Genomic DNA, 405,714 nt, shown 5'->3' on the forward strand with positions numbered 1-405,714 from the left:
GAACGCGCGGTAGGCCAGCGAGTGCCCGTCCATGAGCATCAGCCGTGGACGGCCGCCGCCGGAGGTGTTCTCGGTCTTCTTCGATGCTTTCTCTGCCACGCCCCCGATCCTGCCACGACCCACTGACACCCGTCCCCGCCCTCGGACACCCACGGACCCGGCCCTGACGCCACCCGGAGCGACTCCCGCGCCACATGCCGTAGCGGCGCGCCGCACGGACCGAGGCCCGGCCGCCGCGATTGCGTCACAGCCGCACGGACCGCGGCCCGCCCGCCGCACTTCCGTGAGACCGGACACCGTCAGTGTCACCACCCCGTGCGACCATCGAGGACGTCACCGCGCACACACAGGCAAAGGGGAGGGCCCAGATGGCCAGCAAGCCGCCCAAGAGCGACCCGGTCCAGGACGCTCCGCAGGTCACCGCGCCCAAGCACGCAGCGGCCGGACTGCCCGCCATCGGCCACACCCTGCGCATCGCCCAGCAGCAGATGGGCGTGCGACGCACCGCGCTCACCCTCCTGCGGCTCAACCAGAAGGACGGCTTCGACTGCCCCGGCTGCGCCTGGCCCGAGCCCGAACACCGGCACACCGCCGAGTTCTGCGAGAACGGCGCGAAGGCGGTCGCCGAGGAGGCCACGCTGCGCCGGGTCACCCCGGACTTCTTCGCCGCGCACCCCGTATCCGACCTCGCCACCCGCAGCGGCTACTGGCTCGGGCAGCAGGGACGCCTGACGCACCCCATGTACCTGCCCGAAGGGGGATCGCACTACGAGCCGGTCACCTGGGACCGCGCCTTCGACATCATCGCCGAGGAGATCACCGCGCTCGGCTCCCCCGACGAGGCCGTCTTCTACACCTCGGGCCGCACCAGCAACGAGGCCGCGTTCCTCTACCAGCTCTTCGCCCGGCAGCTGGGCACCAACAACCTGCCCGACTGCTCCAACATGTGCCACGAGTCGTCCGGCTCCGCGCTCACCGAGACCCTCGGCGTCGGCAAGGGCAGCGTCCTGCTCGACGACCTGCACAAGGCGGACCTGATCATCGTCGCCGGGCAGAACCCGGGCACCAACCACCCGCGCATGCTCTCCGCCCTGGAGAAGGCCAAGGCGGGCGGAGCGAAGATCATCAGCGTCAACCCGCTGCCCGAAGCGGGCCTGGAACGCTTCAAGAACCCGCAGACCCCCCAGGGCATGCTCAAGGGCGCCTCGCTCACCGACCTGTTCCTGCAGATCCGCATCGGCGGCGACCAGGCCCTCTTCCGGCTCCTGAACAAACTGGTCCTGGAGACGGAAGGCGCGACGGACGAGGAGTTCATCCGCGAACACACCCACGGCTTCGAGGAGTTCGCCAAGGCCGCCCGCGACGCAGACTGGGACGAGACACTCACGGCGACCGGCCTCACCCGCGAAGAGATCGAACAGGCCCTGACCATGGTGCTCGCCTCCCGGCGCACCATCGTCTGCTGGGCCATGGGCCTCACCCAGCACAAGCACTCCGTCCCCACCATCCGCGAGGTCGTCAACTTCCTTCTGCTGCGCGGAAACGTCGGCCGCACGGGCGCCGGCGTGTGCCCGGTGCGCGGCCACTCGAACGTGCAGGGCGACCGCACCATGGGCATCTTCGAACGCCCCGCACCCGCCTTCCTGGACGCCCTGGAGAAGGAGTTCCGGTTCACGGCGCCACGCCGGCACGGCTACGACGTCGTACGCGCCATCCGCGCACTGCGCGACGGCGAAGCGAAGGTCTTCTTCGCTATGGGCGGCAACTTCGTCTCAGCCTCCCCCGACACCGAGGTCACCGAGGCCGCCATGCGCCGCGCCCGGCTCACCGTGCACGTGTCCACCAAACTGAACCGCTCCCACACCGTCACCGGGGCACGCGCCCTGATCCTGCCCACCCTCGGCCGCACCGAGCGCGATCTCCAGGGCGGCGGCGAGCAGTTCGTGACCGTCGAGGACTCCATGGGCATGGTGCACGCCTCCCGCGGACGGCTGGACCCGGCGAGCCCCCATCTGCTGTCCGAACCCGCCATCGTGTGCCGCCTGGCACGCCGCGTACTCGGCGCCGACAGCAAGGTCCCCTGGCAGGAGTTCGAGGACGACTACGCGGCCGTCCGCGACCGCATCGCACGCGTGATCCCCGGTTTCCAGGACTTCAACGCGCGCGTGGCCCACCCCGGCGGATTCGCCCTCCCCCACGCACCCCGCGACGAGCGCCGCTTCCCCACCGCCACCGGCAAGGCCAACTTCACGGCCGCCCCCGTGGAGTACCCGAAGATCCCCGAAGGCCGGCTCCTGCTGCAGACCCTGCGCTCGCACGACCAGTACAACACCACGATCTACGGCCTGGACGACCGCTACCGGGGCATCAAGAACGGCCGCCGGGTCGTACTGATCAACCCCGAGGACGCCCGGGCACTGAGCGTCACCGACGGCTCCTACGTCGACCTGGTCGGCGAATGGAAGGACGGGGTGGAGCGGCGCGCCCCCGGCTTCCGCGTCGTGCACTACCCCACCGCACGCGGCTGCGCGGCTGCCTACTACCCGGAGACCAACGTCCTGGTCCCCCTCGACTCGACCGCCGACATCAGCAACACCCCCGCCAGCAAGTCCGTCGTGATCCGCCTGGAACAATCGGCGACCGACTGAGCGTTTGCTCAGCCGGCAGGCCGACGGCAGCCGAGTGGCCGCACCCCCGACGAACGGAGCGTTACCCCATGGGCGAGCAGCACACCGTGAAGTTCCCGCAAGAGGTCATCGACGAGTACGCCGCGCTCGGCGTCGACCTGCCCGCCCTCTTCTCCGCCGGGCACCTCGGCACCCGCATGGGCGTCCAGATCGTCGAAGCCTCCGCGGACCGCGTCGTCGGCGTCATGCCCGTGGAAGGCAACACCCAGCCCTACGGACTGCTCCACGGCGGCGCCTCCGCGGTCCTCGCCGAAACCCTCGGCTCGGTCGGCTCCATGCTGCACGGAGGCGTGTCCAAGATCGCCGTGGGCGTCGACCTGAACTGCACACACCACCGCGGTGTGCGCTCCGGCATGGTCACCGGAGTCGCCACTCCGGTGCACCGCGGGCGCTCCACCGCCACCTACGAGATCGTGATCAGCGACGAGGACGGCAAGCGCGTATGCACCGCCCGCCTCACCTGCCTGCTGCGCGACGTGAACCCCGGCGACGGCGAGCACGTCCGCACCAACGGCTGACCCCCCAGGGGGTGTCCACGCTCACGCGGACACCCCCTCCACACCTCCGGCACAGCCCCCGCACACAACTCACGGACACCCCCGCACACGAGTCACCCCGCGGGTGCTGACGCCCGGTCAACCCCACGGCTTCGAACGCGAGTTCGCCGTCCCTTTCCGGCCGCATGACCCCCTCCGCCGCCTCCGGCCATGGACGCACACGACCACCGGCACGACCTGCACCGCAGCAGCCGGACCCGCCGCACCGACCGGCTCCGCCGCCTCCGCCGGACCGGCCACATCCGCGCCCGCCGCCGACCCTCCGCGCGCAACCCGCCCGCCACCCGCACCCCTGCGCCCGGGCACCCCCGCGTCCCTGCACCCCTGCACCGGGCGCACCGAGGCGCATGCACGGACCGTGCCCAACCCGGCCGTCACCCCGCACGCCCGGACAACGCATCGCATCCCGCTTCAGATATCCGAATCCGACCGTTCCAGGCCGTTCCCTGAAAGCGGATCTTGCCCTTCCTGACGTAACACTGCGTAACGCACAGGCAATGCAGGACCGCCGCCTGCCCTTTCCCGGCGCACTCCCCGTGATCTTTCCGGCTTCTTAGCGCGGCCCCATCGCACAACTTGCTCAAAGGTTCACCCACGACCAAGCGGAAGTGCGCATTCTCAAAATGCGGACTACACGGAAACTTCGCCAAACCGTCCGAGAACCGACTTCCCCGATACACGCCAACCTGCACGTCATAACAAGAAAGTCACAAGCCAGCGCACGACGATGCCCATCCCCTCACAGCAGGCTTAGAGTCACGGCCAGTCACCGCTCCATCGGGAGTTCGGTACCAGCGCGGCATTCGCGCAGACCCTCACAAGGGCTGCCATGCCGCCTGCGGAAAGGACTGATTGTGCGACAGCGTTCTCTGGTGATCCTCACCTCCGTCCTCACCACAGGAGCACTGACCCTCACCGCGTGCGGCTCCCGCAACAGCGACAACAAGGGCGGCGACAGCGGCACCACGCTCACCATCGGCGTGGACGCCCCGCTCTCCGGTGAGAACTCCACCACCGGCCTCGGCATCCAGAACGGCGTCCAGATCGCCATCGACGACGCCAACAAGAAGAACACCGTTCCCGGCGTCAAGTTCAAGATCAAGTCCCTGGACGACAAGGCCCAGCCCGCCAACGGCCAGCAGAACGCCACCGCGCTGGTCGGCGACAGCAGCGTCGTCGGCACCGTCGGCCCGCTGAACTCCGGCGTCGCCCAGTCGATGCAGCAGGTCTTCGCCTCCGCCAACATGGTCGAGATCTCCCCCTCGAACACCAACCCGGCGCTGACCCAGGGCAAGGACTGGCAGACGTCCAAGACCCGCCCCTACAAGACGTACTTCCGCACCGCCACCACCGACGCCCTCCAGGGTGGCTTCGCCGCCGACTACGCCTACAACGGCCTCAAGAAGCAGAAGGCCTTCGTCGTCGACGACAAGCAGACCTACGGCGCCGGCCTCGCCAAGATCTTCAACGACTCCTTCAAGAAGCTCGGCGGGAAGATCGCGGGCAGCGACCACGTCAACACCGGCGACAAGGACTTCGGTTCGCTCGTCACCAAGATCAAGAACTCGGGCGCCGACATCGTCTACTACGGCGGCCAGTACGACGAGTCCGAGCTGATCACCAAGCAGCTCAAGGACGCCGGCGTCAAGATCCCGCTCATGGGCGGCGACGGCATGTACGCCACCACCTACATCCAGACCGCCGGCAAGGACGCCGAAGGCGACCTCGCCACCGCGGTCGGCGTCCCCGTCGACACCCTCCCCGCCGCCAAGGCCTTCGTCCAGACCTACAAGGCCAAGGGCTACAAGGGCGACTACGGCGCCTACGGCGCCTACGCCTACGACGCCGCCAACGCCATCATCAACGCCGTCAAGGCCGCCGTCGACGCCAACGGCGGCAAGCTCCCCACCGGTGACACCCTCCGCGCCAAGGTCGTCGACGGCGTCCAGAAGAGCGACTTCGAAGGCATCTCCGGCCACGTCTCCTTCGACCAGTACGGCGACACCACCAACAAGCAGCTCACCGTCTACCAGGTCGTGAGTGGCGCCTGGAAGGCCGTCAAGACCGGCACGTACAACCCGGCCGGCTGACCCCCCGAGCACCAGCACCAACGGGCCGCGTGGAAGGAGGACCCCGACCACGCGGCCCGTTCTCACACCCCGCCCCGCACGACAGTGCACACCACGACCACCAGCGACATGGAGGCCATGCGGTGAACACCCTGCCGCAGCAGCTGGCCAACGGGCTGCTCCTAGGCTCGATGTACGGGCTGATCGCCATCGGCTACACGATGGTGTACGGCATCGTCCAGCTCATCAACTTCGCCCACGGCGAGATCTTCATGACCGGAGCCTTCGGCGCCCTCACGGTCTCACTCATCCTCCCCTCCGGCACCCCCATGTGGGCCCTCGTGCCCCTCATGCTCATCGGCGGCGCCATCGTCGCCATGCTCATCGCCGTCGGAGCCGAACGCTTCGCCTACCGGCCACTGCGCGGAGGACCACGACTCGCCCCCCTCATCACCGCCATCGGCCTCTCCCTCGCCCTCCAGGAAGTCGTCCGCAACTTCTACCCCCAGGCCGACCGCGCCCGCGTCTTCCCCAACCTCGACACCACCCACGAACTCGGCTCCGTCACCATCAAGGACGCCGACATCTTCCTGATCTTCGCCGCCGCCGTGTGCATGGGCTCCCTCGCCCTCTTCGTCCGCCGCAGCCGCACCGGCCGCGCCATGCAGGCGACCGCCCAGGACCCCGACACGGCACAGCTCATGGGCATCGACACCAACCGCATCATCGTCATCGCCTTCGCCATCGGCGGCTTCTTCGCAGCCGTCGCAGCCGTCGCCTACGGCCTCAAGTACGGCAGCATCGACTACCGCATGGGCTTCCTCATGGGCCTCAAGGCCTTCACCGCAGCCGTCCTCGGCGGCATCGGCAACATCTACGGCGCCATGCTCGGCGGACTCGTCCTCGGCGTAGCCGAGACCCTGGCCTCCGCCTACATCGACAACGTCCCCGGCATGCAACAACTCGGCGGACAGGGCTGGGCAGCCCTCTGGGCCTTCGTCCTGCTCATCCTCGTACTCCTCCTCAGGCCCCAAGGCCTCCTCGGCGAACGCGTCGCGGACAGGGCGTGATCACCATGACCGACACCACCACCCCTGAGACCCCCCAGATGCCCACCGCCACCGAACGCGGCCTCATCCCGCTGCCGACAGCCGCCGCCCGCGCACTCACCCTTGCCGGCGGCATCGCCACCGCCGCTTCCGCCTTCCTCGCCTGGACCTGGACCGCCGACTTCCCCGGCGACCTCACCGTCTACGGCTACCCCGGCGGCCTCCAGTGGCTGACCTTCGCCGGCGGCATCCTCGTCACCCTCTTCGCCCTCGCCGGATACGGCATCAGGGGCCTGGGCTGGCTCACCCCCGCCCACAACAACGCCCCCACCGTCCTCACCGCTATCGGCGCCTTCGCCACCACCTGGTTCACCGTCATCGAGATCGCGGCCAAACTCGGCGGACTCGTCAACCTCGAGCCCGGTGCCTACGTCGCAGCCGCCGCCTCCTTCCTCCCCCTCCTCGGCGCCTTCGCCCTCCCCCAACCCGGACTCCGCGAACAAGGCGCCCTGTCCCCCCTGAGGCTCTACACCGCCAAACCCGACCGCATCCCCCCGGCCGCCCACACCGCCCCCTGGGTACAGCGGGCCATCATCACCGCCGTCACCGTCATCGGCCTCTACACCTTCGCCTACGGCATCGACACCGAATACGGCGAGCTCTTCATCGGCTTCCTCATCGTCGTCGTCTTCGCCGTCTGGGCCGCACACACCGCCGGCCTCCTCGACCGTTTCTCGCGGATCACCGCCGGCAACCGCAGCTTCGCCCTCGCCATGGGTTTCGTCGCCGCCATCGCTTTCCCCCTCACCCAGAGCGACGACCACTACGCCAACATCGGCGTCAACATCCTGATCTTCGGAACCGTCGCCCTCGGCCTCAACATCGTCGTCGGCCTCGCCGGACTCCTCGACCTCGGATACGTCGCCTTCCTCGGCGTCGGCGCCTACACCGCCGCCCTCGTCTCCGGCTCCGAATTCTCCCGGTTCTCCGGCGTCCAGTTCCCCTTCTGGGCCGCCGCCCTCGCAGGCATGGCCGCCTCCCTCGTCTTCGGCGTCCTCATCGGCGCCCCCACCCTGCGACTGCGCGGCGACTACCTCGCCATCGTCACCCTCGGATTCGGAGAAATCTTCCGCATCTCCGTCAACAACATGGACGGTGTCTCAGGACCCGACATCACCAACGGCCCCAACGGCATCCCCTCCATCCCCGACCTGAACTTCTTCGGATTCAACTTCGGGAACTCCCACGACCTCGGCGGCTTCACCATCGGGCGCTTCGCCAACTACTACCTCCTGATGGTCCTCGTCATGGCGCTGGTCGTCCTCGTCTACACCCGCGCCGCCGACTCCCGCATCGGCCGCTCCTGGATCGCCATCCGCGAAGACGAGACCGCCGCCACCGCCATGGGCATCAACGGCTTCCGCGTCAAACTCACCGCCTTCGCCCTCGGCGCCTCCCTCGCCGGCCTCGCCGGAACGGTCAGCGCACACGTCACCTACAGCGTGGTCCCGAACCCCTACCAGTTCGCCGGCTCCACACCCCCCAACTCCGCCTTCCTCCTCGCCGCCGTCGTCCTCGGCGGCATGGGAACCGTCGCAGGCCCCCTGCTCGGCGCGGCGCTGCTCTACCTCCTCCCGGAGAAGCTCGTCTTCCTCCAGGACAAGTCCCTCCTCGCCTTCGGCATCGCACTCATCCTGCTGATGCGCTTCAGGCCGGAAGGCATCATCGCCAACCGCCGCCGACAGCTCGAATTCCACGAGACCGGCCAACTCGACGTACCAGCACAGACGACGCTCGCCGACGAACCGGCCGTCACCAAGGCGGGGGCGTGACCACCACCATGACCACACCAGTACTCGAAGCCAGCGCCGTCACCATGCGCTTCGGCGGCCTCACCGCCGTACGCTCCGTCGACTTCACCGTCAACAGCGGCGAAATCGTCGGCCTCATCGGCCCCAACGGCGCCGGAAAAACCACCTTCTTCAACTGCCTGACGGGCCTCTACGTCCCCACGGAGGGCAAGGTCTCCTACAAAGGAACCGTCCTGCCCCCCAAACCACACCTCGTCACCCAGGCAGGCATCGCCCGCACCTTCCAGAACATCCGGCTCTTCGCCAACATGACCGTCCTGGAAAACGTGCTCGTCGGCCGCCACACCCGCACCAAAGAAGGCCTCTGGTCAGCACTCCTGCGCGGCCCCGGCTTCAAGAAAGCCGAACGCGAGTCCGAGGAACGCGCCATGGAACTCCTCGAATTCGTAGGCCTGGCAGCCAAACGCGACCACCTCGCCCGCAACCTCCCCTACGGCGAACAGCGCAAGCTCGAGATCGCACGAGCCATGGCCAGCGAACCCGGACTGCTCCTGCTCGACGAGCCGACAGCCGGCATGAACCCCCAGGAAACGCGAGCCACCGAAGAACTGGTCTTCGCCATCCGCGACAAGGGCATCGCCGTCCTCGTCATCGAGCACGACATGCGCTTCATCTTCAACCTCTGCGACCGCGTCGCGGTCCTCGTCCAAGGACAAAAACTCGTCGAAGGAACCTCCGACGTCGTCCAGGCCGACGAACGCGTCATCGCCGCCTACCTCGGCACCCCCTTCGAAGGCGAACCCGGAGAAGCGGAAGCCGCCGCGGTCACGGCAGCCGAAGCCTCAGCCGAAACCTCAACCGAAGGCGAGAGCGAGGGCCACGCCGAGGACGAGAGCCCGGCAGCCGAGGACGAGGGCTCGACAGCCGAGGACGAGGGCTCGACAGCCGACGCAGGCGCCGACACGCCCGCAGAAAGCACCACCAGCAGCACCGAGGGAGAAACCCAGTGACCGCACTGCTCGAGGTCGAAGACCTCAGGGTGGCCTACGGCAAGATCGAAGCCGTCAAAGGCATCTCCTTCAGCGTCGAAGCCGGCCAGGTCGTCACCCTCATCGGCACCAACGGCGCCGGAAAGACAACCACCCTGCGCACCCTCTCCGGACTCCTCAAGCCCAGCGGCGGCCGGATCACCTTCGACGGCAAACCACTCTCCAACGTCCCCGCCCACAAGATCGTCGCCCTCGGACTCGCACACTCCCCCGAAGGCCGACACATCTTCCCCCGCCTCACCATCGCCGAAAACCTCCAGCTCGGCGCCTTCCTCCGCAAGGACAAAGAAGGCATCGAAAAGGACGTCCAACGCGCCTACGACCTCTTCCCGATCCTCGGCGAACGACGCAAACAAGCCGCAGGCACCCTCTCCGGCGGCGAACAGCAAATGCTCGCCATGGGACGCGCCCTCATGTCCCAGCCAAAACTCCTCATGCTCGACGAACCCTCCATGGGCCTCTCACCGATCATGATGCAGAAAATCATGGCCACCATCGCCGAACTCAAGTCCCAGGGCACCACCATCCTGCTCGTCGAACAAAACGCCCAGGCCGCCCTGTCACTCGCCGACCAAGGCCACGTCATGGAAGTCGGCAACATCGTCCTGTCAGGCACCGGCCAAGACCTGCTCCACGACGAATCCGTACGCAAGGCATACCTCGGCGAAGACTGAGCACGCCCAACGGACATACGACAAGGCCCGCACCCCAGAAGGAACTCCCTTCAGGGGCGCGGGCCTCGCCACGCCGACCCAGACCTCAGCCCTTGCCGGCCCTCTTCTCCTCCGCGTCCTGAATAACCGCCTCCGCAACCTGCTGCATCGACAACCGCCGGTCCATCGACGTCTTCTGGATCCACCGGAACGCAGCCGGCTCCGTCAACCCGTACTCCGTCTGCAGAACCGACTTCGCCCGATCCACCAGCTTCCGCGTCTCCAAACGCTGCGTGAGGTCCGCCACCTCCTGCTCCAGCGTCCTCAGCTCCTGGAAACGCGAAACCGCCATCTCGATCGCCGGCACCACATCGCTCTTGCTGAACGGCTTCACCAAGTACGCCATCGCCCCGGCATCCCGCGCCCGCTCCACGAGATCGCGCTGCGAGAAAGCGGTGAGCATCAGCACCGGAGCGATGCTCTCCTCGGCGATCTTCTCAGCCGCCGAGATGCCATCGAGCTTCGGCATCTTCACATCGAGGATGACCAGGTCAGGCCGGTGCTCACGAGCCAGCTCAACGGCGCGCTCACCGTCACCGGCCTCGCCGACCACGCTGTAGCCCTCCTCCTCGAGCATCTCTTTGAGATCGAGCCGGATGAGCGCCTCGTCCTCGGCGATGACGACACGGGTCGTCAGCGGAGGCACGTGCGACTTGTCGTCGTCGGCAACGGGCTGGGGCGACTCGGGGGCGGTCACTCGGGCTCCTTGTTCCAGGGCAGGCACATACTGCTCCCAAGAGACTACCCAGCTGCGGTAAGGTGGTCAGGCAGCGGGTCGAGGGAAACCTTAGATTCGTCGGGCCCCGGTAGCCCAATTGGCAGCAGGCAATGGATTCAAAACCCATACAGTGTCGGTTCGAGTCCGACCCGGGGCACTTTTCCTTGTATTCCAAGGTCGCGATTCCGAAGCGGAGGTTCGCCTTCTAGTGAACCTCCGCTGATTGCTGCGTGCAGTCAGAATCCGTGGCTCAGAGTGGCCGCGTGAAACTCCATGGCACTGAAGTGCGACAAAGAGCCCTCATACTGCTGCGCGGCGGCGCGAAGAACACGGATGTAGCCCGGAAACTGAACGTGCCGATGGGCACGATCAGCTACTGGAAGCACATCGACCGGGCAAAGCGCGGCGAGTGCCCTGGACGCACTCAACGACCTCCGTGCCCGCGATGCGACAGCGAGCTCGACGGTACGGCGTACGCCTACCTCCTCGGCCTGTATCTGGGAGACGGCCACGTCATCCAGAACCGCGCCATGAGGTCACCCAGCCTGTCGATCACCTGCACCGAGGCGCATCCAGGACTCGTGAACGAGTGCGAGAGTGCCATGCGCCGCGTGTTCCCGGACAATTCGGTCTGCAGGGTCCGCCGCAAAGGATGCTGGGAGGTCAAGCTGTACTCCAGGCATATGTGGTGCCTGTTCCCCCAGCATGGCTCCGGTAAGAAGCACGAGCGCCGGATCGTCCTGGAGCCCTGGCAGCAAGCCATCATCGACGCCCACCGCTGGGAGTTCATCCGCGGGCTCATGCACTCCGATGGCTGTCGCATCACCAACTGGACCGAGAAAACGGTTGCGGGTGTGCGCAAGCGCTACGAGTATCCCCGCTACCTCTTCTCCAACAAATCCGACGACATCCGCAAGCTGCTCACCGACACCCTCGACAGAGTCGGCGTCGAGTGGACCACCCTCGCCCGCGGCAGTGACCCCTTCAACGTCTCCGTCGCCCGCAAAGCCTCCGTCGCTCTCCTGGATGAGCACGTAGGTCCGAAGTACTGACGCGGCCGGGCGGCGGCTACCTGGGGCTGTCGTCCTCGCCGATGTGGTGGACGCGCACCATGTTCGTGGAGCCCGACACCCCGGGCGGGGAGCCCGCCGTGATCACCACGATGTCGCCCTTCTTGCAGCGGCCGTACTTCAGGAGCAGTTCGTCCACCTGGTCGACCATGGCGTCGGTGGAGTCGACGTGGGGGCCCAGGAAGGTTTCGATGCCCCAGGTGAGGTTGAGCTGGGAGCGTGTGGCGGGTTCGGGGGTGAAGGCGAGGAGTGGGATGGGTGAGCGGTAGCGGGAGAGGCGGCGGGCGGTGTCGCCCGACTGGGTGAAGGCGACGAGGAATCTGGCTCCGAGGAAGTCGCCGATCTCGGCTGCGGCGCGGGCGACGGCTCCGCCTTGGGTGCGTGGTTTGTTGTTGTCGGTGAGGGGTGGGAGGCCTGTGGCGAGGATGTCTTCTTCGGCTGCGGTGACGATGCGGGCCATGGTGGTGACGGTTTCGGTGGGGTGGTTTCCGATGCTGGTTTCGCCGGAGAGCATGACCGCGTCGGTGCCGTCGATGATCGCGTTGGCGACGTCTGAGGCTTCGGCTCTGGTGGGGCGTGCGTGGTCGATCATGGAGTCGAGCATCTGTGTGGCGACGATGACGGGTTTGGCGTTGCGTTTGGCGAGTTTGATGGCGCGTTTTTGGACGATGGGTACTTGTTCGAGGGGCATTTCGACGCCGAGGTCGCCGCGGGCGACCATGATGCCGTCGAAGGCGGTGACGATCTCGTCGATGTTCTGGACGGCTTGGGGTTTTTCTACTTTGGCGATGACGGGGAGGTGGCGGTCTTCTTCTTCCATGATGCGGTGGACGTCTTTGATGTCGTGGCCGCTGCGGACGAAGGAGAGGGCGATGATGTCGCAGCCGGTGCGGAGGGCCCAGCGGAGGTCGTCTTCGTCTTTTTTGGTGAGGGCGGGTACGGAGACGGCGGCTCCGGGGAGGTTGAGGCCTTTGTGGTCGGAGATGATGCCGCCTTCGATGACGGTGGTGTGGACGCGGGGGCCGTCGATGGCGGTGACTTGGAGGGTGACTTTGCCGTCGTCCACGAGGATGCGTTCACCGGGGGTGACGTCGGTGGCGAGTCCGGGGTAGGTGGTTCCGCAGGTGTGGCGGTTGCCTTGGATGCCTTCTTCGACGGTGATGGTGAAGGTGTCGCCGGGTTCGAGGAGTACGGGGCCTTCGGTGAAGTGTCCGAGTCTGATCTTCGGGCCTTGAAGGTCTGCGAGGATTCCGATGGTACGGCCGGTTGCGTCGGAGGCCTTGCGTACGTGGTGGTAGCGCTCTTCGTGTTCGGCGTGGGTGCCGTGGCTGAGGTTGAAGCGGGCCAGGTCCATTCCGGCTTCGATCAGTGCCTTGATCTGGTCGTACGTGTGGGTGGCGGGGCCCAGTGTGCAGACGATCTTTGCTCGGCGCATGGGTTGAGGGTATGCCTTACCGGCGGGTAGAGAATTGGTGTGGCATGACCAGCCAACAACCTTTAAGTGAAGCGTTATTGACAAGTGTTGAATTGTGCGGCGACGCGCTCTGATGAGCATCCCGGTGGTTTTTCGGTGTTCTTTTCCGGAGCGCGCCGCTCATTCTCGTGACCGTGTGTGACTGGTTTCGTCTATCGCTGGTCGATGAGTGGTGTGAGGTCGGTGGGTTGCCGGGCGGCGGGGATGCCGTCGAGGTGTTGGTTCTGCTGGGGTTCTTGGAGTCCGAAGGAGGTGAAGGCGGTTCGTCTGGGCAGTGGGTAGGGCTCTTTTCCGGTGAGGGTGTTGAGGATGGTGGCGCTGCGCCAGGCGGCGAGGCCGAGGTCGGGGGTGCCTACTCCGTGGGTGTGGAGTTCGGCGTTCTGGACGTAGACGGATCCGGTGACGGTGGGGTGGAGGATCATGCGGAACTGGTCGTCGATGCGGGGGCGTCCGCTGTTGTCGCGGTCGAGGTGGGGGTCGAGTCCGGCGAGGATGCGGCCGAGGGGGCGTTCGCGGTAGCCGGTGGCGAGGACCACGGCGTCGGTGGTGAGGGTTGTGCGGATGTTCTGCTGGATGTGTTCGAGGTGGAGTTCGATGCGGGGGCCGGTGGTGCGTGTGGCGGTGTGGAGGCGGACGCCGGGGGTGAGGGTGGCGTCGGGCCAGCCTCCGTGGAGGGTGCGGCGGTAGAGCTCGTCGTGGATGGCGGCGATGGTGTCGGAGTCGATGCCTTTGTGGAGTTGCCATTGGGCGGAGACGAGTCGGTCGCGTACGGGTTCGGCGAGTGCGTGGAAGTAGCGCGTGTAGTCGGGGGTGAAGTGTTCGAGGCCGAGTTTGGAGTACTCCATGGGGGCGAATGCTTCGGTTCTGGCGATCCAGTGGATGTGTTCCTGGCCGATGGGGCGGTGGCGGAGGAGGTCGAGGAAGACTTCGGCGCCTGATTGGCCGGCGCCGACGACGGTGATGTGGCGGGCGGTGAGGAAGGTTGTGCGGTAGCGGAGGTAGTCGGCGGCGTGGATGACGGGTACGCCGTGGGTGGCGACGAGGGGTTGCAGGTTCTCGGGAATGTGGGGTTCGGTGCCGACGCCTAGGACGATGTTGTGTGCGTGGGTGCGGCCGAGGGCTTGGGCTGATCCGTCGTGTGCGAGACGGGTGTAGTCGACTTCGAAGGTTTTTGTCCGGTGGTTCCAGCGGACGGCGTCGACTTGGTGGCTGAAGTGGAGTGTGGGGAGGTTGCTGGAGACCCATCGGCAGTAGGCGTCGTATTCGGCGCGCTGGATGTGGAAGCGTTCGGCGAAGTAGAAGGGGAAGAGCCGGTCGCGGGTTTTTAGGTAGTTGAGGAAGGTCCAGGGGTTGGTGGGGTCGGCGAGGGTGACCAGGTCGGCGAGGAAGGGGACTTGGAGGGTGGCGCCGTCGATGAGGAGGCCGGGGTGCCAGTCGAAGCCGGGGCGTTGTTCGTAGAAGGCGGTGTCGAGTCCGGTGAGGGGGTGGGCGAGGGCGGCGAGGGAGAGGTTGAACGGGCCGATGCCGATGCCTAGCAGGTGGCGGGGGGTTTGGGGGGTTCGGTGGGGTGGGGTGGTCATCGGGGTGTGGTTCCTTCCACCAGGTGCAGGAGTGTGGTGAGGTCGCCGGGCTGGGTGTGGGGGTTGAGGAGGGTGGCTTTGAGCCAGAGGCGGCCGTCGATGTGGGCGCGGCCGAGGACGGCGTGGCCGTTGTGGAGGAGGGTGCGGCGGATGGCGGCGACGGTGTGGTCGGTTGCTCTGCGGGGCCGGAAGAGGACCGTGCTGATGGTGGGCGCGGCGTGGAGTTCGAGGGCGGGGTGTGCCTGGATGAGGTCGGCGAGTTGGTGTGCGAGTGTGCAGACCTGGTCGACGAGGGTGGCGAGTCCGGTGCGGCCGAGGGTTTTGAGGGTGATGGCGATTTTGAGGATGTCGGGGCGTCGGGTGGTGCGGAGGGAGCGTCCGAGGAGGTCGGGGATGCCTGCTTGGGTGTCGTCGTCGGCGTTGAGGTAGTCGGCGTGGTGGCGCAGGGCTTGGAGGTCGTGGGGGTTTTTGATGGCGAGGAGGCCGGCGGCTACTGGTTGCCAGCCGAGTTTGTGAAGGTCGAGGGTGACGGTGTGGGCGCGGTCGAGGCCGGTGAGTTTGGTGCGGTGGTGTTGGCTGAAGAGGAGTCCGCCTCCGTAGGCGGCGTCGATGTGGAGGCGGGCGCGGTGGGTGGTGCAGAGGTCGGCGATCTGGGGCAGTGGGTCGATGAGTCCGGCGTCGGTGGTGCCTGCGGTGGCGGCGACGAGGTGGGGGCCGGGTTGTGTGGTGAGGGTGGTGGCGAGGGTGGCGGGGTCGAGGGTGCCGTGTGGGGTGGGGATGACGATGGGGTCGGGGAGGCCGAGGAGCCAGGCGGCGCGGGTGAGGGAGTGATGGGCTGCTTGTCCGCAGATGAGGCGGGTGCCGGGGTGGGTTTCGCGGGCGAGGAGGAGGGCGAGTTGGTTGGATTCGGTGCCGCCGGTGGTGACGAGGCAGTCGGCTGGTGGTGTGGTGTGGGTGTTTGTGTTGTTGTAGACGGTTTGGGCGAGGGTTTGTGTGACGAGGGTTTCGAGGGTGGAGGCGGAGGGTGCTTGGTCCCAGGAGTCGAGGGAGGGGTTGAGGACGGCTGCGGCGAGGTCGGCTGCGGTGGCGATGGCGAGGGGTGGGCAGTGCAGGTGGGCGGCGCAGAGGGGGTGGGCGGGGTCGGCGGCGCCTTCGGCGAGGGTGCGGATGAGGGTTGCGGCGGCGTCGGGGTCGCCTTTGTGGGGGAGTACGTCGCCCAGGGCTGTTTGCAGTCGGGCGGTGACTGATCGGGGTCCTCCGGCGGGGAGGGGGCCGCCTCGTGCGCGGGTGCCTTGTTCGAGGGCGTGGAGGACGGTGTCGAGCAGGGGCCGCAGGGCGTGGGGGCCTTGGGGTCCTGAGGCGAGGGGCGGCAGGCTCATGGGGTGTCCTCCAGGCGGGCGGCGGGGGCCGGGCCTGTGTGTGGAGGTTGGGCCCGTCCGCCTGGAACAACGAGCCGACGCGAATGGGGGTATCGCGTGGTGTGGTCGGGGAGTGTGCGCTGTCGTGGGGGCGTGTGCGCTGTGTGGCGGTGGAGGTGCTCTGATGCGCTGTGTGTGCGCCCCCTGGGGCCCGAGCTTGGGGGGGTGCCCTGGGCCGGTGGTGGCCCCGTGCCGGTGGGTCCCGTGCCGGTGGGTCCCTGGCCGGCGCGGGTTTGTGGCGCCGGCCTGGGTGCCGGGGGGCTATGCCTCGCGGATGCGCAGGGCGCGGGCGAGGTCGTCCAGTTCGTCGATGAGTTTGCGGCGCAGTGCCGGGGTGAGGTCGGCTTCGTCGAGGCACTGTTCGCCGCGGCGCAGGGTTGTGGCGTCGATGGCGTACCGGGGGAAGGCGTTGCGACCTGCGAGGGCGGCGATGGTGGGGCCGCGGCGGGCGGCGACGGCGGGTGCGTCGGTCCAGTAGCGGTCGGCGTACTCGTTCAGGAGGCCGGTCTGTTCGGGCTGCCAGAAGCCTTGTGCGGTGGCGGTGAACAGGTAGTTGGACAGGTCGTCGGTGGTGAACATGGCTTGCCAGGCGCGTCGTTTGGCGTCGGGGTCGGGGAGGGCGGCGCGGCAGCGGGCGGCGCCTTCCTGGCCGGTGGCGCTGGGGTCGTGGTCGAGTTCGGCGGTGATGGCGGTCTCGTCGGTGGCGCCGAGGACGGCGAGCCTGCACAGGATGCGCCAGCGTAGTTCGGGGTCGAGTTCGGGTCCGCCGGGTACGGTGCCGTCGGCGAGCCAGGCGGCGATGGTGTCGGGGTGGGCCGCGGTGTCGGTGAGGTGTCGTACGGCGATCAGGCGCAGGCCGGGGTGGGAGCCGTCTTCGGTGCGGCGGATGAGGTCGCGGCACAGGGCGGTGAGGGTGGCCTGTGCGGCGGGCCGTTGGTGGGGGTGGAGGAGGCGGTCGGTGATGTGGGTGGTGGCGAAGGTGAGGACGCCTTCCACGAGGGCGAGGTCGGTTTCGTGGGGGAGGTGGGTGCGGGCTGTTTCGAGGTAGGTGGTGGCGGGGAGGTGGCCGTCGCGGACGGCGTCGCGCAGGGCGTTCCAGACGACGGCGCGGGTGAGTGGTTCGGGCAGGCCGGAGAGGGTGTCTCGGACTGCCTGGAAGGATTCGGGGTCGAGGCGGATCTTGGCGTAGGTGAGGTCGCCGTCGTTGAGGAGGAGCAGGGCGGGGGGCTTGGCGAGGGTTTGTGGGGCTGTTTGGGGGATGTCGAGGTCGAGGCGTTCGCGCAGGGTGAGGCCGCGGGTGCCGGTGGGGGTGTGGTCGTGGTCGTAGAGGCCGATGGTGATGCGGTGGGGGCGAGTGCCGTTGTGGTCGATGGTGAGGGTGGTGGTGCCGTTGTCGGCGTGGGTGAGGTGGGGGGTGAGGGTGTCGACTCCGGTGGTGCGCAGCCAGGCGTCGGCCCAGGCGTGGACGTCGCGTTCGGTGGTGCCGGCGAGGGAGTCGATGAAGTCGGCGAGGGTGGCGTTGCCGAAGCGGTGGCGGGTGAAGTGGGTGTTGATGCCGGCGAGGAAGTCTTTTTCGCCGATCCAGGCCACGAGTTGCCGTAGTGCGGAGGCTCCCTTTGCGTAGGAGATGCCGTCGAAGTTGAGGAGTGCGGAGGCTGTGTCGTGGACGGCGTCGGGGGCGACGGGGTGGGTGGAGGGGCGTTGGTCGGCGTCGTATCCCCAGGCTTTGCGGGTGATGCCGAAGTCGGTCCAGGTGTCGGTGAAGCGGGTGGCTTCGGTGAGGGTCTGGTAACCCATGTATTCGGCGAAGGACTCGTTGAGCCAGATGTCGTCCCACCATTGGAGGGTGACGAGGTCGCCGAACCACATGTGGGCCATTTCGTGGGCGATGACCATGGCGCGGGTCTGGCGTTGGGTGTCGGTGACAGCGGAGCGGTAGACGAATTCGTCGCGGAAGGTGACGAGGCCGGGGCTTTCCATGGCTACGTCGTTGAATTCGGGGACGAATGCCTGGTCGTAGGAGTCGAAGGGGTAGGGTTCTTCGAATTTTTCGTGGTAGCGGTCGAAGCACTGGCGGGTGATCTCGAAGAGTTCGTCCGCGTCGGTGTCGAGGTGGGGGGCGAGGGAGCGGCGGCAGTGGATGCCGAAGGGCAGTCCGCGGTGTTCGGTGTGGAGGGAGTGCCAGGGGCCGGCGGCGATGGCGACGAGGTAGGTGGAGATGAGGGGGGTGGTGGCGGCGTGCCAGGTGCCGTCGCCGTGGTGGGTGGTGATGCCGTTGGCGAGGACGCTCCAGCCTTGGGGTGCTTTGACGGTGAGGTCGAAGGCGGCTTTGAGGTCGGGTTGGTCGAAGGCGGCGAAGACGCGTTGGACGTCGTCCATGAAGAGCTGGGTGTAGACGTAGGTTTCGCCGTCGGTGGGGTCGGTGAAGCGGTGCATGCCTTCGCCGGTGTGGGAGTAGCGCATGGCGGCGTCGATGCGCAGTTCGTGTTCGCCGGGTGTGAGGCCGGTCAGTGGCAGGCGGTTTTCGGTGAGGGTGTCGGGGTCGAGGGGGTGTCCGTCGAGGGTGGCGGAGCGCAGTTCGGCGGGCTTGAGTTCGACGAAGGTGTCCGGGGTTGCCTGGTCTCGGCGCACGGTGAAGTGGATGATGGTGCGGGAGTCGAAGGTGTCTTCGCCTCGCGTGAGGTCGAGGTCGATGTCGTAGCGGTGGACGTCGAGGAGCCGGGCGCGGGTCTGCGCTTCGTTGCGTGTCAGTACGGACATGCGGGACATGCTGCCTGATGGCGCCGGCAGGGCACTGGGGCGGTCCGGCGCATCCTCTGTGTCCGGCTCTTGTGATGTCCGCGCCTCATCCTCCGTGGGGTGTGTCCGTGGCGGGGACAGGAGGGTTCGGTGCAAAGGGGTGCCGGCCGGCCTGCGTGCGCGGTGTGGCGCCGTGGGGTGTCCCGCGACGGCCGGTCGGCCGGCTGTGCGGGGTCACTCCCCCGGGGCTTCGGCGGTGGTCGTGGTGTCCTCGGCGATGCGCTCGTGGTGGCGGATGACCTCGGCGATGATGAAGTTGAGGAGCTTCTCCGCGAAGGCGGGGTCGAGTTTGGCGCTTTCGGCGAGGCTGCGCAGCCGGTCGATCTGGGCCGCCTCGCGGGCCGGGTCGGCGGGCGGCAGCTGGTGGGCGGCCTTGAGGTGGCCGACCTGCTGGGTGCATTTGAAGCGCTCGGCGAGCATGTGGACGACGGCGGCGTCGATGTTGTCGATGCTGTCACGCAGCCGGGCGAGTTCGGCACGAACGGCCGGGTCGACGTCTCCGGCGGCGGTGTGTCGGGTGGTCATGGCGGACCACCCTACGGGGCGCTCCGGTGCCTGATCGTCCTTGTCCGGAGTGCGGATCGTGCGCGGTCGTCGCGGGCCGCGCTCCGGGGTGCGTTCCGGGGCGTGCTGTGGGGCCGTGGCGGTGAGGTTGCCGCCGGTCGTGCCCGGCCGTCGTGGGCGGGGGCGCCTACAGTGGAGGCAGTGCTGGCGTCTTCAGGGGGTGCGGACGTGGCGAACGGCGGGCCGGTGGAGCATGGATATCCGCATCTGGACACGGTGCGGGCTGCGATCACCGCTTTGTACAAGCGGTTGTCGTACGACACGGTCCACGCTTTTGCGTCGAGCGTGATGCCCGCCGATGTGGCGTTCTGCGACCAGGACGACCTGCATCTGGGTGCGCAGCGGGTGGCGCGGGAACTGGTGCGGCATTTCCGGCTTCCGGATGCCCGGATGGTCGTCGGTTTCCGTGAGATGACGCATGCGGCGAACGTCGAACTCACCTCGGGCCCCGAGTATTTCATCGAGCTGAACGACCGGTTCCGCACGCATCGCCGGGACATCGGCGCGGCGCTGGCGCATGAGGTGATGCATGTCTATCTGCATCGTCTGGGCCTGTCCTTTCCGGGCACGCGGGACAACGAGATCCTCACGGACACGGCGACGACGTATCTGGGTGCGGGCTGGCTGCTGCTGGACGCCTTCCGGGAGGACCGGGTGTCGTCGCAGAAGCTCGGCTATCTGACTCCGGAGGAGTTCGGCTATGTCCTCGCGAAGCGGGCGCTCGTGTTCGGTGAGGATCCTGCGGTGTGGTTCACGAGTCCGCAGGCGTACACGGCGTATACGAAGGGGATGGCGCTGGCTCGCCGTGACGAGCAGCAGCCGCCGCTGACGGCGGCGGGATGGGCGGGTCGCCGCCGTTATGCCAGGGACCGCCGTCATGCCGAGGACCGTTCCGTGCCCGGCCCGTGTGCGGGGGCCTCGTATTCCTTCAGCACCTTTGCGGGTCCGGGATCGCTGCGTGTCACTTTTCCCTGTCCGACGTGTCATCAGCGGATCAGGGTGCCGGTGCGGGGGCGGGTGCGGGCTCGTTGCGGGCTGTGCCGGACGGTGCTGGAGTGCGACACCTGATGCGGGGCCGCCGCCGGGTGCCGTGTGCTGGGCGGGTCGGGGGTGACCCGGAACACCTGGAATGTCTTTGCCTGCGCGCCGTTCGGCGGGCGAGGGTCGGAGTATGAACACGCACGAGCCGCCGGAGTCTTTCACGGCGGTGCACGAACCGGATCTTTTCACGGCCGTGTACGAGGGGGACGAGGACACGGTCGTACGGCTGCTGCGTTCGGGGGTGAGTCCCGAGTCGGCCGACGCGGAGGGCCAGACGGCCCTGTATGCGGCGGCGGTGGGTGACGCGCCGGGCGTCGTACGGCTGCTGCTGGCGGCCGGCGCGGATCCCGACCGGCTCAGCGCGGGCGCCGACGCCCCGCTGTGCGGTGCCGCCTGCGGGGGCCATACAGATGTGGTACGGGCGCTGCTGGCGGCCGGGGCGGCGCCGGATCTGGAGGAGGAGTACGGGTTCCGGGCGCTGACGTGGGCGGTGCGGCGGGGGTGTGCGGAGGTGGTCCGGGTGCTGCTGGCTGCGGGCGCGGATCCGGATCTGCCCGGGCCCTCGGGCGAGTTCCCGCTGGTCGCGGCGGCCCGCCGTGGTTCTCCCGGTTGTGTGCGGGCTCTTGTGGACCATGGGGCGCGGGGGCGGGACGAGGCGCTCGCGGAGGCGCGGCGCTGGGCGGGGCTGGATGTGGCGGCGGAGCTTCGTGCGGGGCTGGAGGCCGCTCATGGGCCGGGGCACGAGTATGTGACGCGCCGCTGGGAGGAGGAGCCGGGCACGGTCACCGTCGAGGTGTCGCTGTTGCGTGAGGGGCGGCCGGGTGCGGGGGACGATATGCAGACCGGGCATGCCGCGATAGTGGATCTGCTGGCGGCCGGGGGCGGTACGGCGGGCGCGCCCGGGAGGTGAGCGCGGCGGGGGCCGGCCTGCCGGGTCACGTCGCGGATGTGCCGGCGGCGAGGGTGATGAGGAAGCGGGTTCCCTCGTCGGTTCTCCCGGCGCACATCCGGGGGACGGCGTCGAGGGCGGCCAGGGCCTCGCACCATCCGGGTACTTCGGATCCGAAGCGGGCGACGAGCCGGTCCCGGGCCTCCGGGGCGCCATTCGTCGGCTCTCTCGACACGGCGCGGGCTCCTGCGGGTGGCGGTGGTCGATACGGTTGCGCGCATCCTGGGAACTCGGCTCCGCCACGGCCATCGCGTTTGCCGGTCGTCACGCCCGCCGCGCCCGTCATGGGCAGGGAGGGCCCGTCGTGCCCGACCGCCTCCGGCGGGTGTCGCCCGGCGGCTGTTCAGCTCCGTACACCGCTCCCGGCGGCTCCGCCGCGGCCAGGAGTTTCCGGGCCGTCTCCCCCGCCTCGGCCGGTGTCCAGCGTGCGCTCTTGTCCGCTGTGGGGCCCGGGCGCCAGCCCTCCATGACCGTGATGCGGCCACCCTCCACCTCGAACACACGGCCGGTGACCGCTTCGCTCGCGGCGGAGCCGAGCCAGACGACGAGAGGCGAGACGTTCTGGGGGGACATCGCGTCGAAGCCGGTGTCCGGCGCCGCCATCGTCTCGGCGAACGTGCGCTCGGTCATGCGGGTGCGGGCGGCGGGGGCGACGGCGTTGACCTGCACGCCGTAGCGCCCGAGTTCCGCCGCCGCGACCATCGTCAGTGCGAGGATCCCGGCTTTCGCCGCACTGTAGTTGCCCTGGCCCACCGAGCCGAGCAGGCCGGCTCCGCTGCTGGTGTTGACGACCCGGGCGCTCGGGGTGCGGCCCGCCTTCGCCTCGGCCCGCCAGTGCGCCGCCGCGTGTTTCAGCGGCAGGAAGTGCCCCTTGAGGTGGACGCGCACGACGGCGTCCCAGTCGTCCTCGTCCAGGTTGACCAGCATCCGGTCGCGCAGGAATCCGGCGTTGTTGACGAGGGCGTCGAGGTGCCCGTACGCCTCGAGGGCGGTCGCGACGAGGGACGCGGCGCCCTCGCCGGTCGCGATGTCGCCCGCATGGGCGGTGGCCTCGCCGCCGGCCGCGCGGATCTCGTCCACGACCCGTGCGGCCGGGCTGTCCGGGTCCGGTGTGCCGTCGAGGCCGACCCCCAGGTCGTTGACGACGACGTTCGCGCCCTCGGCGGCGAATGCCAGGGCGTGGGCGCGGCCGAGACCGCGGCCCGCGCCGGTGACGATCACTACCCGGCCGTCGGCGATACCCGTCACGGCATGTCACCCCATCCGTTCGTGTCCGTTTCCGGCTTCGCCGGCTCCTGGTCGGCGGTCGCCGCGTCGAGGAACGCCGGGCGCTCCCCTCCCCCGTGGACGAGGAGGCTCGCACCGGTGATGTAGGCGGCGGCGTCCGAGGCGAGGAAGACGGCGGCCCGGCCGATGTCGGACGGTTCGGCGAGCCGTCCGAGCGGGACGGTGCGGGCAACGGCCGCGACGCCGTCCTCGCCGCCGTAGTGGAGATGGGACAGCTCGGTGCGGACCATCCCCGCGACGAGCGTGTTGACGCGCACCTCGGGTGCCCACTCCACGGCCATGGAGCGGGCCAGGTTCTCCAGTCCCGCCTTGGCCGCCCCGTACGCGGCGGTGCCGGGTGAGGGGCGGCTGCCGCTGACGCTGCCGATCATCACGACCGTTCCTCTGGCCCGCTTGAGGTGGTCGTACGCGGCGAGGGAGACGGTCAGGGGGGCGATGAGGTTGAGCCGGACGACGCGGGCGTGCCGTTCGGGGGCGGCGTCGGCGAGGGGGCGGTAGGGGGCGCCGCCCGCGTTGTTGACCAGGACGTCGAGGCGTGGCAGTGCGTCGAAGAAATCCTGTACGGCGGCCGGGTCGCATACGTCGAGCCGGGCGAACTCGGCTCCCTCGACGGGGGTTTCGGGGGGCCGTCGGGCGCAGATCACGACGTCGGCGCCGGCTTCGGCGAGGGCCCTGGCGATTCCGGCCCCGACGCCGCGGGTTCCTCCGGTGACGACGGCGGTCCGGCCCCGCAGAGTCCCGGCGCTCTCGCCGCGCGGACTTCGAGCGGTCCCGTCGCGTGAGTTTTCCACAGGCTCTCCCGTCGGGATGCGGTGGCTGCTAGCTTCGAATCGTACCTAACAAACGTTTGGTGGAAAGGTAGCTGATGCGCCCATGAGTGTCTCCACCTCGCGCCCGGAAAAGGGGATCGCCGTCGTCACGGTCGACTTCCCGCCGGTGAACGCGCTGCCGGTGACCGGCTGGTTCGGCCTCGCCGATGCCCTCGGATCGGCGGGCCGCGACCCGGAGGTCCGCTGTGTCGTCCTGGCCGCACAGGGGCGTGGTTTCAACGCGGGTGTGGACATCAAGGAGATACAGGCTCAGGGCGGCAGTGCCCTGATCGGGGCGAACCGCGGGTGCTTCGAGGCTTTCGCCGCGGTGTACGAGTGCGAGGTCCCGGTCGTGGCGGCCGTGCAGGGCTTCTGCCTGGGCGGCGGGATAGGACTGGTCGGCAACGCGGACGTGATCGTCGCGAGCGAGGACGCCGTCTTCGGGCTGCCGGAGCTGGACCGCGGCGCGCTGGGCGCCGCCACGCATCTGGCACGGCTGGTCCCCCCGCATCTGATGCGCGCCCTCTACTACACCTCGCGCACGGTGACGGCTGCCGAGTTGCACGCGCACGGCTCGGTGTGGCGGGTCGTGCCGCGGGACGGACTGGGTGCGGCGGCCCTGGAGCTGGCCAGGGAGATCGCCGCCAAGGACGGAGAGCTGCTGCGGCTCGCCAAGGCCGCGATCAACGGGATCGACCCGGTGGACGTGCGGCGCAGCTACCGCTTCGAGCAGGGCTTCACGTTCGAGGCACATCTGACCGGCGTGGCCGACCGCGTCAGGAACACGTTCGGGCAGTCCGGGAAGGCAGAGAAGTCCGGGACAGCGGAGAACTCCGGGAGAGCAGAGAAGTCCGGGAAGTTGGGGAAGGAGGGCACATGACGGACAAGACGATGACGGCGGATGAGGCCGTCTCACGCCTGGAGAGCGGTATGACCGTCGGTATCGGCGGCTGGGGTTCGCGCCGTAAGCCGATGGCTCTGGTGCGGGCGCTGCTCCGCTCCCGGGTCACCGATCTCACGGTGGTGTCGTACGGCGGTCCGGACGTCGGGATGCTCACCGCCGCGGGCCGGATCCGCCGGCTGGTGGCGGCGTTCGCGACCCTCGACACGGTGCCGCTGGAGCCGCACTATCGCGCGGCCCGTGAGAGCGGGACGCTCGAGCTGGTGGAGGTCGACGAGGCGATGTTCATGTGGGGCCTGCACGCGGCGGCGAACCGGCTGCCGTTCCTGCCGGTGCGGGCAGGCGTCGGGTCCGACGTGATGAGGATCAACCCCGGCCTGCGGACCGTCACTTCGCCCTACACGGACGGGTGGCTCTCCACCGTGGGCGGGGACGGGGACGGGAGCGGGGCAGGCGTCCGGGAGGAGTTCGTCGCGATGCCCGCGCTTCGGATGGACGCCGCCCTGATCCATGTCAACCGTGCCGACCGGCTGGGCAACGGCCAGTACCTGGGCCCGGACCCGTACTTCGACGATCTGTTCTGCGAGGCGGCGGACGCGGCCTACATGTCGTGCGAGCGGATCGTGGACACGGCGGAGCTGACCAAGGAGGCGACGCCGCAGACCCTGCTGGTCAAACGGCACACGGTGACCGGTGTGGTGGAGGCCCCCGGCGGCGCGCACTTCACGTCGTGCGCGCCCGACCACGAGCGGGACGAAGCCTTCCAGAGGCATTACGCCGCCACGGACTGGCCGTCGTTCGCCGAGCGGTTCCTCAGCGGCGACGAGCACGCATACCAGTCGGCCGTCCGGGCCTGGCACAGGGAGCGGTCATGAGCGCGGCGACCCGTGCCGAGTACTGCGTGATCGCCTGCGCCGAGGCCTGGCGCGACGCGGGGGAGATCCTCGCGAGCCCGATGGGCACGGTGCCGTCCATCGGGGCGCGGCTCGCCCGGCGCACCTTCGCACCCGATCTGCTGCTCACCGATGGTGAGGCGATGCTCGTGGGCGCGGACGGGACGGTGGAGGGCTGGCTGCCGTACCGGCAGCATCTGGCGCTGGCCACCAGCGGGCGCCGGCACGTGATGATGGGCGCGAGCCAGATCGACCGCTTCGGGAACCAGAACATCTCCTGCATCGGGGCGTGGCAGCAGCCGCGGCGGCAGTTGCTCGGGGTTCGTGGTGCTCCGGTCAACACGCTGAACCATCCGACCAGTTACTGGATACCGAGGCACTCGCGCCGGGTGTTCGTCGAACGGGTCGACATGGTGTGCGGGGTGGGCTACGACCGGGCGGCCCTGCATCCGGCCACCGCGCGCTTCCACCGCATCCCGTGTGTGGTGTCGGACCTCGGTGTCTTCGACTTCGCCACCGCGGACCGCTCGATGAGGCTGGCTTCGCTGCACCCGGGGGTGACGGTGGAGGAGGTTCGGGAGGCGACGGGCTTCGAGCTGACCGTCCCGGAGGCGGTGCCGTACACCCGTGAGCCCACGGCGCAGGAGCTGCGGTTGATCCGCGAGGTGCTCGATCCGCAGGAGATACGGGAGCGTGAGGTGCCCGGCCCGGGGCGTGCGCTCGGGGCGTGTTGATGGAGACCGCGCTGACCCGGCTCGTCGGTGTCCGTCATCCGGTCGTCCAGACCGGTATGGGATGGGTCGCGGGCCCGCGTCTGGTGTCCGCGGCGGCGAACGCGGGGGCGCTGGGCATCCTGGCCTCCGCGACCATGACACCCGATCAGCTGCGGGCGGCGATACGGGAGGTCCGGTCGCGCACCGGCGCCCCGTTCGGGGTGAATCTGCGCGCGGACGCCGGGGACGCGGGTGAGCGGGTGCGGATCATCGTCGAGGAGGGTGTGCGGGTGGCGTCCTTCGCGCTGGCGCCGTCCAGGGAGCTGATCGGCCGTCTCAAGGATGCGGGTGTGGTCGTCGTACCGTCCGTGGGTGCGCGCCGGCATGCCGAGAAGGTGGCGTCCTGGGGTGCGGACGCGGTGATCGTGCAGGGCGGTGAGGGGGGAGGTCATACGGGCGAGGTGGCGACGACGGTGCTGTTGCCGCAGGTGGTGGACGCGGTGGACATCCCGGTGGTGGCGGCGGGTGGCTTCCATGACGGGCGGGGTCTGGTCGCGGCGCTGGCGTACGGGGCGGCGGGCATCGCCATGGGCACGCGGTTCCTGCTCACCTCGGACTCCACGGTCCCGGACGCGGTGAAGGAGAGGTATCTGGCGGCGACCGTCAAGGACATCACCGTGACGACGGCCGTGGACGGTCTGCCGCACCGGATGCTGCGTACGCCGCTGGTGGAGTCCCTGGAGCGTGCGGGCCGGGCGCGGGCGCTGCTGCGGGCCGTGCGCCGTGCGGCGGGCTTTCGGGGGCTGTCGGGGCTGACGTGGTCTCAGATGGTGCGCGACGGTCTGGCGATGAGGCACGGCAGGGATCTGTCCTGGAGTCAGGTCCTGCTCGCCGCGAACACGCCGATGCTGCTGAAGTCGGCGATGGTGGACGGGCGTACGGATCTGGGTGTGATGGCTGCCGGACAGGTCGCCGGTGTCATCGAGGACCTTCCGTCGTGTGCGGAACTGGTCGATCGGGTGATGGCCGAGGCCCGGGAGGCCCTCGGTGCGCTGCCGGCACCCGGGGCCGCATCACCCGGTTGACCGAGGTGGTCACCGGACAGCGCGGCCTCCGTGGCCGCTGCCACCGTCCGGTCCGCGGCAGCGGCGGCGGCAGTGGCGGCCCGGAGGCCGTGCTGTTCCGGTCAGAGCCGTTCGATGATCGTGACGTTGGCCTGGCCGCCTCCCTCGCACATCGTCTGGAGGCCGAAGCGTCCGCCGGTGCGCTCGAGTTCGTGCAGCAGGGTGGTCATCAGGCGGGCGCCCGTCGCACCCAGCGGATGGCCGAGGGCGATGGCGCCGCCGTTGACGTTGACCCTGCCGGGGTCGGCGCCGGTCTCCTTGAGCCAGGCGAGGACGACCGGGGCAAAGGCCTCGTTGATCTCGACGAGGTCGATGTCGTCGAGGGTGAGGCCGGTCTTCTTCAGGGCGTGCGCGGTCGCCGGGATCGGGGCGGACAGCATGCGGATCGGGTCTTCGCCGCGCACCGAGAGGTGGTGGATCCGGGCGCGCGGGGTCAGCCCGTGTTCATGGACGGCGCGTTCCGAGGCCAGCAGCAGGGCCGCCGCTCCGTCGGAGACCTGCGAGGAGCAGGCGGCGGTGACGGTCCCGCCGTCCAGGACGGGTTTAAGCTGGGCCATCTTCTCCAGCGAGGTGTCGCGGCGCGGGCCCTCGTCGACGGCGACGGTCCCGTAGGGGACGATCTCCCGTTCGAAGTAGCCCGCGTCGATCGCGCGCAGTGCCCGCCGGTGGGAGCGCAGCGCGAACTCCTCCTGGTCGTGGCGCGTGATGCCCCACTTGGCGGCGATGAGTTCGGCGCCGTGGAACTGGTTGACGGGCTGGTCGCCGTAGCGTGCGCGCCAGCCCTCGCTGCCCGCGAACGGGCCCTGGGTGAGTCCCAGTGGTTCGGCGGCCTGGCGGGAGGCGAAGGCGATCGGGATCTGCGTCATGTTCTGGACGCCGCCCGCGACCACCAGATCCTGGGTGCCCGAGAGCACGGCCTGTGCGGCGAAGTGGATGGCCTGCTGGGAGGAGCCGCACTGCCGGTCGACCGTCACGCCCGGAACCTCCTCGGGCAGCCCGGCCGCCAGCCAGCAGGTGCGGGCGATGTCCCCGGCCTGCGGCCCGACGGTGTCGAGGCAGCCGAAGACGACGTCCTCCACCGCGGCGGGGTCCGCGCCCGAGCGGGCCATCAGCTCCCTCAGGACATGCGCGCCCAGGTCGGCCGGATGGACCGCGCCGAGCCCGCCCCGGCGCCGCCCGACGGGCGTGCGGACCGCTTCCACCACGTATGCCTCGGCCATGGCCGACTCCCTCGCTCAGGACGGATGTTCACATCGTGCTATTCGCGGACGGCGATCCCGTCGAGCACCATCGACAGGTACTGGCGGGCGATCTCCTCCGGGCTGTGCTGTCCGCCGGGCCGGTACCAGGACGCGGCGACCCACACCGTGTCACGCACGAAGCGGTAGGTGAGGCGGACGTCGAGGTCGGCGCGGAAGACCCGTGCGTCGACCCCGCGTTCCAGCGTGGCCAGCCACGCCTTCTCGAATCTGCGCTGCGATTCGGCGAGGAACGTGAACCGGTCCTGCGCCACCAGCTGCCTGGACTCCTTCTGGTAGATCGCGACGGCCGCGCGGTGCCGGTCGATCTCCCGGAAGGACTCGGTGACCAGTGCCTCGAGGGTTTCGCGCGGGCCGAGTCCGGCGTCCAGGACGGTGTCGTAGCCTTCCCAGAGTTCGTCGAGGAAGGTGCGCAGGATCTCCTCCAGCATCGACTCCTTGGAGTCGAAGTGGTAGTAGAGGCTTCCCGCGAGCATTCCCGCGTGGTCCGCGATCTTGCGTACGGTGGTGGCGTTGTAGCCCTGCTCGGCGAAGACCTCGGCGGCGGTGTCGAGGAGTTCGCGGCGGCGGGCGGGCGCCGCGGTCACCTGGGGCTTCTTCTTGGTCGGCACGGTCCCATTGTGGTCCCCGGGAGGCAGGCGCATCGCAAGGCCTAGGGGTGCTGGCTGCTGACGGCGACGACTTCGCCGGTCATGTAGGACGAGTAGCCGGAGGCCAGGAACACGATCACGTTGGCCACCTCCCACGGTTCGGCGTAGCGCCCGAAGGCCTCACGGGCGGTCAGTTCCTCCAGCAGTTCCGGGGTGGTCACCTTCGCGAGGTGCGGGTGCATGGCGAGGCTCGGCGAGACCGCGTTGACGCGCACCCCGTACGAGGCAGCCTCGATCGCGGCGCACCGGGTCAGGGCCATCACGCCCGCCTTCGCGGCGGCGTAGTGCGCTTGTCCGGCCTGGGCGCGCCAGCCGATCACCGACGCGTTGTTGACGATCACGCCGCCGCCGGTCTCCTTCATCGAGCGCAGGGCGGCCCGTACGCAGCGGAAGGTGCCGTTGAGGGTCACGTCGAGGACCTTCGACCACTGTGCGTCGGTCATGTCGACGAGGGCGGTCGTGCCGCCCAGGCCCGCGTTGTTGACGACGATGTCGAGTCTGCCGTGGGAGCGGACGGCTGCTTCGAAGAGCTTCTCCACCTGGGTCTGGTCGGTGACGTCGCAGGGGAGGGCCCCCACCGCGCCGGGGAACTCCCGGGCGAGTCCGGCCTCGTGCTCCTTGAGGCGGCGCGCATGAGCGTCACTGATCAGCACGCGCGCGCCTTCCTCCAGGAAGCGGCGCGCGGTGGCTCCCCCGATCCCGGCTCCGGCCGCCGCGGTGATGACGGCCGTGCGCCCCTTCAGCAGCCCATGGCCCGGTATGTACGGCGGAGTCTCGACGCCTGTCATGGCCTCACGCTAACCTACCAAACACTTGTTAGGGAAGGATGGTGACCGTGGACCTCGCCCACTCCCCCGCCGACGAGGCCTTCCGCGCCGAGGCCCGGTCCTGGCTCGCGGAGCATGTGCCCGCGACGCCGCTGCCCTCGCTGGAGACCGAGCGCGGGTTCGCGGCCCACCGCGCCTGGGAGGCCGAACTGGCCGCGGACCGCTGGTCGGTGGTGTCGTGGCCGGCGGCGTACGGAGGCCGGGACGCGGGGATCATGCGGTGGCTGGTGTTCGAGGAGGAGTACTACGCGGCGGGGGCGCCGGGCCGCGTCGGGCAGAACGGGATCAGCTTGCTGGCTCCGACCCTGTTCGAGCACGGCACCGAGGAGCAGCGCGCCCGGGTGCTGCCGCCGATGGCCCGTGGCGAGGTGGTGTGGGCGCAGGCGTGGTCGGAGCCCGAGGCCGGTTCCGATCTGGCATCGCTGCGGTCGAGGGCGGTGCGTACGTCCGGCGGCTGGCTGCTCAGCGGGCAGAAGACCTGGTCGTCGCGGGCGGCGTTCGCGGACCGGGCGTTCGGCCTCTTCCGCAGCGATCCTGACACCCCGAGACCCCACCAGGGGCTGACCTATCTCATGTTCGGCCTGCGGGCGCCCGGGGTGACGGTCCGTCCGGTCGGGCGGCTCGACGGCAAGCCGGCCTTCGCCGAGCTGTTCCTGGACGAGGTGTTCGTCCCCGACGAGGACGTGATCGGCGAACCGGGTCAGGGCTGGCGGGTGGCCATGGCCACGGCGGGCAACGAACGCGGGCTCACCCTCCGCTCCCCCGGCCGCTATCTGGCCGCCGCCGACCGGCTGCTGCGGCTGTGGCGGGAGCGCGGCTGCCCCGCGTCGGCGCGAGACCGGGTCGCCGATGCCCTGATCGGCGCCCGTGCCTATCAGTTGTTCACCTACGCGGGCGCCTCCCGTTTCCTCGAGGGCGAGCCGATGGGCCCCGAGTCCAGCCTGAACAAGGTCTTCTGGTCGGAGTACGACATCGCGCTGCACGAGACGGCGCTCGATCTGCTTGGCGAGGACGGCGAGTTGGCGGACGGGGACTGGGCGGAGGGCTATGTCTTCTCCCTCGCGGGCCCCATCTACGCCGGTACGAACGAGATCCAGCGCGACATCATCGCCGAGCGGCTGCTCGGCCTGCCGAAGGGACGCCGCTGATGCGGTTCCTGCTCACGGAGGAACAGCGTGCCTTCGCACGCTCGCTGGACGCGCTGCTGACCTCGGCCGGCACACCGACGGTGGTCCGGGCGTGGAGCACGGGCGACCATTCCGCGGGGCGGGCGCTGTGGTCGCGGATCGCGGAGGCGGGGGTGTTCGCGCTGGCGGTCCCGGAGGCGTACGAGGGCATGGGCGCGTTGCCGCTGGAGCTTGCCGTGGCCTTCGTGGAGCTGGGACGGCACGCGGTGCCGGGCCCGGTGGTGGAGACGGTGCTCGCGGCGGTCCTGCTCCCGGGAGCGCCCGAGCACGCCGCGCGGCTGCTGCCCCAGCTGGCCTCCGGCAAGGTCATGGCCACGGTGGGCGCGCCGTATGCGCTGGACGGGGACGCTGCCGACGTCGTACTCGCCCTCGACGGCGGGGAGACACGGCTGGCGCCCGGCTGTCTGCCCGGAACGCGGCGTTCGCTCGACCCCGCCCGGCGGCTCGCGACGCCGCTGCCCGGCGGTGAGCGCATACCGGGCGCCGCCGGTCCGGACGTCCTGTCCTGGGCCCGTCTCGCGACCGCCGCCCAGGCCCTCGGTGTCGGGCTCGCCCTGCTCGAGCGGACCGTGACGTATGCCGGGCAGCGGGTTCAGTTCGGTGTGCCCATCGGGTCGTTCCAGGCGGTCAAGCACCGGCTGGCCGACGCGAAGACGGCGCTGGAGTTCGCGCGGCCGCTGCTGTTCGGGGCGGCGGTGACCATGGACCCGGCGGATGTCGCCGCCGCCAAGGTCGCGGCGTGCGAGGCGGCGTACGCGGCGGCGCGGACCGCGCTGCAGTTGCACGGCGCGATCGGGTACACCGCCGAGTACGACCTGTCGCTGTGGCTGACGAAGGCGCGGGCGCTGCGCACGGCGTGGGGCACCCCGCGGGAGTGCCGGGACACCGTCCTGGAGCCGGCCCGCCCCCGCTTCTGAGGACATGAGCGGGATCAGCCGCTCCGTGGTCGTTCCGCCGGGGTGGATGCCGGTCTCCGTCCGGCCGCCTGCCTCGGGCTTGTGGCGCTGCCGGTCGCACTGACGGCGGACAAGGTGTCCCGGCTGACGAGCAGTGCGGAGCACTTCCGCTCAGCCCGACAGGCGACGGCGCCTGCCCTCTGGTCCGGTCGGGGACTGGTGGGCAGGCGCCGTCTGTGTTCCGCACGCCTTTGTACGGGACGTATATGAGCGGCCGTCAGATCACATCAGGTCGCGTGCATCCGCCCACTCAGACCACCAGCGAGCGGTCCGTCGGGCGGATCGGGGCCGGCAGGTCGCTGATCCCGGTGAGGAAGCGGTCGACACCGCGCGCCGCCGAGCGGCCCTCGGCGATCGCCCACACGATCAGGGACTGGCCGCGGCCGGCGTCGCCCGCCACGAACACGCCCGGCACGTTCGTCTGGAAGTCGGCGTCGCGGGCGACGTTGCCGCGCTCGTCGAGGTCCAGGGCGAACTGCTCGACCAAGCCGTTGGCGCGGTCGGTGCCGGTGAAGCCCATCGCAAGGGTGACCAGCTGCGCCGGGATCCTGCGCTCGGTGCCGGACTTCTGGGTCAGCTTGCCGTCCACGAACTCCACCTCGATGAGGTGCAGCCACTGCACATTGCCGTCCTCGTCGCCCTCGAAGTGGGTGGTGGAGACGGAGTAGACCCGCTCGCCGCCCTCCTCGTGCGCGGAGGTGACCTTGTAGAGCATCGGGAAGGTCGGCCACGGCTGGGCGGCCGGGTTCCGCTCGTCGCCCGGGCGGGGCATGATCTCCAGCTGCGTGACGGAGGCCGCGCCCTGACGGTGGGCGGTGCCCACGCAGTCGGCGCCGGTGTCGCCGCCGCCGATCACGACGACGTGCTTGCCCTCGGCCGTGACCGGGGAGGTGACGTAGTCGCCCTCCTGGACCTTGTTGGCCAGCGGCAGGTACTCCATCGCCTGGTAGACGCCCTTGAGTTCCCGGCCGGGGACGGGAAGGTCGCGGGCGGTGGTGGCGCCGGCGGCGATGACCACGGCGTCGTACCGCTTGCGCAGGTCCGTCGCCTTGAGGTCGCGGCCGATCTCGATGCCCGTGCGGAAGCGGGTGCCCTCCGCGCGCATCTGCTCGATACGGCGGTTGATGTGCCGCTTCTCCATCTTGAACTCGGGGATGCCGTAGCGCAGCAGACCGCCGACGCGGTCCGCGCGCTCGTACACCGCGACCGTGTGGCCCGCCCGGGTGAGCTGCTGGGCGGCGGCCAGGCCCGCCGGTCCGGAGCCGATGACCGCGACCGTCTTGCCCGACAGGCGCTCGGGGGCCTGCGGCTTGACGTCACCGCTGTCCCACGCCTTGTCGATGATGGAGACCTCGACGTTCTTGATGGTGACCGGCGGCTGGTTGATGCCGAGCACGCACGCCGACTCGCACGGGGCGGGGCACAGACGGCCGGTGAACTCCGGGAAGTTGTTCGTGGCGTGCAGCCGCTCGGACGCCTCGGTCCAGTCCTCGCGGTAGGCGTAGTCGTTCCACTCGGGGATGAGGTTCCCGAGCGGGCAGCCGTTGTGGCAGAACGGGATGCCGCAGTCCATGCACCGGCTCGCCTGCTTGCTGATGATCGGCAGCAGCGAGCCGGGAACGTAGACCTCGTTCCAGTCCTTGAGACGCTCGTCCACCGGGCGGGACGTGGCGACCTCGCGGCCGTGCGACAGGAAGCCCTTCGGGTCAGCCATTGGTCGCCGCCTCCATCATCTTCTCGGTGACCTCGGTCTCGGTCAGACCGGCTCGCTCGGCGGCGTCCTTGGCGGCGAGCACTGCCTTGTACGTGCTGGGGATGATCTTGCTGAAGCGCTCCACGGCGACCGGCCACTCGGCCAGCAGCTTCTCGGCGACCGTGGACCCGGTGTCCTCCGCATGGCGGCGCACCGCGTCGTGCAGCCACTGCTTGTCGGCCTCGTCCAGCGCCTCGATGGCGCCCTGGTTGCCGGGGTTGACGTTGTCCCGGTTCAGGTCGATGACGTACGCGACACCGCCGGACATGCCCGCCGCGAAGTTGCGGCCGGTCTCGCCGAGGACGATCGCGTGGCCGCCGGTCATGTACTCGCAGCCGTGGTCGCCGACGCCCTCGGACACCACGAGCGCGCCGGAGTTGCGGACACAGAACCGCTCGCCCGTACGGCCGCGCAGGAACAGTTCGCCGCCGGTGGCGCCGTAGGCGATGGTGTTGCCCGCGATGGTCGAGTACTCGGCGAGGTGCTCGGCGCCCCGGTCCGGGCGGACGATCACACGGCCGCCCGACAGACCCTTGCCGACATAGTCGTTGGCGTCGCCCTCCAGGCGCAGCGTGACGCCGCGCGGCAGGAACGCGCCGAAGGACTGGCCCGCGGAGCCGGTGAAGGTGATGTCGATGGTGTCGTCGGGCAGGCCCTCGCCACCGAACTTCTTCGTCACCTCGTGGCCGAGCATGGTGCCGACGGTGCGGTTGATGTTGCGGATGCCGATCTGCGCGCGCACCGGCTGGGCGTCGGCCTGGGAGCCGGCGGCGAGCGCGTCCGCGGCGAGCCTGATCAGCTCGTTGTCGAGCGCCTTCTCCAGGCCGTGGTCCTGGGCGACGATCTGGTGGCGCACCGCGCCCTCGGGCAGCTCGGGCACGTGGAACAGCGGCTCCAGGTCCAGGCCCTGTGCCTTCCAGTGGTCGACGGCGCGGGTGACGTCGAGCGCCTCGGCGTGGCCGACGGCCTCCTCGATGGAGCGGAAGCCCAGCTCCGCGAGCAGTTCGCGGACCTCTTCGGCGATGAACTCGAAGAAGTTCACGATGAACTCGGGCTTGCCGGTGAAGCGGTCGCGCAGCACCGGGTTCTGGGTGGCGACGCCGACCGGGCAGGTGTCCAGGTGGCAGACGCGCATCATGATGCAGCCGGAGACGACGAGGGGGGCGGTCGCGAAACCGAACTCCTCGGCGCCGAGCAGCGCGGCGATGACGACGTCGCGGCCGGTCTTCAGCTGGCCGTCGGTCTGCACGACGATGCGGTCACGCAGGCCGTTGAGCAGCAGCGTCTGCTGGGTCTCGGCGAGGCCGAGCTCCCAGGGGCCGCCGGCGTGCTTGAGCGACGTCAGCGGCGAGGCGCCGGTGCCGCCGTCGTGGCCGGAGATCAGGACGACGTCCGCGTGCGCCTTGGAGACGCCCGCGGCGACCGTGCCGACGCCGACCTCGGACACCAGCTTGACGTGGATCCGCGCCGTGGGGTTGGCGTTCTTCAGGTCGTGGATCAGCTGGGCGAGGTCTTCGATGGAGTAGATGTCGTGGTGCGGCGGCGGGGAGATCAGGCCGACGCCGGGGGTCGAGTGCCGGGTCTTGGCCACCCACGGGTAGACCTTGTGGCCGGGCAGTTGGCCGCCCTCGCCTGGCTTGGCGCCCTGGGCCATCTTGATCTGGATGTCGTCCGCGTTGACCAGGTACTCGGAGGTCACGCCGAAGCGGCCGGAGGCCACCTGCTTGATCGCCGAGCGGCGCGCGGGGTCGTACAGGCGCTCGGGGTCCTCGCCGCCCTCACCGGTGTTGGACTTGCCGCCCAGCCGGTTCATGGCGATGGCGAGGGTCTCGTGCGCCTCCTTGGAGATGGAGCCGTACGACATGGCGCCCGTGGAGAACCGCTTGACGATCTCGGAGACGGGCTCGACCTCGTCGATGGAGACCGGCTCGCGCTCTGAGGTGAAGCCGAACAGGCCGCGCAGCGTCATCAGGCGCTCGGACTGCTCGTTCACACGGGAGGTGTACTTCTTGAAGATGTCGTAGCGGCCGGTGCGCGTGGAGTGCTGGAGGCGGAAGACCGTCTCCGGGTCGAACAGGTGCGGTTCGCCCTCGCGGCGCCACTGGTACTCGCCGCCGATCTCCAGCGCACGGTGTGCGGGAGCGATGCCGGAGGCCGGGTATGCCTTGGCGTGGCGGGCGGCCACCTCCTTGGCGATGACGTCGATGCCGACGCCGCCGATCTTGGTGGCGGTGCCGTTGAAGTACTTCTCGACGAACGCCTCGTCGAGTCCGACGCCCTCGAAGACCTGGGCGCCGCGGTAGGAGGCGACGGTGGAGATGCCCATCTTGGACATGACCTTCAGGACGCCCTTGCCGAGGGCGTAGATCAGGTTGCGGATGGCCTGCTCGGCCTCGACACCGGGCAGGAACGTTCCCGCTCGGACGAGGTCCTCGACGGACTCCATGGCCAGGTAGGGGTTGACCGCGGCAGCGCCGTAGCCGATGAGCAGGGCCACGTGGTGGACCTCGCGGACGTCTCCGGCCTCGACCAGCAGGCCCACGTGGGTGCGCTGCTTGGTGCGGATGAGGTGGTGGTGGACGGCCGCGGTGAGCAGCAGCGAGGGGATCGGCGCGTGCTCGGCGTCCGAGTGCCGGTCCGACAGGACGATCAGGCGGGCGCCGTTCTCGATGGCGGCGTCGGCCTCGGCGCAGATCTCCTCCAGGCGCGCGGCGAGCGAGTCGCCGCCGCCGGAGACCCGGAAGAGGCCGGAGAGCGTGGCGGCCTTCATGCCGGGCATGTCGCCGTCGGCGTTGATGTGGATGAGCTTGGCCAGCTCGTCGTTGTCGATCACCGGGAAGGGCAGGACCACGCTGCGGCAGGAGGCCGCGGTGGGCTCCAGCAGGTTGCCCTGGGGGCCGAGCGAGGAGCGCAGGGAGGTGACCAGTTCCTCGCGGATCGCGTCCAGCGGCGGGTTGGTGACCTGCGCGAACAGCTGCGTGAAGTAGTCGAACAGCAGGCGGGGGCGCTCGGACAGCGCGGCGATCGGCGAGTCGGTGCCCATCGAGCCGATCGGCTCGGCGCCGGCCTTGGCCATCGGCGCGAGGATGACGCGCAGCTCCTCCTCGGTGTAGCCGAAGGTCTGCTGGCGGCGGGTGACCGAGGCGTGCGTGTGCACGATGTGCTCGCGCTCGGGCAGGTCACCGAGCTCGATCTCGCCGACCTCCAGCCACTCCTCGTACGGCTGCTCGGCTGCGAGCGTCCGCTTGATCTCGTCGTCCTCGATGATGCGGTGCTCGGCGGTGTCCACGAGGAACATACGGCCGGGCTGCAGACGGCCCTTGCGGACGACCTTCGCGGGGTCGATGTCGAGAACGCCGACCTCCGAGCCCAGGACGACGAGGCCGTCGTCGGTGACCCAGTAGCGGCCGGGGCGCAGGCCGTTGCGGTCGAGGACGGCGCCGACCTGGGTGCCGTCGGTGAAGGTGACGCAGGCGGGGCCGTCCCAGGGCTCCATCATCGTGGAGTGGTACTGGTAGAAGGCGCGCCGGGCCGGGTCCATGGAGTCGTGGTTCTCCCACGCCTCCGGGATCATCATCAGCACGGAATGCGGCAGGGAGCGTCCGCCGAGGTGGAGGAGTTCGAGCACCTCGTCGAAGGACGCGGAGTCGGAGGCGTCCGGGGTGCAGACCGGGAAGAGCCGCTCCAGCCCCTCGTTCGGCCCGAACAGGTCGGAGACCAGCTGCGACTCGCGGGCGCGCATCCAGTTGCGGTTGCCCTTGACCGTGTTGATCTCACCGTTGTGGGCGACGAAGCGGTACGGGTGGGCGAGCGGCCAGCTCGGGAAGGTGTTGGTGGAGAAGCGCGAGTGGACCAGGGCGATCGCCGAGGCGAAGCGGCGGTCGGACAGGTCCGGGAAGAAGGGCTCCAGCTGGCCGGTGGTCAACATGCCCTTGTAGACGATCGTGCGCGCGGACAGCGACGGGAAGTACACGCCTGCCTCGCGCTCGGCGCGCTTGCGCAGCACGAACGCCTTGCGGTCGAGGTCGATGCCCTGGCTGCCGCTGTCCGAGACGAACAGCTGGCGGCAGGCGGGCATCGTGGAGCGGGCGGTGGCGCCCAGCAGTTCGGGGGCGACCGGGACCTCGCGCCAGCCGAGGACGGTCAGGCCCTCGTCGGCGGCGATCGTCTCGATCTCTGAGACGGCCTCGTCGGCCGCCGCCTCGGGCAGGAAGGCGATGCCGACGGCGTATCCGCCCGCCTCCGGCAGTTCGAATCCGGCCACCTCGCGGAAGAACGCGTCGGGGACCTGGGAGAGGATGCCCGCGCCGTCACCCGAGTCGGGCTCGGAGCCGGTGGCGCCGCGGTGCTCCAGATTGCGCAGAACGGTGAGCGCCTGCTCGACCAGCGCATGGCTCGCCTCACCGGTGAGGGTGGCCACGAAGCCGACGCCACAGGCGTCGTGCTCGTTACGGGGGTCGTACATACCCTGCGCAGCAGGGCGAGCATCCATGAACGACCAGTTCTGGCCGTTCTCGGAATGCTGGGACGGCTGGCGCGGCGTACGCATCGGCTCTCCCGTCGTCGTCATGTGGCTGGGAATCCCCCAGGCCGTCTAGGAGCGGCCCCGGGAACAGGTGCCGAGGGACGACGTTGGCCCTCTGCTGTGGCGAAATTTCGTGCAGGTTACATGATGGAGTGGATCTCGGAAACCGGATAGCCCAGTCCAACATGCGGACATCGCCGAGGCGTGGGGCGGGTTTCCACGTGCGGCGATGGGGTCAGGGGGCACAAGCGGACAGATCGATGTCCACCGAACCGGAATGGGGCGCGGGCTGGGCGGGCTTCCTCGCCCGCCGCCATGCGATGTGCGTGCGGCACAGGCGACATTGCCCGCGGCGCTTACGGCTCATGCCCGGTGTTCTGACATTCGAAACCGCCGGGTAACAACTATTTATACAGGTCGAAGCACAAGCGGGCTTCGCATCATCCTACGGCGGTGCCGAACAGGCCGCCCAGGGCGTAGGTCACACCCGCGGCGGCGCCACCCAGGGCGAGCTGACGCAGCCCGCTGTACCACCAGCTACGGGCGGTCACCCTGGCCACGACCGCGCCGCACGCGAAGAGCCCGGCGAGGGCGAGCAGCACGGAGAGCCACAGAGCGTGGGCGCCGAGCAGATACGGCAGGAGGGGCAGCAGCGCGCCGAGTGCGAACGATCCGAAACTGGACACGGCGGCGACCGCCGGGGAGGGCAGATCGCCCGGGTCGACGCCCAGCTCTTCCCGCGCGTGTATCTCCAGGGCCTGCTCGGGGTCACGGGAGAGCTGCCGCGCGACCTCGCGGGCGAGGGCGGGCTCGACGCCGCGCGCCTCGTACAGCGCCGCCAGCTCCCGCTCCTCGTCCTCCGGGTGCTTCCGCAGCTCGCGCCGCTCGACGTCGAGCTCCGCCTCGACCAGCTCGCGCTGGGAGGCCACGGAGGTGTACTCACCGGCCGCCATGGAGAAGGCGCCCGCGGCCAGGCCCGCGAGCCCGGTGATGATGATGGTCTGCTGACTGACGGCGCCACCGGCGACACCTGTCATCAAAGCCAGGTTGGACACCAGGCCGTCCATCGCGCCGAAGACCGCCGGGCGCAGCCAGCCACCGTTGACATCGCGGTGCGTGTGGTTGTCGCGGTGCGCCTCGTGCAGCGTCGCTTCGGTCTCGATGATGGCCATACCCGGCCCCCCTGGTGCTTGATCGATCCCCTTGATTGGACCGTTTCCACTTTTCGACAACACCGAAAGTACGCCAGAAATTGCGGCGCCGCCAGCAAGGAAAGGCTGGGCTAACCTGCAGCTTTACGGTTGACCGCTCATCCGAGACGAGCTCCGCACAGATGTCGGACGGGTGATGCTGAGGGGTGCGGTGCTGGGGCCGGGCGTTCCCGTGGCACAGATCCGCAAAGGGGGGTGCCCGAAAGGAGAGGCGCCGTGGCCATCGCCTGCACTCCCCCGGCGCCGGCATCCGGCCCATCCGGGGAGGACACCGCCGGTCTCCGTGCACGGGCGCGCGGCGCGCTGCTCGGCCTCGCCGTGGGGGACGCGCTCGGAGCGCCCGCCGAGAACTTGAAGCCGTCCGAGATCCGCGCCCGCTGGGGCCGTATCACGGGGTACGTCGCCGAGCGGCCCTCCGGCACGGACGACACCGAGTACGCCATCTTCTCGGGGCTGCTGCTGGCCCGGCACGGTTCAGCGCTCACCGTCGCGCATGTGGAGGCGGCCTGGCACGAGTGGATCGCGGACCGGGACGAGGGGCCGTTCCGCGGGGCGGGATTCAGCGAGCGGGGCACGCTGGAGAACCTGCGCCGTGGTCTTGCCGCGCCCATCTCGGCGCAGCACCGGCACGCCTGGAGCGACGGGCTCGCCATGCGGGCCGCGCCCTTCGGTGTCTTCGCCGTGGGGCACCCCGCGGAGGCGGCCCGGCTGGTGGCGATCGACGGCTCGGTGAGCCATGAGGGGGAGGGCATCTACGGCGGTCAGGCGGTCGCCGCCGGGGTCGCCGCGGCGATGGCGGGCGCGCCGGTGAGCGCCGTGGTGGCCTCGGCGCTCGCGGTCGTCCCGGACGACTCGTGGACGGCCCGCTCCCTGCGCCGCGCTGTCACCGCGGCCCACCGGGGCGCCCGCGCGGTCCGCTCCGCGGTGGTGGTCGGCGGCTACCCCTGGACGGACCTCGCGCCCGAGGCGGTGGCCCTGGCATTCGGCGCCTACGCGGCGGCCGACGGCGACTTCAGGGAGTCCGTGCTCACGGCGGTCAACATGGGCCGCGACGCCGACACCACGGCGGCGGTCGCGGGCGCCCTGGCGGGGGCGACATGCGGGATCTCGGCGATCCCGGCCGCGTGGGCGGCGGCGATCGGACCTGCCAGGGGCCGCTGCCTGCCGTCCATGGAGGGCCATCACGTCCTGGACGTGGCCGAACTGCTGGCGCCCGGGGACGGTGAGAAGTGGGGCGCGGCCATCGCGGGACTGTGGGACGGCAGCGCCTTGCCCGGCGCGCTCCCGCCACGCGACGGCTCCGCCGCGCGGGGTGACGCTCCTGCACGACCGGGCAACCCGACCGGCACCGCCGAAACGGCGCGCCCCGGTGAACCCGCCCGAGACGCCGACCCGGCACCGCCCGGCAGTCGGGGACCGGCCGTCGACCACACCCCGGCCGTCGGGCGAAGGCCCCACCCAACGCCCTCGCAGGGCACCACACCGGCACTATCCGCCCCGCCGACACCGCTCGCCCAGCCAGCACCACACGCCACGACGGCACCACACACCACGGCGGCATCACACCGCCCGTCGCCCCAGGACGGCGACCCCCCGCGGTCCACCGGGCAGCAACCGCGGGCGCACCCCGGCCCGGCCGCATACGCGGAGGCCGCCTTCGTTGACACGGGCTGCGTGGACACGGGCTGCGTGGACACGGCCTCCGTTGACACGGCAGAGGTGGAGCCGTGAGCCGCCCCGCGGGGCCCCGCCGCATCGAGGGGCTGCTGCTCGGGCTCGCCGCCGGGGACGCCGCGGGGTGGCCCGCCGCGCGGCACCGGGCCGCCCGTATGCCGGAGTGGACCCGGCGGCTGACCCGGGAGCTGGACACCTTCGCCGAACAGAACGCGACCACCACCCTGCCCGTGCCGATCGCCCTCAACCAGCCGCCGGATCCGCTCAGGCTCGGCCCGTCGGACGACGCCGAGTGGGCGGCGTTCGCGGCGCACGCCGTGCTGCGCGCCGGGGACAGTGGCGCGCTGGGAGGCCTCGGCCGCTCGCGGAGGATGCGCGCCGCCATCGACCTGTCGTGGAACGCCATCGCCGGAGAGGTCGCCGCCGCGGCCGACCGCGCCCCCGAGGTCGAGTCCGCACGGCTGGCCCTGCGCGCCCGCATCTCCGTACGCGCCGGTCTCGGCAACCTCGCCACCGGGCTGCGCCCGCCCGCCACCGGCCACGACAACCCGCACTACTTCGACGACGCGGCCTGCGTACGGGCCTGCGTCCTCGCCGTGGCGCACCCGGGCGAGGCGCGGGCCGCCGCCGAGCTGGCCGAGTTCGACGCCCGCTACACGCAGGACGGCGACGGGGTGCACGGTGCCCGCGCGATGGCCGCGGCGCTCTCCCTCGCGCTCGGCGGGGAGGAGGTGGACACCTGCGTGGCGGCGGCGCTCGCCGAGCTCCCCGAGTCCACCGAGATCGGCCGCAACGCACGGCACGCGCTGGAGCTGGCCCGCGAGGGTGAGGGGGCCTTCGGTGCCGTCCCGGCGCTGGAGCACCAGATCGTCGACCACGTCTACAGCTACGGCATCGCGGCGGCGGAGACCGTCCCCGTCGCGCTCGCCCTGGCGACGGCGGCCCGCGGCCGGATCGCGGAGGCCGTGCCCGCCGCCGCCTGCCTCTCGCGCGTCGCCGACTCGGCCCCCGCCCTGGCCGGCGCGCTCACCGGTGCCCTCGGCGGCGGTGAGGCGATCCCGCCCGCCTGGCGCGACGCCTGCCGCACCCTCTCCGGCTGCGCGCTGCCCCGGCTGACCGGCACGGACCTCGTACACCTCGCCGAACTCCTGGAGACGACGGAACTTGCCGCCCCAGGTGGATGATTCGGACATGACGCCCACTTCTGACGAGACGATCCCTCTCGACGAACGCATCACCGGTTGCCTGGTCGGCGCGGCCGTAGGCGACGCCCTCGGCGGGCCGGTCGAGGGCTACTCCCCCGAGCAGATCGCCGAACGGCACGGCGGGCGGGTACACGGGATCGTCGGGCCCTGGCACGGCGACGCCTGGCGCACGGCCCGTGCCCTCGCCCCGTACCACAAGGGCGACGGCCACGTCACCGACGACACGTTGATGACCCACGCCCTGGTACGGGTGTACGCCACCGTCCGCGACCATCTGGACGCCTACGCGGTCGCCGGGCATCTGGTCCCCGACCTGATGACGAACCCCCGCTGGATCCCCGAGCTGGAGACGGAGGCGCTCCCCCTCCAGCGGATCTTCCTGGCGGAGAAGTGGCTCGTGGCCCGTCTGCACTACGGCCACATCGACCCGCGCGAAGCCGGTGTCGGAAACATCGTCAACTGCGGTGCCGCGATGTACATGGCACCGGTCGGCCTGGTCAACGCGGCCCATCCGGCGGGCGCCTACGCCGAGGCGCTGGACGTGGCGGGCGCGCACCAGTCTTCGTACGGCAGGGAGGCGGCCGGTGTGTTCGCGGCGGGGGTCGCCGCGGCCTGCGCACCGGGCGCCACCCCCGACTCGGTCGTGGCCGCCTGCCTGTCGCTGGCCAAGGACGGGACACGCGCGGCCATCGAGACGGTGTGCGACACGGCCTCCCGCTACTCGGACTTCGAGTCGGCGCTCAGGCCGCTGCGGGAGGCGGTCGCGCCCTATGACACGGTCGGACCCGACTACCGTGCGCCGTCCCTGGGCGCCCGCCGTGCGTCCCGCGTGCACGCGATCGAGGAACTCCCGGTGGCGCTGGGCATGATGATCGTCGCGCGCGGCGACTACCGCCACGCGGTGCTCGGCGCGGTCAACTACGGCCGGGACTGCGACTCGATCGCCACGATGACGGGTGCCATCACCGGTGCGCTGGGCTCCGAGGTCCCGGCGTACTGGGCGAAGGAGGTGGCGGAGGCCAGTCGCCTCGACCTGCACGCCCCCGCGCAGGCGCTCGCTCAGGTCGCCCGGGAGGTCTTCGCCCGTGATGTGGAGCGCCGCCGCGCCCATGAGGCGGCGTTCTCCCGGATCGGAGGCTGAGGTGCTCCGACTCACCTGGGTCCAGCCGGAGGACCTGCTCGGCCACGAGCTGCGCCAGGCGGGGCAGGAGGGCCGCGAGACGTCCGCCATCGAGGCGCGATGGCGGAGGGCCGGCGGCCCCGAGGCACCGCTGAGGGCGGGCGCGTCGCAGCGGCCGGTGTCTCCCTACCTGCGGATGCTGGCGAAGGACCTGCTGGACGAACTGGCCGACCTGCCCGGCCGGCTGGCGGACGCCGAACCGACGGATCTGGCGAGGATCAGGGCGCTGTGCCCGGACTGGCCCGACCAGCCGTCCGGCTACCGGGCGGCCCCGGACGTGTCGCGCCTGGAAGCGGCCTGGCTCGGCCGGGCGGCCGGCTGCGTCCTCGGCAAACCCGTCGAGAAACTCCCCCTGGACGGCATCCGCGCGCTCGCCCGCGCCGCCGGCAACTGGCCCCTGAACACCTGGTTCACGGCCCGCGGGGTCCCCGCGGACCTGCTGGCGGCCCACCCGTGGAACCGGCGCTCCGCGGCCACCTCCCTCGCCGAGAACATCGACGGTACGCCCGAGGACGACGACCTCAACTACCCCCTCCTGAACCTGCTGTTGCTCGGCCGCAGCGGCATGTCCTTCACCACCGCCGATGTGGCCAGGCTCTGGCTGGACGAACTGCCCGCGGGCCGTACGTTCACCGCGGAGCGCATCGCCTACCGCAACCTCCTCGCGGGGATCGAGCCCCCGCGCACCGCCCGCCACCGCAACCCGTTCCGCGAGTGGATCGGCGCCCTGATCCGCGCCGACGTGCACGGCTGGACGAACCCGGGCGACCCGGCAGCCGCCGCCGGACAGGCCCATCGCGACGCCACGCTGACGCACACCGCGAACGGCGTCTACGCGGCGATGTTCATCGCGGCCACCATCGCCGAGGCCGCCACCGGCCGCCACGACGTGCACCACTGCCTGCGCACCGGTCTCACCGTGGTGCCGCCGGCCTCACGGCTCGCCCGCGCCGTCCGCCACGCCATTCGGCTGGCCCTGGACACCGAGGACTTCGAGGCGGTCGTGGACGAACTCCACGCCACCCACGACGCCTACCACTGGGTCCACGCCATCCCCAACACCGCCCTGATCGCCGCCGCTCTCACCCACGCCGACGGCGACTTCACCGGCTCCATCTGCCGTGCCGTGTCCGGGGGCTGGGACACCGACTCCAGCGGTGCCACGGCGGGCAGTGTCGCGGGCCTGCTGGCCGGGCACCCCGCCCAGCTCCCGGACCGCTGGACGAGCCCCCTCAAGAACCGGCTGGCCACCTCGGTCGGCGACTTCAACGGCATCGGCTTCGATGCCCTGGCCCACCTCACGCACCGGGAAATCCACCGCTCATGACCGCACCCCTCGCAGGCCTCAAGGTCCTCGACCTGGCCACCCTGTTCGCCGGTCCCCTCGCCGCCACCTTCCTCGGTGACTTCGGTGCCGAGGTCATCAAGGTCGAGCACCCGGTCCGGCCGGACCCGTCCCGCGGGCACGGCCCGGCCAAGGACGGCGTGGGCCTGTGGTGGAAGCTGCTGGGCCGCAACAAACGCACGATGACGCTCGACCTGTCCAAGCCGGGCGGCCGTACGACGCTGCTGCGGCTCGCGGCCGACGCCGATGTGATCGTGGAGAACTTCCGCCCGGGCACCCTGGAGAAGTGGGCTCTGGGCTGGGACGACCTGTCCGCGGTCAACCCTCGTCTGGTCCTCGCCCGGGTGACCGCGTTCGGGCAGTTCGGCCCGTACGCGCACCGCCCCGGTTTCGGCACGCTCGCGGAGGCGCTGAGCGGGTTCGCGGCCATCACCGGGGAGCCGGACGCGCCTCCCACGCTGCCGCCGTTCGGTCTCGCCGACTCCATCGCGGCCCTGGCGACGGCGTACGCGGTGATGACAGCCCTCGCCGCCCGGGACCGCACGGGCCACGGCCAGATCGTGGACATGGCGATCATCGAGCCTATCCTCACCGTCCTCGGGCCGCAGCCGATCTGGTACGACCAGCTGGGGCATGTGCAGCCGCGCACCGGCAACCGGTCCCAGAACAACGCCCCGCGCAACACCTATCGCGCCGCGGACGGCGGCTGGGTCGCCGTCTCGGCCTCCGCGCAGTCCGTCGCCGAGCGCGTGATGCGGCTGGTAGACCGTCCGGAGCTGATCGAGGAGCCGTGGTTCTCGACGGGCGAGGGCCGGGCCCGGCACGCCGAGCTGCTCGACCGGGCGGTCGGCGACTGGATCGCCCGCCGTCCGCGTGCGGAGGTGCTGAAGGCGTTCGAACGAGCGGAGGCCGCGGTGGCCCCCGTACAGGACGTACGGGACGTGATGGCCGACCCGCAGTATGCGGCGCTGGACACGATCACCACGATTCCCGACGACCCGGAACTGGGCAGGCTGCGCATGCAGAACGTCCTGTTCCGCCTGTCCGCCACCCCCGGCGTGATCCGCTGGGCGGGCCGTCCGCACGGCGCGGACACCGAGGAGATCCTGACGGAGCTGGGCCTGACGGTCCCGGAGATCGCCGCGCTCGCGGCGGAGGGCGCGCTGTGAGCGCGAACCCGGGCTTTCCCCCGCTCACCTGGCTGTACGCCCCCGGGGACCGCCCGGAGGTGGTCGGCAAGGCGCTGGATTCCGGGGCGGACGTGGTGCTGGTCGACCTGGAGGACGCGGTCGCCCCGGACCGCAAGGGGTACGCGCGGGCGGCCACGGCCGAACGGCTCACCGAGATCCCGCCGGTGCCGGTCCATGTGCGTGTGAACGCGCTGGACAGCCCCTGGGCCCAGGACGACCTCGAGGCGCTCGCGGCGCTGCCCGGTCTCTCGGGTCTGCGTCTGCCCAAGGTGACCTCGGCGTCGGACGTGGTCCGCGTGGCGAAGCGCGCCACCCCGGCAGGGGGAGGCACGGTCGCCCTGTACGCCCTGCTGGAGACGGCCCTGGGCGTGGAGCGGGCGTTCGACATCGCGACGGCCCATCCGGCCGTACGGGGCATCGCGCTGGGCGAGTCGGATCTGCGGGCGGACCTCGGGGTACGGGAGGACAGGGGCCTGGACTGGTCGCGTGCGCGCATGGTGGTGGCCGCACGGGCGGCGGCGCTGCCTCCGCCGTCCCAGTCGGTCTATCCGGACACCCGGGATCTGGAGGGCCTGGCGGCTTCCTGCGCACACGGCCGCGCGCTGGGCTTTCTGGGCCGGGCAGCCATCCACCCCCGCCAGCTCCCGGTCATCGAGAGCGCCTACGCGCCCACCGGGGACGAGATCTTCCGGGCGGAGGAGATCATCAAGGCGGCGGCCAGGGAGCAGGGCGCCCAGGCGCTCCCCGACGGCCGTTTCATCGACACGGCGGTCGTGAGGGAGGCGTACCTGACCCTGTCCCTTGCGCGTCGGCGGCGCTGAGCACTCCGCGGAGGGGGCCCGGACATGCCGGAGGCGCCGTATCCGGTGATACGGCGCCCCGGCAAACGTACGAGCGGCTCTGCTCAGACCTTCTTCGCCGACTCGGCCTCGTCCGCCTTCTCGGCGTCCTGGGATGCCCCGGCGTCGTCAGCCGCCTTCCCGGCTTCGTCCCCGGGTCCGGACGGTCCGGAATCGTGCCCCGGCCCGGAGGAGTCCTCCGTGCCGCCGGACGCGCCTTCCTGCGGCTCCGCCGAGCCGTCGGCCGAGCCCTCGGCGCTCTCGGTCCCCGCCTCCACGGCGCCCGGCTCCACGACCGCCTCACGGCCCGGACGCAGCCGCGAGGACACCACGATGTAGGTCACGGCGAGCAGGAACACCAGCAGCGCGGTCCAGTCGTTCAGCCGCAGGCCCAGGATGTGGTGCGCGTCGTCCACGCGCATGTACTCGATCCAGCCGCGGCCCACGCAGTACGCGGCCACGTACAGCGCGAACGCCCGGCCGTGCCCGAGCTTGAAGCGGCGGTCCGCCCAGATCACCAGGACACCGACCCCGATGCACCAGAGCGACTCGTAGAGGAACGTCGGGTGGTAGTAGCCCGGTACCCGGCCGTCCGTGGACGAGGTGATGTGCAGCGCCCAGGGCACGTGTGTCGGCCGTCCGTACAGCTCCTGGTTGAACCAGTTGCCCCAGCGGCCGATCGCCTGTGCGAAGGCGATCCCGGGCGCGACGGCGTCGGCGTACGAGGGAAGCGTGATGCCCCGGCGCCGGCAGCCGATCCAGGCGCCGACCGCACCGAGCGCGATGGCGCCCCAGATGCCGAGACCGCCCTCCCAGACCTTGAACGCGTTCACCCAGTCACGGCCGTCGCTGAAGTACAGCTCATAGTCCGTGATCACGTGGTAGAGCCGTCCGCCGACCAGGCCGAAGGGCACGGCCCAGACCGCGATGTCGGCCACTGTGCCGGGTCGGCCGCCCCGGGCGACCCAGCGCTTGTTGCCGAGCCACACGGCCACGAAGACACCGATGATGATGCAGAACGCGTAGCCGCGCAGCGGAATGGGGCCGAGATACAGCACTCCGCGCGACGGGCTGGGGATGTAGGCAAGTTCCATGGCAAGAACGACGCTACCTTGCCGGACACGCAGCGCGGCAACCCACTCGGCTACGGGTCCATAACGCGAGACCCGCGCAGACGCCCCCGGCACGCCGCCACCGGGGCAGGACCAGGGTCTTTCGCTTGGATCGGGCCGGATCAGGGAGCGGGGTCTGGTGCCGTGCATCGCAAGGCGGAGGAGGGCGTCATGGCGGAGCCATGGCAACCGACGACAACGCGGCTGGGGGTACCCCCTGCTCGAAGAGCTTGGGGGAACGGTGCCGGACCCCGCGAGCCCGGTCTGATCCAAACGAGAGGCCCTAGGACCGTCGGCGCCGTCAGGACTTGTTCGCCGCCTCCACCAACTGCTTCAGCTTCGCCGGCGTCATCGTCTGGTCCGAGTAGAGATTCTTGCCGTCGAGGAGCACGGTCGGCGTGCCGTTGAAGCCGCCGCTCGCGAACGCGGCGTGCGACTTCTTCACCCAGCTGTTGTGCGTCCCGTCGTTGACGCACTTCTCGAACGCGGGCGTCCTCAGACCGTCGACCTTGCCCGCCAGCTCGATGAGCTTGGCGTTGTCCCCGTAGCTGTCCTGGGTTTCCTTGGGCTGGTTCTCGTACAGCACGTCGTGGTACGCCCAGAACTTTCCGGCGTCCTGGGCGCACGCCGCCGCATTGGCCGCGTTCAGGGAGCCGCTGCCGCCCAGGTTTCCGTCGATCAGGGTGACCAGGTGGTATTCGACCTTCAGCTTTCCGGCGTCGACCAGCTGGCGGATGGTGGGGCGGTAGGCGGTCTCGAAGCCCTGACAGGCCGGGCACCGGAAGTCCTCCCAGACCGTGAGGGTCGACTTGGCGGAGTCCTTGCCGACCGGGATGGCGAGGCTGTCCTTGCCCGTCGCCCCCGAGGGCGCGATGGCGGGGCCCGCGGCGCTGCTCTTGCTCTTCTTCCCGCTGTTCGCCGCCAGGACGCCCACCACCGTCGCCAGGGCAAGGACGCAGACGACCGAGGCGCCCACGATCAGCGCCCGGCGCCGACGGTCCGTGGTCCTCTGCTTCTCGCGCTCGACCGCCATCCGCTCACGGGCGGTGCGCTTTCCGTCACGGTTCTTCTCGCTCACATCCGGCAGAACGAACCGGGGAGGCACAGCGCGCCTCCCCGGCCCAAGGTCCACCCGTTCGGGTGAGCGATTTTTTCGTCAGGGTCTGACAGAAGTTGTCAGGGGCTGCCAGGGGCCGGTGCGGCCCCGGGCAGCCGGGAGAGCCGGTCCGGCGTCACGCGTCGCCGCGTACGCCTGCGGCCAGCTCACCCGCCAGCTCCCGTACGGCGTCCAGGCCGGCCGCCTCGTCCGGGGCGTCCAGCATGCGCTTCACGAACGCCGAGCCGACGATCACGCCGTCGGCGAAGCCGGACACCTCGGCGGCCTGTGCGGCGCTGGACACACCGAGGCCGACGCAGACGGGCAGGTCCGTGGTCGCCCTGGTGCGGCGGACCAGGTCCTGGGCCTGTGCGCCCACCGATTCACGGGTGCCCGTGACCCCCATGAGCGAGGCCGCGTAGACGAAGCCGGAACCCGCCGCGGTGATCGCGGCGAGCCGCTCGTCCTTGCTGCTGGGCGCGACCACGAAGACCGTGGCCAGGCCGTGCTTCTCGGCGTGCTCCCGCCACAGGGCCGACTCCTGCACGGGCAGGTCCGGCAGGATGCAGCCCGCGCCGCCCGCCTCGGCCAGCTCGGCGGTGAAGCGCTCGACACCGTAGCGGTCGATCGGGTTCCAGTACGTCATCACCAGGACCGGCTTGCCGGTCGCCTCGTACGCCTCCCGGACCGTGCGCATCACGTCGGCGATCTTCACGCCGCCGCGCAGGGCGATGTCGTCGGCGGTCTGGATGACGGGACCGTCGAGGACGGGGTCGCTGTGCGGCAGCCCCACCTCCACCACGTCGGCGCCGCCGTCGAAGACCGCCTTGACCGCGGCGATGCCGCCGTCGACGGTGGGGAACCCGGCCGGCAGATAGGCGATGAGCGCGGACCGGTCCTCGGCCTTGGCGGCGGCGAGGGTGTCGGACAGCAGTTGGATGTTCCCGCTCACTTGGCGTCCCCCTCGATCTCGGCGGTGTCGGCCGCGTTGGCGGCCACCTCGGCGTCGGTGTCGTACAGCCCGAAGTAGCGGGCGGCCGTGTCCATGTCCTTGTCGCCGCGGCCGGACAGGTTGACCACGATCAGCCCGTCCGTGCCCAGCTCCCTGCCGACCTCCAGGGCACCGGCGAGGGCGTGGGCGCTCTCGATGGCCGGGATGATCCCCTCGGTGCGGGAGAGCAGGCGCAGGGCCTGCATGGCCGCGTCGTCGGTCACGGCCCGGTACTCGCCGCGGCCGCTGTCCTTGAGATACGAGTGCTCGGGGCCGATGCCCGGGTAGTCGAGTCCCGCGGAGATCGAGTACGGCTCCGTGATCTGGCCCTCGTCGTCCTGGAGGACGTACGACCGGGAGCCGTGCAGGATGCCGGGCTCACCGGCGGTGAGGGTGGCGGCGTGCTCCCCGGTCTCGATGCCGTGGCCGGCCGGTTCGCAGCCGATGAGCCGTACGGACGCGTCGGGGATGAACGCGTGGAAGAGGCCGATGGCGTTGGAGCCGCCGCCTACGCAGGCGACGGCGGCGTCGGGCAGGCGCCCGGCGCGTTCCAGGATCTGGCGCCGCGCCTCCACGCCGATCACGCGGTGGAAGTCCCGCACCATGGCCGGGAAGGGGTGCGGCCCGGCGACCGTACCGAAGAGGTAGTGGGTGTGGTCGACGTTGGCGACCCAGTCGCGGAACGCCTCGTTGATGGCGTCCTTGAGGGTGCGGGAGCCGGACTTCACGGCGATGACCTCGGCACCCAGCATGCGCATACGGGCGACGTTGAGGGCCTGCCGGCGGGTGTCGACCTCACCCATGTAGACGGTGCAGTCCAGCCCGAACAGGGCGCAGGCCGTGGCGGTGGCGACGCCGTGCTGCCCCGCGCCGGTCTCCGCGATGACGCGGGTCTTGCCCATCCTCTTGGTGAGGAGGGCCTGGCCCAGCACGTTGTTGATCTTGTGTGAGCCGGTGTGGTTGAGGTCCTCGCGCTTGAGGAACACCCGGGCACCACCGGCGTGTTCGGCGAACCGCGGCACCTCGGTGAGGGCGCTGGGGCGGCCGGTGTAGTTGACCATCAGGTCGTTCAGTTCACGGGCGAACTCGGGGTCGGACTTGGCCTTGTCGTACTCGACGGCGACCTCGTCCACGGCGGCGACGAGGGCCTCCGGGATGAACTTGCCGCCGAACGCCCCGAAATAGCCTTCGGAGCTGGGGACTCGACCCTCCGGGTCGGGGATGAAGAAGTTGCTGGGCATGCGGGAACCTCACGGTGAGTCTGTGGAAGTCACTATTCGCCGTGGGGGCGGGGATCGCCTGTCGGCTGCGGGCCGCCGGTGGCCGGTCGCACAGTTCCCCGCGCCCCTTGTCGGGGGCGGGGATCGTCCGCCGGCTGCGGGCCGTCAGTGGCCGAGCGCGTTGTGCCCCGCGCCCCTGGAGGCCCGCTGCCATCGGCGGCCGTTCACCTGTCCTGGTTCGTCTCCGATGACGTACCGCACTCTGCGCCCGTGCACTCGTCGCGCGGGCGCACGGCAGCCCCGGGGCCGGCAGCCGCGTGCGAGGCGGGCGTGCCGGTCCGTGCCGGGTGCGGTGATCGAGAGCGTCATCGGGACCAACCCTACCGGGGTGCCGTGTCAGCCCCGGCCGTGGCGCAGTGCGGGGTGGGCGCCCGCCGCGACCAGGTCCGCGACCGCGGTCTTCGGGTCGCGCCCGGTCACCAGCGACTCGCCCACGAGCACCGCGTCGGCGCCCGCGTTGGCGTAGGCGATCAGGTCGTGCGGACCGCGGACCCCCGACTCGGCGACCTTCACGATCCCCTCGGGCACCTCGGGGGCGATCCGCTCGAACGTGCCGCGGTCGACCTCCAGGGTCTTGAGGTTGCGGGCGTTGACGCCGATCACCTTCGCACCGGCGTCCGCGGCGCGCTCGACCTCCTCCTCGTCGTGCACCTCGACCAGCGGGGTGAGCCCGATGGACTCGGCGCGCTCGATGAGGGACTCGAGGGCGGGCTGGTCGAGGGCGGCGACGATCAGCAGCGCGAGGTCGGCGCCGTACGCCCGTGCCTCCCACAGCTGGTACGAGGTGACGATGAAGTCCTTGCGCAGCACCGGGATGTCGACCCGGGCCCGCACGGCCTCCAGGTCGGCCAGCGAACCGCCGAAGCGGCGCTGCTCGGTCAGCACGGAGATGACGGCCGCGCCGCCCGCCTCGTAGTCCGCCGCGAGTCCCGCGGGGTCGGCGATCGCGGCGAGCGCGCCTTTGGACGGGCTGGAGCGCTTGACCTCGCAGATCACCTTGACGCCGTCGCCGCGCAGCGCGGCTACGCCGTCCTTGGCCGCGGGTGCCTTGGCCGCGCGCTCCTTGAGCTCGTCGAGGCTGACGCGTGCCTGCCGCTCCGCGAGGTCGGCACGGACTCCGTCGATGATCTCGTCGAGCACACTCACGCGAGCGGCCCCCTTCCTGACGGTTGACGATTCAGCTGGCTCACACCATGTCGAGCCCACGTCCACCGGTACCGCCACTGCGGGCGAAACCAATGGTCACTTCGATGGTATCCGGAGGAAGGCGCAGGATTCGCATCCGGTTGACGGCCAGTCCCACTACCTGGACATTCACGAGTCGATCACCGGGCGATCACGGGCCGTACCCGTCGGTCAGGGGTGCAGCCAGCCGCCGGTCGGCAGGTTCCGGACGACCGTGAAGACCAGGACCAGGGCACCCGCGCTCCACAGGTGGACCGGCCGGGGGTCGAGTCCCATGGGGCGCCCGCGGGCCGCGCGGAACGCCCAGACGGCCCACACCACCGCGAAGACCAGGTAGCCGGCGACCGCGACGGCGTTGTCGTGGAGCGCCGCCAGGAAGTCACCGTGGACGAAGGCGTGGGCGCTGCGCAGTCCGCCGCAGCCGGGGCAGTACAGACCGGTGAAGCGCAGCAGCGGGCAGACCGGGTAGTGCCCGGGCTGGTTGGGGTCCACCGCCCCGACGTACGCGAAGGCTCCGGCGACCGCGGCGAGCACCCCGGCGGGAACGGCGACCCGGCGCAGCGCGGCTCCGGCTGCGCCGGCCGCGGGGGGCGGGGTCGCACAGGGGTTCTCGGGGTTCACCCGACGCATTCTGCCCGCCCGGCGCCCGGACCGCTCACCGCACCCCTCACCGCGTCACCGCGCGCCGGGAGAGCCCGGCAAACACAAGGGGGCGGCCCCTGCGCCGCCCGAGGCGGCGGGGGCCGCCCCCTTGAGAAGCGGCTCGGGACGAGCTCAGTGCTGCGACGTGCTCAAGGCCTGACCCGCCGTCTTCGGCTGGCCGAGGCCCATCTGGCGCATGATGACGCCCACGACGCCGCCAAGCACGACGATCACCATGCCCGCCCAGAAGCCGACGGGCTGGGCCATCACGGTGAAGGCGCCCGAGACGCAGAAACCGATGAAGGCGATGATGACACCGGTCCAGGCGGCCGGGGTGTGACCGTGGCTGCTGCCCGCCATGACTTGCTCCTCGTTAGCTGTATGTGCATGTGTGAGCCGGACGCTCGGCGTCATTGTCCCGTACCCGCGCGTATGACGTGCGGTCGGGGTCGCCCCCGCGCGCGGGCGGGGCCGTCAGGCTCCGGTGGGGTCCTCGCCCCGGTCGAGAGCCTTCCACAGGTCCTCCGGCCGGTCCGGGTCGACGGCCTTGACCTTGCGCGGGCGGGGCGTGCCATCACGCTCGTAGCGGCCCGACAGCGCGGGCCACAGCCGGCCGTAGAGCAGGGCGAGCACACCCGCCAGGAGGATGAGCACGCCCCCGAACGCCGCGATGTACGGCCAGGCGGTGTGGGTGAGCCCGGTGGCGGTGGCCGAGGTGTCGCCGGCCGCCTGCGCCGCCTTCTGGTCGAGCGCCGAGCTGTCGCTCACGCCGAGCAGGGCCGCGGCCACGGTGCCCGCGCCGGAGAGCGCGAGGAGCCCCGCGACGAACAGCCGCCCGGCCTTGCGGACCGCGAAGACGGCGACGAGCGCGGCGAGGCCCACTATGGCGAGGGCCGCGGGAACGCCCGTGACCTCGCTGCCCTTGGCGGCCAGCGGGAAGTCGGCACCGGCCACCACGACGGAGCCCGACGACCAGCCCCGGCGGGTGGAGAGCAGTACCACGGCCACGCCGAGCGCCCCGAGGAGCAGGGCGAGGGCGAGGCTGCGGCGGCCTGACCGTGCGGGTGCGGCGGCCTCGGATCGGGGGTGAGGTACGGCAGTCACGTACCCCACTATCGCCTGAACCCCGGGCGAACGGTCACCCGGGGTTCACGTGAGAAGCGTCCTATCGACGCCCTGGTCCCGATCGCCGCCCTATGGGCGGATACCTCCTGTCCGCGGACGGACCGGACGGCGTTACCGGCCGAGCCGGTTGGCCGAATGCACCGCCCGCAGCACGGCGGCGGCCTTGTTGCGGCACTCGTTGTCCTCCGCGACCGGATCGGAGTCGGCGACGACACCGGCTCCGGCCTGTACATAGGCCGTGCCGTCGCGCAACAGGGCGGTGCGGATGGCGATGGCGGTGTCGGAGTCGCCCGCGAAGTCGAGATAGCCGACGCAGCCGCCGTACAGGCCGCGCCGGGACGGCTCCAGCTCGTCGATGATCTGCATCGCGCGCGGCTTGGGCGCCCCGGAGAGCGTGCCGGCCGGGAAGCAGGCGGTCAGGACGTCGAAGGCGGTGCGGCCCTCGGCGACACGGCCGGTCACGGTCGAGACGATGTGCATCACGTGCGAGTACCGCTCGACGGACATGAAGTCCACGACCTCGACGGAGCCCGGCTCGCACACCCGCCCGAGGTCGTTGCGGCCGAGGTCGACCAGCATGAGGTGCTCGGCGCGCTCCTTGGGGTCGGCGAGCAGTTCCTCGGCGAGGGCCTGGTCCTCCTGCGGGGTGGCGCCGCGGTGCCGGGTGCCCGCGATGGGGTGGACCATCGCCCGGCCGTCCTCGACCTTGACCAGCGCCTCCGGGCTGGATCCGACGACATCGAAGCCCTCGAAGCGGAACAGGTACATGTACGGGGACGGGTTGGTGGCCCGCAGCACGCGGTACACGTCCAGCGCGCTCGCCGTGCACGGCGTCTCGAAGCGCTGCGAGGGGACGACCTGGAAGGCCTCGCCCGCGCGGATGCGCTCCTTGATGTCCTCCACGGCTGCCTGGTAGTCGGGGCCGCCCCACAGCGCGGTGTACTCGGGCAGCTCCGAGGGCGGGAGGACGGCGGGCGGCTGGGGGACCGCGCGGGACAGGTCGGCCTCCATCGCGTCGAGGCGGGCCATGGCGTCCGCGTAGGCCTCGTCCACGCCCGTGTCGAGGTCGTTGTGGTTGATCGCGTTGGCGATCAGCAGGACCGAGCCCTCCCAGTGGTCCATGACCGCCAGGTCGCTGGTGAGCAGCATGGTCAGCTCGGGGAGCTTCAGGTCGTCCCGCTCGCCGGGGCCGATCCTCTCCAGGCGGCGCACGATGTCGTAGCCCAGGTAGCCGACCATGCCGCCGGTGAAGGGCGGCATGCCCTCCTGGTGCGGCGTGTGCAGCGTCTCGACGGTGGCCCGCAGGGCGGCGAGCGGGTCGCCGTCCCCCGGGACGCCGACGGGTGGGGCGCCGAGCCAGTGGGCGGCGCCGTCGCGTTCGGTCAGGGTGGCGGCGGAGCGGACTCCGACGAAGGAGTAGCGGGACCAGGAACGGCCGTTCTCCGCGGACTCCAGCAGGAAGGTGCCCGGGCGCTCGGCGGCGAGTTTGCGGTAGAGCGCGACCGGGGTGTCGCCGTCGGCGAGGAGCTTGCGCGTGACCGGGATGACGCGGCGGTCGGTGGCGAGCTTGCGGAACGTCTCGAGGTCCATGGCGGCCGACCTTACTGATCTTCGGACGGTACGGCGTCGGCGGCGTCCTTGAGGAGCACGTCGGCGTCGAAGCAGGTGCGGTCGCCTGTGTGGCAGGCGGCGCCCACCTGGTCGACCCTGACCAGCACGGTGTCGGCGTCGCAGTCCAGGGCGACGGACTTCACGTGCTGCACATGGCCGGAGGTGTCGCCCTTCACCCAGTACTCCTGACGGCTGCGCGACCAGTAGGTGCAGCGGCCGGTGGTGAGCGTGCGGTGCAGCGCCTCGTCGTCCATCCAGCCGAGCATCAGCACCTCGCCGGTGTCGTACTGCTGGGCGATGGCGGGGATCAGCCCGTCGGGGCTGCGCTTGAGGCGCGCCGCGATCTCGGGGTCGAGGCCGCTGGGCCTGCTGGGGTCAGGCGTGCTGGTCATGCCGACCATTGTGCCGCGCCACGCCGACGTGACCGGCCACCGTCCGGTGGGCGGAGCGTCCCCGCGGCCGTAGGCTGACGGCATGTCGACCCATGCCAAGCGTGAACGCCTTCTTCTCGCGGACCTGTTGGAGGCCGTAGGGCCGGACGCCCCGACGCTCTGCGAGGGCTGGAACACGCGGGACCTCGCCGCGCACGTGGTGGTGCGCGAGCGCCGTCCGGATGCCGCAGGGGGCATCCTGATCAAGCAGTTGGCACCGCGTCTGGAGAGGGTGATGCAGGAGTTCACGGCGAAGCCCTACGAGGAGCTGATCCAGCTCATCCGTACGGGCCCGCCGCGCTTCTCGCCCTTCTCGCTCAAGCAGATCGACGAGATGTCGAACGTGGTCGAGTTCTATGTCCACACCGAGGACGTCCGCCGGGCGCAGCCCGACTGGACGCCGCGCGAGCTGGACCCGGTCTTCCAGGACGCGCTGTGGTCGCGGCTGGAGCGGACGGCCCGGCTGACGGGGCGCGGCGCGCCGACGGGGCTGGTGCTGCGCCGTCCCGACGGCCAGACGGCCATCGCGCACCGGGGCACCCCGGTGGTGACGGCCACCGGCGAGCCCTCGGAGCTGCTGATGTTCGCGCTCGGGCGGCAGCGGGTGGCGGATGTGGGGCTGGAGGGCGACAAGGAGGCGGTGTCGAAGGTCCGGGAGGCGAAGGAGCTGGGGCTGTGAGCACCGGGCCCGGGCCGCGGCTCAGCCGGGCAGCTGGGCGCGCCGCAGATCCCGGACGTACAGGGCGACGACTCCGCCGAGCGCGCACACCGCGGCGCTGACGGTGAAGACGGGGCGGGTGCCCCACGCCCCGATGGCGGCGGCGGACAGCGGCATGCTCAGCGGCGCGACACCGAGGCTGACGAGACTCGCGACGGCGCTGACCCGGCCCAGGTAGGCGGGGTCGGACTGGGTCTGCAGCAGGGCGCCGGCCAGGAACCCGCTGAGCCCGGTGAGGAGTCCGACGAGCAGGGCGGCGCCGACGGCGGCGAGCAGGTCCGGTACATAGGCGAGGGCGCCCATCGCGGCCGAGCCCGCCAGGACGGTCACGCCGGCGAGGCGTCCCGCGTGCGGGAGCCGTCCCCGTACGGTGAGTACGAGTGCCGCGACGGCCGCGCCGGTGCCGAACCCGGCGAGTACCCAGCCCATGCCCGAGGCTCCCCAGCCGCGCTCGTCGGCGAGCAGGGTCAGACCGACGTTGAGCGGGCCGACGAAGCCCAGGTCGCCGAGTGCGATGGCGGCGATGAGCGGGGCGAGGACACGATGGCCGCGGATGTAGCGCAGGCCGTCGCGCAGATCGCGCCAGGGCGTGGTCCTCCCCGCCCCGGGTGCGTGGTCCGGGGCGGGTTCCCGCACCCGCAGGGAGATCAGCAGCGGTACGGACACGGCGATGAGCAGCCCGGCGAGCGTGAACGCCGCGGCGGTCCCGCCGAGCGCGACGCCGAGGCCGCCGAGGGGCGCGCCCGCGATGTTCGCGAACCGCATCGCCATGCCGCGCATGCCCTGGACACGGGCGAGCTGGCCGGGGGCGGTGATACGCGCCGGGAGAGCTCCGACGGCGGGCATGAACACGGCGTCGACGGTGCCGAAGACGAGCGCGAGGGCGGTCAGCGGCCACAGTCCCGGCCGGGTGACGAACAGCAGCGCCGCCACCGCGAGGACGGCGGCACAGCGGACGGTGTCGCTGCCTATGACGACCCTGCGCGGCCCGAACCGGTCGGCGATCACTCCCCCTCCGAGCAGGAGCAGCGTGCGCGGAACGGCACTCACCGCGGTCACCAGGCCCGCCTGGGCGGGCGTGCCGGACTGGACGGCCGCCCAGGACAGGGAGAGGAAGTAGATGTTGTCGCCCATCATCGACGCCGTGTAGGCGCCGACCCATCGCAGGACGTTTCCGTCGCGGTGCGCGGGGCGCTCGGGGGCGTGCGGCGCGGCGGTGGGCGCGGACACGGTGGTCAAGTCAGTGGCCTCTCTCGGGCGCGCAACTCTCGGGTGCGAACTCTCAGACGCGGACTCTCAGACGCGGACTCTCAGACGCGGAACTCTCCGGTGCGGAACTCTCAGGTGCGGAAGGGGAATCCGTACATGTGCAGCGCGACGTTCTCGCGTCCTTCGGTGTCGCCCGCGGCGTCGGCGGCCTGGCCCCGATCGCGGAACCTGCGGGCGGTCGCCTGCAACTCCTCGTGCAGCTCCTCCAGTTCGGACGCGGTCAGCCGCAGCAGCCACTCGTCGTCCACGGAAGCGGCCTTCCACTGGGCGGACCAGGTGGGCCGTTCCTCGAGATAGCGCCGGTAGAGGTCGGCTCGCTGGTCGTGGAAGAGCCGTGAGGCCGCGAGGTGGGCCGCGGCCTTCTCCGGTTCGCCGCCGAAGTCCTCGTCGTGGATGCTCACGCCGTCCGAGGACGGCCGCCACCAGCGCTCCCTGGCGTCCTCGCGCTGCGGCTCGGCCTCCTCGATCAGCCCGTGCTCGGCGAGTTTGCGCAGGTGGTAGCTGACGAGCGAGACGGCCTCGTCGACGCTGTCGGCGAGCTGCGAGGCGGTCGCCACACGATGGATGAACAGCAGCCGGTAGAGATTCGCCCGCAGGGGGTGGGCGAGCGCCTTCAGCGTCCCGACGTCCGTGATCCTGCGGTTCTCCTTGCTCACCATGCCCTCACCCTAGATACGCAAGGGAAGTTGCACAATTATTTTTGCGCAACGAATCTTTTGCATCTCTCCGGACAAGAGCCCCGGCAGCCGTCGAGGCCGGCCGGGGCTCCATCCGGGCGGGATCTCACCTCACGGGGTGTCCCGCGTCCCGCAGGGTCTCCTTCACCTCGCCGATCCTCAGGTCCCCGAAGTGGAACACCGACGCCGCCAGCACCGCGTCCGCGCCCGCCGCGATGGCCGGGGGGAAGTCGGCCAGCTTGCCGGCACCTCCCGAGGCGATCACCGGGACGCTCACATGCTTGCGTACGGCCGTGATCATCTCCAGGTCGTAGCCGTCCCTGGTGCCGTCCGCGTCCATGGAGTTGAGCAGGATCTCGCCCGCGCCCAGCTCGGCGGCCCGGTGCGCCCACTCGACCGCGTCGATGCCGGTGCCCCGGCGGCCACCGTGAGTCGTCACCTCGAAGCTGCCGGACGGGGTGCGGCGCGCGTCCACGGACAGGACGAGAACCTGACGCCCGAACCGCTCGGCGATCTCACGGATGAGATCCGGGCGGGCGATCGCGGCGGTGTTGACGCCCACCTTGTCGGCGCCCGCCCGCAGCAGCCGGTCCACGTCGTCGGCCGCGCGGACGCCGCCGCCGACCGTCAGCGGGATGAACACCTGCTCGGCGGTGCGGCGCACCACGTCGTACGTCGTCTCCCGGTCGCCCGAGGACGCGGTGATGTCCAGGAACGTCAGCTCGTCGGCACCCTCGGCGTCGTACACCTTGGCCATCTCCACGGGATCGCCCGCGTCCCGCAGGTTCTGGAAGTTGACGCCCTTGACGACCCGGCCGTTGTCCACGTCCAGGCAGGGGATGACTCGGACCGCCAGGGTCATGAATCCACGGCTCCTCTGTTTTCCTCAGGTCCTCGGAATGCCTCTAGTTCCACTTCGACCAGGATGCGCGGGTCCACGAAGCCCGTCACGACCAGCATGGTCGCGGCCGGGCGCACGGCGTCGAAGATCTCTTTGTGGGCGCGGCCCACCGCGTCGACGTCCCGGGGATGGGTGAGGTACATCCGGGTCCGTACGACCGACCCGGGCCCGAGCCCGAACTCGGCGATCGCCTCCAGCGCGGTGGTGAACGCCACCTTCGCCTGTTCGTAGGGATCGCCTTCCCCGTACAGCACGCTGCCCCTGAAGGAGGTCGTACCGCTCACCAGTACGCGATCGCCCGCCGCGACGGCGCGTGCGAACCCGATGGTCTCCTCCCAGGGACTGCCGCTCTGCACCCGCCGTACGGCATCCGACGTCATGACGACACAGCCTCCAAGGCCTCTTCCAGGGTGAACGCCTTCGCGTAGAGCGCCTTCCCGACGATGGAACCCTCGACGCCGAGGGGCACCAGCTCTGCGACGGCCCTCAGGTCGTCGAGCGAGGAGACCCCGCCCGAGGCCACCACCGGGCGGTCGGTGACCGCGCACACATTCTTCAGCAGCTCCAGGTTGGGGCCCTGGAGCGTGCCGTCCTTGGCGATGTCGGTGACGACGTACCGGGCGCAGCCCTCCTTGTCGAGGCGCGCCAGCGTCTCGTACAGGTCGCCGCCGTCGCGGGTCCAGCCCCGCCCGCGCAGGGTCGTGCCCCGTACGTCGAGGCCGACCGCGATCCTGTCACCGTGCTCGGCGATGACCCCGGCCACCCACTCGGGGGTCTCCAGGGCGGCCGTACCGAGGTTGACGCGCGTGCACCCGGTGGCCAGGGCGGCGGCCAGCGTGTCGTCGTCCCGGATGCCTCCGGACAGCTCCACCTTGATGTCCATCGCCGAGGTGACCTCGGCGATCAGCGCGCGGTTGTCGCCGGTGCCGAACGCGGCGTCCAGGTCGACCAGATGCAGCCACTCGGCGCCCGCCCGCTGCCAGGCGAGGGCGGCCTCCAGCGGGGAGCCGTACGAGGTCTCCGTGCCGGACTCGCCGTGCACGAGGCGGACGGCCTGGCCGTCGCGTACGTCGACGGCGGGGAGGAGTTCGAGCTTGGCCATGGTCTACAGGGTTCCGATCCAGTTGGTGAGCAGCTGCGCTCCGGCGTCGCCGGACTTCTCGGGGTGGAACTGCGTGGCCCGCAGGGCGCCGTTCTCGACGGCCGCGACGAACGGCTCGCCGTGCGTCGACCAGGTCACCTTGGGCGCGTGCAGCAGCGGGTTGTGCGTCTCCAGGTGCCAGTCATGAACGGCGTAGGAGTGCACGAAGTAGAAGCGCGCATCCGCGTCCAGTCCGGCGAACAGTTCCGAGTCGGCGGGTGCCTCGACGGTGTTCCAGCCCATGTGGGGGACGATGTCGGCCTTGAGCGGCCCGACCGTGCCCGGCCACTCGTCCAGGCCGTCGGTCTCCAGGCCGTGCTCGATGCCGCGCGCGAAGAGGATCTGCATGCCCACGCAGATGCCCATCACGGGGCGCCCGCCGGACAGCCGGCGGTCGATGATCCAGTCGCCCCGGGCCCGCTTCAGTCCCTGCATACAGGCGGCGAAGGCGCCCACGCCCGGGACCAGCAGTCCGTCGGCGTTCATGGCCTTGTCGAAGTCCCGGGTGATCTCCACATCGGCTCCCACGCGCGCGAGGGCGCGCTCGGCGGAGCGGACGTTTCCGAAGCCGTAGTCGAAGACGACGACGCTCTTCCTGGCCGAGCCGGCCGGGCTGCTCAATTCCACACCCCCAGCCTCAGGACACCCGAGACGAGACACATCGCCGCGCCGATGGACAGCAGCACGATGAGGCTCTTGGGCATCTGCTGCTTGGCGAAGGAGATGATCCCGCCGACGAGGAAGAGACCGACGACGATGAGGACGGTGGACAGTCCGTTCATGATTTACAGCGCACCCTTCGTGGACGGGAGAATGCCCGCCGCGCGCGGGTCACGTTCGCTCGCGTAGCGCAGGGCCCGCGCGAGCGCCTTGAACTGGCACTCAACGATGTGGTGAGCATTGCGACCGTACGGCACGTGCACATGGAGGGCGATCTGGGCCTGGGCCACGAACGACTCCAGTATGTGCCGGGTCATCGTGGTGTCGTACTCGCCGATCATCGGCGCCATGTTCTCGGGCTCGGTGTGCACGAGGTAGGGGCGGCCGGACAGATCGACGGTGACCTGGGCGAGCGACTCGTCCAGCGGGACGGTGCAGTTGCCGAAGCGATAGATGCCCACCTTGTCGCCGAGCGCCTGCTTGAAGGCGGCCCCGAGCGCGAGGGCGGTGTCCTCGATGGTGTGGTGCGAGTCGATGTGCAGATCGCCCTCGGTCTTCACGGTCAGGTCGAACAGACCGTGCCGGCCGAGCTGGTCGAGCATGTGGTCGTAGAAGCCGACGCCGGTGACGATGTCGGTTCTGCCGGTGCCGTCGAGGTCGATCTCGACGACGACCGAGGTCTCCTTGGTGCTGCGCTCCACGCGCCCTACGCGGCTCATGCGCTCTGCTCCTTCTTCAGTTCACGTACCGCGTCGAGGAACGCGTCGTTCTCCTGCGGGGTCCCGGCGCTGACGCGCAGCCATCCCGGGATGCCGTTGTCCCGGACCAGGACGCCCCGGTCGAGGATCTTCCGCCAGGCTTCATGGGAGTCGGGGAACCGGCCGAACTGCACGAAGTTCGCGTCGGACCCGACGACGTCGTAGCCCATCGCGCGCAGTCCGGCGACCAGGCGGTCCCGCTCGGACTTCAGCTGCTCCACGTACTTCAGCAGCGTGTCGGTGTGTTCGAGGGCGGCCAGCGCGGTCGCCTGGGTGATCGCCGAGAGGTGGTACGGCAGTCGTACCAGCTGGACGGCGTCCACGACCGCGGGGTGGGCGGCGAGGTAGCCGAGGCGCAGTCCGGCGGCCCCGAAGGCCTTGGACATGGTCCGCGAGACGACGAGATTCGGCCGATCTTCGATCAGCGGAAGCAGCGAGTCGCCGTGGCTGAACTCGATGTACGCCTCGTCCACGACGACCATGGACGGCTTCGCCTTCTGCGCGGCCTCGTAGAGCGCGAGGACCGTCTCGGCGGGAACCGCGTTGCCCGTGGGGTTGTTGGGGGTCGTGATGAAGACGACGTCGGGACGGTTCTCGGCGATGGCCTTCTCGGCGGCGGCGACGTCGATCGTGAAGTCCTCCTCGCGCGGGCCGGAGATCCATCCGGTGCCGGTGCCGCGGGAGATCAGCGCGTGCATCGAGTACGACGGCTCGAAGCCGATCGCGCTGCGGCCCGGCCCGCCGAAGGTCTGCAGCAGTTGCTGGATGACCTCGTTGGAACCGTTGGCCGCCCAGACGTTCTCGGTGCCGACCCGGTGGCCGCCGGTCCTCGTCAGATACTCGGCCAGCCTGGTGCGCAGCTCGATGGCGTCCCGGTCCGGGTAGCGGTTGAGGTTGCGGGCGGCCTCGCGCACGCGCTCGGTGATCCGTTCGACCAGCGGCTCGGGCAGCGGGTACGGGTTCTCGTTGGTGTTCAGCCGTACGGGGACGTCCAGTTGCGGGGCGCCGTAGGGGGACTTGCCGCGCAGCTCGTCCCGTACGGGGAGATCGTCGATGCCAGTCACTTGCCTTGGGGAACCTTCCAGCCGAACCTCGCTTTGACCGCGGCGCCGTGCGCCGGCAGGTCCTCCGCCTCCGCCAGCGTCACCACGTGGTGCGCGACATCGGCCAGTGCGTCCTTCGTGTAGTCCACGATGTGGATGCCGCGCAGGAAGGACTGGACGGACAGCCCCGAGGAGTGGCACGCGCAACCGCCGGTCGGCAGCACATGGTTGGAGCCCGCCACGTAGTCGCCCAGCGAGACGGGCGCCCAGGGGCCGACGAAGACCGCACCCGCGTTCCGCACCCGGCCCGCGACCGCGGCGGCGTCGGCCGTCTGGATCTCCAGGTGCTCGGCGCCGTACGCGTCGACCACCCTGAGGCCCTCGTCGACGCCGTCGACCAGCACGATCGCGGACTGCTTGCCCGTGAGCGCCGGGCGGACCCGGTCCTCGACATGCTTGGTGGCCGCGACCTGGGTCTCCAGCTCCTTGTCCACCGCGTCGGCGAGGTCCGGGGAGTCGGTGACCAGGACCGCGGCGGCCAGCGGGTCGTGCTCGGCCTGGCTGATCAGGTCCGAGGCCACGTGCACCGGGTCGGCGGTCCCGTCCGCGAGGATCGCGATCTCGGTGGGGCCGGCCTCGGTGTCGATGCCGATCTTGCCGGTGAAGTAGCGCTTGGCGGCGGCGACCCAGATGTTGCCCGGTCCTGTGACCATGTTCGCGGGCGGGCAGGACTCGGTGCCGTACGCGAACATCGCGACCGCGGTCGCGCCGCCGGCCGCGTACACCTCATCCACGCCCAGCAGGGCGCAGGCGGCCAGGACGGTCGGGTGCGGCAGGCCGCCGAACTCCGCCTGCGGCGGCGAGGCGAGGGCGACCGACTCGACGCCGGCCTCCTGCGCGGGCACCACGTTCATGATCACGGACGAGGGGTAGACCGACCGTCCGCCGGGCGCGTACAGCCCGACACGATCCACCGGCACCCACTTCTCGGTGACCGAACCACCCGGCACGACCCGCGTGGTGTGCGGCGTCCGGCGCTGCTCGCGGTGGACGAGGCGGGCGCGGCGGATGGACTCCTCCAGGGCCGCGCGCACGGCCGGTTCGAGCTCGGCGAGCGCCTTGTGGAGCGCCTCGGCCGGGACACGGACGGATTCCAGCCGTACTCCGTCGAACCTCTCCGCGAAGTCGATCAGTGCCGCGTCGCCGCGATGATGCACGGCTTCGCAGATCGGACGCACCTTCTCCAGGGCGGCCGAGACGTCGAAGTCGGCTCGGGGCAGCAGGTCACGCAGGGCGCGGCCCTCGGGGAGGGCGTCGCCGCGCAGATCGATTCGGGAGATCACAGGGCCAATTCTCTCAGACGGCTTCCTGCCGCTGGACAGCCGTATCAATGGCTGATACGGAGAGTGGACGGACGGGTCGGATCCCGTGGCCGGGCGCCGACACCCCGCGACCGCTCGTGCCGGGCCCTGTCCGGCGGCTGCGCGGCGGGGCGCCCCTTAACGGGCCGGGCGCGACACGCCCGCCGCGGAACTTGGACCGTGGGTTTCCGCGGCGACGAACGGGCGTGTCGTGGCCGGGCGGGTGGGAGGTGGGCGTCTGCCGGGGCGGGTGCGGGGTCACGGCGGGTGTTCGCCGAGGCTGGGTCTCGGGGGCTGCCGGGCCGGGGCGGGAGCCCGGCGACTGGTCGCCGAGGCCAGGCGGGCGGCGGCCCCGAGGCGCCCCGGGGCGGCGAGTGGCCGCCGCCGGGTCCCACGGCGCCGTGGGACGAACGTCGCCGCCCACGCGAGGCCCGAGGTGACCATGCCGGGCGGCGCCGAACCCCCAGGACGCCCGTCACGGCCGACGCGAAGTCCCGGCGGACGGCAGCCGCCCGGCGGGGCGGAACCCCGCGCGGTTGTCCCGCGCCGCCGGCGTCGGCGCGAAGGCCGGGCGGCGGTGGCCGGATCCGGTGGTCCGGGCTCCCTGGAGGGTGGCCGGAACCCATGACTGATATCGCACCCGGAAGATCGTCTTCACCAATAGCGTTCGGCCTGTCACACAGCGGGCATGAACGGTCGTACGAAACCCGCGAGGAGACGCACGGGGAGAGAGGAAAGTGCCGTGACCGAGGGTGCCGGCATCCGCACCGGGGACCTGCCGGACGACCTGACCGCCGCCGAGGCCGGCATGTGGCAGGCCTTCCGCAACGGCAGTGTGTACGACCTGCGCAGCGGGGACGCCGTCGTGGACGATCCGCACGGCGGCCACCCCTGGGGTCCCGAGCGCAGCGTCAGGGCGCGGATCGTGGCCTGGCTGCTCCTGGACGGGCCGCCCGCGCTCGCGGGCCGGGTCGCCTCGCTCAAGCTGACCGGCGTCCAGATCATGGACACGCTCGATCTCGCGGGTGGCACGGTCGTGCCGTACCTGGAGCTGAAGGGCTGCCGGTTCGAGAAGGAGATCCTGCTGCCGGAGGCCCACTTCACGACCGTACGGCTGGTCGACTGCTCGGTGCCGCGGCTGGAGGCGGCGCGGGTGCACACGGAGGGCGACCTCCATCTGCCGCGCTGCCGCTTCCACAACGGAGTACGGCTCACCGACGCCCACATCGGCACGGATCTCCTGCTCAACCAGGCCGTCGTCTACCGTGACCGGCGCGGTCTGTCGATCACCGCCGACGGACTGCACGTGGGCCAGGACCTCCAGGCGGAGATGCTGGAGTCGCACGGCGAACTCACCCTGCGCAGCGCCACGGTCGGCGTCTCACTGAGCCTGCGCGGCGCCCGGCTCGCCAACCCTTACGGCAGGCTGGCGCTCAACGCGCCTCAGCTGACCGTCGAGCGGACGCTGTACCTGACCCCCGCGGGCCTCGCCAATCCGCTGGTGACAAGCGGCACCACCCCCGCGCGCGGGACGCGGGTGCAGCGGTTCGAGTGCCGGGGCGGGGTCCGGCTGGACGACGGACGGTTCGGGGACGCGGTCGACGTGGAGGCGGCCAGATTCGTCCTGGACGACGACCAGGAGATCTCCCTGCGCCGGGTCCAGACACCCGAGCTGCGCTTCCTGGGCGAGCAGCCCGAGCGCGGCACGGTGGTCCTCTCGGGCGCGCGGATCGTGACCCTGATCGACCGGTGGACGAGCTGGCCCGGCCTGGGCCGACTGCAGATGGGCGGCTTCGCGTACGAGTACCTCGTCCCGCACGACGCGTTCCCGCTCGCCCGGCGCCTGGAGTGGGTGGCGGCGGCGACCGCCGAGTACAAGCCGGAACCCTACGAGCGGCTGGCGACGGTACTGCGCAACGCCGGGGAGGACGAGGACGCGCGCGAGGTGCTGCTCGCCAAGCAGCGGCGGCGCCGCGAGACGCTGCCGGTCGCGGCCAAGCTGTGGGGGTACGCGCAGGACTGGACCGTGGCCTACGGCTACCGGCCCGGCCGTGCGGCGGTGTGGATGGCCGTACTGTGGGCGGCGGCCTCGCTCGCGTTCGCCCACGCCAGTCATCCGCCGGTCAACAAGGACGGCCATCCGGCCTGGAACCCCTCCCTCTTCGCCCTCGATCTGCTGCTGCCGGTCATCGACCTCGGCCAGGTGGGCCAGTGGCAGCTCAGCGGTGCCTGGCAGTGGGTGTCGACGGTGGTGATCCTTCTTGGCTGGATCCTGGCGACGACAGTCGCGGCGGGGGCGACACGGCTCCTGCGGCGGAGCTGACCGGCGCTGACGGGCCAGGCCCTGAGGCACGGGCTTCCCGGCACGGGCGTCCCACAGCGGCCCAACAGCGGCCGAGCACCCATCCTTTGCGGAGTCTTGACCGCGCGGAATGCAACCAAGCATGGATTACGCCGTCCTTCTGGCGCGCTCCCGACCTGCGGCTTTTCAATGGTCGGCACCATGGCAACGCTTCGCGCGCTCGTCCGCAGGGCACGGACGCACCGTCCCTCCCCCCTCCTCGCCGCCGGTCTGCCGGCGGACGACGAGGTGCTGCTCGACGCGCCCGACGAGCGTCTGGCGCCCGCCCTGGTGGCGGCGGGCCGCGGCGACCACGGCCCCGCGGCCGAACTGCTCGCGACCACACGGGGGACGGCCGAGTGGGAGGACCGCGACCGGTATCTGATACGCCTGGCGGCCTTCGCACGCTCGCGCGGCGAGTGGTTCAGCACCTGGTGCGCCGTCGCCCCGGACGATCCGGACGCGACTCTGGTGAAGGCGGAACTGGCCCTGGCCCACGCCTGGGAGTCGCCGGCCCGCGACGAACTGCTCGGCCGCGTGACCCCCTTGATCACGGCGGCCGCCGAGGGCGATCCGCGCGACCCGGTGCCGTGGCGGATGGCGCTGGACCACGCGCGCGGATCCGGCGCGGGCCACAAGGGGTTCGAGCGGCTGTGGGGCGAGGCGGTACGCCGCTCACCGCACCACTACGGATGTCATGTGGCGGCTCTGCGTTACCTCTCCTCCCGCTGGAACGGGTCGCACAGCGAGTGCCTCGACTTCGCAGAGACGGCCGCGCAGGACGCGTGGCCCGGCTCCCTGGTGCAGGCGCTGCCACTGCGCGCGGCCTTCTCGTGCCTGGCCGACGACGAGGGCGCCTCGGTGAGGCGCGCCCGGCTGCACGCGGCGGCGGACCGGGCGATCGCTCTGTCGCGGCGGTACACGGCGGCCGATCCGTGGATCGCGGAGATCCGCAATCTCCTCACCTGTGTACTGGCAGCGCTGGGGCGCTGGGAGGACGCACTGACCCAGCTGCGACTGACAGGACCGTACGCCACCTCCTTCCCCTGGGACCGGGTACGCGATGATCCACTGAGCGCGTTCCTGGACCTGCGGGTGCGCGTGGCCGCGTCGGTGCGGCGGGAGCGTCCGGCGCGTCCGGCGGTCCCGTTCCTTCCACTCAGTGGGCGCACGGGACACGTTCCCCGGCTCGACCATTAGGCTTTCTGGTCGTGACCACCGTCCGGCTTCCGCTCTTCCCGCTGAACTCGGTGCTGTTCCCGGGACTCGTGCTCCCGCTGAACATCTTCGAGGAGCGCTATCGCGCCATGATGCGCGAGCTCCTGAAGACCCCCGAGGACGAACCGCGCCGCTTCGCCGTCGTCGCGATCCGCGACGGCCACGAGGTGGCCTCCAGCGCGCCGGGTATGCCGGACCCGACGGCGCTGCCCGAGCGCGGGCCCGCCGCGGGGTTCGGCGCCGATCCGGCCAAGGCATTCCACTCGATGGGCTGCATCGCGGACGCGGCGACGGTCCGGGAGCGGGCCGACGGCACGTTCGAGGTGCTGGCGACCGGTACGACCCGTGTCCGGGTGCTCTCGGTGGATGCCTCGGGACCGTATCTGACGGCGGAACTGGAGGAGTTGCCGGAGGAGCCGGGCGACGAGGCGGGCGCGCTCGCCGAGGGCGTGCTGCGGGCCTTCCGGCAGTACCAGAAGCGTCTGGCGGGCGCGCGGGAGAGGTCCATCTCCTCTGGTACCGAGCTGCCGGACGAGCCGTCGGTGGTGTCCTACCTGGTGGCGGCGGCGGTGATGCTGGACACGCCGACGAAGCAGCGGCTGCTGCAGGCCCCGGACACCGCCTCCCGGCTGCGCGACGAGCTGAAACTGCTTCGCTCGGAGACGGCGATCATCCGTAGTCTGCCGTCGTTGCCGGCTTCGGAGCTGACCCGGAGCCCGACGAGTCTGAACTGACGGGTCTGCACCGACGCGTCGAACCGGCGCGTCCGAACCGACGCACGACGTCTCGCACGACATCTGGGGAACAGCCGGAATGGCCAGGAAATCGAAGAAGCAGCAGCCGGGCGGCACCCCGGCCACGGTGGCGCTGGCCGCCGCCGGGGTGGAGTTCACGGTCCATGCCTACGACCATGATCCCTCACACCCGTCCTACGGCGAGGAGGCGGCGGAGGCGATGGGCGTGTCCCCGGACCGGGTCTTCAAGACGCTGGTGGCGGACGTGGACGGCGCGCTGGTGGTCGGGGTGGTTCCGGTGGCGGGCTCGCTGGACCTGAAGGCGCTGGCGACGGCGGTGGGCGGCAAGCGCGCCGCGATGGCGGACCCGGCGATGGCGGAACGCACGACGGGGTACGTCCGCGGCGGCATCTCTCCGGTGGGCCAGCGCAAGAAGCTCCGGACGGTGCTGGACTCGTCGGCGTCGTCGCACACCACGATCTGCGTCTCGGCGGGCCGCCGCGGCCTCGAGGTGGAACTGGCCCCCGCCGACCTGGCGGACGTCACGGAAGCGACGCTCGCGCCGATCGGCCGACCCTAGGCGGGCGCTCGCGCGCGAGCGATCGGCCCCGCCGCCCGCAAGACGCGAGCCGCCGCCCCGCCACACGCCGGTGGGCAGCCCCGTAGCAGGCGCGCGAGCGCTCGCGTACGCGCGAGCGGCCCCGTGCCGGTGCGTGAGGACTCGACGGGCCGTCCGTTCTGAGCTAGTACGGAGGTATGTCGAAGAGGACACGCAAGCGCAAGTGGCGCATGAAGAAGGGCCACGCGAACCACGGCCACCGGCCCGCGTGACCACCTCCTAGGACGCCGGGCCGGCAGGCCCGGCGTCACACCGCCGGCGGCTGCCCGTACGAGGTCGTGTACGGGTCGGGGTCGCGGGGGCCGAAGAGTGCGGTCAGGCCGAGGTGCACCGCCAGCGCGGCCAGCGGCCAGGCCAGCAGCGCCACCTTGGCGCCCAGCCTGAGCGGCGCGGAGAACGTGACTCCCTTGCCGACGGCCTTGGCGTGCGCGATCACGTCCTGCTCGGGTCCCAGCCAGGTCCCCACGCGCCATGCGAGCAGCGATGCCAGCAGCCCTCCCACGGCGAGCCCCACCACGAGCGGGACCCCGCCCCGCTTGCGCGCCAGGAAGACGAGCAGGCCGCTGACGGCGCCGAAGCCGAGCGCCAGCAGGGTGAACGTCCCGTCCACACCGATGGCCTGCTCCCCCTCGGTGTCCTTCAGATAGACGACCCAGTTCTTGTCGACCAGGTTCCCCACCAGCGGCACATGCGGGGTCAGCCATGCCCAGAGCACCCCGAACAGGATCCCGGCGAGGGCGGTGCCCACCGTGATCACGGCCGCCTCCCGGATCTCGGTCTTCATTCCGGGCCCGTCCACGTCATAGAGGGACGTGGCGCCGTGCGGGGCGGGTCCGGCTCCCGGAGGGGCGGACACGGTCTGCCACGCGTCGTGCGCAGAATCCGGGGACTGTTCATGCGGCGGCGGGGGCGGAGTCAACGGAGCGGTCACCTTCACATCCTGCCAGGCGAGTCTGTCAGAGGCTTCACCGGACGGCCGCCCGGCGGTACGCCCAGGTCGCGAGGGCCAGTGAGATCACGCCGACGGCGGCGCACACCCCCAGGTCCCCGAGGACCATCGTCCAGTCCGGATGCCCCCCGAAGGTCCGCGCGAACGCCTCGACCCCGTAGGTGGACGGCAGCAGATCCCGTGCGAACTGCACGGTCTCCGGCATACGGCGGGCGGGCAGCACTCCCAGCAACAGCGCTGCGGACATGCCCAACTGGCCCAGCAGCGTGGCCAGTTCGGGGCGGGGCGCGAGCAGCCCGAGCGCGGCGCCGAGTCCGGACAGCGCCGCCCCGGAGAGCGGGATCACCGCGGCCAGCACCCACAGATGGGCCAGCGGCAACCCGAACAGGGCGCATCCGAAGGCAGCGGTCGCCACGGTCCCGGGCACGGTGAAGGACGCGTACGCCCCCGCCGCCCCCAGCACCACCGCGGCGGCCGGCACCGGCAGCGTGGCGTAGTGGTCGAGCCCGCCACTGCCGCGCAGCTGGCCGAAGTACTGCGCCAGCAGGTTCAGTCCGACGTAGGCGACCACGAGCACGGACGACCCGGCGACCACGGACCGCGCGTCGCTCCCGCCGTCCACGACTCCCCGCATCATGATCATGATGCCGATCGACTGGAACGTGGCCACGAACAGCAGCGGGATCCGGGCGACCCGCGCCCGGGACAGCTGCGCCCGGTACACGGCGACGAGCGACGGCCACAGCCGCGCCCGAGGGCCGAGGACGGCCTCGCCCCGGTCGCCGTCGTCCGCCGCCCCGGCGCCGGGCAGAACCTCGGCGGGTACGGCACTCACGTCGCGCTGCTCCTCTTCGTCGCTGCCGCCTTCCCACTCCCCGGGGACCCGGCGGCCCTTGGGCTCCATACGGGCCCGGCCTCCCGCGCGCTCATGCCTTCACCAGCCCCTGGGTGCTGCCGCCGAGCGCGAGGTAGACGTCCTCCAGGCTGGGCGTGGCGAGGGTGAAGTCGTCCAGGGCGGCGAAGGCGGCGCCGCCGGTCACGGTGGCGACGGCCGCGCGCGCCTCCTCCGGGGCCATCCGCAGGGACCAGCGGCGCCCGGACTCGATCGCGCGGTCACGCAGTGCGGCGACCTCCGGCACCTGAAGCGGCGCCTGCTCCCGCCACACCAGTTCGACCCGCACCTCGCCCGCGACCCGCTCCTTGAGGCCCCCCGGGGTGTCGCAGGCGATGACCCGCCCGCGGTCGAGCACGGCGACCCGGTCGAGCACGGTCTCGGCCTCGATGACGTTGTGGGTGACCAGCAGCACGGTGGTGCCGTGCAGCGCCCGCCGCCGGTCCACGGCGGCCCATACCGCGCGCCGTGCGACAGGGTCCATCCCGGTCGTCGGCTCGTCGAGCACCAGCAGCGGTCGCTCCCCGACCAGCGCGGCGGCGAAGCAGGCGAGCCGGCGCTGGCCGCCGGAGAGCTTCTTGAGCGGCCGCGACGCGATCGGGGTGAGCCCGAGCTCCTCCAGGACGGCGTCCCGCTCCTCGCGCGCCCGCCTCGGATCGAGGCCGCGCAGCCGCGCGGTGGTCTCGGCGGCGAGCGAGACGGTCAGCTCGTCGAGGGCGGTGGACTCCTGGCCGAGGTAGGCGAGGATCCGCGCGGCCCGCTCGGGATGGCGCACGATGTCGTGCCCGAGGATCTCGACACTGCCGCGGTCGGGCCGCATCAGCCCGGTCAGCTGCCGTACGAGGGTGGACTTGCCGGCACCGTTCGGCCCCAGCAGCCCGAAGATCTCCCCGCGCCGGATGTCCAGGCGTACATCGTCGGTGGCCCGTACCTCGGGCGTGCCGGGCGTGCCGCGGCGGCCGCGTACGGCCGGATAGGTCTTGGTCAGCCCGCGCACGGCGCACACGACATCGCCGTCGTGCCGTTGTGCCTGTGCGGTGCGCGTATTCACAAAGGACGAGGGTACGGGGTGTCGGGCGCCCGGCGGTTCCCGGGGGCCCGCCCGGTCAGCCGCGCGGACCCCGGTTCACTCCCCGGCGGGGGCGTGTTCCGCCGCGGTGCGCTGGTCGATCTCCCGCCAGAACCCCGCCCGGATCGCGTACCGGTCGTGCTCGTCGATCTGGTCGTCCTTATGGGCGAGCAGACCGAACCGGGCGGCGTAGCGCAGCAGCTCCCCGTCGATGCGGTGCGGCACCCGCGGATACATGGCCGACAGCTTCTGCAGATGACTCGGGTCGGCGAGGCGCTCGATCCAGCGCCGCGCGAACACCTGTCCGACCTCGTAGGGGTCTCCGCCGACCGTGGTGATGTCCTCCTCCCGGTCGGCCCATCGCTGCTCCGCGGACGTCAGCTGCGCCAGCGTGGGCAGCGAGGCGGCATCCGGGGCCTCGGCCGCGACGGGCCGGTCCACCCAGCCCTTGTCGGACGACCAGCGCAGGGTCGCCCCCGCGGGCTGGTGCGCGGGATGGGCGCCGGGTGCCCGCAGCGCCGCCAGGTCCTTGGGAGTGGGGACGCCCTTGGCGGCCGGGACGCGCTCCTGGGCGCCGTTCTGCGCGGCGGTGGCCCCGACATGGTCCGGCTCGGGGGCGGACCGGTCCGCCCCCGCCGTGAGCGCCGACTCGGGCAGCGGCGCCGACAGGATCGCGGCGATCTCCGGACGCGGCGCGGGCGGGGGCGCGCAGATCCCGCCCAGCTCCTTGGGCCGTACGGCCTTGGTGATCCAGGCCCGGTCCAGCACCCGCCGCTCATCGGCCTCGGCGACCAGGTCCTCGGACTGGTTGTAGTCGCCGTCCGCGGCCTGTACGGCCCACAGGTGCACGGCGACCCCGTGCTCCTTCGCGGCCATCATGCCCGGAAGCAGGTCCCCGTCGCCGGTGACGAGCACGACGTCGGAGCAGGCACGGTTGCGGGCCAGCTCGGTCAGCTCGGCGTGCATCGCGGCGTCGACGCCCTTCTGCGCCCACCGCCCGTCACTGCGGGTCAGCGCCCCCAGGCGCACGGTGACCCGGGGCATCACGCGCAGCCTGCGGTGCTCGGGCTGCGGTACACGGTCGGGGGCGCCGTCGAACCAGTAGATGCGCAGCAGCGGCCGTTCCGTGTCCGACTCGGCGCGTTCGCGCAGGCCCTGGATGAGGGCGGCGTGGTCGACGGTGATCCGGGACCGGGAGGGCTCCCCGGCGATGAGGCTGGCGGCAGCCCCGAGCAGATACCCGGCGTCTACCAGGACGATGCAGCGGTCCACACGATCCACCCTCTTTCCGGAAGATTTGCTTCGGGCTTCCTTCGAGTCTGCCCGACCGCGAGGAGGTTAACGGCCCGAACTCGATCTTCGGCGTGGCGGAGTTCGGGACGGTGCGGCGACCGTCCTTATTACGCACGGTAATTGCACGACATGCGTTCTTTATCAGTCTATGTGAATCTGGTCGCGGCCCTGGCCCCTAAATCCCTACAGGAGGCACCACCATGGCCAAGAACAAGAACCGCAAGCAGGCCACCCCGCACAGCCGCTCCTCGCAGCCGGACGAGACCCAGGAGCGCACGCAGCGGCCCGCTTCGGACACGCATCAGTCGCCCATATCGCAGGTTCAGGGCAACCCCTCCGATGTCGCCCGTAAGCAACAGAAGCGATTCGGCCACAACTGAGGCCGGTGCCAGGGTTCCTGAAGCCCGAGGGGGCCGTCCGGGCCCCGGTACGCACGCAGGGGCGCACCCGTTTCGGGTGCGCCCCCTCGCGTATCGTGCCGTGCCGGCCGATCAGCCCGCGATGCAGGCCGGTTCGTGCGGTCAGCCCGTGAGACAGGCGGGTCCGAGCAGGACCTTCAGGTCGCCGTAGAGCGCGGGGTCCGGCTTGACCCGGTGCCGGTCCAGGCGAAGGACGGTGGTCTTGCGCGGCCCCTGGAGCCTGATCCGGACCTCGCTCTCGCCCTTGTGGTGGCTGAGGATCTCGCCGAGGCGGCTCACCATGGGCGGGGTCACCTTGACCGCCGGGATGGTGAGGATCACGGGCGCGTTGGTGCCCGCGTTGGACAGGTCGGGGACCATCAGCTCCATCGCGACCAGCCGGGGCACGTCCTCACGCTTGTCGAGGCGGCCCTTGACGAACACCACTGCGTCTTCCACGAGTTGGGTCGACACCAGCTGATAGCTCGCGGGGAAGAACATGCACTCGATGGAGCCGGCGAGGTCCTCGACCGTGGCGATGGCCCAGGCGTTGCCCTGCTTGGTCATCTTGCGCTGAAGACCCGAGATGATGCCGCCGATGGTGACCACCGCGCCGTCCGCGTGCTCGCCGCCGGTCAGCTGGGCGATGCCCGCGTCGGCCTTGTCGGACAGCACGTGCTCCAGACCGAAGAGCGGGTGGTCGGAGACGTACAGACCGAGCATCTCCCGCTCCTGGGCGAGCAGATAGGTCTTGTCCCACTCCTCGTCGGTGAACTGCACGTCGAGACCGAAGCCGGGCTCGTCGTTCTGCTCCTCGCCCATGCCGCCGAACAGGTCGAACTGCCCCTCGGCCTCCTTGCGCTTGACCGCGACCACGTTGTCGATCATCGGCTCGTACTGCGCGGTGAGGCCCTTGCGGGTGTGCCCCATCTCGTCGAAGGCGCCCGCCTTGATCAGCGATTCCGTGGTGCGCTTGTTGCAGACCACCGCCTCGACCTTGTCGAGGTAGTCCGGGAACGACGCGTACTTCCCCTTGGCCTTGCGGCTCCTGATGATCGACTCGACGACGTTCGTACCGACGTTGCGCACCGCGGAGAGGCCGAAGAGGATCACGTCGTCGCCCTGGGCGGCGAAGTTCGGCTCCGACTCGTTGACGTTCGGCGGGAGCACCTTGATTCCCATGCGCCTGCACTCGTTCAGGTAGACGGCCGACTTGTCCTTGTCGTCCTTGACCGAGGTCAGCAGCCCGGCCATGTACTCGGCGGGATAGTTCGCCTTCAGGTACGCGGTCCAGTACGAGACCAGTCCGTACGCCGCCGAGTGGGCCTTGTTGAACGCGTAGCCGGCGAACGGGACCAGGACGTCCCACAGGGCCTGGATGGCCTCGTCGCTGAAGTCCTTCTTACGCGCGCCCTCCTGGAAGAGCACGAAGTTCTTCGCGAGCTCCTCCGGCTTCTTCTTGCCCATAACCCGTCGGAGGATGTCGGCCTCGCCGAGCGAGTAGCCCGCGATGATCTGGGCGGCCTTCTGCACCTGCTCCTGGTAGACGATCAGGCCGTAGGTGACGTCCAGGACCTCCTTGAGGGGCTCCTCCAGCTCCTTGTGGATCGGCGTGATCTCCTGCTGGCCGTTCTTGCGCAGCGCGTAGTTCGTGTGGGAGTTCATGCCCATCGGGCCCGGGCGGTACAGGGCCGACACGGCGGAGATGTCTTCGAAGTTGTCCGGCTTCATCAGGCGCAGCAGGGAGCGCATGGGTCCGCCGTCGAACTGGAAGACGCCGAGGGTGTCGCCGCGCTGGAGGAGTTCGAAGGTCTTGGGGTCGTCCAGCGGGAGGCCGAGGAGATCGATGTCGATCCCCTTGTTGGACTTCACCATCTTGACGGCGTCGTCCATGATCGTCAGGTTGCGCAGACCCAGGAAGTCCATCTTCAGCAGGCCGAGCGACTCGCAGCTCGGGTAGTCCCACTGGGTGATGGTCACGCCGTCGGTGTGCCGGACCCAGACGGGGACGTGCTCGGTGATGGTCTCGCTGGACATGATCACGCCGGCGGCGTGCACACCCATCTGCCGCACCAGGCCCTCGACGCCGCGCGCGGTGTCGATGACCTTCTTCACGTCCGGCTCGTTCTCGTACATCCCCCGGATCTCGCCCGCCTCCGAGTAGCGGGGGTGGCTGGAGTCGGTGATGCCGGACAGCGGGATGCCCTTGCCGAGGACGTCGGCGGGCATGGCCTTGGTGAGGCGGTCGCCCATCGCGTACGGGTAGCCCAGCACGCGCGCGGAGTCCTTGATGGCGTTCTTGGCCTTGATGGTGCCGTACGTGCCGATCATGGCGACCTTGTCGGCGCCGTACTTCTCCGTCACATACCTGATCACCTCGACGCGCCTGCGCTCGTCGAAGTCGATGTCGACGTCGGGCATCGAGATGCGCTCGGGGTTGAGGAACCGCTCGAAGATCAGGCCGTGCGGGATCGGGTCGAGGTCGGTGATGCCCATCGCGTAGGCGACGATCGAACCGGCGGCGGAGCCACGGCCGGGACCCACCGCGATGCCGTTGTTCTTGGCCCACATGATGAAGTCGGCGACCACGAGGAAGTAGCCCGGGAAGCCCATCGAGATGATGACGTCCATCTCGTAGTCCGCCTGCTTCTGGCGGTCCTCGGGGACACCGCCCGGGAAGCGGCGCTCCATGCCGCGGCGTACCTCCTCCTTGAACCAGGTGACCTCGGTGTAGCCCTCGGGGATGTCGAACTTGGGCATGAGGTCCCGCTTCTCGAACATGCCCGACGTGTCGACCTGCTCGGCGACCAGGAGCGTGTTGCGGCAGCCCTCCTGCCAGGCGTCCGAGGAGTCGATGGCGTACATCTCGTCCGTGGACTTCAGGTAGTAGCCGGTGCCGTCGAACTTGAAGCGGTCGGGATCGGAGAGGTTCTTGCCGGTCTGGATGCACAGCAGGGCGTCATGGGCGCCCGCCTCGGACGCGTACGTGTAGTGCGAGTCGTTGGTGACCAGCGGCGGGATGCCCAGCTTCTTGCCGATCTCCAGCAGCCCGTCGCGGACGCGGCGCTCGATCTCGATGCCGTGGTCCATCAGCTCCAGGAAGTAGCGGTCCTTGCCGAAGATGTCCTGGTAGTCGGCGGCGGCCTTCAGCGCCTCGTCGAAATGGCCGAGGCGCAGCCGGGTCTGCACCTCGCCCGAGGGGCAGCCGGTCGAGGCGATCAGCCCCTCGGACCACTGGGAGATGGTCTCCTTGTCCATGCGGGGCCACTTCTGCAGCCAGCCCTCGGCGTACGCGTCGGAGGACAGCCGGAAGAGATTGTGCAGGCCCGTCGCGTTCGCCGCCCAGATGGTCTTGTGGGTGTAACCACCCGAACCGGAGATGTCGTCCCGCTTCTGGTGCGGCTGGCCCCACAGGATCTTGCGCTTGTTGCGCCGGGACTCGGGGGCGACATAGGCCTCGATGCCGATGATCGGGGTGACTCCGGCCTTCTTCGCGGAATGGAAGAAGTCGTACGCCCCGTGCAGGTTGCCGTGGTCGGACATGGCGATATGGGTCATGCCCATCTCATTGCACGCGTTGAACATGTCCTTCAGCCGCGCGGCACCGTCCAGCAGCGAGTACTGGGTGTGGACGTGCAGGTGCGTGAACGGCGGCTTTGACACGGCTTCGGCCTCCAGAGGTGGGCTGCGGACGGTCCGGTGGACAGCGTCGAATTCTATGCCTCGGCACTGACACCACGCGGCCGTCGCTACGTACCTTCATCCGGGCGGGCACGGTCGCACGCCCGTACCCGCGCGCCACGGACCGCGGCGGACACGGACGGCGTCATCCGTGTCTTCGTACGAGGGCCACGGGCACTCACGCGTACCGTCGTCCGTTGGACCCCCTTGGAATCCCTCGGAAATCCTCGGAATCCCTTGAAAGAGGGCGGGGCACCCCGTCCCACACATCACGCACCACCTGCACCTGGAGGCACCCAGCGATGTCGGTTCCGCAGCTCAGCGCCGAGCACCGCGGCGAGGAGATCCTCGCCGTCTTCGACACCGCCTTCGGCGAACTGCTCGCCGCCGACCCGGCCGCGTTCCGCGTGAAGTTCCGCAAGATGGCGGCCTCCGCCTTCGCGTTCTACCGAGGCACGGCGTGCCTCTTCTACCACGATCTGGACTCCGAGAAGCGCGGCGGCCCCTACCTGGACGACCGCACCTCGCGCGTGTGGATCCACGGCGACCTGCACGCCGAGAACTTCGGCACGTACATGGACTCCACGGGCCGTCTGATCTTCAACGTCAACGACTTCGACGAGGCGTACGTCGGGCCCTTCACCTGGGACCTGAAGCGCTTCGCCGCCTCCATGGCGCTGGTCGGGTACGCGAAGGCACTGAGCGACGAGCAGATCACCGAACTGGTCACGGTCTACGCGGAGGCCTACCGCGAGCGCATCCACGCCCTGGCGACCGGCGCCAAGAGCGACGAGGTGCCGCCCTTCACCCTGGACACCGCCCAGGGCCCGCTCCTGGACGCGCTGCGCGACGCCCGCTCGCTGACCCGCTTCGAACTGCTGGACTCGATGACGGAGATCCGCGACTTCGAGCGCCGCTTCGCCGGGGGCGGCGGATCCATCGAACTGGACGCGGCCACCCGCTACAAGGTGCTCGCGGCGTTCGACGGCTATCTGGAGACCCTCCCGGAGTCGTCCCTGGCCCGCCCGGACTCCTACCGGGTCAAGGACGTGGTCGGCCGCCGGGGCATCGGCATCGGCTCGGCGGGGCTCCCGTCGTACAACATCCTTCTCGAGGGCAACAGCGACGCCCTTGAGAACGACGTGGTGATCTACATCAAGCAGGCCCAGACCCCGGCCGTCTCCCGTCACATCACCGACCCGGCGATCCGCGGCTACTTCCAGCACGAGGGCCACCGCACGGTGATCTCGCAGCGCGCCCTCCAGGCGCACGCCGACCCCTGGCTCGGCTGGACCGAGCTGGACGGAGCGGGCCAGCTCGTCGCCGAAGTGTCGCCGTACGCGGTGGACCTGGACTGGAGTGACATCGACGACCCGGAGGAGATCGCGGCGGTCGTCGCCGACCTCGGCCGCGCGACGGCCGCGATGCACGCGGCGGCGGACGACCAGTCCGGGGAGTCCCTGGTGCCCTTCTCCACGGAGCGGGCCATCGACGCGGCGATCGCCGCCGACGAGGCGGGCTTCCCGGAGCTCCTCGTGGACTTCGCGCACGAGTACGGGGCACGCGCGCGTACCGACCACCAGATCTTCGTGGACCTGTTCCGCAACGGCCGGATCCCGGGCCTGTAGGAGTCCGAGAGGGCCTTCCTCCAGGTCACCGTCCGCAGGTCCCGCACAACGCTCCCGTAACACATGGCCTCCTTTTAAGGGGTCCTTACAGGAGCGCATGGGACACTCTCCCCGCTATGGACATATCCGGGACCCAGCTCAGAGCCGTACGCGCGGCGCTGTTCACGGCCGTGGTCGTGACACTCAGCGCCGCGTCGCACGTGCTGCTGTCCGAGGTCCCGCTGCCGATGGGGACGGTGGCCGCCATCGCCGCCGCCGTCTTCACCGCCGCCTACGCGCTGGCGGGCCGCGAACGCGGCTTCACGAAGATCGCCGCCGCTCTGGTCCCGCTGGAGCTGACGGCCGACACCGTGTTCACCACGGGCCAGCACACCTGTTACGGCAATGCGGGCGGCCCCGTGACCGGGCCCCTGCGCTCGGTCGGCCTGGACCTCCTGTGCAGCGGCCACTCCGTGGGCAGCTCGCTGCCCGGAGTCGCCGGCACCGGCACCGACCGGCTCGCCGCGCTCCTCGCGCACGCCGACCCGGCCACCGCCTGGCTGCTGCTCGCGACGCATGTGAGTGTGGGGCTCCTCGCCGCGGCCTGGCTGCGCCGGGGTGAGCGGGCGCTGGCCCAGCTGCTGCGCGCGGTGGCCGCGACCACGTTCCGGCCGCTGCTGTTCGCGGTGGCCGCGGTGACGGTGAGGCTTGTCCCGGTGCGCCGTCCGGTGCGGCGCGTGCACCACGTCGCCGCCGCCCGTACCCGGCTGTTCACGCACTCCCTGGGACGCCGGGGCCCTCCGCGCCCGCTCGCCTTCGCCCTGTAGGGCCTCCAGCCCCTCGGGCCGAGGCACCGAGCACTCCGGGCACCGAGCACCGGAAGACCCCCTTACGTATCCCGCGTACACCGTGTACGCGCGTCCCATGGAGATCATCCAAATGAGCCAGCGGAACAGCCAGTCGGCGAAGACCGCCGCCCGTGAGCGGCTGCGTCAGGAACGTGAGCGCCAGGCCAAGCGCGACAAGGCGAAGCGGCAGGTCATCGTCGCCGCCTCGATCGTCGGCGTCCTCGCCGTCGTCTTCGGCGTCAGCTACCTCATCGTGCAGAAGAGCAAGCCCACAGGGTGGGATGCCGCGAAGACGGCCAAGGTCGTCGCCCCGGCCAACACGACGGGCACGAACGGCACCACGGTCGTCGTCGGCAAGGACACCGCGAGCAAGACCCTCAAGGTCTACGAGGACCCACGCTGCCCCGTGTGCGCCCAGTTCGAGCAGACCGTCGGCTCCACCGTGCGGAAGGACATCGACGACGGGAAGTTCAAGTTCCAGTACGTCGGCGCCACGTTCATCGACGGCCATGACAACGGCGAGGGCTCGAAGAACGCGCTGAGCGCCCTGGGCGCGGCGCTGAACGTCAGCCCCGAGGCGTTCCTCGACTACAAGAGCGCCCTGTACTCGGCCAAGTGGCACCCGGACGAGACGGAAGACAAGTTCAAGGACGACAGCTACCTCATCCAGGTCGCCGACACCGTTCCCGCGCTGAAGAACAACACGAAGTTCCAGGACGCGGTCAAGAAGGGCACCTACGACGCCTGGGCGATGGCCATGTCGAAGACCTTCGACGACAACAAGGAGGGCGTGCAGGGCACCCCGACCTTCGTCATGGACGGCAAGAAGCTGAACGACGGCAACCCGCTGCTGACGGTGGCCGACTTCAACAGGGTGGTGGACGCGGCCCTCAAGGGCTGACACCGCCTGGAAAACCGGCCTCCACGTGAAGAGCGGGCGAACATTACGTGTTCGCCCGTTCTGGCGTGTACCGATCAGTAACCTGATCGTCCGTGACCAGTCGAAACCGATCATCCGAGAGCGCGGGGGCCCTCTCCCCGCGCCGCCGCACGGTCGTCAAGGCCGCCGCGGCGACCGCCGTCCTCGGCGTTCCGCTCGCGGCCGCCCTTCCGGCCCGCGCCGCCGAGGCCCCCGCCTTCCTGCACGGTGTCGCCTCCGGCGACCCCCTGCCCGACGGCATCCTGCTGTGGACTCGTGTGACGCCCACCGCACAGGCGATACCCGGCTCCGGGCTCGGCCCGGACACCGAGGTGAGCTGGGTCCTCGCCCGCGACAAGGCACTCACCGACGTCGTCTCCCGGGGAACCGTGACGGCGACCGCCGCCTCGGACCACACCGTCAAGGCGGACATCCGGGGCCTCGCGCCCGCCACGGACTACTGGTTCCGCTTCTCCGCCGGCGGCACCGACTCCCCCGTCGCCCGCACCCGCACGGCGCCGGCCGCCGACGCCGCCGTGTCCGGGCTGCGCTTCGGCGTCGTCACCTGCGCCAACTGGGAGGCGGGCTACTTCTCCGCCTACCGCCACCTGGCCGCCCGCAGCGACCTGGACGCATGGCTGCACCTGGGCGACTACATCTACGAGTACAAGAGCGGCGAGTACGCGGCCCGCGGCAAGGTCGTGCGCCCGCACTCCCCGGCGAACGAGATCATCACGCTCGCCGACTACCGCACCCGGCACGGCCGTTACAAGACCGACGCCGACCTCCAGGCGCTGCACCACAAGGCTCCGGTCATCGCGATCTGGGACGACCACGAGTTCGCCGACAACGCCTGGTCGGGCGGCGCCGTCAACCACACCGAGGGCGCCGAGGGCACCTGGGCGGACCGCAAGGCCGCGGCGAAGCAGGCGTACTTCGAGTGGATGCCGGTCCGCCCGGCGATCGAGGGCACCACCTACCGCCGGCTGCGCTTCGGCAAGCTGGCCGACCTCTCGCTGCTGGACCTGCGGTCCTTCCGCTCGCAGCAGGCGTCCGCAGGCAGCGGTTCGGTCGACGACCCGAACCGCACGATCACGGGCCGCGCGCAGCTCGACTGGCTGAAGGCCGGCCTGAAGGCGTCCGACACCACCTGGCGCCTGGTCGGCAACTCGGTGATGATCGCCCCCTTCGTGATCGGCTCGCTCACCGCCGACCTGCTCAAGCCGCTCGCCAAGCTGCTGGACCTGCCGCAGGACGGCATCGGGGTCAACACCGACCAGTGGGACGGCTACACGGACGACCGCCGTGAACTCCTCGCCCACCTGAGGAACAACGCGATCCGCAACACGGTCTTCCTGACCGGCGACATCCACATGTCGTGGGCCAACGACGTGCCGATCGACGCCGGGACCTACCCGCTGTCCCCCTCGGCCGCCACCGAGTTCGTGATCACCTCGGTGACCTCCGACAACCTCGACGACATCGTCAAGGTGCCGGAGGGCACGGTCTCGTTCGTGGCCGCGCCGCTGATCCAGGCGGCCAACCGGCACGTCCACTGGGTGGACACCGACCGCCACGGCTACGGCGTGCTCGACATCACCGCCGAGCGCGCGCAGATGGACTACTACGTCCTGTCCGACCGCACCAACGCGAACGCCACCTCGTCCTGGGAGCGTTCGTACCGCACTCGCAGCGGCACCCAGAAGGTCGAGCGGACGTACGACCCGGTGTAGCCCGTGCAGCCGGTGCGGAGCGTCTCCGGCATCCGGTCACAGGCTGTCGAGGAAGCCGAGTGCCACCCGCCAGGTGGCCTCGGCCGCCTCCTCGTCGTAGTCCGGCAGGCCGAGGTCGGTGTAGAGGTGTCCCGCTCCGGGGTAGCGGTAGATCTCCACGTCCGCGCCCGCCCGGCCCATCTGCAGATACCAGGCGCTCAGCCAGTCGTCCGTCTCGAACGGGTCCGGCTCGGCGACATGCAGCTGGACGGGCAGCTCGTCCACCGAGGCACTCGGCGCGATGTCCGAGGTGCCGTGCAGCAGAAGAAGCCCATGGGCGTTGCTGTCGCCGAGCGCGAGCGTCTGCGCGGTGGCGGCGCCGAAGGAGAACCCCGCGTACACCAGCCCTCGCTCCGAGTAAGGGGCCGCGGCCAGGACCGCCCGCTTGAGCAGTTCCTCCTTGCCGGTCTCCTCCTTGAAGGCCATGCCCTCCTCGACCGTGTCGAAGGTGCGGCCGTCGAACAGATCGGGAGTCCACACCTGGTGACCGGCGGCACGGAGCCGGTCGGCGGACGCGCGGACGGCGGGCCGCAGTCCGTACGTCGAGTGGAAGAGCATGATGTTCATGAGGCCATGGTGCCAGCCGGGATCCACGTCACATGTTCATGATGGCGTCGGCCGGTTACGTTCGAAGGCATGGAGAACGTACTGCGCCCGGTGATCGTCGTCGGCGGCACGGTCGTGCTCACACTGCTCATCGGGTGGGCCACGGACGTCCTGCTGCGCAAGGCGAACTGCCGGCACCCCGAGACGCCCCTGTGGGACCTGCTGCGCCGCGGACGCGTCCCCTATCAGCTCGTGCTGTGTGCGGCCCTGCTCAGAGGCTCCTATGCCCAGGCGAAGCTCCTCGAGGCCCACAGGGTGGGCGTGGGGCGGACCCTGACGCTGGTACTGATCGGTGCCGCCGCCTGGCTTGTGATCCGTATCGCGTCGGCGGTCGTGGAGACGTCGTACACCCGCTACGCCCGCGCCCACCACGATGCCGCCCGGGTCCGCCGGGTGCGCACCCAGGTGTCGCTGATCATGCGGGTGGTGGCGGCGGTCGTGGGCGTGGTGTCGGTGGCCGCCATGCTGCTGACGTTTCCGGCGATGCGGGCGGCCGGGGCGTCCCTGCTGGCCTCGGCCGGCATCCTCGGCATCGTCGCCGGTGTGGCCGCGCAGTCCACGCTGGCCAACCTGTTCGCCGGGCTCCAGATCGCGTTCGGCGACATGGTGCGGATCGGCGACACGGTCGTGGTGGACGGCGAGTGGGGCACCGTCGACGAGATCACGCTGACGTTCCTGACGGTACGGACCTGGGACGAGCGCCGGATCACCATGCCGGTGTCGTACTTCACCTCGAAGCCGTTCGAGAACTGGTCGCGCGGCGGCTCCCAGATGACCGGCATCGTCTACTTCCACCTCGACCACTCCGCCCCCGTGGAGGCGATGCGCACCAGACTGCGCGACTTTCTGCGCGAGTGCCCGGCATGGGACGGCCGCGACTACGCCCTCGCGGTCACCGACAGCACCCCCAACACCATGCAGGTACGGGCGCTGGTGACGGCGAAGGACGCGAGCGACATCTGGACGGTGCGGGTCACGGTCCGCGAGCAGATGATCCGCTGGCTGGCCGAGGAGCATCCGTACGCGCTGCCGCGGGTCAACACGGCGGAGGCGGTCCTGCCCCCGGCGGCCGGCAGAAACGGGCACACGGAGACCGGCGCGGCGGTCCACAGGGCGTTCGAGCAGCCCAGGACGGGCCGGGGCTGACCGGGGTCCCGCCGGCCCCGGTCCCCCTCGGTGGCCTCAGTGGCCGCGCTCGGCCCCGCCGTTCACCTGGATCACCTGCGCGGTGATGTGCCCGGCCCCGGGGGACGCCAGCCAGTGCAGTGTCTGGGCGATGTCGCCCGGCGTGCCGGGGCGCGCGGTCGATGTCTCCGCGATGAGCTGCTCGCGCCGCTCCGGGTCCATCGGGCCGCCGAAGAAATCGGTGTCCTCGATGTAGCCGGGCGCCACCACGTTCACCGTGACACCGCGCGGCCCCAGGTTCCGGGCCAGATCGAACGCGTACGGGTGCAGCCCGGCCTTGGCCGCGGCGTACGCACCGCCGCCGGAGCCGCGGTAGGCGGCGATGGAGCTGACGAACAGCAGGCGCCCGCCGGGTGAGGCGAGCCGGTCCCGCAGCGCCTCCGTGAGCAGGACCGAGGTGAGCACGTTCAGCCGGAAGTTGACGGTCCAGGTGTGCGCGACGGCTTCGAGGGGGTCCTCGGGGGCTGCCTCGGTCTCGAGACCGCCGCTCCCGCCCGCGTTGTTGACGAGGACGTCCACGGTGCCGAGTTCGGCGGCCACGAACCGGGCGACCCCGCGTACGGCGTGCGGGTCGCTCAGATCTGCCGCATAGGTGAGGGCCCCGGGCACCCCGGCCTTCTCGAGCACCTCCGCTCTCCGGCCGAGGAGCAGCACCCGGTCCCCGTCCGCGGCGAAGGCCCGCGCCGCCGAGAGCCCGATACCCGTACCGCCCCCGCTGACCACCACGTTGCGTGTCATGATCCAACCGTACAAAAACGGACCCCCGCGAGGCGGCCGTCAGCGCAGACTGCGTACATCGAGATGGCGCAGCACGCGGTCGACGACCTCCGGGTCCGCGCCCGGCTCGCTGCGCGCCGCCAGCACCTCGTGCCGCGCCGCGCTGAGCATCTCGCCCTGGATCCGGCGCAGCCGCTTCAGGCGCCTGGCGCGCTGCTCGTACGCCTCGCGCCGCTCCTCGTCCCCGAGGTCGGGACTGATGCGGGCGCCGATGTCCGAGGCCCCGCGCGCCAGTTGCTCGGACAGTTCCTGGGGGAGTTCCTCGACGTCCTCGATCTCCTTCAGCCGCCGTTTCGCCGCCCTGGTCGCGCGGATCGCCAGCTCCCGCTCGAACGCCGCGCCGATCTCCGCGTCGGCCCGCACCCCCAGCCGCTTCACCAGCCAGGGCAGGGTGAGCCCCTGGAGCACGAGCGTCGCCATGATCACCCCGAAGGCGATGAAGACGATCTCGTTCCGGTCGGGGAACGGTGACCCGTTCGCCGTATTCAGCGGGATGGCGAGGACCAGCGCCACCGATGCCACGCCCCGCATGCCCGACCACCACATCACGACGGTCTCCCGCCATGACATGGGGATCTCCTCGTCGTAGTCCCGCAGGGCGTGCAGCTGCTTGGTGAGCCAGGTCGCGGGCAGCAGGTACACCAGACGTACGAGGATCACGACGGCCACGATCGCGGCGGCCCAGCCGAGCATCTCGTGCCACCGGCCGACCGCGGTACGGATCGCCTGGTGCAGTTCGAGCCCGATCAGACCGAAGGCGACACCCGTGACGAGGGTGTCGACCACGTCCCAGAACGTGTGCCCGGCCAGCCGCATCAGCACGTCGTCCGGGTCCTTCGCCTCCGCCAGGTACAGAGCGGTGACGAGCACGGCGAGCACTCCCGAGCCGTGCAGTTCCTCGGCCAGGACGTAGGAGGCGTACGGCACCAGGAGCGTGAGTCCCACTTGCAGGGTCGCGTCGCCGAGCATGCTCAGCAGCCTGATGGAGATCCAGCCGAGCGCGAGCCCGATGGCCAGGGCGACGAGGGCGGAGAGCACCAGTTCGAGCGAGGCGCGCGGCAGCGAGAACGTTCCGCTGACCACGGCGGCGATGGCGACGTGGTACAGGACGATCGCCGTGATGTCGTTGAACAGACCCTCGCCCTCCAGGATCGACACCAGCCGGCGGGGCAGTCCGAGCTGTCCCGCGACGGCGGTCGCCGCGACCGGATCGGGCGGGGCGACCAGGGCGCCGAGCACGACCGCCGCGGCGACCGGCAGTCCCGGCACGATCGTATGGGCCACGACGGCCACGCACACGGTGGTGATGAACACCAGCGCGACCGCCAGCAGGAAGATCGGCCGCTTGTTGGCGGCGAACTGCCGCCATGAGGTCCGGCGCACCGCCGCGTACAGCAGGGGCGGCAGCAGCCCGGGCAGGATCAGCTCGGGCGGGATGTTCACGTTCGGCACGAAGTCGAGCAGGGCCAGCACGATCCCGACCAGCGTCATCAGCACCGGCGCCGGAAGCCCCAGACGGTCGCCGACCGGGACGCTCACCACGGCTCCGAGCAGCAGCAGGAGCAACAGGGCCAACTGATCCACGGCAGCGCTCCGGGAAGATCGACGTCCTTCGAGCAGACCCCCAGCCTGCCATGATGTCCGTCCCTGGAGCTTCCAGGCGCCCTCGGCCCGGCCCTGGCTGCCCTCGGCCGGAGGCTGCTCCGGCAAGCGCCTCAGCAGCCTCCGGCTACTGCCGCGGCACTAGAGAGGGCGTCGCATCGCGCGGTGCGGGATTCCGGCGTCGGGGAACTCGGGCCCGTAGACCTCGTACCCGAGGCGCTCGTAGAACCCGAGCGCGTGCGTCTGCGCGTGCAGATCGACCGCCGACAGCCCACGCTCGCGTGCGGCCTCCTCGATCGCCCGCACCAGCGCCGCGCCCACACCGAGGCCGCGCGCCTGACGCGTCACCGCGAGCCTGCCCAGGGAGCCGACGCAGGGATCGCCTCCGTTCTTCGCCACGGCAGGCTCACCCGTCAGCAGCCGGCCCGTGCCCAGCGGGGCGCCGTCGTGCCGGACGGCCAGCACGTGCACGGCGCCCCCGTCGTAGGCGTCGTACTCGATGCCCTCGGGGACGCCCTGCTCATGGACGAAGACCTCCTTGCGGACCGCGAAGCACGCCTCGCGGTCGGCGGGGTCCTCGGCGATCCGCACCGTGTACACGGCGGTCACGCCCAGCTCTCCTCGCGCACCTTGTCCAGTGCCTTCTGAAGGTCGGCGGGGTAGTCGCTGGCGAACTCCACCCACTGCCCGTCCCCGGGGTGCTCGAAGCCGAGCCGGACGGCGTGCAGCCACTGGCGGGTCAGCCCGAGCCGCTTCGCGATCGTCGGGTCGGCGCCGTACGTCAGGTCACCGACGCAGGGGTGCCGGTGGGCGGCCATGTGGACGCGGATCTGGTGGGTGCGTCCGGTCTCCAGCTTGACGTCCAGCAGGGAGGCCGAGCGGAAGGCCTCGATCAGGTCGTAGTGCGTCACCGAGGGCTTGCCGTCGGCGATGACCGCCCACTTGTAGTCGTGGTTGGGGTGACGGCCGATGGGCGCGTCGATGGTGCCGCTGGTCGGATCGGGGTGGCCCTGCACCAGCGTGTGGTAGCGCTTGTCCACCGTGCGCTCCTTGAACTGGCGCTTGAGCGAGGTGTACGCGTGCTCCGACTTGGCCACCACCATCAGGCCCGAGGTGCCCACGTCGAGGCGGTGCACGATGCCCTGGCGCTCGGAGGCGCCGGAGGTCGAGATGCGGTAGCCGGCGGCGGCGAGACCGCCGATCACGGTCGGGCCCGTCCAGCCGGGCGAAGGATGCGCGGCGACACCGATCGGCTTGACGATCACGACCACGTCGTCGTCATCGTGGACGATCTCCATGCCCTCGACCGGCTCGGCGACCACCTGTACCGGGGCGGGCGCCTGCGGCATCTCGACCTCGAGCCAGGCACCGCCGCGAACCCGCTCGGACTTGCCGACCACCATGCCGTCGACCAGCACCTTGCCCGCCGCGGCCAGCTCGGCCGCCTTCGTGCGGGAGAAGCCGAACATGCGGGAGATGGCGGCGTCTACGCGCTCGCCCTCCAAGCCGTCGGGCACGGGCAGGGTACGGATCTCGGGAAGCGTGCTCACCCGTCGAGTATGCCGGACGGGTGAGACAGCACCGTACGAGAGCCCCGTACGACCCCGGCCGGGCGCTCAGCCCTTGTGGACCGTTCCGTCCGGGTCGAGGCCCCGGAAGGACAGCAGCACGATCAGGATGCCGCCGCAGACGATCGCCGAGTCGGCGAGGTTGAAGACGGCGAAGTCCTTGGGCGCGATGAAGTCGACGACCGCACCCTTGAACACGCCCGGGGAGCGGAAGATGCGGTCGGTGAGGTTCCCCAGGGCACCGCCGAGCAGCAGACCGAGCGCGATGGCCCAGGGAAGGCTGTAGAGCTTGCGGGCCAGCCGGGCGATCACCACGATCACGATGACCGCGATCGCGGTGAAGATCACGGTGAATGCCTCGCCGAAGCTGAAGGCCGCGCCGGGGTTGCGGATCGCCTCCAGCTTCAGCCAGTCCCCGATGATCCTCACCGGCGTGTGGTGCTCCAGCTTGGCGACCACGATCAGCTTGCTGACCAGGTCGAGGGCGTACGCGAAGGCAGCGACCGCGAACAGCACCGCGATCCGGCGCCTGCCCCTGGGGATCTCAGCGGTCCCGGACCCAGCCTCTGCCGCGCGAGCGCCCTCGTCCGGGGCCTGGCCGCCGGACTGGTCAGGCCCGGCCCCCGACGCGTCTGGGATGTCCGGCGTACCGATGATGCGCTCCGCCTCTGCCACGTGAGTCCTTCAACGTAGATGCCCTGACTGAGGACGAGAGTACGACATCACCCGGCATCGCCGACTGTTCAGGACCGGTGTCCGGACCGGGACCATCAGTGGCGTTCCTGCTTCTGTTTGCACTCCACGCACAACGTGGCACGGGGAAACGCCTGCATGCGGGCCTTCCCGATGGGGTTGCCGCAGCTCTCGCACAGTCCGTAGGTGCCGGTGTCCAGGCGGTCCAGGGCGCGCCGGGTCTGATCGAGCATCTCCTGGGCGTTGGCGGCGAGTGCCATCTCGTGCTCACGCGTGATGTTCTTGGTCCCGGTGTCCGCCTGGTCGTCGCCGGCGCCGTCCCCTGAGTCGCGCATCAGGCCGACCAGCGCCTGCTCGGACGCGTCGATCTCACCGCGCAGACGCAGCGCCTCGGACTCCAGCTCCGCGCGCGCGCCGGCCACCTCCTCAAGGGTCCACGGGTCCTCGCCGGGGCGCACCGCCAGTTCGCCGGGCTCAGCCGCGACGCCCCTCCCCGGGGTAACCGCGCTGGGGTCCTTCGTTGCCGTGGCCGTGCCAGGGGTCTTCTTCGCAACCACCGTCGTGGCTCCCGTCTGCTTCGCGGCCCTTCCCGCGCCCGCCTTGTTGGCCGTGCTCTTCTTGGCCGCACTCTGTGTGGGGGTGCTTCTTGTGGTCCCGCCCTTAGGGGCGGTGCTTTTCGGGGCGGTGCCCTTCGAGGAGGTGCTCTTCGAGGAGGTGGCCTTGGCAGGGGCTGTCGTCTCGGCGGACGTCTTCTTGCTCGCCGGTTTCCTGACCGCCGTTTTCTCGGCCGCCGTCTTGCTGACCGCCGCCTTCTTGGCCGCCGTCTTCTTGCTTGCTGTCTTCTCGGTACCGGCCTTCTCCGCAGCGGCGCCGGCCGGGACGGACCGCTTCGCGGTGGCACTCCTGACGACGGGCCCCTTTGCCGTGGTCTTCTTGGCGGCGGTCTCCTTCGCCGTGGTCTTCTCGGCGACGGTTTTCTTCGCCGTGGTCTTCTCGGCGACGGTCTTCTTCGCCGTGGCCTTCTCGGCGACGGTCTTCTTCACCGCTGCCGCCTTCTTCGCGACGGGCCCCTTCACCGCTGCCGCCTTCTTCGCGACGGGCCCCTTCACCGCTGCCACCTTCTTCGCGACGGTGCCGGCGGCCACCGGCGCCTCCTTGGCGGGGGACTTCTTCGCCGTCGTCTTCTTGGCTGCCGTCTTCTTGGCTGCCGCCCGTTTCCCGGTCGGCTCCTTGGCAGCCGGCCGCCCGGCGCCTCCCGGCTCCTTGGCCGCCTTCGCCGACGAACGCGTCCCCGACGCGGCCCTCGCCGTGACCGGCTCCGCGGCCGAGTCCCCGGCCGTCGCCCGCAGGCGACCGCCCCTGGCCTTCCCATCGGCCCGCGAGGTTCCGTCGACGGGCGTCGCATGCGCGGCCACCGTGCTCCTTCCCACCGCGCCCAGCATCTTCACCAGACCGGCCGCCCGGCTCCCCAGTCCCGGGCGGTTGTTCTTCCTGCCCCGCGCGTCCCCGGCCACAGCACCGCCCAGGGCAGCCGCATCCGTGGGTCTGCCGGACGCCGACTGCTGTACGGCGGTCTTCTTCGCCACCATGGCCGCGGCCCCTTCACATATTGTGATCTTGCACGCGAATCGGTGCTGGGACGATAAATCGACTTCCGGCCCGCGGCAACTGGGCACGCCAGCAGTTCGCCCGCCCCGCGCGTCCGGCATGGCAAGCCTGCAACCGTTGTGCCCAGCTCTCCGACCGGTAATCCGCCGGACGCGTCCTCCTGGAACACGGACGGCGCGTCACGCCGTTCGGGTCGCCCCAGCCCCCGGAAACCCGCGGCCCCGGACGGTGGAATTTCGGTCGGCCGCTGTCCGTGCGGCGCCGTACACTGGGCGGAGCGAACAGCGTGGATGGGGACGAGTAGCGCCGTACGCAGCCATGAGCGACCCGGGGACGGTGGAAGCCCGGGGGCGAGCGCGACGTGAACATCACCCCTGAGCCGCCGGAAGAAAGCCCTGGACCGCGAGTTTTTCACCCACGGTCCGCCCAGGGCCGGTAGAACCGGCATCGCGATCTCAATGAGGGGGTTCACCGGCGCCCACAGCGCACCGGGGAGCCAAGGAGGGTGGTACCGCGGGAGCGCGCCGCACATGGCGTGCGGGGAATGCACGCATTCCCCGGCTCTCGTCCCTCCGACGGAAGGCAGCACATCCGCCGGAGGAAGATCGATGACGACGTACCGCCAGGTGCCCGCCCAGGTCGACCTGCCCGCCCTTGAGCACGCCGTGCTCGACTTCTGGCGCGAGCAGAAGATCTTTGCCAAGAGCCTGGAGCAGTCCGAGGGCCGCCCCGAGTGGGTGTTCTACGAGGGCCCGCCCACCGCCAACGGCATGCCCGGCGCCCACCACATCGAAGCCCGCGTCTTCAAGGACGTCTTCCCGCGCTTCCGCACGATGCGCGGCTACCACGTGGGGCGCAAGGCCGGCTGGGACTGCCACGGCCTGCCCGTGGAGCTGGCGGTCGAGAAGGAGCTCGGCTTCAGCGGCAAGAAGGACATCGAGGCGTACGGCATCGCCGCGTTCAACGCCAAGTGCCGCGAGTCCGTGACCCGGCACACGGACGCCTTCGCCGAGCTGACGACCCGTATGGGCTACTGGGTCGACCTGGACGACGCGTACCGGACCATGGACCCGGAGTACGTGGAGTCGGTCTGGTGGTCCCTCAAGGAGATCTTCAGCAAGGGCCTGCTGGTCCAGGACCACCGCGTCGCCCCCTGGTGCCCGCGCTGCGGCACGGGTCTGTCGGACCACGAGCTGGCGCAGGGCTACGAGACGGTCGTCGACCCGTCCGTGTACGTCCGCTTCCCGCTCACCTCCGGTCCGCTGGCGGGCGAGGCCGCGCTGCTCGTGTGGACGACCACCCCCTGGACGCTGGTCTCCAACACCGCCGTCGCCGCCCACCCCGAGGTCACCTATGTGGTCGCGACCGACGGCGAGGAGAAGCTCGTCGTCGCCGAGCCGCTCGTGGGCAAGGCGCTCGGCGAGGGCTGGGAGAGCACGGGGCAGACCTTCACCGGCGCCGAGATGGAGCGCTGGACGTACCAGCGCCCCTTCGAGCTGGTCGAGTTCCCGGCCGAGGCGCACTACGTCGTCAACGCGGAGTACGTCACCACCGAGGACGGTACGGGTCTGGTCCACCAGTCCCCCGCCTTCGGTGAGGACGACCTCAAGGTGTGCCGCGCCTACGGCCTGCCCGTGGTCAACCCCGTGCGCCCCGACGGCACCTTCGCCGAGGACGTCCCGCTGGTCGGTGGCGTCTTCTTCAAGAAGGCCGACGAACAGCTCACCGAGGACCTCCAGCAGCGGGGCCTGCTGTTCAAGCACATCCCGTACGAGCACAGCTATCCGCACTGCTGGCGCTGTCACACCGCGCTGCTGTACTACGCGCAGCCGTCCTGGTACATCCGCACCACGGCCGTCAAGGACCGTCTGCTCGAGGAGAACGAGAAGACGAACTGGTTCCCCGGGACGGTCAAGCACGGCCGGTTCGGCGACTGGCTGAACAACAACGTCGACTGGGCGCTGTCGCGCAGCCGCTACTGGGGCACTCCGCTGCCCGTCTGGCGCTGCGAGGACGATCACCTCACCTGCGTCGGCTCCCGTGCCGAGCTGTCCGCACTGACCGGCACGGACCAGTCGGAGCTCGACCCGCACCGCCCGTTCATCGACGAGGTCACCTTCGCCTGCCCCCACGAGGGCTGCGGCAAGCTGTCCACGCGTGTGCCGGAGGTCATCGACGCCTGGTACGACTCCGGGTCGATGCCGTTCGCGCAGTGGGGCTACCCCTACAAGAACAAGGAACTGTTCGAGTCCCGCTACCCGGCGCAGTTCATCTCCGAGGCCATCGACCAGACCCGCGGCTGGTTCTACACGCTGATGGCCGTCGGCACCCTGGTCTTCGACAAGTCATCGTACGAGAACGTCGTGTGCCTGGGCCACATCCTGGCGGAGGACGGCCGCAAGATGTCCAAGCACCTGGGCAACATCCTGCAGCCGATCCCGCTCATGGACCAGCACGGCGCGGACGCGGTGCGCTGGTTCATGGCCGCGGGCGGCTCCCCCTGGGCGGCCCGCCGCGTGGGCCACGGCACCATCCAGGAAGTCGTCCGCAAGACCCTGCTGACGTACTGGAACACCGTCGCGTTCCAGGCCCTGTACGCCCGCACCTCCCAATGGGCACCCAGCCAGGCCGACCCGGCCCCGGCCGACCGTCCGGTCCTGGACCGCTGGCTGCTGTCGGAGCTGCACTCGCTCACCGACCAGGTCACGCAGGCCATGGAGGCCTATGACACCCAGCGCGCCGGCAAGCTCCTGTCCGCCTTCGTCGACGACCTGTCCAACTGGTACGTACGCCGTTCACGCCGCCGCTTCTGGCAGGGCGACAAGGCCGCGCTGCGCACCCTGCACGAGGTCCTGGAGACCGTCACCAAGCTGATGGCCCCGATCACCCCGTTCATCACCGAGCGGGTGTGGCAGGACCTGGTCGTGCCGGTCACCCCGGGCGCCCCCGAGTCGGTGCACCTGGCGTCGTGGCCGGAGGCCGACACCTCCGCGATCGACCCGGAGCTGTCCCGGCAGATGGTCCTGGTGCGCCGCCTGGTGGAGCTGGGCCGTGCCACGCGTGCCGAGTCGGGCGTCAAGACCCGCCAGCCGCTGTCACGCGCCCTGGTCGCGGCGGCCGGTTTCGAGACCCTGGACCGGGAGCTGCACGCGCAGATCACCGAGGAGCTGAACGTCGAGGCGATCGCCTCCCTCTCCGAGGTCGGCGGCTCGCTGGTCGACACGAGCGCGAAGGCCAACTTCCGCGCTTTGGGCAAGCGGTTCGGCAAGCGCGTCCAGGACGTGGCGAAGGCCGTCGCGAACGCCGACGCCGCCGCGCTGTCCCTGGCCCTGCGCGAGGGCTCGGCCTCGGTGCAGGTCGACGGTGAGACGATCGCTCTCGCGCCCGACGAGGTGATCATCACGGAGACCCCGCGCGAGGGCTGGTCGGTCGCCTCCGACTCCGGCGCCACGGTCGCCCTCGACCTGGAGATCACCGAGGAACTGCGGCAGGCGGGCCTCGCCCGTGACGCGATCCGCCTGATCCAGGAAGCCCGCAAGAACAGCGGCCTGGACGTCGCCGACCGCATCGCCCTGCGCTGGACGGCGACCGAGGCCACGGTGATCACGGCCCTGGCCGAGCACGCCGGACTCATCGCCGAGGAGGTCCTCGCCACCGACTTCGCCCAGGGCGAGGCCGATGACACGTACGGAGAGCCGTTCACCGACGAGGGCCTGTCCCTCACGTTCCGCCTGCGCAAGGCGTAAGGCACACGCCGAAGGCCCTGGCCCGCCGGAAAAATCTTGGCGGGCCCGGGCCTTCGGCGTTGCGTACGTACGCACAGCCGCTCCCTGCCCCGAACATGCGCAGCAGCCACCCGCGACACGCACGGCAGTGCACGCGAACGCGCGTAGCAAAAGGGCGGGGCCCCGGACCGAAGTCCGGGGCCCCGCCCTGAGAGTGCCGACGGCTACGCCGCTTTGACCGCCGTCAGTTGTCGTCCTCATCGATGAGGAACCCGCGCATCGGCGAGGGCGCCTGGCCCATCGGCGACGGGCCCTGCGGGCGTACCGGCGCCATCGGCTGGGTCATGGCCGGGGACATCTGCTGCTGACCGCCGTAGGACGGAGCAGAGGGAGGCGGACCACCCATCGTCTGGTTGCCGCCGTACGACGGGGCGCTCGCACCCGCGGGAGCCATCGACGGCGCCGACGGCGACGGCAGGGACGCCGTGGCCTGGGTGCGCGGCGGGGCCAGCGAGTCATCGGCCTGGGTCTCCAGCTGGCGCAGCTGCGACTCCAGGTACGACTTCAGCCGCGTGCGGTACTCGCGCTCGAAGCCGCGCAGGTCTTCGACCTTGCGCTCCAGCGTGGCGCGGGCGGACTCCAGGGAGCCCATCGCGACACGGTGCTTCTCCTGCGCGTCCCGCTCCAGGGCGTCGGCCTTGGCCCGGGCGTCGCGCTCCAGACCCTCGGCGCGGCTGCGGGCCTCGCCGACGATCTTGTTGGCCTCGGAACGGGCCTCGGCGATCGCCTGGTCGGCGGTCTGCTGGGCCAGCGAGAGGACACGCGCGGCGCTGTCGCCGCCGGGGCCTTGGCCAGGCATGCCGGGACCGCCCATGGGGCCGCCCATCGGACCGCCCATGGGGCCGCCCATCTGCTGCTGCATCGGACCCGGACCCTGACCCATGGGGCCCTGGCCCATCGGACCCTGACCCATGGGGCCCTGACCCATCGGACCCTGACCCATCGGACCCTGACCCATCGGACCCTGACCCATCGGACCCTGACCCATCGGACCCTGACCCATCGGACCCTGACCCATCGGGCCGGGACCCTGCGGACCGCCCTGCCCACCGCTGGGACCGGCAGGCAGCTGCGGTGCACCGCTAGGCAGCTGGGGCGGACCACCCATGGGGCCACCCATCTGCTGCTGCGGCGGGCCCGATATCCCGGCGGGCACAGGCGCGCCCGGACCTCGCATGCCCCCGGGCTGGTCCTGCGGCTCCGGAGGCTTCCGCATGTTCTGCTGGTTCTGCGCCGCGGCACGAGTGGCGGCGGCCAGCTTGGCGCGCAGGTCCTCGTTCTCCCGGAGCAGCCTGGTCAGTTCGGCTTCGACCTCGTCGAGGAAGGCATCGACCTCGTCCTCGTCATAGCCTTCTCGGAGGCGGACGGTCGTGAACTGCTTGTTCCGCACGTCCTCGGGGGTCAACGGCATCTCTTCACCTCAACGTAGTCATCGGCAGTCGGCAAGACCGTATCGTCCACAGTCACCTCGCGAGGCTTCCCACGATGTTGATCAGGATGTAGACGATGATCATCAGGACGAAGAAGGACAGGTCGAGCGCCACGCCCCCGAGACGCAGCGGCGGGATGAACCGCCGCAGAAGCTTCAGCGGTGGATCGGTGACAGTGTAGGTGGCCTCCAGAACGACCACCATCGCCTTGCCGGGTTGCCATGAGCGGGCGAACTGGAACACATAGTCCATGACCAACCGGAAAATCAGCACGACGAGGAAGCACATCAGCACGATGTAGACAACCTCCAGGAACACGCCCATGATCCGTGCTTCCCTCTCCCCTGTTTCCGCGCTCTCTCCGGTGGTGCGTCTCAGCTCTGGTTGAAGAACCCGCCCTCTGCGATGCGGGCCTTGTCCTCCGCCGTGACATCGACGTTAGCAGGCGACAACAGGAACACCTTCTGCGTCACCCGCTCGATGCTGCCGTGAAGACCAAACACCAAACCGGCCGCAAAGTCGACAAGTCGCTTCGCATCTGTGTCGTCCATCTCAGTGAGATTCATGATCACCGGCGTGCCCTCACGGAAGTGTTCCCCGATGGTACGGGCCTCGTTGTAGGTCCGGGGGTGAAGCGTGGTGATCCTGTACGGCTCTCGTTCGGACACGACCTTGGGCATGATCACCGGCGCGTTCTTCTCCAGGCTCTGGCGTTCTTGTGTGATGGATGACACGGGGGCGATGCGAGCCGGACGCCCGGATTCCGCGGGGAGCGAAGCAGATTGGGCCGCTGGATCGCGCTGCGCCGGCGGCTGCACCATGCGTACCGATTCATCCCTTTGGGACTGAAGTGCCCCTTGGGACTGATGGGACGGCTCATGCCGCCTGTGATCGCGCTCCGGCTCCGGGTCGAGTTCGGGCTCGAAGTCGTCGTCGGGGTCGAATCCCCTGCCGTCGTACCCATCGTCCTCCACGAGGCCGAGGTAGACCGCCATCTTGCGCATCGCGCCGGCCATGCTCTGAGTCCTCCGCTCTGTGGTGGATCGGGTGACGACTGCCAAGTGCCCGCGATCCACGAGGTCGTTATGCCGCCGATCAGCGGTAATGACCATATTTTCTGCTGTGGTCCGACTTCCTGGCGACGTTACCCGAGCCTGGGGCGGACTCCGAGTACCGCCGTACCGACGCGCACATGTGTCGCCCCGGCCGCCACGGCCTCCTCGAGGTCCGCACTCATTCCTGCTGAAACCATGGTTGCAGCCGGATGGGCTCGGCGCAGGTCGGTCGACAAATCCATCAACCGCTCGAACGCCGCCTGTTGACGACCGGCGTACTCCCCGGTGAGCGGCGCCACGGTCATCAGACCGTCCAGCCTCAGCCCCGGCGAGCCCGCGACGAGATCGCCCAACTCTTCGATTCCTCCGGGTGCCATACCCCCGCGCTCCCCCCGGCCGCCCGCGCCCGCGTCGAAGGCGACCTGGAGCAGGCACCCCACCTCACGTCCGGCCCGCTCGGCTTCCCTCGAAAGAGCCACGACGAGCCTGTCGCGGTCGACGGACTGCACGACATCCGCGTAACCGACCACGGATCGCACCTTGTTGGTCTGCAACTGACCGACAAAATGCCATGCAAGGGGCAGATCCGAGCAGGCCGCCGCCTTGGGTGCCGCGTCCTGGTCGCGGTTCTCCGCGACATGGCGGACGCCGAGTTGCGACAGGATGCGGACATCGCTCGCCGGATAGGTCTTGGTGACCACGATGAGGGTCACCTCTTCCCGCGCACGCCCCGCCGCCGCACACGCGTCCGCGATCCGGCGCTCGACCTTCGCGAGATTCGCGGCGATTTCGTCCTTACGTTCCGTCATGCCCCATCAGTCCAGCCAGACATAGCCGGCGAGCCGACCGGTGATGCGGTCGCGGCGGTAGGAGAAGTGATCGCCCGATTCCAGCGTGCACACCGGGGACCGCGCCTGGTCGCGTACCCCGAGCCGGTCGAGCTGCGCGTGCACTCCGGCGGTCACATCGACCGCGGGAGTGCCCCAGCTGGTCTCGGAGTGCGCCGCCGGCTCGACGGCGGCCACCTCGGCGCGCATCGCCTCCGGCACCTCGTAGCACCGGCCGCAGACCGCGGGTCCCGTGCGGGCGACGATCCGGGACGGCTCGGCGCCCAGCTCCACCATCGCGCGTACGGCTGCGGGAACGACCCCGGCGACCATTCCGGGCCGGCCGGCGTGCGCCGCCGCCGCGACACCGGCGACCGGATCGGCGAGCAGGACGGGTGCGCAGTCGGCGGTGAGCACGGCGAGCGCGAGACCGCGCCGTGCCGTGACGACGGCGTCAACGGGTGGCACCGGGTTTTCACCCCAGGGCTCGTCAACGACCGCCACGTCCGCGCCGTGCACCTGCTTCATCCAGACCACCAGGGCCGGGTCGAGACCGAGCGACTTCGCGGCGCTCTCGCGATTGGCGCGCACGGCGGCGGGGTCGTCACCGACCGCGCCTCCGAGATTGAGCTCCTCGTACGGAGCGGCGCTCACCCCGCCCCACCGGTCGGTGAAGGCGAAGTGCGCGCCGCTCACGGTGTAGCGCTGTCCTATCACTTCAGGAAGTCCGGTACGTCCAGCTCCTCGGCCGCGCTGTCCGAGTAGGTGCGCGACGGCGGGATCGGCGGGGCGACCGGAAGCTCGCTCACCGGCTCGGGGGCCGGCTCGGGGGCCGCCTCCTTCGGCGTGACGCTGCCGAGCGAGCCGAAGGACGGACGGCTCTCGACGGCGGGACGGGCCGGCGTCGGCTCCTCGCGCCGCGCGGAGGACGAGCCGAGCACGTTCTCCCGCTTGGCCGGGGGCTGGCCGCCGTCGAACCCGGCGGCGATCACGGTGACCCGTACCTCGTCGCCGAGGGCGTCGTCGATCACGGCGCCGAAGATGATGTTCGCCTCGGGGTGCGCGGCCTCGCTCACCAGCTGGGCGGCCTCGTTGATCTCGAAGAGGCCGAGGTCGGAGCCGCCGGAGATGGACAGCAGAACCCCGCGGGCGCCATCGATGGACGCCTCTAGCAGCGGGGAGGAGATCGCCATCTCGGCCGCGGCCACCGCACGGTCGTCGCCACGGGCCGAGCCGATGCCCATGAGGGCCGAACCGGCCTCGGACATCACGGACTTGACGTCGGCGAAGTCGAGGTTGATGAGACCGGGGGTGGTGATCAGGTCGGTGATGCCCTGGACACCGGAGAGCAGGACCTGGTCCGCCGACTTGAAGGCGTCGAGGACGGAGACCTGGCGGTCCGAGATGGACAGCAGCCGGTCGTTCGGGATGACGATGAGGGTGTCGACCTCTTCGCGCAGCTCGGCGATGCCGTCCTCGGCCTGGTTCGCGCGGCGCCGTCCCTCGAAGGTGAACGGGCGCGTGACCACGCCGATGGTGAGGGCGCCGAGCGAGCGCGCGATGTTGGCCACGACGGGCGCGCCGCCGGTGCCTGTGCCGCCTCCTTCACCGGCCGTCACGAAGACCATGTCGGCCCCCTTGAGGACCTCCTCGATCTCCTCGCGGTGGTCCTCGGCCGCCTTGCGGCCGACGGCCGGGTTGGCTCCGGCACCGAGTCCGCGGGTGAGTTCACGGCCGACGTCAAGCTTGACGTCGGCGTCGCTCATCAACAGAGCCTGCGCGTCGGTGTTGATGGCGATGAACTCGACACCCTTGAGACCGACCTCGATCATCCGGTTGATGGCATTGACACCACCGCCGCCGACACCGATGACCTTGATGACTGCGAGGTAGTTCTGCGGTGCTGCCACGTCGAAGGCCTCTCGCCTCGAATTACGTTGCCCTCGTTCCGCGGGTGCCCCGCGCCCCGAAGGCAGATGCCGATTGGGACGGTCCGAACGCCGACCCGAACCCTAACCCTGAAGTTTAGGGTTACCAGTGTGACTGTTCCCTGGACTCTTCCGAACAGGACACTAAGTCGACAAGTGGCGCACGTTCAACGAACACGCCGAACCTCCCGTTTTTCTTTTCACCCTATGTGATCAGCCGTAGCGCCGCTAAACCAGGGTGCTGGCCTGCATCGATGAGCGTCAACTCCCCGCTGACGCAGGGGCGCTGGGGACACTCACGTCGAAGTGCCGGGCGCGCGGCGCCGCTTTCATCAGCGCGGTGAGCGTGACGGCCTTGACCCGGCCCTTCTCCTCGCTGCCCCACAGCACGGTCCGGCCATGGCCCAATTCCAGCGAGATGGAGTCGTAGGAGCCGACCTTGACCCTCCTCAGGTCGCGGGTGACGGCGGCGGGAAGATCCTGGGTGACCTGGGCCGCGGCACGCAGCAGCCGCTCGGTGCCGAATCGCAGGCGTGCGTCCGGCCTGCCCGCCGTCAGTTCCGCTTCGGGAACGCCCTTGGGCGGTTTCGTGACCGTCGCGAACCGTACGCCGCTCCTGTCCACTTCGTCGAACTTTCCGCCGTTCCCAAGGACCAGGACCGGTGCACGCTCGGTCACTTTCAGCCCGATGCCATGGGGCCAGGAGCGGACGGCGGACACGGAGTCGATGCGCGGCAGCTTTTGGCGCAAACGCGCCTCGATCGCTCCGGTGTCGAGGGAGACCAGGGGTGTGCCCGGGGTGATGCCGGCCGCCTCCCGCACCTGCGCCGGGGTCAGCACACGCGTGCCCGAGACCGAGATGTGCCGCACCCGCAGCCAGGAGGAGCCGTACAGCAGCCAGATGGTGCCGCCGACCAGCAACGCCACCACGGCAGAAGAGATGATGAGCCTACGGGAACGGGACAGCCGCCCGAGTCGGGGCGGCCGGGGCGGACCGGACACCGGCCCCTGCCGTTTGCCGCGCTCGGCGGTGGTGGGTCCGGCCACGCTCCCTGCCTTCCCTTGTGCGTTACTGGTGCCGGCGCGAGGCGATCGCCTCGTACACCATGCCGACGAGCAGGTCGTCGGCGTCCCGGCGGCCGAACTCACCGGCGGCACGGGACATCTCGTACAGCCGGTGCGGGTCGGCGAGCACGGTGAGGACGTTCTGCTGGACCCACTCGGGCGTGAGTTCGGCGTCGTCGACCAGCAGTCCGCCGCCGGCCTTGACCACCGGCTGGGCGTTCAGTCGCTGTTCGCCGTTGCCGATGGGCAGCGGGACGTACGCGGCGGGAAGCCCGACGGCGGAGAGCTCGGCGACGGTCATCGCGCCCGCACGGCAGAGCATCATGTCGGCCGCGGCGTACGCGAGGTCCATCCGGTCCACGTACGGTACCGGGATGTACGGCGGCATTCCCGGCATCTGCTGCACCCGCGGCAGTTCGTTCTTGGGGCCCACGGCGTGCAGGATCTGGATGCCGCACTGCTGGAGGTAGGGGGCGACCTGCTGGACGACCTCGTTGAGCCGGCGGGCGCCCTGCGAGCCTCCGGAGACCAGCAGCGTGGGCAGGTTCGGGTCGAGGCCGAACGCGGCGCGGGCCTGCGGGCGCATGGCAGCGCGGTCCAGGGTGGCGATGGAGCGGCGCAGCGGGATGCCGATGTAGCGGGCTCCGCGCAGCTTGCTGTCCGGGGTGGATACGGCGACCTGGGCCGCGTACCGCGAACCGATCTTGTTGGCCAGGCCCGGGCGGGCGTTGGCCTCGTGGATGATGATGGGCACGCCGAGGCGCTTGGCGGCGAGGTAGCCGGGCAGGGCGACATAGCCGCCGAAGCCGACGACGGCGTCCGCCTTGGTGCGCTCCAGGATCTGCTCGGCCGCCTTGATCGTGCCGCGCAGCCGCCCGGGGACCGTGATCAGCTCGGGCGTGGGCTTGCGCGGCAGGGGGACTGCCGGGATCAGCGCGAGTTCATAGCCCCGCTCGGGTACCAGGCGGGTCTCCAGGCCGCGCTCCGTGCCCAGGGCCGTGATCCCCACGGTCGGGTCCTGCCTGCGCAGGGCGTCCGCGAGGGCGAGCGCGGGCTCGATGTGGCCGGCGGTCCCCCCACCGGCGAGTACGACATGCACCGAAATTCACCGCTCTCCGGACGAGCGCGCCGCCGAGGCACGCCGTCGCATCGTGTTCCATCTCCGAGGCCCCCGAGGGCCTCCCGCCCGCTTTCTACCAAAGCGAGGTTGCCGCATCGCAAGCGCCGCCCGCGCAGCGGGCTCGTCGCGCGCGAAGGCGATCAGCAGCCCGATGGCGAACATGGTCGGCAGCAGGGCGGATCCCCCGTAGGAGAACAGCGGGAGGGGGACTCCGGCGATCGGAAGCAGTCCGAGCACCGCACCGATGTTGATCACCGCCTGAGCGATGATCCATGTCGTCACGCCTCCCGCGGCGTACCTCACGAAGGGGTCCTCCGAGCGTCCGGCCACGCGGATACCCGCATAGCCTAGAGCCGCGAAGAGGGCGAGCACCGACAGCGTCCCCGCGAGGCCCAGTTCCTCACCGGTGACGGCGAAGATGAAGTCGGTGTGCGCTTCGGGCAGTTGACCCCATTTTTCCACACTCGCGCCGAGGCCGGAACCGAAGATTCCACCGGAGGCCAGAGCATAGATTCCGTGCACGGCCTGCCAGCACTGGTCACCCGGACCCGGGTCCGTGGCGCCGATGCAGTTGAGGCGGGCCAGGCGGTGCGGGCTGGTCTTGATGGCGATGGCGCCGAGCACCACGGCGATGCTCAGCACCCCGGTGAACAGCCGGGTGGGCGCGCCGGCCAGCCACAGCAGTCCGAAGAGGATCGCGGTCAGGATGATGGTGGTGCCCATGTCGCCGCCCAGCATGATCAGCCCGAGCAGCAGGAACGCCATGGGGACCAGCGGCACCAGCATGTGCTTCCACTGGGCGAGCAGGCGTTTGTCCTGCTTGCGTGCGAGCAGGTCGGCGCCCCACAGCACGAGCGCGAGCTTGCCGAACTCGCTGGGCTGGATCTGGAAGGAGCCTCCGAGTGAGATCCAGTTCTGGTTGCCGTTGACGGCCACCCCTATCCCGGGCACCTGCACCAGGATCATCAGAACGACGGCGCCCGCCAGGATCGGGTACGCGAGCGCCCGGTGCAGCTTCACGGGCATGCGGGAGGCGGTCAGCAGCAGCACGGCGCCGATGCACGCGGCGAGGAACTGCTTGCGGAAGAAGTACGACCCGGGCAGCGACATCTGCAACGCGGTGATCTGGGAGGCCGAGTAGACCATCACCAGGCCGAGCACGGTGATCAGCAGACTGCCGCCGAAGATCAGATAGTAGGCGGTGAGCGGACGGTCCCAGGCGCGCCGAAGACGCGCGACGAGCCGGGTGACGGGGTTCTCGCGCCGCGGACGGGAGCCTGAGGGGCGTTTGGGGGTCCCCTGGAGGGCACGGCTACTGGATGCCACCGCTCACCTCGCCACGCCGTGGGAGAGCGGCGCCACCGGGGGCACCCGCCGGCGAAACCCCGGCCACATCCGAGTCACGCGTCCCTCCAAAGGGTCCCGAAGCGCCCGCCGTGGCCGAGACCCGCCGTCAGGCGCCCGCGCCGAGTTCGCGAACCGCCTGGGCGAACGCGTCCCCGCGCTTGTTGTAGTTCGCGAACATGTCCATGGACGCACAGGCGGGAGCCAGCAGCACCGTGTCACCGGCCCGCGCGAGCCCTTGTGCCGCCCGCACAGCCTCACGCATCGCCCCAGTGTCGGCCCGGTCGAGGTCGACCACGGGGACTTCGGGGGCGTGTCGCACGAGGGCTTCACGGATGAGCCCGCGGTCCGCGCCGATGAGGACGACGCCCCGCAGCCGCTTCGCCGCCCCGGCGACCAGTTCGTCGAAGACCGCGCCCTTGGCGAGCCCGCCCGCGATCCACACGATCGACTCGTACGCGGCCAACGAGGCCCCGGCCGCATGGGTGTTGGTGGCCTTGGAGTCGTCCACGTAGGCGACCTGGTCCACGTCGGCCACATGCGCGATGCGGTGGGCGTCCGGGGTGAAGGCCCGCAGGCCGTCCCGAACGGCGGTGGCGGGCACCCCGAAGGCACGCGCTAGGGCCGCCGCGGCAAGGGCGTTGGCGATGTTGTGCGGGGCGGGCGGGTTGACGTCGGAGACCTCCGCCAGCTCCTGGGCGTTCTTGTGCCGGTTCTCGACGAAGGCGCGGTCGACCAGGATGCCCTCCACGACACCGAGTTGGGAGGGCCCCGGCGTGCCCAGCGTGAAGCCGACGGCCCGGCAGCCTTCTTCGACGTCCGCGGCGCGCACCAGGTCCTCGGTGGCCTTGTCGGCGGCGTTGTACACGCACGCGACGCGGTTGCCTTCGTAAATGCGGCCCTTGTCGGCGGCGTACGCCTCCATCGAGCCATGCCAGTCGAGGTGGTCGGGCGCCAGGTTGAGCACGGTGGCGGAGTGCGCGCGCAGCGAGGGCGCCCAGTGGAGCTGGTAGCTCGACAGCTCCACAGCCAGGACGTCGTACTGCTCCTCGCCGAGGACCACGTCCAGCAGCGAGACGCCGATGTTGCCGACGGCGGCCGTGCGCAGGCCCGCCGCCTCGAGGATGGAGGCGAGCATCTGCACGGTCGTGGTCTTGCCGTTGGTGCCCGTGACCGCGAGCCAGGGGGCCGCGTCGGGGCCCCTGAGCCGCCAGGCCAGCTCGACGTCGCCCCAGACCGGGACGCCGGCCTTCGCCGCGGCCGTGAAGAGGGGCTTGCCGGGCTGCCAGCCGGGCGTGGTGACGATCAGCTCGGTGCCTTCGGGCAGGGTGGCGCCGTCACCGAGGCGCACGGTGATCCCGAGCTTCTCCAGCTCCGCGGCCTGCGCCCGGGCCCGCTCGTCGTCGCCGTCGTTGACGACGGTCACGACCGCGCCGAGCCCGTGCAGCACCTTGGCCGCCGGGATGCCGGAGACGCCGAGCCCCGCGACGGTGACGTGCTTTCCCTGCCAGTCGGTCACTTCTCTGCTGCCCATCCCGCGTAGAAGATGCCAAGACCCACGATGACGCAGATGCCCTGAATGATCCAGAAACGGACCACGACGAGGACTTCCGACCAGCCCTTGAGTTCGAAGTGGTGCTGGAGCGGTGCCATCCGGAAGACGCGGCGGCCGGTGAGGCGGAACGAGCCGACCTGGATGACCACCGACATGGTGATGAGGACGAAGAGGCCGCCGAGGAGCGCGAGCAGCAGCTCGGTGCGGGAGCAGATCGCGAGTCCGGCGAGCGCGCCGCCCAGGGCCAGCGAACCGGTGTCACCCATGAAGATCTTGGCGGGGGACGTGTTCCACCACAGGAAGCCGAGGCAGGCGCCCATGAGCGCGGAGGAGACCACGGCGAGGTCGAGCGGATCTCGTACCTCGTAGCAGGCGGCCGGGTTGGTGAGGGTCTGCGCGTTGGCGCAGGACTCCTGGAACTGCCAGACGCCGATGAAAGTGTAGGCGCCGAAGACCAGCACGGAGGCGCCGGTGGCGAGGCCGTCCAGGCCGTCGGTCAGGTTCACGCCGTTCGACATGGCGAGGATCATGAAGATCGCCCAGACCACGAAGAGCACCGGGCCGATCGTCCAGCCGAAGTCCTGCACGAAGGAGAGCTTGGTGGAGGCCGGGGTGTTGCCCCGGGCGTCGGCGAACTGGAGGGCCAGCACGGCGAAGGCGACACCGACGGTCAGCTGGCCGGCCATCTTCGCCTTCGCGCGCAGACCGAGCGAGCGCCGCTTGACGATCTTGATGTAGTCGTCGAGGAAGCCGACCAGGCCCATGCCGCCCATGAGGCCGAGGACCAGCACCCCGGAGAACGTCGGCGGCTTGCCCGTGATCACCTTGGACAGGAAGTACGCGGCGATCGTGGCCAGGATGAAGGCGATACCGCCCATCGTGGGCGTACCGCGCTTGGCGTGGTGCTCGCGCGGTCCGTCGTCGCGGATGTACTGGCCGTAGCCCTTGCGGGCCAGCAGCTTGATCAGCAGCGGGGTGCCGATCAGGGTGAGAAAGAGGCCAATGACTCCTGCGAACAGGATCTGCTTCATCATCGGGCGGCAACCTCACCCTCGGCACCGGTCTCGAGCAGCGCCTGCGCCACGCTCTCGAGCCCGACCGACCGGGACGCCTTCACGAGTACGACGTCTCCCGGGCGCAGCTCGCTGCGCAACAGGTCGACCGCCGCCTGTGCGTCGGACACGTGCACCGACTCCTCACCCCACGAACCCTCGTTATATGCGCCCAGTTGAAGCCAGGACGCTTCCCTGCCCCCGACCGCGACGAGCTTGCTGACGTTGAGCCGGACGGCGAGCCGTCCGATCGCGTCGTGCTCGGCGAGCGCCTCGTCCCCGAGCTCGGCCATCTGGCCGAGCACCGCCCACGTCCGGCGCCCCTTGCCCATTGCCACGAGTGCGCGCAGTGCGGCCCTCATGGACTCGGGGTTCGCGTTGTAGGCGTCGTTGACGACCGTCACGCCGTCCGGTCGCTCGGTGACCTCCATGCGCCAGCGGGAGAGGGAGCCCGCCTCCGAGAGCGCGAGGGCGATCTCTTCCGCGGACATGCCCAGCTCATGGGCGACGGCGGCCGCGGCGAGCGCGTTCGACACGTGGTGCTCACCGTACAGGCGCATGGTCACATCGCTGCACCCGGAGGGTGTGCGAAGGCTGAAGGAAGGCTGTCCGTTGTCCGTGAGCCTCACATTCTCGGCCCGTACATCCGCTTCGCCCGATTCTCCGAAAAGGAGCACCTTGGCCTTCGTACGGGACGCCATGGCCCGTACGTACGGATCGTCGGCGTTGAGCACCGCGACGCCGCCGTCCGCCTCGGCGGGCAGGCTCTCGACGAGCTCGCCCTTCGCCTGGGCGATCTGCTCACGGCCGCCGAACTCACCGATGTGGGCGCTGCCGACGTTGAGCACGAGTCCGATCCGGGGCGGGGTCAGCCCGGTGAGGTAGCGGATGTGGCCGATTCCTCGGGCGCCCATCTCCAGCACGAGGAACTGGGTCTGTTCGGTGGCGCTGAGCGCGGTGAGCGGCAGCCCGATCTCGTTGTTGAGGGAGCCGGGGGTCCACACGGTGGGCGCCTTGCGCTGGAGCACCTGGGCGATCAGGTCCTTGGTGCTGGTCTTGCCCGCGGAGCCGGTGAGGGCCACGACGGTCGCCCCGAGCCGCTGGACGACATGGCGTGCGAGGGCGCCCAGCGCGCTCTGCACGTCCTCCACGACGATCGCGGGCACGCCGACGGGGCGGGACGCCAGAACAGCGGCGGCGCCCGCCTGGACGACCGCGGGGGCGAAGTCGTGTCCGTCCACGCGCTCGCCGGTGAAGGCGGCGAAGAGGCTGCCGGGCACCACCTCGCGGGAGTCCCGTACGACCGGTCCGGTGACGAGAACGGACGAGTCCGGTATGTCATGCATCTGCCCGCCGACGACTGCTGCGATCTCGGCGAGGGAGAGGGCGATCACAAGTTCATCCCTGAGTGTTCTGGATTGCTTCGCGAAGCACCTGGCGGTCGTCGAAGGGACGGACCACTCCGGCGATGTCCTGGCCTTGCTCATGGCCCTTGCCCGCGACCAGCACGGTGTCCCCGGGCCGCGCACGGGCGACGGCGGCGGCGATGGCGGCGGCACGGTCCTCGAAGACCTGCACCTCGCCGCGTTCGTGCGCGGGAACGGACGCCGCGCCCTGGAGCATCGTGGCGAGGATCGCGAGGGGGTCCTCGGAGCGCGGGTTGTCGGAGGTCAGTACGGCAGTGTCGGCGAGCCGGGCCGCGGCGGCGCCCATCGGCGCGCGCTTGGTGGTGTCGCGGTCGCCGCCGCAGCCGAGCACGATGTGCACCTTGCCCTCGGTGACCTTGCGCAGCGCGCGCAGCACCGATTCGACGGCGTCGGTCTTGTGGGCGTAGTCCACGACCGCGAGATAGGGCTGCCCCGCGTCCACGCGTTCCAGCCGGCCGGGGACGCCCGGCACGGCCGCGATGCCGTCGGCGGCGGTTTGCGGGTCGGCACCGGCCACCGCGAGGGCGACGATCGCGGCGAGGGTGTTGGCCACGTTGAAGGGGCCCGGGAGCGGCGACTTCGCGGAGATCCGCTCGCCCTTGGGGCCGAGCACGGTGAACGTGGAGTCCATCGGCCCGACACTGACGTCCTCGGCGCGCCAGTCGGCGTCGGGGTGGCCCTCGGCCGAGTAGGTGACGACGGGGACGGTGGCGTCCTTCACGAGCCTGCGGCCGTGTTCGTCGTCGTAGTTGACGACACCGGCCCGGCTGCGCCGTTCGGTGAAGAGCTGTGCCTTGGCCCGGTAGTAGTCCTCCATGTCGGAGTGGAACTCCATGTGTTCCGGGCTGAGGTTGGTGAAGACGGCGAAGTCGAAGACGCAGCCGTCGACCCGGCCGAGGACCAGCGCGTGGCTGGAGACCTCCATGGCGACCGCCTCGACCCCGCGCTCCCGCATGAGAGCGAACAGCGCCTGGAGGTCGGTGGCCTCGGGGGTGGTGCGCTCGGACTTGACCCGTTCGTCGCCGATGCGCATCTCGACGGTGCCGATGAGCCCGGTGCTGCGGGTGGCCTTGAGGCCGCCCTCGACGAGGTAGGCCGTCGTCGTCTTGCCGGAGGTGCCGGTGATGCCGATCTGGAGGAGGTCCTGGCCCGGGTGGCCGTAGATCGTGGCCGCCAGCTCGCCCATCACCGCGCGCGGGTCCTCGGCCACCAGGACCGGGAGGCCGGTGGCGGCGGCGCGTTCCCCGCCCGCGGGGTCCGTCAGCACGGCGACCGCGCCGAGACCGGCCGCCTGGGTGACGAAGTCGGCTCCGTGCAGACGGGCGCCGGGCAGGGCGGCGTACAGGTCGCCGGGGCGGACGGCGCGCGAGTCGTGGGTGATGCCCGTGACCTCGGCGGCGCTTCGCGGCGTGGTGACACCCAGCTGATCCGCGAGGTCCCCGAGGGGCGTGGCGGGAACGTGGACCGGTCGCGGCGGTCCCGGGTATGTCACGGAAGCGCCCTTCTGGGTGGTGGGGGACTGATCAGCGTGTGGCACGGCGGTGAGCGTACCGGGCGTACCCCCGCCGGAGCTAAAAAGGTGCCCGCGCGAAGCGTGGTCCGGCTCGGGTGGGGGCGGATGACCGGTGGGCGAGGGCGAAGGCGGGGTGTGGTTCCCGGGGTCGGGGGTGATCGTTGTCACGAGCCGTTCCTGGTAGGTCTTTCCCGTAGTACTGATCGTGTCGGTGCCGTCACGGTGTGAACGTGACGGGCAGGTTCGCGGGGTCCGCGCCGGTGGGCGGGACCTGGAGGGTCTTCAGGGCGAACTCCATCACCTGCTGGAAGATGGGGCCGCAGATCTCGCCGCCGTAGTAGCTGCCCTTGGTGGCGTTCTGGATGGCGCAGTAGACGGTGATACGGGGGTTGTCCGCGGGGGCGAACCCGGCGAAGGAGGACGTGTATCCGCGGTACTTCCCGGTGGCCGGATCCACGCGGTTGGCCGTACCCGTCTTCCCCGCGACCCGGTAGCCGGGGATGCGCGCCTTGATCCCGGTGCCCTGCCCGTCGTCCACGACCGACTCCAGCATCTGGGCGAGGGTCTTCGCCGTCCTGTCGCTGACGACCCTGGTCTCCTTGGGTTTCGGCGCGGGGGCGAACCGTCCGTCGGCGCCCTTGGAGCCGCGCACCAGCGTGGGTTCGACACGCACGCCGCCGTTGGCGATGGTCGAGTAGACCGACGCGGCCTGGACCGCGTTGATGGAGAAGCCCTGGCCGAAAGGAATCGTGAACTGCTGCGAGGTGGACCATTTGGCGGGCGGTGCGAGGATGCCGCTCGTCTCGCCCGGGAATCCGAGTCCGCTGGGGCTGCCGATGCCGAACTTGCGCAGATACGAGTACAGGACCCGGTCGGCCTCGTCCTGCGTCTTGCCCAGCTGGCCGGTCGCCAGGATGGTGCCGATGTTGCTGGACTTGGCGAGGACGCCGTTGAGCGTCAGGGACCAGGTCCCGTGGTCGACGTCGTCCTGGAAGAGCCGGTCACCGCGGTGCAGCCGGTTGGGCACGGTGACATGGGTCATCGGGGTGGCGACGTTCTCCTGGAGCACGGCGGCCATCGACATCAGCTTGGCGGTGGAGCCGGGCTCGTAGGCGTCCTGGACCGCCGCGTTGCCCAGGGCCGAGGCGCTGGCCCTGGAGAGGTCGTTGGGGTCGAAGCCGGGCGAGTTGGCCAGGGCCAGGATCTGCCCGGTCCGGGTGTCCTGCACGACCACATAGCCGCGGTCCGCCCGGGAAGCCTTCACCTGCTGGGTGATGGCGTTCTGGGCGGCCCACTGGATGTCGCGGTCGATGGTCAGCTCGATGTCGGAGCCAGCCACGGCCGGCGTCTCGGCGGAGCCCGCGGTGGGCACGAGACGGCCGCCCGACTGGGCGTAGCGGATCTTGCCGTCCTTGCCGGCCAGTTCCTTGTTCAGCTGCTGCTCGATACCGCCGCCGCCCTTGCCGTCGGCGTTGACCCAGCCCAGTATCCCGGCGGCGAGATCGCCGTTGGGGTAGACGCGCTTGGTGGTGGGTTCGGCGAGGACGCCGGCGAGGACGTTGACGGTCGTCCTGTTTGTCCTCGCCTTGGCGATGAGCGTGTTCTTCAGGTCCTTGATCTGGTTCCAGACCTGAGGGGTCTGGCGGTGGGCCAGCAGGACGTAGCGGGTGCGCGGGGTCTTGAGCTTCTTGGTGACCGTGGCGGCGTCCTGGCCGATCATCGGGGCGAGGAACGCGGCGGCCTGCTCGGGGGCGTCGGGGATCCCGGTCGCCTTCTGGGTGAACAGCGTCGGGTCGGCCGTGATGTCGTACGCGTCCACGCTGCCGGCCAGCTCGACGCCGTTGCGGTCGGTGATCTCGCCGCGCTCGGCGGCCAGGGTGCGGCCGACGTACCGGTTCAGGTCGGCCTTGGCGGTGTAGGTGCTCGCGTCCACGGCCTGCACCTGGAGCAGCCGTACGACGAAGGCGGCCAGCGTGAGGGTCAGGGCGAGGCTGATCATGCGCAGCCGGGGGCGGGGGCTGCCGAGCCGGATGCTGCGCGCGGCGGCGGCGCGGGCCGGGGCCGGGCGGCGCGCGGGACGGGGGCCGGGGCCCGAACGGCGCCGGGGGTCAGGGCGCGCGGGGCGCGCGGGGCCGGGCACGCGACGGCGTGGCGCTTCCCTGTCGGACACTTCCGTCACCTGCCGGGGGTCGTGGAGGGGCGTGCGGACGGGGTGGATGAGGGAGCGGTCCTGGGGCTTGCCGCCGGGGGGCGGTCGGCGGTCCGGGGGCTCGCGGCCGGGCTGCGGCTCGTCGCCGGGGAGGAGAGCGGTGAGGAGAGAGGCACCCTCACGTTCCCGCTCGCGCTCGTGTCCGGGGACGCGCCGGGCGTCCCGGCGGCGTTGAGGGTGGGGGCGAGCACCATGGGCGGATTCAGGGCGGGGCTGAGTGCCTCGGGGGGCGGAGCGGCTTCGGCGGTGTTCTCCGCGGGCTGCGCGGCGGCGGGCGAGGGAACGCCCTTGACGGTGCCGTCGGGATTGAGGAAGGCGGGGTCGCCTCCGGGGACCATGCCGAGCTCATGGGCCCGGCGCTGGAGCGCGTCGGGGGCCGAGTAGCCGTCCACGTCCCGCTGGAGGGCCTGCCCCTCGTCGGTGAGGCTCTTGTTCTGCCGTTGCAGGTCGTCGAGTTGGAAGGCCCCTTCGCTGAGCGCGGAGTTCAGCACGAGGAGACCGATGAGTCCGCCGCTGAGCAGCAGGACGACGAGCAGGACGAAGGGGGTGCGGGCGGCGCCGCTGCCGCCGCCGACGGGAATCAGCCGGGCGAGCCGGGCGGCCCGCCCCTTGAGTTCGGGTTTTCTGCTCACTCACTCACCCCTTTCGTCCGGCTCACTCGGCGTCCTCACGGATCCTCTCGGCGCCACGCAGCCGCGCCGGGGCGGCCCGGCGGTTGACGGCGACCTCTTCCTCGGTGGGAAGTTCGGCACCACGGGTGAGGAGCTTGAGCCGGGGCTGGTAGCGCTCGGGGACGACCGGGAGTCCGGGCGGCGCGGTGGTCGCGGCTCCGGACGCGAACACCTGCTTGACCAGGCGGTCTTCGAGCGAATGGTAGGAGAGGACGGCGATCCTGCCGCCGACGGCGAGCGCCTTCACCGCGGCGGGGATCGCCCTCTCCAGAACGGCGAGTTCGCCGTTGACCTCGATGCGCAGGGCCTGGAACGTGCGCTTGGCCGGGTTGCCGCCGGTGCGCTTGGCCGCCTGCGGCAGCGCGTCCCGGATCAGCTCCACGAGCCGTGCGCTGTTGGTGAACGGCTCCTTCTCACGCTCGCGCACGATCGCGGACACGATCCGCTTGGCCTGCTTCTCCTCGCCGTACGCGCGCAGGATCCGTACGAGTTCGCCCGCCGGGTAGGTGTTGAGGACCTCGGCGGCGCTCATGCCGGTCGTCTGGTCCATGCGCATGTCGAGGGGGGCGTCCTGCGCGTAGGCGAAACCGCGCTCCGCCTCGTCCAGTTGCATGGATGAGACGCCGAGGTCGAAGAGCACTCCCTGGACTTTCGGCAGGCCCAGCCGGTCGAGCACGTCCGGGAGTTCGTCATAGACGGCGTGCACCAGATTCGCCCGCTCGCCGAAGGGGGCGAGCCGCTCCCCGGACAGGCGCAGCGCCTCCTTGTCGCGGTCCAGCGCCACGAGCCGGACGTCGGGGAAGCGCGTGAGCAGGGCTTCGCTGTGGCCGCCGAGCCCGAGGGTGCAGTCGACGACGACGGACCCCGGCTCGGCGAGAGCCGGGGCCAGCATGTCCAGGCACTGCTGGAGCATGACGGGCACGTGTCGTCTCTGGCTCAAGGGGGCCTCTCAGATCCGGCACGGCCACTTGGTACGGCCGGTTCGCCCCTCCCCGGAACGCCCCCGCGAAGGGGAGGCCCGCCGGCGCCGGAAGCGTCAGCCGACCGCGGGAAGGAGGAGGCCGAGCCGTACGTACGCGCCGCGCACGCGGGGAGAAACCGGCGCGCCGCTGGTCCCTCCGGGTGAACAGTCCGCTGGGAGAGCGTCTCGTCTCCCGCTTCGCGTCACTTTAGTCCACCCTGTCTTGCGGTCAATCAACCGGCCCGTCACCGGCCTGCGCGTCGTGCCCGGGCTCCATGACACCCGATCGCGGGAGGATTCATCCGTCCGGCAGACACCCGCCACCCGTGTGGGGTCCGTCACAACAAGCGCCCGTGTCGTTCTTTGTCCACTCTCACAGCAGGCCGAGACCGCGCGTGACCAGTACCGTCATGGGTATGACGACTTCCGCATCCGTACCCACCGGCCCCGAAGGCGCCATACTCGGCTCCGTCACCGATCGGCTCGTCGAGTCCAACCAGCGTTACGCCGCCGCGTTCACCGATCCCGGGATGGACGCCCGCCCGGTGTTGCGCGTGGCGGTCGTGGCCTGCATGGACGCCCGCATCGACCTGCACCGTGCGCTCGGACTCGAACTGGGCGACTGTCACACCATCCGCAACGCGGGCGGTGTCGTCACCGACGACGTCATCCGCTCCCTCACCATCAGCCAGCGGGCGCTCGGCACCCGCGCCGTCGTCCTGATCCACCACACCGGCTGCGGCATGCAGTCCCTGACCGAGGACTTCCGGCACGACCTGGAGATGGAGGTCGGCCAGCGGCCCGCCTGGGCGGTCGAGGCCTTCCGCGACGTCGAACAGGACGTACGGCAGTCGATGCAGCGGGTGCGCACCTCTCCGTTCCTGCTGCACACCGATGACGTACGCGGCTTCGTCTTCGATGTGAAGACGGGCCTGCTGACGGAGATAGACCCCGACTAGCGAAGGGGTCCGGCACCACCCCGTCACCGCGACCCCCAGCGGAGATGATCGGATCACCGGACCTGATCCGGCCCCGTTCGGACCTCGTCCGGGCACCGTTCGGACCTCGTCCGGACACTGTCCGGACGTCGTCCGGCCCCGGCTTCGGGTGGGAATCCCGGGATTAGGGTGAACCCAAAAGCCGCTGAAGCCGACATATCGGGGCCAGTTATCCACAGGCGAGTGACACGAACCGGTAACGGCAACAAGAATGCGGGGGTGGCATCACGCGGAACCTTCCTTTTCCGCGTGGTGTCCATGTTTCGGGGTGGGCCGGTCCGCATCGCAGAGCGTCGGCCCGGAGCAATATCGGGCCGAGGAGGGCCGGGTGACGACCTATGACGATCGAGCGAGCCTCAGTGATCTGACCGCCACCGTGGAGCGTGTGCGCAGCTCGGTGGAAGGAGTGATCGAGGGCAAGCCCGAGGTCGTACGGCTTTCGCTGACCGTACTGCTCGCCGAGGGGCATCTTCTGATCGAGGATGTCCCCGGCGTGGGCAAGACGATGCTCGCCAAGGCGCTGGCGCGCTCCATCGACTGCTCGGTGCGGCGTATCCAGTTCACGCCCGACCTGCTGCCCTCGGACATCACGGGTGTCTCCATCTGGGATCAGCAGCGCCGCGACTTCGAGTTCAAGCCGGGCGCGATCTTCGCCCAGATCGTGATCGGCGACGAGATCAACCGCGCCTCCCCCAAGACCCAGTCCGCGCTGCTGGAGTCGCTGGAGGAGCGCCAGGTCACCATCGACGGCCAGACCTATGAACTGCCCAGCCCGTTCATGGTGGTCGCCACCCAGAACCCGGTGGAGATGGAGGGCACCTACCCGCTGCCCGAGGCACAGCGCGACCGCTTCATGGCCCGCGTCTCCATCGGCTACCCGAGCGCGGAGGCAGAGCTGCAGATGCTCGACGTCCACGGCGGGGTGAACCCGCTGGACGACCTTCAGCCGGTGGCGCACGCGCACGACATCGTGAAACTGGTGGAGACCGTCCGCGGTGTCCATGTCGCCGAGTCGGTACGGCGCTACGCGGTGGACCTGGTCGCCGCCACTCGCACGCACCCCGACCTCAGACTCGGCGCCTCGCCGCGCGCCACCCTGCACCTGCTGCGCGCGGCGAAGGCGACCGCCGCTCTCAGCGGCCGGGAGTACGCACTGCCCGACGATGTGCAGGCCCTCGCCGTGGCGGTGCTTGCCCACCGGCTACTGCCCACCGCGCAGGCCCAGCTCAACCGGCGTACGGCGGAACAGGTCGTGGAGGAGATCCTCCAGCGCACCCCGGTACCCGCCTCACCCCAGCAGTCCGGCCTCCCCATGGGCCGTGGCTTCGGCCAGCAGCCGCCCCGGAGGCTGTGATGGCGCCCGCGGGGACGGCCCGTCCTGCCGCGGAGGACGAAGAGGACGGGGGCGGGCTGCGCACGACGCTCACCGGGCTGACCACGCGCGGGCGCTCCTTCCTCGCGGCCGGTGTCGCGGCGGCGATCTGCGCCTACGTCCTCGGGCAGAGCGATCTGCTGCGGGTCGGGCTGCTGCTCGCGGCCCTGCCCCTGGTGTGCGTGGCGGTCCTGCACCGCACGCGCTACCGGGTCGCAGGCAGCCGCTGGCTCTCCCCCTCACGGGTGCCCGCGGGCTCCGAGGCCCGGGTCCACCTGCGGATGGACAACGTCTCGCGGCTGCCCACCGGCGTGCTGATGCTCCAGGACCGGGTGCCCTATGTGCTCGGGCCGCGCCCCCGCTTCATCCTGGACCGGATGGAGGCGGGAGGCCGGCGCGAGGTGTCCTACCGCGTCCGCTCGGACCTGCGCGGCCGCTACCCGCTCGGACCGCTCCAGCTGCGCCTGACCGACCCCTTCGGGATGTGTGAACTGAGCCGCTCCTTCTCGTCCGGCGACACCCTGACGGTCATCCCCCGGGTGGAACCGCTGCCACCTGTGCGGCTCGCGGGCGAGGCGAAGGGGTACGGCGACGGACGGCAGCGCTCACTGGCGCTTGCGGGTGAGGACGACGTCATTCCGCGCGGCTACCGGTACGGCGACGACCTGCGCCGCGTGCACTGGCGCTCCACCGCGCGCTACGGCGAGCTGATGGTGCGCCGCGAAGAGCAGCCCCAACGGGCGCGGTGCACCGTCCTGCTCGACACCCGGGCCATCGCCTTCCGCGGTGCCGGCCCCGACTCCGCCTTCGAGTGGGCGGTGGCGGGCGCGGCGTCCGCGCTGGTGCACATGCTCGAACGGGGCTTCTCGGTGCGGCTGCTGACGGACACGGGCACCACGGTGCCGGGCGAGGGCGCGGACGGTTTCGCGGGCGCGAGCCAGGAGTCCGCCGACGCGGCCGGGCTGATGATGGACACGCTCGCCGTGATCGACCACTCGCAGGGCGGGAGCCTGTCACGCGCGTACGACGTGCTGCGCGGCGGGAACGAGGGCCTGCTGGTGGCCTTCTTCGGCGATCTCGACGAGGAACAGGCCGCGCTGGCCGCCAAGATGAGCAGACGCAGCGGCGGCGCTCTCGCCTTCGTAGTGGACAGCGACACCTGGGCGCGCGAACCCACCGAGGCGCCCAAACCGTTCGACCGGGCCGGGGAACGGCTGCGGATGCTGCGTGAGGCGGGCTGGACCGCGCTGGCGGTGCCCAGGGGCGTCCCGCTGACCGAGCTGTGGCGCGAGACGGACCGGCACGGCTCGGGTGTGGGCGCCGTGAGCGGCAGGGGAGGGCGGGCATGAGCGGGCGGGCCCGGCTGGCGCTGTGCGCGGCGGCGGCGACGCTGATGACGTCGTGCGCCCTGCTGCCGCTGGTGTCACCGACAACGTGGATCTTCCAGGTGGCACTGCTGGTGGCGGTGCAGACCGGCGTGGGCACACTGACCCGGCGGGTGCCGCTGGCGCGCCCGCTGACCATCGTCTGCCAGGTGGCAGTCTCCCTGATGCTGCTCACGCTGTTCTTCGTCCCCGGCCGGTCCATCGCCGGGTTCCTGCCCGGCCCCGACTCCTTCCGCCAGTTCGGGGAGCTGCTGCAGTCGGGGGCGGACGACGTCGGGCGGTATGCGCCCCCGGCGCCACTGTCCCCGGGCATCCGGCTGATGATCGTCGGCGGGGTCCTGCTGATCGGGCTGCTGGTGGACGCCGTGGCGGTCACGTTCCGTTCGGCGGCCCCGGCCGGGCTGCCGCTGCTCGCGCTGTACTCGGTGGCCGCGGGCCTCTCCTCCGGTTCGGCCGACTGGCTGTGGTTCCTGCTCGCCGCCTGCGGCTATCTGATGCTGCTGCTGGCAGAGGGCCGCGAACGGCTCTCCCAGTGGGGCCGGGTGTTCAGCGGCGCTCCTCGCGCACAGAGCTGGGAGTCCCCGGGCGCCGTCGCTCCCGTCCGCACGGGGCGGCGCATCGGCGCGGTAGCGCTGGGCATCGCACTGGTGGCGCCGCTCGCCCTGCCCGCCCTCGAAGGCGGCCTGCTGGCAGACACCGGGACCCGCGTCGGCGACGGGCTCGGCAACGGCAAGACGATCTCCGCGGTCAACCCGCTGGTGTCGCTGCGCGACAACCTGAACATCGACCAGGACCGCCAGGTCATCGCCTACCGCACCAACTCGTCCGACACCGAGGACATGTACCTGCGGATCGTCGCCCTGGACGACTTCGACGGCACGACCTGGAAGCCCGCTCAGCGCCACATCACTGACGTGCCGGACACGTTCCCCGATCCGCCCGGGCTCGCGGGGGCCGTCCGGAGGACCGAGGTCGACACGCGCATCTCGGCGGCGAACTGGTACGCGCAGGACTGGCTCCCCATGCCGTACCCGGCTACGCACGTGAAGATCGCGGGCAGCTGGCGGTACGAACCGGTGGGCCGGACGCTGGTGGGCGACCACGGGCAGACCACGCGCGGCCTGCAGTACGAGGTCAAGAGCCTCGTACTGCAGCCGACCGCGAAGCAGCTGGCCGCGGCGCCGGAGCCGCCGGCGGAGTTCAAGCGCGAGTTCACCAAGGTACCCAGCTCCCTTCCGGCGGTGGTGGCCAGGACGGCGCTCCAGGTCACCGCCGGGGCGTCGAACCACTACGAGGAAGCGGTCAAGCTCCAGAACTACTTCGCGTTCGACGGCGGCTTCACCTACGACACGAGCGTTCAAAACGGCACCGGGTCCCAGGCCATCGCCCGGTTCCTGAAGGAAAAGCAGGGATTCTGCGTTCACTTCTCCTTCGCGATGGCCGCCATGGCGCGGACGCTGGGGATACCGGCCCGGGTCGCGGTGGGCTTCACTCCCGGATCCCCGCAGCCGGACGGCACCATGTCGGTGGGACTGCGGGACGCGCACGCATGGCCGGAGCTGTACTTCGAAGGCGTGGGCTGGACCCGTTTCGAGCCGACCCCGAGCCGCGGATCGACCCCGTCGTACACGCAGTCGCACACACCGCACGGGGAGAACCCGGAAGCACCGCGCCCCTCGGCGTCATCGGCGGCGGAACCCTCCGCCGCGCCGTCCGCGAAGGAGAAGTGCTCACTGGCGGAGCGCAAGGAGGGCCCGTGCGGGACCCTGCCGGCAGGTATCGCGGCGCCGCCCGGTGAGGGCGGTCCGCCGTGGTACCAGATCCTGGCGTGGGGGCTGCTCGGACTGGTCCTGCTCGCGGTGCCGCTGACGCCGATGCTGTGGCGGCTGCGCAGCAGGTCGGTGCGGCTGGCCCCGGACCGCCGGGGCCAGGGCATCGGGGCGGGCGCCCGGCACACGGGCGAGATCGAGATGACCGTGCTGCCGGGCGGGGCGCCGTCACCGGGCCGGCAGAGCGAGCTGGCCGTGGGGCACACCCTGGCCGTGTGGCGCGAGCTCACGGACACGGCCTGGGATTACGGCATCGTGCCGGACGACGCCCTGACCCCGCGCAAGGCCGCGGAGCGGATCGTGCGGCTCGGCCGGCTGGACGGTTCGGCGGCCGAGGCCGTGCACCGGGTCGCCGGTGCCGTGGAACAGGTGCTCTTCGCCGCGCGTCCGCACCCCCGGTCGGGCCTGGCCGAGGACGTGCGCACGGTGCGGACGGCCCTCAGGTCCACCGCCGGCCGGCGGACCCGGACCCGGGCGGTCCTGGCCCCGCGCTCGGCCATGCGTGCGGTGTGGGCCGCGCGCGATCGCTGGACGGCCCTCACGGCGCGCGCTTCAGCACGGTGGACCGCCCTGGTACACCGCCCGTCCGGCCAGCAGAACGGCTGACACACCTGGCCGCCTGCCTTGCCCGGTCCCCCCGCTCTGAGTGGCGGGACCGGGCAAGGCGGGGCGCGCTCGGGGGCCGGGGCTTCACGCCGAGGCGCTCCCACACGGTCGCCCGAGGTGGCACCGGGCTGTGTGGGACCCCCCGTGCCATGGGGACGCCCAGGGCCCCCAGGGCCGCCCGCTGGGCCCCTGGGGAGCAACCGCGGCATGGCGTGAGGGGGCGGCCACCTCGGTGGTGGCCGCCCCCTCACGTAGGTCTTCGGTTGTCCGCCCGGAGGACTAGTGGCCCTGTTCGTCGCGGCGGCGCTGCCAACGCTGTTCGATGCGGTCCATCATGGAGCGCCGCTGCCGGACCTGCCCCCGAGCGCCCGGCGTACCGGGCACGCCCTGCTCACCCGGCTTCGGGACCCTGCGCCAACCGGTCACGACGAGCACCGCGCAGCCCAGCATGACGAGGAAGCCCACCACGCTGATCCAGATCTGCTTCGCGACCACACCGGTCATGAGGAGCGCGATACCCACCAGGAAGCCTGCCGCCGCCTGGTAGACCCGTCGCCGGGTGTACGTACGCAGCCCGCTTCCCTCAAGCGCTGTCGCGAACTTGGGATCTTCGGCGTACAGCGCTCGCTCCATCTGCTCGAGCATTCGCTGCTCGTGCTCCGAGAGCGGCACGGAGTCCTCCTCATCGTGCAGTCGCCGGGGCGACTGGGGGTCCCCTTCAGGATAGGCAGGGAATCGCCCCCTTGAAACCCGCCCCTCTACGCCAATTGGCCAACCGGAACCCGCCACGACAGTCCCGGCTCACTGAGGCTTCCATTCCCCGGCGGCCGACCCGTCATGCCGGGCGGTCTACCTCGATCATACGGCGCTGACCGCCCGATCGGAGGGCCTGTGGCGTACTCCATCTGCCGCCGATCCGCTGATCAGCGGGGCGTCTCGAGGGTCGCTCAGGCCCCGGCGGTCCCCAGGGGCTCGCCGAGGACATGGAGCTGTGTGGCCACGGCGTGGAACGCCGGGGACTCCGCCGCCGCGGCCTCCAGCTTGAGCAGCGCCTCCAGCGCACCGGGCTCGGTGTCCACCAGGACCCCGGGCACCAGGTCCGCGAAGACCCGCACTCCGTGGACGGCGCCCACCCTCAGACCCGCGTCCTCCACGAGAGCGGTCAGCTGCTGCGCGGTGAAGCGGTGCGGCACGGGGTCGCTCGCGCCCCAGCGGCCGTCCGGGTCCTCAAGCGCCTGCTTGGCCTCCTTGAAATGACCGGCGAGAGCACGGGCGAGCACGGCGCCGCCGAGCCCGGCGGCGAGGAGGCTGAGAACCCCGTCGGTCCGCAGCGCGGCGACAACGTTGCGGACACCTTCGGCGGGGTCGTCCACGTACTCCAGCACGCCGTGGCACAGCACCGCGTCGTACCCGCCGCGCTCGACCACGTCGAAGAGGCCGTGGGCGTCGCCCTGCACGCCCTGGACCCGGTCGGCGACACCGGCCTCGGCGGCCCGGCGCTCCAGCGCGAACAGCGCGTTCGGACTGGGGTCGACAACGGTGACACGGTGGCCCAGGCGCGCGACGGGCACCGCGAAGTTGCCGCTTCCGCCGCCGGTGTCCAGGACGTCCAGCACGTCCCGCCCCGTGGCCTTGACGCGACGGTCGAGGGCGTCCTTGAGGACCTCCCAGACCACGGCGGTACGGAGAGAAGCGCGGGGGCGCATCGGGTCCGACACGGCAGTTGACTCCTCGGCGCGGCACCGCCCGGTGTACGGCGGAGCGATCGGAACTGTCTTCCGGCCCCGGTACCAGGGCGAAAGGCTTCAGGCGCCTCCACCCTATTGCCTCCGGCACCGTGACCGGCGGCCTGTCCACAGGCCGAACGACGCGCCGGGGCCCTCCCCCTTCCCCCGGCCCCATCTCAATCAGCTCTTCCCGGAGCCGGTTTCCCCGCGCCGCCTCGTCCCGACCCACCAACTCACACCGCTCGGCATCGCGGCCCCGGCATCCGGCTTCTACGAGCAAAGCGCCGCCGGATCAGGCTGAGTCACCAAGAGTCCGCGTTGCTTCGCCCCCCTCTCCTCCTTCCCGCCGTGACTGAGGCAGGACCGGCTGGAGCACCAGCATCCGTTCGACCAGGCGCAGGAACATCGCGACGTCGCGGATCAGATCGTCCGCGTCCCGGGTGCCCGCCGCACCCCGTATGCCCGCCTCGGCCCGGGCGCGGCGGGCGGCGCCGGAGGCGAACAGCGCGCTCCACTCCGTGAGTTCGGGAGCGATCTCGGGGAGCACTTCCCAGGCGCTCCTTATCCTGGCGCGGCGCCGCGGCGTGGGCTCCGGGCGCGCGCGTGCGGCGAGCACGGCGGCGGCCGTGCGCAGGGCCGCGAGATGGGCGACGGCGTACCGCTCGTTGGGCGTTTCGAGGCCGGCCGCCTCCTCGAGTCCGGCGCGGGCCTTGGCGAGCAGCTCGAGGGCGGCGGGCGGGGCCGTGGTCCGGCGCAGCACGGGGTGCACATCGGCGGCCGGACCGGTCAGTGAGGGGGCAGGCACGGTGCCGCGGCGCCGGTGTGCGGCTGCTGCGTGATGGCTGGCCATGACGAACCTCCTGTCGTCTGCGTGACGGCACTGTGGCCGTATGTGCACATCGTGAGGTATGGCACTGACAATCCGTTCTGACCTGCGCAGATGCTCTTCGCCAGACTGGTCGGGAGCCGAACAGGGGCCGGTCGGGATCCGGTCGGGATCCGGTCGGGATCCGGTCGGGATCCGGTCGGGATCCGGTCGGGATCCGGTCGGGATCCGGTCGGGATCCGGTCAGGATCGGAGAAGCGCCGGTCGCCGGGGCGCGTCTAGCCTGGCCGCCATGAGCCTCGGCACCGGCCGACCGCGAGGACCGTCCGCGTGGGCCGTCCGCGTAGGCCGTCCGCGGGAAATGCGGAGTTCGCGCGACCGCCCCGGCGGCGGAGACCCGGACGTTACGCTCGACAGCGGCCGGACCGGGCCAGGCGACGCCGCGCGGTTTTGCGAGGGCGACCCCGTGCACCACACAGACGGAGACACGATGACCAAGGCCAAGAGGACGGACTCGCAGCCGTCTGCGCCTCACCCCGCCGACAGCCACGATCTGATCCGCGTGCACGGTGCGCGCGAGAACAACCTCAAGGACGTCAGCATCGAGATCCCGAAGCGCCGGCTGACGGTGTTCACCGGTGTCTCGGGCTCGGGCAAGAGCTCACTGGTGTTCGACACGATCGCCGCGGAGTCGCAGCGGCTGATCAACGAGACGTACAGCGCCTTCATCCAGGGGTTCATGCCGACCCTCGCGCGGCCCGACGTCGACGTGCTCGACGGGCTGACCACCGCGATCACCGTCGATCAGCAGCGGATGGGGGGCGATCCCCGCTCCACGGTGGGCACCGCCACCGACGCCAACGCGATGCTGCGCATCCTCTTCAGCCGGCTCGGCAAGCCGCACATCGGCTCACCGCAGGCGTTCTCGTTCAACGTCGCCTCGGTCAGCGGAGCGGGCGCGGTCACCATGGAGCGCGGCGGCCAGACGGTGAAGGAGCGCCGCAGCTTCAGCATCACCGGCGGTATGTGCCCGCGCTGCGAAGGCCGGGGCACGGTCTCCGACGTCGACCTCACCCAGCTCTACGACGATGCGAAGTCGCTCGCCGAGGGTGCGCTGACGATCCCCGGCTACAAGGCGGGCGGCTGGAACTACCGGCTCTACAGCGAGTCGGGGCTCGTGGACCCGGACAAGCCGGTCCGCAAGTACACCAAGAAGGAACTGCACGACTTCCTGCACCATGAGCCGACGCGTATGAAGATCGCGGGCATCAACATGACCTACGAAGGTCTGATCCCGCGGATCCAGAAGTCGATGCTCTCCAAGGACCGGGAGTCGATGCAGCCGCACATCGGCGAGTTCGTGGACCGGGCGGTCACGTTCACCGCATGCCCCGAGTGCGGCGGCACCCGGCTGAGCGAGGGGGCGCGGTCGTCCAGGATCGAGGGGATCAGCATCGCCGACGCCTGCGCGATGCAGATCAGCGACCTGGCGGAATGGGTCCGCGGTCTCGATGTCCCGTCCGTGGCGCCCCTGCTCGCCACGCTGCGGGGGACCCTGGACTCGTTCGTGGCGATCGGGCTCGGTTACCTCTCGCTGGACCGGCCTTCGGGCACGCTGTCCGGCGGCGAGGCACAGCGCGTCAAGATGGTCCGCCATCTCGGCTCCTCGCTCACCGACACCACCTATGTCTTCGACGAGCCCACCACGGGTCTGCACCCGCACGACATCCAGCGGATGAACGAGTTGCTGCTGCGGCTGCGGGACAAGGGCAACACGGTGCTCGTCGTGGAGCACAAGCCGGAGATGATCGCGATCGCCGACCACGTGGTCGACCTCGGCCCCGGCGCGGGCACGGCGGGCGGCACCGTCTGCTTCGAGGGCACCGTCGAGGGGCTGCGGGCGGGCGGCACCATCACCGGCCGTCATTTCGGCGACCGGGCCTCCCTCAAGAAGTCGGTGCGCAAGCCGACCGGCGCGCTGGAGGTCCGCGGCGCGACGACGCACAACCTGCGCGGCGTCGACGTCGACATTCCGCTCGGGGTGCTCACGGTCGTCACCGGTGTCGCCGGTTCCGGCAAGAGCTCGCTCGTGCACGGTTCGATCCCCGCGCAGGCGGGTGTGGTGTCGGTCGACCAGGGCGCGATCCGCGGCTCGCGGCGCAGCAACCCGGCGACGTACACGGGGCTGCTCGAGCCGATCCGCAAGGCGTTCGCCAAGGCCAACGACGTCAAGCCCGCGTTGTTCAGCGCCAACTCCGAGGGCGCCTGCCCCACCTGCAACGGTGCAGGCGTCATCTACACCGACCTGGCGATGATGGCCGGTGTCGCCACCACCTGTGAGGAGTGCGAGGGCAAGCGGTACCAGGCGGCGGTGCTGGACTACCACCTCGGCGGCCGGGACATCAGCGAGGTGCTCGCGATGCAGGTGACCGAGGCGGAGGAGTTCTTCGGCTCCGGCGAGGCGCACACGCCCGCCGCGCACCGCGTCCTCGGCAGACTCGCCGACGTCGGTCTGGGCTACCTCACCCTCGGCCAGCCGCTCACCACCCTGTCCGGCGGCGAGCGGCAGCGGCTCAAGCTGGCCACGCACATGGCCGACAAGGGCGGGATCTACATCCTGGACGAGCCGACGGCCGGCCTGCACCTCGCCGACGTCGAGCAACTGCTGGGCCTGCTCGACCGGCTTGTCGACTCGGGCAAGTCGGTCATCGTCGTGGAGCACCACCAGGCGGTCATGGCACACGCCGACTGGATCATCGACCTCGGGCCCGGCGCCGGTCACGACGGCGGCCGGATCGTCTTCGAAGGCACACCCGCCGATCTCGTCGCCGCCCGCGCCACCCTGACCGGTGAGCATCTCGCGGACTACGTCCGCGGCTGACCGAGCGTCCCGGCCGGCGGACCAAGACGCGGCGCGGCCACGCCCCCTGGGGTGGCCGCGCCGCGTTCGTGTCCGGTCCGGGTCCAGGTCCAGGTCCAGGTCCAGGTCCGCGCCTGTGTCCCTGTCCACGTCACCGTCCCCGTCCCCGGCCCCGTCCATGTCCGTGTCCGTGTCCGTGTCCGTGTGCACCCGACTCGTTTTGCTTCGCGCAGAAGTTCGGAGTAGTTTTTGCACTGACCAGTCAGTTCAAAGAGTCGCCCCGACGGGCGGCGCCATCCAGGGGACAAGGGGGGACATGGACCCGCAGGAGCACAAAGCACCCGCCGGGGCCGCCGTCAGCGCCATGGACTTCGGGGTGAAGGGCCCACGCGGCTGGGCCTTTCACGGAGTCGGCTTCGAAGCGGAACCAGGATCGCTGATCGCGGTCCGCGGCCCCTCGGGCTCGGGCCGGACCTGTCTGCTGCTCGCCCTCACCGGCCGGATGAAGCCGAGTGAGGGGCGGGCGGAGGTAGGCACCCACCGGCTGCCCAAGGAGATGTCCGCGGTGCGCAGGATCAGCGCGCTCGCGCATGTGCCGGGCGTCACCGACCTCGACCCGGCGCTCACCGTCGGCGAGCATCTGCGCGAACGGGCCCTGCTGGAAGCCAGGTTCGGGGACTCCGTGCGCGCGCTGCTGCGCCCGCGGGCCGAGAAGGCGGCGACGGCGAAGCAGCGGATCGCCACCGCCCTCGCCACGGCGGGGCTCGACCTCGAGACGCTGCCCAAGGGCTCCCGGACCGCGGTGCGCGACCTGGAGCGCCTCGAGGCCCTGCGGCTGTCCGTGGCACTGGCCGTGATCGGACGCCCGAGGCTGCTGGCCGTGGACGACACCGACCTCAAGCTGTCGGCCGCCGAACGAACCGCGGCCTGGGATCTGCTGAGGTCCCTCACCGAGGCCGGGACCACGGTCATCGCGGTGTGCTCCGAGGCCCCCGAGGGCGCGGTCGTGGTGTCGACCGCGCCCGGAACCCCGGCGGGCTCCGAACGTCCCGCCGAAGAGGTCGCGCCGCGGCCGAGCACCCCGGGGACCACCCCCGACGAGCCGTCCGAGGACGGCGCAGACGACGACAAGGAGACGGCTGATGCGCTCGCCGAAACTGGCCGCGCTTGAGCTCAGGCGGTTCGGCAGGGGGAAGCTGCCACGCGCGGCGCTGGTCGCGCTGCTTCTGCTGCCGCTGCTGTACGGCGCCCTGTACCTGTGGTCGTTCTGGGACCCGTACGGGCGACTCGACCGTATCCCCGTGGCGCTGGTGAACAGCGACCAGGGCGCGACCGTGGCCGGGCAGAAGGTCACCGTGGGCGACGACCTCGTCAAGGGGCTGCGCAAGAGCGACACCTTCGACTGGCACGAGGTGAGTGCCGCCGAGGCGAAGAAGGGCGTCGAGAACGGCACGTTCTACCTGTCGCTGACCATGCCGTCGGACTTCAGCGAGCGGATCTCCTCCAGCTCCGGCGACTCGCCCGAGACCGGCGCCCTCCAGGTGCGCACCAACGACGCGAACAACTACATCGTCGGACAGATCTCCAAGACGGTGTTCAACGAGGTGCGGTCGGCGGCCTCCGCCAAGGCGTCACGGTCGTTCCTGGACAAGATCTTCATCTCGTTCTCGGACATCCACGGGAAGACCGTGCAGGCCGCCAAGGGTGCCGACAGCCTCACGAACGGGATCGGCAAGGCGGAGAAGGGCTCCAAGAGCCTCGCCGACGGGCTGAAGAAGGCCAAGAAGGGCAGTGGCGACCTCTCGGGCGGCCTGACCAGGCTCCACGACGGCGCCGGCAGTCTTCAGAGCGTCGCCCAGCAGGTATCTGACGGCACCGCGGCGCTGGCCAAGCAGGTGGACGGCACGGCCGACACCGTGCGCCCGTATCTGCAGAAGAACGGCCAGAAGATCGCGGACACCGCGACCCTGGTGGCGGATTCGGCCAAGGTGATGAACGAGCACCTCGACACGATCGTCACCACGGCGCCGGTCGTCCAGAGCGGCACCAGCGCGGCGTCAGAGGCCCTGAACGCCCTCTACGAGAAGCGCTGCGAGAAGGCGCTCCTGCCCGACCCCGCGTGCGACGACCTCAAGAAGGCCAAGGACTCCGCGGCGGACGCGGCGCGGCTCGCCAAGGACGTCAACACCGTGGTGCAGGACTACCACGACGACACGACCTCCATGAAGAAGGACCTCACGACGCTCCAGGAGCAGGCCACGGCACTCGCCAAGTCGGCGCCGAATCTCTCCGGCGATCTGGACGACGCGGTCGCCAAGATCGACCTGCTCAACAAGGGCGCGGGCGCGGTCGCCAAGGGAGCCGCGCAGATCAACACCGGCCTCGGTACCGCCTACACGGGAGCGGCCGCCCTCGACACCGGCGTCGGCCAGCTGCACTCGGGCGCGATCGACCTCAACGGAGGCATGTACAAGCTCGGCGACGGCTCCGGCAAGCTCGCCGACGGACTGCACAGCGGCGCGGGGAAGATCCCCGACTACGACAAGGCCCAGCGCGACCTGCGCACCCAGGTCATGTCCGACCCGGTCCAGCTCGCATCGAGGGACCTGCACAAGGCGCCGAACTACGGCACCGGCTTCGCCCCGTACTTCATCCCGCTGTCCCTGTGGGTGGGCGCGATGGTGGCGTACATGCTGATCCCGCCGCTGAACCGGCGCGCGCTGGCCGCGGGTGCCTCGGCGCCGCGGGCCGCGCTGGCCGGCTGGCTGCCGGTGGTCGCGGTGGGTGTGCTGCAGACGTCCGCCCTGATGGCGGTGCTGCACTGGGCGATCGGCCTGCAGATGGCGCGCGCGGCGGGGACGATCGGGTTCCTGTTCCTCGTGGCGGCGTGCTTCGGGGCCACCGTGCAGTGGCTCAACGCGCGCTTCGGGGCCGCGGGCCGGATTCTCGTGCTGGCCCTACTGATGCTCCAGCTCACGTCCGCCGGCGGCACGTACCCCGTGCAGACCAGTCCGGGCTTCTTCAACGCCATCCACCCCTACCTGCCGATGAGTTACGTCATCGGGGCCCTGCGCAGGCTCATCACCGGCGGCGGTCTCGGGCCCGTGTGGCAGGCGTGCGCCGTACTGGCGGCGTTCACCGTGGGTGCCCTCGTGCTCACCGCAGTGTCGGCCCGTGGCAAGCAGGTGTGGACCATCGACCGGCTGCATCCGGAGCTGAGCCTGTGAACCAAGCAGCGGGGTCATGCCGTCCAGCTCGGAGGTGCCTGTGACAATCAAGGCCATGGAACGCAGCAGCGCCGTCCCGACCGGCGGCTCCAGCCGTCGCGAGGCGACTCGGCAGAAGCTCTACGAAGCGGCCGTCACCCTGATCGCGGAGCAGGGCTTCTCCGCCACCACCGTCGATGAGATCGCCGAACGGGCCGGGGTCGCCAAGGGCACGGTCTACTACAACTTCGCCAGCAAGTCCGTCCTCTTCGAGGAGCTGCTGCGGCACGGCGTGGGGCTGCTGACCGCGTCCCTCCAGGAAGCGGCCGAGAAGAGCGACCAGGCCGACGGCACCAAGGTGGACGCCCTGGACGCGATGATCCGCGCCGGGCTCGGCTTCATCGCGCGCTACCCGGCCTTCACCCAGCTGTACGTGGCCGAACTGTGGCGCACCAACCGTGCCTGGCAGTCCACGCTGATGGTGATGCGGCAGCAGGTCGTCGCGGTCATCGAGGACGTACTGCGCGACGGCGTGGCGAACGGCGAGTTCAGCGACGAGATCGACATCCAGCTGACGGCGGCCGCGCTGGTCGGGATGGTTCTGGTGGCGGCGCTGGACTGGCAGTCCTTCCAGCCCGAGCGTTCCCTGGACGACGTGCACTCGTCGCTGTCGCGGCTGCTCCAGGGGCGTGTGAGCGGCAGCCGGTAGGGGGCCGGCAGACGAGTCGATGCGCCGGATGAGCAGGTGAACGGATGAAGGCGCCGGGCCCGGGTGGCCGCGTTACCGCGGTCCGCCTGGTCCGGCGCCTTCGTCGTGCTCCCCCGTTCGACCCCCGGTACTCCCCCGTGGGTCCCCCGTTCGGTTCCCCGTTCAGTCGTTCCCCCGGGTCCCCCGTGCCCCGCTTCCGCCGAACGAGCCGGCGAAAGCGAGCCGTCGAGGGCCGGCCCCGTTCCGCCGCCCCGTGTCGGCGGTGCCGGAGCCGTGCCCTTTCCGTGCCCCTACTCTCTCGTGCGCGCAGGTCGGGGCCCATCCGCGCGGGTACTCATCTCCTTGGCTAGGTACGCATACTCAGCCCTGGGCACTCACCCCCAGGGCTTTCCGGTTCCCGTGCTGCCCGCCCGAGGGGACTGTCAGCGGGGGCCGATAGAGTCACCGGCATGGCACGAATCGCGGTGATCGGCGCCGGGATGGGCGCGATGGCGGCTGCCGCCCGGCTGGCCGTCGCGGGCCACGGGGTGGTGGTGTACGAGCGCACGGAGACGTACGGCGGCTCGGTGCGCCGTCTCACGCGCGACGGTTTTTCCTTCGACACCGGGCCGGGTCTGCTGACGCTGCCCGCGGTCTACCGCGATCTGTTCATCAAGACCGGCAAGGAGCCGCTGGAGGACTGTGCCGAGCTGGTCCAGGTGGACCCGTCGGCGCGGCACGTCTTCGCGGACGGCACTCAGGTCTCGCTGCCGAACGCGTCACGGGCGGGTGTGGTCTCCGCGCTGGACTCGGCGCTCGGCGCGGGCATGGGTGAGCGCTGGGGGGACTTCCTGGTACGGGCCCGTGAGGCATGGGACCGCACCCGCAGGCCTCTGCTGGAGGAGCCCCTGTGGCCCGACTGGCGGGTGCTCGCCGAACGCGAGCCGTACCCGGCGGTGCCGCACAAGAAGCTGCTGCGCACCCGGCGGGCGGGCACGCTCGCCGAGATCGGCGCCTGGGAGCTGCGTGAGGCGAGACTCGCGGCCCTGCTGGAGAGTCACGCTCTGGCGTACGGCCTGGACCCGCGGACCGCGCCGGCGAGCGCGGCCGTGCTGCCGTACATGGAGCACGCCTTCGGGACCTGGTACGTGCGCGGCGGCGTGCGGGAGCTGGCGCGGGCCGTGTACGAGCGGTGCCTGGCCCGGAAGGTGGAGTTCGTCTTCGGCGCGGAGGTCACCGGGATCGTCGAGAAGGACGGCCGGGCGGCCGGAGTGGAGCTGGCCGGGGGCGCTCGGGTGGCGGAGGCCGATCATGTGGTGGCCGGGGTCGCGCCCGGTGTCCTGGACCGTCTTCTGCCGGGTGCCGCGGGCGCGCGCACGGACGGCGAGGTCCCGCCGCAGCGTGGGACGGCCAGCCGGCTGACGGTGCTGCTGGCGCTGCGCGGCGGGCGGCCCGAGGGTGCCGCTCACCGGACGGTGGTGCACACGACGGACCGGGAGGACGAACTCGACCGCGTCTTCGGCTCGTCCGCCGGGGTTCCGGTCTCGCCGACGGTGACGGTGACACGCCCCGACGATCCCTCGCTGGTGCCCGACGCCGGGCACGAGGCGGTCACGGTGACCGTCACGGTGCCCGCGGGACCGACTCCGTCCGAGCCGGATGTGAGCCGGGTGCTCGCTGCCGCGGAGCGGGCGATACCGGGGCTCGGCGAGCGGGTCCTGTGGCACGAGGTGCGGGGGCCGGGCGAGATCGCCGAGGACACTGGTGCCGGTGGTGGCGCGGTGCCCGTGCCGTCGCTCGCCGCGGGTGGGGGAACTTTGCTGCAGCCGTCCAACAGCACGCGGGTGCCGGGGCTGTTCACGGTGGGTGGCTGGTCTCACCCCGGGGGCGGGCTCGCCCATGCCGGAATGTCGGGGGCGCTGGTCGCTGGGCTCATTGTGGAGGGGCCGGAGTTCCGGGGGTCCCAGTGACATCCTTCGCGGGGTGCGGCTCGATGTGGCCTACGGGTTCATGGCGGCCTGTCGCGCGGTTCCCCGCGCCCCTGATGCGCGCGCTTCGCGCGCGAGCCACCCGGCGTCAGAAACGGTACTGCTCGTCGTAGCCGTGGCCCTGCTGCGGGGTGTTGTTCGGGTACGGGTACTGCTGCTCGGGAGGAAGGTCGCCCGGGTGGGTCTCTTCCGTGGTGCGCTGCTGGGGGACCCAGACACCGCCTGCCGGAGTCTCTCCGTAGGTGCCGGTGTTGCCCGCGCCGTACTGGTCCTGGCCATAGCCCTGCTGGACGTACTGCTGCTGGCCGCCGTAGGAGGTGTCGTACGAGCCGGAGCCGTACTGGTACTGGTCGGAGTAGCCCGCGTACTGCTGCTGGCCGTTGTCGTAGCCGTACTGCTGCTGGCCGTATCCCGAATAGCCCTCGTACCCGTAGGACGTGTCGGTCGCGGCGGCGTAGGCCTGCGCGTTGTAGACGCCGTAGGAACCGGTGTCCTCGGGCATGGGCTGGGGCTCGTACACGGCGGTCGTCTCGGCCGCAGTCTGGGCGGGCTGCTGCTGCTGCTGCGGGGTGAAGACGTCGTCGGACTCGTCGTCGTACGCGTCGTCCTGGCGGTACGTTCCGTCGGCCGCCGGTTCGACGCCGGAGTCCTCCGGCTCCTCATCCCGCGCCGCCTCGCCGCGGCGGCGCTTGCTGCCACCGCCGCCGCCCTCGCGCGGGCGGTTGCCGACCGCCCAGCCGGCCGCGAAGCCGCGCCGGAACGACAGCGTGACGAAGGTCTGCCCGACCGTGAACGCGGCGGCACCCAGTCCGATGACCAGCACGTTGTGGATCAGCACTCCGAGCACGACACCCAGGAAGCCGGTGAAGGCGACCAGCCGCCAGCGCAGACGCGCCTTGTACTGCAGCAGCACTTCACCGAGCAGCCAGAGCGCGACGATGCCGAACGCGATATAGAGGACCGTCAAGCCCATGTACGCCCCTCTCCCAGTGGCCGCTACGCAGTGTGTCGTATGCCGGTGCGACCGGTCTAGGCCCGCTGCGGGTGGTGCAGGCCCAGATTGTCGTAGATTTCCAGCGTCGCCGTGGAGTTGTTGAGTGTAATGAAGTGCAGTCCGGGGACACCCTCGGCCAGCAGCCTCGCGCAGAACTCAGTGGCGAACTCGATCCCCATCGAGCGTACAGCCGCCGGGTCCTCTTTGGCCGCGAGGATCCGCTCCTTCAGATGACCGGGCAGGGCCGCGTTGCTGAGCTGCGGCAGCCGCTCCAGCATGCGCACGCTGGTGACGGGCATGACCTCCGGGATGACGGGCGTCGAGCAGCCCGCTGACGCAACCTTGTCGCGCAGGCGCAGGTACGACTCCGGCTGGAAGAACATCTGCGTGATCGCGTAGTCGGCGCCGGCCCGGCATTTGTCGATGAAGTGGGCGACGTCGGTGTCCCAGTCGTCGGAGCGCGGGTGCATCTCGGGGAAGGCGGCGACGCCCACGCAGAAGTCGCCCGACTCCTTGATGAGATGGACGAGTTCGGCCGCGTAGGTCAGTCCGGTGGGGTGGGCGACCCACTCGCCCATAGGGTCGCCGGGCGGGTCGCCGCGCACGGCCAGCATGTTGCGGATCCCGGCGTCCGCGTACTGGCCGATGATGTTGCGCAGTTCCGCGACGGAGTGGTTGACCGCCGTGAGGTGTGCGACCGGGGTGAGCGTCGTGTCGGCGACGATCTGCTCGGTCTCCTTGACCGTGCCGGCGCGGGTGGAACCCCCGGCGCCGTATGTCACGGAGACAAAGTCCGGGGCGACCGCCTCGACCCTCCTGAGCGCGCTCCACAGGTTCCGTTCACCCTTGGGGGTCTTCGGTGCCGAGAACTCGAACGAGTACGTCGTCTTGCCTGTGGCCAGGATGTCGCGCACGGTGCGTGCGCGATCAGACCTGGTGGATGGGGTTCCGAGGGCCATAGTCGCAGGTTAGCCAGGGGGCGGCGGTCACCCAACCGGATGCGGGAAAATTGCCCGTATTGTCGACTTGTTGTCCACCTGTCGGACACTCTGCCGTCGAACAGCGATCCGGAGAACGTCTCCGGACCGCCCGCAGCGGCGTTCAGGCCGCCCGCAGCCGCTTCGCGAACTCGGCCGCCGCGGCTCCGGGATCGTCCGCCTCCGTGATCGCCCGCACGACGACCACTCGCCGTGCCCCGGCCTCCAGGACCTCGTCCAGATTGCCGAGGTCGATGCCACCGATGGCGAACCACGGCCGGCCGGTGCCGAGGGCTGCGGTGTGGCGGACCAGGTCCAGGCCGGGGGCGGGGCGGCCGGGCTTGGTGGGAGTGGGCCAGCAGGGGCCCGTGCAGAAGTAGTCCACGCCCTCCTGGACGGCCGCGGCCTCCGCCTCCGCCTCGGAGTGCGTGGAGCGGCCTATGAGGACGTCGTCACCGAGGATGGCGCGGGCGGCCGGAACGGGGAGGTCACCCTGGCCGAGGTGCAGGACGTCACTGGCGGCGGCATGAGCCACGTCCGCGCGGTCGTTGACGGCGAGCAGCTTGTCGTGGCGGGCGCAGGCGTCGGCGAAGATCTGGAGGTGTTCCAGCTCCTCGGCGGCCTCCATGCCCTTGTCGCGCAGTTGCACGATATCGACTCCGCCGGCGAGGACCGCGTCGAGGAACTCGGCGAGGTCGCCCTCGCGTGTGCGGGCGTCCGTGCACAGGTAGACACGGGCGTCGGCGAGCCGGGCGGTGCGGGTGGTGTCGGGCACGGTGGGTCCCCCGGGGGTCGGTGGCGTACGGGCCGTGGCGGGCACGGCCGGGCCCAGGCCGCGACCCATGTCATGGCCGGGGCCCGCGAATTGCGGCCCGCGGCCCGTGGACCGCGGCCCGTACGCCGGACTGTCGTTCTGTCGCGGATCAGATCAGGTCAGATCAGATCGAGTCGGATCAGATCCGGTTGGATCAGATCACATCAGACGGCGAGCGCCTGCGCGCGGCGCTTCACCTCCGTGCCGCGATTCTCGCTGAGAGCCTGCGCGGGGGTGCCGGGCAGGGTCGGGTCGGGGGTGAAGAGCCACTCGATCATCTCTTCGACCGTGAAGCCGTCGTCCCGCAGGAGGGTCAGGGTGCCGGACAGGCCCTTGACCACCTTGTCCCCGTCGATGAAGGCGGCGGGGACGTGCAGCGCGCGGTTCTCACCTCGGCGTACGGCGATGAGCTCGCCCTCCTTGACCAGCTGCCGCACACGTGTCACGTCGACGCCGAGCGCTTCGGCGATGTCGGGGACGGTGAGCCAGGCGGGGACGAGAGCATCGATCTTTGCGTCAATCTCGGTCACGGGATCAAGCCTGCCATCCCGGACTGACAGTCGGAAGCGGGGCACCTCCTGTGGAGGTCCGGTTGCCTCCGGCGGCGGACGCCGCGTCACCCATGGTCACCCACAGTCACGATTGTGGGCCGCCGTCGCCGCCTTGAGGGGGCGCGACGGGTCCGCGAGCAGATCCCGGTCCATGGGAGTGCCCGCCTCGATCAGCCGGCGGCCCTGGGCCAGGTCCCGGGGCCGCCCCACCGCCAGCAGGGCCACCAGACGGTCCGCCCGCAGCCAGCACACCGCCCAGGCCGCGCCCTCGGGGTCCCCGCGCCACACCGTCGTGTCGGCGTCGGCGTGGTGCCCCACGTACTGGACGAACCGGCCGAACTGCTCCGACCAGAAGTACGGCACCGGGTCGTAGGCCACCGGCGTCTGACCGACGATGTTCGCGGCCACCGTGCGCGGGCCCTGGAGGGCGTTGTCCCAGTGGTGGACCAGCAGACGCGCCTCGTAGCGCCCCGACGGGAAGGACGCGCAGTCGCCGACCGCGTACACATCGGGCGCGGAGGTGCGCAGATGGCCGTCGGCCAGCACCTCGCCGTGGACGCCGAGCTCGATGCCCGAGCCGGCCAGCCACGCCGTGGCCGGACGCGCCCCGATGCCCACGACGACCGCGCCCGCGGGCACCCGCGAGCCGTCGTCGAGCACCACCGCGCCGGGCTCGACGCGCTCCACGCGCGCGTTGGTCCGCAGTTCGGCGCCGCTGTCCGCGTACCACGCGGCCATCGGCGCGGCCACGTCCTCGGGCAGCGCGCCCGCGAGCGGCCGGTCCGCGGCCTCCACCACGGTCACCGCGCAGCCCGCCTCGCGCGCGGCGGTGGCGAACTCGGCGCCGATCCAGCCCGCGCCCACGACCACGATGTCGTGCTGCTCGGCGAGGACCGGCCGCAGCCGTTCGGCGTCGTCCAGGGTGCGCAGCAGATGGACTCCCGGCACGCCTTCGGCGCCCGGGAGCCGGATCGGCTCGGCGCCCGTCGCGATGACCAGGGCGTCGTAGGCCACGGGCCCCTCTTCGGTGTCCAGCTCACGCTCGGCCAGGCGCAGCCCGAGGATCTCGCAGCCCAGCCTGAGTTCGATGTCCAGGGCCTCGAAGTCGACGTCGAAGGCGGAGCCCTCGGCCTTGCCCAGCAGCACGGCCTTCGACAGCGGCGGCCTGTCGTACGGCTGGTGGGGCTCCGCGCCGATGAGTGTCACCCTGCCCCTGAAGCCCTGCTCCCGCAGGGCGACGGCGGTCTGCACCCCGGCCATGCCGGCGCCCGCGATGACGACGCGCCGCGCCACATCGCCTCGTGCCGTGCCGCCCCGTTCATTCGTCTGCTCGCTCACCTGATCACCATAGACAACTGACGATTCGTCAGTCAGGGGGCGTGCTGAGTGACCTGTTCCACAACGCTCGTCCCGCCGCCCGTCCGCGACTCCCACTCCCACGTCTCCTCCAGGCGCACCCGCCCGTCGGGCAGTTCCACGACCTTCGAGACACAGTGCCCGGACGACGTGGTCCCGTCGTGCTTCAGCTGCACGTACCGGAAATCGAGGCGGTCCTCCTCCCGTGTACCCACCAGACGGCCGAGTACGACGTCGCCGCCCGCGTACTCGGCCCAGACCACGCCGTCCTTCTCGTGGTACGTGAACCGGGTGCGCGTGCCGACCTGTCCCGGGGCCTGGTCCGCGACCGGGGCGAGTACCAGACCGTCGAGCGAGCGTGGCATCGGTGGAGGCTCCCTTACTGATGCGAACGGCACGGATTAGGGTTGGCACCGTAGAGCACTCGCGGGAGCCCGGGCGCACCGGGCTGAGAGGGAGGCTGGCGGCCTCCGACCGTACGAACCTGATCCGGGTCATGCCGGCGAAGGGAGGGGGCTGGACGCCCATGTCAGCCATGTCACCCATGCACACCTCGGACACCCGTGCCCCGGACGCCCTCGTCATCGGGGGCGGGATCATCGGACTGGTCACCGCCTGGCGCGCGGCCCAGCGCGGCCTGGCCACCGCCGTGGTGGACCCTGAGCCGGGCGGCGGGGCGGCCCAGGTGGCCGCCGGGATGCTGGCCGCGGTCACCGAACTGCACTACGGCGAGCAGACCCTGCTCGGCCTCAATCTGGAGTCGGCGCGCCGCTACCCGGACTTCGCCGCCGAGCTGAGCGAGGCCACCGGACACGACCTCGGCTACCGCAGATGCGGCACGCTCGCCGTCGCGCTGGACGCCGACGACCGCACCCATCTGCGCGAACTGCACGCGCTCCAGCAGCGCTCGGGCCTGGAATCGGAGTGGCTGACCGGGCGGGAGTGCCGCCGTCTGGAGCCGATGCTCGCGCCGGGTGTGCGCGGCGGGCTCAGGGTCGACGGCGACCACCAGATCGATCCGCGCCGTCTCGCCTCGGCCCTGGTCACGGCCTGCGAGCGCGCCGGAGTCGTCTTCCACCGCGCATGGGCCGAGCGGCTGAACGTACGGGGCGAGCGGGCCGCAGGGGTGCGGACCGCCGACGGCGCCGATCTCGCCGCGGGCCAGGTCGTCCTCGCGGCGGGCAGCCTCAGCGGGCGGCTCGCGGGTGTCCCCGCCCACGTCGTGCCGCCCGTACGCCCCGTGAAGGGGCAGGTGCTGCGCCTGACGGTGCCACGGCAGTACGCGCCCTTCCTGAGCCGCACCGTGCGCGCCGTCGTCCGCGGCAGCCATGTCTACCTGGTGCCGCGCGAGAACGGCGAGCTGGTCGTCGGCGCCACCAGCGAGGAGATGGGCTGGGACACGACGGTCACCGCGGGCGGCGTCTATGAGCTGCTGCGGGACGCGCACGAGCTGGTCCCGGGGCTCACCGAGCTGCCGCTCACCGAGACCCGCGCGGGGCTGCGCCCCGGCTCCCCCGACAACGCCCCGCTGCTCGGCACCACCGGCCTTGACGGCCTGCTGGTGGCCACCGGACACCACCGCAACGGCGTCCTGCTCACCCCGGTCACCGGGGATGTCATGGCGCATGTCCTGACCACCGGGGAACTCCCCGACCACGCACGGCCCTTCACCCCCCGGCGTTTTTCCGCCGCCGCAACCCTCACGGAGCAGCCCGCATGAACATCTCGGTCAACGGGGAGCCCCGCCGGGTCGCTCCCGGTATCGCGCTCGACACCGTCGTGCGGACCCTGACCGCGGCCCACTCCGGTGTGGCCGCCGCCCTCAACGAAACCGTCGTCCCGCGCGGGCAGTGGTCCTCGACCTCCCTCTCCGAGGGCGACCGGGTCGAGGTCCTCACCGCGGTCCAAGGAGGCTGAGCAGCCATGGCCGACGATCCCTTCGTCCTCGGTGGTACGACCTTCTCGTCCCGGCTGATCATGGGAACCGGCGGTGCGCCCAGCCTCGATGTGCTGGAGCGGGCCCTGGTGGCGTCCGGGACGGAGCTGACCACGGTCGCGATGCGGCGCGTGGACGCCTCGGTGCACGGCTCGGTCCTGTCCGTGCTGGACAGGCTGGGCATCCGGGTGCTGCCCAACACGGCGGGCTGCTTCACCGCGGGCGAGGCCGTGCTGACCGCCCGGCTCGCGCGGGAGGCGCTCGGCACCGACCTCGTCAAGCTGGAGGTCATCGCCGACGAGCGGACCCTGCTGCCCGATCCGATCGAGCTGCTGGACGCGGCGGAGACACTGGTCGACGACGGATTCACCGTACTGCCGTACACGAACGACGACCCCGTGCTCGCCCGGAAGCTGGAGGACGTGGGCTGCGCGGCGATCATGCCGCTCGGTTCGCCGATCGGCTCCGGGCTCGGCATCCGCAACCCGCACAACTTCCAGTTGATCGTGGAGCACGCGCGCGTGCCGGTCATCCTGGACGCCGGAGCGGGTACGGCATCGGACGTGGCGCTGGCGATGGAACTGGGCTGCGCGGGTGTGATGCTCGCCTCGGCGGTGACCCGGGCGCAGGAGCCGGTACTCATGGCGGAGGCGATGCGGCACGCCGTGGAAGCGGGGCGGCTCGCCCTGCGGGCGGGGCGCATTCCGCGCAGGCACTTCGCCGAGGCTTCGTCGCCCACCGAGGGCATCGCCCGATTGGACCCGGAGCGCCCGGCCTTCTGAGCCCGCCCTGTACCGCCCGTCCCTCTGCCCCGTCATGCCCTTCATGAACGCGCGTACGGATGCGTTGTGCGTCACAGGACGGCTTCAGTCCCGCCCCGGTGGAGCAGTAACGGACGGGCCTGGCGGCGTCCCCTCGTAGACTCGCAGCGTGGATACGACCCTCAAGGACCCCCTCGTCGGGCAGGTGCTCGACGGCCGCTACCGCGTCGATGCGCGTGTCGCCGTCGGCGGGATGGCCACGGTCTACCGGGCCGTGGACACCCGCCTCGACCGCGTGCTCGCGCTGAAGGTGATGCACCCGGCGCTGGCCGCGGACGGCTCGTTCGTCGACCGCTTCATACGTGAGGCGAAGTCGGTCGCGCGTCTCGCACACCCGAATGTTGTGCAGGTGTTCGATCAGGGCGCCGACGGGTCGTACGTGTACCTCGCCATGGAGTACGTCGCCGGGTGCACCCTGCGCGATGTGCTGCGCGAGCGCGGGGCGCTGCAGCCGCGCGCCGCCCTGGACATCCTGGAGCCGGTGCTGGCCGCCCTGGGCGCCGCGCACCGCGCCGGGTTCGTGCACCGCGACATGAAGCCGGAGAACGTCCTCATAGGGGACGACGGCCGGGTCAAGGTCGCCGACTTCGGTCTCGTGCGGGCCGTGAACACCGTGACGAGCACCACGGGCGCCGTGCTCGGCACGGTCTCCTACCTCGCTCCGGAGCAGATCGAGCACGGCACGGCCGATCCCCGGGTCGATGTGTACGCGTGCGGGGTCGTCCTCTACGAGATGCTCACCGGCGCCAAGCCGCACCACGGCGAGTCCCCCGCGCAGGTGCTCTACCAGCACCTCAACGACGATGTGCCGCCGCCTTCGGCCGCCGTGCCGGGACTGGCCGTGGAGCTGGACGAGCTGGTCGCGTCGGCCACCGCGCGTGACCCCCGGCTGCGCCCGTACGACGCGGTGGCGATGCTCGGCCAGGTGCTCCAGGCGCGCAACGCGCTCACCGCGCAGCAGCTGGACGCCCTGCCGCCGGGGGCCGTCTCCCAGGCGCACGACAACGCCGATGACCGCACCAGTGTGATTCCGCGCCTCCTGCCGTACGGTTCCGCCGAAGCGCAGGCGCATGAGCCGCTGCACCGGACGAGCCGCCTGGAGATGGCTCCGCCGTCCGAGCCCGCCGTGCGCTCCCGGCGGCCCCGGCGCGGCCTGCTCGCGCTGGTCGTGGCCGTGCTGGTGCTGCTCGGCACGGGCACCGGTGTCTGGTACATCAACTCCGGACAGTTCACCAAGGTCCCGCCGATCCTGGCGAAGACCGAGGCGGAGGCCAGGTCCCGGCTCAGGCAGGCCGGACTCCAGGTCAAGCAGGTCAAGCACGCCTACAGCGACACGGTCGGGCGCGGCACGGTGATCAGCACCGATCCGGCGACGGGCGCGCGCATCCGTTCCAACGACTCGGTGACGCTGACCCTCTCCGACGGCCCCGAGACCGTCGCGGTCCCGAACCTGAGCGGCTACCCGCTGGCCAAGGCGCAGGCCGAACTGAAGAAGGACGGCCTGGTCGCGGGCATGGTCACGAACGCGTTCAACGACGACGTGCAGAAGGGTTCCGTCATCAGCACGGATCCGGGCGCGGGCACGAAGCGCCACGGCGGCTCGGCGATCGCGCTCACCGTCAGCAAGGGCAGCGCCGTGGACGTTCCCGACGTCACGGGCGACTCCGTGGACGACGCCACGTCGGAGCTCCAGCAGGCGGGCCTGCAGGTGAAGATCTCCAGCACCCAGGTCACCTCCGAGTTCGACGCGGGGCAGGTCGCCCAGCAGTCGCCGGGCGGCGACACGCAGGCCGCCGGGGGTGACACGGTCACGCTCACGATCTCCAAGGGCCGCGAGATGGTCGAGGTGCCGGACGTGGTCGGCGACAGCGTCGACGACGCCACGAAGGCGCTGCAGAACGCGGGCTTCAAGGTCGACGAGGACCGCGGGCTGTTGGGGCTGTTCGGCGACACGGTCAAGCATCAGTCGGTCAAGGGCGGCGACAAGGCGCCCAAGGGGTCCACGATCACCATCAAGATCCGCTGACGCCCCCGCGCGCGGCCGGGGGCCCGCCCGCCGGCCGACCGCCCGGCGGGCCCTCGGCCGGCCCATGACACCCTTGGAGGGTGACCACCCAGCACTCCCAGCAGTCCCATGGCGTCCACGGCAGGCCGGGCTCGGCGCCTGCCTCCCGCAACCCGGTCGGCGGCCATGTACCGGTCGCCGGCGGCCTGCACTCCGTGGGGCTCGCCTACGCACGTGATCTGGGGGCCGAGGCCGTCCAGGTCTTCGTGGCCAACCCGCGCGGCTGGGCGACGCCCACGGGCAACCCGCGGCAGGACGAGGAGTTCCGGGCCGCGTGTGCCGCAGGATCGATCCCGGCATACGTCCACGCGCCGTATCTGATCAACTTCGGCTCGCACACCGAGGCGACCGTCGAGAAGTCCGTGGAGTCCCTGCGCCACTCGCTGCGCCGGGGCCGCGAGATCGGGGCGCTGGGCGTCGTGGTGCACACGGGCAGCGCCACCGGCGGCCGGGAGCGGTCCGTCGCGCTCCGGCAGGTGCGCGAGCACCTGCTGCCCCTGCTGGACGAGCTGACCCACGACGACGACCCGTTCCTGCTGCTGGAGTCGACCGCGGGCCAGGGCGCTTCCCTGTGCTCGCGAACCTGGGACTACGGCCCCTACTTCGAGGCCCTGGACGCGCACCCCAAGCTGGGAGTCTGCCTGGACACCTGCCACATCTTCGCCGCCGGACACGATGTGACCGGGCCGCACGGCATGCACCAGACCCTGGATCTGCTGGTGGACACCATCGGTGAGGGGCGGCTCAGGCTGATCCACGCGAACGACTCGCAGGACGTGGCCGGAGCGCACAGGGACCGACACGCGAACATCGGCTCCGGCCACATAGGCGAGGACCCGTTCCGGGCGCTGATGACCCATCCGGCCACCGAGGGCGTCCCCCTGATCATCGAGACGCCGGGCGGCAAGGAGGGGCACGCCGCGGACGTGGAGCGCCTGAAGAAGCTGCGGGAGAGCTGAGACCGGCCGGTCAGAGTTCGGGGCCGTCCCCGGGCTCCTCCTGGTAGGAGTAGCGCTGTTCCTTCCACGGGTCGCCGAGGTTGTGGTAGCCGCGCTCCTCCCAGAAGCCGCGGCGGTCGGCGGTCATGTACTCGACGCCGCGGACCCATTTGGGTCCCTTCCAGGCGTAGAGGTGCGGGACGATCAGGCGCAGCGGGAAGCCGTGTTCGGCGGTGAGCAGTTCGCCGTCCTTGTGGGTGGCGAAGATCGTGCGGTCCGAGGCGAAGTCGGAAAGGCGCAGGTTGGAGCTGAAGCCGTACTCCGCCCAGACCATGACGTGGGTGACGGCGGGCGCGGGCGGGGCGATCTCCAGGATCGTACGGGCCGGGATGCCGCCCCATTCCGCCCCGACCATGCTGAACTTCGTGACGCAGTGCAGATCGGCCACGACGGTCGCATACGGCAGGGCCGTGAACTCTTCGTGGTTCCAGCAGTGCTTCTCGCCGTCCGCGGTGGCGCCGAAGACCCTGAACTCCCAGCGCTCGGGCCGGAACTTGGGTACGGGGCCGTAGTGAGTGACCGGCCAGCCCCGCTGCAGTCGCTGTCCCGGCGGAAGCTCGGACCGTACTGCTTCTCCAGATTCGCGCTCCACCGGGTGACCCATGACTCCATCCTGACAGACCACGCAGGGTGCACATGACCAGCCCGAACCCAAAGCGGACATCTCCCACTAAGCGTGAACTTACTGGACGCTCCACGACGCCGATGCAATCATGCGGCGCAACCCGCCAGTCCCCGCTTGGAAGGAGCCCGCGCGATGCAGGGCGACCCGGAGGTCATCGAATTCCTCAACGAGCAGCTCACCGGCGAGCTGACCGCGATCAACCAGTACTTCCTGCACGCGAAGATGCAGGAGAATTTCGGGTGGTACAAGCTCGCCAAGTACACGCGGCACGAGTCGTTCGACGAGATGAAGCACGCCGAGGTACTCACCGACCGCATCCTCTTCCTGGACGGGCTGCCGAACTACCAGCGGCTCTTCCATGTGCGGGTGGGGCAGACGGTCAAGGAGATGTTCGAGGCCGACCGGCAGATCGAGGTCGAGGCGATCGACCGGCTCAAGCGCGGCATCAAGGTGATGCGGGAGAAGGGCGACATCACGTCGGCGAACATCTTCGAGTCGATCCTGGAGGACGAGGAGCACCACATCGACTACCTGGACACTCAGCTCGACCTGGTGGACAAACTGGGCGAGGCCCTCTACATCTCCCAGCTGATCGAACAGCCGGAGAGCTAGTGCCGCGGCACTAGGCGGCTTCCTCCAGGTCCTCCGCGCTGCTCCTGAGGCCGTCCACGGCGTCCACCGCGGTCAGGACGGGCCTGCTCCGGTCGGCGAGCTCGCGGCGCGGGCAGGCACCCCTGCCCAGCAGCGCCTGGATGCGCCGTACGCACGAGCCGCAGTCCGTGCCCGCCTTGCAGGCCGACGCGATCTGGCGGGGGGTGCAGGCACCGTTGTCCACGTGCTGCTTGACCTGCTGCTCGGTGACTCCGAAACAACTGCAGACGTACACGTGGTTCACCTCCCGACGGGATCTGCGGGTCGCGCTCTCCCGATGTCTCCGATGATCGGTGAGGCAAACCTAACCTTACCCGTCGCGCAGGACCGGCAAAAGTGGGGTGGGGCGCCGATCTGATGTGATCCGCGCCCCACACGCTCTGCCGCTCGCGGCCAGTGCCGCGAAACCGGGTCCGCTACTGGTCCCGGTACATCTCGGCGACGAGGAACGCCAGGTCAAGGGACTGGCTGCGGTTCAGACGGGGGTCGCACGCCGTCTCGTAGCGCTGGTGCAGATCGTCGACGAAGATCTCGTCGCCGCCGCCCACGCACTCGGTGACATCGTCGCCGGTCAGCTCCACATGAATGCCGCCCGGGTGGGTGCCCAGCGCCTTGTGGACCTCGAAGAAGCCCTTGACCTCGTCGAGCACGTCGTCGAAGCGGCGGGTCTTGTGCCCGGAGGCCGCCTCGAACGTGTTGCCGTGCATCGGGTCGGTCACCCAGGCCACCACCGCGCCGGACGCCGTGACCTTCTCCACCAGCTCGGGAAGCCGGTCGCGGACCTTGTCGGCGCCCATGCGGACGACGAAGGTCAGCCGGCCCGGCTCGCGGTCCGGGTCGAGGCGCTCGATGTACTGCAGCGCCTCCTCGGCCGTCGTCGTCGGTCCGAGCTTGATGCCGATCGGGTTGCGGATCTTCGAGGCGAACTCGATGTGCGCGCCGTCCAGCTGTCGGGTGCGCTCACCGATCCACACCATGTGCCCGGAGACGTCGTACAGCTGTCCGGTGCGCGAGTCGACGCGGGTCAGCGCGGACTCGTAGTCGAGCAGCAGCGCCTCGTGCGAGGAGAAGAACTCGACGGTCTTGAACTCCTCCGGGTCCGTCCCGCAGGCGCGCATGAAGTTCAGCGCGTTGTCGATCTCCCGTGCGAGCTGTTCATAGCGCTGGCCGGACGGCGAGGACTTCACGAAGTCCTGGTTCCAGGCGTGCACCTGACGCAGATCGGCGTAGCCGCCGGTGGTGAAGGCACGCACGAGGTTCAGCGTGGAGGCGGAGGCGTGGTACATCCGCCTCAGCCGCTCCGGGTCCGGGAAACGGGACTTCTCGGTGAACTCGAACCCGTTCACGGAGTCGCCCCGGTACACCGGCAGGGTCACGCCGTCGCGGGTCTCGGTGGGCTTCGAGCGCGGCTTGGAGTACTGGCCGGCGATACGGCCGACCTTCACGACCGGCACCGAGGCCGCGTACGTCAGCACGGCGCCCATCTGGAGCAGCGTCTTGAGCTTCGCACGGATGTGCTCGGCACCGACGGCGTCGAAGGACTCCGCGCAGTCGCCGCCCTGGAGCAGGAACGCCTCGCCCCTCGCGACGGCTCCCATCCGGGCGCGCAGCTGGTCGCACTCGCCCGCGAAGACGAGCGGCGGATACGACTCGAGGTCCGCGATCACTGCGCGCAGAGCCTCGGTGTCGGGGTACTCGGGCTGCTGCGCCGCGGGCAGGTCTCGCCAGGTGTTGCCAGCGCTCGCGCTGGTCTTAGCGTTCACGGTCACGACCTCAACACTAAGGGGTCGCCTCGGGCCGCCCGCCCGAAGCTCAGAAAGTGAGACGACAGGAACACTGTGTGGACGTGGGGTACAGTCCGACCCATGTTCGCGCACACGACCCGGAACTGGTGGTGGACCGCTTCCCAGGCGGCCCACTGACGCGCGTACCCACTTTCCGCGAAGGCCGCCCGAGGGGCGGCCTTCAGTGTTTCCGGGCACCGGGGCCGCTCCTCATCCGATATCCGCATCCGATATCCACGAAAGAGGAACCATGGACCCCGCACAGCTTCTGCAGGACGACCGCCCCTTCGCCCTGCTGCGCCGCCGCTCCCCCGGGCTCGACGGGAACACGGTGGAGGTGCTCGTCGGCGCGGTGACCACGTACGACCGGCTCGCCGACCTGCCCGGCCAGGGCCTGGCTCTCGTGCCGTTCCGGCAGATCCGCGAGCGCGGTTTCGACGTCCGCGACGACGGGACACCGCTGCTGATGCTGAGCGCCGAGGAGTCGTACGAGATCCCGCTCGCCGAGGCCCTGGACCGGCTCCCGTCCCATGCCGTGCGGGTCGAGGGCGGCGGCTTCGACGTCGGCGACGAGGAGTACGGCGAGATCGTCGCCCGGGTGCTGCGCGACGAGATCGGACGGGGCGAGGGCGCGAACTTCGTCATCCGGCGGACGTACGAGGGCGAGCTTCCCGGCTTCGGGCGCGCGGACGCCCTCGCGCTGTTCAGGCGGCTGCTGGTCGGCGAGCGGGGTGCGTACTGGACCTTCGTGGTGCACACCGGGGACCGCACGCTGGTCGGGGCCAGCCCGGAGGTGCACGTCCGGATGTCCGGCGGCACCGTCGTGATGAACCCGATCAGCGGAACGTACCGCTATCCGGCCGGCGGCCCGACGCCCGAGGACCTGCTCGCCTTTCTCGGCGACGGCAAGGAGATCGAGGAACTGTCGATGGTCGTCGACGAGGAACTCAAGATGATGTGCACGGTCGGCGACATGGGCGGTGTCGTCGTCGGACCTCGTCTGAAGGAGATGGCCCACCTCGCGCACACGGAGTACGAGCTGCGCGGCAGGTCCACCCTGGACGCGCGCGAGGTGCTGAAGGAGACCATGTTCGCGGCGACCGTCACCGGTTCGCCCGTGCAGAACGCGTGCCGGGTGATCGAGCGGCACGAGGCCGGGGGCCGCGGCTACTACGCGGGCGCCCTGGCGCTGCTGGGACGGGACGCCGGGGGCGCGCAGACGCTCGACTCCCCCATCCTGATCCGGACCGCTGACATCGGCGCGGACGGAAGGCTCAGGGTGCCGGTCGGGGCCACCCTCGTGCGTGGCTCGGATCCCGCGGGCGAGGTCGCGGAGACGCACGCCAAGGCGGCGGGGGTGCTGGCGGCGCTGGGGGTGCGCCCGGCACGGCCGCGCGAGGAGCGGAAGGGGCCACGGCTGGCGGACGACCTCCGGGTGCGGGCGGCGCTGGACGGGCGGCGCGGCCTGCTCGCGCCGTTCTGGCTGCGGATGCAGGAGCGCGACCCGGAGCTGAGCGGGCACGCCCTCGTGGTGGACGGCGAGGACACGTTCACCGCGATGCTCGCGCACGTCCTGCGGTCATCGGGTCTCGAGGTGACCGTGCGCCGGTACGACGCTCCGGGGCTGCGGGAGGCGGTGCTCGGGCACGAGGGCCCGGTCGTCCTGGGTCCCGGCCCCGGCGACCCGGCGGACCTCGACGATCCGAAGATGCGGTTCCTGCGGGACCTCACCGCGGAGGTGATCCGCGGGCACCGGCACGGCGTGCTCGGTGTCTGCCTCGGCCATGAGCTGATCGCGGCCGAGCTGGGGCTGGAGATCGTGCGCAAAGAGGTCCCTTACCAGGGCGCGCAGACCGAGATCGACCTGTTCGGGCGGCGGGAGACCGTCGGCTTCTACAACAGCTTCGTGGCTCGCTGCGACGACGGGGAACCCGCCGCGCGGGGGGTCGAGGTGAGCCGTGCGGCCAACGGGGAGGTGCACGCCGTACGGGGCCCCGGGTTCGCCGGGGTGCAGTTCCATCCCGAGTCGGTGCTGACGCTGAACGGGGCGGTGATCATTCGGGAACTGGTGGGGTGGGTGTCCGGGGGCCGCCGCCCCCAGGAAGCCCCGCTTCGGCCCTGAAAGACCCTGGTGCTCGGACGCCGGACGGGCTGGTGCAGCCGCCCGGCGCCGAGCAGGCCACCGGCAGGCAGACGGCCGGCGGGTCAGCCGAAGAAGACTCCGACCTCGTCGTACAGCTTCGGGTCGACCGTCTTCAGCTTGGCGGTGGCCTCCGCGATCGGGACCCTGACGATGTCCGTGCCGCGCAGCGCGACCATCTTGCCGAAGTCGCCGTCACGGACCGCCTCGATCGCGTGCAGTCCGAAACGGGTGGCGAGCCAGCGGTCGAACGCGCTGGGCGTGCCACCGCGCTGGATGTGCCCGAGCACGGTCGTCCGGGCCTCCTTGCCGGTGCGCCGCTCGATCTCCTTGGCCAGCCATTCGCCGACACCCGAGAGGCGGACATGCCCGAAGGAGTCCAGGGACTGGTCCTTGAGCACCATGTCGCCGTCCTTGGGCATGGCGCCCTCGGCCACGACCACGATCGGCGCGTACGACGCCTTGAAGCGGGACGTCACCCACGCGCACACCTGGTCGACGTCGAAGCGCTGCTCGGGGATGAGGATGACGTTGGCGCCTCCGGCCAGCCCCGAGTGGACGGCGATCCAGCCCGCGTGGCGGCCCATCACCTCGACCACCAGCACCCGCATGTGCGACTCCGCGGTCGTGTGCAGACGGTCGATCGCCTCGGTGGCGATGTTGACGGCGGTGTCGAAGCCGAAGGTGTAGTCGGTGGCGGACAGGTCGTTGTCGATGGTCTTCGGCACTCCGACGACATTGACGCCGTACTCATCGGCGAGGCGCGCGGCGACCCCCAGGGTGTCCTCACCGCCGATCGCGACGAGCGCGTCCACCTCTTCCTTGGCGAGGGTGTCCTTGATGCGGCGGATGCCGTTCTCCTGCTTGAGAGGGTTGGTCCGCGAGGAGCCGAGGATCGTACCGCCGCGGGGCAGGATGCCGCGTACCGCGGGGATGTCGAGCCGGACGGTGTCGCCTTCGAGAGGTCCCCGCCAGCCGTCCCGGAAGCCGACGAAGTCATAGCCGTACTCCTGCACGCCCTTGCGCACGATGCCCCGGATGACGGCGTTGAGCCCGGGGCAGTCGCCGCCTCCGGTCAGTACTCCGACCCGCATGGAAATGTCCCTTCGCCGCGGTTGCCTGATACGGGTCACGCTAATGGTGACCCACGTCACTCCGGCAGGACGCGTGAGGTCAATTCCGGTGAAATGCCAGGTAGTTGATCACCGCGAATCCACTCGAAAGAAGGAAGGGGGCAGCCGGGGCTACTCGCCGTCGAGTCCCCGCTCGATCGCGTACCGCACCAGCTCCACCCGGTTGTGCAACTGGAGCTTGCCCAGGGTGTTCTGGACATGGTTCTGCACGGTGCGGTGCGAGATCACCAGGCGCTCGGCGATCTGCTTGTAGCTCAGGCCCTTGGCGACCAGCCGCAGCACCTCGGTCTCCCGGTCGGTCAGCTGCGGCGCCCCGGGTTCGTCGGTGTCCGGGGCGGGGGCGGGTTCGGAGGCGAGCCGGCGGTACTCGCCGAGGACCAGCCCCGCGAGGCCGGGGGTGAACACCGGGTCGCCGTCCGCCGTGCGGCGCACCGCGTCGATCAGCTCCTGAGTGGACGCCGACTTCAGCAGATAGCCGGTCGCGCCGGACTTCACGGCCTCCAGTACGTCCACGTGCTCACCGCTCGCCGACAGCACCAGGACGCGCAGCGCGGGATCGGCGCCCACGAGTTCCCTGCAGACCAGGACACCCGGCTTCACCGGCAGGTTCAGGTCCAGGACGAGGACGTCGGGCGCGGCGGCACGGGCGCGGCGTACGGCCTGTTCGCCGTCGCCCGCGGTGGCGACCACGTCGAATCCGGCCTCGGCCAGATCGCGTGCGACGGCGTCACGCCACATCGGGTGGTCGTCCACCACCATCACCCTGACCGGGGACCGCCCGCCGGTGGTGTCCTCCGTGCCCTCCGTCATCCTCGCTCCGCCTTCCCCCGCGGGGCCCGGGGGCCCTTCACGTGCTTCGGTATCTTCAGTTCCACTTCGGTGCCCTGGCTCGGGACCGAGATCAGCTCGGCCGTGCCGCCGATGTCGCGCAGCCGGCCGCGGATCGACTGGGCGACCCCCAGCCGTCCCTCTCCCTCGGCCTCGGCGAGCCGTCCCTCCGGGATGCCGGGCCCGTCGTCCCGTACCGTCACGATGACCGCGTCCGGCTCGTCCTCGACCAGGATCCAGGCGTGCGCCCCGTCCCCCGCGTGCCGGCGGACGTTGTCGAGCGCCGCACCGACGGCGGCGGCCACCTCCCGCGCGGCCTCGGAAGCCAGCGGTACCGGGGCGCCGGGTTCGGACAGCGTCACCCGGGCGCCCACGTAGCGGGCCAGCAGGGATCGCAGATCGACGGGGCCCTCCCAGGCGCCCGGCCGGTCGTGGCCGGACCCGCCGGGTGCCGCGTCCAGCGGCGTCCGGGAACGCGGGACCAGACCGCCGGAGACCAGGGTGCGCAGCGCGATCTCCTGTTCACCGGCCAGCCGGCCGAGCTCCGCGGCCTCGCCGCCGATGGCGGAGCCGCGCCGCTGCACCATGGCCAGCACCTGGAGGACACCGTCGTGGATGTCCCGGGCCAGCCGCTCCCGCTCCCGGGTCGCGGCCTCGATCTCCAGGGCGCGGGCGAGGGTGCGCTCGGAGGCGCGGGCGACCTCGACGACGTACCCGATGCCGATGGAGGCCACCCAGACGAGCACCACGTTGTGGACGGTGTCGCGGGCCGGCGTGCCACGCTCGATCAGGTCGGCCACGGCGACCGCCGTGGAGGCGTAGGCGGCCCAGCGCCAGCCGCCCTTGATCGCGTACGCCAGGACGGCTCCGGCGGTCCAGATCGAGGGCAGTGTCGGACCGCCCGAGACGATCCGCTCATGGGTGGCCGCGAGCGGGGTGAGGAAGATGCCGGTGAGCGCGATGGTGAGGTCGACGGCCAGGAACGGCTTGGTGCAGCTCGCGGCGTTGGCGACCCTGGGGAGGGTGGAGAGCGTCCACACGCCCAGCACGGCGTAGTACGCGATGGCGACACGCGGGTGGGCGAACATGTCGTACGCGCTGACGAAGAGCCCGATCGCGTACAGCATCGTCAATACGCGGTAGACGGTGAGCGCACGCCACAGCGGCTGTTCGACCGACATCCTGACGACTTGCTCGCGCTTGGCCATGCCCCCCACCCCAGATTCGACCGACAGCGCGCCTACGAACCCGCCGGTTCCTTCCCGGCCTCCTGCGCCGTCGTCTTCTCCGCGTCCTTGTGCGCGTCCTCGTGCGCCTGCGCGGCTTCCTTCTGCGCTTCCTTGTGCGCGTGCTTCTCCGCTTGCTGCGCCTGCTTCTCCGCCTTCGCCGCCTCCGCGATCTGCCGCTTGGCGGCCGTCGCGTACATGTCGACGTACTCCTGGCCGGAGAGCTTCATGATCTCGTACATGACCTCGTCGGTCAGCGCGCGCAGCACGAAGCGGTCGTTGTCCATGCCGTGGTAGCGGCTGAAGTCCAGCGGCTTGCCGATACGGATGCCCGGGCGCATCAGCTTGGGCATGACCTTGCCGGGGGGCTGGATCTTCTCGGTGTCGATCATGGCGACCGGGATCACGGGCGCCCCGGTGGCGAGAGCTACGCGTCCGAGGCCGCCGGGCTTGCCGCGGTAGAGGCGGCCGTCGGGCGACCGGGTGCCCTCCGGGTAGATGCCGAACAGCTCACCGCGCTCCAGCACCTCGATACCGCTCTTGACGGCGGCCTCACCCGCGCCGCGCGAACCCGAGCGGTCCACCGGGAGCTGGCCGACACCCTTGAAGAAGGCCGCGGTCATCCGCCCCTTCACGCCCGGCGTGGTGAAGTACTCGGCCTTCGCGATGAAGGTCACCTTGCGGTTGAGGACCGAGGGCAGGAAGAACGAGTCCGAGAACGAGAGGTGGTTGCTCGCCAGGATCGCGGGTCCCTCGGCGGGAATGTTCTCCAGGCCCTCCACCCAGGGCCTGAACGTAAGCTTCAGCGGCCCCCCGATGGCCACCTTCATCGCGCCGTACAACAACCGAGTTCCTCCTGTGTCTGTGACACAGACCTTAACCCGGTCCGCCTCAAAGAGCGCCGACGGCCCTGGTCGGTGTCAGTGCGGTCGCGTACGGTGAAGTACCTGCAGTCGATGTGCCCACCCTTCGTGTCCACCCCTGCTGACGAACACCAGCCCCTTTTCATGAACAGGAGACCGACGTGCCGGTCCTTCCTGGAGCCGAGCCGTTCCGCCACGACGGCGGGGAGGTCGGCGTCCTCCTCTGCCACGGTTTCACTGGTTCCCCGCAGTCGCTGCGCCCCTGGGCGGAGTATCTCGCCGAGCGCGGTCTGACCGTGTCGCTGCCGCTGCTGCCCGGACACGGCACGCGCTGGGAGGACATGCAGGTCACCGGCTGGCAGGACTGGTACGCGGAGGTGGACCGCGCGCTGCGGACCCTGCGCGACCGCTGCGCACGGGTGTTCGTTGCCGGTCTGTCCATGGGCGGCGCGCTGGCCCTGCGGCTGGCCGCCAAGCACGGGGACGCCATTTCCGGGGTCATCGTGGTGAACCCGGCGAACAAGATGCACGGACTGGCCCCGTACGCCCTTCCGGTGGCCCGCCATCTGGTGCCTTCCACGAAGGGGATCGCCAGCGATATCGCCAAGGGCGGCGGCGAGGAGGTGGGTTACGACCGGGTGCCCCTGCACGCGGCCCACTCCCTGCGGAACTTCCTGCGGCGGCTGGACGGCGAGTTGCCGCAGGTCACTCAGCCGCTGCTGCTTCTTCGCAGCCCCCAGGACCATGTCGTCCCGCCGGCCGACTCGGCTCGGGTCCTGGGCCGGGTCTCCTCCGTGGATGTGACGGAGATCCTGCTGGAACAGAGTTACCACGTGGCGACGTTGGACCACGACGCGGACCGGATCTTCGAGGAGAGCCACACGTTCATCGGCCGGCTCGCGCCCAGTGTCGGCAAAGAAGGGACGGCCGCAGGTGGCTGAGCACGACTCCGACCGCGAGGACCGCGAGCCGGACGAGAAGGGTGTGCCCATCGACGAGGAGGCCGTCTGGGCGGCCATCGTCGCGGGGTACGGCGAGGAGCCCCCGGACCCGCCGGGCGCGAAGCCCTTCAAGCCGGTCGAGGACCTGGCGCTGCCCGCCTGGGAGCCGGACGGCTCGGGGGGCGACGACAAGAAGGACGAGCCCGCGACGCCGCTGGGCAGCTCGGTCTCGTTCGCGCCCGGTGTGGGCGGCCCGCGCGACTACAGCCCGCCCGAGCCCTCCGAGGACGACTTCGACGCGGACGACGAGGGCCACTTCGTGCCGCCGGATCCGCCGCCGCTGCCCGAGGCCGACACGACGGCGAAGTTCGCCTGGCTCGGGGTGGTCGGCGGGCCCGTGCTGCTCCTGCTGGCGATACTCCTGGGCTGGGACATGACCTGGTGGCTGACCACGCTCGGCATCGGAGGGTTCCTGGGCGGCTGCGCCACTCTGGTGGCGCGCATGCGGACGGGCGACGAGGACGACGACGACCCGGGGCGGGGCGCGGTCGTCTGACCGTACGCCGTACGTCCTATGAGGCGGAAACCCTGAGGGCGGCCAGGACCGGGAAGTGGTCGGAGGCCGCCCTCAGGTCCGCCTCCGTCACTCCCGGTTGACTCAGCGGGACTCCGCAGCCGAGGACCTCCACGCAGCTCGTGGTGAAGATCGCGTCGATGCGCCGGTGCGGGTCGGGTGGTGTCCAGGTGTACTCCGCGCCCCAGGGGGCGGCGGTGCGGGCGTCCCGCAGAGCGCTCGCCAGCCGTTCGAAGGCGGGGCCCTCCGGGGATTCGTTGAGGTCCCCGCCCGCGAGAACGTGCTCCACCCCCATCCCGGCGATCCGGTCCAGAAGCAGGCTCGCCTGCGCATACCGCTCTCGCTGCTCCAGGCTCAGATGAAAGCTGACGACACCGAGCCGGACACCGCCGAAGCCCACCACCGCCGTCGCGAAGCCCCTGCGGTGCAGCCCGGGGGTGAGCGGCAGCAGCACGTCCTCGGTGCGCTCGACGGTGGTGCGCAGCGAGCAGAGGACCGCGGGTCCCGCCGCCGTGGCACCCCCCGTGAGGATCACCAGGCCGGAGTCCGCCGCGAGCCGGGCCAGCTTCTTGTGCCAGCGGAAGAAGCGGGGGGCCTCCTGGACGAGCACGAGGTCGGGGGCGCAGGCGGTGATCACCCGGGCGAGGGCGTCGGTGTCGTCGCGCATCGAGCGGACGTTGTAGCTCAGCACGCGGACGACGGCGCGGCCGTCGGGTTCGGTGCTGGAGTCGGGCAGCAGCGCCATGCCGATCAATGTACGCCCAGCCCTGTGCCCGTTGGAGGGCTCGGGGCTGGGCGCACGCCGTCCTGCGCGGATCGGGCTACATGATCGGGTCGGGCTCCCGGGCCAGGTCCGCGGCGCCGACGAGCCCCGCCTCGTTGCCCAGCCGGGCCGCGATGACGTCGGCTACCGGGCGCCAGTTGCCCCCGACCAGCCAGCGCTTGTACGACTTGCGGATCGGGTCGAGGACGAGCTCGCCCTCGTCCGAGAGGCCGCCGCCGACGATGAAGGCGGACGGGTCGAAGAGCGAGGCCAGGTCGGCCAGGCCGGCACCGGCCCAGCGGGCGAGTTCACGGTAGGAGTCGACGGCCACCGGGTCGCCCTGGCGGGCCGCCATGGAGATGTGCTTGCCCTCGATGCCCTCGGGCGTGCCGTCACCGAGCGAGAGCAGCAGTTCGGCGTGCTCGGGGGTGGCGTTGGCCCGCTGCTTCGCGTACCGCACGAGGGCGCGGCCGGAGGCGTACTGCTCCCAGCAGCCCTGCGAGCCGCAGCCGCACAGCAGGCCGTCCGGGACCATCCGGATGTGGCCGAACTCGGCGGCCACGCCGAAGTGGCCGCGGCGGAGCTTGTTGCCGATGATGATCCCGCCGCCGAGGCCGGTGCCGAGCGTGATGCAGATGACGTTGCGGTGGCCCTTGCCCGCGCCGAACTTGTACTCGCCCCAGGCCGCCGCGTTGGCGTCGTTCTCCACGACCACCGGGAGGCCCACGCGGGCCTCGACCTTCTCCTTGAGCGGCTCCTGGCGCCAGTCGATGTTGGGGGCGAAGTAGACCGTGGAACGCTGACGGTTGACGTATCCGGCGGCACCGATCCCGACACCGACGATCTCGTGTCCCACGCGGGCGCCCTCGACGGCTGCGGCGATGGCATCCACGATGGCCTCCGGCGTGGCCGGGGTCGGCACCTTGTGGGTCGAGAGGATGTTTCCTTCCTCGTCGACCACACCGGCCGCGATCTTCGTGCCGCCGATGTCGACGCCGATGGTGAGTCCCATGAATCCCTCAGTTTCGGTCGAGCCCCGCTACGGCCCACCGTACCCGAGCGGTCTGACGCCCGTCGGGCGCGGCTCGGGGCGTCGTCCCTGCGGGTGCGCGCGGGTTTTCGCGCAGTTCCCCGCGCCCCTGAAGGGACAGCTCCCGGCGCACACCGACCCGCGGACCGGCAGTGGTTTTCGCGCAATTCCCCGCGCCCCTGATGGGTGACCACCCGCACGACGACCTGCGGGTCCACCGTGGCCTTTCGCGCAGTTCCCCGCGCCCCTGTCCCCAGCCGGCCCACGACGCACCCGCAGGGGACAACGCATCGCAACCGACCCGACAGGGGCGCGGGGAACTGCGCGACAAGCCACCACACACCCGCAGGGGACAGCGCGAGGGACAGTCGCAGAACGGCAGAACAGGGGCGCAGGACATCGCCGGCTCACGGCTTGGCCGCGCGGGCGCGAAACGGACTCTCAGTCGAGATCGATCCGCTCGCCCGGCCCCTGGTCACCCCCGGACGGTCCGGTCCAGCGTCGTTCCTGGGCCTCCACCGCGGAGCGGTACGCCGCCAGCAGTTCGGAACCGGCGGCCGCCAAGTGGTCGAAGACCTCCGGGTTGCGCTCGATCACCGGTTCCACCGCGGCCTTGGCCTGCTGGACCGCCTGCTGCACCACGCCGGAGGCGGCGGCGCCGAACAGCGGCGTCTGCAGCCCGGACAGCTTGTCCGCGACGGCGTCGACCAGCTTGCGCAGCTCCTCGGCCGCCGAGCCGGGCGGACGGCCGTACTCGGCGCGTCGGCGGCCCTTCTCCGCAGCGAGATCCTCGGCGCACGCCTTCGCCCATGCGTCGGCGTCGGACGTGGGACTCTCTTCGCTCATGGCGGACTCCTGACTGCGGTTCGTACTCCCGACGTTACCCGAACGGGGGTACGTGTCACATGCCGCGAGGCCACAGCTCCGGATCAGGGGTGAAGCGGATCCGCAGCTCACCGTCGCGCAGGGCCGCACCGTTCACGCTGCAGCGCCGCAGGGCCGACGGGAGCGTGAGGATCCGGCGGAAGGGACCGGCGGTCACGACGAGTTCGTCGCCGCGCCGTACCAGGTCCAGTTCGTCGCGTATCGCTCCGGGCAGCGGAATGTGCCACACCAGCACACCGTCCTCGGCGAGCCGGTCCGCCACGGGCCACTCGACCGGGGCGGGCGACGGATTGACGGCCGGGGCGGCGAGAGCGGCGAGGTCGTCGGCGCCGCGCGGATCCCGCCCGAGGTGCGGGACGGAGTGCACACCGTCCGTGCCGTACGCGCCCTGCCACTCCTCCAGGGCCTTGCGCTGCTGCGCGGCCAGCCCCGCGAACCAGGCGTCCTGTCCGCTGTCGGGCAGGACACGGTTCGCGATCAGCACCTCGGGGCGCAGAGCACGCAGCGCCAGGCCGAGGACGGCGGCGTCCACCTCGTCGGCTCCGGCCGGACCCGGCTCCGCGACCAGCCACACCCCGGTCGCACGGTCGGTGAGCACGGCCTCGACGGCTGCCAGCTCGACGTCCCAGCGCGCGGCGGTCTCGTAGAGCCGGTCGGCGGGCATCGGGACGCCCGCGAGCCGGCCGAGGACGGGCCGCAGGGCGCGGGCGGCCTGTTTCTCCGGCGGGAGCAGACGGCGCAGGTAGCGGCGCAGCTCCTCGGGAAGGGCGAGCAGGGCGAGGGCCCCCGGGGCCGGGGGCAGGTCGACGATGAGCAGGTCGTACGCCTCGGAGAGCGCGGCGTCGCGCAGGGCGCGCAGCAGGGCGAGTTCCTCGGCGCCGGGCAGAGGGGTGAGTTCCTCGGCGTCCAGGCGGGCGGCGCCGAGGAGTTCCAGGGCTCCGGCCGCGCGGTCCTGGAAGGCGACGAGGTCGTCACGGAAGTGGGCGGCCGCGTCCGGGCGCCAGAGGGTGAGGTCCGGGGCGGCCTCGACGGGGGTGGCACCGGTGGGGACCCCGAACACGGATCCGAGGGAGTCCGTCCGGTCGGCGCTGAGCACGAGGGTGCGGGTGCCCTGGCGGGCGGCCTCCAGCGCGGTGGCCGCGGCGACGGTGGTCCGGCCGGAGCCGCCGGGGCCGGTGATCAGGATGGTGCGCATGGGGGTGAACGCTACCCGGACCGGGCCGGCCGGCCGAGCAGGGCACCTGCCGGGCCGGGCGGCGTCCTCGCTGCCTTTCCCGCGCTACTCGTCCCCAGCCTCCACGCGCTTCTTCAGCCCGGCGAGCGCCCGGTCGATGATGACCTTCTCGGCCTTGCGCTTGATCATGCCGAGCATCGGGATCTTGACGTCCACCGTCAGCCGGTAGGTGACCTCCGTGCCGCCCGCGCCCGCCGGCTTCAGCAGGTACGACCCGTCCAGGGAGCGGAGCATCTGGGACTTGACCATGGTCCACGAGACCTCGCTGTCACCGGTCCAGGTGTAGGCCAGGGTCTGGTCGTCCTTGATGGCTCCCGCGTCCATCACCAGGCGCACCTGTTCGGCACGGCCCCGCGCGTCCGTCGAGAGGACCTCGGCCTCCTTCACCTCGCCCGTCCAGTCCGGGTAGCGCGCGAAGTCGGCGATCACCCGCATGACGTCGGCCGGAGCCGCCTCGATCGTGATGCTCGAGCTGGTGTGTTCCGCCATCGCCGTGGCTCCTCCAGATGCGGTCCGGTCGGGGAGGGTTGTGCGCGCGTGCGCACGCATGTGCAGCGTGAAGGCTACCGTGCACGTGTGGGGCCGCTACCACCCCACCTGGGGTTCGGCCACCGGGCGCTCACCATTCCAGCGCCCAGGGCCTTCCGGTGCCCGCGAAGTGCCCCACATTGACGCATTCCGTCGCCCCGATCCGCATCCGCCGCGCCAGCGGCTGGTGGACATGGCCGAAGAGCGAGTAGCGCGGGCGGGTACGGCGGATGGCCTCCAGCAGGGCGCGGCTGCCGCGCTCGAAGCGGCGCGCGACGGTGTCGTAGACCAGTTCCGGCACGTCGGGCGGGATATGGGTGCACAGCACGTCGACCTCCCCGAGCGCCTCGATCTTCGCCGCGTACTCCTCGTCGCTGATCTCGTACGGGGTCCGCATGGGTGTGCGCAGGCCCCCGCCGACGAAGCCGAAGGTCCAGCCGCCGATCTCCACCCGCTGGCCGTCCAGCACGGTCGTGCCCGAGCCGGCGAATTCCGGCCACAGGGCGGGGATGTCCACATTGCCGTAGGTCGCGTACGTCGGAGTGGGGAACGCGGCGAACAGCTCGGCGTACTGCCTGCGGACCGCCTTCTCGATCGTCGCGAAGCGGTCGCCGCCGACACCTGCCCACAGCGAGGCGCCGAACGCCCGGGCCTCCTCGAAGCGGCGGGCGGTGCGCAGTTCGACCAGCCGGTCCGCGCTCTCCTTGCCGAACAGGTCGGGGAAGATCCCGCGCGAGTGGTCGGCGTAGTCGAGGAACAGCACCAGGTCGCCGAGGCAGATCAACGCGTCCGCGCCGTCTCCGGCGGCGGCCAGGTCGCGCGCGTTGCCGTGCACGTCGCTGACCACGTGGACGCGCGTTCTGTGGTTGCCGACCGGTGTGGGTGCCATGTCGATCAAGCGTAAGGGTGTGCGGCATTGGTGAACAGTGGCGGGTGGACCTGCGGTTACTGGTCAGTCTGGAAATCGGTGGACTACTGTGCGCGAAGGAGCACCCGGGGCGTGTGACGCATGGAACATCTCACCGGGACCCCCTGTCGTAGAGGCCATACCGGCGGGTAACGTCCGGGCAGTCCAGTTGTGCACAAAATTTCAGCCAACGGCTCCCCGGAGGGAACGTGGCGGGAGTCGTGCGCATCCGCCCCAGCCTTGGACCGCACCGTCGATCACACAGAGTCGTGGCGTCGGCGCCCTATGAGGAGCAGCAGTCTTGCGCGAGTTCAGTCTTCCGGCTTTGTACGAGGTCCCTGCCGACGGCAACCTGGCCGACATCGTCCGCAGAAACGCCGCGCAGCATCCCGACGTCGCCGTCATGGCCCGCAAGGTGGACGGTGCCTGGCAGGACGTCACCGCGACCACTTTCCTGGCCGAGGTACGGGCGGCGGCCAAGGGCCTCATCGCCTCCGGTGTGCAGCCGGGCGACCGCGTGGGCCTGATGTCCAGGACCCGCTACGAGTGGACGCTCCTCGACTTCGCGATCTGGAGCGCGGGCGCGGTCACCGTGCCTGTGTACGAGACCAGCTCGCCGGAGCAGGTCGAGTGGATCCTCAGCGACTCGGGCGCGACGGCCTGCATCGTGGAGCTGGACGCGCACGCCGCCGCGGTCGAGTCGGTCCGCGACCGGCTGCCCGCCCTCAAGCACGTCTGGCAGATCGAGGCCGGGGGCGTGGAGGAGCTGGGCAACCTCGGCAAGGACCTCAGCGACGCGACGGTGGAGGAGCGCAGCTCCCTCGCCAAGGCCGACGACCCGGCCACCATCGTCTACACCTCCGGCACCACCGGGCGCCCCAAGGGCTGTGTGCTCACCCACCGCGCCTTCTTCGCCGAGTGCGGCAACATCGTGGAGCGGCTGCGGCCCCTGTTCCGTACGGGCGAGTGCTCCGTGCTCCTCTTCCTGCCGCTCGCGCATGTCTTCGGGCGCCTCGTGCAGATCGCGCCGATGATCGCGCCGATCAAGCTGGGCTGTGCCCCGGACATCAAGAACCTCACCGATGAACTGGCCGCGTTCCGGCCGACGCTGATCCTCGGTGTGCCGCGGGTCTTCGAGAAGGTCTACAACTCGGCGCGCGCCAAGGCGCAGGCCGACGGCAAGGGGAAGGTCTTCGACAAGGCGGCGGACGCGGCGATCGTCTACAGCCGTGCCCTGGACACCCCGTCCGGTCCCTCCCTGGGCCTGAAGATCAAGCACAAGACCTTCGACAAGCTCGTCTACAGCAAGCTGCGCGCCGTACTGGGCGGTCGCGGCGAGTACGCGATCTCCGGCGGTGCCCCGCTGGGCGAGCGCCTCGGCCACTTCTTCCGCGGTATCGGCTTCACGGTGCTCGAGGGCTACGGCCTCACCGAGTCCTGCGCGGCCACCACCTTCAACCCCTGGGACCGCCAGAAGATCGGCACGGTGGGCCAGCCGCTGCCGGGTTCCGTGGTGCGCATCGCCGACGACGGCGAGGTGCTGCTGCACGGCGATCACCTGTTCAAGGGGTACTGGAACAACGAGGCCGCGACCGCCGAGGCGCTGGCCGACGGCTGGTTCCACACCGGTGACATCGGCACCCTGGACGAGGACGGCTACCTCAAGATCACCGGCCGGAAGAAGGAGCTCATCGTCACCGCGGGCGGCAAGAACGTCGCCCCTGCCGTGATCGAGGACCGCATCCGGGCGCACGCGCTGGTCGCGGAGTGCATGGTGGTGGGCGACGGGCGGCCGTTCGTGGGCGCGCTGGTCACCGTCGACGAGGAGTTCCTGGGCCGCTGGGCCGCCGAGCACGGAAAGCCGGCGGGTTCCACCGCGGCGTCGCTGCGCCAGGACCCGGATCTGATCGCTGCGATCCAGGAAGCGGTCGACGACGGCAACGCCGCGGTGTCGAAGGCGGAATCGGTGCGGAAGTTCCGCATCCTCCCCTCCCAGTTCACCGAGGAGTCGGGCCACCTCACGCCGTCCCTGAAGCTCAAGCGCAATGTGGTGGCGCGGGATTACGCGGACGAGATCGAGGCCATCTACCAGAAGTAAGCCAGGCAGCGGGGCCCCGGCCTCACATCATGACGCGGTGTCCTCGGCGAGGACCCGCGTCATGGTGCGTTCCGCGAGCGCGGTGATGGTGAGGAACGGGTTGACACCGATGTTGCCCGGTACGAGGGAGCCGTCGGTGACATACAGCTTCGGGTATCCCTTGACGCGGCCGTAGTCGTCGGTCGCCTTGCCGAGGACGCAGCCGCCGAGCGGGTGGTAGCAGAAGTCGTCGGCGAAGACCTTGCTGCTCGAGCCGAACAGGTCGTACCGGTAGATCGTGAAGTTGGCCAGGTTGATCCGGTCGAACAGTTTCTTGGCCATGTTCACGGAGACGGCGCTCTGGGCAGCGGTCCAGCCGAGTTTCGCGGAGTCCGTCGCCGGGTCGTAGGTGAACGACGCCCGCTGCGGGTTCTTGGTGATCGCGAGGTACAGGCTGATCCAGTGCTCTATGCCCATGGGCAGCGGAGCGATCTCGGCGAACACGGGGTTGTCGGCGTTGGCCCAGTCGTCGATGCCGAGGACGGGGATGGTGGCCTCGTTGGCACCCACCGTGTCCCACACATGGTTGGCACGGCCGAGCATCACATTGCCGTTGGTGCCCCAGCCGGTGCCGACGCTCGGGTCGAGGGCGGGCAGGGCGCCCGTCTCCCGTGCGCGCAGCAGCAGTTCGGTGGTGCCGAGGCTGCCCGCGCCGAGGAAGAGGTACGTACAGGAGTACTGCTTGGTCTCCACGACCTTGCCGGTGGTGTCGATCCGGTCGGCGGTCAGCACATACGACCCATCGGCCGCGCGCTGTATCGCCTTGACCCGCTCCAGGGTGTTGATGGTGACGTTGCCGGTGCCGAGCGCGGAGGCCAGATAGGTCTTGTCGAGGCTGCGCTTGCCCGCGTTGTTGCCGTAGATGACCTCCCCGGCGAGCGCGGACTTGGTGGCCGTGCCGGCGGCCTCACGCTGCATGTAGTCGAAGTCGTAGACGTTGGGCACGAAGGTGGTCTTCAGGCCCGCGTTGGACGCGGCCTTGCGTGAGATACGGGCGAACCTGTACCACTCCGTCGATTCGAACCAGTTCGGGTCGATGGTGTTGACGCCCAGCATGGTGCGGGCGCGGGGGAAGTACGTGGAGTACATCTCGGTGGCGTCGACGGTGGGGAACTGCTCGCCGAAGTAGGACTGGAGGGGGGTGACGGCCATCCCTCCGTTGACGAGGGAGCCGCCGCCCACGCCCCGGCCGACATACACGGACATGTTGTCGTAGTGCACGCGGTCCAGGACGCCGGGGTAGGAGGAGATGTTCCTGTTGACGACGTCCAGCCACAGGAAGGTGGCGAGCGGCGCCTCGGTGCGGGTGCGGAACCACATGGATCTCTGGTCCGGGGCGCTGGTGGAGCAGAACACCTTTCCGTCGGAGCCGGGGGTGTTCCACAGCCGGCCCATCTCCAGGACGAGGGTGCGGATTCCGGCCTGTCCGAGCCGGAGGGCTGCCACGGCGCCGCCGTAGCCGGAGCCGATGACGATGGCGGGGGCGGACTGGACAGCCGCGGGCTCGGCCGCGTGGGCGGACTGAAGTCCGACACGGGTGAACCCCAGGGTGGCGGCCGTCTGGAGGGCTGCCATACCGAGGATTTGACGTCTAGTCAGGTGACGGTGCGTCAGTTTTTCTGTCATGCGCGCAGCATCGGCGGAGGTTCTCGTTCCGGCTAGAGGTTGTGCCGGTTTTTTGCGCCAACCTGGGTCTTTATGCCAACCTGAGTGCCGCGTTCCTGCTAGGATCCCGCGCCCTTCACGGGGGCGCGACGCGCCTCATGAAGGGCGCATTGACCGGCGCAAAGACCCGCCATGGGCCCGCGGATGCCGTCACAGCAGGTTCCGGAGCCTCTCGGCCAGCAGGTCCCAACGCCACTTCTGTTCGACCCACTCGCGGCCCCGCTCCCCCATCCTGCACCGCAGTTCGGGGTCACCGAGCAGGGTGACGATACGGTCGGCGCACTCCTCGGCGGAGCCGCCCCGCACGACCCAGCCGGTCTCCCCGTCGAGCACCGCGTCCGGCGCGCCGCCCGAGTCGCCTGCGACCACGGGCAGCCCCGTAGCGGACGCCTCCAGGTACACGATGCCGAGCCCCTCGACATCCAGTCCCCCACGGCGGGTACGGCACGGCATCGCGAACACGTCGCCCGCCCCGTAGTGCGCCGGAAGCTCCGACCAGGGGACGGCGCCGGTGAAGCGGACCGCGTCCGCGACCCCGGTCTCGCGTGCGAGCCGCCGCAGATCGTTCTCGTAGGGGCCGCCCCCGACGATCAGCAGAACCGCCTCGGGCTCCTTGGCCAGGATCGCGGGCATCGCCTCGATAAGGGTGTCCTGGCCCTTGCGCGGCACCAGCCGGGAGACACAGACCACCACCGGTCGGTCCGCGAGGCCCAGCCGGGCACGTACCTCGTCGCCGCCCGACCCCGGGTGGAAGGTCCGCTCGTCGACGCCCGGCGGCAGCTGCGCCATCCGCCCGGCGGCCTCGGGCGTGAGCGCGGAGGCGATACGCGAGCGCGTGTACTCACCGAGGTAGGTGATCGTGTCCGTGGACTCGCCGATCCGGCGCAGCAGCTGCCGGGCCGCGGGCAGCTGGGCCCACCCCGCCTCATGGCCGTGCGTGGTGGCCACGATCCGCCGCGCCCCCGCCCGCCGCAGCGCCGGCGCCATCAGGCCGAGCGGTGCCGCCGCCCCGAACCACACCGACGCACAGCCGTGCTCCCGCAGCAGCCCCACGGCCCGCCGGGTCGCGCCCGGCGTCGGCAGCAGCATCGTCGTCCGGTCCCGTACGACGGTGAACGGCTGCTCCGCGTCGAAGGCCGCCGTCGCCCGGGCGCCCTCGTGGCCGCGCTTCCAGGTGGAGGCGTAGACGACGATCCGCTCGGGGTCCAGGCGCAGCGCCATGTTGTGCAGGAATGCCTGGATGCCGCCCGGACGGGGAGGGAAGTCGTTGGTCACGATCAGGGTCTTGTGCATCGCCCACGACACTACCGAACGGCCACCGGACGGCAGGCGCGCACCGCCATCGGAGGGAGGGCGCGCCCGGACGAAAGCCGTAAAACGCAACCCGGGCGAAGGTCCGACCGTCTTCACAGTCGCGCACGGCCGCGCTTCTTCGCCCCGGCACGGTCCGGCGGGAGAACATGGCCGGGCACGGCGGACGGCGGCTCGGGATGCGCGAGGACACAGGACAGGGGCTCAGAAGGTGGACACAACGGGCGCACGGCGGTTCCCGTTCTGGCTGATCGCCACGTGGAGTGTGTCCAGACTCGGCCTGCTGCTCTTCGTCTTCAAGGTCCTCGTCTTCCCGGGCCCCGACGTGACCACCGACGTCTCCGTGATCTACCAGAGCTGGTACGACATCCTGCGCACCGGGACGTTCCCGCGGGACGACGTGACCTGGCAGTACCCGCCGGCCGCCGCGCTGGCCGTGCTCTCCCCCGCGCTGCTGCCGTTCCTCGACTACGCGCGGGCCTTCTTCGTGCTCGCCTTCCTCGCCGATCTGGCGGTCTTCTGCCTGCTCCTGTACACGGGCGCGCGTCCCGGCAGGACACTGCGCGGCGCATGGGCGTGGGCGCTCGGCCTCGCCCTGCTCGGCCCCACCGTGTACGCGCGCTACGACCTGATGGTGACGGCGGTGGCGGTCGCCGCGCTGCTGGCGGGGCCGCGCCGGCCGCGGGCGTTGGGGGCGCTCGTGGGCTTCGGGGCGATGCTGAAGGTGTGGCCCGCGCTGCTGCTGGCGGGTGCCACCGCGCGCCGGGCGTGGATCTCGGCCGCGGCGACGGCGGGCGGCCTGGCGCTGCTGTTCTCCCTGACGATGCCCGGCGCGCTCTCCTTCCTGACCGCCCAGCGCGACCGCGGCACCGAGATCGAGTCACTGGGCTCCCTGGTCTTCCATGTGGCCCGGCACTTCGGCTGGAAGGGCCAGGTGCTGCTCAACTACGGCTCGGTCGAGTTCCTCGGCCCCTACGTCGACTGGGTCAGCGCGGCGGCCCTGTTCCTGACCGTGACCGCCTTCGGCTGGCTGCTGCTGTGGCGGATGCGGGTGCGACGAATGCCGCCGCACGCGCCCGCCGAGGCGGCCTTCGTCGCGGTCCTGATGTTCACGGTCACCAGCCGGGTGATCAGCCCGCAGTACCTGGTGTGGCTGGTCGGCCTGGCGGCCGTCTGCCTGTGCTTCCGCGGCAGCCGGATGGCACTGCCCGCCGCGCTGGTCCTGGCCGCCTGCCCGGTCACGGTCATGGAGTTCCCGCTCCACTTCGTGGACGTCGTCGCCAGCGACAAGCTGGGGGTCGCGCTCCTCCTCACCCGCAACGGCCTGCTGCTGCTCGCCGCGCTGACCGCCGCCCAGCGGCTGTGGCGCGGCACGGTCTCGCGCCCGGCCCCGACCGTGCCGCCCCAGACCACCCCGGCCCGGGAGTCCCTCACCCGCTCCTGAGGGCGGTGTACGAGCGCTGCCGAACCAGGCTGCCGACCATGACGGCTCTCAGCCCAGCTGCGCCCTCAGATACGCGCGCCACTGCTCGGTGAACTTCTCCAGGGTCGTTCCCAGGACCTTTCGCAGCGCGTCCTCCACCGCGCCCTCGCGTTTCCGGTGGTCACCCACCGCGCGATAGAACTCGCCGAGCCGGACCTCGCCCCAGCGGTCGGCGATCAACCGGCAGGCCATCCAGCCGCCCTCGTACGCCTGCGCGAGCGTGCCCGCGTCTCCGGTGAAGGCGAAGTCCGCGTCCTTGGGCAGTGCCGCGGGCACCCGCCCCTGGACGACGGAGCGGCCGAGTTCGGGGGCCACCTGCGCGGGCGTACGGCCGCTGCCCCGGTAGCCGGCCCAGTCCGCGTACCCCTCCGAGAGCCACAGAGGGGTGGCGGCCGAGGTGTGGGCGCGGGTGGCCACATGAGTGGTCTCATGCGTGAGCACGACCTGTTTGCCCAGGTCGCTGAGCACCCTGTACGCGTCCGGGTTGACGATGATCCGGTCCGCGGGGGCCTGGGCCGTGCCGCCCGCCTCGCCGGTGGTCACGGCCGCGATCCCCTGGTACCGGGAGGCCGGGGAGCCGAGCAGCCCCGCCATCCCGTCGAGGGAGCGCGGTACGAGCACCACGACGTGGCCCGGCCAGTCGGTGCCCCAGGCCCCGGTGACGGCGGGCACCGCCCGGTCGGCCAGGCGCGCGTACTCCCGCAGGAGGTCGCCTGACTGCCCGACTCCGAGGACGAGACTGTGCGCCCCGCGGGCCACCTCGACCGTGCCCTGCTCCCACAGCTGCTGGTCGGCCTTCTTCGCGGGCTCGTCGGAGCTGACGTACCAGCGTCCCTTGGTGAGGACCAGCCGCAGTGCGCGGGCGGTGGTGACCGGCGCCCGGTCGTAGCCCTTGATCCGGTACAGCAGTTCGGCGTCGGCGGTGGCCCGGTCGCCGGTGCGGTGCAGGGAGGTCAGGCGGTACGACCAGGAGGCGAGCGGTACGGCGCGCAGGTGGTCGAACTCAGCGGCGGCGTCCGAGGGGTGACCCGGGGTACCGGCGGCCGGCGGCTCGGTCGCGAGGAAGGCGGGGCGGTCGTGCGTGAGGAGTGCCGTCGCCCGGCGGTCGAGGACCTGCTGCACGGCGGCCGGTCGGGCGCCGGAAGCGGGCCGGCCGGCACAGTCGGCGGAGCCGGCCAGCAGCAGCGCACAGCCCGCCAGTATCCCCGCGACACGCCTGCGACCAGCCATCTTCCGATCGTACGCGTCGGCCCGGTCCACTGGCGGCGCCGTGGTCAGTGCCTTCAGAACCTTCGGGGCCTTCAGGGCCTTCAGGGTCTGATGACCGCGGAGACCGGCAGCATCCCGACCGCGTCGTAGCGCACCGCGGCCCCCGGATGGGGCGCGTGGATGACCCGGCCGCCGCCGACGTACATCGCGACATGGCTCGCGTCCGCGCGGTAGACGACCAGGTCACCGGGCCGGGCCTGGGAGAGCGGCACCCGGTGGCCGGCGTACTGCTGCTCCTGCGAGGTGCGCGGCAGCCCGATGCCCGCGTGCCGGTACGACCACTGCATCAGGCCCGAGCAGTCGAAGCCGCCGGGCCCGGTGGCGCCCCACACATAGGGGCGGCCGAGCGCGGAGCGGGCCGCCGCGACGGCTGCCGCGGCGCGGGAGTCGGTTGGTACGAGGCTGTTGAGGTCGGGCAGGTCGCCACCGGAGCGGGAGGCCCGGTCGTAGGCGGCGCGCTCGGTGACCGGCAGGGAGTTGAGCAGCCGCTGCGCGGTGGCGAGCTTCCGCTCCACGGTCCGCTTGTGCCGTACGACGGCCCTGCGGGACCTGTCCAGTTCGGCGAACTCATCGGCGGCCACCGTGCGTTCCTGGGCCAGCTCCCTCAACGCGCCCTGGAGCTCCTTGAGCTGACCGGCCTGACGGTCGCCGATCCGGTCGAGTGCGGCCGCCCGGTCGAGATAGTCGGCCGGATCGTCCGACAGCAGCAGGGCGAGGGTGGTCGCGATGCCCCCGGAGCGGTACTGGGCTCCGGCGAGCGTCCCGAGCGCGTTCCGCATGGCGTTGACGCGGTCCTGCTCCCGGGCGATGCGGTCCTGCGCCAGGCCGACGCGCCGGCGCAGCGCACCGGCGTGCTCCCGGGCCTGGTTGTACGCCTCGGTGGCCTGCTCGGCCTCCTGGTACAGCCGATCCACCGTGGCGCGGGGGTCACGCGGCTCGGCGTGTGCCGGTGCGGCACCGAAGGCCGTGGCCGCCGCGGCGGCGGACAAGACGGCGGCTGTGGCGCCGCGGCCCCGGCCGAGGCCGGACGGTGCTGGGCGGCGATGGGACCCCACGACCGGTCGCACTCCCTTCCGCTGACTGACCCCCGCCACCCGGCGAGGGAAACGCGGCAGACAGTAGCCGGGCGATCACGCGGGAACCAAAGCGCGGGACGGGTCCGGACACGGCGGCACCCCGCCGCTGACGCAGGTCATCGACGGGGTGCGGGGTCAGCGGGGACCGCTGGAATTCGCCCGTTCGGGCGGCGGCCCGAGCCTGACACCGAGCGGCAGGCTCAGACGCGGACGCCGAACTCGAACGTCATGTCGCTCATCGCCTCGTAGCGCACGTTGGCACCGGTGTGCGGCGCGTGCAGCACCTGGCCGTTGCCCGCGTACAGGCCGACGTGGTGCAGGTCGCCGAAGAAGAGCACCAGGTCGCCGACCTGGAGGTCGGCCTGGTTGTAGATACGGGTGCCGACGTTGGCCTGCTCCTGCGACGTGCGCGGGATGGTGACGCCCGCCTGGGCGTAGGCCCAGGAGGTCAGACCGGAGCAGTCGAAGGTGCTGGGGCCCGTGCCGCCGTACTGGTACGGGACGCCGATCATGCGCTGCGCGGCGGCGAAGGCCGCGCCGGCCCGGCCGGAGCCGACACCCGGGTTGCCGCTCAGGGCGGTGCGCGCACTCGCGCGGCTCGCGCGCTCCTGGTCGGCCTGGAGAGCGGCCCGCTCTTGGGCGGTGAGGCTGTTGAGGACCTTCTGGGCGGCGGCGAGCTTGTCCTGGACCTGCTGCTTGTTCTTGCCCAGCTGGGTGCGGGTGGCGGCGAGGTCCTTGAGCTTGTCGGTGGCTTCCTGCCGCTCCTGGGACAGCTCGCGCTGCTTCTCCTGGATCTTCTTCAGCGCCTCGACCTGCTGGCTGCTGAGCTGGTCGAGCGTGGACGCCTTGTCCAGGTAGTCGTCCGGGTTCGAGGAGAGGAAGAGCTGCACGGAGGGGTCGATGCTGCCGGTGCGGTACTGGGCACTGGCCATCGTGCCTATGCCGTCACGCAGCTTGTTCAGCTCGTCCTGACCGCGGGCGACCTTGTCCTGGAGAGTGGAGATCTCCTTCTCCAGCGTGGCCTGCTTCTCCTTGGCCCCGTCGTACGCCTCGGTGGCTTTCTCCGCCTGCTGGTACAGGTCGTCCACCTTGGACTTGACTTCATCCTTGCTGGGCTTCGCGCTGGGGGCCGCGTTGGCGGCCTGCGCGCTGAGGGCCATGGCAGCGGCGGCGGCGGTGGTGAGCACGGTCACACGGGCGCGGCTCGGCTGCTTGGGTCGACGGTGGGACGCCACGAAGGCGAGCTCCTTCTTCCTTCAGCCGCCTACCGACACGCCGGCGGGCGGTGCCCTCCACCGTCACTCCTCATGAGTGATCACCCGAGCGGAGGTTCGAGCCATGACCCTAGTGACCCTCTCGTGATCAGTTCAAATCCTCGCGTCAAAAATTCCCGTCACCGTGCGCATTCTTTGCACTGAACTCACATGCAGTGATTTCGGCTTGACGCTACGTTGCGTGAAGGTTTCGCCAATTCGGGCAACTCAGACGGATGTTGCGCTTGGCGCGTACGTTGCCCTTGGGGCGTAGAGGGGCAGAGGGGATCAGGCCCGAAGTGAACGTAAAGCCGAGGGCGATTTACCCAACAGGCATCACCTATGCCCGTTTTCAGCCGCGAGTGAGACGCCTGAGCAGCATCACCGAAGCGACCGGGCGCGCGCCTGCCTTGGCGACCCCGTCGGCCACCTCGCGGTCGGTGGAGGCGACGATGACCGGCCGCCCCGGTGGCTCCGCGCGCACCAGCTGGCGGATCAGCTCATCCGCGGTGACGCCCGGCTTGGAGAACAGCACCCGCACCCCGCGCGGGGGCGCGAGCAGCACGGGGGCAGCCAGTTCGGCCCCGTCGAAGACGCAGGTGACTTCGGCGCCGGTCTGCGCGGCGAGCTGAGAGAGCTGTCCCAGCAGCCGCAGCCGCTGCTTCTCCAGGGGCATCTGCGGATAGCCGGTCTTGGTGACGTTGTAGCCGTCGACGACCAGATGCGCCTGCGGGAGCGCGAGCAACTGGTCGAGGATCGCCGGGTCGTTCTCGGACAGCGCGCGGGCCGCGATGTCCTTCGGCGTCATCCGCCCCGGCTCGACCGCGTCCACGGTCTCGGCGGGCCGTACGGAAACCGGTGGCAGCGCCAGTTCCCGCCGCAGCCCCTGGGCCGCGTCCAGCACGGTGTCCAGGAGCAGCCGTACCCGCATGTCCTCGACACTGCGGCCCTCGCGCGCCGCCCTGCGGGTGGCCTCCAGAGTGGCCTCCGCCTCGCTGAGGCGCGCCTTGAGCCGTCTGCTCTCGCTCTCGGCTGCGGACAGCTGCGTCTGCCCCTCCCCGCGCACGGCCTCGATCTCGCCCCGGGCCTTGCGCAGCGCGGCCTCGCCGCGCTTGACGTCACTGAGGGCGGCACGCAGTTTGCGGTGAAGCGATTCGGCATCCCTGCGCGAGGACTCCAGCTCCGCGCGCAGCCGTTCGGTCTCGGCGCGGGTGTGTTCGCGGGCCGCCGCCAGTTCGGCGCGCAGTCGCTCCAGTTCGGCCCGGCTCTCGTCGTCGGCGCGCTCGGCGTCCGCGCGCTGGGCCTCCTCGCCCGCGGCGGTCACCAGCTTCACCCAGCCCACGGGGCGCAGCACATAGGCGGCCGCGGCCACATCGAGCGGGTCCGCGGCCGGGGGCGGTGAACCGGAGTCCAGGGCTCCGGCCAGCTCCGGCTGGGCCTCCCTGAGCTTCTCCGCGATACGCTGCCGGAACAGACCGTCCGCCTCCAGGCCCGCCGCCATGGCGTTGCCGGCGAACTTGGCCCGGCGGCTCGGGGTGAACCGGGCATACTGCCGCAACTGCGCGGGCAGTTCGCTGAGGGTCAGCCCACCGAAGCCGTCGGACACGATCTGTACGACGCGGCGCCTGACACCGTCGGGCAGCGGACGGTCGAGCACCTCAGCGGTGCCGTCGGCCGGCTCCCCGCCTGCGGTCTCCACCATCCGTCACCCCACCATCCGTGCGGGGCCGTCTCCCTCAGGAGCCGGCACCCGGCCTGTCCACGAGTTCCACCTGGTCCACCGCGTTGCACCAGCGGCAACGCACCGATTCGATGGTCTCACTGACCACCTCACGCTCTTCCACCTTGGGCTCACCGCCCAGATCCAGGTGCATGTACTCGACGACCTTGGACGAGCGCGTGACGTCGAAGCGGGTGAGGTTGCCGCACAGCGTGCAGCGCCAGCGGGTCGTCTCCGTCGGCAGAGGAACCGTCATCGTGGCTGCTCTTCCTTCTTCCAGTCTCCGTGATGCGCCAGCTTCCCTGGAGCGTGTGGCTCGTAACCCTACGGCCTGCCGGGTACCCCTCGCCCGCCCGTATCGCGCGGCGAGGCGCTCTGTACCGGTCGGTCCCCTTACGCCATGCTCTGTTCCATGATCAGCACATGGAGCAGGGCGGTCACCGGAGCCCTGCGGGGACATCCGTCGCCGGTGACATACGGGCTGATCGCCCTGTGCTGTCTGATCTTCATCATGAGCCCGGTCTCCGGACTGAACCGGGTGTACGGCACCGGGGAGGCACTGCTGGAGGCACAGCGGGCCTACTTCGCCCGCTGGGGCGTGGTGCCCGCGGAACTGTTCACGGGAGCCCCACGGGCTGCGCTCACCCCCGCGACGGCGCTGTTCGTGCACGGCAGCTGGGTGCATCTGCTGGGGAACATGCTCTTCCTCTACGTCTTCGGGGCGATGGCGGAGGAACGGATGGGCCACCTGGAGTTCGCGCTGTTCTACCTGGGCTGCGGCTGCCTGGCACTGCTCGGGTACGCGGCGGCCAACGCCGCGTCCGCGCGGACGCTGGTCGGGGCGTCCGGGGCGATCTCCGCGGTGCTCGGCGCGTTCCTGTTCCTCTTCCCCAAGGCCAGGGTGACCAGTCTCTTCCCGTTCCTCTTCTTCCTACCGCTGCGGTTCCCCGCCTGGGTGGTACTGCCCTTCTGGGCGGCCCTCCAGTGGATGGCGGCGAACCGGGCGGCCGAGGGTCCGGGTGTCGCCTACCTCGCCCATCTGATCGGCTTCAGCCTGGGCTTCGTCTACGCGGGGTTGCGCTACGGACGTAAGAGTAGGGTGAAGGCGCCAGTCCAGGCCGCCCCCGAGGGAGAACACCAGCCGTGATCACCGCGATCGTGCTCATCAAGACCAGCGTGGACCGGATTCCCGAGATCGCCGAGTCGATCGCGGCGCTGGACTCCGTCAGTGAGGTGTTCTCGGTGACCGGGACGTACGACCTCGTCGCGATGGTGCGGGTGAAGGCGCACGATGACCTGGCGGACGTCATTCCGGGGCGGATCAGCAAGATTCCGGGGGTGCTGGGTACCGATACGCACGTCGCGTTCCGTACGTACTCCCAGCACGACCTTGAGGCGGCGTTCGCCATCGGCCTGGACAACTAGCCACTCCACGAGGGGGTGTGGCCGCCTCTGCGCAGTTCCCCGCGCCCCTGTCAAACTCGCTTCGGTACGTCGTCACCTGCGGGCGCGTGGTGGTTTTTCGCGCAGTTCCCCGCGCCCCTGTCGAACCCGCTCCGGTACGTCGTCGCCTGCGGGTCCGCGGTGGGCATTCGCGCAGTTCCCCGCGCCCCTGTCGAACCCGCTCCGGCGCGTCGACTCCCGCGGGTCCGCGGTGGGCTTTCGCGCGGTTCCCGGCACGTCTGGCCCGCAGGCAACGACGCACGAAAAGTGCGCGTTGCCAGGGGCGCGGGGAACTGCGCGAATGCCCACCGCGAACCCGCAGACTGCGACGCACCGCCAGGACGGGCATATAGGGGCGCGGGGAACTGCGCGAAAAACCACCACCCACCCGCACACGGCGACGCACCGCAGCCACGGGCCCGCAGGGTGCGGCGCGTACCGCCGGCGGGGCGAGATCGTGGTGCCGTCGCGGCTAGCGGACGAGGACGCAGCGCCCCGACTCCGTGCGGTACGTCCACTTCGCACCGCTGCGCACCAGCTCCGCAACCGCGCGGATGAAGCGGTCCACATGCTCCTCGGGAGTACCCGCACCGAAGCTCACCCGGATCGCCGCCTCGGCCGAGGCACCGCACTCGCCCTGCGCCCGCCGGTCACCCCCCAGCAGCACCCGCACCAAGGGATGCGCGCAGAACAGGCCGTCGCGGACGCCGATGCCGTACTCCGCGGACAGCGCCGCGGCGAAGTGGGAGCTGTTCCAGTCCTCGACCACGAAGGAGATCACGCCCACGCGCGGCGCGTCCTCACCGAAGAGGGAGAGCACCCTGACGCCGGGGACCTCCGCGAGCCCCTCCCTCACCCTGCGGATCAGGTGCTGCTCGCGGTCGACCAGCGCCTCGAAGCCCGCCTCGGTGAGGGCCTTGCAGGCGGAGGCGATGGAGTAGGCGCCGATCACGTTCGGTGAGCCCGCCTCGTGCCGGGCGACGCTCTCGTGCCACTCCACGTCCACGCCTCCGTCGGCGCGCCGGGCGACCTTGCGGCTGGCACCGCCGCCCGCGAGGTACGGCCCGGCTTCGCGCAGCCAGTCGGCGCGGCCGGCCAGGACGCCCGAGCCGAAGGGGGCGTACAGCTTGTGGCCGGAGAAGGCGACCCAGTCCACGCCGAGGTCCCGGACCGAGACGGGGTGGTGGGGTGCCAGCTGGGCGGCGTCCAGGACGATACGGGCGCCGTGGGCATGGGCGGCCCGGGCCAGCTCGCGTACGGGCCACAGCTCGCCGGTGACGTTGGAGGCGCCGGTGACGCAGACCAGGGCCGGGCTGTCGTGCGGGTCGCGGTCTCCGAGGGCGCGTTCCAGGGTCCGTACGGCCTGCTCCGGGCTGCGCGGGGCGTCCAGGACGGTGACATGGGTGTCCTGCCACGGCAGCAGTGCGGCGTGGTGCTCGGTCTCGAAGACGAAGACCTGGCAGCCGGCGGGGAGGGCAGTGGCGAGAAGGTTCAGGGAGTCCGTGGTCGACCGGGTGAAGACCACCTGGTCGTCGGGGCGGCAGTCGAGGAACTCCGCCACGGTCGTGCGGGCGTTCTCGAAGAGGTCGGTGGACAGCTGGGACAGGTATCCGGCGCCGCGGTGGACGCTGCCGTAGTACGGCGCGTATGCCGCCACGTCGTCCCAGACCCGCTGGAGCGCCGGGGCGCTGGCCGCGTAGTCAAGGGCGGCGTAGGAGACCTCGCCGCCGGTGACGAGCGGTACGGTGACATCCCGGCCCAGAACGGGCAGCGGGGCACAAACGGACTGGGCGACGGCAACGGTGGAGACAGACATGGGTGCACTCCCGTGAAGGCATGGGGCCGCCGTGCCGGACAGCGCGCACGCGGCTGCGTCAACGGCACGGGGAAAGGTGAGAAGAAGGGGATGCGGAGGCGGGGCTCTGCGGCCCTAGCGCATTCGCTTCATCACGGGAGGCTCCCTCGAACGACCAGGACCCCTGGTGACGCGAGGGGTCCGCGCTTGCCGCAGACCTCGCTGCCTGCGGCCTGGTCCTCACCCGGGGCACCCCGCCACGGACGGAGGGTTGCCGGACAGCCGGCCGGGGCCGAATGGCTGTCGCTCATGACCTGTGAAGGACGCTACGGGAGGTGATCGGCCGCCCGCAACTTCTGTCCGGATGGCGGGACCGCCGGGACACCGGGGGAACCGGTGTCCCGGCGCGCGCCGGCGCCCGCTACGCGTTGCTCGCGGCCACCCAGCGTTCCAGGGTCCGCCGGGCGGCCCCCGAGTCGATCGACTCCGCGGCCTTTCGCATGCCCGCCCGGATCTGGTCCGCCAGCGGGCCGTCACCCGGCTCCAAGGCCACCAGGGCAGCCGCGGAGTTCAGCAGTACGGCGTCTCGGACCGCGCCCGTCTCGCCGTCGAGCAGGCGCCTGGCGACCTCGGCGTTGTAGGCGGCGTCGGCGCCCCGCAACGCCTCGACGGGCACGAGTTCGAGGCCGACGTCCCGGGGGTCGAAGGACTCCTCGGAGACCTTGCCGTCGCGCACCACCCACACCCGGGAGGTGGCGGTCGTCGTCAGCTCGTCCATTCCGTCGTCGCCCCGGAAGACCAGGGAGGAGTTGCCGCGTTCCGCGAAGACTCCCGCGACGATCGGCGCCATTCTTGGGTCGGCGACACCCACCGCCTGTGCCTTCACCTTCGCCGGGTTCGTCAGCGGCCCCAGGGCGTTGAACGTCGTACGGATGCCCAGCTGTCCGCGTGCAGCGGCCACATGCCGCAGCGCGGGGTGGAACTTCACCGCGAAGCAGAAGGTGATCCCGGCCTCCTCCGCGACCTCCGCCACCCGCTGCTGCGTCAGCTCCAGATTGACCCCGAGCTTCTCCAGCACGTCCGAGGACCCGGACGCGGAGGACGCGGCCCGGTTGCCGTGCTTGACGACCTTCGCGCCCGTGCCTGCCACCACGATCGAGGACATGGTGGAGATGTTCACCGTCTTCGCGCCGTCGCCGCCCGTGCCGACGATGTCGACGGTCGCTCCGGGCACCTCGATGACGTTCGCGTGCTCGTACATCGCGCGGACGAGCCCGGTGATCTCCTCGACCGTCTCGCCCTTCGCGCGCAGGGCCACCATGAACCCGGCGATCTGCGCGTCCGTGGCCTCGCCGCGCATGATGCGGTCCATGGCCCAGGCCGTGTCGTCCGCGCTCTGGTCGCGGCCCTCCAGCAGACCGTTCAGCACCTGGGGCCAGGAACGGGCCGCCGCGGTGTTGCCTCCAGCGGGGGTCACAGCGCTCATAGGCCGCTCCTGGGTCGGTGTCCCCCGGCGGGGACGAAGGTGTCGAACAGGTTCCACCCTATCCAGCGGCCGGGCACGGCGAAGGGCCCCGCCCAAGTACTGGACGGGGCCCTTCGACCGTGGCGTGGTGTGTGCAGCGATCAGTGGTGGCCGTGGCCGCTCGTGATCTCCTTGTACTCCTCGACCGTCGGCTTGGGGATCTGGTTGGTGTCCCCGTAGTAGCCGAAGCTGAGCTTGGCGCGCAGCTTCTCCGAGGCCTTGATCTTCCGCTCGACGCCGTTCGCGTCGACCGTCGGGCCGATCTCGGCCGGCTTGTACTGCTCGTGCGCCGTGAGCGTGTGGAGAGCCTCCTGGCTCAGCGGCTCGTGGACCTCGATGAACTCACCGTGCGGCAGCCGCTTGATGATGCCCGACTCGCGGCCGTGCAGCACCTTGTCGCGGTCGCGGCGCTGGAGACCCAGGCAGATCCGCTTGGTGGCGACGAACACGAGGACCGGCACCACGAAGAAGGCGATGCGGACGAACCAGGTGATCGCGTTGATCGACAGGTGGAAGTGCGTGGCCCAGATGTCGTTGCCGCCGCCCAGGAGCAGGACGAAGTACCAGGAGATCCACGCGGCACCGAACGCCGTACGCGTCGGGGCGTTGCGCGGGCGGTCCAGGATGTGGTGCTCGCGCTTGTCCCCGGTGATCCAGGACTCGATGAAGGGGTAGACGCCCATGACCACGAGGACCAGCGGGAAGATCATCAGCGGGATGAACACGCCCAGGACGAGCGTGTGGCCCCAGACGTTGATCTCCCAGCCCGGCATCGTACGGATCAGGCCCTCGGAGAAGCCCATGTACCAGTCGGGCTGGGCGCCCGTGGACACCTGGTCCGGACGGTAGGGACCGAAGACCCAGATCGGGTTGATGGTGGCGATCGCCGCGACGGCCGAGATGACACCGAAGACCAGGAAGAAGAAGCCTCCGGCCTTGGCCATGTAGACCGGGAGCAGCGGCATGCCGACGACGTTGTTGTTCGTCTTTCCGGGGCCCGCGAACTGCGTGTGCTTGTGGTAGAAGACCAGGATCAGGTGGCCCACCATCAGGCCGAGCATGATGCCCGGCAGCAGCAGGATGTGGATCGAGTAGAAGCGGGCCACGAAGTCGCCGCCCGGGAACTGCCCGCCGAAGAGGAAGAACGACAGGTAGGTACCGACGATCGGCACCGACAGGATCGCGCCCTCCATGAAGCGGACACCGGTGCCGGAGAGCAGGTCGTCCGGGAGCGAGTAACCGGTGAAGCCGGTGAACATGCCGAGGACGAACAGCAGGAAGCCGAACAGCCAGTTGATCTCACGCGGCTTGCGGAACGCGCCCGTGAAGAACACGCGCATCATGTGCACGAACATGCCGGCGAGGAAGATCAGCGCCGCCCAGTGGTGGATCTGCCGGAGGAGCAGACCGCCACGCACCTCGAAGCTGATGTGCATCGTGGAGTTGAAGGCCTCGCTCATCCGCTGGCCCTGCAACGGCACGTAACTGCCGTGGTACACCACCTCGTTCATCGAGGGGTGGAAGAACAGGGTCAGGTACACACCCGTGAGGATGATGATGAGGAAGCTGTAGAGGCAGACCTCGCCCAGCATGAACGACCAGTGGTCGGGGAAGATCTTGCGCATGTTGGACTTGGCCAGGGAGTAGATCCCCAGGCGGCCGTCGGCCCAGTCCGCGATGCGCTCGCCGGCCGGTGCCCGTCCGCGCGTGTCGCCCCCCGCGCCGGCAGAGGGCGCGCTCGAGTGGTTCGGTGTAGTTGTCATCCGCGCTCCCAGAAAGCAGGACCGACGGGCTCTTCGAAGTCGCCGAGCGCCTCGAGGTAACCGTCCGAGTTGACGCCGATCCGCAGCTGCGGCAGGGCGTGACCGGCCGGGCCGAAGATGACCCGGGCACCGTCGGAGAGGTCGAAGGTGGACTGGTGGCACGGGCAGAGGACGTGGTGCGTCTGCTGCTCGTACAGGGAGATCGGGCAACCGACGTGGGTGCAGATCTTCGAGTAGGCCACGATGCCCTCGTGGGACCACGCGAGTTCCTGCTTGTCCTTGATGTTCTCCGGCTGGAGCCGGACGATCATCAGGGCCGCCTTGGCGATCTCCGTCTGGAAGTCCTCGTCGTCCTCCTTCAGGCCCTCGGGCATGGCGAAGGTGAGCGAACCGACCGCGACGTCCGAGGGACGCAGCGGCTCGTTCGTGTTCATGTTGACGAGGAGCTTGCCCTTGGACCACATGGTGTGGCGCAGGCTCGTGCCGGGCTTCGGGCCGAGGCCGCCCAGCGGCAGGATGAGGCTGAGCGGGAACAGGGCCAGCGCGCCGAACATGGTGGTGCGGATCAGCTTGCGACGGCCGAGCGCGGACTCGTGGGCGCCCTGCTTGAAGTCGGCGAGGACCTTCGCCTTGACCTCGGGCGACGCCTCGATCGGGTGACGCTCGTCGGCGACCTCCGCGTCGGACATCAGGGTGCGGGCCCAGTGGACCGCGCCCGCGCCGATCGAGAACAGCGCGACGGCCAGCGTCAGGCCCAGCGCGAAGTTCATCGCACTGATGTGCCCGATCGGGAAGACGAAGATCGACTTGTCGTTCGGGATCGCGAAGTACGAGGCGATGAAGCCGATGGTGGCCAGCATCGACAGCGTGAACAGCAGGGCGACCGTGCGCTCGGAACGCTTGGCGGCCCGCTCGTCGATGTCCTGGATGCGGTGCTCATGGGGCGGCAGACCGGGGTCGGCGAACGGGTTCTCCTCGTCCGCCACCGTCACCGCGCCGTGCGCGTGCGCGTGGTCCTGCTCAGCGGGCAGGTTCTCTTCTGGAATGTCTTGGCTACTCATGACTTCTTGGCCTTTGCGGTCCGAGCGGCGACCCAGACGGCAACCGCGATCAAGGCGCCCAGTCCGAAGATCCAGGCGAACAGACCCTCGGAGACCGGTCCGAGACCACCCAGGTCAAGACCGCCCGGGCTCTCGGTCTGGCTGCCGTTGACTGCCTTGATGTACGCGACGACGTCCTTCTTCTCCTGCTGCGGCAGCGTGGTGTCGGGGAAGGAGGGCATGTTCTGCGGGCCCGTCTGCATGGCCTCGTAGATGTGCTTCGGGGCGACGCCCTCCAGGCTCGGCGCGTACTTGCCGTGTGTCAGCGCACCACCCGCGGCGGCGGAGTTGTGGCACTGGGAGCAGTCGGTGCGGAAGATCTCACCACCGCGGGCGATGTCGGCGCCCGACGGGTCGTAGTCGTTCTTCGTCGGCACGGCGGGACCGGCACCGAGGGAGGAGATGTACGCGGCGAGCTGGTCGATCTGGGCCTGCGAATAGATGTTCTTCTTCGCCGGCACCTGGGCGCCCTCGGAGGTGGCGGCGGGCATACGGCCGGTGCCGACCTGGAAGTCGACGGCCGCCGCGCCCACACCCACGAGGCTCGGGCCGTTATGGGAGCCCTGACCGCTGTCGCCGTGGCAGCTGGCACAGCCCACCTGGTAGAGCTTCTTGCCCTCTTCGATGGCGAGGGACTGGGCGGTGTCATCGGCCTGCGCCTTCTCGGCGGGCGCGAACGCGGCGTACAGCCCCCCGGAGACCGTCAGCGCGATGAGTAGGACGACGAGCGCCGCCAGGGGGTGGCGTCGTCGTGCGGAGAGCTTTTTCACGGATTACCCCGGTGTCAGGATCTTCTGCGTCGATGCTTCAGGGATGTGGATCGGGTTCGTCGCCGGAGACCGGTCCTCACGCGCGGGTGAGGCGGCTCCGCCGGGACGGCGGCCGATTACCGGATCAGGTAGATCGTGGCGAAGAGGCCGATCCACACGACATCGACGAAGTGCCAGTAGTAGGACACGACGATGGCGGCGGTCGCCTGCTCGTGAGTGAACCTCCGCGCCGCGTAGGTACGGCCGAGGACCAGCAGGAAGGCGATGAGACCGCCCGTCACGTGCAGGCCGTGGAAGCCGGTGGTCAGGTAGAACACCGAGCCGTACGGGTCGGAGGACAGCGACAGGCCGTCCTTCGTGACCAGCTCCGTGTACTCGAAGATCTGACCGCCGACAAAGATCGCACCCATGATGAAGGTGACGATGAACCAGCCCCGGAGCTTCTTCACGTCACCGCGCTCGGCCGCGAACACGCCGAGCTGGCAGGTAAGCGAGGAGAGCACCAGGATCGTGGTGTTGGTCGCCGAGAACGGAAGGTTGAGATGGCCGGCCATCTCCTTCCAGTGCGTCGGACCCGTCACCGATCGCAGGGTGAAGTACATCGCGAAGAGGGCCGCGAAGAACATCAGCTCGGAACTCAGCCAGATGATGGTTCCGACGCTGGTGAGGTTCGGCCGGTTGACCGACGGGTGCGCGTGCCCGGTTTCTACTGTCGTTGCTGTCGCCACGACCGACATTATGTCGGTCCCTTATCCCGCCCTCACCCCGGGGGGTGCCGTTCGGAGTGTCCGCAGCGTGTGTACTGCCCGGATGGCCCATCGAAGGCGTGCCCGAACCGGTGTTGAGCACAAGTTCAAGGGAGTAGCATCCGCCCCGACGGTTCCGTTCCGTACGACGCCGACGTCCCGGAGGAAGCATGCAGACGACCGCCACGGTGCTGGTCTACAGCGACGACTCCCACACCCGCGAGCAGGTGCGGCTCGCCGCCGGGCGCAGGCCGGCCCCGGATGCGCCTGAGCTGCGCTTCGTGGAGTGTGCGACGCCGGACGCCGTCCTCAAGGAGCTGGACCGTGGCGGCATCGACGTGTGCGTGCTGGACGGCGAGGCCGTGCCGATGGGCGGAATGGGGGTGTGCCGGCAGGTGAAGGACGAGGTGTTCAACTGCCCGCCGGTGCTGGTGCTGATCGCTCGGCCGCAGGATGCGTGGCTGGCTACATGGAGTCGCGCTGATTCGGCCGTGGCTCTGCCGGTGGAGCCGGTGGAGTTCGCGGGTGCCCTGGCCGCGCTGCTGCGGCGCCGGGCCCTGCAGGGCGTTTAGCGCGCCGCCCTTGAGGGGAGGGGCGCGTCGTGGGCTCCGGGCGCGTCGTGGGTTTCGCGCAGTCCCCCGCGCCCCTGGCGGGGCGCGGTACACCCGGCGCTACACCGACTCCGGGCGTAGTCTCGCGCTGTTCTCGGGGCCCTGGCCGTTGCTCGTGGCGGTGGTCAGGGCGCTGCCCTGCTGCCACTTGGACCAGTCGACGTTCCAGTCGCCGAAGCCGTTGCCGAAGGGTTCCATCTGCTTGCCGTAGGAGTTGACGACCTTCACGATGTCGCCGACCTTCACGGTGTTGAAGAACCACCGGGCGTAGGCGTTGCTCATTCCGGTGCAGCCGTGGCTGACGTTGGCGTACCCCTGGCTTCCGACCGACCAGGGCGCCGCGTGGACGTACTCGCCGCTCCAGGTCACCCGGGCGGCCCAGTAGACGTTCAGGTCGAAGGAGTCGCTGGAGCTCGCGGAGATGCCGATGGTGGTTCCGCGCATACGTACGACGTACGCCTTGCCCAGGATGACCTTGACGCCGTTGCGCGTGTCGTAGCCGCGTCTGCCGGTGGTGATGGGGATGCGGTTGATGACGTCGTCGTTCTTGTAGACCGTCATCTCGTGCGAACCGGCGTCCGTGATGGCCACGACGCGGTCGCTCGTGGTCAGCTTCAGGGGCTTCGTCTTGCCGCCCCAGAGGCGGTCGGCGACCTTCACGCCGGCGAGGTTGCTGTGGACGTTGATGGTGGTGTGGACGGGCCAGTAGTCCTTGGGGCGGTAGTGCAGTGTCTTGTCGTCGACCCAGTACCACGAGCCCTCGACGGCGGGTGTGGAGTCCACCTTGAGGGCCCGCTCGACTATCGCCCGTTGCGGCCTGTCCTTGACGGGCTGGCTGAGCGTCGCGGTCACGGGTTCGCCGACGCCGTACGTGCCCGCGTCGGGGCTGAAGGCGACGTCCAGCGTCTTGTTCTTCTTCGGGGTGCCGGTGTCGAACTCGATGACCTTGCGGCCGGGTGCACCGTCCTCGTCCTCGGTGCTGACGTGCACCGTGTAGTGGGTTCCGGCGGCCAGGGGCGAGGTGCTGTGCCAGCGGCTGCCGTCGGCGGACAGTTCACCGGCCACGTAGCGTCCTTGGGCGTCCGTGGCCGTGACATCCGTGATGACTCCGTCGTCGCCCTCTGCGGTGATCTCCAGGGGCTTGTCGGGGTCGACCTTCTTGGCGTTGTCATCGGAGGCGTTGTAGGCGATCTGGTCCGCCGCGTCGTACGGCTTCGCCGACAGCGGGTTCCCGTCGGTCCCGCAGGCGGTCAGGCCGGCGCCGAGGGCGGTCACCAGCAGGGTGCAGCCGGCGACCGTACGGGGTCGCGGGCGCGCGCTCCGGAAGAACACTGTGTGGCTCATGACCTCAACGTATGGAGGCCTGTCAACTATGGCGCGCCGAGGACTCCGTGCGGGGGATCAAGGGCGTGGCAAAAGAGGGAGCCCGGCACTCCTGACGGAGTGTCGGGCTCCCGAAGAGCGTCGCTCTTGTTACTGGGTGCGGTTCTCACCGCGGTAGTACTCGAAGACCCAGCCCCACAGGCCGATCATGATCAACGGGGCCGAGAAGTACAGCAGCCACCAGCCGATCGCGATCGCCAGGAAGGCCAGCGCGCCACCGACGCCGAGGGCGAGCGGCTGCCAGCTGTGCGGGCTGAAGAAGCCGATCTCACCGGAGTCGTCCGCGACGTCGGCCTCCTTGTTGTCCTGGGCACCCGTGTCGACCCGCCGGGCCGTGAAGGCCAGGTAGTAGCCGATCATGATGCTCAGGCCGAAGGCCAGGAAGAGTGCCGTGGTGCCGGCCGGCTCCTTCGACCACACGCCATAGATGATGGCCATGACGAGGATGAAGACGGCCAGCCAGATGAACATCTTGCCCTGGATCTTCACTTACCGGCCTCCTTGCCACCGGAGACGGCCTTGCTGCCCGCGCCGGCGTGCTCGAGTTCGAGCGCGGCGATCTCCGGGTGGTGCAGGTCGAAGGCCGGGGATTCTGAACGGATCCGCGGCAGGGTGAGGAAGTTGTGCCGCGGGGGCGGGCAGGACGTCGCCCATTCGAGCGAACGGCCGTAGCCCCACGGGTCGTCGACCTCGACCTTCTTGCCGTACTTGGCCGTCTTCCACACGTTGTAGAGGAACGGCAGTATCGACAGACCGAGCAGGAACGAGCAGATCGACGAGATCGTGTTCAGAGTGGTGAAGCCGTCGGCCGCGAGATAGTCCGCGTAACGACGCGGCATGCCCTCGGCACCGAGCCAGTGCTGCACCAGGAACGTGCCGTGGAAGCCGATGAACAGCGTCCAGAAGGTGATCTTGCCGAGGCGCTCGTCCAGCATCTTGCCCGTCATCTTCGGCCACCAGAAGTGGAAGCCGGAGAACATCGCGAAGACGACCGTACCGAACACCACGTAGTGGAAGTGCGCCACCACGAAGTACGAGTCAGAGACGTGGAAGTCCATCGGCGGCGAGGCCAGGATGACGCCGGTCAGACCACCGAAGGTGAAGGTGATCAGGAAGCCGGTCGCCCAGAGCATCGGTGTCTCGAAGGACAGCGAGCCCTTCCACATCGTTCCGATCCAGTTGAAGAACTTCACGCCGGTGGGTACGGCGATGAGGAACGTCATGAAGGAGAAGAACGGGAGCAGCACGCCGCCGGTGACGTACATGTGGTGGGCCCACACGGTCACGGAGAGGCCGGCGATGCCGATGGTGGCGCCGATCAGGCCCATGTAGCCGAACATCGGCTTACGGCTGAAGACCGGGATGACCTCGGAGATGATGCCGAAGAACGGTAGCGCGATGATGTACACCTCTGGGTGGCCGAAGAACCAGAAGAGGTGTTGCCATAGCAAAGCGCCGCCGTTTGCCGCGTCGAAGACATGGGCACCGAACTTGCGGTCCGCCTCCAGGGCGAACAGCGCGGCGGCCAGGACCGGGAAGGCCAGCAGGACGAGCACCGCGGTCAGCAGCACGTTCCACACGAAGATCGGCATGCGGAACATGGTCATGCCGGGCGCGCGCATGCAGATGATCGTGGTGATGAAGTTGACCGCGCCGAGGATCGTGCCGAAGCCGGAGAAGGCCAGACCCATGATCCACATGTCGGAGCCGATGCCCGGCGAGCGAACCGCGTCCGACAGCGGGCTGTAGGCGAACCAGCCGAAGTCGGCCGCGCCCTGCGGGGTGAGGAAGCCGCCGACCGCGATGGTCGAGCCGAACAGGTAGAGCCAGTAGGCGAACATGTTCAGCCGCGGGAACGCCACGTCGGGCGCGCCGATCTGCAGCGGCATGATCCAGTTCGTGAAGCCGGCGAACAGCGGCGTCGCGAACATCAGCAGCATGATCGTGCCGTGCATCGTGAACGCCTGGTTGAACTGCTCGTTCGACATGATCTGCAGGCCCGGACGGGCCAGCTCGGCACGCATGAGCAGAGCCATGACGCCGCCGATGAGGAAGAACGCGAACGACGTGACCAGATACAGCGTGCCGATCGTCTTGTGGTCGGTGGTGGTCAGCCACTTGACGACGACATTGCCGGGTTGCCTGCGCCGGACCGGCAGCTCGTTCTCGTACGAGTCCTCAGCTGCGGCGGCACCCTGGGGTTCGTTGAGGATGCTCACAGGTTGTTCGTCTCCCGGTTCTTCTCGTGGCCCGTCTGCGCGATGCCGGCGGGAATGTAACCGGTCTGCCCCTTCTTGGCGAGGTCCTTGAGGTGCTGCTCGTAGCGGTCGGGGGAGACGACCTTCACGTTGAACAGCATCCGGGAGTGGTCGACGCCGCACAGCTCGGCGCACTTGCCCCTGAAGGTGCCCTCCTGGTTGGGAGTCACCTGGAAGGAGTTGGTGTGGCCCGGGATGACGTCCATCTTCATCAGGAACGGCACCACCCAGAAGGAGTGGATGACGTCACGTGAGGTGAGGACGAAACGAACCGTCTTGCCCTTGGGGAGCCAGAGCGTCGGGCCGGGCATGTTGTTCTGCGGGTTCCGCGTGGCGGGCGTGCCGAAGTCGTAGACGCCGCCGGCGTTCGCCGGGAAGTCGTTCTTGAACCGGTCCGGGATCGCGCTCAGGTTCGGATCGGTCTTCGCGTTTCCGGTGACGCCGGGAACCGGGGTCACATAGTTGAAGCCCCAGCTCCACTGGTACCCGACGACGTTGATGGTGACGTCGGGCTTCTTGGAGAGATCCAGAAGCTTCGACTCGTCACGGGCCGTGAAGTAGAAGAGCACCGAGACGATGACAAGCGGCACGACCGTGTACAGCGCCTCGATCGGCATGTTGTACCGGGTCTGCGGAGGAACCTCGACCTTGGTGCGGCTACGCCGGTGGAAGATGGTCGCCCACAGGATCAGGCCCCAGACCAGCACGCCAGTGGCGAGCGCAGCCGCCCACGAGCCCTGCCACAAGGAGAGGACCCGCGGAGCCTCATCTGTGACCGGGGTGGGCATGCCAAGGCGGGGGTAGTCCTTGTATGTGCAACCGGTGGCGGTCGCCAGGACCAGGCCCGCAGTCAGTGCCTGCAGCAGCTTCCGCCGCATCGGGCGCCGCGGCGAGCGGTCGGAGCCGTTGGGACTCACGTAGCGCCTTCCCGAGAGTCTCGCCCGCGCTGTACGGCTGCGGCCTTCTCGCTGGTAGGTCGCCGCCCTGCGTCGGGCAGGGGTTTGGATGTTTATGCGGACCAAACCCTACTGGACGCTATTTGGGGTCGCGCGGGGAGGGTGCTTAACGCGCCGCCGGTCACCCCGAAGGGGTGGAATGACCGCTTCTGGCCAGCATCTGACGGGGGCTTCGCACGCGTGTCCGAGGTAGGTGCGCCGCAGATCCGGTGCCTGCCCGATGCCTGTACGAGTGCTTGTACGAGCCGGGAGGTTCACAAGAGTTAGCGTTGCGGTGTGTCCTACTTCGACGCCGCCTCCGCGGCCCCCCTCCACCCCGTCGCACGTCAGGCGCTTACGGCCGCGCTCGATGAGGGATGGGCCGACCCCGCCCGGCTGTACCGCGAGGGGCGGCGGGCCCGGCTGCTGCTGGACGCGGCGCGCGAGGCGGCGGCCGAGGCGGCCGGCTGCCGTCCGGACGAGCTGGTGTTCACCTCGTCGGGCACCCGGGCCGTGCACTCCGGGATCGAGGGGGCCCTGGCGGGCCGCCGCCGGATGGGACGCCACCTGATCGTGTCAGCCGTCGAACATTCCTCGGTACTCCACTGGGCCGAGATCCTGGAGGCGGACGGCGGCACGGTCACCCGGGTACCGGTGTCCCGTGCGGGTGCGGTCACCCCCGGGGCGTACGAGGCCGCACTGCGCCCGGACACCGCACTGGCATGTCTGCAGTCGGCCAACCACGAGGTGGGCACGGTCCAGCCGGTGGCCGCGGTGGCGGACGTCTGTCGCGCTGCCGGGGTGCCGCTGCTGGTGGACGCGGCGCAGTCGCTGGGCTGGGGTCCGGTGGAGGGCGACTGGTCGGTGCTGACGGCCAGCGCCCACAAATGGGGCGGGCCTTCGGGGGTGGGGCTCCTCGTGGTGCGCAAGGGGGTGCGGTTCGCGCCTCAAGGGCCGCTGGACGAGCGGGAGTCGGGGCGGGCAGCCGGGTTCGAGAACATCCCGGCGATCGTGGCGGCGGCGGCCTCGCTGCGGGCGGTACGGGCCGAGGCCGCCGAGCAGGCGGTACGGCTGCGGGAGCTGACGGAGCGGATCCGGGCAAGGGTGCCGCAGCTGGTGCCCGATGTGGAGGTGGTGGGCGATCCGGCCGGACGGCTGCCCGGGATCGTCACCTTCTCCTGTCTCTATGTCGACGGGGAGAGCCTGCTGCACGAGCTGGACCGCGCGGGGTTCTCGGTGTCGTCCGGGTCGTCCTGCACGAGCAGCACGCTGACGCCGAGCCATGTGCTCAAGGCGATGGGGGTGCTCAGCGAGGGGAACATCCGGGTCTCGCTGCCGTACGCCACCCCGGCGGAGGAGGTCGAGCGGTTCCTGTCGGTACTGCCGGGTGTGGTGGCGGCGGTGCGGGAGAAACTGGGCGCGCCGTCCTCGCGTACCGTCGCGGGCGTGGACACGCCGGACGACGCTCTGGTCGTGGACGCGCTCGGCAAACGCTGCCCGATCCCCGTGATCGAGCTGGCGAAGGTCATCGGGGACGTGCCGGTGGGCGGCACGGTGCGGGTGCTCTCGGACGACGAGGCCGCGCGTCTGGACATTCCCGCGTGGTGCGAGATGCGGGAGCAGGAGTACGTGGGTGAGGAGCCGGCGGAACGGGGTTCGGCCTACGTGGTCCGCCGGCGCTCCTGAGGGTCTGCTGGAGCCGCGGCAGGCGACGTTCGCGCGACGGGGCGAACGCTGCCTGTTGCGGCACCAGGGTCTTTCGTCTGGATCAGGCCGGATCAGCCCGGTCTGATCCGGACGAGGGTCCTAGATCAGGTACCCCTTGACCTCCGCGGCGGCTTCGTCGCCGTACGCCTTGGTGAAGCGGTCCATGAAGTGGGCGCGGCGCAGCTGGTACTCCTGGGTGCCGAGCGTCTCGATGACCAGGGTCGCCAGCATGCAGCCGACCTGGGCGGCGCGCTCCAGCGGGACGCCCCAGGCGAGGCCCGACAGGAAGCCCGCGCGGAAGGCGTCGCCGACGCCCGTCGGGTCGACCTTGGCGGTCTCCTCGGGCACGCCGACCTCGATCGGGTCCTCGCCGGACCGCTCGATGCGCACGCCCCGGGAGCCCAGCGTGGTCACCCGGTGGCCGACCTTGCCCAGGATCTCGGAGTCGGACCAGCCGGTCTTGTTCTCGATGAGCCCCTTCTCGTATTCGTTGGAGAAGAGGTAGGTCGCCCCGTCCAGCAGTATCCGGATCTCGTCGCCGCTCATCCGGGCGATCTGCTGCGAGAAGTCGGCGGCGAACGGGATGGAGCGCGAGCGGCACTCCTCCGTGTGGCGCAGCATCGCCTCCGGGTCGTCGGCGCCGATGAGCACGAGGTCGAGGCCGCCCACCCGGTCGGCCACCGTCTTGAGCTCGATGAGGCGGGCCTCGCTCATGGCGCCCGTGTAGAAGGAGCCGATCTGGTTGTGGTCGCTGTCGGTGGTGCACACGAAGCGGGCCGTGTGCTGGGTCTCGGAGATACGCACGGAGTCCGTGTCCACCCCGTGCCGCTCCAGCCACGCCCGGTACTCGTCGAAGTCCGAGCCGGCCGCGCCCACCAGGACCGGCCCGGTGCCGAGCTGTCCCATTCCGAAGGCGATGTTCGCGCCCACTCCGCCACGGCGTACGTCGAGGCGGTCGACCAGGAAGGAGAGGGAGACCGTGTGCAGCTGGTCCGCGACGAGCTGGTCGGCGAAGCGACCAGGGAAGGTCATCAGGTGGTCGGTGGCGATGGAGCCGGTGACTGCGATACGCACGGCTAGGACACGCTCCTGCGGAGGAGGGGGATTGACAGTTCACGCTACCCGGTCCGCGCGGTCCGCTGAAGCAGGCAAAACTACCCGATAGTAGGCCTTTCCTGGTGTGCCTGGACGTGCCTACGGTTCCGTCATGACGAAGCTCGAGGCTGAAGCTACGGTTCCGGTCGACCTGGAGGGGGAGATGGCGTCACTGCGCGGTGACTGTGTGCGGATGGCTCCGCACTGGGCCGCGCCTGCTCGGTCCGCCCGGCGGGCGGTGTCGCCTTCGCGGATCCGGGGGGTTCGGGTGCCGGACGCTTCCGCGCGGCTGCTGGACGCGATGTCGGACTACGGCGACTGACGGTTCGCGCTGTCGGACTACGGCCACTGACGGTTCGCGCTGTCGGACTACGGCCACTGACGGTTCGCGCTGCGCGCGGCTGCCGGTGTAGGTCTTGACCTGCGGGTCCGTTGTCGACTTTTTGCGCAGTTCCCCGCGCCCCTGAAGGACGGGTGCGTCGTCGGCCGCCCGTGCGTGGTGGGTATTCGCGCAGTTCCCCGCGCCCCCAAAAAGCGGCTTCCCCGCGTCCCCAAAAAGACGTGTGGCTGGTTGTGTCTGCTCGGCGGGGCTGGTCGTGGTGTGGCCGTTTGTGGATAGGGGCACGGGGAACGGCGCGACAAGCCACGACGCGCCCGCAGGTGACAACGCACCTGAACCCGCGCGGAGCGCATACGCGAGGAACCGCGCGCCCCCTCCGTGCGTCACATCGCTGTCCCCAGTGTGGGGGAGGCTGTTGAGCCGAAGGAGCGATGCGGTGGACACCGAGCGAACCGACGACACGAGTGACGCCCCCGATACCCGGAGGAGCCTGAGGCGCTCCCCCGCGATCGTCGCCTCGGTCGCGGTCCTGCTCATCGGGGGCGGCGGCGCGTATGTCGCCGCGACCGCGTCCGCGGGACCGGGCGACGGCCGGGCACCGGGCGGGCACGGCACTCCCCCGGCGCTGGCCCTCGACGGCCACGGCGGCGCGCCCGGCATCGCGGTCGGCGAGCCGAACCCGTACGGCATGACGTACACCGCGCCGGGCGGCCTTCCCGACGGCCCGAAGACGGCACCGGTGTACTGGGCGACGGGCACGGTGACCAGGGACGAGGTGGCCCGGCTCGCCAGGGCGCTGGACGTGGCCGGCACACCGAGGCAGGTCGGCGGCACCTGGCAGGTGGGGGCGACGAAGGACGGCTCGTCGCCGAGTCTGCGGGTGAACGGGAGCGCGCCGGGCATGTGGACGTTCAGCTCCTACACGCCCGGCACCGACAACTGCGCCAGGGGCAAGCCCTGCGGCTCTGCGGGGTCGGGTGCGGTGAGTGAGGCGGCGGCCGAGAAGGCGGCGGCCGGAGTGCTCAAGGCGGTCGGCCAGGAGGACGCGAAACTGGACGCGTCGCAGCTCATGGACCAGGTGCGGGTGGTGAACGCCGCCCCCAGGGTGGGCGGGCTGCCGACGTACGGCTGGACGACCGGTCTGCAGATCAGCCCCCAGGGCAAGGTGATCGGCGGCAGCGGCAACCTCCTGACCCCGGCCAAGGGCGCCGTCTACCCCGTCATCAGCGCGAAGAAGGCGTTGAGCCTGATGAACGCCACGCCCGGGCGGTACAGCGGTGGTCGCATGGGCATCGGCGGCTGCGCCGCCCCCGTGCCGGTCAAGGACCGGGACGAGGCGCCCTGCAAGGCGTTCACCACGCCCCCGACGCAGACCTCCGCGACCGTGAAGGGCGCGGTGTTCGGGCTGGCCGCGCACTCGGTGGGCATGCGGCAGGTGCTGATTCCGTCGTGGCTGTACGAGGTGCGGTCCTCGGGGGCCGCTGACGACATCACGGTGACCCATCCGGCGATCGACCCGAAGTACCTGGCCACGCCGCAGCCGCCCGGGCAGCCGAGCCCCTCGGTCTCCGCCACGCACCAGGTGAAGGTCATGGGCTACACGGCCGAGGGCAAGGACCTCACCATCGCCTACGAGGGCGGGGTGTGCGCCGACTACGCGGCGTCCGCGAGGGAGGACTCCGGACGTGTGACGGTGACCGTCGCGGAGAAGCCCTGGCGGGGCAAGAACTGCATCATGATGGCGAGGATCTACCGCACGACGCTGCATCTGAAGGCGCCTCTCGGCGACCGCCAGGTGGTCGGTTCGGATGGAGCGGCGATCGCGCAGAAGACACCGGGCGGTCTGCCGAAGGCGCCTCCGGGCGGGGTGGAGACCCAGCACTCGCGGTGAGGTGAGACGGCACGCACGAAGGCGGCGTCCCCGTGTGGGGACGCCGCCTTCGTATACGCAGTTTTGTCTGCGCCGATCAGCTGAAGGAGTCGCCGCAGGCGCAGGAGCCCGTCGCGTTCGGGTTGTCGATCGTGAAGCCCTGCTTCTCGATGGTGTCGACGAAGTCGACGGTGGCGCCGCCCAGGTAGGGGGCGCTCATGCGGTCGGTGACGACCTTGACCCCGCCGAAGTCCTTCTCCACGTCGCCGTCGAGAGAACGCTCGTCGAAGAAGAGCTGGTAACGCAGGCCGGAGCAGCCGCCGGGCTGGACCGCGACACGCAGCGCCAGGTCGTCACGGCCTTCCTGGTCGAGCAGGGCCTTGACCTTGGCCGCGGCGGCGTCGGTCAGGATGATGCCGTCGGTGACGGTGCTGGTCTCGTCCTGTACGGACATCTACATCTCTCCCGGGTTGTACGGAGACTGCTTGCCGACGAGTGCAACCGGCGTGGCCACGGATTCATTCCGGGCCGGGCGCGTTTCTTCTCGCTCCCTCCACTCATGCTCGCATACGCGGCGGAACACGCACAGCAGCCTGTGGACAACCCCACGACACCCCCGTGACGGCCGGTCGTCACCCCGTCGACGGGCTGTGGGGGCGGCCGGGATTCACGTCACATCGACGCTATCGCCATCGTCAAACTGACGTGAACCGGTTATGATGGATAGCGTCAATTAGACGAAAAGGCTAGTCCCGATGTCCCGCCGACCCGTCCGAGGGTCGGCGAGCCGCAGAACAGAAAGGGTGCGTGTCGTGACCACCGCCCAGACCCAGGAGCTCGACGTACAGCCGACGCCCCTCGCCCTGCTGCTGCTCGGCCGTGAGGCCGACCCGAGGAGCGAACGGGGCGTCGAGTGCCCCGGCGACCTGCCCTCGCCGTCCGACCCGGACCTGGTGGAGCGTGCCCGCGCGGCGAAGGAGAAGCTCGGGAACAAGGTCTTCGTGCTGGGCCACCACTACCAGCGCGACGAGGTCATCCAGTTCGCGGACGTCACGGGCGACTCCTTCAAGCTGGCCCGGGACGCCGCGGCGCGGCCTGAGGCCGAGTACATCGTGTTCTGCGGCGTCCACTTCATGGCGGAGTCGGCGGACATCCTGACGACCGACGACCAGAAGGTGGTCCTGCCGGACCTGGCCGCGGGCTGCTCCATGGCCGACATGGCCACGGCCGAGCAGGTCGCCGAGTGCTGGGACGTGCTGACCGAGGCGGGCATCGCCGAACAGGTCGTACCGGTCTCGTACATGAACTCGTCCGCGGACATCAAGGCGTTCACCGGCAAGCACGGCGGCACGATCTGCACATCGTCGAACGCGAAGCGCGCCCTGGAGTGGGCCTTCCAGCAGGGTGAGAAGGTCCTGTTCCTGCCGGACCAGCACCTCGGCCGCAACACGGCCGTGCGGGACATGGGCATGTCGCTGGACGACTGCGTCGTCTACAACCCGCACAAGCCGAACGGCGGTCTGACGGCCGAGGAATTGCGTGCCGCGAAGATGATCCTTTGGCGGGGTCACTGCTCGGTGCACGGCCGCTTCAGCCTCGACTCGGTCAACGATGTGCGCGAGCGCATTCCCGGAGTGAACGTGCTGGTCCACCCCGAGTGCAAGCACGAGGTCGTGGCCGCCGCGGACTACGTCGGTTCGACCGAGTACATCATCAAGGCGCTGGAGGCGGCTCCGGCGGGCTCCAAGTGGGCCATCGGGACGGAGCTGAACCTCGTACGCCGGCTGGCGAACCGTTTCGCTCCGGAGGACAAGGAGATCGTCTTCCTCGACAAGACGGTCTGCTTCTGCTCGACCATGAACCGCATCGACCTGCCGCACCTGGTGTGGGCGCTCGAATCGCTGGCCGAGGGGAACCTGGTCAATCGCATCGAGGTGGACAAGGAGACCGAGGCGTTCGCGAAGCTGGCGCTGGAGCGGATGCTCGCGCTTCCGTAGCGCTTGCCGCGCGGGGGGGGGCGGGGAGGGGTTTGCGCAGTTCCCCGCGCCCCTGCATGGCGAGGTGCGTCGTCGGCTGCGGGGTCGTGGGGGGATTCGCGCAGTTCCCCGCGTCGCTGTCCAGCCGTGGTGGGCGACGGTGAAGCCCGGCCCGCATGTGGTGCGGGCCGGGCCTCTGTGGGGCTCGGAGGGTTAAACCCCCGCGGGCTCCGGCTCGCCGGACTCGGACTCCGCCGGTTCGACGGGGGTACCCGCCTTCTTCGCCCGCTTCGCCGCCCTCTTCTTCGCGCGGCGCTCCTTGCGGACCTCCAGCATCGCGTAGAGGGTCGGGACGAGGAGGAGGGTCAGCAGGGTCGACGTGACCAGGCCGCCGATCACCACCACCGCCAGCGGCTGGGCGATGAAGCCGCCCTCGCCGGTGACCCCGAGGGCCATCGGCAGCAGCGCGAAGATGGTGGCCAGGGCCGTCATCAGGATCGGGCGCAGACGGTGCCGGCCGCCCTCGATCACGGCCTCCACCACGCCATAGCCCTGCTTGCGGTACTGGTTGATCAGGTCGATCAGCACGATCGCGTTGGTGACCACGATGCCGATCAGCATCAGCATGCCGATCATCGCCGGAACGCCCATCGGGGTGCCCGTGGCGACCAGCAGGCCGATCGCGCCGGTCGCCGCGAACGGGATCGAGACCAGCAGGATCAGCGGCTGGGCCAGGCTGCGGAACGTCGCGACGAGCAGCATGAACACGATCGCGACCGCCGCCAGCATCGCCAGGCCCAGGTTCTTGAACGCGTCGCTCTGGTCCTGCGACACACCGCCGATCTCCGCCTTCGCGCCCGCCGGCAGCTTCAGCGTCTTGATCTTCGCCTGAAGGTCCGCGCTCACCGCGCCGGTGTTGTCACCGGTCGGACGCGCCGTGATCGTCGCCGCGCGCTGGCCGTCGATCCGGGTCATCGACACCGGGCCGTCGACCAGCTTCACCGTGGCGATGTCGCCCAGCTTCACCGGGCCGAGCGGAAGCTGCTTCAGCTCGTCCAGCGTCTGCGCCGGCTTCGCCGCCCTGATGACGATGTCGCGCTCGCTGTCGTCCAGGACCGCCTTGCCGGTCGTGGAGCCCTGCACGGCCTCGGCGACCGCGGCGCCCAGCGTCTGGTCGTTGAAACCGGCCTCAGCCGCACGGGAGTTGGCCTTCACCGAGATGCGCGGCACGCTCTGCGACAGATCGCTCGACACGTCCGTGACGTTCTTGAGGCCGGCGACCGCGGAGCGGACCTGCTCCGACGCCTTGCGCAGCACACCCGCGTCGGCCGCCTTCACGACCACGCTGAGGTCCTGGTTGCCGAAGCCGTCCCCGGCCGACACCGTGGTCGAACCGATCCCGGAGAGCCCGGCCAGTCCGTGCTCCACACGCGTCTGCACGTCCTTGTACTTCGCCGAGTCGTCCAGCATCACCGTGTACGACGCCTGGTTGCTGCCGGTGCCGCCGCCGAAGGCGGCCATGAAGCCGGACGAGCCCACCGTGACCTGGTAGTCCTTGACGCCCTTCACCCCGGCGAGCATCTTCTCGACCTTCTGGGCCTGCTCGTCCGTCGCCGCCAGGCTCGTGCCCGGCTTCAGATTCTGCTTGACGGTCAGGACCTGCTGCTCGCCCTGGTCGAAGAAGTTCGTCTTCAGCAGGGGCGCCATGCCGAAGGTGCCGACCAGGACGACCACCGCGATGGCCACGCTGGTGAGGCGGCGGCGGGTCGCGAAGCGCAGGACAGGCACGTAGAGGCGCTGGAGGCGGCTTTTCGCCTCCTTCTCCTCGGCGGCCCGGCGCGCTTCCGCCGCGTCCTCGGGGAGGGACTTCGGGGCGCGCAGGAACCAGTACGACAGGACCGGTACGACCGTCAGCGACACCAGCAGCGAGGCCAGCAGGGCCGCCGTCACCGTGAGGGAGAACGAGCCGAACAGCTCGCCCACCATGCCGCCGACCAGACCGATCGGCAGGAAGACGGCCACCGTCGTCAGGGTGGACGAGGTCACCGCGCCGGCCACCTCGCGCACCGCGGTGAGGATCGCCGTCTGCCGTTCCTCGCCGTAGCCGAGGTGCCGCTTGATGTTCTCCAGGACCACGATCGAGTCGTCCACGACCCGGCCGATGGCGATGGTCAGCGCGCCGAGCGTGAGCACGTTCAGGGACACGTCACGCGTCCACAGGACGATCAGGGCGAGGACCACCGACAGCGGGATCGACACCGCCGTGACCAGGGTCGAGCGCATCGACGCCAGGAAGACCAGGATCACGAGGACCGCGAAGAGCAGGCCGAGCGCGCCCTCGGTCGTCAGTCCGTGGATGGACTTGGAGACCGCCGGGCCCTGGTCGCTGACCACGGTGATGGTGGCGCCGGAGCCGAGGTCCTTGCGCAGGCCGGGCAGCTTGTCCTTGACGGCCTGGGAGATGGCGACCGCGCTGCCGTCGTGGTCCATGGTCACGGCCACGGCGAGGCTCGGACGGCCGTCCGTGCGGGTGATCGAGTCGGCCTTGGCCTCCTCCTGGCGGACCGTGGCGACGTCACCGAGGCGTACGGGCTTCTTGGCGGCCTCGCCGCCCGTCCCGCCCGTGACCATGAGGTTCCGGATCTGGTCGAGCGAGGTGAGCCCGCCGCCGACCTGGACGGTGCGGTTGCTGCCGTTCTCGTCGAAGGAGCCCGCGGGAACCGTCGCGCCGCCCGCCTGCAGGGCCTGGCCGAGGGCGGCCGGGTTCAGCCCGGCCTGCGCCAGCTTCGCGTTGTCGGGCGTGACGGTGACCTGGAGGTCCCGTACACCGTTGACGGTGACCTGGCCGACGCCGGAGATGTCCTTCAGGGCGGGCACGAGGGTGGTGTCGAGCTGGTCGGACAGGGCCTGCTGGTCCTTGTCCGAGGTGACGGCGAGGACGACGGTCGGGATGTCGTCCGTCGAACCGGCGATGACCTGCGGGTCGACCGAGTCCGGGAGCTTGACGCGGGCTCGGTTGACGGCCTGCTGGACATCGGCGACGAGCTGCTTGGTGTCGTTGCCGTAGTCGAAGGACGCCATGATGACGGCGTTGCCTTCGCTCGCCGTGGAGGTGACGCCCTTGATGCCGGAAACGGCCTGGATGTTGTCTTCGAGGGGTTCGACTACCTGCTTCTCGACCACGTCGGGCGACGCGCCCTGGTACGGAACCAGGACGGACACGACGGGCAGGTTGATGGTGGGCAGGAGCTGCTGCTTGAGCTGCGGGATCGCGATCGCCCCGAAGACGAGCGCGACGATGGACATCAGCGCTATCAGGGCCCGTTGCGCGAGGCTGAATCGTGACAGCCAGGACATGGGTCGGCGTCTCTCTGTGTGGCTGAGCGGACAGTTCGGGGCGCTTGTCGGCGCCCTCCTAACACCTTGAGCCATGGGACAGGGTGGTTCCGTCAGCCCGAGGGCGATTTCCTTATGGTGTGCATACTGCGGGCGCAGTACGGCGCGCTGGGGCCCGCTCCACCCGTGGGTGTAACGCGCGGACCGCCGTGCTCAGCCCACCCTGGGGCGCACCAGCCCGGACTCGTAGGCGATGACGACGAGTTGGGCCCGGTCCCGGGCGCCCAGCTTGGCCATGGCCCGGTTGACGTGTGTCTTCACCGTCAGTGGGCTGACCTGCAGGCGCTCGGCGATCTCGTCGTTGGAGTGGCCGCCCGCGACCTGCACCAGCACCTCGCGCTCGCGTCCGGTGAGCGTGCCGAGCCGCTCGGAGCGGGCCGGGTCACGCAAGTCGTCCGCCTCGCTCTGGGCGAGGAACCGGGCGATGAGCCCCTTGGTGGCGGCGGGAGACAGCAGAGCCTCGCCGTCGGCCGCGATGCGAATGGCGTTCAGCAGTTCCTGAGGCTCGGAGCCCTTGCCGAGAAAACCGGAGGCCCCGGCGCGCAGCGACTGCACGACGTAGTCGTCCACCTCGAAGGTCGTCAGGATCACCACCCGGATCTGGGCCAGTGCGGGGTCCGCGCAGATCAGACGGGTGGCCGTGAGGCCGTCCGTGCCGGGCATCCGGATGTCCATGAGGACGACGTCCGGGCGCCGCTCCCCGGCCAGCCGCACCGCCTCCGCGCCGTCGGACGCCTCGCCCACCACCTCCATGTCCGGCTCGGAGTCGACCAGCACGCGGAAGGCGCTGCGCAGCAGCGCCTGGTCGTCGGCGAGCAGGACGCGGATGGTCATGGGGGGGCTCTCCGAAGAGTAGGGGGCCAGGGACGAGGGGGCTTTCGGGGGCGGTGGTCACCGCGGTCGTACGGGCTCTCCGGCCGCGGTGGTCGCGTGGTGGTCGACCGGCAGGATCGCATGGACCCGGAAGCCGCCTCCGTAGCGGGGACCGGCGGTGAGGGCACCGCCCAGTGCGGTGACACGCTCACGCATGCCCAGGAGGCCGTGGCCGCCGGGGGCGGGGGGTTCGACCGGGCCGGCGGGGCAGGTGGGGTCGGTGCGGTCGGCCTGAGGGCCGACGGTCGTGCCCGCTCCGTTGTCCAGCACGGTGATTTCCAGGGTCGGGCCCACGCGCACGACGCTCACCTCGGCCTTCGCCCGGTGGCCCGCGTGCTTCTGCACATTCGTGAGCGCCTCCTGTATGACCCGGTACGCGGCCAGGTCGACGGCGGCGGGCAGAACGGTGCCGTCGTCCGCGCGGGCTACCTCCACGGGGAGGCTCGCGTTGCGGAACGTGTCGGCGAGTTCATCGAGCCGGGCCAGGCCGGGGGCGGGCTCGGTGGGGGCCTCGGGGTCGCCCGACTGCCTGAGCAGTCCCACCGTCGCACGCAGTTCGTTCAGCGCGGAGCGGCTGGCCTCCCGGACATGGGCGAGTGCCTCCTTCGCCTGGTCGGGGCGCCGGTCCATCACATGCGCCGCGACCCCGGCCTGCACATTGACCAGGGCGATGTGATGGGCCACTACATCGTGCAGATCACGGGCGATGCGCAGCCGCTCCTCGGCCACACGGCGGCGGGCCTCCTCCTCGCGGGTGCGTTCCGCCCGCTCGGCGCGCTCCCTGATGGCCTGGATCACGGCACGGCGGCTGCGTACGGCGTCGCCCGCCGCCGCGGCCATGCCGGTCCAGGCGAAGAGGCCGAGGTTCTCCTGGGCGTACCAGGGGAACAGGCCGGCCAGCATCGCGGCGCCGGTCAGCACGGTCATGGTGAGCAGGCCGACGCGCCAGGTGGTGGGGCGGTCGGTGGTGGAGGCCACGGTGTACAGGGCGATGACCGCGGACATGGCGACGGGTGCGCGGGGGTCGGCGGTGACGATCTCCACCAGGGAGAGGACGACCGTGACCCCGAGGACGGGCAGGGGGGCGCTGCGCCGGAGGACCAGCGCCGTCGCGCCGAGCACCATGAGCGTGAGACTGAGGGCGCCGGGGGTGTGGGCGCTCCAGGCGGGGCCGTTCTCGCCGTGAGGGTCGACGAGGGAGCCGGCCACCATGCAGACGAGGACGCCGCAGGCGAGGGCGGCGTCCAGGACCAGGGGGTGGGCCCGTAGGCGGTGTCGGGTGCGTTCCAGCGTGCTCATTCTCAGCGTCCTCGCCTGCGACGGGCGGAACGGGGTTGTTCCGGTGCCCGGGGGCTTTGGGGTTGCCAGGTGTGGCGTGCCCTTGCTGGGGGCTGCCGCCCCCAGACCCCCGTTCGGCCTGAACGGCCTCGTCCTCAATCGCCGGACGGGCTGGTGGGGCCCCGACTCGGCCGGGCCCGGGCCCGGGGCGCTCGGGATTCGGTCTCGAGCGCCGGTCGGACCGTACTGTCAGCCCGGGATCAGGCCGTCCTCGTTCAGCATCGCGCGGACCTCCGCCAGGCTCGCGTCCGGGGACGGCAGGATCAGTTCCGACGGCTCCAGGGAGTCGTCGGGCAGCGGGGTGCCCAGGCGGCGGACCGCGTCCAGGAGGGCGTTCAGGGTGCGGCGGAAGCCCTGTTCGTCGCCGCTCTCCGTCTCCCGGAGCAGCTCGTCGTCCAGCTTGTTCAGCTCGGTGAAGTGGGCATCGTCCAGCTCCACCTGCCCCTCCCCCATGATCCGTACGATCATGTCGCCCTCCTCGGACGGTGTCACTGCTTGTCGAAGCGTGGGGTGTCCTGCTGGTGGGACTGGGTCTGTCCCTGGCCGTTGCCGCCCTCGATGGCCTGGCGTTCGGAGGAGGAGCCCCCGGCCAGTTCGGCCTTCATGCGCTGCAGTTCCAGCTCGACGTCCGTGCCGCCGGAGAGCCGGTCCAGCTCGGCCTGGATGTCGTCCTTGGCCATGCCGGAGGGGTCGTCCAGGGCGCCCGAGGCCAGGAGCTCGTCGATCGCGCCCGCACGGGCCTGGAGCTGCGCCGTCTTGTCCTCGGCCCGCTGGATGGCCAGACCGACGTCGCCCATCTCCTCCGAGATGCCGGAGAACGCCTCGCCGATACGGGTCTGCGCCTGGGCCGCGGTGTAGGTGGCCTTGATGGTCTCCTTCTTCGTGCGGAAGGCGTCCACCTTCGCCTGGAGCCGCTGGGCCGCCAGCGTGAGCTTCTCCTCCTCGCCCTGAAGCGTCTGGTGCTGGGTCTCCAGGTCGGTCACCTGCTGCTGGAGGGCGGCGCGCCGGGACAGCGCCTCGCGGGCCAGGTCCTCACGGCCGAGCGCGAGCGCCTTGCGACCCTGGTCCTCCAGCTTGGAGGACTGGCCCTGGAGCTGGTTGAGCTGCAGCTCCAGGCGCTTGCGGCTGGTCGCCACGTCGGCGACACCGCGGCGCACCTTCTGCAGCAGCTCCAGCTGCTTCTGGTACGAGTAATCGAGGGTCTCGCGCGGGTCCTCGGCCCGGTCAAGGGCCTTGTTCGCCTTCGCGCGGAAGATCATCCCCATACGCTTCATGACACCGCTCATGGGCTTCGCGCGCCCCCTTCTGACGGACTCCAGCTCACAGGTCTGCTGCAGAACCCACAGTACGGGCCCTGCATCCATTACCGCACTGTTCGGGAGCGGATGCGGTCATCCCCAAGGACGACTGCGTACGATCCCGCTCCGGCGTAGGGAGTAGGTGTCCCCCCAGGTTACGTACGGGACGACTCCCGGATTCCCTCAGGCGGATTCCCGGAGAACGGTGGCGGTCTTCCTCTCGGGCTTCGATTTGGGGTTCTCTGTCCCCTTACAGGACGACCGGCGTTGCCGGATCGTTCCCGGCTGGGCTGGGGTCCATGCGTCCGGACCCCGTACCCTTGGATTTTGTGTTCCGTAGCCGTGCCAAGGAAGAGAAGGCCCAGGTAGCCGACAAGGCCCCGGTGACCGACTCCAAGCAGCCCCGTGACCCGCAGGCCAAGAAGGGTCGCCCAACGCCCAAGCGCAGCGAGGCCCAGTCCCAGCGCCGCAGCGTCGCCAGCACTCCGATGACGCGCAAGGACGCCACCAAGCGTCAGCGCGAGGATCGGCGCGTTCAGCTCGAGAGGCAGCGCCAGGCGCTGGCCAATGGTGACGAGCGCTATCTGCCGGCACGGGACAAGGGTCCGGTCCGCAAGTTCGCGCGTGACCATGTCGACGCGCGCATCAACGTCGCGGAGTTCTTCCTGCCGCTGGCCGTGGTCATCCTGGTCCTGACCGTGGTGAAGGTGCCTCAGGTACAGAACATCGCGCTGCTGCTGTGGCTGGTCGTGATCGTGCTGATCGTGCTCGACTCGATCCTGTCCGCGTTCCAGTTGCGCAAGCGCCTGAAGGAGCGCTTCGCGGGCCAGAACACGCGGGGCGCGGTCGCCTACGCGCTGATGCGCTCCCTGCAGATGCGCCGGCTCCGGCTGCCGAAGCCGCAGGTCAAGCGCGGGGAAAAGCCCTGAGCGCGGAACCCTTCGCCGGGGGCGCGGTCGACGCCTGGCTGAGCGGTCTCGGCGGTCTGCGCGATGTCGTACGGCAGGAGCTCGTGGCCCGGCAGCTCGACGAGCAGATCGCCGGGCGCTTCCCGGTCGGGCAGCGTCTGCGGGTTCTCGACGTGGGCATGGGCCAGGGCACACAGGCACTGCGCCTGGCCCGGGCGGGGCACCGGGTCACCGGGCTGGAACAGGACCCGAAGATGATCTCCGTGGCCCGCGACGCCCTGTCCGGGGAACCGGAGGGCATCCGGGAGCGCATGCGGATCATCGAGGGCGACGGCCGGGACACGGGGGTTCACTTCCTGCCGGGCAGCTTCGACGTGGTGCTGTGCCACGGGGTCCTGATGTACGTCGAGGAGCCCGATCCGCTCGTTGCCGGGCTGGCACGGATGCTCGCGCCCGGCGGTCTGCTGTCGCTGCTCGTCCGCAACGGGGACGCGCTGGCCATGCGCCCGGGTCTTTCGGGCGACTGGGCGGGCGCGCTCGGCGCGTTCGACACCGTGAACTACGCCAACCGGCTCGGGCTCGATGTGCGCGCGGACCGGCTGGAGACGCTGACCGCCACGCTCGCCGGTATCGGGGCGCCCCTCCAGACGTGGTACGGGGTGCGGGTCTTCACCGACACGACGGCTGACGGCGCCGAGCCGCCCGCTGACATGGGGCCGCTCCTGGCGGCGGAGGAGCGGGCCGGAAAGACGGATCCCTATCGGCGGGTCGCGGCGCTGCTGCATCTGTGCGGAGTGCGGGGCGGTACGGCGTAGGGGCGGCACGGCGTAGGGGCAGTGCGGCGCAGGGGCAGTGCGGCGCAGGCGGCACCATTCGGGCGCACCGGGAAAGCGGCGCGGGCGTGGCGAGCCGAGACTCGGGGCATGGACCCTTCCCGTACCCGAGTCCTTCGGCTGCTGTGGGCTCCGCTTCTGGCCTCCTCGCTGATCCTGCTCGGGGGCTGCACCGGGACGTCGGGGCCCGTCGCCGGGAAGACCGCCTCCGCGAATCCGCGGGTCTCCGTCCCCTCGACCGCGAGCGACTTGCAGAGCGAGTACCAGAGGGTCATCAAGAACGTGCTCCCCTCGGTGGTGCAGGTCCAGGCCGGTGAAGCCCTCGGCTCCGGCGTGGTGTACGACGACAAGGGGCATATCGTCACCAACGCGCACGTGGTCGGGTACGAGAAGACCTTCCAGGTGATCACGGCGGGCAGCGTGTCCCCGCTCACCGCGCGCCTCGTCTACTCCTACCCCGATCAGGATCTCGCCGTCGTCAAGCTGGACAAGGTGCCCGGCGGGCTGCGGCCCGCGTCCTTCGGGGACTCCGCCAAGGTGGCGGTGGGGCAGATCGTCCTCGCCATGGGCTCGCCGCTCGGACTGTCGTCGAGCGTGACCCAGGGAATCGTCTCGGCGACCGGCCGGACCGTCAGCGAGGGCGCGACGCAGGGCGGCACCGGCGCGACCATAGCGAACATGGTGCAGACCTCGGCGGCGATCAACCCGGGGAACAGCGGCGGTGCGCTCGTCGACCTGAACAGCCAGGTCATCGGCATCCCCACGCTCGCCGCGATCGACGCGGCTCTCGGGGGCAGCGCGGCGCCCGGCATCGGGTTCGCGATTCCGGCGTCCACCGTGAAGACCATCGCCGACCAGATCATCCAGAGCGGCCGGGTGACCAACTCGGGGCGGGCCGCCCTCGGCATCACCGGCCGCACGGTGGTGAACGGCGGCTACCGGCCGGTCGGGGTCGCGGTGGTCGAGGTCAAGCGCGGCGGGGCGGCCGACAAGGCCGGGCTGATGGCCGGGGACGTCATCACCCGGCTGGATGACACGGCTGTCACCACGATCACCTCCCTCGCGGAGGCCCTCGCCGGGGACAAGGCGGGGCAGAAGACGACGGTCACGTATACGCGTGAAGGGCGCCAGCGGACGGTCGGCATCACCTTGGGTGAGCAGTAGTCCCGGGGGGCGAGGGGCCGGGGCGCCCTCGCCTTGTCCGTCGGGGGCTACGACTCGTCCGCGTGCAGGTTCATCGGGCCGTAGATCTCCGTGGTGTCCTCGAACAGGCGGACCTGGTCGGCGCCTCCGTCCAGGAGTTCCCGCCAGTGTTCTCCGACCCAGGATTCGGCGTCGCCCTGCGTGGTGAACTCCTCGGGCGTGACAGCGGGCGGGACCTCGGTGCCGTCGGACTTCTCGAACCGCCACGTCCAGGTCGTCATGTGTGCCTCCAAGATACGAGCGGGGTGTAGCCGGGGGTTGGGTCGGCTGCGGGGTGAGCCTATGCGGTTTGCGCAGTTCCCCGCGCCCCTATCGGGCATGCCCGTGCGTCGTCGAGTGCGGGTCTGTCGTGGGGGATTGCGCAGTTCCCCGCGCCCCCATCGAGCCCACACCGTGCGTCGACGGGTGCGGGTCCGTCGTGGTTCATCGCGCAGTTCCCCGCGCCCCTATCCAGCCCACACCGTGCGTCACGGGGATGTGCGGGTGGCGCGTTCTCGGAGGGTGTGGGGCTCTGCCCCTCGTGGCTCCGTGGTGTGTGCCTGTTTGTCGGAACCGTTGTGGCGGGCGCGCGGTGGGTGGGGGGAGGCGGGAAAATCGGGGCGTGGATATTACGTTGCTCGGCACCGGTGCCCCTGAGGGGCTGCCCCGTCCCGACTGTCCCTGTTCCGCCTGTGCGCGGGCGCTCGGTGAAGAGGCGCGCGCGGCGACCTCGGTGCTCGTGGACGGGACGCTGTTGCTCGATCTGACCCCGGGGGTGGCGCTCGCCGCCGCGCGCGCCGGGCGGTCGCTGGGTGGTGTGGGTCAGGTGCTGCTGACGCATCCGCACGACGGGCCGCCGGTCGAGGTCCCCGCGGGCCTGCCGGGGCCCGTGCGGGTGCCGGACGGGCGGGAGTTGGCACTGCTGACGGGGCACAGGGTGCGGGCCCTGGCGATGGACGCGCCGGGCACGGGCTACGCGGTGACCGGTCCCGACGGGCTGCGGCTGCTGTATCTGCCGCCGGGCGGGGCACCGGCCGGTCTGGAGGAACCGGCGGCGCCGTACGACATGGTGCTCGCCGATGCCGTGGGGCGTCCGGACGCGCTGGCGAGGCTGCGGGCGGTGGGCGCGCTGACGGCCGCGACCGATGTCGTCGCCGTCCATCTCGATCACGATGTGCCCCCGGGCGCCGAACTGCGGCGCAGGCTCGCGGCGGCGGGGGCGCGGGCAGTGCCGGACGGGACGACGCTGCCCGTCGGCTCGTACGAGGACGTGCCGGACGTACCGCGGCGCACCCTGGTGCTGGGCGGGGCGCGCTCGGGGAAGTCGGTGGAGGCGGAGCGCCGTCTGGAGGCGTTTCCGGATGTGCTGTACGTGGCGACGGGCGGTACGCGGGGCGGGGACACGGAGTGGGCGGCGCGGGTGGCCGCGCACCGGGAGCGGCGCTCCGGGTCCTGGCGCACCGTCGAGACCTGCGACCTGGTGCCTCTGCTGAAGGACGACGGGCCGCCGCTGCTGATCGACTGCCTGTCGCTGTGGCTGACCGACGCGATGGACTCGGTGAACGCGTGGGACGACGCCGAGTGGGCGAGCGGCGGTGAGCGGGCGTTGCGGGCGCGGGTGGAGCAGCTCGCGGGGGCGGTGCGTGACACGCGCCGCACGGTCGTCGCCGTCTCGAACGAGGTCGGTTCGGGCATCGTCCCGGCGACCGCGTCCGGCCGCCGCTACCGTGACGAACTCGGCCGTCTGAACGCCGCGTTCGCGTCGGAGTGCGAGCACGTGCTGCTGGTGGTCGCCGGGCAGGCGCTGACCCTACGCGGGTGACGCCGCGGCGCGCGCGATGATCCGGCGGGCGGCGGGGATGCGGATGCCTCTCGGCAGTGGGATGCGGCGGTCCGTGGCGACGACCGTGCAGCCGAGCGCCTCCAGGGCCGCTGACGGGTCGTCGGGGGCCTCGACGAGCAGGTGGCCGCCGGGACGCAACAGGGTCAGGGCCGCACGCAGTTCGGCGCGCGGGTCGGGGGTGTACTCCAGATGGCGGAACATGCTGACGACGTCGTAGCGGGAGCGCAGCCGGGCGAGGATCCGCGGGTCGGTGAGGTGTCCGCGGTGGGCCTCCTCGACGCGCCCCGCGGCCCGGGCCTCGTTCACGAGCGGCGTGGTGTCGAGGCCGTCGAAGGACGTGTACGGGTGGATCTCCCTGGCGGTCTCGGGGAAGTGGCCGTGCCCCGTGCCCACGTCGAGCCAGCTCTCCGGCTCCGGGAAGGGCAGCATCGCGCGGGCCGCGGCCCGGTGGCGGCGGGCGCCGGCCCAGGTGCGCGGCCATGTCGAGCCGCACCACGGGCAGTCCTCGCGACGACGACGCGGGGCGGTGGCGGGCATGGGCGGCTCCTGGCGACGGCGACGGGGACAGGGACGCAAGTCCATATGTGCCCAAAAGGTACGTACGGGAACGCGTCTCCGGCCGCAATGACGTGCCGTCGACGTGGCGCCTCGGCGTTCGATCACTGCCGGTACTGTTCGGCCAATGAGCTCGCTTAATCTCGACGACTTCACCGATCTGATCGAGCGTCCCGACGGAGGGGTGCGCCGCGACGCGGAGGCGCGCAGGGAGCGTCAGATCGTGCCGCCCGGTGCGCTCGGCCGTCTGGACGACCTGGGTGAGTGGCTGGCGGCAGCGCAGTCCGCCGTTCCGGTGCGTCCGATCGAGCGACCCCGCCTCGTACTGTTCGCGGGCGACCACGGCATCGCCGCGCTCGGCGTGTCCAGGCGCGCCGCGGGCAGCGCGGACCGCCTGGTGCGGGCGCTGCTGGAGGGCGGCAGCCCGGCGTCGATCCTGGCGCGGCAGCTGAACGTGCCCGTGCGCGTGGTCGACATGGCGCTCGACTGCGACCCGGAGTCCCTGCCGAAGGACGTCGGACGCCACCGGGTGCGGCGCGGCAGCGGCCGGATCGACGTCGAGGACGCGCTGACGCTAGAGGAGGCTCAGGCGGCGTTCCTGGCGGGAGTCGCCGTCGCGGACGAGGAGGCTGACGCCGGGACGGATCTGGTGGTCCTCGGCGATGTGAGCGTCGGCGGCACGACCCCGGCGGCCGTGCTGATCGCCGCGCTGTGCGGGACGGACGCGTCCGTGGTGACCGGGCGCGGCGGCCTGCCGATCGACGACCTGGCGTGGATGCGCAAGTGCGCGGCCGTCCGCGACGCGCTGCGGCGGGCGAGGCCCGTTCTGGGCGACCAGCTGCAGCTGCTGGCGGCGGTGGGCGGGGCCGATCTCGCCGCGATGACGGGCTTCCTGCTGCAGTGCGCCGTACGCAAGACGCCGGTGATCCTCGACGGTGTCGTCTCGGCGGCCTGCGCGCTGGTCGCGCAGCGGGTCGCGTTCCGCGCCCCGGACTGGTGGCTCGCCGGACAGAGCAGCGGGGAGCCCGCGCAGGCGAAGGCGCTGGACCGGATGGCGCTGGAGCCGCTGCTCGACCACGGTGTGACGGTCGGCGAGGGGGCAGGCGCCCTGCTCGCGCTGCCGCTCGTCCGGGCGGCGGCGGCCCTGTCCGCCGAACTCCCCGAGCAGACCGGGGAGACCGAGAAGACGGGACAGGCCGGGGAGACCGAGGAGACGGGACAGGCCGGGGAGACTGAACAGGCCGAGCGGACCGAGTAGCGCGCTCCTTCCCGCGCACCCGTACCGCTCCCCCGCACACCCCTCATCGCCCCATATCATCAACCTTCATGGGAGATGCCCGTTTTCAAGCGGAACAGGAGCGTACGGTCCGGGCGGAGAGCGAGGCGCGTCGGCCCGGCCCGACTTCCCGCCGGGCCGCCGCGTTCGCCGTCTGGTATCTGCGTGCCGTCACGTTCATCAACTTCCTGTCCGCCGTATGGGTCACCCTCGGGCAGGACGTACGACGGCACAATCAGGAGAACCTCTTCACGCCCTATCTGCTGACCGCCGGCTTCGCGTCCGGCGTCTTCACCATGTTCCTGGCCGTCACCATGCGGCGGCGCAAACGCGCGGCATGGATCCTCAACCTCGCGCTCAGCGGGCCGTTCCTGCTGCTGTTCTCCTTCGCCATGACGTTCCCCGAGATCCGGCACTACCCCCAGAACTGGGTCTCGCTGATCCTCACCGCGGCCTTCCTGGGCTCACTGCTCGCCGGACGGCGGGAGTTCTACGCCAAGGGCGACCGGTCCAACCCCAAGCTCGCCGCCGCCGTAGCCGCCGGCGGCCTGCTCGTCACCTCACTGCTCGCCGCAGTGCTGGTCACCGTCACCAACTCCGCCCTGGACGCCCATCGTTCGACCTTCCTGGAGCGCTGGCGCTACGGCACCCTGCGGCTGGTCTCGGTCGCCGTCGACTACGCGCACTACCCGGGGGTCGCCACGCCCAACTGGGTCAACGTCACCATCAACGTGTTCAGCACCCTGCTCGTCCTCGCCGTGCTGTACGCCGCCTTCCGCTCGCGGCGCGCCGTCGACCCGATCAGCGAGGACGACGAGAAGCGCCTGCGGGCGCTGCTCGACAGGCACGGCGACCGGGACTCACTCGGGTACTTCGCGCTGCGCCGGGAGAAAAGCGTGATCTGGTCGCCCACCGGGAAGGCGGCGGTGGCGTACCGCGTCGTCGGCGGGGTGTCGCTCGCCTCGGGCGATCCGCTCGGCGACCCGGAGGCATGGCCCGGCGCCATCGAGCCCTGGCTCGCCCAGGCTCGGGTGCAGGGCTGGATCCCCGCCGTGATGGGCGCGAGCGAGGAGGCCGGGACCGTGTACGCGCGGCACGGCATGGACGCGCTCGAACTCGGCGACGAGGCGATCGTGGACGTCGGTGAGTTCACCCTCGAAGGGCGGGCCATGCGCACGGTCCGCCAGGCGTGCAACCGGGTCAGGCGCGCCGGGTACACGGTCCGCATCCGGCGCCACGCCGACATCCCCGCCGACGAGATGCGGTTCCTGCTGAGGAAGGCCGACGACTGGCGCGACGGGGCCACCGAGCGCGGGTTCAGCATGGCTCTGGGGCGCCTCGGGGACCCTGAGGACGGTCAGTGCGTGATGCTCGAATGCGCGGACGGCGAGGGCGAGTTGCGGGCGCTGCTGTCCTTCGTGCCCTGGGGGCCCCACGGGCTCTCGCTCGATCTGATGCGGCGCGACCGTGACACCGAGAACGGGCTCATGGAGTTCATGGTCATCGAACTGCTGCGGCGCGCCCGGGAGATCGGCATCACTCAGGTCTCGCTCAACTTCGCCATGTTCCGTTCCGTCTTCGAACGTGGGGCGCGCCTCGGCGCCGGACCGGTGCTGCGACTGTGGCGCTCGCTGCTCAGCTTCTTCTCACGCTGGTGGCAGATCGAGTCGCTGTACCGGGCCAACGCCAAGTACCGCCCCATCTGGGAGCCCAGGTTCCTGCTCTTCGAGAAGAGCGCGGACCTGCTGCGCATCGGCGTCGCCTCGGCACGCGCCGAGGGCTTCCTGGAGGCACCGGGACTGCCGAAGTGGCTGCACCGCAGGCATCTGCAGTCGCACCGCTAGGGTCTTTCGTTTGGATCGCCCGGATCGCCGCGACGTCGCGGCGATCCGGAGGAGACCCCTGGCGCGGGACGGACGAGGAGTGAGGGATGAGGATGAGGACCGCTGGATGAGGACTCTCGCCCGCCGGGCCCGCGCCGAGTGGGGGCCGCTGTTCGCCCTCGTGCGCGGGGCCCTATCGACGCGCGGCCCGGGGGCGGTCCCCATGACCCTCAGCGCCGTGTGTCTGACATCGGTCCTCCAGTTCACGCAGAACCAGTCGTGGGGCTTCGGGTTCGTGCAGAGCATCGGGTCCGTACGGGCTGAGGAGCCGCTGCGGCTCGCGCTGCTGCGCACCCCGCTCTCCCTCTTCGTACCGGCCCTCGACCTGCCGGTGTGGGGTGCGCTCCTGCAGATCCTGTTCGTGTTCGGGATCGCGGAGATCTGCCTGGGCTGGTGGCGGACGCTCGTCATCGCCTACGCCGTCACGCTGGCCGGCACGCTCTACGCGCGCGCGGCCATCGACATGGGTCCTGGCCATCCGCTGGGGCTCCCGGCGACGGACTCCGTGGTCGTGGACACCGGCCCGTCGGCGGCGGTCATCGGGCTCGCCCTCTTCCTGTGCTGGCGCCACCGCGCGTACCTGACCTCGGGCGTGCTTACCTCGGCGATGGCCGTGGAGCTGATGGTGAAGGAGAACCTCGCGGGCAAGGAGCACATCGCCGCCATCGCGGCGGTCGTCATGCTGTGCGGGCTGTCGGAGCTGCGTCAGGGGCGGCGCTCGTGCGGCGGGCTGGGCTGCGGGTCGGGGCTGCCGCCGATCCAGTCCTGAAGCCTGCGGCCCAGAGCGGCCCAGCGGCGGTCGTGGCGGTAGGCCCGCAGTCCGGCCCGGGCGCGGGCGCGCGGACGGCGGCGGTAGAAGCGCCTCGCCCACGGCGAACCGGGGCGGGCCAGCCGGATTGCGCCCACCACGGCGACCAGCGGGACGATCACTCCGAAGATCGCGGTGCGGGCCTTGCCCTTGCTCAGGGCCAGCAGCGAGAAGAGGAAGTTCACGACGACGCTCACGATGACGGTCCCGCGATTGCTCAGTTCGTCCGACGAGAGGTCGTTGACGCCGAACGGCGCGAAACCGGCGAGGACCAGGCCGACCAGGGCCGCGGTCAGCACGACGACCTCGACGCTCTGCCGCCCCTGCTCACTCCAGTACACGTCCGCCAGATGCAGGATCAGGGCGAACTCGTCCAGGACGAGTCCCGCGCCCACGCCGAAGACGACCGCGAAGACACCCGAGCCGACACCATGGCGCCCGGCCAGGGCGCCGAAGCCGCCGAGGACGGTGAGCACGACGCCGGGGACCACATGGTGGATGTGCACACCACCGGCCCGGAAGTTGCCGAAGGGGCCTCTGCCGGCCCGGATGAGGCGGGTGATGGTCCGGGTGACCACGAACGTCAGCACGAAGGCGGTGAGCGCGAGCAGCAGGGGGAGCTTGCCCGGCTCGATGATGTTCCGCTGCAGCCAGTGGCCCATGACTGCAGTGTGCCGAGAGCGCCGCGACGCTGCCCGCTCTCGGGGCGCCACGGGGTGACCCGGACGTCCGCCTGGACCTGGACGATCCACTCGCGGGTGGCCGGGCTACCCTGCCGCCGTGTCCGAGATCCCACCGTCCCCGCCCTCACCCCCGTCCTCGCTGCACGGTCTGCGGTTCGCCTTCGGCACCCTCACCGTCCTGCCCGTCCGGGTGACCCGGTGGGACAGGGAGGCCGCGCGTGCCGGGATGCTGTGCGCGCCCCTCGTCGGGGTCGTGGCCGGCGCTCTCGCCGGGCTGCTCGGCGCGGCGCTGCTCCTGCTGGGCGCGGGGCCGCTGCTCGCCGCCGTCTGCGCCGCCGCCGTACCGGCCGTGCTGACCAGGGGACTTCATCTGGACGGGCTCGCCGATACCGCCGACGGACTCGGCAGCGGTAAGCCCGCCGAGGAGGCGCTGCGGATCATGAAGCAGTCGGACATCGGGCCGTTCGGTGTGCTCACCCTGGTCCTCGTGCTGCTCGCCCAGGTGGCCGCGCTGGCCGAGGCATACGGCGGCTCCTGGGCGCGGGGCGTGCTGGCCGCCGTCGTCTCGGCGGCCTCCGCACGGCTGGCCATGACACTGGCGGCGCGCCGCGGGACACCGGCCGCCCGGCCGGAGGGGCTGGGGGCCGCGGTCGCGGAAACGGTCCCGGCCGCCGGGGCGCTGGCGCTCGCCGCCGGCCTCGCCGCCGCGGCGGCGGCCGTCGGGGGCGCGCTGCTGGGAACGTACGGCGCTGTGCGAACGGCCGCCGCGGTGGTGCTGGCGGTGGCCGCGGCGGAGTTGTTGCTCCGGCGCTGCGTACGCCGCTTCGGCGGGGTGACGGGTGATGTGTTCGGCGCCCTCGCGGAGACGGCCGGGACGGCGGCGCTCGTCGTACTGGCCTTGGGATGAGTTCTGGATGAGTCCTGGGTGATTCCGGGTGGGTCTCGGGTGTTCCCGGGTGGGTCTCGGGGTTGTTCCGGGCAGCCCCGGGTGGGTCCCCGGTGTCCCGAGATGTCACCGGCTCGAAACGGTTCCCGCCGGGCGCGCCGGTCCCCTCGCGACGCCGTTAGTGTCATGGGCGCAACAGACACATGATCTTGATCGGGGGAATCCTGTGCCGACGCTGCGCCGTGCCGTGGCCTGGTTCATCGACTTCGCACTGGTGGTCGTCGCGGCCTCAGCGCTCGCCGTCTTCACCTCCCACCGGATAGCCGCGCTCTTCACCGACGTACCAGGACTCGCGACGAGGGGAGGCCTGGACCTGCTCACCTCGCGCGGCGATGTCATCCACGCCTCGGAGGGTCTCGGGCTCTCGCTGTGGCACAAGACGGTGCTGTACGTGGAGGAGGGGTTCGGACTGCTGGTGCTCGTCACCTTCCTCTACCAGTGGAGCTCGCTCGCCCTGGCCGGGCGCACCCTGGGCAAGGCACTGACCGGCCTGAAGGTGACCGGCCTGAAGGCCGCAGGACCGGCCGCCGCACGCCGGACCGCGGTGCGGGCGGCGGTGACGACCACGGCGGATGTGGCCGTGTACGCGCTGGCCTGCGTGCTGCTGGTCGAGGGCGAGTTCGTGCTCTCGGTGCTGGTGTGGGCGGTGGCCGTGGTGGTGTTCCTGCTGAACGCCCTGACCGTCCTCTTCCCCGGCCGCCGTTCGCTGGCGGACCGGGTGGCGGGGACCGTCGTGGAGGGGCTGCGGCTGCGCGGGCCCGCCGCCCTGAGGCCGCCTGCGGCTGACGCGCCATGATGCCTTCCGCGGCGGACGGGACCCGATACCCCCGTTGCGGACGGGACTTGACGAGGACGCCACGGGCGGATGAACACCCGTGGCCGGAGCGAACCGGGCACCGGGCGTAGTCTCGTGACCGGGTGTTGTCCAGGCCCAGGTGAAACCGAACGTCCGGAACAATCTAGGGTCGGTGCCCGGGCCGGCCGACCCCATCCGTTCGGCCACCGAAACTCGATTTGGAAGCGAGAACTCACTACCGTGACTGCTCTCACTCTCAGCACCGCCGCCGCGTCCGGCCTCAGGGCCGACGCGATCGTCGTCGGTGTGGCGAAGAGCGCCGAGGGCCTGGTCGTCGCACCGGGCGCCGAGGCCGTGGACCAGGCGTACGACGGCAGGCTCGCCGCCATCCTGGAGACCCTGGGCGCCTCGGGCGCCGAGGGTGAGGTGACGAAGCTGCCGGCGCCCGACGGCTTCAAGGCGCCCGTCGTCGTCGCGGTGGGCCTCGGCGCCCCGTCCGAGGACACCGAGGAGGAGGGCGCGGCGTTCGGCGCCGAGGCGCTGCGGCGTGCCGCCGGCTCCGCGGCCCGCGCGCTCGCCGGTGCCAAGAAGGCCGTCTTCGCACTGCCGATCACGGACGCCGACGACGCCGGTGTCATCGGTGAGGGTGCCCTGCTCGGCGCCTACTCCTTCGACACCTACAAGGAGAACGGCGGCCAGGGCGGCAAGAAGGCCGGGAACGGCAAGGCCCCGCTCGCCGAGGTCGCCCTGCTCGGCGGCAAGCCCCGCGACAAGGCGTACAAGGCGGCCGTCGAGCGCGTCCTCGCCGTCACGGAGGAGATCAACCGCGCCCGCGACCTCATCAACACCCCGCCGAACGACCTGAACCCGGCGTCCTTCGCGGCCCTCGCGCAGACCGCGGCCAAGGAGCACGGCCTCAAGGTGCAGGTGCTCGACGAGAAGGCGCTCGCCAAGGGCGGCTACGGCGGCATCCTCGGCGTCGGCGCGGGCTCGGCGGCCGGCCCCCGCCTGGTGAAGCTGTCGTACACCAGCCCCAACGCGGACAAGCACCTGGCCTTCGTGGGCAAGGGCATCACCTACGACTCGGGCGGCATCTCGCTCAAGCCCGCGGGCCACAACGAGACCATGAAGTGCGACATGAGCGGCGCGGCGGCGGTCTTCGCCGCGGTCGTGGCCGCCGCCCGGCTCGGTCTCGAGGTCAACGTCACCGGCTGGCTCGCGCTCGCCGAGAACATGCCCTCCGGTTCGGCCACCCGCCCCGGCGACGTGCTGCGCATGTACAGCGGCAAGACCGTCGAGGTCCTCAACACGGACGCCGAGGGCCGACTGGTCCTCGCCGACGCGCTGTGGGCGGCCTCCCTGGAGCAGCCGGACGCGATCGTGGACGTGGCGACCCTGACCGGTGCGATGGTGCTGGCGCTCGGCAGCCGCACCTTCGGCATCATGGCGAACGACGACGCGTTCCGCGCCGCGGTCCACGCGGTCGCCGAGGAGGTCGGCGAGGACTCCTGGCCGATGCCGATGCCGGAGCACCTGCGCAAGGGCATGGACTCCCCCACGGCCGACATCGCCAACATGGGCGAGCGGATGGGCGGCGGCCTGGTCGCCGGTCTGTTCCTGAAGGAGTTCATCGGCGAGGGCATCACCTGGGCCCACCTCGACATCGCGGGACCGGCCTTCAACGAAGGGGGCCCGTTCGGCTACACCCCGAAGGGCGGCACGGGTTCGGCGGTGCGCACCCTGGTCCGGCTCGCCGAGGTCACCGCGGCCGGCGACCTGGGCTGAGCGTCCACGATGTTCCCGGGCACATGAGGGCGGCCCCGGGCTCCGCGCGGAGCCCGGGGCCGCCCTCATGGCCGTGCTCCCGCGCTCTCACGGCCGCACCCGTGCGCCGTCACGGCCGCGGGCCGTTACGCCCTTGACGAAATCCTCCAGGACCCGGTGGGGCCGCGACCACCCGACGTGATGGATCAGACGTCCCGGACGAGCGGCCCGGCGTCTCTTCCGCCTCCGACAAGTGCAAAGATGGGGCACGGCAGGACAGGGCCCCACCGAAGGGCCGAAGCAAAGCGGCCGGACACCAGCCGCCTGCCGGTCGTCTCCAGACCGGCGCACGGCGCACATGCATGGAGGACGTGACGTGGCGAACGACGCCAGCACCGTTTTCGACCTAGTGATCCTCGGCGGTGGTAGCGGTGGTTACGCCGCGGCCCTGCGCGGGGCGCAGCTGGGTCTGGACGTCGCCCTGATCGAGAAGGACAAGGTCGGCGGCACCTGCCTGCACCGGGGCTGCATCCCCACCAAGGCTCTGCTTCACGCCGGTGAGATCGCCGACCAGGCGCGCGAGAGCGAGCAGTTCGGCGTCAAGACGACGTTCGAGGGCATCGACGTACCGGCCGTCCACAAGTACAAGGACGAGGTCATCTCGGGCCTGTACAAGGGTCTGCAGGGCCTGGTCGCCTCCCGCAAGGTGACCTACATCGAGGGTGAGGGCCGTCTGTCCTCCCCGACCTCCGTCGACGTCAACGGTCAGCGGATCCAGGGCCGCCACGTCCTCCTGGCGACCGGTTCCGTGCCGAAGTCGCTGCCGGGTCTGGGGATCGACGGCAACCGCATCATCTCCTCCGACCACGCCCTGGTCCTGGACCGCGTGCCGAAGTCCGCGATCATCCTGGGCGGCGGTGTCATCGGCGTCGAGTTCGCCTCCGCGTGGAAGTCCTTCGGTGCCGACGTCACCGTCATCGAGGGCCTGAAGCATCTCGTCCCGGTCGAGGACGAGAACTCCTCCAAGCTTCTGGAGCGCGCCTTCCGCAAGCGCGGGATCAAGTTCAACCTGGGCACCTTCTTCCAGAAGGCCGAGTACACGCAGGACGGCGTCAAGGTCACCCTTGCCGACGGCAAGGAGTTCGAGGCCGAGGTCCTGCTCGTCGCCGTGGGCCGCGGGCCGGTCTCGCAGGGCCTCGGCTACGAGGAGGCCGGGGTCGGCATGGACCGCGGTTACGTCCTCGTCGACGAGTACATGCGGACGAACGTCCCGACCATCTCCGCCGTCGGTGACCTGGTCCCGACGCTCCAGCTCGCGCACGTCGGCTTCGCCGAGGGCATCCTGGTGGCAGAGCGTCTGGCCGGTCTGAAGACCGTTCCGATCGACTACGACGGTGTGCCGCGGGTGACGTACTGCCACCCGGAGGTCGCCTCCGTGGGTATCACCGAGGCCAAGGCCAAGGAGATCTACGGCGCGGACAAGGTCGTCGCTCTCAAGTACAACCTGGCGGGCAACGGCAAGAGCAAGATCCTGAAGACCGCGGGCGAGATCAAGCTCGTCCAGGTCAAGGACGGTGCCGTGGTCGGCGTCCACATGGTCGGCGACCGCATGGGCGAGCAGGTCGGCGAGGCCCAGCTGATCTACAACTGGGAAGCGCTGCCGGCCGAGGTCGCCCAGCTGATCCACGCCCACCCGACGCAGAACGAGGCGCTCGGCGAGGCCCACCTGGCACTGGCCGGCAAGCCGCTGCACTCCCACGACTGACGCCTTCAGTCTTCGGGCGCGACGACACTGACTTCCGCAATTCGTTAGGAGCAACCGAAACCATGGCGGTTTCCGTAACCCTTCCGGCGCTCGGTGAGAGCGTCACCGAGGGCACTGTCACCCGCTGGCTGAAGGCCGAGGGCGAGCGCGTCGAGGCCGACGAGCCGCTGCTCGAGGTCTCGACCGACAAGGTCGACACCGAGATCCCCGCGCCCGCCTCGGGCGTGCTGACCTCGATCAAGGTCGCCGAGGACGAGACGGTCGAGGTCGGCGCCGAGCTGGCTGTCATCGACGACGGCACCGGTGCGCCCGCTGCCGCCCCGGCCCCCGCCGCCGCCGAGGTGCCCGCCCCGGCCGCCGAGCCGGCTCCGGTCGCCGAGGCCCCGGCCGCCCCGGCTCCCGCCGCCGCCCCGGCCGCCGCCGCTCCGGCCCCGGCCGGTGGCGCCCAGGGCACGGACGTGGTCCTGCCCGCGCTCGGTGAGTCCGTCACCGAGGGCACCGTCACCCGCTGGCTGAAGTCGGTGGGCGACAGCGTCGAGGCCGACGAGCCGCTGCTCGAGGTCTCCACGGACAAGGTCGACACCGAGATCCCGGCGCCCGCCTCCGGCGTGCTGCTGGAGATCGTGGTCGGCGAGGACGAGACGGCCGAGGTCGGCTCCAAGCTGGCCGTCATCGGCCAGCCGGGCGCCGCTCCCGCCGCCGCCCCGGCCCCCGCTGCCCCGGCCCCGGCCGCTGCCGCTCCGGCCCCGGTCCAGCCCGCTGCCCCCGCTCCGGCGCCCGCCGCTGCCCCGGCTCCGGCTCCGGTGACCCCGGCCCCGTCTCCCGCCGCGCAGGCCACCGACGAGGGCGCCTACGTGACCCCGCTGGTGCGCAAGCTGGCCGCCGAGAACGGCGTCGACCTGGCCACCGTCAAGGGCACCGGCGTCGGCGGCCGTATCCGTAAGCAGGACGTCATCGCCGCCGCCGAGGCCGCGAAGGCAGCCGCCGCCCCGGCTCCGGCCGCGGCAGCCGCCGCTCCGGCCGCCGGGAAGGCGCCGGCCCTGGAGGTCTCCCCGCTGCGCGGCCAGACCGTCAAGATGCCCCGCATCCGCAAGGTCATCGGCGACAACATGGTCAAGGCCCTGCACGAGCAGGCGCAGCTGTCCACCGTGGTCGAGGTCGACGTGACCCGCCTGATGCGTCTGCGCGCCCAGGCCAAGGACTCGTTCGCGGCCCGCGAGGGTGTCAAGCTCTCCCCGATGCCGTTCTTCGTGAAGGCGGCGGCCCAGGCGCTGAAGGCCCACCCGGTCATCAACGCCAAGATCAACGAGGCCGAGGGCACGATCACCTACTTCGACACCGAGAACATCGGTATCGCGGTGGACTCCGAGAAGGGCCTGATGACCCCGGTCATCAAGCGTGCGGGCGACCTGAACATCGCCGGTATCGCCAAGGCCACCGCCGACCTGGCGGCCAAGGTCCGCGGCAACAAGATCACGCCGGACGAGCTGGCCGGCGGGACCTTCACCATCAGCAACACCGGTTCGCGCGGCGCCCTGTTCGACACGATCATCGTGCCGCCGGGCCAGGTCGCGATCCTCGGCCTCGGTGCCACGGTCAAGCGTCCGGCCGTCATCGAGACGGAGGAGGGTACGGTCATCGCCGTCCGCGACATGACCTACCTGACCCTGTCCTACGACCACCGTCTGGTGGACGGCGCCGACGCGGCCCGCTACCTGGGCGCGGTCAAGGCGATCCTGGAGGCGGGCGAGTTCGAGGTCGAGCTCGGCCTGTGACCAGGCCCTGAGGGGCCCAGCCGGTCCACTCACCACGGCGCCCCCGTCCGGAGTCTCTCCGGGCGGGGGCGCCGTGCCGTGCGAGCGGTGACCGGCGCCACGGAGGGTCACGGGGGGTGTGTAAGTCTCGTCTCACCTGCGCGAAAGCGCACCCGTCCACTCTTACGGAACGCCCATACGGCCGTATTGTCTAAGCGTCACAGCCCTGGGGCCCGGAGGCGGCCCCCGCCGAAGGAGCGTCCATGACCGCGCCCGTCGTCCACTCGCTGCGCGAGCAGATCCGCGAGCACATCGTGGAGGGGATCGTCAGCGGGCGCTGGAAGCCGGGCGAGCGCATCGTGGAGCGGCGGATCGCCACCGAGCTGGAGGTCAGCCAGACGCCGGTGCGTGAGGCGCTGCGGGAGCTGGAGACGCTGCGGCTGATCGAGTCGGCGCCCAACAAGGGCGTACGGGTCAGGAACCTGACCGCCGCGGACCTGGAGGAGTCCTACCCCGTACGAGCCGGCCTGGAGGCCATCGCGGCGGAACTGGCGGCCGAGCGGCTGGCTGAGGACTGCTCGGCCCTGGAGCCGCATGTAGCCGCGCTGTACGAGGCGGACCGCAACGCGGACGGCACGGCCCAGGTGCGGCACACGGTGGCGTTCCACCGGGAGCTGGTGCGGGCGGCCGGCAACTCGGTGCTGCTGCACACGTGGGAGGGCCTCGGCATCGAGGTGTTCACCGCGCTGTCGATCCGGTGGCTCGGGACGGTGCAGCAGTCGTACGCCGAGGAGCACGAGGAACTGGTGGCGGCCTTCCGCCGCCGCGACCCCCGGATCGCGGACATGGTCAAGGCCCACGTCCTGGGCTGCGCCCCGCAGGCCTGACCGCCCCGTCTCTCCTGGGGGCCGCCAGGGCCGCGTCGCCCCGCCCCCGTGCACCAGAGCGCCCCTGCGCTCATACGCGTCCTCACCTGCGAAAACCTCGATCAAATACGGCACCCGGTGTCTCGATCCAAGGCACCGCGTGCCGACTTTCTCGTGATCAAGAGATTTTGGCCTAGAAAACTTTGATCGATCATCGATCAGGGGGTTAGAGTCACCGACGGGCTTCCACCAGAGGCTCACGCCCTGTCCTGCCAAAGACCAAGGGCACCCCCTGACCCTTACCGATGAGGGAACCCCCTTCGACTGAGGAAGGCGGCGACATGACCGACCCCAACGCCATCCAGCCGAGCGAGCTCGACCAGCTCCCGGACCGTGACCCCGAGGAGACCGCCGAATGGCAGGCCTCCCTGGACGCCGTCGCCAAGGCGGCGGGGCCGCACCGGGCCGCGTATCTGATGCGGCGCACGCTGGAGCGAGCCGAGGGCACCGGCGTCGCCCTGCCCAAGCTCCTCGAGACGGACTACGTCAACACCATCCCCACCGCCGCCGAGCCGGGCGTGCCCGGTGACGAGGCGATGGAGGCCCGGATCACCGCGTGGAACCGCTGGAACGCGGCGGCGATGGTGAGCCGGGGCAGCAAGCACGGCGTGGGCGGCCACATCGCCACCTTCGCCTCCGCGGCCTGGCTCTACGAGACCGGCTTCAACCACTTCTTCAAGGGCAAGGAGGGCGACGGCAGCGGCGACCAGCTCTACATCCAGGGCCACGCCGCCCCCGGCATCTACGCCCGCGCCTTCCTCGACGGCCGCCTGGACGAGTCGCACCTGGACAACTTCCGCCAGGAGTCCGGCGGAGGCGGTCTGCCCTCCTATCCGCACCCGCGCCGGCTGCCCTGGCTGTGGGAGTTCCCCACCGTCTCCATGGGCCTCGGCCCGCTCTCCGCGATCTACCAGGCGCGCTTCAACCGCTACCTCACCAACCGCGGTATCAAGGACGTCTCGTCCTCGCACGTGTGGGCGTTCCTCGGCGACGGCGAGATGGACGAGCCCGAGTCCACGGCGGCGCTCGCGCTGGCCGCGCGTGAGGAGCTGGACAACCTCACGTTCGTCATCAACTGCAACCTCCAGCGCCTCGACGGCCCGGTCCGCGCCAACTTCAAGATCGTGCAGGAGCTGGAGGCCCAGTTCCGCGGCGCCGGCTGGAACGTCGTGAAGTCGCTGTGGGGCTCCGCCTGGGACGAGCTGTTCGCGCTCGACACGACGGGCGCGCTCGTACGCCGACTGCGCGAGGTCCCGGACGCGCAGGTGCAGACGTACCAGACCCGCGACGCCGCCTACATCCGCGAGGACTTCTTCGGCAAGGACCCGGCGCTCGCCGAGATGGCGAAGCTGCTGAGCGACGACAAGATCCTCGAGTGCTTCCACCTTTCGCGCGGCGGCCACGAGGCCCGCAAGGTCTTCGCCGCGTACAAGTCCGCCCTGGCGCACAAGGGCGCGCCGACGGTGATCCTGGCCCAGACGGTCAAGGGCTTCACGCTCGGCACGGGCTTCGCGTCCAAGAACGCCAACCACCAGATGAAGAAGCTGACGGTGGACGAGTTCAAGGCCATGCGCGACCTGCTCGATCTGCCCATCCCCGACAGCCGGTTCGAGGACGGTACGGTCCCCTACGGCCACCCGGGCGCGGACTCCGCCGAGGTCCGCTACCTCCAGGAGCGCCGCGCCGCCCTCGGCGGCCCGGCCCCGGCCCGCCGCGTCCACCCCCTCGCCCCGCTGCCGGCCGCGGCCGACAAGGCGTTCATGTCCTTCGACAAGGGCTCCGGCTCGCAGAACATCGCCACCACCATGGCCTTCGTCCGTCTCGTCAAGGACCTGGTCCGCGACAAGGAGACCGGAAGGCGCTGGGTGCCGATCGTCCCCGACGAGGCGCGCACCTTCGGCATGGAGTCGCTCTTCCCGTCGCTGGGCATCTACTCGCCCAAGGGCCAGACGTACGAGCCGGTCGACCGCGACCAGCTGATGTACTACAAGGAGGCCAAGAACGGCCAGATCCTCAACGAGGGGATCACCGAGGCCGGTTCGATGGCCGACTTCATCGCCGCGTCCTCGTCGTACGCGACGCACGGCGAGGCGATGATCCCCTTCTACATCTTCTACTCGATGTTCGGCTGGCAGCGCACGGCCGACCAGATGTGGCAGCTCGCCGACCAGCTCGGCCGCGGCTTCCTCGTCGGCGCCACGGCGGGCCGTACGACGCTGACCGGTGAGGGCCTCCAGCACGCCGACGGCCACTCCCCCGTGATCGCCGCGACCAACCCGGCGGCGCTGACGTACGACCCGGCGTTCGCGTACGAGATCGCGGTCATCGTCAAGGAGGGCCTGCGCCGTATGTACGGCGAGGCGGCACCCGGCGAGGACCAGAACGTCTTCTACTACCTCACGGTCTACAACGAGCCGCTGCCGCAGCCCGCGAAGCCCGCGGCGGCCGGGATCGACGAGGGCATCGTCAAGGGCCTGTACCGCTTCAACACGGCGGAGTCGGCGGGCCTGACGCCCGTCGCCAACGCCCCGCGAATCCAGCTCCTGGGCTCGGGCACCGCGATCCACTGGGCGCTCGACGCGCAGAAGCTGCTCGCCGAGGAGTGGGGTGTCGCGGCGGACGTGTGGTCGGCGACGTCGTGGACCGAGCTGCGGCGCGAGGCCATGGAGGCGGACGAGGCGCTGCTGCGCGGCGAGGAGCGCCTTCCGTACGTACGCCAGGCGCTGCAGGGCGCCGAGGGCCCGGTCCTCGCGGTCTCCGACTACATGCGCCAGGTCCCGGACCAGATCGCGCAGTGGGTTGAGCAGGACTGGTCCTCGCTGGGCGCCGACGGCTTCGGCCTGTCGGACACCCGTCAGGCGGCCCGCCGTCACTTCGGTGTCGACGCGCACTCGATCGTCGTCGCGGCGCTGGCTCAGCTCGCCAAGCGCGGCGAGGTCAAGGCCGCGTCGGTGAAGGAGGCGCGCGACCGGTACGGCCTGTAACGGCCCGCGGGACGCGTGGAACTGCTGAAGGGGTACGGCCGCCGCCGTACCCCTTCGCTGTCGTCCGGGCGCTCCGCGTGCGTCCCACCCGCTCAGGGCCGATGCTGGTCCAGTGATGGACGAGACGCAGTTCTGGGAGCTGGTGGACGCGAGCCGCGAGGTCGCCGAGGGCGATCCCGACGAGCAGGCGGACCAGCTCGTCGCACAGCTGCTGCGGCTGGACCCGGAGTCCGTTCTGGACTTCGCCCGGCACTTCGAGTCCCGCTACAACCGCGCCTATCGCTGGGATCTGTGGGGCGCCGCCTGGGTGCTGCTCGGCGGGGCGAGCGACGACGCGTTCGACTACTTCCGGTGCTGGCTGATCGGCCAGGGCCGGGAGGTCTTCGAGAGGGCCCTCCACGACCCGGACTCGCTGGCCGATCTCCTGGAGGACTTCAACGAGGACATCGACGGGGACGGCGAGGAACTCGGCTACGCGGCGGACGAGGCGTACGAGCAGCTCACCGGAACCGTGGCACCCGACCTGGGCATCCCGCCCGCCGCCTCCGAGCCGGAGGGGACGCCGCTGGACCTGGAGGACGAGACCGCGCTCGCGGCGCGCTATCCCCTGCTGTGGTCACGGTTCAGGGACTGACGGGGTTGAGGCGAGCCTTGGTGCGGCGCATCGGTGCCCGGTTGGCCCGGTCCAGGACGGACCGGGTGTCCGCGGCCGGTCCGAGCACGACCGACGCGACCGCGCAGACGGCCGTCCAGGGGGCGCGCACCACCTCGGCCCAGATACTCGTCCCGTCCGTCTGCGCCTTCGTACGGCTGCTGTTCACGATCCCCGCCTCCGGTCGGTCCCTGTCCACGGCCTCTACGACCGTAGGGCTCCGGAATCTGAGGACCCTGCGGACGGCCTGTGGGATCGCCATGGGTCGTGCGGGGCCGGTGGCACGGCCGTGCGAGAGCGCGTCACCACCTGCTCTCGAGTGGGCTCTGAAGGCGACTGGGAAAGCGTCCCTGAAGGCGGCCCTGAAGACGCGCCGCCTCCTGCCGGATCAAGGGGAGCAGGGCGCTGAGGGCTGCTCCGGGACACCTCGTCATATAGCCGTCGTTGTGGCCCGCGAGGGCGGGGAGCAGGACGGTGGTGCCCGCCTTGTACCGGCTCAGACCGTTGCTGGAGACCAGACGGACCTTGCTGCGCGGGTCGATGTTGGAAAGACCCAGCTTCCAGGCGGCCAGGCGGGCGATCGCTTCGGTCATCGCCGTCGGCACGGGCACACCCGCCGTGAAGGTGCCGAGGGCGGCGATGCCGACGGTGCGGTGGTTGAAGCCCTGGGTATGGGCGCCGGTGACGGGGCGGTCGACTCCGCCCGCGCGGCCCTCGTAGATGTTGCCGCAGCGGTCGACGAGGAAGTTGTAGCCGATGTCATCCCAATGGCGGTATCCCCTCTGCCCCGTGTAGAGATAGCGGATGATGCGTGGGGCGTCGGCGCACCGGTAGCCGTTGGGCGAGTCGGTGTGGTGCACGAAGACGGCGATGACCTTGTCGTCGTAACGCGGGGGCGGCTGGTTGCGCGTGCCGGCGTCCGCCGCCCAGGCCGAGCGGGCCACGACATGTGGCTTGGTCGCCGGATACAGGACAACGGCGGGCTTGGCCGCGACCGGGTTCGGGGCGGTGTGCCGCACCACCACGGGGCGCTCGACGCCCGCGGCGCACAGCACCAGCGCGAGAACGGCCGCACCCCCCGGCATGGAGCCGAGCAGCAGCACGGCGGCGCCGCGGATCCGCGCCTCACTCGGGCCCTGGAACCTCCGCTCTCCCAGTACGTTCGGCACTTTCCATGCCCTTGGCATTCCCGGCAATTTAGGCATTCTTCGCACGATTCGCACGGCACGCATGGAGCCACTGTCCGCCCGCGGCGCGGCATCCGCGATGTGTGGTGTGCCACCTGGTGGAACCATCGTCGTCGTCGGGGACGTTTTTACAGGTCGACGCACACGTTCCCGTGCTCCGGTACCACGTGTGCGCGGCTGATCACTGTGCTCCCCCCGCGCGTAATAAGGGGTCCGAGAGAAAGGCGGCTCCGTGGACATACTCGACATCCTGCTCATCGTGGTGATCCTGGCCTACGCGGCCTCCGGCTACCGGCGCGGCCTGGTGGCCGGCTGTGTCTCGCTCGCCGGCTTCGTGGGCGGCGCCGTGATCGGCGTCTGGATCCTGCCGTGGATGATGCACCTGGTGACGCGGGGGACGACCGCGGCGACGGTGACCGCGGTGTGCACGGTGCTCGTCCCCGCGGTGGTGGTGCACGAGATGGCGGGACGCCTCGCTCTGAAGCTGCGGCGGGAGCTGGACCAGGGGCCGCTGCGGGTGGCCGACGGGATCGGCGGGGCCGCGGCCAACACGGTGGCCGTGCTGATCGTGGCGTGGGTGGCCGCGAGCGTGCTGGGCGCGTCCTCCTCCCCGGTGGTCACCGAGGCGATCCGGGACTCGCGGCTGCTGGGCACGGTGCAGAACGCGATGCCGGACACCACCCCCACCTGGTTCTCGCGTGCCACGTCCGCGCTCACCCAGGCGGGATTCCCGCAGGTCTTCAACCCGTTCGAGAACGAGCCCACGGCCGGGGTCGCCAAGCCCTCGGGCGACAGTGTCACGTTGAGCGCGACGAACTCCGCCAGGCTCAGCACCGTGAAGATCGAGGGCGCCTCGGGCACCCAGGGCCGGGAGGGCAGCGGCTTCGTGTACACGGAGCGGCATGTGATGACCAACGCGCATGTGGTGGCGGGCATCGACCATCCGTCCGTGCGGATCGGCGGCGTCGGTCCGTCGTACGCGGCGCGCGTGGTGCTCTTCGACCCCGACCGTGACGTGGCGGTGCTGTACGTGCCGGGTCTGCGCGCGCCCGTCGTGCACTTCGACACCAGTGCCAAGCGCGGTAACGCCGCCGTGGTCGCGGGCTATCCGCAGGACGGCGAGCTGACGCTGCGGGCCGCGACGGTCGCCAACCGGATCAAGGCCACGGGGCAGAACATCTACAACACGGACACGGTCACCCGGGAGATCTACTCGATCCGTTCGACCGTGCTGCCGGGCAACTCGGGCGGGCCCCTGCTCACCACGGACGGCCGGGTGTACGGGGTGGTCTTCGCCCGCTCCACCTCGGACCACGAGACGGGCTACGTACTGACGGCGGACGAGGTCGCGGGCGACGCGCAGCGCGGGGCGGGAGCCACGGCGCCGGTGGACACGGGCGACCTGATCACGTCGTGACGGCGGCGTTTCCAGGGGTCGTACGGGCGTACCGGGGCGTGCCAGGTGCCAGGTACCGCTGGTGTCAGAGGGTGCGCCCCATGAGTACGTCGTCCACGTACTCGCCCTCGATCAGGAACTCCCCGGGCTGGATCCCCTCCACCACGAACCCCTCGGACTCGTAGAGCTTCCGTGCCGGGGTGTTGTGCCCGAGCACCCGCAGGGTGACGCGCCGCGCCTCCCGCCGCCGCGCCTCGTCCAGGGCTGCCCGCAGCAGTGCCCGCCCCACCCCGGCGCCGCGCGCCTCGTCGGCGACGGCGAGCCCCTGGATCTGCCGCACATGCGCATTGCTCAGGAGCGACGTGGCGAAAGCCAGCCGGACATAGCCGACGACGATGCCCTCGGCCTCGGCGACCAGATGGTCCCCCGGCAGCCAGCGCTCGGTGAAGAAGGGCCCGTAGGGCGGCCGGGGGCGCGGCTGGACGGAGTGCAGCGGAGACCACGTCTCCCGGTCGATCCGGGCGAGCGTCTCCTCATCGGTGAGCGTGGCCCGGCGTATACGCGGAAGGGGCATGCGGATCACTGTACGGCCGGCGCACGCGGATCTGCCCGGCTTTTGCGGCGGGGTCGCACGAGTCGCGAGGGCCGTGGCGGGCAGGATGGGCCCATGGAACGATCCCGAATCGCCGTGGCCGGTGCGTCCGGTCTCATCGGCAGCGCCCTGGTGCGATCCCTCGCCGCGGACGGGCACGAGGTGGTGCGCCTGGTGCGCCGCGCGGCCCGTGGGGCGGACGAGGTGTGCTGGGACCCCGATGGCCAGTTCGTCGACGCGGCCGGGCTGGTCGGGTGCGACGCGGTGGTGAACCTCGCCGGGGCGGGCATCGGCGACCACCGCTGGACGGACGCGTACAAGAAGACGCTGCGCGACAGCCGGGTGCTCGGCACGGCGGCGCTCGCCGAAGCCGTCGCCTCCCTGCCCGACGCACCGCGCGTCTTCGTCTGCGGCAGCGCCATCGGCTTCTACGGCGAGACCGGGGACCGGACGGTGGACGAGGAGGCACCGCCCGGGGACGGCTTCCTGCCCTCGCTGTGCGTGGAGTGGGAGGAGGCGGCGGCCGCGGCGCAGGAGGCGGGCGTGCGCACGGTGTTCGCGCGGACGGGGCTGGTGGTGGCGCGGACGGGCGGAGCCTGGGGGCGGCTCTTCCCGCTCTTCAAGGCGGGCCTCGGCGGGCGGATGGGCGACGGGCACCAGTACTGGTCGTTCATCTCGCTGCACGACGAAGTGGCGGCGATCCGCCATCTCATCGACGACCCGGCCCTGTCCGGGCCGTTCAACCTGACGGCTCCTCAGCCGCTGACCAACCGTGAGATCACCGATGCCATGGGGCGCGTGCTGCACCGGCCGACGGTCATGACGGCCCCCGCGCCCGCCCTGCGTCTCGCGCTCGGCGAGATGGCCGGGGATGTGCTCGGTAGCGCGCGGGTGCTGCCGGCGCGGCTGCTGGAGTCCGGGTTCTCGTTCGCTTTCCCGGGGATCGAGGAGACCTTGCGGGCGGCGCTGCGGGACCACTGACGAGCGGCAGAGAACGCCCGTGTTCGACCGCATGCGACCACCGTGCGACCGTGCTCTGCCCATGCGCGACTTCGCTTGACCGGACGCGGACCTACGCTCGACCCGAACTCGGGTATCCCGGACGCCTGTTGGGGGCATGACGTCTCCACCGGCCGCACAACCTCGAGGAGGGGCACGTGCTAGAGCCCGTGTATCAGGCGGACGTCGTCATCGTAGGGGCAGGGGTCGCCGGACTCGCGGCGGCCCACCGGCTGACCAGTGCAGGAGTGACGACGGCAGTCCTGGAAGCCGCCCATTGCGTCGGCGGCCGCATGTCGACAGAGAAGATCGACGGCTTCCGGCTCGACCGGATCGGACAGCTTCTGTCCACTTCCTATCCCGAACTGCGTCTGACTCCTGGACTCGACGGGCTCGCCCTGCGCCCGTTCGCACCGGGCGTCCTCGTGCACAGCGAGGGACGCCATCATCGCGCGAGTGCGCCGGCCCTCGGCGGGGGCGCAGGGGGCGCACGGAGCGCACTCAACGCCGTACGCGCTCTGGCCAACGCTCCTCGCGCCCCCCGCGCCACCTCCGCTCCCCTCGCCGGGCCCGGAGCGGCGGGAGTGCGAGGCGGCCGGTCCCGAGTGGCGGGGGCGCGTCCGTCCGTGCCGCGGCCCGCCGCTCCGCTCGGCAGTGCCATGGACCAGGCCCGGCTCGGCGCCGCACTCACCCGCCTCGCCACCGTCCCCGTGGAACGGCTGCTGGCGCGGCCGGAGTCGACCGCCCGCAGCGCGCTCACGGCCCGCGGGCTCCCGGCCCGTACGGTCGACGGCTTTCTGCGTCCGCTCCTGGCCGCGCTGTTGTGCGACCCGGAGCTCACCACGTCGAGCCGCTGCGCCGACCTCGCGCTGCGCGCCTTCGCGAGCGGGCGGCTGTGCCTGCCCGAAGGCGGCGCCGAGGCCCTCCCCGACCTGCTGGCGCGGGCGCTGCCACCGGGCACCGTGCACACCGGGGTCCGCGTCACCTCGGTCTCCACGACCTCGGTGACCACCGCGGACCACGGCGAACTGCGCTGCCGGGCCGTCTTGGTGGCGACCGACGCGCACCATGCCGCCCGGCTGCTGCCCGGCCTGCGCGTGCCGGACTTCCATCCCGTCACCGTCGTCCACCACACGATGGACGAGCCGCCGTCGACCGGCGCGTCCCTGCTGCTGGACGCGGACCGCGACGGTCCGGTCGCGCACACCGCGGTCGTCAGCCTGGTCGACCCGTCCCGCGCGCCCGCGGGACGGCCCCTGGTCTCCTCCACGGTGCTCGGTACGCCCCCGGACGACGTGGACGACTCCGTACGGGCCCATCTCGCGCGATTGTTCGGCACGTCCACGACGCGCTGGGAGACGCTCGCCGTGCACCACACGGCGCGAGCCGTCCCGGCGATGCGGCCACCGCACGATCTGCGCCGGCCGGTACGGCTGCTGGCCGGGCTGTACGTGTGCGGCGACCACCGGGAGACGAGCACGGTCCAGGGGGCCCTGCACTCGGGCCACCGGGCCGCCACCGCCCTGCTCGCGGACCTCGGCGCGGGCCCGATGCACTCCGCGGAACCGCTGCCGAGAGCGGCCTGACGTTCACTGGAGCGCGGCGACCTTGTCCCGGTAGCCGCGCACCGGTGCCGCGTCCTTGTACGGCTCCAGGCGCCGCTCGAAGTCCCGTACGTACTCGGTCGCCCGCAGCGACCGCATCTCCGCGGCCTGCCCCGCGGCCTCGGCCCCCAGCTGGCAGGCCTGGTCCAGCTCGCCGAGGCCGAGCCGCGCCGTGGCGAGCACGACCCGGCAGAACAGCCTGCTGCGGGCGTAGCCGGGCGCCCGCAGCTGGAGCGAGCGTTCGGCGTGCTGGGCCGCGGCCCTGTACTGCTGGAGGTCCCGGTGGCAGTGCCCGAACTCGTCGGCGATCTGCGCCTCGTCGAAGAACCGCGCCCAGTGCGGGACATCGTCGCCGGGCCGGGCGGTCTCCAGGGCGCGCTCGGCCCGCACCAGCGAGGCCGTGCACGCGCGCACCTCGGCGAGCACTCCGTGGCCGCGCGCCTCGACGGCGTGCAGTATGGCCTGGACGGCGGGCGGCGCCGAGGTGCCGACGCCCTGCTGGGCCACGCGCGCCAGCTGCACGGCCTCGCGCCCATGGCCGAGGTAGACGGCCTGACGGCTCATGGTGACCAGGACGTACGCCCCGTACAGCCGGTCCCCGGCCGCCTGCGCGAGGCGGAGCGCCTGGACGAAGTAGCGCTGGGCCAGACCGTGCGCACCGATGTCGTACGACGTCCAGCCGGCGAGCCGGGTCAGATCGGCGGCAGCCGCGAACAGCCGACGGCCCGTCTGCTCGCCGTAGGTGCCGCGCAGCATCGGCTCGGCCTCGTGTTCCAGATAGCGCACGAGTGCCTGGCGGGCGTGGCCTCCGCCGTAGGCGTTGTCGAGGGCGCGGAAGAGTTCGCCGACCGAGCGCAACGCGGCGATGTCGCCGCCGCTGACCTTCTGGCCGGGGCCGCGTTCGGACTGGGTGCGTTGCCGGGGCACCGCGGGGCGGCCCTGGGCCGGGATGCGCGGGATGGCCTCGCCGTGACCGACCCGGTCGTCGGCCCGGCCGATCAGCCAGTCCCGGCTGGGCACGACGAGCCCCGCCGGGGTGAACGCGATCTTGCGCAGCTCGGCGTGGCTGCCCGAGTCCTTGCGCCACAGGCCGCTGACGATGTCGACGGCCTCCTCCGGGGTCGCGGCGAACTCCAGGCCCGCGTACACGGGAGCGCAGGCGTCGAGCCCGAGGTCCTGCGCCGTGAGCCGGCGCCCGAGCCGCCGGGTGAACACCTCGGCGATGAGCGCGGGGGTGGTGCCGCGCGGCTGCTGCCCGCGCAGCCACCGGGTCACGGAGGTCTTGTCATATCTGAGATCGAGCCCGTGTTCGAGACCCAGCTGGTCGACGCGACGGGCGAGACCGGCGTTGGAGAACCCCGCTTCTGCGATGAGCGCGGCGAGCTGTCGGTTGGGGGTGCGCTGCGCGGGTCGTTCCGTCATCTGCGGTGCGGTCTCCTTAATGCCTTGCGAACGGCGTGAATGTAGCTGAGAGTGAGCGACCGATTGCGGAGATCAGAGACCGTTCATCCGATCGTGTGAGGATTGGCCGTTGGGCTGACGGGAGGGGCGCACAGGAGTGGACGTACAGTGGCGTGGGCGCCTTTCGCGCCTTACGAAGCTGCTAGGGAGGCGGTTGCCGTGAGTGAGCTGCGGTTCGTCCGTATGGGGTTCGGGGCCGAGGCCGTCGAGTACCAGGAGGCGTGGGACGAGCAGCGCCGTGTGCACGCCGCCCGCTTCGCCGACGAGATCCCCGACACCTGTCTGCTCCTTGAGCACCCCCCGGTCTACACGGCGGGCCGGCGCACGGCGGACGACGAACGCCCCCTCGACGGCACCCCGGTGATCGACGTGGACCGCGGCGGCAAGATCACCTGGCACGGCCCGGGCCAGCTGGTCGGCTACCCGATCCAGAAGCTCCCGCGCCCGGTCGACGTCGTAGCCCATGTACGGCGGCTGGAGGAGGCCCTGATCCGCACCTGCGCGGAGTTCGGCCTGGAGACCACCCGGGTCGAGGGCCGCAGTGGAGTGTGGGTGCTCGGCGACCTGGTGGAACAGCGCCCGGCGCTCGGCGGACTCTCCCTGGACTTCGACCCGCGCCTGCAGGACGAGGAGTTCGACCCCCGCCTCAACGGCCCGGAGTACGCCCCCTCGAACGCGGGCCAGCGCCGCGAGGACCGCAAGCTGGCACAGATCGGCATCCGCGTCGCCAAGGGCGTCACCATGCACGGCTTCGCGATGAACGTGAACCCGGACACCACGTGGTTCGACCGCATCATCCCCTGCGGCATCCGCGACGCGGGCGTGACGTCCCTGGCGTACGAACTGGGCCGCGACGTGACGATCGCGGAGGTGCTGCCCGTGGCGGAACGGCACCTGCGGGAGATCCTGGAGAACGCGGACCTGAAGCCGCGGGAGATCGAGAAGGAACCGGTCTCGTAGCGACAGCCCCCGGCAAAGGCCAGCCGGCACCAACCCCGGCCATCAAATCAACGGGCGTACCCTTAACCACGCCGAAGAATCAACGCTAGGGAGCCGGTCGTGTCCGCAGTCGCACCCGACGGACGCAAGATGCTGCGCCTGGAGGTCCGCAACAGCCAGACCCCCATCGAGCGCAAGCCCGAGTGGATCAAGACCCGGGCGAAAATGGGCCCCGAGTACACGAAGATGCAGAACCTCGTGAAGAGCGAGGGCCTGCACACGGTCTGCCAGGAAGCCGGCTGCCCGAACATCTACGAGTGCTGGGAGGACCGCGAGGCCACCTTCCTCATCGGTGGTGACCAGTGCACCCGCCGTTGTGACTTCTGCCAGATCGACACCGGCAAGCCCGAGGCGCTCGACCGCGACGAGCCGCGCCGGGTCGGCGAGTCCGTGGTCACCATGGACCTGAACTACGCCACGATCACGGGCGTCGCGCGCGACGACCTGGAGGACGGCGGCGCCTGGCTGTACGCGGAGACGGTCCGCCAGATCCACCAGCAGACCGCCGGCCGCGAGGCGGGCCGGACCAAGGTCGAGCTGCTCGCCCCCGACTTCAACGCGGTCCCCGAGCAGCTCGCGGAGGTCTTCTCCGCCCGGCCCGAGGTCTTCGCGCACAATGTCGAGACCGTTCCGCGGATCTTCAAGCGCATCCGGCCCGGCTTCCGCTACGAGCGCTCGCTGAAGGTCATCACCGAGGCCCGCGACTTCGGCCTCGTGACGAAGTCGAACCTGATCCTCGGCATGGGCGAGACCCGCGAGGAGGTCAGCGAGGCACTGCGTCAGCTGCACGAGGCGGGCTGCGAGCTGATCACAATCACGCAGTACCTGCGCCCGAGCGTGCGCCACCACCCGGTGGAACGCTGGGTCAAGCCGCATGAGTTCGTGGAACTGAAGGAGGAGGCCGAGCAGATCGGCTTCTCCGGTGTCATGTCCGGACCGCTGGTGCGCTCCTCGTACCGCGCCGGGCGCCTGTACCAGATGGCGGTGGAGAAGCGGGGTGCGTACATCGCCTCGCAGGCCGTCTGACCCGGAGCCCTCTCCCCCTGTACGGCACTCCGTGCCAGTTTTCGGGTGTGAATCCGCACACAAGAAGTTACCGTCCGGTAGTGGCCGATTGACGCGGTCCCGACCGTCCCCGCAGCTGGGGGGCGCGTCAGGGCCGCGTCAGGCTTTGTGGGCTCGGTATCAAGGTTTCATTGATGTTTGACCGCTCGGTCACGCCCTGGTAACACCAAACAGTGACCCTGGACTTACACCACGTACACCCCGGCTCCGAGCCGACGACCCGAGGGGGGTCCTCCACCATGCAGGCCGCGCCCGTTCGCGCCACCGCCATCCCGTCCTTCACCGATGCACTCCGTGCCATCGAATCGATCCTCATGAGCGGTGGTCAGCGGACCGCCCGCCAGAACGCCTGGACCTCCGTCCTGGAGGACCGCCGCCGGGCCAAGGACCGCGTCGAGGCGCAGCGCGTCCTCGACGATGCGGCATCCCGCCCGTAACAGCCGCACACCCTCCGCGGGAGCGACCCCAGCGCTCCGCCCCACTGACGGCACTGGCGTCGTCGCCGCTTCCCGCGCCACGTAGACTTCGTGGCATGGCGAGGAAGGAACCCGCAGCGGACGCTGCGAATGCCGGGCGACTGAAACAGATCGCCCTGACCTACAAGATGACCAGCAAGGCCGACCCCAAGATCGGTCTTGTACTCGCGGCTGTCGGAATTGTCACCTTCGGTGTCTTCCTCGCGATCGGCTTCTTGATCGGTCACCCCATCTATCTCGGTATCCTCGGCCTCCTGCTCGCCTTCCTCGCGACGGCGATCGTCTTCGGACGCCGGGCCGAGCGCGCCGCCTTCGGGCAGATGGAGGGCCAGCCCGGCGCCGCCGCGGCGGTGCTCGACAACGTCGGCCGAGGCTGGACCACCACACCGGCGGTCGCGATGAACCGCAGCCAGGACGTGGTGCACCGTGCGGTCGGCAAGGCCGGCATCGTGCTGGTCGCCGAGGGCAACCCGAACAGGGTCAAGACCCTGCTGGCCGCCGAGAAGAAGAAGATGGCCCGCATCGTCGCGGACGTACCGGTGCACGACGTGATCGTCGGCACGGGCGAGGGCCAGGTGGAGCTGAAGAAGCTCCGCACGACCATGCTGAAGTTCCCGCGCGTCCTGACGGGCCCCCAGGTGACGGCGACCAACGACCGCCTGCGCGCGCTCGGCGACCTGATGAGCAACATGCCTCTGCCGAAGGGCCCCATGCCCAAGGGGATGCGGATGCCGAAGGGTGGCGGCGGAAGGACGCGGTGACGCTGCCGCTGAGGCGGTCGAAGCGAATCGGGCCCGGGAGACCTGGATGGTCTCCCGGGCCCGACTGCGTTCGGGTACAAGAGGTGCACTTGCGCCTGCGGGCCGGTGGGGGCGGGTCGCGCAGTTCCCCGCGCCCCTTTCGGGGCGCCCCCTGTGCCGGGACACGAGCGGAGCGCGCTCTTCAGGGGCACGGGGAACTGCGCGGGCAGCCACAGCGCACCCGCAGGGCTAAGCGCGGACTTCCACCGTCTTCGCCAGACGGTCGTGCAGACCCCTGCCATCGCGGTCCCAGATCAGCGCCGGGATCGCCAGGCACAGCAGAACCGTGCGGGTCAGGGCGCGCAGCGGGGCCACCCGGCCGGTGTCCAGCGACACCACACGCAGTCCGAAGATCCGCTTGCCCGGCGTGAAGCCGAGCGTGCCGACCGTCAGTACGCTGAGCACGAAGAAGATGAGCAGGGCCCAGTTTCCGGTGGACTGGTTGTAGCCGTCGGTCAGCAGACCGTATGCGATCAAGAGGCACAGGCCCCAGTCGACGGCCAGGGCGCCGATGCGGCGGCCCGGGCGGGCGATCGAGCCCGGCCCCTCCTGCGGCAGGCCGAGCTGCTCTCCCCGGTATCCGAGGTCCGCGCCGGCTTCCTCGATCGCCGCGCGGGGACCGGAGAGCCACGATCCGATTGCTTGCCTGTTGTCCACCCGTCCACGGTACTGCGCCCCATATGACACGCATGGAGGCGGGGTCACCAGGACGCAAGCTGGTTAACCTGGGAGAAACAATTGGGTCACGCCCGGGAAATCCCCCATCCCTAAGGTCAGCCGCAGAGTGTGCCCACCGCACTGGCCGCACGAACGAACTACCACCCCGGCGAGGACCGTCGGGAGTAGGAGGAGCTGGATGTTCCAGAACGCCGACGAAGCCAAGAAGTTCATCGCTGACGAGGACGTCAAGTTCGTCGATGTCCGGTTCTGCGACCTGCCGGGCGTCATGCAGCACTTCACGGTGCCCGTCGATGCGTTCGACCCGGACGAGGAGCTCGCCTTCGACGGATCCTCGATCCGTGGTTTCCAGGCGATCCACGAGTCCGACATGGCGCTGCGCGCGGACCTGTCGACCGCCCGGGTCGACCCCTTCCGCCGCGACAAGACGCTGAACATCAACTTCTTCATCCACGACCCGATCACGGGCGAGCAGTACTCCCGTGACCCGCGCAACGTGGCGAAGAAGGCCGAGGCGTACCTGGCCTCCACCGGGATCGCCGACACCGCGTACTTCGGCCCCGAGGCCGAGTTCTACGTCTTCGACAGCGTCCGCTTCGCCACCAGCGCGAACGAGTCCTTCTACCACATCGACTCCGAGGCCGGCGCCTGGAACACCGGCGCCCTCGAGGACAACCGTGGTTACAAGGTCCGCTACAAGGGCGGCTACTTCCCGGTCCCGCCGGTCGACCACTTCGCCGACCTGCGCGCCGAGATCTCCCTCGAGCTGGAGAAGAACGGCCTGAAGGTCGAGCGCCAGCACCACGAGGTGGGCACCGCCGGCCAGGCCGAGATCAACTACAAGTTCAACACGCTGCTCGCCGCCGCCGACGACCTCCAGCTCTTCAAGTACATCGTGAAGAACGTCGCCTGGCGCAACGGCAAGACCGCGACCTTCATGCCGAAGCCGATCTTCGGCGACAACGGCTCGGGCATGCACGTGCACCAGTCGCTGTGGAGCAACGGCGACCCGCTGTTCTACGACGAGGCCGGCTACGCGGGCCTGTCGGACACCGCCCGCTACTACATCGGCGGCATCCTCAAGCACGCCCCGTCGCTGCTTGCCTTCACCAACCCGACGGTGAACTCGTACCACCGCCTGGTCCCGGGCTTCGAGGCGCCGATCAACCTGGTGTACTCGCAGCGCAACCGCTCCGCCGCCATGCGCATCCCGATCACGGGTTCCAACCCGAAGGCCAAGCGCGTCGAGTTCCGCGCGCCCGACTCCTCCGGCAACCCGTACCTCGCCTTCTCTGCCCTGCTGCTCGCGGGCCTCGACGGCATCAAGAACAAGATCGAGCCTGCCGAGCCGATCGACAAGGACCTGTACGAGCTGGCTCCGGAGGAGCACGCGAACGTCGCGCAGGTCCCGACCTCGCTCCCGGCCGTCCTCGACTCGCTCGAGCGCGACCACGAGTTCCTCCTCCAGGGCGATGTCTTCACGTCCGACCTGATCGAGACGTGGATCGACTTCAAGCGCGCGAACGAGATCGCCCCTCTGCAGCTGCGCCCGCACCCGCACGAGTTCGAGCTCTACTTCGACGTGTGATATAGCCCCAGGTCAGAGCGGCCTTCCGCTCCCCTGGGCCGTCTGTGGGCCGTCGGCCGGCTCTCCCAGCACGGGAGAGCCGGCCGACGGCCTTTTCGGCTCTGGCTTCCGGGGCCGGCTCAGGCCGCGTCGCCCTGTCGCTCCTTGGAATGCCCGGTCGATGGCTTTGCGGGTTCGATCCTGACCGTTCGGCGACAGGCGCGTGCGGGTGCGCTCCGGCGATCGCGGGTGAGGCCTGCGATGCAGGCTCGGCATTCCTCCGCTGAGGGCTCGATGCGGCTTTCGTGCGGTGCTCACCGGGTGATGTGGAGCTGCCGTCGCCGCGGGGGCGCGGGGCAGCGACTAGTCCTTCGCGAAGGCTTCCCGAATACGACTTATCTCGTCGTGGGCGCGGTGCTTGTTCACTTCGTCCAAGAAGGCTTCGAGTTCCGCCCGTCGCTCCGGAGTGAGGTCGTTCCTGCCGAGAAGCTTTCTCAACACTCTCGCCGAGCGCCACACTTTGAAGTTGACGCCCCACCTGGCGCCTTGCTCTTTCATCATCGGCAGCAAAGCGCCCGCGATCGCTGCGAAACCAGGAGACGACCAGGTCAGGATCGCAGGCCAGATGGTGTCTTGAGGGACTGAATGAGCCAGGGAGAGCAGCATCGTCCCACCGAACCCCCCACCGGCAGCAGCGACCTGCTTGGTCCTCTTCCTCGCTCTCGGTGTGGACGACCTCCTCGCTGTCGTCTGGGTTTCTCTTCTTTGTCGAGGTACCTCAGGCGCATCGCCTCCCCCAGGTGCGACTGAGTCGTCAGTCACCCTTCACCTCAACTCTGGACGCCCTCAGAACCCGGTCCGTCTGCTCGGCCTCAGCGGCCTTTACGTAGTTCCGCAGGAAGGCTTCCGCGTCCGCCCCAGACAAGCGTCCGGCGACCGACTCTCCCCGGCGCTCGGGTTCCATCCTGAGGGGCCCCGAAAGAAGGTTGATCAGGCGTAACGCCTCTTTCGCCCCGGAACTGATCAGGCGACTTACGGCAGCAGTCAGCCCGACGGCCGAGACGACGGTAGCCAGAATCGGCCAGGCATCACTTCCCAACGCCCATACACCCCCCGACATTACGTGTGGTACACGTCACATGCACTCAGTGTAGCCGACTCAGTGACGTTTCGTCAGGTTGCGGTGAAAATGCGCCACTCAGGCGTACCATGCGCCACGTCGACGGGCCGGTCGGTGCGGCGGGCAGGAAGTTGACCAGGGGCCGGGCCCGGGCCGCGCCAGGGGGCCGGCGGCAGAGTGGAGCCATGCGGCCCGGCGAGGCAGGCTTGGTGCATGAAGTCGCTCTTGCGCTCGCCCCCTCCGCCAGGAGCAAGCGGTCACAGCCGAGTCCTCTTCACGCTCATGCAGGGCGTTCCCTTCGTGATCGCGCTGGCCGTGCTGGCCATCGAGCTCACTCCCGCACACTTCGTCTACACCGGCCCCTTTCTGACCGCGGTCCCGGCGCTGGCGGCGGTGACGATGGGCCCCAAGGGCACCAGCGCGGCGGCCGGACTCGCGCTGGTGATCAGTGTGATCACCGCGACCTGCAACCAGGCGTGGGGAACCCTGCAGGTCTATACCAACTTCCTGGCGTTGGCCCTCGTCGCCGTGGCCGGGTTCATCACCAGCAGCGCCGTGCAGACGCGCAGGCAGAGAGAGCTCGACCAGGTCCGCCGGATCGCGGTGGCGGCCCAGGAGGTGGTGCTGCGGCCCGTACCCGCGCGACTGGGCCCCTTGCACGTGGGCAGCTTGTGTCTCGCGGCCGGGACAGGGGCGCAGGTGGGCGGTGATCTCTACGAGGCCGTGCAGACACGGTACGGCGTCCGGATGATCGTGGGGGACGTCCGGGGCAAGGGGCTGTCCGCGGTGCGGGCCGTCGCGGTGACGCTGGGGGCGTTCCGGGAGGCCGTGCACTACGAGGACGAGCTGGTGGAGGTCATGAACCACTGCGCGGCTGCGCTGCGCCGGGAAGTCGCAGTGCCGGGTGCGTATGGTCAGGAAGTTCTGCTGGAAGGATTCACCACTGCGCTGGTCGCGCAGGTGACGGGCGAACCCACGGTGCAGCTGGTCAACCGTGGGCATCCGCCGCCACTGCTGCTGCACCAGGGCAGGGCCACGGCATTGATGCCGGCCGCGCCGTCGCCGCCTCTCGGCCTGGAAGACCTCACCACCGGCCTCCCTGCCGAGCCCGAAAGCTATCCCTTCGTCCCCGGTGACCGTCTGCTGCTGTACACCGACGGCGTGATCGAGGCCCGCGACAGCGCCAACGAATTCTTCGCTCTTCCGGAGACCATGGAGGGGATACGCGCAAGCACGACCCCGCCGGAATTCCTGGACCAACTGCACCAGGCGTTGATCGGCCACACCGAGGGCGACTTGGCGGACGACGTGGCGATGATCCTCGTCGACCGGATCAACGGCGTGCCCGGGGACCAAGGCGCTGCAGGCTCCCTGGCGGAGCCGCCTTCCGGCGGGGCGGATGCGGGGTAGCGGTCGTTGCGTTCACGAGTCGCTGACGTGATGTCAGCAAATGTCAGCAGCCCCTGTTCCTTGGGCCTTTGACGGCTCGGCGGGCTGTACGAACGGGCAGAGTCGGGCGTTCACGCGCGCCGTGGACGGTGTCGCCCCGCAAACGCCGTGAATACTCGGCACAGCCCTTCCTGAAGAGAGGGGCGAAGCGACTGAACGCACCTCCGTACACGTAAGGAAACACATCTGTCGTGAGGATCACCGCCATACGCAAACGCGCCATCACTGCTCTTTCCGCGACCGCCGTGGTTTTCTCCGCGCTGTTCACCGCCGCCGGTCCCGCCGCGGCAATCGAGGGCGGGCAGCCGGCCCGGGCGGCGGACTACCCCTGGGCCGTCGCGGTCAAGCCCGCGTTGCTCCCGTTCGCCTTCTGCGGCGGCACGCTGATCGCACCGAACAAGGTCCTCACCGCAGGGCACTGTGTGGACCTCTTCATGAAGGTCCCCGGACTTCTGCAGGTGGTCTCCGGCCGCGACTCCATGTTGTCCACGGCCGGCACCGAGGTGAGCGTCACCAAGATCTGGCGCGATCCGGGCTACAGCAGCTTCACCTACCAGGGTGAGACCGGCTACCGCAACGACGTCGCCGTCCTCACCCTCAAGTCGCCGATCAAGGCCCCGACCCTGCCCATCGCCGGCCCGGACTCGAGCGACCTCTACAAGCCTGGCCGGACCGCCCGGATCCTCGGCTGGGGCACCACATCGTCCGGCGCCATCGACGGCGGACGCCTGCGCACCGCGACCGCTCCGGTGATCGCCGACTCCTCCTGCGCGAGCGCCACCTCGTACGGCGACGCGTACGACTCCCATCAGTACACGTGCGCGGGCGACTTCACCCGCGGCGGTGTCGACACCTGTGAATTCGACAGCGGAGCCCCGCTGGTGGTCGACGGTGTCCTCGCCGGCGTCACCTCCTGGGGCATCGGCTGCGGCAAGCCGGGCTACCCCGGCCTCTACACGCGCGTCAGCGAGTTCTCCTCGAAGATCACCGCCCAGCTCGGCACCGACTGAGGCGCGGGCACCGCATCGGCCTCCTCGATCGGTGCCCCTCCCTCAGATGTCCCTCGCGTCGTCACCCGAACGCCGTACCCGGCATGCGCTGGAGCCCCCGCCCGGCCTTGACTGGGGGCATCAGGCGAAGGCGGGAGAGCGGGAGAGGCGGCGAGACGATGGCACGGCACGGAATACGCCATGTACGCGGGACACGCGGGCGCGGGGTGCGGAACGCGGTGCGCGACGTCGGGGCCGTCGTCGTGGTGACCTGCGTGCTCAGCGGCTGCTCCAACGGTGGCGGCGGTGCTTCCAGCGGGGCCTCCAAGGCCGCGTCGGCCGCCGCCTCCGCCGCCGCGTCCCTCGCCTCGCAGGCCTCGTCCGCGCTGGCATCGGCGACCGCGGCGGCGGGCCACAAGCTCGACGAGATCAAGGGCGGTACCGACGCCAAGGGCGACGTCAAGCTCGGTACGACCGCCACGGACGCCGACGGGCGCAAGGCGGTGGAGGTGACCGTCACCAACCCCACGTCCAAGTCCCGTACATACGCCGTGCAGGTCAACTTCAGGGCCGGCGGGAATCTCCTCGACACGGTCGTCGTGACGGTGAGCGGGGTCGCCGCGGGCGCGTCGAAGAACGGGACCGCGCTCAGCAACCGCAAGCTCACCGGTGACGTCAAGGCCGACGTCGCCCGCGCGGTGCGGTACTGATCCCGGTGGCGGCCCTCCACCGGGCACGGTGCGGCACGCGCCCTCCGGGGCCACGCGCGCCGCGGTCGGGTCCGCGGCCTCTGGGCCGCCGCCCACCGCGCCAGGGCCCGAGCCCCGCGCGTCCACTGCCCGTGCGCTGAGCACCCCGCGGTTGTCACGCCGGTCCACCGCCGTCGAGCACGGCGTCCACGAAGCGGGCGCGGTCCTCGGCGTGGTCGTGGAACCACTCCCCCAGCCGGTGCTCCGAGCCGGGTACATCGAGACGGGTGACCCGCGCGTTCGTGCTGAGCGCCGCCGCGACCGCCTCCGTGACCTCCGGCGGGATCACGGCATCGGTGCCGGGCACGGCGAGCACCGCCCGTCCCTCGTACGCCCGCAACGCCTCCAGCGCCGGCGCCGCCCGCCAGCCGTCCGGCTCGCGGAGGATCTCGCTGAAGGGGCCCGTGCCGTCGCCGAACGGGACCGTCCATGCCCGCGACGAGTAGACCGCCGGTGCGCACAGGCCCAGAGCCGTGACGCGCCGTCCGTAGTGCCGGGCGAGATCGGCGACGGTCTGCCCGCTCATGCTGAAGCCGACCAGGACGAGCGGGCCGCCGTCCTGGGTCCGGGCGTCGATCACGGCGACCGCCTGCTCGAAGCGCCGCTCAAGGCTCAGCTCGGCCGCCACACCCGTGCTGTCGCCGTGCCCGGAGAAGTCGAAGGCGAGGCCGTGGCAGCCGCGCCCTACGAAGTCGTTCAGCAGCGGGAGCAGCCGCCGCGCACTGCCGTTGCCCGCGCCGTGCAGCACGACGACGGTGGCCGCGTCCGGCCCGCCGCCGTCACCCCATGCCCCGCTGAGCCGTTCACCGTCGTGTTCGTGGACGAAGGAGGAGAGTTCGATCATCCGCCCATTCACGCACGGGCGGCTGCGGGCGGAAAAGCAGATGCACGGCGAGTGACCGGGTCCTTACGCTGAACGTGCGTTCCGAAGGTACCCGCCCCCGGTTTCCGGCCGGAGAGTCATGACCCGGCGGAGTCAGGACAACCTCTACGCACCGACGGCCGCCCACCCCCAGCGCGCCGCCGGTTTTCGTCGGCACAACCACTCACCCACGCCACGGAGGCCCGTCATGGGCACCATCGTCATCGCCGGAACAGTCGTCCTCGTCATCCTGGGGTTCGGCAACCACGCCTGGTGGATAGCCGCCGTCGCCCTGCTCTTCCTGTACGTCCAGTACGGACGGGGTTCGTCCTCGGCGTCCTCGCCGGGAGCGGGCGGCGCCCCGGGCGCGGCGGCCACGTATCAGCAGTACCGCGAACGCCGTGACCAGCAGGCCAAGTGGGAGCGTCGCTACCGCCGCGAGCGCCCGCTGGAGTCCCGCCGCCAGGAGCGGGAGAAGAAGTAGTCGCCATGAAGCTAGTGGTCGCCATGAGGCAATCGGCTTGAAGCGGTCGTGGTCGGCCGCAGTGACGTACGTACCTCCGGGGCCCGCCCGGTCACAGGCCGGGCGCGCCCCAGATCGGGAACCAGCGGCCCAGATCCTGCTCGATCCGCAGATCGTTGCCGAGCATCGCCTTGATCTGCAGTTCCAGTGCGTTGTCGCGCCGCTCGCCCTGCCCGGCGAGCGGCGCGAACGGGTAGAAGGTGCCGCGCTTGTACAGGTAGACCAGGCCGAGCCGCCGCCCGCGCTCGTCCTGGAAACCGGCCACGGAGCACAGCAGCTGTGGTCCGAAGCCATTGACCTCCATGGCGCTGTTCACCGCGTGCAGATCGTTGACCAGGGCGGGCAGTTCGGCGGGCGCGCGGCGCGACACCAGCCATGAGTAGCCGTAGGAATCCCGCTGGAGCTCCACGGGCGGTCCGGAGCGGTCGGCGTCCGCGTCCAGGAGCGCCTGGACCTCGTGGTTGGTCTGGGCGAAGGCGCCGCCCTCGACCGAGGCGAAGCAGACCGCTCCGGTCCCGGTCGGGGTGAACCCGGCGGCGGCCTCGAGCGTGACCGCCGCCGAGGGCAGGGCGAAGAGCTGGTCCAGTTCGGGTGTGACCGGCCTCGTACGGCCGAGCAGGATGTCCAGGAGGCCCATCGGCTCTCAGCCCGCCCTTCCCGGCGCCGCCGCCTCGCCCAGTTCCACGGAGATACGGGCGAGCTGCTCCAGCCGCTGCTCCAGCGTCGGGTGGGTGGAGAAGAGGCGGGAGATGCCCGGATCGGAGCCGAACGCGGGAGTGAAGTAGAAGGCGTTGAACGCCTGCGCCGTGCGCAGGTCCTCCGTCGGGATGCGGGCGATGTCCCCGCTGACCTTGGTCAGCGCGGACGCCAGCGCCGAGGGGCGCCCCGTGAGATGGGCGGCGGCGCGGTCGGCGGCCAGCTCCCGGTACCGGGACAGGGCCCGGATCAGCAGGAAGCTGATCGCGTAGACGACCGCCGAGACCGCCATGACGGCGCCGAGCACGGCGATGGTGTTCTGGTCCTTGCGGCCCCGCCCGCCGAAGAGCTCCGAGTAGAAGGCGAACCGTACGACCAGTCCGGCGATCACCCCGAGGAACGACGCCACCGTGATCACGGCGACGTCCTTGTGCGCCACGTGCGACAGCTCGTGCGCCAGCACGCCCTCCAGTTCGTCGGGCTCCAGACGGCGCAGCAGCCCGCTGGTCACGCACAGCACGGCGTGATCGGGGTTGCGGCCGGTCGCGAAGGCGTTGGGCATGTCCATACCGGAGACGGCGACGAGCGGCTTGGGCATGTCGGCGACGGCACACAGCCGGTCCACCACGCCGTGGAGCTGCGGATACTCCTCGCGTTCCACGACGCGCCCGTGCATGGCGTACAGCGCGATCCGGTCCGAGAACCAATACTGAGCGCCGAGCGCCAGCGCCGCGATCACGACGACCAGCACCCAGGATTTCAACAACGCGATCAACGCGGCGATGAACGCCACGTACAAGAGTCCGAGCAGGAAGAGCGTGACCGTCATCCGCACGGTCAGCCGCCGATCGCTCCGGAACCGGCTCTGCATGCTGCATCACCCCGCAGTACCTGGCAGTAAGGCACTCGTCCCACCCCCATTGTGCGCCCGGCCCAGCCCATGAGCCGGTTCCGAACAGCCCCATGGAAGGCAAAGAGTCCCTGAAGGGCATCCGGGGGCCGGGGATGCCGACGCCGGGCGCCGCCGTGGTGGTAGGACGCCCGTCGTCGGCGGGTCCGCGGGAAGGGTCAGCGGCTGTACCGGATCAGGGCCCGCACCATGTGGCAGGTCATGTCCGACGGCGGATGCACCCCGATCTGCTCCGCCGTGCTGCGTATCGTCTCGTCGCGCGCCTGGTTCGGCACATACACCCCCGAGTCGAGCAGAGCGATCGCCAGGCGCATCGCCTTCAGTCGCCGGTTGTGCGTGACGTACCACTCGCGCGGCCGTCCCGGCGGCAGCGGTCGCTTGGCCACCGGTGAGTACGGCAGGTCCAGCGGGACGGGGCGGCGGGCGGTCGACTGGGTGGGCTTCGGCTTCGTCCTGGTTGCGGCAGCGGGCACGAGCATCCTCCTGTCGCGGTCGGGGAGCGGTCCGGACGTCCCGGAACCTCCCTCGAACACTGCTTCCAGTCTACTGGCCGGCACTGACATCCAGGGAGTCCGGAGCGGCCACCAAACTGCCTGGTGAGAAAGGGAATTGCCGCCACGTCACGCCAGATCCGCGAGGTGCGCATGAGGCGTCAGAAATTCGAACAGGCGAGGCGGCGACACGGCGGAAGCACGACTCGACGGGGCGGGAGGCACCCCAGGGTGACTGCAAGATCACCACAACCTTCCCGCATTCCTCACACATTTCTTCGCCCAGGCACTACCGTCATCCCGCCAGAAGCACCTCAGGGGGGACGACATGTACAGCGCGCCCGGCATTCCGCCCACTCCACGCCCGGTGGACACCCGCCCACTGCGCAAGCGCAAGCGCGTCTGGATCGGCGGCTTCCTCCTCATGGCCCTCGGCTCGGGCATCGGCGGCCAGGGCGCCCACGACGACGCCGTGGCCGCAGCAAAGGCTTCCGTCAAGCCCGCGCCGACCGTCACCGTCACGGCCACGCCCAGGCCCGCCGTCACGGTCACCAAGGCGGCCAGGCCCACGCCCGCGCCGACGGTGACCATCACCAGGACCGCGACCGCCGCCCATGGGTCCGGGTCCGGCTCCGGCTCCGGCCTCGGCAGCAGCTCCAGCCACGACGACGGCTCCGCCTCAGGCAGCGGCGGCAGCGGGACGTGCTCGATCGTCTCGAACGCGGGCAACTGCTACTCGGCGGGCCAGTTCTGCCGTAACAGCGACCATGGCGCCACGACGACCGACGCGAGCGGTACGCCCATCACGTGTTCCCTCAGCGGCAGCCGCTGGCGCTGGACGTAGTGGCCCTTCGTCCGGACCGGGCCGGATCACGCAGCGGGGCCGGATGCGAACGAGAGGCCCGGGCCTGAGACAGGCACGGTTACCGTGTGCCTCATGGAGATCTGGATCAACCCTGCCTGTTCGAAGTGCCGCAGCGCCCTGACCCTGCTGGACGCCGAGGGCGCCGACTACACCGTGCGCCGCTACCTCGAGGACGTACCCACCGAGGACGAGATCCGCGGCGTACTGACCCGGCTCGGTCTGGAGCCGTGGGACATCACACGCATCCAGGAGCCCGAGGCCAAGGAACTCGGCATGAAGGAGTGGGCGAAGGACGCCGACAGCCGGGACCGCTGGGTGCGGGCGCTCGCCGAACACCCCCGGCTCATCCAGCGGCCGATCATCACCGCCGACGACGGCACGGCGGTGGTCGGCCGCACGGAGGAAGCGGTACGGGACGTCCTGTCGCGATGACGCCAACTCATGTGTGACTCAGGCCACTCAGGAGAATCCTGTGAACCACTGAGTAACACCGCCCGGTCTCTCGTACCTAGCTGCGTACCTATCGCAACCGGCAGCCGCACCTGGCTGCCGGGGACAGGAGGCGCGTATGTCGCGTAGGAGAACCGTCAGCCCCAAGAAGAAGATCGCACTGGCGGTCACCGCTCTCGCCGTGGCAGGCGGTGGGGCCTTCGCCCTCGCGGCCACCTCGAACGCGGCGAATGTGCAGACCGCGGCCACCTCGACGACCTGCAAGGGATTCGCCACCGCGCTCGGCAACAACGAGGCGTTCATCGCCGGGCAGAAGGCCCATCCGGACGCCCAGTCGGCGGCGCGGATCGCCAACCGCGAGGCGGTCGTCAAACTCATCAAGGTGCAGCAGCAGGGCGCGGGCTGCCAGGTCGGGGAGGTCGCTCAGCCGAACGACCCGGCGCTGTCCGCGGGCGCCGCGCAGGCCGGGGGGTCGGCTCAGGACTCCCAAGCCTCCGGGGCCGCCTCCGCCGCACCGACGATGAACGCACCCGCCGGGAACGCCGGCAACAACGGTAACGCAGGGAATGCCGGGAACACCGGCAACGCGGGCGCCGCCTCGGGCCAGCAGGTCTGCAAGGGCTCGACGGTGACGCTCTCCGGCGAGGCCGGCGCACCGGCCGCGTCCAGCGGAACGTTCCCGGCGGGCACGAAGCTGAAGGTCACCAACCTGGACAACAACAAGTCCACGACGGTGACGGTCACGGAACCCTCCGGAAGCTGCGTGCTGCTCAACAACGCGGCCTTCGAACAGGTTCGCGAGCCCGGCAAGTTCCTGATCCGTCATGCCGTGATCGAGAAGGTGGGGTGACTCAGCCACCGAGGAACTCCAGCAGACGGCGGTTCGTCGCAGCCGGGTTGGTGTACGGCAAGGCGTGGTGAGAGACGTCCGGAAGGACGACGGTCTCCACGTCCGGCAGCAACTCGGCGGCGCGGGCCGCAACTCGGGGAGAGTCGAGGGTCCTGCTGTTCGCCGCCGCGAGCAGCAGGACCCTTGTGCGCAGTGAGCGCAGCGCGGCGGCGTCCGGGCGTGGCCCCGTGACCGGCCTGGCTGTCGGGAAACCGGCCGTCGCCTCCTGAAGCCGCAGCCACGAGGCGTCCAGGGGCACCCCGCCCGTCTCCCACTCCAGGAAGGCGCGGATCCGGCGCGTGGTGGGGCGCAGCAGCATGGGGAGGGCGTGCAGGAGGTATCCGGCCCGGTATCCGGCGAAGCACTGGGTCGGGTCGAGCAGGGCGAGGTGCCTGACGCGGTCCGGTGCATGCAGCGCGTAGTGCAGTGCGATCCAGCCCCCGTACGAGTGCCCGGCCAGGGCGGTCGTACCGGCCCCCAGCCCGTCGAGGACGGCGTCGAGCCAGGCGTTCAGGTCGGCGACGGTGCGCGGCCGGCGGCGCGGATCGGGAACGCTGCGGCCCGGGTCTCCGATCAGGTCGACCGCGTGCACACGGAAGGTGCGGGACAGGTCGGCCGCGTTGGCGTACCAGGAGAGCGAGGTCGCGCGGCCACCCGGGAGCAGAAGGAGCGGCGGTCCGTCGACGGGCCCGCACGTGTTGATGTGCGTCGCGCCGAAGGGCGTGGGCACGGTGGTCCGGCGGGTCCGAGCGGGCCACAGGGCGAGTACGTCGTCGTATGCCGCGTGGAACGCGGCCGAGCCCTGTGCCTGGTGCGCGGAGGAACTCATCGGTCGGCCCCGATTCTCTCGTTGAGCAAGATGATCGATTGGCAATATAATTGCCGAGCGAGGCAACTGGCCAGCGAGATACCGGCGTTCGAGGGGCGAGGCGAACATGGCGGACCAGGCAGACGAGGGACCCGAGATGGAGATCGTCCATCTGCTGCGCGCGGTGACCGTCGAACTGGGCCTGCACAGCGCACGCTTCGCACTGCGCAACGGCATGCACCCCACGGACGTACGCGCCCTGATCGCCCTGATGGACGCGTCCCGCGCCGGCCAGGACATGACGGCGGGCCGTCTCGGCTCCCTGCTCGGACTCAACTCGGCCGGTACGACGGCGCTGGTCGACCGGCTGGAACGGCTCGGCCATGTGCGGCGCGTGCGGGACGCGCGCGACCGGCGGCGGGTGCTCATCGAGGTCGACGAGCGGGCGGTGGACCTCGGGCAGACGTTCTTCGGGCCACTGATCGGCCAGGCGGTGCGGTTGCTTCGGGGGTACGACGAGCGGGAGCGGGCGGCGGTGCACGGCTTTCTGGACGGCGTCCGGAAGGCCGCCGGGGCGGACGACGGACGGCTTCCTCCCCCTGCGACGGCCTGAGGGACGACGGCCCGGTAACACCGCATTCACACGAGGGCAACGGACGGGAAATGGCCAGTTGACATGCTGCCGGGCATCACCCGGCGCCCGATGCCGCTGCGCCGCGTACCCGCAACGACCGCGAACGGCTTCGGCCGCGCGGTCGAGAACCACCCCCGAAGGATGTGGCCCGTGAGCTTCAAGGCTGAGTACATCTGGATCGACGGCACCGAGCCGACGGCCAAGCTCCGTTCGAAGACGAAGATCCTGGCCGACGACGCCAAGGGCGCCGAACTGCCGATCTGGGGCTTCGACGGGTCCTCCACGAACCAGGCCGAGGGACACGCCTCGGACCGCGTGCTCAAGCCGGTCTTCTCCTGTCCCGACCCGATCCGCGGCGGTGACGACATCCTGGTGCTGTGCGAGGTCCTCAACACGGACATGACCCCGCACCCGTCCAACACGCGGTCCCCGCTGGCCGAGGTGGCGGAGCGGTTCGCCGCCCAGGAGCCTGTCTTCGGCATCGAGCAGGAGTACACGTTCTTCGACGGCACCCGCCCGCTCGGCTTCCCCGAGAACGGCTTCCCGGCCCCGCAGGGCGGTTACTACTGCGGTGTCGGCGCCGACGAGATCTTCGGCCGCGACGTGGTCGAGGCTCACCTGGACAACTGCCTCAAGGCGGGCCTCGGCCTGTCGGGCATCAACGCCGAGGTCATGCCCGGCCAGTGGGAGTTCCAGGTCGGCCCGCTGGCCCCGCTGGAGGTCGCGGACCAGCTGTGGGTCGCCCGCTGGCTGCTGTACCGCACCGCCGAGGACTTCGGCGTCTCCGCCACCCTCGACCCGAAGCCGGTCAAGGGCGACTGGAACGGCGCCGGAGCGCACACGAACTTCTCCACCAAGGCGATGCGCGAGGGCTACGACGCGATCATCACCGCCTGCGAGGCGCTCGGTGAGGGCTCCAAGCCCATGGACCACGTCAAGAACTACGGCGCCGGGATCGACGACCGCCTCACCGGTCTGCACGAGACCGCCCCGTGGAACGAGTACTCGTACGGCGTCTCCGACCGCGGCGCCTCGGTCCGTATCCCGTGGCAGGTGGAGAAGGACGGCAAGGGCTACATCGAGGACCGCCGTCCGAACGCCAACGTGGACCCGTACGTCGTGACGCGCCTGCTGGTCGACACCTGCTGCTCCGCGCTGGAGAAGGCCGGCCAGGTCTGATCCCGTCCACTCGCTCCCAGGGGGCTCCCACCGGTCCGGTGGGAGCCCCCTTGCCCTTGTCGAGGGGATGAGAGGCCGGTGTCGTCACCGCCGCCCTCACCGCCGCCGGGCTGTCCGCGACATCGGACGGCAGTCCGGACAAGGTGATCGACCTCACGCCTGCGGCCCGGCTCGAACGTCCGGCCGGATGAGACGGGACTCCTGCGGTGGGCCGGTGTCTGCTTCAATGGGCGTATGGCCAGCCACCAGAAGTGCGCCGCGACGGGTCGCCACGACCTCGAGCCCTTCTGGCCCTCCCGTCAGCACCACGACTTCGACCGGGTGTGTTGTCGCGCGATGAACGCGCGGGCCCTGTAACGCCGTACGGTCCTCTAGAGCCGTACACCCGGCCTTCGGCCAGCGCGCACGACGTACGTCCCCGACGACCTCCTCGCGCGAAAGAGCTGACCTCTCATGGCGACCACTCGTTCCCTCCCGACCACCGTCTCCCCTTCTCCCGCCGTACGGCTGCGTGCCGTCGACCGGGACGAAACCGTCGACGTCGCGGACTTCCTGCCGCCCGGAGCCACCTGGCTGCCGGCACCCCAGCACGCCCTGCCCAGCCTGCCGGGCAGGCCGCCGATGATCGGCTATCTGGTGCTGGTACCGGCCGATGCGCACGCTCCGCTGCCGCGCTTCGCGGCCGTTCCGTCCGACGACGGGGAAGACACGGGCGGAAACGGCATCGACAGCGACAACGACCGGCTCGTCCGCGTCGACACCGCGCAGCGCGTCGCCCATGTGGACGGACGCGAACTGGACCTGACCTACCTGGAGTTCGAGCTGCTCGCCCATCTGGTGGCGCATCCGGGCCGTGTGCACACCCGGGACCAGCTGGTGAGCACGGTGTGGGGCTACGGCCACGTCGGCGACGGCCGCACCGTGGACGTCCATGTCGCACGGCTGCGGCGCAAACTCGGCGCCGAGCACCGCGGGGCGATCCAGACGGTGCGGCGCGTGGGCTACAAGTACGTGCCGCCCGCCCGCCGCTGAGCGCCACCCGTCCGGCGGCGGATCCTCGGCCGGCTCTTCTGTCAGCAGATCCGGGTTCCGCCGCGCGGTCCGTCCGGGCACAGTCGTCGGCATGAGACTTCTGGTGCTGGGCGGTACGGAATTCGTGGGGCGGGCCGTGGTGGAGGCGGCGCTGGGGCGGGGCTGGGAGGTGACCGTCCTCAACCGGGGACACCACCCGCCCCTCCCCGGGGTCAGGGCGTTGCGGGGCGACCGCACCGCGCCCGGCGGGCTCGCGGAGCTGGAGGGCGGGGAGCGGGGGGAATGGGACGCCGTCGTCGACACCTGGTCGGGGGCGCCCCGGGCGGTGCGGGAGACCGCCCGGCTGCTCGCCGGGCGCGCCGGACGGTATGTGTACATCTCCAGCTGCTCGGTGTACGCATGGGCCCCGCCCGCCGACTACGCCGAGGACGCGCCGCTCGTGGAGGGCGCCGAGGCCGATGCCGGACAGACCGAGTACGCCCGGGACAAGCGGGGCGGCGAGCTGGCCGCGCTGGGGGCCTTCGGCGCGGACCGTTCCGTGTTCGTACGGGCGGGGCTGATCCTCGGGCCGTACGAGAACATCGGGCGCCTGCCCTGGTGGCTCACCCGGATGGCTCGCGGGGGCCCCGTCCTGGCCCCCGGGCCACGTGACCTCCCCCTCCAGTACGTCGACGCCCGCGACCTCGCCGAGTGGGCGCTCGGGGCCGCGGAGCGGGAGCTGAGCGGCCCGTACAACCTGATCAGCCCCCAGGGGCACAGCACGATGGGCGAACTCCTCGACGCGTGCGCGGAGGTCACCGGCGGTACGGCCGATCTGCGGTGGACGGCACCGGAGGCCGTCCTCGACGCCGGGATCCAGCCGTGGACGCAGCTGCCCGTGTGGGTACAGCCGCACAGCGACATGCATGACGCCCTGCACCGCGCCGACGTGTCCAGGGCCGTCGCCACGGGACTGCGCTGCCGCCCCGCCGCCGAGACCGTCGCGGACACCTGGGAGTGGCTGCGGAGCATCGGCGGGACCGCGCCCCTGCGGCCGGGCAGGCCCCCCGTGGGCCTCGATCCGGCGACCGAGGCGAAGGTGCTGGGAACCGCCTGACCGTTCCTGTCGCTCTTCGTCTTCCCCTGACTCCAGAGGTTTCCGAAGAAGACGACTGTCGCCGGGTTCCGGCCGTACTCGCCAAATTTCGATCACGAACGGTGAATCGGCGAATACGGCCGGGGCTTCCTTATTGAATTCGATTCAATAAGGAGCGGCGTACCCCCCTCAACTGCCGTTGAAACAGCAGCTTCTGTGACCCTTGCGCCCGAAATGCCCCTGTGAAGCTTGAAGTTTTTCCAGAGGTTTCTGAACGCCCCATGAGCCTCCTGCGTATGGGATGGCGCCGCACACCCCTGTCGGGCGCCTCCGCCCCGAAAGGAAGTCAGAGGAGTTCCATGGGACGCAATACACGCAAACGCCGTACGCCGCTGGCGACCAAAGCCATTGCCGCCTCGGCGGCCCTAGCACTCGGCGGGGGCGGGCTGATCTGGGCCAACTACTACGCGTCGGCGCACGAGACGAATTCGACGCAGAACAGCGCCAAGGCAGCCTGGGGCCAGGTGGCCACGATCTCCTGCCCGGACGTGGGCCAGCAGCTCACCAACGTGCCGAACCAGGCCAAGAACGAGGTCGGCGGAGAGCTGGGCAACCTGGACCGCCAGATCACGGATGCCTACCAGCAGCTGGCCACCACGCGGGCCGCTCAGGCGCAGGACGGGAACTACGTCCAGAACACCATCCTCCAGCCGCTCAAGGACCGGCGGGTGGTGATCATCGGCCGTATCAAGCTTGAGATCACCCGGGTCGGTGGCAGGACGCCGCGCAACCTGGACTCGATGGCGTCCTGCACCGGAATCCCGGCCAACCCGCAGCAGGGCACCGGCGGGCAGGCGGGCACCGGCGGGCAGGCAGGTACGGGCGGCCAGGCAGGCACCGGCGGGCAGACCGGCACGGGCGGCCAGGCAGGCACCGGCGGGCAGACCGGCACAGGCGGCCAGGCAGGCGCCGGCGGGGGTCAGCAAAGCGGCGGCCAGAACGCCGGTCAGGCCGGCAACGGCCCGACCGCGGCCGACTTCGTGGACATCACCAAGGTCCAGCGGAACGTCGCCGCGAAGCCGCGCGCGGGCGGCAACGGCTCGACCGGTACGTTCATCACCCGCTGCGGCGTGAACGCGAACAAGAACCACAACACCGACAACGTGATCGTGGCGCCCGGCGTGACCAACGGCGCGCACCACCTGCACGACTACGTCGGCAACCAGAAGGTCAACGCCTTCTCCAGCAACGACACGTTCCTCCAGGGCGGCACCAGCTGCCAGAACAAGAACGACCTGTCGGCGTACTACTGGCCGGTGGTCCGGGTCCAGGACGGTACGCAGGACTTCGACCAGAACGCGGACGGCGGTGGCAAGGAAGGCAACGTCGGCCGGATCCTGACCCCGGTGCAGGCCCAGATCAAGTACGTGGGCAACCCGAACAGCAAGGTCGTCGCGATGCCGCAGTTCCTGCGCATCATCACCGGTGACGCGAAGACCACCACCAACGGTCTGGCGAACGCCAACGCGCACTGGAGCTGCACCGGCTTCGAGAACAAGGTCCAGCTGACGAACCAGTACCCGATCTGCCCCCAGGGCAGCAACGTGGTGCGTACGTTCGCGTTCCAGAGCTGCTGGGACGGCCAGAACATCGACAGCGCCAACCACCGCACGCACGTGGCCTTCGCCGACCCGAACGGCAACTGCCAGAACGGGTTCAAGGCGATCCCGCAGCTGACGATGCGCCTGGTGTACAAGATCAACCCGCCGACCGTCCAGAACGGCGTGGTGAAGAACGCCTACGCGGTCGACGGCTTCCCGGAGCAGCTCCACAAGCCGGCCACCGACCACGACGACTTCATCAGCGTCACGACCGGCGGCCTCGCGAACAGGATCGCGGGCTGCATCAACAGCGGCCGTCAGTGCCAGTGATCAATTGATGCGCTGATCCGACGAAGAAGGCCGGTGGCGGGAGTTCCCGCCACCGGCCTTCGGTCTGTCTGCGCTGGAGCCGCTCAGCCGCTGTGGGCGTGGTGGTCGGTGCCGATCTCCACATCGCCGCCGAGTGTGCCGCGCAGCGCGTTGACCACCCCGTTGTCGCCGACCGCCACCCACTTGCGGCCCACCAGGTAGTAGCCGCCGTAGTCCTTGGCATCGTTGATCCACTCACGCTGGCCCCGGTCGGTGGCGAACGTGGCGAGCACGAACTTGCCGTCGGGGTTCTTGCAGATGGCCTGGCGGATCGTGTCGGCGTCCGTCTGGATGTCCGGCTTGCATTTCACGTCCGCCGCCAGGTCCTCCAGGCTGCCGGTCGCGGTCGCCGGGACCTTCTGCTGTGCGCTGCCCGAACCGCTCGTACCGGCGCAGCCGGTCAGCACCATCAGGGCGACGGCCGCACCGGCCGCCAGCCTCTCGCGCGTCCACCTCATGTCATCCTCCGGTCGCTTCGGCCCACACCGCTGGGAGTCCTCGCGGGGACCCTGCCCTTCCCTACGGCTGCGGGACGCCGCTTGCTCAACGGCATCGCGATCACAGGTGACCAAACCGGCGGTGTGCTCGTTTGCCCGGCGTGCAGCCACAGCATGTCGCCCACCGCTCTCCTCGGTCCTCCGGGCCGGTCGTCGACGTAGAGCAGGCCGAGGCCGCGCTCGTCGAGCACTACCCCCGGCTCGTCCGGCTCGCCTATCTGGTGCTGCCGCCGGGACTCGGCCAGGGCCGCCGGGTGCTCACCGCGCATGCCCTGGTCCAGCGTGCGCTGCCTCGCGGGCGTGCCGCGGCGCCCGTGATCCCGGCCCAGGCCAGAGGGGGTGTCGAGGGTCTGGGCGGCGTCCGGGACCGCGGCCCCGGGTATGCGTTGCTGCGCCTGAAGGTGGTGCGCGCGGCGCTGGAGGCGGGCCGCCCGCTGTTGCGCACGGCCTGGCCGAAGCGGTCGCAGCTGCCGCCGCTGCTGCCCCAGGTGTGGGGGCTCAGGCTGTTCCCGCGCTCGGGTGGGGCCGGTGAACTCGCCCTGGACCAGCGGCTGTCCGCGCTCTCCGGCCCGGCGCGCGCCGCGTATGCGCTGCGCGGTCTTGAGCACCTGCCGGAGGACGCCGTGCGCAAGGTGCTGCGCTCGGCGGGTGCGGGGGACCCCGCGGCGGCGATCCGTGAGGCCGCGCGGGTACCGGCGCAGGACGGGCTGCTCGCCTCCCCCGAGTTCGACCCGTGTGCTCTGCAGGCACTGCCGACCGATCTGATGCGGCGCAGACAGCACACCAAGGCCGTCCTGGCCGCCGTGGCGGCCGCCGTGGTGTGCGCCGCGCTGCTCGTGCTGCCGAGCGGCGGCTGGGGCGCGGACCTCCCCTCGTACGCGCGCAATCCGGCCGCCGAGGCCGCGCTGGACCCGGCGATGGTGACGCGGGTGCCGTCCGGCGCCTGGAAGACGTCGGCGCGTACGGACTTCTCCGTGTGGCCCGCGCGCGGCGACCTGACCGGCGACCGGGCGCTGCTCGGGCGTGCCCTGGCCGCGTGGGCCGACCCCGGGCAGGCGGTCCAGGTCTCGGCGACCCCCGGCACCCCCTCGGGTCCCCCGGCCGGACCGCCGCAGCTGCTGTACTCCGGCCGGGTGGACACCGCCCGCGTGGTGATCTTCTACGACGGTCTGCGCATCGCCCGGTACGCCGAGCCGTTGGGCGGGCGAAGCGGCGCGGCGCTCGACTTCGCCAGGGTCGACGCGGCCACCGGCGCCGAGGCGGACGCGGTGGTCCTGTACCGCGCCGATGGCGGCATCCGCTATCTGACCGCTCCTTGGGTGACCAAGGCCGTGATGCGCAACCTCCTGGTGCCGTCGGCGGCGACGCTGTACCTCGGCCCCACCGACGGAGTGACCGCGCCGCTCGCCGGCCCCGTCCGGCAGGACGCTCCGTGCACGTCGTGGAACGTGCTCCAGCTGACGGACGGCTCGGGTACACGGCTGCTGACCGACCTCGGGGAGCTGACCCCGGCGCATCTCACGGTGGGGCGGCCCGCCGCTCCGCGAGAGGTGTCCGGGGCCCAGGCGCTGCGCACCTGGTCGCCGTTCGCCTGCTCGCTCGCGACGGTGCGGGGTCAGGGCGTGCGGTCCGTGAACGCCTGGGAGTACGCGCGTCAGGCCCTGCCGGACGGTTCCGGGGCCGCGGCATGGGTGTGCGCCCGGGCGGACACCTGGCGGGGCGACGCACCCAGGGTCCTGGCCGAGTTCCACACGCCGGGCGGGCGGTACGGCGCGGTGGCGGCGAAGGCGGAGGGCGTCGCCGCGTGCGGGGCCAAGGACCCCCATGTGCTCGCGGGAGTTCTGTGGAAGTCGGCGGAGGGAGCCTGGTACCTGCTCGCCGCGGGCAGCCAGGACACCGCGTCGATCCACGCGACCGGCGGGGTCAGCGGTTCGGGGCGGGGCAATCTGCTCGCGGTGCGTACGAGCCAGGGGGCCCAGGCGGGGCTGAGGGGAACTCTGCTGAGCGGAAGGACGATCAGCGGTCTGCGCTGAGCAACACCCCGTCCGCTGCGGAGAGTGACGGCTCGCTGCTGCCGCGTGTGTCATACGCACCCGGCGAGAGGCTTGTTCTGCCCGTATGGACAACCGATGACGATCCGGCCCGCTCAAGGCTGGATTCAATCGGTAAGGTGTTCGCATGACTACCGGGGTACGCCGCAGACTGGGAGTCGAAGAGCGGCGGCAGCAGTTGATCGGCGTCGCGCTCGAACTGTTCAGCCAGCGCTCCCCCGACGAGGTCTCCATCGATGAGATAGCGTCCGCGGCGGGCATCTCCCGCCCGCTGGTCTACCACTACTTTCCCGGCAAACGGAGTCTCTACGAAGCCGCGTTGAAGCGTGCCTCGGAGGATCTGGCGGACCGGTTCGTGGAGCCGCGGCAGGGTCCACTGGGGCAGCGGCTGCTGCGAGTGATGAGCCGGTTCTTCGACTTCGTGGACGAACACGGACCCGGGTTCTCGGCGTTGATGCGCGGCGGCCCGGCCGTCGGCTCCTCCCGGACGAACGCGCTCATCAGCTCGGTGCGGCAGGCCGCGTATGTCCAGATGCTGGTGCATCTGGACATCCAGGATCCACCGCCCGTACGGCTCGAACTGGTCATCCGCTCCTGGATCTCGCTCTGCGAGTCGACCGCCCTGATCTGGCTGGACGGACGGCGCATTCCACGCCGTGACCTGGAGAAGCAGCTCGTGCACGACTTCGCGGCGCTGGCGGCGGTGAGTGCGGCGTACGACGACGAGACGAAGGCGCTGCTGCGGCACGCACTCCAGGGCGAGCCGGCCGACGGTCCCTTCACGGACCTGGTCGGCCGGCTCGTGGCCCTCGCTTCCTAGGGGGTTCCCTCCAGCGGGGGCGGGCCCTACCGCGCCGCCCGTGCGAAGACCGCCACCGTCCGCGCCGGAACGGTGAACGTGCCCGAGCCGACCGCGTAGGAGGCGGTCTTCACCACGTCGTCCGCGCCGGCCGCCTGCACCGGGTGCAGTCCGTAGGGCGTTCCGGCGAGGCCGCCGATCCGCTGTTCCTGCTGCCGCGGGGTGGCGTTGAAGACCACGACCAGGTCGCCGAGCCTCATGGTGATCACGCCGGGCGTCTCGTCCTTGCCCGACAGCGGGAAGGACAGCTCGTCCTGGACCCGGGCGGTCGTGCCGAGGGAGAACGCGTTCTCCGTCGTACGGATCCTGAGCAGGTCCCGGTAGGCGGCCGAGGCCCCCTCGATCGCCGGGCAGTCCACCTTGACCGAGCCCAGCAGGGGTGCGGCATAAGGCCACTTGGACTGGTTGTCGGCCGCCGGAGGCAGCCCGCGCCCGAAGCCGTTGCCGTCCCGGCAGTCCCAGTGGATGGCGTTGAACCAGTCACCGCTGTCGAACGAGTTGCGGTCCAGGGACTTGGAGCGCAGCAGGTCGGATCCCGCCTGGGAGAGCGAGGGGCCCTGCGAGAGGGCGGCCGTGGCCATGGCGAGCACCTGCATACGGGCCCGGTCGAGGGCGGAGGTGTCCTTGGGCAGCTTGTAGGTGAGCGCGTCGAACAGTGACTCGTTGTCGTGCGCGTCCACGTACGCGAGGGCGTCGCCCGGGGCGTCCGCGTATCCGGCGGGCGCCCCGTTGTAGTCGACCCCGGCGCCGGTGACCTCCTTGCCGTCGGTGTCGGTGAAGCGGTACGCGGCGAGGTCACCGGTCAGGCCGACCTTGATGAGGTCCTGGTCATGCAGGAGACGGACCCTCTGCTCGGCCGTCGTCCCGTTGCCCGTGGAGGAGTTGGGGTCGGTGTACAGCCCGGACGCGAAGCCCTGGAGGCCGGGGTCGGAGTCGAAGGGGCCGCCGCCGCGTACTGCGTCACGGGCCCGGTCGGAGAAGGTCGCGACACCGGTGCCGGCCATGTTCTTCTGGGTGGCCTGTACGAAGCGGGCGTCGTTCGCGACCTCCCCGAAGTTCCAGCCCTCTCCGTACAGGATGATCTTCTTGCCGTCGACGCCGTCCTTCTCGGGGGTCAGCGCGTCGAGAGCCTTGCGTACGGCGAGGATGTTGGCCTTCGGGTGGTGGCCCATGAGGTCGAAGCGGAAGCCGTCGACCTTGTACTCCTTGGCCCAGGTGACGATGGAGTCCACGACGAGCTTGCCCATCATGGCGTTCTCGGGCGCCGTGTTCGCGCAGCAGGTGGAGTTGGCCACCGAGCCGTCGGGCAGCAGCCGCTGGTAGTAGCCGGGCACGATCCGGTCGAGCACGGACGTGTCGGCCTGACCGCTCGCGGCGGTGTGGTTGTAGACGACGTCCATCACGACCCTGAGGCCGTCCTGGTTCAGCGACTGGACCATCCTGCGGAACTCGACGGTGCGCCGGGTGCCGTCCGGGTCGGTGGCGTAGGAGCCCTCGGGGACCGTGAAGTGGTACGGGTCGTAGCCCCAGTTGTAGGCGTCCTTCGCGGCGGTCGCGGTGACGCATGCCTGCTGCCGGTCGGAGTCGGCGGCGTAGGAGGCGAGATCGCAGCCGGGGGTCGTCTGCTCGGACTTCTTCTCGGGGATGCTCGCGATGTCGAACGCGGGCAGCAGATGGACGTACGAGGTACCCGCGCGGGCCAGCTCGCGCAGATGCCGGGAACCGTCGCTGTGCTGGTCGGTGAACGCGAGGTACGTGCCTCGCTCCCCCGCCGGGACGGTCCTGTCCGCGACGGAGAAGTCCCGGATGTGCAGCTCCTGGATCTGGGCGTCCCTCAGTGGCACCGCCTTCGGCTTCTTCAGACCGGACCAGCCGCCCGGGGCGAGCGACCTGTCGTCCAGATCGACGACGAGGCCCCGCGCGGAGTCGGCGGTGAGGGCGAGGGAGTAGGGGTCGGTGACCTTGTTGGTGACGATCTTCCGGACGCTGGGCGCCCACACCTTCACGATGTACCGGTAGGGCTTGTTCTTCCAGGACGCCGGGCCCGTCACGGACCAGACGCCGGTGGCGGCGTCGCGCCGCATGGCGACCGTGGAGCCGTCGAGTTCCAGCCCCACCGACTGCGCGGTGGGCGCCCACACCGCCAGCGTGGGACGGCCCTGGTGGAACGTCGGGCCGAGCCTCGCCTGCGCCGCGTCGCCGTACAGGTCGTCCAGCACTCCGGCGGTCTGGACACCGGTCGCCGCGAGCACGGCGCCGTTCGCGGCCCGCTGGGAGGCCACGATCTGGCCGTTCAGGGCCTCACGCACCCGGCCGCGGTCGCGCGGGTCGACGGACCAGGCGGTGTAGTCCTTCAGATAGGGGAACTTCGCCTTCTGGGCGTCCGTGAGCGTAGTTCCTGTCAGCCGCAGCCAGCGCTCGTCGTCGCTCGTCAGAGTTCCGTCCCTGACGGTGATCGACCCGTCGTGGGAGTAGACGAGCTGGGTGGACGCCGCGCCTTCCGCCCCGTTCCAGGCGACCGTGTTCCGGTCGATCCAGATCGCCTTGGACGTGGTCAGGTCCAGGGCGGCGACGCTGCCCGCGGGCTGCGGCAGCAGGTACTTCTCCTGGCCGTTGAGCAGCCACACCTCATGGCCGTTCGCCGAGAGGTCCAGCGACTGGTCGGCGGGAAGGTCCTTCTCGTCGCCCTTGTGGACGATATAGCCGAGGCTGGTGGCGCCGTCGGCGAGCGGCACCTCGAAGACCGCGCCGTACGCGTCGGTCCGTACCGGCTTCAGGGGGCTGGACCAGTCGGTGGGGTGCGCGGCGCCCGTCCAGACGTGCAGGCCCCAGCCGTCGTAGTCACCGTCGGCGCGGTGGTAGTGGATGACGGCTTTCGTCTTGTCCGGCGCGGGGTAGTCGGGTCTGTGTGTCAGGATGTCGGGCTTGCCCTGCTCGATCCACACCTCGCCCGTCTTGGTGACATCGATACTGCGGTCCGCGGCGACGTCCTTGGTGCCGTCCTTGTCGATGACCAGGAAGCCGACGTCGGAGGCGCCGGGCTTCAGCTTGACGTAGGCGAAGGCGCCGTACGCGTCCCGGCCGACGAAGGGGTGGCTCGCGGGCCAGGTGGTCGCCTCACCGTCGGCGAGATCGCCCCAGGCGTACAGACCCCAGTCGGTGTAGTCGCCGTCGGTGCGCTTGTAGTGGACGATCGCGTAGTCGCGGGAGGAGGCGGTGGGGACGGGCGGGGCGGGCGGGGTGCCGGTGCTGCTCGTGGCCGTCGCGCTCGCCGTACGGCCCGCCGAGTCGATCACCACCGCCTTGTAGCGCAGGGCGGTTCCGGCGGGGACGTTCTCGGCGATGGTCTGGGTGACCTTGTACGGGGCGTGGTCGGCGGAGCCGAGGACGCGCCAGGGGTCGTTGCCGGTCTGGGCGGCGAAGACGACGCGGTCGAGCCGGCCGCCCTCGGCGTCCGCGGAGAGCTCCACCGTGCCGGTGGCGCCCGCGTCCGGGGCCTTCAGGGTGATCACCGGCTTCGAGGCCGGTGCGCCGAGCGGGCGGGCGGCCTTGAGGACGACGGCGGAGTAGGCCGGGACGGTGACGGTGACCTTCGTGTCGGCGCCGGAGGTGACGGTGTCGCCGGTTCCGTGGATCCCCTTGTACGGCATGTCCGCCGAGCCGGTCGCGAACGTCGCCTGCTTCGTGTCGCCGGCGTTGTTCAGGGCGACGAGGTACTCGGTACCGGTCTTCGCGTCCGTCCGGGAGAACGCGTAGATTCCGGGGCCGTCGGCCGCGTAGCGCTCGGTCTGGACGCCGTACGTGAGCGCCGGGTTGTTCCCGCGGAGCTTGGCGAGAGCTGCGATCTCCTTGTAGAGCGGTGCACTCGTGTCGTACGAGTCACTCGCATGGGTGCGGTCGGTGCCGATCTCGTCGTCATCGAGGTAGTCGGGAACTTTGGAGGCGAACATCGTCTGGCGGGCGTCCTTGTCGCCGCCCGAGCCGGTGAAGCCCTGCTCGTCGCCGTAGTAGACGACCGGGTTGCCCCGGCTGAGGAACATCAGCTCGTTCGCGAGCCTGTCCTTCTGCAACAGCTCCGCGTCGGACGCGGCGGGGTTGTCCTGCTTCAGGAAGTACCCGATACGGCCCATGTCGTGGTTGCCGAGGAACGTGACCTGCTCGTACGCGTTGGCCTTGTCCGTCGTGTACTTGTAGTCGTCACCGAAGACGGCCGCGAGCTTTTGCGCGCTGCCGCCCTGGGAGGCATAGCCGCGGGCCGCGTCCTGGAAGGGGAAGTCGAGGGTCGCGTCCAGCCTGCCCTGGGTGACGTACGGGGAGGTGACGGAGGTGTCGGCGGAGTAGACCTCGCCGAACATGAAGAAGTTCCTGCGGCCGTGCGCGGCGGCGTACCGGTCGAGCGCGGTCGCCCACTGCGTCCAGAACTCCATGTTCACGTGCTTCACGGTGTCGATACGGAAGCCGTCGACGCCGAAGTCCCGCACCCAGCGCTCATAGATCTTCTCCATGCCGCTGACGACCTCGGGGCGCTCGGTCCACAGGTCGTCCAGGCCGGAGAAGTCGCCGTAGGTGGCGTTCTCTCCGGCGTAGGTGGAGTCGCCCCGGTTGTGGTACATGGTCGGGTCGTCGAGCCACGACGGGACCTTGATGTTCTTCTTCCGGGCCGGGACGGTGGGTGTGCGCGGGAAGGAGGCGGCGTCCACGGCCGGGAACTTCCTGGTGCCGTCCGCGTAGTCGGCGTCGTCGAAGGGCCGCCCGTCCTTGGTGAGGTAGGGGAAGGCGCCCTTGGAGAGGTAGTCGTGCGACTGGCCCTCGTAGTCGACGACGTCGGCGGTGTGGTTGGTGATGACGTCGAAGAAGACCTTCATGCCCTCGGCGTGCGCCTTGGAGATGAGCGTCTGAAGGTCCTTGTTGGTCCCGAAGTGCGGGTCCACCTGGGTGAAGTCGGTGATCCAGTAGCCGTGGTAGCCGGCGGAGGCATTGGACCCCGTCCCCTGCACGGGCTGGTTCTTGAAGATCGGGGCCATCCAGATGGCGGTGGTGCCGAGCCCCTTGATGTAGTCGAGGCGCTTGGTGAGTCCCTTGAGGTCACCGCCCTGGTAGAAGCCCTTGTCGGTGGGGTCGTAGCCGGTGCTCAGACGTGAACCGGTCAGCCCGCCCCGGTCGTTGGACCTGTCCCCGTTGGCGAAACGGTCCGGCATGACGAAGTAGAACTGCTCGCGGGTGTCGTCGTGCCGGGCCGGCTCGGCGGCGAGGCGGGAGTCCGGCGGAGGCGGGGGCGGCGGGGTCGCCGCCCTCGCCGCGAGGGGCTGCACGAGCGCGGCGGCGAGGGCGGTGACGACGACCGCCGTGACTCGTCTCCGCTGCGGGGTACGGCGCCTCCGGGGCGCCGGCCATATCGGTATCACAGGCGTGAACTCCTAGCGACTACGGCTCTCTTGGTGCGACCCCACACCAACGGCACGGCTACCGTGCCGGGCGCCGGCGTGACCGTATCGCTGCCGCAAGACATACAGCAAGAGTCATGAAAGTCACGGAAAGACTTTTCAGCAGGCGGACTTGACCGCGTAGATGGCGAGTGCGGTGTTCTGCCCGAGGGTTGCGGTGAACTGGCCGCCGGAGTTCACGGTCACCGTGGTGTTGTTCTGGACGTTGCAGTACGTCCCGGCGGGCAGCGAGGTCTGGTAGGTGCGCGTCAGGGGCGAGGTCTCATGGTTGATGGCCACGTATCCCTTGGCGCCCCGCCCGAAGGCGATCGCGTTGTTGCCGTCGTCCCACCAGTTCGAGACGGCCCCTCCCCGCGTCGCGTTGCGGAAGGCGACCATGCGGATGATCTCCGGCCAGGCGTGCTGGCACTTCCACCCGTCCTGCCAGCAGGCGTTGACCGTACCGCCGTTGGGCGGCCCCGCGTCGGGGTCGGACCACTCGTAGCCGGAGTTGATGTCCGGAGCGCCGTACGGGTAGGCCAGCATGAACACGTTGGCCAGGGTGTAGTTGGCGCCGTCCTTGTAGTTGAGCGTGCTGCCGTTCCGCTCGGTGTCGTGGTTGTCCACGAACACACCCGCCACCGAGCTGCTCATATAGCCCCAGCCCTCGCCGTAGTTCTTCAGGTAGGCGAGCTTCTCGTTGTTGAAGACGCGCTTGAGGTCGTAGGCGTAGCGGAACTCCTGCACGTCTCCGTTGCCGGTGTACTCGGTGGGCTGGACCGCTTCACCGGCGCCGTAGATGACCTCCTGCTTCCAGTACACGCCCGGATCGGTCAGACGGGACTTGATGTTCGCCAGGTCCTCGGCGGGGATGTGCTTGGCCGCGTCGATGCGGAATCCGTCCACGCCGAGGCTCAGCAGGTCGTTCATGTACCCGGCGATGGTCCTGCGGACGTACTCCTCGCCGGTGTCCAGGTCGGCGAGTCCGACGAGTTCGCAGTGCTGGACGTTCCAGCGGTCCTGGTAGTTGGTGACCTGGGAGGTGCAGTCGTCGAAGTCGGGGTACGAGTACAGGCCCGGGTAGTCGTACTTGCTGTACGGCGATCCGCCGGTGCCGGTGCCGCTGCCCGCCGACATGTGGTTGATCACCGTGTCGACGACGACCTTCACACCCGCCGCGTGGCAGGTGTTCACCATGTTCTGGAACGCGGCGCGGTCACCGAGGCGGCCGGCGATCTTGTACGACACCGGCTGGTACGACGTCCACCACTGGGGGCCCTGTATGTGCTCGGCGGGCGGGGAGACCTGGACGTATCCGTACCCGGCGGGGCCGAGCGTGGTGGTGCACTCCTTGGCGACCGAGGCGTACTTCCACTCGAAGAGGACGGCGGTGACGTCCTTGGTGCCGGGCGGGGAGGCCTGCGCGACAGTCGGGTACATGCCAACCGTGGTGACGGAGACAGCGGAGGCGAGGGCCAGCGCCGTGGGGAGGGTTCTGCGTGCCATGTGGGGTCCTTCGCCGTTGAAGGAGCTTGCTGCAATATTTCAGCAAACTTGCGGTGACGCAGATGTTAAAGGCCCGCTGCCGAAAAGGCAGCGGGCCGGCGTGAAGGTGATGCGAGAACTTCCGGACGGGTCGTCAGTCCGCCGTCGTCCACCACACGGTGGTGTCCGCAGGGACCTTCGCCTCGTTGCCCGTCTCGGCGATCTCACCGCTGGCGAGCAGCAGCCGTCCATGCGCCGGGGTCGTCACGGACTCCCCCGAGGTGTTGGCGACGCACACGAACTCCCCGCGCCGGAAGGCCAGTACGCCCTCGGGGGCCTTCAGCCACTCGACGCCCTCCCCCGCGCCCAGGTCGGCGTGGGAGCGGCGGGCTGCCAGCGCGGCCCGGTACAGCTCCAGGGTCGAGCCGGGCTCCGCGGTCTGTGCCTGCACACTCAGTTCGCCCCAGCCCGCCGGCTGCGGCAGCCAACTGCCGCCGCTGCCGAAGCCGTACGACGATCCCTCCCGCGTCCACGGGATCGGGACCCGGCAGCCGTCCCGGAACCCGTCCTGGCCCGCGCCCCGGAAGTAGGCGGGGTCCTGTCGCACCTCGTCCGGGAGGTCGACCACGTCCGGGAGGCCGAGCTCCTCGCCCTGGTAGATGTACGCCGATCCCGGCAGCGCCAGCATGAGCAGGGTGGCGGCACGTGCCCGTCGCAGCCCGAGTTCGCGGTCGCCGGCGGTGCGGATCTGGGTGCCGAGGCCGGGCGGGTTGGCGAAGCGGGTGCTGTGGCGTGTGACGTCGTGGTTGGACAGGACCCAGGTGGCGGGGGCGCCGACCGGGCGCATGGAGTCCAGGGTGCGGTCGATGACCTCGTGCAGTTCGGCCGCGTCCCAAGCGCTGCTCAGGTACTGGAAGTTGAAGGCCTGGTGCAGTTCGTCGGGGCGGACGTAGTTGGCGGTGCGCTCGACGGTCGGGGTCCAGGCCTCGGCGACGAAGACACGGTCGCCGGAGTACTCGTCCAGGATCGTGCGCCACTGCCGGTAGATGTCGTGGACGCCGTCCTGGTCGAAGAACGGCATGACATCGTTGCCCAGCAGTTTGAGCTGATCGTGGCTGCCGAGGTCGGGCAGGCCCTCGGCCTTCACCAGACCGTGGGCGACGTCGATACGGAAGCCGTCCACGCCCATGTCGAGCCAGAAGCGCAGGATGGAGCGGAACTCGTCGCCGACGGCGGGGTGGTTCCAGTTGAAGTCGGGCTGCTCGGGCGCGAAGAGGTGGAGGTACCACTCGCCATCCGGTACGCGCGTCCACGCCGGGCCGCCGAAGATGGACTCCCAGTCGTTGGGGGGCAGTTCACCGCTGTCACCCTTGCCGGGGCGGAAGTGGTAGCGGTCCCGCAGCGGGGAGCCCGGGCCTTCGGCCAGCGCCCGCCTGAACCACTCGTGCTGGTCGGAGGAGTGGTTCGGGACGAGGTCCACGATGACCCTCAGTCCCAGGCCGTGGGCGTCGCGGATGAGCGCGTCGGCGTCCAGGAGGCCGCCGAACATGGGGTCCACGGCACGGTAGTCGGCCACGTCGTATCCGGCGTCGGCCTGCGGGGAGGCGTAGAACGGGCTGAGCCACACGGCGTCCACGCCCAGGTCGCGCAGATACGGGAGTCGGGAACGTACGCCCTCCAGGTCGCCCATGCCGTCGCCGTCGCTGTCGGCGAAGCTGCGGGGATAGACCTGGTAGATCACCGCGTCCCGCCACCAGTCGCCGCGCTTGGCGACAGCGGTGGCTGAGGCGACGGAGTTCGGGGCCGGGTCGGCGGAGTGCTGGCTCATGGCGTCCTTGTTGCGGTGGGGGGGGTCCTCGCGCCCGGGCGGGGCCGGGCGGTGTGGAGCCGAGGTCGTGGAGTGTGCCGGGCGGCGACGGGGCGAACGTCGCCTGTCGCGCCACCAGGGCTGGATGGTGCGGCGGCCGCGGTGCCCGCGGGGTCTGGAAGGAACCGCGGCCGCCACCCGCGCGCACAGGCGCGCGGGAGCCCTTGTGAAGGTGGTGAAAGGCGGCGGTCAGCCCTTCGTGCCGCCCGCGGTGAGGCCGGTCACCAGGTTCTTCTGCACGATGTAGAAGAACACCGAGACGGGTATCGCGATCAGCACCGCGGTGGCGGCCATGAGGTTGCGCTGCGCGTCGTGTTCGCTGACGAAGCTCTGCAGGCCGACGGCGAAGGTGTACTTGTCCTCGCTCAGCATGAAGGTGGAGGCGAACGCGACCTCGCCGAAGGCGGTGAGGAAGTTGTAGAAGGCGGCGACCGCGAGGCCGGGCTTGGCGAGCGGCAGGATCAGCCTGAAGAACGTGCCGAAGGGGCTGAGTCCGTCGACGCGTCCCGCCTCGTCGATCTCGAACGGGATCGTGTCGAAGTAGCCCTTGAGCAGCCAGGCGCTGTAGGGCACGACCGTCGTGCAGTAGACCAGGATGAGGCCGAGGTAGGTGTCGATGAGCCGCAGGTCCGACAGGATCTGGTACATCGGCACGATCAGGACGGCGATCGGGAACATCTGGGTGAGCAGCAGCAGCCACATGAACTTCCGGTAGCCCGGGAAGCGCATGCGGGAGACCGCGTAGCCGCTGGTGGCGGCGAGCAGCACGCCGATGAACGTGGTGCCCAGCGTGACGATGAGCGAGGTCTTCAGCCAGTCGAAGAAGCCCGTGTGCTCCAGGACGAACGAGTAGTTGGCGAGCGACATCGTGTGCCAGATGTGCCCGGGGTGCAGATAGTCGTCCTTGTCCGGGCCGAGTGACAGGAAGATCAGCCACGCGACGGGGAAGAACGCGATCAGGCTCGCCACGGTCAGGAGGCCGTGGGAGGCGACGGCCGCGAGGGGGCCTCGCTGACCGCGTCGGCGCACCCGCCGTCGCGGGGTGGTGGCCTCGGACGCCGGCTCGGGCATCGCGACGGAGGTCTGGGCGGTGGTCGTGCTCATGGAAACTCCTGCCTCAGATCGCGAGCTGCTGGTCGTTGCGGTTCAGCCAGCGGCGGTAGAAGGAGGTGAAGACGATCAGGATGGCCAGCAGCAGGATGCCGTAGGCGGCGGACTGGGCGAAGTCACGTGGCTGCTGTCCGAAGCCCAGTTGGTAGGCCCAGGTGACCAGGATCTGGGCGTCCGGGGCGGTCTTGCCGAACAGCAGGAAGATGATCGCGAACTGGTTGAAGGTCCAGATGATGCCGAGGAGTACGACCGTGGAGCTGACGGACCTCAGGCCCGGCAGGGTGACGTAGCGGAAGCGCTGCCAGGAGCTAGCGCCGTCCATCTCCGCGGCCTCGTAGAGCGAGCCGTCGATGGACTGGAGCCCGCTGAGCAGCGAGAGCATCATGAACGGGACACCACACCAGGTGTTGACCATGATCGCCGCGAACCGCTGCCAGAAGGTGTCCTCCAGCCACTGCGGCTGGGGCAGATGGAGGGCGTGCAGGCCGGCGTTGATGATGCCGCCGTCGGCGAGCATGAAGCGCCAGCCGAAGACGGTGACGAAGGTGGGCACGGCCCAGGGCAGCACCAGCACGAGGCGGTAGAGGGTCCGGCCGCGGAACTTCTGGTTCAGCAGCAGCGCGAGGCCGAGCCCGATGCCGTAGTGCAGCGCGACGCACACCACAGTCCACACGATCGTCCAGACGAAGTGCGACCAGAAGCGGTCGTACGAGGTCGGGCCGAACAGGATGTCCTTGTAGTTGTCGAGCCCGATGAACTTGTAGGTGGCGTCGATGTGGTTGACGCCGATCGTGCGGGCCGTGTTGAGACTGTTGGCGTCGGTGAGGGTCAGGTACAGGCCGTACACCAGGGGGTAGAGCACGAGCGCGCCGAGCACGACGGCCACGGGCGCGATCATCACGTACGCGTACCAGTGCTTCTCGTAGCCGTGCTTCAGGCGCCGGCCCAGGCCGGGACGCGGCGCGCGGTCACCGCGGCGCTCACCGGTCGCGCGGTCGATGGCGACTGTCATGGTTCGACAACCTTCGGGGGTTGGTCCGGGGCCCTCGGGGGCCCCGGATCAGGGACGGGCCTGGGCGGGCGCGGGCCGGTGGCCGCCGGGTCCTCCCCCCGTTGTCCAGGAGGATCCGACGGCCACGCGGTCCTACTTGCTGAAGTCCGGGACGAGCTTGGCGATCGCGAGCTCCGCGTTGTCCAGGCCCTTGTCCAGGGACTCCTTGCCGCCCGCCATCTTGGGCAGCTCGGTGTCGAGCGGGCCCCACAGCGAGCTGTACTCGGGCAGCGCCGGGCGCGGCTGGGCGGCGGCGAGGACGCCCTGGTAGCCGGCGATGCCGGGGTCGGACTTGACCTGGGCGGTGTAGGCGTCGTCACGGGTGGGCAGCGTGGAGTTCTTCTGGGCGATGGTCTCCTGGGACTTCGCCGAGGTCATGAAGTTGACGAACTTCAGCGCCGCCGCCTGGTGCGCCTTGTCGGAGCCCGCGTACACGGCGAGGTTGTGACCGCCGGTGGGCGCGCCCGCCTTGCCGCTGGAACCGGCCGGGACGGTGGCGATACCGAGGTTGGACTTGTCGCCGAAGGCCGAGCCCTTGTAGAAGTTCGTGATCTCCCAGGGGCCCTGGATGATCGCGGCGACCTTGCCGTTCACGAACGCGTCCTGGATGTGGGCGTAGGCGTCGGCGGTGGTGTCCGCCTGGTGCAGGCCCTTGCCGGAGAACAGGCTCAGCCAGGTGCCGTACGCCTTCTTCGCGGCGGGCGAGGCGATGGTGATCTTCTTGGCGGTGGCGTCGACGGTGTCGGTGCCCTCGCCGTAGAGGAAGCTCTGGGCGTAGTACGCCTGCGTGGAGCCCCAGTAGCCGTCGACGCCGGCCTTGTCCTTGATCTTCGCGGCGTCGGACTTCAGCTCGTCCCAGGTCTTGGGCGCCTCGGTGATCCCGGCCTTCTTGAACAGGGCCTTGTTGTAGACCAGGGCGAGGGTGTCGGTGACCAGCGGCACGCCGTAGGTCTTGCCGTCGAACTGGGCCTGCTTGATCAGGCTGGGCTGGAACTTGCTCTGGTCGGCGAGGGCCTCGGTGCCGTCCAGCGGCAGGAAGTAGCCCTTCTTGGCGAAGGCGGGCGTCCAGCCGACCTCGGAGCGCAGCACGTCGGGAGCGCCCTCGGAACCGGCGGCGGTGTCGAACTTGTTCTGCGCCTGGTCGAAGGGCACGTCGACGTACTTGACCTTGATCTTCGGGTTGGCCTTCTCGAAGTCCGCGACCAGCGCCTTGTACGTCGGCGCCTCGTTCGTGGCGTTCGAGGTGTCCCACCAGGTGATGGTGACCGGCCCGTCCGACTTCCCGCTGCCGCTGTCGCTTCCGCCGCAGGCCGTCGCCGTGAGGGCGACGGACGCCACCAGTGCGGTGACCGCTATGCCACGCCGCATGAGTTCTCCTTGAGGGTGAAAGCCCGGGGACGCCGCCGGGCGACGTGAACGTAACAGCGATGTAAGCGGGACCGAAAGGCCTTGCTGCAAAAAAATGAAAGATCGAGCTACGGTTACATGACCGTGACCTCGCCGTGAGGGCCGTGTGTCTTGTCTTTGTGCCTGTTCCTCGCCCACTAGGCGGGTTCGTGGACACTTGTGCAAGACTCTGCAATCTCTTGCCGAACGAACCACGAGCGAACCACGAAGGAGCGCGATGACGCAGCAACCGGCAGCGGGCCGTTCCTCGGCCCGGGCCAGGCGTCCGTTTGGTGGGCAAGCGGGGACTCGGCCGGTACAGTCCAGTCCTGTGACCACACGCCTTGCCGACATCGCAGCTCAGGCGGGCGTCAGCGAGGCGACCGTCAGCCGTGTCCTCAACGGGAAGCCCGGCGTAGCCTCGACCACCCGCCAGTCCGTGCTGGCCGCCCTCGACGTCCTCGGATACGAGCGTCCGGTCCGGCTGCGGCAGCGCAGCGAGGGCCTGGTGGGGCTGATCACCCCGGAGCTGGAGAACCCGATATTCCCCGCGCTTGCGCAGGTCATCGGCCAGGCGCTGACTCGCCAGGGGTACACGCCGGTGCTGGCGACCCAGACGCCGGGCGGTTCCACCGAGGACGAGCTGACGGAGATGCTGGTGGACCGCGGGGTCGCGGGCATCATCTATGTCTCCGGGCTGCACGCCGACACCACCGCCGACATGCAGCGCTATGAGCGGCTGCGCGCCCAGGGCGTGCCGTTCGTGCTGGTCGACGGCTTCTCGCCCAAGGTGCAGGCGCCGTTCATCTCCCCCGACGACCGCGCCGCGATGTCCCTGGCGGTCACGCACCTGGTGTCGCTCGGCCACACCCGGATCGGGCTGGCCCTCGGGCCCCGGCGCTTCGTGCCGGTGCAGCGGAAGATCGAGGGCTTCGTACGCACGATGCAGGAGCAGCTCGGGCTGACCTCCGACGACATAGAGTCACGGCTGATCCAGCACTCGCTGTACACGCTGGAGGGCGGCCAGGCGGCGGCGTCCGCGCTCATGGACCGGGACTGCACGGCGGTGGTGTGCGCGAGCGACATGATGGCGCTCGGGGCGATACGCGCGGCGCGGCAGCGGGGGCTGGAGGTTCCCACGGATGTCTCCGTGGTGGGGTTCGACGACTCCCCGCTGATCGCGTTCACGGATCCGCCGCTGACGACGATCCGGAAGCCGGTTCCCGCCATGGGGCAGGCCGCGGTGCGGACGTTGCTGGAGGAGATCGGGGGGACGCCGGCGCCGCACAGTGAGTTTGTGTTCATGCCGGAGTTGGTGGTGCGGGGGTCTACGGCGTCAGCGCGCTGAGCCTGCGGCGGCGTGGCGGGTTTTGCGCAGTTCCCCGCGCCCCTGATCGAGGGCTGCACATGCGTCGTCACCTGCGGCGGAGTGGATGGTCTTTGCGCAGTTCCCCGCGCCCTTGAACCTGCGGCGGGGTGGGTGGTTTTTGCGCGGTTCCCCGCGCTCCGGGGGTGCTTGCGTGGGTTTGCGCCTGGAGGGTGTGGCGGGCGGAGCGGGCACTTCGGGGGGCGCGGGGAACTGCGCGACCAGCCACAACGTGCCCGCAGGTGACAACACGCCCTTTCAGGGGCGCACCCCGGTGAAGAACATGCGGACCCTGGGCCGACAAGAGATGATCTGTGGGGGAACACATATCTGGCAGACTCTGTGCCTATGGGTGACGACACCGTGACCGTACTGGCCGGCCGCCAGGCCGTCGCGGACGAGACCGAGGACCGCGCGAGGCAGGGCCTGCTGCAGCGGATCCGCACCCCTCGGCGTCCCCGGCTGTGGTTCGAAATCCTCCTCATCGCGGTGAGTTACTGGATCTACTCGCTCATCCGCAACGCCGTACCGGAGCAGAAGGCCATGGCGCTCGCCGACGCCGACTGGCTCTGGCGCCTGGAGCACCATCTCGGGATCGCCATCGAGGGTTCGGTCAACGACGCCGCGAACTCGGTGGCATGGCTGATCGTGGGAATGAACTACTACTACGCGACATTGCACTTCGTGGTGACGCTGGGTGTGCTGGTGTGGCTGTACCGCAGTCATCCGGGCCGGTACGCGGCCACGCGGCTCGCCCTGTTCGCCACCACGGGCGCGGCGTTGCTCGGGTACTACTTCTTCCCGCTGGCGCCGCCACGCCTGATGACCGGCGGGCACTTCGTGGACACCGTGGTGGTGCACCACACCTGGGGGTCGATGGCGTCGGGCGACCTGAAGCACATGTCGAACCAGTACGCGGCGATGCCGTCGATGCACATCGGCTGGTCGCTGTGGTGCGGTCTGACCATCTTCACGCTGTCGTCGCTGCCGTGGGCGCGGGTGCTGGGGCTGGTGTACCCGGTCGCGACCCTCGTCGTGATCGTTGCCACGGCCAACCACTTCTGGCTGGACGCGGCGGGCGGGGCCCTCTGCCTGGCCTTCGGCTTCGCGGTGGCCACGCTCTGGTACGGCGCCCTGCCGTACACCCTGCCGCGAGCCTGGGCGCGGGAACCCGCACCGCTCGCCGCCGACGGTTACGCTCCGTAGAAGAGTTCCTCCACGACCGCCCTGGCCCGGCGGGTCGTGCGCCGGTACTCGTCGAGCATGTCTCCGACGTGACCCGGCCCGTACCCCAGGTAGCGGCCCACCGCGGCCAGCTCCCGGGCCTCGGACGGGAAGGTGTCGCCCGCCCGCCCCCGTACCAGCATCACCGCGTTGCGCACCCGTGAGGCGAGCACCCAGGCCTCGTCCAGGATGGCCGCCTCCTCCCCCGGAATCAGGCCCGCGGCGCACGCGGCGGCCAGGGCGGCGCGGGTGCGGGTGGTGCGCAGCCCCGGTTCCACCCAGCCGTGGCGGAGCTGGAGAAGCTGCACCGTCCATTCCACGTCCGAGAGCCCGCCGCGGCCCAGCTTGGTGTGGAGGGTCTTGTCGGCGCCCCTCGGCAGCCGTTCGGACTCCATACGGGCCTTCAGGCGCCGGATCTCGCGTACGGCGTCGTCGCCGAGGCCCTCCGCCGGGTAGCGCAGCGGGTCGATCAGCTCGATGAAGCGGCGTCCGAGGTCCTCGTCCCCGGCGACCGGCTCGGCCCGCAGCAGCGCGTGCGACTCCCAGACGAGGGACCAGCGCTGGTAGTAGGCCCGGTAAGAGGTGAGGGTGCGTACGAGCGGCCCCGACTTGCCCTCGGGCCGCAGATCGGCGTCGATCAGCAGCGGCGGGTCGGTGCTCGGGATCTGGAGCAGTCGGCGCATCTCCGAGACCACCCGGTTCGCGGCCTCGGACGCCTCCCGTTCGTCGACGCCCTCCCGCGGCTCGTGCACGAACAGCACGTCGGCGTCGGAGCCGTAACCGAGTTCGTGTCCGCCGAAGCGGCCCATGCCGATGACGGCGAACCGGGTGGGCAGGGTGTCGCCCCAGCCGGCGCGTACGACGGCGCGCAGTGTGCCCGCCAGGGTCGCCGCCGTCAGGTCCGAGACGGCACCGCCGACCATGTCGATGAGGTCGCCCTGGTCCGCAGGGGCGGCCGTGTCCTCGGTGCCGTAGGAGCCGACGATGTCCGCGGCGGCCGTACGGAACAGCTCGCGCCGCCGCACTCCGCGCGCCACCGTGACCGCCTGCTCGGCGCTGTCCGCGCGGCCGACCGCGGCGAGGATCTCCTGTTCGAGGTGGGCGCGGGGGCGGGGTTCGAGCCCGCCCGTGCCGCCGTCCCCGTCGCCGAGCAGGGCCACCGCTTCGGGGGCCCGCATCAGCAGGTCGGGGGCGAGGCGTCCGGCGGACAGGACGCGGGCGAGATTCTCGGCGGCGGCACCCTCGTCGCGCAGCAGCCTGAGGTACCAGGGCGTCTTGCCGAGCGCGTCCGAGACCTTGCGGAAGTTCAGCAGACCGGCGTCCGGGTCGGCGGAGTCGGCGAACCAGCCGAGCAGTACGGGCAGCAGGGTGCGCTGGATGGCGGCCTTGCGGGTCACGCCTGAGGCCAGCGCCTCCAGATGGCGCAGGGCCGCCGCCGGGTCCGCGTAGCCGAGGGCGACGAGCCGTTCCCGGGCGGCGTCGGTACTCAGCCGGGCCTCGCCTGGGGCGAGTTGGGCGACGGCGTCGAGCAGCGGCCGGTAGAAGAGCTTCTCGTGCAGACGCCGTACGACCCCGGTGTGCTGTTTCCATTCGCGCCGCAGCGAGGTGACGGGATCGGTGCGCAGGCCCAGTGAGCGGCCGAGGCGCCGCAGGTCCGCCTCGTCCTCGGGGACGAGATGGGTGCGGCGCAGCCGGTAGAGCTGGATGCGGTGCTCCATGGAGCGCAGGAAGCGATAGGCCTCGTCGAGCTGCACGGCGTCGGCGCGGCCCACGTAGCCGCCGTTCGCGAGCGCTTTGAGCGCGTCGAGCGTGGTGCCGCTGCGCAGCGAGGTGTCGGAGCGGCCGTGCACCAACTGCAGGAGCTGCACGGCGAATTCGACGTCCCTTAGGCCCCCGGGCCCGAGCTTGAGTTCCCGCTCGACCTCGCCGACGGGGATGTTGGCGATGACCCGGCGGCGCATCTTCTGCACATCGGCGACGAAGTTCTCGCGCTCGGCGGCCTGCCAGACGAGCGGGGCGAGGGCTGCGGTGTACTCCTCGCCCAGGTCCATGTCCCCGGCCACGGGCCGCGCCTTGAGCAGCGCCTGGAACTCCCAGGTCTTGGCCCAGCGCTGGTAGTACGCGAGATGGCTGCTGAGGGTGCGCACGAGCGGGCCGTTCCTGCCCTCGGGCCGCAGGTTGGCGTCGACGGGCCAGATACTGCCCTCGACGGTCGTCTCGGAGCAGATCCGCATCATGTGCGAGGCGAGCCGGGTCGCGGCCTGCAGCGCCTTGCGCTCGTCGGCGCCGCCCGCGGCCTCGCCGACGAAGATGACGTCCACGTCGGACACGTAGTTCAGCTCGTGGCCGCCGCACTTGCCCATCGCGATCACCGCGAGGCGGCAGCTCACGGCATCCTCGGGGGCCGCGGAGGCGGCGATGGCGAGGGCGGAGCGCAGGGTGGCGGTGGCGAGATCGGCCAGTTCGGCGGCGGTCTGGGCGACATCGGTGGTGCCGCACACATCGCGGGCGGCGATCGACAGCAGGCAGCGGCGGTAGGCGACGCGCAGGGACACGGGGTCCTTGGCCCGCGCGAGCTGCCGTTCGAACTCCGTCACTCCGGGGTGGAGGTCCTGCGGCTCATAGGTAACCAGTTCATGCCAGTCACCGGGGTGGCGGGCGAGGTGGTCGGCGAGCGCGGCGGAGGCCCCGAGGACGCCGAGCAGCCGGTCGCGCAGCGGTTTCGCGGCGATCAGCGTGTCGAGCAGTTCACGCCGGGCGGTGGGAGCGGGCTGCGCCTCCAGCAGCCGTACGAGTCCGCGCAGCGCCAGATCGGGGTCGGCGGCCTGGCCCAGGGCTTCCAGAAGGACGGGATCGGTCCTTATCGGGGCCAGTTCAGGTCCCTCCAGCAGCCGGTCGGCGGCGGAAGGATCGGTGAAGCCGTGCCGCAGCAGTCGCGTGAACGTACTGCTCCTGCGCCCTTGGGGCACGGTCATCCCTCGGCCTCCCGACCATTGATCAAGGTGCTGGTCCAGGCTTCGAGCCTAACCTCACTCCCCGCCCCGAGCGCCCGCGCGGTGCGCGTCGCGTGCGCGCCGTACGCCGGGAACAGGCCGTGCGGCGCAGCAATTCACCCGCTCTTCATCCGCCGGGCCGGGCTGCGTGAACTCTGGCAGCTTTGGCGTGTGCATGCTATATCCGCACCGCACCGCTCACACAGCACCGCACCGTCACCCGCACCTTCCTTTCCCCCACCGGAGGTCGAAGTGTCCGGCAGTTCCCTTGTCCGCCGCACCCGTGTCACCGTGGCCGCCGCCGTGGCCCTCGCCGCCACGGCGGTCGGGCTGTGGACCGGGCTCGGCGCCGAGTCGTCCGCGCACGCCGCGAGCGCCGTCCCGTCCCCGGACCACGTGGTCGTCGTGGTCTTCGAGAACCACGCGTACAGCCAGGTGATCGGCTCCTCCAGCGCCCCGTACATCAACTCGCTCAAGTCCGGCGGCGCCAGCCTCACCCAGTCGTACGCCGAGACCCACCCCAGCCAGCCCAACTACTTCGCGCTGTTCTCCGGCTCCACCCAGGGCATCACGGACGACAGCTGCTACACCCCCGGCTTCTCCTCCGCCCCGAACCTGGCCTCCGAGCTGATCGCGGCGGGCCGGAGCTGGGCGAGCTACAACGAGACGCTGCCCAGCCAGGGCTCGACCACGTGCAGCAGCGGCAACTACGCGCGCAAGCACAACCCCTGGTTCGGCTTCAGCAATGTGCCGACGTCGAGCGCCAAGACGTTCACGCAGTTCCCGACCGACTACTCGACGCTGCCGCAGATGTCCTTCGTGGTCCCCAACCTGTGCAGCGACATGCACGACTGCTCGGTGTCGACGGGTGACACCTGGCTGAAGAACAAGCTCGGCGCGTACGCCACCTGGGCCAAGACCCACAACAGCCTGCTGGTCCTCACCTTCGACGAGGACAACCGGCTCAGCGGCAACCGCATCCCGACGGTGCTCTACGGCCAGCCGGTGACGGCGGGTTCGAGCAGCGCCACCACCTACAACCACTACGACCTGCTGCGCACCCTGGAGGACACGCAGGGCCTGACGTCGCACGCGGGCAACGCGGCCTCCGCGAAGGACATCACCGGCATCTGGGCGTCCTGACATGTACGTCGCGGACAGCCGCGCCGGTTCCCCGGCGCCCACGTCCGCGGACGGCGCCGTCCGGCCCCGTGCCGGGCGGCGCCTGACCGCGGTCGCGCCGACCGTGCTCGCACTCGGCACGGTCAGCCTGGTCACCGATGTCTCCTCCGAGATGGTCACGGCGGTGCTCCCGCTGTACCTGGTGGCGGGACTCGGTCTCTCGCCCCTGGGCTTCGGGCTGCTGGACGGGATCTACAACGGCTTCTCGGCGCTCGTACGCCTGGCCGGGGGCCATCTGGCCGACCGGGGCGGAGGGCGCCACAAGTGGGTGGCCGGAATCGGCTACGGCGTCTCGGCGCTGTGCAAGCCGCTGCTGCTGCTCGCGCATTCCCTGACCCCCATCGGCCTGGTCCTGGCCGCCGACCGCACCGGCAAGGGCCTGCGCACCGCGCCCAGGGACGCTCTCATCTCCCTGTCCAGCACGCCGGAAAGCCGCGGACGTGCCTTCGGGGTGCACCGCGCGATGGACACGACGGGCGCGCTGCTCGGCCCGCTCGTGGCGTTCTGGATCCTGCGGACGACCGTGGACGGGTACGACGCGGTGTTCACGGTGAGCTTCTGCGTGGCCGTGGCGGGGGTGCTGGTCCTGGTGCTGTTCGTGCCGGGCGGCCCGCCCGCTGCCGGAACGCCCGGTGCGGACTCCCGCCCGACCCTGCGCGCCGCGCTCGCCCTGCTGGGCCGCCGCGATCTGCTCCGTATCACGCTCTGCGCGCTGCTGCTCGGCCTGGCGACGGTCAGCGACTCGTTCGTCTATCTGCTGCTGCAGCGACGCCTCGGCGTCCCCGACCGCTGGTTCGCGCTGATGCCGCTGGGCACGGCGTGCGGGTTCCTGCTGCTGGCCGTGCCGCTGGGCCGGCTGGCGGACCGAGTGGGCCGCTGGCGGATCTTCCTGGCCGGCCATGCCGCCCTGCTGCTGGCGTACGGCCTGCTGCTCACCTCCTGGCACTCGGCGGCGCTGCCGTACGCCGTGCTCGCCCTGCACGGCTGCTTCTACGCGGCGACCGACGGCGTGTTGATGGCGGCGGCGTCGGACAGCGTGCCGCAGGAGCTGCGTTCGTCCGGTCTCGCCCTGGTGCAGACGGGGCAGGCGCTGGCCCGGTTCGCCTGCTCGCTGGGGTTCGGAGCCGCCTGGACCGTGTGGGGCGACCGTACGGCGCTGACGGCGTCGACGGCCGCGCTCGCGCTCTGCGCTGCGTTCTCACTGCTGCTCCGTCCGAAAGGCTCGGTATGACGTTCCGCGTCCGCGTCCTGGTCCTGCTCTCGGCCCTGCTGGTGCTCGCCGGGGTCGCCACGGCGTCGGTGCTGCACGCGTCGGCGCGCGCCGAGCGCAGGGACCGGCCCCAGGCGGGCGGCCCGCGGATCGTGTCCGGCGGCGTGGCGCTGAAGAGCCCCGGCCGCATGGTGTTCAGAAACATGGCATGGGGCCCGCACCGCGACGAGCTGGTCTCGGTCCCGGCCACGGACCCCGCGGGACCGCGAACCGCCGCACCCGTCAAGTGCCTGCGCTTCTACGCCGCTTCGGGCACCGGAGTGTGCCTCCAGGCCGTGCACGGCCCGGTCTCGGACACCTACCGCGCGGTGATCCTCGACGTCTCTTTGCACGAGCGGGCCCGCTATGACGTCCCGGGCATCCCCTCACGCGCCAGGGTCGCCCCCAGCGGCCACTACGCGGCGTGGACGGCGTTCGTCGGCGGGGACTCGTACGCGGGAACGAACTTCTCGACCCGCACCGCGATCGTGAACGTCCGTACGGGCGAACTGACTTCGACCCTCGAGTCGTACCGTGTCGTCAAGGACGGCAGGACGTACCGGGCGGCCGACACGAACTTCTGGGGCGTGACCTTCGCGGCGGACGACCGCACGTTCTACGCGACGCTCGCGACGCACGGCACGACGTACCTGGTCCGCGGCGATCTGCGCACCCGTACGGTCACCACGCTCCGCACCGACGTCGAGTGCCCGTCACTGTCCCCCGACGGCACCCGGATCGCGTTCAAGAAGCGCGTCCCGGGCCTGCCCAAGGACGCCCCCTGGCGTCTGTACGTCCTGAACCTGCGCACGGGCCGCGAGACGCCGGTCGCCGAGCCCCGCAGCGTGGACGACCAGGCGGTGTGGCGCGACGCCGGCACCCTGGTCTACGCCCTGCCGGGCGACTACGGGGCCGACCTGTACGAGGTCCCGGCGGACGGCACGGGCACACCGCACCGGCTCACCACGGCGGCGGTGTCCCCCGCCTACCTCGGCTGAGCCCCCGGCTCTGCAAGGCTCTTGTACATGTGGACGTCCTCCGCGCCTCCGGGGACCCCCGGGGTCCTGCCGGTCTCGACGTAGCCGTGACGCCGGTAGAACGCCGGGGCCTGGAAGGTGAACGACGACAGACACGCACGGTCGCAGCCACGCCGCCGGGCCTCCTCCTCCGCGGCCAGCAGGAGCCTGCTCCCCCAGCCGTTCCCGCGGCTGTCCTCACGGACCCAGAGCATCTCGATATCGAGCAGCCCGCCCCATGTCGAGGCGGACAGGCCCCCGATGAGCGCCCCCGCGTCGTCGACGGCCTTCACCGACAGTTCGCCCTGATCGGCGTCGGTGGTGCCGGTCGCCTGGAGGTTGAACTCGTCCAGCCCTTTGGACAGCCGCCGGTTGAGCTCCTTGTCCTCGTGCCCGACGCTCAACGTCCCACCGGTGTCCTCATGCGCCATGACATCGAGTCTGACATACCGTCAGGTACCATCCGGTTCCCGGCACGCGCGACCGATCAGGCTCCGGCTCCGCCCTTGGCCGGGACGGCCGACCGGACCTGGCCGGCACCGACCGGGCCCGACCCGACCCGCATGCCGGACGTGGCCGGCACGACCCGGTGACCGCTCGGTCGCGCGAGATGTCACGCCAGAGCCGTGGTGAGCCGGTCGAGCCAGCCCTGTGCGGTTCCCCGCACAAGGGGATGATCCGTCCGGAACGCCGTCCAGTCCGCTTCGTCGAACGTGCCCGGGTCCAGGCTGAAGCCATCCGGCGCGGCACCAGCGAGGGAGCCCCGGAGAACCTCCCGCAGCAGGCGCGGTGATAGCCGGGTGCGATCGTCCTCCGCCAAGAGGACGGCGTCGTACAGGTCCTTGCACTGCGGCCCGTCGCCGGTCGCGGCATCGGTGTGCAGCCACAGAAGCTTCCAGGCCAGCGACAGTTCCCGGCTCGCCGTGCGGACGACCGACGGTGCGCCACCGTCTCCACGGGGCACCAGGGTCCACACCGGGAGCCGGGGAAGCCTCTCGTCGAGGGCGAAGTCGATCTGGACCTCACCGCCGGTCACGCCCTCCGCCCGCCATGGAACGAGTACGCGGACTCCGGCCGCTTCCGTGACCCGGACCATGTCCGGGCCCGTGTCGTGTCCGCGGTAGGCATAGCCCCAGGTGTGGTCGTGGCGGGCGTTGTCGGGGTCGAGGACCACGCCCGCTGCCGCCTGAGGCCGTCGGCGCACCAGGTCAAGCAGGTCGTCGTACGGAGGGACGCGGTCCGGACCGGCGTGCCGTTCCCAGCACATCCCGTCCGGGGGAACGCGCGGGCGCAGTCCGCGCGTCTCGCATTCCTCCTCCCCGTCGGTCCAGATCTCGTACCGTGCCGCGCCGTCGAAGGCTTCCGGCCACTGCTGGACTTCCTCGAACCGGTCCACGTACGGGTACGGGTCCAGAGGATCCACGGGGCTGTTCAGGTCCGGCAGAACCACGAAGTCCAGGTCGGCCGGATCCCGTCCGGCCTCGGCGCACCCCTCGCCCGTCCGCTGTGTTTGTCGAGTCTCGTGTGCTCGCCGCGATCACCGTCGTGTCGTATCCGAGAGCCCATCCGTGGAAGCGTAAAGTGATGTTCATGTCACGATGAGTAATTACGGCTTGTTGTCGACGGTTCGGAAGCGGAGATTTCGGTGTTCAGGCACGGGAGAGGGCGGGCTCGAGCAAGCCGCGGCACGGAAGGTATGGGCGGCAGGTTTCGACTGCGGCTGAGGGTGCGGGCCCGCAAGGCGGGTGCGGTCGTGGTAGCCGGGCTGGCCGTCCCGGCGATCGTCCTGGCCACAGCCTGGACCGCCACGGATCAGCGCGCCCATGTCGCACATGCCGACAACGGGACGGTGCCGGTGGTCGACACCTTCACCACCACCGGCCACACCGGACCCAGCGGCACCGCCACCACTGACCCCCGCGGCACCGACAGCACCGCTGGCACCGGCACTACCGGCCTCACATTTACGGTCACCGCGGTCGGACCCTCCCTGACGATCGCCAAGAGTCACGCGGGCACCTTCACCCGGGGAGAGGACGGCGTTTACACCATCACTGTGGGCAACGCCCCCACGGCCGGCCCGACCGATGGCACCACGGTCACCGTCCACGACATCCTCCCCGCAGGTCTTCGGGCCGAAAGGATCGCCGGCAGGGGATGGCACTGCATTCCGGCCACCCTCACCTGTGCCCGCAGCGACGTCCTGCCTGCCCGGCACAGCTACCCGCCCGTCACCCTGAAGGCCGACGTCTCCTGCACCGCCCGCGCACGGGTCACCAACATCGCTGCCGTCACCGGAGGCGGTGACACCACCACCCACACCGCCACCGACACCACGACGATCAAGCACCGCGGGCACGACAGCCACGACGGGCGTCATGACCACTGCGATCGCCACGACCACTGACAACACTCAGCCCTTGACCCGCGACGGACAACGCCCCCGAGGCCTGCCGATGCTCGTCGCCGCTGTCCAGCGGCTTGAGGGGGTGGCTGGGGGTACGAGCGCGGCCACGATGGACCGACAAAGGCACGAGGCCGCATTGCCTGCACCCTCAACTGCCGCCCCGGGCTCACCGCATGAGATGACGCCTTGGCCGAAGACACCGCTCATGTACCCGCTGACGAACTCCCAGAGAATGTATGCATATTGATCCAGAGGGCTAGCTGTGATCGTGTCGGCACGAGGAACCGTCGTGCGCGCTGGGGTGGCCACACACAATCCCAATTGATCATGCAGCGGGACGCTGCTTCGTCTCCCCCTGAGAGGAAAAAGAGAATGCGCCGTCGCATTCCCCTGGCCGTCATGCTGTGCACTGTGGCCGCTCTAGCCTCTCCCGCACCGGCCTCCGCCGACACGAGCGGGGGTACCCCTGTGACACTGACGGTGGCCGGCCAGGGCACGCTGGGAATCACAGTGCCGACAGGGACGACCAGCCTCGGTACGACCGCGTCCAGCGACAGCCCGCAGCAGATCAGCGGCCAGCTGGGCAACGTCACTGTCTCGGACCTCCGCTCCGGCACCGCAGGCTGGACGGTGACGGCAAACGCGGTGGACTTCACGGGCCCCCAGAACATCTCGGTCTCCGCCCCAGGCTCCAGTTCCTACGCGCCGGGCACTGTGACCACGACCGGTACTGTCACCGCGACCGCGACGAACCTGTCCCCGCTGTATCCGCCAGGCGCCGTGGTAACCGCCACCGGCGTCAGCGGCAACAACACGGCCAGCTGGAATCCCACCATCTCCGTGACGGTCCCTGCGAACGCGCTGGCGGGGACATACAGCTCAACGGTCACGCATTCCGTGGCATGACGTAACCGAAACCGGACGCGAGGCTCTTTCCGTGCACAAGTACATTCCGGCTGGAGCGCTGTGTCTGCTGGCGCTCGGCGGGAGCATCAGCGCCCCTCCGTCCGCGACCGCATCCCCGCGGGCGGCGGAGGGGACCGGCGGCAGCAATAGCTTTTCTGTACGGCTCGTCGACATCCCAGCGTCCCTGGTGAACGACACACGCGCACATTTTTACGTCATCGACGACCTACGCCCCGGCACCACCATCCGCCGACGCGTGGAGGTGGCCAACACCTCCAGCGGACCGGTGCGCGTGACGATGTATCCGGGCGCTGCGGAGATCAGAAACGGTTCGTTCATCGGAGCCCCGCTCGGGAGCCGAAGAAGCGAACTGACTTCATGGACCTCGCTGAGCAGCAACCGGCTCGTACTGTCGGCTCACTCCAAGGCCCGTACGACCGTGACGATTCACGTGCCGGGGGACGCGGCCCCCGGCGAACGGTACGGCGTCATCTGGGCACAGATGTCTTCCGGGAACGGCCCGGGAGTCACCCTCGTCAACCGGGCTGGAATCCGGGTGTACCTCTCCGTGGAGGGCCACAATCCGCCGCCCACCAGATTCAGTGTCAGCACGATGACCGGCGAACGGGACCGGACCGGCCGGGCGATCGTCCGGGCCCAGGTTCACAACACCGGAGGCCGCGCTCTGGACTTGAAGGGAACCCTGAACCTGAGCAAGGTGAAAGGGAGCGTCAGCGCCGGGCCTTACGCCGTCCAGCTCGGCACCACCCTCGCGCCCGGTGAGTCCGAGCCCGTGACGGTTCCGGTGACCGACCAGTTGGCGAACGGCCCCTGGAACGCCAGGCTTCACCTCGAAAGCGGCATGTATGACGGGACATACAGCGCCCGCGTGACCTTCCCTGCCCATTCTGGCTACGGGCCCTCGGGGCGGGCGCACACCGATGCCGGCAGCAGCGACTCGGTCCTGTATGGAGGAGCCGCCGGGGCGGTGCTGGCCAGTATTGCCTTCCCCGTCGCGGTGATGTCATGGCGACGCAGACGACGTCAACAGGCACAGGGAGCAGCAGGGGCGGAGCGGTAGTCACCCCGGTCACGGCAGCGAGTCCCTCGTCCGACCAAGGGCGGCACGTCCCGTGGCGAGTCCGTCGCCACCCTGGTGCATTCGAGTTGGGCACTCAAGCCATTCGGCTCTTCAGCACTGCGCCAGGAGCAAGGTGAAATCCAACAAGAGTGACGCGCAGTCACATGTCGTGTGTGGCTGCGGTGCGCTGTCGGCGCCCACGGTGTGTCCGGTCGCGGCCGCTCTTCCTGGCGAGGTGAGGCGTTCGTGATCCCACATGTGGGCAAGCGGTCCGGGCTTCCACGGGGCGGCCCGGTACCGGACAGGAGCAGGTCCAGGCCACGCCCGGGGATCTGGATGCGGTTGGTCATGACGGTCCTGGCCATGCTGGCGGGATTGTCCCTGCCGGTCCTGGCTGCGGTCCCGGCACGGGCGGCCGCCCCCACGACGGACGCATACGTCGCCAATTTCCGCTCGGGCACGGTGTCGGTGATCGACACGACCACGAACGCAGTCACCACCACCATCACCGTCGGCACCCAGCCGACCGGTGTGGCGATCACCCCCGACGGCACCCACGCCTACGTCACCGATCTCGGCTCGGGCACGGTGTCGGTGATCGACACGACCACGAACACGGTCACCACCACCATCACCGTCGGCAGCGGCCCGGTCCGTGTGGCCATCACCCCCGACGGCGCCCGCGCCTACGTCACCCATCTGTCTACGGGCACGGTGTCGGTGATCGACACGACGACGAACACAGTCACCGCCACCATCACCGTCGGCACCCAGCCGACCGGTGTGGCCATCGGCACGCCGCCCTTCCCCTCCCTGACCGTCACCAAGACCCACCGCGGCGCGTTCGTCCAGGGCGAGAAGAACGCCTACAGGATCACGGTCACCAACAACGGCACCGGCGCGACCGACGGCACCACCGTCACCGTGACCGACACCCTCCCCACGGGACTGACCGCCACCTCCCTCAGCGGCACCGGATGGGCCTGCACCCTGGCCACCCTTACCTGCACCCGCAACGACACCCTCGCCCCCGCCGGCAGCTACCCGAAGATCAAGCTCACGGTCAAGGCGTCCTGCAGGGCGCCGAAGCAGGTCACCAACACCGTCACGGTCACCGGAGGCGGCAGCACCCCCGACACCACCACCGCCACCGACCCCACCACCATCAAACGCGACGGACACTGCGAAAAACGCCACCACCACAACGGCAAGCACGACAAGAAACACAGGCGCGACAAGCCCGAGAAACCGAGGAAGCCCGGCCACCAGTGATGACAGGTCATGTCGCGCCTTTGCTACGGCGCGGTGAGACGTACGCACTTCAACACGCGATTCTGGAAGTCCGCTCTCGTCGCGGCTGGGGTCATCCCGGAGCCCGAGCCGGGTGAGCGTCACCAGGCGGCGCGCGAACACGGCATGCACGCGCTCAGGCACTTCTACGCGTCCGTGCTTCCGGACGCGGGCGAGAACATCAAGGCCCTGAGTACGTACCTGGGGCACGCTGACCCCGGCTTCACGCTCCGCGTGTACACGCACCCGCTCCCGAGCAGCGAGGGCCGTGGCCGCAAGGCCGTGGACTCCGTGTTTCAGCGCACCGATCCGGCGCCGGACGGCCCAGGGGCAATAGGAGTAACCGAGGGGCCCACGGTCCGCGACCGTGAGCCCCTCCTGAGAATCGAGCGACAGGCCCGCTGACCTGTGCCTACAGCACAGGCAAGTTCTTGCGCAGCTCGAACGCCGTGACCTCGCTGCGGTACTCCTCCCACTCCTGCTTCTTGTTGCGCAGGAAGAAGTCGAAGACGTGCTCCCCGAGCGTCTCGGCGACCAGGTCGCTGCGCTGCATCAGGGCGAGGGCCTCGCCGAGGTTCTGCGGGAGGGGCTCGATGCCCATCGCGCGGCGCTCGGCGTCCGTGAGGGCCCAGACGTCGTCCTCGGCGCCCGGCGGAAGCTCGTAGCCCTCCTCGATGCCCTTCAGGCCGGCGGCCAGCAGGACCGCGTAGGCCAGGTACGGGTTGGTGCCCGCGTCCAGCGAGCGGACCTCGACACGCGCCGAGCCGGTCTTGCCCGGCTTGTACATCGGGACGCGGACCAGGGCCGAGCGGTTGTTGTGGCCCCAGCAGATGTACGACGGCGCCTCGCCGCCCGCGCCCGCGGTGCGCTCGGAGCCGCCCCAGATGCGCTTGTAGGAGTTCACCCATTGGTTGGTGACCGCGGAGGTCTCCGCGGCGTGCCGCAGCAGGCCGGCGATGAAGGATCGGCCGACCTTGGAGAGCTGGAACTCCGCGCCCGACTCGTAGAACGCGTTGCGGTCGCCCTCGAAGAGGGAGAGATGCGTGTGCATGCCGGAGCCGGGGTGCTCGGAGAACGGCTTGGGCATGAAGGTCGCCTGAACGCCCTGCTCCAGCGCCACCTGCTTCATGACCAGGCGGAACGTCATGATGTTGTCCGCCGTGGACAGCGCGTCGGCGTAGCGCAGGTCGATCTCCTGCTGGCCCGGCGCGCCCTCGTGGTGGGAGAACTCGACCGAGATGCCCATCGACTCCAGCATCGTGATCGCTTGGCGGCGGAAGTCCATGCCGACGTTCTGCGGGGTGTGGTCGAAGTAGCCGGAGTTGTCGGCCGGGGTGGGGCGGGTGCCGTCCAGGGGTCGGTCCTTCAGCAGGAAGAACTCGATCTCCGGGTGGGTGTAGAAGGTGAAGCCCAGGTCGGAGGCTCGGTTCAGGGCGCGCTTGAGGACGTAGCGCGGGTCCGCGAACGACGGCGAGCCGTCGGGCATCAGGATGTCGCAGAACATACGGGCCGTACCCGGGGCCTCGGCGCGCCACGGCAGCACCTGGAAGGTCGACGGGTCAGGCTTGGCGATCATGTCGGACTCGTAGACCCGCGCGAAGCCCTCGATGGCGGAGCCGTCGAATCCGATGCCCTCGTCGAACGCCTGCTCAAGCTCGGCGGGGGCCACGGCCACGGACTTGAGGAAGCCCAGCACGTCCGTGAACCACAGGCGTACGAACCGGATGTCGCGCTCCTCCAACGTACGGAGCACGAACTCCTGCTGCTTGTCCATCTTCCGCTTCCCCATCCTTGCTGGTCAGGCCGCCTGGCTCCCGCAATGCGGGAGGCGGTCGCGCACCTGAGCATCCCACCACAACACCATTTCATGCGCGTTGCGGACCTTGATCATCCGGCCGTCTCCGGCCCGGACCCGCGCGTGCGGCAGGTGTCCTGCCCCAGGGGTTCAAAAACCCTCTGACGCCCATCTTGCCGGTTCGGCGGCCCTCGCGTAATGGGCGATCTCCAGTCGGGATCCGATCAGGTCCGGTCGAGTCCGGCCCGCTCCGGCCAGGGTCCGGTCTGGTTCCTCACATCGGCTCCCTTAAATTTGCATCTCAAATGAAAGTTTTACTAGCGTGATGTGCGGCCGGAGAAGGCCGTACCCGCCCTTCACAAAGGAGCCCCGATGCTGTCCGAACAGTCCGCCGTCACCGTGCGTGCCACGCTCCCCGTCGTCGGCGCCTCCCTCGGGGAGATCACCGATCGCTTCTACGACGGTCTGTTCGCCGCCCACCCCGAGCTGCTGCGCAGCATGTTCAACCGCGCGAACCAGGCGGCCGGCACCCAGCGGCAGGCCCTGGCGGGCTCCATCGCGGCCTTCGCCTCCTACCTCGTGGACCATCCGGACGAGCGGCCCGACGTGATGCTGAACCGCATCGCGCACAAGCACGCCTCGCTGGGCGTGACGCCCGAGCAGTACAAGGTCGTCCACGAGCACCTCTTCGCGGCGATCGTGGAGGTCCTCGGCGACGCGGTCACCCCCGAGGTGGCAGCCGCCTGGGACGAGGTCTACTGGCTGATGGCGAACGCCCTGATCGCCATCGAGAAGCGGCTGTACGAGGCGAGCGGGCAGACCGGCTGGCGGACCTGGGAGGTCGCCGGGCGCGTCGAGGAGACCGCGGACGTCGCCACCTTCCAGCTCCGCCCGGCCGACGGCGGCCCGGTTCCGGACTTCCGGGCCGGCCAGTACGTCTCCGTCCGCGTCGAGCTGCCGGACGGCGCCCGGCAGATCCGCCAGTACAGCCTCTCCGCCGCCCCGGGCTCGCCGCTGCGGCAGATCAGCGTCAAGCGTGTGCAGGACGACACGGCCCCCGACGGCGAGGTCTCCGGCCACCTCCACGCGCATGTGCACGAGGGCGACGTTCTGGAGCTGTCCGCCCCGTACGGCGACCTCGTCCTGAACGCCACGGACGAGCCCCTGCTGCTGGCCTCCGCCGGCATCGGAGTGACCCCGATGATCGCCATGCTCGAGCAGCTCGCCCGGACCGGCCACGGCTCCCCGGTCACGGTCGTGCACGCGGATCGCACCCCCGGCACGCACGCCCTGCGCGGCGACCACGAGGGCTTCGCGGCCAAGCTGCCTGAGTCCGCCGTGCACTTCTGGTACGAGAACGAGGCGCCGGAGTCCGCGCACACCGGCCGGGTCGACCTGGCCGGGGTGGCGGTCGCGCCGGGCACGCGCGCGTACCTGTGTGGTCCGCTGCCCTTCATGCGGGCGGTGCGCACTCAGCTCATCGGCAAGGGCGTGGCACCCGCGGACATCCACTACGAGGTGTTCGGCCCCGACCTGTGGCTGGCCCAGAACTGACCGGCCCCGGGTGCCGGAGGGAGGCTCGTGATGCACGAGCCGCCCTCCCCCGCATCCTTGCCCTCGTTGTTCCCGAGGCTGGTCCCACGGGGTGATTGCCGTACCGGGCCGGCGGTCACCTGCAGCGTTCTGCTCAGTGGGAGGAAGGCATCCGGGAGATGCTCAGCAGCAGCGGTCCCGTAGGCGCCGCCACCACGTCCTCCACCGTCACGGGGTCCAGCGCGGCGAAGAACGCCTCCTGGGCCCGGCGCAGCGCACCGCGCAGCCGGCACCCGGTGTGCAGGGGGCAGGGCGTGGCCCCCTCGCAGTCGACGACGTCGCCCTCTCCCTCGAATGCGCGCACGATCGCGCCGACCGACGCCTTGCGCCCGGCCTCGGTGAGCGCGAGCCCGCCGCCCCGGCCCCGCCGGGCCTGGAGGAGCCCCATGTGCTGCAGCTCGGCGACGACCTTCGCGGCATGCGTGTACGGCACGTCCATGGCCTCCGCGACCTCGCGGGTCGTGGGGCTGGTGCCGTCGGCGACGGCCAGTCGCATCAGGACGCGCAGTGCCAGGTCGGTGGAGCGCAGCAGCCGCATTCATCCAGCGTAAATAATGCGCATCTCAGCTTCAAATTATGTGCGGGAAGTCTCCTCGTTCTGCCATTCGCGTGATCTTCGCGCCCGGGGACGCTCCCGCCCCACTACGATCGGCGGACCCGCCCGTCCCTTCACCTCTCCCCTCAAAGGACTCCGCCATGGGCCCCGCCGACACGACCGGTTCCACCGAGCGCAAGGCTCGCATAGAGGAGATGCGCCGCACCCAGCGCTCCCGTGAGCGCCGCAACCGGACCCTGGCCGTCACCGCGAGCGTGGCCGTCGTCGCCGCTCTCGCCGTGGGTGGTGTCGTCCTGCTCCAGTCGCGGTCCGGCGACAAGGCCGCCGCGGCGAGCGACGCGAAGAGCATGAGCGACGCGAAGGGCATGAGCGGCACGAACGGCACGAGCGGTATGAAGGGCGCGGGCGGCAAGACGGGCCCGGGCCACTTCGTCACCGGCGCGGACGGTGTGAAGACCTGGAAGGGCACGCTGGGCCGCAACCACACCACCAAGACCGTGACGTACCCGGTGGAGCCCCCGGTCGGCGGCGACCACAACCCCGTCTGGCAGAACTGCGACGGCGACGTCTACGGCAAGCCGATCAACAACATGAACGCCGTGCACTCCATGGAGCACGGCGCGGTCTGGGTGACGTACAACAGCAAGGCCGCCAAGGCCGATGTCGAGGCGCTCGCCGCCAAGGTCAGGCGGGAGAGGTTCATCATGATGAGCCCGGTCGAGGACCAGAAGGACCCGATCATGCTCAGCGCCTGGGCCCACCAGCGCACCGTGAAGAGCGCGAGCGACCCGAATGTCGACAAGTTCATCAAGGAGTTCGACCAGGGCCCCACGACGCCCGAGCCGGGCGCCCCGTGCACGGGCGGGCTGGGCCAGTGAGGCATATCGCCTGGATCGCGGGCGCCGCGGCGGCGGCGCTGGTCGCGGCGGGGGCCATCACCTACGCGTCCGCCGAGAACGACGGCTCCCCCGCCGGCAAGGTGCCGACGGCCGACTCCGCGGACGCGGGCTTCGCCCGGGACATGGCCGTCCACCACGAGCAGGCGGTGGAGATGTCGTTCGTCGTGCGCGACCGCACGACGAACAAGGAGGTACGCCTGCTCGCGTACGACATCGCGCAGACGCAGGGGGCCCAGCGGGGCATGCTGCTCGGCTGGCTCGATCTGTGGGGGCTGCCGAAGGTGTCCGCCGATCCTCCGATGACCTGGATGGGCATGGGTGGCATGGCCTCCGGCGAGGACGGCGCGCTGATGCCCGGCATGGCGACCAACACCGACATGAGGAAGCTGGGTTCGCTCCAGGGCAAACAGGCCGAGATCCTCTACCTCCAGCTGATGACCGACCATCACAAGGGCGGCATCCACATGGCCGAGGGCTGTGTCGCCAAGTGCACGGTGGGCGCGGGGAAGAGGCTCGCCCAGGACATGGTCGATTCACAGCAGTCCGAGATCCAGCTCATGGCCGACATGCTCAAGGAGCGCGGCGCGAAACCGCGCTGACCGGGCCGGTCCGCACGGCGGTGCGCCGGGGCGCCCGGCTCACCGCCCCCTGCGGTCGAGCATCCGGAAGGCCAGGGATCCGGCCCCGAACAGGACCACCCCGACGGCCAGGAACGGGACTGGCGTGTATTCGTCGGTGCACGTCCGTCCCGCGGCGGTCGCCCGGCACACGGTCCCCGGACCGCCCCGGTTGGGACAGGCGAGGCAGAAGAGGGGCAGGGCCAGGCCCGCTACGCTCCCCACAACTGCGTTCCGATGCCCCTTGCGCAGGAGGAGGAACGCGCCGGCGGCGGTCACGGCGATCAGGCCCCCCCGGTCAGCAGGGTGGCGAGCCCGAGAGCCAGGCACCCGCCGACCGCGAGTCATCCCGGAAACCAGAGCCACTGCGAGGCGTGGCCCTCCTGGACCACGGCAGCCTTGCGTTGCATGACGCCCCCAACTGCGCGGTGACCGGCGAGACTTGCGACGAATGAACGGCCTTGCCCTGAAACATCGTCATATTGGCCCTGCACGCAGATGACTCCGGAAGCCGGGGTCGGAACCGGGACCGGGACCGGGCGGCCGATGCGAGGCCCTGCGGCCGGAACCCGGCCCCCGTTTTGGCCGACGGCCGGCACCGCAAACGATCTCCGGGAATCGCAATCAATCCGCAACATACAGTGGCCACCCAAATCGCCCCAAACACCCCGCCTTCACGGCCACTTGGCCTCTTCTTGACCCTTTCATTCCCCTGACATGAACCGTTCATCGAAAGAGTGACCCCCACGTGTGATCCATTCGTCGTGCCTCCCTCGCACGGCGTTCTACGCGGATCACCACAGACCGACCACGAGATGCGACGAATCGCATTGCAGGGGGTTATATGAGATCCAATCGCGCCAAGACGCGCGCCGGCGTGAGCATGGCGGCGACTCTGCCGCTGCTGGCCGGTGCACTGGCGCTCGGCATACCCACGGCGCACGCCGCGGACCACCCCGGCCGGGACGCCCTCGCGGGCACCAAGCCCCAGTGGGCGACGCCCAAGACGGACAAGGGCGCCACCGCGGACAACGCCCAGGTCAGCGCTCGGGTCTACTTCGCCGGCCGCAACGCCTCGGGCCTCGCCGCCTACGCGCGGGCCGTGTCGGACCCGCACTCGCCGCTGTACGGCAAGTACCTGACGGCCAAGCAGACGCAGCAGCGCTTCGGCGCGACCAAGGCCCAGGTGGCCGCGGTGAAGTCGTGGCTGCAGTCGGCCGGCCTGAAGGTCACCGGTGCCACGCAGCACTACGTCTCCGTCACCGGTGACGTGGCCGCCGCCGAGAAGGCGTTCGGCACCCAGCTGCACAACTACGCCAAGGGCTCCAAGACGTACCACGCGCCGTCGACTGCGGCCACGGTGCCGCAGAGCCTGCAGGGTGCCGTCCTGACCGTCACCGGTCTCGACAACGCCCCGCACAAGGCGAACCACGACGACGCGCTGCCCCCGCCGGACGCGGTGTTCAAGAACTCCGGGCCGTTCTCCACGTACTTCGGCTCGAACACCGCGAGCACGCTGCCGGACGCGTACGGCACCAAGATCCCGTACGCGATCAAGGGCTACACCGGCAAGCAGCTGCGCTCCGCCTACGGCGCCGGCAAGTACACGGGCAAGGGCGTCCGCATCGCCATCACGGATGCCTACGCGTCCCCGACCATCGCCTTCGACGCGGGTTCGTACGCGAAGAAGAACGGTGACGCGGCCTGGAAGACCAGCCAGCTGCACCAGGCCCTGCCGAACGCCTACACCAAGACCGACGAGTGCAAGGCCGCCGGCTGGTACGGCGAGGAGACGCTCGACGTCGAGGCCGTGCACGCGGTCGCGCCCGCCGCCGATGTCACGTACGTCGGTGCCGCGTCCTGCTACGACGACGACCTGCTCGACTCGCTCAGCAAGGTCGTCGACAACCACCTGGCCGACATCGTCTCCAACTCCTGGGGCGACGTCGAGGCCAACCAGACGCCCGACCTCGCGGCGGCCTACGACCAGGTGTTCCAGTTCGGCGCGGTCCAGGGCATCGGCTTCTACTTCTCCTCCGGTGACAACGGCGACGAGGTCGCCAACACCGGCAAGAAGCAGGTCGACACCCCGGCCAACTCGGCGTGGGTGACCGCGGTCGGCGGTACCTCGCTGGCCGTCGGCAAGGGCGACAAGTACCAGTGGGAGACCGGCTGGGGCACCGAGAAGGCCACGCTGTCCGCGGACGGCAAGAGCTGGACGAACTTCCCCGGTGCGTACACCTCTGGCGCGGGCGGCGGCACCAGCAGCACGGTGGCGGAGCCCTACTACCAGAAGGGCATCGTCCCGAACGCGCTGGCCACGGCCAACAGCGCCACGGGCAACCGTGTCGTCCCGGACATCTCGGCGATCGCCGACCCCAACACCGGTTTCCTGGTCGGCCAGACGCAGACCTTCCCGGACGGGTCGCAGCAGTACAGCGAGTACCGCATCGGCGGCACCTCGCTGGCCGCTCCGGTGATCTCCGCCGTCCAGGCACTGGCCCAGGAGGCGGGCGGCGGTAAGGCGCTCGGCTTCGCCAACCCGGAGATCTACGCCCGGTACAGCAAGAACCTGTACCACGACGTGGTGGACAAGCCGACCGGCAAGGACCTCGCGGTCGCGCGCGTCGACTTCGTCAACGGCTTCGACGCCACCGGCGGTACGGCGGTCTCCGTGCGCAGCCTCGGCAAGGACAGCTCGCTGTCGGCCGTGAAGGGCTACGACGACGTCACCGGTGTGGGCTCGCCCGCTCCCGGCTACGTCGACTCCTACCGTCGCCGCTGACGCACACCCTGCTCAACCCGCTTCACGCGTGCGCCCCGCTCCTCCTTCGAGGGGCGGGGCGCACCCGCGTTTCACGCGGGACGCTGTTCCAGCACGGCCTCGGCGATGTCCCGGGGCCGGTCCAGCATCACCAGGTGTCCGGAGGGCTCGGCCACCCGGAAGGTGCCCTGCAGGAGGGCGGCGAGGTCCCGCTGGCGGTCGAGCCAGGGTTCCGCGCCCGCCGCGAGCACGGTGACGGGGACGTCAGGGAACGGCGACTCCCGGCGCAACGCGGTGAGTTCGGCGGCCACATCGATGTACGTCGTGTTCTCGGCCATGATGGCGTCGAACGCGCGACGTGTGGAGTAGACGCCGCGGACGAGGGCATACGGTGCCGGGTCGCCGCCCCCGGCACGGGAGGCCCGTACGACGGCGCGCCGCAGCCCGGGCAGCAGGGCGCGCGGCACCCCGGAGGCCCCCACGAGCGCGGCGCACACGCGCGTGGCGGCGTTGCGGAGCCCGCCCGCGACACGGGGGCGCGCGTTCTCCTCGATGCTGGAGTCGACGAGCACGACTCCCGCCGCCCGCCCCGGGTGGAGCCGGGCGAACGCCTCGGCGTGGAAGCCGGCCAGCGAGTGCCCGACGACGGTCGCGGGACCGTCGAGTCCGAGGGCGTCGAGGACCTGTCCGATGCGCCGGGCCTCGGCGGCGAGTGTGGGCCAGGTGCGCGCGGGCCCGCTGAGCCCGAGCCCGGGCCGGTCGAAGCGCACCACGGTCCGCCACGGCGCGAGCAGCGGGACGACCCGGTCCCAGTCGAACCAGCACATGCCGAGGCCGGGGCTCAGGACGCACAGCGGTCCGGTGCCGTCGACGCGCACATGGTGGGCGACACCGTCGACCCGTACGTACCTCATGCCTTCCTCGACGGCACGTCCCTCGATCATGACTCACGAGCGTAGACGCCCCGGCCGCCGCGCGCTCGCCCGGACGTGGGACGCCCCGGGGCCCCATAATGTCGCTCTGACGATTACCGGCCTCTAGACTGGGCGCGTGCCTCAACTACGCCTCGCCCTGAACCAGATCGACTCCACCGTCGGTGATCTCGCCAAGAACGCGGAGACGATCGTCCGCCGGAGTCGGCACTGTGCCGAGCGGGGAGCGCATCTGGTGGCGTTCCCCGAGATGGCGCTGACCGGCTACCCCGTCGAGGATCTGGCCCTGCGCTCCTCCTTCGTGGAGGCCTCGCGTGCCGCCCTGCGGGCGCTGGCCGCGCGCCTGGCCGAAGAGGGCCTCGGAGAGCTGCCTGTGATCGTCGGCTACCTCGACCGCTGCGACACGGCCCAGCCGAAGTACGGCCAGCCCGCCGGCACCCCGCAGAACGCGGCGGCGGTGCTGCACCGCGGCGCGGTGGCGCTCGCCTTCGCCAAGCACCACCTGCCCAACTACGGCGTCTTCGACGAGTTCCGCTACTTCGTGCCCGGCGACACGATGCCCGTCCTGCGGCTGCACGGCGTCGACATCGCGCTCGCCATCTGCGAGGACCTGTGGCAGGAGGGCGGGCGCGTACCGGCCGCGCGCACCGCGGGGGCCGGACTGCTGCTCTCCGTCAACGCCTCGCCGTACGAGCGCGACAAGGACGACACGCGTCTGGAGCTGGTGCGCAAGCGGGCGCAGGAAGCGGGCTGCACCACCGCCTATCTGGCGATGATGGGCGGCCAGGACGAACTGGTCTTCGACGGGGACTCCATCGTCGTCGCGCCGGACGGCAAGGTGGTGGCGCGTTCGCCGCAGTTCGCCGAGGAGTGCCTGGTCCTGGATCTGGACCTGCCCGCGGCCCGGGCCGACGCGCCGAGCGGCGTGGTGGACGACGGTCTGCGCGTCGACCGCCTGGTGCTGTCCGAGGAGCCGCTCGCACCGTACGAGCCCGAGCCCGGCCTGACGGGCGGCTACGCGCCGCGCCTGAGCGACGACGAAGAGGTCTACTCGGCGCTGGTCACGGGCCTGCGGGCGTACGTCAGGAAGAACGGCTTCCGGTCCGTCCTCATCGGCCTGTCGGGCGGCATCGACTCCGCGCTGGTGGCGTCCATCGCGTGCGACGCGGTGGGCGCCGAGAACGTTTACGGCGTGTCGATGCCGTCGAAGTACTCCTCCGGGCACTCGAGGGACGACGCGGCGGAGCTGGCACGCCGGACATGTCTGAACCTACGCACGGTCCCCATCGAACCGATGTTCTCCGCGTATATGGAATCGCTGGGCCTGACCGGCCTGGCGGAGGAGAACCTCCAGGCCCGGCTGCGCGGCACGCTGCTGATGGCGCTCTCCAACCAGGAGGGCCATATCGTGCTCGCGCCCGGCAACAAGTCGGAGCTGGCGGTCGGCTACTCGACGCTGTACGGCGACGCGGTGGGCGCGTACGGCCCGATCAAGGACGTCTACAAGACGTCGGTCTTCGAGCTGGCGCGCTGGCGCAACCGCGCCGCGGAGGAGCGGGGCGAGACCCCGCCCATCCCGGAGAGCTCGATCACCAAGCCGCCGAGCGCGGAGCTGCGCCCGGGCCAGGTCGACACCGACTCGCTGCCCGACTACGCGGTGCTGGACGCGATCCTGGACCTGTACGTGGACCGCGACCAGGGCGCGGACGCGATCGTGGCGGCGGGCTTCGACCGTGACCTGGTGGTGAGGACGTTGCGCATGGTCGACACGGCGGAGTACAAGCGGCGCCAGTACCCTCCGGGCACGAAGATCTCGGCGAAGGGTTTCGGTAAGGACCGGCGGCTGCCGATCACCAATCGCTGGCGCGAACACGCGTAGCGCTGGCCGCTCGGCGCGAGGGTTCTGCGCAGTTCCCCGCGCCCCTATCGGGGTGCCCCTGTGACGTCGTCGTCAGCGGGTGCATCGTGATCCCTCGCGCAGTTCCCCGCGCCCCCATCGGGGTACCCCTGCCACGTCGTCGTCAGCGGGTGCATCGTGATCCCTCGCGCAGTTCCCCGCGCCCCTGCCGGGCGCGCTCCGCGCGTCGGGTTCGATGTCCGAGAGGGAACACGGGGCGCTACGCAAGAACCCCCACCCACCCCGTTGGGGGCGCGGGGACTACGCAAAGGACCACGACGTCCCCGCACCCAACAGGGGCGCGGGGAACCGCGCGAAAACCGCGTTCCGGGAGGTTACGACGTGGTGACCTTCACGCGGGCCGCGATCGGGAGATGGTCGCTGCCGGTGCGGGGCAGGGTCCAGGAGCTGACCGGGTCGACGCCCTTGACCATGATCTGGTCGATCCGTGCCATCGGGAAGGACGCCGGCCAACTGAAGCCGAAGCCGCTGCCCGCCGCACCCTGGGTGGAGCGCATCTGGGATGTGATGGCGTTCAGCGAGCGGTCGTTCATGGTGCCGTTGAGGTCGCCGAGGAGGATCACCCTGGGCAGCGGCTCGGACTTGATGGTCTCGCCGAGCGCGTCCGCGCTGTTGTCCCGCTGGCGCGCGGTGAACCCGGACGCCATCTTGACCCGCACCGAGGGCATATGGGCGACGTAGACGGCGACCTGCCCGTACGGCGTGGCCACCGTGGCGCGCATCGCGCGGGTCCAGCCCATTTCGATGTTCACGGTCCGCACGTCGCTCAACGGGTACTTGCTCCACAGCCCGACCGTGCCCTGCACCGAGTGGTACCTGTACCACGGCTTGAGCGCCTCTTCGTACTGCGAGGTGCGCGTCAGCTCCTCCAGGGCCAGCACGTCCGCGCCGGAGGCGGCCACGTCGCGCGCCGTCTTCGCGGGGTCGGGGTTGCCCGCGTTGACGTTGTGCGTGGCGACGGTCAGATCACCGCCGGGGGCGGTCTTGTCGCCGAACAGTCCGCCGAACAGGTTCAGCCACACCACGAGGGGCACCAGCAACGCGATCAGCGCGGTAGCCGACCTGCGCACCAGCGCGAGGATCAGCAGCAGCGGGATGAACACCATGCCGAGCCAGGGCAGAAACGTCTCGGTGAGACTGCCGAGGTTGCCATAGGTGTTGGGGATCCGCGCGTGCAGCAGCATCACCAGCGCGAGGATGACGGCGAGTGCCGCCAGCACGATCCCGCGGCGCCAGACACCGCGGTCGGTGCGCAGGGTGACGTACAGGCGCCGGAGCCGGGAGCCTCTGCGGTCCGGCCCCGTGCCACCGCTGCCCGTCTCCGCCGCATACGCCTGCGCCATACCGTCGCCTCACAACCTGCCGTGCACACCGTCGTCCCCCCGTGATGACGACCCTAGGGGATGATCGATGTCTTTTCCGCGCCCCATGGGGCCCTACGGGCACGAGGACGGGTCAGGCGGTGCCCAGGGTTCCGGATCCGCATGCGAGAGGGAGCTTCTGTGACGAAACGGTCACACTATGACCGGGAGTCGACGGAACCCGGACCGGCCGGGCCTGAGCTGACGGGCTGTAGCCCCTCCAGTACCGCGTCGACTATCCGTTCGGCCAGATCCTCCTCGAGGGTCCTGTCGGGGTGCAGCACCGTACGCACGAGCATGGGGCCGACAAAGATGTCGTTCATCAGCTCGAGGTCCAGGTCCGGCCGCAGTTCGCCGTTCTTCTGCCCGCGGCGCAGGACTTCGAGCGCGAGTCTGCGCCGGGGGGCGACGACGGTGGTGTGGTAGGCGGCCCAGAGCTTGGGGCTGCTCTTCATCTGCGCGTACACGTTGTGCAGCATCGCCGAGGAGCGGCTGGCGAGGCCGCGCCGCCGCAGTGCCTCCACGAGGACCACGAGGTCGTCGCGCACGGATGTGCCGGGCAGGTCGGGGTCCTTGGGCTCGCCGGCCCGCAGGACGTCGACGAACAGGTCTTCCTTGTTGCTCCACCGGCGGTAGATGGTGGCCTTGCCGACACCCGCGGTACGGGCGATGCGCTCTATCGACAGGTCGGCGAGGGGCACGCCGTCCTCCATGAGCCTCATCACGCCTTCGAGGATGGCCCGTTCGACGGCCTCACTACGGGGACGCCCCCGTACGGGGCAGTCCTGCTGGGGCCGGCTCTCCGCGAGGCTCACTTTCGACTCCGTCCTTGCTGGTCCGAGTGATTATCCACCGGTGGCATCCCCCTGTGGGCCCGACCGGGCACCCGGTCCCCCGAGTGCCCGGTCATGACGCACGGTCAGTGATCGGCCGCGACCAACGTGGGTTCCTCCTTGCCGCCGCTGTGCGGGGCGGGCGCCTTCCCGGGCAGGAACAGTGCCACGTTGATCGCGCCGAGCACCGCGACACCGGCGCCGCACAGCGCCGTGATGTGCATCGCGTGCAGGAACGCGTCGTTGGCGGGAGCGACGAGGGCCTTGCCGTTCGGGCCGAGCTTCGCCGCCACGCCGAGCGTCGCCTCGATCGACTCACCCGCGGTGTGGCGGATGCCCGCCGGCAGAAGGGAGAGCTTGTCCTGAATGCCGTTGCGGTACGCCGTCGACAGGACGGAGCCGAGGACCGCGATGCCGAGCGCTCCGCCGACCTGGCGGAAGGTGTTGCTGAGCGCGGACGCCGAGCCGGCCTTCTCGCGGGGCAGGGCCTGCATGATGACGACGCTGGTCGGGGTCATGATGTGCGCCATACCCGTGCCCATCAAGAAGAACACGACCTCGAGGATCCAGATCGGGGTGTCCGCCTTCAGCGTGGCGAACGCGGCGAGCATCGCGGCGATGATCAGCATGCCCGCGGTGGTGGTGGCCTTGTTGCCGAAGCGGTCCACCAGCAGCCGGGCGCGCGGCGCGAAGATCATCTGCGCGGCGGCCAGCGGCAGCATCAGCAGACCGGTCTGGAGCGGCGAGTAGCCGCGCACGCTCTGGGTGTAGAAGACGGAGAAGAACGTCACGCCCATCAGCGCGAAGAAGACCAGCGCGATGGCAGCGATGGCGGCGGAGAAGACCTTGTTCTTGAAGTACGTGACGTCTATGGACGGGTGGTCGCTGCGCTTCTCGAACACGACGAAGGCGGCGAGCACGGCGAGACCGGCGGCTATCGTCGCCAGGACCTTGGCGTCGGTGAAGTCGGCGAGCTGACCGCCCTTGATGATGCCGTAGACGAGCAGGACCAGGCCGACGACCGACAGGACGACGCCGATGGGGTCGACACGGCCGGGGCTGGGGTCGCGCGAGTCGGGGACGAGCCAGATCATCAGCGCCAGGGCGAGGATCACGATCGGCACGTTGACCAGGAAGACGGAGCCCCACCAGAAGTGGGCGAGGAGCACACCTCCGGTGATGGGGCCGATCGCGACGGCGAGACCGACGCCGCCGGCCCAGATACCGATGGCCTTGGGCTGCTCGTCGCGCTCGAAGACGTTCATGAGGACGGCGAGCGTCGCGGGCATCACGAAGGCGGCACCGAGGCCCATGAGGGCGCGGAACGCGATGAGCTGAGCGGACGAGCCCGACTCGGCGGCGAGCGCCGATCCGGCACCGAACACCGCGAGACCTGCCAGCAGTGTCTTCTTGCGGCCCAGGCGGTCGCCCAGGAGACCGGCGGTGAACAGCAGGCCGGCGAAGACGAGGGTGTAGGCGTTGATCGCCCACTCCAGCTGGCTCTGGGTGGCACCCAGACCGGTAGGCGCCGGGGAGGAGATGGTCTTGATGGCGACGTTCAGGATGGAGTTGTCGAGCACCACGATCAGCAGGCTGAGCATCAGCACACCGAGGATGGCCCACCGGCGGCGGTGGACGGCCTCGGGAACCCGCCGCTCGACAGGGGCAGCAGGGGTAGTCATGCATAGGAGGTTAGGCGACTTCCGATACGGAACGGTCTCGTATCGGAATACTTTACGGAGCCTTTATCGCGGGGGTGCGCCGTGGTCGGTCGCGCAGTCCCCCGCGCCCCTGCCGGGAGACCTCCCGTACGCCGTCGTCCGCGGGTGCGTCGTGGGGATTCGCGCAGTTCCCCGCGCCCCTGTCAGCCACTCCGGCAGGGGCCCTCCTGGGTACGCCGTCGTGCGCGTGTGTGTGCGGAGCGTGGTCTTCAGGGGCGCGGGGAACTGCGCGAACTGCCACGACGGACCCGCAGGGACGACCCGCCCCCGAGCGGAGCGCCCCTGTACTAGCCGGGGCGTGGCACGAAGTGCCACCATGGGGAGTGGTCCGGGGACGCCGACAGGGCGCCTCGAGATGACAGAAGGAGCGTTGCTATGACGCAGCTTCCCGCTGCCCAGGGGCAGCCCGACAGCAGCAAGGCGCTGTACGGAGGCAAGAGCACCCGCCGCATCACCGTGCGCGACATCGCCGCCGCCAAGGAGCGCGGCGAGAAGTGGCCCATGCTCACCGCCTACGACGCGATGACCGCCTCCGTGTTCGACGAGGCCGGCATCCCGGTGATGCTCGTCGGTGACTCCATGGGCAACTGCCACCTCGGGTACGACACGACGGTACCCGTCACCCTCGACGAGATGACGCTGCTCTCGGCCGCGGTCGTACGGGGCACCAAGCGCGCCCTGATCGTCGGCGACCTGCCCTTCGGCTCGTACCAGGAGGGCCCGGTGCAGGCGCTGCGCTCCGCCACCCGCCTGGTCAAGGAGGCCGGGGTCGGCGCGGTGAAGCTGGAGGGCGGTGAGCGTTCGCACCGCCAGATCGAGCTGCTGGTGGAGTCCGGGATCCCGGTCATGGCGCACATCGGCCTGACCCCGCAGTCCGTGAACGCCATGGGCTACCGCGTGCAGGGCCGTGGCGAGGAGGCGGCGCAGCAGTTGCTGCGTGACGCCAAGGCGGTGCAGGACGCGGGCGCGTTCGCGGTCGTCCTGGAGCTGGTCCCGGCGGAGCTGGCCGCCGAGGTCACCCGCACCCTGCACATCCCGACCGTCGGCATCGGCGCGGGTCCCGAGACGGACGCGCAGGTGCTCGTGTGGACGGACATGATGGGACTGACCGGCGGCCGGGTCCCGAAGTTCGTGAAGCAGTACGCCGATCTGCGCCAGGTCATGGGGGACGCCGCCAAGGCGTTCGCCGCGGACGTGGTGGGCGGAACGTTCCCGCTTGAGGAGCACTCGGTGCACTGAGTGCCCTCTTCCGGCGCCCCAGGGGCGCACAGCAGCCCGCCGATCGTCCCCCGTCGGCGGGCTGCTGCCGTAGCCGACGGCGGATGTCAGCGTTCTGTCGGTGCCCAGGGCCCGCTGTAGGCGGGCTGTCGGCGGTTTGTCGGTGGTGGCTGACACAGTCCGTGGCATGACGCGAATCGACAAGAACCCCAGCGACGCCGCCCCGGGCGCGGCCGTCACCGTACGGGGGCTGGTCAAGCACTACGGCGACACCAAGGCACTGGACGGCGTCGACCTGGATGTGCGCGAGGGCACCGTCCTCGGCGTGCTCGGGCCGAACGGCGCCGGCAAGACCACGCTGGTGCGCTGCCTGTCCACCCTCATCACCCCGGACGCGGGCCGGGCGACGGTCGCCGGCTTCGACGTCGTCCGCCGGCCCCGGCAGACGCGGCGTGTGATCGGCCTCACGGGCCAGTACGCCTCGGTGGACGAGAAGCTCTCCGGCTTCGAGAACCTGTACATGATCGGCCGGCTCCTCGACCTGCCCCGCAAGGAGGCCAGGGCCCGCGCCGAAGGACTCCTGGAGCGGTTCTCGCTCACGGAGGCGGCCAAGCGCCCGGCCTCCACGTACTCCGGCGGCATGCGGCGGCGGCTGGACCTCGCCGCCTCGATGATCGGCCACCCGGCGGTCCTCTACCTCGACGAGCCCACCACCGGTCTGGACCCGCGCACCCGCAACGAGGTGTGGACCGAGGTGAAGCGGATGGTCGCCGAGGGCGCGACCGTACTGCTCACGACTCAGTACATGGAGGAGGCCGAGCAGCTGGCCTCCGAGCTGACCGTCATCGACCGCGGCAAGGTCGTCGCGGCCGGCCGTGTCGACGAGCTCAAGGCGAAGGTGGGCGGCAGGACGCTGCGCATCCGCCCGGCCGACCCGCTGGAGCTGCGCCCGACGGCCGCCGCGCTGGACGAGTTCGGCCTGACCGGTCCCGGCAGCGCGGCCGTGGACAGCGCGACCGGCACCGTCCTCGTGCCGATCCTCAGCGACGAGCAGCTGACCGCGGTGGTCGGGGCGGTCACCGCCCGCGGCATCACGATCGCCGACATCTCCACCGAACTGCCCAGCCTGGACGAGGTGTTCCTGTCCCTGACCGGCCACAAGGCCGGTGCCCCGCAGGACGCGTCCCCCGCCCGTGAGGAGGTCGCCGTATGAGCACGGCAACCGTCACCGCCCGCCCCGCACCGATCGCGGACGACCGTATCGGGCTGCGCGGCAATCTGCGCCATATCGGCGCGCTGGTCCGCCGCAATCTGCTGTGGATCCGCCAGGACCCGGAGTCGATGTTCGACGCGGTCCTTTTCCCGATCGTCTTCTGCCTGCTGTTCGTGTTCGTCTTCGGCGGCGCGATCGCCGGCGCCGACAACCGCCACGCCTATGTGAACTACGTGGTCCCCGGCCTGATGGCGATGATGGGCATGAACATCGCCCAGGGTGTCGGCACCGGATTCAACGAGGACTTCCAGAAGGGCGTCATGGACCGTTTCCGGTCCCTGCCCATCAGCCGGGGTTCCGTCCTGATCGCCAAGATCACCGTGGAGATCGGGCGGATGCTGGTCGCCACCGCTGTCCTGCTCGTGGTGGGCTTCCTGCTGGGTCTGTCGGTGTCGAACGTACCCGGCCTGTTCGCGGCCATCGGCCTGTCGATGGTCTTCGGCTTCGGGGTCATGTGGATCTTCCTGACCCTGGGCGTGGTGATGAAGAGTGCCCAGGCCGTCCAAGGGATGGGGTTCCTTGTGCTGATGCCGCTGCAGTTCGGTTCGTCGATCTTCGCCCCGACCAGGACCATGCCGGGCTGGCTCCAGGCCTTCACCGACTACAACCCGCTCTCGACGCTCGCGGACGCGGCCCGTGGCCTGATGAACGGCCACGAGCCGGTCGCCCACGACGTGCTGATGACGCTGGGCTGGTCGGTCGCCCTCACGGTGGTGATGGCGCCCATCGCCATCCGCAAGTTCACGAACAAGACCTGAGCCGCCCCGCGGCAGGGCGATCCGCGTCATACGAGGGCGACGGCCTCCTCGGGGGAGAGGCCGTCGCCCTCCGCGTATGCCGCCTCGTACGCCGCCTCGCCCAGCGCGGCGAGGGCACCGGCCTCCGCCCGCTCGCGGATCTCACGTTCCGCCGGGCCGCGGACATGGCCCGGCGGCAGCAGCCGGTCGCAGGCCGCCAGGCAGCGCACCGCGTCACCGGCCCGGCGTCCGCCGTCCCAGTGGGTGAGCACGATCGCGGCGGTGGTCAGATGCAGCGAGATCATGTGCGGCGCGATGACCCGGCTCATCCGGTCCAGGGACCGCTCGAGCGCGGCGCGCACCTTCGGCAGGGCCTCGTCGTGCCGACCGTCCTCCGCGTCCAGCCATGCCTCCATGCCGAGCACGAATCCGTCGAAGAAGACGAAGGTGGAGGCCCCGAACTCCTCGCGCAGCAGCCGGAGCTGCTCGCGTGCCTCGGCGGTGCGCTCCGTGCGGCCGAGCCAGGTCGCCAGGAACAGCCGGGCGGCGGGCCTGGCCTCGCTGAAGGTGCTGGTGGACTCCTCGATGGTCTGGCGCAGCAGGCGCTCGCCGCGCTCGCTCTCCCCCGCGTCGATCAGCACGTTGCCGAGGCGGGCGGCGAGCACGGCCTTCTGGGAGAGGGCACCGAGGTGCTCGGCGTGCTCCCGGGCGGCCTCGTAGTCGGCGGCGGCGGGCAGGTAGTCGCCGCAGCGCTCGCGTGCCTCACCCCGGGCGGACAGGGCCTCGGCAGCGCCCCAGGCGTCCCCGATCCGCTGGAAGATCTCCAGCGCCTCCTCCGCGTCCCGGGTCGCGTCTCCCGCCCAGGCACCCCGGTTGGCGAGGATATTGGCCCGTGACTGCAGGGCCTGGCCCAGCTCCCAGGTGTAACCGAGTTCGCGGCAGGTGCGCACGGTCTGGTCGATGACGGCCCGCACGCGGTCCTCGTCGGCGCTGAACAGGACGGCGAAGAACCAAAGGAAACCGGGCATCCGGCAGGTCTGCGGCTGGCCGGGCCGGTAGGTCTCGCTGATGACGCGCAGTTTCTCCTTGGCCTCCTCCGTCTCCCACGCCTGCATGTCCATGTCCATGCAGGCGAGATGGACGAGATGGGCGCCGCGCCGGGCCTCGTCGAGAACGTCCGGGCTCATCGGGGGCGGGGCGTCGGTGCAGCTCTCGTGGAGGTCCGGCACCGGCTGGACGGGCGCCGTGAAGGGGTCGGGGCCCAGTTCGGTGACCGCGCTGGACCAGGTACGGGCCTCGGTGCGCAGGTCGACCATCTGCCAGTACCAGCACAGCGACAGCAGCAGGCACAGCGCCTCGTGCTCGTCCCGGGCGGCGAGGGCGTGGCGCAGGGCGGTGCGCAGGTTCTCGTACTCCGTCCGGAAGCGCCCGATCGCTGCGCGCTGGCCCGGTGAGCGCAGCAACGGGTCGGTGGTGCGGGCGAGTTCGCGGTAGTACGTGAGATGGGCGCGTTCGGCGGCAGGCCGCTCACCGGACGCGTCGAGCCGCTCGCCCGCGTACTCGGCGACGGTCTCGAGGAGCCGGTAGCGCATCTCCCCCTCGGTCGCGGGCTCGGCCACCACCAGCGACTTGTCGACCAGCGAGCCGAGCGCGTCCAGCGCGGCGGGCCCGCACACGGCCTCGGCGGCGGTCAGGTCGCAGCCGCCGGCGAAGACGGACAGCCGGCGCAGCACCGCGCGTTCGTCCTCGTCGAGGAGGTCCCAGGACCAGTCGACCACGGCGCGCAGGGTCTGCTGGCGGGGCAGCACGGTGCGGCTGCCGGAGGTGAGCAGCCGGAAGCGGTCGTCGAGCCGGTCCGCGATCTGGCGCGGCGAGAGCATGCGCAGCCGCGCCGCGGCGAGTTCGATGGCGAGGGGCAGTCCGTCGAGCCGGCGGCAGATCTCCGCGACGGCCTCGGAGTCGTCCTCGACTCGGAAGCCGGGCCGGACGGCGGCGCCGCGGTCGGCCAGCAGTTCCAGGGCGTACGGCTGCGGAAGCGGCCCGAGGGGGCGCAGTCGCTCCCCGGGGACGCCGAGGGCCTCGCGGCTGGTGGCGAGCACCGTCACGCCGGGGCAGTGTCTGAGGAGGTGTTCGACGAGCCGCGCGGCGGCGTCCACGACATGCTCGCAGTTGTCCAGGATCAGCAGCATGCGGCGCCGTGCGCAGTGCTCGGCGAGCCGGACGAGGGGGTCGTCGTGCCGGTCGGCGGCGGCAGCGCGCATCTCCTCGGCTCCGGCGCCGCGCAGCACGGTCTCACGTGCCCCCAGTGCGGCGAGCACGGCCTCGGGGACGTCCTGAGGAGCCTCCACCGGAGCGAGTTCGGCCATCCACACCCCGTCCGGCACGGTGTGCGCGACGGCCTCGGCGGCCTCCTGCGACAGCCGTGTCTTCCCGGCCCCGCCGGGCCCGAGCAGGGTGACGAGCCGGGCAGCGGCGAGGTCGTCGCGCAGGGTGCCGATATCGCCGTCCCGCCCGACGAACGAGGTGAGCCGGGCCCGGAGATTGCCGGGAGGTGCGAGGGCGACGGCGCCCGCCGAGCCGGGGGGCGCGAGGGCGACGGACCCCGTTCCGCCGGGTGGCACCGTGGCCCGGGGCGCCGGGTCGAGGACGGCGGCGGGCGGCCACGACACGTCCCGCTCCTCAGGCCGGAGCAACTCCCCGTGCAGAGCCCTCAGTTCGGGCCCGGGGTCGGAGCCGAGGCGGTCCGCGAGCAACTGCCGTACGTCCTCGTAGGCGGCCAGCGCCTGAGCCGTGCGGCCCGCGGTGTGCAGGGCGCGCAGCCGTATCGCCTGGAGGGGCTCGTCAAGGGGGTGGAGGTCGCACAGCGCGGTCAGTTCCGGCAGGTGCCGCTCGCCGTCGCCGAGGGCGAGTGCGGCGCTCAGCCTGCCCCGGCGCGCGTCCAGGCGGCGGGTCTCCCAGCGGGCCGCCTCGGCGGTGCGGTCAGGGAGGTCCGCGAGGGCGGGCCCGTGCCACAGGGCGAGGGCGTCGTCGAGGACGGCGGCGGCCTTCGCGGGGTCGCCGTCGGCCAGTGCGCGCAGCCCCTCACCGGCGAGCCGCTCGAAGCGGTGCAGGTCCACGTCGTCCTGTGCCGCGGCCAGCCGGTACCCGCCGTCCGCCGACTCCACCGCGTCCGCGCCGAGCGCCCTGCGCAGTCGGCCGACCAGCGCCTGGAGGGCACCGGTGGCGTCGGCGGGCGGGTCGCCGTGCCACACCTCGTCCACGAGGAGAGCGGCGGGCACGGTCCGGCCGGCCCGCAGCGCGAGGACGGTCAGCAGGGCACGCAGCCGGGCCCCGCCGACCGGAACGGGACTGCCGTCGGAGCAGAGTGCTTGGGTGGTACCGAGGATGCGATAGCGCACGGGCCCATTGTCCCTGTCGGCGTCAGCGCGGGTCACGGGGCCGGTGCGGTGCGCCCCGGACTCCTCGAGGCGGGCCAGGACGCCCGGCGCCGCTGCCCGGACCGCCTCGGGAGGCGCTCCACCACCTCCGGCGACCGCCGGGGCACTCCGTGGGCCGATCCGCGTAGAACAGCGTTCAGGTCCCCATCCCCCTGCCGTCTCCGGAACCAGGTACCGTTCGCGAGACGTTTTCGGGATACGCCCGGTACGGCCGGGCGGTCCTCGACAGGAGCACGAGTCCAAGGAGCCCCATGACCACCGCCGCGACCCGGCGCAGTGACCGCAGGATCAGTCCCGTCTTCGTCGGGCTCCTCGCCGTGACGGCGGTCACCGGCTGGGCCACCTGGAGCGGCTTCGCCGAGAAGCCCGGTGTGGCCGTGTTCCTGTTCGTGACGGCCGCGTGGATCGTCTCGCTGTGTCTGCACGAGTACGCCCACGCGCGCACCGCGCTGCACAGCGGCGACATCTCGATCGGCGCGAAGGGCTATCTCACGCTCAATCCGCTGAAGTACACGCACGCGCTGCTGAGCATCGTCCTGCCGGTGCTCTTCGTGATCATGGGCGGGATCGGTCTGCCGGGCGGTGCGGTGTTCATCGAGCGACACCGCATCCAGGGGCGCTGGCGGCACAGCCTGATCTCCGCGGCGGGCCCCCTGACGAACGTCGCGTTCGCAGTCGTGTGCACGGCCCCGTTCTGGCTGCACGCGCTGGACGGCGTACCTCTTGAGTTCCGGTACGCGCTGGCGTTCCTGGGTCTGCTCCAGGTCACGGCCGCGCTCCTGAACTTCCTGCCGGTGCCGGGACTGGACGGCTACGGGGTGATCGAGCCCTGGCTGTCGTACGGCGTGAAGCGCCAGGTGGAGCCGTTCGCGCCGTTCGGGCTGCTCGCCGTGTTCGCGATCCTGTGGATCCCGTCGGTGAACACCGCGTTCTTCGATGCGATCCACTCACTGCTGGGCAGCCTGGGCATCGACGACCTCAGCGGCTACTGCGGTCAGGAGCTGTACCGCTTCTGGCAGCCCACTCCCGACATGTGCGTCAGCCAGTGACCGACTCGCCGCGCCCACGGCCGCGGCCCCGGCGGGCGTAGTACCAGGTCATGTTGGAGGAGAGCCCCGCGAGCAGCACCCAAACGATCCCCACCAGCCAGGTGCCCTCGACGAAGGCGACGACGGCCGCCGCGACGGCGAGGATGCACACGACGAGGGCGTAGAGGGCGAGGCGGGGCATGGGGGTGGGCTCCTGACGGGCGGACGGCGTGGTCGTACGGCGTCCAGTGTCCCCCATGCCCGCCCGCGCACTACACGTCGGTCACCCGCAGGCCGGCGTGGGCCTTGTAGCGCCGGTTGACGGAGATCAGGTTGGCGACGAGGGACTCGACCTGGTGGGCGTTGCGCAGGCGTCCCGCGAAGATGCCGCGCATGCCGGGGATGCGCCCGGCCAGCGCCTGCACGATCTCCACGTCGGCGCGCTCTTCCCCGAGGACCATGACGTCGGTGTCGATCTGGTCGACCTCCGGGTCCTGGAGCAGTACGGCGGACAGATGGTGGAAGGCGGCGGCGACCCGGGAGTCCGGCAGCAGCGCGGCGGCCTGCTCGGCGGCGCTTCCCTCCTCCGGCCTGATCGCGTAGGCGCCCTTCTTGTCGAAGCCGAGCGGGTTGACGCAGTCGACGACCAGCTTTCCGGCCAGTACCTCGCGCAGGGATTCGAGCGTCTTGCCATGGCCCTCCCAGGGCACGGCGACGATCACGATGTCGCTGCGCCGGGACGCCTCGGCGTTGTCGGCGCCCTCGACGCCGTGGCCGATCTCCTCGGCGGCGGCCTGCGCGCGCTCGGCGGCACGCGAGCCGATGATCACCTTCTGGCCGGCCCTGGCGAGCCGGTAGGCGAGGCCCTTGCCCTGCGGCCCGGTGCCGCCGAGCACGCCGACGACGAGCCCGGAGACATCGGGGAGGTCCCAGGGGTCCTTGGCGGGGGCCTTGGGTGCGCTGTCGCTAGAGGTACCAGGGGTGCTAGAGGTCATGGGCCGACTCTACGTGCGGCCCCGCCCCGCCCGCCGCTCAGGTGAGGGCCGCCACCGGAATTCCGCGGAAGGCGATCGTCCCGTACGCGCCGAAGTCGCCCTTCCCGTGGAGCAGCCCGGCGGTGGATGAGGGCGAGCCCCCGCCCGGGCCGGGCGAATTTTGGGGTGAACCCCGGTTCAGGCGTGCCCGGTTGCGGCAGGATGCCATCGCATGGACGCCGTACGGGTCGCCTTGCTGCGCGAAGTGCTCGCCGGGACCGAATGGATGGGGGCCACCCGGCGGTTCGCGGGGACGCTGCGGACCTCCGTGGTGTCGTACGGCGGCGGGCTGCTGCTCGTGGGCACGGAGGAGTACGAGCCGTGGCATCTGGCGGCGCACCTGGTGGACGAGGCGGCCTGGTCCGGGACGCCGGAGCTGTCCCCGACGCTGGTGCGCCACGGGGCGCGGGCCTCGGATCCGGCGCATCTGGCGGTGGGGCCCGGACGGCTGTCGGCGGCGCGGCGCGGTGAGACGCTGCTGGTGGTGTCGCCCGCCGCTCCGGGGCCCGGGCTTCTGGAGCGCGTCCATGACGCGCGGCGCGCCGGGGCGACGGTTCTGGCGCTGGACGCCGGGGACCGCGACCTCACGGCGATGGCGCACGAGTCGCTGGCGGTCCCCCGGGACACCGACCTGGACCTGGACACGGTCCAGCACCTGGTGAGCGCGGCGGCCGGGGAGAACGCCCTGCCCGCTCCGCGCGGCCGGCACCGCTTCCGGGACCGGCTGTCCCGGCTGGCCGATCTGCTGACGTCACCGCCCCCGCCACGGTGGTGAGCGACAGGAAATCCGGTTGCCCGGGGCTCCGGATCGGCTGAGCATGTCCCGTCGTGACCGAAGACGCCCCCGCACCACCCCTGTCCGTATCCGCCGCGCCCGTGTCCGCGCGAAACTCCCGACTGCGTGCCCTGCTTCCCGACCTCGCGCCCTGGCGTGCCTCGGCGGATTTCCGCAGGCTGTGGCTGGCCGGTCTGATCACCAACTTCGGCACCTTCCTCAGCTTCGTCGCGCTGCCGGTGCAGCTCAAGGACCTCACCGGCTCCGCGGCGGCCGTGGGTGCGATCGGCGCCGTGGAACTCGGCCCGCTGATCGTCTTCGGCCTCTACGGGGGTGCCCTCGCCGACGCGTACGACAAGCGGAAGCTGATCCTTTTCACCGAGGCCGGGCAGGGGCTGCTGGCCGCCGCGCTGCTGGTGAACGCGCTGCTGCCGGAGCCGGGCGTCTGGCCCCTGTACGCCGTCGCCGCCCTGGACTCGGCCCTGAGCGCCCTCCAGCGCCCCGCCCTGGACTCCCTTCTCCCGCGCATCGTCGCGCACGAGGACCTGCCGGCCGCCACCGCGCTGAACTCGCTGCGCTGGACGGTCGGCGGGGTGGCGGGGCCCGCGCTGGCGGGCGTGGTCGTGGCGTACGCCGGACCGGGCCCGGCGTACGCCGTGGACCTCCTGACCTTCGCGGTGTCGGTGGTGCTGGGCCTGGGCCTCACGGCGTCACCCGCCTCGCACGAGGCCGCCGCGCCGTCGCTGCGCTCGATCGCGGAGGGCGCGCGCTACGCCTGGGGGCGCAAGGAGCTTCTGGGCACGTACGTCGTCGACATCGCCGCGATGCTGTTCGCGATGCCGCTGGCGGTGCTGCCGTTCCTGGCCGACGACCTGCACGCGCCATGGTCGCTGGGCCTGATGTACGCGAGCATGCCCGCCGGGGCGCTGATCGTGTCGCTGACCAGCGGCTGGACCTCGCGGGTCCACCGGCACGGCCGGATGGTGGTCCTCGCGGCGGCGGCCTGGGGGCTCGCGGTCGCGGCGGCGGGCGTCGCGGGGAACGTCTGGCTGGTACTCCTCCTGCTGACCCTGGGCGGCGGGCTCGACATGGTCAGCGGGATCTTCCGGGGCGCGATGTGGAACCAGACGATTCCCGACGAACTGCGCGGCCGACTGGCCGGTATCGAACTGCTGTCGTACTCCGTCGGCCCGCAGCTGGGCCAGGTCCGCTCGGGTGGCATGGCGGCCTGGCGGGGTGTGCGGACGTCGGTCTGGTCGGGCGGGGTGCTGTGCACCGGCGCGGTGGCGCTGCTGGCCCTGTGCCTGCCGGGGCTGATGCGCTACGACGCCCGTACCAACGAGCACGCGGTACGGCTGAGGTCGCAGCGGACGGCGACGGCGGCCTGAGCCTCCCGAAGCGGGCGGGACCGCCGGTGCCGCCCGCTTCGGGAGCCCTCAGTCTTCCTCGCGCTCACCGGCGGGCGCGTCATGCCACCGGGGGTCCGTCTCCCACTCCTCGTTCCGCTCGCGCGCGATGTCCATCGCGTGCTGCGCCTCCTCACGGGAGGCGTACGGCCCGAAACGGTCCTTCGCGGGGCACTCGGGACCCTCTTCGACCTTCTGGTGGACCAGGCAGTAGTACCACTCGCCGGGCTTCCCGGCGGCCCGCTTCTTGAACAGCGCCATCGACGGAGCTCCTTTCACCACGGCCCATGCTCCCGCACACCCGCTGGATAGACTCGCTGGCATGTCTGGCCAGTCACTGCTCGTACCGGGAGAGCTGTCTCCCACCCGTTCCGTACCCGGAAACATCCGCCGCCCCGAGTACGTAGGAAAACCCTCGCCGACCCCGTACTCGGGTCCCGAGGTGCAGACCCCCGAGACCATCGAGGCGATGCGCGTCGCCGGGCGGATCGCGGCGCAGGCGATGGCCGAGGCCGCGAAGATCATCGCGCCGGGTGTCACCACGGACGAACTGGACCGGGTGGCGCACGCGTACATGTGCGACCACGGCGCCTACCCGTCGACGCTGGGCTACCGCGGCTTCCCCAAGTCGCTGTGCACCTCGGTCAACGAGGTGATCTGCCACGGCATCCCGGACTCAACGGTGCTGCGCGACGGCGACATCGTCAACCTGGACGTGACGGCCTACATCGGCGGCGTGCACGGTGACAACAACGCCACCTATCCGGTCGGGGACGTGGACGACGAGTCCCGTCTGCTGGTCGAGCGCACCCGGGAGTCCCTCGACCGCGCGATCAAGGCCGTGCGGCCCGGCCGCCAGATCAACGTCATCGGACGCGTCATCGAGTCGTACGCCAAGCGGTTCGGGTACGGCGTCGTGCGGGACTTCACCGGGCACGGCATCAACTCGTCGTTCCACTCCGGACTGATCGTCCCGCACTACGACAGCCCGCACGCGACGACCGTGATGCAGCCGGGGATGACCTTCACGATCGAGCCGATGCTCACGCTCGGGACGCACGAGTACGACATGTGGGACGACGGCTGGACCGTGGTGACGAAGGACCGCAAGCGCACGGCGCAGTTCGAGCACACGCTGGTCGTCACGGAGACCGGGGCGGAGATCTTGACGCTTCCGTAGGGCCCCGTCGGGGGCGTGTTGCAGACAGCGGGTGCGTGGCGGCTTCGCGCGGTTCCCCGCGCCCGTGCCACGGCACGCCGTGGCACGGCACGCTTCGCGCGCATGCCGCTGACCGTCAACGCCCCAGACGCACTCGTCCGCCGACCTCCACCCAGCCCTCCGGCTGCGGCGCCGTCAGGATCTGCGAGCCCGCGCCCTGGGTGATGTTCAGGGCGCGGCCCAGCCGGTCCGTGAGCAGCAGCGCCGCCGCGCCCGTCGCCTCGTCCTCCTCGATGCCGTCGTCACGGCCGGGGAAGCCACGGGCGCGCACGCGGCCGGCCGCCTCGTCCTCCCACGCCCAGGCGTACCGCCACTCCCCGGCCGGAGGGACCGGCAGGCGGTCCACCTCCCCGGCGGTCGCGTACTGCCGCAGCGTCCGCGGCGGCGCCCACTCCGGGCGGGCCTCGATCCAGCTGAACTCGCCGTCCAGCCGCGCGCCCACCACCCCGGCGGGCGTGACGAGTTCGGGCACGTCGAGCAGCCAGGCGGCGCCCACGCAGGGGTGCCCGGCGAACGGCAGCCGCAGGGTGGGGGTGTAGATGTCGATGACACCGCGCTCGGGGTCGTCGACGAACACGGTCTCGCTGAAGCCGAGCTTGGCGGCCAGCGCCTGGCGGTCGTCCCGCTCCGGCACCGTGGAACCGTCGCGGACGACGCCGAGTTCGTTGCCGTGTCCCCCGCCGGGTCCGCAGAAGACCCGCAGTACGTCGTAGTCAGTCACTCGGGCATTCAAACATCGCCCGGGCAGGCCGCCGTCCGCCGTCTCGAACCGGGGGCCGCGACGCCCCGCCGGACAGCCGGTGTGCGAAATCGCGGACCCGGGGGATGTGGGTGAGGTAAGGCTCAGGTAACTTAGGCAAGCCTCACCACACCGTCCGGGCTGCCTCTCCCCCGAGATGCCCGCCGTTCGCCACCTGGAGCACGCATGCGAGCCGTCAGACACACCGTCGTCACCGCAGTCGCCGCCGCGGCCGCCCTGACCTCCGTCACGGCCTGCACCGCGAAGAGCGACGCCAAGGACGGCGACGGCATCCAGGTGACGGCGGCCGACTCGAAGTGCGACACCTCGGCCACGTCCGTTCCGGCGGGCCAGGTCACGCTGAAGATCGAGAACAAGGGCTCCAAGGCCACCGAGGTCGAGATCCTCTTCCCGGACGACCGGATCGTCTCCGAGAAGGAGAACATCGGCCCGGGCACCACGTACACGCTCACCGCCGAGGTGAAGGCCGGTTCGTACGAGATCGCCTGCCGTCCGGGCATGAAGGGCCGCGGCGTGCGGCAGAAGCTCACGGTCACCGGCGGCTCGGCCGCCAAGCGCGACCCCAGGCTGGACAAGGCCGTCGCCGACTACCGCGAGTACGCCCAGGAGCAGGCCGACGCCACGGTGCCGCTCGCCGAGACCTTCGCGAAGGCCGTCCAGGCCGGCGACATGGAGGCCGCCAAGAAGGCGTACAGCCCCTCGCGCCTCGGCTGGGAGCGCACCGAGCCGATCGCCGAGTCCTTCGGTGACATCGACCCCAAGACCGACACGCGCGCCGACGGCCTGGAGGCCGGCCAGAAGTGGACCGGCTGGCACCGCCTGGAGAAGGCCCTGTGGCAGGACAAGAAGATCGGCGCCGAGGAGAAGGCCGTCGCCGGTCAGCTGGTGACCGACCTCAAGGACTGGCAGAAGCGGGTCGGCAAGGCCGAGATCACCCCGACCTCCATGGCCAACGGCGCCAAGGAACTGCTGGACGAGGTCGCCACCGGCAAGGTCACCGGTGAGGAGGACCGTTACTCGCACACCGACCTGGCCGACTTCAAGGCCAACGTCGAGGGTGCGCAGAAGGCGTACGAGCTGCTGAAGCCGGTCGCTCAGAAGAACGACGCCGCCCTGACCCAGGAGCTGGACAAGCAGTTCGCGGCGCTGAACACGCTGCTCGACAAGTACCGCACGGACAAGACGGCGTACGACTTCACCTCGTACGACAAGGTGACCGAGGACCAGCGCAAGGAGCTGTCGGACTCGGTGAACGCACTCGCCGAGCCGCTGTCCAAGCTCGCCGCCGCCGTCGTGAAGTAAGGGACGGAAAAGGGCAACGGGCACATCGAGGGACAGTAAGGGACCTGGAAGCATGACGGACACGGACACGGGCGCGGACATGGGCGCGGACATGGGTACGGACACGGACTCGGGCATCTCGCGGGAGGCCTCCCCCGCGCCTTCCCGGCGTGCACTGATCGGCTGGGGCGGTGCGGGGCTCGCGCTCGGCGCCGCCGTCGCCGGCGGTGCGGTCGCGGTGGCCGGTACGGGCGGCGACGCCGCCCCGGACGAGGCCGCCATGGGTGGCGCCGTGGAGTTCCACGGCGCGCAACAGGCGGGTATCGCCACTCCCGTGCAGGACCGGCTGCACTTCGCCGCCTTCGATGTGAAGACCGACGACCGTGCCGAGTTCGTCCAGATGCTCAAGGACTGGACGGATGCGGCCCGGCGGATGACCTCCGGGAAGGCCATCGGCGACGGCGCGTACGGCGGTCTGGCCGAGGCTCCGCCGGACGACACGGGTGAAGCCCTGGGCCTCAAACCGTCGCGGCTGACGCTGACGATCGGTTTCGGTCCCTCGCTGTTCGACAAGTTCGGGCTGTCCGGCAAGCGCCCGGGGGCCCTGGTCGACCTGCCGCAGTTCCCCGGGGACAACCTCGACAAGTCCCGCACCGGCGGCGACCTGTGCATCCAGGCATGCGCGGACGACCCGCAGGTCGCCGTGCACGCGATCCGCAACCTGGCCCGCATCGGCTTCGGCAAGGTCGCCATCCGCTGGTCCCAGCTCGGCTTCGGCAAGACCTCCTCGACGACCCCCGGCGCCCAGACCCCGCGCAACCTCATGGGGTTCAAGGACGGCACCCGCAACATCGCGGGCACGGAGCCGGACCGGCTGAAGAAGTTCGTCTGGGTCGGCGACGGCGACGGGCCGCACTGGATGACCGGTGGCTCGTACCTGGTCGCCCGGCGCATCCGGATGAACATCGAGACCTGGGACCGCACCTCTCTCCAGGAGCAGGAGGACGTCTTCGGCCGCGACAAGGGCGAGGGCGCGCCGGTCGGCAAGGCGAAGGAGCACGACGAGCCGTTCCTGAAGGCGATGAAGCCGGACGCGCATGTCCGGCTCGCGCACCCCGAATCGAACAACGGGATAACGATCCTGCGCCGGGGCTACTCCTTCACCGACGGCACCGACGGGCTCGGCCGTCTGGACGCGGGCCTGTTCTTCCTCGCCTACCAGCGCGACGTGCGCAAGGGCTTCATCCCGCTCCAGCGCCGCCTGTCGGCGTCCGACGCGCTCAACGAGTACATCCAGCATGTGGGTTCGGCCGTCTTCGCCGTCCCGCCCGGCGTCCGCGACAAGGACGACTGGTGGGGCCGGACGCTGCTGACCGGGGAGGCGTGAGCCAGTGTTCTCCAACTACCTGATCGGCCTGCGTGAAGGGCTGGAAGCCAGCCTCGTCGTCTGCATCCTGATCGCCTATCTGGTCAAGACCGGCCGCCGGGACGCCCTCAAGCCGATCTGGGCCGGGATCGGCATCGCGATCGCCATCGCTCTGGGCTTCGGCTGCGTCCTCCAGTACGGCTCCCAGGAGCTGACGTTCCAGGCGCAGGAGGCGCTCGGCGGTTCCCTGTCGATCGTCGCGGTCGGCCTGGTGACCTGGATGGTCTTCTGGATGCGGCGCACCGCCCGGCACCTGAAGTCCGAACTCCACGGCAAGCTGGACTCGGCCCTGCAGATGGGCACCGGCGCACTGGTGGCCACCGCGTTCCTCGCCGTGGGCCGCGAGGGCCTGGAGACCGCGCTGTTCGTCTGGGCGTCGGTGCACGCGGCGAGCGACGGCACCCCGCGCCCGCTGATCGGCGTGGCCCTGGGCCTGGCCACGGCGGTCCTGCTGGGCTGGCTGTTCTACCGCGGCGCGCTGAAGATCAACCTCGCCAAGTTCTTCACCTGGACCGGCGGGATGCTGGTGGTCGTCGCGGCGGGCGTGCTCGCCTACGGCTTCCACGACCTTCAGGAGGCCGACTGGCTCCCGGGCCTGACGAACCTCGCCTTCGACATCAGCGGCACGATCGAGCCGGACAGCTGGTACGGCACGCTTCTGAAGGGCGTGTTCAACTTCCAGCCCGATCCGACAGTTCTCCAGATCACGGTGTGGGCTCTGTATCTGGTCCCCACACTCGCGGTGTTCCTCGCCCCGGTAGGGTTCGCCTCCGGGAAGGGGAAGGTGAAGGTCACTGATGAGCAGGGATCGCGGGGACCGCAGGGATCGCAGCCCTCGAACGCTTCGTAGTGCAGGCGGCCGCGTCGTCGCGGCGACGGCCGTGGTGGCCGCCGTCTCCCTGACGGCGAGCGGCTGTGTCGTGGTCCACGGCGAGCGCGAGGTCGTGCCGACGGCGACACGGGCCGAAGCCGCCCGCGCGCTGGGCGACTTCCTCGACGCGTACAACGAGGCGGACAGTACCGACGACCGCTCCAAGGACGCGGCCCGCGTCACCGGCGCGCTCGGCGACATCGATGGCGGCAAGCTGGCCGCGGGGCACAGGAACAACCCCGGCGGCAACCCGTCGCACAGTCCGCTGAAGCTGACCGACGCGAAGTTCACGATCCCCGAGAAGGCCGGCTGGCCGCGCTGGTTCGTCGCCGACGCCCACGCCAACAAGGGCAGCGCGGAAGCCCATTGGCTGCTCGTCTTCACCCGCTCAGGGCCGGACAAGGTGTGGGCGGTGTCGTATCTGACGATCCTCGCGGCCGACGCCGTACCGGAGTTCAAGAAGGACAAGGACGGCTGGGCGGAGCCGGTGCCCGTGGACGACGCGGCGCTGGCCGTGCGACCCGACAAGCTCGGCTCCGCCTACACGGCGTATCTGAAGTCCGGCGGCGACACGTTCGTCCCCGGCCCGCACACCTCGCAGTGGCGTGCCACCCGTCAGCAGAACGCGCGCAGGCCGGGGCTGGTCCGGCAGTACGTCGACGAGCCGCTGACGAACGGCGACTACGCGCCGGTGGCACTGCGCACCAAGGACGGGGGCGCGGTGGTGTTCTTCACGACGCGGCACTACGAGAAGCAGACGGCCTCGCAGGGCGTGCCCCGCGATGCCTCCGACCCGACCATCAAGGCCCTGCTGAGCGGTGACGTGCATCAGTCGCTGACGCTGACGACCGTCTCCAACGAGGCGGTGCTCGACCCGGCGCAGGGCAAGGTGACGTTCCTGAGCCGGGTGGAGGGCCTCACGGGCGCGAAGGGCGAGTGAGGCCGAGGGCCCGGCCCCGGACCCGGACCCCGGTCCGGACTCGCACTCGAGCCCGTCAGGCGATCCAGGCGTTGGTCAGACCGAGGACCGCGGAGCCGTCCAGGTCGGTGAGCTTGGTGCCCACGAAGCCACGGGCCCAGTCGGAGGTCTGGAGACGGAAGGCGGGCTCGTCCGCGGTCAACGCCTCCATCACCGACTCGGCGGCGCCCTCGGGGGTCTGGGCGGCGCTCCCGGAGAACTGCGCGATCGTACGGTTCAGGTAGGCGCTCAGCTGGGGCGCGTAGACCCCGGCCTCGGCGACGGCGCCTTCCAGGTCGACGCCGACGTTGGCGACGAACTCGGTGGCCACGGCTCCGGGTTCGATCACGGAGACGGACACACCGTGCGCCGCCGCCACGGGGGCCAGGCTCTCCATGTATCCCTCGACGGCGAACTTCGCCGCGCAGTACGCCTCGTTGAAGGGCTGGCCGATCACGCCGCCGACGCTGGTGACGGTGATCAGACGGCCGCCGGTGGCACGCAGGTGGGGCATGGCCTCCCTGGAGACGTTGAGCACGCCGAAGAAGTTGACCTCCATGACCTTGCGCACCTCGGCCACGGACTCGTTCTCCATGGTGCCGAGGTGTCCGGCGCCCGCGTTGTTGACGACGGCGTCGAGGCGCCCGTGGTCGGCGAGCACGCCCTCGATCGCGGACCGGATCGACGCCTCGTCCGTGACGTCGAGCCGACGGATGTCCAGCTCCACGCCCGCCTCGGCGGCGGCCTTGCGCAGGGCGTCGGAGCGGCTCGGGTCACGCAGCGTGGCGACCGTGGTCCAGCCGGCGCGGGCGGCGGCGACGGCGGCGGCGAGACCGATGCCGGAGGAGGTGCCGGTGATGAGGACGACCTTGGAGGACTGGGACTGGGAAGACATGGGGTGGCCCTTCGTTCGGACATGCATTTGAGTGCGTGTACACACACCATAATGCATATACGTGCGTGTACACGCAACCGCTAAGCTGACTACATGACGAAGAAGAAGCTCGCGCAGGCGGAGATGCCGGACGCCGACTACGCCTTCTACGGGCTGGTCTGGGCCGGTACCACCCTGACGGACCGCGTGGACCGCGCGCTCAGCAAGGCGCACGACCTTCCCGTCTCCTGGTTCGAGGTCCTGCTCTGGCTGGCCTCGAGCTCCGACCCCGTCCCCGCCTCGGTGCTGGGCAACAGCACCATGCTCAGCCGCAGCCAGGTCTCGCGCGTGGTCGACGCGCTCCAGGGCCGCGGCCTGGTCACCCGCACCCCTTCACCCCGCGACGCCCGCTCCGTCGAGGTCTCCCTCACCCCGGAGGGCCACCGCCTCTTCGAGGCGGCCGACGCCACCCGCCGCGCCTGCCTGGCCCCCGTCTTCACGGACCTCCTGGACGAGGACGACCTGCGGGCGCTCGGCAGGGTCTGGCAGAAGCTGAAGGCCAACAAGGAGGCCTAGGGTCTTTCGTTTGGATCAGGCCGGATCGACCGGCGCCTCCATCGGGCAGGGGCGACGGGCCGCACACGACAACGCACCGCAACAACCTCACAGGGGCGCGGCGAAATGCGCATTCAGTGGTGCGGCCACCCCGCGAGCCCCGACTCCTCCCCCGCATACCGCGCACACGCATCGGTCAGCGCCTCGAGCACACTCAACGGATCCGGAAGCGCATGCTCCGGCCCACGTACCCACTCCACCGTCAGGTCCCCCGGCAACTGCGCGGGCGGCAGCAGCACGTACGAGCCGCGGCAGTGCCAGCGGAGCCCGGGATGCTCGTCCATCGTCTCGGGACGGCAGTCCAGCTCGCACGGCCACCACTCGTCCTCGTCCTCGGGCGTACCGCGGGTGAGCGTGAAGAACAGCGCGCGCCCGTCGCCGGTCACGGCGACCGGCCCCACGTCCACGCCGGCGGCGAGCAGCCGCTCCAGCGCTTCCTCGCCCGCCACGCGCGGGACGTCGAGCACGTCGTGCACCATCCCGGTCGCGGTGATGAAGTTCGCCTGGGGCTGGTTCCTGGCCCAGCGCTCGATCTGCGCCCTGTCCGTGGTGGACTGCGTCTGCCAGGCGAACGAGACCGGATGGCGGGCGGGCGTGGGACAGCCGACACGGTCGCAGGAGCAGCGGAACCCGACGGGGTGCGCGGCGGGCGCGAGCGGCAGGCCGGCGGCCGCGGCAGCCAGCAGCATCGCCTCGCGGCCACCGTCCCCGGCGTTCTCCGCGGGACGGGCGGGGCGTCGGCCGCGCAGCCACTGGGAGATCCTGCCCTGCGCGCCCGCGCGGCGGCCGAACTCTGCGCTCATCTGTCCCCTCGCCTCGCTGGGTGGTCCGGAAGCATGTCGTACATGGTCCCACCATGCCGGGGCTTACGTGACCGGAGGGTACGTTTTGCCCTCCGGTCCACCTTCGGGGTTACCGCGCGCTCAGAGTGCGTCTGCCCGGTGTCAGTCGCCCTCGGGCGGGGGCCAGGCCGCGCCCCACGTGGTGTCGCGGGCCGCTCGGTAGAGGGAGCCGTGGCGTTTGGTCACCGTTTCGCGGTGCAAGCTCTCGTCCGGGCCGCACAGGTCGAGGAGGACCAGGCCCTTGCGGATCTGCGGTTTGCGGACGACCCGGGAGGCGGCCGGGGCAGCCGGGAGACGGGTGGCCGCGACGTAGCTGAACTTCTCGTCCTCGTAAGCCAGTGATCCGCCCTTGACCTGCCGGTGCAGTGAGGAGCGGCTCACCCGGGCCGAGAAGTGGCACCAGTCCTCGCCGGGGACGATGGGGCAGGCCGCGCTGTGCGGGCAGGGGGCGGCGACCCGGAATCCGGCGCCGATCAGCCGGTCGCGGGCCTCGATGACGCGGGCGTAGCCGCCCGGGGTGCCCGGCTCCACGATCACGACGGTCCGCGCCGCGGCGGCCACGGTGTCGACCAGTCCGGCGCGGTCGGCGTCGGTGAGCTCGCCGAGGACGTACGAGACCGTCACGAGATCAGTGCTCTCCAGCGAGAGCGCCGATCCGATACGAGAGCGGCGCCACTCGGCGGTCTTCAGGGCCGGGTTCGCCGCGGCGATCTCCCGTCCCAGCGCGAGCGCGGGCTCGGCCCAGTCGAGCACAGTGACCGGGCGGTCGCCGTCCCAGGTGGCGCTGACGGCCCAGGTCGCCGCGCCCGTCCCGCCGCCGATGTCCACATGGCTCGCCGGCGACCATCCGGGCGCGGCGTCGGCGAACGCCTCCAGCGCCGCGCACACCGCCTCGAATGTCGCGGGCATCCGGTACGCCGCGTACGCGACCACGTCCGCGCGGTCCCGCAGGACCGGTGCGTCGGTCGGGGTCCGGCCCCGGTAGTTGGCGATCAGCCGGTCCACGGCCTGGGCCGCCTGCCGGGGCGGCAGTCCGTCGAGCAGCCCGGCGAGGGCGGCGCGCAGGGAATCGGCTGGGGAGGCGGGGGCGTTCACCCGCAGATTCTCTCAGGTTCGCCCAGGTCCGCCGGACCAGGTTCCCTCAGGTCTCCCGGACCGCCCGTGCCAGCCGGTTCGCCGCCGCCACCCGCACCCGGTTGTCCACGACGCCGCGCCGGGGATGCACCGTGTTGGCCAGCAGTACGAGGTAGGTGTCCGTCGCCGGGTCCAGGACCAGGGACGTGCCCGTGAACCCGGTGTGCCCCGCCGCGCCACGGCCCGACAGTTCCCCCATGAACCACGGCTGGTCCACCGCGAACCCCAGTCCGGGCGGGGCGAGCATGAGGGCGACGGAGGCGGGACTCAGGATGCGTGCGGGGCCGTAGGAGCCGCCCGACAGCAGCGTGCGGCAGAAGACGGCGAGATCGCGTGCCGTGGAGAAGAGTCCGGCATGGCCGGCGACCCCGCCGAGCGCCCACGCGCTCTCGTCGTGGACCTCACCGCGCACCATCCCCCGGTCCGCCTTGGCCCATGGCGGTCGCTGGTCCTCCGTGGCCGCGGCGCCCGGCCTCGGCCCGAAGCCCGTCGCGGCCATCCCCAGCGGCCGTGTGATGCCGTCGCGGACGAGCACGTCGAGGGTGTGTCCGGTGACGCGTTCCAGCGCGTACTGCAGGAGCAGCAGGTTCAGGTCGGAGTAGCGGTAGGTGCCGGGCGCGTCCACCGGTTCCTCGGCACGCAGCAGCGCGAGCCGCTCCTCCTGCGACGAGCAGGCGTACAACGGGAGTTCCGGCCGCAGCCCGGACGTGTGGGTCAGCAGCCTGCGCACCGTGATGCCATGCCGCTCCGCCGCCGACCGGAACTCCGGCAGGTACTCCGCCACCGGCGCGTCCAGGCCGAGCGCTCCGCGCTCCAGTTGCTGGACCGCGGCGACCGCCGTGAACAGCTTGGTGAGGGAGGCCAGGTCGAAGGGCGTGTCAGCGGTCATCGGCACCCGTGCCCGGGGCGGCAGCTCGATGCCGCGGTCCGTGGCCGCGTCGTAGGCCGAGTACCGCACCGCCCAGCCGACCGCCTCCTCGACGGCGATCACCGGGCCGCGCCCGGCGACCACCACGGCGCCCGGGGCCCAGGGGTGCTCCCCTTCGACGCCCCTGACGACGGCGTCGTGGACCTCGCTCACCAGCAGACGCAGTTCCTCCGGATCGAGCCCTGCCCTCTCCGGGGTGTCCACGCGCAGTTTCGGCCCGCTCAGCTCACTTCTCCCGCTCTCTTCGGGGCGCCGGAACGGGGGTGCCCCCGGTCTCCGCGCTCACGTACCGGCTCCAGGGACGGCACAGTGCCATGAAGCAGACGCCGGCCACCACCGCCGCCGCCAGTTGGACTACGGCCATCGGGACGGCGGTGTGCTCCCCCGCGATCCCGACGAGCGGCGAGGCGACGGCGCCGATGAGGAAGGAGGACGTGCCGAGCAGCGCGGACGCCGCTCCGGCGTGCTCACGGGTGCGCATCAGGGCCAGCGCCTGGGTGTTGGGCAGGGTGAGGCCCATCGCCGACATGAGGACGAAGAGCGCTACGGCGACCGGCACGAGCCCGGTGTGGCCGAGGACGCCCGTCGAGATCAGCAGCAGTGTGGTCGCGGCGAGCGTGATGACCGTGAGGCCGGTCGCCAGCACCTTGTCCAGGGAGACCCGGCCGACCAGCACCTTGCCGTTGATCTGCCCGGCGGCCACCAGGCCCACCGAGTTGAGGCCGAAAAGCAGGCTGAAGGTCTGCGGGGAGGCGCCGTAGATGTCCTGCATCACGAACGGGGACGCGCTGATGTACGCGAACAGCGCCGCGAACGCGAACCCGCCCGCGATCGTGTAGCCGGTGAAGACCCGGTCGGCCAGCAGGGACCGCATGGCGCGGAAGGCCTCCCCGGCTCCCCCGCCGCGCCTCCGGCCGGGCGCGAGGGTCTCCGGCAGCCTCACCCACACGAGCGCCGTGAGCGCGATACCGACGGCCGTCAGGACGACGAAGACGCCCCGCCAGTCCGTCACGCGCAGGATCTGCCCGCCGATCAGGGGCGCCACGATCGGGGCGGCCCCGGAGATCAGCATGAGGGTGGAGAAGAACCGGGCCATGGCCACGCCGTCGTACAGATCGCGGACGACGGCGCGCGCGATCACGATCCCCGCCGCGCCCGCGAGCCCCTGCAGCAGGCGGAACGTGACGAGTGCCTCCACCGATGGCGCGAGCGCGCACAGCGCCGTGGCCACGACGTAGATCGCGAGGCCGATGAGCAGCGGGCGGCGGCGCCCCCACTTGTCGCTCATCGGGCCGACGAGCAACTGGCCGAGCGCCATTCCGGCGAGGCAGCCGGTGAGTGTGAGCTGCACGGTCGCGGCGGGCGCGTGCAGCGATGTGGTGACCTCCGGCAGGGACGGGAGGTACATGTCCATGGCCAGCGGGGGCGTCGCGGTGAGGCCGCCGAGGATGAAGGTGACGAGGAGGCCGGTACGGCGGTGGGCGGTGGCCTGTGCCGGGGATACGTCGCCCGGGGTGCTGAGGGCGGTGGGCGCGGTGTCGGCGATGCGGGCGGGTGTGTCCGGACGGGCGTCCGCGATGCCGCCTTCGGGTATGCCGCCGTCCGCTGTGCCGTCCTCCGGTATGCCTCCGTCCGGCTCTCTGTCGTCGTGCGCGGTGCGGCCACGCTCCGGCATGTGTCCCTCCCTGTTCCTCGGTTCCGCCACTTATGCTCTCAGCCCGTGCAAGGTGGCCGGTCCGCGCGGGGCGGCCGGGGCGGTGCGGCGAGGGGCGGACACGGTGGTGGGGACGACGGTGGGGACGACGGACGGGCGGGTGCGCTGGGGGATCCTGGCGACCGGGGGGATCGCGGCGGCGTTCGCGGCGGATCTGGTCGACCTGCCGGACGCCGAGATCGTGGCGGTGGCCTCGCGTGGCGAGGAGTCGGCGAAGGCGTTCGCCGAACGGTTCGGGATACCCCGGGCCTACGGGGAGTGGGGCGCCCTCGCCGAGGACGAGGACGTGGATGTGGTCTACGTCGCCGCGCCGCACTCGGCGCACCGGGCGGCGGCCGGGATGTGCCTGGAGGCGGGGCGCAACGTGCTGTGCGAGAAGGCGTTCACGCTGAACGCCCGTCAGGCGCTGGAACTGGTCGCACTGGCCGGGGAGCGCGGGGCCTTCCTGATGGAGGCCATGTGGATGTACTGCCATCCGCTGATCCGGCGGTTGAAGGCTCTCGTGGACGACGGGGCGATCGGTGAGGTGCGCAGTGTGCAGGCCGACTTCGGGCTCGCCGGTCCGTTTCCGCCCTCGCACCGGCTGCGGGATCCGGCGCTGGGCGGTGGGGCGCTGCTGGATCTGGGCGTCTATCCGGTGTCCTTCGCGCACTTGCTGCTCGGGGAGCCGTCGGACATCACCGCGAGAGCAGTGCTCTCGGAACAGGGCGTCGATCTCCAGACGGGTGCGCTGCTCTCCTGGGAGAGCGGCGCTCTCGCAACGGTGCACTGCTCCATCCACGGCGGCACCCCAGTCGCCGCCTCGGTCACCGGCTCCCGGGGCCGCATCGACATCCCCGACGGCTTCTACTGTCCGGACCGCTTCGTACTTCACCGCGACGGCCGCGCCACCGAGGAGTTCCGCGCCGATCCCGCGGACGGCCCGCGCACCAGCCTCAAGCACGAGGCGGCCGAGGTCATGCGCGCCCTGCGCGCCGGCGAGACCGAGTCCCCCCTCGTCCCGTTGGCGGGCACGCTGGCCGTGATGCGCACACTCGATGCGATCCGGGACCGGATCGGCGTCCGCTACCCCGGCGAGACCCCGGCCCCGTCGCCACACCTCACTCCCGCATGAGCCAGGACCGGCCCGGCACGACCCCGTACGCTGCCGCCCCATGGATGCCATGGAAGCCAAGGAGTCTGCCCGGCGGCCGGGAGGAACCTCGGGGGTAGCGGTGGTGACCGGCGCGGGCTCGGGGATCGGCCGCGCGGTCGCACTGGAACTGCTGCGTGCGGGCTGGTCGGTGGCGCTCGCGGGACGGCGCGCCGCGACCCTGGAGGAGACGGCCGCGCTCGCCCCCGAAGACGCCGCGACCGCGGTCGTCCCTGCCGACGTCTCCCGGCCGGACGACGTGAGGGCCCTGTTCACCGCCGCGCGCGACCGGTTCGGGCGGGTGGATCTGCTCTTCAACAACGCGGGCACGTTCGGTCCTGGCGGGGTGCCGGTCGAGGATCTGCCGTACGACGCCTGGCGGCACGTGGTGGACACCAACCTCCACGGCGCGTTCCTGTGCGCACAGGCGGCGTACCGGCAGATGAAGGAGCAGGACCCGCAGGGCGGCCGGATCATCAACAACGGCTCGCTCGCGGCGCACACACCCCGCCCGCACTCGGTGGCGTACACGGCGACCAAGCACGCACTCACCGGTCTGACGAAATCGCTCTCCCTGGACGGGCGTCCGTACCGCATCGCGGTCGGCCAGATCGACATCGGCAACGCGGCCACCGACATGACCGCACGCATGCGCGAGGGTGTCCCGCAGGCCAACGGGGAACTCGCGGTCGAGCCCATGATGGACGTGGCCGATGTCGCGCGCACCGTACGGCACATGGCCGAGCTGCCGCTCGAGGCGAATGTGCAGTTCGCGACGGTGCTGGCGACCACGATGCCGTACGTGGGCCGCGGCTGACGTCATTGGTGGACGTATCAACCTACACAAACGGAGTGAACCACTCCGCGCTGTTGCGGCACGTGGTGGGCTTATGCTCGAATCTCCTCCACCAGAGCTTCACAGTTGGAGCACAATGGCTCCGCAAGCCATATCAGGGGGGTGGCAGCCGTTCCGCGGCCGGGCAGGGGGTGGACCTCGCGTGGGACCGCGGGGTGCGCACCGGCTCGCGGAGCGGCTGCCCGTACGTCAACGGCGGTGCCGCCCCTCGATTTCCGCGGCCTTCCGCCGGCGCCCGCGCAGCGCGTACGCCCCGCCGGCCAGCAGCGCGACCACACCTCCGGCGCCGCCGACCAGCTGCCACGACGACCCGCCCATCAGGGACGAGGCGTTCACACCGGCCGCGCCCTTCGCCGGCATACCCGTGGACGACGGCACCGCCCTCGCCCCGCCCTCGCTGAGCGGGTCGACCAGCAAGCCGACCGGCCGCACGGCCCTGGCCTGCGCGAAGCCCCAGTCGAGCAGGGCGGCGGTCTCCTGGTAGACACCGTTGCCGCCGGGCTCCGGGTGCATGACCGTCACAAGAAGGGTGCGCCCACCGCGGGTGGCGGCACCGGTGAAGGTGTTGCCCGCGTTGGTCGTGTAGCCGTTCTTGACCCCGATGATCCCCTTGTACGTGCCGAGCCCCCACGCCCCGGTGAGCAGGCGGTCGGTGTTCTGGATCTGGAACGACTTCTTGCCGCCCGCCGGGAAGTCCGCCGTCCGCGTCGAGCAGTAGCTGCGGAAGTCGGCGTTCTTCAGTCCGTGACGGGCGAACAGCGTGAGGTCGTACGCGGAGGACACCTGCCCCTTGTGGTCGAAGCCGTCGGGGCTGACCACATGCGTGTCCAGAGCCTGCAGATCCCGGGCCCTGGCCTGCATCTCGGCCACGGTCTTGGCGATCCCGCCGTTCATATGGCTCAGGACATGCACCGCGTCGTTTCCGGAGCGCAGGAATACGCCGAGCCACAACTGCTCGACGGTGTACGTGAGTCCGGGCTTGATGCCGACCAGGCTCGAGCCTTCCGGGACGTCCGCGACATCGGCGTCTTTCACCTTGTACGTCCGGGTCCGCTCGAACTTCTTCAGCATGGTGTCCGCGAACAGCATCTTCAGGGTGGAGGCCGGGGCGAGGCGCTGGTGCGCATTGCAGGCGGCGAGTACCTCACCGCTGTCGTGGTCGGCGACGACCCAGGAGTGGGCGGTGAGCTTCTTGGGCAGAACGGCGCCGCCTCGCACCTGGATGCCGGAACGGCCCAGCTGTTCACCACCGATGGCCGTGGCCGCGGAGGCGGGAGCGGTCGCGGCAAGAGCCACCGGGGCAGCGGCGGCGAACCCGAGAACGGCACGGCGGGACATCCGCGCGGCAGGCGAGGAGGGCGGAGAGGAATCGCGCATTCGGGGACCGTACAAAGGGATCCCTGCCCGACACGCAGCGGGGTGACAAAAGGGAGGTAAAGGCCAAGTCACGGTGGGGTCATATTTATGGTGGGGCGGGGGGTCACGGGGTGCGCGAGCCCCGATTCCGCCACCTCACGGCCGTACGGCCGACTTGGACGCGGAGTCGAACAGCGGCGCGCGGCCCTGCCCCGAACGGGTGAGGGTGCGCGGGGCGAGGGAGCGGGGGCGTGGGTGCGGGGGCTATGCCTGGCCGGTCTCGAAGCGGGAGATCCTGCCGTCGTCGTCCACGACGAAGGACCAGCGGGTGCGCATCTCGCCCCAGGTGTCGTTGCTGTAGCGGGCGATGAGCGAGCGCCCGCCGTTGGACTCGTTGTCGACGTCCATGTGGCCGTGCGTGGAGAAGATCTCCTGGTCGATCCAGTCGGCGAGGTCCCGGTCGGCGCCGTCGTCGGACATGGTGGCACCGGGCGCGAGCAGGGCCAGGAAGCCTTCGCGGTCGTGGGAGTTGACGGCGGCGACGAAGGCCCGCACGGCGGGATCGCTGAGTCTGGTGATCTGAATCGTCATGGCTGCAGCGTCACACCGGCCCCCCGCCCCCGCCACCCGAACGGCACCGTGGACGGGCCGGACGGCCACGGGCGGTGGGACGGTGGGAGGACGGCGGGAGCCCGTACCTGTTGCCTGCACCGGGAGTGACCGTGACCTGTATCGACCGACGCGACGTGGGGCTGCTGCTGCTCCGGCTGGGTATCGGCGGGGTGCTGGCGGCGCACGGCACCCAGAAACTGTTCGGCTGGTTCGGCGGGCACGGGCTCGCGGCGACCGGAGGGTTCATGGAGTCGGTGGGCTACCGGCCGGGCAAGGCGAGCGCCCTGGCGTCCGGACTCGCGGAGACGGGCAGCGGCACCCTGCTGGCCCTGGGGCTCGCGACACCGGCGGCGGGCGCGGCGGCGGTCGGCGCGATGACGGGGGCGGCGGCCGTCCATGTGCCGAACGGCTTTTTCGCACAGGGCGGCGGCTACGAGTATCCGGCGACCCTCGCACTGACGGCGGCGGGTCTCGCGGCCTCCGGACCCGGCCGGCTCTCCGCCGACGCGCTGCTCGGTCACTCGGTGAACCGGGACTGGATGGTCCCGGCGGCGTTCGCGGTGACTGCGGCGGTCACGGCGCTGGTGGTCGGGGCGCGCTGCCGGCGGCTGCGTGAGAAGCCTGAGGGGAGGCAGGAGGCTCTGTTCGAGGAGTAGAGACGCGCGCGAAGCCTCCAGGACCGCATTCCTGGAGCCTTCGCGCTGCCGGGCAGGCGGGACTCGGTCAGGAGGTCGGCACGCAGTGGACGATGGGGACGACGCCAGCGCTGGTGGTGGAGGAGTTGTTGTGGACGCTGACGGTCCGGCTGTCGTCGGGGACCGCGGTCTGGCTCTTGAAACTGCTTGGGACGTTGACATCGTCGATGGTCGAGAACCAGCCACCGGCGATCGCCTTCCTGTTCGGCGTGCACTGGGCGACGAGATTCGCGGACGCCCCCGGTCCGACCGTCGTGGGCCCTGATGGGGAGACGGTGGTGATGTCAGGGACTCCGGAAGATCCAGTGGGTCCGGTGGGGCCGGTGGCGCCATCAGCTCCGGTGGCGCCATCAGCTCCGGTGGCGCCATCAGCTCCGGTCACACCGGTCGCGCCGGTCGCGCCATCGGCGCCGGTCGGACCCGTCGGGCCGGTGGCTCCCTCAGCGCCAGTCACACCGGTCGCCCCGGTCGCACCAGGAGAACCCGTCGTCCCCGTGGGCCCCCTAGAACCCGCGCCTCCGGTCGCGCCCGTCGCGCCCGCCGCTCCGTGAGCCCCCGTAGCCCCCGTGGGACCGGTCATTCCGGTTGCTCCATGAGGACCCGTGGGACCCGTGGAACCCGTGGCACCCGTAGGCCCTGTCGTGCCCGTGCCGCCCGAACCGCCGCACAACGGGACGTTGTCCCGGACCCTGACGTGGCGGCCTGCCACCCAGCCCGGGCGGTCCGCGAGCAGATACCACTCCGGGTCACCGTCGATGCTCTCGCCGGGCGACCAGCACTGGATCTCGATGCGGCCATGGTCGCGATATCTGCCAAGTCGGCGGAGTAGGTCGTCGGCTGGGCGCGGACAGTCAGCCCATGCCTCGCATCGACGACACCGCCGACCGACGCCGCCGACGTGGACAAGTTCCGCTCCGCGTTCAAGGTGAGGGCCCCGGATCGCGCCACCTCTTATTCCCTGATCGGCCGCGACGGGCACGGCCGGCTCACAGGCCAGACCGACGCTCACCGCGCCCAGAACAAGAGATGAAACGACAATCCTTCACATTGCGAACCACCACACCTTTCACTTAGCGCTTGCGATTGGGGCAGACGTGAAAAGAAAAGCGCATATGACAACGGAAACCTCTTTGTGGCACGGACAAGATCGGATCTTCATACAGCGGGGCCATTGACCCGGGTGTACGTAAGCCCGTTGCTGACACCGGCGGTGGTGGTGACCGTCACGGTGACCGGGCCCGGGGATCCCACCGGGACGGAGGCGGTGACCTGGGTCGGGGACACGACGGAGAACGACGCGGGGATGCCGCCGATCAGCACGCCGGTGGTGGTCGCGAGGTTCGTTCCCGTCAGCAGCACGGGAGTTCCCGCATACGTCGGCCCCTGCACCGGAGTCAGGGACGTCAGGGTGGGGGCGTTGAGGTAGTCGTAGCTGAGGGGATTGCTGGTGCCGCCCGCGGCGGTCACCGTGACCGCCGCGGTGGCGGCCGCGTGCGCCGGAGCCGTCGCGGTGATCTGGGTGGAGGAGTTGACGGTGAACGACGTCGCCGCGGTCGAGTCGAAATACTCGGGCTGTCGGGGTTGCTGGTGCCGCCGGGAGTCGTCACCCCGGTGCCTCCCGAGACGGGACCCTGAGTGGGGTTCAGGCCGCTGACGGTCGGCGCCGCGATGTAGGAGTACGTGAGGGAGTTGCTGGTGCCACCGGGGGTGGTCACCGTGACCGCCGAGCTGCCGGCCGCGTGGGCGGGGGGTCCATGCGGTGATCTGGGTGGCGGAGACGACCGTGAACGACGGCGACGCGATCGCGTCGAAGCGCACGGCCGTCGCCCCCGACAGGTTCGTCCCCGTGAGCGTCACGGAGGTGCCTCCCGCGGCGGGCCCCTGACCGGGCGACAGGCTCGACAGGGTGGGGGCGGGGACATAGGTGTAGGTGACGACCTGGGCACTGGTGCCCTCGCTGTTGGTGACGGTGACGTTGACCGCGCCGGTGCCGGCCGGCGTCACCGCGGAGATCTGGGTCGCGCTGACGACGGTGAACGAAGGTGCGGCGTTGCTGCCGAACTTGACGGTTGTCGTGCCGGTGAAGCCGGTACCGGTCAGGGTCACCGTGGCTCCGCCCGCGGGCGGCCCCACGTTCGGACTGACAGAGGTGACGACGGGGGCAGCCATGGCTGTACTCCTTCACGCGCCGCTGTGGGGGGTGCCCGTCCGGGCGGTGTGGGACTACCGCCCGGACGGGGGATACGTCGCCCGGTACGAGACCGGAGAGCCGGACTAGATGCCCGGGCCCGCGACGTAGGTGAAGGCGTTCGCGTCGGTCGCCGAGCCGGCGGGGTTGGTCACCACCACGTCGACGGCACCCGCGGCTCCGGGCGGCGTGACCACCGAGAGCGTGGTGGCGTTGACCATGGAGAACGGCGCGTCGACACCGCCGAACGTGACCGAATCGGTGCTGGAGAAGTTGGTTCCCGTGATGGTCACGCCCGTGCCGCCGGACGCCGGTCCGGAGGACGGGGACACCGTGGTGATCGTGGGCACGTCGATGTAGGTGTAGGACAGGCCGTTGTTGGTGCCGCCCTGTGTCGTCACGCTCACCGAGACCGGCCCGGCCCGGCCGCCGCGCCCGCCGGCACCACCGCGGTGATGGTGGTGTCGGAGACCACGGTGGGGGCGACGGTGTTGGCGCCGAAGGTCACACCGGTCGCGGTCGACAGGCCCGTGCCATGGACGGTGACGGTGTTCCCGCCGGCCAGCGGGCCGGAGTAGGCGCTCAGGGAGGACTTGAACGGGGGCCGACATAGAAGAACGACACCGGGTTGCTGGTGCCGCCCGGCGTCGTCACGGTCACCCCGACCACACCCGTCCCGGAGGGGGACACCGCGGTGACCTGGGTCGGGGAGACGTTGGTGACGTTCGTGGCCGGCTTCGACCCGAACGTCACCGCGGAGGTGTTGGAGAGGTTGGTGCCGTTGATGGTCACCAGCGTGCCTCCACAGTGGAGCCCTGGTTCGGAGTAAGGGACATGGGGACACTCCTTCTGCGCTCTGCGTGGCATGCGCTCTTGTATGGGTTGCGCGAAACCGACGGAGCGGCCCGGGGCCGGGGCCGGTGAAAGGGCGTCGTCAGCCTTGACCGCCGTCTCCGGGGGAGCGAAAACGCGGCTCTGGAGCGCTGCCGGGCCCAGGGTGAACGGACGGACAGTCGCCCCCGGCACTCATGGCCCGGCGCAGAGCAGCCTGTGCCCTGTCTTTGGGCATGGAGAAAACCGGCAAGCGCTGCCTGTCTGAGCGTTCCCCCGGCACGGGGATGGGCAGCCCGCCGGTTTCACACATACAGTGACGCATACGCCCGATCGAGTTACAAGGGACGGTCAATCCAATCACCCGATTGGAGCAATTCCCTCCCCCCTCCCCCCTCTCCACATGAAGAAGGCCCAGGTCGGCGAAGGGTGAGCGAAATACACACGGCGCGCGCGGCTTGCGAAATCCCGATCCCGAATTTCAGCACCAACAAGCGAAACGAATCTGCTCACCTGTTCGAGTGACGCACCCGGAATTTCCTTGCTGACGCCCCGTCACGACGGATTGGATGTGAATGTCCAACCGGTGGGCCGCCCATCCTCTCCGGGGGATGCGGTAGTCGGCCGAAGGCATTTCCCCTCCGGGGTGATGCCCGCATGCCGCCTTCCGCGATGGGCACCTCCGTAGAGGAAATTGGATCCGATCAGCCGGTGCCGCCCAGGTACCGGCTGACGCGGTTGTTCCGCAAGCGTGGGTGCCCGGCGGCGTCCAGGTCAAAGGGGAAAGCGGCAGACGAGTCGAGCTGTACGCCGGATTCTGTCACCCGGTCGCCTCGCGGCGGCCGGGGAGACGGCCATCCATCTAGGGCCTGCGTTGCCGCCGGCCTCATGCGGTCTACCCGCGAACTCGGGCGGGCAGCCCTCGATCGTCCGCGCAGGAGCACCGGGGCGCTCCCTTTTGACCTTGCTCCAGGTGGGGTTTACCTAGCTGCCCAGGTCACCCTGAGCACTGGTGGTCTCTTACACCACCGTTTCACCCTTACCGAGGACCGAGATCCCCGGCGGTCTGCTTTCTGTGGCACTGTCCCGCGGGTTACCCCGGGTGGCCGTTAGCCACCACCCTGCCCTGTGGAGTCCGGACGTTCCTCGGCGAAGCCCATGGGCCCCGTCGCGACCGTCCACTCGGCTCGTCTGCCGTGCTGACCATCGTAAAGGACCGGACGGCCCGGTGTGCCCCAGGGGCATCCCCGGCGCCCCCGCGGGCGAATTCCTGAGCGATCCCGGCACGCCGTACGCTGTCGCGGAGCCGCACTGAGCGCTACAGAAGGAGTACGTGTGCTGGTCCTGTTGCCGCCCTCCGAAGGCAAGGCGTCCTCCGGCCGCGGTGCCCCGCTGGACCTTCGGTCGCTGTCGCTGCCCGGGCTCGGCCCGGCGCGGGAGGCGGTCCTCGGTGAGCTCGTGGAGCTGTGCGCGGGCGACGAGGAGAAGGCGCGCGAGGTTCTGGGGCTCAGCGAGGGCCTGCGGGGCGAGGTCGCGAAGAACGCGGCGCTGCGCACCGCCGGTGCGCGGCCCGCCGGGGAGATCTACACGGGTGTCCTGTACGACGCCCTGGACCTCGCCTCACTGGACGCGGCGGCCAAGCGGCGCGCCGCGAGGTCGCTGCTCGTCTTCTCCGGGCTGTGGGGCGCCGTACGCGTCACCGACCGCATCCCCTCCTACCGCTGCTCGATGGGCGTGAAGCTGCCCGGGCTCGGGTCGCTCGCGGCGTACTGGCGCACGCCGATGGCCTCCGTGCTGCCCGAGGCGGCGGGCGACGGCCTGGTGCTGGACCTGAGGTCCTCCGCGTACTCGGCCGCGTGGAAGCCCAAGGGCGAGGTCGCGGGGCGGACGGCGACGGTGCGGGTGCTGCACTCCCAGCTCGTGAACGGAGTGGAGAAGCGCTCCGTCGTCAGCCACTTCAACAAGGCGACGAAGGGGCGCATCGTGCGCTCTCTGCTGGCCGCCGGGGCGCCGCCGAAGGATCCGGCGAGGCTCGTGGAAGCCCTGCGGGACCTCGGCTACACGGTGGAGGCCGAGGCGCCCGCCAGGGCCGGGAAGTCCTGGGCGCTGGACGTGGTGGTCACCGAGATCCACTGAGCCACGGCCCAGGGCGTCTCAGCGCAGGTGGGATGTGTCGTTGAGGAGGCGGACGGTTGCGTTGCCGTCCGCGTAGTACGCCACCGCGGTCAGGGACGCCGCCGACAGGTCCATGCGGAACAGTGCCCTGGGAGGCGCGTCCAGGGCGAGGCGCACGAGGGTCTTGATGGGCGTGACGTGCGAGACGAGCAGGACCGTGCGGCCCGCGCGGGAGGCGAGCAGTTCGTCCCGGGTGGCGGCGACCCGGCGGGCGACGGCCGCGAAGCTCTCGCCGCCGCCGCTGGGTTCGGCCTCCGGGTCGGTCAGCCAGGCGTTCATGGCATCGGGGTACCGCTCGCGGACCTCACCGAAGGTGAGGTCCTCCCACGCGCCGAAGTCCGTCTCGCGCAGACCGTCTTCCACGCTCACGTCCAGCCCGAGGCGCGAAGCGACGGCGGCGGCCGTCTCGCGGCAGCGGGCCAGGGGTGAGGAGACGATCTCCTGGATGGTCCCGCGCGCGGCGAGGGCGCGGGCGACCAGTTCGGCCTGCCGCCTGCCCGCCTCGGAAAGCGCCGGATCGTCCCCGCCGCTGCCGGAGAACCGTTTGAGCGGGGTGAGGGCGGTCTCTCCGTGCCGGAGCAGCACGAAGGTGGTGGGGGTGCCCAGGTCGGGCGGCGGGGCGGAGGCGGAGGCGACGTTGCGGGCGGCGCGGATGTCGGCGGCCGGCTCAGCTCCGGAGACCACAGAAGTTCCCGGGGCCCCCGGGACCCCCGAAGTCCCAGCGTCCATCGCCTCGTTGGCCAGGCGGTCCGCGTGCTTGTTCTGCTCGCGCGGGATCCACTCGTAGGTGACCTGCCCGGCCGGAAGGACCCCTGCGGCTTGCATCGCCAGCGGCCTCATGTCCGGGTGCTTGATCTTCCAGCGGCCGGACATCTGCTCCACGACCAGCTTGGAGTCCATGCGGACATGGACCCGCGCGTCCGGGTCCAGTTCGCGGGCCGCGCGCAGGCCGGCGAGCAACCCCCGGTACTCGGCGACGTTGTTGGTGGCCGTCCCGATGAACTCGGCCCGCTCCGCCAGCGTTTCGCCCGTCGCGGCATCCCGCACCACGCTGCCGTAACCGGCGGGCCCCGGGTTGCCCCGGGATCCGCCGTCGGCCTCGACGATGAACTCCCGCACTCCGTACGCCTTTATGCCCTCACGCCGCTCACGGACCGCCTACAGACCGGACTCGGACGTGCGCACCAGGATGCGGCGGCAGTTCTCGCAGCGCACCACCGTGTCGGGGGCGGCGGCACGGACCTCGTTCAGCTCGGTGATCGCCAGCTCCTGGCGGCAGCCCTGGCAGGTGCGCTGGTACAGCTTGGCAGCACCGATGCCGCCCTGCTGCCCGCGCAGCTTGTCGTACAGCTTCAGCAGGTCAGCGGGCACCGAGCCGGCGATGACCTCGCGCTCCTTGGTCACCGAGGCGGCCTCGGTGTCGATCTCCTCGAAGACCGCGTCCCGGCGCGCGGTGGCGTCGTCGATCTTCGACTGCACCGACGCGACCCGCCCGGTCAGCTCGCTCACACGCTCCTGCGCGGACTCGCGGCGCTCCATCACCTCCAGGACGACGTCCTCCAGGTCCCCCTGCCGCTTGGCGAGCGAGACGATCTCGTGCTGGAGGTTCTCCAGGTCCTTCGGAGAAGTGACCGCGCCGGAGTCGAGGCGCTGCTGGTCGCGGGCGGCGCGCTTGCGCACCTGGTCCACGTCCTGCTCCGCCTTGGTCTGCTCACGGGCGCAGTCGCTCTCCTCGGTCTGCGCGGCCACCAGCAGGTCGCGCAGCTGCGTGAGGTCCTTGGTCAGCGACTCGATCTCGGCGTGCTCGGGCAGGGACTTCCGCTTGTGCGCGAGCTGCTGCAGGCGCACGTCGAGGGCCTGGACGTCGAGGAGTCGGATCTGGTCGGCGGGCGCGGCGTTCAGTTGGGGGCTCCAGGGGTATCGGTCGGTTCCGAGGCCGCGTGCGCGGTCCAGGGGTCGGTGACCGTCTTCGAGACATGGACGCGGAGGTCCCATCCGTTGCGGTCGGAGATCTCGTCGAGCTGGCTGGCGGCCAGCTCGCACCAGGGCCATTCGGTGGCCCAGTGCGCCGCGTCGAGCAGCGCGAGGGGGCTCTGCGCGCGGGCCTCGGACACCGGGTGGTGGCGCAGGTCCGCGGTGAGGAAGGCGTCGGCGCCGGCCGCGCGGACGGCGTCGAAGAGGCTGTCGCCGGAGCCGCCGCTGACGGCGACCGTGCGGACGTGCGCGTCCGGGTCGCCCGCGACGCGGATGCCCTGGGCGGTGGCGGGCAGCCGTTCGGCGGCGCGGGCGGCCAGTTCGCGCACGGTCAGCGGGTGGTCCAGCTCGCAGACGCGCCCGAGGCCGCGGCGGCCCTCCGGGTCGGACGGGTCCGGTACGAGGGGGCGCAGGACCCGCAGGCCGAGCGCTCCGGCGAGGGCGTCGCTCACTCCCGGGTCGGCGCGGTCGGCGTTGGTGTGGGCGACGTGCAGCGCGATGTCGTTCTTGATGAGGGTGTGGACGACACGGCCCTTGAAGGTGGAGGCCGCCACGGTCGTCGTACCGCGCAGATAGAGCGGGTGGTGGGTGACCAGGAGGTCCGCGCCCAGCTTCACCGCCTCTTCGACGATCTCCTGTACGGGGTCGACGGCGAACAGGACCCGGGAGACCTCCTGGGCGGGGTCGCCGGTGACCGTACCGACCGCGTCCCAGGACTCGGCCCGCTCGGCGGGCCACAGGGTCTCCAGCGCGGCGATGACTTCAGACAGACGGGGCACGGGGAAAGGCTACCTGTCCCTGGTCCTCCTCCCACCGGCTACGGGTCCTTCCGGGACGAGGGTGGTGCGATGAGGGATCGCGCGCCCCTTCGTCCAGCACATCCGCCCCCTCTTCTTCAGGGGAACGGCCACACGAACACCCTTATGTGTGAAGCGTCCCGCGGTGGGGGTCACGGCCGCGCGTACGTAACTAGCTTCTTCGCCGGAGGTGACCGAACGATGACGGAGTGTGCCTTCGCGACAGCGGCCGCGACGGTGACCGCGACGGCGGACGGGGACGCATGGGCGGTACGGTCCGGGTGTGTGATCACCGCGGACGGGGCCTACGCGGCACGTCTCGCGCCGGCCGGACCGTCCTGGTTCCCGGAGCGCTGGACCCTGGACGGCCCGGAACCGTACGCCGTACCGCTGCCCGGCAACCAGCCCGAGGACCCGGGCACCGAGGTGCAGCCACTGGCCGACGGGCGGGTGCTGATCCACCGGGCCGTGGCCGGGCGGCACCAGTTCTCGCTGCTGTACCCGACCGGTCCCGGCACCGGTGAGCTGCCGCTGGGCGCGGTGGAGGGCCCCGCTCAGGCGCTGCGGCTGCTGCCGCCCGCTCCGGCGGGAGACCGTGCGTACGCGCTCGCGGTGGACGCGGGCTCGACGACGGTGTGGCTGGTCGCGGGCGGTCAGGCCGGACCGCAGCGGCTGGCTCGGGTGCCGGGCCGGTGCTCGGGCGGCGTGTGGCTGGATCGCGCGGGCCGGATGCTGGCCCTCGACCGCGCGGTGAACGGGGGGCCCACGAAGACGGTCGTGGTGGATCTGGAGCGTGGCGGTGAGGTCTCGCCGCTGCTGCAGATCGCGGAGGGGAGCAACGACCGTCTGCTGCTGGCCGATCCGGACAGCGGGCTGCTGCTGATCCGCTCGGACGCGCCCGAGCCCGGCCAGGACCGGCTGGGCTGGGGCGTGTTGGGGAGCGCGCTGCCGGTGCGCTTCCCCGAGTGCCTGCGTCTGGGCTGTCCGACCGTTCCGTTCGCGATCCAGCCGGGGCAGGCGCTGACGCCGGAGAGCTGCGCGGTGGCGCTGCGGATCGAGGGGCCGACCGGGAGCTGGGTGGGGGTGTGGCGACCGGCGGACCGCCGGGTCCACCATTTCGCGGCGCCGGAGGGCTGGTTGACGGGTGCGGGGCTGTGGACCCGGGAGGGGGTGCTGCGGCTGCCGTACGCGAACGGCGCGGTGCGGTGCGGGGTGGCGCGGATCGAGGCACCCCCGCGAGCGGTCGCGCCGTCGGCGGGGAGGGCGGACGGCCCCTCGGCGGCAGGGGGGACGGACGGCCCGCCCGCGGAGAGCGCGGGCGGGCCGGCGGTCCCCGCAGCCGGGCAGCGGGTGGCGGCGCGGCCGGTGCCGTTGCAGCAGGCGCTGCTGCGGCGGGTCCAGGCACCGGACCGGGCCCCGCTACCGCGAGCTGGGGAGCAGGACGGGCAGGGCCCGGCTCCGCGGTCACAAGGCGGCGAGCCGAGCTGGTCTCCGCGGCCGCAAACCGGTGGGCAGGGCGGACAGGGGCGGGCTCGACAGGCGTCGACGGCGGGTCCGGGGGGCACCGAGCGGGGTCCCCTCGTGTGGGTGCGCACCGGGGTGGTGCCCGTCGAGGCGCGGAGAAGGCCGCTGGGGAGCGGAGAGGGACGCGGCGGCAGCCGTGTGCCCCCGGCCGCGGCCCCGGCTCCCCGACGGGGCCCGGCCGCCACCCCGACGCCGGCCCCGCTACGGACCCCGGCCACCGCTACGGGCCCGGCCCCGCTACGGGCCTCCGCCGCCACCGCGGCCCCGGCCCCGCTGCGGACCCCGGCCGCGACACGAGCCCCAGCCCCTGACGCCGTTGTCGCAGCCGCCCGTTAGACTCGCCCGGCTGTACGAAGGATCAGGTTTTCGGGGTGAGCACTACACAATGAGCGACACCAGCACCACAGCGCCTCTGGACGCCGAGGCGGAGGAGAACCACGGGCACGGACGACACCGTGGTTCGTTCTCCGCCGAGGACCACGAGGAAACGGCGCACGGACGGCACCGTAGGCCGTCAGAGCAGGCGGACCGGGACTGACGCGTCCGCACGGCCCCGCACGTCACACGACGGGCGGGGCCGTTGTCGTATTCCGCTCTCGTCTTCTCCCCCGTTCATTCTTTCTCCTGCACGGTCGTTCAGCGCTCCGACGAGGCCTGTTCGTGGCGCAGTCCGAGCACCTCCACGGCCGCGAACGTCTCCCCCGTCGGCCGCTGTGCGTAGTGCGGGGTGAGCAGCGCGTCCAGTTCGTCGTACGTGAACGCGTCCTGTTTGGTGTCGAACCTCGCCTGGATGCACGGCCGTTCGGCGATGGCGACCATGCCGCCGTGCACGACGAGGAGCTGCCCGTTGACCCGTGCGGCGGCGGGTGAGGCCAAGTAGCCGACGAGCGGGGCGACATGCTCGGGGGCGAGCGGATCGAGGCCCTCGTCGGGCTGCTCGAACCCGGCGAAGACGTCCTCCGTCATACGGGTGCGGGCCCGGGGGCAGATCGCGTTCGCCGTGACTCCGTACTTGGCGAGGGCGAGCGCCGTCGACGTCGTCAGGCCGACGATCCCGCCTTTGGCCGCCGCGTAGTTGGGCTGCCCGGCCGAACCCGCCAGGAACGCCTCCGACGAGGTGTTCACGATCCGCCCGTACACCGGTCCGCCCGCCGCCTTGGAGCGTGCCCGCCAGTGGGCGGCGGCGAAGCGCGTGGTGTTGAAATGGCCCTTGAGGTGGACCCGTATCACCGAGTCCCACTCGTCCTCGGCCATCGAGAAGACCATACGGTCACGCAGGATGCCCGCGTTGTTGACCAGTATGTCCAGCCCGCCGAATTCGGTGACGGCCCGCTCGACGAGATCGCGGGCCTGGCCGAAGTCGGCGACATCCCCGGTGTGGGCGACCGCCCGGCCGCCCGCCGCGCGGATCTCGACGGCGACGTCTTCGGCGGGGGCGGCGGATGCCGCGCCCGAACCGTCCCGGCCCGGCTGTCCGTAGTCGTTGACGACGACGGACGCGCCGAGCCGGGCGAGTTCCAGTGCCTCGGCCCGGCCCAGGCCCCGGCCCGCCCCGGTGACGACCGCGGACAGTCCTTCCAGTGGCAGCGACATCAAGTTCCCTTCGCAGGAGGGGGATCGGGAGCGGGCTCAGATCTCGATGCACGTGCGCAGGGCCGTGCCCGTGCGCATCTGCTCCAGTGCCTCGTTGATCCCGGCGAGCGGCACCCGGTGCGTGATCAGTCCGGCCAGGTCGATACGCCCGGCGCGCCAGAGGGCGACGGCCTTCTCGTAGGAGCGCAGTACGTCTCCGCCGCCGTACATCGAGGGCAGGATGCGCTTCTCGTCGAAGAACAGCTCGAACATGTTGAGCTGGAGGAAGTCGTCCATGGCGCCCGCGCCGACGACGACGAGGGTGCCGCCGCGCCGGGTGTTCTCGTAGGCGGTGCGCGCGGTGGCGGACTTTCCGACGACCTCGAAGACGTAGTCGAAGCCTTCGCTGCCGGTGAGCTGCTGCTTGGCGTCGGGGAGTTCGTCGGGCGACACCGCCTTGGTGGCCCCGAAACGGAGGGCGGCCTCGCGGCGCGAGGGGACCGGGTCGACGGCGACGATCTCGGCGGCGCCCTTGAGCCGCGCACCCTGGATGGCGGAGATCCCGACTCCTCCGCAGCCGATCACGGCGACGGACGAACCGGCTTCCAGGTCCGCTGTGTTGATGGCCGCGCCGAGGCCGGTGGTGACACCGCAGCCGATGAGGGCGGCGATGTCGTACGGCACGTCGTCCGGGATCGGCACCGCGCAGCCCGCGTCGACCACGACCTCCTCGGCGAAGGTCCCGGTGCCCGCGAAGCCGAAGACATCGCCGCCGGGGCGCTTGAAGTTGGGGGTGCCCGCGTTCATGAACCCGGCCAGGCACAGCTCGGTCTGGCCGCGCCGGCAGGCGGGACAGGCGCCGCAGGCGGGGAGCCAGCAGACGAGCACGCGGTCGCCGGGCTTCAGGCCGGTGACGCCCTCGCCCGCTTCGAGGATCTCGCCCGCGCCCTCGTGTCCGGGTACGAAGGGGGCGGGCTGCGGCAGGACGCCGCTCATCGCGGAGAGGTCCGAGTGGCACAGCCCGGTGGCGTGCATCCGGATCCTGACCTTGCCCGGGCCGAAGCCCGTCGCCTCGACGTCGTCCAGGACCTCCAGTTTGTCCTGGCCGATCTCGTGCAGTACGGCTGCCCGCATGGTGCGGCTCCCCTCGAAGACTGACTGGGTGAAACGGGGTTGCTCAGGAGTGTTCGACGATCGTGTCGGCGAGTACCGGCGCGTCGTCCCGTTCGACCGTGCTCACGGCTGCCCGTACCGAGCCTTCCTGCCGCCACAGGCGGATACGCAGGGTCTCACCCGGGAAGACGACTCCGGCGAAGCGCGTGGAGTAGGAGCGGACGCGGGTCACGTCCCCGTCGAGCAGTGTGTCGACCACGGCCTTGAGCGTCATCCCGTAGGTGCACAGGCCGTGCAGGATGGGTTGCTCGAAGCCGGCGAGCCGGGCGAAATCGGGGTCCGCGTGCAGGGGGTTCCAGTCGCCGGAGAGGCGGTAGAGGAGGGCCTGGTCCTCGCGGATGCGACGCTCGAGCACGTGGTCCGGCTCGGCGGTGAGCGGTTCGAGCCGGGTGGACGGCCCCCGGTCGCCGCCGAAGCCACCCTCGCCGCGCAGGAAGATCTGTGAGTCGCTGGTCCACAACGGGCCGTCGGAGTCGGCGACTTCGGTGCGCAGAACGAGTATGGCGGCCTTGCCCTTGTCGTACAGGCCGCCGATCCGGGAGGTGGTCTTCGCCCCTCCCTTGGCCGGGATGGGACGGTGGAGCACCAGGGTCTGGCCGCCGTGCAGGACACGTGCGAGGTCGACCTCGATGCCGGGCAGGGACAGGCCGCTGATGACACCGGGCGCGCCCGCGCCGGCGACGGTGGCGAAGCTCGGCAGGACATGCAGCCGGGATTCCAGGGTGTAGCGGAGTTCGCCGGGGTCGGTCGCCGGAAGGCCCGCGCCGATGCCCAGGTGGTAGAGCTGGACGTCCTTGCTGTCCCAGGTGATCTCGCCGGTCCGGGGTTCGGCTGCGAGGGCCTTGGCTGCGTCGATGGGCATGGGGCTCCTGACACTGGCGGGTAAGACCCCGGCGCGGCCGTCCGCACCGTCGGCCGCACCGGGGTCGTCACGGGGCCGCGGAACCCGCCGGTTCTAGAACGCGTTCCAGTACGGCGCTCCCTGTATAGCCCAGCCCCTGTGACTTGTGAAGACCACGACTGACGCCACGTCAGATGCCTCGCCGGGCACGTCGTCCGCCCACCCGTGACATTTGTCCCGCCGGAGTCCGTACAAGCGCCTCTGCTGCGGGCGCGCCCGTATCCGTAGCGTCGTGGGCATGACGAAGACAACGGGGCTTTCCACGGGGGCGACGAACGGGACACCGCCCGCCGTGTCCTTCACCGGGGCGGTCAAGACCTACGGTGCGGTTCGTGCCGTGGACGGTGTGGACCTGGAGATCGCGAGCGGCGAGACAGTGGCCCTGCTCGGCCGCAACGGGGCCGGGAAGTCCACCGCGATCTCCCTGCTGCTGGGCCTGAACGAGCCCGACGAGGGCGCGGTGAGGCTCTTCGGCACCACCCCGCAGCATGCCGTGCTCGCGGGCAAGGTGGGCACCATGCTCCAGGAGGCCCGGGCGGTCACGCGGGTCACCGTACGGGAGCTGGTCGCGTTCGTGGCCGGCCGCTACCCGGACCCGATGCCCCTGGCGCGGGCCCTGGAGCTGGCCGGGATCGCGGATCTGGCCGGACGGCGCGTGGACCGGCTCTCGGGCGGACAGACGCAGCGGGTGCGGTTCGCGATGGCGCTCGCCGGAAACCCCTCGCTGCTCGTGCTGGACGAGCCGACGGCGGCCCTGGACGTGGAGGCCCGGCACGCGTTCTGGCACTCCATGCGGACGTACGCCGGGCTGGGTCACACCCTCCTGTTCTCGACGCACTACCTGGAGGAGGCGGACGCGTACGCCGACCGGATCGTCGTCATCGACCACGGCCGCATCGTGGCGGACGGCACGGGCGAGCAGCTGCGGCGGGCGGCCGGGGGCAACCTCGTCTCCTTCGACCTGGCCGGGCGCGGCGCCGAGGGCCTCGACCTGCTGCCCGGTGTGCGGTCGGTCGAGGTTCGCGGGGACCGGGCGGTACTGCGGACGGACGACTCGGACGCGACGGTGATCTCGCTGGCGCGGCAGAACGCGATACGGGGCCTGGAGGTCGCCCCCGCGTCGATGGACGACGCCTTCCTGGCCCTGACGGCACCCGAGACGACGAAGAAGATGACGGAGACGGTGTGATGCTGGACTACCTGTGGCTGGAAGTACGCCGGACCCTGCGCGACGTGGGCTTTGTGATCGGCGGGGTGGCGATGCCGGTGTTGATGTATCTGCTGTTCACCAACGTCGGTAACAGCGACGGCGGTTGGAAGACGGCTTCCATGGTGGGCATGGCCGCGTACGGCGCCGTCGGTTCGGCACTGAACACCGGTGGCGGGGTCGCCGAGGACCGTGCGATCGGCTGGCTGCGGCAGCTGAGGGTGACCCCGATGACCCCGCGCCAGGTCGTCGTGGGGCGGGCGCTGACCGGTTCGGTGACGGTGCTGCCCGCGATCGTCGCGGTGTTCGTGGCGGGCGGTCTCGTCAACGGCGTACGGCTTCACGCATGGCAGTGGGCGGCGATCGCGCTGCTGCTGTGGCTGGGCTCGGTGCCCTTCACCCTGCTCGGGCTCGGCAACGGCTACCGGCTGACCGCGCAGACGACGGGCGTGGCGAACATCATCAGCAACGTGGGGCTCGCCGTGCTCGGCGGCCTGTGGCTCCCGGTCAAGCTGCTCCCGGGCTGGCTGCGCGCGATCTCCACCTACACCCCGACCCATGGGTACGCGCAGCTCGGCGCGACGGTCGCCGACGGCCACGTCCCGGCGCTCGGCCCGATCCTCATACTGTCCGCCTGGCTGCTGGTCTTCGGTTCGTACGCTGTGCTGTCGTACCGCCGGAGCGCGGCGAACGCCTGAACGAGGGAAGCGGGACATGGCCTGGACGCGCAGAATCGCACACGGAATCTCCTGCCAGGCGGACGAGGTGCGGTCCGCGGTGCGGCAGGGGCGCGAGCAGCAGCGGTGGTACAAGGAGAACAAGGACCGGCTCAAGGCGGAGCGCCGGGCCGCCCACAAGCTGGGGGCGCTGTTCCCCGAGCCGTCCGGCCCGCCGATGAACGGTTTCACTCTGCTGCCGTGGCTGCTCATGGGGCTGGGTGCCTTCTCCAACCTCCTGCAGGGCCGCAACCCGAACCCATGGGTCGGTGGCATCGGGCTTCTCACCTTCAACTCGCTCTATATCTACGTCGTCTTCCGCGCCTTCAGGAAGGAGACGCGGGAGGCCCTGTCCACGCGGGTGGCCCTCGGCCTGATGGTGCTGGTGACCTGCGGGCTGGCCATCGGGTACGGCGGCAACTGGCTGTACTTCTTCCCGCTGCTGGGCCTGGCGACGGGGTCGATCCTGCGGGCCCCGTTCCTGCACACCCCTGTCTTGGCCCTCACCGTGCTCGCGGGCGCGGTCTGCTTCGGCCGCGAGGGCTGGGTCGGGCTCAACATCGCGTACGCCACCTGGATCTCGACGATGGTGACGTCGGCGATCCTGTCCCTGTCCGAGGCGGTACGCGAACTGCGCGCCGCCCGCGAGGAGTTGGCCCGCCGCGCGGTGGAACAGGAGCGGATGCGCTTCTCCCGCGATCTGCACGACCTGCTCGGGCACACCCTCTCGGTGATCGTCGTGAAATCGGAGGCGGCCCGTCGCCTGGCCTCTCGCGACCTGGACGCGGCTCTGGCGCAGGTCACCGACATCGAGTCGGTCGGACGCCAGGCGCTGACCGAGATCCGGGAGGCGGTGACCGGCTACCGAGAGGGCAGCCTGGCCACGGACCTGGACCGGGCCCGCTCGGCCCTGACGGCCGCCGGCATCGAACCGGTCGTACGGCAGTCGGGCCCGCCTCTGGTGCCGCAGACGGAGGCGCTGCTCGGCTGGGTGGTCCGCGAGGCGGTCACCAACGCCGTACGCCACAGCGGCGCGACCCGCTGCGAGATCGCCGTCGACGGCACTCCCGAGCGGGTACGGCTGACGGTCACGGACAACGGCACGGGCGGCCCGGCGGCCGAACCGGTGGAGGGCATCGGCGGCACCGGCCTGAAGGGCCTCACGGAGCGCCTCGCGTCGGCGAGCGGCTCCCTGAGCGCGGGCCCGTCCCCGCGCGGAGGCTTCACGGTCACCGCGGAACTCCCGGTGGAACCAGCACTTGCCGTGGAGCCGCACGGCACGGCGCTGTCCACGACGGCCACGGCGCCCGGGACCGTCGTAGGGGCGGACCCGGGGCGTTCGCGGCCGCCGGCCGGGTAGTTGCTGAGCCGGTTGGAGTAGACCGGGGTGAACAACGTCGGCCCGGCAGCGAACATCTGGAGTATGGATCTTCGTCATCGACCCTGGGGCTTCCGCCCGGTCACCCCTACCATCACAAAGTTCCCTGCCACCAGGCATGCCGACTCCCTGCCGATACCAAGCGCGCAGCCCGCAGCCGCGACACCGAGGGCTGTACCCGAAGCCGTCATCAACGGCCTGATCGGAGGCCTGATCGGCGCGGTGATGAGTGCTCTGGCCAACTACGTCGTCGTCGGGATGCCCGGCACCGCCGCGGCGAACGCTCTCAACCACGCGATCTCCGGGCTGCTCAGCGGTTTCCTGGCCTGCTTCTTCGGTGTGCTGGCGTGTCTGCGGAAGAGGGACGGCCACATGGCCGCCTCCGGAGACCGCGCCCAGAATGCCGCTGAGGATGTTCCGGCGACCCCTGCGGAAGCGACCGCCGCCCCGGCTCCCTGACATGTCCAGAGGCCCTCGCGTCAGCGCCCCGGCATGCAACGTTCGCCGGCGGGGCGAACGTTGCCTGCCCCGGCACTGGCTCGCTACTCACCGGAAGGGGGCTGGTCTCGCTGTGACCAGCAAGTCCGCCCGTACTCTTGGCTCATGGACGAGATGCCGCAGGACCACCGCCCGGCACGATGTGTACGAGTCCTCCTCGCCGAGGACCAGGGCATGATGCGCGGCGCCCTGGCCCTCCTGCTGGGTCTGGAGGAGGACATCGAGGTCGTCGCCCAGGTCGCCCGGGGCGACGCCATCGTGGACGCGGCGCTCGCCCACCGCCCGGACGTGGCCCTGCTGGACATCGAACTGCCGGGCATCAGCGGCCTGGACGCGGCGGCCCGGCTGCGTGAACAGGCCCCGGAGTGCCGGGTGCTGATCCTGACCACCTTCGGGCGGCCGGGCTATCTGCGCCGCGCGATGGAGGCGGGCGCCGCGGGCTTCCTGGTCAAGGACGGACCGGTGGAGGAACTGGCCGCCGCGATACGGCGCGTGCTCGCCGGGGAGACGGTGGTCGACCCGGCCCTGGCCACCGCGGCCCTCAGCGCCGGACCGAGCCCGCTGACGGCACGCGAGTGCGATGTGCTGAAGGCGTCCGTGGACGGGGCGACGGTCTCCGACATCGCCGCGAGACTCCATCTCTCCGAGTCCACGGTCCGCAACTACCTGTCCTCCGCCATCGGGAAGACGGGCACGCGCAACCGCATGGAGGCGGTACGGGAGGCCCGGCAGCAGGGGTGGCTCTGAGCGGGGGTGAAGCACTCACCCGGCACGGATGTCACCGGCCCCCCGGCACGGCGCACCTGATGCCCACCGAGGATCTGCTTCAGGTGCCCTGCCCGCGTACCGCGGCAGCCGCCTCGTCGAAGACCTGTTCCATGTCGACCGTCCCGTTGCTGCGGACCCAGGTCTCCGTCGCGATGGCGGAGCAGGCCAGGGCACAGGCGACGAGCGCGCGGGCCCGCACCTCGGTCATGGGGTCCGCCGGGGAGCCCAGCCGTACGGCGATGTCCGGCACGAGCAGTTCCATCCACTGCTGCTGTTTGTCCAGCTGGCGCGCCCGCAGCGAGGGCGATGCGTGGAGCATGCTGGTGATCTTGAGGAAGTCCTCCGGAGAGTAGGGGAGGGACTCCACGAGTGCCTTGAGGGCCGCACGGAGCGCTTCCCACGGGGGCTCGTCCGCCGGACGGGCCTCCAGCGCGGCCCGCAGGACCCTGCCGCTTTCGGCATGGTCACCCAGCACGATGTCTTCCTTCGTGCCGAAGTAGCGGAACAGCGAGCGCCGCGAAATGCCGATCTCGCCCGCGATCTGCTCCATGGTCGTGGCCTCGAAACCGCGCTCGAGGAACAGCCTCATCGCGGTGGCGACGATCTCGTCCCGCACCGCTCGCCGGGTGCGCTCCCGCAGTCCGGCCGGGCGGCCCTCGTGATCGTTCATGAGTACGCAGCCTACCACCATCCGCACCCAGTGCCATATTGACATCGAGTGCCAGTTTAGGCCTACAGTGCCATTGTGAGCACGCCCGCCCTCTCCCGGGAGCACCCATGAACGCCGTCGACTACCGCGGCCAGACCACCCTCATCACCGGCGCCAGCGCCGGCATCGGCACGGAGTTCGCCCGCCGGCTCGCGCAGCGCGGATCGGACGTCGTCCTCGTCGCCCGGCGCCAAGAGCGGCTCGATGAACTGGCCGCCGAACTGACCGCGGCCCACGGCGTCCGGGCAACGGCCATACCGCTCGACCTGAGCCTGCCCGCACCGGGGCAGACCCTGGCCGAGGAGGTGGCGCGGCGCGGCCTGGCCGTGACGAGCCTCGTGAACAACGCGGGGTTCGGCACCTTCGGCCCGTTCCATCAAGAAGACCCACAGCGCCTGCGGGAAGAGATCGGCGTCGATGTCGCGGGCGTCGTCGACATCAGCCGGGCGTTCATCGAGCCGCTGCGGACCGCCGGCACCGGGGTGCTGATCAACGTCGCGAGCATGGCCGCGTACCTGCCCGTACCCAACATGGCCGTCTACGCGGCGTCCAAGGCGTTCGTGCTGAGCTTCACCGAGGCCCTGTGGCAGGAGTCCCGTGACACCGGCCTGCGTGTGATCGCACTGTCTCCCGGCGCGACCAGCACCGAGTTCTTCGACGTCATCGGCAGTGACGCCGCGGACGGCGGCTCCAGGCGCCAGTCCCCCGAGGAGGTCGTGGCGACGGCGCTACGGGCCCTCGACCGCCGCACGCCACCGCCGAGCGTCGTCTCCGGCCGGCTCAACCGCGTGATGGCGAGCCTGGGCCGGGGGTTGAGCAGACGTCGTGCGGTCCTGGTCATGGGATCCATGACCGCCGCCCGCTAGCGCCGCGGCCGGAAAGGTTTACCGACCACAGCACTGGCCGTCTCAAGGCGGCTCATACGGTCAGGCGTCTTCGGGATCCGCCTCGAACGTGAAATAGATGCTCAGGCAGTAGGGCTCGTCCTCGCCGTGGAGGCAGTCCCACGACACGTCCACCAGACGGACCTTCTGTTCCCGCACCCACCCGGAGGCCTTCTCGAAGGCATCCGCGGCAGTGGGGGCGACGAACAGCTTCCTGGCCATGGGATGTACGCAGGTCTCGGCGTCGGAGTCGTCGAAACCCTCCGGAACGTCCAGGCAGAAGCGGGGGTCCAGCACCATGGAGTGCGCGCCCTTTCCAGTCGGTTCACCGGTACGCGTCGGCAGAGATCGCCAGGAGCTGATCCTCTGCACACGACACCTTGGTAGGACCGCCGCACACCCAGGCGGGGTTGCTTGCGCCGACCATGAGGCGAGGTGACCCGGAGCGTGCGCTCCAGGTGACCTGGAGCGCCCCCGTCGCTACGGCGCCTGCAGCAGCGTCACGACCGCCGCGCCTCCGAGCCCGATGTTGTGGGCGAGCGCGGTGCGGGCGTCGTCGACCTGGCGGGGGCCCGCCTCTCCGCGCAACTGCCAGACCAGTTCGGCGATCTGGGCGATTCCGGTGGCTCCCAGAGGGTGGCCCTTGGAGATCAGTCCGCCCGACGGGTTCACCACCCAGCGTCCGCCGTACGTCGTCGCACCCGACTCCACGAGCTTGCCGGACTCCCCCGGCTCGCACATGCCGAGCGCCTCGTAGGTCAGCAGTTCGTTGATGGAGAAGCAGTCGTGGAGCTCCACGACGTCGACGTCCTCGATGCCGGTACCGGCACGCTCGTAGACCTGCCGCGCGGCCTCCCGCGTCACCGGCTGCCCAACGACGTCGATGCACGAGCCCGAGGCGAAGGACTCCCCCGTGTCCGTCGCCATCGCCTGCGCGGCGATCTCGACGGCCCTGTCCCCGAGCCCGTGCCGTTGCACGAACCGTTCGGAGACGACGACCGCGGCAGCCGCGCCGTCCGACGTGGGCGAGCACTGGAGCTTGGTCAGCGGCCGGTGGACCATGCGCGCCGCGAGGATGTCGTCCACCTCGTAGACGTCCTGGAACTGCGCGTACGGGTTGTGCGCCGAGTGCCGGTGGTTCTTGGCGGCCACGGCCGCCAGCTGCGCCTCGGTCGTCCCGTAGAGCTCCATGTGCTCCCGGGCGGCGTCACCGAAGATCTGCGCGGTGGGCGGGGTCGTCTCGAAGCCGTGCCGGGCCGCCATGATCCCGTAGTGCCGGGCCACGGGGGACGCGGCGAAGTCTCCCCCGTCGGCGCCCGAGCCCAGCGACCCCTTCTTCATCTTCTCGAAGCCCAGCGCGAGCACGCAGTCGCTCACCCCGCCCTCGACGAACTGCCGGGCCAGCATCAGCGCGGTCGAGCCCGTGGCGCAGTTGTTGCTCACGTTGTAGACGGGCACCCCGGTCAGGCCCAGTTCATAGACGGCGCGCTGCCCGGCGGTGGAGGGCTGGAAGCAGTAACCGACGGGAACTTGTTCCACCTCGGAGTATGTGATTCCGGCGTCCCGGAGCGCCGCGTCGCCCGCCTCCCGCGCCATGTCCCAGTACTGCCACTGACGCGTCTCGGGCTTCTCGAAACGGGTCAAACCGACACCAGCCACATAGGACTTCATGGCGAGGGAGAGTAGAACATGTTCCATCAATACAATAGATCTGATGGAACGTCAGTTCATCATGAGATGGTCAAGGATTCGTTAGTACGCTGAAGCATCGGAATAGTTGCCCAGGCATACGGGGTTTACCCGGGGCTTATCCCCGCTCCACTCCTGGCCTGGAGGCCCCACGCGATGACGCACACGACGACCGACCAGCCCACACGGAGGCCCTCCGGCGCGCTCGTGCCGGTGCTCGCCTTCGCGGGCATCGTTGTCGCGGTCATGCAGACCCTGCTCGTCCCGGTCATCAAGGATCTTCCGCAACTGCTGAGCACCGCGCCCAGCAACGCCACCTGGGTCCTGACCTCCACCCTTCTCTCCGGCGCCGTGGCCACGCCGATCATGGGCCGCCTCGGCGACCTCTACGGCAAGCGGCGGATGCTGCTCACCAGCCTGGCCGTGATGGTGGTCGGCGCGCTGGTCAGCGCGTTCACCGACGCCGTACTGCCGATGATCGTCGGACGTACGCTCCAGGGCTTCGCGATGGGCGCGATACCCCTCGGCATCGGCCTGATGCGCGACATGCTGCCCCGTGAGCGGCTCGGCTCGGCGATGGCCCTCATGAGCTCCTCGATCGGCGTCGGCGGCGGACTCGCGCTGCCCGCGGCGGCCCTGGTCGCCCAGCACACCGACTGGCACGTCCTCTTCTTCGGCGCCGCCGGGCTCGGCGTCCTCTCCATCGTGCTGACCCTCCTCGTCGTGCCGGAGTCCCCGGCCCGCGCCGAGGGCTCCTTCGACATCCTCGGCGCGATCGGCCTGTCGGCCGGTCTCGTCCTGCTCCTGCTGCCGATCACCAAGGGCAGTGACTGGGGCTGGTCCTCCGGCACCACTCTCGGCCTGTTCGCGGGCTCCGCCCTCGTCCTCGTCCTGTGGGGCCTGCTGGAGCTGCGCCTGAGCGCCCCGCTCGTGGATCTGCGCACCACGGCCCGCCGCGAGGTGCTTCTCACCAACCTCGCCTCGATCATGGTCGGCGTCTCGTTCTACGTCGTCTCGCTCGTCCTGCCCCAGCTGCTCCAGCTCCCGGCCGCCACCGGATACGGCCTCGGGCGTTCGATGGTCGTCGCCGGTCTGTGCGTGGCTCCGCTGGGCCTGACGATGATGTTCACCGCGCCGGTCTACGCCCGCCTGTCCGCCCGGTACGGCCCCAGGACGACCCTCATCATCGGCCTGATCGTCATCGGCCTCGGCTATGGCGGCGGCCTCGGCCTGATGAGCGCGGCGTGGCAGACCGTGGTCACCTCGGTGGTCCTGGGCGCGGGTATCGGCCTCGCCTACTCCTCGCTGCCCGCACTGATCGTCGACGCGGTCCCGGCCTCCGAGACGGGCGCGGCCAACGGCCTCAACACCCTCATGCGCTCCATCGGCACCTCGGTCTCCAGCGCCGTCATCGGCATGGTGCTCACCAACACCGCGCAGCAGGTGCACGGGGTCGCGATCCCGACCATGCACGGCTTCCACGTCTCCTTCCTGATCGCGACGGCCGCGGTCGCCGTCGGTCTGCTGCTCGCCGTCTTCCTGCCGCGCCGGCGCCCGGCGACCGCCCCGCAGCTGCGCGCCGGCAGCGAGGAGGACGCGGGCCTCGAGCGTGCCGAAGAGGTACTGCGCGGCTTCCGCGGACGGGTCCTGGACGCGGGCGGCACCCCGGTCGCCCGCGCCAAGGTCACACTGATCGACCGCCGGGGCCGCCAGGCCGGTGCCACGCTCTCCGCGGAGGACGGCGGATACGCGCTGGCCGTCCCGGGCGAGGGGCCCTACGTCCTGGCAGCGAAGGCCGCGGGCCACGCCCCGCTCGCCTCCTCGGCCATCCACCCGGGCGACGACGGCACGGTGGACCTGGACCTCGCCCTGCCCGGCGAGACGGTCCCCGTCTGACAGCCGGCAACGGCCGCCCGCACCGGGCCCTCCCTGCGCACCCCCCGTTCGCCCACGTGACGGGGGGTGCGGCAGCATGGGCGCCTACACGTAGACCGACCGTAAGGAGCCCCCATGCCCCCGGCGCCCAAGCCCGAGATCCTGGCCGCGTTCGAGGCCGCCAAGGGGTTCATGCCGGGGCGTGAGGGCCTCGCGCTCTACGAGGCCGCCGTCGAGGCCGGGCGGCTGGGGCTGCCGCTGCTGGAGGTCGGCACGTACTGCGGGCGCTCCACGATCCTGCTCGCCGACGCGGCCCGCGCCGCCGGGGTCGTCGCGCTCACCGTCGACCATCACCGCGGCAGCGAGGAACAGCAGCCGGGCTGGGACTACCACGACCCGGAGACGGTCGACCCCGAGATCGGCCTGATGGACACCCTGCCCACCTTCCGGCGCACCCTCCACAAGGCCGGCCTCGAAGACCACGTGGTCGCTCTCGTCGGCCGCTCGCCCCAGATCGCGGGCGTCTGGAACTCCCCCCTCGCCCTCGTCTTCATCGACGGCGGCCACTCCGACGAACACGCCAACGCCGACTACGAGGGCTGGGCCCCCCACGTGGCGCCGGACGGGCTGCTCGTCATCCACGACGTCTTCCCCGAGCCGGAGGACGAGTTCACCGGCCAGGCTCCCTACCGCGTCTACCTCAGGGCACTGGAGTCCGGCGAGTTCACGGAGGTGTCGGCGACCGACTCGCTGCGTGTCCTGCAGCGAACGAAGGCGCCGGGCCACCCGCGCCGTTAGGGTCGCAGACATGTCGTACGCAGGTCCCGAGTTCGATCCTCCCCAGCCGCGCCGCCCCCGGCGCGGTCCGCTGACCCTCGCGGTCGCCGCGCTGGTGCCGGCCGCGCTCGTGGGATGGCTGGTCTACGAGGCGGTGGCCGACTCCGGCCACGGCCCGGCCGGCACGGCGTCCGCCAAGAGCTCCGCGCCCTCCGCCGCGGCCTCCCCGCCGGACGACGGCAAGAGACCGGCCGCGTCGCCCGCCGCCACACCCGGGGCAGCCGCTCGTCCCGGCTCCGGCCCCCTCTCGGGCAAGGTCGTCGTCATCGACCCGGGGCACAACCCCGGCAACTTCCAGCATGCCTCCGAGATCGCCCGCAAGGTGAACATCGGGACGAACAGCAAGGAGTGCGACACCACCGGCACCGCCACCAACTCCGGTTACACGGAGGCCCGGTTCACGCTTGACGTGGCGCGCCGGCTGCGCACGCTCCTCGAAGCGCAGGGCGCCACGGTGAAGTTCACCCAGGACGGCGACCGGGCGTGGGGTCCGTGTGTGGACGAACGGGCCCGGATCGGCAACCAGGCGCACGCCGACGCGGCGATCTCCATCCACGCGGACGGCGCCGCTGCCGGTGACCGCGGCTTCCATGTCATCCTTCCGGCCACGGTGCACTCGGGTGCCGCGGACACCCGTCCGATCGTGGCCTCCTCGCGTGATCTGGGCGAGCACGTCGCGGGCAGCTTCGTCCGGGTCACCGGCAGCGCCCCCTCCAACTACGTGGGCCACGGCACCGGTCTCGTCGTACGCAGCGACCTCGGCGGTCTCAATCTGTCGACGGTTCCGAAGGTGTTCATCGAGTGCGGCAACATGCGTGACAGCAAGGACGCGGCACAGTTCACGAACGGCGCGTGGCGGCAGAAGGCGGCGCAAGGGATCTCTGAGGGAATCGTGGGTTTCTTGCGCGGGTAGCGATCAAGGATACGAACCCGACGGACACGCGGACCGGGCAGACGATAGTGTCATCCCTACGATGAGGGGCCACCCCCGCGCTTCGCACCGCGGCCCGAAGCCGACCTGGTGACAGCGACGCCTCCACTACGACGTTCAGACGACAGACGAAGGACCCGAAGTGAATATCCGCTCCCTCACTAGAGGCGACGGCGTGGTGATCGGAGCAGCGGTATTGCTGTTCATCGCGTCGTTTCTCGACACGTTCGACAGCTCCGGCAGCAAGAGCTTCAACGCCTGGGACAACCTCGGCCTGGTGATGAGCATGTACGTCGGCGGCATCGTCGGTGCGGTCCTGATCGTCCTCACCCGCATGATGCCGCAGCCGCGCAAGGTCGCCGGTCTCGACCTCGGTCAGCTCGGCGTCGGCCTGACCGTCTTCGCCGCGTGGACGTCGTTCTGGACGATCCTGGACCCGCTGGGCGCGTTCAGCGACGTCTACCAGGATACGAACGTCGGCGCGGGCTCCGGCCTCATCCTGGGCCTGATCGCCGCCCTCCTGCTGGCCGGCGCCGCGATCGCCACCCCGCTGGTCCCGGCCCTCAAGGCCGCCCTGCTCTCCGCCTCCGCGCCCGCCGCCCCGGCGCCCTACGGCATGCAGCAGGCGCAGGGCGGTTACGGCTACCCGGGCGCCCAGCAGCAGCAGCCGTTCGGCGGCCAGCAGCCGCAGCAGGCCGGTCCCTTCGGCGGGCAGCAGCCTCAGCAGCAGGCGGCACCGGCACCTGCTCCTGCTCCTGCTCCTGCTCCTGCCGGGGACTTCTCGCCGTTCTGGTTCGCGGTACCTGTGCCGCGCCCGCTGTTCGCGGAGGACGGCTCGCCCACCCCGATCGCCGAACTCGCCCCGGGGACCTGGTACCTGGCCGTGGAGCAGCGCGGCCCCGGTCTGGTGGCGCAGACGCAGGACGGCCGTCGCGGTGTGCTCCAGGACACGAGCGGCATCCAGCGCGGCTGACCGCGTCTCCCGCAGTGAGGCCCTTCGCCCTTCCGGGCGGGGGGCCTTTGTCGTACAGTCGGGCGCGCCCAAGCCATCTGATGCACCGTCAATGAATCTCCCAGGAGGCGGCATGCGGCTCGGACTGGCGCTCGGCTACTGGGGCCGCGGCCCGACGGCGGACCATGTGACGCTGGCCCGGGAGGCCGAGCGGCTCGGATACGACTCAGTGTGGACCGCCGAGTCATGGGGCTCGGACGCCTTCACCCCGCTCACCTGGATCGCCGCGCAGACGTCGAGGATCAAGCTGGGCACGGCGGTTGCCCAGATGGCGGCACGCTCCCCCGCCACCACCGCGATGCACGCGCTCACCCTGGACCATCTCTCGGGCGGACGCATGATGCTCGGCCTCGGCCTGTCCGGGCCGCAGGTGGTCGAGGGCTGGTACGGCCGCCCGTTTCCCGCGTCGCCGCTCACCGCGACCCGCGAGTACGTCGACGTCGTACGCCAGGTCCTGCGCCGCGAGGCCCCGGTGGCGCTGGACGGGCGCTTCCACCCCCTGCCCTATCCCGGCCCGGACGGCACCGGCCTCGGCAAGCCCCTCAAGCCGATCACCCACCCACTGCGCGCCGATCTGCCGGTTCTGCTCGGCGCCGAGGGGCCGAAGAACGTGGCGCAGACGACCCGGATCGCGGACGGCTGGCTGCCGCTGTACTGGTCGCCGAGCCGCCCGGAGACGTACGAGAACGCGCTCGCGGAACTCCGGAAGGGCTTCCTGATCGCACCGATGGCCCAGGTGAGGGTCTGCGAGAACGTGGCGGACGGGCTGCTGCCGGTGAAGACGATGCTCGGCTTCTACATCGGCGGGATGGGCCACGCGGCCCGCAACTTCCACGCCGATCTGATGGCGCGCATGGGGTACGAGGAGGAGGCGCGCCGCATCCAGCGGCTGTTCCAGGAGGGCCGGCGGGAGGAGGCGGTGCTGGCCGTGCCCGACGCCTTCGCCGACGAGATCTCACTCGTCGGACCGCGCGAACGCATCGCGGAACGCCTGGAGTTGTGGCGCAAGGGCCCGGTGACGGACCTGCTGGCCCTGTCCCCGGACCCTCACACACTACGGGTGCTGGCGGAACTCAACTGCTAGGGCTCCCGTCAGATCTCATGACCTGCCAGCACATAGTACGTGTGCTAGGCGGTACCCCTCTACCTGCTTCTTCGCTGGTCAGCGTGGGTTTTGTGTTCCGCTGGCGTCCGTGGTTGTGCGCGGAAATCCGTTGGTGTTGCCGTCGCTACTGCCGTCAGGCGATTCAGCCCAGGTAGGGGCTTTCACGGTGTTCCAGGAAGTGCTGGAGCCGGAGCCGTTGGGTGTGGTGCATCGGCACCTGCTCGATCTCTTCCGGCGGTACGTACCGGAGTTCGGTGGACTCGTCGGAGATCTCCAGCCGGCCGCCGGTGATGCGGGCGGTGAAGCAGACGTTGAACTGGCGACGGACCTCGCCGTCGGTGTAGGCGATGATGTGTTTCGGGTCGGTGTAGGTGCCGACCAGGCCAGTGATCTCGACGTCCAGGCCGGTCTCTTCCTTGACCTCGCGGACGGCTGTGCCGGGCAGGGAGTCGGTGAGGTCCATGCCGCCGCCGGGCAGGGCCCACAGGTCGTTGTCACGGCGACGCTGGAGGAGGATGCGCCCGTGGTCGTCGGTGACGACGGCGGAGGCGGCGACGACCATGCTGTTCGGCTTAGGTGCGTTCGGGTCGTCGTAGTACTCGGTGCGGGCCACGATCAGCCTTCCTCTCGTACGGGGGTTGCCGTCGCCCACACGGCGTTGAAGCTCTCAGCGTAGGTGTCGAACATGCCGCTCTCCTGGTTTCGGCGAAGGTGCCATACAGGGGCGGCGTAGGCGTTGACGCCCCAGACGTGTGCGTTGACGAGTTGCTGGTCGTCGGCGCGGTAGAGGGAGTTGTACAGCGTGGTGCCGTGGGCGCGGACTTCGATACCCGGGGTGGCGGCGAGGGGCCTGTAGTGCATGAGCGCGAGGCGGCAGCGGGATTCGATGCCGTGGCCGAACCGCTCCTCCTGGCCGCGGGCTTGGACGTTATCGCTGTCGGGGTCCCCGATCGCGATGCGGACGGTGCAGCCTTCGGCGGCGCGTTCGGTGAGGAGTTCGTTCAGCCGCGGGTACGCCTCGTGGAGGAAGACGGCCGCGTAGACGAGGATGTCGATCCGTTCCCGGGCCTGGGCCATGAGGTCGGTGAACGCCGAGACGGGGATGTCGGCCCGCTGCTCGTAAAGCGCCACCAGTTCGGGGCTGATGGCGCGGGCGGGGCGGGCCTGGCGGAGCGCCGGCCAGAGTGCGTGCACGTCTTCTCCCAGGGCTTTGGCCGCCTGGAGGGCGGTGGCACGGCGTGGGATACGCCCGAGGTTCACCCAGCGCTCGACCGACTTGGGGTCGACCTCGACCTGCTGAGCGAGTGCGGCGTACGTCCAGCCTCCCGCCGTCATGACGGCTCGTAGTCTCTCGTTCGGCACGAGTCTCCCCTTTCGTCCCAGGACGGCACTAGGGACGTTCTACAGGCTGCGGGACGTCCCGAAGTGGGTTTTGGTGGAGGTTCCTTCGTCCCGGTGACCGGCGTGAAGATCGGTGCCGACCCTGCGGCACCAACAGGCCCAGGGGCACGCATCAACGCCGCCGAGGAGCGTCACCGTGCGAATGAGCGCCACCCCATGTGTTCCCGCCCTGCGACTGGACGCCCGGTCGTGCGCCGCCTCGCCGGGGTGGTCATGATGACGTCCCCCACTCCTGATGCCGACGGGCACACCGTCTCGCCCGATGCCGGCGCCCTGGTGGTCGACCGGCGGAGCGGCAAGGTGGGCGTGGTGATGGGGCATGTGGGGCCGTACGTGCAGCTTCGACCGCCGCGCGGTGGCCGGGAGTGGGACGTGCCGCCCGAGGACGTTCGCCCACCGACTCCGACGGAGGAGTTGAGCGCGAAGGTGGCCGTGGCCAACCGGAGGTGGGGACGGTGACTCCTCGCTCGGTCCTGCGGTACGAGACCTGGACGCTCCAGCCCGATCGCGAGCCGGACGCGGAGCCGGTCCTGTACGCGATGCAGTGTGTCGTGGACGGAGAGACCTCACCGTCAAGCGAGGACTTCGCCGAACCGCAGGACTGGGTGCTGCGGCACTGCGGCCAGAACCCGTCCCACCACACCTACCGGGAGATCATCACCCGCCCCTGGCGGACCTGGCGCCAGACGTGACCCGCCTCTCTCGACCAGGCGTCGCACCGCGCTGACCCACCTAACTCCCGTCCCTGCCGGGCACGGCCGATCGAGGCTCCCCCTCCTCGTCAGCCCTGGCAGGGGCGGGTCCTTACGTGCGTGCCGTGCCCATGGCCATGAGGTTCTGGCCTCAGCCACAGAAAGCCAGCCACGACGGCGGGCGCGCCGACCGATCATCCGTCACGTGGGTCTCGCTCAACCCCGCACCGGCATCAGCCCAGTTATCTCCATCGTCACGGCCCCAGCCAGACACAACGGCTGCGTTCCGGACGACAGCTCCGCCGGGGTGCCGACGCCGCACGGTACGAGCTCGCCGGACGGCCTCTCGGGAACCCGGCCGGTCTGCTGCTGAGCGGTCGGACAGCGGAGCGTCCGATTGACAGTCCGGCCTATGCCTCTGGGCCCTGCGCGTCGAGTGGTCGGCGGCCGTCGCCAGCGGGGCGGTAGACAGGAGCGGGCGGCGGTCTCCGACCGCCGGCGCGCGGCGGCCCGCGTCAGCGGGACGCCCTTGATCAAGTAAAGAAACTCTGAACAGCTCACCCACTGGTCAACTTGTCCGATCCCGGGTGATGCTTGACAGTTCGATCCCAGCTGATGGTTGACAGGGGCCGTGATCGGCTTTTCTGTGCGCGTCGTTGCGGTGCGTGGCAGGAGGCCGGGATTGGCGCTGGTGGAGTTGTCGGTTGTCGAGCAGAGATACCGGGCTGTCCTGGCCGTGCTGGCGGGTGCGACCGTGACCGAGGTCGCCGCGTCGTTGGGGGTGTCGCGGCAGACGGTCAGCGGGTGGAAGTCCCGGTATGAGGCCTCTGGTCTGGCGGGGCTGGCGGACCGGTCGCGTAGGCCGGTGTCGTGTCCGCATCAGGCCTCTGCCGAGGTCGGGGCGGCCGTGTGCGAACTGCGGCGCAAGCACCCGAAGTGGGGTCCGCGGCGGATCGCTCATGTGCTGGAACGGTCCGGGACGGTGAGCCCGGTGCCGTCACGGATGACCGTGTATCGGATCCTGGTCCGTCACGGGCTGGTGGAGCCAGGGGTGCGGCGGAGGAAGCGGTCGGATTACAAGCGGTGGCAGCGGGCTCGGCCGATGCAGCTGTGGCAGATGGACATCGTCGGCGGGGTGATGCTGGTCAACCCGGTGACCGGGGAGCTGACGGAGGTCAAGGTCGTGACCGGGGTGGACGACCATTCCCGGTACTGCGTGATCGCGTCGGTGGTCGAGCGGGCGACCGGACGGGCGGTGTGTGCGGCCTTCGCCCGGGCCTTGCAGGCGTTCGGGGTGCCGGAAGAGGTGCTGACCGACAACGGCAAACAGTTCACCGACCGGTTCGGGCAGGGCGGTGAGGTGCTGTTCGACCGGATCTGCCGGGAGAACGGAATCGCGCACCGGCTCACCCAGCCGGCGTCGCCGACCACGACGGGCAAGGTCGAGCGGTTCCATCAGACGCTGCGGCGCGAACTCCTCGACGACTGCGGCGCGTTCGAGAGCATCGAGGCGGCTCAGGCGGCATTGGATGAGTGGGTTGAGGAGTACAACTCCATGCGTCCGCATCAGGCGCTGGACATGCAGTCTCCGGGTGACCGGTTCACTGCGGTTGCTGAGGAGGAGAGGGACGTACTGGGTCTGAGGGTGCCCGGAGTGCTCGAGCTGGTGCCGCAACAGCGGACGGCCCCTGCGGTGACGCCGGACCCGGCCAAAGCGCCGCCTGCCCCTGCCCCTCTTTCCGAGGTGGTGCAGGTGGACGAGGGCGGGCCGGTGGAGTTCGAGCGGGTGGTGCCTGCGAGTGGGAATCTGCAGGTCGCGGGCAAGCAGTTCTGGCTCGGGCCGGCCCGCTCGGGGCTGACGGTGACGTTCTGGGCCGACACCTCGGTGATCCATCTGCTGATCGCGGGAGCACGGATCAAGACCGTGCGGTCGCACCTGTCGGTGGCGGATCTGGGAACACCCACACCCGCTACACCGCCTGCGTCAGCCGGTACCTCATCCCCGGCCTGGGCAAGAAGAAGCTCACCAAGCTCACCGCCAAGGACGTCCGCACCTGGCTCAACCAACTACGCACCACCTGCCAGTGCTGCACCCGCGGCATCGACGCCCGGCGTGATGAGCCCCGCTGCTGTGCCGTCGGCCGGTGCTGCCACAAGGTGCTCTCCCCCTTGACGCTCACCTCCATCCACTCGGTGCTCAAGTCCGCCCTGGAGCACGCCGTCCGCGAGGAAGAGATCCCGCGCAACGTCGCCCGCAACGTCCGCACCGGCACACCCCGCCCCCGGCGCTTCGAACCCCTCACCGCAGACGAAGCCCGCCGACTCCTCATCGCGACCCAGGGTCATCGGCTGCACGCACTGTTCGAACTCGCCCTCCACACCGGACTCCGCAAGGGCGAACTCCTCGGCCTGCACTGGGAAGACCTCGACCTCGACTCGGGCACCGCCGCCATCCGCCGCACACTCCAGCGCACCACCACAGCCGGGCTCACCACGCTGCCCACCAAGACCCGAGCCTCCGAACGCCGCATCGCCCTTCCCACCCGCTGCGTCCAGTCGCTGAGGCACCGCCACGAGCAGCAGCAGCGCGAACGCGAGGCTTCAGGCACCACCTGGCAGCACGACGGGCAGGTGTTCACCACGGTGCAGGGCAGACCGATCGACCCGACCAACCTCACCCGTGCCTTCACCACGCTCCTCCGCAAGGCCGGCCTCCGCCGCATCCGCTTCCACGACCTCCGCCACTCCACCGCCACCCTGCTGCTGGAACAAGGCGTCGAACTCGTCGTGATCAAGAAACTCCTCGGCCACGCCCACATTGGCGTTACCGCCACCGTCTACGCCCACGTCCGACTCCGCCTCCAACGCGACGCCATCGACCTCCTCGGCCACGCCCTCGACCGTCCTTGACACACGCACGGCAACGGCGGCGGACACCAAGTGGTGTCCGCCGCCGTTGCCGTCATCTACTGCCGTCAAGCCGCAGAACGGCCCCTGTGGGCGACTCAGCCAGGGCGCGGGTGATCCGCGTCGGGTTCTTTCCCTCTTGGACTGGAGGAGATATGACGCGCCTCCCGCAGTGAATCCGATATTGCCATCGGCGCCAAGGCGGCAATTTCCACCGCGCGTGCATGATCTCTTGAGTCTGCGGGGCGGTGCAGCGCCCACCGCAAGACAGCTACTACGTCAGGCGACCGCCAAAACTCCGTCAGTCCACCCGAACCTTCTTCATTATCTCGCGCCAGTCGCCACGCGGTCAGCGCGATCGCCACATCAACGACAGAATTTGCCAGTTCGATGTCACGGGGACGGGAACTCAGACGAAGCCTGCCACCGCCGGCTTGCCCAAGGACCACACAAGTCAGCCGTTCACCTTTAGGCGGCCAGTAGACTCGCGGGGTGAAATCCTCGTCCGATATGGCGGACTCATCCACGTAGCCAGGTATGTTGCCCACAATGGTATGAACCGTCAGGCCGTAGTGCTGGTGACTCGCGATTCGACATTCGATGAGCGAATAGTTTCGCACACTCGAAATATCCATCATCGCCCTCCAGGATTCCATGGAGCACGCGGGAATGAATTGAACTCGTCAAACAAATGCCTCGGGATGGCGTATTCAACCGCCCCTTCGTTGAGAAAATCTTCCATCGGCTCGATGTCGTTCTCCCTCAACCATCGGGACGGAACAGTTACCCGGAATCCCTGGCCGTGCGTGTCACGATGTTGAGACGCATAGTCTTCGACTCGCTGCCTGTTTCCAAAGTATGCAGACCCATCGAGCCCCTCGTCCAAATCGAGCGGGTGATTCTCGGGAAGGACTCCGTTGTCGAGTTCGCTCGCGCCTCGGTCTCTGGGCGATACACGATAGAGATCGACGGTACCGCAGTTGTGAACCAGGACCGGGGTGGCCCCCGCCAGCACATAGTACGTGTGGAGGTTGTTGACGGTGAGGTCGTAGGTGGTTTTGTGCTGGTGGAAGTTGTGGACGGCGTGGATGGTGATGGTGGTGCCGTCGGGTTGGCGGAGTTTGGTGCCGGGGGTGAGGTTGTGGGCGTCGGTCCAGCGGTGGTGGGTGGCGTCCCAGAAGGGGTGGTGCCAGGTAGTCGTGAGGGTCTGCCGCTGCGCCGCGCTGGTGTTGTTCTTGGTGTGGTGCGGGGGGCCGCGGACGGGGGTGGTGTCCAGGGTGAGGGTGTGAGGTGACCCCGGCGGTGTGGACACACTGACAATGGATCTTGCTGATCCGAGGAAGGGTGTCCTGGTGGGACGGAAGTCTCCGTATCCGGAGGAGTTCAGGAACGATGCCGTCGCGCTGTACCGCGCGGCGGGCGGGAAGCGCACCTACGCCGCGGTCGCGGCAGACGTCGGGGTGACCGGCGAGACGCTGCGCAGCTGGGTGCGCCAGGCCGACGAACACGCCGGCCGCGCTCACGGCCGCGGCGAGCAGAACTCGGAGAGCCAGAATGAGGAACTGGCCCGGCTGCGAGCAGAGAACAGCCGACTGCGCAAGGCGGAGAAGGAGTGGGAGCTCGAGCGGGAGATCCTGCGCCGGGCGGCGGCCTATTTCGCCAAGGAGATGAAGTGAAGACCCGCCGCTGGGACTTCGTCTCCGGCCACGCCGAGACCTTCGGCGTTCAGCGGATATGCCGGGTCCTTCAGGTCTCCCGCTCCGGGTACTACCGATGGCTTGCCGGCGCGAAGGCCCGCGAAGAGCGGCAGGCCGCGGAGGACGACCTTGTTGCGGAGATCCGCGAGATACACACCGAGCACAAGGGAACCTACGGAGTCCGCCGCGTTCACGCTGAACTGCGGGGTCTCGGGCGCACAGTCAACCGCAAGCGCATCGAGCGGCTGATGCGACGGCACGGCATCGAGGGACGACACCTGCGCCGCCGCAAGCGCACCACCGTCCCGGACCGGCTCGCGCCGCCCGCCCCGGACCTCGTCCAACGCCAGTTCACCGCCGCCCGGCTGGATGAGAAGTGGTGCGGCGACATCACATACGTGCAGGTCGGCGGGACGTGGCTATATCTCGCCTGCGTCATCGACATCTGCTCACGCCGGGTGCTCGGCTACTCGATGGCTTCGCACATGCGCGCCGAACTGGTCATCGACGCTCTGACGATGGCGGTAGCGACCCGCGGCGGCAACGTCACCGGAGTGATCTTCCACGCGGACAGGGGCGCCCAGTACACGTCGGCGGCGTTCGCGCAGGTCTGTGACGGTTTCGGGATCCTCAGGAGCATGGGCCGGGTCGGCTCGAGCTACGACAACGCCCTCGCCGAGTCGTTCTGGCAGGGACTCAAGAGAGAGACGATGCACCAGAGACTGTTCTCGACGGTGCGTCAGGCGAGGCTGGAGATCTTCCAGTGGCTGACCTATTACAACGCCCGACGGCGCCACAGCGCCCTCAACTACCTCTCGCCCGCCGAATTCGAACAGCAGCACCGGCCAGGACGTAAACTCACACTCGCAGCATGAACCCCTGTGTCCACACTCCGGGGGACGCCTCAGGTGGTGAAGTCACGGTCATTGGTCGTGACGATGAGCTGCTGGACCTTTTCGGGGGCGGTGACGCCGGTCTGGGGGTCGGTGGCCAGGACGGTGTCGCCGGTTTTCACCTGGCTGATGGGTTTGGAGGAGCCGTCGGCCAGCCGGACCTCTGTGGTGGGGACGAAACTGTGCGTGCAGCCTGCGGCTTCTGTTCCGGCGCTTTCGACTTCGCGGGCTTCGTTGACTGCGCGTTCGGCGTCCAGTGCGTCGTCGGCGATCTTGGCGGCTTCTTCGGCGTCCTTGACCGCGGCGTAGGCACGGTCGAGTTCGCGCCAGACCTTGAATGCTTCGATGCCGACCTTGATGGCTTTGAAGATTTTGCCCCAGGGGACGGCGGTCAGGGCGGTGTTGATGCAGCCCATGACGTCGCCCTTGGTGAAGCAGTTGTAGGCGTCGGTCAGGCCGATGACGTCGGCGACGAGGCTGAGGATCTTGTGTGTGAGGCCGGACGCCTGTTTCTTCGCGGCGGCTGCGGCCGCGTCTGCGGTGGCTTTCGCTTGCTCCACTGCCTGGTGCTCGGCCTGGCCGGGTCGCGCGGACTGGCTGATGTCGGCTTTGTTCTGTCTGGCGTACTGCTTGGCGTATGCCTTGGTGTTGTTGGGTGTGCTGCCGGAGCCCGGGTAGTCGCGGGCCGCCCTGTCGGCGGATCCCTGGTCGCCGGGCGTGGCGTTGATGCAGTAGGGGCAGTTGCGGGTCGGGCAGTCGGCCGTTGCGCAGGCGCCGGAGGGGTCGGAGGTGGTGACGGGGGTGTCGTCGGCGTAGTCGTAGGCGTCCCAGGACTGCGGAGCACCCGCGTCGAGCAGGGGGTCCGGGGCGAGGAACCGGCCGATGGTGGGGTCGTATTCGCGGGCGCCGAGGTTGGTCAGGCCGGTGTTGTCGTCCTGGGTGCCGCCGACGTAGCCGCGCTGGCCCGCGGTCCACGTGCCTGTCTGGTCGCGGGATTCGCCGAAGGGTTTGTACTGGCGTCGGGTGACGGCCTGGGTGCCTGAGTCGATGGCGAGGGTGCCGGTGCCCTGGCGGTCGGGGATGAGGTAGGTGTAGTGGCCGTCGGAGGAGTGGGTGGCCACGGTCTGGCCGGCGAGGGAGATGTAGCGGGTGCCGTCGGCGCTGGTGGCACCCTTTTTGAGGGTGATCTCCTCGTCGCCGGTGTACAGGGTGGTGGCGTCGGGGCTGCGGCGCAGCAACAGGCTGCCGTCCGGGCCGTAGAGGTATTTGGTGTCGCCGCTGGTGCCGGTGGAGGACAGTTCGGTGAGTTTGCCCTCGTCGTCGTAGGTGAGGGTGTCGGTGCCGGCGCGGGTGGTACGGGTGAGGGCGTTGCCGTTCTCGTCGTAGGTGTAGCTGTTGGTGGTGTTGGCACTCGTGTCGCCGGGCGTCACCTTGGCCACCTGGGAGACGGCGTGGGCCGGGCCCTTGCCCGCCGCGAACGGGGTGTAGGTGGCGGTGGTGTCGTGGGAGGTGTCGCCGGACGTGGCGTGGTCCACCTGGGTCTGGCGTGCGCCGGTGGTGTCGTAGGTCCAGGACTGCCAGTACGGGGACGGGCCGCCGACCGTGGAGGATGCGCCTGGGGCCGGGGTGGCCGAGCAGGCGTCGGTCGCCGTCCACGCGGCTTTGAGGCGCTGGGCCCAGTCGTAGGTGAAGCACTGAATGTCGGTCTGGCCGGTGTCCAGCTTGTCGCTGATCTTCGTGACGTTGCCGGAGGGCTGGTAGCTGTAGGCGGTCTTGTCGGCTATCGCCGCGCCGGACTGGGTGACGGTGGTGGAGTCGGTCAGGCGGTGGGTCTGGTCGTCGTAGTTGAGGGTTTGCTGGGTGAAGTTGCCGTCGGTGCCGTAGGTGAACTGGTACGGCTCGTCGAACTCGGTGTAGCTGAGCTTGCTGACGTAGGACCAGGTGTTCCAGCCGCCGACGGCGATGGGTCGGCCGTAGTCGTCGTAGGTGTAGCCGATCGTCTCTTCCGGCAGCTTGACGCTGGTGGGGTCCTGGTCGGTGTAGTGGGCCAGCGTGCCGGTCAGGTTGTAGTTGTTCTGGTGGATGTAGTTGCCGGCCAGGGCGCCTTCGGCGGACGACCCTGTCCACCGACCCCGGAACCAACGGCAACAACGCCGCCAAGTTCCTCTACGGCCTGGACGCCGCCCCGCCCACCTCCAACATACCGTCCTCGCAGACGCAGCCGGCCAAGAACAACACCGCCACCATCACCGTGACCCCGCCCGCGCCGGGCACGCACACGCTGTACGCCTACGCCGTCGACTCCGCCGGCAACGTCTCCTCACAGCAGCAGTACGAGTTCACCGCACTCGGTCACACCGGCAACACCGACGCCAGCCTGCAAGCGGCCTTCAACAACACCGCCGTCACCGACGACAGCAACCACACCACAGGAAACGCCGACGGCTCCGGCGCCACCCTGTCCCTGCAGGACCTCAAGGCAGCCGGCTGGCAACCCGGCGGCAAGGTCACCATCGACGGCGCCACCTTCACCCTGCCCGACTTCGGCGCCGCAACCGGCGACAATGTGACGGCCGCCAACCAGACCATCCAGATGAACGGCAGCAGCGGACAAGCCCTCGTCTTCCTCGGCTTCTCCACGTACGGCTCCGTCTCCTCCAAACACCACGACGACGATTCCACCAGCCCCGTCGTGCCCGACGGCACCAACACCGCGGCCACCAACTGCAGCCTGGGGAACGGCACATACCAGGACTGCGTCACCCCCCCCCGGGGAAGTATCACCTACGGTGACGGCACCACGCAGGGCTACTACCTCACCATGCCCGACTGGGTCTACGGCTCCGACACCCTCGCCGCCACCACCCTCCCCCACCGCAACACCGCAAGCACCCAGCAGACACGCAACACGAACATCTATGCCTTCGCCGTCCCGCTGAAGGCAGGCGCCACCCTCGACTCGGTCTCCCTGCCCGACGTGGCCGACGCGGCACGCGCGTTCGTCCCCGGGCTGCACATCCTCGGCATGAGCATCCGGGACACCACCACCGCGGCCGACGGCGCCACCTGGACCGGCACCTGGAGCGCACCCACCGAGCAGCGCATCCAGTTCACCAACCTCGGCGCGTTCAAGAACGAGACCATTCGCATCATCACCCAGAGCAGCGCGGGCGGCGACAACGTCCGGCTCCGGCTGTCCAACGCGCTGGGAACAGACCCGCTGACCCTCGACCACGTCACCACCGGCTACTACAAAAGCGGGGCCGCAACGACCGCCACACCCGTCGACGTGACCTTCGGCGGCAGCAAATCCGTGGTCATCCCCGAAGGCGGCGAACTCTACAGCGACCCCATACCCATGAACGTCAGCCCCGGCGTGTCACTGACCACCAGCATGCACCTGGTCAACCAGGTCGACTACCTCGTCATGCACCCCTGGGCAGCGCCCGACACCCTCGGCTGCGTCAGCGCCGCCGACAGCGGCGACCACACCACCGACACCGCCGACACCGCGTTCACCGGCACCGGAACAGCCGTGGGCCGCTTCTCCGACATCCTCACCGAAGTCGACGTCACCAACACCGACCACAGGCCGGCGGTCTCCGTACTCGGCGACGGCCTGGTCAACGCCGGATCAGGCTTCACAGCCGGCTCCAACACCCTCCGCTACAACAACGACCTCTCGTACCGCCTGCGCACCAACACCGACAACATCCCCGACTACAGCGTCCTCGCCTCCGGCATCCCGAACAACTACCTCACCACCGACCAAACCTCCGGCGGCCGGGGGGCCGCAGCCACGGTCGGGTTCGACCCTCCCGCGGGCACTCAGCCCTGGCAGAGCCCGCGGGTGTAGTCGTACGTGGCGGTCTTCTGCGCGTACTTCCACTGCGGAGCGAGCAGTGCCGCGTCGAGCTGGGCCGCGGCCCTCGGGCTCTCCACGATGTAGCCGAAGTCCTCGAGCCAGGCCGGGTACAGGTTCTTCGAGCCGATGTAGAAGGCCGATCCGTCCACCGACACCAGCTTGTGGTGCTGCGCGTACGGCTTGCCGTCGGCCCAGGTGGCGCTGTCCGCACCGCGGGCGGAGGCCAGTTGGAGATTGCCGCACAGGGCCGCCGCCGCCTTCGCACTGTCACCGGTGATCCGGGTGAGTCGGCCGCGCAGCACATCGCTGATCTCGTCCAGCGACTTGATCTGCGAGTAGCCTCCACTGCCGAACGTGCCACGGTTGGCCGGGTCGCTGACCACGATGCGGACCTTCACTCCGGCGGCCAGCTTCGCGGCCAGCGTGTCGTACAGCCGGATGTCGTAACGCGGCAGCGGCGGGCAGGTGGCGTTCATGTCCTGCTGGGAGATCTCGACATGGCTGGTCGCGCTGCCCACCAGCGCCCGCAGTGCGCTCTCCTCCGGGTTGACCGTGTCGTAGTCGCGATCGGAGTTGGTGCGGTCGGACAGTCCGACGCCGCACTTGGTGTCCGGCGCGGTCGGCAGGCCGGGCCGGTACTCGGACGACGTGTCGCGGTCCTTGACACCGACGCCGAGGCCGCCGACCGCGATCACCGGGGTGTCACCGGCCGGAGCGGGCGATGCGGAGGCCTGCCGTGCCGAGGACGCGTCGGACAGCGTGGACATGCAGCCGGTTCCGGGGGACGACGCGAACCACACCTTGGTGAGGTTGTTCTTGTTCTGGCACGTCCAGGACCACAGCTGGTCCAGATAGCGGCCGGCCGAGCCCGCCGCGGGGCCGGTGAGGGCGAGGTCGACGTCGGACACCGGGTGAGCGGTGTCGATGTAGTCGTCCTTCCAGTCGTTGATGCCGCCGGTGACCGCCGACCGGCCGTCGACCACGAGCAGCTTGGAGTGGTTCCAGGACAGACCGGTCTTGGAAGTCGTCATGGACGCCACGTCGAGGCTGATGTCGTCGGCGGCCGCGCCCAGCTTCGAGAGCAGCTCGTCGCGGTATTTCGACGGCAGCACGTTCAAGTGGTAGATCGGTGCGGCCCCGACGAGAACCCGCACCTTGATCTTGTCACCCGAACCGCCCTTCAACGCCGCGCTCTTGAGACCGGAGACGATCGCGTCCTGGAACTCCCCGTTGGGGAACGGCGCCAGGGTGGATATGTCCACCGTGCGCGTGGCCTGCGCGATGTTCGCGCTCATCTTCGCCAGCAGCCGCCGGGTGCCGGAACGCTCCGCGCAACCGGCGTCACCCCAGCAGCCCGGCGTCTGGAGCAGCCAGCCGGAGGGGTCATCGGCCGGGGCGTCCAGGCGGTTGCCGTCCGTACGCTCCCACACCTGGCCTTCGAGGCCCGGTGACACCTCGCGCAGTGTCTTCTCGACGGCATCGAGGTGCGGGGCGGGTTCGCCCGTCGACCCGGCGGATCCGGCGGATCCGGCCGCGAGGGCCGGGGCGGAGGACAACGGGCCGACGGAGAGGGCGAGAGCCGCCGAGGTGGCGACGAGACGGATCGTGCGGCGGAGCCGGGCAGGAGCCAAGGTCGCGTCCTTGTCGAGTGATTGGGGGGTGCTCACGGCCGTGACGGCACTGAGCCTGATCAACTCGACAGAAGTTACCAGCCGGGAACTACCGTTCAGCGACGCGGATATGAGAGCCGATCAGTTCCCGCGAGGACGCGTCCCTGGGGATCGCGGCGGCGCTCAGCCTCCCGCGAGCTGCCGGGCGGTCGGGACCTGGTTGGCGACCGGCGCGCCCGCGCTGCTTCCCGCCTTCTTCACCTTGCCGATGACGTCGTTGAAGGGGCTCGCGGCCGACTCGTCGCCTGCGCGCAGCCGAGGGGGCAGGCCCTTGAGCGCGTCGATGGCGGCGCCGAGCGGTGCCAGTGCCTTGGAGAGCGCGGGGTCGCCCTGGGCGTTGCGCTGGGCCGCCTTGAGCCGGTTGTAGGCGAAGGTGCCCGCGAGGCCCGCCTTGATCATTGCGGCACTTCGCCCCTTCGCGCCCTTCTTGAACGCACCGGCCTTCCACGGCTTCACGATCCACTGGTACGTCGCCCCGGCCGCGAGTCCCGCGTTCGCCACGAAGCGGGCCTTGGCGAATTTCTGGCGCTCCGCCTGGGTGGTCGGGGAGGGCGTGGCGACGGCGATGTAGGCGGAGGCCTCCTGCGCGGTGCTACTGGTACTGCAGGCGGCGGCGCCGACGAACAGAGTGCTGCTCAGGGCGAGGGTGGCGGCGAGGGTGCGTACAGGTACGGGCACGGGTTCCTCCGGACCTTGGGGGGACGGCGGGCCTCCCGCTGCCGGGGGGCCGATTGGTCTACCGGCAGCGTCACCCGCACCGCCCGGCCACGCCGCCCCGGCAGGGCCGTTCGGGTGACGAGGCAGGGGCGGGTTTCAGCCGCGGGCGACGGGCAATCCGAAGTGCATGTCCCCTCGATATCGCAACGGCGCCAACCAGGCCGGCACGGTCATCGCGATCGTCGCCGATGTCATGGCCTTCATCCTGGGCCTGTGGATCGTGATGTACCTGCTGGACGCCAACCGTGCCAACGACTTGGTGCGCGTCGTCCACAACGCGGCGAACTGGCTTGCGGGTTGGTCGCACGACCTGTTCACCTTCAACGAGGCGTGGGCCCGGGTGGTGGCGGGCTACGGCTTGGCAGCGGTGGTCTACCTCTTCATCGGCCACGCGATAGCCAGCCGCATTCATCGCCACTGAGTCCCTGCGGGTGCGTGGGGGGTTTTGCGCAGTTCCCCGCGCCCCTGTAGGGGTGGCTCACGCCGGTGACTCCCCGCGGCTCCATCGTGGTTGACCGCGCAGTTCCCCGCGCCCCTACAGGGGCGCGGGGAACTGCGCGAAACCTGCACGTTCCCGGGGGCGGCGACTCATCCCCGAGCCGGCTCAGCGTCAGGCGCAGCAGTCGGGGTCCAGCCCCCTGGGCAACCGCTCGCCCCCGAACACCGCACAGGTGGGCTCGTCACCCCCCAGCGCCGCCACCGCGAGCAGCAACGACCCGGCGGTCCAACTGGTCAGCTCCTCCGGCCAGATGGCACCGTCGTCGAAGACGTACCCCGTCCAGTACAGCCCGGACTCCGGATCCCGCAGATGCTGGATCGACTGGAGGATCTCCAGCGCACGGTCGGACTCGCCCATCGCCCACAGCGCCAGCGCGAGTTCGGCCGACTCCCCGCCGGTCACCCATGGGTTGGGCACGACGCACCGCACACCGAGCCCGGGCACCACGAACCGCTCCCAGTGCGCCTCGATGCGCTCCTTCGCCTCCTCGCCCGTCAGGGCGCCCCCGAGGACCGGGTAGTACCAGTCCATCGAGTAGCGGTCCTTGTCGAGGAAGCGCTCCGGGTGCCGTCGTATCGCATGCCGCAGCGCGCCGGCCGCGAGCTCCCAGTCCGGCTGCGCCTCCTCACGCTGCTCGGCGATCGCGAGACCGCACCGCAGCGCATGGTGAATGGACGAGCAGCCGGTCAGCAGCGCGTCCACCGTGGCCGTGCCGTCGTCCTCGCGCTTCCAGCCGATCTGGCCGCCGGGCTGCTGCAGCCGCAGCACGAACTCGATGGCCGAGTACACCGTCGGCCACATGCGGTCCAGGAACATGTCGTCGCCGGTGGCCAGGTAGTGGTGCCAGACGCCGACGGCGATGTACGCGACGAAGTTCGTCTCACGGCCGCGGTCGGTGACGTCCTTCGCCTCGCCGTCGGCGTAGGCGGCGTACCACGACCCGTCCTCGTTCTGGTGCCGCGCCAGCCACTCGTACGCCCGTTCGGCCGCCGTGTGCTCACCGGCCGCGTCGAGCGCCATGGCGGCCTCGACATGGTCCCAGGGGTCGAGGTGGTGCCCGCGGAACCACGGTATGGCCCCGTCCTCCCGCTGGAGGGACAGGATCCCGTGGACGGTCGCGGCGGCCTGCTCCGCGGTGAGGACCCCGGGCAGGACGAGGTGTTCCGTCCGGGGAGTGGTCACGCGGCGTCCGCCTCGGCGGCGCGGGGCAGGTGCGGCTTGGTCGCGTACGCCACGAAGCTCTTGCCGATCAGCGGGTTGAGCGCCTGTTCGGCGACCCGGGTGGCGAGCGGCTTCTTCATGATGTCCCAGACCAGGAGCTTGTGGTACGCGCGCACCGGCAGCGCCTTGTCGTTGTCGACGCCGAACGCGCACTTCAGCCACCAGTACGGTGAGTGCAGCGCGTGCGCGTGGTGCGTGCCGTACGGCTTGAGGCCCGCCTCCCGGATCTTCGCGAGGAGTTCGTCCGCCTTGTAGATGCGGATGTGGCCGCCCTCGACCTCGTGGTAGGCGTCGGACAGGGCCCAGCAGACCTTCTCGGGACCGTAGCGCGGAACGGTGATCGCTATGCGTCCGCCGGGCTTGAGGACCCGGACCATCTCGGCGAGCACGCCCTTGTCGTCCGGGATGTGCTCCATGACCTCGGAGATGATCACGACGTCGAAGGACTCGTCCGGGAAGGGGAGCGCGAGGGCGTCGCCCTCCATGGCGGTCGCGGTGGCACCGGCCGGTGCCTCGCCCGCCTCCTTCATCGCCGCGAACCACTTGGCGACCTCGCGGATCTCCTCGCCGTTCTGGTCCAGGGCGACCACCTGCGCACCGCGCCGGTAGCACTCGAACGCGTGCCGTCCGGCACCGCACCCGAGGTCCAGGACACGGTCGCCCGCGGCGAGCGGGAACCGGGAGAAGTCGACGGTCAGCACGTGGCCCTGCTTTCGCGGTCGGAACGGTTGGAGCGGCTGGAACGGCCGGAATCGGCGTCGGTCAGTGATGCGCCGGTGGCGCCCACGACGGCCTCGCCGCGCACGGACCCACCGCGCACCGCCGACGCCACGGGCACGCTGATGGCCGCGGCGCCGTAGAAACCGGTGGAGGCCGCGATGGCCTCCCGGTACCGCGCGACCGTGCCCTCGGCGGCCTTGGCCCAGGTGAACCGGCCCAGCACCCGTTCCCGGCCCGCCCGGCCGAGCCGGACCCTGAGTTCCCGGTCCCCCAGCAGTCTGCTCAGCCCGGCGGCCAGCGCACCCGCGTCACCGGGCGGCACCGCGAGGCATGTCTCGCCGTCCGGCCCCGCGACCTCCGGTATGGCGCCACCGGTGGTGGCCACCAGCGGCGTACCCGTCGCCATGGCCTCGGCGGCGGGCAGCGAGAAGCCCTCGTACAGCGACGGCACGCACGCCACCTCGGCCGACCGCACCAGGTCGACCAGTTCCGCGTCCGAGATGCCCTTCACGAAGTCGACGGCGCCCTCGAGCCCGTACCGCTCCATCGCCTGCGCGACCGGCCCCTCCTGGGGGCGCTTGCCGACGACCACGAGATGGGCGGCGGGGTGCTCGGTGCGCACCTTCGCGAGCGCCTCGACGAGGAACACGAGGCCCTTGAGCGGTACGTCCGCGCTGGAGGTGGTCACGATCCGGCCCGGGATCTTCGGCACCGAGGGGTCCGGTGAGAAGAGGTCGGTGTCGGCGCCGATGTGCACGACGTGGATACGGTCCCGGTCCACGCCGAGGTGCTCGATGATCTCCTGCCGGGAGGTGCCGGAGACGGTGAGCACGGAGGAGAGCCGGCGGGCGACCCGCTTCTGCATGCGCGTGAACGCGTACCAGCGGCGTACGGAGGCGCGCCGCTTCCAGCCCTGGGCCGCGTCCAGCTCCAACTGGCGGTCCACGGTGATGGGGTGGTGGATGGTGGTGACGAGCGGGGCGCCCACCTCGCCCAGCAGGCCGTACCCGAGCGTCTGGTTGTCGTGCACGACGTCGAAGTCACCGCGCCGGGCGCGCAGATGGCGGCGGGCGCGCAGCGAGAACGTCAGCGGCTCGGGGAAGCCGCCGGTCCACATCGTCGCGACCTCGAGAGCGTCGACCCAGTCGCGGTACTCGTCGCGCCCGGGGGTGCGGAAGGGGTCGGGCTGGCGGTACAGGTCGAGGCTGGGCAGTTCGGTGAGGGAGAGCCCCTCCAGGTCGTCGCCCTCGTCGAGCACGGGGTACGGCTGGGAGCCGATGACCTCGACCCGGTGGCCGAGCCGGGCCAGCTCGCGCGAGAGGTGCCGTACGTACACGCCCTGGCCGCCGCAGAACGGGTTTCCCTTGTACGTGAGGAGCGCGATGCGCAGCGGGCGGTGCCCGTCGGCGGCCAAGCCCGCCTGGGGACCCGCCTCCATGGCCTCAGCGGTCACTCTCGGCCCCTTCTCCCTGCGATTTCCCGCGAGACTACGCCGGGACGGTAATCTAGAACAAGTTTCAGACTTGATCGTAGAGCCTCTGAATCTACCGGCAGGTAGTGCCACTGTGAGCGTTGGATCAGGTGATTCGCGCCACGACCGTCGCCCTGCCGGCTGACCGACCGCCCGCCCTCACCGACTGTCACGGAACGGGACCCATGCCTGCGGAAGCCAAGGTGCCAGCCAGTACCTCACCGCTCACCGAGCGGCAGGAGGCACGCCGCCGCAGGATCCTGCGCGCGAGCGCGCAGCTTGCCAGCAGGGGCGGGTTCGACGCGGTGCAGATGCGGGAGGTCGCGGAGTCGTCGCAGGTTGCGCTGGGCACGCTGTACCGCTACTTCCCGTCGAAGGTGCATCTGCTGGTCGCGACGATGCAGGACCAGCTGGCGCACATGCACGGCACGCTCCGCAAGAAGCCGCCCGCCGGGGAGAGGGCGTCCGAGCGGGTGGCGGAGACGTTGATGCGCGCGTTCCGGGCGCTCCAGCGGGAGCCGCATCTGGCCGACGCCATGGTGCGCGCGCTGACCTTCGCGGACCGCAGCGTCTCCCCCGAGGTGGACCAGGTCTCGCGTCAGACGACGGCGATCATCCTGGACGCGATGGGCCTGGAGCACGAGCCCACACCCGAGCAGCTCTCCGCGGTCCGGGTGATCGAGCACACCTGGCACTCGGCGCTGATCACCTGGCTGTCGGGGCGGGCCTCCATCGCGCAGGTGAAGATCGACATCGAGACGGTCTGCCGCCTGATCGACCTGACCGGCGGCCCGGAGCCGCACTGAGCCGCCGAGCCCGGGCGGGGCATGGAAAAACCTACGAGACGGGTGCGGATGACCTTCAGGTCTTTTCGGCCTTCCAGCCTCTCGGCCGACCTCTGTCGGCCCCGGCGGAAATCGTAACCTCACGCCAAAGTCGGCAGCTTCCGGTCGAGCTTCCTCGCTCGCCTCGTAGGCGACTTTCAGGATAGCTCTTCCGGGCCCGGATGGAACACCCCAAACAGAGATTTTTCAGATAACCCGGACATCGGGTGCGTCGACCTCCGGCGCCGGCACCGGCAGACGTCGTCCGTAATACGCCATGACCATCTGCTGAGCACCCAGAGTGACCCCGAGTCCGAGCCACAGGGCGTCGCCGTCGAAGGGCTCACGGAACGTCGCCTCCGCGATCGCGCCGAGCCCGAGTTTGACGACGACGGTGGCGACCCACAGCACCAGCGTCGTCCGGCCGCCCTTGCGGTACAGCGTCCCGTCCGCCTCCCGCCACATCGGCATGGTGCGACCGCGCAGAACCCCGGCTATCGCGGACACGACGAGCCCGGCAGCGAGGAACGCGACCCCCGCCACGGTCATACGGCCCGGACCGGGCGGAACACAGCCGCGCGCGATCAGGAGAACGACCCACAGATACGCCACCGGCCGGACCGGCCGCGCGGAGAACTGGCTCACCACGACCAAGGCGGTGATGCCGACCATTAACAGCACATCGAACGTCATCGAAGTACAGCCCCCGTAACACTGCTCGCCTCCGCCTGCACGCACGACAGTAACTCAACGGCGCTGCAGGCCACTTGGGGCAACACGCCGGCATGCTGCCGGACTTCACCAGGATCGGGTGCCGGTCCGCCGGCATGAGCACAGCTTCCTCGCGCGGGGCCCTCGCGCGACTGCCCGCGCTGCCCGCCGACGTACGAAGGGACGGCGGCGCGGGACGCGGGGCCACGGGAGACGTCTCAGCCCACGCAGCCGGTGACGGGCTGGGGGCTGAGGAGGCAGTTGGTGGGGGTGTTGCCGGTGATCACGGTCGACGTGACGGAGGTGATCGGCACCGTGACCGTGGAGACGCCGCCGGGGGCGGGGGCGCTCGGGGCGATGTTGTTGTTCACCGTGGAGCCGTTGAACGACACGGCGGCGTCGACGTTGTAGACGCCGCCGACGGACGAGCCGGTGCCGGTGACCTTGTTGCCGTCGACGTGGGAGCCGTTGATCACCACGGAGAGGATGTTGCTGATGCCGTGGAAGAAGAGGCCGCCGCCCTGGGCATAGCGGCCGGAGGCCAGGTTGCCGGTGACGTTGGTGTTGTTCTGGAGGGTCAGAAGGGAGGGCGCGATGTCCCCTGTCACCACGATGCCCCCGCCGTGTCCGCCCTGGCCGACGAGCCGGTTGCCGGTCACGTTCGTGCTGTCCAGGGTGAGGCTGCCGCCTTGCTGCTGGATACCTCCGCCGGCGTTGTCGATGTCGTTGACGACGATGAACCCGGTGACCAGGTTGCCGCTGATGGTGGAGCCGGTGATCGTCACGGGGACGCTGAGGGCCGACTCGTAGACGCCGATACCGCCGCCACCGGCGGTGCTCTGGATGACCCGGTTGTCCGAGATCGTGCTGCCGCTGATGGTGGCCGAGCCGCCGCCGGTGTTGCCGAAGTGGGAGATCCCGCCGCCGTAGCGCCGTGCCGTGTTGTGGCTGATGGTGCTGCCGGTGATGTTCAGCGGCCCGGTGCTGCTGTCCATGGAGACGGCGCCGCCGCGCACTTCGGCGCGGTTGCGGGTCAGGGTCACCGAGGTCAGGGTCACCGCGACGTCGCTTCTGCCCTCGATGCCGCCGCCCTCCTGGTCGGCGCTGTTGTCGCTGACCGTTCCGCCGGTGAGGGAGATCGTGTTCCCGACGGCGGTGTCGGTGGAGTCGATCGCGCCGCCTTCCAGGCTGCTGTGGTTCCCCTGGAAGTTCACGTCCGTGGTGATCAGGGACCCGCCGCTGGTGTTGAGGAACACGCCGCCACCGCCGGCGTCGCTGCCGTTCATGACGGTGAGGGTGTCCATGGTCAGCGACGTGCCGCCCACCTCGAAGATCCGGAAGGCGTTCGCGGCGTTCGGGTCGCGGCGGATGGTGGCGTTGTGGCCGTGGATCATCAGGGCTTGAGTGATGGTCGGCAGGGTGCCGTCGGCGTCGGTCAGCGTGTAGACGCAGTACGGCGTCAGGTCCAGGATGTGGTCGTTCAGGCCGCCGTTGGAGTCGTTGATCGCCTGGATCAACGCCAGGTCCGAGCAGCCCACGGGCGTATTCGCGTGCGCGGGAACCGCCACCGCTCCCGCGAGCAGCACTCCGGCCACCGCTGCCGTCCCGACACGCATGCTCCGCCAGGCCATCGCTCTCCTCCGCTGACACGTCCGGACCCGTCCGGTCCGCCGGCGCGGAACGGCAGCACCAAACCTAGCCAGGACGTACGGCCGTCAACGGTGACATTCCGTTACGCGTCGGACTGTCATACGGTCAGCCCACACCAGCCACACGGACGACCCCGCGAACCCTGCCCGGCGTCCGGAGGACTTCCGGAGCCGACCACTCAGTCCTCCGGCGGGAACACCGCCTCCCCGCTGTGCGCCAGCGTGATCAGGATTGCCTCGACCGGGCAGTTCTCCGCCGCCTCGAGGACCTGCTCGGCCGCGTCCGTGTCCGGCTCGACGGGGTGGGACTGGCGTGCGGAGTCGAGGCGGAAGGCGTCCTCGGCGCGGTGGACGCACTGCGCGGAGCCGATGCAGACCGAGCGGTCGACCTCGATGTGCCAGCGGTCGCCCATGCGCTACGCCTCCTCGTACCCGGCCGGCAGGTGGATCATCTTGTGCTCCAGGAACTCCCCGTACCCCTCGGGCCCGAACTCCCGCCCGAGGCCGGAGTTCTTGTAGCCGCCGAAGGGGCCCAGCATGTCGAGGCTGAAGGTGTTCACGGAGTACGTGCCGGTGCGCACCCGCCGGGCCACCTCGATTCCGCGCTCGGCGTCGGCCGTCCAGACGCTGCCGCTGAGCCCGTAGTCGGAGTCGTTCGCGATCTTCACGGCCTCGCTCTCCTCGCCGTACGGGAGCAGGCAGATGACCGGTCCGAAGATCTCCTCGCGGGCGATCCGCATGGAGTTGTCGACGTCGCCGAAGAGCGTGGGCTCCACGTACCAGCCGCGGTCCAGGCCCCGCGGGCGCCCGCCTCCGGTGAGGATCTTCGCGCCCTCCTCCTGGCCGATGCGGATGTAGTCGAGGCTGCGCTGCTGCTGGCGCCGGGCCACCAGCGGCCCGACCTGGGTCGCCGGGTCCAGCGGGTCGCCGACCACGAGGGCGCTCGCCGCGGCGGCGAAGGCCTCGGCGAACTCGTCGTAGCGCGAGCGCGGCAGCAGGATGCGGGTCTGGGCGACGCACGCCTGGCCGTTGTTCATCCAGGCCGCCGGGACGACCCCCGCGACGGTCGTGGCGACGTCCGCGTCCGGCAGCACCACGGCCGCCGACTTGCCGCCCAGCTCCAGCGTCACGCGCGTGAGGTTGCGGGACGCGACCTCCATGACGCGCCTGCCCGCCGCGACCGAGCCGGTGAAGGACACCTTGTCGATGCCGGGGTGCCCCACGAGGTACTCGCTCACCTCGCGGTCGGCGGGCAGGATCGACAGCACCCCCTCGGGCAGCCCGGCCTCGCGCGCGATCTCGCCGAGGAGATACGCGTCCAGCGGCGACTCGGGCGACGGCTTGAGTACGACGGTGCAGCCCGTCAGCAGGGCGGGCGCGAGTTTGGCGGCGGCCACGAACTGCGGCACGTTCCACGGGACGACGGCCGCCACGACGCCGACCGGTTCGCGTCGTACGAGGATCTTGCCGAGGACGCCGTCCCGCCGTTCCTCATAGGTGAAGTTCCGCGCGACCGTGATCGCCGCGTCCCACACCATCATCGCGCCGAGCGCCTGGGCGAGGACGCTCCAGGAGTAGGGGGAGCCGTTCTCGGAGGAGATCACCCGGGCGAGCTCTTCGTGGCGTACGGCGATCGCGTCCTTGATCCGGGTGACGACCGCGATCCGCTCGTCCGGCGTCATCCTCGGCCAGGGCCCCTCGTCGAAGGCGCGGCGCGCGGCGGCCACGGCCCGGTCGACGTCCTCCCGCGAGGCGTGCGGGACCCGTCCGATGACCTCCTCCGTGTGCGGTGAGACGACCTCGATGACGTCCCGGCCCAGGGGGTCGGTCAACTCCCCGCCGATGTACAGCTGTCCGTGTTCCACGAGTCCGGTCATGACCGACTGCCTCCCCAGGGAGATCTCTGACGGTTCATCAGATATCGATGAACAGATACCAGTTCCGGCCGACGGAGTCCACGGTCGGGGCATACGCCGGAACGCGGGCTGGAACGCGGGCTGGAAGGTGACCGGGGCTACCGTCATAACTTGTTCTAGTTCATAGTGGGCCGCAGGGCGAGGGCGGCGATTGGGGAAACGTGGAATCCATGGAACCCGTGGAACCCATGGCTCGGACGGCGGATCACGGCGGGGGCGTACGGTCGATCAGGGTCCCGATCCCTGACAACCCCCTCGGCCACACGCTGGTCTACGTCGTGGACACCGACCGGGGCCCGGTGCTGGTGGACACGGGCTGGGACGACCCCGGCTCCTGGGACACCCTCGCCGAGGGCCTGGCGGAGTGCGGCACCTCGCCCGCCGGGATCCTCGGTGTGGTCGTCACCCACCACCACCCCGACCACCACGGCCTGTCCGGCAAGGTCCGGGAGGCGTCCGGGGCGTGGGTCGCGATGCACGCGGCGGACAGCGCGGTCGTACGGCGCACCCGCGAGAACCGTCCCGAGCGCTGGTTCGCCTACATGGCCGCCAAGCTGGCGGCGGCCGGAGCCCCCGAGGAGCATGTCGCCCCGCTGCGCGCCGCGCGCGTCCGGAGCGGCGCGCGCGGCTTCTCCCCCGCGCTCCCCGACCGCGAGATCGTCCCGGGCGAACTCCTCGACCTCCCGGGCCGCCGGCTGCGCGCGATCTGGACCCCGGGCCACACCCCCGGCCATGTGTGCCTGCATCTGGAGGAGGAACACCCCGCCGAACTCCCCGGCCATGGCCGCCTGTTCTCCGGGGACCATCTGCTGCCCGAGATCACCCCGCACATCGGCCTGTACGAGGACCCGGACGACACCACCGTGACCGACCCGCTCGGCGACTACCTCGACTCCCTGGAGCGCGTCGGCCGCCTCGGCGTCGCGGAGGTGCTCCCGGCCCACCAGCACACGTTCACGGACGCGCCCTCCCGCGTACGGGAGCTTCTGGCGCACCACGAGGAGCGGCTGACCGGCCTCCTCACCCTCCTCAGCACACCGCTGACCCCCTGGCAGCTCGCGACGCGCATGGAGTGGAACCGCCCCTGGGAACAGATCCCCTACGGCTCCCGCCACATAGCGGTCTCGGAGGCGGAGGCCCATCTGCGCCGCCTGGTGAAACTGGGCCGCGCGGAGCCGGTGCCGGGCTCGGACCCGGTGGCGTACGTGGCGGCGTGACCCCGCCGCGTCCCGCCGCGCCCCGGCCTGCGCGGCGGATCGCACCGCGCAGGGACCGGTCGGCGTGGGATGCGGGGCTCGGGTGCCTCCTCAGCCGACGCAGCCGGTGACGGGTGCGGGGCTGAGGAGGCAGTTGGTGGGGGTGTTGCCGGTGAAGGCGGAACCGCTGGTGTTGGTGATGGCTACGGTGGTGTAGATGCCGCCGGGCGCCGGGGCGATCGGTGCGGTGTTGTTGTTCACGGTGGAGTTGGTGAGCACGGCCCAGGTGCCGCCGTTGTTGTAGATGCCTGCGGGGGCGGAGCCGGTACCGGTGACCTTGTTGGCGTCGATGTGGGAGCCGTTCACGAACACGGTCACGGCAGCGGACGTGTTGTCGGTGTGGAGGCCGCCGCCCTGGGCGTAGCGGCCGGAGACGAGGTTGCCGGTCACGGTGGTGTTGTTCTGCAGGGTAAGCGTCGACGGGCCGATCAGAGGGACCGCGGCGATGCCGCCGCCGCCGGAGCTCTCGCCGATGACCCTGTTGTTCGCGACCGTGGTGTGGTCCAGGGTGAGCTGGCCGTCCACGTGTTTGATGCCGCCGCCTCTCCTGGCGTCATCGCTGGTGCCCGTGTTCGTTGTGACGGTGTTGCCGCTGATGGTGGAGTCCATGATGGTGACGACGCCGGAACCGTTGTCGATCCCGCCTCCGCCCTCGTTGCTGTTGGCGACCCGGTTGCTGATGATCCTGCTGCCCGTCACGGTCAGCGGGGTGTTGTCGGTGATGAAGAGCCCTCCGCCGCCCGTGAGCGCGGTGTTGTTGCTGATGGTGCTGTTGGTGATGGTGGAGGGCTGGCTGGTGTCGAGATACAGGGCGGCGCCGTGGCCCTCCGTAGCGAGGTTGCGGGACATGGTGACCGAGTCCAGCGTGATCGCGGTTGCGCCCGTGTTGTCGATGCCGCCGCCTCCGCTCGCGGAGCGGTTGTCGGTGATGGTTCCGCGGGTGAGGGAGAGGGTCGTGCTCGCGCCGACCTCGATCGCGCCGCCGAAGCCATTGGCCGTGTTGCCCTGGAAGTTGACGTCGGTGCCGGTGAGGGATCCTCCGTTGGTGTTCAGGAGCACCCCGCCGCCGAAACTGTCGTGGCCGTTCATGACGGTGAGGGTGTCCATGGTCAGTGAAGTGCCGCCGACCTCGAAGATCCGGAAGTCGGTGCCGGCGTTGGGGTCGCGGCGGATGGTGGCGTTGTGGCCGTGGATCGTCAGCGCCTGCGTGATCACCGGCAGGGTGCCGTCGGCGTCGGTCAGCGTGTACACGCAGTACGACGTCAGGTCCAGAATGTGATCGTTCGCGCCGCTGTTGGAGTCGTTGATCGCCTGGATCAACGCCAGGTCCGAGCAGCCCACGGGCGTATTCGCGTGCGCGGGAACCGCCACCGCTCCCGCGAGCAGCACTCCGGCCGCCACTCCGAGCCCCACAGTTCGTCGGCCCATGCGCTGTCCTCCGCTGACTCATCGCGCTCACCCGGTCCGCCGATGCGGAACGGCAGCACCCAAACTAAACAGGACATAAAGGCACCAAAGCTGACATGCCGTCATGGATATCGGTAGCCATACGATCGGCCGCGCTTGCCGGGTACGGCTCCGCCATCACACGCCTCCGCCATGACGCCGTCCTCCGCCTTGCGGCGCTCCCCCGGCCACCGCTGGGAGATGCCCCCTTCACCACACCCCGCCCCCTGATCCGGCGTGATCCAGACCGACGGCCCAGGGCCGGCGTGACCCACGCCCTCGGAAGCCCTTCTTACCTGCCGGTAGAGTGGCCCGGTCGTCATCACACCCGTACGGGGGGAAGCCGGTGCGAACCCGGCGCTGACCCGCAACCGTGAGCTGCCCCAGGGCGGTGAGCCGGAATGCCCCGCGCGGTACGTGACCGGCTCACGCGTACCGGCAAGCCTGCCGGTACACGGCACCGTCGAGGTCTACGGAGCCGAGCCGCCCGGTGTCCCCGCGCTGCCCGGCTCCCCCGCAGGGAGAGGCATCCGCCGATCATGAATGTCCGCCGCAGCGCTGTGGCGCTGGCCGCCGCCTTCACCGTGTTCGGCGCAGCCGCACCCGCCGTCGCCGGCCCCGCGCCGTCCGCGTCGCCCTCCGTGGCGATACCCGACGGCCTGTACGGCACCGCCGACCCCACCTATGACGGTGTCTGGCGCCAGTCGGTGGCCCTCCTCGCGCAGCACACCGTCGGTGAGCGGCCCGCCGCGAGCGCCGTGAACTGGCTCACGGTTCAGCAGTGCGCGAGCGGGGCATTCCCCGCGTTCCGCGCGGACGCCTCCAAGGCGTGCGACGCCAAGGTCATGGTGGACACCAACAGCACGGGCATCGCCGTCCAGGCCCTCGCGGCGCTCGGCGGCCACGACTCCGCCACCGGCAAGGCCGTCGCCTGGCTGAAGTCCGCCCAGAACAAGGACGGCGGCTGGGGATTCGCCCCGGGCACGCCCAGCGACACCAACTCGACGGGCGTCGTGATCGGCGCGCTCGCCGCCGTCGGCGAGAACCCCGCGACGACCGTCAAGGGCGGCGCGTCGCCGTACGACCTGCTGGCGAAGTACTCGCTGCCCTGCGACAAGGACGGCGGCGCGCTCGCCTACCAGCCCGACAAGAGCGGCAAGACGGCGCCCAACGCGGACGCGACGGCGGCCGGAGTGCTGGGGGCCCTCGGCAAGGGGGCCGTGGTGACGGCCGGCAAGGCGCCGGAGCAGGGCGGCGCCTGCGCCGCCGCCTCCGGCAAGGCGCTCACGCCCCAGGAGATCGCACGCAACGGCGCCGCCTACCTGGCGAACGCCACGGCCAAGACCGGCCACCTGACGTCGGCGATGCCCGGCGCCAAGCCCCAGCCCGACTACGGCAACACCGTCGACACGGTGGTGTCGCTCGCCGCGCAGGGCGACATGCAGGCCGCGCAGAAGCCCTACGCGTGGCTCGAGAAGAACTCCGCGGCCTGGGCCAAGGGGTCCGGACCGAGCGCGTACGCCGCTCTCGTCCTGGCCGCGCACGCGATGGGCGCCGACCTGCACCACTTCGGCGGCACGGACCTGGTCACCGCGCTGAACGCGACGGGTCCCGCCCCAGGGGCCGCCGAGCACAGCGAGACCGGGAAGAGCGCGAAGAGCGAGAAGTCCGGCTCGAGTTCCACGACCGCCCTGTGGTGGATCGTCGGCGTCGGCCTCGTCGCCGGTGTCGGCATCGGCTTCCTGATCTCCGCCCGCCGGAAGCGCACCCCGTGATCCGCCGTGCCCTGACCGCCCTCGTCCTGCTCCTGGCACCGGCCCTGCTGGTGCTCCTGGGCGGGGGCCCGGCGCAGGCCACCGGCTACCGCTACTGGTCCTTCTGGGAACGTGACGGCGGCCACTGGACGTACGCCACCGAGGGCCCCTCGACGGCCCGCCCGGACGACGGGGATGTGCAGGGCTTCCGGTTCGCCGTCAGCGTGGACTCCCAGGACGCCACGAAGCCGCGCGGCACCGCCGACTTCGCCGCCGTCTGCGCCAGGACGCCCGCGCGGGGCGGCGAGAAGCGCCTCGCTCTGGTCCTGGACTTCGGTACGGCGGCGGACGCGCCCTCCGGCGAGACCCCGCCCGCCCCCCGCACGGCCTGCGCCCGCGTCCCCGAGGACGCGACGACGGCGGACGCCCTGGCCGCGGTGGCGAAGCCGCTGCGCTACGACATGAACGCGCTGCTGTGCGCGATAGCGGGCTATCCGGAGAAGGGCTGCGGGGAACAGGTCGCCGGGAAGACGTCCAAGGAGCCTTCGGCCGCACCCACGGCGACAGCCGCGCACACGACCGGCCACGGCCCGTCCGTCGGCGTCTACGCGGGCGTCGGCGCGGTGGCCGTGCTCGGGGCGGCAGCGGTCTGGCAGGCCCGCCGCCGCAAGGGCTGACCATGGCAAGGGTCCCCCGCGGCGCCGCCCTGCCCCCCGCCGCCTGGTGGCTGTGGGCCCTGGGGCTTGCCGTCGCGGCCACCCGCACCACCAACCCCCTGGTGCTGGCGCTCCTCGTCGCCGTGTCCGCGTACGTCGTCGCGGCGCGCCGCACCTCGGCCCCCTGGTCCCGCTCCTATGCGGCGTTCGTCAGGCTCGGGCTCGCCGTCCTCGTCATCCGGCTCTTCTTCGCCGTGGCCCTCGGCTCGCCGATCCCCGGCACCCACACGCTTCTCACCCTCCCCGAGGTGCCCCTGCCGCACTGGGCGCAGGGCATCCGCATCGGCGGCCGGATCTCCGCCGAGGCCCTCCTCTTCGCCCTGTACGACGGTCTGAAGCTGGCCACGCTGCTGATCTGCGTCGGCGCCGCGAACGCCCTGGCAAATCCGGTGCGGTTGCTCAAGTCGCTCCCGGGCGCCCTGTACGAGGTGGGTGTCGCGGTCGTCGTCGCGCTCACCTTCGCGCCGCATCTGGTCGCCGACGTACGACGGCTGCGCGCCGCGCGCCGGCTGCGCGGGCGGCCCGACCGGGGGCTTTCCGGTCTGCTCCAGGTCGGTCTGCCCGTCCTGGAGGGCGCGCTGGAACGCTCGGTCGCCCTCGCCGCCTCGATGGACGCCCGTGGCTTCGGCCGGACCGCCGACGTACCGCCCGCCGTCCGCCGTACGACCGCCGCGCTCACGCTGGGCGGTCTGCTCGGCGTGTGCGCGGGAACGTACGGACTGCTGACGGCGGAAGGGGGCACCTACGGTCTGCCCGTCCTGCTCGCGGGCCTGGCCGCCGCCCTCGCGGGGCTGCGGCTCGGCGGCAGGCGCTCGCCGCGTACGCGCTACCGTCCGGACGTGTGGGGCTTGCGGGCCTGGGTCACCGCCGGTTCCGGGATCGCGACGGCGGCGCTGCTGGCCCTCGCCGCCGCCCGGGACCCGGCCGCCCTGCACCCCGGAGTCGTACCCCTGACGGCCCCGACGCTGCCCCTGCTGCCCGCCGCGGCGGTCCTGCTCGGCCTGCTCCCCGCGTTCATCGCCCCTGCGCCCGCATCTGAGGAACCCTCGTGATCCGCTTCGAGAACGTCTCCGTGACCTACGACGGCGCCACCGAACCAGCCGTGCGGAACATCGACTTCACGGTCCCGGAAGGCGAACTGGTGCTCCTCGTCGGCCCGTCCGGGGCCGGCAAGTCGACGGTGCTCGGCGCGGTCAGCGGACTGGTCCCGCACTTCACCGGCGGTGTGCTGCGCGGCCGGGTCACGGTCGCGGGACGCGACACCCGTACGCACAAGCCGCGCGAACTCGCGGACGTGGTTGGCACGGTGGGCCAGGATCCGCTCGCGCACTTCGTGACGGACACGGTGGAGGACGAACTCGCCTACGGCATGGAGTCGTTGGGCCTCGCCCCGGACGTGATGCGGCGCAGGGTGGAGGAGACCCTGGACCTGCTCGGCCTCGCCGACCTGCGCAACCGCCCCATCGCCACCCTCTCCGGCGGGCAGCGGCAGCGGGTCGCGATCGGCTCGGTGCTCACCCCGCACCCGAAGGTGCTGGTCCTCGACGAGCCCACGTCCGCGCTCGACCCGGCGGCGGCCGAGGAGGTCCTCGCGGTGCTCCAGCGCCTGGTGCACGACCTCGGGACGACGGTCCTGATGGCCGAGCACCGGCTGGAGCGGGTCGTGCAGTACGCCGACCAGGTCGCCCTGATCCCGGGTCGCGGGGCCGCGCCGGTCCTGGGCACCCCGGCGGAGGTGATGGCGGTGTCCCCCGTGTATCCGCCTGTGGTGGACCTGGGCCGGCTGGCGGACTGGTCCCCGCTGCCGCTGACGGTCCGCGACGCCCGCCGCCGCTCGGGAGATCTGCGTGAACGGCTCGCCGACCGCGTGCCCGCGCCCCGTGTGCCCACGGACGCCCCGGCCCCTGAGACGCCCCCGGCCTCACGCCGTCTGCTGCGCCGCCGTACCGCTGAGGCGCCCTCGACCGGCGCAGCCGCCGCCGTCACCTCCCTCGCCGTCCACCACGGCCACGTCCAAGCCCTGCGCCATGTGGACTTCACGGTGACTCCCGGTGAGACGGTGGCCCTCATGGGCCGCAACGGCGCCGGAAAGTCCACGCTCCTGTCCGCGCTCGTCGGACTCGTCGAACCCGCGCACGGCAGCGCCCGGGTGGGCGGCGCGGTCCCGCACCGGACGGCTCCCCGGGAACTGGTGCGCCGTGTGGGCCTGGTCCCCCAGGAGCCGCGCGACCTGCTGTACGCCGACACGGTGGCCGCCGAGTGCGCGGCGGCGGACCAGGACGCGGGCGCCGCACCCGGAAGGTGCCGCGCCCTCGTCTCCGAGCTGCTGCCGGACGTCGCGGACGACACTCACCCGAGGGATCTGTCGGAGGGCCAGCGGCTGGCGCTCGCCCTCGCCGTCGTACTCACGGCACGCCCCGGCCTGCTGCTCCTGGACGAGCCGACGCGCGGCCTCGACTACGCGGCGAAGGCCCGCCTGGTCACCATCCTGCGCGAGCTGGCCGCCGAGGGGCACGCCATCGTGCTGGCCACCCACGATGTGGAACTGGCCGCCGAACTCGCCCACCGCGTGGTGATCCTCGCCGAGGGCGAGGTGGTCGCCGACGGTCCCGCCGCCGAGGTGGTCGTGGCCTCCCCGTCCTTCGCACCGCAGGTGACGAAGATCCTGGCCCCGCAGGAGTGGCTCACGGTGTCCCAGGTCCGGGAGGCACTGTCGCGATGACCCCCCAAGCCCGCCCCGTACGCCTGGGTACCCGCTCCACAGCCGCCCTGCTCCTGGTCAGCGCGGTCGGCGTCGTGGGCTTCGCCTGGCCCCTGTTCGCCGACCCGGACTCGGCGCTGGGCGCGCACACGCAGGACGCCCCCTGGCTCTTCACCGGCCTGCTGATCCTCCTCGTGGCCGTCGTCGCGGCGACGATCTCCGAATCGGGGCTGGGCCCGAAGGCGGTGGCCATGCTGGGCGTCCTGGCCGCGACCGGCGCCGCTCTGCGCCCCGTCGGAGCCGGGACCGCCGGGATCGAGCCGATGTTCTTCCTGATGGTGCTGAGCGGACGGGTACTCGGGCCGGGCTTCGGCTTCGTCCTCGGCAACGTGACGATGTTCGCGTCGGCGCTGCTGACGGGCGGGGTGGGCCCGTGGATGCCGTTCCAGATGCTGGCCATGGGCTGGTTCACGCTCGGGGCAGGACTTCTCCCGGGCCGGAACGGCCCCCGAGGCCGGTGGGAGGTGGCGATGCTCGCGGTGTACGGCTTCCTGGCGTCGTTCGCGTACGGCACGGTGATGAACCTGGTCGGCTGGCCCTACATGGGCGCGCTCGCCTCGGGCATCGCCTTCGATCCGCACGCCCACCTGGCCACCAACCTCACCCGCTTCCTCGCCTTCTGCCTGGCCACCTCACTGGGCTGGGACCTGGGCCGAGCCGTCGTCACCCTTCTTCTGACGGCCGTCCTGGGCCCGGCAGTCCTCAGGGCCCTGCGCCGGGCGACCCGCCGCGCGGCCTTCGAGAGCCCCGTCGACTTCGAACCCCAGCCGTAGCCGGCCTCAACGCGGACACCCGGTGGCGATGACGGGGAACCGCTGTCCGCGCCGCCGGTCGCGGTGGGTTCAGTTGGAACAGGTGGCGACGGGCATGGGGCTGCGCAGGCAGTTGGTCGGGGTGTTCCCGGTGATCGTGGTCCCGGAGACGCTGGAGATCGGCACGAGGACCGTGGAGACGCCGCCGGGCGCGGGCGCCGCCGGGGCGATGTTGTTGTCGACGCTGGAGTTGGCGAGCGACACGAAGGCGTTGGTGTTGTAGAGCCCGCCCGCGACGGAACCGGTGCCGGTGACCTTGTTGCCGTCGATCTGGGAGCCGCTCACCAACAGGGTCGCGCTGGTTTCGTCGTTGTCACTGAAGACGCCACCGCCCTGGGAGTACTGACCGGAGGCCAGGTTGCCGGTGACGGTGGTGCCGTTCTGGAGGATCAGCGTGCCCGCCGAGTCGAAGCCGTTCACCGCGATCCCCGCGCCCTGTCCGTTCTGACCGACGATCCGGTTGCCGGCCACGCGCGTGTTGCTCACGGTGAGGATTCCACCGCTCTGGTGAATGCCTGCGCCCTGTTTGGAGTCGGTGTCCCCGTTGAACCCCACGATGGAATTGCCGCTGATGGTGGAGTCGGTGATGGTGAGGACGGTGCCGGCGTCGTCCTCCCTGAACCGGACGCCGCCCCCACCCGTGCCGCCGTTCTGCACATGGTTGTTCGTGATCGTGCTGCCGGTGATGGTGACCGAGGAACCGGCGACACCCTGGTGATTGACTCCGCCTCCACCGCCGGCGAAGGCGGGGTTCACGGTGTTGTTGGTGATGATGCAGTCTTTGATGATCAGCGCGCCGCTGCTGTTCTCCGTCCGGACTGCTCCGCCCGAGCTGGAGCGGTTGCGTGTCATGGTGACCGAGTCCAGGGTCACGTCGGCGTCGTTGTTGGCCATGACACCGCCGCCCAGACCGGTGATGGAGCTGTTGTCGCTGACCGTGCCGCCCTTGAGGGAGATCGAGGCCCCGGTGGCGGCGGAGGCGAGAATCGCGCCGCCGTCCCCGCTCCCGGCCGAGTTGCCCTGGAAGTTCACGTTCGTGGTGACCAGATGCACGTCGTCGTCGGGGAGGAGCACCCCGCCACCGCCGGTGGGGTCGTTGCCGTTCATCACCGTCAGGGTGTCCATCGTCAGCGTGTCGGGGCCGCTGATCGAGTTGGCGCTGACCGTGAAGATCCGGAAGGCGAGAGTGGCGGCGGGATCGCGGCGGATCGTGGCGTTGTGGCCGTGGATCGTCAGGGGCTGGGTGATGGAGGGGAGGGAGCCGTCGCCATCGGTCAGGGTGTAGACGCAGTACGGCGTCAGGTCCAGCGTGTCGCCGCCCGGGATCCCGTTGGAGGCGTTGATCGCGCCGACCAGGGCAGCCGTCGAGCATCCCACAGCCGTCACCGCGTGCGCGGGGGCCGTCGCCAGCCCCGCCAGCAGCACCCCCGCGGCCGCGGCCGACCCGATGTGCACGTTTCGCCGGTTCATCGTCGTACTCCTCGTTCTCGACGTTCGGTCGACGCAGGTGAGGACAGCCATGAGCTGCGCAGACAGTCGGTCGATGTGGGCGGCACCGAGACGTTGTCGTTGCCGACGCCGGAGGAGTTGCCGGGCGACACCGTGGCGTCCAGGTCGGCGTCACCACCCCCCGCACCGGCCTTCGTCCAGCCCATCGCCCCGCTCTCGCCTGCCTGAAAGATCAGCACATGCTGTCCGGAACCCACGCCAACCACGCGATCCGACACACCACCCCTCGGCCCGGGTCACACCTTTCGCCCCATTTCGTCACCTCTCCGCACCCGGACGATCGACCCTCGGTGACACAAGCCGTGACGACCCCCATATGACCCGTGTCACTTACGAGGGGGCGTCGTAGGCCCGCCCCCCGGCGGGCAGGGCCCGGACCCCGGGCGGCCGCGACACCTACGAGCACGCTTAGCAAAATGGGGGCATTGCGGACATTCCCTCCGTCCTGCTTCTCTTGTGGACGTCGCCGGGTGCCGACGAAGCCCACAGGGGCCGAGGCACCATCGCAGACCTCTCCCACGGACCACGTGTCCCGTGGATCCGGTGTGCCGACGACGTCCTTGTCCCCGACGAAAGAGTCCTACGTGTCCGTCTCCTTCATCCGCCGCATCGCTTCCCCGAAGAAGGCCCTCGTCACCGCCGCCGTGGTCGCCGCCACGACCGGCGTGGCCCTCAGCTCGGGTACCGCCATGGCCGCCACCCCCAACTCGGCGACCAACGCCCAGGCGATCGCGCACCAGATGATCCCGGACGCCGCGCAGTACGACGCGTTCAACAAGATCGTCTCCCATGAGAGCGGCTGGAACATGCACGCCACCAACGCCTCCTCCGGTGCCTACGGCCTGGTCCAGGCGCTGCCCGGCTCGAAGATGGCTTCCGCCGGCGCCGACTGGAAGACGAACCCGGCCACCCAGATCAAGTGGGGCCTGAACTACATGAACTCCCGCTACGGCAGCCCCGTCGCCGCGTGGAACTTCTGGTCCACCCACCACTGGTACTGAGCCGACCGGTCCGGCCGACACGCCTGACCCACGCGACTGCGCAGGGCGGCGACTCCCCACGAGGGAGTCGCCGCCTTCGGCGTTTCCGGACCCGCCCCGGAGTTCCCCATGGTCCACTTGACCGCCATGACGACGGAGACGACCGACGCGCAGGGCGACCGCGGTCCCGGGGCGCGCGGGCTGCGCCTGGTACCGGCGCTCCTGCTGATCACCGTGGTCAGCGGACTCATCGACGCGGCGAGCTATCTCGGCCTCGGGCACGTCTTCACGGCGAACATGACGGGCAACGTGGTGGTGCTCGGCTTCGCCGCCGCCGGAGCGCCCGGCTTCTCCACGTCCCACTCGGCGACGTCCCTGGGAGCGTTCCTGGTCGGAGCCGTGGCGGGCGGGCGCGCGGAGAGGCACTTCAGCAAGCGGTCACGGCGCGCCCTGGCGCGGAACGCCTTCGCGGTGGAGACCGTGCTGGTGGGCATCGCGGCGGCGGTCGCCCACGTCGCACCGGGCGGCACCGGCACGGTGTACGCCGTGATCGTGCTCACGGCATTCGCGATGGGCATGCGCAACGCGACGGTACGCATGCTGAAGGTGACCGACCTGTCCACGACGACCGTCCTCACCACCACGCTCACCAAACTCGCCGCCGACTCACGCGCCGGAAGCGGCACGGGCGGTCGCTCCCTGCGCCGCGCCTCCTCCGCGCTCTCACTTCTCGCGGGCGCCCTGCTCGGCGGCTGGCTGATGCTTCACGTGGGCCTGCCCGCCGCCCTGCTGGCCGCGTCGTTCACGACGGCGGTCCTGGCCGTGACGGTCTCGGGCGAGGAGTGAGGCATTGCGACATCACCCGGGTTGCTTCGCGAGCGAGTTGCCGCCTTCCAGGTGATGCCTCCTCGCCCGAGCGGGTGGAATTCCCGGCCAAGCACCCCGCGGGGCCGGGCCGATGGTATGGATGCCTTTGTGACGAGGCATCAGAAGAAGGACCGCGCCCAGGTCCGGCGATTCCGAGCAGGGTCCGTGTGTGCCGCGGCGGCGATGACCGCGGTGGTGTTCCCGGCGGCTCCCGCGGCATACGCGGCGACCGTGGCCTGTGACACCACCGATCTCATCAACGCGATCATCACTGCCAACAGCGGCGGCGACAACGTGCTGAACCTGACGAGCTACTGCCTGTACTCGCTCACCGTGGACCAGGGCTCCGAGAACGGCCTGCCTCCCATCACCGCGTCCAACGTCATCGTCCACGGCAACAACGCCACCATCGAACGCGCCCCGGGATCCCCGAACTTCCGCATCTTCAACGTCGCGGGCGGAGGCGGGCTGCACCTGGACAACCTCGCCGTGGTCGGCGGCTCCACCACCACTGACGGTGGCGGCATCCTCGTCCAGAGCGGTGGCGCCCTGACCACCGACACGGTCACCGTGCAGGGCAACCGGACCACCAGACACGGCGGCGGCATCAGCGTCGACAACGGTGGCAGCGCCGGCCTCACGGACGGGCGGGTCAACGACAACTCCAGCGGGAGCGAGGGCGGCGGGGTCGACGCCGAGGGCGACGTCACACTGCTGCGGGTCACCGTGGACGGCAACCGGGGGCTGGGTGGCGGCGGCATCAACACCGACCCCGGCGCGCAGACACTCAGCATCACCGACAGCGTCGTCAAGAACAACGTCGGCAGAGAGTTCAGCGGCGGTATCGACCTCGACGCCGGCAACACGACGATCAGCGGCACCCGGATCGTGGACAACGAGACGCCTCACGTCGCCTTCGCGGGAGGCATCTTCAGCGGTAGCGCGAGTACCTTGCAGATCACCGGGTCCACGATCTCCGGCAACACCGCCGCGTCCAGTTCCAAGGGGTTCGCCGGCGGCCTCGATTCCGAAGGCACCACCACGGTCATCGACACGGACATCACCGACAACAAGCTCATCACCCCGCAAGGAACGGGCGCCGGCATCTTTCAGAACTCCGGCACCTTGACCCTGGACCACGTCAACGTCACCGGAAACCTCGCCTCGGGGCGGTACTCAGTCGGCGGTGGCATCTTCAGCCGGACCGCCACCGCGCTCGACATCAGCAACTCGCACATCGACCGCAACAAGGTGACAGGCACCGGCTCCTTCGCCGCCGGTATGTACAACGACACCACGCCCGTCTCCCTGACCGACAGCACGGTCAACAACAACACCGCTCCCCTCGCCCCCGCCCCCGGCGGGATCTGGACCAACGTCCAGTTCACTCTGAGCGGCACCAACACCTTCACCGGCAACATCCCCACCAACTGCCTCCTCTCCCCCGTCATCGTCACCGGCTGCGTCAACTGAGAAGCCTCAGACGGCCTCGGCCGAACGGCCGGTCAGACACTCGAACCACACGATCTTGCCGCCCGGCGCGAGATCCACCCCCCACTTGTCCACGACCGCGTCCAGCAGGAACAGCCCCCGCCCGCCCTCCGCGTCCTCGGGCTGATCGAGCCGCACCACGGGAAGCCCGAGGGAACCGTCCGAGACCTCCACCCGGAGGCCGGTCTTCTGCCGCAACAGCAGTACGGTGCACCGCCGGTCCATGACATGGCGTACGACGTTGGCGATCAGCTCGGTGACGCCGAGCTCCGCCGCGTCCGTCAGCTCCTCCATCCCCCACTCGTCCAGGAGCGAGCGGACGACACGGCGGATGTGCCGCGCCGAGTGCTCACCGACGACGAGCCGCATGCGGTAGTGGGGGGACAGCGGGGCCAAAAGGGCCGAGGGAAAGAATTCGTTCACGGTACGAGACTGACGTCCAGTGGCTACGCTCGGCTACAGGCTCAATACAACCTGTTCCGCGGTGGGTCAGGTCGGCTGCACGGGAGGAGTCGTGCGTGACGCACATCAACGTCCTCGACCCGGGCGCCTCGCCACTCGACTACTACGGGTCCGAGCTACGCCGCTACAGAGAAGAAGCGGGCCTGACACAGAAGCAGCTGGGCGACATCCTCAACTACACCGGCTCCCTGATCGGCCAGATCGAGACGGCCCGGAAGTTGCCGACGCTGGAGTTCAGCCAACGAGCGGACGCGGCGTTCGGAACGGGCGGATCGCTGGCACGGCTCCTCGTGCTGGTGTTGCGGAGTCAGCTCCCGGCGTGGTTCCAACAGACTGCCAAGTTGGAGGGGCTCGCCACGGAGGTCTGCATCTTCCACCCTCACCTCGTGCATGGACTGTTGCAGACCCCGGCGTACGCGCGTGCCGTGCTCGGCGTGCTGAACCAGAGCAACCTCGACAACCGCACCGCCGCACGACTGGCGCGTCAGCGCATCTTCGAGAAGGGCGAGCCACCAGTCTTCTGGGCGGTGCTCGGTGAAGCCGCCCTGCGCCAAGTCATCGGCAACCCGGAGACGATGCGGCAGCAACTTGCTCACCTGTTGTCCTTCGAGCACAACTCGCGGGTCAATATCCAGGTGCTGCCCTTCTCCGCCGGAGTGCATGCGGGGCTGATGGGCTCGTTCGACCTCTTCCGCTTCGCCGAGGACCCCGATGTCGTCCACACGGAGAGCTACAACAACGGTAATACAACCGCCAATTCATCCACGGTCAAGGACTGTTCGCTGCGCTACGATCACCTCCAAGCCGCCGCACTCTCCATCGGAAAATCGGCGGAGCTCATCCGGCACGTAATGGAGACACTCAGTGGACAACAGCACGATGCCGACGGGTATCCAGTGGCGTAAGTCCAGCTACAGCGGCGACACGGGTGGCTCCTGCGTAGAGATCGCCGAAACCCCCTACGCCGCCGTAGCCGTCCGCGACTCCAAGGTCCCCGCCGGGCCGATGCTGACCCTCGCGCCCTCTTCCTTCGGCGCGTTCGTGAACTGGGCCGCTACAGCCGCTGGATGATCGTGCCGGTGGCCAGTCCGCCGCCCGCGCACATCGTGATCAAGGCGAACTCCTTGTCCCTGCGTTCCAGTTCATGCAGAGCCGTCGTGATGAGCCGGGCACCCGTCGCCCCGACGGGGTGCCCGAGCGCGATCGCACCGCCGTTGACGTTGACCTTCTCCAGGTCCTGACCGAAGACCTGCGCCCAGCTCAACACCACCGACGCGAAAGCCTCGTTGATCTCCACGAGGTCGATGTCCTTGAGCGACATCCCGGCCTTCCCTAGGACGGCCTTGGTCGCGTCGATGGGCCCGTCGAGGTGGAAGTGCGGGTCGGCGCCGACCAGCGCCTGTGCCACGATCCGCGCCCGGGGCCGCAGTTTCAGCGCCCGCGCCATCCGCTTGGACGCCCACATGATGGCCGCCGCGCCGTCGGAGATCTGCGAGGAGTTCCCGGCGGTGTGCACGGCCGTGGGCATGATGGGCTTGAGCGAGGCCAGCGCGTCCATCGACGTGTCGCGCAGCCCCTCGTCCCGGTCGACCAGCCGCCACATGCCCTGCCCGGCGCGCTGCTCCTCGTCCGTGGTGGGGACCTGCACGGAGAACGTCTCGCGCTTGAACCGCTCCTCGGACCAGGCGACCGCCGCCCGCTCCTGCGAGATGAGGCCGAGGGAGTCGACGTTCTCCCGGGTCAGGCTCCGGTGGCGGGCGATGCGCTCGGCCGCCTCGAACTGGTTCGGCAGGTCCACGTTCCACTCGTCGGGGAAGGGCTTGCCGGGGCCGTGCTTGGACCCGGAGCCGAGCGGCACCCGCGACATGGCCTCGACGCCGCAGCTGATCCCCACGTCGATGACGCCCGCCGAGATCATGTTGGCCACCATGTGCGAGGCCTGCTGCGAGGAGCCGCACTGGCAGTCGACGGTCGTCGCGGCGGTCTCGTAGGGCAGGCCCATGGTGAGCCAGGCGGTGCGCGCGGGGTTCATGGACTGCTCGCCGGCGTGGGTCACCGTGCCGCCGACGATCTGCTCGACGCAGTCGGCGTGGATGCCGGTGCGGCCGAGGAGTTCGCGGTAGGTCTCGCCCAGGAGGTAGGCGGGATGGAGGTTGGCGAGCGCGCCACCGCGCTTGCCGATGGGGGTGCGTACGGCTTCGACTATCACGGGTTCCGCGGCCATGGGGGGTGTGTCCTCTCCTCGGTCAACCCGCGCGGCGCGGGCGTCCCGGCCCACCCGCCACGCTGAACTAGTACGCGTTCTAGTTCTGTGTTGCAGTCTGCGGACACCGTGTCCGGGCTGGCAAGGGTCTTGCAGGCCCAAGTAGCCGCGTACGGGCTCTCGGGGGCCGCGAGCGCACAGGCCTGAGCCCTCCGGGTCACACGTCGAGGGGACCGCCGGCTCCGGTCGGCCGGTTGCGGCGCCGGTAGTGCCAGTGGGCGGACACGCGGTGATCATGTTCGAACCCCGGGCCGAGCGGACCGACGCGTTCGTAGGCGTGATCGGTGCGCGGGTCGTCGCGGACCGCGAGGCCGAAGGCGCCCTCCAGACGCAGGATCTGGTCCTCCTCGTCCAGCAGGGCGACGAAGGCCTCCGTGACGTCGGCCGTCCGGTCGTGGGAGCAGGCGAGGGATCCGGCGGCACGGCCCCGGACGTCGGGGTCGGGGTCCCGGACCAGGGCGAGCAGGGCCTCCCGGATCGACGGGGTGAGGTCGCGCGGCTGGGCGAAGAGCTGCGCCATGTTCAACCGGACCCCGGAGTCGGGGTCGCGCGCCAGGGCGAGGAGGGCGGCGGTGGCAGCCTCGCTCGGCGGGGTCTGCCACGGGATCAGGCAGTACGGCACCTCACGGCGCACGAGCGGGTCCGGGTGGTCGGCGTACCGGAGCCCGATGGCTTCCTGGTCCTCATGGTCGTCGCAGGTGTAGGCGACCAGGACCCTGGCGAGCACCTGGGCGTCCGGTTCGTCGCGCGCCCACATCGCCAGGAACTCGACCTCCTGCCCGGTGTCCTGGCGGTCCTGGATGCCCGCCAGAGAGTTCCGGGACCACAGGACGCTGGCGAGGAACCGGCGGTGGACGGGATCGGGGTGGTGACGCAGGGCCGTCAGCGCGGACCAGTCCTGAGGACTCCGGCGGAGGGCGAGGGCACCGCGGGCGTCGGACCAGTTGACGTGCATCTCGTCCGGCTCCGCGTAAGGGACGGCGCGTGCCACCAGTTCCGCCACCGGCGCCTGGACGCCGAACTCCCGCTCCAGCAAGGTGAGGACGGAGCCGTGGCCCGCCCGGACGGTGAGCCCTCCGAGGCTGACCTCCTCGACGTCCGTGTACTCGTCGTCCGCGGTCAGGCGCCGGGTGACCGGGCCCGACGCCCCCGTGCGGCGGCGCAGCTCCTCGGCCTCTCCCGTCTCGTACCAGTGCCGGGCGAGGTCGAGCAGCCGCTGCTGGTCGGCCTCGGCGATCCGCAGCCGCGAGTCCCTGCCGAGCATGGCGCCTACCAGCGCCGGGGAGCCGAGGTCGACGGCCCGCAGGAGCGGTGTCGTGCCGTCCGGCAGCTCGGCGCCGAAGTCGGCGCCCGCCTCCGTCAGGGCGCCGGCGGTCTCGTGGTCGAATCCGGCGACGGCGGCGCAGAGCAGCGGAAGGCCGTCGGGGCCCGAGGTGTTCGGATCGGCGCCGTCACCCAGGCATTCCCGTACCGCGTCCGGGTCCTTGGTACTGACGGCTGACACGAGCCGGTCGTCGAGATCGTCGAGGTCATACTGCGGCGCGGCCATCGTTCCCCCTGGTGATCCGTCGGACAGGGCCGACGCCTCTTAGGCCGAGCCGACCGCTTCACCAACGATCTCACGGGGGCTGACACCACACCCAGGGATATACCCCTGCGCGCACTTCCGGACAGCTACCTGCCGTTCATCCGGGAGCAGTTGACGGAGCCCGAGCTACAGCCGACCGAGCCGGGGAGCGCTCACCTGCTTCGCGCAGGCCGGACCAGGAGACCGATCCCGTGCACCTGACGCTCGGCTGAGCGGGACGGCCGCAGGCTCGGGCCGATTGGGGGCGTCGTACCTCTTGCGACTTGTAGAACCCGTTACTACCTTCACCGCAATCCCTCATTTCTGATGGGTCGTCAGAAGCAGAACGGTGGGAGGCGCCCCCGATGCACTGTCCCGAGCTGCCCGACGGGTTCGACTTCACCGACCCCGATGTGCTGCACCACCGCGTGCCGTTCCCCGAGTTCGCCGCCCTGCGCCGGGTGGAACCGGTGTGCTGGATACCCCAGGCGGGCAATGTGGCCGGGTTCCAGGACGAGGGGTACTGGGCCGTCACCCGGCACGCCGACGTCAAGTACGTCTCCACGCACCCGGAGATCTTCTCCTCGAACCTCAACACCGCGATCATCCGGTTCCACGACCGCATGGAACGCGCCACGATCGACGCACAGCGGCTGATCATGCTGAACATGGACCCGCCCGAGCACACGCGGGTCCGCCAGATCGTCCAGCGGGGCTTCACCCCGCGCGCGATCCGCTCCCTGGAGGACCGCCTGCGCGCCCGCGCCGAAGCCATAGTCCAGGGCGCCCTCGCCCAGCGGGGCGCGTTCGACTTCGTCACCCAGGTCGCCTGCGAACTGCCCCTCCAGGCCATCGCCGAGCTGATCGGTGTGCCGCAGGAGGACCGGATCAAGATCTTCGACTGGTCCAACAAGATGATCGCGTACGACGATCCCGAGTACGCGATCACCGAGGAGGTCGGCGCCCAGTCGGCCGCCGAGATCATCGCCTACTCCATGAACATGGCCGCCGAACGCAAGCGGTGCCCGGCCCAGGACATCGTCAGCACACTGGTGGCGGCGGAGGACCAAGGAAACCTCACCTACGACGAGTTCGGGTTCTTCGTGCTGATGCTGTCCGTGGCCGGCAACGAGACGACCCGCAACGCCATCACGCACGGCATGCACGCGTTCCTGACCCACCCCGAGCAGTGGGACCTCTACAAGCGGGAGCACCCGGCCACCACCGCCGAGGAGATCGTCCGCTGGGCCACCCCCGTGGTCGCCTTCCAGCGCACGGCCACCCAGGACACGGAACTCGGCGGCAAGCAGATCCGGAAGGGCGACCGGGTCGGCCTCTTCTACTCCTCCGCCAATCACGACCCCGAGGTCTTCGACCGCCCCGACGACTTCGACATCACCCGCGACCCCAACCCGCACCTCGGCTTCGGAGGCGGCGGCCCGCACTTCTGCCTCGGCAAGTCATTGGCCGTCCTGGAGATCGACCTCATCTTCCGCGCGGTAGCCGATGTCATGCCGAACCTCCGCCTGCTCGACGCCCCACGTCGCCTGCGCTCGGCCTGGATCAACGGCGTGAAGGAGCTCCGGGTCAGCGCGGAGTAGACCCGGGTCGGCGGCCTCCCGGCCCCGCCGACCCGCCCCGTGGGAGGCAGGGGCGATCCCCCTACGCCCCGCCCCTGCCTCCCTCCGAGTCCAGAGGAACTCACCAACTGAGGCCGCCACGGCAGGCAACGCCCGCCTTCCCCACCGCGTCTTCACCGGGGCACCATCGTCCCGACACCCCGAAGACGTCGAACGGAAACCCGCACCCGTGGTCCCCGCCCAGCAGCTCGCCCTCGTACCGTCGCAGGACACGGACACCCCGAACGCCCGCGCCCGCCGCCCGCGGGCGTTCCTGCGCCGCCACCGGGTCCCGCTCCTCGCCACGCTTCCCACGCTGCCGCCGTACGCGGTGTGGTGGCTGTTCCTGGCCACCGGCGGCGGGGATCTCGCGGCGCAGCAGGCGTGGGCGCGGTTCGCGGCCGGGGACGGCGGGTCGGCGTACAACCTGTTCTGGTACGGCGGGATGCACACCGCCAACTACAGCCTCATCTCGCCGTATCTGATGGCGGCACTCGGCGTGCGCACGGTCACCGTGGTGTCAGGGATCGCTTCCTCCTGGCTGGCGGCCGTGCTCTTCGTGCGGTCCGGGGTCAGGAGGCCGCTCGCCCCGGCGCTGCTCGCGTCGTCGGCGTTGTGGTGCGATGTCGCGTCCGGCCGTACGACATTCGCCCTGGGTGTCGCGTTCGGGCTCGGCGCCTGTGTGCTGCTGGCGGGGCAGCGGCGGCCTGCCTGGGCGGCCCTCTGCGCGGTGCTCGCGACGGCTGCGAGCCCGGTGGCCGGGCTGTTCCTCGCCGTGGTGGGGGCCGGTTTCCTGTTCGTACGGGACTGGGCCCGGGCCCTGGTGCTGCTGGTGCCGCCGTCCGTGGTGGTCGGCGCCACCACGCTGCTGTTCCCCTTCTCCGGTGAGCAGTTGATGCCCGCGGACCGGATATGGCAGCCGGTGGTGCTGGGGCTGGCCGTGACGGTGCTGGCCCCGCGCGGCTGGCGGGTCGCGCGGTGGAGCGGGGCCGTGTACGCGGCGGGGACCGTGCTCGCGTACCTCATCCCCTCCCCCGTCGGGACGAACGTCGAGCGGCTCGCGGAGCTGTTCGCGCCCGCCGCTCTGCTCGCGGTCCTGCTCACCGCACCCCGGCTGCACGCGCTGCGCCGCGCCCTGCTGGTCGCCGCGCTGGTCTTCTCCATGGTGTGGGTGGGCCGTAAGACCGCCGACGATCTGGAGGTCTCCACCGTGGTCCCCGCCTGGGCCGCGGACACCGCCGGGGTGACCCGGGCCCTCGAAGGGCTGGGCTCCGACCGCACGCGCGTCGAGGTGGTCCCGGCCCGCAATCACCGGGAGGCGACCGCGCTCGCCCCCCGTATGAACCTGGCCCGCGGCTGGAACCGCCAGCTCGACATGGTGCGCGACCGCCTCTTCTACGACGGCACGTTCTCCGCGGACACCTACCGCCGCTGGCTCGACCGCTGGGGGGTGGGTCTCGTCGCCCTGCCGCTCGGCAAGCCCGACGGGTACGCGGAGGAGGAGGCGCGGCTGGTGCGCGACCACCGTCCCTCCTGGCTTGAGCCTGTGTGGCAGGACGCGCACTGGAGGGTGTACCGGGTGCGCGGCGCGGTGCCGCTGGTGTCGGCGCCCGGCAGCGTGCTGCGGACGTCGAGCGCCGCGATGGACGTGCGGATGCCGCGGGCCGGCTCCGTGACCGTACGCATCGCCTACTCGCCGTGGCTGCACGCCGGGCGCGGCTGCCTGAGCCAGGACGGCGAGTTCACGCGGCTGACGGTCACCGCGCCGGGCACGTACCGGATCAGCTCGGAGTACGTTGCCTCGGCGCGTCCGGCACGCTGCTGACCTCGGCGGCGGCTTCCACAGGCCCGGCCTCGACGGGAAGGGCGACTCCCCGGGGCCCCTGGAGCAGGTAGGCCAGCCCGAAGCCCACGCCGACGACGGCCGCTCCGCCGACCGCGTCAAGCACCCAGTGGTTGCCGGTCGCGATGATCGCCGAAACCGTGAAGAGCGGGTGCAGCAGACCCAGTGCCTTCATCCACCACTTGGGCGCGAGGATCACGATGACCAGACCGCACCACAGGGACCAGCCGAAGTGCAGTGAGGGCATCGCCGCGTACTGGTTGGTGAGCGCGGTCAGGGCGCCGTAGTCCGGTTTGGAGAAGTCCTGCACGCCGTGCACGGTGTCGATGATCCCCAGGTGCGGCATCAGCCGGGGCGGGGCCAGGGGGTAGAGCCAGAAGCCCAGCAGCCCGGTGAACGTGGCGAAGCCGAGCGTCGCGCGCGCCCAGCGGTAGTCGGCGGGGCGGCGCCAGTAGAGCACGGCGAGGATGGTCAGCGGGACGACGAAGTGGAACGACTCGTAGTAGAAGCCGAAGAACTCCCGCAGCCAGCCGACCTGGACGACGGCGTGGTTGACCCCGTGCTCGATGTCGATGTGCAGGGCACGCTCGATGGCGAGGATCTGGTCGCCGTGATGCTCGGCGGTGGCCCGGCCCGCCGCCGCGTTGTCTCCGGTGGCGGCCAGCCTGACCTGGGAGTAGGCAGCGTAGGTGACGCGGATCAGGAGCAGTTCGAGGAGCAGGTTGGGGCGGGTGAGGACGCGGCGCAGGAACGGCACGAGGGGGATGTGCCGGAAGCGGGCGGGAACGGGCTGCGCGTACTGGGTCGGGATGGGCGCCCGGTAGTAGGGGGAGGTGCGGGACAGGAACGGCACGAAGGTGGCGGCGGCGAGCGCCGCGAGCAGCACCAGGTTGTCGCGCATCGCTTCGAGCGCGTAGCCGTTCGGGACCATCATCTTCGCGGGCAGCGTCATCACCAGGACGACGGCGACCGGCCACACATGGCGGCCGGAGGCCCGTCGGCCGACGCGGCCGACCACCGCGAGCAGCACCCACAGCAGCTGGTGCTGCCAGCTGGTGGGTGAGACGGCGACGGCGACGCAGCCGGTGACCGCGACGGCGAGCAGCAACTGCCCGTCGCGCGCGTACCGGATGGCGCGGCTCAGCCCGAGAACGGCGACGGCAGCGCCCAGGAGGAAGAACAGGCCGATCTCCAGAGGCCCGTTGAGGCCCAGCCGGAGAAGGGCTCCGTGCAGGGACTGGTTGGCGTGGTCGTACGCCTTGCCGCCGAGGCCGGTACCGGCCAGGTGGTGAACCCAGTAGGTGTACGAGTCGTGCGGCATCGCCGCCCAGGCGAGCACGGTGGCGACGGCGAACGTTCCCGCGGCCCCGACGGCGGCGCGGCGGCGGCCGGTGAACCACAGCAGGGGTGCGAACAGCAGGACGGTCGGCTGGAGCGCGGCGCCCACGCCGATCAGCAGCCCGCCGGCGCGTTCCCCGCGCACGGTGAAGCAGCCGAGCAGAACGAGAAGGACCGGGATGATGCTGGTCTGGCCGAGGTAGAGGGCGTTGCGCACGGGCAGCGACAGCATCAGCAGGCTGATCGCGACGGGCGCGGCGAGCAGGGAGCTGCGCCAGCTGACCGGCTTGGGCAGGGCGCGGGCGGCGACCAGGCCGAGCGCGACGACGAGCAGGAGCGAGCCGAAGGTCCAGCCCCAGCCGAGATACTGCTGCGCCGCGCGGGTGAGCGGCTTGAGGACGAGCCCGGCGAAGGGGGTGCCGGTGAACCGTGTGGAGTCGTACAGCGAGCCGTTGACGTGCAGGACGCCGTTCGGGCCGACCCAGGTTTCAAGGACGGTCAGTCGTTCGGTGCGCGGAGTGTTCAGGACCGCGGTGACCTGGCGCACCGCCAGGACCGCGGCGATCGCCCAGAGGCCGACGCGGGCCGCCTTGAGCCGTGCTCGCGCCTGCTGGGCGGCGGCTCCCGCAGCCCCCAGGGCACCCGCCATCTGCCCGCCGTGCTCCACGTTCGCCACGCGCTGTCGGCCCTCCCGCCCCGCTCGTCCCGTCTGCGGCGCCCCAGTTCGTGAGACGCGGGCAACCCTCGCTTCACCTGAGAGCCGCCCACCTTTTGTCCGGAAGACGATAATGCTCACCCCCTCCGGTTCCACCGCCGGGGCGCGAGAAGGATCACAGACGGGACGGTGGACGACGGATCGCCACCCGCGCGTCGCCCCTGGACGAGCCGCGGAGTCGGCGGGTCGGCCGCTGCCGGGGTCGTGGCCCGCCGTCGGGAGCACGGGGCACTGACCCCGGAACCGTTCTCCCCGTCGCGCCGTCTGTGATCTAGTCACATGGCGATCTGATCAGGGGGCGTCCGGCCACGTGACGATCCGGCCACAGGCGCGACGGGGAGGATCACGGGGGATGGAGACAAGTCCAGGTCTGGGACGCACGGGGCGTATGGGCCGCATGGGGCTCATGCGCCGCCTACGGCGTCGTACGACCCGCTCACATCACGCGCGGGCGCGCGTGGTGGCCATCGTCCTGGCACTGCTGGCCCTGCAACTGGGCTCGCTGATGGCACCGGCGTACGCATGCGGCTGCGGCGCGATGGTGCCCGACGGGCGGCAGCATGTGACGGTGAGCCGGGAGGTCTCCGCGGTCCGCTGGGACGGCAAGCAGGAAGACATCGTCATGCGCCTGACGGTGGCGGGCGACGCGCACAAGGCCGCCTGGATCATGCCGGTCCCGCACCGCGCGACCGTACGGCTCGGCGACTCCGCCCTCTTCGACGAACTCGACACCGCGACGGCCCCTCGGATCCGCACCCGCCACTATTTCTGGCCACGCGGCCACGACTGGCCCTTCGCCGGCGAAAGCGGTTCGGCTTCGAACCAGGAGGGAGCCGCGGCGCCCCCGGTGAGCGTCGTGGGCCGTCAGCGCCTCGGCCCCTTCGACGTGGCACGGCTGACGGCCACCGACGCGAACGCGCTCGGCACATGGCTGCGGGACAACGGCTTCGCCCTCCCGCCGCGCCTCAGCCAGGCGCTGCGGCCGTACGTCGACGAGGGCTGGGAGTACGTGGCGATCCGGCTCGCCCCGGGCCAGGGCTCCGGCACCACGCTCGCCGGGACCCTCGACCCTCTGCACCTGACGTTCGCCAGCGACCGGCTCGTCTACCCGATGCGGCTGTCCCGCCTGGCGAGCACCCCGCAGTCGCTCAGCCTCTACGTCTTCGCCGCGCACCGCATGGAGCCGCGTTCCACGATCGGCGGCCAACTGCCGCAGATCCTCTACGCGGACCGGGTCAGGGACGCCCCCGGCGCACTGGCGTCGCTCACAGCGGGCGGTACGGACTTCCTGACCGCGTTCGACCAGCAGTTTCCGCAGCCGTCACGGATCTCCGGTGACCACGAAATGGCGCGGACGGCGGCGGACACCCCGTACCACCAGGTCGTCTACGTGGACTCCCTGCTCACGGTGGGCGGCATCCCGGCATGGCTGCTGACCCTGCCGGCCGCCCTGGCCCTGACCTTCGCGACCGTGGCCGTCGTGCTACGACACCGCAGGCGACGCGTGGTCATACCCCCGCCACCGGTGCAGATTCCGCCCCCGCTCCGCCGGTGACGCCGGGGGTGCCGAGGAGCACCCAGGTGAGCCGATCCGCCAACCGGGCCAGGGTGCAGGGCCGGTCCGGCATGGCTGCGGCGCGACGGCGCCGCGCGCCTGGATGCTGAGGGCCGAACCAGGCAGGAGAGACTGTGGACGACCCCAGCCTTCAAGGGGCCCGGAGCCCGGCATCCACCAGAACGAGCCATGATGCCTCCGGTCAGGCGGGGGTCATCGGCATCGGCCTCGCCGCCGTACTGACGGCCGCACTCGCGCAGGGTTCGTGGCAGTGGTTCGCCACCTACATCGGAGCGACGCTCCTCACGGTGATCTTCTCCTTCTACCGGCTGCCGACGTGGACACCCGGTCTCCGATCCACGTACATGCGGAATCTGGCGGCGTACTCGATGGTCGTCGGCCTGTGCGTAGCCATCGCGCTGGCCCCCATGATGCAGCGCTGGGCGTGGCTGTTCCCGATGCCGGGCACCCGTGCCGGCTGTCCCGCGCTGGGCACCTACGAGCGCATCCGAACGGAGGCAGCGCTGGCGAACCTGTCCGGCCGCGACGTCGCCGCCCTGGCTCACGCGCAGAACGTCCAGAGCCATGCCGTGGTCGCCGACTGCCTGTCGGCCACCACCACCCTGTGGCTGCCGGTCTACGCGGCCGGAGCGGCAGTGCTGGTGGGACTGGGCGCGTGGTCCATCGACCAGGTTCGGGCGGGGAAGAACTAGGGGTCCTTCGTTTGGATCCGGCGGGATCCAGCGGGATCCGGCGAAGTCGGATGCGTACGGCAGCGCCTCCAAGGGGCGTGGGACCCAGTCGGTATGCGGCTCCGCCCTGCGGGCACGATCCGCCACGACGGACCCTCGGGTGATGAACCGGAATTCCCGCGGAGCGCCGAGGCGGCCATGACCGGCCGAAAAGCGCCTCACCGGGCCGAGCAGGCCCCCGAACGCGACAAGATGGTCGCTCCGAATGGCACTCTGATGGAGTGTTACTCGTTCCGCGAAAGGGGGCCTGACACGGCGTCCGATCTTGACTATCTTTCATTAGCGAATCTAGTTATGACGCCTAACTAGGCAGCCGAAAGGTCTGGTTCATGAGCACAGCGAGCGCAGCGCAGCAGATCTGGGACGACGTCGACGCGTACTTCACCGACCTCCTCTCCCTCAACGACGAGGTGCTCACCGAGACCCTGCGGGAGAGCGAGGCGGCCGGACTGCCGCCGATCTACGTCGCCCCGAACCAGGGCAAGCTGCTCCACCTCTTCGCCCGCATCCAGGGCGCCCGCCGCATCCTGGAGATCGGCACGCTCGGCGGCTACAGCACGATCTGGCTCGGCCGCGCACTGCCCGAGAACGGCCGTCTGATCACCCTGGAGTACGACGCCAAGCACGCCGAGGTGGCCCGCCGCAACCTCGAGCGGGCGGGCCTGGACGCGATCACCGAGGTACGCGTCGGACCCGCTCTGGAGTCCCTGCCGAAGCTGGCCGACGAGAACCAGGAGCCGTTCGACCTGGTCTTCATCGACGCGGACAAGGTCAACAACCCCAACTACGTCGAGTGGGCTCTCAAGCTGACCCGCCCGGGAAGCCTGATCATCGTGGACAACGTGGTGCGCGGCGGCCAGGTCACCGATACCGGCGGCGATGACCCGGCCGTGCGGGGCACCCGTGCCGCACTGGAGCTGATCGCCTCCCACCCGAAGCTGGACGGTACGGCGGTCCAGACGGTGGGCAGCAAGGGCTACGACGGCTTCGCGCTGGCACGGGTGCTGGACTGACCGACGCCGGCCGTCAGGCCTCGTGGAAGAACCCCACGTTGACGCTGCGCGGGGCGGTGCGGTCCTGGATGACCAGTTCCCCTGCCCCGCCGTGCGGGAGCCTGACCGTGCCGCCGTAGGGCAGGGGCTGGGCCGGGTGTCCGGGCAGGACCAGCATCACGTGGGACGAGGGGTCGGGGTGGGAGCCACGCAGCCACGTCACCTGCCACCCGCCGTCCGGGCCGCACACGAACTCCAGGTGGACACGGGAGACGAACAGCCAGTCATCGGGGGTGGCCAGGCGGCACACGGACGGGTCCCGGCCCACCCGCAGCACGGCGCCCGGGTCGCTGGGCGCGTCGGCCATCAGCATGCCGGCCGTCGCCCCGGCGTCCGCCCCGGAGACCGAGGCCATGGTGAGTTCGAGCACGTGCGCTCCTCCTGAATGCGTCTACGGCCAAGCCATGTTGACGTCTCGAGGCCGAATGATAATTCGCCCGATCGCCCCTCAGGGTGACGTCCGGCACAATGGACGCATGACCGAGCGCAAGCCACCCGGCGTCAGCTTCGAGTCGTTCGTCGACAAGCAGATCCGCGACGCTCAGGAACGCGGGGACTTCGCCCACCTCCCCGGAGCGGGCCGCCCGTCCCCCGCCGTCGCGGACACGACGTACGACGAACTGTGGTGGATCAAGCGGAAGATGGTCCGCGAGGGAATGGCGGTCCTGCCGCCGACACTGGCCCTGCGCAAGGAGGCGGAGGACACCCTGGCGGCTGCCGCGCAGGCGCCGTCCGAGCGGGTGGTGCGGCGGATGATCGAGGATCTCAACGTGAAGATCCGCGACATGATGTTCAAGCCGCCGCCGGGCCCGCCCCTGGGCCTGAAGCCTTACGACGTCGAAGAGATCGTCCGGGAGTGGCGCGAGCGCGGGTGACATCGGGTTGCCGGGCCCACCCGCCCTCCACCGAGAATGATCCACATGAGCTGGACCATTGCCCCCGAGCCCCATGACTCCCCCGTGGCCGCCGCGCTGTGGCGTGCTTACTACGCCGAGGTCAGCGACCGCTGGTACGAGGTCCACGAGGGGCGTTGCACGCCCCCTGACGAGCTGGAGCGGGAGATCGCCGCCGACACCGGCGACTACCTTGCCCCGCCGAACGGCACGCTCTTGGTGGCCCGTCACGAGGACGAGCCGGCGGGCACGGCGGGGGTACAGCTCCTGGACGCCGCCACCGCCGAGCTGAAGCGGGTCTTCCTGCGCAAGGAGATGCGGGGACTCGGCGGCGCGGCACTCCTGGTGACCGCCGCCGAGAACGCGGCCCGCGCACTGGGCGCCCGGCGCATGATCCTGGACACCCGCCACGACCTCGTGGAGGCCCGCACCCTGTACGCCCGCCTGGGTTACACGGAAACCGAGCGGCACAACGACGCACCGTACGCGGAGCACTGGTTCACCAAGCAGCTGCCGACGTGAGCCGGACCGCCCGGCAGGTCTCCTGCCGCGGCACTAGAAGGAATACGGCCCGAAGCGGCCCCACGCCACGACGGCCGCGAGTGCGAGCAGCAGCGCGTTCACCGCGATCAGCCGCATCTCGCCGCGTCGGGCATGCACGGCCGCGCCACCCGCCATGACCAGGCCCAGCCCGAACGCGGCCACGGGAACCAGCGTCTGTGCGAAACCGAGTGCGGCCGGCAGGATCAGCCCGATCGCGCCGAGCGCCTCCAGGGCTCCGATCAGCTTCACCGTCCCTGTGCTCACGTCCTCGGCCCAGCCCATCCCCGAAGCCGCCAGCTTCTCCTTCGGCTGGGTCAGCTTCATCGCCCCGGAAGCCAGGAACGCCACGGCGAGCACGCTCGCGAGGACCCACAACACACCGTTCATCATGCTCCACACCTTTCAAATGACTTAAAGCATTAACTGAAGGCTAGGCCGCGATGACTTCAAGATGCAAGTCATCGGAGATGTGGATCACTTAACGCGTGAAGCTGTACTCTTCCCTCATGCAGACCCCGCAGGAGCCCCGCTGGCTGGACGCCGAGGAAGACGAGGCGTGGATCGCGCTCAGCTGCATGCTGATGCGGCTGCCCGCGGCGCTGGACGCGCAGTTGCAGCGCGACGCCGGGCTGAGCCACTTCGAGTACCAGGTGATGGCCGGACTGTCGATCGTCCCCGACCGCACCCTGCGGATGAGCGAGCTGGCCGCGTTCGTCGAGGGCTCCCTGCCACGGCTGTCCCAGGTCGTCGGACGGCTGGAGAAGCGCGACTGGGTACGCCGCAGCCCCGACCCCACCGACGGCCGGTACACGGTGGCCACCCTCACCGACGAGGGCTTCGACAAGGTGACCGCCACCGCTCCCGGGCACGTCGAGGCGGTGCGCACCTACATCTTCGACGCACTCACCAGGGCACAGGTCCGCCAGCTGACCACCATCGGCCGCCGAATCGTAGGCGCAGTCGACCCCGAACACCCCTTGGTCACCGGCAAGGTAGACCGCCTGCGCCCCAAGAAGAAGCCCACCCCATAGGACCGTGCGAAGCGCGCCGCCAGAGGCACGGGGAACCGCGCAAAAAACCCACAACACACCCGCAGCCGACGAAGCACCTCATAAGGGGCGCGGGGAACTGCGCAAAAAACCACGACGCACCCCCAGCCGACGACACACCCCATAAGGGGCGCGGGGAACTGCGCAAAAACGACACCCCCCGCACGGCTGCGGAAGAACTCCGGCTACACGCCCTGCGGGCGCTCCGCATCGGACCCGCACAGCTCCGTGTTGAGCTCCCGCACCAACCGGATGAGGTCCGTCGGCCGATCCGGCCCCCACCAGTCGCCGAGCAGCTCGGCCATGGACTCCTCCCGGGCCTGGGCCAGGCGATCGGCGACCTCACGGCCCTCCTCGGTGAGGATCAGGTCGAGTCCCTCGCGCCGCGCCAGCTGCCGCTCCTCCAGCTGCCGCCCCGCGTCGAGAATGACGGTCAGCGGGACCATGCTGCGCTCGGCGAGCATCCCCGGTTCGGCCCACCCGTACTTCTTGATGCGCAGCAGCAGCCAGCTCGCCGCGGGCAGCAGGTCGTACCCGGCCCGCGCGGTGATCTTCTCGTAGACCTGGCGCCGCCCCTCGCGGGAGCCGAGCAGCGACAGTGCCCGGCACACCTCGTCGTAGGAGGAGCGCTCCACCGGGTTGCTCGCGAGCGTCTCCGTCCCGTCCGGTGCCGTCACCGAGCCGCGCAGCTTGTCCTCGCGCAGGAACCACGCCAGGACGAAGCCGAGAAGGGCGACCGGCGCCGCGTACAGGAAGACATCGGTGATCGAGTCGGAGAACGCGTGCAGCACGGCGGGCCGGACCGTCACCGGGAGCGCCACGACACCACGCGGATCGGCCTCCAGAGAGCCCGGGGTGACGGCGGCGGGGAGCCTGCTCCCGGCGAGCGCCTGCACGAGGTTGTGGCCGAGGCTGCTCGCGAAGAGCGTGCCGAAGATCGCGACACCGAACGACGCGCCGATGGAGCGGAAGAAGGTCGCGCCGGAGGTGGCGACGCCGAGATCCTCGTAGCCGACGGCGTTCTGCACGATCAGCACCAGGACCTGGATCACCAGGCCGAGACCCACGCCGAAGACGAAGAAGGAGAAGCTCATCTCCGCGTTGCCGCTGAATTCGTCGAGCTTGTGCAGCAGGAGCAGACCGATCGTGGTGATGCCTGTGCCCGCGACGGGGAACACCTTCCAGCGGCCGGTGCGGCTGACGATCTGGCCGGAGCCGGTGGTCGACAGCAGCATTCCGAACACCATCGGCAGCATGTGCACACCCGACATCGTCGGGGTGATGCCGTGGACGACCTGCAGGAACGTCGGCAGGTACGTCATCGCGCCGAACATCGCGAAACCGACGATGAAGCTGATGACCGCGGAGAGCGTGAAGGTGCGGACCCGGAAGAGCCTCAGCGGGATGACCGGCTCGGCCGCCCCCTGTTCGACCAGGACGAAGGCCGCGAGCAGCACGGCGGCGGCGACCGCGAGTCCGATGATCTGTGGCGAGCCCCAGCTCCAGGTCGTACCGCCGAGTGAGGCGACCAGGACGAGGCAGGTGGCGACTGAGGCGATGAGGAAGGTGCCGAGATAGTCGATGACGTGCCGTGCGCGCTTGTGCGGGATGCGCAGGACCGTCGCGATCACGGCGAGCGCGACGATACCGACGGGCAGGTTGACGTAGAACACCCAGCGCCAGCTCAGATGCTGGGTGAGCAGCCCGCCGAGCAGCGGCCCGAGCACGCTGGTCGTACCGAAGACGGCACCGAAGAGCCCCTGGTAACGGCCGCGCTCCCTGGGCGGGACGATGTCGCCGACGATCGCCATCGACAGCACGATGAGCCCGCCGCCGCCGAGGCCCTGAAGGGCGCGGAAGGCGATCAGCTCGGACATGTTCTCCGCCATGCCGCACAGCGCCGACCCGATGAGGAAGATGACGATCGCGGCCTGGAACAGCTTCTTTCGGCCGTACTGGTCGCCGAGTTTGCCCCAGAGCGGGGTCGCCGCGGTGGAGGCGAGGAGGTAGGCGGTGACGACCCAGGACAGGTGCTGCAGGCCGCCGAGGTCGCTGACGATGGTGGGCAGGGCGGTCGACACGATCGTCTGGTCCAGGGCGGCGAGCAGCATGCCGAGCAGGAGCGCGCCGATGGAGACCAGGACACCACCGCCCACGGTCTGCTCGACGGACGTGTGTCGTCCGTAGAGCGGACCGACACTCGCGATGCCGCCCGTCTCCGTCTGTGCCGCTTCCGCTTCCCCCGCACCGCCCTGTGTGTCGTCCGTCATGCCGGCCTCCCGGGAAAGTCCCACTCTCATCCTGGTGTGTGTGACCGGTTATGGCCTGTCGAGTCCGGTTGGGAAGGGCGGATTCCGGGGCTCCCTGAAGATCTTGTGAGGGGGATATGCATAATTCCTGGAGTTCTGGAGCTCATCGGGAGGGGACCCAGGCGTGAGCGAAACGAACGAACAGACCTGTCCGGAGTGCTCGGCACCGCGGCGGAGGGACGGAACGCCGTCCTGCGGCTGCACGCTGCGTGCGTCCGACGCGCTCCGGGACGCCCGTACGGAGGAGGCGGCAGCGGCGGAGGACTTCGATCCACTGCGCATCCGGCCGTATGTGGAACTGGCGGTCCCCGCGCCCGAGGCGCCGGGGATCCCGGAGACGGCCCCGGAGCGGACCATGCGGCTCGCGGCCGTGCGGGAGGGGATGCCCCGGCCGGACGAGACCATGCGCCTCGGCGCGATCCCGGCACCCGCCACCGACGAGGACGCGCGCAGAACGAGGGGACCGCGCCGCCGCAGCCGCGGCAGGCGCACAGCCCTGCTGGCCACCGCCGGCACCGGGGCCGTCGCCGCGGTCGTGGCCGCCGCGGGGTTCGCGAGCGGACTGTTCTCCTACAGCACGCCGGAGCGTGACACCGCGATGCCCGAGGACGTACGGGCGAGCGTGCCGGACCAGCCGTCGCCGAGCGAGGCGTCGTCGGCTCCGCCGTCCACGGTGTCCGCGCCCCCGACGCCGGTGAGCGCGCCGCCCTCGAAGAGCAGCAGCACGTCCCCCTCGGCGTCCCCGGCGAGCGCGTCGCCGAGCACCTCCGCACCGGCCTCCCCGAGCCCCTCGGCGACGACCGCGCGGCCCAAGGCCACGGCATCCCCCGAGCCCTTCGGGCCCGGCGGCGGCCAGAGCGGCAGCCAGGTCCTGCGGCCCGGGGACAAGGGTGCCGGGGTCACCGAGCTCCAGCTACGGCTGAACCAGCTGAACCTGTACTGGGGTCCGGTGAACGGCCACTACAGCGAACAGGTGGAGTCGGCCGTGATGACCTACCAGTTCGCGCGCGGCATCACAGATGACTCGTACGGGGTGTACGGGCCGGCCACCAGGGCGATGCTGGAGTCGGAGACAACCAGGCCCTGACCGGTCGCTCCGCTCTGCCCTGTCAGCCTCGGCCGGTCTTCGTGATGTGCAGGCGGACGGTTCCGTCGGGGGCCTGCTCCACCCGCACCCGGGTGAGGTCCTCCACCAGCGCGTCGGGGCGGTGCGCACCGGCCCGGGGGCCGACACCGACCACCCGCATCCCGGCCGCCCGCCCGGCGGCGATGCCCGCACCGGAGTCCTCGAAGACGACGCAGTCCCCGGGGGCGACGCCCAGTTCGGCCGCGCCCTTGAGAAAGCCCTCGGGGTCCGGCTTGCTCGCGCCCACGCACTCGGCGGTGATCCGCACATCCGGCAGCTTCAGGCCCGCGGCGGCCATCCGCCCGGTGGACAGCGCCACGTCGGCCGACGTGACCAGGGCGTGCGGGACCGAGGCCAGGGAGACGAGGAACGCGGCGGCGCCGGGGACCTCCACCACGCCGTTCATGTCGGCGGTCTCCTCCGCGAGCATGCGGGCGTTGTCCGCGAGGTTCTGCTCCATCGGGCGGTCCGGGAGCAGGACCGCCATCGAGGCGTGCCCCTGGCGGCCGTGCACGACCCTCATCACCTCGTCGCCGTCGAGTCCGTGCCGGTCCGCCCAGTGCCGCCAGACGCGTTCCACGACGGCGTCGGAGTTGACGAGGGTGCCGTCCATGTCCAGCAGCAGGGCACGGGCGGTGAGAACCGTGGGGACCGTCGTCATCGGCGGGACTCCAGTGGGCGAGGCGGCGGCCGGCGGGCGGCCCGGGGGACAAGGCGGCCCCGCCCGCCGGTCAGGGGGAGCGGGCGGGAGCCACTTTGTTCCTTCACGATACAAAATCGTTCCGGCGGGCGCCACCGGGGCTGACGTGCGGGTTGGCCGGGGGCTCCGGCGTGGTTACCGGTGGGACACGTTCCGGACACCCCGGGGACGCGGGGTTTTTGCGCAGTTCCCCGCGCCCCTGTCGGGTCATGCCGGTTCATCGTCGGCTGCCGGTGCGTTGTGGGTTTTGCGCAGTTCCCCGCGCCCCCTGTCAGGTGCGTTGTCGACTGCGCGTGCGTCGTGGCTTGTCGCGCAGTTCCCCGCGCCCCTGTCGGGTCATGCCGGTTCATCGTCGGCTGCCGGTGCGTTGTGGGTTTTGCGCAGTTCCCCGCGCCCCCTGTCAGGGTGCG

General features: G+C 70.6%; 354 protein-coding genes, 1 tRNA gene, 1 other RNA gene, 5 pseudogenes and 3 riboswitches (1 of these 364 only partly in view). Of the genes and pseudogenes, 172 read left to right on the forward strand and 189 right to left on the reverse strand.

The window, feature by feature from the left end; translation table 11 throughout:
* Positions 1–99, reverse strand: the start of a protein-coding gene (gene polA / locus ABZ845_RS00785) for a DNA polymerase I (RefSeq protein ID WP_360971366.1). The gene continues 2,628 nt to the left of window position 1, outside the view; the window shows 99 of its 2,727 coding nt (coding positions 1–99); the start codon lies at positions 97–99; its stop codon lies off the left edge, out of view.
* Positions 100–368: 269 nt separating this feature from the next.
* On the opposite strand from polA, the gene ABZ845_RS00790 reads away from it, so the two are divergent.
* The 7 genes from ABZ845_RS00790 (at position 369) to ABZ845_RS00820 (ending at position 9,896) form a co-directional block, all read left to right on the forward strand.
* Positions 369–2,648, forward strand: coding sequence for an FdhF/YdeP family oxidoreductase (locus tag ABZ845_RS00790; protein WP_360971369.1), 2,280 nt, complete (start codon positions 369–371; stop codon positions 2,646–2,648).
* A 68-nt stretch (positions 2,649–2,716) separates the two neighbouring features.
* Positions 2,717–3,205, forward strand: a complete 489-nt coding sequence (locus tag ABZ845_RS00795) for a hotdog fold thioesterase (RefSeq protein ID WP_360971372.1) — start codon at positions 2,717–2,719, stop codon at positions 3,203–3,205.
* Between the two features lie 908 nt (positions 3,206–4,113).
* Positions 4,114–5,334: a branched-chain amino acid ABC transporter substrate-binding protein gene (locus tag ABZ845_RS00800; protein ID WP_360972394.1), complete on the forward strand. Its 1,221-nt coding sequence runs from the start codon at positions 4,114–4,116 to the stop codon at positions 5,332–5,334.
* 122 nt (positions 5,335–5,456) lie between these two features.
* The gene (locus ABZ845_RS00805; RefSeq protein WP_360971375.1) at positions 5,457–6,383 is read left to right on the forward strand and encodes a branched-chain amino acid ABC transporter permease; all 927 of its coding nucleotides are present in this window, start codon (positions 5,457–5,459) and stop codon (positions 6,381–6,383) included.
* Positions 6,384–6,388: 5 nt separating this feature from the next.
* Positions 6,389–8,194 (forward strand): branched-chain amino acid ABC transporter permease, encoded by a 1,806-nt coding sequence (locus tag ABZ845_RS00810; RefSeq protein WP_360971378.1) that lies wholly within the window; start codon positions 6,389–6,391, stop codon positions 8,192–8,194.
* Between the two features lie 8 nt (positions 8,195–8,202).
* Positions 8,203–9,183, forward strand: coding sequence for an ABC transporter ATP-binding protein (locus ABZ845_RS00815; protein ID WP_360972396.1), 981 nt, complete (start codon positions 8,203–8,205; stop codon positions 9,181–9,183).
* Positions 9,180–9,896: an ABC transporter ATP-binding protein gene (locus tag ABZ845_RS00820; protein WP_360971381.1), complete on the forward strand. Its 717-nt coding sequence runs from the start codon at positions 9,180–9,182 to the stop codon at positions 9,894–9,896. Before ABZ845_RS00815 ends, ABZ845_RS00820 begins: the two co-directional genes overlap by 4 nt.
* 85 nt (positions 9,897–9,981) lie before the next feature.
* Here the strand turns inward: ABZ845_RS00820 and ABZ845_RS00825 are convergent, their stop codons facing one another.
* A complete protein-coding gene (locus ABZ845_RS00825; RefSeq protein WP_360971384.1) occupies positions 9,982–10,632 on the reverse strand; it encodes a response regulator in 651 nt (216 codons plus the stop codon).
* A gap of 103 nt (positions 10,633–10,735) precedes the next feature.
* Here ABZ845_RS00825 and ABZ845_RS00830 point away from each other — a divergent pair.
* Together ABZ845_RS00830 and ABZ845_RS00835 are read left to right on the forward strand one after the other, a co-directional pair.
* Positions 10,736–10,810: transfer RNA gene (locus ABZ845_RS00830), tRNA-Leu, on the forward strand.
* A gap of 106 nt (positions 10,811–10,916) precedes the next feature.
* Positions 10,917–11,705 (forward strand): helix-turn-helix domain-containing protein, encoded by a 789-nt coding sequence (locus ABZ845_RS00835; RefSeq protein WP_360971387.1) that lies wholly within the window; start codon positions 10,917–10,919, stop codon positions 11,703–11,705.
* 16 nt (positions 11,706–11,721) lie between these two features.
* Here the strand turns inward: ABZ845_RS00835 and pyk are convergent, their stop codons facing one another.
* The 5 genes from pyk to ABZ845_RS00860 all read right to left on the reverse strand — a co-directional run bounded on the left by pyk (position 11,722) and on the right by ABZ845_RS00860 (position 19,519).
* Complete coding sequence (pyk, locus tag ABZ845_RS00840) at positions 11,722–13,158, reverse strand: pyruvate kinase (protein WP_360971390.1); 1,437 nt, start codon at positions 13,156–13,158, stop codon at positions 11,722–11,724.
* Positions 13,159–13,349: 191 nt separating this feature from the next.
* The gene (locus ABZ845_RS00845) at positions 13,350–14,777 is read right to left on the reverse strand and encodes a SidA/IucD/PvdA family monooxygenase (protein WP_360971392.1); all 1,428 of its coding nucleotides are present in this window, start codon (positions 14,775–14,777) and stop codon (positions 13,350–13,352) included.
* A complete protein-coding gene (locus ABZ845_RS00850; RefSeq protein WP_360971395.1) occupies positions 14,774–16,156 on the reverse strand; it encodes an aminotransferase class V-fold PLP-dependent enzyme in 1,383 nt (460 codons plus the stop codon). The genes ABZ845_RS00845 and ABZ845_RS00850 overlap by 4 nt, the downstream gene beginning before the upstream one ends.
* Positions 16,157–16,456: 300 nt before the next feature.
* Positions 16,457–18,964, reverse strand: coding sequence for an aminopeptidase N (pepN, locus tag ABZ845_RS00855; protein ID WP_360971398.1), 2,508 nt, complete (start codon positions 18,962–18,964; stop codon positions 16,457–16,459).
* Positions 18,965–19,168: 204 nt separating this feature from the next.
* The gene (locus ABZ845_RS00860; RefSeq protein WP_360971401.1) at positions 19,169–19,519 is read right to left on the reverse strand and encodes a chorismate mutase; all 351 of its coding nucleotides are present in this window, start codon (positions 19,517–19,519) and stop codon (positions 19,169–19,171) included.
* Positions 19,520–19,726: 207 nt separating this feature from the next.
* On the opposite strand from ABZ845_RS00860, the gene ABZ845_RS00865 reads away from it, so the two are divergent.
* Entirely contained in the window at positions 19,727–20,626 is a 900-nt protein-coding gene (locus ABZ845_RS00865; protein ID WP_360972398.1) for a hypothetical protein, read from the forward strand.
* 103 nt (positions 20,627–20,729) lie between these two features.
* Entirely contained in the window at positions 20,730–21,509 is a 780-nt protein-coding gene (locus tag ABZ845_RS00870; protein WP_360971404.1) for an ankyrin repeat domain-containing protein, read from the forward strand.
* Between the two features lie 25 nt (positions 21,510–21,534).
* Here ABZ845_RS00870 and ABZ845_RS00875 read toward each other — a convergent pair whose 3' ends face one another.
* From ABZ845_RS00875 to ABZ845_RS00885, 3 genes are all read right to left on the reverse strand, one after another.
* Positions 21,535–21,723, reverse strand: coding sequence for a hypothetical protein (locus ABZ845_RS00875; RefSeq protein ID WP_360971407.1), 189 nt, complete (start codon positions 21,721–21,723; stop codon positions 21,535–21,537).
* Between the two features lie 107 nt (positions 21,724–21,830).
* On the reverse strand, positions 21,831–22,796 hold the full coding sequence (locus tag ABZ845_RS00880) for an SDR family oxidoreductase (protein ID WP_360971410.1): 966 nt from the start codon (positions 22,794–22,796) through the stop codon (positions 21,831–21,833).
* Complete coding sequence (locus ABZ845_RS00885; RefSeq protein WP_360972400.1) at positions 22,793–23,569, reverse strand: SDR family oxidoreductase; 777 nt, start codon at positions 23,567–23,569, stop codon at positions 22,793–22,795. Before ABZ845_RS00885 ends, ABZ845_RS00880 begins: the two co-directional genes overlap by 4 nt.
* Before the next feature lie 139 nt (positions 23,570–23,708).
* Here ABZ845_RS00885 and ABZ845_RS00890 point away from each other — a divergent pair, with 139 nt between their 5' ends.
* From ABZ845_RS00890 to ABZ845_RS00905, 4 genes are read left to right on the forward strand one after another with little or no spacing between them, the layout of a single operon-like run.
* Positions 23,709–24,524: an enoyl-CoA hydratase family protein gene (locus tag ABZ845_RS00890; protein ID WP_360971412.1), complete on the forward strand. Its 816-nt coding sequence runs from the start codon at positions 23,709–23,711 to the stop codon at positions 24,522–24,524.
* 50 nt (positions 24,525–24,574) lie between these two features.
* Positions 24,575–25,420 (forward strand): CoA-transferase, encoded by an 846-nt coding sequence (locus ABZ845_RS00895; protein ID WP_360972402.1) that lies wholly within the window; start codon positions 24,575–24,577, stop codon positions 25,418–25,420.
* On the forward strand, positions 25,417–26,172 hold the full coding sequence (locus tag ABZ845_RS00900; RefSeq protein WP_360971415.1) for a CoA-transferase: 756 nt from the start codon (positions 25,417–25,419) through the stop codon (positions 26,170–26,172). The genes ABZ845_RS00895 and ABZ845_RS00900 overlap by 4 nt, the downstream gene beginning before the upstream one ends.
* A complete protein-coding gene (locus ABZ845_RS00905; protein ID WP_360972404.1) occupies positions 26,172–27,236 on the forward strand; it encodes a nitronate monooxygenase in 1,065 nt (354 codons plus the stop codon). The genes ABZ845_RS00900 and ABZ845_RS00905 overlap by 1 nt, the downstream gene beginning before the upstream one ends.
* Positions 27,237–27,337: 101 nt before the next feature.
* On the opposite strand, the gene ABZ845_RS00910 is transcribed toward ABZ845_RS00905, so the two are convergent.
* From ABZ845_RS00910 to ABZ845_RS00920, 3 genes are read right to left on the reverse strand one after another with little or no spacing between them, the layout of a single operon-like run.
* Positions 27,338–28,495, reverse strand: a complete 1,158-nt coding sequence (locus tag ABZ845_RS00910; protein ID WP_360971418.1) for an acetyl-CoA C-acetyltransferase — start codon at positions 28,493–28,495, stop codon at positions 27,338–27,340.
* Positions 28,496–28,533: 38 nt separating this feature from the next.
* The gene (locus ABZ845_RS00915; protein ID WP_360971420.1) at positions 28,534–29,145 is read right to left on the reverse strand and encodes a TetR/AcrR family transcriptional regulator; all 612 of its coding nucleotides are present in this window, start codon (positions 29,143–29,145) and stop codon (positions 28,534–28,536) included.
* Between the two features lie 41 nt (positions 29,146–29,186).
* A complete protein-coding gene (locus ABZ845_RS00920; protein ID WP_360971423.1) occupies positions 29,187–29,972 on the reverse strand; it encodes an SDR family oxidoreductase in 786 nt (261 codons plus the stop codon).
* Positions 29,973–30,019: 47 nt separating this feature from the next.
* On the opposite strand from ABZ845_RS00920, the gene ABZ845_RS00925 reads away from it, so the two are divergent.
* On the forward strand, positions 30,020–31,159 hold the full coding sequence (locus ABZ845_RS00925; RefSeq protein WP_360972406.1) for an acyl-CoA dehydrogenase family protein: 1,140 nt from the start codon (positions 30,020–30,022) through the stop codon (positions 31,157–31,159).
* Positions 31,159–32,115 carry an acyl-CoA dehydrogenase family protein gene (locus tag ABZ845_RS00930; RefSeq protein WP_360971426.1) on the forward strand — a complete coding sequence of 319 codons (957 nt, stop codon included), beginning with the start codon at positions 31,159–31,161 and terminating at the stop codon, positions 32,113–32,115. The genes ABZ845_RS00925 and ABZ845_RS00930 overlap by 1 nt, the downstream gene beginning before the upstream one ends.
* Positions 32,116–32,404: 289 nt before the next feature.
* Here the strand turns inward: ABZ845_RS00930 and ABZ845_RS00935 are convergent, their stop codons facing one another.
* From ABZ845_RS00935 to ABZ845_RS00945, 3 genes are all read right to left on the reverse strand, one after another.
* Positions 32,405–33,868, reverse strand: a complete 1,464-nt coding sequence (locus tag ABZ845_RS00935; RefSeq protein WP_360971429.1) for a glutamate synthase subunit beta — start codon at positions 33,866–33,868, stop codon at positions 32,405–32,407.
* Positions 33,861–38,456 (reverse strand): glutamate synthase large subunit, encoded by a 4,596-nt coding sequence (gltB, locus tag ABZ845_RS00940; RefSeq protein WP_360972408.1) that lies wholly within the window; start codon positions 38,454–38,456, stop codon positions 33,861–33,863. The genes ABZ845_RS00935 and gltB overlap by 8 nt, the downstream gene beginning before the upstream one ends.
* Before the next feature lie 416 nt (positions 38,457–38,872).
* Complete coding sequence (locus ABZ845_RS00945) at positions 38,873–39,604, reverse strand: VIT1/CCC1 transporter family protein (RefSeq protein WP_360971432.1); 732 nt, start codon at positions 39,602–39,604, stop codon at positions 38,873–38,875.
* 261 nt (positions 39,605–39,865) lie between these two features.
* Here ABZ845_RS00945 and ABZ845_RS00950 point away from each other — a divergent pair, with 261 nt between their 5' ends.
* From ABZ845_RS00950 to ABZ845_RS00975, 6 genes are read left to right on the forward strand one after another with little or no spacing between them, the layout of a single operon-like run.
* Positions 39,866–41,374 carry an ADP-ribosylglycohydrolase family protein gene (locus ABZ845_RS00950; protein WP_360972410.1) on the forward strand — a complete coding sequence of 503 codons (1,509 nt, stop codon included), beginning with the start codon at positions 39,866–39,868 and terminating at the stop codon, positions 41,372–41,374.
* Positions 41,371–42,501 carry an ADP-ribosylglycohydrolase family protein gene (locus tag ABZ845_RS00955; protein ID WP_360971435.1) on the forward strand — a complete coding sequence of 377 codons (1,131 nt, stop codon included), beginning with the start codon at positions 41,371–41,373 and terminating at the stop codon, positions 42,499–42,501. Before ABZ845_RS00950 ends, ABZ845_RS00955 begins: the two co-directional genes overlap by 4 nt.
* Positions 42,502–42,508: 7 nt before the next feature.
* Positions 42,509–43,663, forward strand: coding sequence for an ADP-ribosylglycohydrolase family protein (locus ABZ845_RS00960; RefSeq protein ID WP_360971438.1), 1,155 nt, complete (start codon positions 42,509–42,511; stop codon positions 43,661–43,663).
* A gap of 1 nt (position 43,664) precedes the next feature.
* Entirely contained in the window at positions 43,665–45,029 is a 1,365-nt protein-coding gene (locus ABZ845_RS00965; protein ID WP_360971441.1) for an ADP-ribosylglycohydrolase family protein, read from the forward strand.
* A complete protein-coding gene (locus tag ABZ845_RS00970) occupies positions 45,026–46,216 on the forward strand; it encodes a CoA transferase (protein ID WP_360971444.1) in 1,191 nt (396 codons plus the stop codon). The genes ABZ845_RS00965 and ABZ845_RS00970 overlap by 4 nt, the downstream gene beginning before the upstream one ends.
* Positions 46,213–47,058, forward strand: coding sequence for a CoA ester lyase (locus ABZ845_RS00975; protein WP_360971447.1), 846 nt, complete (start codon positions 46,213–46,215; stop codon positions 47,056–47,058). The genes ABZ845_RS00970 and ABZ845_RS00975 overlap by 4 nt, the downstream gene beginning before the upstream one ends.
* Positions 47,059–47,141: 83 nt before the next feature.
* Here ABZ845_RS00975 and lgt read toward each other — a convergent pair whose 3' ends face one another.
* The 10 genes from lgt to hisI all read right to left on the reverse strand — a co-directional run bounded on the left by lgt (position 47,142) and on the right by hisI (position 56,510).
* Positions 47,142–48,170 carry a prolipoprotein diacylglyceryl transferase gene (lgt, locus tag ABZ845_RS00980; protein WP_360971450.1) on the reverse strand — a complete coding sequence of 343 codons (1,029 nt, stop codon included), beginning with the start codon at positions 48,168–48,170 and terminating at the stop codon, positions 47,142–47,144.
* 319 nt (positions 48,171–48,489) lie between these two features.
* Positions 48,490–49,266: a thioredoxin domain-containing protein gene (locus tag ABZ845_RS00985; protein WP_360972412.1), complete on the reverse strand. Its 777-nt coding sequence runs from the start codon at positions 49,264–49,266 to the stop codon at positions 48,490–48,492.
* Between the two features lie 154 nt (positions 49,267–49,420).
* A complete protein-coding gene (gene trpA, locus ABZ845_RS00990; protein ID WP_360971453.1) occupies positions 49,421–50,236 on the reverse strand; it encodes a tryptophan synthase subunit alpha in 816 nt (271 codons plus the stop codon).
* Positions 50,233–51,516 (reverse strand): tryptophan synthase subunit beta, encoded by a 1,284-nt coding sequence (gene trpB / locus ABZ845_RS00995; protein WP_360971456.1) that lies wholly within the window; start codon positions 51,514–51,516, stop codon positions 50,233–50,235. The genes trpA and trpB overlap by 4 nt, the downstream gene beginning before the upstream one ends.
* 375 nt (positions 51,517–51,891) lie before the next feature.
* Positions 51,892–52,701 (reverse strand): indole-3-glycerol phosphate synthase TrpC, encoded by an 810-nt coding sequence (gene trpC, locus ABZ845_RS01000; protein WP_360971459.1) that lies wholly within the window; start codon positions 52,699–52,701, stop codon positions 51,892–51,894.
* 210 nt (positions 52,702–52,911) lie between these two features.
* Positions 52,912–53,370, reverse strand: coding sequence for a DUF2752 domain-containing protein (locus ABZ845_RS01005; protein WP_360971462.1), 459 nt, complete (start codon positions 53,368–53,370; stop codon positions 52,912–52,914).
* A 144-nt stretch (positions 53,371–53,514) separates the two neighbouring features.
* On the reverse strand, positions 53,515–53,742 hold the full coding sequence (locus ABZ845_RS01010; protein WP_360971465.1) for an HGxxPAAW family protein: 228 nt from the start codon (positions 53,740–53,742) through the stop codon (positions 53,515–53,517).
* A 114-nt stretch (positions 53,743–53,856) separates the two neighbouring features.
* Positions 53,857–54,495 carry a TIGR02234 family membrane protein gene (locus ABZ845_RS01015; RefSeq protein ID WP_360971468.1) on the reverse strand — a complete coding sequence of 213 codons (639 nt, stop codon included), beginning with the start codon at positions 54,493–54,495 and terminating at the stop codon, positions 53,857–53,859.
* A gap of 123 nt (positions 54,496–54,618) precedes the next feature.
* Entirely contained in the window at positions 54,619–56,097 is a 1,479-nt protein-coding gene (locus ABZ845_RS01020) for an anthranilate synthase component I (RefSeq protein ID WP_360971471.1), read from the reverse strand.
* Between the two features lie 11 nt (positions 56,098–56,108).
* Positions 56,109–56,510 carry a phosphoribosyl-AMP cyclohydrolase gene (gene hisI, locus ABZ845_RS01025; RefSeq protein ID WP_360971473.1) on the reverse strand — a complete coding sequence of 134 codons (402 nt, stop codon included), beginning with the start codon at positions 56,508–56,510 and terminating at the stop codon, positions 56,109–56,111.
* Positions 56,511–56,592: 82 nt separating this feature from the next.
* Between hisI and ABZ845_RS01030 the strand changes: the two genes are divergently transcribed.
* The gene (locus ABZ845_RS01030; protein WP_360971476.1) at positions 56,593–57,228 is read left to right on the forward strand and encodes a TIGR03085 family metal-binding protein; all 636 of its coding nucleotides are present in this window, start codon (positions 56,593–56,595) and stop codon (positions 57,226–57,228) included.
* Between the two features lie 21 nt (positions 57,229–57,249).
* Here the strand turns inward: ABZ845_RS01030 and ABZ845_RS01035 are convergent, their stop codons facing one another.
* The 10 genes from ABZ845_RS01035 to hisD form a co-directional block, all read right to left on the reverse strand.
* Entirely contained in the window at positions 57,250–58,506 is a 1,257-nt protein-coding gene (locus tag ABZ845_RS01035; RefSeq protein WP_360971479.1) for an MFS transporter, read from the reverse strand.
* Positions 58,507–58,607: 101 nt separating this feature from the next.
* The gene (locus ABZ845_RS01040) at positions 58,608–59,195 is read right to left on the reverse strand and encodes a helix-turn-helix domain-containing protein (protein WP_360971482.1); all 588 of its coding nucleotides are present in this window, start codon (positions 59,193–59,195) and stop codon (positions 58,608–58,610) included.
* Between the two features lie 124 nt (positions 59,196–59,319).
* The gene (hisF, locus tag ABZ845_RS01045) at positions 59,320–60,075 is read right to left on the reverse strand and encodes an imidazole glycerol phosphate synthase subunit HisF (protein WP_360971485.1); all 756 of its coding nucleotides are present in this window, start codon (positions 60,073–60,075) and stop codon (positions 59,320–59,322) included.
* Positions 60,072–60,494 carry a RidA family protein gene (locus ABZ845_RS01050; RefSeq protein ID WP_360971488.1) on the reverse strand — a complete coding sequence of 141 codons (423 nt, stop codon included), beginning with the start codon at positions 60,492–60,494 and terminating at the stop codon, positions 60,072–60,074. Before ABZ845_RS01050 ends, hisF begins: the two co-directional genes overlap by 4 nt.
* A complete protein-coding gene (priA, locus tag ABZ845_RS01055) occupies positions 60,491–61,216 on the reverse strand; it encodes a bifunctional 1-(5-phosphoribosyl)-5-((5-phosphoribosylamino)methylideneamino)imidazole-4-carboxamide isomerase/phosphoribosylanthranilate isomerase PriA (RefSeq protein WP_360971491.1) in 726 nt (241 codons plus the stop codon). Before priA ends, ABZ845_RS01050 begins: the two co-directional genes overlap by 4 nt.
* A gap of 3 nt (positions 61,217–61,219) precedes the next feature.
* The gene (gene hisH, locus ABZ845_RS01060; RefSeq protein ID WP_360971493.1) at positions 61,220–61,882 is read right to left on the reverse strand and encodes an imidazole glycerol phosphate synthase subunit HisH; all 663 of its coding nucleotides are present in this window, start codon (positions 61,880–61,882) and stop codon (positions 61,220–61,222) included.
* Positions 61,873–62,037: a hypothetical protein gene (locus ABZ845_RS01065; protein WP_360971495.1), complete on the reverse strand. Its 165-nt coding sequence runs from the start codon at positions 62,035–62,037 to the stop codon at positions 61,873–61,875. The genes hisH and ABZ845_RS01065 overlap by 10 nt, the downstream gene beginning before the upstream one ends.
* Before the next feature lie 3 nt (positions 62,038–62,040).
* Positions 62,041–62,634 (reverse strand): imidazoleglycerol-phosphate dehydratase HisB, encoded by a 594-nt coding sequence (gene hisB / locus ABZ845_RS01070; protein WP_360971498.1) that lies wholly within the window; start codon positions 62,632–62,634, stop codon positions 62,041–62,043.
* Entirely contained in the window at positions 62,631–63,737 is a 1,107-nt protein-coding gene (locus ABZ845_RS01075; protein ID WP_360971501.1) for a histidinol-phosphate transaminase, read from the reverse strand. Before ABZ845_RS01075 ends, hisB begins: the two co-directional genes overlap by 4 nt.
* Positions 63,734–65,059, reverse strand: coding sequence for a histidinol dehydrogenase (gene hisD / locus ABZ845_RS01080; RefSeq protein ID WP_360971504.1), 1,326 nt, complete (start codon positions 65,057–65,059; stop codon positions 63,734–63,736). Before hisD ends, ABZ845_RS01075 begins: the two co-directional genes overlap by 4 nt.
* Before the next feature lie 760 nt (positions 65,060–65,819).
* Between hisD and ABZ845_RS01085 the strand changes: the two genes are divergently transcribed.
* The 4 genes from ABZ845_RS01085 to ybaK all read left to right on the forward strand — a co-directional run bounded on the left by ABZ845_RS01085 (position 65,820) and on the right by ybaK (position 69,950).
* Entirely contained in the window at positions 65,820–67,400 is a 1,581-nt protein-coding gene (locus ABZ845_RS01085) for an oxidoreductase (RefSeq protein WP_360971507.1), read from the forward strand.
* Between the two features lie 180 nt (positions 67,401–67,580).
* A complete protein-coding gene (locus ABZ845_RS01090) occupies positions 67,581–68,618 on the forward strand; it encodes a hypothetical protein (protein ID WP_360971510.1) in 1,038 nt (345 codons plus the stop codon).
* An 11-nt stretch (positions 68,619–68,629) separates the two neighbouring features.
* Complete coding sequence (locus ABZ845_RS01095) at positions 68,630–69,370, forward strand: LON peptidase substrate-binding domain-containing protein (RefSeq protein WP_360971513.1); 741 nt, start codon at positions 68,630–68,632, stop codon at positions 69,368–69,370.
* Positions 69,371–69,449: 79 nt separating this feature from the next.
* Positions 69,450–69,950, forward strand: a complete 501-nt coding sequence (ybaK, locus tag ABZ845_RS01100; protein WP_360971516.1) for a Cys-tRNA(Pro) deacylase — start codon at positions 69,450–69,452, stop codon at positions 69,948–69,950.
* A gap of 286 nt (positions 69,951–70,236) precedes the next feature.
* Here ybaK and ABZ845_RS01105 read toward each other — a convergent pair whose 3' ends face one another.
* The 4 genes from ABZ845_RS01105 to ABZ845_RS01120 form a co-directional block, all read right to left on the reverse strand.
* Complete coding sequence (locus tag ABZ845_RS01105) at positions 70,237–70,920, reverse strand: AAA family ATPase (RefSeq protein WP_360971519.1); 684 nt, start codon at positions 70,918–70,920, stop codon at positions 70,237–70,239.
* A gap of 34 nt (positions 70,921–70,954) precedes the next feature.
* A complete protein-coding gene (locus ABZ845_RS01110; RefSeq protein WP_360972414.1) occupies positions 70,955–71,773 on the reverse strand; it encodes an ABC transporter permease in 819 nt (272 codons plus the stop codon).
* A gap of 91 nt (positions 71,774–71,864) precedes the next feature.
* Positions 71,865–72,836: an ABC transporter ATP-binding protein gene (locus tag ABZ845_RS01115; RefSeq protein WP_360972416.1), complete on the reverse strand. Its 972-nt coding sequence runs from the start codon at positions 72,834–72,836 to the stop codon at positions 71,865–71,867.
* Between the two features lie 120 nt (positions 72,837–72,956).
* On the reverse strand, positions 72,957–74,171 hold the full coding sequence (locus ABZ845_RS01120; protein ID WP_360971522.1) for an NYN domain-containing protein: 1,215 nt from the start codon (positions 74,169–74,171) through the stop codon (positions 72,957–72,959).
* Between the two features lie 221 nt (positions 74,172–74,392).
* Here ABZ845_RS01120 and ABZ845_RS01125 point away from each other — a divergent pair, with 221 nt between their 5' ends.
* A complete protein-coding gene (locus ABZ845_RS01125; protein WP_360971525.1) occupies positions 74,393–74,572 on the forward strand; it encodes a hypothetical protein in 180 nt (59 codons plus the stop codon).
* Between the two features lie 141 nt (positions 74,573–74,713).
* Here ABZ845_RS01125 and dnaE read toward each other — a convergent pair whose 3' ends face one another.
* Positions 74,714–78,253, reverse strand: a complete 3,540-nt coding sequence (gene dnaE / locus ABZ845_RS01130; protein WP_360971528.1) for a DNA polymerase III subunit alpha — start codon at positions 78,251–78,253, stop codon at positions 74,714–74,716.
* 320 nt (positions 78,254–78,573) lie between these two features.
* Here dnaE and ABZ845_RS01135 point away from each other — a divergent pair, with 320 nt between their 5' ends.
* From ABZ845_RS01135 to ABZ845_RS01150, 4 genes are all read left to right on the forward strand, one after another.
* On the forward strand, positions 78,574–79,899 hold the full coding sequence (locus ABZ845_RS01135; RefSeq protein WP_360971531.1) for a DUF2252 domain-containing protein: 1,326 nt from the start codon (positions 78,574–78,576) through the stop codon (positions 79,897–79,899).
* A gap of 116 nt (positions 79,900–80,015) precedes the next feature.
* Positions 80,016–80,705: a hypothetical protein gene (locus tag ABZ845_RS01140; protein ID WP_360971533.1), complete on the forward strand. Its 690-nt coding sequence runs from the start codon at positions 80,016–80,018 to the stop codon at positions 80,703–80,705.
* A gap of 112 nt (positions 80,706–80,817) precedes the next feature.
* Positions 80,818–81,627 carry a thioredoxin domain-containing protein gene (locus ABZ845_RS01145; protein ID WP_360972418.1) on the forward strand — a complete coding sequence of 270 codons (810 nt, stop codon included), beginning with the start codon at positions 80,818–80,820 and terminating at the stop codon, positions 81,625–81,627.
* Between the two features lie 92 nt (positions 81,628–81,719).
* Complete coding sequence (locus ABZ845_RS01150; protein WP_360971536.1) at positions 81,720–83,378, forward strand: alkaline phosphatase D family protein; 1,659 nt, start codon at positions 81,720–81,722, stop codon at positions 83,376–83,378.
* Positions 83,379–83,414: 36 nt separating this feature from the next.
* On the opposite strand, the gene ABZ845_RS01155 is transcribed toward ABZ845_RS01150, so the two are convergent.
* Positions 83,415–83,984, reverse strand: coding sequence for a dienelactone hydrolase family protein (locus ABZ845_RS01155; protein WP_360971539.1), 570 nt, complete (start codon positions 83,982–83,984; stop codon positions 83,415–83,417).
* Between the two features lie 69 nt (positions 83,985–84,053).
* On the opposite strand from ABZ845_RS01155, the gene ABZ845_RS01160 reads away from it, so the two are divergent.
* Positions 84,054–85,169, forward strand: a complete 1,116-nt coding sequence (locus ABZ845_RS01160; RefSeq protein WP_360971542.1) for a mechanosensitive ion channel domain-containing protein — start codon at positions 84,054–84,056, stop codon at positions 85,167–85,169.
* Between the two features lie 36 nt (positions 85,170–85,205).
* Here the strand turns inward: ABZ845_RS01160 and ABZ845_RS01165 are convergent, their stop codons facing one another.
* The 6 genes from ABZ845_RS01165 to ABZ845_RS01190 all read right to left on the reverse strand — a co-directional run bounded on the left by ABZ845_RS01165 (position 85,206) and on the right by ABZ845_RS01190 (position 91,437).
* Entirely contained in the window at positions 85,206–85,946 is a 741-nt protein-coding gene (locus ABZ845_RS01165) for an SDR family oxidoreductase (protein ID WP_360971545.1), read from the reverse strand.
* A 39-nt stretch (positions 85,947–85,985) separates the two neighbouring features.
* Positions 85,986–87,569 carry a Na+/H+ antiporter gene (locus ABZ845_RS01170; RefSeq protein ID WP_360971548.1) on the reverse strand — a complete coding sequence of 528 codons (1,584 nt, stop codon included), beginning with the start codon at positions 87,567–87,569 and terminating at the stop codon, positions 85,986–85,988.
* Between the two features lie 159 nt (positions 87,570–87,728).
* Positions 87,729–88,196: a GNAT family N-acetyltransferase gene (locus tag ABZ845_RS01175; RefSeq protein WP_360971551.1), complete on the reverse strand. Its 468-nt coding sequence runs from the start codon at positions 88,194–88,196 to the stop codon at positions 87,729–87,731.
* The gene (locus ABZ845_RS01180; protein ID WP_360971553.1) at positions 88,193–89,137 is read right to left on the reverse strand and encodes an RluA family pseudouridine synthase; all 945 of its coding nucleotides are present in this window, start codon (positions 89,135–89,137) and stop codon (positions 88,193–88,195) included. The genes ABZ845_RS01175 and ABZ845_RS01180 overlap by 4 nt, the downstream gene beginning before the upstream one ends.
* Positions 89,138–89,203: 66 nt before the next feature.
* On the reverse strand, positions 89,204–89,830 hold the full coding sequence (gene lspA, locus ABZ845_RS01185; RefSeq protein ID WP_360971556.1) for a signal peptidase II: 627 nt from the start codon (positions 89,828–89,830) through the stop codon (positions 89,204–89,206).
* Between the two features lie 95 nt (positions 89,831–89,925).
* Positions 89,926–91,437 carry a histone H1-like repetitive region-containing protein gene (locus ABZ845_RS01190; RefSeq protein ID WP_360971559.1) on the reverse strand — a complete coding sequence of 504 codons (1,512 nt, stop codon included), beginning with the start codon at positions 91,435–91,437 and terminating at the stop codon, positions 89,926–89,928.
* A gap of 627 nt (positions 91,438–92,064) precedes the next feature.
* On the opposite strand from ABZ845_RS01190, the gene ileS reads away from it, so the two are divergent.
* Complete coding sequence (gene ileS, locus ABZ845_RS01195) at positions 92,065–95,202, forward strand: isoleucine--tRNA ligase (protein WP_360971562.1); 3,138 nt, start codon at positions 92,065–92,067, stop codon at positions 95,200–95,202.
* A gap of 223 nt (positions 95,203–95,425) precedes the next feature.
* On the opposite strand, the gene ABZ845_RS01200 is transcribed toward ileS, so the two are convergent.
* The 16 genes from ABZ845_RS01200 to rsmH all read right to left on the reverse strand — a co-directional run bounded on the left by ABZ845_RS01200 (position 95,426) and on the right by rsmH (position 113,377).
* Positions 95,426–96,652 carry a DivIVA domain-containing protein gene (locus tag ABZ845_RS01200; protein WP_360971565.1) on the reverse strand — a complete coding sequence of 409 codons (1,227 nt, stop codon included), beginning with the start codon at positions 96,650–96,652 and terminating at the stop codon, positions 95,426–95,428.
* A gap of 52 nt (positions 96,653–96,704) precedes the next feature.
* Complete coding sequence (locus ABZ845_RS01205; RefSeq protein WP_360971568.1) at positions 96,705–96,995, reverse strand: YggT family protein; 291 nt, start codon at positions 96,993–96,995, stop codon at positions 96,705–96,707.
* Positions 96,996–97,045: 50 nt separating this feature from the next.
* Positions 97,046–97,687, reverse strand: coding sequence for a cell division protein SepF (gene sepF, locus ABZ845_RS01210; RefSeq protein WP_360971571.1), 642 nt, complete (start codon positions 97,685–97,687; stop codon positions 97,046–97,048).
* A 128-nt stretch (positions 97,688–97,815) separates the two neighbouring features.
* A complete protein-coding gene (locus ABZ845_RS01215; RefSeq protein WP_360971574.1) occupies positions 97,816–98,535 on the reverse strand; it encodes a YggS family pyridoxal phosphate-dependent enzyme in 720 nt (239 codons plus the stop codon).
* A 6-nt stretch (positions 98,536–98,541) separates the two neighbouring features.
* The gene (gene pgeF, locus ABZ845_RS01220; RefSeq protein ID WP_360971577.1) at positions 98,542–99,270 is read right to left on the reverse strand and encodes a peptidoglycan editing factor PgeF; all 729 of its coding nucleotides are present in this window, start codon (positions 99,268–99,270) and stop codon (positions 98,542–98,544) included.
* Complete coding sequence (gene ftsZ, locus ABZ845_RS01225) at positions 99,267–100,463, reverse strand: cell division protein FtsZ (RefSeq protein WP_360971580.1); 1,197 nt, start codon at positions 100,461–100,463, stop codon at positions 99,267–99,269. Before ftsZ ends, pgeF begins: the two co-directional genes overlap by 4 nt.
* A gap of 279 nt (positions 100,464–100,742) precedes the next feature.
* Positions 100,743–101,528, reverse strand: coding sequence for an FtsQ-type POTRA domain-containing protein (locus tag ABZ845_RS01230; protein WP_360971583.1), 786 nt, complete (start codon positions 101,526–101,528; stop codon positions 100,743–100,745).
* Positions 101,529–101,550: 22 nt separating this feature from the next.
* Entirely contained in the window at positions 101,551–102,645 is a 1,095-nt protein-coding gene (murG, locus tag ABZ845_RS01235; protein WP_360971586.1) for an undecaprenyldiphospho-muramoylpentapeptide beta-N-acetylglucosaminyltransferase, read from the reverse strand.
* Positions 102,646–102,651: 6 nt separating this feature from the next.
* Positions 102,652–103,992 (reverse strand): putative lipid II flippase FtsW, encoded by a 1,341-nt coding sequence (gene ftsW, locus ABZ845_RS01240; protein WP_360971588.1) that lies wholly within the window; start codon positions 103,990–103,992, stop codon positions 102,652–102,654.
* A gap of 127 nt (positions 103,993–104,119) precedes the next feature.
* Positions 104,120–105,544, reverse strand: coding sequence for a UDP-N-acetylmuramoyl-L-alanine--D-glutamate ligase (murD, locus tag ABZ845_RS01245; protein ID WP_360971591.1), 1,425 nt, complete (start codon positions 105,542–105,544; stop codon positions 104,120–104,122).
* Positions 105,526–106,599 carry a phospho-N-acetylmuramoyl-pentapeptide-transferase gene (gene mraY / locus ABZ845_RS01250; protein WP_360971594.1) on the reverse strand — a complete coding sequence of 358 codons (1,074 nt, stop codon included), beginning with the start codon at positions 106,597–106,599 and terminating at the stop codon, positions 105,526–105,528. The genes murD and mraY overlap by 19 nt, the downstream gene beginning before the upstream one ends.
* Positions 106,596–108,011 (reverse strand): UDP-N-acetylmuramoyl-tripeptide--D-alanyl-D-alanine ligase, encoded by a 1,416-nt coding sequence (gene murF / locus ABZ845_RS01255; protein WP_360971596.1) that lies wholly within the window; start codon positions 108,009–108,011, stop codon positions 106,596–106,598. The genes mraY and murF overlap by 4 nt, the downstream gene beginning before the upstream one ends.
* Before the next feature lie 4 nt (positions 108,012–108,015).
* A complete protein-coding gene (locus ABZ845_RS01260) occupies positions 108,016–109,536 on the reverse strand; it encodes a UDP-N-acetylmuramoyl-L-alanyl-D-glutamate--2,6-diaminopimelate ligase (RefSeq protein ID WP_360972420.1) in 1,521 nt (506 codons plus the stop codon).
* Between the two features lie 238 nt (positions 109,537–109,774).
* A complete protein-coding gene (locus tag ABZ845_RS01265; RefSeq protein ID WP_360971599.1) occupies positions 109,775–111,727 on the reverse strand; it encodes a penicillin-binding protein 2 in 1,953 nt (650 codons plus the stop codon).
* Between the two features lie 5 nt (positions 111,728–111,732).
* The gene (locus tag ABZ845_RS01270; RefSeq protein WP_360971602.1) at positions 111,733–112,398 is read right to left on the reverse strand and encodes a septum formation initiator family protein; all 666 of its coding nucleotides are present in this window, start codon (positions 112,396–112,398) and stop codon (positions 111,733–111,735) included.
* A 22-nt stretch (positions 112,399–112,420) separates the two neighbouring features.
* Positions 112,421–113,377, reverse strand: a complete 957-nt coding sequence (gene rsmH, locus ABZ845_RS01275; RefSeq protein WP_360971605.1) for a 16S rRNA (cytosine(1402)-N(4))-methyltransferase RsmH — start codon at positions 113,375–113,377, stop codon at positions 112,421–112,423.
* A 437-nt stretch (positions 113,378–113,814) separates the two neighbouring features.
* Here rsmH and ABZ845_RS01280 point away from each other — a divergent pair, with 437 nt between their 5' ends.
* The 4 genes from ABZ845_RS01280 to ABZ845_RS01295 all read left to right on the forward strand — a co-directional run bounded on the left by ABZ845_RS01280 (position 113,815) and on the right by ABZ845_RS01295 (position 119,588).
* Entirely contained in the window at positions 113,815–114,357 is a 543-nt protein-coding gene (locus ABZ845_RS01280; protein WP_360971608.1) for a carbonic anhydrase, read from the forward strand.
* Positions 114,358–114,724: 367 nt separating this feature from the next.
* On the forward strand, positions 114,725–115,750 hold the full coding sequence (locus ABZ845_RS01285; RefSeq protein WP_360971611.1) for a MoxR family ATPase: 1,026 nt from the start codon (positions 114,725–114,727) through the stop codon (positions 115,748–115,750).
* The gene (locus ABZ845_RS01290; protein ID WP_360971614.1) at positions 115,750–117,117 is read left to right on the forward strand and encodes a DUF58 domain-containing protein; all 1,368 of its coding nucleotides are present in this window, start codon (positions 115,750–115,752) and stop codon (positions 117,115–117,117) included. Before ABZ845_RS01285 ends, ABZ845_RS01290 begins: the two co-directional genes overlap by 1 nt.
* A complete protein-coding gene (locus tag ABZ845_RS01295) occupies positions 117,114–119,588 on the forward strand; it encodes a DUF3488 and transglutaminase-like domain-containing protein (RefSeq protein WP_360971617.1) in 2,475 nt (824 codons plus the stop codon). Before ABZ845_RS01290 ends, ABZ845_RS01295 begins: the two co-directional genes overlap by 4 nt.
* A gap of 279 nt (positions 119,589–119,867) precedes the next feature.
* On the opposite strand, the gene ABZ845_RS01300 is transcribed toward ABZ845_RS01295, so the two are convergent.
* From ABZ845_RS01300 to ABZ845_RS01310, 3 genes are all read right to left on the reverse strand, one after another.
* On the reverse strand, positions 119,868–120,260 hold the full coding sequence (locus tag ABZ845_RS01300; RefSeq protein WP_360971620.1) for a DUF3040 domain-containing protein: 393 nt from the start codon (positions 120,258–120,260) through the stop codon (positions 119,868–119,870).
* Between the two features lie 275 nt (positions 120,261–120,535).
* Positions 120,536–121,306 (reverse strand): methyltransferase, encoded by a 771-nt coding sequence (locus ABZ845_RS01305; protein ID WP_360971623.1) that lies wholly within the window; start codon positions 121,304–121,306, stop codon positions 120,536–120,538.
* 301 nt (positions 121,307–121,607) lie between these two features.
* Entirely contained in the window at positions 121,608–122,165 is a 558-nt protein-coding gene (locus tag ABZ845_RS01310; RefSeq protein WP_360971626.1) for an SAV_6107 family HEPN domain-containing protein, read from the reverse strand.
* Between the two features lie 466 nt (positions 122,166–122,631).
* Here ABZ845_RS01310 and ABZ845_RS01315 point away from each other — a divergent pair, with 466 nt between their 5' ends.
* The 5 genes from ABZ845_RS01315 to ABZ845_RS01335 all read left to right on the forward strand — a co-directional run bounded on the left by ABZ845_RS01315 (position 122,632) and on the right by ABZ845_RS01335 (position 130,865).
* On the forward strand, positions 122,632–125,022 hold the full coding sequence (locus tag ABZ845_RS01315) for an excinuclease ABC subunit UvrA (RefSeq protein WP_360971629.1): 2,391 nt from the start codon (positions 122,632–122,634) through the stop codon (positions 125,020–125,022).
* 295 nt (positions 125,023–125,317) lie between these two features.
* A complete protein-coding gene (locus ABZ845_RS01320) occupies positions 125,318–126,172 on the forward strand; it encodes an ATP-binding cassette domain-containing protein (protein WP_360971632.1) in 855 nt (284 codons plus the stop codon).
* Entirely contained in the window at positions 126,144–128,228 is a 2,085-nt protein-coding gene (locus ABZ845_RS01325) for a YhgE/Pip domain-containing protein (RefSeq protein WP_360971634.1), read from the forward strand. Before ABZ845_RS01320 ends, ABZ845_RS01325 begins: the two co-directional genes overlap by 29 nt.
* A gap of 55 nt (positions 128,229–128,283) precedes the next feature.
* The gene (locus ABZ845_RS01330; RefSeq protein WP_360971637.1) at positions 128,284–128,916 is read left to right on the forward strand and encodes a TetR/AcrR family transcriptional regulator; all 633 of its coding nucleotides are present in this window, start codon (positions 128,284–128,286) and stop codon (positions 128,914–128,916) included.
* A 449-nt stretch (positions 128,917–129,365) separates the two neighbouring features.
* Entirely contained in the window at positions 129,366–130,865 is a 1,500-nt protein-coding gene (locus tag ABZ845_RS01335; RefSeq protein WP_360971640.1) for an NAD(P)/FAD-dependent oxidoreductase, read from the forward strand.
* Positions 130,866–130,971: 106 nt separating this feature from the next.
* On the opposite strand, the gene ABZ845_RS01340 is transcribed toward ABZ845_RS01335, so the two are convergent.
* The 6 genes from ABZ845_RS01340 to ABZ845_RS01365 form a co-directional block, all read right to left on the reverse strand.
* On the reverse strand, positions 130,972–131,856 hold the full coding sequence (locus tag ABZ845_RS01340) for a hypothetical protein (protein ID WP_360971643.1): 885 nt from the start codon (positions 131,854–131,856) through the stop codon (positions 130,972–130,974).
* A 56-nt stretch (positions 131,857–131,912) separates the two neighbouring features.
* Positions 131,913–132,836: a methylenetetrahydrofolate reductase [NAD(P)H] gene (gene metF / locus ABZ845_RS01345; protein ID WP_360971645.1), complete on the reverse strand. Its 924-nt coding sequence runs from the start codon at positions 132,834–132,836 to the stop codon at positions 131,913–131,915.
* Positions 132,837–132,978: 142 nt separating this feature from the next.
* Positions 132,979–133,629: a thiamine phosphate synthase gene (thiE, locus tag ABZ845_RS01350; protein WP_360971647.1), complete on the reverse strand. Its 651-nt coding sequence runs from the start codon at positions 133,627–133,629 to the stop codon at positions 132,979–132,981.
* A gap of 203 nt (positions 133,630–133,832) precedes the next feature.
* Positions 133,833–134,198 carry an Rv2175c family DNA-binding protein gene (locus ABZ845_RS01355; RefSeq protein ID WP_360971649.1) on the reverse strand — a complete coding sequence of 122 codons (366 nt, stop codon included), beginning with the start codon at positions 134,196–134,198 and terminating at the stop codon, positions 133,833–133,835.
* A 96-nt stretch (positions 134,199–134,294) separates the two neighbouring features.
* Positions 134,295–135,557 (reverse strand): FAD-dependent oxidoreductase, encoded by a 1,263-nt coding sequence (locus tag ABZ845_RS01360; RefSeq protein WP_360971651.1) that lies wholly within the window; start codon positions 135,555–135,557, stop codon positions 134,295–134,297.
* 32 nt (positions 135,558–135,589) lie between these two features.
* On the reverse strand, positions 135,590–135,940 hold the full coding sequence (locus ABZ845_RS01365; protein ID WP_360971653.1) for a hypothetical protein: 351 nt from the start codon (positions 135,938–135,940) through the stop codon (positions 135,590–135,592).
* 51 nt (positions 135,941–135,991) lie between these two features.
* Positions 135,992–136,103: riboswitch (TPP riboswitch) on the forward strand.
* Between the two features lie 7 nt (positions 136,104–136,110).
* Between ABZ845_RS01365 and thiO the strand changes: the two genes are divergently transcribed.
* The 5 genes from thiO to ABZ845_RS01390 all read left to right on the forward strand — a co-directional run bounded on the left by thiO (position 136,111) and on the right by ABZ845_RS01390 (position 141,356).
* Complete coding sequence (gene thiO, locus ABZ845_RS01370) at positions 136,111–137,295, forward strand: glycine oxidase ThiO (protein ID WP_360972422.1); 1,185 nt, start codon at positions 136,111–136,113, stop codon at positions 137,293–137,295.
* The gene (gene thiS / locus ABZ845_RS01375) at positions 137,292–137,492 is read left to right on the forward strand and encodes a sulfur carrier protein ThiS (protein ID WP_360971655.1); all 201 of its coding nucleotides are present in this window, start codon (positions 137,292–137,294) and stop codon (positions 137,490–137,492) included. The genes thiO and thiS overlap by 4 nt, the downstream gene beginning before the upstream one ends.
* A 6-nt stretch (positions 137,493–137,498) precedes the next feature.
* The gene (locus ABZ845_RS01380; protein ID WP_360971657.1) at positions 137,499–138,293 is read left to right on the forward strand and encodes a thiazole synthase; all 795 of its coding nucleotides are present in this window, start codon (positions 137,499–137,501) and stop codon (positions 138,291–138,293) included.
* Positions 138,294–138,441: 148 nt separating this feature from the next.
* Positions 138,442–140,358: a Stk1 family PASTA domain-containing Ser/Thr kinase gene (pknB, locus tag ABZ845_RS01385; RefSeq protein WP_360971659.1), complete on the forward strand. Its 1,917-nt coding sequence runs from the start codon at positions 138,442–138,444 to the stop codon at positions 140,356–140,358.
* 80 nt (positions 140,359–140,438) lie between these two features.
* Positions 140,439–141,356 (forward strand): deoxyribonuclease IV, encoded by a 918-nt coding sequence (locus tag ABZ845_RS01390; protein ID WP_360971661.1) that lies wholly within the window; start codon positions 140,439–140,441, stop codon positions 141,354–141,356.
* Positions 141,357–141,366: 10 nt separating this feature from the next.
* Here ABZ845_RS01390 and ABZ845_RS01395 read toward each other — a convergent pair whose 3' ends face one another.
* Positions 141,367–141,999, reverse strand: coding sequence for a sulfite oxidase-like oxidoreductase (locus tag ABZ845_RS01395; protein ID WP_360971663.1), 633 nt, complete (start codon positions 141,997–141,999; stop codon positions 141,367–141,369).
* A gap of 153 nt (positions 142,000–142,152) precedes the next feature.
* Here ABZ845_RS01395 and bfr point away from each other — a divergent pair, with 153 nt between their 5' ends.
* A complete protein-coding gene (bfr, locus tag ABZ845_RS01400; protein WP_360971665.1) occupies positions 142,153–142,632 on the forward strand; it encodes a bacterioferritin in 480 nt (159 codons plus the stop codon).
* A 10-nt stretch (positions 142,633–142,642) separates the two neighbouring features.
* On the opposite strand, the gene ABZ845_RS01405 is transcribed toward bfr, so the two are convergent.
* Both ABZ845_RS01405 and ABZ845_RS01410 read right to left on the reverse strand, forming a co-directional pair.
* Positions 142,643–142,906, reverse strand: a complete 264-nt coding sequence (locus ABZ845_RS01405; RefSeq protein WP_360972424.1) for a (2Fe-2S)-binding protein — start codon at positions 142,904–142,906, stop codon at positions 142,643–142,645.
* Between the two features lie 181 nt (positions 142,907–143,087).
* Positions 143,088–144,440: a class II 3-deoxy-7-phosphoheptulonate synthase gene (locus ABZ845_RS01410; RefSeq protein ID WP_360971667.1), complete on the reverse strand. Its 1,353-nt coding sequence runs from the start codon at positions 144,438–144,440 to the stop codon at positions 143,088–143,090.
* 96 nt (positions 144,441–144,536) lie between these two features.
* On the opposite strand from ABZ845_RS01410, the gene ABZ845_RS01415 reads away from it, so the two are divergent.
* Both ABZ845_RS01415 and ABZ845_RS01420 read left to right on the forward strand, forming a co-directional pair.
* Positions 144,537–144,593 (forward strand): trp operon leader peptide, encoded by a 57-nt coding sequence (locus ABZ845_RS01415; protein WP_360972426.1) that lies wholly within the window; start codon positions 144,537–144,539, stop codon positions 144,591–144,593.
* Between the two features lie 112 nt (positions 144,594–144,705).
* Positions 144,706–146,577, forward strand: a complete 1,872-nt coding sequence (locus tag ABZ845_RS01420) for an anthranilate synthase family protein (protein ID WP_360971669.1) — start codon at positions 144,706–144,708, stop codon at positions 146,575–146,577.
* 83 nt (positions 146,578–146,660) lie between these two features.
* Here the strand turns inward: ABZ845_RS01420 and ABZ845_RS01425 are convergent, their stop codons facing one another.
* From ABZ845_RS01425 to ABZ845_RS01440, 4 genes are all read right to left on the reverse strand, one after another.
* Positions 146,661–147,689: a 6-phosphofructokinase gene (locus ABZ845_RS01425; protein ID WP_360971671.1), complete on the reverse strand. Its 1,029-nt coding sequence runs from the start codon at positions 147,687–147,689 to the stop codon at positions 146,661–146,663.
* 150 nt (positions 147,690–147,839) lie between these two features.
* Positions 147,840–148,538, reverse strand: a complete 699-nt coding sequence (locus tag ABZ845_RS01430) for a response regulator transcription factor (protein ID WP_360971673.1) — start codon at positions 148,536–148,538, stop codon at positions 147,840–147,842.
* On the reverse strand, positions 148,535–149,764 hold the full coding sequence (locus ABZ845_RS01435) for a DUF5931 domain-containing protein (RefSeq protein WP_360971675.1): 1,230 nt from the start codon (positions 149,762–149,764) through the stop codon (positions 148,535–148,537). The genes ABZ845_RS01430 and ABZ845_RS01435 overlap by 4 nt, the downstream gene beginning before the upstream one ends.
* A gap of 32 nt (positions 149,765–149,796) precedes the next feature.
* A complete protein-coding gene (locus ABZ845_RS01440) occupies positions 149,797–150,612 on the reverse strand; it encodes a lysophospholipid acyltransferase family protein (RefSeq protein ID WP_360972428.1) in 816 nt (271 codons plus the stop codon).
* Positions 150,613–150,806: 194 nt separating this feature from the next.
* Here ABZ845_RS01440 and ABZ845_RS01445 point away from each other — a divergent pair, with 194 nt between their 5' ends.
* Positions 150,807–151,586: an alpha/beta fold hydrolase gene (locus ABZ845_RS01445; protein ID WP_360971677.1), complete on the forward strand. Its 780-nt coding sequence runs from the start codon at positions 150,807–150,809 to the stop codon at positions 151,584–151,586.
* Positions 151,579–152,142: a hypothetical protein gene (locus ABZ845_RS01450; RefSeq protein ID WP_360971679.1), complete on the forward strand. Its 564-nt coding sequence runs from the start codon at positions 151,579–151,581 to the stop codon at positions 152,140–152,142. The genes ABZ845_RS01445 and ABZ845_RS01450 overlap by 8 nt, the downstream gene beginning before the upstream one ends.
* A gap of 16 nt (positions 152,143–152,158) precedes the next feature.
* On the opposite strand, the gene ABZ845_RS01455 is transcribed toward ABZ845_RS01450, so the two are convergent.
* The 6 genes from ABZ845_RS01455 to ABZ845_RS01480 all read right to left on the reverse strand — a co-directional run bounded on the left by ABZ845_RS01455 (position 152,159) and on the right by ABZ845_RS01480 (position 157,489).
* Positions 152,159–152,905, reverse strand: coding sequence for an endonuclease/exonuclease/phosphatase family protein (locus tag ABZ845_RS01455; protein WP_360971681.1), 747 nt, complete (start codon positions 152,903–152,905; stop codon positions 152,159–152,161).
* 76 nt (positions 152,906–152,981) lie between these two features.
* Positions 152,982–153,935, reverse strand: coding sequence for an ROK family glucokinase (locus tag ABZ845_RS01460; RefSeq protein ID WP_360971683.1), 954 nt, complete (start codon positions 153,933–153,935; stop codon positions 152,982–152,984).
* Between the two features lie 459 nt (positions 153,936–154,394).
* Complete coding sequence (locus tag ABZ845_RS01465; protein ID WP_360971685.1) at positions 154,395–154,799, reverse strand: DUF5304 domain-containing protein; 405 nt, start codon at positions 154,797–154,799, stop codon at positions 154,395–154,397.
* A gap of 55 nt (positions 154,800–154,854) precedes the next feature.
* Positions 154,855–156,033, reverse strand: a complete 1,179-nt coding sequence (locus ABZ845_RS01470; protein ID WP_360971687.1) for an ArsA-related P-loop ATPase — start codon at positions 156,031–156,033, stop codon at positions 154,855–154,857.
* A gap of 84 nt (positions 156,034–156,117) precedes the next feature.
* Positions 156,118–156,561, reverse strand: a complete 444-nt coding sequence (locus tag ABZ845_RS01475) for an SRPBCC family protein (protein ID WP_360971689.1) — start codon at positions 156,559–156,561, stop codon at positions 156,118–156,120.
* A 130-nt stretch (positions 156,562–156,691) separates the two neighbouring features.
* Positions 156,692–157,489, reverse strand: a complete 798-nt coding sequence (locus ABZ845_RS01480; protein ID WP_360971691.1) for a metallophosphoesterase — start codon at positions 157,487–157,489, stop codon at positions 156,692–156,694.
* A 319-nt stretch (positions 157,490–157,808) separates the two neighbouring features.
* Here ABZ845_RS01480 and ABZ845_RS01485 point away from each other — a divergent pair, with 319 nt between their 5' ends.
* A complete protein-coding gene (locus tag ABZ845_RS01485; protein WP_360971693.1) occupies positions 157,809–159,605 on the forward strand; it encodes an AMP-dependent synthetase/ligase in 1,797 nt (598 codons plus the stop codon).
* A gap of 27 nt (positions 159,606–159,632) precedes the next feature.
* On the opposite strand, the gene ABZ845_RS01490 is transcribed toward ABZ845_RS01485, so the two are convergent.
* Entirely contained in the window at positions 159,633–161,219 is a 1,587-nt protein-coding gene (locus ABZ845_RS01490) for a GMC oxidoreductase (protein ID WP_360971695.1), read from the reverse strand.
* 240 nt (positions 161,220–161,459) lie between these two features.
* The gene (locus tag ABZ845_RS01495; RefSeq protein WP_360971697.1) at positions 161,460–162,602 is read right to left on the reverse strand and encodes a glycosyltransferase family 4 protein; all 1,143 of its coding nucleotides are present in this window, start codon (positions 162,600–162,602) and stop codon (positions 161,460–161,462) included.
* A gap of 229 nt (positions 162,603–162,831) precedes the next feature.
* Here ABZ845_RS01495 and ABZ845_RS01500 point away from each other — a divergent pair, with 229 nt between their 5' ends.
* Positions 162,832–164,064: a glycosyltransferase family 87 protein gene (locus ABZ845_RS01500; protein WP_360971699.1), complete on the forward strand. Its 1,233-nt coding sequence runs from the start codon at positions 162,832–162,834 to the stop codon at positions 164,062–164,064.
* 48 nt (positions 164,065–164,112) lie between these two features.
* On the opposite strand, the gene ABZ845_RS01505 is transcribed toward ABZ845_RS01500, so the two are convergent.
* The 5 genes from ABZ845_RS01505 to ABZ845_RS01525 all read right to left on the reverse strand — a co-directional run bounded on the left by ABZ845_RS01505 (position 164,113) and on the right by ABZ845_RS01525 (position 169,677).
* The gene (locus ABZ845_RS01505) at positions 164,113–165,333 is read right to left on the reverse strand and encodes a hypothetical protein (protein WP_360971701.1); all 1,221 of its coding nucleotides are present in this window, start codon (positions 165,331–165,333) and stop codon (positions 164,113–164,115) included.
* An 80-nt stretch (positions 165,334–165,413) separates the two neighbouring features.
* Positions 165,414–166,427 carry an NlpC/P60 family protein gene (locus ABZ845_RS01510; RefSeq protein WP_360971703.1) on the reverse strand — a complete coding sequence of 338 codons (1,014 nt, stop codon included), beginning with the start codon at positions 166,425–166,427 and terminating at the stop codon, positions 165,414–165,416.
* A gap of 221 nt (positions 166,428–166,648) precedes the next feature.
* Positions 166,649–167,683: an NlpC/P60 family protein gene (locus ABZ845_RS01515; protein ID WP_360971705.1), complete on the reverse strand. Its 1,035-nt coding sequence runs from the start codon at positions 167,681–167,683 to the stop codon at positions 166,649–166,651.
* Positions 167,684–168,053: 370 nt separating this feature from the next.
* Positions 168,054–169,403: an NYN domain-containing protein gene (locus ABZ845_RS01520; protein ID WP_360971707.1), complete on the reverse strand. Its 1,350-nt coding sequence runs from the start codon at positions 169,401–169,403 to the stop codon at positions 168,054–168,056.
* Positions 169,404–169,437: 34 nt separating this feature from the next.
* Positions 169,438–169,677 (reverse strand): hypothetical protein, encoded by a 240-nt coding sequence (locus ABZ845_RS01525; protein WP_360971709.1) that lies wholly within the window; start codon positions 169,675–169,677, stop codon positions 169,438–169,440.
* A 156-nt stretch (positions 169,678–169,833) separates the two neighbouring features.
* Between ABZ845_RS01525 and ABZ845_RS01530 the strand changes: the two genes are divergently transcribed.
* A complete protein-coding gene (locus tag ABZ845_RS01530; protein WP_360971711.1) occupies positions 169,834–170,568 on the forward strand; it encodes a rhomboid family intramembrane serine protease in 735 nt (244 codons plus the stop codon).
* Positions 170,565–170,846, forward strand: coding sequence for an Lrp/AsnC ligand binding domain-containing protein (locus tag ABZ845_RS01535; RefSeq protein ID WP_351236348.1), 282 nt, complete (start codon positions 170,565–170,567; stop codon positions 170,844–170,846). Before ABZ845_RS01530 ends, ABZ845_RS01535 begins: the two co-directional genes overlap by 4 nt.
* 490 nt (positions 170,847–171,336) lie before the next feature.
* On the opposite strand, the gene ABZ845_RS01540 is transcribed toward ABZ845_RS01535, so the two are convergent.
* The 6 genes from ABZ845_RS01540 to ABZ845_RS01565 all read right to left on the reverse strand — a co-directional run bounded on the left by ABZ845_RS01540 (position 171,337) and on the right by ABZ845_RS01565 (position 178,554).
* Positions 171,337–172,680, reverse strand: a complete 1,344-nt coding sequence (locus ABZ845_RS01540; protein WP_360971713.1) for an aminotransferase class V-fold PLP-dependent enzyme — start codon at positions 172,678–172,680, stop codon at positions 171,337–171,339.
* 177 nt (positions 172,681–172,857) lie between these two features.
* A riboswitch (SAM riboswitch) is annotated at positions 172,858–172,974 on the reverse strand.
* Positions 172,975–173,080: 106 nt separating this feature from the next.
* Positions 173,081–174,145, reverse strand: a complete 1,065-nt coding sequence (gene trpD, locus ABZ845_RS01545; RefSeq protein ID WP_360971715.1) for an anthranilate phosphoribosyltransferase — start codon at positions 174,143–174,145, stop codon at positions 173,081–173,083.
* 140 nt (positions 174,146–174,285) lie between these two features.
* Complete coding sequence (locus ABZ845_RS01550) at positions 174,286–175,947, reverse strand: ubiquinol-cytochrome c reductase cytochrome b subunit (protein WP_360971717.1); 1,662 nt, start codon at positions 175,945–175,947, stop codon at positions 174,286–174,288.
* The gene (locus ABZ845_RS01555; protein ID WP_360971719.1) at positions 175,944–177,008 is read right to left on the reverse strand and encodes a Rieske 2Fe-2S domain-containing protein; all 1,065 of its coding nucleotides are present in this window, start codon (positions 177,006–177,008) and stop codon (positions 175,944–175,946) included. The genes ABZ845_RS01550 and ABZ845_RS01555 overlap by 4 nt, the downstream gene beginning before the upstream one ends.
* Positions 177,005–177,817, reverse strand: a complete 813-nt coding sequence (locus tag ABZ845_RS01560; protein ID WP_360971721.1) for a c-type cytochrome — start codon at positions 177,815–177,817, stop codon at positions 177,005–177,007. Before ABZ845_RS01560 ends, ABZ845_RS01555 begins: the two co-directional genes overlap by 4 nt.
* Before the next feature lie 116 nt (positions 177,818–177,933).
* Entirely contained in the window at positions 177,934–178,554 is a 621-nt protein-coding gene (locus ABZ845_RS01565) for a heme-copper oxidase subunit III (RefSeq protein ID WP_360971723.1), read from the reverse strand.
* 179 nt (positions 178,555–178,733) lie between these two features.
* On the opposite strand from ABZ845_RS01565, the gene ABZ845_RS01570 reads away from it, so the two are divergent.
* Positions 178,734–179,135 carry a hypothetical protein gene (locus ABZ845_RS01570; protein ID WP_360971725.1) on the forward strand — a complete coding sequence of 134 codons (402 nt, stop codon included), beginning with the start codon at positions 178,734–178,736 and terminating at the stop codon, positions 179,133–179,135.
* Positions 179,136–179,234: 99 nt separating this feature from the next.
* Here ABZ845_RS01570 and ABZ845_RS01575 read toward each other — a convergent pair whose 3' ends face one another.
* The 4 genes from ABZ845_RS01575 to coxB form a co-directional block, all read right to left on the reverse strand.
* Positions 179,235–180,518, reverse strand: a complete 1,284-nt coding sequence (locus ABZ845_RS01575) for an Ig-like domain-containing protein (protein WP_360971727.1) — start codon at positions 180,516–180,518, stop codon at positions 179,235–179,237.
* Positions 180,519–180,647: 129 nt separating this feature from the next.
* On the reverse strand, positions 180,648–181,046 hold the full coding sequence (locus tag ABZ845_RS01580; RefSeq protein ID WP_360971729.1) for a cytochrome c oxidase subunit 4: 399 nt from the start codon (positions 181,044–181,046) through the stop codon (positions 180,648–180,650).
* Entirely contained in the window at positions 181,043–182,776 is a 1,734-nt protein-coding gene (ctaD, locus tag ABZ845_RS01585; protein ID WP_360971731.1) for a cytochrome c oxidase subunit I, read from the reverse strand. Before ctaD ends, ABZ845_RS01580 begins: the two co-directional genes overlap by 4 nt.
* Entirely contained in the window at positions 182,773–183,732 is a 960-nt protein-coding gene (gene coxB / locus ABZ845_RS01590) for a cytochrome c oxidase subunit II (protein ID WP_360971733.1), read from the reverse strand. The genes ctaD and coxB overlap by 4 nt, the downstream gene beginning before the upstream one ends.
* A gap of 315 nt (positions 183,733–184,047) precedes the next feature.
* Between coxB and ABZ845_RS01595 the strand changes: the two genes are divergently transcribed.
* Positions 184,048–185,436, forward strand: a complete 1,389-nt coding sequence (locus ABZ845_RS01595) for an aminotransferase class V-fold PLP-dependent enzyme (RefSeq protein ID WP_360971735.1) — start codon at positions 184,048–184,050, stop codon at positions 185,434–185,436.
* Positions 185,437–185,556: 120 nt separating this feature from the next.
* Here the strand turns inward: ABZ845_RS01595 and ABZ845_RS01600 are convergent, their stop codons facing one another.
* Entirely contained in the window at positions 185,557–186,531 is a 975-nt protein-coding gene (locus ABZ845_RS01600) for a carbohydrate kinase family protein (protein WP_360971737.1), read from the reverse strand.
* A 133-nt stretch (positions 186,532–186,664) separates the two neighbouring features.
* Between ABZ845_RS01600 and ABZ845_RS01605 the strand changes: the two genes are divergently transcribed.
* Both ABZ845_RS01605 and ABZ845_RS01610 read left to right on the forward strand, forming a co-directional pair.
* Positions 186,665–186,874, forward strand: a complete 210-nt coding sequence (locus ABZ845_RS01605; RefSeq protein ID WP_360971739.1) for a hypothetical protein — start codon at positions 186,665–186,667, stop codon at positions 186,872–186,874.
* Positions 186,875–187,328: 454 nt separating this feature from the next.
* Positions 187,329–188,783 carry a hypothetical protein gene (locus ABZ845_RS01610; RefSeq protein ID WP_360971741.1) on the forward strand — a complete coding sequence of 485 codons (1,455 nt, stop codon included), beginning with the start codon at positions 187,329–187,331 and terminating at the stop codon, positions 188,781–188,783.
* 76 nt (positions 188,784–188,859) lie between these two features.
* On the opposite strand, the gene ABZ845_RS01615 is transcribed toward ABZ845_RS01610, so the two are convergent.
* On the reverse strand, positions 188,860–189,216 hold the full coding sequence (locus ABZ845_RS01615; RefSeq protein ID WP_360971743.1) for an iron-sulfur cluster assembly accessory protein: 357 nt from the start codon (positions 189,214–189,216) through the stop codon (positions 188,860–188,862).
* Positions 189,217–189,574: 358 nt separating this feature from the next.
* Between ABZ845_RS01615 and nadA the strand changes: the two genes are divergently transcribed.
* Positions 189,575–190,759, forward strand: coding sequence for a quinolinate synthase NadA (gene nadA / locus ABZ845_RS01620; RefSeq protein ID WP_360971745.1), 1,185 nt, complete (start codon positions 189,575–189,577; stop codon positions 190,757–190,759).
* Positions 190,760–190,951: 192 nt separating this feature from the next.
* Here the strand turns inward: nadA and ABZ845_RS01625 are convergent, their stop codons facing one another.
* From ABZ845_RS01625 to ABZ845_RS01645, 5 genes are all read right to left on the reverse strand, one after another.
* Positions 190,952–194,095 carry an efflux RND transporter permease subunit gene (locus ABZ845_RS01625; RefSeq protein WP_360971747.1) on the reverse strand — a complete coding sequence of 1,048 codons (3,144 nt, stop codon included), beginning with the start codon at positions 194,093–194,095 and terminating at the stop codon, positions 190,952–190,954.
* 192 nt (positions 194,096–194,287) lie between these two features.
* On the reverse strand, positions 194,288–194,968 hold the full coding sequence (locus tag ABZ845_RS01630) for a response regulator transcription factor (protein ID WP_360971749.1): 681 nt from the start codon (positions 194,966–194,968) through the stop codon (positions 194,288–194,290).
* A gap of 57 nt (positions 194,969–195,025) precedes the next feature.
* Entirely contained in the window at positions 195,026–196,306 is a 1,281-nt protein-coding gene (locus ABZ845_RS01635) for a histidine kinase (RefSeq protein WP_360971751.1), read from the reverse strand.
* A gap of 228 nt (positions 196,307–196,534) precedes the next feature.
* Complete coding sequence (locus tag ABZ845_RS01640) at positions 196,535–196,813, reverse strand: hypothetical protein (protein ID WP_360971753.1); 279 nt, start codon at positions 196,811–196,813, stop codon at positions 196,535–196,537.
* Between the two features lie 20 nt (positions 196,814–196,833).
* Positions 196,834–197,631, reverse strand: coding sequence for a PspA/IM30 family protein (locus ABZ845_RS01645; protein WP_360971755.1), 798 nt, complete (start codon positions 197,629–197,631; stop codon positions 196,834–196,836).
* A gap of 341 nt (positions 197,632–197,972) precedes the next feature.
* Between ABZ845_RS01645 and ABZ845_RS01650 the strand changes: the two genes are divergently transcribed.
* From ABZ845_RS01650 to ABZ845_RS01660, 3 genes are all read left to right on the forward strand, one after another.
* The gene (locus ABZ845_RS01650) at positions 197,973–198,572 is read left to right on the forward strand and encodes a DUF3043 domain-containing protein (protein ID WP_360971757.1); all 600 of its coding nucleotides are present in this window, start codon (positions 197,973–197,975) and stop codon (positions 198,570–198,572) included.
* A gap of 83 nt (positions 198,573–198,655) precedes the next feature.
* A complete protein-coding gene (locus tag ABZ845_RS01655) occupies positions 198,656–199,366 on the forward strand; it encodes a methyltransferase domain-containing protein (RefSeq protein WP_360971759.1) in 711 nt (236 codons plus the stop codon).
* 108 nt (positions 199,367–199,474) lie between these two features.
* Complete coding sequence (locus tag ABZ845_RS01660) at positions 199,475–200,548, forward strand: trypsin-like peptidase domain-containing protein (RefSeq protein ID WP_360971761.1); 1,074 nt, start codon at positions 199,475–199,477, stop codon at positions 200,546–200,548.
* 47 nt (positions 200,549–200,595) lie between these two features.
* Here ABZ845_RS01660 and ABZ845_RS01665 read toward each other — a convergent pair whose 3' ends face one another.
* A complete protein-coding gene (locus tag ABZ845_RS01665; protein ID WP_360971763.1) occupies positions 200,596–200,808 on the reverse strand; it encodes a hypothetical protein in 213 nt (70 codons plus the stop codon).
* Positions 200,809–201,188: 380 nt separating this feature from the next.
* Between ABZ845_RS01665 and ABZ845_RS01670 the strand changes: the two genes are divergently transcribed.
* A complete protein-coding gene (locus tag ABZ845_RS01670) occupies positions 201,189–202,388 on the forward strand; it encodes a bifunctional adenosylcobinamide kinase/adenosylcobinamide-phosphate guanylyltransferase (protein ID WP_360971765.1) in 1,200 nt (399 codons plus the stop codon).
* On the opposite strand, the gene ABZ845_RS01675 is transcribed toward ABZ845_RS01670, so the two are convergent.
* Complete coding sequence (locus ABZ845_RS01675; RefSeq protein ID WP_360971767.1) at positions 202,377–203,120, reverse strand: class I SAM-dependent methyltransferase; 744 nt, start codon at positions 203,118–203,120, stop codon at positions 202,377–202,379. The two genes, ABZ845_RS01670 and ABZ845_RS01675, sit on opposite strands and share 12 nt — an antisense overlap.
* On the opposite strand from ABZ845_RS01675, the gene cobT reads away from it, so the two are divergent.
* The 3 genes from cobT to ABZ845_RS01690 all read left to right on the forward strand — a co-directional run bounded on the left by cobT (position 203,092) and on the right by ABZ845_RS01690 (position 206,892).
* Positions 203,092–204,222 carry a nicotinate-nucleotide--dimethylbenzimidazole phosphoribosyltransferase gene (gene cobT / locus ABZ845_RS01680; RefSeq protein WP_360971769.1) on the forward strand — a complete coding sequence of 377 codons (1,131 nt, stop codon included), beginning with the start codon at positions 203,092–203,094 and terminating at the stop codon, positions 204,220–204,222. The genes ABZ845_RS01675 and cobT overlap by 29 nt on opposite strands.
* A gap of 68 nt (positions 204,223–204,290) precedes the next feature.
* Positions 204,291–206,084: a phosphatidylglycerol lysyltransferase domain-containing protein gene (locus ABZ845_RS01685; protein ID WP_360971771.1), complete on the forward strand. Its 1,794-nt coding sequence runs from the start codon at positions 204,291–204,293 to the stop codon at positions 206,082–206,084.
* A gap of 106 nt (positions 206,085–206,190) precedes the next feature.
* A complete protein-coding gene (locus tag ABZ845_RS01690; protein ID WP_360971773.1) occupies positions 206,191–206,892 on the forward strand; it encodes a hypothetical protein in 702 nt (233 codons plus the stop codon).
* Here the strand turns inward: ABZ845_RS01690 and ABZ845_RS01695 are convergent.
* Positions 206,829–207,593: a hypothetical protein gene (locus ABZ845_RS01695; RefSeq protein WP_360971775.1), complete on the reverse strand. Its 765-nt coding sequence runs from the start codon at positions 207,591–207,593 to the stop codon at positions 206,829–206,831. The genes ABZ845_RS01690 and ABZ845_RS01695 overlap by 64 nt on opposite strands.
* Before the next feature lie 118 nt (positions 207,594–207,711).
* On the opposite strand from ABZ845_RS01695, the gene ABZ845_RS01700 reads away from it, so the two are divergent.
* The 8 genes from ABZ845_RS01700 to ABZ845_RS01735 all read left to right on the forward strand — a co-directional run bounded on the left by ABZ845_RS01700 (position 207,712) and on the right by ABZ845_RS01735 (position 219,183).
* Complete coding sequence (locus ABZ845_RS01700; protein ID WP_360971777.1) at positions 207,712–208,521, forward strand: adenosylcobinamide-GDP ribazoletransferase; 810 nt, start codon at positions 207,712–207,714, stop codon at positions 208,519–208,521.
* A 205-nt stretch (positions 208,522–208,726) separates the two neighbouring features.
* Positions 208,727–209,356 (forward strand): RDD family protein, encoded by a 630-nt coding sequence (locus ABZ845_RS01705; RefSeq protein WP_360971779.1) that lies wholly within the window; start codon positions 208,727–208,729, stop codon positions 209,354–209,356.
* A gap of 240 nt (positions 209,357–209,596) precedes the next feature.
* A complete protein-coding gene (locus ABZ845_RS01710; protein ID WP_360971781.1) occupies positions 209,597–211,141 on the forward strand; it encodes a leucyl aminopeptidase in 1,545 nt (514 codons plus the stop codon).
* Positions 211,142–211,496: 355 nt separating this feature from the next.
* Positions 211,497–212,885, forward strand: a complete 1,389-nt coding sequence (gene lpdA / locus ABZ845_RS01715) for a dihydrolipoyl dehydrogenase (protein ID WP_360971783.1) — start codon at positions 211,497–211,499, stop codon at positions 212,883–212,885.
* A gap of 62 nt (positions 212,886–212,947) precedes the next feature.
* Entirely contained in the window at positions 212,948–214,660 is a 1,713-nt protein-coding gene (gene sucB / locus ABZ845_RS01720) for a 2-oxoglutarate dehydrogenase, E2 component, dihydrolipoamide succinyltransferase (protein WP_360971785.1), read from the forward strand.
* Positions 214,661–214,902: 242 nt separating this feature from the next.
* Positions 214,903–215,526, forward strand: coding sequence for a GntR family transcriptional regulator (locus ABZ845_RS01725; protein ID WP_360971787.1), 624 nt, complete (start codon positions 214,903–214,905; stop codon positions 215,524–215,526).
* Positions 215,527–215,846: 320 nt separating this feature from the next.
* Complete coding sequence (gene aceE, locus ABZ845_RS01730) at positions 215,847–218,549, forward strand: pyruvate dehydrogenase (acetyl-transferring), homodimeric type (protein WP_360971789.1); 2,703 nt, start codon at positions 215,847–215,849, stop codon at positions 218,547–218,549.
* A 115-nt stretch (positions 218,550–218,664) separates the two neighbouring features.
* Positions 218,665–219,183 (forward strand): DUF4240 domain-containing protein, encoded by a 519-nt coding sequence (locus tag ABZ845_RS01735; protein ID WP_360971791.1) that lies wholly within the window; start codon positions 218,665–218,667, stop codon positions 219,181–219,183.
* Here ABZ845_RS01735 and ABZ845_RS01740 read toward each other — a convergent pair.
* The gene (locus tag ABZ845_RS01740; RefSeq protein WP_360971793.1) at positions 219,173–219,400 is read right to left on the reverse strand and encodes a hypothetical protein; all 228 of its coding nucleotides are present in this window, start codon (positions 219,398–219,400) and stop codon (positions 219,173–219,175) included. The two genes, ABZ845_RS01735 and ABZ845_RS01740, sit on opposite strands and share 11 nt — an antisense overlap.
* A 103-nt stretch (positions 219,401–219,503) precedes the next feature.
* On the reverse strand, positions 219,504–220,286 hold the full coding sequence (locus ABZ845_RS01745; protein ID WP_360972430.1) for a peptidoglycan recognition protein: 783 nt from the start codon (positions 220,284–220,286) through the stop codon (positions 219,504–219,506).
* A 334-nt stretch (positions 220,287–220,620) separates the two neighbouring features.
* Here ABZ845_RS01745 and ABZ845_RS01750 point away from each other — a divergent pair, with 334 nt between their 5' ends.
* The gene (locus tag ABZ845_RS01750; protein ID WP_360971795.1) at positions 220,621–221,805 is read left to right on the forward strand and encodes a MarP family serine protease; all 1,185 of its coding nucleotides are present in this window, start codon (positions 220,621–220,623) and stop codon (positions 221,803–221,805) included.
* A gap of 64 nt (positions 221,806–221,869) precedes the next feature.
* Here the strand turns inward: ABZ845_RS01750 and ABZ845_RS01755 are convergent, their stop codons facing one another.
* Positions 221,870–222,358: a GNAT family N-acetyltransferase gene (locus ABZ845_RS01755; protein WP_360971797.1), complete on the reverse strand. Its 489-nt coding sequence runs from the start codon at positions 222,356–222,358 to the stop codon at positions 221,870–221,872.
* Between the two features lie 93 nt (positions 222,359–222,451).
* On the opposite strand from ABZ845_RS01755, the gene ABZ845_RS01760 reads away from it, so the two are divergent.
* On the forward strand, positions 222,452–223,357 hold the full coding sequence (locus ABZ845_RS01760) for a TIGR01777 family oxidoreductase (RefSeq protein ID WP_360971799.1): 906 nt from the start codon (positions 222,452–222,454) through the stop codon (positions 223,355–223,357).
* Positions 223,358–223,533: 176 nt separating this feature from the next.
* A complete protein-coding gene (locus tag ABZ845_RS01765; protein WP_360971801.1) occupies positions 223,534–224,961 on the forward strand; it encodes an NAD(P)/FAD-dependent oxidoreductase in 1,428 nt (475 codons plus the stop codon).
* A 3-nt stretch (positions 224,962–224,964) separates the two neighbouring features.
* On the opposite strand, the gene ABZ845_RS01770 is transcribed toward ABZ845_RS01765, so the two are convergent.
* A complete protein-coding gene (locus tag ABZ845_RS01770) occupies positions 224,965–226,401 on the reverse strand; it encodes a regulator (protein WP_360971803.1) in 1,437 nt (478 codons plus the stop codon).
* 198 nt (positions 226,402–226,599) lie between these two features.
* Between ABZ845_RS01770 and lipB the strand changes: the two genes are divergently transcribed.
* The 4 genes from lipB (at position 226,600) to ABZ845_RS01790 (ending at position 229,741) form a co-directional block, all read left to right on the forward strand.
* Positions 226,600–227,400: a lipoyl(octanoyl) transferase LipB gene (lipB, locus tag ABZ845_RS01775; RefSeq protein ID WP_360971805.1), complete on the forward strand. Its 801-nt coding sequence runs from the start codon at positions 226,600–226,602 to the stop codon at positions 227,398–227,400.
* A 99-nt stretch (positions 227,401–227,499) separates the two neighbouring features.
* Positions 227,500–228,465, forward strand: coding sequence for a lipoyl synthase (gene lipA, locus ABZ845_RS01780; RefSeq protein WP_360971807.1), 966 nt, complete (start codon positions 227,500–227,502; stop codon positions 228,463–228,465).
* Positions 228,466–228,743: 278 nt separating this feature from the next.
* Positions 228,744–228,941 (forward strand): hypothetical protein, encoded by a 198-nt coding sequence (locus tag ABZ845_RS01785; protein WP_360971809.1) that lies wholly within the window; start codon positions 228,744–228,746, stop codon positions 228,939–228,941.
* Between the two features lie 95 nt (positions 228,942–229,036).
* Positions 229,037–229,741 (forward strand): DUF4191 domain-containing protein, encoded by a 705-nt coding sequence (locus ABZ845_RS01790; protein WP_360971811.1) that lies wholly within the window; start codon positions 229,037–229,039, stop codon positions 229,739–229,741.
* A gap of 228 nt (positions 229,742–229,969) precedes the next feature.
* Here ABZ845_RS01790 and ABZ845_RS01795 read toward each other — a convergent pair whose 3' ends face one another.
* Entirely contained in the window at positions 229,970–230,437 is a 468-nt protein-coding gene (locus ABZ845_RS01795) for an RDD family protein (protein ID WP_360971813.1), read from the reverse strand.
* A gap of 199 nt (positions 230,438–230,636) precedes the next feature.
* Between ABZ845_RS01795 and glnA (ABZ845_RS01800) the strand changes: the two genes are divergently transcribed.
* Complete coding sequence (gene glnA, locus ABZ845_RS01800) at positions 230,637–232,046, forward strand: type I glutamate--ammonia ligase (protein ID WP_360971815.1); 1,410 nt, start codon at positions 230,637–230,639, stop codon at positions 232,044–232,046.
* 342 nt (positions 232,047–232,388) lie between these two features.
* Here the strand turns inward: glnA (ABZ845_RS01800) and ABZ845_RS01805 are convergent, their stop codons facing one another.
* On the reverse strand, positions 232,389–232,691 hold the full coding sequence (locus ABZ845_RS01805) for a hypothetical protein (protein WP_360971817.1): 303 nt from the start codon (positions 232,689–232,691) through the stop codon (positions 232,389–232,391).
* Positions 232,692–233,358: 667 nt separating this feature from the next.
* On the opposite strand from ABZ845_RS01805, the gene ABZ845_RS01810 reads away from it, so the two are divergent.
* The 3 genes from ABZ845_RS01810 (at position 233,359) to ABZ845_RS01820 (ending at position 236,293) form a co-directional block, all read left to right on the forward strand.
* Complete coding sequence (locus ABZ845_RS01810; protein ID WP_360971819.1) at positions 233,359–234,555, forward strand: PP2C family protein-serine/threonine phosphatase; 1,197 nt, start codon at positions 233,359–233,361, stop codon at positions 234,553–234,555.
* 230 nt (positions 234,556–234,785) lie between these two features.
* On the forward strand, positions 234,786–235,604 hold the full coding sequence (locus ABZ845_RS01815; protein ID WP_360971821.1) for a serine protease: 819 nt from the start codon (positions 234,786–234,788) through the stop codon (positions 235,602–235,604).
* 218 nt (positions 235,605–235,822) lie between these two features.
* A complete protein-coding gene (locus ABZ845_RS01820) occupies positions 235,823–236,293 on the forward strand; it encodes a hypothetical protein (protein WP_360971823.1) in 471 nt (156 codons plus the stop codon).
* Between the two features lie 154 nt (positions 236,294–236,447).
* On the opposite strand, the gene ABZ845_RS01825 is transcribed toward ABZ845_RS01820, so the two are convergent.
* Entirely contained in the window at positions 236,448–237,176 is a 729-nt protein-coding gene (locus ABZ845_RS01825; RefSeq protein WP_360971825.1) for an alpha/beta fold hydrolase, read from the reverse strand.
* Between the two features lie 226 nt (positions 237,177–237,402).
* On the opposite strand from ABZ845_RS01825, the gene ABZ845_RS01830 reads away from it, so the two are divergent.
* Complete coding sequence (locus tag ABZ845_RS01830; RefSeq protein ID WP_360971827.1) at positions 237,403–237,678, forward strand: hypothetical protein; 276 nt, start codon at positions 237,403–237,405, stop codon at positions 237,676–237,678.
* Positions 237,679–237,769: 91 nt separating this feature from the next.
* Here the strand turns inward: ABZ845_RS01830 and ABZ845_RS01835 are convergent, their stop codons facing one another.
* The 3 genes from ABZ845_RS01835 to ABZ845_RS01845 all read right to left on the reverse strand — a co-directional run bounded on the left by ABZ845_RS01835 (position 237,770) and on the right by ABZ845_RS01845 (position 239,796).
* Positions 237,770–238,354 carry a hypothetical protein gene (locus tag ABZ845_RS01835; protein WP_360971829.1) on the reverse strand — a complete coding sequence of 195 codons (585 nt, stop codon included), beginning with the start codon at positions 238,352–238,354 and terminating at the stop codon, positions 237,770–237,772.
* Positions 238,355–238,360: 6 nt separating this feature from the next.
* Positions 238,361–239,284, reverse strand: coding sequence for a zinc metalloprotease HtpX (gene htpX / locus ABZ845_RS01840; protein ID WP_360971831.1), 924 nt, complete (start codon positions 239,282–239,284; stop codon positions 238,361–238,363).
* A gap of 197 nt (positions 239,285–239,481) precedes the next feature.
* Positions 239,482–239,796, reverse strand: a complete 315-nt coding sequence (locus ABZ845_RS01845; RefSeq protein ID WP_360971833.1) for a hypothetical protein — start codon at positions 239,794–239,796, stop codon at positions 239,482–239,484.
* Between the two features lie 346 nt (positions 239,797–240,142).
* Between ABZ845_RS01845 and ABZ845_RS01850 the strand changes: the two genes are divergently transcribed.
* From ABZ845_RS01850 to ABZ845_RS01860, 3 genes are all read left to right on the forward strand, one after another.
* Complete coding sequence (locus ABZ845_RS01850) at positions 240,143–240,658, forward strand: hypothetical protein (RefSeq protein WP_360971835.1); 516 nt, start codon at positions 240,143–240,145, stop codon at positions 240,656–240,658.
* Between the two features lie 93 nt (positions 240,659–240,751).
* On the forward strand, positions 240,752–241,111 hold the full coding sequence (locus tag ABZ845_RS01855) for an arsenate reductase family protein (protein WP_360971837.1): 360 nt from the start codon (positions 240,752–240,754) through the stop codon (positions 241,109–241,111).
* 136 nt (positions 241,112–241,247) lie between these two features.
* Positions 241,248–241,979 carry a hypothetical protein gene (locus tag ABZ845_RS01860; RefSeq protein WP_360971839.1) on the forward strand — a complete coding sequence of 244 codons (732 nt, stop codon included), beginning with the start codon at positions 241,248–241,250 and terminating at the stop codon, positions 241,977–241,979.
* A 1-nt stretch (position 241,980) separates the two neighbouring features.
* Here the strand turns inward: ABZ845_RS01860 and ABZ845_RS01865 are convergent, their stop codons facing one another.
* Positions 241,981–242,847: an alpha/beta fold hydrolase gene (locus ABZ845_RS01865; RefSeq protein WP_360971841.1), complete on the reverse strand. Its 867-nt coding sequence runs from the start codon at positions 242,845–242,847 to the stop codon at positions 241,981–241,983.
* Positions 242,848–242,953: 106 nt separating this feature from the next.
* Here ABZ845_RS01865 and ABZ845_RS01870 point away from each other — a divergent pair, with 106 nt between their 5' ends.
* From ABZ845_RS01870 to ABZ845_RS01890, 5 genes are all read left to right on the forward strand, one after another.
* On the forward strand, positions 242,954–243,439 hold the full coding sequence (locus ABZ845_RS01870) for a MarR family transcriptional regulator (protein WP_360971843.1): 486 nt from the start codon (positions 242,954–242,956) through the stop codon (positions 243,437–243,439).
* A gap of 171 nt (positions 243,440–243,610) precedes the next feature.
* Positions 243,611–244,639 (forward strand): glutamine synthetase, encoded by a 1,029-nt coding sequence (gene glnII / locus ABZ845_RS01875; protein ID WP_360971845.1) that lies wholly within the window; start codon positions 243,611–243,613, stop codon positions 244,637–244,639.
* A 453-nt stretch (positions 244,640–245,092) separates the two neighbouring features.
* Positions 245,093–245,671 (forward strand): winged helix-turn-helix domain-containing protein, encoded by a 579-nt coding sequence (locus tag ABZ845_RS01880; RefSeq protein WP_360971847.1) that lies wholly within the window; start codon positions 245,093–245,095, stop codon positions 245,669–245,671.
* Between the two features lie 91 nt (positions 245,672–245,762).
* Entirely contained in the window at positions 245,763–246,767 is a 1,005-nt protein-coding gene (locus tag ABZ845_RS01885; RefSeq protein WP_360971849.1) for an SDR family oxidoreductase, read from the forward strand.
* Positions 246,768–247,105: 338 nt separating this feature from the next.
* Positions 247,106–248,677 carry a DUF1996 domain-containing protein gene (locus ABZ845_RS01890; RefSeq protein WP_360971851.1) on the forward strand — a complete coding sequence of 524 codons (1,572 nt, stop codon included), beginning with the start codon at positions 247,106–247,108 and terminating at the stop codon, positions 248,675–248,677.
* 83 nt (positions 248,678–248,760) lie between these two features.
* Here the strand turns inward: ABZ845_RS01890 and ABZ845_RS01895 are convergent, their stop codons facing one another.
* The gene (locus tag ABZ845_RS01895) at positions 248,761–249,174 is read right to left on the reverse strand and encodes a hypothetical protein (RefSeq protein WP_360971853.1); all 414 of its coding nucleotides are present in this window, start codon (positions 249,172–249,174) and stop codon (positions 248,761–248,763) included.
* Positions 249,175–249,314: 140 nt separating this feature from the next.
* On the opposite strand from ABZ845_RS01895, the gene ABZ845_RS01900 reads away from it, so the two are divergent.
* Complete coding sequence (locus tag ABZ845_RS01900; RefSeq protein WP_360971855.1) at positions 249,315–251,246, forward strand: hypothetical protein; 1,932 nt, start codon at positions 249,315–249,317, stop codon at positions 251,244–251,246.
* Between the two features lie 145 nt (positions 251,247–251,391).
* The gene (locus ABZ845_RS01905) at positions 251,392–252,084 is read left to right on the forward strand and encodes a TetR/AcrR family transcriptional regulator (RefSeq protein ID WP_360971857.1); all 693 of its coding nucleotides are present in this window, start codon (positions 251,392–251,394) and stop codon (positions 252,082–252,084) included.
* A gap of 26 nt (positions 252,085–252,110) precedes the next feature.
* On the opposite strand, the gene pulA is transcribed toward ABZ845_RS01905, so the two are convergent.
* From pulA to ABZ845_RS01935, 6 genes are all read right to left on the reverse strand, one after another.
* Positions 252,111–257,528 (reverse strand): pullulanase-type alpha-1,6-glucosidase, encoded by a 5,418-nt coding sequence (gene pulA / locus ABZ845_RS01910; RefSeq protein WP_360971859.1) that lies wholly within the window; start codon positions 257,526–257,528, stop codon positions 252,111–252,113.
* A 138-nt stretch (positions 257,529–257,666) separates the two neighbouring features.
* A complete protein-coding gene (locus tag ABZ845_RS01915; RefSeq protein WP_360971861.1) occupies positions 257,667–259,052 on the reverse strand; it encodes an alpha-amylase family protein in 1,386 nt (461 codons plus the stop codon).
* Positions 259,053–259,185: 133 nt separating this feature from the next.
* On the reverse strand, positions 259,186–260,859 hold the full coding sequence (locus ABZ845_RS01920; RefSeq protein ID WP_360971863.1) for a glycoside hydrolase family 13 protein: 1,674 nt from the start codon (positions 260,857–260,859) through the stop codon (positions 259,186–259,188).
* Positions 260,860–261,087: 228 nt separating this feature from the next.
* The gene (locus ABZ845_RS01925) at positions 261,088–262,002 is read right to left on the reverse strand and encodes a carbohydrate ABC transporter permease (protein ID WP_360971865.1); all 915 of its coding nucleotides are present in this window, start codon (positions 262,000–262,002) and stop codon (positions 261,088–261,090) included.
* 13 nt (positions 262,003–262,015) lie between these two features.
* Entirely contained in the window at positions 262,016–263,020 is a 1,005-nt protein-coding gene (locus ABZ845_RS01930) for a sugar ABC transporter permease (RefSeq protein ID WP_360971867.1), read from the reverse strand.
* A gap of 132 nt (positions 263,021–263,152) precedes the next feature.
* Positions 263,153–264,427: an extracellular solute-binding protein gene (locus ABZ845_RS01935; RefSeq protein WP_360971869.1), complete on the reverse strand. Its 1,275-nt coding sequence runs from the start codon at positions 264,425–264,427 to the stop codon at positions 263,153–263,155.
* A 349-nt stretch (positions 264,428–264,776) separates the two neighbouring features.
* Here ABZ845_RS01935 and ABZ845_RS01940 point away from each other — a divergent pair, with 349 nt between their 5' ends.
* Positions 264,777–265,793, forward strand: a complete 1,017-nt coding sequence (locus tag ABZ845_RS01940; RefSeq protein ID WP_360971871.1) for a LacI family DNA-binding transcriptional regulator — start codon at positions 264,777–264,779, stop codon at positions 265,791–265,793.
* Positions 265,794–266,159: 366 nt separating this feature from the next.
* A complete protein-coding gene (locus ABZ845_RS01945; RefSeq protein WP_360971873.1) occupies positions 266,160–267,017 on the forward strand; it encodes a phosphatase PAP2 family protein in 858 nt (285 codons plus the stop codon).
* Here the strand turns inward: ABZ845_RS01945 and ABZ845_RS01950 are convergent.
* Complete coding sequence (locus ABZ845_RS01950; protein WP_360971875.1) at positions 267,005–270,010, reverse strand: bifunctional [glutamine synthetase] adenylyltransferase/[glutamine synthetase]-adenylyl-L-tyrosine phosphorylase; 3,006 nt, start codon at positions 270,008–270,010, stop codon at positions 267,005–267,007. The two genes, ABZ845_RS01945 and ABZ845_RS01950, sit on opposite strands and share 13 nt — an antisense overlap.
* Positions 270,011–270,280: 270 nt before the next feature.
* Between ABZ845_RS01950 and ABZ845_RS01955 the strand changes: the two genes are divergently transcribed.
* The 3 genes from ABZ845_RS01955 to ABZ845_RS01965 are packed head-to-tail and all read left to right on the forward strand — an operon-like array spanning position 270,281 to position 273,457.
* Positions 270,281–271,171, forward strand: coding sequence for an alkaline phosphatase family protein (locus ABZ845_RS01955; RefSeq protein ID WP_360971877.1), 891 nt, complete (start codon positions 270,281–270,283; stop codon positions 271,169–271,171).
* A gap of 1 nt (position 271,172) precedes the next feature.
* Complete coding sequence (locus ABZ845_RS01960; RefSeq protein ID WP_360971879.1) at positions 271,173–272,441, forward strand: MFS transporter; 1,269 nt, start codon at positions 271,173–271,175, stop codon at positions 272,439–272,441.
* The gene (locus ABZ845_RS01965; protein WP_360971881.1) at positions 272,438–273,457 is read left to right on the forward strand and encodes a TolB-like translocation protein; all 1,020 of its coding nucleotides are present in this window, start codon (positions 272,438–272,440) and stop codon (positions 273,455–273,457) included. Before ABZ845_RS01960 ends, ABZ845_RS01965 begins: the two co-directional genes overlap by 4 nt.
* Here ABZ845_RS01965 and ABZ845_RS01970 read toward each other — a convergent pair.
* The gene (locus ABZ845_RS01970; RefSeq protein ID WP_360971883.1) at positions 273,445–273,906 is read right to left on the reverse strand and encodes a GNAT family N-acetyltransferase; all 462 of its coding nucleotides are present in this window, start codon (positions 273,904–273,906) and stop codon (positions 273,445–273,447) included. The two genes, ABZ845_RS01965 and ABZ845_RS01970, sit on opposite strands and share 13 nt — an antisense overlap.
* Before the next feature lie 182 nt (positions 273,907–274,088).
* On the reverse strand, positions 274,089–274,925 hold the full coding sequence (locus ABZ845_RS01975; protein ID WP_360971885.1) for a nucleotidyl transferase AbiEii/AbiGii toxin family protein: 837 nt from the start codon (positions 274,923–274,925) through the stop codon (positions 274,089–274,091).
* Between the two features lie 246 nt (positions 274,926–275,171).
* Between ABZ845_RS01975 and ABZ845_RS01980 the strand changes: the two genes are divergently transcribed.
* The 5 genes and pseudogenes from ABZ845_RS01980 to ABZ845_RS02000 all read left to right on the forward strand — a co-directional run.
* A complete protein-coding gene (locus ABZ845_RS01980; RefSeq protein ID WP_360971887.1) occupies positions 275,172–275,882 on the forward strand; it encodes a hypothetical protein in 711 nt (236 codons plus the stop codon).
* A 372-nt stretch (positions 275,883–276,254) separates the two neighbouring features.
* Positions 276,255–276,788 carry a hypothetical protein gene (locus ABZ845_RS01985; RefSeq protein WP_360971889.1) on the forward strand — a complete coding sequence of 178 codons (534 nt, stop codon included), beginning with the start codon at positions 276,255–276,257 and terminating at the stop codon, positions 276,786–276,788.
* A 31-nt stretch (positions 276,789–276,819) separates the two neighbouring features.
* Positions 276,820–277,869: a peptidase gene (locus tag ABZ845_RS01990; protein ID WP_360971891.1), complete on the forward strand. Its 1,050-nt coding sequence runs from the start codon at positions 276,820–276,822 to the stop codon at positions 277,867–277,869.
* 336 nt (positions 277,870–278,205) lie between these two features.
* Complete coding sequence (locus ABZ845_RS01995; RefSeq protein ID WP_360971893.1) at positions 278,206–279,141, forward strand: beta-propeller fold lactonase family protein; 936 nt, start codon at positions 278,206–278,208, stop codon at positions 279,139–279,141.
* 27 nt (positions 279,142–279,168) lie between these two features.
* Positions 279,169–279,480: pseudogene (locus ABZ845_RS02000) on the forward strand (tyrosine-type recombinase/integrase); the annotation flags it as partial.
* Positions 279,481–279,571: 91 nt separating this feature from the next.
* Here ABZ845_RS02000 and glnA (ABZ845_RS02005) read toward each other — a convergent pair.
* Positions 279,572–280,933 carry a type I glutamate--ammonia ligase gene (glnA, locus tag ABZ845_RS02005; RefSeq protein WP_360971895.1) on the reverse strand — a complete coding sequence of 454 codons (1,362 nt, stop codon included), beginning with the start codon at positions 280,931–280,933 and terminating at the stop codon, positions 279,572–279,574.
* A 393-nt stretch (positions 280,934–281,326) separates the two neighbouring features.
* On the opposite strand from glnA (ABZ845_RS02005), the gene ABZ845_RS02010 reads away from it, so the two are divergent.
* Positions 281,327–282,508 (forward strand): globin domain-containing protein, encoded by a 1,182-nt coding sequence (locus ABZ845_RS02010; RefSeq protein WP_360971897.1) that lies wholly within the window; start codon positions 281,327–281,329, stop codon positions 282,506–282,508.
* A 133-nt stretch (positions 282,509–282,641) separates the two neighbouring features.
* Here ABZ845_RS02010 and ABZ845_RS02015 read toward each other — a convergent pair whose 3' ends face one another.
* Positions 282,642–283,085, reverse strand: a complete 444-nt coding sequence (locus ABZ845_RS02015; protein WP_360971899.1) for an Rrf2 family transcriptional regulator — start codon at positions 283,083–283,085, stop codon at positions 282,642–282,644.
* Between the two features lie 158 nt (positions 283,086–283,243).
* On the opposite strand from ABZ845_RS02015, the gene ABZ845_RS02020 reads away from it, so the two are divergent.
* The 3 genes from ABZ845_RS02020 to ABZ845_RS02030 all read left to right on the forward strand — a co-directional run bounded on the left by ABZ845_RS02020 (position 283,244) and on the right by ABZ845_RS02030 (position 287,404).
* Positions 283,244–283,981 (forward strand): DUF3105 domain-containing protein, encoded by a 738-nt coding sequence (locus tag ABZ845_RS02020; RefSeq protein ID WP_360971901.1) that lies wholly within the window; start codon positions 283,244–283,246, stop codon positions 283,979–283,981.
* Positions 283,978–284,601 (forward strand): DUF305 domain-containing protein, encoded by a 624-nt coding sequence (locus ABZ845_RS02025; RefSeq protein WP_360971903.1) that lies wholly within the window; start codon positions 283,978–283,980, stop codon positions 284,599–284,601. Before ABZ845_RS02020 ends, ABZ845_RS02025 begins: the two co-directional genes overlap by 4 nt.
* 862 nt (positions 284,602–285,463) lie before the next feature.
* Positions 285,464–287,404 (forward strand): S53 family peptidase, encoded by a 1,941-nt coding sequence (locus tag ABZ845_RS02030; RefSeq protein ID WP_360971905.1) that lies wholly within the window; start codon positions 285,464–285,466, stop codon positions 287,402–287,404.
* Positions 287,405–287,475: 71 nt separating this feature from the next.
* Here ABZ845_RS02030 and ABZ845_RS02035 read toward each other — a convergent pair whose 3' ends face one another.
* Positions 287,476–288,327, reverse strand: a complete 852-nt coding sequence (locus ABZ845_RS02035; protein WP_360971907.1) for an alpha/beta hydrolase — start codon at positions 288,325–288,327, stop codon at positions 287,476–287,478.
* Between the two features lie 106 nt (positions 288,328–288,433).
* Between ABZ845_RS02035 and ABZ845_RS02040 the strand changes: the two genes are divergently transcribed.
* A complete protein-coding gene (locus ABZ845_RS02040) occupies positions 288,434–290,194 on the forward strand; it encodes an NAD+ synthase (RefSeq protein WP_360971908.1) in 1,761 nt (586 codons plus the stop codon).
* A gap of 353 nt (positions 290,195–290,547) precedes the next feature.
* Here ABZ845_RS02040 and ABZ845_RS02045 read toward each other — a convergent pair whose 3' ends face one another.
* The 3 genes from ABZ845_RS02045 to ABZ845_RS02055 all read right to left on the reverse strand — a co-directional run bounded on the left by ABZ845_RS02045 (position 290,548) and on the right by ABZ845_RS02055 (position 294,109).
* Complete coding sequence (locus ABZ845_RS02045) at positions 290,548–291,576, reverse strand: endonuclease/exonuclease/phosphatase family protein (protein WP_360971910.1); 1,029 nt, start codon at positions 291,574–291,576, stop codon at positions 290,548–290,550.
* A gap of 176 nt (positions 291,577–291,752) precedes the next feature.
* Positions 291,753–292,409: a TetR/AcrR family transcriptional regulator gene (locus tag ABZ845_RS02050; RefSeq protein ID WP_360971912.1), complete on the reverse strand. Its 657-nt coding sequence runs from the start codon at positions 292,407–292,409 to the stop codon at positions 291,753–291,755.
* 104 nt (positions 292,410–292,513) lie between these two features.
* Entirely contained in the window at positions 292,514–294,109 is a 1,596-nt protein-coding gene (locus ABZ845_RS02055; RefSeq protein ID WP_360971914.1) for an MFS transporter, read from the reverse strand.
* Positions 294,110–294,523: 414 nt separating this feature from the next.
* Here ABZ845_RS02055 and panB point away from each other — a divergent pair, with 414 nt between their 5' ends.
* The 3 genes from panB to ABZ845_RS02070 all read left to right on the forward strand — a co-directional run bounded on the left by panB (position 294,524) and on the right by ABZ845_RS02070 (position 297,397).
* Positions 294,524–295,387, forward strand: a complete 864-nt coding sequence (gene panB, locus ABZ845_RS02060) for a 3-methyl-2-oxobutanoate hydroxymethyltransferase (RefSeq protein WP_360971916.1) — start codon at positions 294,524–294,526, stop codon at positions 295,385–295,387.
* Positions 295,388–295,553: 166 nt separating this feature from the next.
* The gene (locus ABZ845_RS02065) at positions 295,554–296,579 is read left to right on the forward strand and encodes an ATP-binding cassette domain-containing protein (RefSeq protein ID WP_360971918.1); all 1,026 of its coding nucleotides are present in this window, start codon (positions 295,554–295,556) and stop codon (positions 296,577–296,579) included.
* The gene (locus ABZ845_RS02070; protein WP_360971920.1) at positions 296,576–297,397 is read left to right on the forward strand and encodes an ABC transporter permease; all 822 of its coding nucleotides are present in this window, start codon (positions 296,576–296,578) and stop codon (positions 297,395–297,397) included. The genes ABZ845_RS02065 and ABZ845_RS02070 overlap by 4 nt, the downstream gene beginning before the upstream one ends.
* A gap of 26 nt (positions 297,398–297,423) precedes the next feature.
* On the opposite strand, the gene ABZ845_RS02075 is transcribed toward ABZ845_RS02070, so the two are convergent.
* The gene (locus ABZ845_RS02075) at positions 297,424–300,774 is read right to left on the reverse strand and encodes a BTAD domain-containing putative transcriptional regulator (protein ID WP_360971922.1); all 3,351 of its coding nucleotides are present in this window, start codon (positions 300,772–300,774) and stop codon (positions 297,424–297,426) included.
* Between the two features lie 290 nt (positions 300,775–301,064).
* Between ABZ845_RS02075 and ABZ845_RS02080 the strand changes: the two genes are divergently transcribed.
* On the forward strand, positions 301,065–301,862 hold the full coding sequence (locus tag ABZ845_RS02080) for a site-2 protease family protein (RefSeq protein ID WP_360971924.1): 798 nt from the start codon (positions 301,065–301,067) through the stop codon (positions 301,860–301,862).
* Here ABZ845_RS02080 and ABZ845_RS02085 read toward each other — a convergent pair.
* Both ABZ845_RS02085 and npdG read right to left on the reverse strand, forming a co-directional pair.
* The gene (locus ABZ845_RS02085) at positions 301,852–302,100 is read right to left on the reverse strand and encodes a hypothetical protein (protein WP_360971926.1); all 249 of its coding nucleotides are present in this window, start codon (positions 302,098–302,100) and stop codon (positions 301,852–301,854) included. The genes ABZ845_RS02080 and ABZ845_RS02085 overlap by 11 nt on opposite strands.
* A gap of 13 nt (positions 302,101–302,113) precedes the next feature.
* A complete protein-coding gene (gene npdG / locus ABZ845_RS02090) occupies positions 302,114–302,836 on the reverse strand; it encodes an NADPH-dependent F420 reductase (protein ID WP_360971928.1) in 723 nt (240 codons plus the stop codon).
* A 211-nt stretch (positions 302,837–303,047) separates the two neighbouring features.
* Between npdG and ABZ845_RS02095 the strand changes: the two genes are divergently transcribed.
* Entirely contained in the window at positions 303,048–303,650 is a 603-nt protein-coding gene (locus ABZ845_RS02095; RefSeq protein ID WP_360971930.1) for a hypothetical protein, read from the forward strand.
* 101 nt (positions 303,651–303,751) lie between these two features.
* A complete protein-coding gene (locus tag ABZ845_RS02100; RefSeq protein ID WP_360972432.1) occupies positions 303,752–305,038 on the forward strand; it encodes an MFS transporter in 1,287 nt (428 codons plus the stop codon).
* 48 nt (positions 305,039–305,086) lie between these two features.
* Here the strand turns inward: ABZ845_RS02100 and ABZ845_RS02105 are convergent, their stop codons facing one another.
* Entirely contained in the window at positions 305,087–305,317 is a 231-nt protein-coding gene (locus ABZ845_RS02105; RefSeq protein WP_360971932.1) for a hypothetical protein, read from the reverse strand.
* 61 nt (positions 305,318–305,378) lie between these two features.
* Here ABZ845_RS02105 and map point away from each other — a divergent pair, with 61 nt between their 5' ends.
* Entirely contained in the window at positions 305,379–306,236 is an 858-nt protein-coding gene (gene map / locus ABZ845_RS02110) for a type I methionyl aminopeptidase (RefSeq protein ID WP_360971934.1), read from the forward strand.
* Between the two features lie 115 nt (positions 306,237–306,351).
* Here map and ABZ845_RS02115 read toward each other — a convergent pair whose 3' ends face one another.
* On the reverse strand, positions 306,352–306,996 hold the full coding sequence (locus ABZ845_RS02115; RefSeq protein ID WP_360971936.1) for a PhzF family phenazine biosynthesis protein: 645 nt from the start codon (positions 306,994–306,996) through the stop codon (positions 306,352–306,354).
* 204 nt (positions 306,997–307,200) lie between these two features.
* Here ABZ845_RS02115 and efeO point away from each other — a divergent pair, with 204 nt between their 5' ends.
* The 4 genes from efeO (at position 307,201) to ABZ845_RS02135 (ending at position 311,553) form a co-directional block, all read left to right on the forward strand.
* On the forward strand, positions 307,201–308,337 hold the full coding sequence (efeO, locus tag ABZ845_RS02120; protein WP_360971938.1) for an iron uptake system protein EfeO: 1,137 nt from the start codon (positions 307,201–307,203) through the stop codon (positions 308,335–308,337).
* 79 nt (positions 308,338–308,416) lie between these two features.
* Positions 308,417–309,703: an iron uptake transporter deferrochelatase/peroxidase subunit gene (efeB, locus tag ABZ845_RS02125; RefSeq protein WP_360972434.1), complete on the forward strand. Its 1,287-nt coding sequence runs from the start codon at positions 308,417–308,419 to the stop codon at positions 309,701–309,703.
* A gap of 4 nt (positions 309,704–309,707) precedes the next feature.
* Positions 309,708–310,592: an iron uptake transporter permease EfeU gene (gene efeU, locus ABZ845_RS02130; protein ID WP_360971940.1), complete on the forward strand. Its 885-nt coding sequence runs from the start codon at positions 309,708–309,710 to the stop codon at positions 310,590–310,592.
* The gene (locus ABZ845_RS02135) at positions 310,540–311,553 is read left to right on the forward strand and encodes a hypothetical protein (protein WP_360971942.1); all 1,014 of its coding nucleotides are present in this window, start codon (positions 310,540–310,542) and stop codon (positions 311,551–311,553) included. The genes efeU and ABZ845_RS02135 overlap by 53 nt, the downstream gene beginning before the upstream one ends.
* A gap of 55 nt (positions 311,554–311,608) precedes the next feature.
* Here ABZ845_RS02135 and ABZ845_RS02140 read toward each other — a convergent pair whose 3' ends face one another.
* Positions 311,609–312,466: an SDR family oxidoreductase gene (locus ABZ845_RS02140; protein WP_360971944.1), complete on the reverse strand. Its 858-nt coding sequence runs from the start codon at positions 312,464–312,466 to the stop codon at positions 311,609–311,611.
* Positions 312,467–312,559: 93 nt separating this feature from the next.
* Between ABZ845_RS02140 and ABZ845_RS02145 the strand changes: the two genes are divergently transcribed.
* Positions 312,560–313,021, forward strand: a complete 462-nt coding sequence (locus ABZ845_RS02145) for a MarR family transcriptional regulator (protein WP_360971946.1) — start codon at positions 312,560–312,562, stop codon at positions 313,019–313,021.
* 113 nt (positions 313,022–313,134) lie between these two features.
* Here the strand turns inward: ABZ845_RS02145 and ABZ845_RS02150 are convergent, their stop codons facing one another.
* The 4 genes from ABZ845_RS02150 to ABZ845_RS02165 form a co-directional block, all read right to left on the reverse strand.
* Complete coding sequence (locus tag ABZ845_RS02150; RefSeq protein WP_360971948.1) at positions 313,135–313,863, reverse strand: bifunctional DNA primase/polymerase; 729 nt, start codon at positions 313,861–313,863, stop codon at positions 313,135–313,137.
* Positions 313,864–314,004: 141 nt separating this feature from the next.
* A complete protein-coding gene (locus ABZ845_RS02155) occupies positions 314,005–314,997 on the reverse strand; it encodes a small ribosomal subunit Rsm22 family protein (RefSeq protein WP_360971950.1) in 993 nt (330 codons plus the stop codon).
* 46 nt (positions 314,998–315,043) lie between these two features.
* Complete coding sequence (locus tag ABZ845_RS02160) at positions 315,044–316,168, reverse strand: serine hydrolase domain-containing protein (RefSeq protein ID WP_360971952.1); 1,125 nt, start codon at positions 316,166–316,168, stop codon at positions 315,044–315,046.
* Between the two features lie 22 nt (positions 316,169–316,190).
* Positions 316,191–317,639, reverse strand: coding sequence for a multidrug effflux MFS transporter (locus ABZ845_RS02165; RefSeq protein ID WP_360971954.1), 1,449 nt, complete (start codon positions 317,637–317,639; stop codon positions 316,191–316,193).
* 139 nt (positions 317,640–317,778) lie between these two features.
* Between ABZ845_RS02165 and ABZ845_RS02170 the strand changes: the two genes are divergently transcribed.
* Complete coding sequence (locus tag ABZ845_RS02170) at positions 317,779–318,792, forward strand: Gfo/Idh/MocA family oxidoreductase (protein WP_360972436.1); 1,014 nt, start codon at positions 317,779–317,781, stop codon at positions 318,790–318,792.
* Positions 318,793–318,841: 49 nt separating this feature from the next.
* The gene (locus ABZ845_RS02175) at positions 318,842–319,627 is read left to right on the forward strand and encodes an SDR family oxidoreductase (RefSeq protein ID WP_360972438.1); all 786 of its coding nucleotides are present in this window, start codon (positions 318,842–318,844) and stop codon (positions 319,625–319,627) included.
* A gap of 228 nt (positions 319,628–319,855) precedes the next feature.
* On the opposite strand, the gene ABZ845_RS02180 is transcribed toward ABZ845_RS02175, so the two are convergent.
* Positions 319,856–321,043 carry a D-alanyl-D-alanine carboxypeptidase gene (locus tag ABZ845_RS02180; RefSeq protein WP_360971956.1) on the reverse strand — a complete coding sequence of 396 codons (1,188 nt, stop codon included), beginning with the start codon at positions 321,041–321,043 and terminating at the stop codon, positions 319,856–319,858.
* Positions 321,044–321,286: 243 nt separating this feature from the next.
* Positions 321,287–321,613 carry a nuclear transport factor 2 family protein gene (locus tag ABZ845_RS02185; protein WP_360971958.1) on the reverse strand — a complete coding sequence of 109 codons (327 nt, stop codon included), beginning with the start codon at positions 321,611–321,613 and terminating at the stop codon, positions 321,287–321,289.
* 131 nt (positions 321,614–321,744) lie between these two features.
* Between ABZ845_RS02185 and ABZ845_RS02190 the strand changes: the two genes are divergently transcribed.
* On the forward strand, positions 321,745–322,290 hold the full coding sequence (locus ABZ845_RS02190) for a DoxX family protein (RefSeq protein ID WP_360971960.1): 546 nt from the start codon (positions 321,745–321,747) through the stop codon (positions 322,288–322,290).
* Between the two features lie 67 nt (positions 322,291–322,357).
* Here ABZ845_RS02190 and ABZ845_RS02195 read toward each other — a convergent pair whose 3' ends face one another.
* The 4 genes and pseudogenes from ABZ845_RS02195 to rnpB all read right to left on the reverse strand — a co-directional run bounded on the left by ABZ845_RS02195 (position 322,358) and on the right by rnpB (position 326,538).
* Positions 322,358–322,783, reverse strand: a complete 426-nt coding sequence (locus ABZ845_RS02195) for a collagen-like protein (RefSeq protein ID WP_360971962.1) — start codon at positions 322,781–322,783, stop codon at positions 322,358–322,360.
* 701 nt (positions 322,784–323,484) lie between these two features.
* The gene (locus ABZ845_RS02200) at positions 323,485–324,498 is read right to left on the reverse strand and encodes an IPT/TIG domain-containing protein (protein ID WP_360971964.1); all 1,014 of its coding nucleotides are present in this window, start codon (positions 324,496–324,498) and stop codon (positions 323,485–323,487) included.
* 105 nt (positions 324,499–324,603) lie between these two features.
* Positions 324,604–325,353: pseudogene (locus ABZ845_RS02205) on the reverse strand (IPT/TIG domain-containing protein).
* Between the two features lie 785 nt (positions 325,354–326,138).
* An RNA gene (gene rnpB / locus ABZ845_RS02210) (RNase P RNA component class A) lies at positions 326,139–326,538 on the reverse strand.
* 145 nt (positions 326,539–326,683) lie between these two features.
* Here rnpB and yaaA point away from each other — a divergent pair.
* Positions 326,684–327,484 (forward strand): peroxide stress protein YaaA, encoded by an 801-nt coding sequence (gene yaaA, locus ABZ845_RS02215; RefSeq protein WP_360971966.1) that lies wholly within the window; start codon positions 326,684–326,686, stop codon positions 327,482–327,484.
* 18 nt (positions 327,485–327,502) lie between these two features.
* On the opposite strand, the gene ABZ845_RS02220 is transcribed toward yaaA, so the two are convergent.
* Genes ABZ845_RS02220 through ABZ845_RS02230 form a run of 3 tightly spaced genes read right to left on the reverse strand, consistent with a single transcriptional unit; the run spans position 327,503 to position 330,276 of the window.
* Positions 327,503–328,642: a bifunctional RNase H/acid phosphatase gene (locus ABZ845_RS02220; RefSeq protein ID WP_360971968.1), complete on the reverse strand. Its 1,140-nt coding sequence runs from the start codon at positions 328,640–328,642 to the stop codon at positions 327,503–327,505.
* A gap of 39 nt (positions 328,643–328,681) precedes the next feature.
* The gene (locus ABZ845_RS02225; protein ID WP_360972440.1) at positions 328,682–329,425 is read right to left on the reverse strand and encodes a C4-type zinc ribbon domain-containing protein; all 744 of its coding nucleotides are present in this window, start codon (positions 329,423–329,425) and stop codon (positions 328,682–328,684) included.
* Positions 329,422–330,276, reverse strand: coding sequence for a Nif3-like dinuclear metal center hexameric protein (locus ABZ845_RS02230; RefSeq protein ID WP_360971970.1), 855 nt, complete (start codon positions 330,274–330,276; stop codon positions 329,422–329,424). Before ABZ845_RS02230 ends, ABZ845_RS02225 begins: the two co-directional genes overlap by 4 nt.
* A gap of 219 nt (positions 330,277–330,495) precedes the next feature.
* Between ABZ845_RS02230 and ABZ845_RS02235 the strand changes: the two are divergent.
* Together ABZ845_RS02235 and ABZ845_RS02240 are read left to right on the forward strand one after the other, a co-directional pair.
* Positions 330,496–331,518 (forward strand): annotated as a pseudogene (locus tag ABZ845_RS02235) (hypothetical protein); the annotation flags it as partial.
* A 685-nt stretch (positions 331,519–332,203) separates the two neighbouring features.
* Complete coding sequence (locus ABZ845_RS02240; RefSeq protein ID WP_360971972.1) at positions 332,204–332,356, forward strand: hypothetical protein; 153 nt, start codon at positions 332,204–332,206, stop codon at positions 332,354–332,356.
* 98 nt (positions 332,357–332,454) lie between these two features.
* Here the strand turns inward: ABZ845_RS02240 and ABZ845_RS02245 are convergent, their stop codons facing one another.
* From ABZ845_RS02245 to ABZ845_RS02255, 3 genes are read right to left on the reverse strand one after another with little or no spacing between them, the layout of a single operon-like run.
* Positions 332,455–333,411 carry a 3-oxoacyl-ACP reductase gene (locus ABZ845_RS02245; RefSeq protein WP_360971974.1) on the reverse strand — a complete coding sequence of 319 codons (957 nt, stop codon included), beginning with the start codon at positions 333,409–333,411 and terminating at the stop codon, positions 332,455–332,457.
* A 36-nt stretch (positions 333,412–333,447) separates the two neighbouring features.
* Positions 333,448–334,524, reverse strand: a complete 1,077-nt coding sequence (locus tag ABZ845_RS02250) for a Zn-dependent alcohol dehydrogenase (protein WP_360971976.1) — start codon at positions 334,522–334,524, stop codon at positions 333,448–333,450.
* A 43-nt stretch (positions 334,525–334,567) separates the two neighbouring features.
* Positions 334,568–335,425: a MaoC/PaaZ C-terminal domain-containing protein gene (locus tag ABZ845_RS02255; protein ID WP_360971978.1), complete on the reverse strand. Its 858-nt coding sequence runs from the start codon at positions 335,423–335,425 to the stop codon at positions 334,568–334,570.
* A gap of 277 nt (positions 335,426–335,702) precedes the next feature.
* On the opposite strand from ABZ845_RS02255, the gene ABZ845_RS02260 reads away from it, so the two are divergent.
* The 5 genes from ABZ845_RS02260 (at position 335,703) to ABZ845_RS02280 (ending at position 340,010) form a co-directional block, all read left to right on the forward strand.
* Positions 335,703–336,653: an ABC transporter ATP-binding protein gene (locus ABZ845_RS02260; RefSeq protein ID WP_360971980.1), complete on the forward strand. Its 951-nt coding sequence runs from the start codon at positions 335,703–335,705 to the stop codon at positions 336,651–336,653.
* A complete protein-coding gene (locus ABZ845_RS02265; protein WP_360971982.1) occupies positions 336,653–337,369 on the forward strand; it encodes an ABC transporter permease in 717 nt (238 codons plus the stop codon). Before ABZ845_RS02260 ends, ABZ845_RS02265 begins: the two co-directional genes overlap by 1 nt.
* A gap of 16 nt (positions 337,370–337,385) precedes the next feature.
* On the forward strand, positions 337,386–338,747 hold the full coding sequence (locus ABZ845_RS02270) for a sensor histidine kinase (protein ID WP_360971984.1): 1,362 nt from the start codon (positions 337,386–337,388) through the stop codon (positions 338,745–338,747).
* 63 nt (positions 338,748–338,810) lie between these two features.
* Positions 338,811–339,224, forward strand: a complete 414-nt coding sequence (locus ABZ845_RS02275; protein ID WP_360971986.1) for a hypothetical protein — start codon at positions 338,811–338,813, stop codon at positions 339,222–339,224.
* A gap of 144 nt (positions 339,225–339,368) precedes the next feature.
* Positions 339,369–340,010 carry a response regulator transcription factor gene (locus tag ABZ845_RS02280; protein WP_360971988.1) on the forward strand — a complete coding sequence of 214 codons (642 nt, stop codon included), beginning with the start codon at positions 339,369–339,371 and terminating at the stop codon, positions 340,008–340,010.
* Between the two features lie 79 nt (positions 340,011–340,089).
* Here the strand turns inward: ABZ845_RS02280 and ABZ845_RS02285 are convergent, their stop codons facing one another.
* Positions 340,090–340,701, reverse strand: a complete 612-nt coding sequence (locus tag ABZ845_RS02285; RefSeq protein WP_360971990.1) for a TetR family transcriptional regulator — start codon at positions 340,699–340,701, stop codon at positions 340,090–340,092.
* A 107-nt stretch (positions 340,702–340,808) separates the two neighbouring features.
* Between ABZ845_RS02285 and ABZ845_RS02290 the strand changes: the two genes are divergently transcribed.
* Positions 340,809–341,606 (forward strand): SDR family oxidoreductase, encoded by a 798-nt coding sequence (locus ABZ845_RS02290; protein ID WP_360971992.1) that lies wholly within the window; start codon positions 340,809–340,811, stop codon positions 341,604–341,606.
* A gap of 60 nt (positions 341,607–341,666) precedes the next feature.
* Here ABZ845_RS02290 and ABZ845_RS02295 read toward each other — a convergent pair whose 3' ends face one another.
* Together ABZ845_RS02295 and ABZ845_RS02300 are read right to left on the reverse strand one after the other, a co-directional pair.
* A complete protein-coding gene (locus ABZ845_RS02295) occupies positions 341,667–341,924 on the reverse strand; it encodes a hypothetical protein (RefSeq protein WP_360971994.1) in 258 nt (85 codons plus the stop codon).
* Between the two features lie 180 nt (positions 341,925–342,104).
* The gene (locus tag ABZ845_RS02300) at positions 342,105–343,295 is read right to left on the reverse strand and encodes a lipid-transfer protein (protein ID WP_360971996.1); all 1,191 of its coding nucleotides are present in this window, start codon (positions 343,293–343,295) and stop codon (positions 342,105–342,107) included.
* Positions 343,296–343,469: 174 nt separating this feature from the next.
* Here ABZ845_RS02300 and ABZ845_RS02305 point away from each other — a divergent pair, with 174 nt between their 5' ends.
* The 5 genes from ABZ845_RS02305 (at position 343,470) to ABZ845_RS02325 (ending at position 349,052) form a co-directional block, all read left to right on the forward strand.
* Positions 343,470–345,209 carry an MFS transporter gene (locus tag ABZ845_RS02305; RefSeq protein ID WP_360971998.1) on the forward strand — a complete coding sequence of 580 codons (1,740 nt, stop codon included), beginning with the start codon at positions 343,470–343,472 and terminating at the stop codon, positions 345,207–345,209.
* A 114-nt stretch (positions 345,210–345,323) separates the two neighbouring features.
* Positions 345,324–345,986, forward strand: coding sequence for a class I SAM-dependent methyltransferase (locus tag ABZ845_RS02310; protein WP_360972000.1), 663 nt, complete (start codon positions 345,324–345,326; stop codon positions 345,984–345,986).
* Positions 345,987–345,996: 10 nt separating this feature from the next.
* Complete coding sequence (locus ABZ845_RS02315) at positions 345,997–346,938, forward strand: N-acetylmuramoyl-L-alanine amidase (protein ID WP_360972002.1); 942 nt, start codon at positions 345,997–345,999, stop codon at positions 346,936–346,938.
* 160 nt (positions 346,939–347,098) lie between these two features.
* Entirely contained in the window at positions 347,099–347,929 is an 831-nt protein-coding gene (locus ABZ845_RS02320; protein ID WP_360972004.1) for a hypothetical protein, read from the forward strand.
* A gap of 112 nt (positions 347,930–348,041) precedes the next feature.
* Positions 348,042–349,052: an LLM class F420-dependent oxidoreductase gene (locus tag ABZ845_RS02325; protein ID WP_360972006.1), complete on the forward strand. Its 1,011-nt coding sequence runs from the start codon at positions 348,042–348,044 to the stop codon at positions 349,050–349,052.
* Between the two features lie 163 nt (positions 349,053–349,215).
* Here ABZ845_RS02325 and ABZ845_RS02330 read toward each other — a convergent pair whose 3' ends face one another.
* Both ABZ845_RS02330 and ABZ845_RS02335 read right to left on the reverse strand, forming a co-directional pair.
* The gene (locus ABZ845_RS02330; RefSeq protein ID WP_360972008.1) at positions 349,216–349,686 is read right to left on the reverse strand and encodes an NUDIX domain-containing protein; all 471 of its coding nucleotides are present in this window, start codon (positions 349,684–349,686) and stop codon (positions 349,216–349,218) included.
* 2 nt (positions 349,687–349,688) lie between these two features.
* Positions 349,689–350,408: an XRE family transcriptional regulator gene (locus ABZ845_RS02335; RefSeq protein WP_360972442.1), complete on the reverse strand. Its 720-nt coding sequence runs from the start codon at positions 350,406–350,408 to the stop codon at positions 349,689–349,691.
* A 273-nt stretch (positions 350,409–350,681) separates the two neighbouring features.
* Between ABZ845_RS02335 and ABZ845_RS02340 the strand changes: the two genes are divergently transcribed.
* From ABZ845_RS02340 to ABZ845_RS02355, 4 genes and pseudogenes are all read left to right on the forward strand, one after another.
* Positions 350,682–350,933, forward strand: a complete 252-nt coding sequence (locus tag ABZ845_RS02340; protein WP_360972444.1) for a hypothetical protein — start codon at positions 350,682–350,684, stop codon at positions 350,931–350,933.
* Positions 350,921–351,166 (forward strand): hypothetical protein, encoded by a 246-nt coding sequence (locus ABZ845_RS02345; protein ID WP_360972009.1) that lies wholly within the window; start codon positions 350,921–350,923, stop codon positions 351,164–351,166. The genes ABZ845_RS02340 and ABZ845_RS02345 overlap by 13 nt, the downstream gene beginning before the upstream one ends.
* A gap of 697 nt (positions 351,167–351,863) precedes the next feature.
* Positions 351,864–353,120: pseudogene (locus tag ABZ845_RS02350) on the forward strand (IS481 family transposase); the annotation flags it as partial.
* Positions 353,121–353,122: 2 nt separating this feature from the next.
* A pseudogene (locus ABZ845_RS02355) lies at positions 353,123–354,076 on the forward strand (site-specific integrase); the annotation flags it as partial.
* Positions 354,077–354,707: 631 nt separating this feature from the next.
* Here the strand turns inward: ABZ845_RS02355 and ABZ845_RS02360 are convergent.
* A complete protein-coding gene (locus ABZ845_RS02360) occupies positions 354,708–355,385 on the reverse strand; it encodes a polymorphic toxin-type HINT domain-containing protein (protein ID WP_360972010.1) in 678 nt (225 codons plus the stop codon).
* A gap of 40 nt (positions 355,386–355,425) precedes the next feature.
* On the opposite strand from ABZ845_RS02360, the gene ABZ845_RS02365 reads away from it, so the two are divergent.
* Positions 355,426–356,645, forward strand: a protein-coding gene (locus ABZ845_RS02365) for an IS3 family transposase (RefSeq protein WP_360972446.1) whose coding sequence is annotated in 2 segments (ribosomal slippage) — positions 355,426–355,681 and positions 355,681–356,645 — 1,221 coding nt in all. Because the reading frame shifts where the segments join, the coding sequence is not laid out codon by codon here.
* A 29-nt stretch (positions 356,646–356,674) separates the two neighbouring features.
* Here the strand turns inward: ABZ845_RS02365 and ABZ845_RS02370 are convergent.
* Positions 356,675–358,198 carry an RHS repeat-associated core domain-containing protein gene (locus tag ABZ845_RS02370; RefSeq protein ID WP_360972011.1) on the reverse strand — a complete coding sequence of 508 codons (1,524 nt, stop codon included), beginning with the start codon at positions 358,196–358,198 and terminating at the stop codon, positions 356,675–356,677.
* 716 nt (positions 358,199–358,914) lie between these two features.
* Here ABZ845_RS02370 and ABZ845_RS02375 point away from each other — a divergent pair.
* On the forward strand, positions 358,915–360,519 hold the full coding sequence (locus ABZ845_RS02375; protein WP_360972013.1) for a hypothetical protein: 1,605 nt from the start codon (positions 358,915–358,917) through the stop codon (positions 360,517–360,519).
* On the opposite strand, the gene ABZ845_RS02380 is transcribed toward ABZ845_RS02375, so the two are convergent.
* Complete coding sequence (locus tag ABZ845_RS02380) at positions 360,492–362,195, reverse strand: phospholipase (protein WP_360972014.1); 1,704 nt, start codon at positions 362,193–362,195, stop codon at positions 360,492–360,494. The genes ABZ845_RS02375 and ABZ845_RS02380 overlap by 28 nt on opposite strands.
* A 126-nt stretch (positions 362,196–362,321) precedes the next feature.
* Positions 362,322–362,876: a hypothetical protein gene (locus ABZ845_RS02385; protein WP_360972016.1), complete on the reverse strand. Its 555-nt coding sequence runs from the start codon at positions 362,874–362,876 to the stop codon at positions 362,322–362,324.
* A gap of 166 nt (positions 362,877–363,042) precedes the next feature.
* Here ABZ845_RS02385 and ABZ845_RS02390 point away from each other — a divergent pair, with 166 nt between their 5' ends.
* On the forward strand, positions 363,043–363,336 hold the full coding sequence (locus ABZ845_RS02390; protein WP_360972018.1) for a hypothetical protein: 294 nt from the start codon (positions 363,043–363,045) through the stop codon (positions 363,334–363,336).
* 189 nt (positions 363,337–363,525) lie between these two features.
* Here ABZ845_RS02390 and ABZ845_RS02395 read toward each other — a convergent pair whose 3' ends face one another.
* Genes ABZ845_RS02395 through ABZ845_RS02405 form a run of 3 tightly spaced genes read right to left on the reverse strand, consistent with a single transcriptional unit; the run spans position 363,526 to position 366,808 of the window.
* Positions 363,526–364,596, reverse strand: a complete 1,071-nt coding sequence (locus ABZ845_RS02395) for a prenyltransferase/squalene oxidase repeat-containing protein (RefSeq protein ID WP_360972020.1) — start codon at positions 364,594–364,596, stop codon at positions 363,526–363,528.
* Positions 364,593–365,336 carry a class I SAM-dependent methyltransferase gene (locus tag ABZ845_RS02400; protein WP_360972022.1) on the reverse strand — a complete coding sequence of 248 codons (744 nt, stop codon included), beginning with the start codon at positions 365,334–365,336 and terminating at the stop codon, positions 364,593–364,595. Before ABZ845_RS02400 ends, ABZ845_RS02395 begins: the two co-directional genes overlap by 4 nt.
* The gene (locus tag ABZ845_RS02405) at positions 365,330–366,808 is read right to left on the reverse strand and encodes a glycosyltransferase family 4 protein (protein WP_360972024.1); all 1,479 of its coding nucleotides are present in this window, start codon (positions 366,806–366,808) and stop codon (positions 365,330–365,332) included. Before ABZ845_RS02405 ends, ABZ845_RS02400 begins: the two co-directional genes overlap by 7 nt.
* Before the next feature lie 203 nt (positions 366,809–367,011).
* Between ABZ845_RS02405 and ABZ845_RS02410 the strand changes: the two genes are divergently transcribed.
* On the forward strand, positions 367,012–367,632 hold the full coding sequence (locus ABZ845_RS02410) for a TetR family transcriptional regulator (protein WP_360972026.1): 621 nt from the start codon (positions 367,012–367,014) through the stop codon (positions 367,630–367,632).
* Positions 367,633–367,857: 225 nt separating this feature from the next.
* Here ABZ845_RS02410 and ABZ845_RS02415 read toward each other — a convergent pair whose 3' ends face one another.
* From ABZ845_RS02415 to ABZ845_RS02430, 4 genes are all read right to left on the reverse strand, one after another.
* Complete coding sequence (locus tag ABZ845_RS02415; protein ID WP_360972028.1) at positions 367,858–368,343, reverse strand: hypothetical protein; 486 nt, start codon at positions 368,341–368,343, stop codon at positions 367,858–367,860.
* Between the two features lie 236 nt (positions 368,344–368,579).
* A complete protein-coding gene (locus tag ABZ845_RS02420; protein ID WP_360972030.1) occupies positions 368,580–369,992 on the reverse strand; it encodes a hypothetical protein in 1,413 nt (470 codons plus the stop codon).
* 197 nt (positions 369,993–370,189) lie between these two features.
* A complete protein-coding gene (locus ABZ845_RS02425) occupies positions 370,190–370,423 on the reverse strand; it encodes a ferredoxin (RefSeq protein ID WP_360972032.1) in 234 nt (77 codons plus the stop codon).
* A 3-nt stretch (positions 370,424–370,426) separates the two neighbouring features.
* Entirely contained in the window at positions 370,427–371,887 is a 1,461-nt protein-coding gene (locus tag ABZ845_RS02430) for an aldehyde dehydrogenase (protein ID WP_360972034.1), read from the reverse strand.
* 227 nt (positions 371,888–372,114) lie between these two features.
* Between ABZ845_RS02430 and ABZ845_RS02435 the strand changes: the two genes are divergently transcribed.
* Complete coding sequence (locus ABZ845_RS02435) at positions 372,115–373,143, forward strand: MBL fold metallo-hydrolase (protein ID WP_360972448.1); 1,029 nt, start codon at positions 372,115–372,117, stop codon at positions 373,141–373,143.
* Between the two features lie 90 nt (positions 373,144–373,233).
* On the opposite strand, the gene ABZ845_RS02440 is transcribed toward ABZ845_RS02435, so the two are convergent.
* Positions 373,234–374,610, reverse strand: a complete 1,377-nt coding sequence (locus ABZ845_RS02440; RefSeq protein WP_360972036.1) for a hypothetical protein — start codon at positions 374,608–374,610, stop codon at positions 373,234–373,236.
* A gap of 354 nt (positions 374,611–374,964) precedes the next feature.
* Positions 374,965–375,035: riboswitch (cobalamin riboswitch) on the forward strand.
* A 132-nt stretch (positions 375,036–375,167) separates the two neighbouring features.
* Here ABZ845_RS02440 and ABZ845_RS02445 point away from each other — a divergent pair.
* Genes ABZ845_RS02445 through ABZ845_RS02465 form a run of 5 tightly spaced genes read left to right on the forward strand, consistent with a single transcriptional unit; the run spans position 375,168 to position 380,632 of the window.
* The gene (locus ABZ845_RS02445) at positions 375,168–376,403 is read left to right on the forward strand and encodes a prenyltransferase/squalene oxidase repeat-containing protein (RefSeq protein WP_360972038.1); all 1,236 of its coding nucleotides are present in this window, start codon (positions 375,168–375,170) and stop codon (positions 376,401–376,403) included.
* Positions 376,400–377,059: an SCO2322 family protein gene (locus tag ABZ845_RS02450; RefSeq protein ID WP_360972040.1), complete on the forward strand. Its 660-nt coding sequence runs from the start codon at positions 376,400–376,402 to the stop codon at positions 377,057–377,059. Before ABZ845_RS02445 ends, ABZ845_RS02450 begins: the two co-directional genes overlap by 4 nt.
* Positions 377,060–377,061: 2 nt before the next feature.
* Entirely contained in the window at positions 377,062–378,150 is a 1,089-nt protein-coding gene (locus ABZ845_RS02455) for a CbiQ family ECF transporter T component (RefSeq protein ID WP_360972042.1), read from the forward strand.
* Positions 378,147–379,820: an ATP-binding cassette domain-containing protein gene (locus ABZ845_RS02460; RefSeq protein ID WP_360972044.1), complete on the forward strand. Its 1,674-nt coding sequence runs from the start codon at positions 378,147–378,149 to the stop codon at positions 379,818–379,820. The genes ABZ845_RS02455 and ABZ845_RS02460 overlap by 4 nt, the downstream gene beginning before the upstream one ends.
* On the forward strand, positions 379,817–380,632 hold the full coding sequence (locus ABZ845_RS02465; protein ID WP_360972046.1) for an ECF transporter S component: 816 nt from the start codon (positions 379,817–379,819) through the stop codon (positions 380,630–380,632). The genes ABZ845_RS02460 and ABZ845_RS02465 overlap by 4 nt, the downstream gene beginning before the upstream one ends.
* Positions 380,633–380,701: 69 nt before the next feature.
* On the opposite strand, the gene ABZ845_RS02470 is transcribed toward ABZ845_RS02465, so the two are convergent.
* Together ABZ845_RS02470 and ABZ845_RS02475 are read right to left on the reverse strand one after the other, a co-directional pair.
* Positions 380,702–382,141 carry a hypothetical protein gene (locus ABZ845_RS02470; RefSeq protein WP_360972048.1) on the reverse strand — a complete coding sequence of 480 codons (1,440 nt, stop codon included), beginning with the start codon at positions 382,139–382,141 and terminating at the stop codon, positions 380,702–380,704.
* Complete coding sequence (locus ABZ845_RS02475) at positions 382,138–382,377, reverse strand: hypothetical protein (RefSeq protein ID WP_360972050.1); 240 nt, start codon at positions 382,375–382,377, stop codon at positions 382,138–382,140. Before ABZ845_RS02475 ends, ABZ845_RS02470 begins: the two co-directional genes overlap by 4 nt.
* Before the next feature lie 387 nt (positions 382,378–382,764).
* Here ABZ845_RS02475 and ABZ845_RS02480 point away from each other — a divergent pair, with 387 nt between their 5' ends.
* The 3 genes from ABZ845_RS02480 to ABZ845_RS02490 all read left to right on the forward strand — a co-directional run bounded on the left by ABZ845_RS02480 (position 382,765) and on the right by ABZ845_RS02490 (position 385,500).
* Complete coding sequence (locus ABZ845_RS02480; protein ID WP_360972052.1) at positions 382,765–383,181, forward strand: transglycosylase SLT domain-containing protein; 417 nt, start codon at positions 382,765–382,767, stop codon at positions 383,179–383,181.
* A 126-nt stretch (positions 383,182–383,307) separates the two neighbouring features.
* A complete protein-coding gene (locus ABZ845_RS02485; protein WP_360972054.1) occupies positions 383,308–384,006 on the forward strand; it encodes a YoaK family protein in 699 nt (232 codons plus the stop codon).
* Positions 384,007–384,135: 129 nt separating this feature from the next.
* Positions 384,136–385,500, forward strand: a complete 1,365-nt coding sequence (locus ABZ845_RS02490; protein WP_360972056.1) for a right-handed parallel beta-helix repeat-containing protein — start codon at positions 384,136–384,138, stop codon at positions 385,498–385,500.
* 6 nt (positions 385,501–385,506) lie between these two features.
* Here the strand turns inward: ABZ845_RS02490 and ABZ845_RS02495 are convergent, their stop codons facing one another.
* Positions 385,507–385,941, reverse strand: a complete 435-nt coding sequence (locus ABZ845_RS02495; protein WP_360972058.1) for an ATP-binding protein — start codon at positions 385,939–385,941, stop codon at positions 385,507–385,509.
* A 95-nt stretch (positions 385,942–386,036) separates the two neighbouring features.
* Here ABZ845_RS02495 and ABZ845_RS02500 point away from each other — a divergent pair, with 95 nt between their 5' ends.
* Together ABZ845_RS02500 and ABZ845_RS02505 are read left to right on the forward strand one after the other, a co-directional pair.
* A complete protein-coding gene (locus ABZ845_RS02500) occupies positions 386,037–386,885 on the forward strand; it encodes a helix-turn-helix transcriptional regulator (RefSeq protein ID WP_360972060.1) in 849 nt (282 codons plus the stop codon).
* Positions 386,845–387,051 (forward strand): DUF397 domain-containing protein, encoded by a 207-nt coding sequence (locus tag ABZ845_RS02505; protein WP_360972062.1) that lies wholly within the window; start codon positions 386,845–386,847, stop codon positions 387,049–387,051. The genes ABZ845_RS02500 and ABZ845_RS02505 overlap by 41 nt, the downstream gene beginning before the upstream one ends.
* On the opposite strand, the gene ABZ845_RS02510 is transcribed toward ABZ845_RS02505, so the two are convergent.
* Both ABZ845_RS02510 and ABZ845_RS02515 read right to left on the reverse strand, forming a co-directional pair.
* Positions 387,035–388,204: a steroid 3-ketoacyl-CoA thiolase gene (locus ABZ845_RS02510; protein WP_360972064.1), complete on the reverse strand. Its 1,170-nt coding sequence runs from the start codon at positions 388,202–388,204 to the stop codon at positions 387,035–387,037. The two genes, ABZ845_RS02505 and ABZ845_RS02510, sit on opposite strands and share 17 nt — an antisense overlap.
* Positions 388,205–388,400: 196 nt before the next feature.
* The gene (locus ABZ845_RS02515; protein WP_360972066.1) at positions 388,401–389,792 is read right to left on the reverse strand and encodes a HEAT repeat domain-containing protein; all 1,392 of its coding nucleotides are present in this window, start codon (positions 389,790–389,792) and stop codon (positions 388,401–388,403) included.
* 383 nt (positions 389,793–390,175) lie between these two features.
* Between ABZ845_RS02515 and ABZ845_RS02520 the strand changes: the two genes are divergently transcribed.
* Together ABZ845_RS02520 and ABZ845_RS02525 are read left to right on the forward strand one after the other, a co-directional pair.
* Complete coding sequence (locus tag ABZ845_RS02520; RefSeq protein ID WP_360972068.1) at positions 390,176–391,411, forward strand: cytochrome P450; 1,236 nt, start codon at positions 390,176–390,178, stop codon at positions 391,409–391,411.
* A gap of 292 nt (positions 391,412–391,703) precedes the next feature.
* The gene (locus ABZ845_RS02525; RefSeq protein WP_360972450.1) at positions 391,704–393,254 is read left to right on the forward strand and encodes a hypothetical protein; all 1,551 of its coding nucleotides are present in this window, start codon (positions 391,704–391,706) and stop codon (positions 393,252–393,254) included.
* On the opposite strand, the gene ABZ845_RS02530 is transcribed toward ABZ845_RS02525, so the two are convergent.
* Complete coding sequence (locus tag ABZ845_RS02530) at positions 393,211–395,286, reverse strand: bifunctional glycosyltransferase 87/phosphatase PAP2 family protein (protein WP_360972070.1); 2,076 nt, start codon at positions 395,284–395,286, stop codon at positions 393,211–393,213. The genes ABZ845_RS02525 and ABZ845_RS02530 overlap by 44 nt on opposite strands.
* Before the next feature lie 544 nt (positions 395,287–395,830).
* Here ABZ845_RS02530 and ABZ845_RS02535 point away from each other — a divergent pair.
* The 3 genes from ABZ845_RS02535 to ABZ845_RS02545 all read left to right on the forward strand — a co-directional run bounded on the left by ABZ845_RS02535 (position 395,831) and on the right by ABZ845_RS02545 (position 398,645).
* Entirely contained in the window at positions 395,831–396,880 is a 1,050-nt protein-coding gene (locus ABZ845_RS02535) for a DUF2330 domain-containing protein (RefSeq protein WP_360972452.1), read from the forward strand.
* Between the two features lie 134 nt (positions 396,881–397,014).
* Positions 397,015–397,593 carry a hypothetical protein gene (locus tag ABZ845_RS02540; RefSeq protein WP_360972072.1) on the forward strand — a complete coding sequence of 193 codons (579 nt, stop codon included), beginning with the start codon at positions 397,015–397,017 and terminating at the stop codon, positions 397,591–397,593.
* Between the two features lie 368 nt (positions 397,594–397,961).
* The gene (locus ABZ845_RS02545) at positions 397,962–398,645 is read left to right on the forward strand and encodes an O-methyltransferase (RefSeq protein ID WP_360972074.1); all 684 of its coding nucleotides are present in this window, start codon (positions 397,962–397,964) and stop codon (positions 398,643–398,645) included.
* Between the two features lie 13 nt (positions 398,646–398,658).
* On the opposite strand, the gene ABZ845_RS02550 is transcribed toward ABZ845_RS02545, so the two are convergent.
* Positions 398,659–399,054 (reverse strand): hypothetical protein, encoded by a 396-nt coding sequence (locus ABZ845_RS02550; RefSeq protein ID WP_360972076.1) that lies wholly within the window; start codon positions 399,052–399,054, stop codon positions 398,659–398,661.
* A gap of 106 nt (positions 399,055–399,160) precedes the next feature.
* Between ABZ845_RS02550 and ABZ845_RS02555 the strand changes: the two genes are divergently transcribed.
* Entirely contained in the window at positions 399,161–399,559 is a 399-nt protein-coding gene (locus tag ABZ845_RS02555; RefSeq protein ID WP_360972078.1) for a DUF1992 domain-containing protein, read from the forward strand.
* 45 nt (positions 399,560–399,604) lie between these two features.
* Positions 399,605–400,099, forward strand: a complete 495-nt coding sequence (locus ABZ845_RS02560; RefSeq protein ID WP_360972080.1) for a GNAT family N-acetyltransferase — start codon at positions 399,605–399,607, stop codon at positions 400,097–400,099.
* 33 nt (positions 400,100–400,132) lie between these two features.
* On the opposite strand, the gene ABZ845_RS02565 is transcribed toward ABZ845_RS02560, so the two are convergent.
* Complete coding sequence (locus tag ABZ845_RS02565; protein ID WP_360972082.1) at positions 400,133–400,510, reverse strand: DoxX family protein; 378 nt, start codon at positions 400,508–400,510, stop codon at positions 400,133–400,135.
* A 116-nt stretch (positions 400,511–400,626) separates the two neighbouring features.
* Here ABZ845_RS02565 and ABZ845_RS02570 point away from each other — a divergent pair, with 116 nt between their 5' ends.
* Positions 400,627–401,151: a MarR family winged helix-turn-helix transcriptional regulator gene (locus ABZ845_RS02570; RefSeq protein ID WP_360972084.1), complete on the forward strand. Its 525-nt coding sequence runs from the start codon at positions 400,627–400,629 to the stop codon at positions 401,149–401,151.
* 203 nt (positions 401,152–401,354) lie between these two features.
* On the opposite strand, the gene ABZ845_RS02575 is transcribed toward ABZ845_RS02570, so the two are convergent.
* Complete coding sequence (locus ABZ845_RS02575; RefSeq protein WP_360972086.1) at positions 401,355–403,439, reverse strand: MDR family MFS transporter; 2,085 nt, start codon at positions 403,437–403,439, stop codon at positions 401,355–401,357.
* Positions 403,440–403,602: 163 nt separating this feature from the next.
* On the opposite strand from ABZ845_RS02575, the gene ABZ845_RS02580 reads away from it, so the two are divergent.
* A complete protein-coding gene (locus tag ABZ845_RS02580; RefSeq protein ID WP_360972088.1) occupies positions 403,603–404,565 on the forward strand; it encodes a peptidoglycan-binding protein in 963 nt (320 codons plus the stop codon).
* Positions 404,566–404,587: 22 nt separating this feature from the next.
* Here the strand turns inward: ABZ845_RS02580 and ABZ845_RS02585 are convergent, their stop codons facing one another.
* Positions 404,588–405,265, reverse strand: a complete 678-nt coding sequence (locus tag ABZ845_RS02585; protein ID WP_360972090.1) for an HAD-IA family hydrolase — start codon at positions 405,263–405,265, stop codon at positions 404,588–404,590.
* Positions 405,266–405,714 lie beyond the last annotated feature (449 nt).

The organism is Streptomyces sp. NPDC047022 (genome assembly GCF_040644155.1).
Lineage (GTDB): Bacteria > Actinomycetota > Actinomycetes > Streptomycetales > Streptomycetaceae > Streptomyces.

Excerpts from the sequence above, each read along its gene's own strand:
- ABZ845_RS01520 (WP_360971707.1), bottom strand. The coding sequence starts at position 169,403 with ATGGTGGAGACCGCAGGCGGGGAGCCGGCCGACGGCACCGCTGAGGTG.
- ABZ845_RS01335 (WP_360971640.1), top strand. The coding sequence starts at position 129,366 with ATGGCACGAATCGCGGTGATCGGCGCCGGGATGGGCGCGATGGCGGCT.
- ABZ845_RS01480 (WP_360971691.1), bottom strand. The coding sequence starts at position 157,489 with ATGGCACCCACACCGGTCGGCAACCACAGAACGCGCGTCCACGTGGTC.
- ABZ845_RS02270 (WP_360971984.1), top strand. The coding sequence starts at position 337,386 with ATGGCCTGGACGCGCAGAATCGCACACGGAATCTCCTGCCAGGCGGAC.
- ABZ845_RS01460 (WP_360971683.1), bottom strand. The coding sequence starts at position 153,935 with ATGGGACTCACCATCGGCGTCGACATCGGCGGCACGAAGATCGCGGCC.
- ABZ845_RS02085 (WP_360971926.1), bottom strand. The coding sequence starts at position 302,100 with ATGGGGGACACTGGACGCCGTACGACCACGCCGTCCGCCCGTCAGGAG.
- ABZ845_RS01830 (WP_360971827.1), top strand. The coding sequence starts at position 237,403 with ATGGGCACCATCGTCATCGCCGGAACAGTCGTCCTCGTCATCCTGGGG.
- ABZ845_RS01805 (WP_360971817.1), bottom strand. The coding sequence starts at position 232,691 with ATGCTGCTCTCCCTGGCTCATTCAGTCCCTCAAGACACCATCTGGCCT.
- trpD (WP_360971715.1), bottom strand. The coding sequence starts at position 174,145 with ATGAGCGCTGTGACCCCCGCTGGAGGCAACACCGCGGCGGCCCGTTCC.
- cobT (WP_360971769.1), top strand. The coding sequence starts at position 203,092 with ATGAGCTCGCTTAATCTCGACGACTTCACCGATCTGATCGAGCGTCCC.
- glnA (WP_360971815.1), top strand. The coding sequence starts at position 230,637 with ATGTTCCAGAACGCCGACGAAGCCAAGAAGTTCATCGCTGACGAGGAC.
- ABZ845_RS02175 (WP_360972438.1), top strand. The coding sequence starts at position 318,842 with ATGGAAGCCAAGGAGTCTGCCCGGCGGCCGGGAGGAACCTCGGGGGTA.
- ABZ845_RS02140 (WP_360971944.1), bottom strand. The coding sequence starts at position 312,466 with ATGTCTTCCCAGTCCCAGTCCTCCAAGGTCGTCCTCATCACCGGCACC.
- ABZ845_RS01325 (WP_360971634.1), top strand. The coding sequence starts at position 126,144 with ATGCGCTCGCCGAAACTGGCCGCGCTTGAGCTCAGGCGGTTCGGCAGG.
- ABZ845_RS02415 (WP_360972028.1), bottom strand. The coding sequence starts at position 368,343 with ATGACGTTCGATGTGCTGTTAATGGTCGGCATCACCGCCTTGGTCGTG.
- ABZ845_RS01465 (WP_360971685.1), bottom strand. The coding sequence starts at position 154,799 with ATGAGCGAAGAGAGTCCCACGTCCGACGCCGACGCATGGGCGAAGGCG.
- ABZ845_RS02455 (WP_360972042.1), top strand. The coding sequence starts at position 377,062 with ATGGCAAGGGTCCCCCGCGGCGCCGCCCTGCCCCCCGCCGCCTGGTGG.
- ABZ845_RS01635 (WP_360971751.1), bottom strand. The coding sequence starts at position 196,306 with ATGAGCACGCTGGAACGCACCCGACACCGCCTACGGGCCCACCCCCTG.
- ABZ845_RS02425 (WP_360972032.1), bottom strand. The coding sequence starts at position 370,423 with ATGGGCGACCGCTGGCACATCGAGGTCGACCGCTCGGTCTGCATCGGC.
- ABZ845_RS01565 (WP_360971723.1), bottom strand. The coding sequence starts at position 178,554 with ATGTCGGTCGTGGCGACAGCAACGACAGTAGAAACCGGGCACGCGCAC.
- ABZ845_RS02390 (WP_360972018.1), top strand. The coding sequence starts at position 363,043 with ATGTCCCCTCGATATCGCAACGGCGCCAACCAGGCCGGCACGGTCATC.
- ABZ845_RS01755 (WP_360971797.1), bottom strand. The coding sequence starts at position 222,358 with ATGCCCCTTCCGCGTATACGCCGGGCCACGCTCACCGATGAGGAGACG.
- pepN (WP_360971398.1), bottom strand. The coding sequence starts at position 18,964 with ATGTCCCGCATGTCCGTACTGACACGCAACGAAGCGCAGACCCGCGCC.
- ABZ845_RS00845 (WP_360971392.1), bottom strand. The coding sequence starts at position 14,777 with ATGACCACCCCACCCCACCGAACCCCCCAAACCCCCCGCCACCTGCTA.
- ABZ845_RS02080 (WP_360971924.1), top strand. The coding sequence starts at position 301,065 with ATGACCACCGCCGCGACCCGGCGCAGTGACCGCAGGATCAGTCCCGTC.
- ABZ845_RS01395 (WP_360971663.1), bottom strand. The coding sequence starts at position 141,999 with ATGGGTCACCCGGTGGAGCGCGAATCTGGAGAAGCAGTACGGTCCGAG.
- panB (WP_360971916.1), top strand. The coding sequence starts at position 294,524 with ATGACGCAGCTTCCCGCTGCCCAGGGGCAGCCCGACAGCAGCAAGGCG.
- ABZ845_RS02420 (WP_360972030.1), bottom strand. The coding sequence starts at position 369,992 with ATGGCCTGGCGGAGCATGCGTGTCGGGACGGCAGCGGTGGCCGGAGTG.
- priA (WP_360971491.1), bottom strand. The coding sequence starts at position 61,216 with ATGGCCAAGCTCGAACTCCTCCCCGCCGTCGACGTACGCGACGGCCAG.
- ABZ845_RS01920 (WP_360971863.1), bottom strand. The coding sequence starts at position 260,859 with ATGAGCCAGCACTCCGCCGACCCGGCCCCGAACTCCGTCGCCTCAGCC.
- ABZ845_RS01630 (WP_360971749.1), bottom strand. The coding sequence starts at position 194,968 with ATGACCATCCGCGTCCTGCTCGCCGACGACCAGGCGCTGCTGCGCAGC.
- ABZ845_RS01420 (WP_360971669.1), top strand. The coding sequence starts at position 144,706 with ATGGACCCCGCACAGCTTCTGCAGGACGACCGCCCCTTCGCCCTGCTG.
- ABZ845_RS02520 (WP_360972068.1), top strand. The coding sequence starts at position 390,176 with ATGCACTGTCCCGAGCTGCCCGACGGGTTCGACTTCACCGACCCCGAT.
- ABZ845_RS01645 (WP_360971755.1), bottom strand. The coding sequence starts at position 197,631 with ATGAGCGGTGTCATGAAGCGTATGGGGATGATCTTCCGCGCGAAGGCG.
- ABZ845_RS01425 (WP_360971671.1), bottom strand. The coding sequence starts at position 147,689 with ATGCGGGTCGGAGTACTGACCGGAGGCGGCGACTGCCCCGGGCTCAAC.
- ABZ845_RS02095 (WP_360971930.1), top strand. The coding sequence starts at position 303,048 with ATGGACGCCGTACGGGTCGCCTTGCTGCGCGAAGTGCTCGCCGGGACC.
- ABZ845_RS01020 (WP_360971471.1), bottom strand. The coding sequence starts at position 56,097 with ATGGACCTCGAGACGTTCCGCAAGCTCGCCACCGACCGCCGCGTCATC.
- ABZ845_RS02255 (WP_360971978.1), bottom strand. The coding sequence starts at position 335,425 with ATGCCCATCGACGCAGCCAAGGCCCTCGCAGCCGAACCCCGGACCGGC.
- ABZ845_RS01200 (WP_360971565.1), bottom strand. The coding sequence starts at position 96,652 with ATGCCGTTGACCCCCGAGGACGTGCGGAACAAGCAGTTCACGACCGTC.
- lgt (WP_360971450.1), bottom strand. The coding sequence starts at position 48,170 with ATGGAACTTGCCTACATCCCCAGCCCGTCGCGCGGAGTGCTGTATCTC.
- ABZ845_RS00970 (WP_360971444.1), top strand. The coding sequence starts at position 45,026 with ATGACCGCACCCCTCGCAGGCCTCAAGGTCCTCGACCTGGCCACCCTG.
- ABZ845_RS00870 (WP_360971404.1), top strand. The coding sequence starts at position 20,730 with ATGAACACGCACGAGCCGCCGGAGTCTTTCACGGCGGTGCACGAACCG.
- ABZ845_RS01945 (WP_360971873.1), top strand. The coding sequence starts at position 266,160 with ATGGGTGACGACACCGTGACCGTACTGGCCGGCCGCCAGGCCGTCGCG.
- ABZ845_RS01050 (WP_360971488.1), bottom strand. The coding sequence starts at position 60,494 with ATGACGTCGGATGCCGTACGGCGGGTGCAGAGCGGCAGTCCCTGGGAG.
- ABZ845_RS01895 (WP_360971853.1), bottom strand. The coding sequence starts at position 249,174 with ATGAGGTGGACGCGCGAGAGGCTGGCGGCCGGTGCGGCCGTCGCCCTG.
- ABZ845_RS00930 (WP_360971426.1), top strand. The coding sequence starts at position 31,159 with ATGCGGTTCCTGCTCACGGAGGAACAGCGTGCCTTCGCACGCTCGCTG.
- ABZ845_RS02180 (WP_360971956.1), bottom strand. The coding sequence starts at position 321,043 with ATGCGCGATTCCTCTCCGCCCTCCTCGCCTGCCGCGCGGATGTCCCGC.
- ABZ845_RS01960 (WP_360971879.1), top strand. The coding sequence starts at position 271,173 with ATGTACGTCGCGGACAGCCGCGCCGGTTCCCCGGCGCCCACGTCCGCG.
- ABZ845_RS00810 (WP_360971378.1), top strand. The coding sequence starts at position 6,389 with ATGACCGACACCACCACCCCTGAGACCCCCCAGATGCCCACCGCCACC.
- ABZ845_RS01810 (WP_360971819.1), top strand. The coding sequence starts at position 233,359 with ATGAAGTCGCTCTTGCGCTCGCCCCCTCCGCCAGGAGCAAGCGGTCAC.
- ABZ845_RS01090 (WP_360971510.1), top strand. The coding sequence starts at position 67,581 with ATGGCAACGCTTCGCGCGCTCGTCCGCAGGGCACGGACGCACCGTCCC.
- ABZ845_RS02035 (WP_360971907.1), bottom strand. The coding sequence starts at position 288,327 with ATGATCGAGGGACGTGCCGTCGAGGAAGGCATGAGGTACGTACGGGTC.
- ABZ845_RS00900 (WP_360971415.1), top strand. The coding sequence starts at position 25,417 with ATGAGCGCGGCGACCCGTGCCGAGTACTGCGTGATCGCCTGCGCCGAG.
- ABZ845_RS01530 (WP_360971711.1), top strand. The coding sequence starts at position 169,834 with ATGATCAGCACATGGAGCAGGGCGGTCACCGGAGCCCTGCGGGGACAT.
- ABZ845_RS02535 (WP_360972452.1), top strand. The coding sequence starts at position 395,831 with ATGGCACCGGCGTACGCATGCGGCTGCGGCGCGATGGTGCCCGACGGG.
- ABZ845_RS01735 (WP_360971791.1), top strand. The coding sequence starts at position 218,665 with ATGGACGAGACGCAGTTCTGGGAGCTGGTGGACGCGAGCCGCGAGGTC.
- ABZ845_RS00795 (WP_360971372.1), top strand. The coding sequence starts at position 2,717 with ATGGGCGAGCAGCACACCGTGAAGTTCCCGCAAGAGGTCATCGACGAG.
- ybaK (WP_360971516.1), top strand. The coding sequence starts at position 69,450 with ATGGCCAGGAAATCGAAGAAGCAGCAGCCGGGCGGCACCCCGGCCACG.
- metF (WP_360971645.1), bottom strand. The coding sequence starts at position 132,836 with ATGGCCCTCGGAACCCCATCCACCAGGTCTGATCGCGCACGCACCGTG.
- ABZ845_RS01065 (WP_360971495.1), bottom strand. The coding sequence starts at position 62,037 with ATGAACGGACTGTCCACCGTCCTCATCGTCGTCGGTCTCTTCCTCGTC.
- ABZ845_RS02280 (WP_360971988.1), top strand. The coding sequence starts at position 339,369 with ATGGACGAGATGCCGCAGGACCACCGCCCGGCACGATGTGTACGAGTC.
- ABZ845_RS01125 (WP_360971525.1), top strand. The coding sequence starts at position 74,393 with ATGGCCAAGAACAAGAACCGCAAGCAGGCCACCCCGCACAGCCGCTCC.
- trpB (WP_360971456.1), bottom strand. The coding sequence starts at position 51,516 with ATGCCCAGCAACTTCTTCATCCCCGACCCGGAGGGTCGAGTCCCCAGC.
- ABZ845_RS00945 (WP_360971432.1), bottom strand. The coding sequence starts at position 39,604 with ATGGCCATCATCGAGACCGAAGCGACGCTGCACGAGGCGCACCGCGAC.
- ABZ845_RS01555 (WP_360971719.1), bottom strand. The coding sequence starts at position 177,008 with ATGAGTAGCCAAGACATTCCAGAAGAGAACCTGCCCGCTGAGCAGGAC.
- ABZ845_RS01135 (WP_360971531.1), top strand. The coding sequence starts at position 78,574 with ATGTCGGTTCCGCAGCTCAGCGCCGAGCACCGCGGCGAGGAGATCCTC.
- ABZ845_RS01380 (WP_360971657.1), top strand. The coding sequence starts at position 137,499 with ATGGCCGACGATCCCTTCGTCCTCGGTGGTACGACCTTCTCGTCCCGG.
- ABZ845_RS01010 (WP_360971465.1), bottom strand. The coding sequence starts at position 53,742 with ATGGCGGGCAGCAGCCACGGTCACACCCCGGCCGCCTGGACCGGTGTC.
- ABZ845_RS01965 (WP_360971881.1), top strand. The coding sequence starts at position 272,438 with ATGACGTTCCGCGTCCGCGTCCTGGTCCTGCTCTCGGCCCTGCTGGTG.
- ABZ845_RS01155 (WP_360971539.1), bottom strand. The coding sequence starts at position 83,984 with ATGAACATCATGCTCTTCCACTCGACGTACGGACTGCGGCCCGCCGTC.
- ABZ845_RS02105 (WP_360971932.1), bottom strand. The coding sequence starts at position 305,317 with ATGGCGCTGTTCAAGAAGCGGGCCGCCGGGAAGCCCGGCGAGTGGTAC.
- ABZ845_RS01860 (WP_360971839.1), top strand. The coding sequence starts at position 241,248 with ATGTCGCGTAGGAGAACCGTCAGCCCCAAGAAGAAGATCGCACTGGCG.
- sepF (WP_360971571.1), bottom strand. The coding sequence starts at position 97,687 with ATGGCCGGCGCGATGCGCAAGATGGCGGTCTACCTCGGCCTCGTGGAG.
- murD (WP_360971591.1), bottom strand. The coding sequence starts at position 105,544 with ATGGGCAGCAGAGAAGTGACCGACTGGCAGGGAAAGCACGTCACCGTC.
- ABZ845_RS02165 (WP_360971954.1), bottom strand. The coding sequence starts at position 317,639 with ATGCCGGAGCGTGGCCGCACCGCGCACGACGACAGAGAGCCGGACGGA.
- ABZ845_RS02440 (WP_360972036.1), bottom strand. The coding sequence starts at position 374,610 with ATGGGCCGACGAACTGTGGGGCTCGGAGTGGCGGCCGGAGTGCTGCTC.
- hisF (WP_360971485.1), bottom strand. The coding sequence starts at position 60,075 with ATGACCCTGGCGGTCCGAGTCATCCCCTGCCTGGACGTGGACAACGGC.
- ABZ845_RS01495 (WP_360971697.1), bottom strand. The coding sequence starts at position 162,602 with ATGCACAAGACCCTGATCGTGACCAACGACTTCCCTCCCCGTCCGGGC.
- efeB (WP_360972434.1), top strand. The coding sequence starts at position 308,417 with ATGGGCGCGGACATGGGTACGGACACGGACTCGGGCATCTCGCGGGAG.
- ABZ845_RS02250 (WP_360971976.1), bottom strand. The coding sequence starts at position 334,524 with ATGCGGGCAGCCGTACTGCACGAGATCGGCCAGGACAAACTGGAGGTC.
- ABZ845_RS02565 (WP_360972082.1), bottom strand. The coding sequence starts at position 400,510 with ATGATGAACGGTGTGTTGTGGGTCCTCGCGAGCGTGCTCGCCGTGGCG.
- ABZ845_RS01190 (WP_360971559.1), bottom strand. The coding sequence starts at position 91,437 with ATGGTGGCGAAGAAGACCGCCGTACAGCAGTCGGCGTCCGGCAGACCC.
- ABZ845_RS01215 (WP_360971574.1), bottom strand. The coding sequence starts at position 98,535 with ATGACGGAACGTAAGGACGAAATCGCCGCGAATCTCGCGAAGGTCGAG.
- ABZ845_RS02070 (WP_360971920.1), top strand. The coding sequence starts at position 296,576 with ATGAGCACGGCAACCGTCACCGCCCGCCCCGCACCGATCGCGGACGAC.
- ABZ845_RS00790 (WP_360971369.1), top strand. The coding sequence starts at position 369 with ATGGCCAGCAAGCCGCCCAAGAGCGACCCGGTCCAGGACGCTCCGCAG.
- ABZ845_RS01040 (WP_360971482.1), bottom strand. The coding sequence starts at position 59,195 with ATGGTGAGCAAGGAGAACCGCAGGATCACGGACGTCGGGACGCTGAAG.
- aceE (WP_360971789.1), top strand. The coding sequence starts at position 215,847 with ATGACCGACCCCAACGCCATCCAGCCGAGCGAGCTCGACCAGCTCCCG.
- ABZ845_RS01550 (WP_360971717.1), bottom strand. The coding sequence starts at position 175,947 with ATGACAACTACACCGAACCACTCGAGCGCGCCCTCTGCCGGCGCGGGG.
- ABZ845_RS01140 (WP_360971533.1), top strand. The coding sequence starts at position 80,016 with ATGGACATATCCGGGACCCAGCTCAGAGCCGTACGCGCGGCGCTGTTC.
- ABZ845_RS02310 (WP_360972000.1), top strand. The coding sequence starts at position 345,324 with ATGCCCCCGGCGCCCAAGCCCGAGATCCTGGCCGCGTTCGAGGCCGCC.
- ABZ845_RS01925 (WP_360971865.1), bottom strand. The coding sequence starts at position 262,002 with ATGAGCACGACCACCGCCCAGACCTCCGTCGCGATGCCCGAGCCGGCG.
- ABZ845_RS02260 (WP_360971980.1), top strand. The coding sequence starts at position 335,703 with ATGACGAAGACAACGGGGCTTTCCACGGGGGCGACGAACGGGACACCG.
- ABZ845_RS02575 (WP_360972086.1), bottom strand. The coding sequence starts at position 403,439 with ATGACGGACGACACACAGGGCGGTGCGGGGGAAGCGGAAGCGGCACAG.
- ABZ845_RS01295 (WP_360971617.1), top strand. The coding sequence starts at position 117,114 with ATGAGCGGGCGGGCCCGGCTGGCGCTGTGCGCGGCGGCGGCGACGCTG.
- glnA (WP_360971895.1), bottom strand. The coding sequence starts at position 280,933 with ATGGACAAGCAGCAGGAGTTCGTGCTCCGTACGTTGGAGGAGCGCGAC.
- ABZ845_RS01455 (WP_360971681.1), bottom strand. The coding sequence starts at position 152,905 with ATGGCGCTGCTGCCCGACTCCAGCACCGAACCCGACGGCCGCGCCGTC.
- ABZ845_RS02300 (WP_360971996.1), bottom strand. The coding sequence starts at position 343,295 with ATGAAGTCCTATGTGGCTGGTGTCGGTTTGACCCGTTTCGAGAAGCCC.
- ABZ845_RS02295 (WP_360971994.1), bottom strand. The coding sequence starts at position 341,924 with ATGGTGCTGGACCCCCGCTTCTGCCTGGACGTTCCGGAGGGTTTCGAC.
- ABZ845_RS00910 (WP_360971418.1), bottom strand. The coding sequence starts at position 28,495 with ATGGCCGAGGCATACGTGGTGGAAGCGGTCCGCACGCCCGTCGGGCGG.
- ABZ845_RS02555 (WP_360972078.1), top strand. The coding sequence starts at position 399,161 with ATGACCGAGCGCAAGCCACCCGGCGTCAGCTTCGAGTCGTTCGTCGAC.
- hisI (WP_360971473.1), bottom strand. The coding sequence starts at position 56,510 with ATGACCAGCACGCCTGACCCCAGCAGGCCCAGCGGCCTCGACCCCGAG.
- ABZ845_RS02545 (WP_360972074.1), top strand. The coding sequence starts at position 397,962 with ATGAGCACAGCGAGCGCAGCGCAGCAGATCTGGGACGACGTCGACGCG.
- ABZ845_RS02560 (WP_360972080.1), top strand. The coding sequence starts at position 399,605 with ATGAGCTGGACCATTGCCCCCGAGCCCCATGACTCCCCCGTGGCCGCC.
- npdG (WP_360971928.1), bottom strand. The coding sequence starts at position 302,836 with ATGACCTCTAGCACCCCTGGTACCTCTAGCGACAGCGCACCCAAGGCC.
- gltB (WP_360972408.1), bottom strand. The coding sequence starts at position 38,456 with ATGCGTACGCCGCGCCAGCCGTCCCAGCATTCCGAGAACGGCCAGAAC.
- ABZ845_RS01435 (WP_360971675.1), bottom strand. The coding sequence starts at position 149,764 with ATGGCCAAGCGCGAGCAAGTCGTCAGGATGTCGGTCGAACAGCCGCTG.
- ABZ845_RS02435 (WP_360972448.1), top strand. The coding sequence starts at position 372,115 with ATGGCTCGGACGGCGGATCACGGCGGGGGCGTACGGTCGATCAGGGTC.
- ABZ845_RS01365 (WP_360971653.1), bottom strand. The coding sequence starts at position 135,940 with ATGCCACGCTCGCTCGACGGTCTGGTACTCGCCCCGGTCGCGGACCAG.
- ABZ845_RS01475 (WP_360971689.1), bottom strand. The coding sequence starts at position 156,561 with ATGGCGGAACACACCAGCTCGAGCATCACGATCGAGGCGGCTCCGGCC.
- ABZ845_RS02265 (WP_360971982.1), top strand. The coding sequence starts at position 336,653 with ATGCTGGACTACCTGTGGCTGGAAGTACGCCGGACCCTGCGCGACGTG.
- ABZ845_RS01690 (WP_360971773.1), top strand. The coding sequence starts at position 206,191 with ATGAGGACTCTCGCCCGCCGGGCCCGCGCCGAGTGGGGGCCGCTGTTC.
- ABZ845_RS02430 (WP_360972034.1), bottom strand. The coding sequence starts at position 371,887 with ATGACCGGACTCGTGGAACACGGACAGCTGTACATCGGCGGGGAGTTG.
- ABZ845_RS01760 (WP_360971799.1), top strand. The coding sequence starts at position 222,452 with ATGGAACGATCCCGAATCGCCGTGGCCGGTGCGTCCGGTCTCATCGGC.
- ABZ845_RS01615 (WP_360971743.1), bottom strand. The coding sequence starts at position 189,216 with ATGTCCGTACAGGACGAGACCAGCACCGTCACCGACGGCATCATCCTG.
- ABZ845_RS02200 (WP_360971964.1), bottom strand. The coding sequence starts at position 324,498 with ATGGCTGCCCCCGTCGTCACCTCTGTCAGTCCGAACGTGGGGCCGCCC.
- ABZ845_RS00860 (WP_360971401.1), bottom strand. The coding sequence starts at position 19,519 with ATGACCACCCGACACACCGCCGCCGGAGACGTCGACCCGGCCGTTCGT.
- ABZ845_RS01850 (WP_360971835.1), top strand. The coding sequence starts at position 240,143 with ATGTACAGCGCGCCCGGCATTCCGCCCACTCCACGCCCGGTGGACACC.
- ABZ845_RS01340 (WP_360971643.1), bottom strand. The coding sequence starts at position 131,856 with ATGGGCTTGACGGTCCTCTATATCGCGTTCGGCATCGTCGCGCTCTGG.
- ABZ845_RS02150 (WP_360971948.1), bottom strand. The coding sequence starts at position 313,863 with ATGAGCGCAGAGTTCGGCCGCCGCGCGGGCGCGCAGGGCAGGATCTCC.
- ABZ845_RS01885 (WP_360971849.1), top strand. The coding sequence starts at position 245,763 with ATGAGACTTCTGGTGCTGGGCGGTACGGAATTCGTGGGGCGGGCCGTG.
- ABZ845_RS00935 (WP_360971429.1), bottom strand. The coding sequence starts at position 33,868 with ATGGCTGACCCGAAGGGCTTCCTGTCGCACGGCCGCGAGGTCGCCACG.
- ABZ845_RS02055 (WP_360971914.1), bottom strand. The coding sequence starts at position 294,109 with ATGACTACCCCTGCTGCCCCTGTCGAGCGGCGGGTTCCCGAGGCCGTC.
- ABZ845_RS01785 (WP_360971809.1), top strand. The coding sequence starts at position 228,744 with ATGCAGGCCGCGCCCGTTCGCGCCACCGCCATCCCGTCCTTCACCGAT.
- ABZ845_RS01575 (WP_360971727.1), bottom strand. The coding sequence starts at position 180,518 with ATGAGCCACACAGTGTTCTTCCGGAGCGCGCGCCCGCGACCCCGTACG.
- ABZ845_RS02275 (WP_360971986.1), top strand. The coding sequence starts at position 338,811 with ATGGATCTTCGTCATCGACCCTGGGGCTTCCGCCCGGTCACCCCTACC.
- ABZ845_RS00905 (WP_360972404.1), top strand. The coding sequence starts at position 26,172 with ATGGAGACCGCGCTGACCCGGCTCGTCGGTGTCCGTCATCCGGTCGTC.
- ABZ845_RS01665 (WP_360971763.1), bottom strand. The coding sequence starts at position 200,808 with ATGACGACCTGGACGTGGCGGTTCGAGAAGTCCGACGGCACCGAGGTC.
- ABZ845_RS00890 (WP_360971412.1), top strand. The coding sequence starts at position 23,709 with ATGAGTGTCTCCACCTCGCGCCCGGAAAAGGGGATCGCCGTCGTCACG.
- ABZ845_RS01725 (WP_360971787.1), top strand. The coding sequence starts at position 214,903 with ATGACCGCGCCCGTCGTCCACTCGCTGCGCGAGCAGATCCGCGAGCAC.
- ABZ845_RS00920 (WP_360971423.1), bottom strand. The coding sequence starts at position 29,972 with ATGACAGGCGTCGAGACTCCGCCGTACATACCGGGCCATGGGCTGCTG.
- ABZ845_RS00850 (WP_360971395.1), bottom strand. The coding sequence starts at position 16,156 with ATGAGCCTGCCGCCCCTCGCCTCAGGACCCCAAGGCCCCCACGCCCTG.
- ABZ845_RS01835 (WP_360971829.1), bottom strand. The coding sequence starts at position 238,354 with ATGGGCCTCCTGGACATCCTGCTCGGCCGTACGAGGCCGGTCACACCC.
- ABZ845_RS01290 (WP_360971614.1), top strand. The coding sequence starts at position 115,750 with ATGGCGCCCGCGGGGACGGCCCGTCCTGCCGCGGAGGACGAAGAGGAC.
- ABZ845_RS02285 (WP_360971990.1), bottom strand. The coding sequence starts at position 340,701 with ATGAACGATCACGAGGGCCGCCCGGCCGGACTGCGGGAGCGCACCCGG.
- ABZ845_RS01950 (WP_360971875.1), bottom strand. The coding sequence starts at position 270,010 with ATGACCGTGCCCCAAGGGCGCAGGAGCAGTACGTTCACGCGACTGCTG.
- ABZ845_RS01865 (WP_360971841.1), bottom strand. The coding sequence starts at position 242,847 with ATGAGTTCCTCCGCGCACCAGGCACAGGGCTCGGCCGCGTTCCACGCG.
- ABZ845_RS01540 (WP_360971713.1), bottom strand. The coding sequence starts at position 172,680 with ATGTCTGTCTCCACCGTTGCCGTCGCCCAGTCCGTTTGTGCCCCGCTG.
- ABZ845_RS01490 (WP_360971695.1), bottom strand. The coding sequence starts at position 161,219 with ATGGCAGCCCTCCAGACGGCCGCCACCCTGGGGTTCACCCGTGTCGGA.
- ABZ845_RS01870 (WP_360971843.1), top strand. The coding sequence starts at position 242,954 with ATGGCGGACCAGGCAGACGAGGGACCCGAGATGGAGATCGTCCATCTG.
- ABZ845_RS01905 (WP_360971857.1), top strand. The coding sequence starts at position 251,392 with ATGACTACCGGGGTACGCCGCAGACTGGGAGTCGAAGAGCGGCGGCAG.
- ABZ845_RS01915 (WP_360971861.1), bottom strand. The coding sequence starts at position 259,052 with ATGGCACGCAGAACCCTCCCCACGGCGCTGGCCCTCGCCTCCGCTGTC.
- ABZ845_RS02185 (WP_360971958.1), bottom strand. The coding sequence starts at position 321,613 with ATGACGATTCAGATCACCAGACTCAGCGATCCCGCCGTGCGGGCCTTC.
- ABZ845_RS01640 (WP_360971753.1), bottom strand. The coding sequence starts at position 196,813 with ATGATCGTACGGATCATGGGGGAGGGGCAGGTGGAGCTGGACGATGCC.
- ABZ845_RS01005 (WP_360971462.1), bottom strand. The coding sequence starts at position 53,370 with ATGCGTCGGGTGAACCCCGAGAACCCCTGTGCGACCCCGCCCCCCGCG.
- ABZ845_RS02510 (WP_360972064.1), bottom strand. The coding sequence starts at position 388,204 with ATGGCCGCGGAACCCGTGATAGTCGAAGCCGTACGCACCCCCATCGGC.
- efeO (WP_360971938.1), top strand. The coding sequence starts at position 307,201 with ATGCGAGCCGTCAGACACACCGTCGTCACCGCAGTCGCCGCCGCGGCC.
- ABZ845_RS01855 (WP_360971837.1), top strand. The coding sequence starts at position 240,752 with ATGGAGATCTGGATCAACCCTGCCTGTTCGAAGTGCCGCAGCGCCCTG.
- ABZ845_RS01145 (WP_360972418.1), top strand. The coding sequence starts at position 80,818 with ATGAGCCAGCGGAACAGCCAGTCGGCGAAGACCGCCGCCCGTGAGCGG.
- mraY (WP_360971594.1), bottom strand. The coding sequence starts at position 106,599 with ATGATGAAGCAGATCCTGTTCGCAGGAGTCATTGGCCTCTTTCTCACC.
- ABZ845_RS01525 (WP_360971709.1), bottom strand. The coding sequence starts at position 169,677 with ATGACGGTTCCTCTGCCGACGGAGACGACCCGCTGGCGCTGCACGCTG.
- ABZ845_RS01310 (WP_360971626.1), bottom strand. The coding sequence starts at position 122,165 with ATGGCCAGCCATCACGCAGCAGCCGCACACCGGCGCCGCGGCACCGTG.
- ABZ845_RS02010 (WP_360971897.1), top strand. The coding sequence starts at position 281,327 with ATGCTGTCCGAACAGTCCGCCGTCACCGTGCGTGCCACGCTCCCCGTC.
- ABZ845_RS01935 (WP_360971869.1), bottom strand. The coding sequence starts at position 264,427 with ATGCGGCGTGGCATAGCGGTCACCGCACTGGTGGCGTCCGTCGCCCTC.
- ABZ845_RS02470 (WP_360972048.1), bottom strand. The coding sequence starts at position 382,141 with ATGAACCGGCGAAACGTGCACATCGGGTCGGCCGCGGCCGCGGGGGTG.
- ABZ845_RS02335 (WP_360972442.1), bottom strand. The coding sequence starts at position 350,408 with ATGACGGCGGGAGGCTGGACGTACGCCGCACTCGCTCAGCAGGTCGAG.
- pyk (WP_360971390.1), bottom strand. The coding sequence starts at position 13,158 with ATGCGCCGAGCAAAGATCGTCTGCACACTGGGCCCCGCCACCCACACG.
- ABZ845_RS02570 (WP_360972084.1), top strand. The coding sequence starts at position 400,627 with ATGCAGACCCCGCAGGAGCCCCGCTGGCTGGACGCCGAGGAAGACGAG.
- ABZ845_RS02245 (WP_360971974.1), bottom strand. The coding sequence starts at position 333,411 with ATGTCGCTGCCACTGGAAGGACTGTCCGCGGTCGTCACCGGGGCGGGC.
- ABZ845_RS01745 (WP_360972430.1), bottom strand. The coding sequence starts at position 220,286 with ATGCCGGGGGGTGCGGCCGTTCTCGCGCTGGTGCTGTGCGCCGCGGGC.
- ABZ845_RS00895 (WP_360972402.1), top strand. The coding sequence starts at position 24,575 with ATGACCGTCGGTATCGGCGGCTGGGGTTCGCGCCGTAAGCCGATGGCT.
- ABZ845_RS01880 (WP_360971847.1), top strand. The coding sequence starts at position 245,093 with ATGGCGACCACTCGTTCCCTCCCGACCACCGTCTCCCCTTCTCCCGCC.
- ABZ845_RS02445 (WP_360972038.1), top strand. The coding sequence starts at position 375,168 with ATGAATGTCCGCCGCAGCGCTGTGGCGCTGGCCGCCGCCTTCACCGTG.
- ABZ845_RS01695 (WP_360971775.1), bottom strand. The coding sequence starts at position 207,593 with ATGGGCCACTGGCTGCAGCGGAACATCATCGAGCCGGGCAAGCTCCCC.
- ABZ845_RS02015 (WP_360971899.1), bottom strand. The coding sequence starts at position 283,085 with ATGCGGCTGCTGCGCTCCACCGACCTGGCACTGCGCGTCCTGATGCGA.
- ABZ845_RS02485 (WP_360972054.1), top strand. The coding sequence starts at position 383,308 with ATGACGACGGAGACGACCGACGCGCAGGGCGACCGCGGTCCCGGGGCG.
- ABZ845_RS02065 (WP_360971918.1), top strand. The coding sequence starts at position 295,554 with ATGACGCGAATCGACAAGAACCCCAGCGACGCCGCCCCGGGCGCGGCC.
- ABZ845_RS02515 (WP_360972066.1), bottom strand. The coding sequence starts at position 389,792 with ATGGCCGCGCCGCAGTATGACCTCGACGATCTCGACGACCGGCTCGTG.
- ABZ845_RS01985 (WP_360971889.1), top strand. The coding sequence starts at position 276,255 with ATGCGCCGTCGCATTCCCCTGGCCGTCATGCTGTGCACTGTGGCCGCT.
- ABZ845_RS02290 (WP_360971992.1), top strand. The coding sequence starts at position 340,809 with ATGAACGCCGTCGACTACCGCGGCCAGACCACCCTCATCACCGGCGCC.
- ABZ845_RS01315 (WP_360971629.1), top strand. The coding sequence starts at position 122,632 with ATGACCAAGGCCAAGAGGACGGACTCGCAGCCGTCTGCGCCTCACCCC.
- ABZ845_RS01890 (WP_360971851.1), top strand. The coding sequence starts at position 247,106 with ATGGGACGCAATACACGCAAACGCCGTACGCCGCTGGCGACCAAAGCC.
- ABZ845_RS01825 (WP_360971825.1), bottom strand. The coding sequence starts at position 237,176 with ATGATCGAACTCTCCTCCTTCGTCCACGAACACGACGGTGAACGGCTC.
- ABZ845_RS01790 (WP_360971811.1), top strand. The coding sequence starts at position 229,037 with ATGGCGAGGAAGGAACCCGCAGCGGACGCTGCGAATGCCGGGCGACTG.
- ABZ845_RS01980 (WP_360971887.1), top strand. The coding sequence starts at position 275,172 with ATGGGCGGCAGGTTTCGACTGCGGCTGAGGGTGCGGGCCCGCAAGGCG.
- ABZ845_RS01685 (WP_360971771.1), top strand. The coding sequence starts at position 204,291 with ATGGGAGATGCCCGTTTTCAAGCGGAACAGGAGCGTACGGTCCGGGCG.
- ABZ845_RS01570 (WP_360971725.1), top strand. The coding sequence starts at position 178,734 with ATGCAGACGACCGCCACGGTGCTGGTCTACAGCGACGACTCCCACACC.
- sucB (WP_360971785.1), top strand. The coding sequence starts at position 212,948 with ATGGCGGTTTCCGTAACCCTTCCGGCGCTCGGTGAGAGCGTCACCGAG.
- ABZ845_RS02305 (WP_360971998.1), top strand. The coding sequence starts at position 343,470 with ATGACGCACACGACGACCGACCAGCCCACACGGAGGCCCTCCGGCGCG.
- ABZ845_RS02135 (WP_360971942.1), top strand. The coding sequence starts at position 310,540 with ATGAGCAGGGATCGCGGGGACCGCAGGGATCGCAGCCCTCGAACGCTT.
- ABZ845_RS02240 (WP_360971972.1), top strand. The coding sequence starts at position 332,204 with ATGAGCGACACCAGCACCACAGCGCCTCTGGACGCCGAGGCGGAGGAG.
- ABZ845_RS01995 (WP_360971893.1), top strand. The coding sequence starts at position 278,206 with ATGCGGTTGGTCATGACGGTCCTGGCCATGCTGGCGGGATTGTCCCTG.
- thiS (WP_360971655.1), top strand. The coding sequence starts at position 137,292 with ATGAACATCTCGGTCAACGGGGAGCCCCGCCGGGTCGCTCCCGGTATC.
- ABZ845_RS02465 (WP_360972046.1), top strand. The coding sequence starts at position 379,817 with ATGACCCCCCAAGCCCGCCCCGTACGCCTGGGTACCCGCTCCACAGCC.
- ABZ845_RS00960 (WP_360971438.1), top strand. The coding sequence starts at position 42,509 with ATGACGCCCACTTCTGACGAGACGATCCCTCTCGACGAACGCATCACC.
- ABZ845_RS02045 (WP_360971910.1), bottom strand. The coding sequence starts at position 291,576 with ATGGCGCAGGCGTATGCGGCGGAGACGGGCAGCGGTGGCACGGGGCCG.
- ABZ845_RS01160 (WP_360971542.1), top strand. The coding sequence starts at position 84,054 with ATGGAGAACGTACTGCGCCCGGTGATCGTCGTCGGCGGCACGGTCGTG.
- ABZ845_RS02315 (WP_360972002.1), top strand. The coding sequence starts at position 345,997 with ATGTCGTACGCAGGTCCCGAGTTCGATCCTCCCCAGCCGCGCCGCCCC.
- ABZ845_RS02030 (WP_360971905.1), top strand. The coding sequence starts at position 285,464 with ATGAGATCCAATCGCGCCAAGACGCGCGCCGGCGTGAGCATGGCGGCG.
- ABZ845_RS01930 (WP_360971867.1), bottom strand. The coding sequence starts at position 263,020 with ATGACAGTCGCCATCGACCGCGCGACCGGTGAGCGCCGCGGTGACCGC.
- ABZ845_RS02145 (WP_360971946.1), top strand. The coding sequence starts at position 312,560 with ATGACGAAGAAGAAGCTCGCGCAGGCGGAGATGCCGGACGCCGACTAC.
- ABZ845_RS02325 (WP_360972006.1), top strand. The coding sequence starts at position 348,042 with ATGCGGCTCGGACTGGCGCTCGGCTACTGGGGCCGCGGCCCGACGGCG.
- ABZ845_RS02410 (WP_360972026.1), top strand. The coding sequence starts at position 367,012 with ATGCCTGCGGAAGCCAAGGTGCCAGCCAGTACCTCACCGCTCACCGAG.
- thiO (WP_360972422.1), top strand. The coding sequence starts at position 136,111 with ATGTCACCCATGCACACCTCGGACACCCGTGCCCCGGACGCCCTCGTC.
- ABZ845_RS01320 (WP_360971632.1), top strand. The coding sequence starts at position 125,318 with ATGGACCCGCAGGAGCACAAAGCACCCGCCGGGGCCGCCGTCAGCGCC.
- htpX (WP_360971831.1), bottom strand. The coding sequence starts at position 239,284 with ATGCAGAGCCGGTTCCGGAGCGATCGGCGGCTGACCGTGCGGATGACG.
- ABZ845_RS01440 (WP_360972428.1), bottom strand. The coding sequence starts at position 150,612 with ATGAAGGTGGCCATCGGGGGGCCGCTGAAGCTTACGTTCAGGCCCTGG.
- ABZ845_RS01605 (WP_360971739.1), top strand. The coding sequence starts at position 186,665 with ATGACGAAGCTCGAGGCTGAAGCTACGGTTCCGGTCGACCTGGAGGGG.
- ABZ845_RS01660 (WP_360971761.1), top strand. The coding sequence starts at position 199,475 with ATGGACCCTTCCCGTACCCGAGTCCTTCGGCTGCTGTGGGCTCCGCTT.
- ABZ845_RS01165 (WP_360971545.1), bottom strand. The coding sequence starts at position 85,946 with ATGACACGCAACGTGGTGGTCAGCGGGGGCGGTACGGGTATCGGGCTC.
- ABZ845_RS00815 (WP_360972396.1), top strand. The coding sequence starts at position 8,203 with ATGACCACACCAGTACTCGAAGCCAGCGCCGTCACCATGCGCTTCGGC.
- ABZ845_RS01970 (WP_360971883.1), bottom strand. The coding sequence starts at position 273,906 with ATGGCGCATGAGGACACCGGTGGGACGTTGAGCGTCGGGCACGAGGAC.
- ABZ845_RS01470 (WP_360971687.1), bottom strand. The coding sequence starts at position 156,033 with ATGCGCACCATCCTGATCACCGGCCCCGGCGGCTCCGGCCGGACCACC.
- hisB (WP_360971498.1), bottom strand. The coding sequence starts at position 62,634 with ATGAGCCGCGTAGGGCGCGTGGAGCGCAGCACCAAGGAGACCTCGGTC.
- ABZ845_RS01505 (WP_360971701.1), bottom strand. The coding sequence starts at position 165,333 with ATGGCTGGTCGCAGGCGTGTCGCGGGGATACTGGCGGGCTGTGCGCTG.
- ABZ845_RS02020 (WP_360971901.1), top strand. The coding sequence starts at position 283,244 with ATGGGCCCCGCCGACACGACCGGTTCCACCGAGCGCAAGGCTCGCATA.
- ABZ845_RS01205 (WP_360971568.1), bottom strand. The coding sequence starts at position 96,995 with ATGGGCGTGTTCCTGGAGGTTGTCTACATCGTGCTGATGTGCTTCCTC.
- ABZ845_RS01770 (WP_360971803.1), bottom strand. The coding sequence starts at position 226,401 with ATGACGGAACGACCCGCGCAGCGCACCCCCAACCGACAGCTCGCCGCG.
- ABZ845_RS01030 (WP_360971476.1), top strand. The coding sequence starts at position 56,593 with ATGTCGACCCATGCCAAGCGTGAACGCCTTCTTCTCGCGGACCTGTTG.
- ileS (WP_360971562.1), top strand. The coding sequence starts at position 92,065 with ATGACGACGTACCGCCAGGTGCCCGCCCAGGTCGACCTGCCCGCCCTT.
- ABZ845_RS01430 (WP_360971673.1), bottom strand. The coding sequence starts at position 148,538 with ATGACGGAGGGCACGGAGGACACCACCGGCGGGCGGTCCCCGGTCAGG.
- ABZ845_RS01625 (WP_360971747.1), bottom strand. The coding sequence starts at position 194,095 with ATGTCCTGGCTGTCACGATTCAGCCTCGCGCAACGGGCCCTGATAGCG.
- ABZ845_RS02585 (WP_360972090.1), bottom strand. The coding sequence starts at position 405,265 with ATGACGACGGTCCCCACGGTTCTCACCGCCCGTGCCCTGCTGCTGGAC.
- bfr (WP_360971665.1), top strand. The coding sequence starts at position 142,153 with ATGCAGGGCGACCCGGAGGTCATCGAATTCCTCAACGAGCAGCTCACC.
- ABZ845_RS01330 (WP_360971637.1), top strand. The coding sequence starts at position 128,284 with ATGGAACGCAGCAGCGCCGTCCCGACCGGCGGCTCCAGCCGTCGCGAG.
- map (WP_360971934.1), top strand. The coding sequence starts at position 305,379 with ATGTCTGGCCAGTCACTGCTCGTACCGGGAGAGCTGTCTCCCACCCGT.
- ABZ845_RS01280 (WP_360971608.1), top strand. The coding sequence starts at position 113,815 with ATGACGACTTCCGCATCCGTACCCACCGGCCCCGAAGGCGCCATACTC.